339 protein-coding genes, 8 pseudogenes, 1 CRISPR repeat array and 1 riboswitch are annotated in these 360,488 nt (G+C 62.1%); of the genes and pseudogenes, 160 read left to right on the top strand and 187 right to left on the bottom strand.

The genetic code is table 11. The annotated features are described in order from the left end of the window. Positions 1-422, top strand: a pseudogene (locus HB630_RS21585) (ribonuclease E/G); the annotation flags it as partial. Positions 423-577: 155 nt separating this feature from the next. Here HB630_RS21585 and HB630_RS21590 read toward each other — a convergent pair. The 5 genes from HB630_RS21590 to HB630_RS21610 form a co-directional block, all read right to left on the bottom strand. Continuing rightward, entirely contained in the window at positions 578-2,185 is a 1,608-nt protein-coding gene (locus HB630_RS21590) for a D-aminoacylase (protein WP_213774460.1), read from the bottom strand. Between the two features lie 21 nt (positions 2,186-2,206). Continuing rightward, entirely contained in the window at positions 2,207-3,193 is a 987-nt protein-coding gene (locus tag HB630_RS21595; RefSeq protein WP_213774461.1) for a tripartite tricarboxylate transporter substrate binding protein, read from the bottom strand. A 28-nt stretch (positions 3,194-3,221) separates the two neighbouring features. Next, positions 3,222-3,536: an antibiotic biosynthesis monooxygenase gene (locus tag HB630_RS21600; protein ID WP_213774463.1), complete on the bottom strand. Its 315-nt coding sequence runs from the start codon at positions 3,534-3,536 to the stop codon at positions 3,222-3,224. A 214-nt stretch (positions 3,537-3,750) separates the two neighbouring features. After that, positions 3,751-5,076, bottom strand: coding sequence for a C4-dicarboxylate transporter DctA (gene dctA / locus HB630_RS21605; RefSeq protein WP_213774465.1), 1,326 nt, complete (start codon positions 5,074-5,076; stop codon positions 3,751-3,753). A 156-nt stretch (positions 5,077-5,232) separates the two neighbouring features. After that, complete coding sequence (locus HB630_RS21610) at positions 5,233-6,420, bottom strand: aminotransferase class I/II-fold pyridoxal phosphate-dependent enzyme (protein WP_213774467.1); 1,188 nt, start codon at positions 6,418-6,420, stop codon at positions 5,233-5,235. Positions 6,421-6,535: 115 nt separating this feature from the next. Between HB630_RS21610 and HB630_RS21615 the strand changes: the two genes are divergently transcribed. The 10 genes from HB630_RS21615 (at position 6,536) to aat (ending at position 16,323) form a co-directional block, all read left to right on the top strand. Then, complete coding sequence (locus tag HB630_RS21615; RefSeq protein ID WP_213774469.1) at positions 6,536-7,939, top strand: M48 family metalloprotease; 1,404 nt, start codon at positions 6,536-6,538, stop codon at positions 7,937-7,939. Between the two features lie 113 nt (positions 7,940-8,052). Beyond that, entirely contained in the window at positions 8,053-8,823 is a 771-nt protein-coding gene (locus HB630_RS21620) for a DsbA family protein (protein WP_213774471.1), read from the top strand. A 23-nt stretch (positions 8,824-8,846) separates the two neighbouring features. Beyond that, positions 8,847-9,686: a DUF1236 domain-containing protein gene (locus tag HB630_RS21625; protein ID WP_346656123.1), complete on the top strand. Its 840-nt coding sequence runs from the start codon at positions 8,847-8,849 to the stop codon at positions 9,684-9,686. A gap of 224 nt (positions 9,687-9,910) precedes the next feature. Beyond that, complete coding sequence (aroQ, locus tag HB630_RS21630) at positions 9,911-10,378, top strand: type II 3-dehydroquinate dehydratase (protein WP_213774473.1); 468 nt, start codon at positions 9,911-9,913, stop codon at positions 10,376-10,378. A 31-nt stretch (positions 10,379-10,409) separates the two neighbouring features. After that, entirely contained in the window at positions 10,410-10,889 is a 480-nt protein-coding gene (gene accB, locus HB630_RS21635; RefSeq protein WP_213774475.1) for an acetyl-CoA carboxylase biotin carboxyl carrier protein, read from the top strand. A gap of 73 nt (positions 10,890-10,962) precedes the next feature. Beyond that, positions 10,963-12,312, top strand: a complete 1,350-nt coding sequence (accC, locus tag HB630_RS21640; protein WP_213774477.1) for an acetyl-CoA carboxylase biotin carboxylase subunit — start codon at positions 10,963-10,965, stop codon at positions 12,310-12,312. A 112-nt stretch (positions 12,313-12,424) separates the two neighbouring features. Continuing rightward, on the top strand, positions 12,425-13,981 hold the full coding sequence (locus HB630_RS21645; RefSeq protein WP_218626214.1) for a CHASE3 domain-containing protein: 1,557 nt from the start codon (positions 12,425-12,427) through the stop codon (positions 13,979-13,981). Continuing rightward, complete coding sequence (locus HB630_RS21650) at positions 13,978-14,418, top strand: response regulator (protein WP_213774479.1); 441 nt, start codon at positions 13,978-13,980, stop codon at positions 14,416-14,418. Before HB630_RS21645 ends, HB630_RS21650 begins: the two co-directional genes overlap by 4 nt. Next, entirely contained in the window at positions 14,415-15,509 is a 1,095-nt protein-coding gene (locus tag HB630_RS21655) for a response regulator (protein ID WP_213774481.1), read from the top strand. Before HB630_RS21650 ends, HB630_RS21655 begins: the two co-directional genes overlap by 4 nt. A 133-nt stretch (positions 15,510-15,642) precedes the next feature. Further along, positions 15,643-16,323 carry a leucyl/phenylalanyl-tRNA--protein transferase gene (aat, locus tag HB630_RS21660; protein ID WP_213774483.1) on the top strand — a complete coding sequence of 227 codons (681 nt, stop codon included), beginning with the start codon at positions 15,643-15,645 and terminating at the stop codon, positions 16,321-16,323. Between the two features lie 22 nt (positions 16,324-16,345). Here the strand turns inward: aat and HB630_RS21665 are convergent, their stop codons facing one another. Further along, positions 16,346-17,350 carry a DUF2155 domain-containing protein gene (locus HB630_RS21665; RefSeq protein WP_213774485.1) on the bottom strand — a complete coding sequence of 335 codons (1,005 nt, stop codon included), beginning with the start codon at positions 17,348-17,350 and terminating at the stop codon, positions 16,346-16,348. A gap of 233 nt (positions 17,351-17,583) precedes the next feature. Between HB630_RS21665 and HB630_RS21670 the strand changes: the two genes are divergently transcribed. The 3 genes from HB630_RS21670 to HB630_RS21680 all read left to right on the top strand — a co-directional run bounded on the left by HB630_RS21670 (position 17,584) and on the right by HB630_RS21680 (position 20,629). Further along, positions 17,584-18,531 (top strand): alpha/beta hydrolase, encoded by a 948-nt coding sequence (locus HB630_RS21670; protein ID WP_213774487.1) that lies wholly within the window; start codon positions 17,584-17,586, stop codon positions 18,529-18,531. 15 nt (positions 18,532-18,546) lie between these two features. Next, the gene (locus tag HB630_RS21675; RefSeq protein WP_213774489.1) at positions 18,547-19,791 is read left to right on the top strand and encodes a sodium:proton antiporter; all 1,245 of its coding nucleotides are present in this window, start codon (positions 18,547-18,549) and stop codon (positions 19,789-19,791) included. Positions 19,792-20,026: 235 nt separating this feature from the next. Further along, positions 20,027-20,629, top strand: coding sequence for a PEP-CTERM sorting domain-containing protein (locus tag HB630_RS21680; protein WP_213774491.1), 603 nt, complete (start codon positions 20,027-20,029; stop codon positions 20,627-20,629). Between the two features lie 203 nt (positions 20,630-20,832). On the opposite strand, the gene HB630_RS21685 is transcribed toward HB630_RS21680, so the two are convergent. Beyond that, complete coding sequence (locus HB630_RS21685; protein ID WP_213774494.1) at positions 20,833-21,243, bottom strand: NADH:ubiquinone oxidoreductase subunit NDUFA12; 411 nt, start codon at positions 21,241-21,243, stop codon at positions 20,833-20,835. A 247-nt stretch (positions 21,244-21,490) separates the two neighbouring features. On the opposite strand from HB630_RS21685, the gene HB630_RS21690 reads away from it, so the two are divergent. Then, the gene (locus HB630_RS21690; RefSeq protein ID WP_213774496.1) at positions 21,491-21,979 is read left to right on the top strand and encodes a BA14K family protein; all 489 of its coding nucleotides are present in this window, start codon (positions 21,491-21,493) and stop codon (positions 21,977-21,979) included. Between the two features lie 110 nt (positions 21,980-22,089). Here HB630_RS21690 and HB630_RS21695 read toward each other — a convergent pair whose 3' ends face one another. Continuing rightward, positions 22,090-22,989 carry a DMT family transporter gene (locus HB630_RS21695; protein ID WP_213774498.1) on the bottom strand — a complete coding sequence of 300 codons (900 nt, stop codon included), beginning with the start codon at positions 22,987-22,989 and terminating at the stop codon, positions 22,090-22,092. Positions 22,990-23,656: 667 nt separating this feature from the next. On the opposite strand from HB630_RS21695, the gene HB630_RS21700 reads away from it, so the two are divergent. The 3 genes from HB630_RS21700 (at position 23,657) to HB630_RS21710 (ending at position 28,878) form a co-directional block, all read left to right on the top strand. Further along, positions 23,657-27,427 carry a vitamin B12-dependent ribonucleotide reductase gene (locus HB630_RS21700; RefSeq protein WP_213774499.1) on the top strand — a complete coding sequence of 1,257 codons (3,771 nt, stop codon included), beginning with the start codon at positions 23,657-23,659 and terminating at the stop codon, positions 27,425-27,427. A gap of 219 nt (positions 27,428-27,646) precedes the next feature. After that, positions 27,647-28,000, top strand: a complete 354-nt coding sequence (locus HB630_RS21705) for a zinc ribbon domain-containing protein YjdM (protein ID WP_213774501.1) — start codon at positions 27,647-27,649, stop codon at positions 27,998-28,000. Between the two features lie 83 nt (positions 28,001-28,083). Beyond that, complete coding sequence (locus HB630_RS21710) at positions 28,084-28,878, top strand: transglycosylase SLT domain-containing protein (RefSeq protein WP_213774502.1); 795 nt, start codon at positions 28,084-28,086, stop codon at positions 28,876-28,878. Between the two features lie 172 nt (positions 28,879-29,050). Here HB630_RS21710 and HB630_RS21715 read toward each other — a convergent pair whose 3' ends face one another. Together HB630_RS21715 and HB630_RS21720 are read right to left on the bottom strand one after the other, a co-directional pair. Beyond that, positions 29,051-30,631 carry a tannase/feruloyl esterase family alpha/beta hydrolase gene (locus HB630_RS21715; protein ID WP_213774504.1) on the bottom strand — a complete coding sequence of 527 codons (1,581 nt, stop codon included), beginning with the start codon at positions 30,629-30,631 and terminating at the stop codon, positions 29,051-29,053. A 277-nt stretch (positions 30,632-30,908) separates the two neighbouring features. Next, complete coding sequence (locus HB630_RS21720; RefSeq protein ID WP_213774505.1) at positions 30,909-31,220, bottom strand: helix-turn-helix domain-containing protein; 312 nt, start codon at positions 31,218-31,220, stop codon at positions 30,909-30,911. Positions 31,221-31,316: 96 nt separating this feature from the next. Between HB630_RS21720 and HB630_RS21725 the strand changes: the two genes are divergently transcribed. Together HB630_RS21725 and glk are read left to right on the top strand one after the other, a co-directional pair. Beyond that, positions 31,317-32,069 carry a glucose 1-dehydrogenase gene (locus tag HB630_RS21725; protein ID WP_213774507.1) on the top strand — a complete coding sequence of 251 codons (753 nt, stop codon included), beginning with the start codon at positions 31,317-31,319 and terminating at the stop codon, positions 32,067-32,069. 195 nt (positions 32,070-32,264) lie between these two features. Then, complete coding sequence (glk, locus tag HB630_RS21730) at positions 32,265-33,215, top strand: glucokinase (RefSeq protein WP_213774508.1); 951 nt, start codon at positions 32,265-32,267, stop codon at positions 33,213-33,215. Between the two features lie 58 nt (positions 33,216-33,273). Here glk and HB630_RS21735 read toward each other — a convergent pair whose 3' ends face one another. From HB630_RS21735 to HB630_RS21770, 8 genes are all read right to left on the bottom strand, one after another. Beyond that, a complete protein-coding gene (locus HB630_RS21735; RefSeq protein WP_213774509.1) occupies positions 33,274-34,656 on the bottom strand; it encodes a UbiD family decarboxylase in 1,383 nt (460 codons plus the stop codon). 185 nt (positions 34,657-34,841) lie between these two features. Continuing rightward, complete coding sequence (locus HB630_RS21740; RefSeq protein WP_213774511.1) at positions 34,842-35,879, bottom strand: ABC transporter substrate-binding protein; 1,038 nt, start codon at positions 35,877-35,879, stop codon at positions 34,842-34,844. Between the two features lie 505 nt (positions 35,880-36,384). After that, positions 36,385-38,076, bottom strand: a complete 1,692-nt coding sequence (locus HB630_RS21745; RefSeq protein WP_213774512.1) for a hypothetical protein — start codon at positions 38,074-38,076, stop codon at positions 36,385-36,387. Between the two features lie 119 nt (positions 38,077-38,195). Next, the gene (locus HB630_RS21750) at positions 38,196-38,720 is read right to left on the bottom strand and encodes a MarR family transcriptional regulator (RefSeq protein WP_213774514.1); all 525 of its coding nucleotides are present in this window, start codon (positions 38,718-38,720) and stop codon (positions 38,196-38,198) included. Between the two features lie 69 nt (positions 38,721-38,789). Continuing rightward, positions 38,790-39,593: an ABC transporter permease gene (locus HB630_RS21755; RefSeq protein WP_213774515.1), complete on the bottom strand. Its 804-nt coding sequence runs from the start codon at positions 39,591-39,593 to the stop codon at positions 38,790-38,792. Between the two features lie 5 nt (positions 39,594-39,598). Then, positions 39,599-40,408: an ABC transporter permease gene (locus HB630_RS21760; protein WP_213774517.1), complete on the bottom strand. Its 810-nt coding sequence runs from the start codon at positions 40,406-40,408 to the stop codon at positions 39,599-39,601. After that, on the bottom strand, positions 40,398-41,165 hold the full coding sequence (locus tag HB630_RS21765; RefSeq protein WP_213774518.1) for an ABC transporter ATP-binding protein: 768 nt from the start codon (positions 41,163-41,165) through the stop codon (positions 40,398-40,400). Before HB630_RS21765 ends, HB630_RS21760 begins: the two co-directional genes overlap by 11 nt. Before the next feature lie 32 nt (positions 41,166-41,197). Then, positions 41,198-42,304, bottom strand: coding sequence for an ABC transporter substrate-binding protein (locus HB630_RS21770; protein WP_213774520.1), 1,107 nt, complete (start codon positions 42,302-42,304; stop codon positions 41,198-41,200). Between the two features lie 264 nt (positions 42,305-42,568). Here HB630_RS21770 and HB630_RS21775 point away from each other — a divergent pair, with 264 nt between their 5' ends. From HB630_RS21775 to HB630_RS21800, 6 genes are all read left to right on the top strand, one after another. After that, positions 42,569-43,051 (top strand): MarR family winged helix-turn-helix transcriptional regulator, encoded by a 483-nt coding sequence (locus HB630_RS21775; RefSeq protein WP_213774521.1) that lies wholly within the window; start codon positions 42,569-42,571, stop codon positions 43,049-43,051. A 308-nt stretch (positions 43,052-43,359) separates the two neighbouring features. Then, entirely contained in the window at positions 43,360-44,373 is a 1,014-nt protein-coding gene (locus HB630_RS21780; RefSeq protein ID WP_213774523.1) for an ABC transporter substrate-binding protein, read from the top strand. 13 nt (positions 44,374-44,386) lie between these two features. Next, positions 44,387-45,202 carry an ABC transporter ATP-binding protein gene (locus HB630_RS21785; protein ID WP_213774524.1) on the top strand — a complete coding sequence of 272 codons (816 nt, stop codon included), beginning with the start codon at positions 44,387-44,389 and terminating at the stop codon, positions 45,200-45,202. A gap of 2 nt (positions 45,203-45,204) precedes the next feature. After that, the gene (locus tag HB630_RS21790) at positions 45,205-46,107 is read left to right on the top strand and encodes an ABC transporter permease (protein WP_213774526.1); all 903 of its coding nucleotides are present in this window, start codon (positions 45,205-45,207) and stop codon (positions 46,105-46,107) included. Positions 46,108-46,158: 51 nt separating this feature from the next. Then, complete coding sequence (locus HB630_RS21795; RefSeq protein WP_213774527.1) at positions 46,159-47,649, top strand: chlorohydrolase family protein; 1,491 nt, start codon at positions 46,159-46,161, stop codon at positions 47,647-47,649. Positions 47,650-47,659: 10 nt separating this feature from the next. Beyond that, entirely contained in the window at positions 47,660-48,514 is an 855-nt protein-coding gene (locus HB630_RS21800; protein ID WP_213774529.1) for an alpha/beta hydrolase, read from the top strand. Here HB630_RS21800 and HB630_RS21805 read toward each other — a convergent pair. The 11 genes from HB630_RS21805 to HB630_RS21855 form a co-directional block, all read right to left on the bottom strand. Beyond that, entirely contained in the window at positions 48,511-48,855 is a 345-nt protein-coding gene (locus tag HB630_RS21805; RefSeq protein ID WP_213774530.1) for a Rieske (2Fe-2S) protein, read from the bottom strand. The two genes, HB630_RS21800 and HB630_RS21805, sit on opposite strands and share 4 nt — an antisense overlap. 18 nt (positions 48,856-48,873) lie before the next feature. Then, complete coding sequence (locus tag HB630_RS21810; RefSeq protein WP_213774533.1) at positions 48,874-49,506, bottom strand: urea amidolyase associated protein UAAP2; 633 nt, start codon at positions 49,504-49,506, stop codon at positions 48,874-48,876. Positions 49,507-49,518: 12 nt separating this feature from the next. Beyond that, a complete protein-coding gene (locus HB630_RS21815) occupies positions 49,519-50,334 on the bottom strand; it encodes an urea amidolyase associated protein UAAP1 (protein WP_213774534.1) in 816 nt (271 codons plus the stop codon). Positions 50,335-50,351: 17 nt separating this feature from the next. Further along, on the bottom strand, positions 50,352-50,957 hold the full coding sequence (locus HB630_RS21820) for an urea carboxylase-associated family protein (RefSeq protein ID WP_213774536.1): 606 nt from the start codon (positions 50,955-50,957) through the stop codon (positions 50,352-50,354). Positions 50,958-50,966: 9 nt separating this feature from the next. Beyond that, entirely contained in the window at positions 50,967-51,359 is a 393-nt protein-coding gene (locus HB630_RS21825; RefSeq protein ID WP_213774538.1) for a RidA family protein, read from the bottom strand. A gap of 23 nt (positions 51,360-51,382) precedes the next feature. After that, positions 51,383-52,162, bottom strand: a complete 780-nt coding sequence (locus tag HB630_RS21830) for an amino acid ABC transporter ATP-binding protein (RefSeq protein WP_213774540.1) — start codon at positions 52,160-52,162, stop codon at positions 51,383-51,385. A 9-nt stretch (positions 52,163-52,171) separates the two neighbouring features. Continuing rightward, the gene (locus HB630_RS21835; RefSeq protein ID WP_213774542.1) at positions 52,172-52,828 is read right to left on the bottom strand and encodes an amino acid ABC transporter permease; all 657 of its coding nucleotides are present in this window, start codon (positions 52,826-52,828) and stop codon (positions 52,172-52,174) included. After that, entirely contained in the window at positions 52,825-53,472 is a 648-nt protein-coding gene (locus tag HB630_RS21840) for an amino acid ABC transporter permease (protein ID WP_213774544.1), read from the bottom strand. Before HB630_RS21840 ends, HB630_RS21835 begins: the two co-directional genes overlap by 4 nt. 26 nt (positions 53,473-53,498) lie before the next feature. Then, on the bottom strand, positions 53,499-54,356 hold the full coding sequence (locus tag HB630_RS21845; RefSeq protein WP_249780975.1) for a transporter substrate-binding domain-containing protein: 858 nt from the start codon (positions 54,354-54,356) through the stop codon (positions 53,499-53,501). Positions 54,357-54,429: 73 nt separating this feature from the next. Then, positions 54,430-55,263: a nitroreductase family protein gene (locus HB630_RS21850; protein ID WP_213774545.1), complete on the bottom strand. Its 834-nt coding sequence runs from the start codon at positions 55,261-55,263 to the stop codon at positions 54,430-54,432. A 207-nt stretch (positions 55,264-55,470) separates the two neighbouring features. Then, a riboswitch (guanidine-I (ykkC/yxkD leader) is annotated at positions 55,471-55,578 on the bottom strand. Positions 55,579-55,864: 286 nt separating this feature from the next. Then, on the bottom strand, positions 55,865-56,350 hold the full coding sequence (locus HB630_RS21855; protein WP_213774546.1) for a MarR family transcriptional regulator: 486 nt from the start codon (positions 56,348-56,350) through the stop codon (positions 55,865-55,867). Between the two features lie 148 nt (positions 56,351-56,498). On the opposite strand from HB630_RS21855, the gene HB630_RS21860 reads away from it, so the two are divergent. Genes HB630_RS21860 through HB630_RS21875 form a run of 4 tightly spaced genes read left to right on the top strand, consistent with a single transcriptional unit; the run spans position 56,499 to position 62,233 of the window. After that, complete coding sequence (locus HB630_RS21860; protein ID WP_213774547.1) at positions 56,499-57,776, top strand: amidohydrolase/deacetylase family metallohydrolase; 1,278 nt, start codon at positions 56,499-56,501, stop codon at positions 57,774-57,776. 28 nt (positions 57,777-57,804) lie between these two features. After that, on the top strand, positions 57,805-60,192 hold the full coding sequence (locus HB630_RS21865) for a xanthine dehydrogenase family protein molybdopterin-binding subunit (protein ID WP_213774548.1): 2,388 nt from the start codon (positions 57,805-57,807) through the stop codon (positions 60,190-60,192). After that, positions 60,189-61,025 carry an FAD binding domain-containing protein gene (locus HB630_RS21870; protein ID WP_213774549.1) on the top strand — a complete coding sequence of 279 codons (837 nt, stop codon included), beginning with the start codon at positions 60,189-60,191 and terminating at the stop codon, positions 61,023-61,025. Before HB630_RS21865 ends, HB630_RS21870 begins: the two co-directional genes overlap by 4 nt. A gap of 2 nt (positions 61,026-61,027) precedes the next feature. Then, on the top strand, positions 61,028-62,233 hold the full coding sequence (locus HB630_RS21875; protein WP_213774550.1) for a 2Fe-2S iron-sulfur cluster-binding protein: 1,206 nt from the start codon (positions 61,028-61,030) through the stop codon (positions 62,231-62,233). A gap of 67 nt (positions 62,234-62,300) precedes the next feature. On the opposite strand, the gene HB630_RS21880 is transcribed toward HB630_RS21875, so the two are convergent. Then, the gene (locus tag HB630_RS21880) at positions 62,301-63,026 is read right to left on the bottom strand and encodes a FadR/GntR family transcriptional regulator (RefSeq protein ID WP_213774551.1); all 726 of its coding nucleotides are present in this window, start codon (positions 63,024-63,026) and stop codon (positions 62,301-62,303) included. Between the two features lie 182 nt (positions 63,027-63,208). Between HB630_RS21880 and HB630_RS21885 the strand changes: the two genes are divergently transcribed. Next, complete coding sequence (locus HB630_RS21885) at positions 63,209-64,600, top strand: UbiD family decarboxylase (RefSeq protein ID WP_213774552.1); 1,392 nt, start codon at positions 63,209-63,211, stop codon at positions 64,598-64,600. A 198-nt stretch (positions 64,601-64,798) separates the two neighbouring features. On the opposite strand, the gene HB630_RS21890 is transcribed toward HB630_RS21885, so the two are convergent. Beyond that, positions 64,799-65,488 carry an MBL fold metallo-hydrolase gene (locus HB630_RS21890; protein WP_213774553.1) on the bottom strand — a complete coding sequence of 230 codons (690 nt, stop codon included), beginning with the start codon at positions 65,486-65,488 and terminating at the stop codon, positions 64,799-64,801. Positions 65,489-65,867: 379 nt separating this feature from the next. Between HB630_RS21890 and HB630_RS21895 the strand changes: the two genes are divergently transcribed. Beyond that, the gene (locus tag HB630_RS21895; protein ID WP_213774554.1) at positions 65,868-66,761 is read left to right on the top strand and encodes a DUF6282 family protein; all 894 of its coding nucleotides are present in this window, start codon (positions 65,868-65,870) and stop codon (positions 66,759-66,761) included. Positions 66,762-66,773: 12 nt separating this feature from the next. On the opposite strand, the gene HB630_RS21900 is transcribed toward HB630_RS21895, so the two are convergent. Continuing rightward, positions 66,774-67,526: a GntR family transcriptional regulator gene (locus HB630_RS21900; protein WP_213774555.1), complete on the bottom strand. Its 753-nt coding sequence runs from the start codon at positions 67,524-67,526 to the stop codon at positions 66,774-66,776. 225 nt (positions 67,527-67,751) lie between these two features. On the opposite strand from HB630_RS21900, the gene HB630_RS21905 reads away from it, so the two are divergent. Together HB630_RS21905 and HB630_RS21910 are read left to right on the top strand one after the other, a co-directional pair. Continuing rightward, a complete protein-coding gene (locus tag HB630_RS21905; RefSeq protein ID WP_213774556.1) occupies positions 67,752-68,807 on the top strand; it encodes a phosphotransferase in 1,056 nt (351 codons plus the stop codon). 77 nt (positions 68,808-68,884) lie between these two features. Continuing rightward, on the top strand, positions 68,885-70,198 hold the full coding sequence (locus tag HB630_RS21910; protein WP_213774981.1) for an aspartate aminotransferase family protein: 1,314 nt from the start codon (positions 68,885-68,887) through the stop codon (positions 70,196-70,198). Between the two features lie 66 nt (positions 70,199-70,264). Here HB630_RS21910 and serA read toward each other — a convergent pair whose 3' ends face one another. From serA to HB630_RS21940, 6 genes are all read right to left on the bottom strand, one after another. Beyond that, the gene (serA, locus tag HB630_RS21915) at positions 70,265-71,521 is read right to left on the bottom strand and encodes a phosphoglycerate dehydrogenase (RefSeq protein ID WP_213774558.1); all 1,257 of its coding nucleotides are present in this window, start codon (positions 71,519-71,521) and stop codon (positions 70,265-70,267) included. Positions 71,522-71,729: 208 nt separating this feature from the next. Beyond that, on the bottom strand, positions 71,730-71,999 hold the full coding sequence (locus HB630_RS21920; protein WP_213774560.1) for a DUF2312 domain-containing protein: 270 nt from the start codon (positions 71,997-71,999) through the stop codon (positions 71,730-71,732). 174 nt (positions 72,000-72,173) lie between these two features. Then, a complete protein-coding gene (locus HB630_RS21925) occupies positions 72,174-73,478 on the bottom strand; it encodes an NAD(P)/FAD-dependent oxidoreductase (protein WP_213774562.1) in 1,305 nt (434 codons plus the stop codon). 9 nt (positions 73,479-73,487) lie between these two features. Continuing rightward, positions 73,488-74,204 carry a dihydrofolate reductase family protein gene (locus tag HB630_RS21930; RefSeq protein ID WP_213774564.1) on the bottom strand — a complete coding sequence of 239 codons (717 nt, stop codon included), beginning with the start codon at positions 74,202-74,204 and terminating at the stop codon, positions 73,488-73,490. A gap of 5 nt (positions 74,205-74,209) precedes the next feature. Then, positions 74,210-75,013: a lytic transglycosylase domain-containing protein gene (locus tag HB630_RS21935; RefSeq protein ID WP_213774566.1), complete on the bottom strand. Its 804-nt coding sequence runs from the start codon at positions 75,011-75,013 to the stop codon at positions 74,210-74,212. Positions 75,014-75,190: 177 nt separating this feature from the next. Beyond that, the gene (locus HB630_RS21940) at positions 75,191-76,000 is read right to left on the bottom strand and encodes an NAD-dependent protein deacetylase (RefSeq protein WP_213774567.1); all 810 of its coding nucleotides are present in this window, start codon (positions 75,998-76,000) and stop codon (positions 75,191-75,193) included. Positions 76,001-76,074: 74 nt separating this feature from the next. Between HB630_RS21940 and HB630_RS21945 the strand changes: the two genes are divergently transcribed. Further along, a complete protein-coding gene (locus HB630_RS21945; RefSeq protein ID WP_213774569.1) occupies positions 76,075-76,530 on the top strand; it encodes a nuclear transport factor 2 family protein in 456 nt (151 codons plus the stop codon). 52 nt (positions 76,531-76,582) lie between these two features. Here the strand turns inward: HB630_RS21945 and HB630_RS21950 are convergent, their stop codons facing one another. Then, positions 76,583-77,113, bottom strand: coding sequence for a RidA family protein (locus tag HB630_RS21950; protein ID WP_213774571.1), 531 nt, complete (start codon positions 77,111-77,113; stop codon positions 76,583-76,585). A 103-nt stretch (positions 77,114-77,216) separates the two neighbouring features. Between HB630_RS21950 and HB630_RS21955 the strand changes: the two genes are divergently transcribed. The 14 genes from HB630_RS21955 to HB630_RS22020 all read left to right on the top strand — a co-directional run bounded on the left by HB630_RS21955 (position 77,217) and on the right by HB630_RS22020 (position 90,919). Further along, on the top strand, positions 77,217-78,266 hold the full coding sequence (locus tag HB630_RS21955) for an extracellular solute-binding protein (RefSeq protein WP_213774574.1): 1,050 nt from the start codon (positions 77,217-77,219) through the stop codon (positions 78,264-78,266). 124 nt (positions 78,267-78,390) lie between these two features. Next, positions 78,391-79,254 carry an ABC transporter permease gene (locus HB630_RS21960; RefSeq protein ID WP_213774575.1) on the top strand — a complete coding sequence of 288 codons (864 nt, stop codon included), beginning with the start codon at positions 78,391-78,393 and terminating at the stop codon, positions 79,252-79,254. A 2-nt stretch (positions 79,255-79,256) separates the two neighbouring features. Continuing rightward, a complete protein-coding gene (locus HB630_RS21965; RefSeq protein WP_213774577.1) occupies positions 79,257-80,033 on the top strand; it encodes an ABC transporter permease in 777 nt (258 codons plus the stop codon). Next, a complete protein-coding gene (locus HB630_RS21970; RefSeq protein ID WP_213774579.1) occupies positions 80,026-81,108 on the top strand; it encodes an ABC transporter ATP-binding protein in 1,083 nt (360 codons plus the stop codon). The genes HB630_RS21965 and HB630_RS21970 overlap by 8 nt, the downstream gene beginning before the upstream one ends. 222 nt (positions 81,109-81,330) lie before the next feature. Then, positions 81,331-82,575 carry an ABC transporter substrate-binding protein gene (locus HB630_RS21975; RefSeq protein ID WP_213774580.1) on the top strand — a complete coding sequence of 415 codons (1,245 nt, stop codon included), beginning with the start codon at positions 81,331-81,333 and terminating at the stop codon, positions 82,573-82,575. After that, entirely contained in the window at positions 82,572-83,312 is a 741-nt protein-coding gene (locus HB630_RS21980; RefSeq protein ID WP_213774983.1) for an ABC transporter ATP-binding protein, read from the top strand. The genes HB630_RS21975 and HB630_RS21980 overlap by 4 nt, the downstream gene beginning before the upstream one ends. Then, positions 83,293-84,018 carry an ABC transporter ATP-binding protein gene (locus HB630_RS21985; protein WP_213774581.1) on the top strand — a complete coding sequence of 242 codons (726 nt, stop codon included), beginning with the start codon at positions 83,293-83,295 and terminating at the stop codon, positions 84,016-84,018. The genes HB630_RS21980 and HB630_RS21985 overlap by 20 nt, the downstream gene beginning before the upstream one ends. A 42-nt stretch (positions 84,019-84,060) precedes the next feature. Continuing rightward, the gene (locus HB630_RS21990; protein WP_213774583.1) at positions 84,061-84,930 is read left to right on the top strand and encodes a branched-chain amino acid ABC transporter permease; all 870 of its coding nucleotides are present in this window, start codon (positions 84,061-84,063) and stop codon (positions 84,928-84,930) included. Continuing rightward, positions 84,927-85,943, top strand: a complete 1,017-nt coding sequence (locus HB630_RS21995) for a branched-chain amino acid ABC transporter permease (RefSeq protein ID WP_213774584.1) — start codon at positions 84,927-84,929, stop codon at positions 85,941-85,943. Before HB630_RS21990 ends, HB630_RS21995 begins: the two co-directional genes overlap by 4 nt. Positions 85,944-86,106: 163 nt before the next feature. After that, positions 86,107-88,092: a molybdopterin-dependent oxidoreductase gene (locus HB630_RS22000; RefSeq protein ID WP_249780976.1), complete on the top strand. Its 1,986-nt coding sequence runs from the start codon at positions 86,107-86,109 to the stop codon at positions 88,090-88,092. A 45-nt stretch (positions 88,093-88,137) separates the two neighbouring features. Beyond that, the gene (locus tag HB630_RS22005) at positions 88,138-88,851 is read left to right on the top strand and encodes a GntR family transcriptional regulator (protein ID WP_213774587.1); all 714 of its coding nucleotides are present in this window, start codon (positions 88,138-88,140) and stop codon (positions 88,849-88,851) included. Positions 88,852-88,909: 58 nt separating this feature from the next. Then, positions 88,910-89,917, top strand: coding sequence for a heterodisulfide reductase-related iron-sulfur binding cluster (locus tag HB630_RS22010; RefSeq protein ID WP_213774589.1), 1,008 nt, complete (start codon positions 88,910-88,912; stop codon positions 89,915-89,917). A 137-nt stretch (positions 89,918-90,054) separates the two neighbouring features. Continuing rightward, positions 90,055-90,471, top strand: a complete 417-nt coding sequence (locus HB630_RS22015) for a RidA family protein (RefSeq protein ID WP_213774590.1) — start codon at positions 90,055-90,057, stop codon at positions 90,469-90,471. 52 nt (positions 90,472-90,523) lie between these two features. Beyond that, positions 90,524-90,919, top strand: a complete 396-nt coding sequence (locus tag HB630_RS22020; protein WP_213774591.1) for a RidA family protein — start codon at positions 90,524-90,526, stop codon at positions 90,917-90,919. 157 nt (positions 90,920-91,076) lie between these two features. On the opposite strand, the gene HB630_RS22025 is transcribed toward HB630_RS22020, so the two are convergent. Continuing rightward, positions 91,077-91,592 (bottom strand): hypothetical protein, encoded by a 516-nt coding sequence (locus HB630_RS22025; protein WP_213774593.1) that lies wholly within the window; start codon positions 91,590-91,592, stop codon positions 91,077-91,079. A gap of 495 nt (positions 91,593-92,087) precedes the next feature. Here HB630_RS22025 and HB630_RS22030 point away from each other — a divergent pair, with 495 nt between their 5' ends. Both HB630_RS22030 and HB630_RS22035 read left to right on the top strand, forming a co-directional pair. Then, on the top strand, positions 92,088-92,666 hold the full coding sequence (locus HB630_RS22030) for a sterol desaturase family protein (protein ID WP_213774594.1): 579 nt from the start codon (positions 92,088-92,090) through the stop codon (positions 92,664-92,666). A gap of 243 nt (positions 92,667-92,909) precedes the next feature. After that, the gene (locus HB630_RS22035; protein ID WP_213774596.1) at positions 92,910-93,845 is read left to right on the top strand and encodes a hypothetical protein; all 936 of its coding nucleotides are present in this window, start codon (positions 92,910-92,912) and stop codon (positions 93,843-93,845) included. Positions 93,846-94,032: 187 nt separating this feature from the next. On the opposite strand, the gene HB630_RS22040 is transcribed toward HB630_RS22035, so the two are convergent. From HB630_RS22040 to HB630_RS22065, 6 genes are all read right to left on the bottom strand, one after another. Then, positions 94,033-94,737, bottom strand: coding sequence for a GntR family transcriptional regulator (locus tag HB630_RS22040; protein ID WP_213774597.1), 705 nt, complete (start codon positions 94,735-94,737; stop codon positions 94,033-94,035). A gap of 113 nt (positions 94,738-94,850) precedes the next feature. Beyond that, complete coding sequence (locus tag HB630_RS22045) at positions 94,851-95,792, bottom strand: ketopantoate reductase family protein (RefSeq protein ID WP_213774599.1); 942 nt, start codon at positions 95,790-95,792, stop codon at positions 94,851-94,853. Between the two features lie 30 nt (positions 95,793-95,822). After that, complete coding sequence (locus HB630_RS22050) at positions 95,823-97,397, bottom strand: tripartite tricarboxylate transporter permease (protein ID WP_249780977.1); 1,575 nt, start codon at positions 97,395-97,397, stop codon at positions 95,823-95,825. A 1-nt stretch (position 97,398) separates the two neighbouring features. Next, positions 97,399-97,872, bottom strand: a complete 474-nt coding sequence (locus tag HB630_RS22055; protein ID WP_213774600.1) for a tripartite tricarboxylate transporter TctB family protein — start codon at positions 97,870-97,872, stop codon at positions 97,399-97,401. A gap of 61 nt (positions 97,873-97,933) precedes the next feature. Beyond that, positions 97,934-98,917, bottom strand: a complete 984-nt coding sequence (locus HB630_RS22060; protein WP_213774602.1) for a tripartite tricarboxylate transporter substrate binding protein — start codon at positions 98,915-98,917, stop codon at positions 97,934-97,936. A 51-nt stretch (positions 98,918-98,968) separates the two neighbouring features. Continuing rightward, positions 98,969-99,343, bottom strand: coding sequence for a cupin domain-containing protein (locus HB630_RS22065; RefSeq protein ID WP_213774603.1), 375 nt, complete (start codon positions 99,341-99,343; stop codon positions 98,969-98,971). A gap of 1,073 nt (positions 99,344-100,416) precedes the next feature. Here HB630_RS22065 and HB630_RS22070 point away from each other — a divergent pair. After that, positions 100,417-100,623, top strand: coding sequence for a hypothetical protein (locus HB630_RS22070; RefSeq protein ID WP_213774605.1), 207 nt, complete (start codon positions 100,417-100,419; stop codon positions 100,621-100,623). A gap of 152 nt (positions 100,624-100,775) precedes the next feature. Here HB630_RS22070 and HB630_RS22075 read toward each other — a convergent pair whose 3' ends face one another. Continuing rightward, positions 100,776-101,666: a hypothetical protein gene (locus tag HB630_RS22075; RefSeq protein WP_213774607.1), complete on the bottom strand. Its 891-nt coding sequence runs from the start codon at positions 101,664-101,666 to the stop codon at positions 100,776-100,778. Positions 101,667-101,792: 126 nt separating this feature from the next. Continuing rightward, positions 101,793-102,581, bottom strand: a complete 789-nt coding sequence (locus HB630_RS22080) for an SDR family oxidoreductase (RefSeq protein WP_213774609.1) — start codon at positions 102,579-102,581, stop codon at positions 101,793-101,795. A gap of 274 nt (positions 102,582-102,855) precedes the next feature. Between HB630_RS22080 and HB630_RS22085 the strand changes: the two genes are divergently transcribed. Next, positions 102,856-103,116, top strand: a complete 261-nt coding sequence (locus HB630_RS22085) for a hypothetical protein (protein WP_213774611.1) — start codon at positions 102,856-102,858, stop codon at positions 103,114-103,116. A 187-nt stretch (positions 103,117-103,303) separates the two neighbouring features. On the opposite strand, the gene HB630_RS22090 is transcribed toward HB630_RS22085, so the two are convergent. Both HB630_RS22090 and HB630_RS22095 read right to left on the bottom strand, forming a co-directional pair. Further along, a complete protein-coding gene (locus HB630_RS22090; RefSeq protein ID WP_213774613.1) occupies positions 103,304-104,926 on the bottom strand; it encodes an ABC-F family ATP-binding cassette domain-containing protein in 1,623 nt (540 codons plus the stop codon). Positions 104,927-105,051: 125 nt separating this feature from the next. Continuing rightward, positions 105,052-106,056 (bottom strand): GlxA family transcriptional regulator, encoded by a 1,005-nt coding sequence (locus HB630_RS22095; RefSeq protein WP_213774615.1) that lies wholly within the window; start codon positions 106,054-106,056, stop codon positions 105,052-105,054. Positions 106,057-106,120: 64 nt separating this feature from the next. Here HB630_RS22095 and HB630_RS22100 point away from each other — a divergent pair, with 64 nt between their 5' ends. Then, entirely contained in the window at positions 106,121-106,825 is a 705-nt protein-coding gene (locus HB630_RS22100) for a DJ-1/PfpI family protein (RefSeq protein WP_213774617.1), read from the top strand. A 36-nt stretch (positions 106,826-106,861) separates the two neighbouring features. On the opposite strand, the gene HB630_RS22105 is transcribed toward HB630_RS22100, so the two are convergent. From HB630_RS22105 to HB630_RS22120, 4 genes are all read right to left on the bottom strand, one after another. Beyond that, entirely contained in the window at positions 106,862-107,989 is a 1,128-nt protein-coding gene (locus HB630_RS22105; protein WP_213774619.1) for an L-dopachrome tautomerase-related protein, read from the bottom strand. 3 nt (positions 107,990-107,992) lie between these two features. Further along, positions 107,993-108,142 carry a hypothetical protein gene (locus HB630_RS22110; protein WP_213774621.1) on the bottom strand — a complete coding sequence of 50 codons (150 nt, stop codon included), beginning with the start codon at positions 108,140-108,142 and terminating at the stop codon, positions 107,993-107,995. Positions 108,143-108,238: 96 nt separating this feature from the next. Next, entirely contained in the window at positions 108,239-108,958 is a 720-nt protein-coding gene (locus HB630_RS22115) for an LrgB family protein (RefSeq protein WP_213774623.1), read from the bottom strand. Next, entirely contained in the window at positions 108,955-109,374 is a 420-nt protein-coding gene (locus tag HB630_RS22120; RefSeq protein WP_346656124.1) for a CidA/LrgA family protein, read from the bottom strand. Before HB630_RS22120 ends, HB630_RS22115 begins: the two co-directional genes overlap by 4 nt. A gap of 244 nt (positions 109,375-109,618) precedes the next feature. Between HB630_RS22120 and HB630_RS22125 the strand changes: the two genes are divergently transcribed. Then, on the top strand, positions 109,619-110,542 hold the full coding sequence (locus HB630_RS22125) for a LysR family transcriptional regulator (RefSeq protein WP_213774625.1): 924 nt from the start codon (positions 109,619-109,621) through the stop codon (positions 110,540-110,542). A 48-nt stretch (positions 110,543-110,590) separates the two neighbouring features. On the opposite strand, the gene HB630_RS22130 is transcribed toward HB630_RS22125, so the two are convergent. From HB630_RS22130 to HB630_RS22140, 3 genes are all read right to left on the bottom strand, one after another. Next, positions 110,591-111,409 (bottom strand): tetratricopeptide repeat protein, encoded by an 819-nt coding sequence (locus tag HB630_RS22130; protein WP_213774987.1) that lies wholly within the window; start codon positions 111,407-111,409, stop codon positions 110,591-110,593. Between the two features lie 82 nt (positions 111,410-111,491). Further along, positions 111,492-112,178, bottom strand: coding sequence for a substrate-binding domain-containing protein (locus HB630_RS22135; RefSeq protein WP_213774626.1), 687 nt, complete (start codon positions 112,176-112,178; stop codon positions 111,492-111,494). A gap of 326 nt (positions 112,179-112,504) precedes the next feature. Then, entirely contained in the window at positions 112,505-113,539 is a 1,035-nt protein-coding gene (locus HB630_RS22140; RefSeq protein ID WP_213774628.1) for a glutamine synthetase beta-grasp domain-containing protein, read from the bottom strand. Positions 113,540-114,129: 590 nt separating this feature from the next. Here HB630_RS22140 and HB630_RS22145 point away from each other — a divergent pair. Next, the gene (locus HB630_RS22145) at positions 114,130-114,330 is read left to right on the top strand and encodes a DUF2735 domain-containing protein (protein ID WP_213774989.1); all 201 of its coding nucleotides are present in this window, start codon (positions 114,130-114,132) and stop codon (positions 114,328-114,330) included. 135 nt (positions 114,331-114,465) lie between these two features. Here HB630_RS22145 and HB630_RS22150 read toward each other — a convergent pair whose 3' ends face one another. Further along, complete coding sequence (locus HB630_RS22150; RefSeq protein ID WP_249780978.1) at positions 114,466-114,663, bottom strand: hypothetical protein; 198 nt, start codon at positions 114,661-114,663, stop codon at positions 114,466-114,468. 337 nt (positions 114,664-115,000) lie between these two features. Here HB630_RS22150 and HB630_RS22155 point away from each other — a divergent pair, with 337 nt between their 5' ends. From HB630_RS22155 to HB630_RS22165, 3 genes are all read left to right on the top strand, one after another. Further along, positions 115,001-115,681, top strand: a complete 681-nt coding sequence (locus HB630_RS22155; RefSeq protein WP_213774630.1) for an SDR family oxidoreductase — start codon at positions 115,001-115,003, stop codon at positions 115,679-115,681. Between the two features lie 160 nt (positions 115,682-115,841). Continuing rightward, the gene (locus tag HB630_RS22160) at positions 115,842-116,528 is read left to right on the top strand and encodes a DUF2161 family putative PD-(D/E)XK-type phosphodiesterase (protein WP_213774632.1); all 687 of its coding nucleotides are present in this window, start codon (positions 115,842-115,844) and stop codon (positions 116,526-116,528) included. A gap of 132 nt (positions 116,529-116,660) precedes the next feature. Beyond that, positions 116,661-116,963: a hypothetical protein gene (locus HB630_RS22165; RefSeq protein WP_213774634.1), complete on the top strand. Its 303-nt coding sequence runs from the start codon at positions 116,661-116,663 to the stop codon at positions 116,961-116,963. Between the two features lie 111 nt (positions 116,964-117,074). Here HB630_RS22165 and HB630_RS22170 read toward each other — a convergent pair whose 3' ends face one another. The 3 genes from HB630_RS22170 to HB630_RS22180 form a co-directional block, all read right to left on the bottom strand. Further along, the gene (locus HB630_RS22170) at positions 117,075-117,695 is read right to left on the bottom strand and encodes a GNAT family N-acetyltransferase (protein ID WP_213774636.1); all 621 of its coding nucleotides are present in this window, start codon (positions 117,693-117,695) and stop codon (positions 117,075-117,077) included. A 148-nt stretch (positions 117,696-117,843) separates the two neighbouring features. Then, positions 117,844-118,242, bottom strand: a complete 399-nt coding sequence (locus HB630_RS22175; protein ID WP_213774639.1) for a PaaI family thioesterase — start codon at positions 118,240-118,242, stop codon at positions 117,844-117,846. Positions 118,243-118,361: 119 nt separating this feature from the next. Continuing rightward, positions 118,362-118,529 carry a hypothetical protein gene (locus HB630_RS22180; protein WP_213774641.1) on the bottom strand — a complete coding sequence of 56 codons (168 nt, stop codon included), beginning with the start codon at positions 118,527-118,529 and terminating at the stop codon, positions 118,362-118,364. A 109-nt stretch (positions 118,530-118,638) separates the two neighbouring features. On the opposite strand from HB630_RS22180, the gene HB630_RS22185 reads away from it, so the two are divergent. Next, positions 118,639-119,433 carry a cobalamin-binding protein gene (locus tag HB630_RS22185; RefSeq protein ID WP_213774643.1) on the top strand — a complete coding sequence of 265 codons (795 nt, stop codon included), beginning with the start codon at positions 118,639-118,641 and terminating at the stop codon, positions 119,431-119,433. Between the two features lie 6 nt (positions 119,434-119,439). On the opposite strand, the gene HB630_RS22190 is transcribed toward HB630_RS22185, so the two are convergent. Then, entirely contained in the window at positions 119,440-120,309 is an 870-nt protein-coding gene (locus tag HB630_RS22190) for a TetR/AcrR family transcriptional regulator (RefSeq protein ID WP_213774644.1), read from the bottom strand. Here HB630_RS22190 and HB630_RS22195 point away from each other — a divergent pair. From HB630_RS22195 to HB630_RS22205, 3 genes are all read left to right on the top strand, one after another. Further along, positions 120,293-120,682: a VOC family protein gene (locus HB630_RS22195; RefSeq protein ID WP_213774646.1), complete on the top strand. Its 390-nt coding sequence runs from the start codon at positions 120,293-120,295 to the stop codon at positions 120,680-120,682. The genes HB630_RS22190 and HB630_RS22195 overlap by 17 nt on opposite strands. Before the next feature lie 81 nt (positions 120,683-120,763). After that, positions 120,764-121,771, top strand: coding sequence for a 2-oxoglutarate and iron-dependent oxygenase domain-containing protein (locus HB630_RS22200; protein WP_249780997.1), 1,008 nt, complete (start codon positions 120,764-120,766; stop codon positions 121,769-121,771). Between the two features lie 14 nt (positions 121,772-121,785). After that, on the top strand, positions 121,786-122,832 hold the full coding sequence (locus HB630_RS22205) for a hypothetical protein (RefSeq protein WP_213774651.1): 1,047 nt from the start codon (positions 121,786-121,788) through the stop codon (positions 122,830-122,832). Here HB630_RS22205 and HB630_RS22210 read toward each other — a convergent pair. Further along, positions 122,827-124,107, bottom strand: a complete 1,281-nt coding sequence (locus HB630_RS22210; RefSeq protein WP_213774653.1) for an ArgE/DapE family deacylase — start codon at positions 124,105-124,107, stop codon at positions 122,827-122,829. The two genes, HB630_RS22205 and HB630_RS22210, sit on opposite strands and share 6 nt — an antisense overlap. 166 nt (positions 124,108-124,273) lie before the next feature. On the opposite strand from HB630_RS22210, the gene HB630_RS22215 reads away from it, so the two are divergent. Continuing rightward, positions 124,274-124,537, top strand: coding sequence for a DUF6719 family protein (locus tag HB630_RS22215; RefSeq protein WP_213774655.1), 264 nt, complete (start codon positions 124,274-124,276; stop codon positions 124,535-124,537). Positions 124,538-124,587: 50 nt separating this feature from the next. On the opposite strand, the gene HB630_RS22220 is transcribed toward HB630_RS22215, so the two are convergent. After that, positions 124,588-124,752, bottom strand: coding sequence for a hypothetical protein (locus tag HB630_RS22220; protein ID WP_213774656.1), 165 nt, complete (start codon positions 124,750-124,752; stop codon positions 124,588-124,590). Between the two features lie 307 nt (positions 124,753-125,059). Next, a complete protein-coding gene (locus HB630_RS22225; RefSeq protein ID WP_249780998.1) occupies positions 125,060-125,536 on the bottom strand; it encodes a CreA family protein in 477 nt (158 codons plus the stop codon). A gap of 370 nt (positions 125,537-125,906) precedes the next feature. On the opposite strand from HB630_RS22225, the gene HB630_RS22230 reads away from it, so the two are divergent. From HB630_RS22230 to HB630_RS22240, 3 genes are all read left to right on the top strand, one after another. Continuing rightward, the gene (locus HB630_RS22230) at positions 125,907-127,442 is read left to right on the top strand and encodes a L,D-transpeptidase family protein (protein ID WP_249780999.1); all 1,536 of its coding nucleotides are present in this window, start codon (positions 125,907-125,909) and stop codon (positions 127,440-127,442) included. Positions 127,443-127,750: 308 nt separating this feature from the next. After that, positions 127,751-128,731 carry a polysaccharide deacetylase family protein gene (locus HB630_RS22235; RefSeq protein ID WP_213774660.1) on the top strand — a complete coding sequence of 327 codons (981 nt, stop codon included), beginning with the start codon at positions 127,751-127,753 and terminating at the stop codon, positions 128,729-128,731. A 16-nt stretch (positions 128,732-128,747) separates the two neighbouring features. Next, entirely contained in the window at positions 128,748-129,311 is a 564-nt protein-coding gene (locus tag HB630_RS22240; protein ID WP_213774661.1) for a dihydrofolate reductase, read from the top strand. A 47-nt stretch (positions 129,312-129,358) separates the two neighbouring features. Here HB630_RS22240 and HB630_RS22245 read toward each other — a convergent pair whose 3' ends face one another. After that, positions 129,359-130,456 carry a DUF2336 domain-containing protein gene (locus HB630_RS22245; protein WP_213774662.1) on the bottom strand — a complete coding sequence of 366 codons (1,098 nt, stop codon included), beginning with the start codon at positions 130,454-130,456 and terminating at the stop codon, positions 129,359-129,361. Positions 130,457-130,500: 44 nt separating this feature from the next. Continuing rightward, positions 130,501-130,746, bottom strand: coding sequence for a PilZ domain-containing protein (locus tag HB630_RS22250; protein WP_213774663.1), 246 nt, complete (start codon positions 130,744-130,746; stop codon positions 130,501-130,503). Between the two features lie 813 nt (positions 130,747-131,559). Between HB630_RS22250 and HB630_RS22255 the strand changes: the two genes are divergently transcribed. Together HB630_RS22255 and HB630_RS22260 are read left to right on the top strand one after the other, a co-directional pair. Next, positions 131,560-131,847: a PilZ domain-containing protein gene (locus HB630_RS22255; RefSeq protein ID WP_249780980.1), complete on the top strand. Its 288-nt coding sequence runs from the start codon at positions 131,560-131,562 to the stop codon at positions 131,845-131,847. Between the two features lie 44 nt (positions 131,848-131,891). Further along, entirely contained in the window at positions 131,892-132,938 is a 1,047-nt protein-coding gene (locus tag HB630_RS22260) for an HD domain-containing phosphohydrolase (protein ID WP_213774665.1), read from the top strand. 51 nt (positions 132,939-132,989) lie between these two features. Here HB630_RS22260 and HB630_RS22265 read toward each other — a convergent pair whose 3' ends face one another. The 3 genes from HB630_RS22265 to aspS form a co-directional block, all read right to left on the bottom strand. After that, positions 132,990-133,445, bottom strand: coding sequence for a DoxX family protein (locus tag HB630_RS22265; protein WP_213774666.1), 456 nt, complete (start codon positions 133,443-133,445; stop codon positions 132,990-132,992). Positions 133,446-133,693: 248 nt separating this feature from the next. Then, positions 133,694-136,003: an NADP-dependent malic enzyme gene (locus HB630_RS22270; protein WP_213774668.1), complete on the bottom strand. Its 2,310-nt coding sequence runs from the start codon at positions 136,001-136,003 to the stop codon at positions 133,694-133,696. 52 nt (positions 136,004-136,055) lie between these two features. Then, positions 136,056-137,828 (bottom strand): aspartate--tRNA ligase, encoded by a 1,773-nt coding sequence (aspS, locus tag HB630_RS22275; RefSeq protein WP_213774669.1) that lies wholly within the window; start codon positions 137,826-137,828, stop codon positions 136,056-136,058. Positions 137,829-138,058: 230 nt separating this feature from the next. Between aspS and HB630_RS22280 the strand changes: the two genes are divergently transcribed. Then, positions 138,059-139,537 carry a protein adenylyltransferase SelO gene (locus HB630_RS22280; RefSeq protein WP_213774670.1) on the top strand — a complete coding sequence of 493 codons (1,479 nt, stop codon included), beginning with the start codon at positions 138,059-138,061 and terminating at the stop codon, positions 139,535-139,537. Between the two features lie 387 nt (positions 139,538-139,924). Continuing rightward, on the top strand, positions 139,925-141,073 hold the full coding sequence (rnd, locus tag HB630_RS22285) for a ribonuclease D (protein WP_213774672.1): 1,149 nt from the start codon (positions 139,925-139,927) through the stop codon (positions 141,071-141,073). A gap of 124 nt (positions 141,074-141,197) precedes the next feature. Here rnd and purN read toward each other — a convergent pair whose 3' ends face one another. Together purN and purM are read right to left on the bottom strand one after the other, a co-directional pair. Further along, positions 141,198-141,851: a phosphoribosylglycinamide formyltransferase gene (purN, locus tag HB630_RS22290; protein WP_213774673.1), complete on the bottom strand. Its 654-nt coding sequence runs from the start codon at positions 141,849-141,851 to the stop codon at positions 141,198-141,200. Positions 141,852-141,855: 4 nt separating this feature from the next. Then, a complete protein-coding gene (purM, locus tag HB630_RS22295; RefSeq protein WP_213774675.1) occupies positions 141,856-142,929 on the bottom strand; it encodes a phosphoribosylformylglycinamidine cyclo-ligase in 1,074 nt (357 codons plus the stop codon). Positions 142,930-143,225: 296 nt separating this feature from the next. On the opposite strand from purM, the gene HB630_RS28690 reads away from it, so the two are divergent. From HB630_RS28690 to ppx, 4 genes are all read left to right on the top strand, one after another. After that, on the top strand, positions 143,226-143,768 hold the full coding sequence (locus HB630_RS28690) for a CDP-alcohol phosphatidyltransferase family protein (protein WP_213774676.1): 543 nt from the start codon (positions 143,226-143,228) through the stop codon (positions 143,766-143,768). A 139-nt stretch (positions 143,769-143,907) separates the two neighbouring features. Further along, positions 143,908-144,585: a DnaA/Hda family protein gene (locus tag HB630_RS22305; protein WP_213774678.1), complete on the top strand. Its 678-nt coding sequence runs from the start codon at positions 143,908-143,910 to the stop codon at positions 144,583-144,585. A 145-nt stretch (positions 144,586-144,730) separates the two neighbouring features. Beyond that, entirely contained in the window at positions 144,731-146,920 is a 2,190-nt protein-coding gene (locus tag HB630_RS22310; RefSeq protein ID WP_213774680.1) for an RNA degradosome polyphosphate kinase, read from the top strand. A 21-nt stretch (positions 146,921-146,941) separates the two neighbouring features. Continuing rightward, a complete protein-coding gene (gene ppx, locus HB630_RS22315; protein ID WP_213774682.1) occupies positions 146,942-148,444 on the top strand; it encodes an exopolyphosphatase in 1,503 nt (500 codons plus the stop codon). Between the two features lie 157 nt (positions 148,445-148,601). On the opposite strand, the gene HB630_RS22320 is transcribed toward ppx, so the two are convergent. The 3 genes from HB630_RS22320 to ndk all read right to left on the bottom strand — a co-directional run bounded on the left by HB630_RS22320 (position 148,602) and on the right by ndk (position 154,456). Continuing rightward, entirely contained in the window at positions 148,602-151,775 is a 3,174-nt protein-coding gene (locus HB630_RS22320; protein WP_213774684.1) for an autotransporter outer membrane beta-barrel domain-containing protein, read from the bottom strand. A gap of 1,217 nt (positions 151,776-152,992) precedes the next feature. Next, on the bottom strand, positions 152,993-153,862 hold the full coding sequence (locus HB630_RS22325; RefSeq protein ID WP_213774686.1) for a YjbE family putative metal transport protein: 870 nt from the start codon (positions 153,860-153,862) through the stop codon (positions 152,993-152,995). Positions 153,863-154,033: 171 nt separating this feature from the next. Then, positions 154,034-154,456 (bottom strand): nucleoside-diphosphate kinase, encoded by a 423-nt coding sequence (ndk, locus tag HB630_RS22330; RefSeq protein ID WP_213774688.1) that lies wholly within the window; start codon positions 154,454-154,456, stop codon positions 154,034-154,036. 303 nt (positions 154,457-154,759) lie between these two features. Here ndk and HB630_RS22335 point away from each other — a divergent pair, with 303 nt between their 5' ends. From HB630_RS22335 to HB630_RS22345, 3 genes are all read left to right on the top strand, one after another. Beyond that, positions 154,760-155,026, top strand: coding sequence for a sulfur globule protein precursor (locus HB630_RS22335; protein WP_213774690.1), 267 nt, complete (start codon positions 154,760-154,762; stop codon positions 155,024-155,026). Positions 155,027-155,224: 198 nt separating this feature from the next. Next, complete coding sequence (locus HB630_RS22340; protein WP_213774693.1) at positions 155,225-155,410, top strand: hypothetical protein; 186 nt, start codon at positions 155,225-155,227, stop codon at positions 155,408-155,410. An 87-nt stretch (positions 155,411-155,497) separates the two neighbouring features. Next, positions 155,498-157,375, top strand: coding sequence for an ABC-F family ATP-binding cassette domain-containing protein (locus tag HB630_RS22345; protein ID WP_213774694.1), 1,878 nt, complete (start codon positions 155,498-155,500; stop codon positions 157,373-157,375). A 54-nt stretch (positions 157,376-157,429) separates the two neighbouring features. Here the strand turns inward: HB630_RS22345 and HB630_RS22350 are convergent, their stop codons facing one another. The 3 genes from HB630_RS22350 to HB630_RS22360 all read right to left on the bottom strand — a co-directional run bounded on the left by HB630_RS22350 (position 157,430) and on the right by HB630_RS22360 (position 160,080). Continuing rightward, positions 157,430-157,915: a hypothetical protein gene (locus HB630_RS22350; protein WP_249780981.1), complete on the bottom strand. Its 486-nt coding sequence runs from the start codon at positions 157,913-157,915 to the stop codon at positions 157,430-157,432. Positions 157,916-158,125: 210 nt separating this feature from the next. Beyond that, entirely contained in the window at positions 158,126-158,578 is a 453-nt protein-coding gene (locus tag HB630_RS22355) for a DNA polymerase III subunit chi (protein WP_213774696.1), read from the bottom strand. After that, entirely contained in the window at positions 158,575-160,080 is a 1,506-nt protein-coding gene (locus tag HB630_RS22360; protein ID WP_213774698.1) for a leucyl aminopeptidase, read from the bottom strand. Before HB630_RS22360 ends, HB630_RS22355 begins: the two co-directional genes overlap by 4 nt. Positions 160,081-160,416: 336 nt before the next feature. Here HB630_RS22360 and lptF point away from each other — a divergent pair, with 336 nt between their 5' ends. The 8 genes from lptF (at position 160,417) to HB630_RS22400 (ending at position 170,574) form a co-directional block, all read left to right on the top strand. After that, on the top strand, positions 160,417-161,586 hold the full coding sequence (gene lptF / locus HB630_RS22365) for an LPS export ABC transporter permease LptF (protein WP_213774700.1): 1,170 nt from the start codon (positions 160,417-160,419) through the stop codon (positions 161,584-161,586). Then, the gene (lptG, locus tag HB630_RS22370) at positions 161,583-162,680 is read left to right on the top strand and encodes an LPS export ABC transporter permease LptG (protein WP_213774702.1); all 1,098 of its coding nucleotides are present in this window, start codon (positions 161,583-161,585) and stop codon (positions 162,678-162,680) included. Before lptF ends, lptG begins: the two co-directional genes overlap by 4 nt. A 143-nt stretch (positions 162,681-162,823) precedes the next feature. After that, positions 162,824-165,178, top strand: coding sequence for an LPS-assembly protein LptD (locus HB630_RS22375; protein ID WP_213774704.1), 2,355 nt, complete (start codon positions 162,824-162,826; stop codon positions 165,176-165,178). A gap of 165 nt (positions 165,179-165,343) precedes the next feature. Then, on the top strand, positions 165,344-166,222 hold the full coding sequence (locus HB630_RS22380; protein ID WP_249781002.1) for a peptidylprolyl isomerase: 879 nt from the start codon (positions 165,344-165,346) through the stop codon (positions 166,220-166,222). A gap of 3 nt (positions 166,223-166,225) precedes the next feature. Next, positions 166,226-167,236, top strand: a complete 1,011-nt coding sequence (gene pdxA / locus HB630_RS22385) for a 4-hydroxythreonine-4-phosphate dehydrogenase PdxA (RefSeq protein WP_213774707.1) — start codon at positions 166,226-166,228, stop codon at positions 167,234-167,236. Next, the gene (gene rsmA, locus HB630_RS22390) at positions 167,233-168,099 is read left to right on the top strand and encodes a 16S rRNA (adenine(1518)-N(6)/adenine(1519)-N(6))-dimethyltransferase RsmA (protein WP_213774709.1); all 867 of its coding nucleotides are present in this window, start codon (positions 167,233-167,235) and stop codon (positions 168,097-168,099) included. The genes pdxA and rsmA overlap by 4 nt, the downstream gene beginning before the upstream one ends. Before the next feature lie 12 nt (positions 168,100-168,111). Beyond that, positions 168,112-169,170 carry an alcohol dehydrogenase gene (locus HB630_RS22395; RefSeq protein ID WP_213774711.1) on the top strand — a complete coding sequence of 353 codons (1,059 nt, stop codon included), beginning with the start codon at positions 168,112-168,114 and terminating at the stop codon, positions 169,168-169,170. Between the two features lie 426 nt (positions 169,171-169,596). Continuing rightward, the gene (locus HB630_RS22400) at positions 169,597-170,574 is read left to right on the top strand and encodes a hypothetical protein (RefSeq protein WP_213774712.1); all 978 of its coding nucleotides are present in this window, start codon (positions 169,597-169,599) and stop codon (positions 170,572-170,574) included. A gap of 1 nt (position 170,575) precedes the next feature. Here the strand turns inward: HB630_RS22400 and gmk are convergent, their stop codons facing one another. From gmk to fabD, 7 genes are all read right to left on the bottom strand, one after another. Continuing rightward, on the bottom strand, positions 170,576-171,235 hold the full coding sequence (gmk, locus tag HB630_RS22405) for a guanylate kinase (protein ID WP_213774715.1): 660 nt from the start codon (positions 171,233-171,235) through the stop codon (positions 170,576-170,578). A gap of 3 nt (positions 171,236-171,238) precedes the next feature. Then, entirely contained in the window at positions 171,239-172,126 is an 888-nt protein-coding gene (locus tag HB630_RS22410) for a YicC/YloC family endoribonuclease (RefSeq protein ID WP_213774717.1), read from the bottom strand. 130 nt (positions 172,127-172,256) lie between these two features. Beyond that, positions 172,257-173,519, bottom strand: a complete 1,263-nt coding sequence (mltG, locus tag HB630_RS22415) for an endolytic transglycosylase MltG (protein ID WP_213774719.1) — start codon at positions 173,517-173,519, stop codon at positions 172,257-172,259. Between the two features lie 131 nt (positions 173,520-173,650). Continuing rightward, positions 173,651-174,916 carry a beta-ketoacyl-ACP synthase II gene (gene fabF, locus HB630_RS22420; RefSeq protein WP_213774720.1) on the bottom strand — a complete coding sequence of 422 codons (1,266 nt, stop codon included), beginning with the start codon at positions 174,914-174,916 and terminating at the stop codon, positions 173,651-173,653. Positions 174,917-175,015: 99 nt separating this feature from the next. Continuing rightward, complete coding sequence (locus HB630_RS22425) at positions 175,016-175,255, bottom strand: acyl carrier protein (RefSeq protein ID WP_006610957.1); 240 nt, start codon at positions 175,253-175,255, stop codon at positions 175,016-175,018. Between the two features lie 392 nt (positions 175,256-175,647). After that, entirely contained in the window at positions 175,648-176,385 is a 738-nt protein-coding gene (fabG, locus tag HB630_RS22430; protein WP_213774721.1) for a 3-oxoacyl-[acyl-carrier-protein] reductase, read from the bottom strand. A gap of 20 nt (positions 176,386-176,405) precedes the next feature. After that, positions 176,406-177,365 carry an ACP S-malonyltransferase gene (gene fabD / locus HB630_RS22435; protein ID WP_213774722.1) on the bottom strand — a complete coding sequence of 320 codons (960 nt, stop codon included), beginning with the start codon at positions 177,363-177,365 and terminating at the stop codon, positions 176,406-176,408. Between the two features lie 368 nt (positions 177,366-177,733). On the opposite strand from fabD, the gene rpsF reads away from it, so the two are divergent. From rpsF to rplI, 4 genes are all read left to right on the top strand, one after another. Further along, complete coding sequence (rpsF, locus tag HB630_RS22440; RefSeq protein ID WP_213774992.1) at positions 177,734-178,207, top strand: 30S ribosomal protein S6; 474 nt, start codon at positions 177,734-177,736, stop codon at positions 178,205-178,207. 5 nt (positions 178,208-178,212) lie between these two features. Continuing rightward, positions 178,213-178,452, top strand: a complete 240-nt coding sequence (gene rpsR, locus HB630_RS22445; protein WP_100381463.1) for a 30S ribosomal protein S18 — start codon at positions 178,213-178,215, stop codon at positions 178,450-178,452. 128 nt (positions 178,453-178,580) lie between these two features. Then, the gene (locus HB630_RS22450) at positions 178,581-179,552 is read left to right on the top strand and encodes a DUF2232 domain-containing protein (RefSeq protein ID WP_213774723.1); all 972 of its coding nucleotides are present in this window, start codon (positions 178,581-178,583) and stop codon (positions 179,550-179,552) included. A gap of 79 nt (positions 179,553-179,631) precedes the next feature. Further along, positions 179,632-180,237: a 50S ribosomal protein L9 gene (gene rplI / locus HB630_RS22455; RefSeq protein ID WP_213774724.1), complete on the top strand. Its 606-nt coding sequence runs from the start codon at positions 179,632-179,634 to the stop codon at positions 180,235-180,237. Positions 180,238-180,465: 228 nt separating this feature from the next. Here rplI and HB630_RS22460 read toward each other — a convergent pair whose 3' ends face one another. After that, on the bottom strand, positions 180,466-181,146 hold the full coding sequence (locus HB630_RS22460) for a hypothetical protein (protein WP_213774725.1): 681 nt from the start codon (positions 181,144-181,146) through the stop codon (positions 180,466-180,468). Between the two features lie 286 nt (positions 181,147-181,432). Between HB630_RS22460 and HB630_RS22465 the strand changes: the two genes are divergently transcribed. The 3 genes from HB630_RS22465 (at position 181,433) to alr (ending at position 186,360) form a co-directional block, all read left to right on the top strand. After that, positions 181,433-182,683 (top strand): cyclopropane-fatty-acyl-phospholipid synthase family protein, encoded by a 1,251-nt coding sequence (locus tag HB630_RS22465; protein ID WP_213774727.1) that lies wholly within the window; start codon positions 181,433-181,435, stop codon positions 182,681-182,683. Between the two features lie 903 nt (positions 182,684-183,586). Next, entirely contained in the window at positions 183,587-185,086 is a 1,500-nt protein-coding gene (locus HB630_RS22470) for a replicative DNA helicase (RefSeq protein WP_213774729.1), read from the top strand. 50 nt (positions 185,087-185,136) lie between these two features. Further along, the gene (gene alr, locus HB630_RS22475; protein ID WP_213774731.1) at positions 185,137-186,360 is read left to right on the top strand and encodes an alanine racemase; all 1,224 of its coding nucleotides are present in this window, start codon (positions 185,137-185,139) and stop codon (positions 186,358-186,360) included. Positions 186,361-186,378: 18 nt separating this feature from the next. Here alr and HB630_RS22480 read toward each other — a convergent pair whose 3' ends face one another. Next, entirely contained in the window at positions 186,379-186,621 is a 243-nt protein-coding gene (locus HB630_RS22480) for a cysteine rich repeat-containing protein (protein ID WP_213774733.1), read from the bottom strand. 261 nt (positions 186,622-186,882) lie between these two features. Here HB630_RS22480 and HB630_RS22485 point away from each other — a divergent pair, with 261 nt between their 5' ends. The 5 genes from HB630_RS22485 to HB630_RS22505 all read left to right on the top strand — a co-directional run bounded on the left by HB630_RS22485 (position 186,883) and on the right by HB630_RS22505 (position 192,528). Continuing rightward, positions 186,883-187,611 carry a TSUP family transporter gene (locus tag HB630_RS22485; protein WP_213774734.1) on the top strand — a complete coding sequence of 243 codons (729 nt, stop codon included), beginning with the start codon at positions 186,883-186,885 and terminating at the stop codon, positions 187,609-187,611. A gap of 21 nt (positions 187,612-187,632) precedes the next feature. Then, positions 187,633-189,093 carry a DNA repair protein RadA gene (radA, locus tag HB630_RS22490; RefSeq protein ID WP_213774736.1) on the top strand — a complete coding sequence of 487 codons (1,461 nt, stop codon included), beginning with the start codon at positions 187,633-187,635 and terminating at the stop codon, positions 189,091-189,093. 160 nt (positions 189,094-189,253) lie between these two features. Continuing rightward, the gene (locus HB630_RS22495; RefSeq protein ID WP_213774737.1) at positions 189,254-189,886 is read left to right on the top strand and encodes a CvpA family protein; all 633 of its coding nucleotides are present in this window, start codon (positions 189,254-189,256) and stop codon (positions 189,884-189,886) included. A gap of 22 nt (positions 189,887-189,908) precedes the next feature. Continuing rightward, positions 189,909-191,438, top strand: coding sequence for an amidophosphoribosyltransferase (gene purF, locus HB630_RS22500; RefSeq protein ID WP_213774738.1), 1,530 nt, complete (start codon positions 189,909-189,911; stop codon positions 191,436-191,438). A gap of 349 nt (positions 191,439-191,787) precedes the next feature. Beyond that, positions 191,788-192,528 carry an SDR family NAD(P)-dependent oxidoreductase gene (locus tag HB630_RS22505; protein ID WP_213774993.1) on the top strand — a complete coding sequence of 247 codons (741 nt, stop codon included), beginning with the start codon at positions 191,788-191,790 and terminating at the stop codon, positions 192,526-192,528. Positions 192,529-192,558: 30 nt separating this feature from the next. Here the strand turns inward: HB630_RS22505 and HB630_RS22510 are convergent, their stop codons facing one another. Beyond that, complete coding sequence (locus HB630_RS22510) at positions 192,559-192,966, bottom strand: helix-turn-helix domain-containing protein (RefSeq protein WP_213774740.1); 408 nt, start codon at positions 192,964-192,966, stop codon at positions 192,559-192,561. Positions 192,967-193,033: 67 nt separating this feature from the next. On the opposite strand from HB630_RS22510, the gene HB630_RS22515 reads away from it, so the two are divergent. After that, positions 193,034-193,687 (top strand): cation transporter, encoded by a 654-nt coding sequence (locus HB630_RS22515; protein ID WP_213774741.1) that lies wholly within the window; start codon positions 193,034-193,036, stop codon positions 193,685-193,687. 81 nt (positions 193,688-193,768) lie between these two features. Here HB630_RS22515 and der read toward each other — a convergent pair whose 3' ends face one another. The 18 genes from der to HB630_RS22605 all read right to left on the bottom strand — a co-directional run bounded on the left by der (position 193,769) and on the right by HB630_RS22605 (position 210,073). Continuing rightward, positions 193,769-195,154 (bottom strand): ribosome biogenesis GTPase Der, encoded by a 1,386-nt coding sequence (der, locus tag HB630_RS22520; protein WP_213774743.1) that lies wholly within the window; start codon positions 195,152-195,154, stop codon positions 193,769-193,771. Between the two features lie 158 nt (positions 195,155-195,312). After that, positions 195,313-195,900, bottom strand: a complete 588-nt coding sequence (locus tag HB630_RS22525) for a hypothetical protein (RefSeq protein WP_213774994.1) — start codon at positions 195,898-195,900, stop codon at positions 195,313-195,315. Positions 195,901-195,931: 31 nt separating this feature from the next. Further along, positions 195,932-196,585 (bottom strand): tetratricopeptide repeat protein, encoded by a 654-nt coding sequence (locus HB630_RS22530; RefSeq protein ID WP_213774744.1) that lies wholly within the window; start codon positions 196,583-196,585, stop codon positions 195,932-195,934. A gap of 231 nt (positions 196,586-196,816) precedes the next feature. After that, the gene (locus HB630_RS22535) at positions 196,817-197,206 is read right to left on the bottom strand and encodes a hypothetical protein (RefSeq protein ID WP_249780982.1); all 390 of its coding nucleotides are present in this window, start codon (positions 197,204-197,206) and stop codon (positions 196,817-196,819) included. A 351-nt stretch (positions 197,207-197,557) separates the two neighbouring features. Further along, complete coding sequence (panB, locus tag HB630_RS22540; RefSeq protein ID WP_213774745.1) at positions 197,558-198,382, bottom strand: 3-methyl-2-oxobutanoate hydroxymethyltransferase; 825 nt, start codon at positions 198,380-198,382, stop codon at positions 197,558-197,560. Position 198,383: 1 nt separating this feature from the next. Next, positions 198,384-198,968 (bottom strand): NnrU family protein, encoded by a 585-nt coding sequence (locus tag HB630_RS22545; protein WP_213774747.1) that lies wholly within the window; start codon positions 198,966-198,968, stop codon positions 198,384-198,386. 78 nt (positions 198,969-199,046) lie between these two features. Next, entirely contained in the window at positions 199,047-199,658 is a 612-nt protein-coding gene (locus HB630_RS22550) for a hypothetical protein (RefSeq protein ID WP_213774748.1), read from the bottom strand. 136 nt (positions 199,659-199,794) lie between these two features. Then, a complete protein-coding gene (locus tag HB630_RS22555; protein ID WP_213774750.1) occupies positions 199,795-201,414 on the bottom strand; it encodes a peptide chain release factor 3 in 1,620 nt (539 codons plus the stop codon). Between the two features lie 153 nt (positions 201,415-201,567). Next, on the bottom strand, positions 201,568-202,572 hold the full coding sequence (locus HB630_RS22560; protein ID WP_213774751.1) for an inorganic phosphate transporter: 1,005 nt from the start codon (positions 202,570-202,572) through the stop codon (positions 201,568-201,570). 13 nt (positions 202,573-202,585) lie between these two features. Then, positions 202,586-203,230 carry a DUF47 domain-containing protein gene (locus HB630_RS22565; RefSeq protein ID WP_213774752.1) on the bottom strand — a complete coding sequence of 215 codons (645 nt, stop codon included), beginning with the start codon at positions 203,228-203,230 and terminating at the stop codon, positions 202,586-202,588. A 141-nt stretch (positions 203,231-203,371) separates the two neighbouring features. Next, the gene (locus tag HB630_RS22570; RefSeq protein ID WP_213774754.1) at positions 203,372-204,340 is read right to left on the bottom strand and encodes a branched-chain amino acid ABC transporter permease; all 969 of its coding nucleotides are present in this window, start codon (positions 204,338-204,340) and stop codon (positions 203,372-203,374) included. Position 204,341: 1 nt separating this feature from the next. Beyond that, complete coding sequence (locus HB630_RS22575) at positions 204,342-205,205, bottom strand: branched-chain amino acid ABC transporter permease (protein WP_213774755.1); 864 nt, start codon at positions 205,203-205,205, stop codon at positions 204,342-204,344. Between the two features lie 75 nt (positions 205,206-205,280). Further along, complete coding sequence (locus tag HB630_RS22580) at positions 205,281-206,501, bottom strand: ABC transporter substrate-binding protein (RefSeq protein WP_213774757.1); 1,221 nt, start codon at positions 206,499-206,501, stop codon at positions 205,281-205,283. A 36-nt stretch (positions 206,502-206,537) separates the two neighbouring features. Continuing rightward, a complete protein-coding gene (locus tag HB630_RS22585; RefSeq protein ID WP_213774997.1) occupies positions 206,538-207,284 on the bottom strand; it encodes an ABC transporter ATP-binding protein in 747 nt (248 codons plus the stop codon). Between the two features lie 7 nt (positions 207,285-207,291). After that, positions 207,292-208,047, bottom strand: coding sequence for an ABC transporter ATP-binding protein (locus HB630_RS22590; protein WP_213774758.1), 756 nt, complete (start codon positions 208,045-208,047; stop codon positions 207,292-207,294). A 259-nt stretch (positions 208,048-208,306) separates the two neighbouring features. After that, positions 208,307-208,678: an ArsC family reductase gene (locus HB630_RS22595; RefSeq protein ID WP_213774760.1), complete on the bottom strand. Its 372-nt coding sequence runs from the start codon at positions 208,676-208,678 to the stop codon at positions 208,307-208,309. A gap of 35 nt (positions 208,679-208,713) precedes the next feature. After that, on the bottom strand, positions 208,714-209,238 hold the full coding sequence (locus HB630_RS22600; RefSeq protein ID WP_213774761.1) for a 2'-5' RNA ligase family protein: 525 nt from the start codon (positions 209,236-209,238) through the stop codon (positions 208,714-208,716). Positions 209,239-209,416: 178 nt separating this feature from the next. Then, complete coding sequence (locus tag HB630_RS22605; RefSeq protein ID WP_213774764.1) at positions 209,417-210,073, bottom strand: TetR/AcrR family transcriptional regulator; 657 nt, start codon at positions 210,071-210,073, stop codon at positions 209,417-209,419. A 95-nt stretch (positions 210,074-210,168) separates the two neighbouring features. On the opposite strand from HB630_RS22605, the gene HB630_RS22610 reads away from it, so the two are divergent. Further along, the gene (locus HB630_RS22610; protein WP_213774766.1) at positions 210,169-211,008 is read left to right on the top strand and encodes an oxidoreductase; all 840 of its coding nucleotides are present in this window, start codon (positions 210,169-210,171) and stop codon (positions 211,006-211,008) included. Positions 211,009-211,042: 34 nt separating this feature from the next. Here the strand turns inward: HB630_RS22610 and HB630_RS22615 are convergent, their stop codons facing one another. Beyond that, entirely contained in the window at positions 211,043-211,393 is a 351-nt protein-coding gene (locus HB630_RS22615) for a Lin0512 family protein (protein ID WP_213774767.1), read from the bottom strand. 488 nt (positions 211,394-211,881) lie between these two features. On the opposite strand from HB630_RS22615, the gene HB630_RS22620 reads away from it, so the two are divergent. The 5 genes from HB630_RS22620 (at position 211,882) to HB630_RS22640 (ending at position 221,684) form a co-directional block, all read left to right on the top strand. Next, positions 211,882-213,273: an NAD-dependent succinate-semialdehyde dehydrogenase gene (locus HB630_RS22620; RefSeq protein ID WP_213774769.1), complete on the top strand. Its 1,392-nt coding sequence runs from the start codon at positions 211,882-211,884 to the stop codon at positions 213,271-213,273. A 695-nt stretch (positions 213,274-213,968) separates the two neighbouring features. Further along, on the top strand, positions 213,969-217,211 hold the full coding sequence (gene cas9 / locus HB630_RS22625; protein ID WP_213774771.1) for a type II CRISPR RNA-guided endonuclease Cas9: 3,243 nt from the start codon (positions 213,969-213,971) through the stop codon (positions 217,209-217,211). Next, positions 217,211-218,134: a type II CRISPR-associated endonuclease Cas1 gene (cas1, locus tag HB630_RS22630; RefSeq protein WP_213774773.1), complete on the top strand. Its 924-nt coding sequence runs from the start codon at positions 217,211-217,213 to the stop codon at positions 218,132-218,134. Before cas9 ends, cas1 begins: the two co-directional genes overlap by 1 nt. Then, positions 218,131-218,469 (top strand): CRISPR-associated endonuclease Cas2, encoded by a 339-nt coding sequence (gene cas2 / locus HB630_RS22635; RefSeq protein WP_346656125.1) that lies wholly within the window; start codon positions 218,131-218,133, stop codon positions 218,467-218,469. The genes cas1 and cas2 overlap by 4 nt, the downstream gene beginning before the upstream one ends. A gap of 72 nt (positions 218,470-218,541) precedes the next feature. Next, positions 218,542-221,282: direct repeats of the CRISPR family, unit length 36 nt; unit sequence AGAATAGCGCTTCAGAGATCGCGGTCCAGCGGCAAC. Positions 221,283-221,513: 231 nt separating this feature from the next. Further along, positions 221,514-221,684: a hypothetical protein gene (locus HB630_RS22640; protein WP_213774775.1), complete on the top strand. Its 171-nt coding sequence runs from the start codon at positions 221,514-221,516 to the stop codon at positions 221,682-221,684. A gap of 83 nt (positions 221,685-221,767) precedes the next feature. On the opposite strand, the gene HB630_RS22645 is transcribed toward HB630_RS22640, so the two are convergent. The 4 genes from HB630_RS22645 to HB630_RS22660 all read right to left on the bottom strand — a co-directional run bounded on the left by HB630_RS22645 (position 221,768) and on the right by HB630_RS22660 (position 225,212). After that, positions 221,768-222,748, bottom strand: a complete 981-nt coding sequence (locus HB630_RS22645) for a hypothetical protein (RefSeq protein WP_213774777.1) — start codon at positions 222,746-222,748, stop codon at positions 221,768-221,770. A gap of 119 nt (positions 222,749-222,867) precedes the next feature. Continuing rightward, the gene (locus HB630_RS22650; protein ID WP_213774779.1) at positions 222,868-223,281 is read right to left on the bottom strand and encodes a PaaI family thioesterase; all 414 of its coding nucleotides are present in this window, start codon (positions 223,279-223,281) and stop codon (positions 222,868-222,870) included. A gap of 7 nt (positions 223,282-223,288) precedes the next feature. Next, on the bottom strand, positions 223,289-224,524 hold the full coding sequence (locus HB630_RS22655; RefSeq protein WP_213774781.1) for a CoA transferase: 1,236 nt from the start codon (positions 224,522-224,524) through the stop codon (positions 223,289-223,291). Beyond that, positions 224,511-225,212: a haloacid dehalogenase type II gene (locus HB630_RS22660; protein WP_213774783.1), complete on the bottom strand. Its 702-nt coding sequence runs from the start codon at positions 225,210-225,212 to the stop codon at positions 224,511-224,513. The genes HB630_RS22655 and HB630_RS22660 overlap by 14 nt, the downstream gene beginning before the upstream one ends. A gap of 117 nt (positions 225,213-225,329) precedes the next feature. Here HB630_RS22660 and HB630_RS22665 point away from each other — a divergent pair, with 117 nt between their 5' ends. After that, the gene (locus HB630_RS22665) at positions 225,330-226,229 is read left to right on the top strand and encodes a LysR family transcriptional regulator (RefSeq protein ID WP_213774785.1); all 900 of its coding nucleotides are present in this window, start codon (positions 225,330-225,332) and stop codon (positions 226,227-226,229) included. On the opposite strand, the gene HB630_RS22670 is transcribed toward HB630_RS22665, so the two are convergent. Continuing rightward, entirely contained in the window at positions 226,226-227,644 is a 1,419-nt protein-coding gene (locus tag HB630_RS22670) for an MFS transporter (RefSeq protein WP_213774786.1), read from the bottom strand. The two genes, HB630_RS22665 and HB630_RS22670, sit on opposite strands and share 4 nt — an antisense overlap. Before the next feature lie 428 nt (positions 227,645-228,072). Between HB630_RS22670 and HB630_RS22675 the strand changes: the two genes are divergently transcribed. Beyond that, a complete protein-coding gene (locus tag HB630_RS22675; RefSeq protein WP_213774789.1) occupies positions 228,073-229,059 on the top strand; it encodes an LLM class flavin-dependent oxidoreductase in 987 nt (328 codons plus the stop codon). Between the two features lie 27 nt (positions 229,060-229,086). Here HB630_RS22675 and HB630_RS22680 read toward each other — a convergent pair whose 3' ends face one another. Beyond that, the gene (locus HB630_RS22680; protein ID WP_213774790.1) at positions 229,087-229,245 is read right to left on the bottom strand and encodes a hypothetical protein; all 159 of its coding nucleotides are present in this window, start codon (positions 229,243-229,245) and stop codon (positions 229,087-229,089) included. Further along, complete coding sequence (locus HB630_RS22685; RefSeq protein WP_213774792.1) at positions 229,238-229,690, bottom strand: nuclear transport factor 2 family protein; 453 nt, start codon at positions 229,688-229,690, stop codon at positions 229,238-229,240. Before HB630_RS22685 ends, HB630_RS22680 begins: the two co-directional genes overlap by 8 nt. 76 nt (positions 229,691-229,766) lie before the next feature. Here HB630_RS22685 and HB630_RS22690 point away from each other — a divergent pair, with 76 nt between their 5' ends. Next, positions 229,767-229,988, top strand: coding sequence for a hypothetical protein (locus HB630_RS22690; protein ID WP_213774794.1), 222 nt, complete (start codon positions 229,767-229,769; stop codon positions 229,986-229,988). Between the two features lie 575 nt (positions 229,989-230,563). Here the strand turns inward: HB630_RS22690 and HB630_RS22695 are convergent. After that, complete coding sequence (locus HB630_RS22695; protein ID WP_213774796.1) at positions 230,564-231,460, bottom strand: LysR family transcriptional regulator; 897 nt, start codon at positions 231,458-231,460, stop codon at positions 230,564-230,566. Positions 231,461-231,728: 268 nt separating this feature from the next. Between HB630_RS22695 and HB630_RS22700 the strand changes: the two genes are divergently transcribed. Further along, entirely contained in the window at positions 231,729-232,463 is a 735-nt protein-coding gene (locus HB630_RS22700) for an SDR family oxidoreductase (RefSeq protein WP_213774797.1), read from the top strand. A gap of 41 nt (positions 232,464-232,504) precedes the next feature. Next, positions 232,505-233,104: an NADPH-dependent F420 reductase gene (locus tag HB630_RS22705; protein ID WP_213774799.1), complete on the top strand. Its 600-nt coding sequence runs from the start codon at positions 232,505-232,507 to the stop codon at positions 233,102-233,104. Between the two features lie 407 nt (positions 233,105-233,511). Here HB630_RS22705 and HB630_RS22710 read toward each other — a convergent pair whose 3' ends face one another. Then, positions 233,512-234,432 (bottom strand): DMT family transporter, encoded by a 921-nt coding sequence (locus HB630_RS22710; RefSeq protein ID WP_249780984.1) that lies wholly within the window; start codon positions 234,430-234,432, stop codon positions 233,512-233,514. A 94-nt stretch (positions 234,433-234,526) separates the two neighbouring features. On the opposite strand from HB630_RS22710, the gene HB630_RS22715 reads away from it, so the two are divergent. Continuing rightward, the gene (locus tag HB630_RS22715) at positions 234,527-235,300 is read left to right on the top strand and encodes a helix-turn-helix transcriptional regulator (RefSeq protein WP_213774803.1); all 774 of its coding nucleotides are present in this window, start codon (positions 234,527-234,529) and stop codon (positions 235,298-235,300) included. A gap of 258 nt (positions 235,301-235,558) precedes the next feature. On the opposite strand, the gene HB630_RS22720 is transcribed toward HB630_RS22715, so the two are convergent. The 6 genes from HB630_RS22720 to HB630_RS22745 form a co-directional block, all read right to left on the bottom strand. Continuing rightward, positions 235,559-236,353: an enoyl-CoA hydratase gene (locus HB630_RS22720; protein WP_213774805.1), complete on the bottom strand. Its 795-nt coding sequence runs from the start codon at positions 236,351-236,353 to the stop codon at positions 235,559-235,561. A gap of 35 nt (positions 236,354-236,388) precedes the next feature. Beyond that, a complete protein-coding gene (locus tag HB630_RS22725) occupies positions 236,389-237,525 on the bottom strand; it encodes a CaiB/BaiF CoA-transferase family protein (protein ID WP_213774807.1) in 1,137 nt (378 codons plus the stop codon). 42 nt (positions 237,526-237,567) lie between these two features. Then, on the bottom strand, positions 237,568-238,809 hold the full coding sequence (locus tag HB630_RS22730) for a CoA transferase (RefSeq protein ID WP_213774809.1): 1,242 nt from the start codon (positions 238,807-238,809) through the stop codon (positions 237,568-237,570). A 16-nt stretch (positions 238,810-238,825) separates the two neighbouring features. Further along, on the bottom strand, positions 238,826-240,562 hold the full coding sequence (locus tag HB630_RS22735) for an FAD-binding protein (protein WP_213774811.1): 1,737 nt from the start codon (positions 240,560-240,562) through the stop codon (positions 238,826-238,828). A gap of 12 nt (positions 240,563-240,574) precedes the next feature. Continuing rightward, positions 240,575-241,747, bottom strand: coding sequence for an acyl-CoA dehydrogenase family protein (locus HB630_RS22740; protein WP_213774813.1), 1,173 nt, complete (start codon positions 241,745-241,747; stop codon positions 240,575-240,577). Positions 241,748-241,849: 102 nt separating this feature from the next. After that, positions 241,850-242,125, bottom strand: a complete 276-nt coding sequence (locus HB630_RS22745; RefSeq protein WP_213774815.1) for a hypothetical protein — start codon at positions 242,123-242,125, stop codon at positions 241,850-241,852. A 239-nt stretch (positions 242,126-242,364) separates the two neighbouring features. Here HB630_RS22745 and HB630_RS22750 point away from each other — a divergent pair, with 239 nt between their 5' ends. From HB630_RS22750 to HB630_RS22775, 6 genes are all read left to right on the top strand, one after another. Next, a complete protein-coding gene (locus tag HB630_RS22750; RefSeq protein ID WP_249780987.1) occupies positions 242,365-243,279 on the top strand; it encodes a MaoC/PaaZ C-terminal domain-containing protein in 915 nt (304 codons plus the stop codon). 278 nt (positions 243,280-243,557) lie between these two features. Continuing rightward, positions 243,558-244,727, top strand: coding sequence for an amino acid ABC transporter substrate-binding protein (locus tag HB630_RS22755; RefSeq protein WP_213774817.1), 1,170 nt, complete (start codon positions 243,558-243,560; stop codon positions 244,725-244,727). Positions 244,728-244,757: 30 nt separating this feature from the next. Next, entirely contained in the window at positions 244,758-245,630 is an 873-nt protein-coding gene (locus HB630_RS22760) for a branched-chain amino acid ABC transporter permease (protein ID WP_213774818.1), read from the top strand. Further along, complete coding sequence (locus tag HB630_RS22765; RefSeq protein ID WP_213774820.1) at positions 245,627-247,354, top strand: ATP-binding cassette domain-containing protein; 1,728 nt, start codon at positions 245,627-245,629, stop codon at positions 247,352-247,354. Before HB630_RS22760 ends, HB630_RS22765 begins: the two co-directional genes overlap by 4 nt. Beyond that, positions 247,347-248,147 carry an ABC transporter ATP-binding protein gene (locus HB630_RS22770; protein WP_213774821.1) on the top strand — a complete coding sequence of 267 codons (801 nt, stop codon included), beginning with the start codon at positions 247,347-247,349 and terminating at the stop codon, positions 248,145-248,147. Before HB630_RS22765 ends, HB630_RS22770 begins: the two co-directional genes overlap by 8 nt. Further along, a complete protein-coding gene (locus tag HB630_RS22775) occupies positions 248,144-249,361 on the top strand; it encodes a CoA transferase (protein WP_213774823.1) in 1,218 nt (405 codons plus the stop codon). The genes HB630_RS22770 and HB630_RS22775 overlap by 4 nt, the downstream gene beginning before the upstream one ends. Before the next feature lie 9 nt (positions 249,362-249,370). Here the strand turns inward: HB630_RS22775 and HB630_RS22780 are convergent, their stop codons facing one another. The 4 genes from HB630_RS22780 to HB630_RS22795 are packed head-to-tail and all read right to left on the bottom strand — an operon-like array spanning position 249,371 to position 252,806. Next, on the bottom strand, positions 249,371-250,192 hold the full coding sequence (locus HB630_RS22780) for an enoyl-CoA hydratase/isomerase family protein (RefSeq protein WP_213774824.1): 822 nt from the start codon (positions 250,190-250,192) through the stop codon (positions 249,371-249,373). Next, complete coding sequence (locus tag HB630_RS22785; RefSeq protein WP_213774825.1) at positions 250,182-250,982, bottom strand: ABC transporter ATP-binding protein; 801 nt, start codon at positions 250,980-250,982, stop codon at positions 250,182-250,184. The genes HB630_RS22780 and HB630_RS22785 overlap by 11 nt, the downstream gene beginning before the upstream one ends. Further along, positions 250,975-251,808, bottom strand: a complete 834-nt coding sequence (locus tag HB630_RS28455) for an ABC transporter permease (protein WP_213774826.1) — start codon at positions 251,806-251,808, stop codon at positions 250,975-250,977. Before HB630_RS28455 ends, HB630_RS22785 begins: the two co-directional genes overlap by 8 nt. Next, a complete protein-coding gene (locus HB630_RS22795; protein WP_213774828.1) occupies positions 251,808-252,806 on the bottom strand; it encodes an ABC transporter substrate-binding protein in 999 nt (332 codons plus the stop codon). Before HB630_RS22795 ends, HB630_RS28455 begins: the two co-directional genes overlap by 1 nt. Positions 252,807-253,530: 724 nt before the next feature. Here HB630_RS22795 and HB630_RS22800 point away from each other — a divergent pair. Beyond that, positions 253,531-254,250 (top strand): GntR family transcriptional regulator, encoded by a 720-nt coding sequence (locus tag HB630_RS22800; protein ID WP_213774829.1) that lies wholly within the window; start codon positions 253,531-253,533, stop codon positions 254,248-254,250. Between the two features lie 49 nt (positions 254,251-254,299). Here the strand turns inward: HB630_RS22800 and HB630_RS22805 are convergent, their stop codons facing one another. From HB630_RS22805 to HB630_RS22820, 4 genes are all read right to left on the bottom strand, one after another. Continuing rightward, complete coding sequence (locus HB630_RS22805; RefSeq protein WP_213774830.1) at positions 254,300-254,671, bottom strand: cupin domain-containing protein; 372 nt, start codon at positions 254,669-254,671, stop codon at positions 254,300-254,302. Between the two features lie 16 nt (positions 254,672-254,687). Then, positions 254,688-255,317 (bottom strand): RraA family protein, encoded by a 630-nt coding sequence (locus tag HB630_RS22810; RefSeq protein WP_213774832.1) that lies wholly within the window; start codon positions 255,315-255,317, stop codon positions 254,688-254,690. Positions 255,318-255,451: 134 nt separating this feature from the next. Next, complete coding sequence (locus HB630_RS22815; protein WP_213774833.1) at positions 255,452-255,877, bottom strand: DUF126 domain-containing protein; 426 nt, start codon at positions 255,875-255,877, stop codon at positions 255,452-255,454. A 3-nt stretch (positions 255,878-255,880) separates the two neighbouring features. Next, positions 255,881-257,122, bottom strand: coding sequence for an aconitase X catalytic domain-containing protein (locus HB630_RS22820; protein ID WP_213774834.1), 1,242 nt, complete (start codon positions 257,120-257,122; stop codon positions 255,881-255,883). Between the two features lie 367 nt (positions 257,123-257,489). Between HB630_RS22820 and HB630_RS22825 the strand changes: the two genes are divergently transcribed. Then, positions 257,490-258,389: a LysR family transcriptional regulator gene (locus HB630_RS22825; protein ID WP_213774835.1), complete on the top strand. Its 900-nt coding sequence runs from the start codon at positions 257,490-257,492 to the stop codon at positions 258,387-258,389. 126 nt (positions 258,390-258,515) lie between these two features. Beyond that, positions 258,516-258,800 (top strand): DUF1778 domain-containing protein, encoded by a 285-nt coding sequence (locus HB630_RS22830; protein ID WP_213774836.1) that lies wholly within the window; start codon positions 258,516-258,518, stop codon positions 258,798-258,800. Between the two features lie 230 nt (positions 258,801-259,030). On the opposite strand, the gene HB630_RS22835 is transcribed toward HB630_RS22830, so the two are convergent. Next, the gene (locus tag HB630_RS22835; RefSeq protein ID WP_213774837.1) at positions 259,031-259,612 is read right to left on the bottom strand and encodes a TetR/AcrR family transcriptional regulator; all 582 of its coding nucleotides are present in this window, start codon (positions 259,610-259,612) and stop codon (positions 259,031-259,033) included. 80 nt (positions 259,613-259,692) lie between these two features. Between HB630_RS22835 and HB630_RS22840 the strand changes: the two genes are divergently transcribed. Continuing rightward, positions 259,693-260,586, top strand: a complete 894-nt coding sequence (locus tag HB630_RS22840) for an NmrA family NAD(P)-binding protein (RefSeq protein ID WP_213774838.1) — start codon at positions 259,693-259,695, stop codon at positions 260,584-260,586. Between the two features lie 300 nt (positions 260,587-260,886). Here HB630_RS22840 and HB630_RS22845 read toward each other — a convergent pair whose 3' ends face one another. Continuing rightward, positions 260,887-261,084, bottom strand: a complete 198-nt coding sequence (locus tag HB630_RS22845) for a hypothetical protein (RefSeq protein ID WP_213774839.1) — start codon at positions 261,082-261,084, stop codon at positions 260,887-260,889. A 352-nt stretch (positions 261,085-261,436) separates the two neighbouring features. Between HB630_RS22845 and HB630_RS22850 the strand changes: the two genes are divergently transcribed. The 3 genes from HB630_RS22850 to HB630_RS22860 all read left to right on the top strand — a co-directional run bounded on the left by HB630_RS22850 (position 261,437) and on the right by HB630_RS22860 (position 263,945). Beyond that, the gene (locus HB630_RS22850) at positions 261,437-262,417 is read left to right on the top strand and encodes an alpha/beta fold hydrolase (RefSeq protein WP_213774841.1); all 981 of its coding nucleotides are present in this window, start codon (positions 261,437-261,439) and stop codon (positions 262,415-262,417) included. 188 nt (positions 262,418-262,605) lie between these two features. Beyond that, entirely contained in the window at positions 262,606-263,088 is a 483-nt protein-coding gene (locus HB630_RS22855; RefSeq protein ID WP_213774843.1) for a carboxymuconolactone decarboxylase family protein, read from the top strand. Continuing rightward, the gene (locus HB630_RS22860; RefSeq protein ID WP_213774845.1) at positions 263,088-263,945 is read left to right on the top strand and encodes a sigma-70 family RNA polymerase sigma factor; all 858 of its coding nucleotides are present in this window, start codon (positions 263,088-263,090) and stop codon (positions 263,943-263,945) included. Before HB630_RS22855 ends, HB630_RS22860 begins: the two co-directional genes overlap by 1 nt. Before the next feature lie 10 nt (positions 263,946-263,955). On the opposite strand, the gene HB630_RS22865 is transcribed toward HB630_RS22860, so the two are convergent. Then, complete coding sequence (locus HB630_RS22865; protein ID WP_213774847.1) at positions 263,956-264,675, bottom strand: hypothetical protein; 720 nt, start codon at positions 264,673-264,675, stop codon at positions 263,956-263,958. A 479-nt stretch (positions 264,676-265,154) separates the two neighbouring features. Then, positions 265,155-266,048: a LysR family transcriptional regulator gene (locus HB630_RS22870; protein WP_213774849.1), complete on the bottom strand. Its 894-nt coding sequence runs from the start codon at positions 266,046-266,048 to the stop codon at positions 265,155-265,157. A gap of 150 nt (positions 266,049-266,198) precedes the next feature. On the opposite strand from HB630_RS22870, the gene HB630_RS22875 reads away from it, so the two are divergent. From HB630_RS22875 to HB630_RS22895, 5 genes are all read left to right on the top strand, one after another. After that, positions 266,199-266,702 carry a DUF302 domain-containing protein gene (locus HB630_RS22875; protein ID WP_213774851.1) on the top strand — a complete coding sequence of 168 codons (504 nt, stop codon included), beginning with the start codon at positions 266,199-266,201 and terminating at the stop codon, positions 266,700-266,702. 10 nt (positions 266,703-266,712) lie between these two features. Continuing rightward, a complete protein-coding gene (locus HB630_RS22880; RefSeq protein ID WP_213774853.1) occupies positions 266,713-267,789 on the top strand; it encodes an alpha/beta hydrolase in 1,077 nt (358 codons plus the stop codon). Between the two features lie 87 nt (positions 267,790-267,876). Further along, a complete protein-coding gene (locus tag HB630_RS22885) occupies positions 267,877-268,929 on the top strand; it encodes an alpha/beta hydrolase (protein ID WP_249780988.1) in 1,053 nt (350 codons plus the stop codon). Positions 268,930-268,939: 10 nt separating this feature from the next. After that, positions 268,940-270,148, top strand: a complete 1,209-nt coding sequence (locus tag HB630_RS22890) for an alpha/beta hydrolase (protein WP_249780989.1) — start codon at positions 268,940-268,942, stop codon at positions 270,146-270,148. A 41-nt stretch (positions 270,149-270,189) separates the two neighbouring features. Beyond that, entirely contained in the window at positions 270,190-270,651 is a 462-nt protein-coding gene (locus HB630_RS22895; RefSeq protein WP_213774855.1) for a VOC family protein, read from the top strand. Positions 270,652-270,688: 37 nt separating this feature from the next. Here the strand turns inward: HB630_RS22895 and HB630_RS22900 are convergent, their stop codons facing one another. The 6 genes and pseudogenes from HB630_RS22900 to HB630_RS22920 form a co-directional block, all read right to left on the bottom strand. Then, a complete protein-coding gene (locus HB630_RS22900; protein ID WP_249781009.1) occupies positions 270,689-270,841 on the bottom strand; it encodes a hypothetical protein in 153 nt (50 codons plus the stop codon). Continuing rightward, positions 270,825-270,998 (bottom strand): annotated as a pseudogene (locus tag HB630_RS28465) (DUF932 domain-containing protein); the annotation flags it as partial. The gene HB630_RS22900 and the pseudogene HB630_RS28465, both read right to left, overlap by 17 nt. A gap of 1,472 nt (positions 270,999-272,470) precedes the next feature. Further along, a complete protein-coding gene (locus HB630_RS22905) occupies positions 272,471-272,746 on the bottom strand; it encodes a hypothetical protein (RefSeq protein ID WP_213774857.1) in 276 nt (91 codons plus the stop codon). A gap of 132 nt (positions 272,747-272,878) precedes the next feature. Then, positions 272,879-273,436: a tautomerase family protein gene (locus HB630_RS22910; RefSeq protein WP_213774859.1), complete on the bottom strand. Its 558-nt coding sequence runs from the start codon at positions 273,434-273,436 to the stop codon at positions 272,879-272,881. Positions 273,437-273,612: 176 nt separating this feature from the next. Further along, positions 273,613-274,416 (bottom strand): pirin family protein, encoded by an 804-nt coding sequence (locus HB630_RS22915; protein WP_213774861.1) that lies wholly within the window; start codon positions 274,414-274,416, stop codon positions 273,613-273,615. 27 nt (positions 274,417-274,443) lie between these two features. After that, complete coding sequence (locus tag HB630_RS22920; protein ID WP_213774862.1) at positions 274,444-274,662, bottom strand: rubredoxin; 219 nt, start codon at positions 274,660-274,662, stop codon at positions 274,444-274,446. Positions 274,663-274,861: 199 nt separating this feature from the next. Here HB630_RS22920 and HB630_RS22925 point away from each other — a divergent pair, with 199 nt between their 5' ends. From HB630_RS22925 to HB630_RS28470, 3 genes and pseudogenes are all read left to right on the top strand, one after another. Further along, a complete protein-coding gene (locus HB630_RS22925) occupies positions 274,862-275,593 on the top strand; it encodes a TetR/AcrR family transcriptional regulator (RefSeq protein ID WP_213774864.1) in 732 nt (243 codons plus the stop codon). Positions 275,594-275,710: 117 nt separating this feature from the next. Continuing rightward, complete coding sequence (locus HB630_RS22930) at positions 275,711-276,040, top strand: hypothetical protein (protein ID WP_213774866.1); 330 nt, start codon at positions 275,711-275,713, stop codon at positions 276,038-276,040. A 212-nt stretch (positions 276,041-276,252) separates the two neighbouring features. Continuing rightward, positions 276,253-276,411: pseudogene (locus HB630_RS28470) on the top strand (AlpA family phage regulatory protein); the annotation flags it as partial. Positions 276,412-276,525: 114 nt separating this feature from the next. Here HB630_RS28470 and rpmD read toward each other — a convergent pair. Further along, positions 276,526-276,705, bottom strand: a pseudogene (rpmD, locus tag HB630_RS22940) (50S ribosomal protein L30); the annotation flags it as partial. 684 nt (positions 276,706-277,389) lie between these two features. Beyond that, positions 277,390-277,532: pseudogene (locus tag HB630_RS22945) on the bottom strand (SDR family NAD(P)-dependent oxidoreductase); the annotation flags it as partial. Positions 277,533-277,539: 7 nt separating this feature from the next. Between HB630_RS22945 and HB630_RS22950 the strand changes: the two are divergent. From HB630_RS22950 to HB630_RS22965, 4 genes are all read left to right on the top strand, one after another. After that, a complete protein-coding gene (locus HB630_RS22950) occupies positions 277,540-277,860 on the top strand; it encodes a hypothetical protein (RefSeq protein WP_213774870.1) in 321 nt (106 codons plus the stop codon). Between the two features lie 68 nt (positions 277,861-277,928). Continuing rightward, complete coding sequence (locus HB630_RS22955) at positions 277,929-278,435, top strand: helix-turn-helix domain-containing protein (protein ID WP_213774872.1); 507 nt, start codon at positions 277,929-277,931, stop codon at positions 278,433-278,435. Positions 278,436-278,451: 16 nt separating this feature from the next. After that, complete coding sequence (locus tag HB630_RS22960; RefSeq protein WP_213774874.1) at positions 278,452-278,676, top strand: hypothetical protein; 225 nt, start codon at positions 278,452-278,454, stop codon at positions 278,674-278,676. 80 nt (positions 278,677-278,756) lie between these two features. Beyond that, on the top strand, positions 278,757-279,206 hold the full coding sequence (locus tag HB630_RS22965) for a hypothetical protein (RefSeq protein ID WP_213774875.1): 450 nt from the start codon (positions 278,757-278,759) through the stop codon (positions 279,204-279,206). Positions 279,207-279,242: 36 nt separating this feature from the next. Here HB630_RS22965 and HB630_RS22970 read toward each other — a convergent pair whose 3' ends face one another. Then, the gene (locus tag HB630_RS22970; RefSeq protein WP_213774877.1) at positions 279,243-279,446 is read right to left on the bottom strand and encodes a hypothetical protein; all 204 of its coding nucleotides are present in this window, start codon (positions 279,444-279,446) and stop codon (positions 279,243-279,245) included. A gap of 220 nt (positions 279,447-279,666) precedes the next feature. Here HB630_RS22970 and HB630_RS22975 point away from each other — a divergent pair, with 220 nt between their 5' ends. Then, positions 279,667-280,953, top strand: a complete 1,287-nt coding sequence (locus HB630_RS22975) for a protein kinase (protein WP_213774879.1) — start codon at positions 279,667-279,669, stop codon at positions 280,951-280,953. Then, entirely contained in the window at positions 280,940-281,074 is a 135-nt protein-coding gene (locus HB630_RS28695; RefSeq protein WP_276571626.1) for a hypothetical protein, read from the top strand. The genes HB630_RS22975 and HB630_RS28695 overlap by 14 nt, the downstream gene beginning before the upstream one ends. A gap of 342 nt (positions 281,075-281,416) precedes the next feature. On the opposite strand, the gene guaA is transcribed toward HB630_RS28695, so the two are convergent. The 3 genes from guaA to HB630_RS22990 all read right to left on the bottom strand — a co-directional run bounded on the left by guaA (position 281,417) and on the right by HB630_RS22990 (position 284,986). Beyond that, complete coding sequence (gene guaA, locus HB630_RS22980; RefSeq protein ID WP_213774881.1) at positions 281,417-283,027, bottom strand: glutamine-hydrolyzing GMP synthase; 1,611 nt, start codon at positions 283,025-283,027, stop codon at positions 281,417-281,419. A gap of 212 nt (positions 283,028-283,239) precedes the next feature. Continuing rightward, positions 283,240-284,538, bottom strand: a complete 1,299-nt coding sequence (locus HB630_RS22985; protein ID WP_213774883.1) for an RsmB/NOP family class I SAM-dependent RNA methyltransferase — start codon at positions 284,536-284,538, stop codon at positions 283,240-283,242. Positions 284,539-284,563: 25 nt separating this feature from the next. Continuing rightward, complete coding sequence (locus HB630_RS22990; protein ID WP_213774884.1) at positions 284,564-284,986, bottom strand: MAPEG family protein; 423 nt, start codon at positions 284,984-284,986, stop codon at positions 284,564-284,566. A gap of 155 nt (positions 284,987-285,141) precedes the next feature. On the opposite strand from HB630_RS22990, the gene HB630_RS22995 reads away from it, so the two are divergent. After that, positions 285,142-285,918, top strand: coding sequence for a thermonuclease family protein (locus tag HB630_RS22995; RefSeq protein WP_213774886.1), 777 nt, complete (start codon positions 285,142-285,144; stop codon positions 285,916-285,918). Between the two features lie 102 nt (positions 285,919-286,020). Here the strand turns inward: HB630_RS22995 and HB630_RS23000 are convergent, their stop codons facing one another. From HB630_RS23000 to guaB, 3 genes are all read right to left on the bottom strand, one after another. Next, positions 286,021-286,845, bottom strand: a complete 825-nt coding sequence (locus HB630_RS23000; RefSeq protein WP_213774888.1) for an amidohydrolase family protein — start codon at positions 286,843-286,845, stop codon at positions 286,021-286,023. 57 nt (positions 286,846-286,902) lie between these two features. After that, a complete protein-coding gene (locus HB630_RS23005; RefSeq protein WP_213774890.1) occupies positions 286,903-287,925 on the bottom strand; it encodes an NADP-dependent oxidoreductase in 1,023 nt (340 codons plus the stop codon). A 211-nt stretch (positions 287,926-288,136) separates the two neighbouring features. Beyond that, entirely contained in the window at positions 288,137-289,633 is a 1,497-nt protein-coding gene (gene guaB, locus HB630_RS23010) for an IMP dehydrogenase (protein WP_213774892.1), read from the bottom strand. A 350-nt stretch (positions 289,634-289,983) separates the two neighbouring features. Here guaB and HB630_RS23015 point away from each other — a divergent pair, with 350 nt between their 5' ends. After that, entirely contained in the window at positions 289,984-291,471 is a 1,488-nt protein-coding gene (locus tag HB630_RS23015; protein WP_213774894.1) for a DHA2 family efflux MFS transporter permease subunit, read from the top strand. Here the strand turns inward: HB630_RS23015 and HB630_RS23020 are convergent. Both HB630_RS23020 and HB630_RS23025 read right to left on the bottom strand, forming a co-directional pair. Then, positions 291,456-292,142, bottom strand: coding sequence for an RlmE family RNA methyltransferase (locus tag HB630_RS23020; protein WP_213774895.1), 687 nt, complete (start codon positions 292,140-292,142; stop codon positions 291,456-291,458). The genes HB630_RS23015 and HB630_RS23020 overlap by 16 nt on opposite strands. Before the next feature lie 65 nt (positions 292,143-292,207). Then, positions 292,208-293,290, bottom strand: coding sequence for a Ppx/GppA phosphatase family protein (locus HB630_RS23025; RefSeq protein WP_213774896.1), 1,083 nt, complete (start codon positions 293,288-293,290; stop codon positions 292,208-292,210). Between the two features lie 271 nt (positions 293,291-293,561). Between HB630_RS23025 and HB630_RS23030 the strand changes: the two genes are divergently transcribed. After that, a complete protein-coding gene (locus tag HB630_RS23030; RefSeq protein ID WP_213774897.1) occupies positions 293,562-295,937 on the top strand; it encodes a xanthine dehydrogenase family protein molybdopterin-binding subunit in 2,376 nt (791 codons plus the stop codon). A gap of 118 nt (positions 295,938-296,055) precedes the next feature. Here the strand turns inward: HB630_RS23030 and HB630_RS23035 are convergent, their stop codons facing one another. Beyond that, positions 296,056-296,856, bottom strand: a complete 801-nt coding sequence (locus HB630_RS23035) for a hypothetical protein (protein ID WP_213774898.1) — start codon at positions 296,854-296,856, stop codon at positions 296,056-296,058. A gap of 138 nt (positions 296,857-296,994) precedes the next feature. On the opposite strand from HB630_RS23035, the gene HB630_RS23040 reads away from it, so the two are divergent. Both HB630_RS23040 and HB630_RS23045 read left to right on the top strand, forming a co-directional pair. Continuing rightward, the gene (locus HB630_RS23040) at positions 296,995-297,480 is read left to right on the top strand and encodes a YaiI/YqxD family protein (RefSeq protein WP_213775007.1); all 486 of its coding nucleotides are present in this window, start codon (positions 296,995-296,997) and stop codon (positions 297,478-297,480) included. A gap of 3 nt (positions 297,481-297,483) precedes the next feature. Beyond that, on the top strand, positions 297,484-299,295 hold the full coding sequence (locus HB630_RS23045; protein WP_213774899.1) for an ATP-binding cassette domain-containing protein: 1,812 nt from the start codon (positions 297,484-297,486) through the stop codon (positions 299,293-299,295). A gap of 65 nt (positions 299,296-299,360) precedes the next feature. On the opposite strand, the gene HB630_RS23050 is transcribed toward HB630_RS23045, so the two are convergent. The 9 genes and pseudogenes from HB630_RS23050 to HB630_RS23090 all read right to left on the bottom strand — a co-directional run bounded on the left by HB630_RS23050 (position 299,361) and on the right by HB630_RS23090 (position 309,621). Next, positions 299,361-300,605 (bottom strand): TIGR03862 family flavoprotein, encoded by a 1,245-nt coding sequence (locus HB630_RS23050; RefSeq protein ID WP_213774900.1) that lies wholly within the window; start codon positions 300,603-300,605, stop codon positions 299,361-299,363. Positions 300,606-300,728: 123 nt separating this feature from the next. Then, on the bottom strand, positions 300,729-301,646 hold the full coding sequence (locus tag HB630_RS23055; protein ID WP_213774901.1) for an SDR family NAD(P)-dependent oxidoreductase: 918 nt from the start codon (positions 301,644-301,646) through the stop codon (positions 300,729-300,731). A 155-nt stretch (positions 301,647-301,801) separates the two neighbouring features. Beyond that, positions 301,802-302,281: a MaoC family dehydratase gene (locus HB630_RS23060; RefSeq protein WP_213774903.1), complete on the bottom strand. Its 480-nt coding sequence runs from the start codon at positions 302,279-302,281 to the stop codon at positions 301,802-301,804. Between the two features lie 3 nt (positions 302,282-302,284). Continuing rightward, positions 302,285-304,018: an AMP-binding protein gene (locus tag HB630_RS23065; RefSeq protein WP_213774904.1), complete on the bottom strand. Its 1,734-nt coding sequence runs from the start codon at positions 304,016-304,018 to the stop codon at positions 302,285-302,287. 4 nt (positions 304,019-304,022) lie between these two features. Next, positions 304,023-304,931, bottom strand: a pseudogene (mmsB, locus tag HB630_RS23070) (3-hydroxyisobutyrate dehydrogenase); the annotation flags it as partial. A gap of 22 nt (positions 304,932-304,953) precedes the next feature. Then, the gene (locus HB630_RS23075) at positions 304,954-306,024 is read right to left on the bottom strand and encodes an enoyl-CoA hydratase/isomerase family protein (protein ID WP_213775008.1); all 1,071 of its coding nucleotides are present in this window, start codon (positions 306,022-306,024) and stop codon (positions 304,954-304,956) included. Between the two features lie 5 nt (positions 306,025-306,029). Beyond that, a complete protein-coding gene (locus tag HB630_RS23080; RefSeq protein ID WP_213774907.1) occupies positions 306,030-307,175 on the bottom strand; it encodes an isobutyryl-CoA dehydrogenase in 1,146 nt (381 codons plus the stop codon). A 148-nt stretch (positions 307,176-307,323) separates the two neighbouring features. After that, positions 307,324-308,820, bottom strand: coding sequence for a CoA-acylating methylmalonate-semialdehyde dehydrogenase (locus HB630_RS23085; RefSeq protein WP_213774908.1), 1,497 nt, complete (start codon positions 308,818-308,820; stop codon positions 307,324-307,326). A gap of 162 nt (positions 308,821-308,982) precedes the next feature. After that, complete coding sequence (locus HB630_RS23090) at positions 308,983-309,621, bottom strand: TetR/AcrR family transcriptional regulator (RefSeq protein WP_213774909.1); 639 nt, start codon at positions 309,619-309,621, stop codon at positions 308,983-308,985. Positions 309,622-309,837: 216 nt separating this feature from the next. Between HB630_RS23090 and HB630_RS23095 the strand changes: the two genes are divergently transcribed. The 3 genes from HB630_RS23095 to HB630_RS23105 all read left to right on the top strand — a co-directional run bounded on the left by HB630_RS23095 (position 309,838) and on the right by HB630_RS23105 (position 313,258). Beyond that, the gene (locus HB630_RS23095; protein ID WP_213774911.1) at positions 309,838-310,608 is read left to right on the top strand and encodes an enoyl-CoA hydratase; all 771 of its coding nucleotides are present in this window, start codon (positions 309,838-309,840) and stop codon (positions 310,606-310,608) included. 109 nt (positions 310,609-310,717) lie between these two features. Beyond that, positions 310,718-311,914, top strand: coding sequence for an acetyl-CoA C-acyltransferase (locus HB630_RS23100; protein ID WP_213774912.1), 1,197 nt, complete (start codon positions 310,718-310,720; stop codon positions 311,912-311,914). Between the two features lie 60 nt (positions 311,915-311,974). Next, positions 311,975-313,258: an MFS transporter gene (locus HB630_RS23105; protein WP_213774914.1), complete on the top strand. Its 1,284-nt coding sequence runs from the start codon at positions 311,975-311,977 to the stop codon at positions 313,256-313,258. 12 nt (positions 313,259-313,270) lie between these two features. Here the strand turns inward: HB630_RS23105 and HB630_RS23110 are convergent, their stop codons facing one another. The 4 genes from HB630_RS23110 to HB630_RS23125 all read right to left on the bottom strand — a co-directional run bounded on the left by HB630_RS23110 (position 313,271) and on the right by HB630_RS23125 (position 318,321). After that, entirely contained in the window at positions 313,271-314,629 is a 1,359-nt protein-coding gene (locus tag HB630_RS23110) for a carbohydrate porin (protein WP_249780990.1), read from the bottom strand. 20 nt (positions 314,630-314,649) lie between these two features. After that, on the bottom strand, positions 314,650-315,672 hold the full coding sequence (locus HB630_RS23115; RefSeq protein ID WP_213774915.1) for a transporter: 1,023 nt from the start codon (positions 315,670-315,672) through the stop codon (positions 314,650-314,652). 185 nt (positions 315,673-315,857) lie between these two features. Further along, positions 315,858-317,417, bottom strand: a complete 1,560-nt coding sequence (locus tag HB630_RS23120; protein WP_213774916.1) for a carboxyl transferase domain-containing protein — start codon at positions 317,415-317,417, stop codon at positions 315,858-315,860. Next, on the bottom strand, positions 317,347-318,321 hold the full coding sequence (locus HB630_RS23125) for an IclR family transcriptional regulator (RefSeq protein WP_213774918.1): 975 nt from the start codon (positions 318,319-318,321) through the stop codon (positions 317,347-317,349). The genes HB630_RS23120 and HB630_RS23125 overlap by 71 nt, the downstream gene beginning before the upstream one ends. Before the next feature lie 156 nt (positions 318,322-318,477). On the opposite strand from HB630_RS23125, the gene HB630_RS23130 reads away from it, so the two are divergent. From HB630_RS23130 to HB630_RS23140, 3 genes are all read left to right on the top strand, one after another. After that, on the top strand, positions 318,478-318,699 hold the full coding sequence (locus HB630_RS23130) for an acetyl-CoA carboxylase biotin carboxyl carrier protein subunit (protein WP_213774919.1): 222 nt from the start codon (positions 318,478-318,480) through the stop codon (positions 318,697-318,699). Positions 318,700-318,846: 147 nt separating this feature from the next. Beyond that, positions 318,847-320,706, top strand: coding sequence for a glutaminase A (glsA, locus tag HB630_RS23135; RefSeq protein ID WP_213774921.1), 1,860 nt, complete (start codon positions 318,847-318,849; stop codon positions 320,704-320,706). Positions 320,707-320,912: 206 nt separating this feature from the next. Further along, positions 320,913-322,292 (top strand): patatin-like phospholipase family protein, encoded by a 1,380-nt coding sequence (locus HB630_RS23140; RefSeq protein WP_213774923.1) that lies wholly within the window; start codon positions 320,913-320,915, stop codon positions 322,290-322,292. A 7-nt stretch (positions 322,293-322,299) separates the two neighbouring features. Here the strand turns inward: HB630_RS23140 and HB630_RS23145 are convergent, their stop codons facing one another. From HB630_RS23145 to ugpC, 9 genes are all read right to left on the bottom strand, one after another. Beyond that, the gene (locus tag HB630_RS23145) at positions 322,300-322,824 is read right to left on the bottom strand and encodes a carboxymuconolactone decarboxylase family protein (protein WP_213774925.1); all 525 of its coding nucleotides are present in this window, start codon (positions 322,822-322,824) and stop codon (positions 322,300-322,302) included. Positions 322,825-323,506: 682 nt separating this feature from the next. Then, a complete protein-coding gene (locus HB630_RS23150) occupies positions 323,507-324,673 on the bottom strand; it encodes an acyl-CoA dehydrogenase family protein (RefSeq protein WP_213774927.1) in 1,167 nt (388 codons plus the stop codon). Positions 324,674-324,678: 5 nt separating this feature from the next. Continuing rightward, positions 324,679-325,896, bottom strand: a complete 1,218-nt coding sequence (locus HB630_RS23155) for a CoA transferase (protein ID WP_213774929.1) — start codon at positions 325,894-325,896, stop codon at positions 324,679-324,681. Between the two features lie 296 nt (positions 325,897-326,192). Then, positions 326,193-327,362, bottom strand: a complete 1,170-nt coding sequence (locus HB630_RS23160; protein WP_213774931.1) for an acetyl-CoA acetyltransferase — start codon at positions 327,360-327,362, stop codon at positions 326,193-326,195. A gap of 30 nt (positions 327,363-327,392) precedes the next feature. Continuing rightward, positions 327,393-328,379, bottom strand: coding sequence for a D-erythronate dehydrogenase (gene denD, locus HB630_RS23165; protein WP_213774933.1), 987 nt, complete (start codon positions 328,377-328,379; stop codon positions 327,393-327,395). 46 nt (positions 328,380-328,425) lie between these two features. Beyond that, complete coding sequence (locus HB630_RS23170; RefSeq protein ID WP_213774935.1) at positions 328,426-329,349, bottom strand: carbohydrate ABC transporter permease; 924 nt, start codon at positions 329,347-329,349, stop codon at positions 328,426-328,428. Next, on the bottom strand, positions 329,342-330,301 hold the full coding sequence (locus tag HB630_RS23175) for a sugar ABC transporter permease (protein ID WP_213774937.1): 960 nt from the start codon (positions 330,299-330,301) through the stop codon (positions 329,342-329,344). The genes HB630_RS23170 and HB630_RS23175 overlap by 8 nt, the downstream gene beginning before the upstream one ends. A 111-nt stretch (positions 330,302-330,412) precedes the next feature. Further along, on the bottom strand, positions 330,413-331,735 hold the full coding sequence (locus tag HB630_RS23180; protein WP_213774939.1) for an ABC transporter substrate-binding protein: 1,323 nt from the start codon (positions 331,733-331,735) through the stop codon (positions 330,413-330,415). A 75-nt stretch (positions 331,736-331,810) separates the two neighbouring features. Further along, positions 331,811-332,872: a sn-glycerol-3-phosphate ABC transporter ATP-binding protein UgpC gene (gene ugpC, locus HB630_RS23185; protein ID WP_213774941.1), complete on the bottom strand. Its 1,062-nt coding sequence runs from the start codon at positions 332,870-332,872 to the stop codon at positions 331,811-331,813. A 232-nt stretch (positions 332,873-333,104) separates the two neighbouring features. Here ugpC and HB630_RS23190 point away from each other — a divergent pair, with 232 nt between their 5' ends. The 6 genes and pseudogenes from HB630_RS23190 (at position 333,105) to HB630_RS23215 (ending at position 338,460) form a co-directional block, all read left to right on the top strand. Next, positions 333,105-334,913 (top strand): IlvD/Edd family dehydratase, encoded by a 1,809-nt coding sequence (locus HB630_RS23190; RefSeq protein WP_213774942.1) that lies wholly within the window; start codon positions 333,105-333,107, stop codon positions 334,911-334,913. A gap of 150 nt (positions 334,914-335,063) precedes the next feature. Beyond that, positions 335,064-335,798 (top strand): SDR family oxidoreductase, encoded by a 735-nt coding sequence (locus tag HB630_RS23195; RefSeq protein ID WP_213774943.1) that lies wholly within the window; start codon positions 335,064-335,066, stop codon positions 335,796-335,798. 162 nt (positions 335,799-335,960) lie between these two features. After that, positions 335,961-336,707 carry an SDR family NAD(P)-dependent oxidoreductase gene (locus HB630_RS23200; protein WP_213774944.1) on the top strand — a complete coding sequence of 249 codons (747 nt, stop codon included), beginning with the start codon at positions 335,961-335,963 and terminating at the stop codon, positions 336,705-336,707. Between the two features lie 96 nt (positions 336,708-336,803). Beyond that, complete coding sequence (locus HB630_RS23205) at positions 336,804-337,211, top strand: GFA family protein (protein WP_213774946.1); 408 nt, start codon at positions 336,804-336,806, stop codon at positions 337,209-337,211. 60 nt (positions 337,212-337,271) lie between these two features. Continuing rightward, a pseudogene (locus tag HB630_RS23210) lies at positions 337,272-337,951 on the top strand (site-2 protease family protein). Positions 337,952-338,037: 86 nt separating this feature from the next. After that, positions 338,038-338,460 carry a hypothetical protein gene (locus HB630_RS23215; protein WP_249780992.1) on the top strand — a complete coding sequence of 141 codons (423 nt, stop codon included), beginning with the start codon at positions 338,038-338,040 and terminating at the stop codon, positions 338,458-338,460. Between the two features lie 61 nt (positions 338,461-338,521). On the opposite strand, the gene HB630_RS23220 is transcribed toward HB630_RS23215, so the two are convergent. The 7 genes from HB630_RS23220 to HB630_RS23250 all read right to left on the bottom strand — a co-directional run bounded on the left by HB630_RS23220 (position 338,522) and on the right by HB630_RS23250 (position 345,255). Then, entirely contained in the window at positions 338,522-339,310 is a 789-nt protein-coding gene (locus HB630_RS23220; RefSeq protein ID WP_213774948.1) for a TonB family protein, read from the bottom strand. A gap of 3 nt (positions 339,311-339,313) precedes the next feature. After that, positions 339,314-339,784 (bottom strand): TonB system transport protein ExbD, encoded by a 471-nt coding sequence (gene exbD, locus HB630_RS23225; RefSeq protein WP_213774950.1) that lies wholly within the window; start codon positions 339,782-339,784, stop codon positions 339,314-339,316. Between the two features lie 3 nt (positions 339,785-339,787). Further along, entirely contained in the window at positions 339,788-340,861 is a 1,074-nt protein-coding gene (gene exbB, locus HB630_RS23230) for a tonB-system energizer ExbB (protein ID WP_213774952.1), read from the bottom strand. Then, positions 340,858-341,547, bottom strand: a complete 690-nt coding sequence (locus HB630_RS23235; protein ID WP_213774954.1) for a Fe2+-dependent dioxygenase — start codon at positions 341,545-341,547, stop codon at positions 340,858-340,860. The genes exbB and HB630_RS23235 overlap by 4 nt, the downstream gene beginning before the upstream one ends. A gap of 9 nt (positions 341,548-341,556) precedes the next feature. Beyond that, positions 341,557-344,097 carry a TonB-dependent receptor gene (locus tag HB630_RS23240; protein ID WP_213774956.1) on the bottom strand — a complete coding sequence of 847 codons (2,541 nt, stop codon included), beginning with the start codon at positions 344,095-344,097 and terminating at the stop codon, positions 341,557-341,559. A 252-nt stretch (positions 344,098-344,349) separates the two neighbouring features. Beyond that, complete coding sequence (locus HB630_RS23245; protein WP_213774958.1) at positions 344,350-344,589, bottom strand: hypothetical protein; 240 nt, start codon at positions 344,587-344,589, stop codon at positions 344,350-344,352. Between the two features lie 207 nt (positions 344,590-344,796). Next, positions 344,797-345,255 carry a MarR family transcriptional regulator gene (locus HB630_RS23250; protein WP_213774959.1) on the bottom strand — a complete coding sequence of 153 codons (459 nt, stop codon included), beginning with the start codon at positions 345,253-345,255 and terminating at the stop codon, positions 344,797-344,799. Positions 345,256-345,422: 167 nt separating this feature from the next. On the opposite strand from HB630_RS23250, the gene HB630_RS23255 reads away from it, so the two are divergent. The 3 genes from HB630_RS23255 to HB630_RS23265 all read left to right on the top strand — a co-directional run bounded on the left by HB630_RS23255 (position 345,423) and on the right by HB630_RS23265 (position 350,375). After that, positions 345,423-346,589: an efflux RND transporter periplasmic adaptor subunit gene (locus HB630_RS23255; protein WP_213774961.1), complete on the top strand. Its 1,167-nt coding sequence runs from the start codon at positions 345,423-345,425 to the stop codon at positions 346,587-346,589. Further along, on the top strand, positions 346,586-349,732 hold the full coding sequence (locus tag HB630_RS23260) for an efflux RND transporter permease subunit (RefSeq protein ID WP_213774963.1): 3,147 nt from the start codon (positions 346,586-346,588) through the stop codon (positions 349,730-349,732). Before HB630_RS23255 ends, HB630_RS23260 begins: the two co-directional genes overlap by 4 nt. 88 nt (positions 349,733-349,820) lie before the next feature. After that, the gene (locus HB630_RS23265) at positions 349,821-350,375 is read left to right on the top strand and encodes an invasion associated locus B family protein (protein ID WP_213775013.1); all 555 of its coding nucleotides are present in this window, start codon (positions 349,821-349,823) and stop codon (positions 350,373-350,375) included. A gap of 31 nt (positions 350,376-350,406) precedes the next feature. Here HB630_RS23265 and HB630_RS23270 read toward each other — a convergent pair whose 3' ends face one another. From HB630_RS23270 to HB630_RS23295, 6 genes are all read right to left on the bottom strand, one after another. Further along, on the bottom strand, positions 350,407-352,692 hold the full coding sequence (locus tag HB630_RS23270) for an arylsulfatase (RefSeq protein WP_213774965.1): 2,286 nt from the start codon (positions 352,690-352,692) through the stop codon (positions 350,407-350,409). Between the two features lie 56 nt (positions 352,693-352,748). Next, positions 352,749-353,468: an ABC transporter ATP-binding protein gene (locus HB630_RS23275; RefSeq protein WP_213774966.1), complete on the bottom strand. Its 720-nt coding sequence runs from the start codon at positions 353,466-353,468 to the stop codon at positions 352,749-352,751. Continuing rightward, entirely contained in the window at positions 353,465-354,232 is a 768-nt protein-coding gene (locus tag HB630_RS23280) for an ABC transporter ATP-binding protein (protein WP_213774968.1), read from the bottom strand. The genes HB630_RS23275 and HB630_RS23280 overlap by 4 nt, the downstream gene beginning before the upstream one ends. Beyond that, complete coding sequence (locus HB630_RS23285) at positions 354,222-355,214, bottom strand: branched-chain amino acid ABC transporter permease (protein WP_213774970.1); 993 nt, start codon at positions 355,212-355,214, stop codon at positions 354,222-354,224. Before HB630_RS23285 ends, HB630_RS23280 begins: the two co-directional genes overlap by 11 nt. A gap of 14 nt (positions 355,215-355,228) precedes the next feature. Further along, entirely contained in the window at positions 355,229-356,092 is an 864-nt protein-coding gene (locus HB630_RS23290) for a branched-chain amino acid ABC transporter permease (RefSeq protein WP_213774972.1), read from the bottom strand. Positions 356,093-356,237: 145 nt separating this feature from the next. Continuing rightward, the gene (locus HB630_RS23295) at positions 356,238-357,491 is read right to left on the bottom strand and encodes an ABC transporter substrate-binding protein (protein ID WP_213774974.1); all 1,254 of its coding nucleotides are present in this window, start codon (positions 357,489-357,491) and stop codon (positions 356,238-356,240) included. A 456-nt stretch (positions 357,492-357,947) separates the two neighbouring features. Here HB630_RS23295 and HB630_RS28790 point away from each other — a divergent pair, with 456 nt between their 5' ends. Then, positions 357,948-358,604, top strand: a complete 657-nt coding sequence (locus HB630_RS28790) for a DUF4440 domain-containing protein (RefSeq protein WP_213774975.1) — start codon at positions 357,948-357,950, stop codon at positions 358,602-358,604. A 232-nt stretch (positions 358,605-358,836) separates the two neighbouring features. Next, positions 358,837-359,537, top strand: a pseudogene (locus HB630_RS23305) (IS3 family transposase); the annotation flags it as partial. Between the last annotated feature and the right edge of the window lie 951 nt (positions 359,538-360,488).

Below are 360,488 nucleotides of genomic sequence, written 5' to 3' on the forward strand. Positions count from 1 at the left end.
CGATCGCCGACGAGCTCGGGCCGATGTCGGCGCCGGAAGCCTCAGACGCGGTTGCCGATTTCGACGGGGTTTCGGCCGAGCCTTCCTTGCCGCTCGTTCAACCCGAAACCATTGCGCCTCCGGCCGCAGCACAGCCCGCCTATCGGGCCGAGCCTGAACCGGCCCACAGCACCGCGCCCGAGGAAAGCGCTCACGAGACCGACAAGATGATGGCGCGGCGGCGGTCAACCGTCCGCGAAAAGGTGAGCTTCGTAAGCAACGCCCCGCCGGCAGCGGCAGCGCCCGTCGAGCAGATTCAGCCCGAACCGCCGGCGGCCCCTGCCCCGGTGCAGCCGGCTTCCGAGCCGAGCCCCGAAGCGACAACAGGCGAAGCCCAGACGCGCAAGGCGGGCTGGTGGTCGCGCCGGTTCGGCGGCGGCTAATAGCCGTTATCACCTGCTAACGATCGAAACCGCCCGGCAAAACCGGGCGGTTTTTGTTGGAGCGGTTTCTCCGGATTCGCACGCGACGTCGTTAAACGTCGCTGTACAGCCATTGCACGATCGGCCTGCGCCACCACGCGCGTCGGTTCACGGGCTCAGACAACATCGCCAGCTGCATCGCGCCTCAGCACCGTTCCGGGAAGCGCGCCGGTATGGGCTGCATTTTCGACGACTAACACGCCGTTGACGAGCACGGTCGTGCGATTGCCGGAAGGATAGCGATGCGGATGGTCGTAAGTCGCCCGGTCCTTGAAGTCCGCGGGATCGAAGACCGCCACGTCGGCCCGATGCCCTACCTTCAGGAGACCGCGGTCGGCGAGCTTGAGCGCGCGCGCCACGGCGCCGGTCATCTTGTGGATGGCGAATTCGAGCGGGACCAGCGATAGCTCGCCGACGTAATGGCCGAGGATCCGCGGGAATGTGCCGTAGAAGCGCGGATGCGGCTGGCCCTGGCTGGTGATGCCGTAATCGGCCACGCAATTGCCGTCGGACCCGACCAGCGCCAGCGGCGAACGCAGAATGTCGCGCACATCCTCTTCCGAAATCGACGTCACCAGCACGCGCGTGGCGGCCTTGTCCTCGATCAGGTAGTCGCAGACGACATCGACCGGATCGGCGCTGCGTTCGCGGGCGAGATCCGCGATAGTGCGGCCGGCGTGCTGCGAAACGTGCGGCGAGATCGAAATCCGCACACAATCCCAGTCCGGAATCCGGCCCCAATTGTTGAGGCCGTCGCGCGCGATGTCGTCGCGAATCCGCGTACGGGTCTCGGGCAGATGCAGCCGCTCCAGCATGGCCGGCACGCCGCCGGCCTGCACCCATTGCGGCATCAGATTCTTCAGCGGATTGCTGCCGGCCGTATAAGGGTAGGCATCGCAGTCGACATCGACGCCACGCGCCTTGGCCTCGCCGATCATGGCCAGCCCGCGCACCGCCTTGCCCCAATTGTCGACGCCCGAACATTTGAAATGCACGATCTCGACATGGACGCCACAGCTCTCGGCGACCTGGATCGCTTCCTGCACCGCCTCCAGCACACGGTTCGATTCGTCGCGAATATGCGTGAAGTAGCCCGCATGGTGCCGCTTCACCACCTGGCACAGCGCGATCATCTCCTCCGGCGCAGCGTAGGAGCCGGGCGCGGTGAACAACCCGGACGACAGGCCGAGCGCGCCGGCGCGAAGGCCGTCTTCCAGCAGATCACACATCGCCTTAAGCTCGATTGCGGTGGGCACGCGGTTTTCCATGCCCATCACCATCAGACGCAAGGTGTTGTGGCCGACCAGCATTCCGGCATTCACCGCGGTCGCCGGGAAGCTGTCGAGATATTCGGCGAAACTCTGCTCGCGGAACGACAGCCAGGGCGCGCTCGGCGAAAGATAATCGCGCAGCAGATCCACCTTCCCCGGCAGCACCGGCGCGACCGAGAAACCACAATGGCCGATCACCTCCGTGGTGACGCCCTGGCGCACCTTGCTTTCCGCCTTCGGGTTGATCGGCAGGGTAAAATCCGAATGGGTCTTGATGTCGATGAAGCCGGGCGCCACGGCCAGCCCGGATACGTCGATCTCTCGCTTGGCCGGGCCGGATACATCGCCGATCGCGGCGATACGGCCGTCGGTGACCGCCAGGTCGCCGCGTTCACCGGGCCGCCCGCTGCCGTCATGGAGCGTGCCGCCGCGCAGCACGAGATCGAAACTCATGCGAATCTCCCCAGCCTCGTCTTATTCGGGAACGATGCCGGCGGCGCGGATGATCTCATGCCAGCGCTTGCTTTCCGCATCGATGTAGGCCTGCGCTTCGGCCGCGGTGCTGCCGTAAGGCACATTGCCGAGCGTCTCCAGCTTGCTGCTCACGTCCGGCGATTTCACGGCCTCCGCGATCGCCTCGCTCAGCTTGTCGACCACATCCTTCGGCGTGCCTCTCGGCGCCAGAACCGTATACCAAGCCTGCATTTCATAGCCCGGCACGCCGGCTTCGGCGATGGTCGGCGTCTGCGGCCAGGTCGGGGAGCGTTGCGCCGAAGTGATGCCGAGCGCGACCACCTCGCCATCCGCCACATGCTGCCTCGCGATCAGCGGGCTGAGAAAAACAACCGGCACCCTTCCGGTCAGAAGATCGGCGATCAGGTCGTTGGTGCCCTTGTAGGGAATGTGCCGCAAGTCGATTCCGGCGGCCTGCTTGAACAGTTCGGCCGCGAGATGGGGCGAACTGCCGACGCCACCCGAGCCGTAATTGATCTTGCCCGGCTGCGCCTTCGCCAGCGCGATCAGCTCCTGCACCGATTTCACACCGAGCGAGGGATGCGCCACCAGCACCAGCGGTCCCTGCGTCACGATCGAGACCGGCACGAGCTGATCGAACGCATAGCCTACATCCGAGAACAGCGACGGATTGACCGCATAGGTCATGGCGGGAAGCACCAGCGTGTAGCCGTCCGGCGCGGCGCGGGCGGCGGCGATGACGGCGGTATTGCCGCTGCCGCCGGGGCGATTTTCCACGACGACCTGCTGGCCGAATTTATCGTCGAGCTTGTTGGCGATGAGACGCGCGATCACATCATTTGGCCCGCCAGCCGGATAAGGCACCAGCAGATGGATCGGACGATCCGGATAGGCCATCGCCGGCCGGGGACTGAGCCCGGCAAGCACGACGGCGGCGATGGAAAAAAATGACGCCACGACCAAAGCACGCGGCGAGAAACGACACATCCGGGGACTCCTGACGCAAGCTTCGACGTTAGCGCCCAACGGTCTGGCGCACCTCAAACCCTTCGAACTGTGGGTGATCCAGATACAGCGGCTTGTTGTCCCCCGCCCGGCTGTGCGCCGCGCGGAAAGCCTCCGACTTGGTCCATGCTTCAAAGACGGCGCGGTTCTCCCAAACTGTGTGAGAAGCATACAGCGTGTGGTCCTCGGCCTCCGGACCTTTGAGAAGGTGGAACTCGACAAAGCCAGGCACCTTGTCGAGATGGCTATCGCGCGACAACCAGACCTGCTCGAACGCAGCTTCGGACCCCTTGGCGACGCGGAAACGGTTCATGGCAATAAACATTGCGCAGTCTCCTGCTCTCTATGGCTACGATACACACTATAGCGTTTTCGAGCGAAGTGGATTCCGGTTCGCGTGAAAGAAAACGCGTCAAAAAATGTTAGAGCCCGGTTCGGTTCTGATTGAAGCAGAACCGAATCCCGATGTTGCGGTCCGAGCGATCGTATCGTTGCTCCCGGCAGGAACAACCGAACGTGGACGATGCCACGCCCGGCAGCTACCCCGTCGTAACGGCCGTTTTCAGATCCGACACGTCGACGGTCTGGTTGAGAGCGGCGTGCAGCCGGTCGCGATCGAGCTCGCCTTCCCACCACGACACGAACACCGACGCGACGCCGTTGCCGATGATGTTGGTGAGCGCGCGGACCTCGCTCATGAACTTGTCGATCGAGAACACGATCGCCATGCCGGGCACCAGCGCCGGATTGACCACCGTGAGCGTCGCCGCCAGCGTGATGAAACCCGCGCCGGTGACGCCGCTGGCGCCCTTCGACGTCAACATCGCCACCACCAGGATGGTGAGCTGCTGCGTGAACGTCAAATCGACGCCGAGCGCCTGCGCGATGAACAGCGTGGCCAGCGTCATGTAGATGTTGGTACCGTCCAGGTTGAACGAATAACCGGTCGGCACCACCAGGCCCACCACCGATTTCGAACAGCCGAGCCGTTCGAGCTTCTCCATCAATTGCGGCAGCGCGCTTTCGGAAGAGCTGGTGCCGAGCACGATCAGGAGTTCGTCCTTGATGTAGGCGACGAACTTGAAAATGTTGAAGCCGACCATGCGCGCGATCAGGCCGAGCACGATGATGACGAACAACGCAGCCGTGGCGTAGAACAGCGCGATCAATCCGATCAGATTGCCGAGCGCGGCCGGGCCGAACCTGCCGATGGTATAGGCCATCGCGCCGAACGCGCCGAGCGGCGCCGCTTTCATGACAATGCCGATCACGCCGAACACCGCATGCGAGGTGTCGTCGATGATATCGCGCAGCCGGTAGCCGCGTTCGCCCATCGCCATCAGCGCGAAGCCGAACAGGATGGCGAACAGCAGCACCTGCAGGATATCGCCGCGCGCGAGTGCGCCGACCACGCTGTCCGGAATGATGTTGAGGACGAAATCGACCGCCTTCTGCGATTCCGCCTGCTTGACGTAAGCGGCCACCGCCGCGGCGTCGGGGTGCGCCGCAAGGCCGCGGCCGACCGGGATCAGATTGCCCACCAGCAGGCCGATAATCAGCGCGAAGGAGGAAACGACCTCGAAATAGACCAGCGCCTTGACGCCGACGCGGCCGACTTTCCTGGCGTCCTGGATATGGGAGATGCCCGACACCACCGTGCAGAAGATGATCGGCGCGATCACCATCTTGATCAGCTTGATGAAGCCGTCGCCGAGCCCCTTGATCCAGTCATTGGTCGCGAGATGAGGCCACAGCCAGCCGACCACGACGCCGAGCACGATGGCCACCAGAACCTGGAGATAAAGTATTTTATACCAGGGTCTTGCCGCGCGTGCGGGCACCCCGGTTGCGGTCATTGTCGTCATGATATTTCACTCACCCCGTGGATCTTGCCGTGGATCTTGATGATCTGCCGTCGCCGCGCCCCGGCGACCGCCCCGGACACTACCAAAATCAAGGAGTTGGCAGAGTCAATGGAACCTTCTTCCAGTCCTATGCAGGCGGACGGGGGCGGCCCTGCGCTATCGGAGCCACCGGGTGATGCGTTCGACGGCCTCGTGCATCTCTCCGGCCGAGCGCGCATAGGAAAACCGTATGAAAGCGCGGCCATGCACCGGATCGAAATCGATGCCGGGGGTTGCCGCGACATGCGCTTTTTCCAGCATTTCGCCGGCAAAGGCGAAGCTGTCGGAGGTGAACTTCGATACGTCGGCGTAGAGGTAAAATGCGCCGTCCGCGGGAAGGAAATCGGTGAGGCCGGCCTGCGGCAGGCCCTCGATCAGGATACGGCGGTTTTCGAGATAGCCGCGCTTGATCGCCTCCATCTCTTCGCGGCCCTCGAACGCCGCCTCGGCGGCGATCTGCGACAGCGTCGGAACCGAAATGGAAAGATTCTGCTGTAGCCGTTCGATCGGCCGCACCAATGGCTCGGGCACCACCATCCAGCCGATCCGCCAGCCGGTCATGCAGAAATATTTCGAGAACGAATTGATCACGAGCGCCTGCGGCGAAAGTTCCGCCGCCGTCACCGCGGGAAACGCATAGTCGAGACCATGATAGATCTCGTCAGAAATGAAACGGATGCCCGCGGCTTCCGCGGCCGTCATCAGGCTGGCGAGCGCCTCGCGCGACATCATGGTGCCCGTGGGATTGGCCGGGCTTGCCACCAGGACGCCCTGCAAAGGCCGCTCCCGGTGAGCCGCCAGCAGCGCCTCCCCGGTCAAAGCGTGGCGGGTTTCGCTTGAGGTCTCGATCAGCACCGGCTCGCAACCGAGCGCGTTGAGGATATGGCGATAGGGCGGGTAACCGGGCACGGTCACCGCGACACGGTCGCCCGGCTCGAACATGGCAAGGAACGCCAGGATGAAGGCGCCGGACGAGCCGGTGGTGACGACGATCCGTTCCGCGTCCACCGCGCAACGGTAGGTCTCGCGGTAATGCCGCGCGATGCGCGCGCGCAGCGAGGGAATACCCAGCGCGGAGGTATAATCGATTCGTTCGCTCTCGAGCGCGGCATGCGCCGCCGCGATCGCCGCTCTCGGTGCCGGCGCAGCCGGCTGCCCCACCTCCATGTGAATGACGTGGCCGCCGGAGGCTTCGATGCGCGCCGCCGCAGCCATCACGTCCATCACCATGAACGGTGGAACGTCGCTTCGGCGGGAGGCCGTCAGAAGGCTCCGGGCCCGGTCTCTCAATGTCGCATCAAGCATCGATATCTGCTATCTCTCCCGGCATCGCCGATGAGCGCCCCAGACTGGCCGTATTCCGCAGCTTGTTAGGGCATATATTGTATCCGACCTGCCGCCAACGATTAAAGACCGCCCGATGCTGCTGCGCATGGCCACCGGCGCCAAGATACCGAAATTGACCGCTCTCGCCGCCGCGGTGTCGCTCGCCCTCGCCCCGATACCGGGTGTTGCGCAGGAAGAAGCGAGCAAAGGACCGCCGATCATCCGCGATGCCGAGGCGGAGCAATTGTTGCGGGACTATACCCGGCCGATCCTGCGGACCGCGGGGCTGGAAAAGCAGAACATCCAGGTCGTGATCATCAACGAAAGCGTGTTCAACGCGTTCGTCGCCGACGGGCACCGTATTTTCGTAAATTACGGCGCGATCCTGCAGTCGGAGACCCCGAACCAATTGATCGGCGTGCTGGCGCATGAAACCGGGCACCTTGCCGGAGGCCACCTCGCCAGGCTGCGCCAGCAACTGGCCAATGCGCAGACCCAGATGGTGATCGCCATGCTGCTCGGCGCCGGCGCGCTGGCGGCGGGCGCCGCACGAGGCGGTGGCGATGGCGGCCTGGCCAATGCGGGCGCCGCCGCGCTTTCCGCGCCGCAGGAAGTGATCCGCCGTTCGCTGCTTTCCTACCAGCGCCAGCAGGAGGAGAACGCGGACCGCGCCGGCGTGAAGTTTCTGACCGCAACCGGCCAGTCCCCGAAAGGCATGTACGACACCTTCAAGCGCTTCACCAATGACAGCCTGTTCGCCTCCTACGGCGCCGACCCCTATGTCCAGTCCCACCCGATGCCGGCCGATCGCGTCGCCGCGCTGGAGGGAATCGCAAGGTCGAGTCCGTACTGGGACAAGAAGGACGATCCGGCGCTGCAATTGCGCCATGACATGGTGCGCGCCAAGATCTCGGCCTTCATGGAACGCCAGGACACGGTCTACCGACGCTATCCGCTGTCGGACACCAGCCTGCCCGCACGCTACGCCCACGCCATTGCGACCTATCGCCACGGCGACTTGCGCAGCGCGCTCGCCCAGATCGACGGGCTGATCCAAGTGCAGCCCAATAACCCCTATTTCTACGAATTGCGCGGCCAGGCGCTGCTGGAAGGCGGCAAGCCCGCGGAAGCGATCGCTCCGCTGCGCAAGGCGGTGCAGCTTTCCAATAACGCGCCGCTCATCGAGATGTTACTTGGGCAGGCGCTCGTGGGAACCGATAATAACGCCTACTCTGCGGAAGCGATTGCGATTCTGCGGGCGGCGGTTGGCCGGGAAACCGAGGCGCCGCTGGGCTATATGCAGCTCGCAATGGCTTATGCCCGGAAAGGAGACTATGCGGAGGCCGATCTGGCCTCGGCGCAAGCCGCCTATCTTCGCGGCGACAACAAGACCGCGCGCGATCTCGCGTCTCGCGCCAAGACTCGTTTCGCTGTCGGCACGCCCGGCTGGGTCAAGGCTGACGACATCGTCACTGCCAAGCCGATGTCCGGCCAGTAGGACGATTGAGACGAGACGCGCGTTAACTCAAGCCAACAGCTCAATCCAAGCTATAAAGGTTTTCGAAAACCAGCCTTCCAGAAAACCTTATCTCTCACCCAGAGGATTCGCCAATGCCTTCGTTCCGCCTGCTCGCTCCCGCCCTGTTCGCGCTGGCGCTCTGCGCCGCACCGCCAGCCGCGTCGGCGCAGAGCTTCTCCGACACCCAGAAGAGCGACATCGAGGTGATCATCAAGAATTACCTGGTCTCGCATCCCGAAGTGCTGGAAGAGGCCATGGCCGAATTGAGCAAGCGCCAGGCCGCCGAAGACGCCCAGAAGCACGAAGCGAGCGTCGCCGAAAACGCCGACACGATCTTCAATTCGCCGCATGGCGTCATGCTTGGCAACAAGGACGGCGACGTCACCTTTGTCGAGTTCTTCGACTACAATTGCGGCTATTGCAAACGCGCGATGGCCGACATGCTCGACCTGATGAAGACCGATCCGAAGCTCAAGGTGGTGCTGAAGGAGTTTCCGGTCCTGAGCCCCGGCTCGGTCGAAGCGGCCCAGGTCGCGGTAGCCGTCCGCATGCAGGATCCCGGCGGCAAGAAATATCTCGATTTCCACCAGAAGCTGCTCGGCGGCCGCGGCCCGGCCGACAAGGCGCATGCTTTGGCGGCGGCCAAGGACGCCGGCCTCGACATGGCGCGGATCGAAAAGGACATGGTGAGCCCTGAAGTGAAGGCCACGATCGAAGAGAACATGAAGCTCGCCGAAGCCATGGGCATGAACGGTACGCCGAGCTATGTCATCGGCAAGCAAGTCGTGGTCGGTGCGATCGGGCTGGACGGTCTCAAGGAAAAGATCGCGCTCGCCCGCTGCGGCAAGGAGACCTGTTCTTAGTTCCGGCGCGCATCGTCGCATCGGTGAAAGTCGGCGGTTGCACCGCCGGCTTTATTTTTTGCGCAGCCTGTAACACACCACGTTCATCGTACATTCATGCGATGAAACCGGTGGAATGCGAGATCGCGAGGAACATCGCACATCGTCTGTCGTTGGTCGGTGGGCAATGCAAATGTGCGAGGAGAAACTCGATGATGAATCGCTTCAAGATAACGGTTGCTGCAGCCGCACTGATTGCCGGAACCGGATTTGCCAATGCGCAAGGCACCGGCATGAGCCGCGAAGCACCGTCAGCCGGTTCTTCCGTTCAGCCGAGCGCTCCGTCGTCCGATCGCGGCGCAGGTTCGGCAACCCAGATGAACCATGATGCGACCCAACCCGGCATGACGTCCTCCCAATCGGAGGAAAAGTCGCCGGCCGCCGGCGGCAATCAGCGCGCCGATGAAACCATGCGAGGTGACAGATCGAAGAGCGTGAACTCCGAGAACGGCACCACCGGCCGTAACGACGATAGGAAGGCCGAGGGGCGTCAGGACCGCAACGGCTCCATGAATGCGGAGTCTCGGGATGAAAACAAGTCTCAGACCGTCGGCCAGGCTGGCGCCGGTGCGAAGCTCTCGACCGAGCAGCGCACCAGGATCACGACCGTGATCCGCAATCAGCACGTGGCGCCCGCAGACAATGTGAACTTCTCGGTTTCGGTCGGCACCCGCGTCCCACGCGACGTCGCTTTCCACCCGCTCCCGGCGGATGTCGTCACCGTCTATCCCGAGTGGCGCGGGTATAATTTTGTCCTGGTGCGGGATGAGATCGTGGTGATCGATCCCGATACCTTCGAGATCGTCGCCGTCCTCAACGCCTGATGTTTTCACGAGAACGGCCGGCCGGGCGGGCCGCAATGCCCGGCCCACCGGCCACTCTTTACTATTCTTTAACCTTGGTTAATAAGCAATTTCCGTAGGTTCCATCAGGCTTTTCATGAACCGGATGAGGTGTTTGAGCCGTCCACAGCCGGGCCGGAAGGCTTCCCCTTGCGCCGGTTGTTACCTATAACGCCCGCACCCACCGCCACATCGCCGGGATCTGGATGGCCAATAAAGCTGCCGAAACAATCTACGTCCTCAACGGTCCGAACCTCAATCTGCTGGGGACTCGCGAACCCGAAACCTATGGCCATGCGACGCTGGCCGATGTCGAGAAGCTCTGCGCCGAGACGTCGGCGCAATTCGGCCTGAAAGCCGATTGCAGGCAGTCCAATCGCGAAGGCGATCTGATCGATTTCATCCACGAGGCGCATGCGAAGAAAGCGGCCGGCATCATCATCAATGCCGGGGCCTATTCGCACACCTCGATCGCGCTGCACGATGCCCTGGTGGCCGTGAAAATCCCGGCGGTCGAAGTCCACATCAGCAATATCCACGCCCGCGAGAATTTCCGGCACCACTCCTTCACCGCCAAGGCCGCTTTCGCAACGCTTTCCGGCTTCGGCATCGACGGTTACCGGCTCGCGATCATTGGCCTCGCCGCCAAGATCGGCGTCAAGGCAAAAGCCTGACGCCTTTCGCCAAACAGAAAGTCAAGAAATCATGGCGCGTCAGCCTGACGACAAAACATCCGCAAAATCCAAGAACGACGACAGCGCACTCATTCGCGAACTGGCGCTGCTGCTCGACGAAACCAACCTCACCGAGATCGAGATCGAGCGCGCCGGCCTGCGGGTACGGGTCGCGCGCAATATCAGCATCGCCGCATCGATGCCGGCAACCATGCAGGCTGTTGCCGCCGCGCCGGTCGCATCTGGCGCTGCCGATGTGACGGATATCGCCAAGCATCCGGGGGCCGTCACCTCGCCGATGGTCGGCACCGCCTATTGGGCGCCGGAGCCCGGCGCCAAGCCGTTCATCGAAGTCGGCAGCAAAGTATCAGTCGGGCAGACCTTGCTGATCATCGAAGCGATGAAGACCATGAACCAGATTCCGTCGCCGCGCGCGGGCACGGTAAAACAGATCCTGGTCGAAGACGGCCAGCCGGTCGAATTCGGCGAGCCGCTGGTGATTATTGAGTGAGCAAGGAGCGAATGGCGAATAATTTCCTTTCTATTCGCTACTCCCTATTCGCTATTCGCCCTTTAAGGACACCATGTTCGACAAAATCCTGATAGCCAATCGCGGCGAAATCGCCTTGCGCGTGTTGCGCGCGTGCAAGGAACTCGGCATTTCCACCGTCGCGGTGCATTCCACCGCCGACGCCGACGCCATGCATGTGCGGCTTGCCGACGAGAGCGTCTGCATCGGGCCGCCGCCGTCCAAGGACAGCTATCTCAACGTGCCGGCGCTTCTGGCCGCCTGCGAGATCACCGGCGCGGACGCGGTGCATCCCGGCTACGGTTTTCTTTCGGAAAACGCCCGTTTCGCCGAGATCCTGGCCGATCATAACCTGCATTTCATCGGGCCCAAGGCCGAACATATCCGCCTGATGGGCGACAAGATCGAAGCCAAGAAGACCGCCAGACGGCTCGGCATTCCCGTCGTGCCGGGCTCCGACGGCGCGGTTTCTCCCGACGACGACGCGATGGCGATCGCCAGGGAAATCGGCTTTCCAGTATTGGTGAAGGCGGCGGCCGGCGGCGGCGGACGCGGCATGAAAGTCGCGCACAGCGCCGACGACTTGAAGCTTGCGCTTTCCACCGCCTCCAATGAGGCGAAGTCGGCCTTCGGCGACGCCTCGGTCTATCTGGAAAAATACCTGCAGAAGCCGCGCCACATCGAGATTCAGGTTCTTGGCGACGGCCGTGGCGGCGCCATCCACCTCGGCGAGCGCGACTGTTCATTGCAGCGGCGCCACCAGAAGGTCTGGGAAGAAGGCCCCTCGCCGGTTCTTACAGCGGAGGCGCGCGCCAGGATCGGCGGGATCTGCGCCAAGGCGATGCAGGACATGAAATATCTCGGTGTCGGCACCATCGAGTTTCTGTTCGAAGACGGCGAATTCTATTTCATCGAGATGAACACCCGCATCCAGGTCGAACATCCCGTCACCGAGATGATCACCGACATCGACCTCGTGCTGGAACAGATCCGAATCGCCGCCGGCGGTGAACTGTCTGCGACCCAGGATCAGATCGCCATCATCGGGCACGCCATCGAATGCCGCGTCAACGCGGAAAACCCGCAAACCTTCCGTCCCTCGCCGGGACGGATCTCGCAATACCATCCGCCGGGCGGCCTCGGGGTGCGGATCGATTCCGCCGTCTATCAGGGCTACGTCATCCCGCCTTATTACGACTCACTGGTGGGCAAGCTGATCGTGCATGGCAAGACCCGTGCGGAATGCCTGATGCGGCTCAGGCGCGCGCTGGACGAAATGGTGGTGGAAGGCATCGAAACCACGCTGCCGCTGTTCCGGGCGCTGGTCCGCGAACCCGCCATCATCGATGGCGATTATCATATCCACTGGCTGGAGCAGTATCTCGCCGGCCAGCCGCCCGGTTAAGGAAAGCCGGTCCTTCTTCGCCTGCGGAATATATCAAATCATCGGGCCGCGCCGGGAACCATTTGTCCCGGCGTGAGTTTCGACTTGCCGGGAACCATCCGGCGGGGGACCGTTGATTTCGCCCAGCGATATATCCACAAAGCTTGATACCGCGCGCCGCCGCCGCTCCATCGGGCAGATCCTGCTGCTTTGCGCCGGACTTTTCGTGCTGATTGCGATCAGCACCTTGTCGGTGATCCTGGTCACGCAGTCCCGCAAGGATAACGCCTGGGTGGTTCACACCGTCGAGTCGGAAAATCAGATCAACGCCCTGCTGCTCGATATCCGCCGTGCGGAAAGCGCCACGCGGGCCTACATGCTGTCGCAGGCGCCGCAATTCCTCGCTGAAAAGGAAGCGGCGGCCGCAAGCATCCCCCCCGCCCTGGACCATCTGGCCAAATTGACCAGCGACAATCCGGTCGAGGTCGAGAACAGCGCTGAACTGCGGAAAGCGGTCGAGATCAGGCTAGCCGAACTCACAAGAGGCATCGATCGCGTCAAAAATGACGATGTCGCAACGGGCATTGCCGTGTTGCGCAACAACAGTTTCAACGAAGCCGCGGAGGCCATCAACCGGATCACCGGAGCGATGCGCGACGAGGAAAATCGCCTGTTCGCGCAGCGCCGGGCCATCGCGGACCGCACGGAACAACTGGCATCGATCGTGACCGTCCTCGGTTCCAGCCTCGTGATCGCGCTTGGCGCGATTTCGGCCTTCCTGGTGCAGCGCTCGTCGCGCGCCCGCGACTCGGCGGAAACCAGATTGCGCGACGCCAACTTCAATCTCGAATCGGCGATCGGCGAACGCACGGCCGATCTCCGCGAAGCCACCGACGAAATCCAGCGTTTCGCCTATATCGTCAGCCATGATCTGCGCTCGCCGCTGGTGAACATCATGGGCTTCACCAGCGAACTCGAGCAATTGCGCGGCGATATCTTCCGGCGGATCGCAACGCTTGGCCAGGCGCCGGACTCCGCCCCGCTGGTGTCCGCCGACGGCAGCGACGTCGAGGCGATCCTTGACGGCGAGGACAGGAAGCTCGCGCAGGATTACGCCGAGGCGCTCGGCTTCATCAAGTCGTCGATCGCCAAGATGGACCGCCTGATCTCCGCCATCCTCAATCTCACCCGCGAGGGACGGCGCGAGTTCCATCCGGTGCGGATCGATACCCGCGAACTGATCGAGGGCATCGCGGCGACCGTCGCCCATCAGGCCGCCGAGGCCAATGCGCAGATCCGCATCGAGCCGCTTCCGGATATCGTCAGCGACCGTCTTGCGATCGAGCAGATTTTCTCCAACTTGATCGACAATGCGCTGAAATATCTCAAGCCCGGCGTTCCCGGCGACATCGCGATCCGCGGCCGCGCCAAGCTCGGCTTTGCGATCTTCGAAGTGGCCGATAACGGGCGCGGCATCGACCCCAAGGACCACCAGAGGATTTTCGAATTGTTCCGCCGCGCCGGTACACAGGACAAGCCTGGACAAGGCATCGGACTTGCCCACGTCCGGGCGCTGGTCCGGCGTCTCGGTGGAACCATGTCGGTTGCATCGGAGCTTCACAATGGCAGCACCTTCACCATAACACTGCCCATCGCCTGGGCAGCCAGTAACCGGAACCGCGATAAATGAACAAGCCAGTCACCATCATCATGATCGAGGACGACGAGGGACACGCGCGCCTGATCGAGCGGAACATTCGCCGTTCCGGGGTCAATAACGACATCGTGCCGTTCACCAATGGTACAGACGCGGTAAATTACCTGTTCGGCAGTGATGGAACCGGCCTCGCCCACCACAACGACGCGCTGCTGATTTTGCTCGATCTCAACCTGCCGGATATGACAGGTATCGATATCTTGCGCCGGGTGAAGGAGAATAAATACCTGAAATGCGCTCCGGTCGTCGTGCTTACGACCACCGACGATTCCCAGGAGATCAAGCGCTGCTACGAACTCGGCTGCAACGTCTACATCACCAAGCCGGTGAATTACGAAAGCTTCGCCAACGCCATTCGCCAGCTCGGTCTGTTCTTTTCCGTGATTCAGGTTCCGCAAGCCGCCACATGAACCAAGCCATGCCGACCACGCTGCTGTACATCGACGACGACGACGCGCTGGCCCGGCTGGTTGAACGCGGCCTGACCCGGCACGGCTTCGCCGTTGTCCATGCCACGCGCGGCGATGCCGGGCTTGAGCGGCTGCAACAAGGCGGCATCGATGTCGTGGCGCTCGATCAATACATGCCCGGACTCGACGGCCTCGAAATCCTCGAACGGATCATGACGATCCCGGATGCGCCGCCGGTGGTTTTCGTCACTGCGTCGCAGGATTCCAGCATCGCCGTCACCGCGCTGAAGGCCGGAGCCGCCGATTATCTGGTGAAGGATGCGCGCGGCGATTTCATCCCGCTGCTTCATGTGGCCGTCGACGGCGCGTTGCGTCAGGCGCAGGTCCGGAAAGCCCGCGATGAGGCGGAAGCCGAGGTCCATGCCTCGCGCGACCGCTACGCCGCGCTCGCCGCCGAGCGCGAGGTGCTGTTGCGCGAGGTCAATCATCGCGTCGGCAACAGCTTGCAGATCATCGCCTCGCTGCTGCATCTGCAAGCGAGTTCCGCCGCTCAGGACGACGTCAAGGCGGCGCTGACCAATGCGATGGGACGCGTCGCCGCGGTGGCGCAGGTCCATCGCAGACTCTACACCTCGCACGACCTGAAGAGCGTACTCCTGAACCAGTATCTCGATGCCCTGCTGGAGGACCTCCGGCGCTCCGCCGAGGGCAACCGGATGTCGCGGCTGACCTTGAAGGCCGAACCGGTCGAGATCGATCCCGATCGCGCGGTGGCCATCGGCATCATCGTCAACGAGCTGGTGATGAACGCCGTCAAATACGCCTATCCCGACGGCGCCGGCCCCATTCATATCGAACTCGCGACGCAGGGCGACGATGTGGTGTTGTCGATCACCGACGATGGCGTCGGCGTCAACGCCAAGGCAGACCCACGTTCGACCGGCATGGGGCAGCGGATCGTCAGCGCCATGGCGGCCAAGCTTGACGCCGGCGTGGAGCGCGACGCGAACCATGACGGCACCAGGATCGTGGTCCGGTTCCCGCGCGTCAACGCACCGGCCGCGAAGCCCGCCAACGCCGCCGCAGGCTGACGCCCATGCGGATCAGACCGGACTGTGGCAATTTATCATCGGCGCATTTTCTTGATGCGAATGGATTCCCATCCACTCGAAAACGCCACCGGCCCCATCGCACGCCCGCTCTCGCTTTGCTATCCTCGCGCTCATGACGTCGCGCGAGTCCGCCGCCTCCGAAATCACGCCTGAAGTGCTGTTGCGCGCCTATGCCTGCGGCATTTTTCCGATGGCCGAGAGCGCCGACGATCCGACCCTGTTCTGGGTCGAGCCGGAAATGCGCGGGCTGATCCCGCTCGATGGCTTTCATGTCTCCGCGCGCCTGGCGCGCACCGTGCGCTCGGACGCCTTTACCGTCACCGTCGACACCGCGTTCAAAGCCGTCATCGCCGGCTGTGCTGAGCCGCAGCCCGAACGCCACGACACCTGGATCAACAAGCGCATTCGCGATCTCTATATCGGGCTGCACGAACTCGGCCATTGCCATAGCGTCGAGGTCTGGGCCAATGACGATCTCGTCGGTGGACTGTACGGCGTCAATCTCGGCCGTGCCTTCTTTGGCGAGAGCATGTTTCATCGCGCCCGCGACGCCTCGAAAGTGGCGCTGGTGCATCTGGTGGCACGGCTGATCGCCGGCGGTTTCGAACTGCTCGACACGCAATATGTCACCGAGCATCTGCGCAGCTTCGGTGCGATCGAAGTACCGCGACGGCGTTACCGCGCCTTGCTCGACAAGGCGATCGCGGAAGAACCCGCCGATTTTCGCGCGCTGCCGGTCGACCATCCCGTCAGCGGCGCGCAGGCGCTCCACATCATCGCGGAGCGCGGTTAGAGCCTGTTCGCTTCTGCGCTTTTTACCGGAAAACCCCGAACAGGCCACCGGGCTGCTGCTGGGGTTGCGGCGGCGGCGGAGGCGGCTGTTGCACCTGCTGTTGCAACGACGGCGGACGCGGAGGAACGGCCTGCTTTTGCCCCGGCGGCCGCTTCTGTGCCGAAGGCGGCGGCGGCGCGGGTTTCGGCGGATCGGGCTGCGCGCTGACGACGGTGGTGTCGGGAATCTTGCAGTCGTTCAGCCAGACGTCATAGATCGGATGTTCGACCGCGTGCAGGCCAGGGCTTGCCGCAAACATCCAGCCCGAAAAGATTCGCTTCACCTCGCCCTGCAAGGTGATCTCATCGACCTCGACAAAGGCGTCGGTGTTGGCGGCCTCGGTGGCCGGGCGGGTATAGCAGGCGTCGGTCTTGATCCGCAGCGCGCCGAATTGCACGGTTTCGCCGATGTCCTCGTCGAAATTGATGATGCGGCCGGTGATCTTGTCGAGACCGGAAAAACTTGCCTTCTTGTTGACGATCTTCTGCGCCGGCGGCTCGGTGACGACTTCATCACCCGGCTGCAAGGTGGCCGGTGTTTGCGGAACGCCGGTCTGGGGAACGCCTTTGGGCTGGCGCTGTCCTGGCGGCAATCCCGGCAGCGGGCCGGATCCCGGCGGCGCGACGGCAACGCCCTGACCCGGTTGCTGCGGCGGTACACCCGCGGCGGCGGGTGGCGCATTCTGCGGAGCGACGGCCACGCCGGGCGGCGGCGGCAAAGGCTGCGACTGCACCGCGCCCGGAGGCGGCACACCCTGTCCCGGCGGCAATCGGCCAGGAGCCGGCAGAACGCGGCCCTGCGGCAACTCGGGCACATCTTCCTCCTCATCCGGCGGGGGTGCTTGATTACCACGCGGGATACCACCAGGCGGCCGCGGCGCCGGATCGGAGAAAATATTACCGATCTGCGCCCGCGCGGGCGGCGCAAGCGTGATCGTCGCAGCGGCAAGCAGGGCCGCAAGGCCAGTCAGGGCAATGGTTCGAAACATCTCGCGCGGCTTTAAGGGCGAATCGGGCTGAACGCCATTGTACATTTTATGATCTAATGAGCCGCCCACTGGGCATCCGGTTAACATGCCGAATACGGCAGGGAAAGGGCGGTCGCCGCCACCTGCGCCACTGGTCGGCCGGATCGCCGCGAAGCCTGTCATCGGGCCGCGCTTTGCGCGGACCCGTTGGAGTCGTCCGGAACGACAGATAAAAAACAGAAGGCTTTTCGATCATGCCCGTCGTTCTCGATCCCGATGCCGCCGAAGTCTACAGGGCCTTTCAGGAAGCTGGCCGGCCGCCTTATGAAACGGTTTCACCGGTGGAAGCGCGCGAGCTTTATCTGAAGGGCCGCGCCGTCACCAATCCCGAGCCGCCCGAACTGAAATCGGTCGAGCCGCTTGCGATCCCGGCCCCTCACGGTTCGATTCCGGCCCGCGTCTATACGCCGTTGAGGCTGCGGCAGGCGGGCGGCCTGGCGCCGTGTCTCATTTACTTCCACGGCGGCGGCTGGGTGATCGGCAATCTCGATTCCCACGACGTGGTGTGCCGCAGGCTCGCCGACGAAGGCCGGTTGATCATGGTGTCGGTGGATTATCGGCTGGCGCCCGAACATAAATTCCCGGCCGCCGCCGATGACGCCATCGCCGCGACCAAATGGATCGCAGCCAACGCCAAACAACTCGGCATCGACGCGGCGCGGCTGAGCGTCGGCGGCGACAGCGCCGGCGGCAATCTCGCCGCCGTGGTCGCGATCGCGGCGCGCGATGGCGACGGCCCGGCGATCGCTGGCCAGGTGCTGATCTATCCCGCCGTCGATTTTGCGATGACGCATCCCTCGCACAGCGAACCCGAGACCAGCGTCCTGCTAACGCATTCGGTGATGCGGTGGTTTCGCGACCATTATCTCAACGGCGCCGCCGATATTCACGACTGGCGCGCTTCGCCGGCGAAGGCCGAAACACGGGCCGGACTGCCGCCCGCCTATGTGCTGACCGCCGGCGCCGATCCCTTGCGCGACGAAGGCAACGAATATGCCGTGCGTCTCAGGAAAGCCGGCGTGCCGGTGACGCACCGGACATTTCCGGGCCAATTCCACGGTTTCTTCACCATGGGCAAGCTGTTACAGCAGGCCAATGTCGCCGCCAGCGAAATCGGCGTATGGCTGAAGGCGCTGAATTGAACCCGGTAATGTGGCGTGGACACTTCTGCCTCAATTGAGATCGCCAAGCATACGCTGTTGTCGTGCGGGCTGGTTCTGGCGATCGGCACCCTCGCCGCTTTCCTGGCGCAGAAGATTCGGATTCCCGATGTCGTGCTATTTCTGGTCATCGGCATCGCGATCGGTCCGCAGGCGCTGGGGCTGATCGACATCAAAGCGGATTCGCCGCTGAACGAGATCATTCTGTTGTTCGGCGCGAGCTATATCCTGTTCGACGGCGGCGCCTCGCTGCGCTTCGATGTCCTGAAGCAGGTCTGGATCACCATCGTCGTGATCGCCACCATCGGCGTGCTGATCACCGCCGGCATCACCGGCCTCGCCGCGCATGCCGTGTTTGGTGTTCCTCTCATCGTGGCGCTGCTGCTCGGGGCGACGCTGGCCTCGACCGATCCGGCGACGCTGGTGCCGATCTTCCGGCAGGTCCGCATCCGCGACCGGGTGGCGCAAACCGTGATGAGCGAGTCCGCGTTCAATGACGCGATGGCCGCGATCGTCACCTTCACCGTGCTGGCCATCGCGACCGGAAGCGGCGAATTCTCGCTGACGGCGTCGATCTTCGATCTCGTCAAGCAGTCCGTCGTCGGCATCGTCGCCGGTATCGCGCTCGGCTATCTGGCGGCCCTTCTGATCGCCCATGAAAAATGGGCCTTCCTCGCCGAATATGCCCCCGTCGTCACGCTGGTCGCGATGATCGGCGCCTATTTCGTCGCCACCGGCCTTGAGGCCTCGGGCTTCATGGCGGTGTTCGTGTTCGGCATCATGCTGGGAAACAAGGAATCGTTCGGCTTCAAGATGGAAACCGGCGAGGCGCAAAAGCTCGACGAATATGTGCTGACCACCGCGTTCATCATGCGGGTGTTCATTTTCATCCTGCTCGGCGCGCAGGTCGATTTCGGCCTGATGCGCCAGTACTGGCTAGGCGGCGTCGCGGTGGTCGCCGTGCTGATGCTGGTGGCGCGGCCGGCAACCGTCTTCCTGTGTACGCTGCCGGACCGCCGCGCGCGATGGAGCTTTCGCGAGATGTTGTTCATGTGCTGGACCCGCGAGACCGGCGTCATTCCGGCGGCGCTGGCGGGTCTCTTGTCCGGCATGAAAGCGCCGGGCGCGCCGATGATCGCGTCGGTAACCTTCATCGCCATCCTCGCAACGATCCTGATCCAGGCGACCACCACCCAATGGCTCGGGCGCAGATTAGGGCTTTTGCAGACGGACAAAGACTAACCGGATCAAGCAGTTTGGCCTTGGTTTGAATGCCGCAAGCAGTTGCGGCCGCGGGTCATGTCGGCCCTCCGGTTCGAGAGGGGGCGGCGTTTTCCTAGCGGGGAAATTGGGCGTGATCCGTTGACAACCTCAGGATGAGAAGATAAATATAAATACATTATTAAATATTTTAATTTTCCGGCATCAGCCGACCATTTAATCTGCGGATGCCTATTTAACCGAGGAGGGCACCGGAATGAACATTACACGCACCGTCATTGCCTCCGCTATTGCAATGGCCGCGATCGCGGCTTCTCCGGCAGCGAGGGCAGACGTTTTTATTTTCGACTTTAACGGACCGAGCGTGAGCGGAAGCGGCACTTTTACCGCATCGCTCGACGCCACAGGCTTGTACTACGACGTGACGGGCGCTACCGGCACCATTACCGATAGTGATGGCGGCGCGGTAGGCACGTTCACGATCAGCGGCGTATCCGGCTCGTCAAATCCGAGTTTCGATACCACGAACCGTCTGTACTTCCCTGCCGGGCCCAATTCAAATCAAGGCTTTACGAACACGTCTTCGTTCCTTGACGTTGGCGGCATTACCCTGACGACGACGGCCGGTGAGTATTTTAATCTGTATGATCTTCAAAACTCCTACAGCCTGGCCAACTCCTTTGACGACCCGTCCGGCCAAGCACCTTTTGGTCCGCCGATCAACGAGCCAATCGACACCTTCCAGGTCGCGGCTGTTCCGGAAGCCTCGACATGGGCGATGATGGTGCTCGGATTCTCGGCGATGGGTTTCCTGGCTTACCGACGCAAACAGGATTTTGCTCCCGTACGGCTGGCCTAGGCCTGCGCCTCGGTTCCGATTCTGTCGGAGCCGAGAGCCATTATTATGCGCGGGCGAAACCGCTCGCGCGACTACGAGAGAGAGCCGTCGCTAACCAGCAGCAGGGCTATCTATCCAAAGCCATATATCCTACGGCCCGCGCGCGACCACGCGCAGTGCTTTGGCCGATCGGGAAATAACGACGCCCAGTTTTCTGGCGTCGCTTAGTTTCCTGGCGTCCACGGCTGATAATCGCCGGTAGCCTTGGGGCGGCGGCCGCTGGCCAGCGTCGAGCCGGACGGCCGGTAAGCCCTGGGCGTGCCGGTCATGTTCGGCACATGCGGCTTTTCCCATTCGCGCGGCGTGTAGTTCTCATCGGTCGGCGGCACGTCGACAGTGTGATGCAGCCAGCCATGCCAGGACGGCGGCACACGGGTCGCCTCGGCATAGCCGTTATAGACCACCCAGCGCCGCTCGAAATGCAGCGTCGGATCGATCTTTCCGCCGCGGGTGCGATAATAGCGGTTGCCCTGCTCGTCCGCGCCGACCAGTTCGCCAAAGCGCCAGGTCCACAATTGGGTGCCGAAGGTCTGGCCGTTCCACCACGTGAACATCTTGAGCAGGAACTGTTTCATCAGGGCCGGACCGGTTCGAGAGAACTACGGCTCTGATGCCACCGGCCGGCCGAAATGTCCAGTTCGGCCATGCGGACCGTGGCCCAGTCGGCGGCGGTGACGAATTGTCGCGAAATCGACGTAATGCGTTCATTCCGCATACATTTCCATCCCTCCACGGTCCATTTGCGTGCGATCGGCGCGCGGCGCGGGAACCGTCGGCCGCCGAAACGGTTGGTACGGGTCCCGCAATTGGAGCCAAATGAAAATGATGAGTTTGAGGGTTTTGAGTACCGTAGCCGCGATCGCCCTGGCTTTGCCGATGCTGACGCCGACGGCAAGCTTCGCCCAGCATCACGGAGGAGGCCATGGTGGCGGCGGTCACATGGGCGGAGTCCATATGGGCGGTGGCCACATGGGTGGCGGCATGCGGCGCGGCGGGGGCGGCCACTTTGCCGGCGGCGGCTATCGCGGCGGCTTTCACCGCGGCGGCGGCGGCGCCTTCATTCCCGGCGCGATCGCGGGAGCCGTGATCGGTGGTGCGCTGGCCTCGGATGCCTATGGTTATGACGGTCCGGGCTACTATGGCTACGGCCCTGGCTATGACGATTCGTATGTCGATGACAGTGACGACAGTGTCGTGCCGATTGTTCCCGGCGGCGACGCGTCTGCCTATTGCGCGCAGAGATATCGCTCCTACGATCCGGCGTCCGGCACCTATCTCGGCTATGACGGCGCGCGGCATCCCTGCCCGTAACCGCGCCTGAGACCACCAAAACGATTCGAGGACGGCGCTTTCCGCGCCGTCCTTTTGTTTTGATTACCGCTTGTCTTGGTTGATTTGGCTCCGGTCCGAAACCGCCGATGTCACGATCGCGCCGCCAGCGCCACCCCCGCCAGCGTGAAGATCAGCGCCGCGATCTGGCCGGGCCCGAGCGGTTCATGCAGCGTCAGCGCCGATACCGTGACGCCGATCACCGGCACCGCCATGGTGCCGATCGCCGCGACCGAGGCCGGCAGCCGCGCCAGCGCGGCGAACCAGGCGACATAGGCGACGCAGAACTGGATCACCGTCGAATAGAACAGCAGCATCCAGCCGAGTCGTGTCACCGCCTCGAGGTGCGTGGTCTCGATCGTCAGGCCGATGATGGCCACCGGAAAACAGCCAAGGCCGATCTGCCAGGCCGCCGACGTGATCGGCGGCAAATACAGCGGAAATTTCTTGGCCAGCACGGTGCCGAGCGCGAATCCGATCGAACCCACCAGCGCCATGACGATTCCAGGCAATTTCGTCACGCTCGCCGACACGCCGTTGCCGCCCATGATTGCCGCAAGCCCCGCGAAGGCCATCACCAGCGCGATGCTCCGCAGCAAGGTCGGCCGCTCGCCCAGCACCGGCCAGGCCAGCATCGCCGCCCAGACCGGCATGGTATAGGCGATCAGCGCGGTTTCGCTCGCCGGCAGCCAGAGCAGCGCGAATGCCATCAGCACCATCCAGCCGGTCACATTGAGCAGCGCCGCCAGCATCAGGCGCGGCCACAGCGCCGGGCTGACCTTGAGGCTCTGCCCGCGCGCGAGCGCGAGTGCCGCCAACAGCGCGGCGCCGATCACGCCGGTCATGCCGCGAAAGGTCAGCGGCGGCAATTCGCCCAGCAGGTATTTGGTGACGGGCCAGTTGAAGCCCCAGCCGATCGAGGTAATGGCGAGGAACATCAGGCCCGCGGGTGCCACTCGCGCCCGCGCCTGCGCCGGTTTTGAGTCTGTCATGAAAGGGATGAAGGTTGGAGAATCGGCGGCCTCTTTGCCGCCTGTCGCGGCATCATGCCACCGGCTGGAGCACATGCCTACCCGGACCTGTCCGCAGGTTTACGTGAGTCTCAAAACCGCAACCCCGCAGCGCTAATAAATGGTGCCCCTGTGAACAGCGGGCGCAGCGGGCATTCCTGGCCCACGGACCCATTTTTTTCCTTGGGAATCCCTGAGGACTCACTGATACTTGGCTCAACAACGGGCGCGGTTTGACCCCTGTTGCTTTCCTTTTTCCACCATATTTAGTGTTTGATTCAGAAACTCGCACTATTCCTTGACGCGCGTCCCGGACTTGTCCTAGCTTTCGACCTGTTCGGCGCGAGTGTGTTTTGGGTTCCCGCCGGTCGCTCCCCAAGGGTTCCAGAATGACCACTCCGCCAGCCGGTCGAGGCCGCGGGTGAAGGGATTTTCTGCCCTGAATTTCGGGGATTTCGCGGGCATAAAACGAGCCAGAACCGGCTCAGGTAAAGCGTTGGGGCGTTGAACAGAAACAAGCCGGATTCGCCGGCTGAGCTAACGAACCGCCGGACTGCGGAATACCGCCGTGACCGGATTTTCGTTTCGGGAATGTAGATGCGGCGCCGCGGGGCAGCGGGCCGGCAAATAAAGAGAACGGGGCACGACTATGCGAATCGAACGGCGCAACACCACCCAAGGCCAGTCACCCTATGCGGGGATCGATTTCAGGCTGACGACGTCTGAGATCCGTAATCCCGACGGCTCGGTGGTTTTCCGCCTCGAGAATGTCGAGGTGCCGGAATTCTGGTCACAGGTCGCCTCCGACGTGCTGGCGCAGAAGTATTTCCGCAAGGCGGGCGTCGCCGCGCGCCTGAAGAAGGTCGAGGAAGAGACCGTGCCGTCCTGGCTGTGGCGATCGGTGCCGGACACCGATGCGCTGGCCGCCGTGCCCGAGAACGAGCGCTATGTCAGCGAGCTCTCCGCCAAGCAGGTGTTCGACCGGTTGGCCGGCTGCTGGACCTATTGGGGCTGGAAGGGCGGCTATTTCTCCACCGAAGAAGACGCCAGCGCCTTCTTCGACGAGCTGCGCTTCATGCTGGCCAAGCAGATGGTGGCGCCGAACTCGCCGCAATGGTTCAATACCGGGCTGCATTGGGCCTATGGCATCGACGGACCGGGCCAGGGCCACTATTACGTCGACTGGAAGACCGGCAAGCTCACCAAATCGAAATCCTCCTACGAGCATCCGCAGCCGCACGCCTGCTTCATCCAGGGCGTCGATGACGACCTCGTCAACGAGGGCGGCATCATGGACCTCTGGGTCCGCGAGGCGCGCCTGTTCAAATACGGCTCCGGCACGGGCTCCAACTTCTCGCGGCTGCGCGGCGAAGGCGAAAAGCTTTCCGGCGGCGGCCGCTCGTCCGGCCTGATGAGCTTCCTCAAGATCGGCGACCGCGCCGCGGGCGCGATCAAGTCCGGCGGCACCACGCGCCGCGCGGCCAAGATGGTCGTGGTCGACGCCGATCACCCGGATATCGAGACCTATATCGACTGGAAGGTGAAGGAGGAGCAGAAGGTCGCCGCCCTCGTCACCGGCTCCAAGATCAACCAGAAGCACCTGAAGGCCGTGATGAAGGCCTGCGTCAATTGCGAGGGCTCAGGCGACGATTGCTTCGATCCCGAAAAGAACCCGGCGCTGCGCCGCGAGATCAAGCTGGCGCGCCGCGCCATGGTGCCCGACAATTTCATCAAGCGGGTGATCCAGTTCGCCAGGCAGGGCTACAAGGACATCGACTTCCCGATCTATGACACCGACTGGGATTCGGAAGCCTACCTCACCGTCTCCGGCCAGAACTCCAACAATTCGGTGTCGCTGAAGGACGACTTCCTGCGCGCCGTCGAGACCGACGGCGACTGGAACCTGATCGGCCGCACCAACAAGAAGATCACCAAGACGCTGAAGGCGCGCGATCTCTGGGAGAAGATCGGCTACGCCGCCTGGGCCTCGGCCGATCCCGGCCTGCACTTCAACACCACGATGAACGACTGGCACACCTGCAAGGCGTCCGGCGATATCCGCGCGTCCAATCCATGCTCGGAATACATGTTCCTGGACGACACCGCCTGCAACCTGGCGTCCGCCAACTTGATCACCTTCTACAACACCACGACCAAGCTGTTCGATGTCGAGTCCTACGAGCATCTGTGCCGGCTGTGGACCCTGGTGCTCGAAATCTCGGTGATGATGGCGCAGTTCCCGTCCAAGGCGATCGCGGAATTGTCCTACGAATTCCGCACGCTGGGGCTGGGCTTCGCCAATATCGGCGGGTTGTTGATGACCATGGGCCTGCCCTATGACAGCAAGGAAGGCCGCGCGCTGTGCGGCGCGCTGACCGCCGTCATAACCGGCGTCGCCTACCGGACTTCGGCCGAAATGGCGGCCGAGCTCGGCCCGTTCCCCGGCTACAAGAAGAACGCGGCGCACATGCTGCGGGTGATCCGCAACCACCGCCGCGCCGCGCATGGTGAAAGCCGCGGCTATGAGGCGCTGGCCGTCAATCCGGTGCCGCTGGATTATGCAAGCGTGCCGCAAACCGCCATCGTCGAGCGCGCCAAGGCCGCCTGGGACGCCGCGCTCGAACTCGGCGCACAGCACGGCTACCGCAACGCGCAGGTGACCGTGGTGGCGCCGACCGGCACCATCGGTCTCGTGATGGATTGCGACACCACCGGCATCGAGCCCGATTTCGCGCTGGTGAAATTCAAGAAGCTCGCCGGCGGCGGCTACTGGAAAATCATCAACCGCGCCGTCCCCGAGGCGCTGCGCGCGCTGGGCTACCGCGAAAGCGATATCGCGGAGATCGAGGCCTATGCCGTCGGCCACGGCTCGCTCTCCAACGCGCCCGGCATCAACGCCTCCACGCTGAAAGCCAAGGGCTTCACCGACGAAGCCATTGCCAAGGTGGAAAAGGCGCTGCCGACCGCGTTCGACATCAAGTTCGCTTTCAACAAATGGACCTTCGGCGAGGATTTCATTCGCGACACGCTCGGCATCGGCGCCGAGGCCATCGCCGCGCCGAATTTCGACCTGCTCGCCGCGATCGGCTTCACCAAGCGCGAGATCGAGGCCGCCAACGTGCATATCTGCGGCGCGATGACGGTGGAAGGCGCGCCGCATCTGAAGGCCGAGCACTACCCGGTGTTCGACTGCGCCAACCCCTGCGGCAAGATCGGCAAGCGGTTCCTGTCGGTGGAAAGCCACATCCGCATGATGGCGGCTTCGCAGCCCTTCATCTCGGGGGCGATCTCCAAGACCATCAACATGCCGAACGACGCCACGGTGGAGGATTGCAAATCCGCCTATCTATTGTCCTGGAAGCTGGCGCTGAAGGCCAACGCACTCTACCGCGACGGCTCCAAACTGTCGCAACCGCTGAATTCGCAGCTCATCGCCGACGATGAGGACGATGACGATGCGATCGAGGCACTCTACGAGAAGCCGATGGCCGCGCGCACCACGCAGATCTCGGAGAAGATCGTCGAGAAGCTGGTCGAGCGCATCGTGGTGATGCGCGAGCGCGAGAAGATGCCGGACCGCCGCAAGGGCTATACCCAGAAGGCGGTGGTCGGCGGTCACAAGGTCTATCTGCGCACCGGCGAATATGACGACGGCCGGCTCGGCGAGATCTTCATCGACATGCACAAGGAAGGCGCCGCGCTGCGCTCCTTCATCAACAACTTCGCCATCGCGGTCTCGCTCGGCCTGCAATATGGCGTGCCGCTGGAGGAATATGTCGACGCCTTCACCTTCACCCGCTTCGAGCCCGCGGGGCCCGTGCAGGGCAACGATTCCATCAAATACGCGACCTCGATCCTCGACTATGTGTTCCGCGAACTTGCGGTCAGCTACATGTCGCGCTTCGACCTCGCCCATGTCGATCCCAACGAGTCGGGCTTCGACGCGCTCGGCAAGGGCGTCGGCGAAGGCAAGACACCCGACGACGCGCAAGGCCACCAGGCCACCAAATACCTGTCGAAGGGCCTGACCCGCTCGCGCACGGACAACCTCGTGATCATGCGCAGCGGACCTTCGCCCCTTGCTGGAGAGAATGGCGCGCCGAGTGGCGCGCTCGGCGGAAACGTCACCGCCCTCTCCTCCCACGCGCCGGCGGCTCGTTCGGCCGACACCATCGAAGGCGCGGTCGCGCTGAAGCAGGAATCCCAGCACGACCTGTCGCCGACCGAGAAGCTGGAAGCCCTGCAATGGAGCAAGCCCGGCAGCGCCGCCGCGGCACCCAGCAAGGCCGAACGCCGCGCCGAGGCGAAGGCCAAAGGCTACGAAGGCGAGATGTGCTCGGAGTGCGGCAACTTCACCTTGGTGCGCAATGGCACATGCATGAAGTGCGATACGTGTGGCAGTACGACGGGGTGTTCGTGATCTCCAGATGATCGTCGTGCCCGGGCTTGGCCCGGGCATCCATCAAGCAAAGGGGCGGCCTTTCGGCGACCCTTTCTGTTTATTCGATCTACAATCACAGGATGAATATCTACCGTCCAGATACCTTAACAGGCATCGTCGAAGCCGGCGGATTGCGCCTTCGACTAATCCGCTCTATGGGCTATGGCTCGATGAGCCCGGACGAGTATCAGGTCGATAATGGACAATGCAATGAACTGCCCGAAATGTAATTCCGAGCACACCTATCAGGATCGGGGTCTTTGGGTTTGTCCGGAATGCGCCCATGAATGGAACGCCGAGGGCGGCGGAGCGGGCGCGGAGACCTCACCTGAGGCGGGCGTGCGCGATGCGCATGGCAATGTGCTTGCGGATGGGGACAGCGTCATCGTGATCAAGGATCTTAAGGTCAAGGGGTCGTCATCGACCGTCAAGGGAGGCACCAAGGTCAGGAACATCCGTCTGACGGACGCGACCGACGGACACAACATCGCCTGCAAGATCGATGGCATCGGCGCGATGAATCTGAAATCGGAATTCGTAAAAAAGGCCTAGACCAATATAAATTGCTATCGAGCTTTGCTCGCCAAGGTGGCGGATTACGCCTTTGGCTAATCCGCCCTACCCGCTCCCCCCGCATGCCAAGAAAAAGCAAACCCTTCCTCCATCGCCTTCGCCGCTGGCGGCGGAGCGCACGGTGGGCGCGAAGCAAGCTTGCGAAAACGACGCGGGCGGCCCGGATCGCAGGCGTGGTGGCGATCCTGCTTGCGGCCGTTGCGTTGACGAACCTCGTCTATCATGTGATCCACAAGCCGACCGAGCTGTTCTTCTTCGTCGGCCATCGGCTCGACAAGGAACCGGCCGAGACGTGGCGGCAATACGGGCCGCTGTTCCGGGCCTATTCGACCCCTACGATCGCGCCGGAATTGCTGGCGGCACTGGCACAGGTCGAGAGCTCGGGCAATCCGGTGGATCGCACCTACTGGCGCTGGCGATGGAGCCTCAATCCGTTCGCGATCTACCAGCCCGCCTCCAGCGCCGTCGGCCTGTTCCAGATGACCGATGGCGCCTACGCCGAGGCCGCGCGGTTCTGTATCCGGGACAACACGGTCACGGATGCCGGCTGCGGGTTCAGCCCCTACATCCGCGCATTCCCGAGCCACGCCATCGAGCTGGCCTCCGTGTATCTGGACCGCCATGTCGCTGACGTTCTCGACCGCACTGATAACGTCAAGGCAAGCCCGCTGCAGAAGCAGGATCTTGCGGCCCTTATCCATCTCTGCGGCGCGGGCCCCGCCACCGCCTACGCCCGCCGTCACTTTCAGATGTTGGCCGGCGAGCGCTGCGGCGATCACCTCGTTGCAGCCTATCTCTCCGGGGTCAACGCGATGAAGCGTCAGTTCCTGCGCCTTGCGGCCGATGGCGGCGATTAGCTCATAAGATGGATGAGCGGAGCCTAATCCGCCGTCGCGGCTCCGCTCATCTGCTCAACAGGAACTACGATCGAGCTTTCGTCGCCGCGGCGGATCACGCCGGAACCTATCATCGGGCCGCGTTTCGCGCGGACCCGTCGAACTAATCCGTCCTCCTACGCGCCACGCTTGTTTAGTGGCATGAAAAACTTCGGGCCGACTTTGTATCGCCTTCACCATTGTAGTGGGCCGCCGTTGGATAAGGGCAAAGCGGTCGCGATAAATCCGAATTTGCCTTGGTAGCGAGAACATTGTCGGGGGCCTTGCCCTGATCGACCCATGTATCTATCGCCGAAAGCATATCGAATTGATCCGGGCCGGGACCGCCGCGGCAATGATAGACGCCCGGCGCCAGGAACAATCGCATCTTGTCGTCGAGATCGGACTCGGAAATTTCGAGGGCTTGGGACGTAGCCTTTCTCGCGGCCTGGAAATACTCGATCGTGCCGAGCGGACTCGGTCCCGGATCCTGAAGGCCGTGCCACATGATCCATTTGCCTCCCCGCTTGATAAAGCTAGAGGCATCCGGATTGTTATCTTGAAACGCCTTTGCGACCGGGCTTGCGTTCAGCTCGCTCATGATCTGATCCGCAGTAGCGGTCTTCCAGGGATGATCCGCGTCTCCGTAGAGGAACGTCATCAAATACCGGATGCTCAGCGAGTAATTCTGGCCGAGAGGATTATCGGCTGTCCCACCGATCGAACGCGGCCCCCATGCAAGTTCGCTACCGCGCATAAGCGGCCAGGCGGCGATCGCGCCAGCCGATGATCTGGTGCCGTCATAACTCTGCCTGACCGCGACGACCTGCTTTGCAGTCAGACAAGCCGGCCCTTCTTCGCCCGGACGACAGGCAAGTGCGGCAGGATCCCATTTACAACTCAAGGGGTCGGAAATGATCCCGTCACGAACCCCATCTGCCGCGTCACACGCCTCATTCACGGCGTTATGGATCAGATCCAGCTGCTGGTAGGTAACGAGGCTCTCGGGATCCTTGCGGAGCGCCTGCAATCGAAACAAGCCGCTGGTCTGAACTCTGAGGTCGTAAACCGGCGCGCCGGATATCACGCCATCATAATCTTCCGGATAGCGCTGGACTTCACTGAAGCCCTGCCGTCCTCCGGTGGAGCAGCCTTCGAAATAGGCCCTGGCCTGTTGCCGTCCGTAATATTTCGCGACCAGCGCCTTTCCGGTCGTCGTCATCAGATGGATCGAGCGATACCCGAAATCGTCCAGTTCAACCGGATTTACATGCCCCGGCCTGTCGATCATGAACGAGCCGTCGGTGATGCTGCTGCTCGGATGACCAGTATCGGTGCCAGCTACGGCATAGCCCTTCGACAATCCGTGCGCCGCGCCTGCAAGGGTGACGTTCCCGGAAAATCCTCCGCCACCGACGCCGAGGAATTTCCCATTCCATTCCTCAGGCAATCTGAAAACGACACCGATGTTCGATCCGGCGACGGGCTTGATTTCGGCGGCGACTTCGCAGAATGGGGGAAGCTGTTGCGTCGGATCCGCGGAAACCATCTTGGCGGAAATGACCGTCAGATCCGGCACGGAATTCTGGTTTTTCAAAGCCACGCAGGCCGCTTCGCCGGCAACGGCATATCCCGAAGCCGATGTGAGCATCAGCGACACCAGAGTGAGTAAACGAACTCGCATAAATTCCCTTCCCAAAATCGATCGGTCTGTGCCGATCTGAAGTTCGAACAAACTCTCATCGCACCTAAAATATTTCAAGCGATAAACGCACCGCGATGCGTGCGATCAGATTCTTTTTTCTGGTGCAATTGGCAGATTGTACCAGCAAGCGTAGTTCGGTTAAGCGCAGCGATATTCGGGATGATTTTCAACCGAATTTTGCTCCGCTCATGCGGCGACATCTATCGCAGCACGTAGAGTGGCGGACCGGAGCGATATCCACCCATTGCAATCCTCCAGCGGTGGGATTCGCAGAAGGCCCAAACTCACCCGACGACCTTGAATGACTTCAGTCCGGATAGCTCAGGATCGTTTTCAACAATCTGGGAAAGCGCGCATTGATGTCAGCGGTTCGGACGACATTGCGGTGCTCGACGCCTTTTTTTGAGGTCTGGATCAAGCCGGATTCGCGCAAAATCCGAAAATGGTTCGACAGGGTCGATTTGGCCATCTTCGGGCACGGCGCTGCTTCCGTGCAGGACATGCAATCGTTCTGCTCCATCAGGCTTTTGACGATGCGCAGCCGCATCGGGTCCGCGAGCGCTGCAAGCACTCCGGCCAACGTGATGTCCTCTCGCGACGGGTGAACGAATTGAGCCATGCCCAAAGATATAGCACGACCTTGAACTCATTCAATAGTTCATTATTACTGAACTATCGAACAATCGACGCCTCGGCGCGATCATGGAGATCAGGAATGACCAGAAGACTTGAAGGCAGAGTGGCGCTCGTAACCGGGGCATCAAAGGGCATCGGCGCCGAAATCGCGGCCCGCCTTGCCGCAGAGGGCGCTGCGGTTGCCGTCAATTACAGCGCCAGCAAGCAGGCCGCCGACCGCGTGGTGGCTGGCATCACAGGCAAGGGCGGCAAAGCCATCGCCGTCCATGGCAATCTGAGCGACGCCAAGGCTGTGAAAAGTGTGGTGGCCGAGACCGTCAAGGCGCTTGGCGCGATCGACATCCTCGTCAACAATGCGGGTATCTACGAATTCGCACCGCTGGATGGCATCACGGCCGAACACTTCCACAAGCATTTCGATCTCAACGTGCTTGGGCTTCTGCTGGTTTCGCAGGAAGCCGTGCGTCATTTCAATCCCGCGGGCGGAAGCATCATCAATATCAGCTCGGGGGTGTCGACGATTGCACCGCCAAACGCCGCCGTCTACACGGCGACAAAGGCCTCGGTGGACGCCATCTCCTCCGTACTGTCCAAGGAATTGGCGCCTCGCAAGATCCGAGTCAACACCGTCAATCCCGGCATGATCGCCACCGAGGGCGTTGTCTCCGCCGGTCTCGCCGAGGGCGACATGCGCAAGTGGATCGAATCCGTCACGCCGCTCGGGCGGATCGGCACCGTCGAGGAGATCGCAGCGGCGGTCGCCTTCTTCGCGTCAAACGATGCCTCCTATGTCACCGGCGAAACGCTTCACGTCACCGGCGGTCTTCACTAACAGCGAATGCGCCAAGGACCGAAGAGCCAGCCGTTGCGACGGCTCTTCGGCCCTCGACAGGCGTAGCCCGGATCTCGCTCCACTCATCCGGGCTACCTTGTTCCGCAAAGCGGCCATTTTCTGCTATTGAACTTCCAGCGCCGCTCTCCAGCTTCCACAGGGCTGGCATGCAGAGCCCATGGAAGGGAGCCATCCGTGAACGGATTACGTCTGATCGCCGATATCGGCGGCACCAATGCCCGGTTCGCGCTGGCCCAGAACGGCCGCTATTCGCGCCTGAGCACCGTGGAAGATGGGCGATACGACACGCTCCACGATGCCATCGTGGATTACCTGGCCGTGCTTCCAGCCGAAGAGCGTTCCGGGCTTTCGGCCGCGATCGCGATTGCGGCTCCCGTCAGCGGCGACCAGATCACGATGACGAACAAGACCTGGTCGTTTTCCGTCGAGGAACTGAAGCGGAGCCTGAACCTGGCGTCGCTGAAGGTCGTGAACGATTTCGCGGCGACCGCCCAGGCCATTCCCCATCTCGCCGAAAGCGAAAGATATGTGGTTGGGATGCCCACCAGCGGCACTGGAAACATCGGTGTCGTCGGTCCCGGAACGGGTCTGGGGATGAGTTCCCTGATCCCGCACGGCGCCGATTGGGTGCTGGTGGCCGGCGAAGGCGGCCACACCACCCTAGCAGCCTCGACGGAAGAGGAATTCGCGATCGTGCGAATCCTGCGCAAACGCTGGACCCATGTTTCCGCCGAACGTGTCCTGAGCGGCGCCGGGCTGGTCAATCTTTACGAGGCGCTTTGCGCAATCCAGGGCATCGAGGCACTGATGCTCACCCCTGCCGACGTGACCCGGCACGCGCTTCACGGTTCCGACAATAACTGCATCAAGGCCTTTGACTATTTCTGCGGATTTCTGGGAAGCGTCGCCGGCGACCTCGCTTTGACCATCGGCGCCTTCGGCGGCGTTTACATCGCCGGCGGAATCCTGCTGCGCTTCAAGGAAGCCTTCGCGGCATCCTCTTTCCGGCAACGGTTCGAGAGCAAGGGCCGGTTCTCAACGATGCTGGAACAGATTCCGACCTATCTGATCCTGGATGACTCACCGGCCCTGACGGGACTGGCAAACTTGCCGCTCGATATCTGAAGCGTTTTTGACCGAAGCAGATACCGGTTGGTATGAAGAAAACGCGTCAAGAAAGAATCTAAAGCTTTCCCAGCACCAGTTTTCGCGCCTTCTCCTGCACGGCATCCGGCAATGTATGCCGCGCCGCGTAAGGCCGCTTCTTGCAGGTCGCGTCGATCATCAGCTTTGCCGTTGCGCCGTCGCGATTGGAGGGATCCAAAATCGCTCCCATCCCGTTGCGGATCACATCCATGTCGGTGTCGGCCTGGAAACGCGTACACACCGCCCACATCACCTGCTCCTCGTCGAAAACATCGACGTCGGCATCGACCACGATCACGAGTTTCAGGCTCAAATTGTCGCCGAAGGCCGCGGCGGCAATATTGCTGGGCTCGCCGGGCGCGGGATCCTTGACCGAGACATAGGCATGAAGAAGACAGGTGCCCGACTTCGGATAGTGAACCGCGGTGACGCTGGGATATTGCACACGCAGCGACTTGAGCTGGCGCGCTTCCTGGGAGATTCCCAGCAGCAGCGTGTGCTCGTCCGAGATCCCGGGAGCGACCGTATGATAGAACGCGTCCTTCCTATGCAGAATCCCGGTGACTTCCACGGCATTGCGCGTCGAGCGCTCCGAAGCATAGCCCGTGAATTCGCCGAAAGGACCTTCGTCCTCGTCGGCGTCGAGTATCAACCTGCCCTCGATCGCGATCTCGGCATGCGCGGGTATCTCGATCGGACCCGTGACACCGCTGACGATCTCCAGCGGTTGACCGAGAAAGCCGCCCGCCACTTCATATTCGTCGGTGGAGATCGGCCCCTTCCAGAGACCGGAACCGATCGTAATCAGGGGATGACATCCGGCCACGATCACGACGGGAAGCTCCTTCAGTCCCATGGCGCTCGCCTTGCGGGCATAGTTCCAGAGATGACGGCGGCTATGAAGGCTGGTTCCGAAGCGGGTCTTGCCGTTGCGCTGCAGCCGGTGAAACGACGCATTCCTGACGCCGGTTTCCGGATCCTTCGCAATGAACATCGCGTTGGTGAGATAGCTTCCGCCATCCTGAATGAAATGCCGCATGATCGGCAAATAGTTCAGATCGACCTCGGCGCCCTTGAGAACCACATCCAGAATCGGCCCCGTCTTCACCAACTTCGGCGCAACCGGAACAACGTCATTGTTGGCCCAGCGGTCAATCAGCCTGTCTTCCGTTACGCCGAGAGCCGCGGCGAAGCGGTCCCTTGTACCAAACAGGTTCATGATGACGGGAAAGCGGGAACCCTTCACATTTTCAAAAATGAGAATGGGACTGCCGTGCTTTTCATATTCGAACGTGATGGCGGTGGTGTCGTAGTCGAGATCGACCTCATCCTTGATGTACACCACCTTGCCGGGATGTTCCGCCTCATAGCTGGAAAGAAAACTGCGAAGGTCTTGCGGGTGAACGGGCGCTGGCGCCATAAACTCTTCTCCAAGCGGCGGATGCGACATTTAACTTGTTTTCTGGAAGATACTATTTGGTCAAAACGAGAGTTGGAGAACGAGGAGATCACGCGCTGGCCGGAAGCCAATCTGCCTTTAATCCTTGACCGATTGTCCGCGCTGCAGGCCGTTCTCCGGCCCGCGCGGCATGAGCCGATCGAGCATCACTTTGCGAGGGCTTTCTCGACGAAGGCGTTGCTCCAGAGATCGCCCTCCGACGCCTTCGGGCTGCTCTCCTTGCCCGAGTCCGCGCCCATTTCCTTCGAAAGGGTCAGAAGATTCTGGATATTGCCGGCATCGAGCTTTCCGGCCTCGGCAACGCCGGGATCCATCGCCTTCAAGGCTGCAACAATGGCGTCAGGATCCGCTTTCGGGAAAAACTTCGTGGCGATCGCGCCGCCGACCGCGTCCGGCTTGGCAATGGCTTCCGCACTGGCCGATTGCACAGCGCGGATCGCCTTCACGATAAGGTCAGAGGTTTTGGGATCCACCGGCTTCTTCGCCACGAAGATCAGGTAAGGAATCCGAGCCAATTGCGGAAAATCGTCGCTCAACTTGATGAAAACGGTCCCCGCTCCCGATTTCTCCGCCAGATAAGGCTCCGGCGGCGAAAGAATAAACGCATCGATCGTCTTGTTCTCCAACGCCATCCGATGAGCCGGCGGACCGCCCACTTGCACGATGGTGACATCCGTTTTTGGATTTAGCCCGCCCTTGAAGGCCAGCCAGCGCGCCAGCGATTCCTCGATGCCTCCGATCGCACTCACGCCAATCACCGCGCCCTTGAGCGCGGCGAGCCGCTTTTCGATGGGATCGGTGGGCTTTGCCCCGGTCTTCTGCAAGAACGCGGGAGACACCACGAGCTGAAGTGTCACCTGCGACATCAGCGAATAGACGATCTGGAATGGTTGTCCCTTGGCCGTGGCCCGCAGCATCGCTTCGGAGCCGACGGCAGCGAGATCGACATCGCCGGCATCGAGGGCGGCAAGCGCGGTTGGATCTCCGCCCGTGATCGACACGGCCGGCGTCAAGCCCTGCGCTTCAAACGAGCCGAGCGCACGGGCAGCCCAGATCGGAAAGAAACTCATGCCCGTGATGGCCTGCCCGATCCGAACGGGTTGCTGAGCCTGCGCGGCCCCTGTCACGAAAAGCGCGAACGCACCGAGGGCGGCGGCAACAATATTCTTGCGATACTTGTACATCCCCGGATCCCCCGCAGCGGCATTGGAGTGAGGCGAAGTCAAATTCCCCCGGCAGCTCGTTCGCCCCGGGTAAATGTCTATACATAATACCTGCGACCTGAATCGAGTCAAGGCGAGGAAGGAGGCAACGTTGACGACCGCGATAGGTGCCTGCGCTTTGAAAACCAAATCTGTTCAAGGCAACCGTGGCTGGTGGAGCGGATTAGCGCAGCGTCATCCGCCGTTACGGCTCCACATACCTATTCAATATCGATTGCCATTGAGCTTTAGTCGCCGAGGCCGCGGATTACGCCCGAGCCCGTCATCGGACCGCGCTTCGCGCCCGTTAGGCTAATCCGCCGAATTCAATATTATTCGTCATTCCGGGATGGTCCGTAGGACCAGACCCGGAATCTCGAGATTCCGGGTTCGATGCTATGCGTCGCCCCGGAATGACGACGATACTCAATGTTACTCTGCGCCACACGCTGCTGCGGCATATCAGGAAATTTGATGGCTCCGCGCCCTAGCTGCAACAGCAGCTTGCAACATCGGCATCGACCTTCATCCTGCACATGCATGACGACGTTATCGGCACATCCGCAAGCGCCAATGCGACGGCAAGCTTCTCCTGCAAACCCGGCAATTCGCGGCGCTCGCCGCGTCTTTGCAGGCATTCGACCAGGCCATGAAGCGCCCAGACATTATCGGGATGCTGGGCGCAGCGCTGAATCTTCCCGCTCAGGCCCAGATCATCGCGATAGATGTCTTCGGCTTCATCGCGGTGGCCCTGTTCCATCAACAGCGCCGCCAGCGCGTGTCTTGGCGGATGCATCCAGGCCCAGGGCTCGATATATTCGAGATGATCGTCGCGGCGGACGCTTTCCCGCAAGTGAGCAAAGGCCGCGTCGTAATGACCCTTGTGATATTCCAACTCCCCATCCAGCATCTTCTCGCCGACCGCCAGGATCGCATGGGCGTCGTTATTGAAGAACCTTCGCTCGGACGGGATGCGCTGCAGACTGGCGTGAAAGCGCCTGCGTTCTTCGTCGGCATCGTCGAAATGCTTCAGTGACGCGTGAGCGATGCCCTTGGCATAGTGATGCATCGCCGTCGACACGAGATAAAGGTCGGGATCGTCCGGCAACGGCTCGTCGATGATCTCCTGCCAGCGCCCGAAACGCACCATCACATGGGTCTTCATCGAATAATAGCCTTCCAGGCTCATCGCGAATTTCGGGCGGTCCTTGACGCTCAGGACTTCCTTGCTGAGCAGGCGGCACATCCTGTTCGCGGTGTCGATCGAATCCCTGTACCTGCCCATGAACATGCAGGCGTACATCATCAAGTGAAGATCGTGCGCGCATGCGACGGTGTAGAAAGTCAGCGGCCCGGCATAATCGAGATACATGTCATCGGCGATGATCGCCTGTTCGCTGGCGGCCTTGGCCCGCTGGTAGTCGCCGCACAGCATGTAGACATGCCCCGGCATGTGGTTCATGTGACCGGCATCGGGGCACAGGGTAGCGAGCGTCTCCGCCGAGCGCATTGCACGTTGCGGCTCGTTTGACATTTCAAGGGCATGGATATGCAAGTGTACGATGGCGGGGTGCGGTTTGACGCCCTGCCGGTCGGCGAGTTCGATCGCGCGGTCGCATATTTCGAGCGCTTCGATGACGTCCGAATTTTTCGCCGGCAAGCCGGTCCTGACGTCCCACAGCCGTCTTGGCGTCCGCGTGATCAACGCTTCGACAAAAAGCGCCATCACGTCATGGTCGTCAGGATAATCGTAGTAGACCCTGCGCAATGCGGCAGCGTAATCATCGTCCCAACGATCGAACTCCGTAGGGAGAACGGCATGCGGCTTCTGGACCCGGCAGGCCAGCGCTTCGACCAGGCGATTTTCGAGGTCCGTCGCCGTGCCTGACAGCGCGCGCGCTGCCTCAATATGCGCGAAGGCAGTTTTCGCGGAGGCATTCGCCTCTTCCTCGCCATGCTCGCGCCAGGTCAGGTTATAGAAAGGTCCGCTGCCATAGGCGATGCCCCAATGCGCCATCACGCAGCCGGAATCGAATTCAAGCGCTTTCCAAAAGCACTTTATGCCCTCATTCTTGTTGAAGCCAAAGCACCAGTTCAGGCCGAGATCGAACCAGTGCTGCGCGTCCGGCGACGTGGTCGAAATCGCTCTCGAATGCGTGCCGAGGTTGAAACGATCCATTCCGCAGTCCGGTCAAAGACGTTACGAAAGCCCCGCGGACAAGCCTGCCGCCGCGGATCCCCGGGAAGCGCTGCGACGCCGTCCCGGACCGCATCCAACAAACCTGCCACCCCGCAGGTCTATTTCAGGCGAAGCGGCGAACGGCCCGACACGTTCTGCTCCTGCACCAGACGCTGAAGCAGCACGGCAAAGATTTTCCGGTCCGATTCGGCCAGCGCCGCGACGGTGCGCTCGTGGGCGCATAACGCGCGCCGATCCACCATTTTCAGAACAGTGGTCCCCTCCCCGGTGAGTCCGATCAGGCGTCTGCGGCCGTGGGCCGGATTGACACGCACGGTGATATAGCCGCGCTCCAGAAGACGGCGCACGACATCCGAGACGTTGGTCCGATCCATACCGACCTGCACCGCAAGCTCGCTCTGGTCGATTTCGCCGCGCTGATAAAGGATCGACAGCGCCGTGAACTGAATCGTCGTGATGTCGAGATCCCCGGCCTCCTGGACAAACAGCGCGACGTGAATTTGATGCAGCCGGCGGATCAGAAAGCCCACCCTCTCCATCAAAGGCGTGTCGGCGAACAGAGGCGCCGGGGACTGCGCCTTGGTCCGGCTGGCTTTGGCTGACAGGCTGATCTTCTTTGGCATGGCAGTGTGGGTTCAGGGAAAGGACAGGACCAATGGCTTGCCGGCAGAATCCAGCTCGCGTTTTTACGGTCATGGCACCGCCTCGCCTGGACGCGACATCCCGCCCGTCATCGGGGCGCCCAGCCACGCCAGAACGATACGCTCGAGCACAAGAACGGCGCCATAGAACGCCAGGCCGATCAGCGACACCCAGCCCAGGGCCGCGAACATCAGATCGATCTGCAGGTTCGAGGAAGAGAACACAATGATGTAGCCCAGCCCGCTCTGGGCGGTGACGAACTCGCTGACGATCACGCCCGTAATCGCCAGCGTCATCCCGACCTTCAATCCGCTCATGATCAGCGGGACGGCATAGGGCAGCCGAACCTGCCAGAAGATCTGCGCCGGAGACGCCCGCACCGACCGGCACAGGTTGAGCACAAGCGGATCGGTGGCGCGAAGTCCCGCCAGCGTAGCCAGGACAATGGGGAAGAATGCGATGAAGCTGGCAAAGGACAGCCGGGACAGGATATTGACACCGAACCAGACGACAAAGAGCGGCGCCAGCGCGATCTTGGGCAGCAGCTGGAACATGATCAGGCTCGGATAAACCGCGAGGCGGAAGTTGCGCCAATGCATGAGAAGCGCGCCCAGAAGCACGCCGCCCACCGACGACAGCAGGAATGTCAGCAAGGTCGCGTAGGTCGTCGCCAGGATATGCGGCAGCAAGATGTGGAAACTGCTCGCGGCCACCCTTGTGGCCTCGAAAGGCGCCGCGAGGCTGAGAGCACTGATCCACCGATGGGTTACGGCATACTGCCAGAGCAGCACGATGCAGAAACAATTGAGCAGTGGAAGAAGGATGCGTTGCGCCCTGCTGGATCGCTTGAGCATGGGCATCACCCGAACATCCGGCGCCGGACCACGATTTCGCCGGCCGCGACCACGCCGTAGACCAGCAGCCCAAACAGGCTGAGGACGACCAGCGCCGCCAGGATATTCGCCGTCTGCGATAGGGCTGCGGCCTGCACGATGTACCAGCCGATACCGGCCCTGGCGCTGACGAACTCTCCCAGCACGACGCCGATGATGCACAGCGTCGTCGAAACCTTGGCGCCGACGAATAATTGCGGCAACGCCATCGGCAACTTCACATGGATCAGCGTCTGCAAGCGGCTGGCGCGCAGCGCACTGCATAACCGCACGGCGTCCGCGCTAGTCTCTTCGAATCCGGCACGGGCACCCGCCAATATCGGGAAAAAGCTAAGGCAAACCGCGAAACTGAGATGCGACAGGCCGCCCGGTCCGAACCAGATGACGAACAGCGGCGCCAGCGCGATCTTCGGGATGATCTGCAGCACGATGAAAAGCGGCGCGAACATGTCATTGATCACACGCGACAGCGTGAAGATCGTCGCCACCGCGACGCCGACGGCAAATGAAATGACGAGCGCGGCTACCACTTGCGAAACCGTCAGCGCGGCATGGTAGCAGATCGTCGGGGCGTTGCTGACGAGCGCCGTCAGCACGCGGCTTGGCGCGGGAAACAGCACTTCCGGAACAGCCAGCGTCCGCGCCAGGATTTCGAGCGCCGCAAGACATATCAGGATGAAACCCGCCGGCCGCATTGCGCCATCGGCAAAGCGGAAAGCCCCGCTGAGCCAGCGCGGGGCCGCTACACCGCCGATGGAAAACGCTTCAGCCGACATGGCTGTCCTCGATCATGCTTCGCAAATGGCCGCATAGCCGATTGAATTCCACATCCTCGGTCAGTTCAGGGCTTCGCGGCCTGGAAAACGGCACGACGACGTTCTGCACGATGGTGGCCGGACGCCTGGTCATCACGAAGATGCGGTCGGACAGCAGCACGGCTTCACGGATGCTGTGGGTGATGAAAAGCGCGGTGCGTGCGAGCTGCTGCTGCCACAGGTCGAGCAGCAGCACGTTCATCTGGTCGCGGGTGATGGCATCGAGCGCGCTGAACGGCTCGTCCATCAACAGGATGCTCGGATCGTTGACCAGAGCCCGGCAGATCGAAACCCGCTGGCGCATACCGCCGGACAGCTCATGCGGACGATGCCCCTCGAACGCGTGCAAGCCGACGGAACGCAGCAAGGCATGCGCGCGCTCCCGCACCGGTTCGATCGGCACGCGCGCGATCCGCGCGGGAAACAGCACGTTCTCGATCACGGTCTTCCACGGCAGCAGGGTCGGATCCTGAAACATGATGCCGACGTCGCCGCGCGGACCGGTCATCGGCGCGCCGGCCACCATGAGCAGGCCGTCGCTGATTTCCTCCAGGCCGGCGCACATCATCAGCAGCGTGCTCTTGCCGCAACCGCTCGGTCCGAGGATGGAGACGAACTCGCCCTTTTCGATGATGAAATTGACGTTGTGCAACGCCTCGACGGCCTTGCCGCCGGGGTCGTAGACCTTGCGCAGCCCGTCACCACGAATAAACGACATGAATCTCCGACGGCCGGCAGCCCGGCTCTGTTTCAGGTCAGAAGCGCCGCAACGTCGGAAAACGAGGGCTGCAGCCCGCTCCATTCGGCGTCCGTCAGCTTCACGCCGCCGGCGAACTTGTTGGAGACGACTTTCTCGATATCCGGCCGCTTGCCGTCCGGCGCCACGTATTTCATCACGAGATCGATCATCGTCTTGTACTCGCCGGGCGGCGCGTATCCGATGCCGTTCCGCTTAGACGCATCATGCACCACCGAGTAGCGGAAGAAGTCCAGGGCCAGTTTGGTCTGCTCGCGCGCGCCCTTGGCAAGTTCCATCTCGGGATTGGCCTTGAAGAAGATGTCGAGCGATTCTTCCGGCTTCAGCAGCACGAATTTGGTCGCCTCGTTCAGTCCTTCGGCGATCACGCCGCAGAGCTCCGGCTCCTTCTCGAGCAGCGCCTGCTGGGTGAACAGCGTATTGCCAAACAGCGGCAGGTTGAATTTGCTGAACAGGATGATTTTCGGCGAGTAGCCGTTGGCGATGTAACCCGGGACGACCGAAGGCGCAAAGCAGGACAGCGCCGACACCTGCTTTTCGATCAACAGGCGCTGACGCACATTGGGATCGACCTGCAGTATCTCGACCTTGCTCAGGTCGAAACCGGCATTGGTTGCGAACGCCGGCAGAAATGGAAATTCGCCGGACTTGGTGGTGGCCGCGAATTTCTTGCCTTCGAGATCCTTCGGGCTCGATACGCCGCTGTCATTCATGGTGACCACGGCCATGAAGGCGTCGTAGGAACAGCAGGAAATCTGCACCAGCGGCAACCCCAGCGCCGCCTGCTGCAAGCCGGCGGTGGCTGCCGTGAGGCCGAACTGGAATTGACCGTTTCCGATTGCCTGCGCCGCGCCGACCGAGCCCGTGCCCTTGGCGATATCGACGTTGAGGTTCGGCCAGTAGCCATTTGCCTTGGCGACGAAGCTGATCAGGTTTGGCCCTTCGGGTACCCACGGCAATGTAAAAGTCACGTTGCGCTGCTGCGCGATCGCCGGGCTGGCAAAACCACCCGCCGCCACGGCGCCCATGGCCGCCGTGCGCAACACGTCACGCCGCGTCAGCCGCATCGACCGGGCATTGATATTCCCTGATTTCGTCATCCTACTCTCCGCCTCTGCGCCGTCGCGTCAATGCAAGTATACTGACGTTCAGCAAAATCCGGGCCAACGTGGTTTCGCATTTCGCAAGGGAAATCAACGAGAACAGGATTTGGCGATCGTGGCAGCCTGACCACCCATTCCGCAATTGGCTGAAAATTAGACTGGCCACCGCCATAGCGGGACTAGCCGCACGGCGCTATTAGACTCCGTCTCGCACAATGCCGGGAATCGCCCGGCAGAAATGGAATTGGCCAGCGGCCGAAAATGACCAAGCGTGAACATCGGAAACCACCGCGGGTCGCGCTGTTCAGACGGCCCGGATTCCTGGTCCGGCGGCTGCACCAGATCTACGTCGCCATCTACTTCCAGAACTGTGAGCGCTTCGGCACCACGCCGGTACAGTCGAGCGTCATGCAGGTTCTGTCGGCCCAACCCGGCATGGACCAGATTGCGCTGGCGGGCGAAATCGGCATCGACCGCACCACGGCATCGAGCGTGTTGTCGCGGCTGGAAGCGCGCGGCATTGTCAAGCGTGAAACCGATCCCGAAGACCGGCGAACCAAGCGCGCCTATCTCACGCCGACCGGAAAAGCGATGCTGCAGGATATGCAAGCCTCGATCGAGGCGGCCCATCGGGAACTCGTCAAGCCGCTGGATCCGGCCGAACGCGAGCGATTTCTCGAACAACTGCTGTGCCTCGTGCAGGCCAACAATGACAAGGGACGCTCGCCGCTGCGGAACCTGTAGGGTTTTTACTGCGGTATCAAGCGTGCGCACCCGCTGACACCCGGAAATGCCGACGATCAAAAAGCAGGCGGGCTGCGCTCAAAAAATGCACTTGCGCCGCAACGCTTCTGGAATAATTTCGCTCATTCAGTGAAAACGAAGGGAATGCCGGTCGCGCGATGTTTTCAGATCAAATCATCAGTACACTGACGATTTTACTGAACTTCCGCCGCAGCCGTTCGGGGCTTTGAGGGAGAATGGACATGCAACAGCACGCAGGCTTGCCGAGACTCCCGGTATGGACAAGATCGTTACGCGGTCATGGATCGATGATATTCCGCGCGACGATGGTCCGCTCCGCCTTGCTGGCGGCTTTGATCTTCGGTGCGACCGGACTTTTCGCGCGCGATGCCCACGCGGAGGTCAGTGAACTCCGTCTCGCCCGCCAATACGGCATCTCGCATCTCGCCATGGCCCTCATGGATCAGTTGCAGCTGGTGCAGCACCAGGCCGAAAAAGCCGGACTGAAGGACTTGAAAGTCACCTGGAGCCGGTTCAGCGACGGGCCGGGTATGAACGAGGCGCTTCTCTCCGGGAATCTCGATATCGCCAATGGCGGCCTGACGGCGCTGATCGTGCTGTGGGACAAGAGCAAGGGCGCCTATGTCGGCCTTTCCGCGTTGAGCTCGATGCCCGCGGTGATGATGACCCGCGATCCCGCCATCACCAGTGTGAAGGATTTCAAGGAAAGCGACCGAATAGGGCTGGTCTCGCGGGTGTCGATGCAGGCGATCATCCTGCGGATGCTGGCCGCCGAAGCCTATGGCAAGGACCAGTCCGCCAGGCTCGACCACCTGACGGTTCCGCTTCCGCACCCGGACGCGATGGCGGCGCTGCTGTCCGGCCGCAGCGAAATCACCGCGCATTTCACCGCCGCGCCTTATTACCAGCAGGAGACTGCGGCCGGACTGCACCGCGCTTTCAGCTCCTATGGCATCCTCGGCGGACCCGCGACCTATAGCGTGGTCTGGACCTCAAAGAAATTCATCGAACAAAATCCCAGGACCACCCAGGTGGTCCTGGCGGCGATCGAAGAAGCGACCGACATCATCAAGAATGATCCAAGGCGCGCCGCCGAAACCTATTTGAAGGCCGAGGATTCGTCGCTGAGTGCCGATGCCGTCGAAGCCATGATCAAGGATCCGGAAAACGTCTTCACCATGACCCCGCAGAACGTCATGAAGTTCGTCAACTTCATGACCGAAACCGGAACGGTGAAATCGCCGGCTAACAGCTGGAAAGACCTGTTCACCTCGCTCATCGCCGACAAGCCCGGCAGCTGATCGCAGGTTAGCGATGACGGAGCAGACACAAACCACAGCGTGCGACAAACCGGATCTGCTCAAGGTCGACGACGTCACGCTGCAATACAAGACGCCGCAGCATCTCGTCACCGCGACCTACAAGGTCGGCTTCACGGTCCAGGAAAGCGAGCGATACGTCATCCTCGGGCCGTCGGGTTGCGGCAAATCGACCTTGCTGAAAGCCGTCGGCGGCTTCATGGCCCCGGTGAGCGGCACCATCTCCATCCACGGCAAGTCCATCAGCGCGCCCGGGCCCGATCGGATGATGGTGTTTCAGGAGTTCGAACAGCTGATGCCCTGGAAGACCGTGCTGCAGAACGTCGAATTTCCGATGCGGGCGACCAAGAAATTCGGCCGCGCCGAGTCGCGCCAGCGCGCGCTGTCCATGATCGACCGCGTCAAGCTCGGCAAATTCCGCGATGCGTATCCCCACATGCTCTCGGGCGGCATGAAAATGCGGGTCGCCCTAGCCCGCGCGATGGCGTTCGAGCCCTCGATGCTGCTGATGGACGAGCCGTTCGCCGCGCTCGACGCCCTGACACGGCGGGAAATGCAGGAGGAACTCCTGGGTCTGTGGGAGCAGTTTCGGTTCACCGTCCTGTTCGTCACCCATTCGATCGAGGAAGCCATTCTGGTCGGCTCGCGCATCCTCGTTCTGTCGCCTCATCCCGGCCGCGTCCGCGCCGAACTCGACGCCTCCAGGCTCGGCTTCGGCGAGGTGGACAGCGCCGAATTCGGCGCGCTCACGAAACGGATTCACGGCCTTCTGTTCGGTCAGAAGCTCGAAGCCGTCGCGAAAGGCATCTGACCATGTCCGGCGCCTCCCTCGACACACGGACCCCACAGTCACGGGCACCACAGCCGCGCCCGGAATTCGAGCGCGAGCCGATCGACGCTTCCGGCGTGGGAGATGTCGAACGCCCGCTGGGCTTCGTCGAAAGGCTGACGAACAATGATGCGGTCCGCCGCCTTGCGATCCTGCTGGTGCTTGGCCTGATCTGGGAACTTTATGCGCGGTGGATCGACAATCCCCTGATCCTGCCGACGCTTGGCGCCACCCTCACGACATTCTTCGGCGACCTCATGAACGGCGTGCTGATCGATCGCGTTGCGACGTCGCTGCGGTCATTATTGCTCGGTTATTTTTCCGGCATTTTTCTGGCAGCCTTGTTCACGACGGTTGCGGTGTCGACACGGATCGGCTCCGACGTGCTGGCGACGTTGACGGCCATGTTCAATCCGGTTCCCGCCATCGCCTTGTTGCCGCTGGCGCTGATATGGTTCGGGCTTGGCACCCCCTCGCTGGTGTTTGTCATCGTGCATTCGGTGCTGTGGGCGGTAGCGTTGAATACCCTGACCGGCTTCCGCAGCGTGCCTGAAACGCTGCGGATGAGCGGCCGGAATTATGGCCTGCAGGGCATCCGATATGTGGCGTTGATCCTGATCCCCGCGGCGTTTCCTTCAATCCTGACCGGCCTGAAGATCGGCTGGGCCTTTGCCTGGCGCACGCTGATCGCCGCCGAACTGGTGTTCGGGGTCTCATCGCGCTCCGGCGGTCTCGGCTGGTACATTTTCGAGGCACGCTCCGAGCTTGAAACCGACCGCGTCTTCGCAGGCCTGCTCGCGGTCATCCTGATCGGATTGATCGTCGAGGCCGTGATCTTCCGCTTCATCGAAAGGCGAACCGTGCTGCGCTGGGGCATGCAGCGATAGCTTCGGCTGCCTCCGCCGCAACGATAAATTCCAGAAAAAGGACGTGTGAGAATGCGAACGCTGATCAAGGCAAAATGGATCGTCGCCAATGACGGCCGCGGCCACACGCTGCTGCGTGACGGCGTCGTGGTCTTCGAAGGAAAGCACATTATCCATGTCGGCCAATCCTTCGACGGGCCCGTCGACCGCAGCATCGATGCCGGCTCCAAGCTGGTCTGTCCGGGCTTCATCGATACCCATGTCCATTCCGGTCATCGCGCCTCGCACCGGCTGATCAGCGATGCCGGGCGGCCGCTCTATTTCGGCCAGCCCTTCCTCGAAATCAGCGTGCCGAAGGAAGGGCGCGTGGTCTCGGGCGATCCCCGCTACCTGAAGCCGGGCGACACCGCGCTCAACGCGGCGCTCGAACTCAACGCCATGTTCACCGTGGCCGAACTGCTCCGCAACGGCGTGACCACCTTCGTCGAATTCGGTAGCCAGGAGAGCGTTCAACTGGCGCTGATGAAGCAGATCGAGCGGTTTGGGACGCGGGCCTATCTCGGCCCGGGATATGATTCCGGCCGCTGGGTCGGTGACAGCAATGGCGGCCTCAAGCGCGTACACGATCCCGAAGGCGGCCTGCGCGGTCTGGACATCGCCGTCGAATTCATCCGGAAATATGAGGGCGCGCTGGAGGACCGGATTCGCGGCATCCTGGTGCCGCGCGAGGTGGAAACCTCGACCGTTGATCTGCTCGAGAAAACCCTTGGCTTCGCCGACGAACTGAAGGTACCGATGGCCACCCACGCCGCCTACAGCGTGCTTGAATTCCACGACATCGTCCGCGAATTCCAGATGACGCCGATCGAGCTTCTGGACAAGGTCGGCATGTTGCGCACGACGCTGAACATCGGACACGGCAATTTCATCGCCGACAACAGCAACCTGAATTATTCCGGCGCCCGCGACCTCGAATTGATGGGCACGCACCAATGCTCGATTTCCCACTGCCCGATCAACATCGCCCGCAGGGCCCGCACGCTCGACAATTGGGATCGCTATCGCAATGCCGGCGTCAATGTCACCATCGGCAGCGATACCTATCCGCGCGACATGATCATGAACATGCGGACCGCGTCGCTGATGGGAAAGATCATGGGCCACGACTACTACAAGGCGCCGGCCGGACAAGTCTTCGAGGCCGCGACCCTGGGCGGCGCGCGCTCGCTCGGACGCAACGACCTCGGAAAGCTGTCGGCCGGCGCCCTGGCCGACATCGTGATCATCGATTTTGACGGCCGGCACTCGCTGCGATACGGGCCGGTCCGGGATCCCATCAAGAGCCTGGTCGAATGCGGCGTCGGCGACGACATCGATACGGTGATCGTCAACGGCAACATTTGCATGGAAAACGGCGTAATCCCGGGTCTCGATATTGACGATTTGCGCGATCGGGCCCAGCGTTCCGGCGAACATATCTGGTCGACCCTGCAGGATTGGGACCCGCGCGGCAGGACGGCCGAAGAAGCCAGCCCGTGGTCCTTTCCCCTGCATTCACATTGAGAGGCCGCCGATGACCGGCAACGATCCGAAAGACCCCCGCTCGAACTGGAGCGCCTTGACTCAGGCGGAGCGCGATGCGGCCTATGACAACAACAAGGCTGTCGCCAACAGCCCCGCGCTGATCGCCGAGCGCAACGAATCCTCGGCGGCGTTGCGGGCCACCCGCGCCGACGCTCTGGACATTCCGTATGGCAAGCGCGAACGGAACAAGATCGATCTCTACCCTGCCCGCGACCCGTCGGCGCCGTGTCTGGTCTTCATCCACGGCGGCTACTGGCAGCGCAATTCCCGCGAATTCTTCGCCATGCTGGTCGAGGGCATGGCCGCGCATGGATGGTCCGTCGCCATCCCCAGCTATTCGCTGGCGCCGGATGCAACCCTGAGCGAAATCGTCGAGGATATCTCGGCGGCGCTGGATTGGCTGGCCGCCCACGGTCCTGCGCACGGCATCGCCGGACCGGTGATTTTATCCGGCTGGTCGGCCGGGGCACATCTCACCGCGCTCGCACTCGATCATCCGCTGGTCACGGCCGGGCTCGCGATCTCCGGCGTCTATGAACTCGCGCCGATCCGCGACACCTCGCTGAATATTGCGCTGAAACTGACGGATGAGGAGATCGCAACACTTTCGCCGCTCCGGCTTCCGGTCGTGCCAAAGCGCATGGCGATCGCCTACGGTTCGAACGAACTGCCAGCCCTGGCGTGGGACTCGAAAAAGCTCTACACCGCGCGCCAGGCCGCCGGCGCGCCGGGCGAACTCGCCGTCATCGAGGGCGCCGACCACTTCACCATTTTGGAACAGTTGCGTCGCGCGGACGGCGCGCTTGTCAAAGTCGCGCTGTCGCTTGCCGCGACGCCCGGTTAGCGCGCGGCGGACTCGATCGCCGCGGCATCGACCCAGATCCGCCCGTCCCTGATCCGCGTGGGATAGCGCCGCAGCGGCCGGCTCGGCCAGCCCGGCGAAATATGACCGTCGTTCAGATCGAACGAGGCCAGATGGCGCGGACAGGACAGGCGGCCGCCGGCGACGCGCCCCAAACTCAAATCGGCCTGCTCATGCGGACAGGCCCGCTCACAGGCGAAGACCCGCTCGCCGTCACGGACCAGCAGCATGTCGACGGCCTCGACCCGCACGCAAAGGATGGCCTGATCGGCCAGCCGCTGCAGCGGCAAGACTTCGACCCACCTCGCGACTTCCTGCGTCATGGCGATTGAAAACGCTCGTCACAGCCCGGGCGCGTCGCGAACCACCACGCGTATCGGCGTCGGATTGAAACCATTACAGGGATTGTTCACCTGAGGACAATTGGAGATGACGAATAGCACATCCATGTCGGCGGTCACGTCGACATAATTTCCCGGGGCCGAAATACCGTCGACCACCGTGAAATTTCCCGCGGGGTCGATCGGCACGTTCATGAAGAAATTCAGGTTCGACACGATGTCGCGCTTGGTCAGGCCGTGTTTCGACAATTCGAGGATGAAATTCTCGCGGCAGGCATGCTGATATTTTGTCGCTTCGCCGAAACGAACCGCGTTGCTCTCGCAGGAGCAACACCCCGCCGACGTGTCATGCCGGCCGCAGGAATCGGCCGTGATGCGCGCCATCACCCGGCCCCGGTTCGAAATCAACCGTGTTCCAAGTTCGACATAGGCCGATCCCTGCACGCGCAAGGTATCCTGCGAACTGTAACGCTCGGCGGGATCGTCGGCGCCATAGAGCAAGGCATCGACCGCCTGCTGCCCCTCGCTGTCGATGATCCGCAGGGTTTGGCCTCTCTTCAATACCCGCGACCACGGCCGCTCCGCCGGTATGTCGCAGGCATAGACGACGTCGGAAATATCCGGATTGGTCATTTGCAGCCCCCCTCAAACATAGAGCCGGTCCGTGAACGCGAAGGCGCGGGCGGCTTCCGGCGATGCGGTCCGGCAGAGATCGTCCGGCGATGGCGCAGCCGCGCGGTGCTTGACCAGCGTGACCGGTCCGCTCGCCGCGGGCCGCGCGGGATCGAGCGGGTGTGCGCAATTCGACGCGACAACAACGAGATCCATCTCGGCGCGCAGGTCGACAAAGTCCCCTACCCGCTTGCGACCCGGATTCCAAACAAAGCGGCCGGCGGCATCGAGCGAGACCGGCGCGAAAAACGTGACACAGGGCGGAATGTCCCTGGCGCCGAGTCCAATTTTCGCCGCGGCGGCGAGAAAATTCTCCTGCGTATTGCGCGTCGTCTCGCCGAACGCGGCGTGGGTCGAGGCCGGCGTGGAGCCGCCGACCAACAGATCGTGCGCGCCGCTGGTGTCCTCGACCACCGACAGGCATACGCGCCCCATGTCCGACAGGATGACGCGGCCCTTCGAGACGGCGGCGCTCCATTGCACCTTCACGGTGTCGGCGCAGTTGATCCGCTCCGACATATCCTGCTCGCGCCAGCCGATCAGCGACACGCTGGAGCGGCCGGAATCATCAACGATCCGCAGCGCCTCGCCGCGGCGCAGGCGGATCGTCGCGTACCAGCCGGCGGGAATCTGCTCCCGATCGATCACCGCCTCGGGCGCGACCGGCGCGCCATCGAGAGGCGTCGGCTCGGGCAGGCCCTTCGGGGTCAATTCCTGCCCCGCCGCTCGAAGCTCCTCGTAGCGGCGCCGGTTGGCCTCGGCAATTTCCTGCTTGGTCTGGGCCGTCATGTGTTCCCTCCGCCATGCTATCCGGTGACCGTGAAATGCGCCTCGACCGGCTTTCCCGCCTTGCCGTTGATCGGCAGGATATCCTGCGGGCACGCGGAGAATGCGATCACCAGATCCATCTCGGCTCGCAGGCGGACATGGCCGCCGGGTACCGGTTGTGGCGGCGCCGCGAAGCCGAGGGTTCCGTCGGCATCCCAAGGAATATTCATGAACAGATTGAGCGGGCTCGGCACCTCCGGCGGCACCAGCCCGAGTTCGGCCATGCCGGCAAAGAGATTGTCCGTGCAATTGTCATGATGGCCTTCGACGCCAAGAAACGCATAGCGATATCGATCGCAAGCGGCGATCAGCGTGTCATGGACTCCGCCTGAGGTATCCTCGATCAGGGTCAGGATCGGCCGGCGCCGGTTGGTCCGCAGCACGTCGCCTGGCCTTGGAACCAGATGCAGGCTGTGCGCGCGCGTGTGTTCGTTCGACATGAACTCGCCAAGATCAGCGCGGTTGAAAGCCCAGGTGTCGACCACCTGCTCGCCATGGGTATTGACGACGGTGACGACCTGCCCGGCCGCAACAAGATGGGCCTTGCCACGCCGCGCCGGAATTTCGATCAGCGAATCTGTCATGCCGTTACCTCATGCTCTGAAAGCGATCAGATCGACCTCGACGATGCCGCCCCGCGCCAGATCGGTGACGCCGACTGTGGTCCGCCCCGGACGGCGGCTGGGATCGAAACAGGCCGAGAAAATCTCATTCATCGCGGCGTAGTCGCGCTTGAAATCGGTCAGGTAGATCCGGGCGAAGACGACATTGGCAAATGTCAGCCCGCATCCCCTGAGCACGCGGGCGAGATTGTCCATCACTTTGCGGGTCTGGGCCTCGATACCGGGTGGAATCGGCCGCGTATCGTCGTCCGGATCGGTCGCGAGTTGTCCGGTCACGAAAATATAGGGCCCGGCCTCGACGGCATGGCTGTAGGGCGTGACCGGCTTCGGTGCGTCGGGCAGTAGATGAAAGATCGGGTCCATGCTGGGCGTTCCTCGTTGTGTTATCAGCGCCTGCCGCCGGCGGCGTCGCCAGCATAACGCTGAAGAAACTGACGGGCGCGTTCGGTTTCGGGGTTGGAGAAGAACCGCTCCGGCGATCCCGTTTCCACGGCCCGCCCGTGATCGAGAAACAGCACCCGCGTCGCCGCTTCGCGCGCGAACCCCATCTCGTGGGTGACGATCACCATCGTCATGCCGTCGCGGGCCAGGTCGCGCATCACGACCAGGACTTCGCCGACCAGCTCCGGATCCAGCGCGCTGGTCGGCTCGTCGAACAGCAGCAGGTCCGGACGCATCGCCAGCGCCCGCGCGATGCCGACCCGCTGCTTCTGGCCGCCCGACAATTTCGCCGGAAACGAATCCCGCTTTTCGCTGAGCCCCACCTTGGCCAGCAAGGCGAGCGCCTCGTCGCGAACCTCGGCCTTGTCCCGCTTCTGCACCTGAACTGGCGCCTCCATCAGGTTTTGCAGCACCGTGAGATGCGGCCACAGCGCGAAATGCTGAAACACCATCCCGATGCGCGTCCTGATCCGCGACAGATCGCGGTCGCCCATCACAAGTCCGCCGCCGGTGATGCCGACCTGCGCGCCGTTCAGATAGATTTGCCCAGCATCGGGCCGTTCGAGCCAGTTGATACAGCGCAGCAGCGTCGACTTTCCGGAGCCCGACGGTCCGAGCACGCAGACCGTCTCGCCCTTGCCGACCTGGAAGCTGACGTCGCGAAGCACCTCGACGTCACCATATCGCTTCGATATGCCGGCCACATCGAGAACCAGCTGGGCCATCGCTATTCCCTACCGTCGTGCTTCGGCGACGCGGCCGACCGAACTCACCCCGGCCTCGATCACGAGGCAAAGCCCCCAATACAGGAACACCGCGGTAATGAAGGCGGCGAATGGAACGTAATGCCGCGACTGGATCGAACTCGCGGCATGCGTGAGCTCGGGTATGGCGATGATGGTCAGGAAGGCGCTGTCCTTGACGATCTGGATCATCTGATTGCCGAGCACCGGCCCAGCCGATAACAGCAGCGGCGGCAGAATGATGCGGCGGAACAGCTTGATCTCCGAAAAGCCGAAGGCGACACCGGCCTCGATCGGCTCACGCGGCTGCACCACCCAGGCGCCGCGCAGGATCTCCGCCATATAGGCCGCATTGTAAATGATCAGGGCCGCCAGCCCCGAGGTCCAGTTATCGAACCTTATGCCGAGCGACGGCAGCCCGTAATAAACAATATAGGCCAGCAGCAGAAACGGCACGCAGCGCATGCCATCCACGAACACCCGCGCCGCGCCGGAAACGGCCTGATGTTTCGACATCAATGCCGGCGTGAGGATGCAACCCAGCAATAAAGCCACGACGGCCGACAGCGCCGACAGGATCGCGGTATTGGCGAACCCGCTCAGGAGCAACGCCCGTTCACTCCAGACGATCCCGAAATCATGGATCATGCGGCGACCTTGGCCGCGAGCTGACGCCGTTCGATCCAGCGCTGCAGCGACACCAGCACAAAGACGATCGGCACATAGAGCGCGATTGCCACCAAAAATGGCGGCAACGGCTTGTAGGTCTGGGCGCCGATCCTGACCGCGGCGCGCGTGATATCGACGACGCCCACGACCGCCAGGGCCGGCGTCGCCTTGATCAGCATCGACATTTCGTTGACCAGACCAGGCAGGCTGACGCGCACGATCTGAGGCAGCACGATCCTGCGAAAGCGTAGCCCGGCCCGCATGCCGACCGACTGGGCGGCCTCGTACTGGTCCTTTGGAAAATTGGCCAGGGCTGAGCGCCAGACTTCGCAGTTGAAGGCCGAGGTATTCATGACCAAAGCCAGGACGGCGGCCGAGGTCGGACTGACCGGGACGCCGATATTGGGGAGCGCGAAAAACAACAGCAACAGCAGCGTGACCAGCGGCGTGGCGCGCGACACGCTGACATAAAGCGCCACGATACGAGCGAGCACGGGAACATTGGCCCAGCGCAGCAGCGCAAGGCCGAGGCCAATCGGCAATCCGATCAGGATGCCGATCAGCGACAGCGTCACTGTCACGATGGCACCCTGGAAGATGGCTGCGATGTCGCCGCCGCTCATGGCTGTTCGGCTCCGGCAACGGGCCGCTAGAATTCAGGCTCAAACGTCACCGGCAGATCCGCGAAGGCCTGTCCGAACCATTTCTTCTGCAATTCGGCGAAGCGTCCGCTCGCCTTCTCCTTGGCGATGAATTCGTTCAGGAAGGCAAGCAATTCCGTATTGCCCTTGGCAACGGCCCAGGCCGGGAACGATTTTCCGGAGACCGCCTGACCGAGTTCGAAAACCTCGGGCTTTTCGGTCACCAGGTTCTGTAGATTGATGACGGTGTTGACGACGTAATCGACGCGGCCAAGCGCCAGATCCTGATAGGCCTCCGGGTACGACGTATATTCGACGACCTTGCCGAGCTTTCCGCCGCTCTTTTCCAGCGTGGCCCCGAGTTCCGGCAACCGGGCGAGCAGCGCGCTGCCGGCCTGAACGCCGACCGTCTTGCCGCTCAAATCCTTGATCGAGGAAATCGATTTGTCGTCCTTTCGCTTGACGTAATAATGCGTCGCGTCGGCGATCGGGCTGGTGAAATCGAGCGACTGCTTGCGCTCCTTGGTGATGATCGCAGCGGTAATGGCGACATCATACTTGCCGGTGCTGACGCCGGCCAGAATGCCGGTCCACGGCAAGATCTCCTGCTTGATCTCGAACGGCGCATATTTGCGCAGATCCTCGATCATTTCATTATCGAAGCCTGTCGGCTTTCCGTCCTGGACGAATTCGAAGGGACGAAAATCGTCCTCGGTCGCGACGATCAGGCCGCGTTTCTTGATCTCTTCGAGGCTCGCGGCCTTGGCATGGCCGACCAGGATCGGCATCGCGAACAGCGCAGCCATCGAACCGAGCATGAAGCGTCGTGACAGCGATTTGGAGCGGGCAAGCGGATACATCGTCATGATAAATCGTCCTCCATTGGGGTGATGACCAGTAAGAAGGTATGCGACTTGTCGAGCAGGCGTTGTGGTTCCTTCAATCGAAACTGAATCCGTGTGACCGCAGATAGGGCGGGAACGCCGCGCCTTCGGCTTTGGCTGCCTGCCGGGCCTTGTCTTCCGACCAGCCATAGAAGGCAGCCTCGCCGAACTCCGCGTTCGAGCGTTGCTGTTCCTGGGGAATGGAATGCAAGGCGTCGCGGCGGCGATCGTAATCGTCGAGGGCCGCGGGAAGCGCGCCATCCTCGTAGCGGTTGCGATGCGTCGTCACGACACGCGGCAAGCGCAAACTGACATGGCCTTCCGCCTGCGGATAACCGAGACAGAGCCCCGCGACCGGAAAAACCAGATCCGGAAGCCCAACGATAGCAGCGACCTTGTCGACCTCATTGCGGATGACACTGATCGGACAGACGCCAAGTCCGGCGGATTCCGCGCACAGGATCATGGTTTGCATCGCCAGCGCGGCGTCGACGCTGGCGTTGAAGAAGCCTTCCAGCGTTCCATTGCGAACCGGCCTTCCGCGCAACTCTCCGATCCGCTGCAGCCGCCGGGCGTCGCCGAGAAAGACAAAGAACACCGGTGCGGCCCCGATCCACGGCATCGCCGGAAACAGTTTTCCGATCGCGGCGCGCTGCACCGGATCGTCGACCGCAAGAATCGATGCCTGTTGGAAATCCGATTTGGCCGAGGCGCTCAGGGCGGCCGCGACGAGCAGGTCAAGCAGGCTTTTACTTGGAATCACGTCGCTGTAGCGCCGCACCGTCTTTCGCGCCAGCACCCGGCGGATAAGATCGCTCTCGGCAGCGCCCTCCCCGGACGGACCGCCGTCGCCAAACCGTCGTTCGATGGCTTTTGCGTAGGCCGACATATCAGTTGGCGCCCCGATCCGCGCCGAAAAGCAGCCGAATGAGGGACGGCAAAGCTTTGGAAAAAAACAAGACTTGGGCAAACAACAAGGCTTGGGCAACCGGTGCCGACGCTGGGCCATTCGAGACGTTCATCGCCAACTCCAATACGGGTTCGCAAACCTCGGAATTGGCATAGACCTGAGCGACGCCAATTCCTGGCCACTGAGGTCTCCCGGGATTTTATCCCGCCGTGCCCCGCGCGGATTTCTCCCGCTCAGGCGGCAGCTCTTGGACCAGCCATCGAGACGCGATGCGGAACCCTAGCTGCCAACTCAATGATCATGTTGGAGCAAAGGACGTGCCAGAGCAGGCGGCAGGACCAGCGACGTCGTACCTCGCGCCGGCCCCGGTCTCGCTCAAGCGGGAGTCCGGAGCCAAGCACACAGGGAATGCTGGAAAAAATCGCCTTCGCTGGCCCGCTCCGGTTTGCAAAAATGCGAAGAGCACTTCGTATTGGAGCGGGTTCGCAGGTTTGCGCCGGCGCTGAAATTTCTGAGGAAGGCTGCCGTTTTTCAGGCAGGCTGCATAGATTATAGCCGTCCGATCGCCCGCCGATACAGATCAATCGGGCGCCGACGCTGTTTGCCGTTGCCCGGAGCGCGCTGTCACAATTTGCTGCATCAAGGCAATGAGCCGTCGTTGATCGGCCTTGCTCAGATCGGCCACCGTCTCGAGATGCGCCGCATGCGCGGACTTTTCCATCTTGCGCAGCAGCGCCGCACCGGTCCTGGTGAGGCGGCAAATCTGCGACCGGCGATCCCGGCGCTCGATCGAGCGGTCGACAAAGCCACGCGATTGCAAACGTTTAAGCGCGCCGGTCGTCGTCGTGCGATCGAGCGCGATATCCGCCGCCAGCGTGGTCTGATCGGCGGTTCCGCGCTTCGCCAGCGCCGTCAGGAGGCTGTACTGCAACGGAGTGATCTCGAAGGCCGCGCATTTTTCCTGGAACAGGGCGACGTGGATCTGGTGCAGCCGCCGTATCAGATAGCCGGGGCGCTGCTCGAGCGGCCACGGGTCTTCTCTTTTCGGCGCGCGTCTTCCGGCCATCAAATCGCTCCTTGGCATATGCGGTGCCCTGCCGCCTTGCATCAATTTGATGCTGTCTATGGCACGAATAGTGGTGTAAGAAAATGCGAAGTATACTTCGCAATTGTCCGGCGGCGGCATCGCCAGCGAGCGGAAGAGGAGATCAGCCATGTCCATCAGCACCAGCTTCGACCTGCTTCTACGCGGGGGGCGCGTTATCGATCCGGCTTCAGGCATTGACGGCCTGAAAGACGTCGCCATCCGCAACGGCAAGATCGCCGTGGTCCAGTCCGACATCCTGCCGACCAGCGCCCGGGAAGTCGTGGACGTCAGCGGCCAGATCGTCCTGCCCGGACTGATCGATACCCACGCCCATGTCTATCAATATGTCACCGGCCGCTTCGGCATGAACGCCGACATGGTCGGCGTCGAATCCGGCGTCACCACGCTGGTCGATCAGGGCGGGCCGTCCTGCATGACCTTCCCGGGCTTCCGCCATTACGTTGCCGAGAAATCCCGGTCGCGCACCTACGCCTTCCTCTCCGCCTATCTGGTCGGCGGCTTGGAAGGACATTATTATCCCAGCCTCTACAGTCCCGACGGCGTCGATATCGATGCCACGGTCAAGGCGGCGATCGCGAATCGCGATCTGGTTCGCGGCATCAAGGCGCACGCCGAGATCGGCGGCTTCGCGCGCTGGGGCATCCGCGTGATGGAGATGGCGGCCGAGATCGGCCGGCGCGCCGACCTTCCGGTCTATGTGCATTTCGGGCAGTTGTGGGGCTTGCCGGAGAGCGGCGCCAACGGCGAAGACGTCGATACGATTCTGGAGCGGGTCGTTCCGCTGCTCCGCTCCGGCGATGTTCTGGCCCATCCCTTCACGCGCCATCCCGGCGGCTTCGTCAATCGCGAAGGCGAGGTGCATCCGGTGATCCGGGCGGCCCTCGACCGCGGGCTGCGGATCGATGTCGGCCATGGCAGCCATTTCTCGTACCGTCTCGCCCGCAAGGCCATCGCCGCCGGAATCGTTCCGACCACGCTGGGCGCCGACATCCACGGTTACAACACGCATGTGCCCGCGCCGGCCGGCACCCCCGAAGAGCATGCCGACGACGAGAATCATCCCTTCGCAGGCCAGGCGAAATTCAGCCTGGTGCAGGCGATGAGTTCGATGATGGCGCTCGGTCTTTCGCTGGAGCAGGTGGTGCCGATGGTGACGTCGCATCCGGCCGAAATGCTGGGCCTTTCGGACCAGATCGGCGCGCTGCGCCCGGGCATGGATGCCGACGTCAGCGTGATCAGGGAAAAGCCCGGACGCTTCATCCTGCGCGACAACGAGAACACCGAAGTGGTCGCGGATCGCCTGTTGCAGCCGGTGTTTTGCCTGCGCGCCGGCGTGCGCCATGACGCGGTGGCTTCCATCCTGCCCCAGGCCGTGGCAGCCTAGCCGCGATTCAAGCGGAAACGGCTGTTGCATGTCTGACGTCAAACACGATCTTTCTTCCGCCGCGAAACCCGGTGCCGGCCAAGGCGTCGGCGCGCGGCTGCTGCGCAAGGAGGACGACCGGTTCATGCGCGGGCGCGGCCAGTACGTGGCCGACATCAGACTGCCGGACTTGCGAGACGTCGCTTTCGTTCGCAGCCCGCTGGCCCATGCCCGCATCAGGGCGATCCATGTGCCGGAGCGCTATCGCGATGTCGTGTTCACGGCCGCGGATCTCGCAGGCGTTACGCCGATCCGTGCCGTGTCCGGCCTGCCCGGTTTCAAGATATCGGAGCAGCCCGTGCTTGCAACCGGCAAGGTGCGGCACGTCGGAGAGCTCGTCGCGATGTGCGTCGCGGCGACGCGGGCCGAGGCCGAGGATATTGCGGCCTCGGTGACGCTCGACCTCGAACCGCTTCCGGCGGTCCATGATATGCGCAAGGCCCGCGACGCCGGCGCCGCGCTCGTTCACGAGCATTGGGGCGACAATGTTTTCCTCGAAAGCGTGTTCGAGGTCGACATCACGCCGGCGCTCGACGCCCCCATCAAGGTGACGCGCGAAATATCGACCGCGCGCCAATGCATGTCGCCGCTCGAAGGCCGTGGCGTGGTCGCGACCTTCGATCGCCGCCTCGATCAGCTCACGCTTTATACCGGCGCCCAGATGCCGCACATCGTGCGCAACGGCCTGTCCGATTGCCTGGGCATCGAACAGGCCCGCATCCGCATCGTATCGCCCGATATCGGCGGCGGCTTCGGCCACAAGGGAATTCTGCTGCCCGAGGAAGTCTGCCTGGGGTGGCTTGCGATGCGCCAGGGCCTCAATCTGCGATGGATCGAGGACCGGCGCGAACATCTGAATGCGAGCGCGAATTGCCGGGAGCACGATTACAGGATCACGGTCTATGCCGATCGCGACGGCCGGCTGCGCGGCATCGACTGCGATGCAATCGTCGATTCCGGTGCCTACTCGTCCTATCCTTTCTCCGCCTGCCTCGAAGCCGCCCAGGTCGCGAGCATCCTGCCCGGCCCCTACCGCATGCCGGCCTATCGCTGCCGGACCTTTTCGGTGGCGACCAATAAATGCCCTATCCTGCCCTATCGCGGCGTGGCGCGGACCGGCGTCTGCTTCGCGCTGGAAATCATGCTGGATGCCGTGGCCGCCGCGGCCGGGATCGAGCCTTTTGAAGTCCGGCTGCGCAACCTGATCGAGCCCGGCCAGATGCCTTTCGACAACATCACCAGGAAGCATTTCGACAGCGGCGATTATCCGCAAGCCGTACATCGCGCCATCGACGCGATCGACGTCGCGGCGGTGCGCGCGCGCCAGCGCGGGAAAGAGCCGGACGGACGGCTGATCGGCCTCGGTCTGTCGGTCTATTGCGAGCAGGCGGCGCATGGAACCTCGGTCTATGCGGGCTGGGGCATTCCGATGGTGCCCGGCCACGAGCAGGCCACGGCACGGCTGACGCCGGACGGCGGACTCGAAATCAGGGTCGGCGTGCATTCGCATGGCCAGGGCCTCGAGACGACATTGGCCCAGGTCGCGCATGAAATTCTCGGCATCGACACCGCGAAGGTGCGTGTCGTGCATGGCGACACCGCCATGACGCCCTATTCGACCGGCACCTGGGGTTCGCGCTCGATGGTGATGGCCGGCGGCGCGGTCGGCACGGCCTGCGAGCAGATCGCCGAGCGCGCCAAGCGTATCGGCGCCAAGCTTTTGCAACTCGATCCGGCGGCGGTTTCGCTGCGCGATGGCCGCGTCTGCGGGCCGCATAGCAGCATCGGCCTTTCCGAAATCGCGCATACCTGGTACCGCCGCCCGCAGGACCTGCCGCCCGATGTCGATCCGGCGGGGCTGGAGTCGATCGGCGGCTACAAGCCGCAGCGCGACAGCGGCACGTTCAGTTACGCGGTGCATGCCGTCACTGTCGCGGTCGATCCCGATCTGGGCGACGTCGAACTGCTCGATTATGTCATCGTCGAGGACGGCGGCGTGCTGGTCAACCCGATGATCGTCGACGGCCAGATCTATGGCGGTCTCGCGCAGGGCATCGGCACCGCGCTCTATGAGGAAATGCCGTTCGATTCCGCCGGGCAGCCGCTGGCGACGACGCTGGCCGATTATCTGCTTCCGGGACCGACCGAAGTGCCTGAACCGCGTCTCGACCACATGGAAACGCCCTCGCCTTACACGATGTTCGGCGTCAAGGGCATCGGCGAAGGCGGCGCCATCGCGCCGCCGGCCGCCATCACCAACGCCGTCAACGACGCGCTGCGGCCACTCGGCGTCGAATTGTTGCACTCGCCGATTTCACCGCGCCGGATCGTGGAGGCTGTTCTGGCAGCCGGTGAAGCGGAAAGACCGGCGGCATGAAGGCTGCGCCTTTCCTTTACCAACGTCCTGTGGACATGAATGCGGCGCTCGCCCTGATGGCCGAAGCAAAGGGCGCCACCAAGCTCCTCGCCGGCGGCCAGTCGCTCGGCCCGATGCTCAATTTGCGCCTGGTCCAGCCCGACCTGATTATCGACATCTCGGGGCTTGCCGAACTGAAACAGGTGAAACGCAGCGGCGGCGAACTCGTGATCGGCGCCTGCATCACCCATGGCGACATCGAGGATGGACGGATCCCCGATGTGACGCGCGGCGCCATGCAGCGGGTGGCCGGCGCCATCGCCTACCGCGCCGTGCGCAACCGCGGCACGATCGGCGGATCGCTCAGTCACGCCGATCCGGCCGCGGACTGGGTTTCCGCCCTGCCGGCGCTGGGCGCAAGGATCAGGCTTCGCAGCCTCGCGGGAATGCGTGAGCTGGCGATCGAAGATTTCGTCACCGGCGCGCTCGAATCGGTGCTGCACCCCGCCGAGATCGTCGAAGCCATCTGCGTGCCGGTGATGAGACCGTCTGCCCGCTGGGGTTACGTCAAGGCTTGCCGCAAGCCCGGCGAATTCGCCCATGCGATCGCCGCCGTGCTGGTCGATCCGGAAGCGGCGACCGCGCGGGTGGCGATCGGCGCCATCGAGGCGGCTCCGGTCGTCCTTCGCGACGCGGCATCGCTGTTTGGCGGACGGATCAACGGCGACTTCAAGCGGCAATTCGACGCGCGCGTGGCCGACGCACTCTTGACGAAGGCGGGTATTACCAATGCCGCCGACCGGCACATCCATGTCGCTGTGCTGCGCCGTGCCATCGACGAGGCTGCGGCGTGACCATGATCGGGCTTAGCGTGAACGGGCGCGATATCAAAACATCGGTCGAGCCCCGTACCCATCTCGCCGATTTCCTGCGCGATAACCTCAACCTGACCGGCACCCATCTCGGCTGCGAGCACGGCGTGTGCGGAGCCTGCACGCTGCTGCTCGACGGCGTGCCGGCGCGCTCCTGCATCACCTATGCGGCGGCCTGCGACGGCGCGCGCGTCACCACGATCGAAGGCCTCGACGAGGATGAAATCGCGACCGAGCTTCGCACCGCCTTCAACCGCGAGCACGCGCTGCAATGCGGCTACTGCACGCCGGGAATGCTGATCTCGGCGCGTGATCTTGTAATTCGCCTCGATACCGCGGACGAACGCAGCATCCGCGTCGGCCTGAGCGGCAATCTGTGCCGCTGCACCGGCTATGTCGGAATCGTCCGGGCGGTGCGCAGCGTTATCGAGCAGCGGCGCGAGCAAGGCATTTTGCCGGTTCCGGGTGCAGGACGCAAACAGCTCGGACCCGCGGGATCCGGCAATGCTGCCCCTACCAGCATTTTGGCAAGTACCGGCGTTTTGAATGTCTCGCAGTCACCGGTCGCGAACACGGCAACCGGGGCGCCGGAACAGTTCGACCACCGTGGCCCGACGACGATTCCGGACTTCGTGCCGGATAAGGTCTTCGACGAGCAATTCACGGTCGCGCATTCGTCCGACAAGGTGTTCGAGATGTTTGGCGATGTCAGGCAGGTCGCGGCCTGTCTGCCCGGTGCGTCGCTCACCGGCGTTCCGACACCGGAAAACGTCGAGGGCGAGATCCGCGTCAAGCTCGGCCCGATTTCGGCAGGTTTTCGCGGTGCCGCGCGCATCGAGCGCGATCCCGCGAATCTGTCGGGCCGGATCGTCGGCATGGGAAGCGATCCGCGCAGCCGCTCGTCCACGCAAGGCGAAATCCGCTATCGTCTGGTGCCGATCGAACAGGGCGCCGCAACACGCGTCGAGCTTTCGATCGGCTACAGCCTGCAAGGCATGCTGGCGCAGATCGCCCGTGAGGGGCTGGTCCGTAATCTCGCAACCCGTCTGACGGCTGATTTTGCGCGCAATCTGGACCGGCACCTTTCCGGCATGCCGGCACACGGATCGGGCGAGCAGCCGACGCCGCTCAACGGCATTGAACTCATCGCCGGCCTTTTGCCTGCGTGGCTACGAAGGATCATCCGCTAGACGTGGCGATGAAAATCCTTCGTTGCCTTGGCCCGGCCGCACAACGAACCGCCCTCGTGTTATGACATCAAGCACGCCTGGACGGCGTGGCGCTCAGCCGTTTCAGGCTGCCGTCGAGAACCCGGCGAGCCGCCCGGCGCGCACGCCGCGCGTCCTGGGCGGCGATCGCTTGATAGATTTCATGATGCTCGTCGTAAGCTTCCATCTCGGTCTCCGGCTTCTTCGCCGAATTGGCGCGCGCCAGCGCGATGGCCTCATGGAGGTGCGGCTGCAGGAATGCCATGAAACTGACGATCAGCGGATTTCGCGTCGCCAGCGCAATCGTCCGATGAAATGCGAGGTCCGCGGCAAGGGCTTCATCGAAAGGTCGCCGCGACGGCGCCATGTCTTTCAAACATTTCGTCATCATGTTGAGATCGCGCGCCGTGCGACGCTCGGCCGCCAGACTCGCGGCCTGGACCTCGACCCCCATGCGCAACTCGAAAATCTCGAAAATCGACTGCTGCGTCCCGCCGCCCGCCGGTGCCAGCCGGAATGGCCGTGCCCTGGTGTCGCTGGGCACGAAAACGCCCTTGCCCTGCCGCGACGCCACCAGGCCCTCGGCTTTCAGCCGGGACAACGATTCCCGGATCACCGTGATGCTCACGCCAAAATGCTGACCCAATTCCCTGCCCGCCGGAAGCTGGCCTCCGGGAGCGTATTTGCCGCTGACGATGTCGTCGCGCAACGTCGCAGTGATGCGATCCGTCAGGTTATTGGGAGCAACAGTTTGTTGAACCTGTCCTGAAGCCATAGCGGTTCCGTTCTTCGAGCGACCGCCGCCGGAGCGGCGCCTGAGTTGCCTTCGCCGGCGTGCCTTCGCGACAGGCAATTCGGCCGCCAATATATCAGCAGCCTGCCGGCAATCCGGCCTTGCTCTGATCAGCTTATATTATAAGCTGATAACATCAAGGGCCGGTCACGACGGAGCGGATGTTGACAGCAGATAATCAGAGCTTGCGCGGGTTTATTGCAACCACGGAAAACATGTTTCCGGAGGAGGTTCTCCGGATCCGCGAGCCGGTGAGCCGCGAACTGGAAATGACATCCGTCATCTTCGAGCTCGATCGCATCGGCAGAAGTCCGGTCGTCGTCTTTGAAAATGTCGCGGGCTCCAAAATGCCCGTGGTGACGAACGTCGCCGGCAACCGAAAACTGCTGGCGCATTGCCTTGGGGCCGAGCCCGTCAATCTTCCGACCGCATTTCGCGAGCGATGCCAGAACTATATTCCGTGCGAGGTGGTCAACAAGGGGGCCTGGGACGACGTTGTCATGGAGGGGGATCAGGTCGATCTCACAAAGCTGCCAATTCCATTTCAGTTCGCAGTCGATGCCGCGCCCTATATCACCGCCGGACAGATATGCGCCCGCGATCCCGAGACCGGCGTGGACACCACCGGGTTTCACCGCCTGATGCTGAAGGGCGCCAATCGGCTTGGAATATCGCTGCATTCGCGCCGGCGGATGTACGAATTTCACCGCCGGGCCGAAGCGCGCGGCCATTCGCTGCCGGCCGCGATCGTGATCGGAACCCATCCGCTGCATTACATGGGATCGATGGTCTACGCCTATCCGCCCCACGTCAGAAAATACGAGATCATCGGCGGCCTGTTTGGCGAACCTTATCGCCTTGCGCGCTGCGGCGTCGGCGATATCGAAGTGCCGGCAGCCGCGGAAATCGTCATCGAGGGCGAAATCCTGGCCGGCGTCCACGAGCCGGAAGGGCCGTTCGGCGAATTCACCGGCTATGCCTCGTATCGCAGCACCCAGAACGTCTTTGTCGCGCACCGGGTGCGGATGCGCCGCGATGCCTTTTTCCACAGCGTCGTCTCGGGGATGTCGCGCGACCACATCCTGATGTCCTGCGTCACCCGCGAAGGCGAAATCCTGAATGCGCTCCGCCGCAACCTGCCGAACGTCAGGGCGGTGCATGTTCCACATAAGACCTGCGGCGCGTTTCTCGCGATCGTCTCGATGAAGAAGATTGCCGAGGGCGAGCCGAAAATGGCGATGCTGACCGCGCTGGGCACCGAACTCTATACCAAGCATGTGATCGTGGTCGATGACGACGTCGATATCTTCGACATGGAAGACGTAATGTGGGCCGTCGCGACCCGGGTTCGCGCCGACAAGGATATCTTTCTCGTCCCCGGCGTGAAATCGGCGATTATCGATCCGACATCCGATCCGAAAACCTTCACCGTGACAAAGATGGGGATCGACGCCACCGCCCCGCTGGGCGAGGATTTCGCCGAACGTCTCACCATTTCCGATGAACAACGCGCCCGGGCCCGCGCGATCCTGTCGGGAGCCGGCATCGCGGCCTAGCGATAGCGTTTCCGGGCGAAGTGGATTCCGGTTCGCGTGAAGAAAACGCGTCACAACAAAAGAGGTGAGCCGCGCGGGGACTGAATTGATCCTGTCCCCTCACCGCCGGCCTTGGGAGCGCGGCCGACACCGGCCGCGGTCTTTGCGAAGCACGCCAACACATTGCGGCGTACATTCACCCAACGGCAGCAGCAGGCGCTAACGCATGATGATCGGGAGCTCCATCACGTCGTCCCATGTGAAGGTGCCATCGCGCTTGTACATCTCCATGAAATGACCCGGAATAATCCGGTCACCGAGACTCAGCAGGTGCCTGATCGTCTCGGCGGCGCGTTCCTGCGTGTCGAACGAATGGTCCACTCGCTTGTTCAAGGCTTCCTTTGGAAATTTGATGGCATCCTGGGCGACGACGACGTTGCCCTCGGGCGTCTTGAGCAGAAGCGCGTAGCATCCCGGCGTGTGCCCCGGCGCCGGCAAATAGCGGATTTCGTCCTGGAATTCTCCGGGTCCATCGAGCAGGCGTAGCTTGTATTTCGCGAGTTGCTCGCGAACCATCCAGGGAATCCACGGATCTTCAGGGTGCGGGTTGGCGGCATATTCATATTCCGCCCGGCTCACGAAGATCTCGGTCGAGTAAGGAAACAGATCGATGTTCAGGACGTGATCCACATGCAGGTGCGACAGGAAGATCCTCGGAACGTCGGCCGGCGCAAGCCCGCGGGCTTCCAGCTCCGCCACCAACGCCTGGCGATTTACGGTGTGGCCCACATCGACCAATAGCGGCCCCTGATTGCTTTGGATCAACGTGAGATTGGTCATCGCGAGATAACCTGTCTTGAGCCGCAGGTTATTGCCCTTGACGATGATTTCGTAGCTGACATCCGACATCGCGAACTCCCCAGAATCTCGATCACGTTTTCACGGCACACCGTGAAGCGCCGGCTTCCCGAACACAAGCACCCGCTGCCGCCGATTCGATAATGGTCGACGACATTATAATGCAGTGCAGAAACCGACCATATGGCGGCTCCAACACCTCCTGTTATCCTCATAAATCATTGTTTTAAAATGATATTACCTATGATGCCCAGCACTTGAGCAGGGCGTGCCGATTGTTCAACATTGCCGACAATCGCCGATCTATCTAGCTTCGCCCGACGCGACGATAAACCGGCGGGGGCAAAGCCGTATGCGCCAGGAAGCGGAAAGCGTCCTGGCGGTTTCCCACCTCGCCGACTGAAGCTCCTCTGCATTCCGGGATATCTCCATGCTAAAGCTCGACGGATATTACGACCTCCATATGCACTCGGCGCCGGCGCCGTTCGTGCGCATTGGCGACTCCGCGGATATCGCCAGATGGTGCGCGGGAGCAGGCATGGCCGGTATCGTCATCAAGAGCCATTTCGAAAGCACCGTTTCCAAGGTGCATCACGCCCGCTGCGCGGTCGCCGACAGCCACCCCGACTTCAGGATATTTTCAAGCATCACGCTGAATCGTGGCGTTGGCGGCATCAATCCGGGCGCCGTCGAACTTGCCCTGCAACAGGGAGCGAAAGTCGTGTGGCTGCCGACGCTCGACGCGGCCGCCCACGCGGAAGCTTACGGCTCCGGCGGCACCTACGGATTCAAGGCCATGACGCTGACCTCGCGCCGCAACCGTCCCTCCCCGTTGCTTTCCGTGCTCGACGGGAGCGGCAAGCTCACCACCGAAACCAGGGAAGTCATCGACCTCGTCAAGGATTATGACGCGATCCTCGGCACCGGTCACATCTCGAAACGGGAAATCTTTCCGGTTGCGGATTACGCATTCGGTATCGGGCTTGCGCGCGTCGTCATCACCCATCCCGAACTCGCGACGCCGAAACTCGACGTGCCAACCATGGTCGAGCTCGCCAAGATGGGCGCCTATATGGAATTTTGCGCGGTCGACCTGTTTCCGAAATTCTATTGCATCTCGCTCAAGGAGCTGATGGAGGCGATCGACGCGGTCACCCCGAGCCGGACCATCCTGTCAAGCGACGGAGGACAACCGTTTAATCCGCCGCCGCACGAAGCCATCCGCATCGTCATCCAAAGCATGTACGATTCCGGTTTGCCGATCGAAACCATCGAGACGATCTGCCGCAACAACCAGCGGGCGCTGCTCGGTCTTTCGGATTGACCGCCGCGCCGCCTATTTGCGCTTCTGCCTGGCCTGCTGCTTGTGCAGCACGGGCCGGGGTTTGATTGGCTGAGATTTTTCCTGCACGGCGCGCGTCTCCTCGATGCGCAGGAGATGCGTCGTCAGCTTCTCCCCCTCCGTAAGATTGTGCTGCTCCGAGAGATGACCGCTCGCTTCGGCATCGCCGGCGAGAATGGCGTCCACGATCGGACGGTGCTGATCGACGATCTGCGAAATATCCATGATCAACGCATCGCTCGAGCGGATATACATGCGAATTTGCTGTTCGATCAGCCCGTACTGCGTCACGAGGCGTCCATGCTCGGAAAGCTGAATGATGGTCTTGTGCAATGTGAAGTCGGCGTCCGCGATACCGTCGCGACCGCCCCGCCGGCATTCCTTGATCAATCCTTCCAGCGCCCAGTTCAGGCGCGAGGTCTTCACCGAGTTGATCGATCTCGCCACCAGTTGCGCCGCCAGCCGCTCCACCGCCGAACGGAGCGTGTAGAGCTCCCATACGTCGCCGGAATTGAGCGCGATCACCGTCCAGCCCGTGTAGGGCACCAGCGTGAGAAGGCCCTCTTTCGCGAGTTGATGCAGCGCGGTCCGGACGGTCGCGCGCGACAGGTCAAGCTGCCCCGATATCTGCGCTTCGGTGACGCGTGCGCCGGCCGGAATGGCGCCGCTGATGATCGAATCCCGCAGGATATCGGTGGCCTGCACCTCCACCGGCATCTTGACGACGCGGGATATTCCCAGACCCATCTCGCCCTCCGCCGTCTCCCGGCAATTCAAGAACTCTTTTGAGATTGGCATTTTTTCCGGTCGCCGACCATCTGATAATTTTTCCGATATCTTTTCGCCCCTTCAAGACATAACCTAATATATTTCAATGACTTAAAAGCAGATTTGAACGCGCCGCGGGGATTGCAATATTGTCGCCAATCGTCCATTTTGCAGCGTCAGAGCAGAAGCAAGGGGATGGACTATATGCAGACGCAACCGGATTTTTTCGATGGAGGCGCCCTTGCGCAGCGGTCGATCCGGATTTCCGACCAGGAAGCCATCGCCCTGGTCCGCAGCCATTACGGGCTCGATGGGAGCGTTACCCGCTTTGCGACGGAAAAGGATGACACCTTCTGCTTTACCGATCGCCAGCGGCACCGCTACACCCTGAAGGTCGCGAACCCGGCCGAACCTCCGAATGAGATTGCCTTTCAGATCGCGGTGCTTCGCCACATCGCCACCGTCAATCCTTCGCTTCCGGTACCGCGGGCCATTCCAAATCTCGACAGGCTGCTTCAATTTCCTTACCGCGACAGTCACGGTCAGGACCGACAGGTCCACCTGCTTACCTTCCTTGAAGGCACCCCGCTCAGTGAAGTCGATTCGAGGCCCCGCGAGCGCGAATTGATCGGTGAGGTTCTGGCCGGGCTTCGCCTTGCGACCGCAAATTTTTCGCATGAAGCGGATTCGCGCGAGCTGGTCTGGGATGTAAAACATCTTCTCAAGCTGACGCCTCTTCTCGGCGAAGTTTCGGATCCCGTCCGCCGCCGCAATCTGGAAAAAGGTCTGGATCGCTTCGCGCTTTTCCAGGACGCCATCGCGAAATGCCGTACCCAGGTGCTGCACAACGACTTCAGCAAGTCGAATATCGTCGTCGACCGCTCAAAGTCTGAATTTGTCGCCGGGATCATCGACTTCGGCGACACGGTGCGGACCGCCGTTGCGATAGATGTCTCGACCGCCCTCGTCAATCAACTGCCTTCGCGCAGAACCGACGACTTCTTCGGCGCGCCGCTCGACGTCCTGCGCGGCTATCTCCGTGTCGCCGATCTGACGCCGGACGAACTGGCGCTGATCCCGCATCTCGTCATGGCCCGGGTGATTACACGTGCTCTTCTCACCACATGGCGCGCCCGCCTGTTCCCGGATAACGCGCCCTACATCATCCGCAATACGGAACAGGGCTGGTTTCAGCTCGAGTGGTTTCTCGAACATTCCGCCGACAGCGTATCCAGCCTTTTCGTCGAATCGATCCGCTAGCCGCAAGATCGCACAGCAATATCGTAATACGAGGATTCAGAGCCATGCAGAAGCAACACAAGAAATCCCGCGGCAAGATGGTCAACGCCTTCGATCCGTCCGCGCTCGGCAACTCCGTGAGCGCCAAGACACGCGACCTGATCGAGCGCCGCACCAAACTGCTGGGGCCGGCCTATCGGCTATTCTACAAGAATCCTGTCGAAGTGTGCCGCGGCAGCGGCGTCCATCTCTACGACAGCGACAACAACGAATATCTCGACGCCTACAACAACGTCGTTTCGGTCGGACACTGCCATCCCCGGGTCGCGGATGCTGTTTCGGAACAGCTCCATATTCTCTGCACCCATACCCGCTACGTGCAGGAGGGAATCCTGGAATACGCCGATCATCTGCTGGCCACGTTCGGCGATGGCATCGGTCACGCGATGTTCACCTGCACCGGCTCGGAGGCCAACGACCTCGCGTTGCGAATGGCGAAATACCACACCGGCCACAACGGGATCATCATTACCTCCGAAGCCTATCATGGCAATTCCGACCTCACCGCGAGCTTTTCGCCTTCCCTTGGCGAGAACTCACCGCTCGGCACATGGGTGCGCCGCGTGCCCACCCCGGACTCCTATCGCCAGGACCCCCGCAAACTCGGACGCGTCATGGCCGAGAACGTTGCGGCTCAGATCGCCGATCTTGAACGGCATGGAGACGGCCTCGCCGCGTTCATCGCGGATTCGCTGTTCTCCTCCGACGGCATTTATTCCGAGCCGGAAGGCCTGTTGGCGCCGGTGGCGGAGGTCGTGCGCCAGGCCGGCGGCCTTTTCATCGCCGATGAAGTGCAATCGGGCTTCGCACGGACCGGCACGCATTTCTGGGGTTATCAGCGGCATGGCATCGCGCCCGACATCGTGACCATGGGGAAACCGATGGGTAACGGTTTTCCGGTCGCAGGCATCGCCGTTCGTCCCGAGGTGGTGGAACGCTTCGGAAACGACGTGCGCTATTTCAACACGTTCGGCGGCAACTCGGTGGCGATGGCGGCAGCGCAGGCCACTTTCGACGTTATCCGCGATGAAAGACTGATGGAGAACGCCAACAAGGTCGGCCAAATCATCCGGGACGGCTTCGCTGCGCTCGCCAAGCGTTATGACCGGATCGGCGACATTCGCGGCGCCGGCCTCTATATCGGCATCGAGCTTGTACGTGACCGCCAGACCAGGGAACCCGATTCCGCGGCGGCGCTCGCCGTCGTCAACGGCCTGCGTGAACGGCGGGTCCTGATCTCGGCCACCGGATTCCACTCCAACATCCTCAAGATCCGGCCGCCCCTCGTCTTCTCGGAATCCGATGCGGACCGGCTGCTAACCGAGGCCGAGGCGGTGTTCGCTGAGTTGTAACGGCCATGCCGGGAAAAATCCGGCTACCGTCCAGCTACCGTAGAACAACGGACGCTGTACTGACGCTCACCGCGCCGCCGGCCGGCTCTGGTCGTACAGCACGCGCACGCGAATCGTGCCCTCCACAGCCTTGAGATCGGCGAGCAGATCTTCGCCCTCGCCGCCGACGACGTCGGTCTCGAGCACGACATAGCCGACCTCCGGATCGGTCTGCAGGTATTGCGCCAGGATATTGATGCCTTGGCGCGCGACGGCTTCGTTCACCTGGCGCAACACGCCGGGAACGTTGCGGTGAACGTGGATGAAGCGGGTGCCGGTGGGCCGGGCCGGCAATTGCACCTGCGGGAAATTGACGGCGCCGAAGGTCGAGCCGACATCGGAATAATCGATCAGCTTGCGCGCGACTTCGCCGCCGATGCGGTCCTGGGCTTCCTCCGTGGAACCGCCGATATGCGGCGTCAGGATCACGTTGGGCAGGCCTTGCAGCGGCGACACGAAGCGGTCCGCGTTCGAGGCCGGCTCGACCGGGAACACATCGACGGCCGCGCCGGCAAGCCAGCCGTCGCTGATCGCCCGGGCCAGCGCATCGAGATCGACGACCGTGCCGCGCGAGTTGTTGATGAGGTAGGCGCCCTGCTTCATCCGCCGCAGCTCGCGCTCGCCGATCATGTTGGCGGTGGCCGGCGTCTCCGGCACGTGCAGGGAGACGACATCGCTGACGCCGAGCAGTTCGTCCAGCGTTTCGACCGGCTCGGTGTTGCCGTGGCGGAGCTTGTCGGTCTGGTCGAAAAAGATCACCCGCATGCCCATGGCTTCCGCGAGGTTCGACAATTGCGAGCCGATATTGCCGTAACCGATGATGCCGAGCGTCTTGCCGCGCGCCTCGCGGCTGCCATTGGCCGATTTGTCCCAGCCGCCGGCATGCGCCGAAACCGAACGCGGGAATATTTTCCGAAACAGCATCACGATTTCGGCGATGGTCAGTTCGGCCACGCTGCGGGTGTTGGAAAACGGCGCGTTGAACACGGGAATGCCGAGCCGCCGGGCCGCATCGAGATCGACCTGGTTGGTGCCGACGGAAAAGCAACCGACCGCCATCAGCCGATCGGCCGCCTCAAGCACGGCGGAGGTAAGCTGGGTTCGTGACCGGATGCCGAGCATATGCACGCCTGACAGCGCCCGCTTCAGCTCAGCGGCGCCCAGCGCCTTCGGCAGACGCTCGACCTCGCTGTAACCATTGGCCTCGAACAGGCGAACGGCGGAGTCGTTCACGCCTTCCAGCAGCAGGACACGAATCTTTTGCTTCGGCAGGGATAGTGGCATCGGTCTTCCGATCGTTGGCTGGAGCGGATCGATAACCGGGTGCGCCGCGCGAGGCAACCACCGAAGCGCGAATGGCACGCCTCACGTTTCGCTGAGGTCATGGCAGGGCGTCATTGCGAGGGGCGTGAGCTCCCCTCGCTTGCGCGCGCAGTGACGGCGGGCAGCCCGATATGACCTACCCGCCTGCCACGCATGGCCTTCGACCGGCTCAGGCCGCCTTGGCGGTCGATTCCGGGCCAGATGTTTCCATCGCCCTCATGTAGAGATCGAGCAGACTTTCGCGCTCATCGCGCTCGTCCTGATCCTGCTTCCTCAGTTTGATGATCTCCTTGAGGATTTTCACATCAAACCCCTCGCCCTTGGCCTCCGAAAACACTTCCTTCTTTTGCTCGCTCAGTTCCTGCAATTCGGTGTCGAGGTTCTCGATCCGCTCAACGAAAGAACGAATCCGCCCGCCGGGAATGGTGATGTCAGACATGGTGCCTCTTTGTTGAATGAGGCCGTGAAAATGACCGCAAACAAATGACCAATGTGTTAACTAAACGGCCCTGCGACGTCCGGCGCACAGCCAGGTGCAGCCCGGATGAGCGCAGCGGTATCCGGGGATGAACGGGTCGCGGATGGTCCCGGCTCGCTTGGCGCTGCGATCCGATCAGCGGCCGAGAAGGATCCCTGCCGTTTCCAGGCCGCTGGCCAGCGCCGCCTCGACCGTTCCCATGTCCCGCCCGGGATAGAGCGCCTCGCCGGCGATAAACAACGCGCTCCCGTCCGGGCGCGCAAGCACCGATCGCGCCTTGCGCGTTTCGGGCGTGGCGTAGGAATAGGCGCCGCGCGCGAAGGGATCGCGAGCCCAGTTGATCGCCCGCGCCGTGACGAGATCCCGCGTCAGTTGCTTTGGAGAGAGACCGAAGATGGCGGCCAGCGAGGCCAGCCCCGTTTCGACCAGTTGGTTCTCGTCGAACTGGGCCATGCTTGCCGTCCTGGGACCTGCGAGCCATCCGGTCAGCACGGGATGCCCGGCCGGATGCTGCGTCCACCACACCGGAACCGTCTCGTCCGACAGCAGAAACAGCAGGTCGGCGAGGTCCCGATTCTTGTCGGTCCACCAGCGGCTCTTGAACCGGAAAAGAATTTTTATGACATTGCCGAAGCCGATGTCCGCTGCGGCCGCCGCTTTCTCGCGCATTGCGGGCGGCAGCGTGATCTCCCGCAGCAGAGGAAGCGGCACGGTGACGATCACCGCATCGCCGGCGTAACACGCGCCATTGGCGCAGCGGGCCGAAACACCTTTATCGGTACGTTCATCGGCGCCTTTACCGGTCGATTCGAGTGTACTGACGGCGTGATCGAGATGGATGACGGCGCCGTGCCGCCGGCACTCCGCCGCCAGAAAGTCGATGAGCGCGCCGTAACCTTCGGCGATACGCGCCTGCGCGCCCGTTCCGCCGCCGTCCATCCATTCGTCGCGAAGCGCCAGCGTGCTCGCCTTGGCCGGATCGGCCGCATCATAACCTTCGACCATCCGCTCGATTGAATGCCGCAGCCGGTCATATTCGGGCTCGGCAAAATGCCGTTCCAGGAATTCGCCGACCGTCAGATCGGTTTTCAATTCTGCCAGGGCCTGGTGAAGGCGGTCGGTATGCGGATCCGGCGCATCATCCCGCGAGAACGCGCCGCGCTCCCCATTCCATCGCGCTCCCTGCACCGGCAGCAGCGAAAGCCCGGCCTCGCGCAGCAAGGCCCGCGTCACCGGCGCCTCGCCGTGGACGAATTCAGCGCCCCCTTCGGCCGGGTATCCGAAATCCGCCGTGGGGAGCGGATAGATGCGTCCACCGCACCGGTCTCGCGCTTCGAGTATCGTCACCTTCCTGCCGGCACGCAGGAGTTCGCGGGCGGCCATCAGACCCGCGGCGCCGGCGCCGACGACGATGATGTGGTCTGAACGCGGGGGAACCATGCCGGACGCTTACGGACCGGCTGCCGCACCGAGCGGCGCATTCTGGATCCGGTAGCGCAGCAACATCGCGCCGCCTTCCAGCGTCTGGCTGCCTTCCAGTGTCATCGCCGTGACCGGCGCGCGCCGATCGGCTTCCTCCTCCGGGGAATCGAAAACGCTCGGCGCCCCCTTTGCGCCGTCCACGGCCGGACAGAGAATCAAATTGAGCTCGTCGATCAGTCCCGCGCGCAGAAAGGCGCCGTTGGCTCCGCCGCCTCCTTCGATCAGCAGGCGCTTCACGCCGAGTTCGCGATGCAGGATGTCCAGCGTGAGGGCGAGGTCGAGCTCTGATTTCCCGGCGAAGATGTAGGACACCCCCTCGCCGCGCAAGCCCGCCAGATGCGCGTCCGAAACCTGTTCCGTGAGCACCACCACGATCGGATCGCCGCCGATATCGGAGCGGCCCCAGGCGATCTTGCCGTGGGCGTCGAGCACGACGCCGTAGGCCTTCGCATCGCGCCGCGCGAACCAGGCCTGGCGGGGAAAGATTTCATTCGTCGCGGCGGCATAGGCCTTGCCCTTGGCGAACTCCTGGCCGGTGACCCGGCCGACCAGCCAGGCGTCACCGCCGAGCTGGTCATGCACCTGCTCGAACAGTGCGCCAGCCGTCCCCTTGGGGCGCCAGCGGCTATGCAGCGTCCGGCCGTCCACGCTGGAGGCCATGAGGCAGACGACGTGCGGTTTCATGCCAATCAGCGCTCCGCCCCGCCGTCGATCTGCCGTCCCATCAGCGCGATCGCCTTCTGATAGACCTGCGCGGCGTTCCAGGCCTCGATGGCGGCGAAGTTCGGCTCTCCCGGCTGGTAGCCGGCGCCGGCGCGCCAGCCGTGGGCTTGCAGGAAATTCGCGGTCGAACTGAGCGCGTTGGCGGAATTGTCGAGATTGCCGGTGCCGTATTCCAGCATGGTCTTGGGCAGGAACTGGGTCTGGCCCAGTTCGCCATGCATGGAGCCGCGCGTACCCGCCGACAGCACCCCGCGATCGATCAATTTCAGCGCCGCGTAAAGCTGGTCGGTGAAATATTCCGGCCGCCGGCAATCATAAGCGAGGGTCGCAATCGACGACAGCATGTTCTGATTGCCGTGCTGGCTGCCGAAGCCCGTTTCCATGCCCCAGATCGCGATCAGCGGCCCCGGCGGCACGCCATAGCGCTGCTGGATCGACGCGAACAACGCCGCATGGGACTGCTTCATGGCGCGGCCGCGCGACACGATCGCCGCGGCGCCGCGCTTGGCGAGGAACTGATCGAGCGACAGGCTGAAACTATGGAGGCTGCGGTCGGCGGCGATGGTCGCGCTGGCATAGTTGGTCTGCATCAACGCCCCGAGCGCGGTAGCGCCGACGCCCTTGGCCCTCGCCTCCTCGGCGAACGCCTGCTTCCAGTTTTCGAATCCGGCCGGGCCATTGTCGCATGGCGCGGCACGCGCCGCCGCGCCGAGCGACGCCATCGCCAGTGCGGCAAACACAGTAGTCGCTATTTTCCTGCCCTTGGTCATCCTAAAACTCCTTGCGACGGACAATCCTGCTGTCGCGGCGGCATGTTATCTTTTGTCGGCCCGTATTCCCATCCGGAACCAACGGTATGGCTAAAATCATATTTGCTGGGCGGGACGAGCGGCCCTCACGATCGCCGATCGCGCAACAAAGACCACATCCCCAGACAGCGCGGATGGCTATAGCAGGAAAGCCAGGGCGGCCTCGCAGGACTGCTCCACTTTCAGGGCGAGAAGTTCATCGGCGCGCGTCCGGCCGAGATTGACCGCCGCGATCGGCTTACCCTCGCGGGCAGCCATCTGTACAAATCGAAAGCCGGAATAGACCATCAGCGAGGAACCGACGATCAGCATGGCGTCGGCCTGCCGCAGATGCCTTGCCGCGGCGTCGACCTGCTCGCGGGGAACGCTCTCGCCGAAGAACACGACATCGGGCTTGAGCACGCCGCCGCAATGGCGGCAGGCCGGCACGGCGAACGACGAAAAGTCGTGGGCTTCAAGATCGGCGTCGCCATCGGGCGCATCAGCCGCGTCGAGATCGAGCCAGGCGGCGTTCAACCGGCCCAGTTCGTCCTGCAATTCCTCGCGAGCCACCTTTTGTCCACAGCCCATGCAGCGCACCAGATCGAGCCGCCCATGCAGGTCGATCACCCGGGTGTTGCCGGCAGCCTGATGCAGCCGATCGACATTCTGCGTCAGCAACAGCTCGCATCTGTCCGTCGCTTCGAGCCGGGCCAGGGCGTGGTGGGCGTCGTTGGGTCGAACCCGGCCAAATCGCCGCCAGCCGATCAGGCTGCGCGCCCAATAGCGGCGGCGCGTCGCCTCATCGCCCATGAAAGCCTGGTAGGTGACCGGCTGCTGCCGCTTCCAGTTGCCATCGGCGTCGCGATAATCCGGAATCCCCGAGTTTGTACTGCAACCGGCACCGGTCAGGACGAACAGACGCCGGTGCCGATCGACGAAGTCTTGAAGCAAACCATGTTCCGCCATCTGGCATAGATATCGTCTGCAAGCCCATGTTCCAAGAGCATGGTCCAAAGGTTGCGGCGCTTTTTGCGCGCCGATTGCTGGACGGCACGCAGCTTGCAAGCGTTGAAGACATCGAATGTTCAACATCATCGCAAAGGTTTGCCATGAACGCTTCCCGACCCCTCACCGAAGAACTGCTTGCGGAAATCGGCAGGGCTTTCAACAGCCGCGACACCGACCGCATCATGTCGCATTTCGCGGATGACTGTACGTTCTTCATGGCAAGCGGCCCAGAGCCTGTCGGCCGCCGCGTGCATGGCAAGGCCGCCGTTCACAAGGTTCTGGCCGACCGCTTCAAAGTGATTCCGGATATGAACTGGGCCATCGACTACGAATATGTCGCCGGCAACCGCGCCGTATCGGTCTGGCGCGTGACTGGACATGCCGCCGATGGCACCGTCCTGAATTACCAGGGCTGCGACCTCTGGGAGTTCCGGGACGGCTACGTGCTCAACAAGGACACCTACTGGAAAATTGTCCGGCCGGATTAAGCACGGCTTCCGGGGTTGGGCGCCTGGACCGGGCGCCCAACCGACCGCGTTGTTATTGCGGCAACCCCACAACCGCTTCGATTTCGACTTTCATACCGGGAATTGCGAGCTTGCTGACTTCGAACAGCGTGCTGGCGGGCCGCGCCGAACCAAAATACTTCTCGCGAACCGGATTGATCTTGGTGCGGTCGTTCACGTCGGTGAGCAGGACGGTGACTTTCAAGACATCGCCGAAGGTGGCGCCCGCCGCCTTCAATATCTTTCCCATCGCCGACAGTACGGCCTCGGCTTGCGCCGCCACGTCGTCGCCGCCGATGAGGTTCAAATTCTCATCCAGTGGCGCGATACCTGAAATAAAGAGCATGTTTCCGAACGCAACGGCGTCGCAATAATGGCTGATCGGCGGGCTGAGACCAGCAATGGAGAACTCGCGTCGCGACGCCTTGGAATTGCTCACGATGAACCTTCTTTCGTTTTTGCAGTGAATGCTTGCGGCCGGCCGGAGCCAAACCTCCAGCCGGACCAAAAAACTGTATCCAGACTTGCCAAATCCTGTCAATCGCAGCGCCGAGAGGATGTCCATCAAATCGCAATGTCACTGAAATAGGCATCGATTGCCCAGAAGCTGTCCTTGCACGCTTCAATTTATTTGTATCCAATTCTGTCACTTAATCGCGGAGATAAAAATGCTTACACGGCGGCATGTTCTGGGCGGATTCGGCGCGGGATTGGCGACAGCGGCCTGGCCGGGCGGAATGCTGGTCCGCGCCGACGAGAATTCGGTGACCATTACAAGTCTCGGCGGCAAGTGGGAGCAATCCATCCGCGAGGATTTCATCCCGCTGTTCAAGCAGCGCACCGGCGCCGAGGTGAAAGTGGTACTGGGCGCGCCGACACAATGGACCGCGCAAATTGAAGCCCTGCCCGGCAAGCCGCCGCTTGATGCGGTCGACAACAGCGAAACGCTCGCCATCGCTCTGATCGACAAGGGCCTGGTTTCGAAATTGAGCGTGGACAAGGTCCCCAATCTCGCCGACATCCCGCTCGGATTCAGGCAACCCTTCGACGACTTCGGCGCCTCCTATCAGTATTCGACATCGGGCATTTTCTTCAACGCCGACAAGATCAAGAGCGCGCCGAAATCGTGGGCCGAATTCTTCGAACGTGCCGGCAAGGGAGAATTTGGCCGCTCCATTACCTTGCCTGACATCGGCTACGCCTGGGGGCCGTTTTTTATCTGGCACTACGCCGTGGCCATGGGCGGAAGCATGGACAATCTCGATCCGGCGTTCGACGCCCTGCGCAAGATCAAGCCCTATATGGTCAAGTTCTGGGGTACCGCGCTCGAGGTCGAACGCATGATCATGTCGAAGGAAGTCGATATCGGCGTGCTCTGGGACGGTCGCGTCACGGCCATGATGAGCGGCGGCGCCAAATTTCTCGACTTCAAGCGCCTCGCGCCGCATTCGCTCGTCACGTTGTCGCCCGCCCAGGTCGTCAAGGGCGGCAATGAACGGCTCGCCTATGAGTGGGTCAACACACTGCTCGACCCCGAGCCGCAATTGAAATATTTCAAGCGGATCAACTTCGCGCCGACCAATTCAAAAGTGCAAATTCCGGACGAGCTGAAGGCCAACATCATGCCCTTGAGCGAAGGCATAACGCCGGATTATCGTGAATTGATTCGCGCCACGCCGAAAATGGTGGAGCGCTGGAACAGCGAAATTCGGGGCTAGGATTGGATAGCGCTGCAGGTGTGAACTCCCGGCGGGAATCTCCCTTGAAAATGTCCGAAGCCGCCGACGGCGAGTATTGGCGGCGCCTCCGCGTCGACGGGGTCATCACCTCGGGCTCCGCATCATGACCGCGGCATGTTATTCCGCTCGCCGCGGCGTTACGTTCTTTCTGCTCGCCCCGGTATTGCTGATCGTTGCCGTCGGCTATGTGCTTCCGAGCATCGCCCTTGTTGCGATGAGTTTCGAACTGCCGTTTCAGTGGCCGGAATCGTTCGCCACCTTCACCGCCAGGAATTACCAAAAGCTGGCGCTCGATCCTTATTATCTCAAGATCCTGGCCTATACGTTCGCGCTGGGCCTTGTCGTTGCGACCATCACCGCCGTCGCCGCCTTCCCGGTCGCCATCTACCTCGCGAGAACGCGGGGGCGCATCGCCAGCCTCTATGCCGTCCTCACCTTCACGCCGCTCGCGGTCGGCATGAACATGCTGACCTTGGGCTGGATGGTGATCCTGGGCCGCACCGGCTTCATAAACTCGCTGCTGACCGGCGTCGGGTTGATATCCGATCCGTTGCAACTGCTCTATGGCTGGGGTTCGATCGTGATCGGCATGGCGCATGTGACGTTCACCTTCATGGTGCTGCCCCTCGAGGCAGTTATCCGCCAGATCGATCCGGCGCTGGAGAAAGCGGCCCGCATGCTGGGTGCCGGTCCGGTCCGAACCTTCCTCTCGGTCACGCTGCCGCTCAGCATGCAGGGTGTCGCGGCCGGTTTTCTCATCGTCTTTCTGCAGGTATGCGGCGCATTCGTGCTGCCGCTGCTGCTGGGAGGACAGAGTTCGTCCACGATCCCGATTTCGATCTGGGAGCAGATCACGGTGTCGTCCGACAGGCCGTTTGCCTCGGTGCTTTCGGTCGTACTGATGGCGGCGTCGATCGTCGTCATGATGATCCAATTGCGCGTCATGCGCGGCAAGGACCTGGTCTGACGATGACGGGCACCTCGCGCATCCTGCGGATCTATGTCGGCTTCGTGGGTATCCTGCTCGTCTTTCCGCTTTTGATCGTGCTCGCGGTTTCGTTCGATCCGGGCAGCTACATCGCCTTTCCGCCCTCGGGCTTCAGCCTGAAATCCTATGTCGAGATGTGGTCGAACGACACCATCACGCTTGCGATCAAGAACAGCCTGATCGTCGGATTGATCTCGTCTTTGCTCGGCACGCTGCTGGCGGTTCCGGCGGCGCTTGCGATCGCGCGCGGCGGCGCGTTTTCGGAACGCGTGCTGTATCCGCTGCTGCTGTCGCCCTTCGCCATCCCATGGCTGGTTTACGGGCTGGCGCTGTTGTTTTTCTGGAGCGTCACCGGACAACCCCTGTCGCTCTGGACCATCATCCTCGGCCACACGGTGATCGCCATTCCCTATATATTGCGCATCACGCTCGCCGTGTTGCGCGATATGCCGCCGAATTATGTGCGGGCGGCGCGCGTGGCCGGAGCGACGCCCTGGAACGCCTTCCGCCACGTCGTCTTGCCTTATATCCAGCCCGGAATCATCGCCGGCGCCTCATTTGCCTTCATCGTATCGTTCACCAACATTCCGGTCTCGCTGTTCCTGACGACCGCCGACAACATCACGCTGCCGGTCGCCATCTTCAATTACATGATCAACAATTTCGAACCCATGGTGGCGACCGTTTCGGTCGTGCAGGTGGTGATGATCGCCATCGTCCTACTCTCGACCAGAATGCTGGGGGCGACACGTGGCTAGTTCGCGCTACGATCTGGAGGTGAAGAGCCTCAGCAAGAGTTTTGGCGACACGACCGTCGTGACCGGCGTTTCGTTCGAGCTTGTGCCCGGCGAGTTCCTGGCTCTGCTGGGACCGAGCGGATGCGGCAAGACCACGACGCTGTCGATGATCGCGGGTTTCGAGCGGCCCGATTCGGGCCACATCGTCATTCGCGGCAAGGCCGTGGAGGACCAGCCGCCCGAGCGGCGCAACATCGGCATGGTGTTTCAGAATTACGCCCTCTTTCCCCATATGTCGGTCGCGGAGAACATCGCGTTCGGGCTCAAGATGCGCCGCGTCTCGCGCAGCGAAATAGCGCCGCGGGTTGCGGGCGCCGCCAAACTCGTGAAAGTCGACCATCTGCTCGACCGGCAGCCAAGGGAGCTCAGCGGCGGCCAGCAGCAACGGGTCGCGCTGGCCCGAGCCCTGGTGGTCGAGCCATCGCTGCTGTTGCTCGACGAGCCGTTTGGCGCGCTGGACCGCCAGCTGCGGGAAGATCTTCAGGTTGAAGTCCGCGCCCTGCTGCGCAGGTTGAACATCACGACCGTTTTCGTGACTCATGACCAGGAAGAGGCGATGTCGATGTCGGATCGAATCGCCGTGATGAAAAGCGGACACATCGAACAGATCGCATCGCCGCGCTCGCTGTATGAGAAGCCGGCCACGACAGGCGTCGCAGCTTTCATCGGCAGGGGCAGCTTTATTTCAGGTCAGATCGATGGTGCGGACACGACCGTCATCAAGACCACGATCGGAGCGTTCCGCGTTCCTGCTCAGGTAACGACAGCGCTAAGGCCGGGAGATGCCGAGATTTTCCTGCGACCCGAGGCGATCGAACGTCTCGCTTCGACGGATGCGCGGGCCAACCGCGTGCAGGGAAAGATTATCGCCAAGACATTTCAGGGCGACCGTCAGTTGCTCGGCGTCGCCGTCGGCGAAACGCAGACCTTCCTCGTCAAGGTCGACGCTTCGGACTCGTCCGATCTCGGTGACGAGATCTGGCTCGGCTGGAAGGAAGAAGCCGCCGCCGTGTTTCAAGACGACCGGCGCCTGTAGCACGCCGCCCCGGCCTGCTCAGCGGCTAATCAACCATCGCCCACGCACTAATCTGAATCCAATTTTTCGGCACAAATATTCCTCACAAGGCATTTTAAGCCATCCATTCGCTTGAAAGAGTATCCACTTTGTGATGCCTTTCACCGAGCAAACCGCGATGAAGACGACCACCTTCGATCACGGCATGCACGAATCCACGATCACAACAACGGGATGCCCGTCATGGCCAAATCCTCCCTTTCGCGTCGCCGTTTGGTGCAAGGCGCCCTGGGCGCCGCCGCGGCTCTGGCGCTGCCCCGCACCGCGCGATCCGAGGATGGCCCGATCCGAATCGGTCATCAATGCGACTTGACCGGCGCGCTGGCCAGCACCGGCTATTGGCGAAAGAAAGCGACCGACGCGGCCGTCAAATATGTCAACGAGAACGGCGGCATCGGCGGCCGCCAGGTCGAGATCGTCACCATCGACACCGAAACGAAAGTCGATGTCGGCGTGTTGCGCCTGCGTCAATTGCTTCAGGATCGCAACGTCGATTTCGTGATCGGTTCGCAGAACGGCGGGATCGGGATCGCGAGCAACGGCATATGCCGCGATCTCGGCACGCTTTGCCTGTCCTTGAGCCGGACCGACGACGTCACGGGATCGGCGGCCAATCCGTTCATCTTCCGGCTGATGGTGAACACGTCGCTGACGGCGACGGCTTCTGGCAGCTGGATGATCGATAACACCGCCAAGAAGTGGACCACGCTCTATGCCGATTATGTCTGGGGGCAATCGCACCGGGACTCCTGGCAAAAGCAGGTCGACGGCAAGGGCGGCACCGTGCTCAACGCCGTTGCGATGCCGGTCAATACCAGCGACCCATTGCCCTACATCTCGAAACTCGACCGTTCGGCCGATGCGGTATTCGCGGCTGTGCTTGGCCCCGATATGCCGCGGGTGCTGCCGGCATTGCGGCAACTCGGATTCGCGAAGAAGTCGATCATGACCGCGGACTCGGCGTTGGGGAACGCGGACATTCTCGCCCTCAAGGGTCAGGTGGAAGGCGTCTGGGGAATGGACTCCCTGCCCTGGGAACTGGCGGACAAGGATACGCCGGCCATGCGCACGTTCCGGGACGCGATCGGATTTGACGAACATGGCCGCGAAGTCGGTACCGGCCGCATGGGTAGCCCGGGCGAAGCTTGGCCGTCATGGTCGAATATCGGATTCCTGAAACAGACCATCGAGGGGTCCGGCTGGAAAACCAAGGCCGATACGCCGCAACTCATCAAATATGCGGATGCTCATCCCGAGTATGCCGAGGGCCCGCTGTTTCCGCAGGGCCCGCTGACCGTTCGCCCGCAGGACCATCAGGCCTTCTGCGAATATTATCTGTTCCGGATTGAAAACGGCAGCTATCGCGTCAAGCACAAGCTGCCCAGGGAGGCCGGCGTCTATACGCCCACGGCGAATCTGCAGCTGTGATCCCGGCGCTTTCCATATCGGGGCTGGGCAAGCGCTTCGGCGGTTTCGTCGCGCTGCATGACGTGACCTTCACGGTCGCTGAAAACGCCACCCATGCCATCATCGGCCCGAACGGCGCGGGCAAGACCACCCTCGTGAACACGATCTCCGGCCTGATGAAGCCGGAAACAGGCAAGATCGAACTCGGCGAACGCGACATCACCCGCGTCCCTGCGCATCTGGTGGCGCGCGCCGGCCTGGTGCGAACGTTCCAGATCACCAGCCTGTTCCCCGACCTCACCGTGAAGGAGAATATCGAGGTCGCGCTGCATGCCTGCCGCCTCTACCGGCTGCGGGAGATCGGTTCGGCGGCCAACCTCCAAACCGCCGATCAATTGATGGAGCGTTTCGGGCTGACGCGCGTAGCCGGTCAGCCGACGGCTCAACTGTCACATGGCGACCAGCGCATCCTCGAAGTCGCGGTCGCGCTCGCCGCCGAGCCGGCGATCATCCTGCTCGACGAACCGACGGCGGGCATGAGTCCCGACGAGACCGAACGGTTTACGTCATTGATGACGCAGACCTTGAAGGGACGTCACACGCTGGTTCTGATCGAGCACGACATGGACGTGGTGCTGCGCACCGCCGACCACATCACGGTCTTATGCGCGGGCACGGTTTTGGCCGACGATACCCCCGAGGCGATCATGGCGGATCCCGTGGTTCAGGAGGCCTATCTTGGACGCGCTCACCATTGAGAAATTGCACGGCTGGTACGGTAAGTCGCACATCCTGCAAGGCGTCGATCTTGCCGTTCCCGCCGGCCAGGTGACCGGTCTTCTGGGGCGCAACGGTGCCGGCAAGACGACGCTGCTCAAGGCCGTGATGGGACAGTTGCCGCGCATCGAAGGCAAGGTCGCGTTGTACGGCCAGTCGCTCGACGGGAGGCCTGCCGATGCGCGGGCTCGCGCCGGAATCGCCTACATGTCGCAGGAGCATCGGGTCTTCCCCGAGCTCAGCGTCGCCGAAAACATCAAGGTTGCCGCCGCCGCCGTGCCGGACCCGCGGCCGCTCGATGAAGTGCTGGCCTTGATCGGTGAAATTCGCGACCACCTGCGGCGGCCGGCCGGACGGCTGAGCGGCGGCCAGCAGCAGCTCGTCGCCCTGGCGCGCTGCATGACCATGAACGTGCGGATGCTGATGATGGACGAGCCGACCGAAGGGGTCATGCCCCAGATGGTCGACCGGATCGGCGAGATCATCCGGGCTCTGGCGCATGAGCGGGGCGTCTCGGTACTGCTGGTCGAACAGAATCTCGGACTGAGCTTTTCGGTCTGCACGGATTTGTGCTTTCTGGAAAAAGGCAGGATCGTCGGCGGCGGAACGCCGGCCACGGTCTCCGCCGACGGCTCGCTGGAACGAATTCTGGGTGTGCGGATGCGTGGAGCGAAGAATGCGGCGTGATGGTCGCCATGCCCGCTGCGGCAACGAGACGAAACGGGTTTCATGATGGACTTCGATGTCGTCGCCTTTCAGCTTCTGAACGGACTGGTCTGGGGACTTCTGCTCGCCCTCATCGCCCTGGGGCTGTGTTTGATCTACGGCCTGATGCACATTAGCAATCTGGCGCATGGCTCGCTGTTCATGCTCGGCGCGGTCCTGACGGCCTACGCCTGCAACACGCTGGGACTGCCCTTCTGGGGGGCCGCGTTGATCGCGCCCCTCGTCGTCGCCGCGCTGATGCTGCTATTGGACCGCGTGCTGTTCACGCATGTTCTTGGACGGGAAATCGCCGTCAGCATTCTCGCCACCGCCGGGCTGCTTCTCGTCATCGACAATCTGGTGCTCGCCTTCTTTGGCGGCGAGCCCGCGTCGGTCGACGCGCCGCTCGACGGGGCCGTGGAACTGTTCGGGATCACCTATCCGAGCTACCGGCTGGCGGCGGCGGGACTTGCGATCCTGGTGTTGCTCGCGGTCGGTCTTTTCCTGCGCTTCACAAAATACGGACTGTTCATGCGTGCGGTCCCGCAGGCCCGCGCGCTGGCCGCCGCGACCGGCGTTCCCATCGCCCGCGTCAATGCGCTGACGATCGCGCTTGGCGGACTGACCGCCGGCCTTGCCGGCGCGCTCGCCACGCCGATCACGGGCGCCCATTTCCAGATGGGGCTGGCGATCCTGGCGCCGAGCTTCATTGTCGTCGTCGTCGGAGGTCTCGGCAATCTCGGAGGCACGGTTGCGGTCGCCATCATCTATGGTCTGCTGCGCGGCCTGCTTTCCGTCGCCATGACGCCGACGGCCGCGGAGGCAACCACGTTGCTTTGCTTGTTGCCGGTGCTCTATTTCAGGCCGCGCGGCCTGTTCGGAGGAGGAGCATGACAGCAAACAGCCCCGTCGCCGTTCTGCGGATCGCGGCGTTGACTTTCGTGCTGGTGGCGCCGCTCGTGCTCAACGCCTACTGGCTGTTCCTGGCGTTGCAGGTGGTCGTCTATACCTATCTCGCACTCAGTTTCGACCTCGCCTACAGCTATTCGCGCCTGCTGAGCTTTTGCCAGGGGCTGTTCTTCACGCTCGCGGCCTATGTCGCGACCTATGTCGCCTCCTCGGCCGGCTGGGGACTGCCGGCGATGTTGCTGGGCGGCACCCTCGGTGCGGCGCTGCTCGGCGCCGTGGTCGGCCTGATGTTGATGCGCATGCATACCCATGCCGCCATCATTGCGACGGTGATCATTGCGGCGGCCAGCCTCCTCGTCGGCAACGCCCTGAGCGCCTATACCGGCGGCGACGACGGCCTGAGCCTTCCGACCGAGCAGATCGGAATAGGTCTCTGGCAGATGCATTCCGGCCTGAATCTGGCGACCTATTACCTCGCGGCGGTTCCGCTGGTCGTCCTGATCTGCGGCCTCTGGAGGATGCGCGGCACCCTGACCTGGACGGTCATTCGCGCGGTGGCCCAGAATGACGTCCGCGCCCGCCAACTGGGCTACAACGTGACCTTACGCCGATATGCGGTATTCGTTGCCAGCACCGCCGTAGCCGGCTTCGGCGGCGCGCTATATGCGCTGGTGATGAACCACGTCACCACCGGCCTGCTCGACATCAGCGTCTCGGTCAACGCCATCCTTTACGCCGTCATCGGCGGCCTTGAAACCGATTGTGGGGCGCTGGTCGGCGCGTTATTGGTGCTGCCGGTCACCGAACTCATCGCCTCTGTCTTTACCTATGTGCAGATCTTCGTCGGGCTGCTGCTCGCCGTGATGGCCGTGGCCGCGCCGAAGGGCATCGTCGGCACGCTGCTGCAACATACGTCCAGATCACGTACCGTCCAGAAGACTGAAGCGAACGACGATGGCGCCCCGTCCGACGGGCTGGTGCGGCCCTCGTCGATCTGATCACCCTTGTGAGGTCAAAATGGTTCACACCATCGCGAGCACATGTTGGGAATGCGCATCGAAATGCGGATCGCTCATTACGGTGAATGACGACGGGCGTGTCAGCAAGATCGCTCCGAACCCCGAAAGCCCGGCTTCAAGGGGTGCTTTCTGCGTAAAGGGCATGCGGGCGCTTCCGGAATGGACCTACCATCCCGATCGCCTGACCCATCCGCTGCGGCGCGTCGGCGAGCGCGGAAGCGGTCAATGGGAGCGCATCAGCTGGGACCAGGCTCTCGACGAGATCGCCGACAAGATGGCCGCGATCCGCGAGCGCTATGGCGCGCCGGCCCTGGTCGGCGCGGTCAGTGGCGCCGCCTTCAGCCGCGGGCCTGTCATGGCGCTGCTGATGCGCTCGATCGGATCGCCGAACTGGATGATCAATCAGGATCTGTGCGGCGGCTGCCGCGCGGTAAGCGACCGCTTGACCGGCCTTTCGATGACAAATGGCGAGGACATCGACAACGCCGCATGCATCCTGGTGGTCGGCCGCAATCCGATGGCCGCCGATCCCGTGCAATGGCTGGCGATCAAGCGGGCCAAGGCCCGTGGCGCCTCGCTGATCGTCATCGACCCGTTCCGCACCAGCGCGGCTGATATCGCCGATCTCTGGCTGCAACCGCTTCCGGGCACCGACGCCGCCATCGCCATGGCGATGATGCGGCAGTTGATTGCCAAAGGACGCCACGATGCCGCGTTCGTGCAACAATGGTGTACCGGTTTTGACGCGCTCGCCGAGCGGGTCGCCGGTTACACGCCGGAGCGGGCCGCAAAACTCACCGGCGTCGCCGCGGCCGACATCGTGAAGGCCGCCGATCTCTACGCCGCCGGTCCATCGGTCTTCGTCAGCGGACATGGCATCGATGCCGCGAGCAACGGCGTGCAGACCTTCCGCGCGTTTCATTGCCTGGTCGCGATCAGCGGAAACCTCGACCGGCCGGGCGGCAACCGGCGCGCCAAACGGCCGGCGGGCTACACCACCTATATGGACCTCCTGCACGATCCCCGCTTCCGCCTGCCGGCCGAGATCGAACAGCAGACCATCGGAGCCGCGCAATACCCACTGTGGGCCGGACCGGCCGGCTGGCAGACCGCCTGCCACAACAAATCGGTGCTCGACGCCATCCTGGACTCAACCCCCTACCCGGTTCGCGGCATGTATGTCAGCGGCGTCAATATCGCCGTGATGTATCCCGACACCCGCCGCACCCTGGCCGCGCTCAAAGCGCTCGATTTCCTCTGTGTCGCCGCCCACACCATGACCCCGACGGCGGCCGTCGCCGATATCGTGCTGCCCAAGACCACGACGTTGGAGGAGGAAGAGGTCGACATCAGCCAGACCGGGCCGTGCGTGACCTATACGGCGCCCGCGTCAAAGCGGATCGGCGAAGTCCGCTGCGACATCGAGATCGCCGCCGGGATCATGTCCCGGATGCGCGCGCGCGGCGCGCTCACCGCCGAACTGCTGCCGTGGCCGGACCAGGCCTCCTTCAATCGATTTCTGCTGGGCGAAGCCAAGATCGATCGCGAGGCGATGCGGCGGGATGGCTTCGCCGAATTCTCCTATGAACTGCGGGATTTCGCGGCCAACGGTTTCAAGACGCCGAGCGGCAAGATCGAACTCTATTCCAACACCCTTGCCGGCCTCGGGCTCGATCCCCTGCCGGATCATGTTCCGCCGCTGTTTGAGCGGGCAACAAAGCTGGTCAGCGCGGATTTTCCGCTCGTCCTGCAAACCGGCCAGCGCGAAAAAACCTATCATCACTCCCGGTTTCGCGAACAGGCCTGGGCCCGCAAGGTTTCTCCTGACCCAACCATCCGGATCCATCCCGAGACGGCCGGACGTCTCGGCCTAGCGGACGATTCATGGGTCATCGTCGAAACCGAAGCGGGCGCCGCGCCGTGCCGCCTGCGCGCCGAGATCACCGATCGCACCGCCCCCGATATCGTGACGACCGGGATCGGCTGGTGGCGGCCGGAGGCCGATGGTCCCGAATTCGATGTGCTCGACATCAACGTCAATGCCGCCCTGACCTATGCGGGGCCAATGGATCCAATGAGCGGATCGGTCGATACGCGTGCTCTGCCCTGCCGTCTGCGCCCGGCGTAGTCGGCTTTCTTTATCAACGGAAACACTTGCAACAGGATCGCCCGCATGGCCACCGCTAAAGCCCAGGACAAGGCCTATGCCTTTCTCAAGCAGCGAATACTCGACGGCGTATTGTCGGCAGAAACCGCGATCGTGCCCGAAGACATCGGCAAGCGTCTGGGCATCAGCCGCATGCCGGTTCGCGCCGCTCTCCTTCAGCTCGAAAAGGAAGGACTGGTCACCTTCGGGGAAAATCGCCGGCCGGTCGTGACATCGCTGACGGTTTCGGAGATCGTCGAATTGTTCGAGATACGCGTCGCGCTTGAAACGCTCGCGGTCGAGCGGGCCGTTGCGCATCTTGACGACGCGACCTTTCGGTTGCTGACGATCAAGCTCGAGACGATGCTGCGTTTCTCCAGCGATCCGCGGCGCTGGATGGAACATCATTCGAGCTTTCACGACACGATCTATCAGGCGGCGCAGATGCCGCGGCTGATGGCCGAAATCCGCCGCGTGCGGCAGGCCATCCATCCATATCTGCTGCTCTATAACAGCGTCTATGAAGTCCGGGAGATGCCGGGCGTGGAGCACTCCGCGCTGCTGAAGATCCTGCGCAAGAAGGATCCCGCCCTGGCGCGGACCTGCCTCACGGAGCACATCCGCAATCCGGCATCAGGTGTCGCCTATTTCCTGCTGAACCAGCCCAACGCGCGGGTTGCGCCGATGCCGCTGGACGACCTCTTGTCCAAGGCAGGCAAGGCAACGACGACGCCGTCCTGAAAACCGGGCTCGAACGGCAATCACGATAATAACCGGATTGAAGGTTTGGAGATCAGCCATGAGCGACCAACAAGAGAAGCCATCTGAGCCAACGGCGGACTCGTTCTCCTATGCCGAGCATTTCGGAACCATGCGTGTGCTCGGGGAATTGCTGCGGGATCCGGCGCAACGGCCGTGGCTGACCAGCGTGCCGAAGGACGCGCCCCATCACAAATATGTCCTGTGGCTTGGCTGCAACGTGCTGCGAACCGTTCAGCTCGCGGAAACGCTCGACGACATCCTGAATTACCTCAAGGAGGATTTTGTCACGCTGGGGGGCCCTTCGAACTGCTGCGGCATCGTCCATGAATCGCGCGGCGACGTCGCCGTCGGCAAGAACATGCTGCAACAGACGATGAAGAAATTCGACGCCTTTACGCCGGAGCAGATGCTGTGCTGGTGTCCGTCCTGCGACAACCAGTTGCGAACGGAGGCGCAGGAAGTCGTCACCGAGACCGCCAAGCAGCGGATCAGCGTTACCCGTTTTCTTGCGAGCCAGCTTGAGCGCCTCAATTTTACGGCGCCGCAGCCGGTCAGGATCGCACTCCATTATCACGGCGGTTTTGCCGAGCAGGAAGAAGACGGCCGGGATGCGAAGCATATCCTTTCGCAGATTCCCGGACTATCCATCGTCGATATGCCGCCGATGGAAGGGCTCGGGCGTCATTGCGCGGATGCCGCCATCAAGAGCTTCGGCGAGCATCGATACCCGGCGGCCATGAACGAATGGGCCGGCGAGGCACGGCGCCGTGGCGCAACCCACGTCACCACGATCTATCATTCCTGCCACCGCCAGCTGCTGCTGGCCCAGCGCAGCGCCTCGGAAGACACCACGCTTCCCATCGTCAATTATCTTACGCTGATGGCCCGTTCGCTCGGACTGAAGGAGCGTGAGGACCGCTTTGCTCAGCTTGCCGCAAGCCCCGACATGGCGGCCATGATGCAGCAGGTCGAACCCAATATTCGGGCGTTGAGCATCAAGCCCGAGCAAGCCCGGAAGGCTGTCGAGGCTCAATTCCGGCGTTGAGCCATTTCCGGCGTTGAGCCATGGCGGCCCGTCATCCGGCAGGCCGGCCATGACCCCGGACATCGCCGGATCGCCTGCATGGACCGGACATTTTTCACATTGATCGACCGTCACGAAGTTCACACCCAAAGGATGCCATGACCACCACGAAAACGATTATCGAGCCCAAAGGCATGGCGGAAGCCGTCGGCCCTTTCTCGCGCGCCGTGCTAGTCGGTGACCATCTCTATATCGCCGGAACCACCGCCCTGAGCCACGTTTCCGGCGACTATTACGATCGCCAGATCCCCGATTCCATCGAGGAGCAGACCCGCGCCACGCTTGAAAACATCAAGCTCTGCGTCGAAGCCGTCGGCGCGACCATGGACGACATCTTCAAGGTCGTCATCATGCTGAAGAACCCGGAAGATTATAAGCGCATGAACGCGGTGCGGGCGGAATATTTCAAGCGATCGCCGCCGATCAGCACATGCTTCCGCGCCGAGGTCATGCGCCCCGATCTGCTGGTCGAAATCGAGGCCGTCGCGCTGGTCAGCAACGCCAAGGCCGGCTGACCGCCAAAGCGATCTCATCGGCTACCATCAAGAAGTTCAAGAAAGGTCGTTCATGCCTGTCCGCCGCATTACAAGCCCTGACGTCGCCGAAGCAGAACCGGGACTGTGGTCCAACTGCCTCGTGGTCGACAAGACAATCTATCTCGCCGGCATGACAGCCCGCGGCAAAGATCAAAAGACCATCGAAGGCGCCGACGAATACGAGCAGACCAAGACGATCTTCAGGAAATATCAGGCACTGATGACGGCGGCCGGCGGCAAGATGTCCGACATCGTCAAGCTCACGATTTTCGTCACCGACATCTCGCAACGGCAGAAAGTCTGGCAGGCGCGCCGCGAATTTTTTACCGGCGATTTTCCGACCTGCGCCCTGGTCGAGGTCTCCAGCCTGGCGGGCCCGGAAGTCCTGGTCGAAATCCAGGGTATCGGCCACCTCGGGGCTTCCTGAGCGTCACGCCTCGGATTTCGAAGGCATCCGCCCAAAGAGAAGCCTGAGGCGGGAACTCTATCGGTTCTGATTGAATCAGAACCGGGCTCTAGCATTTTGCTTAGGCGCGTTTTCTTCACGCGAACCGGAATCCGCTTCGCTCGAAAACGCTATAATCTCACGCCACCGCATTTACACTTCCCGTTGCCGTCGCGGCTCCGGAAGCGCTGGCCTTGCCATAAGCGCCTGGGGCCGCGACGGGGTATTTATCCAGGGCCGCCACGAGTTGCTCGGCCGCCTGGACCATTTGGTCGGACGATCCGCCGCTGCTGCCGCCGTCCGACGAGCCGCTTCCATGTCCAAAGACCTCGAATGAAAACCCGTTAGGCATACCGATCTGGATTCCCTCGGTCGAGGCGCCCGGCGCCGACATGCCGGAGGCCCCTGCGGTCGTCCCGCCGGCCGAGGTTGCTGCCGAGGAGTCCTGAGATGCGGTGGAGGATTGCGGCGCAGCGTAGTTTTCCAGCGCCGCGACGAGTTGTTCGACGGCATCGACCATTTGATTGGTCGATCCATTGCCGGCGCTGCCGGCCGATATCCCGCCGCCTTGCGCCGAGGTCCCCGCGCCTCCATCCAGGCGGAAAACCCCGACCGAAATGCCATTCGGTAAATTGACATCAATTCCGTCGACCACGGAATCAAAATCCGAACTCGCTCCACCGGAGGCCGCGCCGGTGGCCGACGAAGATTGGGCAGCGCCCTTGGTCTGCTGGTTTTGCACAATCGAAGGCTGCCGCCATTGGGCACCGCTATAAGACCCGACTGAACCGCTTATGCTCACTTAAACCCTCCGGTATGGCGACGATGCATCTCGCAAAGGACCAGCAAATCGGATGCCACGGGCCGGGCTGGGACAGGTTTGAAAAAACGGCCTGATTTCTCGCGGCAAAACCCGCCTGTGACGGAAAAATGGCCCGGCGATGATACTTTCAGCCGGACACTGGACCTATTGTTCGCGGCAAGAATTACCCGATCGAAGCAAAATCTGCCTACGGCTAGAACGCGCAAGCCCGCCGGCGATGACGCGCGGCGGCCTCGCCAGCAATTTCGTCATGCGAATCTGCTTCAGTTTCAAGCCGTGGGGCTCATGATGCTGTAAAGCCGCGGCTGGCGGCGGCGAGGTTGTGCAATGGGGCGTATCGTTACAGGTCTGTTCGCCGGGCTGATGCAGCGCATCAGGCATTTCGGCGACTTCGTCACCATCCCGCTGGCCATTGCGGTTTTCCTGGGACTCGCGGGCATGTACCGCCTCCCCCTGGTCGTCGCCGGGGCGGCGGTCTGGACGCTGCTGGAATATCTGGTGCATCGCTTCGTCTTTCACCGCCATTCCGTGGGTCAGCGCCTTCACCAGCTTCATCATGACCATCCGAGCGATCCGGACGCGGAAAGATCCAGCCTCAGCACGCCGCTGCTTGCATTTCCGATCGGATATCTGCTGATCCGCACCGCCGGAGTGGCAGACGGCTCGGCGATCTTCGCCGGGCTTCTGATCGGCTATCTCCTTTTCATTTTTGTCCACTATGCGGTGCATCGCTGGCCGATCGCGCATGGGTCCTGGCTTTATACGGCCAAGATGCGGCACCTCGCCCATCATCATCTCGAGAATTGCAATTACGGCGTGACGACGATTTTCTGGGACATTGTTTTTCGCACCCATGCCGGTCTGGTCGGCGAGCGCGTCCCCTCCAGATCCCGTCCGGTGGATTAGCGCCGGTGCATATTCCGGCATCGCCGGTGCAGGATCGGCACGTTGCGCGGACGGCATTGGGTCGCCTTTTCTTCCTGCTGGATCCAGGTTCCTGAACCCTGTACAGCCTCACACTCTTCACCCTGTCGCCTTGCTTTGGTCACACCTGACTGGAGTCGTGGAGCCGGGCAGAGGATTGCTGACGTAGCGTAAATCCGCCGGCCGTTTGCTGACGGGTGACATTGGACGGAGCAAGGAACCCCCATGCTTTCCACGCTGGACAGACAAGAAAACGATCCGCGCGACATTCCGGAGATTGCGCCCGATGTGGTGCTGGCCGCGCGCGCGGATAAAGGATTTCCGACGCTCGCGCCCGAAATCGTCAGCCGTCCTTCGGGTCCGCAGACCCAGACCGGACCCGGCGCATCGGCTTCATCGGTCGATACCGCGTTTCGTGCGACCGCCGCCGACCATATCCAGGTTCCGGGCCCCCGGTCGGCGATGGGCCGGCGGGCGTCACGCGCCTTCATGGGCTTTGTGTTCACCCTGTGCAGCGCCGTCGCTGCCATCGCCTGGGAGCATTACGGCGACGCCGCCCAACAGACGATCGCGGACTGGACGCCACAGCTGGCGCTGATTTCATCGTTGCCGGAAAAACTCGGGCTCGCCGGACAATCGAGCCCGCCTGCCGCTCCGGCTTCCGCGGCAGATCCAGCGCCTTCGCCAGCCGCGCAGTCCGCGGAAGCCACTGTGCCAGCCGCCGCCCTCTCTCCCGACACCGCGCAATTGCTGCAGTCGATGGCGCATGATCTCGCCACCATGGGGCAACAGATCGCGGAGCTCAGAGCCAGCCTCGACCAGCTCAAGAGCGGCCAGGAACAGATCGCCCGCGACATGGCCCGGACGGCCCAGGCCAGGGTCGCCGAAGCCAGGGTTACCGAAGCAAAGGCTGCCGAGCCGAACCTGCGCTCCCGGATATCGCCGCTTCCGCCACGGCCGGCCGCCACGCCGGTGCATAAGCCGAAGCCGGCATTCGCGCCCGCACAAGCCGCGGTTGCTTCCCCATTGCCGCCAGCACAAACCTCGACACCACGGGTGGCGCCGCCGCAAGCCGCGGCCACTCCGGCACCCGCCGCCGCGCAAGCAACCGCCCAGCCCGCCGGCGACCCGGCGCTGCGGCCGCCAATGCCCCTGCGCTAGATTCGGAACGATATTTAGTTGAATCGATCTGGCCGCATGCGCCGTTCACCCCTCCCCGCCGGGGAGAGGTGAACTTCCGATGCCGGCCACTTTCAACCTAATCTCGTCCCGCTTTAGTAATCGCCGCGGATCGAACCGTCGCGGCGATCCCCATCATCAAATCCGAAGAATTGATACGCGCAGCGCCTCAGCCGATCCGGCCACGTCGAAGCGGCCCGGAGCGGGCCCCGCTGTCGGACAAGGTCGCGAGGATCGCCCGCTCCGTCGTCGACACGTGGTTGCGCAAGGCGGTGCGTAACGATTTGGCGCTGCGCTGCTCGAGCGCCTTGACGATCGCCGAATGCTCGCGCTGCCTGGCGTCGGCCGCCGTCCGATCAAAGCCCCGCCGGATGAGATAGGTAACGATTTGCAACTGGATCTGAAGCTGCCCGTAAAGCCGCACCAGGAACGGATTGCCCGAAGCCGCGATGATCAGCGAATGGAATTCAACATTGGCGCGCACGAACTCCGCGGTGGTGTTGGAGCGGCCGAGCCGTTGCAGGCATTTCTTGATGTCCTGCAAGTTCTTCTGCGTCAGGTTCTCGACCGCCGCCTCCGACGCAAAATCCTCCAATGCGCGACGAACGGCGAATAGCTGCTCCGCCTGGGTGCGGTCGATCCGGTTGACCATCGTGCCGCTGCGGCCCGCGACCGACAGCAGGCCTTCGGTCTGCAACCGCGTGATCGCCTCCTTCACCGGCGTGCGCCCAAGATCGAGCCGGCTGGCAAGCAGATTGACCGACGTGCGTTCGCCCGGCCGCAACTCGCTGTTCAAGACGAGTTCGATGATCCCGCTGTAAGCCAGGTCGGCCGCCGAAAGCGCCTTTTCGGCATCTGGGGTTCGCTGCAACATTGGTCCGTCGTCTCCTCCCGCCCTTGTCCGATCACCCGGAATCGACCCGTCCCGACGGCGCCGGTAATTTATGCCAAGACAGCCCGGTTCGAAAGCGTGGCGATATCCCGAACCTACGCCGCGGCCTTGGCCGGCGCCGACGATCGCCGCTGCTCATAGGCCTGAAGATGCACGAAGATGAATCGGTGCAATAGCGGATCGACGCCGTGCTGACTGGCCTTCTCCAGCAAGAATCCGAAAATATGGTCGGCCTCGATCGGCCCGCCGCGTTCGATGTCGCGCAGCATCGACGCCATATAGGGCGACGCCGTGTCGTGAAACAGCTTGCGGTATTCCTCCATGAAGGATTCCGACGGCGCATATCCCTCGCGTCGCGCGATCTCGGCGTTGCGCTCCAGCAGCTCGATCATGAGGGCGGTGCCGTCGCGGGTGCGGGCGATGTCGCCGACGCTTGCCCGCATCGCGCAGGTCATGCCGGCGACGGTCGAGAGATGAACGATCTTTTCCCACATCATCTGCATGATGTTCGGCACCGCGCTCGCCACCACCGACGTCCTGTCGAACGCTTGTTTGAGCGCCATGACTCGCGGGCTCATCTCGCCGCTCTGCTCACCGAACGTCACATATCGCCAGTCGTTCAGGTGTTTCACGACGCCCTCGGGCGACAACGTGGCCGAGATTTTGGCAACGCCGCCCATCACCCGTTCCTTGCCGAACTTCGCATTGAGAATGTCGATATGGGCGACGCCATTCAGCAACGGCAGCACCGCGGTCCCAGGGCCCATAAAGGGCTCGATGGCCGCGATCGCGTTCGCCAGATCATAGGCCTTGCAGGTCAGCAGGATCAGGTCGTAAGGCCCCGTTGCGTCCTGCCCCGTCACGGCCTTGACCTGAAGGTGAGCATTCCCGAACCTGCTCTCGATCCTCAGGCCATCGGCCGCGAGCCGCTTCTGCCTTTTCTCGCGCACCAGGAACTCGACATCGCCCCCCCCTTCGATCAGGCGGCCGCCGAAATAACCTCCGATGGCGCCTGCTCCCAAACAAAGTATCCGCATTCAAAACTCCGTTGTCTTCGCGCAAACCATTCAGGAATGCGTACCAAGTATCTTCTGATGATCCGCCACCGGTTCTGCCGACGGGAGATTGTGCGGCTGCCGCCCCGCCCGATCCGGGACTCGCGGCCCCCTCACCGCGAGAAACAGCTGCAAGAGCAGAATGCCGGCGCAAATCGCCAGCACCACCGCGCTGATCGGATGGCTGAGAAAAACCGACAGGTCGCCGCGCGAGATGATCAAGGCGCGCCTGAAGTTTTCTTCCAGCATCGGGCCCAGGACGTAACCCAGCAGGATCGGCGCGACCGGAAAGTTCAATTTGAGAAGAACGGCTCCGGCGACCCCAAACACCAGCACCTCGCCCACCTCGAACAGGCTGTTGTTGGTGCTGTAGACGCCTACGGCAATGAAGAACAGGGCCGACGGAAACATGTAGCGGTAAGGCAGCCGCAGCATCCGGACCCAGAGGCCTATCAGCGGAACGTTGAGGACGATCAGGAGAATGTTGCCGACCCAGAAGCTGGCGACGAGCCCCCAGAACAGATCCGCGTGCTCGGTGATCAATTGGGGGCCGGGCTGGATTCCCTGAATCAACAGAGCCCCGAGGATCAGGGCCATCACCGCATCGCCGGGAATCCCAAGGCTCATGGTCGGGATGAAGTCGACCTGGGTTTTCGAATGCGACGACGCCTCGGGGGCAGCAACCCCTTCGATCGCGCCCTGCCCGAAGCGGTCCGGCGTTTTCGACAGCCGCTTTTCCAGCGCATAAGCGACGAAGGTGGTGATGGTCGGACCCGTCCCCGGCATGGCGCCAAACAGCAGCCCGACCAACGTACCCCGCAGCATCGGGAAGAACGACTGCTTCAGTTCGGCGGCGCTCGGCTTCATGTCGTGAAAGCTGAGCTTGGTCTTGCTGCCGACCGCCTTGACCCGGTTCACATTGCACAGGAAGTCGGAGACACCGAACAGACCGAGCGCGAGCGCCACCAGCTCCACCTTGTCCGACAATTCGTCGAACCCGAACGTGAATCGCGCGACGCCGCTGTTGACGTCGGTCCCCGCCGCACCGACCACCAGCCCCAGCAGCGCCATGGCGATGCCGTTGAGCGCCGCGCCCCGCGACATGGTCGCCCCGCATAACAGGCCGAGCAGCATGATCGCGAACAGTTCGGGCGGCCCGAAATCCGTCGCGACACTGACAAGCAGCGGCGACAGGAAAACCATGACGATGATTCCGCACGACGCCGCGAAGAACGAGGCCATCATCGTGATGCTCAGGGCGACGCCGCCCTTGCCTTGCTGGGTCAACGGGTAGCCGTCGAGGCAGGTCACGGCGTGCGGCGGATGAGACGGGAGATTGAGAAGAATGGCCCCGATCGCCCCGCCATACATCGAGCCGTAATAAATCCCGGCCAGCATCAGGATGGCCGGCACCGGGGTCAGGGAATAGGTCAACGGCAGGAGAATGGAGATGGCCGACAGTGCGCCCATTCCGGGCAGCACGCCGATCAAATTGCCGACCAGCACCCCGAAAAACGACCACATCAGGTTCTGCGGCATCAAGGCGACGCCGAACCCTCCCCAGAGATCGTGCAGCGCCTGAATCAAGTTACGCGCCCCACCTTAAAAGAGGCAGTTGAACGCCCAACGCCCACCAGAACACGACGGTGCTGACCACCGAGATCACCAAAGCAAGGACCGCCGCGCTCTTGATCGTGTTCATGCGGTCGCCGAACGCCGAGATGAAAACGATCAGGAATGTCGCGGGCAGCATGCCGGCATATTTGGCCGCGACGATGAAGGCGGCTATTCCGGCGAGGATGCAGAACCAGCCGCGCCATTCCGGCCGGCTTGGTTCGGCGTCCGCGTCCCGCTCGACTGCCGGGCGCTTCGGACGCAGAACAATCCCGACTCCGGTCAGGGCCAGCAGCGCGCCGACCAGTGCCGGATAAAAACCGGGGCCCATCCGCGTCAGCGAACCGACGTCGTATCCCATCGACTGCAACACGACGAACACGCCGGTTGCCGTCATCAGCACGCCGCCGATGTAATCGGCCTTAGGATGATAGACGTCGTCGGTCATCGGAGGATCACTCAAAACATCGGTCGGACCGGCCCGTCGGCAACGGCGGTTCAGGAAGGGCCTATTTGGCCTCGATATGCGCCGCCTTGGCCGCTGCCGTGTTGGTCTCGATATCGGCCTTGAGAATCTTGCCGAACTGCTCGCCATAGGCCTCTCCGGGCGAGGACGACAACTGTGTGATGAGGTTCTTCATATCGTCGGTCTCCACGGCGGCTTTGGTCTCCGCTTCGATCTTCTCGATCACATCCTGCGGCACGCCGGCCGGCGCAAACAGACCCCACCATTGTTCTTCCGAGAACCCCGGATATCCGGACTCCGCGACCGACGGAACATCGGGCAGCAAAGGCGAGCGTTCCGCCGAGGAAATCGCCAGCGGCCGCAATTTTCCCGCCTTGATCAGCGGCACCGCGTTGGCCATCGGCGCGAACACGAAGTCCACGCGCCCCGCCATCACGGCGGTCAGTGCCTCGGGCGTGCCCTTGAAGGGAACGTGAATCGGGTCCTTCATATTGGCCCGCGAGGCGAATTTCGCCGCCTGCATCTGCTGGGCGCTGCCGATGCCGGCCGACGCATAGCTGATTTTTCCCGAGCTTTGACCCGCGGCCACAAGCTCCGCCAGCGTGTGGTACGGGCTGTCCTCGCCAACCACAACGGCGTTCGGTGTTTTTGCAAGCATCGCGATCGGAATAAAGTCGCGCAGCGTATCGAACGGCAGCGTTGCGTAGACCGCCGGCGTAATCGACATGCCGTCCGAGTGCAGCACCAGCGTATAGCCGTCGCGCGGCGCATCCAGCGCAACCCGCAACGTGACAATGCCGCCGGCGCCGGGCCGGTTCTCAACGATCGCAGTTTGCTTCCAGTCCGCGTTGAAGTGCTTGGCCAGCCCGCGCGCGAGAAGGTCGGTCGGACCGCCCGGCGTAAACGGGATGTCGATCCGGATCGACCGCGACGGATAATCGTTGGCGGATTCCGCCCTGGCCTCGAGCGCCGTGCAAACGCAGGATGCAAGCAAACCCAGACGAATAATTCGGCTTACGAACCGCATGACGAAGATACCTCGCTTGCCTGTCTCATTCCAGCGCGCCGCAAATCCCGATCAGCTTGCCGGCTTGTACGGAACGTAATCGTAGGCGCCGACGCCCTGCACGATCAGAAAGCGGCACACGCCCGGTCCCGGGTTGAACGGCCGATGCACGGTTCCGACCTCGACCTTGGCGGAATCGCCGACCTGTAATTCGAAGTCGGGGATGCGCTCGCCTCCGACACGATCCATCCGCTCGATGCGAAGGCTTCCCTGCAGGCAATAAAAAATATCGAACACCTCGGTATGGGTGTGCCACGGCACCTCCTCGCCCTTGGCGAGGGTAAATTCCTTGACGAAGACGTCGGAGCCATGCGCGACCCAGCGGCGGGACGACACGGTGAAATTCTTGCTTTGCTCTTCCTGACCGACGAACGTTGCGTTGCTCATAAGATACTTCTCCGCCTGCATGGATGGTCGCACGCTTCGACAACCTGCCAACCTGAACTCCGGCGCCGCCTCGCGAGAAGCGTTGCAGCCTTCGGTCTGGCAGACTTCCGTCGTGCTCAACACTGGCGGCTAGCTAAATGGCGCGGCTGAAAAATGTCAAACTAATATGTCAGTTTAACATGCTGCCTTTTAGGGCAGCGAATTGCGCACAAATTCCGCAACTGTTCTTGCGACGCCGGCGCTGACGCCGGGACAGCCTGACCGCGCCAGCGATGCGATGGGCCCGGCGTGATGTGCCCGACGGGCTGTCAGGTGATTTGCCTGTCCAGCCCTCTTCTTAAAAATATTTCCGTTCCGGCCCGACCCAAATCAACTTAACAACCCTCGCCATCCCGCACCCGCAAGAGGGGCGTATCGCGATCGTCACGGACGTTGGGCGCGGGAAGCGGTGGACGCGGCAGCGGCGAGAGACGAACGCCGGTGAACGCGGACGGCGAAGCCGTGTGGTCCTGACGCCCCGACGCTGGCGTCAAGTTGGCGATGATGCCTGCGCATCACGCTGGCGACGGTGACAATAAAGCCCGGTCACCGGGGAGAGCGCGGAGTAAGCCGTTAAAACCATTGCGCAGGGAAGGCCGGGCTGTCCCGGTATACCTGTGGTGACGAACTCGTGTGCTTTCTACCTTTTGCACGCGAGGCTGCGGGTGCAACGGCCACCCGGCCTTCCCCGCGCCCTCATTTGAGGGGCGCGCTATGCCCTCTGTTTCGGGCGAGCGAAAGATCATGCACAACTCACGCGCACTCCGCGCCGCGGGAGCGCGGAGTCATGTTTGAAAATTGGGAAGCAAATCCAGACACCGTCATTCCGGGGCGATGCGTAGCATCGAACCCGGAATGACAGGTCGCCCCGTTCGCAATGACGAACCGGCGATGGATCAGCAGCGATCGACCTCGCTGCTCCGATTTGGCCATATTCGACCATTGAAGCGGCCCGGAAGCGCCCAAATAAGCCCCAAAAGGCTACCGCCAATGAAAGGACCAGCGCGACGGCACAGTGAGTGAGAGTGAGCAAAATGGAAAATCACGATCTCGAATCGATCTCTGCGGAATTGCCTGGCTCCCTTCACGAAGCAATCGCCTCCGATCGGACAGAGTCCGAAACCCTCGCCGGCAGCCTTCAGGCATTGCTGCAAATATCCCGGCAGCTGAATGAATATTGCGACCGGGCCGTCGCCGATATCCGCGCTTCGCTTGAGCGAAACCGGAACGAAGAACATTGAGCGCCGCGGCGTCGCCTGACCGCCGTCGCGGCTGTCGGTTGTTATAGCGTTTTCGAGCGAAATGGATTCCGGTTCGCGTGAAGAAAACGCGTCAAAACAAAACGTCAGAGCCCGGTTCTGATGCAATCAGAACCGACAAGGCTCTCATCCGCTCAGGCGACATCGGCTTGGCTGCCCTCCCGTTCGTCCGCGGAGAGCGCATCGAGATCGACGAGTTGCGGGTCGTCCTCCCTGACATCGTCATGGGACCGTCCGCTGCCGTGGACATGCATCAGGGTCTGCACACGGCGGGCACTTAAATGATCGACATGCTGATGCCGCAGCGCGACCGCCAGCAGCGCTTTCGGCAGTTCAACCAGCGTGAAAGCCGCAACCCGGCGCACCTCGCTGCCCTCCCGCCACAGCAGCGGATTGAGCGTGTAGATCAGTTGCCGCTCGATCTCCTGAGAGGGCGATTGCGTCTGCTCCGGCTCGGCGACCGCGGGCAATCCCACATTCGCATTGCCCGCGCGCGTGCGCACCGCGATCGTCCGCAGCTCCCAGCAGATCAGATCCGCCGCCGAGAGGATCTCCTGACGCACCGCGTCCACGCTGGCCGAGAATCTGGTCGCTTCCGGCACCGACGCAACGCTCTTGGTGACGGCCTCGACAAGGGCGGTGGCGCCGGAACCGAATTTCGGCACAGCCTGCTCGATGGCCGCGGCCATCGCCTCGATTTCGTCCGCGGCCAGTTCGCGGTCGCGTTGCGCTTTGGCGTCGGCCGATGCGCGCTCGGTTGCAACGATCTGCTCGTCGAATTCCGCCAGGGCGGCGCGCAGCTTCCTGGCGCTGTCCTCGACGGCGCGCATGTCGGCTTCGGCCCGGTCGAGCCGGGCATTGCTGGCGCCGGCCACCGCCAGCCGTTCGGCCGCGGCGCGTTTTTCCTCAAGCGCCGCCTCGGCTATGCCCAGCCGGTCGGCCAGCTTCTGCCGCGCCGCCCGCTTTTCCTTCAATGCATTTTCGAGGCGCTCGACCGGGGCGAGTTGACGCTTGAAAAATGCCATAGCGATATCCCCGCCCATCACGAATCATCCGCCGAATCAGTCAACGGATTTGATGGCTGGAAATTAGTCTGGAACTTGGATGAGAATGCGGCCCGACCTGGCGTCAGCGCCCGAGGCGCGGTCCTTTCAGATATCCTCGAACGTGGGAGGCTCGAACCAGTTGGTCAGCGACAGGCCGCCATCGACCACGATCGCAGCGCCCGTGACATAGGCCGAGATCCGGTTCGACAGCACCGCCAGCGCCATCGGGGCCAAATCCTCGCTACGGCCGAGGCGGCCAAGCGGGATGTGTTTGGCCAGCGCGGGATCGGCGACAAAGCCGCCTGCGGCGATGGCGCCGGGCACCAGCGCGTTAACCCGGATGTTGAAGCGGCCGAAGCTCTTGGCCAGTTCTTTCACCAGCATCGCCATCGCCGCCTTCGCCGTCGAATAATGCGGCAGATTGCGCGGCGTGCCGGCATGCAGCGAGGTCAGCAACAGGAACGAGCCCGGCGCGCCGGCCGCGATGAGTTGGCGTGCGAGTTCGCGTGAAAGATGAAAGCCGGCATCGAGGTTGACCGCATGCATCTGCCGCCACGTCTCGTCGCTCACGGCAAATACGTGATCGGCTTCGCGCCGCGCCGGCGCCGCGCTGTGGACGAAATGCGTCACCTGCCCGACCGCGGACCGCGCTGCCGCCAACAGCGCATCGCATGCTTCACGCTGCGCGAGATCACCGACCCAGGGCACCGCCAGTTCCGGCCGGGGCGAGGCCGCGATCGCGGCCCTGACCATATCCTCGCGGATATCGGCAAACACGGTCCGCACACCTTCGCCGACCAGGGCCTGGGCGATGGCACGGCCGATGCCGTTTCCCGCTCCCGTGACGAGGGCCGCCTCGCGCGCAGGATCGAATGGAGTGTTCAGAAGGCTCATGCCGGTCGGGCTCCGCTGGGTCGTGACCGGCGCAGATTATCACTCCGCCGCGATACCGCCATCCGCTGTCGCGCCAGCCTGGTCTGCGGCCGCAATCGTACTCTCTTCCCGCCGCATTTCCCGGCTATTCGGACTTTGAGGCCCCTCAAAGGCGCGGCGGCCGGACAAATTTTCCGGAGATTAAGCAAACTTCCGCGCGCGGCATCATCGCCGCAAAAAAATCGCCACAATCCTTTTCTTGGAAATGAATTCGTTTCGAGAAGGAGGACCTCAGATGCGGATCTCAGATATGATCTTCGTTGGTTCGGTGGCTGCCCTGGCTGCTCTCGCGGCGCCGGCGCTGGCGAAGAATTCCGATGCCCAGAAGAGCGACGACACGTCGGCTTCACCCGCCTGCCACGCCTATCAACCCGCGGCCGATGGATCGTGGACGCAGGTTCCCTGCCAGGAGGTGGGTGCCGGAAGCCCAACGCCGCGCAAATCCGCGGCGAGCACTCCGGAAGAGGACACGCGCGGACACCACCAGGTCCGTTGAGGCCTGGGCGCATGGCCTCATCGCGCGGATGAGCGACTGCGTCTATCCCGCGACGAGGTCGTCTGGCTTCGAGACGACTATCCTTGAGTCGGCTGTCCAGCCCTTGCGCTGAAAACTTCCCGCTTCCCCGCGCGATGGAAGCACCTCTATGTTGCGCGCCACCTGCCGCGCCCGGCGCGCTGTTGCCTCAACTGTGCAGGCCAGGCGCCTCTTGCCCGGTGCGCGCGACATATTCGCTGTAGCCGCCGCCATATTGGTGGATGCCTTCCGGCGTCAGTTCCAGCACGCGGTTGGAGAGCGCGGCGAGAAAGTGCCGGTCATGGGAAACGAACAGCATGGTGCCTTCGTAATCCGACAGCGCCGCGATCAGCATTTCCTTGGTCGCCATGTCCAGATGGTTGGTCGGCTCGTCCAGCACCAGGAAGTTCGGCGGATCAAAGAGCATCTTCGCCATCACCAGCCGCGCCTTCTCGCCGCCCGACAGCACCCGGCATCTTTTCTCGACATCGTCGCCGGAGAAACCGAAGCAGCCGGCCAGCGCGCGCAGCGAACCCTGCCCGGCCTGCGGAAACGCATCTTCCAGCGCCTGGAACACGGTGCGCTCGCCGTCGAGCAGGTCCATCGCATGCTGCGCGAAATAACCCATCTTGACGCTGCCGCCGACCGCCACCGTACCGTTGTCCGGCTCCGCCGAGCCCGCCACCAGTTTCAGGAGCGTCGACTTGCCCGCGCCGTTGACGCCCATCACGCACCAGCGCTCCCTGCGGCGGACCTGGAAGTCGAGCCCGTCATAGATACGCTTGGCGCCATAGCCCTTGTGGACGCTCTTCAGGCTGACGACATCCTCGCCCGAGCGCGGCGCCGGAAGAAACTCAAAGGCTATGGTCTGACGCCGCCGCGGCGGCTCGACGCGTTCGATCTTCTCCAGCTTCTTCACCCGGCTCTGCACCTGGGCGGCATGCGAGGCCCGCGCCTTGAAGCGCTCGATGAACTTGATCTCCTTTGCCAGCATCGCCTGCTGGCGCTCGAACTGGGCCTGCTGCTGCTTTTCATTCAGCGCACGCTGCTGCTCGTAGAATTCGTAATTTCCCGAATAGGTCGTGAGCTGGCCGCCGTCGATCTCGATGATCTTGTTGACGATGCGGTTCATGAATTCGCGGTCGTGCGAAGTCATGAACAAGGCGCCCTCATACCCTCTCAAGAACTGCTCGAGCCAGATCAGGCTTTCGAGATCGAGATGGTTGCTCGGCTCGTCCAGCAGCATCGCGTCAGGCCGCATCAGCAGGATGCGGGCGAGCGCGACGCGCATCTTCCAGCCGCCCGAGAGCTGGCCCACGTCGCCGTCCATCATCTCCTGGCTGAAGCCCAAGCCGGCAAGCACTTCGCGCGCCCGGGTCTCCAGCGCGTAGCCGTCGAGCTCCTCGAAGCGGGCCTGCACTTCGCCATAGCGCGCGATGATCTCATCCATGTCGCCGGCACGGTCCGGATCGGCCATCGCGGATTCGAGCTCTTTCAACTCGATCGCGACCGCGCTGACGGGGCCGGCGCCATCCATGACCTCGGCGACCGCGGCACGGCCCGACATTTCGCCGACGTCCTGGCTGAAATAGCCGATGGTGACTCCGCGATCGACCGAAACCTGTCCCTCATCCGGCGTCTCCTGTCCGGTCATCATCCGGAACAGCGTGGTCTTGCCGGCGCCGTTGGGGCCGACCAGGCCGACCTTTTCGCCGCGCAGGAGCGTCGCGGAGGCCTCGATGAAGAGAATCTGGTGACCCTGCTGCTTGCTGATGTTGTCGAGACGAATCATGGAACCCTGAACAGGAGAGAATATCTGCGGCTGTCTCTATTCCATGTGGCGCGCTCACGGAAGCCTGCCGGGTGCAGACAGGCCAACAAAGGACGCATGTGCGCCCGATGACAAATTGGCGACATTCAGGAGCTGAACCGGGAACGATAATCCTGCGGCGAGGCGGCGAGCACGCGCAGGAAGCTGCGGCGCATGGTCTCCTCCGAGCCAAAGCCGCAGCGCTGCGAAATCCGCTTCGCCGGCTGGCGCGTCTCCGACAACAGCCGCCGCGCAGCCTCCACCCGCAACCGCTCGACGGCGCGCGCCGGCGTCAGCCCGGTGGCCTGAAGATAATGCCGGCTGAAACTGCGTTCGCTCATGCCGGCGTGGCTGGCCAGCCTGGGAAGCGAAAGATCGCCGGCGAGATGCCCGCTGATCCAGCCGTGCAGCGCACCGAATTCGTCTTCGGCCGACTGCAGCGACAGCGCTGTGCTGAACTGCGCCTGCCCGCCTGGACGCTTGAGAAACACCACGAGATAGCGCGCCACCGCCAACGCCGTGGTCCGGCCGAGATCCTGTTCGACCAGCGCCAATGCCAGGTCGATACCGGCGGTCACGCCAGCCGAGGTCCACACCGAGCCATCGCGCACGAAGATCGGATCCGGCTCGACGCGCACCGCGGGATAACGCCGCGCGAGCTCCGCGCAAACCGACCAATGGGTCGCGGCGCGCCGTCCATCCAGCACCCCGGACGCGGCCAGCAGGAACGCGCCGGTGCAGACCGAAGCGACACGCCGCGCCTTTGCGGCGCGCCGCCGGACCCAATCGACCAGATCGCGATCCGCGGCAGCCGCCTCGACACCCGGACCGCCGGCGATCAGAAGCGTATCCGGCGCGGCTCCGGCACGCGGCAGCGAGCGCGTCGCGATCGCAAGGCCTGCCGAAGCCGTCACCCCTTGCGGGCTTTTCGCTACCACGTGCAAAACATAAGGCCGCGTCCCGCCGGACTCGCTGACGAGATCGTTGGCGGTCGCGAACACCTGAAGCGGCCCGGTGACGTCGAGCAGCTGCACGTCGGGATAGGCGAGCACCTCCACGACGCGAACCGCGCCGTTCCGGGGATTTGGCGAAAAACGAGGGGACTTTGGCATTTCCGCCATAGCCTGCCCCATTAGATTGGCCTTGTCCATCCCGACGCCAAAGCCGGAGAGAACGATGATTCCGCACGACGCTCATTTGCAAATCGGCTCGCTGCTGTTCGAGGACATCGATCAGATCGATCTGACCGGCCCGTTCGAGGTGCTGTCGCGTATCCCGAATTCGACCTATCGCATCTACGGCAAGACGGCCGAGCCGGTCCGCGATCTCAGGGGATTGCGGCTGACGCCGGACGCCGCGCTATCGGACGCGCCACAGCTCGACGTCCTCCATGTACCCGGCGGCTTCGGCCAGGAAGCGCTGATGGAGGACACCGAGGTGCTGGACTGGATTGCGCGGCAGGCAGCCGGCGCGCGCAGCGTCTTTTCGGTATGCACCGGCGCGCTCGTTTGCGGCGCGGCCGGTCTCCTGAGAGGACGGCGGGCGACGACGCACTGGGCTTCGTTCCACCTGCTGCCTTTGTTCGGCGCCATTCCCGTCAACGAACGCGTTGTGGTCGATGGCAACTGGGTCTTTGCCGCCGGAGTCACCGCCGGAATCGACGGCGCCCTGCGCTTGGCGGCTGAATTGCGCGGCGACGACGTGGCCCAATCCATCCAGCTCTATATGGCCTATGCGCCCGAGCCACCCTTCAACAGCGGCACGCCCGAGACCGCGCCGGCAGCAATCCTCGCCCAAGCGCGGCAATCCGTGGCTGCCATCACCGCGCAGCGGGAGGCAACCGCGCGGCGCGTGGCGACCAGGCTTGGCATCACCGACTGATCGGCGGCCGCACTAAGCCCGGCCGCCGATCATTTTCTATCGCGGCAGCTTCACCCGGAAGATCGTGAACGGGCCGGAGCGCGGCAGGTCGTTCTTGAAGGCGACTTCCCAGAGATGGGAATCGGCAATGTAGAGATAGCCGCCGCTGATCGCAAAACCGTCCGCCCAGGAAAGCTTGGACGGATCGCTGACGAGAATTTTTGCATTCAGCGTGTGGCTCGGTGTCCGGGTGATCGCCACCACGGTGCTATGTTCGAGATCGCCGCCATAGAGCGTGCCGTGCCGGTCCATGATCAGTCCGCCGCTCAAGACCGAACTGCCGAGATATTCGACCTTCTTGGCAAGCTCCGCGTCGGAAAGCCGTTCATCACGCAAGGCCGCGGTGGGCACGCGCCAGTAATTATGGTCGGTCAAAGGCCGGTAATACAGCCATTGCGCATCCGGCGAGAGCGCGATGCCATCGGCATGGATCGCCACCACCGAGCCATCTGGCTGCAGCGCGGCCTCATTGCCGATCATCAGATGCTGCTTGGGGTCGGCGAAGGTGGAACGATCGCCGACCAGCACCTGCCGGGCCTTTCCGGTCTTGAGATCGAGCACCACCAGGCTGCCCTTGTTGGCGATATTGGTGAGGTAGGCATAATGATGCACGGTGTCGATGCGCAGATCGTTCAGCGAATCTTTCGCCGATACGACGCCCTCGAACTCATATTGGTGGATCACCTTGTTGGTGCCGAGATCGAACTCGACCAGCTTCGGCGGCAGCCGTCCTTGATCGACCTTCGGCAGCGAGGAGTCGAGCGCCCATAGACGGTCGTTCTTGTCGACCCAGAGCGCCTGCACCGAAATCCATTGCGACTTGCCGTCGCCCTGCTCGTTGAAATTGTTCCAGCCGGCATCCGGATACGGCGTCAGCGCACCGGTCCTGGGATTGACCTCGACCATGCTATAGCGCGAGCGGACCCTGCTCGATGGCGCGGTCGCAAACACTCTGCCCTTGGCCGAGACTCCGAGACCGACCAGGCGGAAATCGTCCTCGAACGCCTTCACGGTTTCCAACGGCGGCCCGACCTTGCCGGAATTCTGGGCGGCAGACGCCGTTAAGAACGTGCCCGCAGCCACGATAATTCCAAGCGCCAGGCCCGCTGCACCGATTTTTGTCATGCGTCAGTGCCGCTTGAAATATTGCACGTCGCGTTCGTGCTTCTCGGCCGCCGCGCGGGTCTTAAAAGTCCCGAGATTGCGCCGCTTGCCGGTCTTCGGATCGAGCTTGCGCGAATAGAGCCGGTATTCGCCCGATTGCAGCTTGCGGATCATGGGACTCGCCTCCCTTGAGTTTTCTCTCTCTTTCCGGGTCAATAGCTAACGCGCGCGGCGGTTCCCGCGGGAGTTATGCATTTACGGCAATCGCGTTCAGCGCCAGAGCAGCAGCAGCGCCGGCAGCAGCAGCGCGGTGAGAAGCCCGTTCAATCCGATCCCGAGCGCGGCAAAGGCGGCGCCGAGTTCGTTGCGCGAGGCCACCTGCGCGGCGGCCACGCCGCTGCCGGCGACGCCGGCGGCAAGGCCGTGGGCGCGCCAATCCTTTACCCGGAGGCCATGCAGCAATTGCTGGCCGACGACCGCCGCAACAATGCCACCGAGGATGGCCAGCGCCGCGGTCAGCGCCGGCACGCCGCCGATCTGCTCGGAAACGGCGACTGCAATCGGCGTGGTGACGGCTTTCGGCGCCATCGACAACGCCACGGTGCGCGATCCGCCGAGCAACCAGACGATGGCGACGCCGCTGACGATCGACGTCATCGACCCCGCCAGCAGCGCCAGGCAAATGCTATGGAAATTGCTTCGTATCAGCGAAAGATTCTTCGCCAGCGGTACGGCCAGCGCGATGGTCGCCGGACCAAGCAGGAAGTTGATGAACTGGGCGCCGGCGAAATAAGTCTGATAGGACGTTCCCGTCGCAAGCACGACGCAGGCCACGAGCACAATGGCGATCAGCACCGGGCTTGCAAGTGCGGAGCCTCTAACGGCGCGCTGGATCATTTGCCCGGCGACATAGGCCGCAACGGTCAGCGCCAGCCAAAGCAATGGCGTTGCGGCGAGCGGCGTCCAGAGATGTTGCAGGGCCCTGTTCATGGTTGAATTCTTGGGCGGGCCGGAATCGGGCCGAAGGCCGTGTCCGCCTGCGGCTTGCGCGGCTGCATGGTCCAATGCATGACGAGGCCAGTCACAGCGACGCCTAAAACGGTCGAGCCGAACAGCGCCACCAGGATCGGCAACCATTCCTGTCGCAACAGCCCGGCCTCGGCAATGATTCCGACACCGGCCGGTACGAACAGAAGCCCCATATTGGCGATCAAGGTCTCAGCGGTCCGCTCGAATGCGTCGTCGAAAGTGCGCTCGCCTGCCTTCGGGTAGCGGCTTCGCAGCGCGAGCGCCGCCGCCAACAGGAACATGCCGATCACCGGACCGGGAATGGGCAGCGCAAAAGCTGCGCGCGCCATTTCTCCGGCAAGCTGACAACCGATCAAAGTCAAAAACGCGATCAGCACGTTCCACCCCTTGAACGGTTGATAACTATCCAACCAGCTATTATAGCGTGCATCTCAGACACCCTATTTTGCAAAAACAGTTCCGGATCGGCCCTGGCAATGGCCCACCGAGTGATGAAAGCAACCTCTCAAGCGTAGAAAACATCGCCATTTCCTTGGCTTTTTGCCAAAATAGCCAGATCTTCGCAGGCCCGGAATGGCTCCATCGACAAATGATTTTTGCAGAAATAGGACAAATCGATCTATGGACTATCTTGCCGCGATGAGCGCCTTCGTGCGTACCGTTGACTTGGGAAGCTTTTCCAAGGCGGCCGTCGAAACCGGCGCCAAGGTCTCGACCGTGTCGAGGTATATCGGGGCGCTCGAAGCTGACCTCGGTGCGGCGCTGCTTAACCGCTCCACCCGCCGCCTGCACCTGACCGAAGCCGGACGGACATTCTACGAGCGCGCCGTGCAGATCATCGGCGAGGTGGAGGAAGCGCGAAACGCGACCCGCTCGCTGAACGCGCGGCCGCAGGGACTGTTGAAGATCAACATCCCCAGCGCCTTCGGACGGCGGCATGTCATGCCGCATATGAAGGATTTTCTCGCGGCCTATCCGGACATCCGGCTCGACGCGACCCTGACCGATGCCACCGTCGACCTGATCGAGACCGGGACCGATGTTGCGGTCCGCATCGGCGCGCTGGCCGACTCCGTCCTGATCGCGCGGCGCCTCGCGCCGCAACGGCGAATCCTGGTCGCCAGCCCCAACTATCTCGCGACACACCCTGCGCTGCATGCGCCCGGGGATTTATCGCAACATGAATGCCTGACCTTCGCGCTCCAGCCGACCGGCGCATGGTTCTATCGGATCGACGCCCGGGCCGAGCCAATCGAGATCGCGGTGAACGGACATTTGCGCGCCAATGATTCCGAAGCGCTTCTGGATGCCGCCCTCGCCGGCCTCGGCATCGCCTTGCTGCCGACATGGCTGACCAGCAACGATCTGCGCGCCGGCCGCCTTGCGACCGTGCTGCATGAATGGGAATGGCTGATTGCGTCAGGACCGGAACGCGCGATCTGGGGCGTCTACCCGCCGAAAAAAGTCGTTTCGCCGAAGGTGAAGAGCTTTCTCAACTTCCTCAGTCAGCGCTTCGGTCATCCTGCCTATTGGGATGCGCCATAGGCCCGGCGGACAACGCGCGACCACGCCAAAACCTGGCCGCGCCGTATGCTAAAAACAAAGATTGGTCACGAGATTTCCGCGCTTGTCCTTGATCACGACGGGACACGAGATGCGCTTCAGCGCCTTCTTGGCGTCGTCATCGCCGAGCGCGGCGGCTTTCTCGTAATAGGCTTTGGCGGCGGCCGAATCCTTTGGCCCACCGCGGCCTTCTTCCGAGAACTCTCCCATCTGCTCCAGCGCGCCAGCGTGATTTTGCGCAGCCGCCTTTTCGAACAGGCTGCGCGCACCGGCCTCATCCTTGGCGCCGCCCTTGCCGTCGGCCAGCATCAGACCCAGTTGATATTGCGCTTCGGCGTTGGTCTCGGCCGCTTTCGCCAGCATCTCGCGCGCTTTTGCCGGATCCGATGGCGTCCCGCCCGCGCTGGACAGTGCGGCGAGATTGCTGACACCGCGCGGATTGCCGGCTTGCGCCGCGCGCTCGAACAGTTTCTGCGCCTGGGCGTCATCCTTGGCGACGCCGGCGCCGGTCGCGTAGAGCACGCCGAGTTCGACCATCGCCGAAGTCGAGCCCTTGTCGGCCGCCTTGCGCCACGCGGCGGTTGCTTCCGGCAACTGCCTGTTGGCGGCATAGGCGCGGCCAAGTTCGAACATCGCGCGCCGTGATGAGCCGCTTGCGTTCCTGCAATATTTGATGGCGGTCGCGACGTCGGACGGCGCGATATCGGCGACGCCCTTGATGTCGGCCGGCTTGTCCGGATCGGCGGGATCGGCCGCGACCCGGTCGCACAGCACGAGATCGGCGGATTGCGCACGAGCCAAAGACGGGATCGCCACGATGGCGGCCGCAGCAACCGCGACGCCGGCCATCACAGCGAAACAGCGCGTGGATAGTCTCTTCATCAGGACGCCTATTCTCACGCGATCAACCTGCTTCGAAGTCCGGGCGGATTCAAGGCTCAAGCCCGGACTCGCGCAGCACCGGCGCGGCCTCGGGCGAAGCCAGATAGTTCAACAACGCGTCAGCCTGTTTTGCGCATTGCGATGCCGCGACGCGACCGCCGGAAAACAGGCCGGGGGCTTGCAGATGCGGCGGGATCGGCCCGACAAGCTCAACCCCCGAGACCAGTTTCAATTCGCTAAGCTGCTGGACCGCAATGTCAGCCTCGCCCGTGACCAGCCGCTCGGCGGTGAGGCCGGACGGAATGACCAGGGCGCGGGCGTTGACCTCCGGCGCAATCCCCAGCCGCTCGATCAATTGCCCAAAGAAAATGCCGCTGGCGCCAATGCGCGAATAAGCCACCGACCGGGCGCCGAGCAAGGTCTTGCGCAAGGCGTCCTCGGTCGCGATGTCCGGATGCGCGGCGCCGGCCTTCACGGCGATGCCGACAAAGGACCGCGCGAGGCGAACGCAACTGTCCGGCGCCACCGCCCCTTTCGCCGCGAGGTCGTCGAGTGCTTCCGCGGTCATGATGAGAACATCGGCCGCTTCGCCTTTGCCCAGACGCTCGATGAGCCCGACCGTCGGGGCGAAAACGGGGTCGATCCGCGTTCCCGTCGCGGCTTCAAATCGATCGGAAAGATTTCGGATCGCTCCCATCAGGGCAAGCGTCGAAAACAGGCGAACGGTATTTTCCATCGGCGGCCTTTTCCAAGAGAGCCCGAAATTTCCAGGAGAGCCCGAAATCGCATCAAGCCCGGCGCGTCACCTTTAGCACGCCAGGGCATGGGATCTGCAAATCTGCGCGAAGGGGCCCGCTTCATGCGAAGGACGCATGGCAAGAGGCCACACGACAAAGACACCGACAAAAAAGATACGGGCAAAAAAAGACCAGCTCAATCGGGGCAAGGCCGCGGCTGGCTGGTCCAAGGTGCTACTGGGAGGAGAGGCATAGACACCCTCGCTTGGGAAGCGAGGATCACGGCCTGGACGCCCCAAGATCCAGGCCGCGATTGGTGAGAGACCTAGGCCGCCGCCTTCGCGCCGGTCGGCACCTCGGAGATCGTCTTCAGGATCTGAGACGCGATCTGGTAGGGGTCGCCTTGCGAGTTCGGACGGCGATCTTCCAGATAGCCCTTATAGCCATTGTTGACGAAGGAGTGCGGAACGCGGATCGAAGCACCGCGGTCGGCCACGCCGTAGCTGAACTTGTTCCACGGCGCCGTCTCGTGCTTGCCGGTCAGACGCTTGTCGTTGTCCGGGCCGTAGACCGCGATATGGTCTTCGAGGTTCGTTTCGAACTGCTTCATCAGCGCTTCGAAATATTCCTTGCCGCCGGCTTCACGCATGTACTTGGTCGAGAAGTTGGAGTGCATGCCCGAGCCGTTCCAGTCGGTGTCGCCGAGCGGCTTGCAATGCCATTCGATGTCGACGCCGTAGCTCTCGCACAGACGCATCATCAGGTAGCGCGCCATCCACATCTGGTCGGCGGCCGTCTTGGAGCCCTTGCCGAAGATCTGGAATTCCCACTGGCCCTTCGCGACTTCCGCGTTGATGCCTTCGTGGTTGATGCCGGCGGCGAGGCAAAGGTCGAGATGCTCCTCAACCATCTTGCGCGCGATATCGCCAACGTTGCTGTAGCCGACGCCGGTGTAATACGGACCCTGCGGCGCGGGATAGCCGCTCGCCGGGAAGCCCAGCGGACGACCGTCCTTGTAGAAGAAATATTCCTGCTCGAAACCGAACCACGCGTCGGCATCGTCGAGAATGGTCGCGCGCTTGTTCGAGGCGTGCGGCGTCTTGCCATCGGGCATCATCACTTCGCACATCACCAGCGCGCCGTTGACGCGCGCGGCGTCCGGGAACACGGCGACCGGCTTCAGCACGCAATCGGAACTGTGGCCTTCGGCCTGCATGGTCGATGACCCGTCGAAGCCCCACAGCGGAAGCTGTTCAAGCGTCGGAAATGACGCAAATTCCTTGATCTGAGTTTTGCCGCGCAGATTCGGCACCGGCGTATAGCCGTCGAGCCAGATATACTCGAGCTTATACTTGGTCATTGAGCCTCTCATATTGACGATGCAAAAGGTGGGGAACCTTAAGTAGCTGATCCCCCAACACCTACCCGGCCGTCGATGGCCGGGGTTTACCAAGCATTTAATGTGCCAATCCGCCGCAGTGCGGCACCCCGGCCGAGGGCTCCGGCATGCTGGGATATCCGGGCCGTTTTCCTGTGATCGAGGGTGCGGCAAAGGCGCGCGGCCACGCCGTCCAACGGGGATGAAAACAGCGCCCTTGGGTGCGGAATCACGCCTGATCCCGCGGCAGTCGAGGATGGAGCGACGCCGGCGATGAAGGATGCGTCAGCCGTTGACGATTTCCGCCGGGAAGTTCGGTCTCCGCCCGCAACCCTTGCGCCAGCTCAAGCGTTAATCAACGGAATGTTGCCTCGCCCAAGGCAAAATTGAATATGCCCACTAAATAGACAGAAAATGATTTCATTTTCATCAGATTGCATTCGTGGAAGCACGGACCGATATCGGACCTGGTAACTACCCAAGAACGAGTTGGGCGCACCATGAAGCCCAAGGTTCTCGATATCGGCCTTCGACACAGGGCGTTTCGACATTCGACAGAGGAGATGAAGACGATGAATACAGGTTTGAATCAGGGGTCCGCCAAGATCTACCAATTCCCGGCCGGGGGCCGCTCGGCTCTCGGCGGACATCGCTATGGAGAGACCAGAACCGCAACCGACCTGGCCGCGTCGCGCGTCGTGGAAGCCGACTGCAGCGAGAGCTGGTATCACGCGGCGGCCATCCGCGAATCCAAACCGGCGTGGGAGCATTGATGCCAGGGTCAGATTCGACGCCGGCGCGCTGCGGCCGGAGTCCGGTGAACTACGAGAATTGAAAGAGGGTCGGAACGAAAGCGTTTCGGCCCTTTTTCTTTACAGATTTCTACAGGCTTTGTTGCGCGGCTTACGTTACGCCGCGGCTTCCATTTCAGCGTCGAGATCGGCAATCACGTCCTCGAATGCCGAAATGGCCTGTTGAACGGCAGCAATCTGAATCAGCTCCCAGCCGCTGACCGGACCGTTGCGATTTTGCAGGGCGACGACCAAATCGCGCCGCTGCTCCTTGAGCTGTACGAGCGGCAATCCGTGATCAGGCAGATTTCTCATCATCATGTTCCGACCCCCCATGGGACTAGATTGGATAGACCTATAACTGACCGGCTCTGCGATCCAATTACAAAACTCCGACAAATTTTAACGATCGGGCCCGGCTCGATCGTCTCGCGCGACGCCAGCCAATGCCCTAACGAGATGTGAACGCGGATGGCTGAGCGCGACGGATCCAGCGGGCACATCGCCATTGGGAGAGGCATCCGACATTCGGACCATCCACGGGGAAACATTTGACGCTTGCGCACCTGACCGCCGCGGCAGTGCAAACGAATTTCGCTTGGCGGGGCGTCGCTTGGCAGTACAGTGAATCTGCGCTGGATGGAGATCTGTCATGGACGGAAAAGTCGTTGTCATCACCGGCGCGTCGGGCGCGCTCGGCAGCGTGGTTGCGCAGACGGCCTTTTCCCATGGCGCGCGCATTGCCTGCATCGATCACGCGGCTTCGCAATCTCCACCGACGGCCGGCCGGATCGAACTCGGCGGTATCGACCTGACGGACGCCGCGCAGGCGAACAAAGCCATCGACGCCGCCACGGCCCATTTTGGCCGGCTCGACGCGCTGATCAATATCGCCGGCGGCTTCGCGTTCGAGGCGGTGGCCGACGGCGACGCCAAAACCTGGCAGCGCATGTATGCCCTCAACGTCCTGACCGCGCTGAACGCCTCACAGGCGGCGCTGCCGCATCTTGCCGCATCGCCTGCCGGGCGGATCGTCAATATCGGCGCGATGGGTGCGTTGCAGGCCGGTCCCGGCATGGGCCCTTACGCCGCCTCCAAGGCCGGCGTGCATCGTCTTACCGAAGCACTGGCGGCCGAATGGAAAGGCAAGGTCACCGTCAACGCCGTGTTGCCGTCGACCATCGACACGCCGGCCAACCGCGCCAGCATGCCGCAGGCGGATTTCGGCAAATGGGTCACGCCGGAAGAACTGGCGAATGTCATTTTGTTTCTGGCGAGCGACGCGGCAAGCGCCGTCACCGGCGCGCTGTTGCCGGTGAGCGGCCGGGTGTAACGGCGGTCGAGCGCCATTCTTTGCGCGAACCGGTACTCACCCCTGATCAAGTCGGGGGCAGGCTTTCGCTCGAAAACGCTATAGCTGAATTCGGCTAAACTTCTGCCATTGAGTCGTGGCTGGTCTTGGTCACAACCGCCTTGCCGCCGGAGATCGATCGTTGGAAACCGCGCTTTATTTGCCCGTCAAACGCTTCCTTGAAAAGCTCGGCTTCACGGTCAAGGGCGAAGTCGGCGGCTGCGATCTGGTGGCGTTGAGCAGCGCCGATCCCCCCATCGTGGTGATCGGCGAATTGAAGCAGACCTTCAATCTCGAATTGGTGCTGCAAGCCGTCGATCGCGCCGGCGCCTGCGACGAAGTCTGGCTTGCCGCCAAATTGTCGGCGCGCGGCAAGGGCCGCGAAAGCGACGCGCGGTATCGCAATCTCTGCCGCCGGCTGGGTTTCGGCATGCTCGCCGTCACCAACAGCGGTGACGTCGAAGTGATCGTCAAGCCGGCGACGACCAGCCCGCGACGCAATCCGAAAAAGCGCTCGCGCCTCGTCACGGAGCATCAGCGGCGCAAGGGCGACCCCGTGCCCGGCGGCAGCACCCGCGCGCCGATCATGACCGCGTATCGGCAGCAGGCGCTGGCCTGCGCTTCGGCGCTGTCGCAGGGACCACGCCGCGTACGCGATCTGCGGCCCGATATTCCCGACGCACCGAAAATCCTGCTGCACAATGTCTATGGCTGGTTCGACCGCGCCGAGCGCGGCATTTATGTCCTGACCGACGCCGGCCGCGCCGCGCTGAAACGCTGGCCGCAGCAGCCTGTGGACTTCTCGGCCGCCGGAGATTCCGCGTCATGATGAGCGGTCGACAAGTTCAGAAAAATTCCAGATGCCAAAACTCCGGATGCATGGCTGTGTTGCCATTCGAATTTCATATTGCAATGCAACATACCGACCTCTACGTAGTGCCGCATCACAAGTGAGGCCCCGATGAGCGAAGACTGGAACACGAAATACGGACCCCGGCGCGTGCGGCGCGATCCGCCAACGCTGGATGAGGCCATTTTCGCGGCTATCGGCATCACCGACGATCTGGAAGCACAGGCCGAGATCGCCGCGTCCCTGATGGGGATGCCGCTCGAGGAAGTGCTGGCCGAAGTGAAGAAAGTGGCGCGCACATCGGCGCGCTCCGCGACGCGCGTGATCACGGGCGAACAGGGCGCGCAGCGCTCGATCGTCGTCGAGCGCCGCGTGGTCAGGAAGTTCGGCAACGACAAGCGCACCGGAACCTGACACGCAGCGCCATCGTGTGAGCGGTTCGGCCAATCTTGCGACTGGTCCTACGCCTAGTCTTGGGATCAGCCGAACGAGTTTTGGCGAACAAACGACGGGCGCGCGTCCTGCTCAGGCCGCCCGGCCCCAGCCATACATCCGCATCAGCATCTGCCAATAGGCCCGGTTGAAGCCGGCCATTGCCCGCGTCGCTTCGATGGCGCCGGCAAAGGCGGGCCATATGATTTCCGGCTGGCCGTGCTGCGCAAGATCGATGGTGCCGGTGGATTCGCCGTGGCGGAAGGTCAGATGCGCGCCGAACCTGTTCGCCAGCGCCCGCATCGCCTCGTTCTGCGCGCCGGTGGTGATCCGCAGGTTGCGGTAGCCCCTCGCCCGCGCTTCGGTGATCACCTTCCGGAACAGGATGCTGCCGACGCCGCGCCGCCGCACCGATGCTTCGACGCTGAAGGCGATTTCCGGCTGCGAATCCGGCGATTGCTCGGGCGGATGGAGTTCCGCCGCGCCGCGCACCACGCCGTCCTCGAAATAGGCGATGATGACGGTGCCATCCTCGGCGCATTTCCTGGCATAGCGTTCGATGAAGCCATCATCCATGAAGCCGTGAAAACGATCGTAGCGGCTGGTGCGGTCCAGCCGCAAAAGATGATCGCGCAGCAGCGGCAATTCTTCCTGTCGGCTGAGTGTCCGGACGCTGCCCCTGGCAGGCTTGGAACCGGCAATCCCGTCGCGCATGTCTCAACTCCTCTCAGATAGCCCTCGAGGAGGCGTCGAATCCCTAGGATTTCAATATTGTGCATTGCAGCATAAAATTCAAGGCCGCCGGCCGGCCCGGCTGTGCCGATCACGGAAATATTGGTTAATTCAGCGGAGTTTCAGCCGCTCACAGCACCATCTGAGTCTGCGTCACGATGGCGACCAGCTTGCCGTCCTCGGTCTCCAGCCGCGTCTGCCAGACCTGCGTGCGCCGCCCGCGATGCACCGGCGTCGCGGTCGCGACAACCGTCGCGCCCTCGCCGGCGGCCCCGATGAAATTGGTCTTGCTCTCGATCGTGGTGGTGCCCTTGGCGTCCTCCGGCAAATTGATCAGGGTCGCCGCCGCTCCGACCGAATCCGCGAACGCCATCACAGCGCCGCCGTGGATCGTGCGATGAAGGGTGCAGAGGTCGGGCCGCACCAGCATCCGCGCCACCACGCGGTCCTTTTCGGCCTCGACAAAGGTCACGCCCTTCAATTCGGCAAACGGCATTTTAAGTGACTGGATTTTTTCCAGCGGCGTCATGACATCGCCTCCCCTGTTCCCGAGACGGCGATGAAATCACGACACCCCTTCACCCGACAATGACGCGGGACGTAAAAGCCTGCCCGTATATCGCCAGCAATTACCCCGCACCGATTGCCTTACAAAGGCACGTTCATCGGGACAGCCGTGATGTGCTGCGACGGCATCCGGAAGGACTCGCCATAATAGAAGATCGCCGATCCCATCATGGCCAGCAGTAGGATGATCAGCATCAGATTGAGATGCTCGGGACTGATTATTCCGCCCTTGTGGAGGTGAATTCTCATCGTTGGCGCTCCCTTGCAGGATGGCCGGGACCAAGTCGTACCGGATGCGCTATGTTCCCGATCCGCCCGGCAATATCCTTGATGCAACGCAAAATCCCGTCACTCTCCCATGCATCATTTTCCTCCCCGCCGGATCGTCTGTCTCACCGAGGAAACCGTGGAGACGCTGTATTTGCTCGGCGAGCAGGACCGCATCGTCGGCGTGTCCGGTTACGCGGTGCGGCCGCCGCAGGTCCGGCGCGAGAAGCCGCGGGTGTCGGCGTTCATCTCGGCCGACATTCCGAAAATCCTGGCGCTCGCGCCCGACCTGGTGCTCGCCTTCTCCGATCTTCAGGCCGGCATCGTCGCCGATCTCGCGCGCGCCGGCGTCGCCGTCCATGTCTTTAACCAGCGCGACATCGCCGGCATCCTGGCGATGATCCGCACACTCGGCGCCTTGGTCGGCATGGCCGAACGCGCCGACCGGCTCGCGGACAGCTATCGGCAGCGCCTCGCCAAGGTGGCTTCCGTCATCCGGCTCGCGCCAAAGCCAAGGGTGTATTTCGAGGAATGGGACGATCCGCTGATCAGCGGCATCGGCTGGGTGTCCGAACTGATGGAGATCGCTGGCGGTGAGGACATTCTGCCGCAATTACGGTTTCAGCAGGCGGCGAAAGGCCGGATCATCTTGCCTGAGGCCGTGCGTGATGCGTCGCCGGACGTAATCCTGGCGTCGTGGTGCGGCAGGAAAGTGGTGCCGAACAGGATCAGAAAGCGGCCGGGATGGCATGAGATTCCGGCCGTGCGCAACGATCGCATCGTCGAGATCAAATCGTCGGTGATCCTGCAACCGGGCCCCGCCGCGCTGACCGACGGGCTGGACGCGATCGTCGCAGCGCTGTGGCCGGAGGCTGAGACCTCGTAGCAACCCTTAACCGAGAAACAGGTCGCAGAGAAACTCGATCGTGCTGTCGGTACACGACCGGTCGGGCGTGACATGATGGAGCACCACATAACCGTCCAGCGCCATGATCAGGAAGTGCGCGACTTGGGCGTCTCCGATCAATCGGCGGCGCCGTGGCGGCAAGGCGTCATGCACCATCGCGGTGATCCGCTCTTCCAAAAAGGCAATCAGCGTGGGGCGGTAATGATCCTCGGGACGCGCTGTCGCGATCGCCTGCATGATGCAATTCGACAGGCCATGTTCGCGGGCCGGGATATCGCGAAACAGCGTGGTGAACAGCAGGCGCAGGCGATCGCGCGGCGTGTCGAGGGTCTGCAATTGCCCGTCCAGCGTCTCGAGCTGCCCGCGAATCCACGGTTCATGCACGGCGTACAGGATCGCCAGCTTGGATTCGAAATAGGAGTAGAGATTGGTCGTTGAAATATCAGCACCTGCCGCAATCTGCGGCAGCGTGGTTTCGATATAGCCTTTGCTTGAGAACAAGCGGAACGCGGAAGCCAGAATCGCCTCGCGTATCTGCGGCTTTTTGACCTGCACTTTATCGCTCGGCGAGGTGGAAAAATCCGGGCAGCGATGCCGGAAGGCGGCGCCCGGTGGCGAAATGGATCCGGAAGGTAGCAGCAAGAATAATTTGCTTGCAACTCGACCTGCAGCCGGCCGATTGCGAGGCTCCTGATCCGGGGCTGGCACGGAGATTGCTTTAAAAACGAACCTTATTCGTTTTTGAGATTCGGCGGTCCTCATGTCCCGTGCCGTTTCCCTTGCCGTTTCAGCTTCTTCCGATGTCCCGGCTGCCACGCCGTGGCCGGAGGGCCTCGGCGTGGCCCAGGTCTGCATCACGCGCGCGACGCGGTGCTTGTCGAAAATACTGGCCTTCTATCGTGACGCGGTGGGCCTGCCGGTCCTGTTCGAGTTTGATTCAGGGTCCGGCACATGTGGCGCGATGCTCGGCCTGCCGGGAACGCCGTACCATCTGGAATTCATTCAGAGTCCAGACGGCGAAGATTGCACGCCTCCGAGCCGGCAGAATGTCCTGGTGCTTCATATCCCCGATCGCGACCAGGTGCAGAAACTGGCCTCACGGCTGCAAGCGCTCGGCCATGCTCCCGTAGCGCCAGCCAACCCGTTCTGGATCGGCAAGGCAACCGTGTTCGAAGATCCCGACGGTTGGCCACTGGTCCTGAACCACGGTGCCGGCCTCACATTGTAGCGGGACGTCTCTTCTATCCCCCATCCTCAGATCAGGACTTAGCTCATGCAGTCAGTCGCTTCTCCCGCCGTAGCCATTCCGATGAGCCGCCAGGCGAACTTCAGCGAGATCCCGATCATCAGCCTGTCGGCGCTGGGCCGCGGTGACGAAGCCGAAGCCGCGACGATCGAGGCCATTCGCCGGGCGAGCGAGGAAGTCGGATTTTTCTATGCAAAGGACCACGGCGTAAGTGACGGCCTGACGCACGACATTTTCACGCAATGTCGACGCTTTTTCGAGTTGCCGAAAGAGCAGCGCGAGCAACTGAGGCTATCCAACTCGGCGTGTTTTCGCGGCTACCTGTCGGTCGGCGAGCGCGGAGCGAATCTCGAACGTCCCCGCGACCTGCTGGAGTCCCTCAACATCGGACCGGAACTCGGCGCAGACGATCCGTTCGTGCAGGCTGGCAAGCCCCTGCATGGCGGCAACCAATGGCCGGCGGGTTTGCCGGGTTTCAAGGAAACGCTGCTCGCCTACTATGCCGGCATGGAAGCGTTTGGACAGCGCCTGCTCCAGGGGTTTGCGTTGGCGGCGGGCATGCCGCGCGACGCGCTCGATGCGCAATACCGCAAGCCATTGACGCAACTGCGCCTGCTGCACTACCCGGCGCAACAGGCGATAGTCGACAACATGCTCGGCGCACGCGCGCACCGCGATGTCGGCCTGTTCACCATCCTGCTGCAGGATGGTGTCGGCGGCCTCGAGGTGTGCAACGCCGCCGGCGAATGGGTGGTGGCGCCGCCTGTGCCGGACACGTTCGTCATCAATGTCGGTGAAATGATGAAGCTTATCACCAACGACCATTATGCCTCCGCGCTGCATCGCGTCGTCAACCGCTCCGGCCGCGAACGCTATTCGGTGCCGTTCTTCTTCAATCCCGATTACGACGCGACGCTGTCGGCACTGCCGCAGTTCATCGCCGCGAACGAGGCATCGCGATTCAAGCCCATTCACGCCGGCGAACATATGTTCAATTTCTATCGCAACCTGTGGCCGAGCGCCGGGTCCACGGCGGCCTCCACGCCCGCGCCGACCGTTGCTGCGCCATGAAAGCGCCGTCCCCGATGGATTTCCCCACCTTTCTCCAGCGCATTCCCAAGGTGGATCTGCACTGCCATCTGGTCGGCACGTTGCGCCAGCAAACCCTTGCCGAGTTGGCTCTGCGCTACGGCCTGGCGCTGCCAAGGCCGGCGCATGCGCTGTATGATTTCGCCGACTTCTATGATTTCCTCGACGTGCTGCGGCTTGCCGCGAGCTCCCTGCGCAGCGGCGATGACTTCGCCCGCGTTACTTACGAAGCGCTGGAAGACGGGCACCGGCTCGGCAATCTTCGCCACGCGGAACTGCTGTTCAACCCGCAATATTTCTACCCTCATGGCGTGACCTATCGAACCATGATCGACGGCATGCGCGAGGGGCTTGCCGCCGCTCGTTCCGATTTCGATGTGAGCGCGCTGCTGGTGCCGTCGTTCGACCGGATGATCGACGCTCGGGGCGCCATGCAGATCCTCGATGATATCCTTGCCTATCGGCCTGACGAGGTCATCGGCATCGGGCTCGACGGCGCCGAACGCAGCGGGCCGCCTGCACGCTTTGCCGATGTCTACGACCGGGCCGGCCGGGCCGGGCTCAAGCGCACGGCGCATGTTTGCGAGGACAACCAGACGCTCGAGGAAGCCCCGCCGCGCCACTACGCAATATGTCGCGATATATTGGGCTGCGATCGGCTTGACCACGGCTACAATCTGCTGGCCGATCCGGCGATGGCTGCGCGGGCGCGCGACGAGGGCCTGTTCTTCAACACCTGCACGGTCACCAGCGTGACCCGCAACCTTGAAAGACGCCGCGCCAGCATCGTGCAGATGGTCGCACTCGGCCTGAACGTGACGGTGAACACCGACGATCCCGTCATGTTCAAGACCGACATTGCCGATTGCTACCAGCGACTCTTTGCCGATCAGCCGCAATGGGGCGTGGCGCAGGCGCGCCTCTTCAGCGTCAACGGCGTCGCAGCCTCATGGCTCGGCCAGAACGAGAAAGCGTCTCTGCTGGAATCGTTCAAGCTGGAACTGGCTAGCCTCGAAAACGAATTGGCCGGCACAGTTCTATAACTTCTCCACCCCGCACCATTCGGCGATGAACAGCGCGGTCGCCTTGGTCGATTTCCGCAGCGAGTCGAGATCGACATATTCGTTGAAGCCGTGCATCGCTGCGCCGCTGGCGCCGAAGCACAGGCTCGGAATGTTATAGTTGAGCCCGTAGAAACGGGTGTCGGTGAGCGCGGTGAACACGAGGTCCTGCACCTCGCCGCCATAGACCGCCGCAAAGGCCTTGCCGAAGGCGGCTTCGGGCGCGGCCGAATCCTTCAATTCATAGCCCTCCGACAAAAATCCGGACCATTCCACGCTGGGCGGATTGTTGGAGAGGAAGCGGTGGCCGCGCGCGGCCGCCGAGACGCAGGCAAGGATTTCTTTCTGACAGTCGGCGACCGACCAGCCCGGCAAAATGGCAATGCGGCAATCGACGTCGCACCAGGCCGGCACGCTGGAAGCCCAGTCGCCGCCCTGGATGATCCCCGGATTGAAATTGATCGGATGAGTGACGGCCTTGAAATGCACGTCGTCTTTGGCGCGCTCATTCCATTCCGCTTCGAGCTTTTCCAGCGCATGAACGAGATGATAGGCCGCCATGATGGCGTTAGAGCCGGAGCCGGCTTCGAACACATGTACGGGAAAGCCGCGCACCTTCAGGCGAAACCAGATCACGCCGACCTGCGAGCGCACCATCTTGCCGCCGGTCGGCTCGGGAATGAAACAGGCATCGGCGCGGTAGCCGCGCTGCAGGGTCGAGAGCGCGCCGACGCCGGTGCTTTCCTCCTCGATCACGGATTGAAAATGAATCCGCGCCGTCGGCTTGAGGCCCGCGGCCTTGATCGCGTCGAGCGCATAGAGCGCGCCGATGGTGCCGGACTTCATGTCGCAGGCGCCGCGGCCATACATTTTGCCGTCCTTGACGATGGGTGAAAACGGCGGGGTTTCCCACATGTCGAGCGGACCGGTCGGCACCACGTCGCAATGGCCCTGCACGATCAGCGACTTTCCGGCATTCGAGGACGGCCGATAGGTTCCGACCACCGTGCGCGCTTTGGAGAAATCGTGCTCGATCGGACCGAAACCACGCAAATCCTTCAAATCGCCGACGTCGATCTGCCAGTCGTCGACCTCATAGCCGCGCTGGCGCAGGAGATCGCCGATCATGTCCTGGCACGGGCCCTCGGCGCCGCGGGTCGAAGGGATCGCGACGAAATCCCGCGTCGTCGCAAGCTGTGCGTCGAAATTGGCATCGACGGCATCGAGGATTTTGCGGCTGATATCGGTGGCATTCATTGCGTTATGGCCTCTATCGTTCACGGTATCGCGAAAATCGCATGGTCAGGATCAAACCATATTTTATCAGATGTTACAGGGATTTTGGGGCCGCTTTCAGAATCGCACCAGCATCAATACAGTGCAGATGCGGCATGCGCGATTGAACAGACAGGACGATCCGACAATGGTGAAAACCTCACGCACCAAACTCTTTTCGGTTGCGCTGCTCGGCGGCCTCGCGGTGCTGGCCCTGTCGCACAGCGCCTGGGCAGAACAGGTGGGACGGGAGCGGGACATCGTCAATTTGCGGCTCGGTCAGCGCATCCGCGTCGATGACGGGAGCTGTCCTGCAGGCCAGATCAAGGAAATTTCCGGCGCGAAGATGATCTCCGCCACCGTTATCCCGACGCGAAAATGCGTTCCGCGGCTGGGCGCCAAAACCAAATAGAAGCAGGACCAAACAGCCACCGGCAACCCCAGCGCCGTCCGCAACGCGCGTCAACGGATGGCGATAACAATGCTCTGCGGCATTGAGGCGGCCATCGGCGAACCATTATAGGCAAAGACGCCGATGCCCGGCAGGCTGCTGTCATGACTGCCGGCGATCGAACAGCCGGCGAGGACGAAGGCAAACGCAAGGACGACGCTGTTGACGGTTTTCATGTGACGGTCTCCAGGTTTGGCTGACGGCGCTGCCCGCCGTTTTGTTAACCGTCTGATAACCAACCGCCGTTTCCGGATGCCTGCGCGAAACCAGAAAATAGCTTCGTCGGTCAGGGAAATTGTTTCGCCGCCGAACGGCCGACGAAACAACCGTCAGAAAAGCCCGTCAGGCAGATGTGGCGATGGATGCCGCGCCCGCGGTAGCCCAGCGCACGCGCAGCGCTCGTTCAGTGGCCCAGCGCAGCGGCCGGTCGTCGACCCCTGTCGGGGAACGATGACCGGCCAAGTCCGGTTACTGCAAGTCCGGCTACTGAACGAAATCGCCGCACTTCTCGATGGAAGCCTCGGCGCCCCAGGGCATGATCGGCACGGAAGAGGTCGAGTTCTTCGGCGATCCCTCGATCAGCTTGTCCGAATAGACCATATAGACGAGCACGTTCCGCTTGGCGTCGCAGCCGCGGACGATCTGCATTTTCTTGAAGAAAAGCGAGCGCCGCTGCCGGAACATATCCCCGCCCTGCTCCATTTTGTCCTTGAAGTGGATCGGGCCGATCTGACGGCACGCCAGCGAGATGTCCGAGACCTGCTCGGCGAGCCCCAGCCAGCCCTTGAAGCCGCCCTTCTCCGGTACCGTGAAATGGCAGGCCACTCCCTCGACCTCGGGATCGTCGACGCCATAGGTGGCGAGCTTGTCGTTCGGGCTGAGCAATTTGAACACGGTCGAGCGGCGGAAGATCAGGTCTGGCTCGTCCGCCGCCAAAGCGGTCGAAAGCGGCCACAGCATCAGCGCAAGCACCGCTACGCCCCGGCCTATCGAGACCCGGCGCCTCCATTTCGTGTCACATTGTCTTGAGGCGAGCGATGTCATCGTGATCTCCGTCAATGAATAGGCCGCTATAAAGCTTTATGGTCTTTGGAGCCCCAAGGCCCCTTTAACCGAATGTGAGGCTTTTTTGTTACGCTTTCATGCGAATTCGCAGAGGTCGAAGCCTCATGCTGGTGAACCAGTGCTTCGTCTGCAACACTTAGTATTGACCGTTGGAATTGGGATTCGATGAATGATCCGCGCGTATCGGGCGTCGGTTGAGAGCGGGCGGTCGGAATTGTCCGTGTCTCAACATCGGTTTTCAGGCTATGCGGCTTCTTCGATCCTGATGTTGCGCATCGCTGCTTTGGCGGTCGCCGGATCGATCGGCGTTACCGCTCCAGTGCAAGCGGCCAGCTATTGGTCGGATGACGATTCCGGATATTACGACGAGGTGCCGGTAGCCCCGCCGCACGCGCAAAGGGCGCGCCGTCATCCGGAAAAGAAAACCGACAGGCCGCTGAAAGAAGCGGCCAAACCGCAGGGACCGCTGATCATCGCGATCTCGATCAGCAAGCAGCAACTCAAGCTCTACGACGCCAACGGGTTGTTTGCGGAAACGCCCATTTCAACCGGCATGCGCGGCCATACCACGCCGATGGGCGTTTTCAGCGTCATTCAAAAGCAGAAGTACCACAAGTCCAACATCTATAGCGGCGCGCCAATGCCGTACATGCAGCGGATCACCTGGTCCGGCATCGCGATGCATGCCGGCGTGCTCCCCGGCTATCCGGCCTCGCATGGTTGTATCCGGATGCCGATGACGTTCGCCGTGAAGATGTATGGCTGGACCCGGATGGGCGCGCGCGTCGTCGTGACGCCGGGCGAGATCGCGCCCGCCAGCTTTTCGCATCCGCTGCTGGTCACGCAAAAAATGGTGCCGCAGCCGGCGGCTACGGACGAGTCGAAGACGGATGTCTCGACGAATGCATCGGACAAGGGTGACAAGGCGGCGGGCAACAACCCGACCGGCGCGCCCGCAACACCGGATGCGAACCTCGAACTGCGGTCGAGCGTCGACCACGATCATTCGTTGCAGGCCGCGGTCGAGCCAACACCGGTACCGCCGCCGTTGAGCGGACAGACGCATACCGCGGACGCGGCATTGCCGGGCGAGAAAGCGGATACGATGTCCGATGCGTCCCCGTCCGGTGCGCCGGTCGCGGCGCAGCCGGGAACGGCCATCGCCGCAAACGACGAGACAGCCTCGCCCGCCACATCGGCCGGCACTAAATCGGCGGGCGTCACAACCGCTGAAACACGGCCGGGCGCCACCGCCGATGTTTCCGATGCGAAAAAAGATCAGGGCCACCTGTCCGATGCCGAGAAGCCGGCCGCACCGAAAGCCGGGCCGGTTGCGGCTTCGGGTCACAAGCGTTCCGGCCCGATCTCCGTCTTCATCAGCCGGAAAGATTCAAAACTTTACGTGCGGCAGGATTTCGCGCCGCTGTTCGACGCGCCGGTGACCATCGCTCCGAGCGACCGACCGTTGGGGACTCACATCTTTACCGCCGAAGCCGACAAGAACGACGCCAACATCCTGCACTGGTCGGTGATTTCGCTTCCCTCGCGCAACGCCGCGCGGCACGACGAGGATGACGAGCGCACGTTGCGCCGGCGAAAGATCGCGGGCGCGGCCGAGATAAAACCGATCCCGATACAAGATAGCCCGGCCGAGGCGCTGGATCGCCTCACCATCCCGGCCGATGTGATGGCGCGCATTACCGAAGGACTCTCGACCGGCAGTTCGATCATCATATCCGATCAGGGCATCGCCGCGGGCGAGACCGGCGAAGGAACGGAATTCATCGTTTCGTTGCGCTAGGCTGCGGGATCACCACGATACCGGCCGCGCCGGAACTTTCACAATGACTTGATCGCCCACCGCACCTTCCTGGCCGAGGTATCCCGGAACGGTCAAACCGCCGATGGGTGTGCCAAAACCGCCTTGCTGTGTGCTGGCTTCGTCCGGATAGCCCTGTGCGCTCGAATTTCCTGTTCAGGCCAATTGCCCGTGTGGGCCGTTGCCGTGGCGGCGCAAGCCCTCCTGGGTTATTATGACTGAAGCAGCCATGACTCGGACCGGAGCTTAAAAAGCTACGGCCGGACACGGGATTGGCAAAGGGGAACGAGATGCGGTTCGCGGCATGTTTGATCTTTGCAAGCGCGGTTTCGCTGTCGGTATCGGGCGGCGCGTGGTCGCAGACCGCAGCCCTCAAGGCCACGACCTCGGGCGCGGCCGCGCCGCAACAAGCGGCCGCGGCTCCTGCCCCCGTCCCGGCTCCGTCCACGACGCCAGCATCGCCGCCGGCGCCGCTTTCCAAGGCCGCCTGCACCAATCCCGATGCGCTCGGCATCGGCCGGGTCGTCGAGATCGACACCACCGGCGGCCCGGGATTCGGCTTCGAGCATTTCAAGCAACTCGACTTCCTGCATGACCACGAAGTCGTGCTGACATTCGACGACGGCCCCTGGGTCACCACGCCGACGGTGCTGAAGGCGCTGGCGGACGAATGCACCACCGGCATCTTCTTCTCGATCGGCAAGCATGCGACCTATTATCCGGAAATCCTCAAGCAGGTCCTCGCCGCCGGCCACACCATCGGATCGCACACCTGGTCGCATGCGACGCTGACCAACAAGAAGCTGACCGACGATCAGAAAAAGGAAGAGATCGAGAAAGGTTTCAGCGCCGTGAAGTGGGCGCTCGGCGGCGTCTCGCCCGCCCCGTTCTTCCGCTTCCCGGCGTTGCAGCATCCGCCGGAAATGGTCACCTATCTCGGCACCCGGAATATCGCGATGTTCTCCTGCGATCTCGATTCCTTCGATTTCAAGGCGCGCAACGCGCAGCAGGTGATCGACGTCACCATGAAGAAGCTCGACAAGCTCGGCAAAGGCATCATCCTGATGCACGACTTCCACAAGCATACCGCGGAAGCGCTGCCGACCTTGCTGCGCAGGTTGAAGGCCGGCGGCTACAAGGTCGTCAGGATGATCCCCAAGGCGCCGGTGCAGACTCTTCCGCAATATGACGAAGAACTGCTGAAGGATGCCAAGCTGCCGACGGTCAGCGAGCGCCCGGTGTCCAGCGTCGTGCAGACGATTTCAGAATAGTTCTTAGCCGCGCCCGATGACGCCGATGCCCGCGCTGACCATCGAAGGCTATGTCATCGTGTCGGCGGACGGGATGCTGGCGGGCGCCGACCGCGTGATGCCGGACGCCTTGAAATTCGAGGGCGACAAACAATTCTTCTCCGACGCCCTCGACCGCGCCGCTCTCATCGTCCATGGCCGTCATTCCTTCGAGGACCAGCCGAATTTTCCACGGCGAAAACGGATCATCGTGACGCGAACGATCGGCACGATCGCACCCGATCCCTCCAATCCCAAAGCGATCCTGTGGAATCCGGCGGGAGCGCCGTTCGAGGCCGCATGCGAACATGCCGGTGTCGGTGGCGGCACCGTCGCGATCATCGGCGGACCGGACGTGTTCGGCATGTTCATGGACCGTTACGATACGTTCTGGCTGTCGCAGGCGCCGCAGGTTCGGCTGCCGGACGGCGAGCCCTGCTTCCCGGGCGTGCCCGCGCGATCGCCGCAGCAGATCCTGGCCGCACATGGCCTGAAGGCCGGCAAGGCACAAATTCTCGACGCCGCCGCTGACGTCAGCGTCACGCCCTGGCGAAGGGTTTAGCCAGCGCAAAGCCATCCCGGATTTTGGCCGGCTTTCGCTCGAAAACGCTATGACCCGTCGGTCTTGTTATCCGGGTTCTGCGTCCGAATGGTGCGTTGCGCGCCGGATAATGTCAGCGCGTCGAACACGGTCTGGGCCTGCTCGAATTGCTGCGTCGAGACGGGAGCACAATCGGGCCGGTTGCGGATGATCATGGTCGTCGTCGCCCAGTTCAGCCTGGCAGCCTTGCACGCAACGATCAGCCCGTTCAGCCGGTCGTTTCCGATCAGCGGCTCGATCGACTCGACCGGTGCCGAGGACAGAAACGAGAGTGCCGCCACCACGCTGGTGTAGTCCCGCTGAACCGCGAACCGATTCACGGTTGAATCGTTCAACTTGCCGGTGCGGTTGAGCTCGACCATCCCGCTTCGCGGTCCCGTATAGTCGACCGGCTTTGGCGGAGGGGCATGGACCTGTCGGGCCGTGTTCACGACCGCAGCCTGGAGCTCCTCCCGCCATTCAGGAGGAGCCGCTTCGAGAAGACGGGTCCTCACCCTGACGGCAGCCTTCGCAACCAGCTCGCGAAACAGGTCAGGCGGAATATCCTGTCGAAGCCCCAGCGTCTCCGCCAGGCTATCGTCACGTTCCGCATCCTTGACGAGCGCGGTGTAACCGGCCTCGGACAGGAGGGCGCCCGAATTTTGCGCGAGCGTGTTGTGAACCGTCGAGTCGCCGCGCTCGACAAGCACGTCGCTCAGAGATGCACCAAGTGTCGCCCTGCCGGAAATCGCCAGCAAATGCCGCTGGCCGCGCGTGCTGGCAATTTCAACCAGATCCTGGTCCGACAATTGCCTGGATCGGCTCAGCACCGGTATCGCGACCGATGCATCCTCGTGGAAAGCAAGCTGGCGCACCGCCTCTTTGGGAGCCGAGCCTACACCGGACAGATTGCGGCTCAGTTGGGCCAGGCTTCCCGCCTCCACCCGATCGATCAACCGGACGAGAACGTCATCGAACACGCCGACCTGGGCCTCATTGAAACGATCGGCGCCGGACAGAAACAGGTTCATCACCTGCCGCAGGATTTCGGTTCGCCGCTGTGGCGGGCGGCCGCTGACAGCGTGATCCAGTTCCTCAATTAAGGCCGACGATGCTGCCACAGCCATTGTAAACCCGTTTCCCCCGACGCGGGCTGAAGTGTTGGATTACGTCAGAACGTAACCCCAATTCGTTGCCTTTCCTTCCAGACGATACGGCAACGCTTTTTGGTGCCACCGTGGAGCAGATCGAACCTCATCGGCAGCGTCGTGCCGTAGATGACCTGCAAGCACGCGCCGCCCGCGGAATAATCGACAATGGTGCAATCGATCGGAGGAGTTTTCGGATCGACGATAATCTTGGCCGCATTGGAAACTTTGCCCGAAGGGCGCATGCGTGCAAATCGCCGCGGATGCATGGTCGGATTTCCCTGCCAGTTCACAAGACCGAAGGGCGATATCGGTCAGCCAGTTTGCGCCCAACTATTCCCATTCCTTCCCGAACTCGTCGGGCTCTTCATTGATCCAGACAAGCGCGGCGCGGCAATCGATCCGAAGCACCCGATCGGCGCCGATGGGCGATGAAAGGTGCAGCAAGAACCCGCCATCTTCCGTCCGAAACAACGTATCGCATGCCCGATGTTCGACAAGCGAACCAGTATCGATGAACGGATAAATTCGCGAAGCAAGCAGATCCATGCGAATTACCTGTCAGCAGCGTTCCAAAGCCGATTGCAGCGCAATCATCGTTAAGAATCCTCTTTCAGGCCCGGCATCGAAACGCATTCAGAAGAAATTCCTGCGCAAGGATATTCGCGCATCGGCCTTAATGACGCTTTAATAATTCAACCTCTGAGAGCGTTTACCGAATAGTTTCAATTTTATGTCTATTTTGATTTCGGTATCGCGGAGGGCATTAGAGCCCACGCGGAGGTCGACGATATTAGTTTTACGGAGAATTGGCAGGTTACTGCCGCCCGTGAGGTGCGGCTTCCGGTTTGAACTGACAACGCCGCAAAGCCCGCCGCCGAAGAATTGCATGGCGAAGCCTTCGCATTGATCCGAAGGCAGACGATTGGAGTCCGAGACTGATTTTGTGATGCGCGTCTTTTGTAATGCGCGTCGATGTTTTGATCTTGCCGGTTCAGCCGGGGCACCTCGCGGAGGAGTGCCCTACGACCCCGTTAGTTTCGTTGATTTTAAAAAGCGAAGGGGAACGAATGACCTTCGGAATGAGAAAGAACGATCGCGTCAATTTCGAGCGCGGCATCGACGTTTTCATGATGGGAATTGACGGCACCTGGCGCCGCAATTGCCGGATGGTCGACGTATCGCAAACCGGCGCGCGGTTGCACGTTCCAGACTCCATCCAGGGATTGGACCTGAGGGAATTTTTCCTTCTGCTGTCCTCGACCGGCCTCGCCTATCGCCGATGCCGGCTGATCCGGGTGGCCGGCGAGCAAATCGGTATCGAATTTCTGGCGCCGGGCAAATCGAACAAAGGACGTCCGTCGAAATGACGATCATCTGAAGCAGCCGTCATCATGATCCGAGGCATGTTTTCATGCGTATCCACATTATCAGTGAGAGTGCCGTGCAATTGTCCGCCATGTGCGCGATGCTGGAGCAGCAATTCGCTCTGACATCGGAATTGCTCGGCGCGGACATCCGCCCCAATGACATTGACGCCGTTGTCGTCACGGCGGATCTGCGCGTCATCGACAACATCTCCGCGCTGAAAAAAATATCCGGCAAGCTGAACCGGATCCGCAAACGCATATTCCTGATCGATCAGCGAAACCGGCTGTCCGTCGTCCAGGCCTACGCGCTCGGAGCGACACATGTTTTAAGCCATTCGATCGGAAAGGCTCAGTTGCTGGCGAAGCTGATCGATTACACAGCTTCAGACGTTGCTCCGGGCGAAAGCCTGTCCGGCGGCGCGGAAGCCGCCCGGACCGGAGCGGAGAGCCTCGCATCGATGTTCTCGGCTGTGTCGACCGGCGCTGCCATCGACATCCAGGCCGCCAAGGCGGCCGCAAGCAGAATTGCAGACAGCATCGCGGAGGACGGGCTGTCCGACTGGCTCGCTACGGTTCGCCGCCACCATGAAGGCACCTATCAGCACTGCCTCCTGGTCACGGGCATCGCGGTCGATTTCGGATTGAGCCTCGGTCTCGGAAAGGCCGATATCGAGCGGCTGCATTCGGCCGCGATGTTTCACGATATCGGCAAGGCCAAAATTCCGCTCGCGGTCCTCGACAAGCCTGGACGGCTCGACGCCGGAGAGCGCGCGATCATCGAAACCCATCCGGCCGCGGGATATGACGCGCTGCAGGGGAACGCCGGCGTCTCGCCGGAAATTCTCGACGCGGTCCGGCACCATCACGAATATCTCGATGGCAGCGGATATCCGGACGGGCTTTGCGCCGGGAGCATATCGGACCTCGTGCGGGTCCTGACCATCTCCGACATCTTCGCGGCGCTGATCGAGGCCCGGCATTACAAGCCGGCCATGTCCCGCGAGCAGGCGTATGAAATCATCCAAAGCATGCATGGGAAGCTTGAAACGCCGCTGGTCGCGGCATTCCGCGAGGTCGCTCTGATACGCTAGATCCGGACCATGCTCCGGACGTTACGGATCAGGCCGCGCATGCAACAGGCGTCAAATGTCGCCATAGGCGGGACCCGCCGCCGTCCGGGATCTCCGGCCATATCCCGCAATGATGAACAGCGCGCCGATGATCGACAGGTTCTTCAACGCATCCATCAGCGATTTGGCGTTTTCCGGCGGCGCCTGGTTCCAGAAATCATGGAAATAGAAGGTGGCCGCGGCCACGAAGAAAATCAGGAGGATGGCAAAGAAGCGCGCGCCGAAATTGAGCGCGATCATCAACCCGCTGATGATCTCGAAGGCGCCGATCGCGATCGCGAGCATCTGCGGCGTCGGCATTCCCGTCATCGTTTCAAGCTGCGCCGTATAGGGAATAATCAAGGCGGGAATGGTGACCTTGGCGGCGATGAAATCAGCCGTGGCCTGAATGCCGAGCAGCTTGGTCGCTCCCGCATAGAGAAACAGCACGGCGAACAGAATTCTTCCGAAAGTAACGAACGCTGGCATGATCGTCCTCGCTGCTGCAACGAATCCCAAGTCGCTCTGCGACCGGACGAGTATGAGCGCTCCGCTTCTCCTTTTCAAACGGTCAAATCGGCAGCCGCACCGCCGTTCAAATATCGGTCGTCCACCGCGTTTCCGGGCGGATGCCTGTCCCGCACGAGATCCGGCATGGCTTCCGGTTCGCGTGAAGAAAACGCGTCAAAACAAACGAGGTGAACCTCGGTTCTGATTCCATCAGAACCGAAAAGGCTTTAGCCAAACAGGCCGGGCTGCTGGCGGCCGGCGCGCTCCTGCGCTTCGACCGCGGCAACCGCCGTCATGTTGAGAACGCCGCGCGCAGTCACCGACGGGGTGAGAATGTGCGCCGGGCGCGCGGGCCCGATCAGGATCGGCCCCACCGCAAGCGCATCGGCCAGCGATTTGATCATCTGATAGGCGACATTGGCCGAGTCGAGATTCGGCATGATCAGGATGTTGGCCACGCCTTCCAGATTCGAATGCGGCAGGACCAGCCTCCGCGCCGCTTCCGACAGCGCGGTGTCCCCCTGCATCTCGCCGTCCGCCTCGATCTCCGGATGGTTCTGCTTCAACAGCGCGGTGGCGCGGCGCATCTTCCGGGAAGACTCCGTATCATAGCTGCCGAAGTCGGAATGTGACACGAAGGCGATCTTCGGCTTGATATTGAAGCGCTGGACGTGGATCGCCGCCAGCGCCGCCATTTCCGCGATCTCTTCCGCGCTCGGGTTCGGCCGCACCTGCGTATCCGCGATGAAATAGGCGCCCTTGCTGGTGATCATCAGCGCCAGGGCCGCGAAATCGCTGACGCCCGGCAGGAAGCCGATGATCTCGCGGACGTGGCGCAGATGGCTCATATAACGGCCCTCGACGCCGCAGATCATGGCGTCGGCCTCGCCGCGGATCACCGCCAGCGCCGCAATCACGGTGTTGTTGGTGCGCACCACCGTACGCGCGGCGTCGGGCGTGACGCCGTGCCTTCCCGCCGTGTCGATATAGGACTGCACGTAGGAGCGATAGCGCGGGTCATCCTCGGGATTGATGAGGTCGAAATCCTTGCCGGCCTGAATCGCAAGGCCATAGCGCTTGATCCGCGCCTCGACCACCGAGGGACGCCCGACCAGGATCGGCCGCGCCAGCTTCTCCTCGAGTACGACCTGCGTCGCATGCAGCACGCGCTCGTCCTCGCCCTCGGCATAGATCACACGAACAGGCTGCGTCTTGGCCTTAGCGAACACCGGCTTCATCACGAGGCCGGAGCGGAACGCGAAACGTTCGAGCAGGGCTGTATAATCCTCGAAATTCGCGATCGGACGCGAGGCGACACCCGACTCCATCGCCGCCTTGGCGACCGCAGGCGCGATGCGCAGGATCAGCCGCGGATCGAACGGGCTCGGGATCAGCGACCCCGGACCGAATCCCTGCGCCTCGCCACTGTCGAAGCCGGGCGCGATCGCGTCCGACGGCGGATCGCGCGCCAGTAGCGCGATCGCCTCGACCGCGGCCCGCTTCATCTCCTCGTTGATCGCGGTGGCGCCGACATCGAGCGCGCCGCGGAAGATGAATGGGAAACACAGGACGTTGTTGACCTGGTTGGGGAAGTCCGAACGGCCGGTGCAGATCATCGCGTCGGGGCGGGCCTTGCGCGCCTCATCCGGCATGATTTCCGGATTCGGGTTGGCCAGCGCCATCACCAGCGGCTTGTCCGCCATCTGCTTGACCATGTCGGGCGTCAATACGTTGGGCGCGGACAGGCCGAGAAAGATATCGGCGCCGCCGATCGCATCGGCCAGCGTGCGCTTGCTGGTCTTCTGCGCATAAACCGCCTTCCAGCGGTCCATCAGCGTGTTGCGGCCGTCATAGACCAGGCCGTCGATATCGCAGACCCAGATGTTCTTGCGCTGCGCGCCCATCGACACCAGAAGGTTGAGACAGGCGATCGCCGCAGCGCCGGCACCGGACGCGACGATCTTGACGTCCTTGAGCTTCTTGCCGTTCAGCAGCAATGCATTGGTGATCGCCGCGCCGACGATGATGGCGGTGCCATGCTGGTCGTCATGGAACACCGGGATCTTCATGCGCTCCTTGAGCTGCGCCTCGATCTCGAAGCATTCCGGACCTTTAATGTCCTCGAGATTGATGCCGCCAAAGGTCGGCTCCAGCGCGGCCACGGTCTCGACCACCCGCTCGATGGTGTCGGCGGCGATTTCGATGTCGAACACGTCGATCCCGGCAAATTTCTTGAACAGGACCGCCTTGCCTTCCATGACCGGCTTCGATGCCAGCGGGCCGATATTGCCGAGGCCCAGCACCGCGGTGCCGTTGGAGACCACCGCCACCAGATTGGCGCGGATGGTCAGCGATGCGGCCTCCGCCGGATTGTTGGCGATTTCCATGCAGGCGGCTGCAACGCCCGGCGAATAGGCCAGCGCCAGATCGCGCTGGTTGGCGAGCGGCTTGATCGCCTGAATTTCAAGTTTGCCCGGCCGCGGCAGCCGGTGATACGCGAGCGCCGCAGAACGGAGATCTTCAGAATGTGATGACATGTATTTCCCGCAGGCTCCCTGCGCCGCCGAATTCGAATTCCGGTGGCTGATGTTACTTTTGCGGCAGATTGGTCCGGATGTGAAGTTCGCGTAATTGCTTCGGCGAGGCTTCCGAAGGAGCTCCCATGAGCAAGTCCACGGCCTGCTGATTCATCGGAAACAGCGAGATCTCGCGCAAGTTCGTGGTGCCGCACAACAGCATGACGATGCGATCGAGACCGGCCGCCATGCCGCCATGCGGCGGCGCGCCATACTGGAAGGCGCGGTACATGCCGCCGAAGCGATCGACGACTTCCTGCTCGCCATAGCCCGCGATCTCGAACGCCTTCACCATCGCTTCGGGCCGGTGATTGCGGATGCCGCCCGAGGCGATCTCGTAACCGTTGCAGGCGATGTCGTACTGGAACGCCTTGATGGTCAGTGGGTCCTGCGTCTGCAACGCGTCCAGGCCGCCCTGCGGCATCGAGAACGGGTTGTGCGAGAAGTCGACCTTCTTGTCTTCCTCGTTGTACTCGTACATCGGGAAGTCGACGATCCAGGCCAGTTCGAACCGGTCCTTGTCGATCAGATTCAGCTCCTCGCCGAGCTTGGTGCGGGCGAGACCGGCGAACTTCCAGAATTTCTCGGGGTCGCCGGCGACGAAGAAGGCGGCGTCGCCCTCCTTCAAGCCGAGAACGTCGCGGATCGCGGCCGTCCGTTCCGGGCCGATATTGTTGGCAAGCGGACCGGCCCCCTCGCCGCCCTCGCGCCACATGATGTAGCCGAGCCCGGGCTGCCCCTCGCCCTGCGCCCATGAATTCATCCGGTCGCAGAAGGCGCGCGAGCCGCCGCCGGTGCCGGGAATGGCCCAGACCTGGTTCTTCGGGTCTTCCAGCATCCGCGCGAACACCTTGAAGCCGGAGCCGCGGAAATGCTCGGAGACATCCTGCATCACGATTGGGTTGCGCAGGTCCGGCTTGTCGCTGCCATATTTGCGCAGGGCTTCGGCGAACGGGATCCGCGGCCAACCCTTGGTGACGGGCTTGCCCTTGGCGAAATCCTCGAACACGCCGGTAATGACCGGCTCCATCGCGGCAAACACGTCGTCCTGGGTGACGAAGCTCATCTCGACATCGAGCTGGTAGAATTCGCCCGGCAGCCGGTCGGCGCGTGGATCCTCGTCGCGGAAGCACGGCGCAATCTGGAAATAGCGATCAAAGCCCGACATCATCAGCAATTGCTTGTATTGCTGAGGCGCCTGCGGCAGCGCGTAGAACTGGCCGGGGTGGATGCGCGACGGCACCAGGAAGTCGCGCGCGCCCTCCGGCGAGGACGCCGTCAGGATCGGGGTCTGGAATTCGAAAAAGCCCTGCTCCTTCATCCGCTTGCGCATGGAATCGACGATCGCGCCGCGGGTCATGATGTTCTGGTGCAGCTTCTCGCGGCGAAGGTCGAGGAAGCGGTATTTAAGCCTTATGTCTTCAGGATATTCCTGCTCGCCGAATACCGGCAGCGGCAGCTCCGCCGCCGGCCCCAGCACCTCGATCTCGCTGACATAAAGTTCGACCGCGCCGGTGGCGAGCTCCGGATTATCGGTTCCGTCGGGACGGCGGCGCACCTTGCCGTCCATCCGCACCACCCACTCCGAACGGAGCTTTTCCGCATCCCTGAAAGCCGGCGAATCCGGATCGGCCACGCATTGCATCAGGCCGTAATGGTCGCGCAGATCGATGAAAAGCACCCCGCCATGGTCGCGGATGCGATGGCACCAGCCCGACAGGCGGACGGTCTGGCCGATATCGCTTTCGCGAAGCGCGCCGCAGGTGTGGGACCGGTAACGATGCATAAAATTCTCAGTACAGACCGTCGAAGGGTGGAATCAGGGCCAGACGCCGGCCCCGAAGAGGTTTGAGGGTTTAGCCGAGGCAAGCAGGCCCGGCAACCGAATGGGTGAGCGATCCGGGTTTTTGGCAATTATTGTGAAGCCCGGAAACGCAAAGGAAAACAACCGCACGGATTGCAGCCCTGGCATCGAAATCGATTGTCTAATCGCTGGACGCGCCTATCTTTACGGTCATGACCGTCCATTTTCCGTTCCAGAACAGCTACGCGGCGTTGCCGGCGAGTTTTTTCGCCCGCGTTACGCCGACACCGGTGATCGCCCCGCGGCTGATCAAACTGAACCGGCCGCTGGCGCTGCGCCTGGGTCTCGATCCGGACCTGCTGGATAGCCCGGAAGGGGCCGAAATCCTCGCCGGCAAGTTGTTGCCGGAGGGCGCCGATCCGATCGCGATGGCCTATGCCGGCCATCAGTTCGGTCATTTCGTGCCGCAGCTCGGCGATGGCCGGGCGATCCTGCTCGGCGAGGTCATCGACACCGACGGCGTCCGCCGCGATATCCAGCTCAAGGGCTCGGGTCCGACGCCGTTTTCGCGCCGCGGCGACGGCCGCGCGGCGCTCGGTCCGGTGCTGCGCGAATATATCGTCAGCGAAGCGATGGCGGCGCTCGGCATTCCAACCACCCGGTCGCTCGCCGCCGTCATCACCGGCGAGAGCGTGATGCGGGAGACGCCCTTGCCCGGCGCCGTCCTCACCCGGGTTGCGTCGAGCCACATCCGCGTCGGCACCTTCCAGTATTTTGCGGCGCGCGGCGACACCGAGGGCGTGCGTCGGCTCGCCGATCACGTCATCGCCAGGCATTATCCGCAAGCCGCGCAAGCCGACCGCCCCTATCATGCGCTGCTGGAAGGCGTGATCGCGCGGCAGGCCGATCTGGTCGCGCGCTGGCTTTTGGTCGGTTTCATCCACGGCGTCATGAATACCGACAACACCTCGATATCGGGCGAGACCATCGATTACGGCCCTTGCGCCTTCATGGATCACTATGATCCGGCGACGGTGTTCAGCTCGATCGACGAATCCGGCCGCTACGCCTACGCCAACCAGCCACGGATCGCGCTCTGGAACCTGACGCGCTTTGCCGAATGCCTGTTGCCGCTGCTTGCCGACGAGCAGGAACACGCGATCGCCGAAGCGCAGGAAATCCTGGCCGGGTTTTCGGAGAAATTCACCACCGCCTATCAGGCCGGCCTACGCCGGAAAATCGGCCTGTTCACGTCGCGCGACGGCGACGAGCCGCTGGTGCAGGACCTCTTAGACGCGATGGCCCAGAACCAGGCCGACTTCACCCTCACCTTCAGACACTTGAACGAAGCGGCGCTCGATCCCGCAAACGATACCGCGGTGCGGCAGCTTTTCGCCGACCCCACCGCCTACGACGCCTGGGCGGCGCGCTGGCGGGAACGGACCGCGGGCGAACCGCAATCCGCCGACGAGCGGCAGGCCGCGATGCGCGCGGTCAACCCGGCCTTCATTCCGCGGAACCACCGGATCGAAGCCGTCATCGAGGCCGCGATGAACCGTGACGATTTCGCGCCATTCGAGGAACTCCTGACGGTGCTATCGAAGCCGTATGAAGATCAGCCTGATTTCGCGGACTATGCGCAGCCGCCGCAACCGGACCAGCGCGTGCTGCAAACATTTTGCGGCACGTGAATCGTTAACCCTCCGCCCAGCATTCCGCGCCCGCCGCCGGAAATTAACGCCCGATCAATTCCTTGCGGCAAATCTGGCGGTTTCGCTGGAGGAGTTGCCGTGGACCTGCTGGTGATTGAATTCATGGGATTGGCGATGATCGCGCTATGCATCGTCGTGCTCGCCGTTCCGTGCCGGCGGCCGTCCGGCAGGCGTCTCCGCGATTCCTGACCGTTACATTTCCTGACCCGGCCGTTGATTTGAATCCGGGCTCCGAAGACGCACGCCCTCGGCCGGATGCGGCGGAAACCGCCCTCACCCGGAAATGCAAGGCTCGAATTCGGCGCGGGACCCTTGACATGTCAGCGCTTTCGGCAGAACGCGTCAGGTAAGCGTTATGGACTGTTCATGGACCTAATTACGACGACTTCAGAACTCACCGCTGTTTGCAGCCGTCTCGCCAAACACCCGGTCATTACCGTCGATACGGAATTCCTGCGGGAGACGACCTACTATCCGCTGCTCTGCGTGGTGCAAATGGCAAGCGCCGAGGAAGCGGTCGTGGTCGACACCCTGGCGGAGGGCATCGACCTCAAGCCATTCTTCGACCTGATGGCCGATGAAAAGGTGCTGAAGGTCTTTCACGCCGCCCGTCAGGATATCGAGATCGTCTGGCATCGGGCCGGGATCATTCCGCATCCGATCTTCGATACCCAGGTCGCGGCCATGGTGCTCGGTTACGGCGACTCCATCGCCTATGACCAGCTGGTCGAGCGCGTCACCGGCCACCGGCCGGACAAGACCCACCGCTTCACCGACTGGTCGCGCCGGCCGCTGACCGAGGAGCAAATGCATTATGCGGTCTCCGACGTCACCCATTTGCGCGACGTGTTCGCAGCGCTCGATGCCGATCTCAAGAAGCGTGGCCGCAGCGATTGGGTGAGCGAGGAGATGGAAGTCCTGACCTCGCCGAAAACCTACGATTTCCATCCCGAAAGCGCCTGGGAGCGGCTGAAGACGCGGGTGCGCAAGCCGAAGGAGCTTGCGGTGCTGATGGAAGTCGCGGCCTGGCGCGAACAGGAGGCGCAGGGCCGCGACGTTCCGCGCAGCCGCGTGCTGAAGGACGACGCGGTCGGCGACATCGCCACCCACGCCCCGACCAGCCTCGAACGGCTGGCGAATTTGCGCTCGCTGCCGAAGGGCTTTGACCGCTCGAAATGGGGCGTCGATATCGTGGCCGCCGTGCAGCGCGGCCTGGCGCGCGATCTCTCGGCCCTGCCGAAAATCGAAAAGCCGCGCGGCAATTCCAACGGCGCCGCGACCGTCGAATTGCTGAAGGTCCTGCTGCGGATGACCTCGGAGCGCCATGCGGTCGCCAGCAAGGTGATCGCGACCGTGGACGACCTCGAACAGATCGCCGCCGACGACAATGCCGACGTCGGCGCGCTACGCGGCTGGCGCCGCGAGATGTTCGGCGAAGCCGCCTTGGCGCTGAAGCACGGCCAGCTGGCGCTGGCGATCGAAAAGGGCCGGGTCGTCAAGGTCGACCGCAACTAGAGCATGATCGGTTCTGATTGAATCGGATACCGAAGCTCTCAATTCTTGTTTTGACGCGTTTTCTTCACGCGAACCGGTATCCATCCCGGATCAAGTCCGGGACAGGCTTTCGCTCAAAAACGCTCTAATTCACGGCCGGCGAAATCAGCGCGTCGCCCGAACCGGCGCTCCCGATGGTCTTGCAGATATCGCCGTCGAGCCTGATTTGACCGCCGGCCAATAGCCGCAGCGCATCCGGATAGATGCGGTGCTCGACCGTGAGAATGCGCGCCGCCAGCGTCTCCGGCGTATCGTCGTCCTGCACCGCGACCGCGCCCTGCATCACGATCGGTCCGGCGTCGGTCTGCGGGATCACGAAATGAACCGTGGCGCCGGAAATCTTGACGCCGGCGCGCAGCGCCTGGGCCTGCGGCTCGAGGCCCGGAAACGCCGGCAGCAGCGACGGGTGGATGTTGAGCATCCGCCCATACCAATGCTGCACGAATTCGGCGGTGAACAGCCGCATGAAGCCGGCCAGGCAAATCAGCTCGACCTTGTGCTGGTCCAGCAATGCCTGCAACGCCGCCTCGAACGCCGCACGATCCTTGCCGAACGGCCTGCTTTCGACGATCGCGGTCGGAACCCCGCTCTGGCTTGCGATCGCAAGGCCTCCGGCATCGGAGCGGTTGGAAACCACGACCGCGATCTCGGCCGGAAAATCCGCAGCCTTTGCCGCTTCGATCAGCGCGGCCATGTTCGATCCGCGCCCGGAAATCAGGATGGCGACCCGGCGCTTCATCGCGTCACGGCGCCAGATCGAGGTGGCCGTTATAGACCACGCGGTGGCCGCCCTTGGCCTCGATCACCTCGCCCAGCAGCGCGACGCTTTCGCCGCCTTCGGTGAAAACGTCGGTGACCTCTTCGATGGCATCGGGCTTCACGATCGCGATCATGCCGATGCCGCAATTGAACGTGCGCAGCAATTCGAGCTCGGCGATGCCGCCCTGCTCCGCCAGCCATTTGAACACCGGCAACACCGGCAACCGCGCCAGATCGATGCCGACGCCGAGATGTTTCGGCAGCACGCGCGGGATGTTGTCGGTGAAGCCGCCGCCGGTGATATGCGCGAGGCCCTTGACCGCGCCGGTCTCCCGGATCGCGCGCAGGCATGATTTCACATAGAGCCGCGTCGGCGTCAGCAGCGCGCCGCCCAGGGTCATGACCGGCGAGAACGGCGACGGCGCCTCGAAGCCGATATCCGACTGCTCGACGATCTTGCGGACCAGCGAAAATCCGTTGGAGTGAAGACCCGACGAGGCAAGGCCGATCACCGCATCGCCAACCGCGATATCCGGCCGCGGCAACAGCGTGCCGCGCTCGGCAGCGCCCACCGCGAAGCCGCCCAGATCGTAATCGCCGTCCTTGTAGAGGCCGGGCATTTCGGCGGTTTCGCCCCCGATCAGCGCACAGCCGGACTCCCGGCAGCCTTCCGCGATGCCGGAAACGATCGCGGCAGCGGCCTCCGGATCGAGTTTGCCGCAGGCGAAATAATCCAAAAAGAACAGCGGCTCGGCGCCCTGCACGACGAGGTCGTTGACCGACATCGCCACCAGGTCGATGCCGATGCCGTCATGCAGGCCGGTCTCGATCGCGATCTTGACCTTGGTGCCGACGCCATCGGTCGCCGCCACCAGGACCGGATCCTTGAAGCCGGCCGCCTTGAGATCGAACAGCCCGCCGAATCCGCCGATTTCGGCATCCGCACCGGCGCGCGCCGTGGCGCGGACAAGCGGCTTGATTAGGTCGACCAGACGATTGCCGGCGTCGATATTGACGCCCGAATCCGCGTAAGTAAGCCCGTTTTTACGGTCCGTCATGCCCAAATCCAGATGATGGGGCTGGTTACGTCGGAATCCGCGCGCGTGCAATGCCTCGCAAGGCGGGAGGCTGTGTACTATGTAGGCAGGAACCGGCTCAGCCTGCCAAGAGCCGGATCTGTCTCGAAATCAGGCGCCGGGGCCCTGTAGTCCGACACTCGCATCCCGCTTGCGAATGTCGGGACCAAAAGGACACCGGTAAAATAGGTGCGGCTTTGGGATTTGAGATTTGCAATGACCTTGCAGGGCGCTCGGTTGCGAATGTCAGAACCTCCGCGCCAACCGGGAAACGCCGCGTGAGCATTCCAAACATCATTACCCTGGGCCGCATCCTGCTGGTGCCGTTCATCGTCTGGGCCATTGCCTCGAACCAGCTCCAGATCGCCTTTACGATCTTCCTGGTGGCAGGCATCAGCGACGCGGTCGACGGCTTTCTCGCCAAGCGCTTCAACATGACCAGCGAATTGGGCGCCCTGCTCGACCCGCTCGCCGACAAGGCGCTGTTGGTTTCGATCTATGTGGCGCTCGGCATTTGGGGCGCGATCCCGCGCTGGATCGTCATTCTCGTGGTCTCGCGCGACATCATGATCGTCGGAGCCGTGATCGTCTCATGGTTGTGCGACAAGCCGATCCCGATGAAGCCGTTAATGGTATCGAAACTGAATACGGTGGCGCAGGTCATGTTTGCGGCCCTGGTCCTGGCGTCGCTCGGCTTCGGCTTCAACGCAACGCCTTACGATCTGATACTGATGGGTTTCGTAACGGTCTTTACATTAATTTCCGTATCCTTCTATCTCGTGGAATGGGCACGGCATATGAGCACGATCGAAGCGAGCTGAACTTCGAGAGCCGGCCCGGTTCCGATCGAACAGCACCGGGGCGTTGCGCCTTGGCGCGTTTTCTTCCTGCGAAGCGATATCCAACTCGCTCGAAAACGTTATAGTAACTGCGCGGGCGATCCCGGCATGGAGTGTTTGCGTGGCAAGCCGCGTTCCACCTCGTCAGCTTGCATTTGCGTTGCCCTATACGGAGCACCTCGGCCGCGACGATTTCCTCGAAGGGCCGGCCAACGCCGCCGGGCTCGCACTGGTCGATAGCTGGCCCGATTGGCCAAACCGGGTCATGCTGCTGGTGGGGCCGGAAGGCTCCGGCAAAAGCCATCTCGCCGCCATCTGGGCCGAGCGAGCCGGCGCGCGCTCCATCAGTGCTCATGCCCTGACCGCGGACGAAGTCCCGGTTGCCCTGGCGACAGGGGCGCTGGTCGTCGAAGACTTGAAGTCGTCCGCTTTCAACGAACGCGCGTTGTTCCATCTGCTCAATCTGGCGCGGGAAGACGCTGCATCCGTTCTGATCACCACGCGCGAGCAGCCTTCGGCGCTTCAGGTCGAACTGCGCGATCTGCGCTCGCGCCTGCGCGCGATACCGGCGGTGTCGCTATTGCCGCCCGACGATCAATTGTTGCGCGCGCTGATCGTCAAATATTGCGCCGACCGCCAATTGATCATCGATGAGGCCGTGGTGGGCTTTCTCGCCAACCGGATCGAGCGGTCTTACGCCGCCGCGCGGCAGGCCGTCGAACTCCTGGACACCGAAGCGCTGCGGCAGGGACGGCCGGTAACCCGCGCGCTGGCGGCCGACTTGCTGCGCGACATCTGATTTCCCGGTCCTTTGATTTTCCAGTCCTTGACGGCGAGCCCGGCACGAACGTCAATGTCATTGAAACGTCATCGGCGTAACACATGGTTTGCGCGGTGTTTGCCAGAATCCGCGCCGCGCCCGCTCCGAGATGGATTGAATTCTGATGGAATCCCCGCAAGCCATTGTAATAAAAGAGAAAGATAATTCAGCCGAGGCCCTCGCATCGATTGCCAATAGCCCGGAACGCTTCATCAATCGCGAGCTGTCCTGGCTGCATTTCAACCGGCGCGTGCTCGAGGAAGCGGTCAATCCCGGCCATCCCGCGCTTGAGCGCGTCAGGTTCCTGTCGATTTCCGCCAATAACCTCGATGAATTCTTCATGGTCCGCGTCGCTGGCATCAAGGCGCAGGTACGCGAAGGCATCACCGAACGCAGCCCGGACGGACTGACTCCCTCGGAGCAGTTGGTCCTGATCAACCAGACGGTCTCCCAGCTCGCCTCCGACCAGCAGGTGATCTGGAGCGATCTGCGCAGCGTGCTGACCGAAGTCGGCATCGTTCTCGTCGACGGCCGCGACGTCACCAAGACGGAACGAAGCTGGATCGAGGAACATTTCCTCCTCAATATCTTCCCGCTGCTGACGCCGCTCGCGATCGACCCGGCGCATCCCTTCCCGTTCATCCCCAGCCTCGGTTTCACCATTGCGCTGCATCTGGTGCGGATGTCGGACGGCAAGCCGATGAACGCGCTCATCCGCATGCCCGGCAAGATCGACCGCTTTATCCGGATGCCCGCGACCGGGGACGGCGCGGTGCGGCTGATCACGCTGGAGCAAGCCACCGGCCTGTTCATCGGCCGGCTGTTCCCCGGCTACACCGTCAAGGGCCAGGGTGCGTTCCGCGTCATCCGCGACTCCGAACTCGAAATCGAGGAAGAGGCCGAGGATCTGGTCCGCCTGTTCGAAACCGCGCTGAAGCGGCGGCGGCGGGGATCGGTGATTCGGCTCGAAATCGAGGCCAAGATGCCCGAAGAACTGCGCGCTTTCGTGCAGCACGCGCTTTCCACCTCGGACGACGAAGTGTTCCTGGTCGACGGCGTGCTGGCCATGAACGAATTGTCGCAACTGACCCGGCTCGACCGTCCCGATCTCGAATTCACGCCCTATGTGCCGCGCCATCCCGAGCGCGTGCGCGACCATGGCGGCGATATCTTCGCCGCGATCCGGCAAAAGGACCTGATCGTCCATCACCCCTATGAATCGTTCGACGTGGTCGTGCAGTTCCTGCAGCAGGCCGCGCGCGATCCCGATGTCGTCGCCATCAAGCAGACGCTCTACCGCACCTCCAACAACTCGCCGATCGTGCGCGCGCTGGCGGAAGCCGCCGAGGCTGGAAAATCGGTGACCGCGCTGGTCGAACTCAAAGCGCGGTTCGATGAAGAAGCCAATATCCGCTGGGCGCGCGACCTCGAACGCGCCGGCGTGCAGGTCGTCTACGGCTTCATCGAACTGAAGACCCACGCCAAGCTGTCGATGGTGGTGCGGCGCGAAGGCGGCAGCCTCACGACCTATGTCCACACCGGCACCGGCAATTATCATCCGGTGACGGCGCGTATCTATACCGACCTGTCCTACTTCACCTCCGACCCCGCGATCGGGCGCGACGCCGCGCGGGTGTTCAACTACATCACCGGCTATGCGGAACCGATCGACATCGAGAAGATGGCGGTATCGCCGCTCACCTTGCGCAAGCGCATGCTCGAACACATTCACGGCGAGATCGGTCACGCCCGGAACGGCAAGCCGGCCACGATCTGGATGAAGATGAACTCGCTGGTCGATCCCGACATCATCGACGCGCTGTATCAGGCGTCTCAGGCCGGCGTTCAGATCGAACTGGTGGTTCGCGGCATCTGCTGCCTGCGCCCCGGGCTTCCCGGACTTTCGGAAAACATCCGCGTCAAGTCGATCATCGGCCGGTTCCTCGAACACGGGCGAATCTACTGCTTCGGCATGGGCCAAGGACTGCCCGGCGCGAAAGCGGCTGTGTATATCTCGTCCGCCGACATGATGCCGCGGAACCTCGACCGGCGCGTCGAAGTTCTCTGTCCGCTGCAAAATCCGACGGTGCATCAGCAGGTTCTCGAGCAGATCATGGTCGCCAACCTGAAGGACACCGAGCAAAGCTGGCAGTTGTTGCCGGACGGATCGTCAACGCGTATGAAGGCCGCGAATGGCGAAGAGCCGTTCAATGTGCATAATTACTTCATGACGAATCCGAGTCTGTCCGGCCGTGGAAAGTCGCTCAAGGAATCTTCACCGCGCCGCCTCACGCGACGTAACGAACGCCAGTAATCCCCACAAGGAGCCTTTGCGGTGAAGCGACCGCGCAAACGCGCATCCAGCGTCGCGGTCATCGACATTGGCTCGAACTCGGTGCGTCTCGTCGTCTATGCGGCGATGGCCCGCAGCCTGGTGACGGTGTTCAACGAGAAGGCGCTATGCGGTCTCGGCCGCGAGGTTCAAAGCACCGGTCTGCTGGCGCCGGACGCGGTCGCGAAAGCCTTGACCTCGTTGCGGCGCTTTCGCGCTTTATGCAGAGTACAGAAGGTGGGCCGCGTCTACGCGATCGCCACCGCCGCCTGCCGCGACGCCAGCAACGGGCCCGACTTCATCGCCAAGGCCGAACGCATCTGCGGGGTGCCGATCAAGATTCTGTCGGGACCGCGCGAGGCGAAACTATCGGCGCTCGGCGTCGTTTCCGGCATTCACAATCCCGACGGTATCGTCGGCGATCTCGGCGGCGGCTCGCTGGAACTGATCGACGTGCGCGGCAACCGCGTCCACAGCGGCGTCACGCTGCCGCTCGGAAGCCTGGCGTTGCAGGACGCCTCGCATAAATCGCTGAAGCGGGCCGAACGTATCGTGAAGGGCGACCTTTCCGCGGTCGCCCAACTCAAGGCCGGCCGCGGCCGCACCTTCTATGCGGTCGGCGGCACCTGGCGCGCGCTGGCGCGGATCCACATCATCCAGAGCGGCTATCCGCTCCGCGTGATGCACGGCTATTCGCTGCCGGCCGCGGAGGCACTGGATTTCGCGCAGCGCCTGCGCCGGCTCGCATCGACCAACATGCTCGCCAATATCGAAGCCGTCGCCGACGCGCGGCGGCCGCTCCTGACCTATGCGGCGCTCGTCCTCGAATACGTCATTCGCGTTGCGCGGCCGAAGACCATTGTATTTTCGACGTTCGGCGTGCGCGAGGGCCTGCTCTATGAAATGCTGCCGCAGGCCGAGCGCGCCAAGGACGGATTGATCTGCGCCGCGCAAGACCTCAACGAACTGCTTTCGCGGTCCGCGCGCCACGCGCAGGAATTGATCGCGTGGACCGACCGCCTGGTCAGGGTCGCAAAGCTGCGGGAAACCGACGAGGACCGCCGCCTGCGTCACGCCGCCTGCTTATTGTCCGATATCGGATGGCGCGTGCATCCCGATTACCGCGGCGAGCAGACGCTCAATCTCATCATCCACGGCAATTTCGGCGCGATCGCCCATCCAGGCAGGGCGTTCGTCGCGCTGTCGGTGTTCTACCGCTATGCCGGCCTGAGCGAAGAGAACGAACCGCCGGCCGCGATCCGCGACCTCGTGCCGCCCGCCATGATCGAGCGGGCCCGGATGCTCGGCGCCGCCTTCCGGGTCGCCCATCTGGTATCGGCGGCCCGGCCCGGCGTGTTGCCGGCGACCCACTTCCGCAGCGAAGGCCGCAAGCTGATGCTGGTGTTCGAGCACCGGATGGTCGATCTCGTCGCCGATCGCGCCGGCAGCCGTTTCAAGCAGCTTGCGCGGCTGCTTGGCCGCACCGGATCGATCGTCAGGCGCTAACTCCGGCGGGCTCGAACCTGCAACCAAGCCGTTATGAGAGGGAGAGCAACGCTTTCGAGAAGGCGCGCCTCCATCGCCACCGCCTTCAGAGACTTGATGGAGAAGGCCGCCTTATGGAGAAGCCCGTCCATAACTCCCGAGCGTCGACCTCTGTCGTTCACCATGTGACGCGGGCTCCGAACTTTCCGCCAAAGGCATCGCTACGGCCGTTGAAGCTGATCTGGTAGAGACCATTTGCATAGAAGTCGACGTTCCGGGAGATTTGGGCGTCCAGACCAGCGGTGACTTCCACCCAGCCGCCTCCGAGGTCGGAGCGGAACGGGATATAGCCGGTCGCCGATGAGAAGGAGGTATGCGGATCGCCGAGGAATTCGTACCACAGGCTCGGCCGCAGCCAAACCGTCATTAGGCGCGACTGCGGGGTGGAGGGATCGATTGCCCAGCTCCGCTCCACGCGCGCACCGATCCGGCCGGCCAGCGAGTCCACATCGTTGAAGATCACGCTTGCGAAGCTATCCGCGGTGCCCGCAAGCGAAGCAGTCTGATAGACCAGTTGAGCCTGCGGTTCGATACTGAAGCCTTGACCAAGCTGGAGCGACTTGCCGGTCTCCAGCGAGGTTGCAAAGCTGCCGCCATGCGTGCTCAAACCGCTGATGCCGATCGGGTCGGCCTTCAGATCGTTCCACGTGTACTGGGCCACCGCATCAACGTACCAGCCCGTGGCACTGAACCGCGTCCAATAACCGCCGAGCGTATAGGCGGTCAGACTGTTGGATCCGGCGGGCAGGCCAGTGACATGGGCGACATCGGCGCTCATTCCGCCGATGGCAGTATAAACCCCGACATGATCGCTGCCGCCATCGCTGCGCTCGGCCCGGTAAAGATCGGTGCCGCCCTGGAACGCAAAGATGCTGTAGTCGTACCGGGGGCCAGAACCATAGATACCGTCCGTGTCGCCGCCCTGCTTGCCACCCAGCGCAAGAATGCGGCCCCAACCCAGCGAGGGCGCTGCACCATTGCCGTCGGGCGATGCAATGCCGGGACTTTCCTCGCCCACCCGCTCGTGCAGCGTGTCCAGCAGGCTGCGTCCATACAGCAGCACCATGGACGGCAGTGACGCGTACAGCGACGTTTCAGGACGATAGTTTGGTACCACCGCCGGCGACGACGGTGTTGTTGACGGGCACGGCAATGAAGTTGCCGACGGCGAGCAATCCAGCGTCGAACGCAGGTACCAATTCTGCGGACCGCTTGCGTCCACGCTACCGTAAAACAGGGTATATTCGTAAGGGCCAGCCGCCACGCGATTACCCAGCGTAAAGGCCCCGGCCGTGCTACCGTTATTGTTGGTCACATTAACAAGTTCGATGCCGTTTCCCGTCGTCACGGCACCGGGTCCGCCCACGTTGGTCACATGGACAGACGCAGTTCCACTGGTGGCGCTGCCGTTCAGATTGAGCGTGAGCTGATCGGTCCGCTGCACGCTGCCGTCATTCAGATAAGTGTTGAACAGCACCTGGCTAGCGGAGCCGAAGCTGACATTGTTGCTGGTGACGGTGAACTTGTTGCCCACCGTTCCGGCCTGCATGCCCGCGATGTCGAGCGTGCCGTTCAGCGCAAAGTTATCGGCGCGCACCTCGCCAATGCTTCCGCCCGACAGTGTTGCCCCGCCAGCAACCGTGAAGGAACTGGGTGAGGCCGCCCCGACATCGGCCGCGAGCACGCCATAGACGGCGTTGTTCGAGACGGCAAAGGTGCCGGCCTGCACCGTCGTCGTCGCATAGGCTTGCGACCAGCGATCAGACGCAGCGGCGTGGAGCGATCCGTCGAAGTTCACAAGGCCCGCGCCCTGCTTCACGACGCTGATCAGCCCGTTAGCCGCGTTGTTCTGAATGGGATCGTAGTACGTGATGTTGTTGCCAGACGCAGCGTTCAAATTCACTTGCGAGCCGCCGCCGGCGTTATTGATATAGACGGCATTCGCCTCCGAGGTGTTCTGACTGTTGTTCGAGAAGGTGATGTTGCCGCCTGTTGCGTTGAGGTCGAGTATCCCCGAGGCGAGAAAGAGCGCACCGCCGTTACCGCCGGCCGTGTTGCTGGTGACCGAAAGATTGCCGCCACTCGCCGTCAGCGTGATGTCGCCTGCGCCACCCAGGATACCTGTCGCAATCGCGCCGCCATTACCGCCAGCCGTATTGCCGCTCACCGAGCCGCTACCGGTGAGCGTCACACTGCCTCCGGCCAAAGTGCCGATCGCGCCGCCGCTCCCGCCCGCGTTGTTGCCGGTGATCGTGACCGTCCCGGCGGCATTCCCGAGCGTTATATTCCCGAGCAATGACGCGACGGAGCCGCCGTAGAGCGTCGCCGTGTTGCCGGTGAGCGACAGGTTTCCGGACGTGCCTGCAAGGCTGATGCTGCCACCGTTGGTTCCAACCGCGCCACCTACATCGGCCCTGTTACCGCTCGCTGTCAGCGCGTTGACAACGGTCACATTGCCCAAAGCGAACAGTGCGCCGCCCACGCCGTTCACGCCGTTGACTGCGGTATTGTTTGTCAGCGTATTGGTAGCGCCGGTCAGCGTCATGTTGCCGGCTGAATAGAGCGCGCCGCCACTGTTGACAGTCGCGGTGTTGCCGGTCGCGGTCACGTTGCCGTTCGCGGTAAGGTCGCCGCCCGCATAGATCGCGCCGCCGCTGGTATTGGCGATGTTGTCGGTCGCCGTCAACGGAGCATTCACCGTGACTGCACCGACCGCGTAGATGCCGCCGCCACGACCTCCCGTCGCCGCATTGTTCAACAACGTAAGGCCGCTGCCCGATACGGTGAGTGCCCCCGCACCGTTGATTGCGCCGCCATCCGTTTCTGATCCACCGGTCAGCGTAATATTGTTGAGTGTGAGAGTCGTGGCGTCTGGGGCGCTGAAGTATCCGAAGTGGCCGGCCGCATCATTGAGCGTAATCGTGCTACCGCCGGTCGCGCCGTTGATCGTCAGACCCGGCATTCCAGGCAGCGTCAGGCCAAAGGACGTAGCCAGGGCTGCCGGATCGTAGAGGGATGCACCGCCCTGAAGGTTCCAGACCGTGGTGTTGGTTGGAGCACCCAAGGTGGCCAGATTGGTTCCATCCGGAACGGTTTGCGCCTGAGCGCCGGCGCTCAGAACGGCGGCCATGATGGCCATGCCGCACCCCGACGCCCCGGCATTGCCAAGAAGACAGCCGCTTTTCGCCCTGCGGCTACGCGCCATCGACAACGATGCGCGCCGCAGGACTGCCATGATACGGCGGCGGAAGTGACTGTCCTGCCGCCATTCGGAAGACTGGACACGTACCATCCCATCTCCGCTCGGCTCTTCTGGCATTTGCGAAGGCACGCGAACCCGCGCGTTAGGCGATTCGGACAGTGCCCGGGGGGCAGGATAGAGAAAATCCGGCACGAGAAAAGTAAACGAAATGCGCCACGTCTGCACGGATGCGCTTTTTTATAGAATGTCACTCCAAAGCCGCATATCGCGACGCAGGAAACTCTTGGTAGAAAAATTCCGGGCCGGAGTTGAATGGAACAATCTTCCTGAAAGCTCACAGCTGCGTGCTTTCGGAGACCTGTGAGCCAAAACGCGGTTCCACAGAGCGCGCATAGGCGGAACTATCATTAAGTGCGTGTGATCTGGGTTCCGCTTCCGCCCTGCCAAGTAGAACAGAACGTCTTCGCGACGAAGTCGGCCGATGTTATTAGGTCCATCAAACAGGCCACGTTTAAGGACGACATCACAGCATCGGAGATTCGCGAAGAAGCAACGAAGCAGTGGCTGGAGAGGCGAAAGCCCGGGTAAGTTCGGTCTCGATGACGAGGGCATTCCTGTTCTCCATGAGGATATGCCCCATGAAGCAGACGTTGCGATCGGATCGATCCTGTCCCTGTCGGCACACGCCGCTGCGTCCGTCACAGGCAAATTCCGCCGCTCACAAAAACTGATTTCGCAAGCCGCATCAATCCGATCCGGCCCGTCCAGCCCTGCCGGGAAAAATATCCGGCTTCCTCTTCATACCAAATCAGATTCATTTGCCTCGCATCCCGCCTCATGAAGAGGGGCGTTTCGCGATCGTCACGAACGTAGAGGCGGGAAGCGGTGGCCACGAGACATCGCAGCATTCTTCTGGGAATGCGGACGAACGAGGTCTTGCGGACGGCGAAGCCGTGTGGTCCTGGCGCCCCGACGCTGGCGTCAAGTTGGCGACGATGCTTGCGCATCGCGCTGATGATGGTGGCAATAAAGCCCGGTCACCAAGGAGAGCGCGGAGTAAGCCGTTAAAACCATTGCGCAGGGAAGGCCGGGTGTACCTCGGCTCAACCTGTGGTTCCTGCCCCGTGCATTTTTTTCACGCACGGGGGCCGCGGGTGCCAGCCGGCATCCGGCCTTCCCTGCGCCCTCTCATCGAAGAAGGGTGTCTCGCAAAGCAAAGCTCGGGCAATACCGGCCGCGAGAACGCGGCGCTGTATCTCGTTTAGGGCGTCTGGCTGTTTGACAATCGGATTCGGAGACTGCACGGCTCACGAACGATCGGCCGATGGAACCGCCTCGCCCGCATCCGGCGCGACAATGTGCTCGATCTGTTGCAATTTACGCCGCCGCCAGATCGAGCCCACGATCAGCACGATGGCCGCGCCCAGCGCCGAACTGAGATATTCGAGCAGATCTCCGTCCAGGCTGAGATGCGGCGACCAGTGCAGCAAGGCCGAAGTCGCGTTGAAATCGAACTCGATCCGGCCGTCGATCAGGCGCTGCAGGAAGGGATGATCGGCCGGATCGCTCGCAATCACGCCGCCGGCGATCCAGCCGAGCAGCGTAGCGCCGAGCCAGATCAGGATCGGGAACCGGTCGAGCACCATCATGATCAGCGCCGCGCCGGCGATGATCATGGGAATGCTGATGGCCAGCCCCAGGATCAGAAGCGAAAGCTGCCCGTTCGCCGCGGCCGCCACCGCGATGACATTGTCGAGGCTCATGACGATGTCGGCGATCACGACGATGCGGACGGCGTGCCAGAGCGTGGTGCCCGCGGCGATCTCGTCATCCTCGTCCTCAGGCACCAAAAGCTTGGCCGCGATGAAGAGCAGCGCAATTCCGCCGACCAGCTTCAGGTAAGGCAGCGCCATCAGCGTGGCGATGACGCCGGTGAAGGCGATCAGGAGGATCACCGCGATGCCGGCGCCGATCACCATGCCCCACAGGCGGTTGCGCCCATGCAGGCCGCGGCACGCCATGGCGATGACCAGCGCGTTATCGCCGGACAGCAGCACGTTGATCCAGATGATCTTGCCGACCGAGAGCCAGAAGCCCGGCGTTTGCAGATCAGCCTGTAATTGCGTCAGAAACGCACTGAAATTGGCGGGATCAAAGACCTGCGATAACCAGCTCACAGCCCGCCCCTGTCGGTCCGACGTTTGCGGCCATCGTCACTAGAGCCTTTTCGATTCTGATGAAATCAGAACCGTGCCCTAGCTTTTTATTTTGACGCGTTTTCTTCACGCGAACCGGTATCCACTTCGCTCGAAAACGCTCTCCAAAATGGCCGCCAACGTCCCGGTCAATCAACCGACGATCTCGTTGCCCGCGAAGAACTGGGCGATCTCGACCGCGGCCGTCTCGGGCGCGTCCGAACCATGCACCGAATTCTCGCCGATCGACTTGGCGTGCAGCTTGCGGATCGTGCCTTCGGCCGCCTTGGCGGGATCGGTCGCGCCCATCACGTCGCGGTACTTCAGCACGGCGCCCTCGCCTTGGAGAACCTGCACGACCACCGGTCCGGAAATCATGAACTCCACCAGTTCGCCGAAGAACGGCCGCGCCTTGTGGACGGCGTAGAAGGTCTCGGCCTGTTCGCGGGTCATGCGGATGCGCTTCTGCGCGACGATCCGAAGTCCGGCCTTTTCGATCAGCGCGTTGACCGCGCCGGTCAAATTGCGCTCGGTCGCGTCGGGCTTGATGATCGAGAAGGTGCGTTCAATCGCCATGATTTCGTCCTTGGAACAGTGGTGGGAGATTTGGCGCGCTTATATCGACGCGCCCCGAGAACGGCAAGCGATCCGGCAAAAAGCCGAAGAATCGCCGCAAGCCGGACCGGCGGCTGACCCCGCCGCCCCCAGAATTACAACAATTTCATCGAGGTGAACCTTGTCTGACAGGACCATGCCGGTCCGGTTCATGTTTGCCCGGATAGGCTGAAATCGACCCGGTGCCTGCCGCGCTTCGGAAGTAACCGGGTCCCGTGCATTCACCGACGCGCCAATGCGCGCCGAACCCTCAAGGAGACGACCATGTTACGCAAACTCTCGCTTGTTGCATTCGCTGCGGCTTCGCTGGGCGTGGCTGCGTTGGCGCCGACTTCCGCGTCGGCCTGGGGTGCCCCGGGGTGGCATGGCGGTTGGCACGGTGGCTGGCATGGCGGCGGCTGGGGATGGCGCGCCGCCCCGCGCGTCTATGTCGGCGGACCGGCCTATGGCTACGGTGGCGGTTGTTATACCCGGCGGCTGGTTCCAACGCCCTGGGGACCGCGCTGGCGCCTGGTCAATCGCTGCTACTGACACCGCCACGTCCAGCGGATTCGGATCGAAGGAAAGCCCCGGCCAAGCACCGGGGCTTTCCGGTCTCGGGCCCGGTCGCTCAATCTTAATTCAATCTTTACTAGAAACCGCGCAATCGGCCGGACGCTTCGAAACAATCTCCGTCGCTGTGACTTGGTGCTGCATGATCTTGCACAACCAAGCGGCGCGGAGCTCGCCATGAACAGCCGGACGGTCAACCGTTTTGAGGACATCGATCACGCCACCAGCCGATCGATCTGCGACGCCATTGGCGAACGTCTCCGGCAGAACCTCAGCCCCGATACGTCCGCGCTCTCGTCCCGCTTGCAGTCCTTGATGGACGAGATGCGCCGGCGGGACGGCCAGAACAGCCCCAGGGACTAGCCGGCTGCATTTTCGACCCGGATCACCCAAAGATTGTGTTCCGCAGAACCGGCTTGCCTTTGGCCGCGGCTCCGGTGACAACGCCGCATGCTTTCCATCACCGATATCTCGATCCGCGTCGCCGGACGCCTGTTGATCGATCAGAGTTCCGCCCAGATCATCCCCGGCGCGCGGGTCGGATTCGTCGGCCGCAACGGCGTCGGCAAATCGACCCTGTTTCGCGCGATCCGCGGCGAATTGCCGATCGAAACCGGCAGTATCGCCATCCCTCCGCGCTGGCGCGTCGGCAGCCTTGCCCAGGAAGCCCCCGACGGCCCGGAAAGCCTGATCGAGGTGGTGCTGAAGGCGGATCTTGAGCGCGCAGCCCTGCTGAGCGAGGCCGAAACGGCGCAGGATCCGGCGCGGATCGCCGACATTCAGACCCGGCTCGTCGATATCGACGCCCATTCCGCCCCAGCCCGCGCCGCCGCGATCCTCTCCGGCCTCGGATTTTCCACCGCCGATCAGGCGCGATCCTGTTCCGAGTTCTCCGGCGGCTGGCGCATGCGCGTCGCGCTCGCCGCGACCCTGTTTGCGGCTCCCGACCTGCTGCTGCTCGACGAACCGACCAACTATCTCGACCTCGAAGGAACGCTGTGGCTGGAAGATCACCTTGCGAATTACCCGCGCACGGTGATCGTCATCAGCCATGACCGCGACCTGCTCGATACCTCGGTCGATCAGATCCTGCACCTCGATCACGGCAAGCTCACGCTCTACAAGGGCACCTACTCGTCGTTCGAGGAGCAGCGCGCCACCCGCGAAATGCTGGACGCCAAGCATGCCAGGCGCCAGGCCGACGAGCGCAAGCGGCTGCAGGACTTCGTCAATCGCTTCAAGGCCAAGGCCTCGAAGGCGCGGCAGGCCCAATCCCGCGTCAAGATGCTGGAGAAAATGAAGCCCGTCACCGCGCTGGTGACGCAGGATGTGCGTGAAATCAGCTTTCCGGTGCCGGAGAAAATGCTCTCGCCGCCGATCATCGCCGTCGACAACGTCTCGATCGGCTATGACCCAAAAAAGCCCGTGCTCAACCGCGTCACCCTGCGCATCGATACCGACGACCGCATCGCGTTGCTCGGCTCCAACGGTAACGGCAAGTCGACGCTGGTGAAACTGCTCGCCGGCAAACTCGCCCCGTTCTCCGGCCACGTCACGCGCGCGGAAAAACTGTCGATCGGCTATTTCGCGCAGCATCAGGTCGACGAACTCGATCTCGAAGGCTCGACCTATGATCACCTCCGCCGCCTGATGCCCGATGCGCCCGAAAGCAAGGTTCGGGCACGCGCCGGCGCGATCGGCTTTTCGGGAAAAGCCGCCGACACGATCGTCAAGAGCCTGTCGGGCGGCGAAAAGGCGCGGCTGCTGCTGGGATTGGCGACGTTCTTCGGCCCCAACATGATCATTCTCGACGAGCCCACCAACCATCTGGACATCGACAGCCGCGCCGCGCTCGCCGAGGCGATCAACGCGTTTCCCGGCGCGGTCATCATGGTTTCCCACGACCGCTATCTGATCGAAGCCTGCGCCGATCAATTGTGGGTCGTCGCCGACCATGCCGTCACGGCCTATGACGGCGACCTTGACGACTACCGGCGGGCGATATTGTCGGCGCGCGGCATGCGAACGAATCCGCGCGAGCGCGCCGGCGGCGAACGCGACAATGGCGGCGACAAGCCTCCACGCGGCAAGGCCGAGAAACGCTCGCCGCTGAAACAACGGATTGCCCAGGCCGAGGCCGAGATCGCTCGCATCAGCGAGATCATCGCCAAGGTCGATACGGCGCTGGCGCTGCCGGACCTGTTCACGCGCGATCCGAAACAGGCCGCCCAGCTCAGCAAAGCGCGCGCCGGCGCCGCGAACGCATTGCAGCGGGCCGAGGAAGAATGGCTGAAAGCCAGTTCGGCGTATGACGAAGCAGCAGGCTAGATCGTGATCGGTTCTGATTGAATCAGAACCGCGATAGCGCCAACGGCGCGAAGATCAGGTCGCAGCCGGCTTCTTCTTCGCTTTCGACTTCGCGGCTTTCGGCTCCGGCGGCGGCTCCTCGCCGCGTTCGACCGACGTCAGCCGTCCCGCGTTAAACGTGTAGATTCCGGCGCGCGGTCCCTGATTATAGGTGATGACGGCCAGGCGATCGCCATGCTCGTTCCTGGAAACATTGACGTTGCTGGGGGCGCCGATGCCGCGAACAACATCGCATTCGGTATGGCCGAGCGCCACGGAGCCGGTTGGCGCCGGCGGCGCGCCGGCGGCGCCTTCGGTCATGGCGTTAGCGCCGGTCGACGCGGCTGGTGGAGTCATGCCCGAGCAAAGCCCCTCGCCGCTGACCAAATCGTCGGCCGTCACCGGCTTGTTCGGGGTGAGCGGCGGCGTTTCAATCGAAACCGCCTCGATGGTCAGCCGGCCGGTTTTCTTGAACCAATCCGCATCCTTCGACAGAAGATCGGACGAGAACATGTCGCCCATGCTCGCGCCTCCTCCGCACCCCGACAGAAGAGGAGCGAACAGCAGCAAGGCCAGCCATCGCCTTCGATGAGAATTCCCGTTTCGCACGATAAATCAGCTTCCTAGCCCGCGTCCTAAGCGGCTGTCCCACCATCACTTTGCGGCACGACCGTGGCTACAGGGACACTACCCCCACCAAAATCGCAGATTATCATTAATTGGTACAAATCGCTATTGCCGCCGCTGCCACCGGCCGCGCTCGTCCGCCTGCCAATAGGTGACCTCGAAACCGCGCGCCTTGCAATCGGTCCAGGCGCTGCGTGCCGCCCCCAAGGCGTCGCTGTCGTCACCGTTGAAGATCAGGACCAGCCGTTCATAGTTTCCGGAATCGGCCGGCAAAGCGGCATTGTCGACCAAGAACCTGACATTGGCACGATTCGGGTTACCCTCCTCCGCGACCAACAGGACTGGCTGATCCGATGCATCGCCGGCACGCCAAGTGGCGTGCGGCAGAAATGAATCGTCGCGATAGGTCCATAAATGAGCGTCGAGCGCGTCGGCGCGCTCCTCCGATGTCGACTGCACCACCACCCGCCAGCCGCGCTCAAGCGATTTCTCAAGAAGCGGCGGCAAGACATTTTCCAGCGTCATGTCTTGCAGGTGATAGAATAGAACTTCCGTCATTTTTTGGCTTCGTAATATTCCGCGACCAGCCGCTCGAGCAGGCGAACGCCATAGCCCGAACCCCAGCTCTGGTTGATGTCGGTCTTCGGCGCCCCCATCGCGGTTCCCGCAATGTCGAGATGCGCCCAGGGCGTGTCGTCGACGAAACGCTGCAGGAACTGCGCGGCCGTGATCGAACCGCCATTGCGGCTGCCGCCCGTGTTCTTCACATCGGCGAATTGCGAGTCGATCATCTTGTCATATTCTGGACCGAGCGGCAGGCGCCAGACCCGCTCCCCGGTCTCCGTTCCGACCTTGATCAGCCGTTCGGCCAATTCGTCGTTGTTGGAGAACAATCCGGCGTATTCGGTACCAAGCGCGACCAGGATCGCCCCGGTCAGGGTCGCGAGATCAACCATGAATTTCGGCTTGAACTTCCTGGCGACGTACCAGAGCACGTCGGCCAGCACCAACCGGCCCTCGGCGTCGGTATTGATGATCTCGATGGTCTGACCGGACATCGAGGTCACGATATCGCCGGGGCGCTGCGCGTTGCCGTCGGGCATGTTCTCGACCAGGCCGATGGCGCCGACCGCGTTGACCTTGGCCTTGCGCGCGGCGAGCGCGTGCATCAGCCCGACCACGCAGGCCGCGCCGCCCATATCGCCCTTCATGTCCTCCATGCCTCCTGCGGACTTGATCGATATGCCGCCGGTATCGAAGCAGACGCCCTTGCCGACAAACGCCACCGGCGGCTCGCCGCGCTTGCCGCCGTTCCAGCGCATGATCACGGTCCGGCCCGGCTGGGTCGAACCCTGGGCGACACCGAGCAGCGCGCCCATTCCAAGTTTCGCCATCGCCTTGACGTCAAGCACTTCGACATCGACGCCGATTTTGCGCAGTTGCGCCGCGCGCCGCGCGAATTCGACGGGATAGAGCACATTCGGCGGCTCGTTGACGAGTTCGCGCGCGAGGATCACGCCGTCGACGATATGCGAATCGGGAGAGAAGGCCTTGCGCGTCGCCGCGACGTCGGCGACGGCCACCGAAATGTCGGCGCGCAGCGCGGTATCCTCACCATCCTTCTTTCTGGTCTTGTAGCGGTCGAATTTATAGGCGCGCAGCCGCACGCCAGCGGCGATCGCGGCGGCCTGCTCCGGCTTCATCGCCCCGTTGGGCAAATCCGCAACGATCGTTACCGGATCGCTGGCAGCACGCAATTTGCCGGCGACCACGCCGCCCAGCTTGAGAAAATCATTGTCCTTGACCGCCGATAGCTTGCCGGTTCCGACCACGATCAGGCGCGGCGACTTGAGGCCCTGCGGCGCCAGGATGTCGAGCACCGCGCCGCTCTTCCCCTTGAACTGGTTGGTGGCCGCAGCGCGCCCGACAAGGCTTGCAGCCGGCCCCAGCGCCTTTCGCGCAGCATCGCCGAATTTCAGCGTGTCGTCGCAGAACACGACGAGAATGCCACGCGCGGCGGCGGAAAACGGGGCGAAGCCGACCTTGACGGCGTCGGACATGAGAAAATCCTCCAAAAATCAGAGCTGTAGCAGGGGGCCGGAGCCCGATCGATGCTCTCTTTGGCTGTAAGGCACATCCGTCAAGAGCATGTTCCGGCGCACTATGGCCTGCGAGTCGCCACAGTGCCAAGCGCCGCCGTGGCCGCAAGGCCACAAACATGAATTATTAACCATATCCTAAGGGTGCCACGGCTCAGCCATTTTGTTGACGGATCAACGAGATGGTAATGAGAAGAGTGGGCCGGCTGGAGGGGAGTCGGCGACCCAAGGGGATCCTGGCTCCAGGATGGGTCGCCAACCGTGCTTCCAGCTTGAAGGTGGGATCGTGCGGTAACGATGGGGTCAATCGACAAGTATATATTCCGCACGACGCTGGCGTCGTTTGCGGTGGTCTTGGTCAGCCTGACCGGGGTGATCTGGATTACCCAGGCGCTCCGCGGCATCGATCTGATGACCAGCCAGGGTCAGACCATCCTCACCTTTCTCGGCATCACCAGCCTCGTGATTCCGGCGTTGGTCCTGATCATCGCCCCGATCGCGCTGATGATCTCGATTTCCCATACGCTTAACAAGCTCGCCACCGATTCCGAAATCATCGTGATGAATGCGGCGGGATTCTCGCCGATCCGGTTGTTCCGCCCGTTCATCTACGCCACTTGCGTGGTGGCGCTGCTGGTGGCCTTCATCGCCGTCTATCTCGCCCCGGACGGCATGCGCCGAATCAAGCAATGGGACGCCGATATCACCGCGGACGTCCTCACCAACATCCTGCAGCCCGGCCGGTTCGCGCAGCTCGACCAGAATCTGACCATCCGTATCCGGGAACGAAAACCGGGCGGGTTGCTGGCCGGCATTTTCGTGGACGACCGCCGCGATCCCAAGGAGCGGGTCACGATCGTCGCCGACCACGGCACCGTCCTGAAAAACGCGGATGGTTCGTTCCTGATTCTCGAGGACGGCAATCTCGAACGCTTCGAGGCCGACAAGCGCGATCCGGCGCTGGTCGCCTTCGGCCGCTATGCTTTCGACATGTCGAAATTCTCGAATCAGGGCCACGACATCTCGCTCGGCGTCAACGAACGCTATCTCTGGGAGTTGTTCGACCCCAAGCCGGACGATCCAATTTACATGCAGGTGCCGGGACAGTTTCGCGCCGCGCTGCATGACCGCTTCATGGCGCCGCTCTATCCCTTTGCGTTTGCGGCCCTTACCTTTGCCTTTCTCGGCACGCCACGGACCACGCGTCAGAGCCGCAACTTCTCGATCGGGGCGTCGATCCTCGTCGTATTTACGCTGCGGGCGGTTGGATTCGCCTGCTCCGTCATGGCCGTCAAGTCGCCGCTTGCCGTGGTGGTCCAATATCTGGTGCTGGTGCTGGGAATCGGCGCCGGCATATGGATCATCTTCACGGGCGCGGTGATCGAACCGCCGGCCGGGCTGATCGAGGCCATCAACAGATCCAATGCACGCCTGCTTCAGCTCTTTAGACGGCCGGTTGCGGCATGAGCGCGATCACCAACACGCTCGGGCGCTATTTCGCCGGCCGCTTCGTGATCGCGGCGTTCGGCGTGTTCGCCGGCATTTTCGTGCTGCTGGTGCTGGTGGATTATATCGAGATGGCCCGGAGAACGTCGGGACTGGCCTCGGTATCCGCGATCACTGTGGCCGAGACGTCGCTGTTTCGCGTGCCGCAATTGCTTGAGAAGCTCACTCCGTTCTGCATCCTGATCGGGGCGATGACCTGCTACCTCGCGCTGTCGCGGCGGATGGAGCTCGTGGTGGCGCGTGCTGCCGGTGTTTCCGCCTGGCAATTTATCGCGCCGGCACTGGCAAGCTCGATCGCGCTCGGAATCCTGGCGACCACGGCCTACAACCCGATGTCCGCCAATTTGACCGAGATGTCCAAACGGATGGAGGCGGAGCTGTTCGGCTCCGCGCCTGGAGGCGGCATCCAGGATGCCTCCGGCTTCTGGATCAACCAGGTCAACAGCGATGGCCAGGCCATCATCAACGCCGCCCGCAGCGAGCAGCAGGGCGTGCGGTTGACCGGACTGACGGTATTCACGTTCGACACCGCCAACCAGTTCAAGGAGCGAATCGAGGCGCGGGAAGCGACGCTCGAGGAAGGCCACTGGCTGTTCAAATCGGTGCGTCGATATTCCCTCGACGCCCCTCCGATCGACCAGGACAGCTACACCCTCCCAACCAGCCTGACGCCCTCCCAGGTTCGCAACAGTTTTTCCACACCGGAGACTGTGTCTTTTTGGCAACTTCCGTCCTATATCCGGTCGTCCGAAAGCTCCGGATTTGCGACCGCAGGCTATCGCTTGCAGTACCACAAGCTCATCGCACAGCCGTTTTTGCTGGCTGCAATGGTGATGTTGGCGGCTTCCGTGAGCTTGCGCTTCTTCCGTTTCGGCGGCGTGCAAAAGATGGTTTTGAGTGGCGTGGGCGCGGGCTTTCTGCTCTACGTTCTGTCGAAGGTAACTGAAGACTTAAGCAAGGCCGAGTTGATGCATCCGATCGCTGCGGCGTGGCTGCCCGTTGCTGTGGGCGGCCTCACCGGTTTTTTGGCCTTGCTGTACCAGGAGGACGGGTAGTGGCCGTTGTCGCCGCCCGCCAGAGAAGGTCGCCTGCGATCGGGCGGCGCACGATCGTGCGCCGTTATCGCGGTCGCTTGACCTGCATCCGTGGATCCGTTTTCGCGCTCCTGGCCGGACTCATTTTGGGCGGCGGGCTCGGGATGACCGTCAGCACGCCTGCCGCGGCGCAGAGCTTCACCTATAATCCGGTGCCTCCCCGGCCGACGCCGCCGCGCCCTCCCAGCGATGGGCAGATGCTGGTCCAGGCGACTGAGGTGGACTACGACTACAACAACTCGCGGGTTTCGGCGGTCGGCAATGTGCAGCTGTTTTACAACGGCACCAGCGTCGAGGCCGACAAGGTCATCTACGACCAGAAGACCAAGCGGCTTCATGCCGAAGGCAATATCCGCATGACCGATGCGGAAGGCAAAATCACCTACGCCAACATCATGGATCTGAGCGACGACTACCGCGACGGTTTCGTCGATTCGTTGCGCGCCGACACGGCGGACCACACGCGGATGGCCGCGACCCGCGCCGACCGCTCAAGCGGCAACTACACCGTGTTCGAGAACGGCGTCTACACGGCTTGCGAGCCCTGCAAGGACGATCCGAAGAAGCCGCCGCTATGGCAGGTCAAGGGCGCGCGCATCATTCACGATCAAAAAGAGAAGATGCTCTATTTCGAGAACGCCCAGGTGGAGTTCTTCGGCGTTCCGTTGGCCTATCTGCCGTATTTGTCGACGCCTGATCCGACCGTGAAGCGCAAAACCGGTTTCCTGATGCCGGCCTTCTCGTCCTACTCCGCTTTCGGCTATGGCGTTGAAGTTCCCTTCTACTGGGCGATCGCTCCGGACTACGACGCGACCTTCAGCCCGCGCTTCACCTCCAAGCAGGGCGTGCTGTTGCAGGCTGAATTCCGTCAACGGCTGATGAACGGATCCTATCAGATCCGCGCCTATGGCATCGACCAGACCGACCCATCAGCCTTTGCCGGCCAGCCTGGCGACAAACAATTCCGCGGCGGCGTTGAAACCAAGGGCCAGTTCGCGCTGAACGACAAATGGGTCTGGGGATGGGACGGGGTCCTGCTCTCCGACTACTACTTCATGTCCGACTACCGGCTGTCCCAATACAGGGATCCGATGGGGTCGTTCCTGAACCTGCCGACCGAAGCTGTTTCCCAGCTTTATCTGACCGGCGTCGGCAATCGCAGCTACTTCGATGCGCGCACGATCTATTATCTGAGTTTTTCGGGTAACCAGGGCCAGGTGCCGGTCATCGCACCGGTCATCGACTATTCGAACGTCATCAACCACTCGGTCTTCGGCGGCGAGCTCAGCTACAAGACCAACTTCACCAGCCTGACGCGCGACACCACGGCATTCGACCCGACCAGTGCGGCGGCCTTCGCCAATGGCCTCTGCCAGCCGACATCGGCCGACCCGGCCAACAGTATCAACCGCGCCAACTGCCTGCTGCGGGGCATGCCCGGCACCTATACGCGAGCGACAGCCGAAGTGGATTGGCGCAAGTCGTTCACCGACTCATGGGGCCAAATCTGGACGCCGTTCGCGAGCCTGCGCGCCGACGCGATCGATACATCGGTCGTGAACCAGCCGGGCGTTTCGAACTTCCTCCCGACCGGCGAGTCGCAGACGCTGCGGATGATGCCGACGGTCGGCCTCGAATACCGCTATCCCTTCATCAACGTGCAGCCGTGGGGCTCCACCACGATCGAACCGATCGCGCAGGTTATCATTCGTCCCAATGAACCCGACGCCGGCAAGCTGCCGAACGAAGACGCGCAGAGCATGGTCTTCGACACCAGCAACCTGTTCAGCGTCGACAAATTCTCCGGCTATGACCGCGTAGAAGGCGGCGGCCGCGCCAATGTCGGCGCGCAGGTCACCACGCAATTCAATCAGGGCGGCTCCGTCGTCGCGGTGTTCGGGCAGTCCTACCAGCTGTTCGGCCTGAACTCCTTCGCGGTGGCGGATGCGACCAATACCGGGATCGACTCCGGCCTGGACAAGTCGGCTTCGGATTATGTCGCAAGCCTCGCCTATTCGCCCAACAGGACCTACACCTTCACCACGCGCGCGCGGTTCGACGAAGCCACCGGCAACGTCAACCGCTTCGAGGCCGAAGGCAGAGCCAATTTCGACCGCTGGTCGGTCAGTCTGCTCTATGGCGACTATGCGGCCGAGCCGGATATCGGATATCTGACGCGCCGCGAAGGCGTCCTCGCCAGCGGTTCGGTCAAGGTGGCCAACAACTGGGTGGTCACCGGGGCTGCCCGCTGGGATCTTGTGGCAAACCAGATCAACCAATATGTGATTGGTGCTGGCTATGTGGACGACTGCTTTGTGCTGGGAGCCAACTACATCACGTCCTATACCTACGTCGCCGGCAACACGCCGCCCACGCTCAGCCACGCGTTCATGCTGCAACTCGGTCTGCGGACCATCGCGCAAACTTCCACGACGGCAGGCGGCGGGGGTCTTCAGTAGAACCGGCTTCGGCACGTGACCGGCGGCCGGATTGCCGGTGCCACCCGAATCCATTCGAACCGGCAGACATACCAATCGGTTGACATAGCGACGATGATTACAATCACCACCCTGCTTCAGCGCGTTTCACGTCTCATCCCGGGTTGTGTTGCGGCCCTGGTCTTGATGGCTTGCGGAACGCCGTCATATGCCCAAAGCGTCGCCGTCATGGTCAATGGCGAGCCCATCACCAATTACGATATCGAACAGCGCACCAAGCTGGACTTCCTGTCGACGCATAAACAGCCGACCCGACAGGAAGTGATCGATGAACTGATCGACCAGAAGGTGAAGATCAAGGAAGCGAAGCAGTTCAGCGTCGACCCCAGCTCAGCCGATATCGACTCTGCGTTCGCCGACATGAGTTCGCGGATGCGCCTGACACCCGACCAGCTCGCCAAAACCCTTGAAAGCCAGGGCGTTCGTCCCGAGACGCTGAAGGAACGCATCAAGGCCGACATGGTGTGGAGCAGCCTGGTGCGCGGGCGCTACAAGGAAAGCCTGCAGGTCGGCGAGAAGGAAGTCGCCGCCGCGGCGCGGGCCCAGGGCGACACTCCGGACGAGAAGGCGGAAGGCGGAAGCTTCGAATACAAGATGCAACCGATCGTCTTGATCGTTCCGCGTGGATCGCCGCAAAACGTCGTGGAAGCCAGAGTCAAGGAAGCCGAAACGCTGCGCAGCCACGTGCAGTCCTGCGAAGAGGCCAACGCGCTTTTCAAATCCATGCAAAACGCCGCGATCCGCGACATCGTGACGAAAACATCCGCCGATATGCCGCCATCCATACGCGAGGGGCTCGACAAAACCCCGATCGGCCATTTGACCGCGCCCGAGGTGACAAAACAGGGCGTGGAGATGGTGGCGCTGTGCGGCAGGAACCCGACCACGGTCGACACTCCGCAGAAGAAGCAGATCCGGGACAAGATGTTCGCCGATAAATTCGAAGCCAAGTCGAAGGCGTATCTGGCGCAGGTTCGCAAGGCCGCGATGATCGAATATCGTTGATGCATGGCAAAACCCCTCGCGCTGACGCTTGGCGAACCCGCGGGCATCGGCCCCGACATCACCATCAAGGCGTGGCTGCGCCGAAATGAACTGAAGCTGCCGCCCTTCTACCTGCTTGGCGATGCCAGCTTGCTTCGTGACCGGGCAAAGACGCTCGGGCTGGATGTCAGCCTTGCCGAGGTTGGCGCCGAGGACGCCCTCGCCACATTCGCCGACGCGCTGCCTGTCGTGGCGACCGGTTCTGCGGCGACGGCGCGGCCCGGGCAACCAGACGGCAACAGCGCAGCGGCGGCGATCGCCTCCATTCGTCAGGCGGTGGGCGACGTCGTCGCGGGACGGGCCAGCGCGGTCGTGACCAACCCGATCGCCAAAAGCGTGCTTTATCGCGCCGGATTTCGCCATCCCGGCCATACCGAATTCCTCGCCGAACTGGCCGCCACCGATGGACCCGCGCCGCAGCCCGTCATGATGTTGTGGTCGCCCGCCCTCGCCGTCGTGCCGGTAACGATTCATCTGGCGCTGCGCGATGCGATCGCGCAGCTTTCAGGCGACTTGATTGTCTCGACGGTCCGGATCGTGGCGGCGGCCATGAAGACACGCTTCGGCCTCGCCAATCCGCGCCTGGCCTTGTCCGGGCTCAATCCCCATGCCGGCGAGGATGGCTCGCTCGGCACCGAAGAACAGACGATCATATCGCCCGCCGCCGACATCCTGCGCGCCGAGGGCATCGACGTCAGAGGGCCGCTGCCGGCCGATACCATGTTCCACGACGCCGCGCGGCAAACCTATGATTGCGCGATCTGCATGTATCACGATCAGGCGCTGATCCCGATCAAGACGCTGGCGTTCGACGATGCCGTCAACGTCACGCTGGGATTGCCGTTCGTCCGCACCTCGCCCGATCACGGCACCGCCTTCGACATCGCCGGCACCGGCACCGGCAAAGCCAATCCGTCGAGCCTGATCGCCGCGTTGCGGCTTGCCGCGCGCATGGCGGCAGCGCAGCCGGCATGAGCGCCATCGATGACCTTCCGCCGCTTCGCGAGGTCATCCGCAAGCATGCGCTGACGGCGCGCAAATCGCTTGGTCAGAATTTCCTGCTGGACCTCAACCTCACGGCGCGGATCGCCCGCGCGGCAGGCCCGCTCGAAGACGCCACCGTCATCGAGATCGGCCCGGGCCCCGGCGGGCTGACGCGCGCACTTCTGGCGCTGGGCGCGCGGCGGGTCATTGCCATCGAACGCGACCAGCGCGCGGTCGCAGCGCTCGAAGAGATTTCGGAGCGTTATCCCGGGCGGCTCGACATCATCTGCGCCGACGCCCAGCATTTCGACCCGCGGCCGCTGCTCGGCGAAAGCAAGGCGAAAATCGTCGCCAACCTGCCTTACAACATCGCAACCGCGCTGCTGATCGACTGGCTGTCGATCGAGCCGTGGCCGCCCTGGTATGAGACGATGGTGCTGATGTTTCAGCGCGAAGTGGCCGAACGCATCGTGGCCCGCGAAAATACCGAAGCCTATGGACGGCTGGGAGTGCTGGCGAACTGGCGCGCCGAAACCAAGATCCTGTTCGACATTTCTCCGGCGGCCTTCGTGCCGCAGCCCCAGGTCACCTCGTCAGTGGTGCGGCTGATCCCCCGCAGCCAACCCGAACCATGCGATCGCAAGACGCTGGAGATGGTGACGGCGGCCGCCTTCGGACAGCGGCGGAAGATGCTGCGGCAAAGCCTCAAATCGCTGCCCGTGGACCCGGCCCGGCTTGGAGCGGCGGCGCATATCGACCTGACGCAGCGCGCCGAAACCATTCCGGTCGGCGGCTTTGTTGCCATGGCCCGTGAATTGTCCAATATACGGAGCGAAAAACTCAATAACGCCTGAGGAGAAAACCCCATGATGATGATGCGACGTCAGTCGTTGGTGAAATTCGATGCGCCGCTGTGCGAAACCATCGTCGAAACGCCGAAGCCGCAAGGCCGCGAGGTTCTGGTGCGGATCGAACGCTGCGGCCTGTGCCACTCCGACCTGCACATCCAGGACGGTTACGCCGATCTCGGCGGCGGCAAGAAGCTCGATACCACGCGCGGCATGACGCTGCCCTTCACGCTCGGACATGAAATCGCGGGCGTCGTCGAAGAGGTCGGCCCCGATATCTCGAAGGACCTGATCGGCGCCAAAAAGGCGGTTTTCCCGTGGATCGGCTGCGGCCAGTGCCGCGATTGCCTCAACGGCGATGAGAATCTCTGCGTCAAGCAGCGCTTCCTCGGCGTTTCGATCGACGGTGGCTTCGCCAGCCACGTCCTGGTGCCCGACGCAAAATACCTGCTGGATTACGATCCGCTGCCGGTCGACCAGGCCGCAACGTTGATGTGCTCCGGCGTCACCGCCTATGGCGCCCTGAAGCGGCTCGTCGACCGGCCGCGGCAACGCAATCTGCTGCTGATCGGCCTTGGCGGGGTTGGCATGATGGGACTTTCTTTCGCGCAGGCGATGTTCAAGCAGAAGATCGCGGTTGCGGATTTGAGCACCGCGGCGCGCGAGACCGCGCTGCGGAACGGCGCAGCGGTGGCCTATGATCCCTCCGAGCCCGACATCGCCAAACGGATCGTCAAGGAGACCGAAGGCGGCTTCGACGAGATCGTCGATTTCGCCGGCAACGAGAAATCGATGGCGTTTGCGGTCTCGGTATTGGCGCGCGGCGGCAAGATCGTCGTGTCCGGGCTGATGGGCGGCAATTTCAGCCTGCCGATGGTGCAATGGATCTACAAGCGCATGACCATCGAAGGCTTCATGGTGGGCACGCTGGCCGAAGCGCATGAACTGATGGCGCTGGCGCGCTCGGGCAAGATCAAGCCTACGCCGATGAAGGAAGAACCGATGGCCGATGTCCAGAAATGGATCGACGCCTTGCGGGCCGGCCAAGTCGTCGGACGCATCGTGCTGAAGAACTAGCGTTTCCGAGCGAAATGGCTTCCGGTTCGCATGAAGAAAACGTGTCAAAACAAGAATTGAGAGCTTCGGTTCTGATTCAATCAGAACCGATCATGCTCTTGGGCTTGGTCGATACAGATTGAAGCAGAGCCGCGCTCTCGAATTTTGTCGACGCGCTTTCTTCATGAACCGAAATCCACCGGGCTAACCAAAAATCCGGGCAGGCTTTCGTTCGAAAACGCCATCGGAATGAATATCTCGCCGGCTTCGCCGCGCCGGCGATGCGCGAAGCCAGCCACCAGCCTGTCTCTTTCCAGATTCCCGCCACATTTGCATCCGAGCGCAAGCCCGAATTAAGCCCCACACAGTCCGGAATTGCGGCGCATTGCCACCCAAGTCTTTAACAAGATTGAGGTCGTGAAGCGTAGCGTAAGACCGGAGATGCACATGCCAAACCGAACCGCGAAATTCGTATCAACCGTTTTCGCAGGCGTTCTCGCAGGTGCCACTTTCACAGCCATACTGGACGACACCGCGCGCGCCGACGATGGCTGCCTGTCGGAACCGAAGAACGAGACGCCCACGGGAAGTCACTGGTACTATCGTATCGATCACGCCACCAACCGCCATTGCTGGTATATCCGCGAGGAAGGCGATGCGCGCGCGCAGACAATCGCACCAAATCGGCCATCGCCGGCAGAGCCGGCACCGCCGACCCCGGAAACGGCCATGCAGGGCTCGGTCGCAAACGCCCGCGCCGAACTGCCGTCGCCGCAAACACCCACCATCGCGCCAGATCCAAGCCCTGCCACCGGACAATCGTCGCCGGCCGCTGCCAGTCCGGCCACCGCCGATAACGACCCCCGCGCCAGCGCTTTGGGTACAAACCTGCTGCAAACGACTGTCGCTTCACGCTGGCCCGACCAATTGGCTCCGAGTACGTCGGTCGCCCGTTCGTCGGATGATTCCGCGCCCCCGGCCACGGATCATCCGGATACGAGCGCGCAGCCCGCTCCGGTGGCGGTGCCGCCGCCTCCCGCAGCCACCGCTGCGCTCGCGGTCGCGGATGCATCATCCGAAAGCCAACCGGGTTCGGTCCAGATGCAGCTCACCGTGATGATCGCCACGTTGGCGCTCGCCAGTCTCGTCGGAGCCGTGATCTTCAGGCTCGCCGGCAGACGGCGGGGCAGCAGGGAGCGAAACCGCCTTGGACAGACCCTTGGACAACCCCACGCCGATCGCCGCGCGATCTGGGACGTCGCGCGTAACGACGGTCCCTTGCCCTACCCGGCCGCGGCCGCCCGCAGGCCCAACATCGGCATTCCCCGGGAACTGCACGCGCCAGAGTATCCCGACGACGACAGGGTCAACGACGACAGGATCTCAGAAATGCTCGCGCGGCTCGCCCGGAGCGCGCAGACCTGACCTATTTCTCCAGTTGCTGCTGGAGCTTCCGCACGAACGTCGTCAATCCCGTACGGCGTTCGCGCCGGAGCCGCTCGGCCTTCAGGATCGATTGCACCTCGGCGAAGGCTTCATCGATATCGTGGTTGATGACGATGTAGTCGTATTCCGCCCAATGGCTCATTTCGTGGCTGGCGCGGCTCATCCGTCCCCGGATCACCTCGTCGGAATCCTGGGCGCGCGTATGCAGGCGCTTTTCCAGGTCGGCCGCGGACGGCGGCAGGATGAACACGGATACGACATCGGCGCGCGCTTTTTCCCGTAATTGCTGGGTGCCCTGCCAGTCGATGTCGAAGAGAACGTCCTGTCCCGCCGACAGGGCCGCTTCGACCGGCGCGCTCGGCGTGCCGTAACGATTGTCGAACACCGTCGCCCATTCCAGCAACTCGTTCTGCCCGACCATCTGCTCAAACCGGGACTTGTCGACGAACAGATAGTCTCGGCCATCGACTTCGCCCGGCCGCTTCGGTCGCGTGGTCGCCGACACCGACATCCTCAGTCCCGGCATGCGCTCGATCAGCAGGCGCGACAGCGTGGTCTTTCCCGCGCCAGACGGCGATGACAGCACGAACATCAGCCCGCGCCGCTCAACCCCATCAAAGCCGTGGCCACCGGAGCTCATGCCTCACTCCAGATTCTGGACCTGTTCGCGGAATTGCTCGACCACATTCTTCATCTCAAGACCGGTGTTGGTCAGTTCGAGATCGTTCGATTTCGAGCAGCAGGTGTTGACCTCGCGGTTGAACTCCTGCGCCAGGAAATCGAGCCGCCGGCCGACCGGGCCGCCCTTGCCCAGCATCTCGCGGGCCTGCGCGAGATGCGAGGCGATGCGGTCGAGCTCCTCGCGGATATCGGCCTTGGTTGCAATCAGAAGCGCCTCCTGATTGAGCCTGTCGGCGTCGAAACGGTCGGACGATTCAAGCAGTGCTGCGACCTGCTCGGCAAGCCGCGCCCTGATCGCGTCAGGCTTGCGGCCCGGCGCGGTCTCCGCTTTCCGGGCAAGCCGTTCGATCTCATCCAGCCGCAGCAAGAGGATTTTACCGAGCGCAATGCCCTCGCTCCGGCGCATTGCGACGAGATCGGCGAGAGCCTGCTCGAACGCAGCCGACACGGCCGCCTTCGCCGCCATATCTTCCGCTTCGCTGCTCTCGGGCTCGACGATCTCGATGACGCCCTTGATGCCCAACAGCCCGTCGATGCTCGGCGCGACAGCGTCAATCCTGCCGGCGAGGTCGGCCGCGACCCGCAGCACCGACGCCAACACCTCTTCATTGATGCGGACGGTGGACGCGGCGTTGGCGCGCTTGACGCTCAGATTGGCGTATACCGTGCCCCGCGACAGCAGTTCACCGGCGCGCTTTTTCGCCGAAGCTTCGATGTCGTCCCATCCGGGCGGCAAACGCATCCGCAAGTCGAAGCCCTTGGCGTTGACCGACTTCAACTCCCACTCGAACGCATAGGGCCCGCTGGCGCCGTGGCTTCGGGCGAAGCCGGTCATGCTCAAAAGCGCCATCGCGTGAACTTCTCCTGATAGAGCCAGCGTCGGATTCGCAAGCCGCAAGTACGATTGTAAAACGTTTTCACGCAAAGTGGAATTCGCTTCCGGCGAGGCTCTTCGCTTCCGGCAAGCCTTGGCGCCAGCGTTATTGCTGGGCGGTCGGAGGCGGTGAGATCGATTGCGCCGCGCCCTGCCGCGCCGGCGCACCGCGCGCAGGCTTTTTCGGTGCGGGCGGCTTAGCCCCCACCGGCGGTGTGGAGGCCGCATCGGCCGGCGCCGCTGTGGCGGGCGGCGGCGGATCATCAGCCGGTTCAGCCGTATCGTTCTGGATCTGCTTTTCCATCGAACGCAGCTTGGCGACGTTCTTCTGGTGCTGGTCGTAGGTTTCGGTAAAGGCGTGGCCGCCGGTACCGTCCGCGACGAAGAACAGATCGCGGGTGCGCGCCGGATTGGCGGCGGCTTCCAGCGAGGCGCGTCCCGGATTGGCGATCGGTCCCGGCGGGAGCCCGTCGATCACATAGGTGTTGTAGGGCGACGGCTGCGTGATCTCGCTGCGCTTGATCGGCCGCCCCAGTGTTCCCTTGCCACCGACGAGCCCGTAGATGATGGTCGGATCGGATTGCAGCTTCATCTTCTGCCGCAGCCGATTGACATACACCGCGGCGACGCGGCTGCGCTCGTCGGCCCTGCCGGTTTCCTTTTCGACGATCGAAGCCAGCGTCACGAGTTGCTCGGGCGTCTTGACCGGAAGGTCCGCGTTGTGATGTTCCCAGATTTCCGCAACCAGCCGCCTCTGCGCCTGCTGCATGCGCGCGATCACCTGATCGCGGGTCGTGCCGCGCGGGAATTTGTAGGTTTCCGGCAGCAGCGTGCCCTCGCGCGGTATCTCGCTGACGGAACCGGCGAAGATGTCATTCTCGGAAAGACGGGCGACGATCTGTTCGGAGGTCAGGCCTTCGGGAATCGTGACCGAATGCTGCACCACCTTGCCATCGACCATGGTGCCGATGACGTCGGTGAGGCTGGCATTTTTCTGGAACAGATATTCGCCGGGCTTCAGTTCGGAACGCGCCCTCAGCGCGAGCACGGCGCCGATAAACGCCCAGCGATTGTTGTCGATCACGCCTTCGCGTTGCAGCGTATCGGCGATATCGGCCATCCCGGCGCGGGCCGGAATGATCACGATCTTGTCGTCCTGCAACGGACCGGGCTCTGTAATCTTCTTCTGGCCGTAATAATACGTCGCGCCGGCGCCGATCATCAGCACCAGAACGATGGTAATGATGGCATTGCCAACCACCACGAACGGATTGCGAGCGCGCTCGGATCGCTTGGGCGGCGGCGGGACTCGCTCGGGCTCCAACGCGGCGCGCGGGCTCCGAGGCGAAATGGGCGGCCTTTCACTCATCGATGCAACCTGAATCCTGACGGTTCAATCGCGGCCTTGCGAATTTCTTCGCATCTGCCGGTAGTCTGCGCCCAAAGCTAGGATTTATCACCGAATGCGGCGAAACGGTGAATTTACCTTGATTCGCCGCGTCAGTTGATCACGCGTTGCAGGATCACGGAAGCGTTGGTGCCTCCAAAACCGAACGAGTTCGACAACACGACATTGATCTCTCGTTTGCGCGGGAGGTGCGGCACGAGATCGATCGCCGTTTCCATCGACGGATGATCGAGATTGATGGTCGGCGGGGCGATGTTATCGCGAATCGCCAGAATGCTGAAAATCGCCTCGATCGCGCCGGCCGCGCCCAACAAATGCCCGGTCGAGGATTTGGTCGACGACATCGATACCCTGGAGGCCGCATTGCCGAGCAGCCGCTCGACCGCACCGAGTTCGATTTCATCGCCGACCTGCGTCGACGTGCCGTGCGCATTGATATAATCGATATCGGACGCTGCGATCCCTGCGCGTTTCATCGCCGCGCTCATGCTGCGGAAGGCGCCGTCGCCATCGGGGCTTGGCGAGGTGATGTGGTAGGCATCGCCGGACAGGCCGTAGCCGATCACCTCGGCATAGATCTTCGCGCCGCGCCGTTTCGCATGCTCATATTCTTCGAGCACGACAACCCCGGCGCCCTCGCCCATGACAAACCCGTCGCGGTCCTTGTCATAGGGGCGCGAGGCTTTTTCCGGCGCGTCATTGAAACCCGTCGACAACGCCCGTGCGGCGCAAAATCCCGCCATCCCGATCCGGCAGATCGGCGATTCCGTTCCACCGGCCAGCATCACGTCGGCGTCGCCCAGCGCGATCAGCCGGCTGGCGTCGCCGATCGCGTGCGCTCCCGTCGAACAGGCCGTCACGACCGCATGGTTGGGCCCCTTGAGGCCGTGCTCGATCGACACGTAGCCGGAGGCAAGGTTGATCAGGCGGCCGGGAATGAAAAACGGCGAGACCCGGCGCGGTCCGCGCTCCTTTAGAAGCACCGCGGTATCGGCGATCCCGGAGAGGCCGCCGATGCCGGAGCCGATCATGGTGCCGGTGGCGCAACGATCCTCCTCGGTGGAAGGATGCCAGTTGGCGTCGTCAAGCGCCTGGGTCGCCGCACACATGGCGAAAATGATGAAATCGTCGACCTTGCGCTGGTCCTTCGGCTCCATCCACTGGTCGGGATTGAACGTGCCGCGACTGCCGTCGCCGCGTGGAACCACGCAGGCGATCTGGCAAGTCAGATCCGAAACGTCGAATGTATCGATCTTCCTGGCGCCGCTCTCGCTATTGAGAATGCGCGTCCAAGTCGTATCGGTACCACAGCCGAGTGGCGACACCATGCCGAGGCCTGTGACGACAACTCGCCTCATATCCATCACTCCAGCCCCGAAGTCGCGGCCCACAGCAAGAAGCCGGTGGACCACCGTATCGCGGTCCGTCCGGCTTCGTAGGCAGTACCGCGCAGGGCGTCAGCTTTTCGCGTTCTTTTCCAGAAACTTCGTGGCGTCGCCGACGGTCAAAATCGTCTCCGCGGCATCATCGGGAATTTCACAACCGAATTCTTCTTCAAACGCCATTACCAATTCGACGGTGTCCAGGCTGTCGGCGCCGAGGTCGTCAATGAAGCTCGCATTGTCGACTACCTTCTCGGGTTCGACACCGAGGTGTTCGACCACGATCTTCTTAACCCGCTCGCCAATCTCACTCATCGTTCAACCTCGTGCTTGTTCCATTGGACCCGAACCTAGGACGATACGAGCCACGGTGACTTCCCGAATCCGATTCAGCTGCCCTCAATCGGACTCGTTATCTCAATCTTTGAGCACCATCGTTCCGAAAGTCGGTTTCCACCTTATCCGGATTGCGCCCCTCTTCTTTGCAGTCGTGCATCGTCTTGATTCGGCTCCGCCGTCCCCGACAGAAGCCCGGCGCACGACGGCAGGCTCCGCACCGCCAATATACAGGGTTTCAAAATCCTGCAATGGCCTTCTTCGCCCATCCATCCGCGGTCCGGTTATCATACTTCGATATCCTTGACTACAAACCCCCGGGGAGACCTCGCCGAAACGGGCCTCCCGCCGGGCGGAGGGCGCCCGACCGCTTAAATCATGGCCATCCCGCCATTGACGTGAATCGTCTGTCCCGTGACATAGGCCGCTTCGTTCGAACTGAGATATACCGCCGCCGCGGCGATATCCTCAGGTGTTCCAAGCCGCGCCGCAGGAACCTTCGCCAGAATGGCCTCGCGCTGCTTGTCGTTCAGCGCATCGGTCATCGGCGTCTTGATGAAGCCTGGTGCGATGCAATTGGCGGTGACGCCGCGCTTGGCATATTCCGCGCCGAGCGTCTTGATCATGCCGATGATACCGGCCTTCGAGGCCGTATAATTGCCCTGTCCCGGATTACCGGTCACGCCAACGATCGAGGTGATCGCGATGATGCGGCCGAAACGCTTGCGCATCATCAGCTTGGTTGCGGCGCGGGCCAGGCGGAAAGTCGCCGTCAAATTGACCCGGATGACTTCATCCCAATCCTCATCACGCAGTTGCACAAACAAATTGTCCCGGGTGATGCCGGCATTGGCGACGAGAATATCGACCTGCCCCATGGCCTGCTCGGCCGACGGCACCAGCGCCTCGACCGCCTCGGAATCAGAGAGATTGCAGGGCAGCACGTACACCCGCTCGCCGAGCTTGTCCGCAAGCGTGTCCAGTGCCTCGCGCCGGGTGCCGGAAATGGCCACCGTCGCGCCCTGCCCGTGCAGCGCTTGCGCGATCGCACTCCCAATGCCGCCGGTCGCACCGGTGACAAGCGCCTTCCTGCCAGTCAGATCGAACATTCAATTCTCCTTGCGGCCGCCTAGGCCGAATGCGCAGCCGCCAATGCATCCTTTGCAGCCGCGATGTCGCCGGGGCCGCCGACCGACGTGCCGGCCGCGCCTTCGGCGATCCGCTTGACCAGGCCGGTCAATACCTTGCCGGCGCCGATCTCGAAAAACCGCGTGACGCCCTGGCCCGCCATGTAAGCGACCGATTCGCGCCAGCGCACGGTGCCGGTGACCTGTTCGACCAGGCGGCGGCGAATTTCTTCCGGATCGGTGATGGCGGTAGCCAGCACATTCGACACCAGCGGCGAAGCCGGCCGCTTGATCGTGACGCCGGCCAGCGCTTCCGCCATCACGTCAGCCGCAGGCTGCATCAGCTTGCAATGGAACGGCGCCGATACCGGCAGCAGCATCGCTCGCTTGGCGCCCCTTGTCTTGGCGATTTCGACCGCACGGTCAACCGCCGCCTTGTCGCCAGATACGACGACCTGACCAGCGCCATTGTCGTTGGCGGCCTGGCAAACCTGTCCCTGCGCCGCTTCATCCGCGACCGCCACCGCGGCCTCGTAATCGAGGCCCAGCAGAGCGGCCATCGCTCCGACCCCGACCGGCACGGCTTTTTGCATCGCAAGACCGCGGGTACGCAGCAGAAGCGCAGTGTCGCGGATGCTGAGGCTGCCGGCGGCGGCCAGCGCCGAATATTCGCCGAGCGAGTGTCCGGCGACGAAAGCGGCATCCCGCCCCACCGAAAAGCCGGCTTCGGTTTCCAATACGCGCAAGGCCGCAATCGAAACCGCCATCAGGGCCGGTTGGGCGTTTTCGGTGAGCTGGAGGGTCTCGGCCGGGCCGTCCCAGATGATTCCGGTCAGCTTCTCCCCGAGCGCGGCATCGACCTCGTCGAACACGGCCCGGGCGGCCGGAAAGGCCTCGGCCAGCGCCTTGCCCATGCCTACCGTTTGGGAGCCCTGCCCCGGAAAAGTAAATGCTGCCGTCATGGCGCTCCCTAGAACGTCTCGAAATCCCTAAAAGGTTGGCCGAACAACACTGCGGGGGCCGGTCATGTCAAGCCATCGCCGGTTCCTGCCGGACAGCCTGCCCAGCCACCGGGCAGCCCAATCGGGGTGCTTTTCCTCGCCTTGACCTTGCCTTGGTCCGGAAAATCCGTATAAAGTGCGTCATCTGTGGATCCCGGCCGGGAGCTGAACGGACGGTCTCAGCAATCTCTCCTAATCTGGCGATATTGATGTGGCAGGGCCAGTCGGCCCGTCGTCCCGTGCTTCCGCCTTCTGAGCATATCGAGTCCTTTCCAAAGGGTTCGAAGGGCTTGCCGCCGGGAACCGCGCCAACACAGGAAAGGACATCCATGCCTCTTTATGAGCATGTTTTTCTCGCGCGTCAGGATGCGAGCACCCAGCAGGTCGAAGAGCTGACCACCCAGATGACCGGCATCGTCGAGCAGCTCGGCGGCAAGGTCACGAAGACCGAAAACTGGGGCGTGCGCTCCCTCACCTACCGGATGAACAAGAACCGCAAGGCGCATTTCGTGTTCTTGAACATCGACGCTCCTTCGGCGGCTATTGCCGAGATCGAGCGTCAGGAGCGGATCAGCGAAGACGTGATCCGCTATCTCAGCGTGCGCGTCGAAGAGCTTGAGGAAGGCCCCTCGGCAATGATGCGGAAGGCCGATCGCGACCGCGAACGTGACGATCGTGGCGGCGGTTTCCGCGGCGACCGCGACGGCGGCTTCCGGGGCGACCGTGATGGCGGCGGCTACCGCGGCGATCGTGGTCCACGCCGTCCGCGCGATGAAGCCGAAACAGCAGTGGTTGAGGAGTAAGAATCATGGCCGATGCTGGAGCACGCCGTCCGTTTTTCCGCCGCCGCAAGACCTGTCCGTTCACGGGTCCGAACGCGCCGAAGATCGACTACAAGGATTCCAAGCTGCTGATGCGTTACGTTTCCGAGCGCGGCAAGATCGTGCCGAGCCGCATCACCGCTGTCTCCGCCAAGAAGCAGCGTGAACTTGCGCGCGCCATCAAGCGTTCGCGGTTCCTCGGGCTGCTGCCTTACGTCATTCGATAAACAACGATCGTCCACTCCGCCGTATTCGCGCGGCGGAGTGGACGTCTTCATAAGGCTTCCGGATCATCCGGTTGCCGATGGTTGGGGTTCACGAGACCTCTAACCGCTCGAAAGGAGCGGGACAGCTGATGACCACGATTATTCTCATTGCGATAGCCGCCGGCTGCGCGTCGGCCCTGATGTTCGCCTCGATCGTCTCGGGCGAGCTGGTTTCGCTATTGTTGCTCTACCTGGCGCCGCTGCCGCTCATGGTCGCGTCCATGGCCTGGGGTCCGCTGAGCGGTGTGATCGGCGGCATCACCGCGGCGGCCGGCCTGGGCGCGATCTTCGGTTTTCCCTACAGCATCACCTTCGTGATCATGGTCGCGTTGCCCGCGTGGTGGCTCGGGCATCTGGCCCTTCTGGGCCGCCCCATCACCAGCGGCGCTCCGTCAGACCATGGCGGCGCCATCGCTCCGCCCGCATTCGAATGGTATCCGGTCGGCCGCATCCTGCTCTGGCTCACAGGTTTTGCGGCGCTGACCACAATGTTAGCGCTGCTGACGATAGGCACCGACGCCACCACCATCACCGGCACGATGCATCAGGCCTTGCTGCGCATGTTCGGCTTGATCGACGCTCCCGCCGGTGAGAGCGAGCAATTGATCGATGTGCTGGTGACAATGGCGCCGATCGCCGCCGCGATCTTCACCATGTCGATGCTGACGCTCAACCTCTGGCTTGCCGCGAAAATCGCCGCGACTTCGGGACGGCTGCGCCGCCCCTGGCCCGACCTCAAAAGCACCGCACTGCCGCCGATGACGCTGGCGGCATTGTCGGTCGCGGTCGCGTTCTGTTTTTCCAGTGGACTGTTTGCGATCCTGGCGCAGATTGTCACGGCCGCCCTGATGATGGCCTATGCGCTGATCGGCTTTGCCGTCCTGCACACGCTGACGCTGGCGTTCAAGAACCGCGTGTTCTGGCTGAGCTTCGCCTATGCGGTCGTGGTCATGTTCAGTTGGCTCGTTCTGACGGTGGCCGCTCTCGGCCTGGCCGACGCCGTTTTTGGACTCCGGCAACGCTATTTGCGCAGCCGGCCGCCGCCGCTACCCGCCGCCTGAAAACACTTCACTTCACTTCAATCCAATCCAATCCAATCCGAAAGTCTTTATCCCTCAACACATCCAAAGGAGAACGAATATGGAAGTCATTTTGCTGGAACGCGTCGCCAAGCTCGGTCAGATGGGCGAAGTCGTGAAGGTCAAGGATGGTTACGCACGTAACTTCCTGCTGAAGCGCAAGAAGGCACTGCGCGCAACCGCGGAAAACCGGACCAAATATGACGGCATGAAAACCGAGCTGGAGGCCAACAATCTCAAGGCCAAATCCGAGGCCAGCAAGGTTGCCGAGAAGATCGATGGGCGCGACATCGTGATCATCCGTCAGGCCTCCGAATCCGGTCAGTTGTTCGGCTCGGTCTCGGTGCGCGACATCGTCGACGCCCTGGCGGCTGACGGCATCACCGTCGGCCGGCCGCAGGTCTGGCTCGATGCGCCGATCAAGGTGATCGGTCAGCAGAAGGTGACGATCGCCGTTCACCCCGAAGTCGAGGCCGGCATCACCGTGACGGTCGCCCGCAGTGCCGATGAAGCCGACCGCATCAAGCGCGGCGAAGACATCTCCAGCCGCCAGGAAGATCAGGATGCCGCCGCCGAAGCGCTCGCCGCCGCCGGCGAATTCTTCGATCCGGAAGCCCAGCGCGACGACGATATTGCGCCGGCGGAGCCTGCGGCCACCGAGACCTGATCCGGCTTGCTCACTTGACTGGATGAAACGAACAAAGCCCGGCCTGATCAGGCCGGGCTTTGCAATGACGACCGGGACTTCATTGCCGAAGGGCCGGATGCAGCTATAGCGTTTTCGAGCGAAGTGGATCCGGTTCGCGTGAAGAAAACGCGTCAAAACAAAATGTTAAAGCCCGGTTCTGATTCAATCAGAACCGATAAGGCTCTAACGGCCCTGTCCGTGCCAAGCCTATTGAGAGGCGGATGATGGCGCCGCGGTGGCCGGTTCCGGCGGCTTGGTGGCGGCGGAAGCCGCCGGGGTGACCGGAGGCACCGGATCGGGCCGCGAAGCTGGCGTGCTACGTCCGGTCTCGCTCGGGGACTCGGTCTTGGCGCTCTCGGATTTGGGTTGGTCCGACGGTTTCCCTGCCCCGGAAGCGGCTCCCTCGTCCTTCGCAGCATCACCTTTCGCAGGCTCTGTGTTGCCGGCGTCCGGCCTGTCGGCGTTATCCTTCAAATCTCCGGTGCCTGATTTGCCCTTCTTGCCCAACCTTCGCTTGGTGACGGGCTTCCGGCCCTCCCTGTCGGCTTCTGGCTTCCGGGCCTGTTGCGGTTCTGGCGAAGTGGCGATGGCCCGGCCCCGGCGGCCCAAGGGGGCGGGTTGCTGCTCGGCCGCGCCGTTGGAGATCAGGTAGGAACTGAGCGACGAAGCCATCTCGGGGCTTGTGGTGTAATGCTGGCGCAGGAACCCCTGCAAGGATCCCGGAGGCACCGTTTTCAAAAGTCCCCGCGGGCTTTTGTGGCACACCGTGCAGGTGCCCGCGAAAATCTGCGAAGGACTTTTACCTGCCTCGAAATTTTGCGCCTGAACCCCTGTCAGGCTACCGATCAGAAGCGTCACCGTCGCTAAAATGCGCGCTCGGCCCAACATTCCCTATTCTCCAATGTGGAAGTCGCTTCCAAAATCCCGTCCCGATGGCGGTACTGAAGCGGCGATCATCTTATTAGCCGAATATTCCGCGAATGGAAGAGCGCATATCACGCAACGGCGTGAACACGGCATTCCAGAATATCCGCTTTGTGTACAACGCACTAGCGCTCACCAAACTTGAACATTATGATCTTGCAGGGGCTGAGGGGAACCATCTCCTCCCATGGGCGTCGCTGTGACGCCGGGCAGATTATAGCCTTGCCGGGATCGCTCCTTGGTGGTTTCGATGGATCGTTTGTTGCATTACTTCCTGAAGCAGTTCATTCGCCGTGGATCGATAACGTTCACGACGGCGAATGGCTCTACATTCAGCTGCGGCGATGGTACCGGTGAGCCGGTATCCGTCCGATTCACGACCGTGAACGCCGAACGACGGATTCTGCTCAACCCCGAACTCTCGCTGGGCGAAGCGTATATGGACGGCACGTTCGTGGTCGAGCGCGGCTCGCTTGCGGATGCGCTGGCGATCCTGATGTCTCAGCCGCAGGCGCTGCCCCGCTGGGCCAAATTGCAGTGGTGGCTGCGATATCTGGCCAGACACGCCCAGCAGTTCAATCCACGGCCGCGATCGAAGAACAACGTCGCGCATCATTACGATCTCGACGGACGGCTCTATTCCCTGTTCCTCGACTCCGACAAGCAATACAGCTGCGCCTATTTCGAGACACCGGACACCAGCCTCGAAGACGCCCAGCTCGCCAAGAAAAGGCATCTGGCTTCGAAATTATTGGTCGAACCGGGCAACCGCGTGCTCGATATCGGCTCCGGCTGGGGCGGCCTTGGCCTCTATCTGGCGGAAATGACCGGCGCCCAGGTCACCGGCATCACGCTCTCGACCGAGCAGTTGCAGGTGTCGAACGCCCGCGCCGCCGAGAAAAACCTGACGCAATCGGCGAAGTTCCTGCTCGAGGATTATCGCGACATTCCGGGTCCGTTCGACCGCATCGTATCGGTCGGGATGTTCGAACATGTCGGCGTCGATTTCTACGAGACCTATTTCAGGCACTGCGCCGAACTTCTGACCGACGACGGCGTCATGGTGCTGCATTCGATCGGCCGTTCGGAACCGCCCGATGTCACCAATCCCTGGATCGCGAAATACATCTTCCCCGGCGGTTACATCCCCGCGCTTTCGGAAGTGATCCCCGCGATCGAGCGCGTCGGCCTCCTGGTGTGCGACATCGAGATTCTGCGGCTGCACTATGCCGAAACCCTGAAGGCATGGCGCGAGCGCTTTATGGCGCAGCGGGATGAAGCGGTTCGGCTCTATGACGAGCGCTTTGCCCGGATGTGGGAATTCTACCTCGCTTCTTCGGAAATGGCGTTCCGCAAACAGAATTTGATGAATTTCCAGATCCAGATCACCAAACGCCAGGGCGTGGTGCCGATGACGCGGGATTATGTCACCCGCGAGGAAGCGAAGCTGCGCGGGGTCGAGCGCGGTAAGCGGCCGCGACTGCAAATCGCCGGCGGATAAATGCGGGCAAGCCGGCCTAGGGCAATCATGGCGGGCCAATCATGGCGGGCTGAGGTAAGACGCGGCTCCTGAACGCTAACTTTGCGTGCGCCGATAAGGATAGAGTGACGCCGGGCGCGCCAGCCGTGCCCGCACGGCGGACAGGGCAAGGCGGTCGCAAGATGCCGCGCGCATCTCCGGACGGGAAACCTTCTCCCGGGAGACCTTCTCCATGGTGTCGATCAGCCTCGACAGCCACAGCCTTCCCCCATCCCTCGATCGCCATGACTGAAGCCGTTGGGCCATTGCCTGTCCTTGACTTATCCTGACCTGAACCCAATTCGCCGGACCGTACCAACTATCAATTCCGTGGTCCGCAAACCGTTCCCTTCCGACCCGTTCCGAAAGAAAATCCGCCGGATGTGACCTGCTTCACAAGCGATCCGACTCGCCTGCCCTACACCGCAGCATCTGCCTTGAATTCTGGGGATGGGCGCGCAAATGCCGCAACCGTCGTTCGATCCGCACCGCGACATCCAGACCGATTATGTCCTGATCGCCACCGGCGTCGGAGCCGCCCTGATCGCCCTGATCTATCTCCTGCTGGTCTGATTCGGGGCCAAATCCGATTCGGAGCCAGCACGGCCGCCTCGAACCACTCTCCGTCCGGACATAGGTCGGCCCTGGAGGGTGCAAGGTTCACCGCCACCGGCGTCTCCTTTTCCGACAAATCAGAAAATCTTCGCTGTGTGCGCCGCACAACCCCGCAAACCCCGTCAAGCGATGAGCAGGATTCACACACCGTGTTGTGTGAATCGTGCATAAGGCACCTTCTCGCTTTCGCTAAGACGACAGGTGGCGCTTTATCGCCCCCCCAAATCCGACGCTTCCAACAACGATCCAATCCGAAGAACATCGTCTCTCATGGCCTCGACTGATTCGAACGTACTCAAGCTAACGCCCGACGCGCCCAATCCGGCCTATCGGAATGCGCCGCACAATATCGAGGCGGAACAGAGTTTGCTGGGCGCGATCCTGGTCAATAACGATGCATTCTATCGCGTCTCCGACTTCCTCGAGCCGAAGCACTTCTTCGAGCCGATCCACCAGACGATCTATGAGACCGCCGGAAGCCTGATCCGGATGGGGAAAGTCGCAACCCCTGTCACGCTGAAAACCTTTCTGCCCGCCGAAACCGACATCGGCGGCATGACGGTTGGCCAATACCTCGCTCGTCTCGCCGCCGAAGCGACCACGATCATCAACGCCCACGATTACGGCCGAACGGTTTACGAGCTTTCCCTGCGCCGCGACCTGATCCGGATCGGCGAAGACATGGTCAACGTCGCCTTCGACGCACCGGTGGATTTTGCGCCCCGCGCGCAAATCGAGGATGCCGAACGCCAGCTCTACGAACTGGCCGAGACCGGCCGCTATGACGGCGGCTTCCAGCGTTTCTCGCAAGCGCTCACCACCGCCGTCGACATGGCGGCCAACGCCTACAAACGCGACGGCAGGCTGTCCGGAATAGCGACCGGGCTACGCGACCTCGACAACAAGATGGGCGGATTGCAGCATTCCGACTTGATCATCGTCGCCGGCCGTCCCGGCATGGGCAAGACCGCGCTGGCCACCAACATCGCCTACAACGTGGCCAGGGCGCATCGCGCCGAAGTTCAGGCCGACGGCGCCATGAAATCCGTCAACGGCGGCATTGTCGGCTTCTTTTCCTGCGAAATGTCCGCCGAGCAGCTCGCCACGCGTATTCTCGCGGAGCAAACCAGTATCGCCTCGAGCATGATCCGTCGCGGCGGCATCACCGAGGCCGATTTCGAGAAGATCCGCAACTATTCGATCGAATTGCAGTCCCTGCCGCTTTACGTCGACGAAACCGGCGGCCTGTCGATTTCGCAACTTACCGCGCGCGCGCGCCGCCTGAAGCGGCAGAAGGGTCTCGATCTGCTGGTTATCGATTATATCCAGCTGCTGCAGGGATCGGGCAAGCGTTCCGACAACCGCGTGCAGGAAGTCACGGAGATCACGACCAATCTGAAGGCACTGGCCAAGGAGCTGAACGTCCCGATCATCGCGCTGTCGCAATTGTCGCGTCAGGTCGAAAACCGCGACGACAAGCGTCCGCAGCTCGCCGACCTCCGTGAGTCCGGCTCGATCGAGCAGGACGCCGACGTCGTGATCTTCGTGTACCGCGAGGAATATTATCTCGCCAACAAGGAGCCGCGCATCGGCACGCCGGAATACGAAAAATGGCAGCTCGATATGTCGCTGGTCCACGGCAAGGCCGAAGTCATCATCGGCAAGCAGCGCCACGGCCCGACCGGAACCGTCGAACTGCAATTTGAAGGACAATTCACCCGCTTCAGCGATCTGGTGCAGGACGGACAAATGCCGGACCGGACATATTAGAAGCGGGCTTATCCGGTTGAACCGCTTGTGACCCGCGCCTAAAGTACAGCATGAACGTCGTTTCCGATCCCAAGACGATACCGGCGAGCCTCCCCCGCCCGCCCGAGACAGACAAGGCTGCGGCGCTTGCGGCCAAAACCGGGATACTCACGGTCGATCTCGATGCCATCGTCGCCAACTGGCGCAAGCTCGAGAAAACCGCGGTGCCGGCCGAATGCGCCGGCGTCGTCAAGGCAGACGCCTATGGCTGCGGCGCCGATCCGGTCGCGCGCGCGCTAGCGCGAGCCGGCTGCAAGACCTTTTTCGTCGCAACCCTCGACGAGGCTGTCGCGGTCCGCGCCGCCGTGCCGTCGGCGGTCATTTATGTGCTCGACGGCTTCTTCCAGAATTGCGGCGATACCTACGCCAGAATCGACGCCCGGCCCGTGATCGGCGATCTCAACGAGCTCGCCGAATGGGACGTATTTTGCCGCCGCTCCCACTGGGAGGGCGGCGCCGCCATTCATATCGACACCGGCATGAACCGGCTCGGCCTTAGCGCGACGGAAGCGCAGGGGCTCGTTCCCAGGATCAATGCCGGCGATCACGGCATCACGCTGGTCATGAGCCACCTCACCTCGGCCGAACAGCTCAATAGCTCGGCCAACGGCAGGCAGCTTGCGACCTTCCGCGAGATATCGGCGCTGTTTTCCGGCGTGCCGGCATCGCTCTCGAATTCATCGGGCGTATTCCTGGGCGCGCAATTTCAGTTCGATCTGGTGCGGCCGGGCGCCGCGCTCTATGGCGTCAATCCCACGCCCGAAGCCGACAATCCGATGCAGCCGGTCGTCGAATTGAAGGCCCGCATCATGCATATCCGCAATGTGGAGCGCGGCGAAACCGTCGGCTATGGCGGCACCTGGACCGCGCGGCGGCCGACGAAACTCGCGATCATCTCCGCCGGCTATGCCGATGGATATTTCCGCGCCGCCAGCGCCAATGATGGCACCCGCGGCGCCGAGGTCGTGATCGCCGGCAAACGTTGCCCGATTGCGGGCCGTATCTCGATGGACCTGATGGCGGTCGATATTACCGACCTGCCGAACAACGCCGCGCGGCGCGGCCATATGGCAACATTGATCGGTGAAGGCATCACCGTTGACGAGCTCGCGCACCATTTCGGCACCATCGGCTATGAGGTGCTGACCAGCCTCGGCCGGCGCTACGCCCGACTCTACAAAGGCGGTGCGGCCGAAGCTTCGACCAGCCCCGCCCCCGCTTCCGACGTTGCATGATCCGCCGCGGAATTTGCTTTATTGCGGCTTTCTGGAGTCGATCGCCTTCTTGCAGGAGTCGCTGAGGTGGTCATGCTGCTTGTTCAAACAAGCGACGATCCGTCCACCGCCCGGCGCGGTTCCGGCGCAAAACTTCTTGTAATCGTCGCTGCAGGCGCCGCGTGCGTCGGGCGTCGCGTTTTGCGCCATGACGGCACCCGAAAAGGCGACACCTGAAAATCCGAATACGCAAACAACAACAGCGGCCTGTAGTTTTGTCATGAGATCTCCGATGAACCGGGCGCAGGAACGCGCTTTGTAAAGCTGTACATGAAGATAGCCGCGTTCGACATTGACAATATCGAACGGCCCGACGCGCTGGTCGCGCGGCGAAGCCAATATCGTTCGGTATCGGGCCCTTGCGACTCATCCTGAAATCAAGACCCTTGCTGAACCAAGATCCTGCTGAACCAAGGCTCTTGCTGAAATGAAGGTTCCTGCTCCTCAAGACGAGAGGATCGCCGATTCGGAGAGACTGTCGCTGTGAGCTTCCTTTTCGTTCTCGCGGTCGGGCTTCTCGCCGGCACCATCAGCGGCATCGTCGGCACCGGCTCGTCGATCATGCTGATGCCGGTGCTGGTCTATGAATACGGGCCCAAGCAGGCCGTGCCGATCATGGCGATCGCCGCCGTGATGGCCAACCTGTCGCGTATCCTGGCCTGGTGGCGCGAGGTCGATTGGCGCGCCTGTGCCGCCTATTCCATCCCCGGCATTCCGGCCGCGGCGCTTGGCGCACGCACCATGCTGGCGCTGCCGTCGCACGCGATCGACATTTCCATCGGCCTGTTTCTGATCACGATGGTGCCGGTGCGGCACTGGCTGGCGCGGCATGAGTTCAAGATATCGCTCTGGCACCTGGCGATCGGCGGCGCCGTGATCGGCTATATCACGGGCATCGTGGTTTCGACCGGGCCGTTGAGCGTGCCGCTGTTTCTGTTCTACGGCCTCGACAGAGGCGCGTTTCTCGCCACCGAAGCAGCGAGTTCGCTGGGCCTCTATCTCAGCAAGTCCGTGACCTTTCAGCAGTTCGGCGCGCTGACACCGGACGTCGCGCTGCAGGGCCTGATCGCGGGATTTTCGCTGATGGCAGGCGCCTTCATCGCCAAGCCCTTCGTGCTCGGACTGAAAGCGGACATCTTCCGGCTGGTGATGGATGGCATCATGCTCGCCGCCGGACTATCTATGCTGTGGAACGCGGCGCATTCATCCTGACAAGGCAATTTGAAACCCTGCATGGCCAAGAACACGCTTTCCTTTGTCTGCCAAAATTGCGGCGCGGCCTATAACCGGTGGCAGGGCAAATGCGATTCCTGCGGCGAGTGGAATACGCTGGCCGAGGAGGATACAACCGGCGCCACCTCCATGCCGGTCAGCATCCGCTCCAAACGCAAGGGCCGGACGTTTGCGCTGGAAACCCTGGCCGGCAAGAGCAACGACGCCCCTCGCCTCGCCTCCGGCATGGCCGAACTCGACCGCGTCACCGGCGGCGGCTTCGTCCGCGGCTCGGTGCTGCTGGTCGGCGGCGATCCCGGCATCGGCAAATCGACGCTGCTGACGCAGGCGACCAGCCTGATGGCGCGCGCCGGTCACCGCACGGTCTATATCTCCGGCGAAGAGGCGGTGGCGCAGGTGCGGCTGCGCGCCGAGCGCCTGGGCCTGGCGGATGCGCCGGTGCAGCTCGCCTCGGAAACTTCGGTGGAGGATATCGTCTCCACGCTGTCGGAAGGCGCGACGCCGCGCCTGATCGTGATCGATTCGATCCAGACCATGTGGACGGACACGGTCGAATCGGCGCCCGGCACGGTCACCCAGGTTCGCGCCTCGGCGCAGGCGCTGATCCGATTCGCCAAGAAATCGGGCGCCGCGATCATCCTGGTCGGCCACGTCACCAAGGACGGCCAGATCGCCGGGCCCCGTGTCGTCGAACACATGGTCGATGCCGTGCTGTCGTTCGAAGGCGAAGGCTCGCAGCAATTTCGCATCCTGCGCGCGGTGAAGAACCGCTTCGGTCCCACCGACGAGATCGGCGTGTTCGAGATGACGGGCCTCGGCCTGCGCGAGGTGTCCAACCCGTCCGAGCTGTTCCTGTCGGAACGCGACCTCGGCAGTCCCGGCACGGCGGTTTTCGCGGGGATCGAGGGCACCCGCCCGGTACTGGTCGAGTTGCAGGCGCTGGTGGCGCCGACGTCGCTCGGAACCCCGCGCCGCGCCGTCGTCGGCTGGGATCCGAGCCGGCTTTCGATGGTGCTGGCGGTGCTGGAGGCGCATTGCGGGGTGAAACTGTCCGGCTACGACGTCTATCTGAATGTCGCTGGTGGCCTGCGCATCCAGGAACCTGCGGCCGACCTCGCCGCCGCCGCCGCGCTGGTGTCGTCGTTGGTTAACGCCCCTTTACCGACCGATGCGGTGTATTTCGGCGAGGTTTCCCTCTCGGGTGCGGTGCGCCCGGTGGCGCAGACTCCGGCCCGGTTGAAGGAGGCCGCAAAGCTCGGATTTGGCCGCGCCGTGCTGCCCGAATCGGCGCGCGGCGAGACCGGCGGTGACGCGGGCGTGGTCCTCAATGCCGTCGGCGGGCTGACCAGCCTGGTGGCGGATATCGCCGCACGGGGCACGCCGGCCGCCAACCGGCAGCAAGATCGTGACGGATCTGAGAAAAATGCCACACCTGCCAAATTCCGGCGCGAGGGGCGCTAGACAGGCGTGACCTGATCCGGCCTCGCGGCTATACAACGCGCGCGAGGGGCACGGAACTGCATGTTTTCAGCCTTGCGGCACATGCCGTATGCCCGTCACCTAGGGCGGCACCGCCGAGCCGATTCGCGCTTTTGTTTCTACGAGCGGAACTGACCAGCCGATGCCTATAACGATACTCGATCTCGTCCTGCTCGCGGTGATGCTGATCTCCGGCCTGCTCGCGATGGTTCGCGGCTTCATGCGCGAGGTGCTGTCGATCGCAGCATGGGGTACCGCGGCACTGGTCACGGTCTATTCCTTCGGCAAACTGCTCCCGACCGCCAAGGCCTATTTCAACGTCAGCGACACTGTTGCCAGCATTGTCGTGGTCGCCGGCGTCTTCATCGGCACCCTGATCGTGGTTTCCATCATCACGGTCAGGATTTCCGACATGATCCTGGATTCCCGGATCGGTGCGCTGGATCGCACGCTCGGGTTCCTGTTCGGCCTAGCGCGCGGCCTCCTGATCATGGTCGTCGCCTTCCTGTTTTTCACTTGGCTGGTTCCGGACAAGCAGCGGCCCGACTGGGTTACCGGGGCAAAATCCCGGGTTGTCCTGCAAGCAACGGGGGATTGGCTGATGTCCCTCTTGCCGGATGACCCCGAGAACACCATCTTGAAAAGATTCAAGAAGAATAAACCGGACGATGATCAGACTGACACCGACCCAGCGGCGCCGGCTGCTGGCGATGGTTATAGTAAACCGGCCCGCGACAGCTTGAAAAAGCTGATCGAGAAACCTGCGGGAAACTGAGATCAGGCTTATGAGAGGCGCGATGGACGAGATGCAGAGCCCTTCCGATCACGCCGGTCAACTTGACTTAAACTTTGATCTAAATCCTGGCCCGATTGACATGCAGGACGATCTCGAAGGCGACACGCTACGCGAGGAATGCGGCGTGTTCGGCATCTTCGGGCATCCGGAGGCCGCCGCCATCACCGCGCTCGGGCTGCACGCGCTGCAGCATCGCGGCCAGGAAGCCGCGGGCATCGTCTCCTTCGACGGCAGCCGCTTTCATTCCGAACGGCGGCTTGGCCTCGTCGGCGACACATTCTCCCGCCGCGAAGTGATCGAACGCCTGCCCGGCAACGCTTCTGTCGGCCATGTCCGCTATTCCACCACCGGCGCCACCATCCTGCGCAACGTCCAGCCGCTGTTCGCCGAGCTCAATGCCGGCGGCTTCGCGGTCGGCCACAACGGCAACCTCACCAATGGCCTGACGCTGCGCCGCGAACTGGTGCGCAACGGCGCCATGATGCAGTCGACCACGGATACCGAAGTCATCCTGCACCTGGTGGCGCAGTCCAAGCGCAGCCGGTTCATCGACCGCTTCATCGAGGCCTTGCGCGCGATCGAGGGCGCCTATTCGCTGGTGGCGCTGACCAACAAGAAGCTGGTCGGCGCGCGTGATCCGCTCGGCATTCGTCCGCTGGTGCTGGGCGAACTCGACGGCTGCCCGATCCTGGCCTCGGAAACCTGCGCGCTGGACATGATCGGCGCGCGCTATGTGCGCGACATCGCCCCCGGCGAGATCATCGTGTTCGACGAGGAAGGCGCACACAGCCATCATCCGTTCCCGCCGAAGCCGCCGCGGCCCTGCATCTTCGAATACATCTATTTCGCGCGGCCGGATTCCATTGTCGGCGGACGGTCGGTGTATGAGGTCCGCAAGGCCTTTGGCGCGCAGCTCGCGCGTGAAAGCCATGTCGAGGCCGACGTCGTGGTGCCGGTGCCGGATTCCGGCGTGCCCGCCGCCGTCGGCTACAGCCAGCATTCCGGCGTGCCGTTCGAGCTCGGCATCATCCGCAACCACTATGTCGGCCGCACCTTCATTCAGCCGACCCAGAGCGTGCGCGAGCTCGGCGTGCGCATGAAGCATTCGGCCAACCGCGCCGCGATCGAGGGCAAGCGTATCATCCTGCTCGACGATTCACTGGTGCGCGGCACCACTTCGAAAAAGATCGTGCGCATGATGCGCGATGCCGGCGCGCGCGAAGTGCATTTCCGCCTCGCCTCCCCGCCGATCCTGTATCCCGATTATTACGGCATCGACCTGCCCGATCGCGGCGGCCTGCTGGCGGCGACCCATTCGCTCGAGGAGATGCGCGATATCATCGGCGCGGATTCGCTGGCGTTCCTGTCCATCGACGGCATGTATCGCGCGATGGGCGAGCCGGGCCGCGATCCCGCCAATCCGAAATTCTCCGATCATTGCTTTACCGGCGCCTATCCGACCCACCTGACCGACCAGACCCAGGTCGAACCGCAGCCGCGGCAGCTATCGTTGCTGGCGGAGGCGAGCTGACCTCCATTGCGTCGTCGTCCCGCGAAGGCGGGGACAGATACGCCGTAGCCTATCTTTTTGGCGCTCCGGCGGACATATTCTGAAACAACAAAAATTGGTGGTTAGGGGTCTCCCCGCCTTCGCGGGGACGACGACGGAAAAATTTACTTCGCCGCCATCGCATGCAGCGTCGTCACCATTTTCCAGTTTCGCGTCGTGGCGCCGATAACACCTTTTCAATCGCCGTGTTCGACAGCCTGGTCTCGCCGTAATTGATCGGGCCGTGCAGGTAGATTTCCCGCTTCGCCAATCGATATTCGCGCCTCCTTAAATATTTGATTTTCAAGGCAGGGTATCATAAATGCCGCCGATGGCTCTCCCGCTTGCCTCCCGTATCGCGCTCGTCACCGGTGCCTCGCGTGGCATCGGCCATGCCACGGCGCGTGCGCTGGCCAAAGCCGGCGCGCATATCGTTGCGGTCGCACGCACGCAAGGCGGTCTTGAAGAACTTGACGACGAGATCCGGAAAGACGGCGGCAGCGCCACGCTGGTGCCGCTCAACCTCACCGATTTCGACGGCATCGCCCGCCTCGGCGCCGCACTGCACGAACGTCATGGCAAGCTCGACATTCTCGTCGGCAATGCCGGCATCGCCGGCCCGTCCTCGCCGCTCGGGCATATCGAGCTGAAGCCGTGGAACGACGTGATGGCGATCAATGTCACCGCCAATTTCCAGCTGATCCGCTGCATGGAGCCGCTGCTGACGAAATCCGACGCCGGCCGCGCCGTGTTCATCACCTCGGACGCCGCCAGCAAGGCACTTGCCTATCGCGCTCCCTACTCGGCCTCCAAGGCGGCGCTGGATACGCTGGTACGGGCGTGGGCCCATGAAACGGCATCGACGCCCGTTCGCGCCAACCTGTTCAATCCGGGCCCGATCCGCACCCGCATGCGCGCCACGGTGTTTCCCGGCGAGGATCCGATGACGCTCGACACGCCCGAACAGGCCGCCGCATTCATCGTGCCGATGTGCGCGCCGTCATGGACCGAGACCGGCAAGCTCTATGATTACCAGAGCCGCAGCTTGATGAGCTTTCACGCGCCGGCGTGACACACCGCGTCCTTAAAATGGACGAGCATCCTACGTGGCGGAGACCGGGGCGAGCGCCTCGATGATACGGCATTCGGCGACAGTCCCGCGGCGACAGCGACCGATCACGTCGGCGAGTTCTTCGCGAAGCGCCGTCAGAGCCTCGATCTTGCGTTCGACCTCGGCCAGATGCTGACGCGCGATGACGTCAACCGCCTCGCAGGAGCGATCCCGATCATCCGCAAGGCCCAGCAGCTCGCGCACCTGGTCGAGCGAAAAGCCAAGGTCACGGGCACGCCGGACGAAGCTCAGACGGCCAAGATGCCGTTCGTCATAGGAGCGATAATTGCCTTCGGTGCGCCCCGGTGCCGGCAACAGCCCAATCCGCTCGTAATAGCGGATGGTCTCCACCTTCGTTCCCGTCCTCTTCGCGAGGTCGCCGATCGCCAGTCGTGTCATTGCCCTTGACCCTGTAGTGACTACAGGGTGCATATGGGGTGCCACACCGGGTTCGACGAGGTGACAAATGGCCGGTTGCTGCCACGATGACCACTGCTCCTCTTTGAAGGAGTTCGACAGCCCGCTCTGGCGCCGGGTGCTCTGGATCGCGCTTGCGATCAACGCGTCGATGTTCATGGCCGAGATCGTCGCCGGCGTAGCTGCCGGCTCTGCCTCGCTCCAGGCCGATGCGATCGACTTCCTGGGGGATGCGGGCAACTACGCGATCAGCCTCGGGGTCGCCGGCATGGCACCGGTCTGGCGAGCGCGCGCTGCCCTGCTCAAGGGCTGCTCGCTCGGCCTTTTCGGCGCAGCCGTGCTGCTCTCGACAGCATGGCACGCCTACGCGGGCACCTTGCCCAAGGCCGAGACGATGGGTGTGGTCGGCGTCCTTGCACTGCTCGCCAATATGAGCGTCGCGCTGCTTCTCTACCGCTTCCGCACCGGCGATGCGAACATGCGCTCGGTATGGATCTGTTCGCGCAACGACGCGATCGGCAATCTCGCGGTGCTGGCAGCGGCGGCAGGCGTGTTCGGCGCCGGGGCCGGATGGCCGGATATCCTGGTCGCACTGGTCATGGCCGCGCTTGGCATCAGCGGCGGCTGGCAAATCGCGCAGCATGCCCGCGCTGAGCTACGCATCCCGCAACTGACTCCGGCCGGCGCAGCGGCTAAATCCTGACTGCGGCAATTCGAGTCGCAGCAGCAATGCCATGATCGATATTGCGCAACCATGCGGCCTGACACGGCAGGCCGCACCGGCTCACGACGGCCGCTTGCGCTTGTGGGCGAACGGATTGGCTTTCTCGCGCAGCGAGATCCGCACCGGCGTGCCCGGCAGTTCGAAATATTCACGCAAGGAATTGACGAGATAGCGCAGATAGGATTGCGGCACCGCATCGGCGCGCGAACAGAACAACACGAAACTCGGCGGCCGCGCCTTGGCCTGGGTGATGTAGTTCAGCTTCAGCCGCCGGCCCGACACCGCCGGCGGCGGGTTGGCGTCCACCGCCTGCTCGAACCAGCGGTTGAGCGCGGCCGTCGGAACCCGCTTGTTCCACACCGCGTAAGCCTGTTCGATCGCGCTCATCAGGCGGTCGATGCCCTCGCCCATCAAGCCCGACACCGCGACGATCGGCACGCCCCTGACCTGCGGCAGCCAGTGATCGGCGTCCGTGCGCAGCGCCGAGATCAGGTTGGGCTGCCGGTCCATCAAATCCCACTTGTTGACGGCAATCACGATCGCCCGACCCTCGCGTTCGATCAGGTCGGCGATCCGCAGATCCTGTTCCTCAAACTTGTTCTGCGCGTCCATCATCAGCACCACGACTTCGGCAAAGCGGACCGCGCGCAAGGCGTCCGCCACCGAGAGTTTTTCGAGCTTTTCCTCGATCCGCGAGCGCCGCCGCAAGCCCGCGGTATCAAACACGCGGAAATCGCGGCCCTGCCGGTGGATCTCGACGGAAATGGAATCGCGGGTGGTGCCGGCCTCGGAGCTGGTCAGGAGCCGCTCCTCGCCGAGCAGATGATTGATCAGCGTGGACTTGCCGGCATTGGGGCGGCCGACGATCGCAACCCGAATCGGGCGCTGCGACAAATCCTCGTCCGATTCGATGATGTCGTCATCGTCGAACTCCTCTTTCTCATCGGCGGGTTCAGGCATCAGCGCGCGCACGGCGTCGTAGAGATCGCTCATCCCCTCGCCGTGCTCGGCCGAAACCTGGATCGGATCGCCGAGCCCCAGCGCGTAGGATTCCATCGCGCCGATTTCGCCGTGCTTACCCTCGGCCTTGTTGGCGACCAGCACCACCGGCTTGTTGGCGCGGCGCGCGAAATCGGCGAATGCACGATCGTTCGGCGTAAGGCCCACGCGGGCGTCGATCACGAACATCAGCGCATCCGCAAGGCCGATTGCGGTTTCGGTCTGCTCCTGCATCCGCGCGGTCAGCGAGCCCTTGGCGCCTTCGTCCAAGCCTGCGGTATCGATGACGGTGAATTCAAGATCGCCGAGCCGCGCCTCGCCTTCCCTGCGATCGCGCGTGACGCCGGGCTCATCGTCGACGAGCGCGAGCTTTTGCCCAACCAGACGATTGAACAGCGTCGATTTTCCGACGTTGGGCCGGCCGATAATGGCGATTGTAAAAGACATAGGTCATCCCTGCGCCCGTTATCGAGCGCATGTCGATCCTAGAGCCCTTTCGGTTCGGATGGAATCAGAACCGAAGCTCTATGTTCTTGGTTTGACGCGTTTTCTTCACGCGAACCGGAATCCGCTTCGCTCGAAAACGCGATAGAGACAAAGCGAAATCAGCGCGAGAAACCGCTGCTCGGCAGTGGCGCCGGGAATGGCTGCGAAGATTGTTGCGCCGGAGGCGCGGCGGGCTGGGCCGGCGGCTGCGCGTCCGGTTGCGCGGCCTGCTGATCGGGCGGCGGCGCAGTGGTACGCCGGCGAGCGACCTTTTTGGGCTTCGAAGCCGGCGGGACCGCCGCGGTGGCGCCTTCATCCCCAGACGCGGCGTTGGGATCTTCCGCAGAGGATTGCTGCGCGGCGCCGGCGGACGGTTTGGCCTTCTTGCCCTTGGATTTCTGCGCCTTGGCTTCTTCAGGCGGCGGAGCAGGCGGCGCGGTCGGAGCAGCCGCAGCGGCTGCTTCGGCATTCTGTTGTTCGATCTGCTGCTGCTCGACCTGATCCTTGTACAGATCCTTTGGAACGCCCTGCTCAAGACCCGGCACGCCGTCGGGGAACACCGGCTTGCGATCCCCCGGAAGCTTTTTCTTGCTGTCGAGGAAATCCAGCAGATCGGTCGGATCCCAGCCCGCGCTGGAACAGCCGGCCAGCGCGCCCGACAGCGCGATCAGAACAACGGCGGCGATCAAGCGTTGCGAGCGGCGCATGGTTGGTTTCTCACTCAACTCGTTTCTGCCGTCAGCTCTTTGCGACCGGCGGCAGCAATGCCTGGAGCGCTTCGGTGCGCGAGCGCAGACCAGGCGGCGTCTCCGCATCATTGGCAATCAGATCGAGCCATTTGCGGGCCGCCGTCGTGTCATTGGCGCGCCATGCCGACAGGGCCAGCAATTCGCGCGCGGTATGGCGAAACGCCGCCTCCGGCGCGGCCTCAGGCTCGAGCCGCTGCAGCATGTTGGGATAGCTGGTCGTCTCCAGCAGCAGTCCGGCCGCGCGGACCTTGGCAAGCTCCTGCTCCAGAGTGTCGGCGCTGCGATCCGTGGAGATATCCTCGTAAAGCTTGACCGCTGCCTGCGGATCGCTGCTTGCGACCTCGGCCGCGGCGCGCAGCCGCGCCAGCATCCGATAGCCCGACGGCGCAGTTGCCGCGAGGCTGTTGAAGGCGGCTTCGGCCTCGGCATGCTTGTTCTGCTCGGAAAGCTCGATGGCCTTGTCGAAGGCCGCACCAGCCTCGGCGGCCTTTTTGGCCTCGAGATATTGATAGCCGCGCCAGCCGCCCACCGCGGCGATAATCAGGAGCGCGCTGGCGACGATAAAGACCGAATACCGGTCCCACAGCTTCTTGAGCTGTTCGCGGCGGACGTCCTCGTTTACTTCATCAAATAATTCAGACACTTAAGGCTATCCCATGCCCGATGGAAACAACAATCCGCCAACCGCGGAAGGCGCTCGATCCCCCGATTGACGGCGGCGATACCCTAGCGATATGGCGGTGACAAGGCAAAGCCGCCCACCCCCGGCATGCAATATTTTCTTCGTTAATTCAACGCGATGCGCGCCCTGAAACGACGACAGCGATCCCGCCGAACGGTGTCAAGCCGCCGCCTTCAGGCATCTCGGAACGAGTCAGACTCCGCCCGGCTGGACATAGCAATAAACATAGCCGGCGCGGCTTAAAAATACGATGCCGTGCCCCGTCGGATTCGATTTGTCCCATTTTAATTTATTGTTCGGGATTTCAATTTCGGTCCCGATATCGATATGCGGACGCCGGCGCGGCTCATCCGGTCGGTCGTCGGTGATGATCGCATAGGTCTTGCCGTCGCGGACATGCATTTCGTCGGCGTAATAGGCGTCCGCCTCGCCGCAGCACGAAGCGGTCGGAACATCCGGTTGCATCAACGCTTGGTACCATTCCCTGATCGCGGGATCGGATCCATCCCATTGCCCGAGATCGCGGGCACTCGCGGCTCCCATCATGGAACCAAACACCAGGCAGAGGACAATGCGCTTCATCTCGCACTCCCAAGATTTTCCCAGCGTGTTTATTCTAAGCAATGTTCGTGCCGCGAATCAGCTAAGATTTGCGGATTGCATCCGTGAATACCAAGCGTGTTTTGCACGCTTCGCGGAGTTGTGATGGCTTGCGATTATTGCGCGGCCAGCGCGTCGCGCAGCAATTTTTTCATCAGCTTGGCGTCGGCGTTGCGTGGCAAAGGCTTTGTCGTCAACGCGATCGCTTCCAGAATCTTTTAATCGGAAAGCCGCGCACCACGCGCGCAAGGCCTCGCTGCGATATCTCGATCGCGCATCACGATGATGGCCTGTACGCGTTCGCCAAGCGCAGACAGGATGTTGCGACGATCGCTAGCTTTTCGTTTTCATGCCGTAGACATGTTCCGGCCCCGGAAACGCACGAGCACGCACATCGTCGGCATAGCCCTTGATCGCGGCTTCGATCATCGGACCGAGATCGCCGTAGCGGCGGACGAATTTCGGCGGCCGCGCCGACAGGCCCAGCATATCCTCCAGCACCAGCACCTGACCGTCGCAGGCCGCACTGGCGCCGATGCCGATTGTCGGAATGGCAATCGATTGCGTGATCTTGCGCGCCAGCGGTTCGGCGACCGCCTCGACCACCACGGAAAACGCGCCAGCTTCCGAAACCGCGCGGGCGTCGTCCTCGATCGGCTGCCAGCTGCTTTCCTCGCGGCCCTGCGCACGAAAGGATCCGAGCGTGTTGATCGATTGCGGAGTCAGCCCGATATGCCCCATCACGGGAACGCCGCGCCCGGCAAGGAACGCGATGGTTTCCGCCATCCGCACCCCGCCCTCGAGCTTCACGGCGCCGCATTGGGTCTCTTTCAGGATTCGCACAGCGGACTGAAACGCCTGCTCTTTCGAAGCTTCGTAGGAACCGAACGGCATGTCCACGACGACAAGCGCATGCTGCGAGCCGCGCATCACGGCGCGGCCTTGCAGGATCATCATGTCGAGCGTCACCGGCACCGTGGTTTCGAAACCATGCATCACATTGCCGAGGGAATCGCCGACCAGAATGACGTCGCAATAGCGGTCGACCAGCGCGGCGGTGTGCGCGTGATACGATGTCAGCATCACGATCGGCTCGCCATTCTTGCGGGCGCGGATATCCGGCGCGGTCTTGCGTTTGATGCTCGATTGAATGGACATTTTAAGCTCCGATGACAGGAACGCCGATAACGACGGGATGGAACACGAAAACCAGCGCCAGATAGGCGACGACACCGACCGCCGCGGCAATGAGATCGTTGCCGACACCGCCGACGGGAATTGGCGGCGCGCCGCTATCGCCGCGATGTTTCAGCGAGATGCGGTCGTATACCGCCCATCCCAGGAACGAGCCGAACAGGATGATCGAGCCGAGGTCGCCATTGGCGAGCAAATGGGCCGCCGCCCACAGCTTGATGCCCGCCAGCATCGGATGCCTCAGCGCGGTATAGATACGGCCGCGAATATAGGAAGCCACCACCAGGATGACCGCGGGCAGCATCAGCGCAATGGTGATATGCTTGAACGCAGTCGGCGGATACCAGACATCGATCCAGCCGGTTGCGCGATAATGGGCAAACCCCCACACGATCAGCGCAAGACCGGCCAGCGCCACCAGCCCATATCCGGCCTTGTAACCGCCCTCGCCCCACGATCCGATCAACCGCGCCCGCAAGCCGCGCTGCGTCGTGATCAGATGAACCCCGAAGAACAAGACGAGGCCCAGGATCATCACCAGCAGTCCCACGATGGCATTCCTCCCGTAACTGGTTTGCCCGCACGGGTATCATTTCGAGGGCTTGGGCCGCAATGCGCTAAACGCCTGTCAGGGCGTTCCGGACGGTTTTTCCAGCTGCCGGTTATCGATGTAACGGATCGCGATCGGGCGGCCTGCGAGCGCGCCGCCAAGGTTATTGGTGAATTTCAGTGGCTCACAGGCGTCGAGCGACGCCTCGATCGCCTTGAGATAGGTATCCCGGATATCGGCCGAAACGCCGGCCGTGGCAAAGGTCATGCGGGGGACCGCAATGATCTCGCCGGATCGCTTGAAACTGAAGCGCACTGTCATCTGCATGCCCTGTTGCGCGGAGTCGGCCGCTGGCGGCGACCAGCAGGAGCGCAATTCCGCAAACAGATCGCCGATCGTATCGAGATCGTGGTCCGGCCTGACATATTTCGCCTTGTCGTTGTCGGGTGGATCGCTTTCGACCGTCAACTGCAGGTTTTCCCCATAGGGATAATCCATTTCGGGAATGCAGGGTCCATGATTGAACACGCTGCAAAAGGTCGGGGTGCAAGGTTGGCCACTGAGCACGCTGCAAGGCGCGTGCGAGAACGGCGTGGCGTCGATCTGGTGACGATGCCGCGCCTCCGCGCTTGCGGTCAGCGCGACGGCCAGAACAAGGAATAAAGCGATAGCAACGACGCGCCGCGACATGAAATGCGACCTCGCAAAAACGACACCCGCTTCGTAAAATAATGGTCGGCAAAAGGATCCGCATCAAGCCTGGCGGCCTTCACATCCGCGCGTTCACGGCCGGCTCGCCTGCAATCAGCTGCCGGCAAATAACGCTTCAAGCCTTCCGCTTCACGTCCTTGATGCTGGAAAAGACGATGCCTTCGGCGCGCTCGCGGGTGTAATTGAGGTAAAACTCATTCTTGGCGAGGAACACCGGATCGCCATCGACGTCGTCAGCGACACCGGAGCCGTTGGCGGCGATGAACGCATCGAGCTTCTTGCGGTCGTCGGACGAAATCCAGCGCGCCAGTTGAAATTCGCTGACCTCAAATTCCACCGGCAATGCATATTCGGCGTCAAGCCGGGCTTTCAGCACATCGAGTTGCAGCGGGCCGACCACGCCGACCAGCGCCGGCGCGCCATCGCGCGGCCGGAACACCTGGACCACGCCCTCCTCCGACATCTGCTGCAAGGCTTCTTTCAGCTTCTTGGCCTTCATCGCGTCGGTGAGCCGGACACGCCGGACGATTTCCGGCGCAAAGCTCGGCACGCCGACGAAGGTGATATCCTCGCCTTCGGTCAGCGTGTCGCCGATCCGCAGGGTTCCGTGGTTGGGAATGCCGACGACGTCGCCGGCGAAGGCTTCGTCCGCCAGCGCCCGGTCCTGGGCGAAGAAGAATTGCGGGCTGGAGAGCGACATGTTCTTGCCGGTGCGCACCAGCTTCGCCTTCATGCCGCGCGTGAGCTTGCCCGAGCACAGCCGCGCAAAGGCGATGCGGTCGCGGTGGTTCGGGTCCATATTGGCCTGGATCTTGAACACGAAGGCGCTCATCCGTGACTCGGCGGCTTCGACCTTGCGCAAGTCGCTTTCCTGCGCGCGCGGCGAAGGCGCGAAACGGCCAAGCCCTTCGAGCAGATCGCCGACACCGAAATTGCGCAGCGCGCTGCCGAAATAGACCGGCGTCAGGTGGCCTTCGCGAAACGCCCCGAGTTCGAATGGCTGGCAGGCTTCCGACACCAGGGCCAGTTCATCCTTGATGGCGCCGATGTCGAGGTTGGGATTGCGGCCCGCGAGATCGGCGATGTCGATCTGTTCTGTGGCGCCGGTCTTGGCGCCGCCGCCTTCGAGCAGGCGCACGCCGCCATGAACGACGTCATAGGTGCCGAGGAAATCGCGGCCGCGGCCGACCGGCCAGGTCATCGGTGTGGTGTCAAGCGCCAGCGTCTTCTCGATCTCGTCGAGCAGATCGAACGTGTCGCGACTCTCGCGGTCCATCTTGTTGATGAAGGTGATGATGGGAATGTCGCGCAGGCGGCACACCTCGAACAGCTTGCGGGTGCGCGCCTCGATGCCCTTGGCGGCGTCGATCACCATGACCGCGGAATCGACCGCGGTTAGCGTGCGGTAAGTGTCTTCGGAAAAGTCCTCGTGGCCCGGCGTATCCAGGAGGTTGAACACCAGGCCTTCGAATTCGAAGGTCATCACCGAGGTAACGACGGAGATGCCGCGCTCGCGCTCGATCTTCATCCAGTCGGAACGGGTGTTGCGCCGTTCGCCCTTGGCCTTGACCTGGCCGGCCAGGTTGATGGCGCCGCCGAACAGCAGCAATTTTTCCGTCAGCGTGGTCTTGCCGGCGTCCGGATGCGAGATGATCGCAAAGGTCCGCCGGCGCTCGACTTCGGAGGTCAGCGGCGAGCGGGCGGACGATTCGGCGGAAACAGCAAGGTCGGACATGGCGCGAGCGTTTGGCAGGGAAACCGGGCCGGATCAAGGGCGATTAAAAGCGTTTTCGGGCGAAGCGGATGCCAATAGTCGTTAAGAAAACGCATCAAAACAGACGATGCTCCGCATATAGGGATTGCGCGGCCGAATTCCAATCGCCGGTACCTACCGCACCAATTGGACCGCCCAATAAGCCAGCGCGGCGACGAAGGCCGCGGCGGGAATCGTGATCACCCAGGCGTAGACGATCGAACTGGCGACGTTCCAGCGCACCGCCGAGGCGCGCCGGGCCGCGCCGACGCCGACGATGGCGCCGGTGATAGTGTGGGTGGTCGAGACCGGAACCCCGAGGAAGGTCGCCATGAACAGCGTCATGGCGCCGCCGGTCTCGGCGCAAAAACCCTGCATCGGAGTCAGTTTGGTGATCCGCAGGCCCATGGTGCGGACGATCCGCCAGCCGCCCATCAGGGTGCCGAGCGCCATCGATGCCTGGCAGGCCAGCACCACCCAGAACGGCACGAAAAAATGCCCGCCGAGATGCCCCTGCGAGTACAGCAGGACCGCGATGATGCCCATGGTCTTCTGCGCATCGTTACCGCCATGACCGAGTGAATAAAGCGAGGCGGAGGCGAATTGCAGGATTCGGAACGCCCGGTCGACCGCGAACGGCGTCGAGCGCACCGAGGCCCAGGACACGATGGCGACCAGTACCAGCGCCAGCAGGAATCCAACCAAGGGCGACAGCACGATGGCGAGCAACGTCTTCGACAGGCCGCTCCAGACGGCGGCCGAAATTCCTGCCTTGGCCATGCCGCCCCCGACCAGCCCGCCGATCAACGCGTGCGAACTGCTGGAGGGAATGCCCAATCTCCAGGTGATCAGGTTCCAGACCACCGCACCCACCAATGCCGCAAAGATCACCTGCGCATCGATCACGCTGGGCTCGATGATGCCGACGCCGATGGTCTGCGCGACATTCAACCCGAATACGGCGAAGGCGACGAAATTGAAGAAAGCCGCCCAGAACACCGCATATTGCGGGCGCAATACGCGCGTGGAAACGATCGTCGCGATCGAGTTGGCGGCGTCGTGCAATCCGTTGAGGAAATCGAACAACAGCGCGACGGCGATCAGCCCGACGAGAATGGGAAGGCCAAGCGTGGTATCCACGGTGCGGCCCTGCCTATACTTGCTCGATCACGATGCTGCTGATCTCATTGGCGACATCGTCGAAACGATCGGCGACTTTCTCGAGATGGTCGTAGATCTCGGCGCCGACGACAAAATCCATCGTGTTGGCGTTGCGGTGCTTGAGGAACAATTCCTTCAGCCCGATATCGTGGAGATCGTCGACCCGGCCTTCGAGCTTGGTCAATTCCTCGGTGATTGCCGTCAGCATCGCGACGTTGTCGCCGATCGACTGCAACAGCGGCAGCGCGCGGCCGACCAGATTGGCGCACTCGACCAACAGCCCGCCCATTTCCCGCATCGGCGGCTCGAAGCTGCGGACCTCGAACAGCACCACCGCCTTGGCGGTCTGCTGCATCTGGTCGATGGCGTCGTCCATCGCCGTGATGAGATTCTTGATGTCGCCTCGATCGAACGGGGTGATGAAGGTCCGGCGGACCGCGGTCAGCACCTCGCGGGTGATATTGTCGGCCTCGTTCTCGTACTGGTTGACGCGCTGGCAGGCCGCCAGCATGTCCTCGCCGCCGCGCAGCATGTCCTGCAACGCCAGCGCCCCCTGCACCACCGTCTGGGAGTGCCGGGCGAACAGGGCGAAAAACCGCTCCTCCTTCGGCAAAAAGGCACGAAACCAGCGCAACATACGACCAACCCATCATTATGGAAGTGACAGCCAAACCAGCCGTCACGAAACTGTCATAAACGATTTATTGGAAGAGCGCGCAAGCGGGCTTGCTGCGGAAACCGCGCCGCTTTGTACCGACCGGGAATCCGGCCCCCTTGCCTAGAGGGAAAGCCGGAAAAAATGGGCGACTTCGCCGACAATGCCCCGGCGGAACGCCAGCACGCAGATCACGAAGACCACCCCCTGGATCACCGTGACCCACTGGCCGAATCCGGCCAGATATTGCTCCATGGCGATAATCACGAAGGCGCCGACCACGGGCCCGAAAATGGTGCCGAGACCGCCAACCAGCGTCATCAGCACGATTTCACCCGACATGGTCCAATGCACATCGGTCAGCGAGGCGTTCTGCGCGACGAACACCTTGAGCGCACCGGCAAATCCCGCCAGTGTCCCCGACAGGATGAAAGCAAGCAGCTTGTAATGATCGGTCTTGTAACCGAGCGAGATCGCGCGCGGCTCGTTCTCGCGGATCGATTTCAGCACCTCGCCGAATGGCGAGTTGATGGTGCGGAAAATCAGCAGAAAACCGAGCAAGAACCCGGCAAGGACGACGTAATAAAGCACCGTCGGGTTTGATAGATTGAGAAACCCGAACATGTATCCTTGCGGAATGCCCTGGATGCCATCCTCACCGTGCGTAAACGGCGTTTGCAGATAGATGAAGTAAAGCAGCTGCGACAGCGCCAGCGTGATCATCGCAAAATAGATGCCCTGGCGACGGATGGCGATGAGGCCGGTGATAACGGCCAGCCCGGCGGCAGCCAGGGTGCCGACCACGATCCCGAGTTCGGGCGGCAAGCCCCAGACTTTCAGCGCATGCCCCGAGACGTAGCCCGCGGTCCCCAGGAACATCGCGTGGCCGAACGACAACAGCCCGCCATAGCCGATCAGGAGGTTGAAGGCGCAGGCGAGCAAAGCGAAGCACAGCGCCTGCATCACGAAAAACGGATAGATGCCGGTAAACGGCACGATCAGCAACAGCACCGTCATGATGCCGAACGCGATCATCTCGTCGCGCACGGTGCGCGCAGCCACCGGGATTATATTGTCAGTCGTGACAGTCATGTCAGTTTGCCCGTCCCGTCAAGCCCGTAGGCTTCACCAGCAGCACCAGCACCATCAGGACGAATACCACGGTGTTGGAAGCCTCCGGATAAAAGTATTTGGTCAATCCCTCGATCACGCCGAGCGCGAAACCGGTAATGATCGACCCCATGATCGAGCCCATGCCGCCGATCACCACCACCGCAAACACGACGATGATCAGGTCGGCGCCCATCTGCGGCCGCACCTGGTTGATCGGAGCCGACAACACGCCGGCCAGCGCGGCAAGGCCGACGCCGAGCCCGTAGGTCAGCGTGATCATCCGAGGCACGTTGATGCCGAACGCGCGCACCAATGTCGGATTTTCGGTGGCGGCGCGAAGATAGGCCCCAAGCCTGGTCCGCTCGATCAGATACCAGGTGAGCAGGCACACCACGAGGGAAAACACCACCACCCAGCCGCGATAGATCGGCAGGTACATGAAACCGAGATTGGCGCCGCCCTTCAGCGCGTCGGGAATCGAATAAGGCAAGCCGGAGGAGCCGAAATAATTCTGGAAGATGCCCTGGATGATCAGCGCCAGTCCGAATGTCAGCAGCAATCCGTAGAGGTGATCGAGCCCGGTCAGCCATCGCAGCAGCGTCCGCTCCAGGATCATACCGAAAATACCGACCGCGACCGGCGCGATGATCAGCGCCGGCCAATAGCCGATATTGGCGAGATTGAGCAGGAAATAGGCGCAGAACGCGCCCATCATATAGAGCGCACCGTGCGCGAAATTGATGATGTTGAGCATGCCGAAGATCACGGCAAGCCCGAGACTGAGCAGCGCGTAGAACGAGCCGTTGATCAGTCCGACCAGGAGTTGGGCGTAAAGGGCCTGCATGAATCTTTCTCGTGCTCAACATCTTCCCATGAAACGTTTGGCGGCGCGGCGCCGCCAAACGTGACGGTGACGGATTTACTTCTTCAGCAAGGAACACGTGCTCTTGTCGAGCGGCGTGAAGGCCTCATCAGCCGGAATCGTCGCAAGCAGCTTGTAATAGTCCCAGGGGCCCTTCGACTCCGACGGCGTCTTGACTTCGAACAGATAGGCCGGATGAATCTTGCGGCCATTGGGCTCAATGCTGCCCTTGCCGAACAGCGGATCGTCGGTCGGCATTTCCTTCATCTTGGCAACGACCTTGGCGCCATCATGCGGGTTGCCGCCGAGCGCTTCCAGCGCCTTGAAGTAATGCAGCAAGCTCGAATAGACCCCGGCATGCACCATGGTCGGCATGGTGTGGTTCTTCATGCGCTCCTGGAAGCGCTTGGAGAACGCCCGGGTCTGGTCGTTCATGTCCCAATAGAAGGTCTCGGTAAAGTTGAGGCCCTGCGCCGTGTTGAGACCGAGCGCGTGAACGTCGCTGATGAACAGCAGCAGCGCCGCCATCTTCTGGCCGCCCTGGGTCAAGCCGAATTCGGCTGCCTGCTTGATCGCGTTGGTGGTATCACCACCGGCATTGGCGAGGCCGACAACCTTGGCCTTGGAGGCCTGCGCCTGCAGCAGGAAGGATGAGAAATCCGATGTGTTGAGCGGATGCTTGATGCCGCCGAGCACCTTGCCGCCTGCCGCCAGCACCGCCGTGGTGGTATCGCGCTCAAGCGCGGCGCCGAAGGCATAATCGGCCGTGAGGAAGAACCAGGTGTCTCCGCCGTTTTTCGTCAGCGCCGAACCGGTACCGTGCGCCAGCATATAGGTATCGTAGGTCCAGTGGATGGTGTTCGGCGTGCATTGCGCGTTGGTCAAATCCGAGGTGCCCGCGCCGGAATCGATGAAGATCCCGTTTTTTTCCTTGACGATATTGCTGACCGCCAGCGCCACGCCGGAATTCGGTACGTCGACAATGATGTCGACCTTATCGACATCGAACCATTGCCGCGCGATGTTCGCGCCGACGTCGGGCTTGTTGAGGTGATCGGCGGAGATGACATCGATCTTCCAGCCCTTGCCGGTGAGGCCGGAATCCTCAACCGCCATCTGGGCGGCCAATGTCGAGCCGGGGCCGCCGAGATCGGAGTACAGGCCGGACTGATCGCTCAGCGCCCCGACCTTCACCGTCTTGTCCTGCGCGAAAGCAAAATTCGCCGCGGTAAACGCCAGCACCGTTCCCAGCAGCAGCGCTGAAATCCTGCTCTTCATATTTGCCTCCTCTAAGATTTTTATTCTCGTTGTTTTTCAGACGCCGAGATAGGTGTGAAGCTTTTCCATATTGGCTTGCAGTTCAGAATTAGAAAAACCATCGATGATCTTGCCGTGCTCGACGATGTAGTAACGGTCGGCGACCGTCGAGGCGAAGCGGAAATTCTGTTCGACCAGAAGGATGGTGAAGCCTTCGGATTTCAATCGCGCGATGGTGTGCCCGATCTGCTGGATGATGACCGGCGCCAGCCCCTCGGTCGGCTCGTCCAGCATCAGGAAGCGTGCCCCGGTGCGCAGGATCCTGGCGATCGCCAGCATCTGCTGCTCGCCGCCGGACAGTTTGGTGCCCTGGCTGTTGAGCCGCTCCTTGAGATTGGGGAACAGGTCGAAGATCTGATCCAGCGACAGGCCGCCGCTACGCACGACCGGCGGCAGCATCAGGTTTTCGCGGACGTCGAGGCTTGCGAAAATGCCGCGCTCCTCCGGACAAATGGCGATGCCGAGACGCGCGATCTTGTCCGAGGATGCCCGGATGATTTCCTGATTGTCGAAGCGGACCGAGCCGGTGCGCTTACCGATGATCCCCATCACCGATTTCAACGTCGTCGTCTTGCCGGCGCCATTGCGCCCGAGCAACGTGACCACCTCACCCGCATTCACATTGAAACTGATGCCGTGCAGGATATGGGACTCGCCATACCAGGCCTGCAGGTTCTCAACCGACAGTAACGGCGTTCCCGCCGCGGCAACGGCCGCGGACTTCGCTGCAGCGGTTTCCACCATTTTCAAATCAGCCATGACCGGCCCCCAGATAGGCTTCCTTGACGCGCTCGTCCTTGGTCAGGTCGGCGTAATTGCCTTCCGCAAGCACGTGCCCGCGGGTCAGCACGGTGATGACGTCGGAAAGGTGGGCGACCACGCTTAGGTTATGTTCGACCATCAGGATGGTGTATTTTGCCGAAATGCGTTTGATCAGCGCGGCGATCTTGTCGATGTCCTCATGTCCCATGCCGGCCATCGGCTCATCGAGCAACATCATTTCCGGATCGAGCGCCAGCGTGGTTGCGATCTCAAGGGCGCGCTTGCGCCCATAGGGCATCTCGACTGCCTGCGTATCGGCGAATTCACTCAACCCGACGTCGTCGAGCAATTCGCGGGCGCGGCCGTTGAACCGGTCCAGCACCGTTTTCGAACGCCAGAAATCGAAAGAATGCCCGTGCTGGCGCTGTAATGCGACCCGCACATTCTCCAACGCGGTCAGATGCGGGAATACCGCTGAAATCTGGAACGAGCGCACCAGGCCGAGACGCGCCACGTCGGCCGGCGCCATCGCCGTGATATCCCGTCCCTTATACAGAATCTGTCCGGCGGACGGCCGCAGGAACTTGGTCAACAGATTGAAGCAGGTGGTTTTTCCGGCCCCGTTCGGCCCGATCAACGCATGGATGCTGCCGCGGCGGACCTTGAGGCCGACGTCGCGAACGGCGAAGAAACCCGCGAATTCCTTGGTCAATCCGTGGGTTTCGAGAATGAACTCATCGGCCAATCAATTTCCCCCTCAGCCGCCGCGAAGTCCCCCCGCGCAGGGCCAATTTTTGTCACCCGGCAGATTCCAGGGACGTTTTTAAATACCGCCTCAGGCTGCCGCCTTCGGGCCGGAATATGCCGTCAACAGCGCGGTTTACGCAAGGTCGAAAGCTCTGCTGCGGCTTAAGGCCGGAGCCGGACCGGCTTCGCCCTTAGTCGAATTGCGCGAACGCGCCCTCGCCCACCCCGAAACGGTGGCAAGCGTCCCAACGATGCTTTCAGCCCTTCTTCGATTTCCCCGACGGCGCCACCTCCTTGGCATAGATTTCCGGCTTGAATCCGACAACAAGCTTGCCGCCGAGATCGAGCACCGGCCGCTTGATCATGGAAGGCTGCGCCAGCATCAACGCCAGCGCCTTTCGCTCGTTCAACCCTTCTTTGTCGGCGTCGGGCAATTTGCGAAACGTGGTGCCGGCGCGGTTGAGCAGGGCTTCCCAGCCGAGTTCGTTGCTCCATTGCTGGAGCTTGTCCTTGGCAATGCCGACGGTCTTGTAATCGTGGAAATCGTAATCCACACCGTGACTGTCGAGCCAGGCACGGGCCTTCTTCATGGTGTCGCAGTTCTTGATGCCGTAGATGGTGGTGGGCAAGTTCGCGCTTCCTTATCTCGCGTCGGTCATCCGCATCATACCTCGAACTTCCAGCGCGCAAGACGCGTGTGACCCGCCAGGCTGTGGATGAGCAAAAACTCGCTCACGGTCCAGCAGACCGGTTCGATCGGATATTCGTCGACACAGCGTTCGCCATACATGAGCGTGACATGCGGCGTAAAATCCTTGCCCGCCAATCGCCTCAAGCCCTTTGTTGTCAACGCGACTCCGAGCCTTTGCTGAAATGATTTCAGCCGGTTCAACCCGTCCCCTCCGGCCAAAACGAACGGATGGCCGCCCGACTCGTGGCCCCCTGACTTGCGCCGAAAGCTGATGGTGCGATCGAAGGACACTTCGAACGGCGGCGTTGGCACCTCCCGGGCGGCTTCCGACACGATCCGAACGGCGCGCGCCGACAAGGCGCCGAGAAAAAACAGCGTCGCATGCAGCCGATCGGGTTCAATCGGCTGGGCGGCAAACCCATGCGCCCGTTTCAGGATTCCGGCGAGCCGATGGATTTTTGCGGCCGCACGCGCGTCCGGAATAACTGCCAGAAACACCCGGCCCTCATCGTAAAAGCCGCGCCCCATGACCTACGCTTGTTCACTCGCGCTATTCCAAATCGCTATAAGAACAAATCATGAACATACGGGATTGTAAAGCCTGGAAGCCGTCTGCTTTGGCGAATGGAACGCCTACCGCCCGAAAAGTTCGCAGGCCTGCGTAAGGCCGACCGCATCACGTCCCTGACATCGGCGATTTCCTGATGACCGCATGAAGTTTCTTGCGTCGCGCTTCGGCGGCATAACCGAGAAGAACCGTCGCGACAGCCGCATCGACTTTCGCCTGCAGGTCTTCGTCCCTTACCTCGCCCGCGATCCAGAACGAGAGGCAGCCCCTAAACATGAAGGCGAGTTGCTCGGCAAGCGACTGTTTTGCCGTTTCGAGCCCGTCGCCGGAAAGACCGTCATATTCAGCGAGCGCCTGCTGCCATAAAGCGCGGGAGTGGTCGCTTACGGCGCTGGGAGCGGCATCCGCCGTGCCGAGCGCTCCAATGACGGTGCGATAGACTTTTGGCTGTTCGAGAAGAAGCGCGACCGCAATCCGGGCCATCGCCCGCACGCGGTCGATCGCGTCGCCCCTAGGCGATTGGATCCGGAATTGCTCCGCCATGCGCTCGATCACACGGGTTGAAAGCGCCCGCACGATCGCGTTCTTGCTGCCGAAATGGTTGAACGGCGTGGCAAAGCCGACGCCGGCCTCCGCCGCCAGGGATCGCATCGAAAAATCGCCGGTGTCGTCTGCCGCGAGCAACCGTTCGGCCGCGTCAAGCACGAGATCCCGGGCCAGCTTCCGGTTCCGTTCGCGCAGCGAAAAAATGGGTTCGCTACTCATTCGTTCACAGTCCCTCTTGGCAAGATCGTCGCGATATCTATATCATGATATACAATTCAAATCATGATATATTGAAGAAAAAGGCGGGATCAAGCATGGCGAACGATCAGAAGACATTTCTCATTACCGGCGTAAGTTCGGGACTTGGCGCAGCGTTTGCCGAGGCGACGCTGACAGCAGGACACAAGGTGGTGGGTACCGTGCGTAGCCCCGAGAAGGCTGCGGCCTTCGAAGCCAAGGCGCGCGGGCGATCGCATGCACTCAAGCTCGACGTCACGGATTTCGATGCCATCGTGGGAGGTATTGCCGAGGCGGAACGGCTCGCGGGACCGATCGACGTGCTCGTCAACAACGCTGGATATGGGCACGAAGGCGTCTTCGAAGAATCGTCGATCGACGACCTGAAGCGGCAGTTCGATGTCAATGTGTTCGGCGCCGTGGCGATGATCAAGGCGGTGCTGCCCGGCATGCGCGCCCGGCGCGCCGGCCATATCATCAACGTCACCTCGATGGGCGGCTTCATCACCATGCCCGGCATCGCCTATTATTGCGGAAGCAAGTTCGCGCTGGAAGGTATTTCCGAGGCATTGGGCAAGGAGATCAAATCCTTTGGGATTCACGTGACCGCTCTTGCGCCGGGCCAGTTCCGTACCGATTGGGCCGGACGCTCCATGGATCGCACCCCGCGCAGCATCGCCGATTACGACGCCGTGATGAATCCGATCCGCGCCGCGCGGCAAGCCAAGAGTGGCCATCAGCCCGGGGATCCGGCGAAAGCGGCGCAAGCCCTATTGCAATTGGTCGCATCCGACAATCCGCCGGTGCGGCTTTATCTGGGCGAAGACGCCCTGCAATTGGTCAACCAGAAGCTCGATCAGATGAAAGTGGAGATCGCCGCCTGGGAAAGCATCTCCCGCTCAACCAGCTTCGCGTGACGACAAGGGGTCTGCCTACAGGCGGCCCCTATATTTAGCCGGCGGCGCCGTCATCGAGACTCACGATCACGGCGGCATTGGCGATGATGATGGCATCGCCGCCCTGCTCGGCCGGAATCTCGAGCCCGCCCTTGACCGCGGTGACCGTTACCGTGCCGTAAGGCAGTTCGGTCGCGACCGCCGCGGTGTCAACCGAACTCGGGTCCGGTACGCCGATCGTGACATCGACGAACATGTCCTTGGCGGTTTTGCCGACCATCCGGAAGAACCCGACGCTACTGTGACGGATGGCGTCCGAGACCGCGCGCCTGGCGGCCTTAGTGGCGTCGCGGCCGTGAACGTCAACGCCCATGCCCATTTCGGTAAGACAGCGCACGCGTGCCATTGGAGTTCCTGACGTCATTCGGGTGGAAGATAGCGGCTCATCTTTCGTGATTTTCGTCGTGGCGGTCAAGGCCGGCGCAGTTGCCGACAGGATCGGCGTCTGGCGCCAGCGCCAGTTCGGCACAACGTCGCAGCGGCCTGATCGTGCATCAAACTCTCTCACACGCTGACTTCCGACGGCTCTTCCGTCCACCTCCTGCCCCCCTGGAGCTCTTCCCCCGGGGACCCGTGAGATTGGCCATGCCGTAGGTGGTGAAGATGTTCCACACTGAAAACGACAGGATGATGAGAACGCTAAAGGCTTACGCCGAAGCCAATCCGGCTATCGCCCTGCTGTCTGCTCTTCCGGCAGGCCGCCCAGCCACAGGGCGACATCCATCTTGACGGAGATCAAGACTCGAAGTGCCGCCGGGTGACAATCTAACAGAAGATCAATCGAGCGGATCGTCCCCGGATTCCGGGATTCCAGTGCGACGAGGAGAAGTTATCATGACATACGCGACAACGAACCCTTACACCGGCGAAGTGTTGAAGACCTTTCCGGACGCCACCGACGCCGAAGTCAAGCTGGCGATTGAAAAGGCTCACACCGCGTTTCTGTCGTGGAAAGGAACTTCCTTCACCGAACGCGCCAAGGTGATGCAGAGTGCGGCCGACATCCTGCGCAAGGAGATCGAAGCCTACGCCAAACTGCTCACCATCGAGATGGGCAAGCTGTTATCCGAGGCCAAGGCGGAAGTGGCGCTTTCAGCCGAGATCTTCGAGTATTACGCCCGGAATGCCGAGACGCTGCTGGCGCCGCAGAAGCTGCCGGTGACCCGCGCCGCCGAGGGCGAGGCCATGATCGTGCATGATCCGCTGGGCGTGCTGCTGGCCATCGAACCATGGAATTTTCCCTACTACCAGATCGCCCGCATCATCGCGCCGCAATTGTCCGCGGGCAACACGATGCTGCTCAAGCACGCCTCCAATGTTCCCCAGAGCGCCGCCGCCTTCGAGAAACTGATGCAGAAGGCGGGTCTGCCGGATGGCGCGTTCAAGAATCTCTATGCCGCGCACTCACAGGTCGAACTCATCCTCAACGACCCCCGTGTTCATGGTGTTGCGCTCACCGGGTCCGAAGACGCCGGCGCGATCGTCGCGGCCCAGGCAGGCAAGGCGCTGAAAAAATCCACCATGGAACTCGGCGGCGCCGACGCGTTCGTGGTGCTGGCCGATGCCGATCTCGAGAAGACGGTCAAATGGGCGGTGTTCGGCCGTCACTGGAACGGCGGGCAGGTCTGCGTGTCCTCCAAGCGCATGATCATCGTCGATGAGGTCTATGACCAATTCCTTGAGCGCTATACCGCCGGTGTGGCCGGGTTGCGGGCGGGCGATCCTTTCGATCCCGAAACCACGCTGGCCCCGCTATCCTCGCAAGGCGCGGTCGAAGACATCAAGGACAAGATCCGCCAGGCGGTGGCCCATGGCGCCAAGGCGACCGAAGTCGGCCCGAAGGTTCCCAACAGAGGCGCTTTCGTGCAGCCGACGATCTTAACCGACGTCGCCGAAAACAACCCAGCCCGCTACTGGGAGTTTTTCGGACCGGTTTCGATGCTGTTCCGCGCCAGGGACGAGAACGATGCCGTGCGCATCGCCAACGACTCGCCCTTCGGCCTGGGCGGCTCGGTGTTCACATCGAACCCCAAGCACGGCGCGGAAGTGGCCAGGAAGATCTCGACCGGCATGGTGTTCGTCAACCATCCAACGATGGTCAAGGCCGACCTGCCCTTCGGCGGCGTCCGCCGCTCCGGTTACGGCCGGGAACTGCTCGGCCTCGGCATCAAGGAATTCGTCAACCACAAGCTGATCGATGTCGTCGACATCGATGCGGAATTCTGACCGATCGGTCGTACCTCCCGGTATGGCGGCGTTTTCGCCGCCGTCATGCCGGGGCTTATGGCCGGATGATGAAGTCAAGGCCCGTACCTTCGCAGCATCTCCGCTCGTTTGCGCCAAAGGCTCCTCGTTCGCCAGCGCCCATGCTGTTACGGGCAGTTATAGATGTTGCTGTTGGACTGCGATCTCTGAACGGAGGCCTTATGCATCCGGAAATGACTTGAGCTGTCTTTTCTTCAAACGGGACAAGCACAAGTTAAAGAATGTTCGCCCCGTTGACCTGATGGTCAACGGGGCGAGATCATCTATCGGGGCTAGTGTACGGACGCACGTATAAGGTCTCTCTGGGTTCGCCGCCGGCAAAAGCCGGTATCCCATCCTCATAAAGAAGAGGTTCGAGTCCTCTTGCCCCGCCCAACTACTGGAGTGAGATGCACTAACTGCTAAAGACAAAAGGCGACGCCGGAGCGCCGCCCTTATCTGGTGCAGACCGGCTGCTTGTTAACCGCCAGACCACGATCTCTGAAGTTTAGATAATATCGTTTGAGCGATCACGGTCAAGAGACAGTTTGGAAGCCGCCATTAGACAATTTTATAATCACCACGACCTAGACGGTCCATACAACTAAAGATTACCCTATACATCTTAAAGCTGAATCTCATTTCAGGCAGAAATTCAGCAAAGACTGGGGCGTTACATGCGCTGGAGACTGGGGGCTGATCTCGGCACGAACTCCTTGGGTGCCGCGGCAGTTGAACTAGACAAGAACGGTCACGTTTTCCGAATTATATGGGCGGGTTCTCGCATCTTCAGCGACGGTCGCGATCCGAAATCAGGCGCATCTCTCGCCGTTGACCGCCGCACGGCGCGCGCGATGCGCCGCCGGCGAGATCGCTTCAAGCAGCGGCAGGCAGCGCTTCTTAAATACCTGACGTTGGCCGGGCTATTTCCTACGGACGACGCCGAACGCAAAGCGTTGTCGCAACTCGATCCTTTCGCCCTGCGCGCACGCGCGCTCCAAGAAGCGCTTCCGCTGCATCACGTAGGACGGGCCCTCTTCCACCTCAACCAGCGGCGCGGCTTCAAGTCCAACCGCAAAGCCGATCGCGGCAAGAACGAGGAAGACGGCAAGATCAGGCAGGGTGTCGTCCGGCTCTATGAGGCGATGCGCGATGCAGGTGCGGAAACATTGGGTGAATATCTGAATGGTCGCCGGGCCGCAGCCACCGACCCGAATGAGATTCCGAGCGTGCGCACACGGCTGCGCCCCGAAGCAGGAGAAGGCTCAAAAGGCGATGGGTACGATTTCTATCCTGACCGGCAGATGCTCGAGGAAGAGTTCGAAGCGATCTGGAACGCACAAACGCCGCATCATCCCGACGTCCTGACGCCAAAGAACGGAAAACGCCTCTTCGAGGTGATTTTCCACCAGCGGCCGTTGAAGCAGCCGAAAATCGGCAAGTGCAGCCTGCTCGGTAATGAAGAGCGCCTGCCCAAGGCCCACCCGCTGTTTCAGCAACGACGACTGCTGGAAGAACTCAACGCGCTCAAGATCGTTCGGCCAGGCCAAGCCGCCGAACCGTTAACCCTTCAACAGCGTGACTCGCTCTACCTCAAACTCAAGGACAAGCGCACCGTCAGCTTCGAGAGCCTGCGCAAAACGCTCGGGCTCGATCCCGACGCCCGGTTCAACAAGGAGAGTGACAACCGCAAGGAACTCAAGGGCGATGAAGTCGCCGCCGAACTCGGCGCCAAAACGCGTTTCGGAAATCGCTGGGCGCATTTTGCCCCCGACGCGCAATGGGAAATCGTTTCGCGTATACGCGACCAGGAAAGCGACGCAGACGAAAAATCTTTGCTGGCCTGGCTGCAGGACGTCGATGGCCTCACGCCCGAACGGGCAAGCGCGACCGCCGGCGCCCGGCTTCCCGAAGGCTATGGCCGCTTTGGCAAGACGGCAACGATCGGGCTGATCGCAGCGCTGCGCGCCGAGGTTATCGTTTACAGCGAGGCGGTGCAAAAGGCGGGCTTCGGTCATCATTCGGATTTCCGCACCGGCGAAGTACTGAATGAACTGCCCTATTACGGCACCGTACTTGAACGACACATCATGCCCGGCACCGGCGAACCGGCCGATCCGGAAGAACTGCGCATCGGCCGTCTCACCAACCCCACCGTTCACATCGGGCTCAACCAGCTTCGCCGCGTCGTCAACCGCCTGATCAAGCGTTACGGTCCGCCCGAGCAGATTGCCATCGAACTGGCGCGCGACTTGAAACTTGACGATGAGCGCAAGCGCGAAATCAACACGCGCAACCGGCAAAATCGCGAAGCCGCCGAGCAACGGTCTAAAAAGCTAGTTCAAATCGGGGTTCCCGACAGAGGCGGTAACCGCGCGCTGTTGAAGCTCTGGGAGGAATTGAACCGGGATAACGCGCTGGACCGGCGCTGTATTTACACCGGACAGCAAATCTCGATCGAGATGCTGTTTTCGGGCGCGGTCGAGGTGGATCATATCCTCCCCTTCAGCGACACGCTGGACGATTCCAGTGACAACCGGTTGCTTTGCATGCGCGAAGCAAACCGTGAGAAACGCAAGCGCTCGCCTTATGAAGCCTTCGGCCATACGGCGGATTGGGAAGACATTGCCGCGCGCGCCGCCCGGCTGCCGCGCGGAAAACGCTGGCGCTTCGAGCCCGACGCTATGTCGCGTTTCGACAATCAGGGAGGCTTTCTCGCCCGCCAGCTTGTCGATACGCAATATCTCTCGCGCCTCGCCCGCGAATATCTAGGCGCGCTTTATCCGGATCGCGGCGAAGACAGTGGCCACGTCTGGGTTTCGCCCGGACGATTGACCGAGATGCTGCGCCGCAGTTGGGGACTGAACAGCCTGCTGCCGGATCACAATTTCGGCGGCGGCGCGGATCAGCCGAAAAACCGGCGCGATCATCGTCACCACGCCATCGATGCGGCGGTGATTGCCGTGACCGATCGCTATCTGCTGCAGCGAATTTCACGCGAAGCCGGCCAACGCGGCCACGAGGCTGCGAACCGCATGACCGCCGATCTGCCCGAACCGTGGGACGGTTTTCGCGATCAGCTTGGCGCAGTCGTGAACCGCATCGTGGTCAGCCACCGGACTGATCACGGCACGGTCGCCAAGAGCGCGCTACCGAGAGGACACGACGCAACGGCGGGGCGGCTCCATAACGACACGGCCTATGGTCTGACCGGCGAGAAAGATGCCAAAGGCAACAACCTCGTCGTACATCGCGTGCCACTGACGGCGCTAAAGAAGACCGGCGATATCGAGGGCATCCGCGATCCCGATTTGCGCGCGGCTCTTTTCACCTGGACGAAGGGCCTCGACGGAAAGGCATTCGAGGCAAGATTGCTGAAGTTTCCCGAACTCGGGCCCCAGCCGTTTCGCGGCATCCGGCGGCTGCGTGTCATCGAACCGCTGTCAGTCATCGCTATTCATGACAGGCAAGGTCGTGCCTACAAGGGATACAAAGGCGATTCCAACTACCGTTACGATGTCTGGGAATTGAAGGACGGCAAATGGGTGGCAGAAGTCGTGTCGATGTTCGACGCACACCAGCCGGACTGGATATCCATGCTTCGGCGCAACAATCCGACAGCTAGGAAGGTTCTTTCGTTGCATCAAGACGATATGCTGGCGATCGAGCAGGATGGGCATGACCGAAAATTCGTGCGAGTCGTCAAGTTCGGTCAGAATGGTCAGATAACCCTGGCCGAGCCGCATGAGGCGGGCGACCTCAAGCGAAGAGATGCGATGTCGAATGACCTCGACCCGTTCAAATATTTTGCGCCGACACCCGGTGGATTGAAGCGTGTGAAAGCGCGGCAAATCAGGATCGACGAGTTGGGGCGCGTACTCGATCCGGGTCCCCGCGACCGAGCCGTGATGGCGCTGTAATGGAGCGCATCGTCGACATCTCTACTGATGGCCAACATCTTTCAGCCTATCGTGGATTTCTTGTGGTCAACAAAGACCGGGAGGAGATCGGCCGTATTCCTCTCGACGATGTCGCCGCAGTCATCGTTCACGCCCACGGCATAACCTGGAGCACCAATCTTGTTGTGGCGCTGGCGGAGCGCGGCGCGCTGATGGTACTGTGCGGCTCCAATCATGCGCCGGTCGCCGTGTGCATGCCTCTGGATGGGCACCACGGCCAGAACGCCCGGATGCGCACTCAGTGGGACGCAAGCAAGCCGCTCGCCAAGCAGCTATGGCGAGAGGTCGTTGTCTCCAAAATCCGCTGGCAGGCAGCCGCGCTCGAAGCGCGAGGAGTCTCTGCCGACGCCTTTGATATGCTGGTGCGCCGGGTTCGCTCCGGCGATCCCGATAACGTGGAAGCGCAGGCGGCGCGCCGTTACTGGCCGCTGCTCATGGGGCAGGATTTTCGTCGCGACCGCGCAGCAGGCGGCGTCAACGGACTGCTCAATTATGGCTATACCATCTTGCGCTCGCTGCTCGCCCGTTCCGTCGTTGCAGCAGGCCTGCACCCCTCCATCGGCATTCACCATGCCAATCGCGGTAACGCATTCGCGCTTGCGGACGATCTTATCGAGCCGTTCAGGCCTCTGGTGGATACGATGGCCGTGCAACTGACTGCCCGGGGATGCCGGGAAGTGACGCCTGAAGCAAAACGTGCATTCGCCGGATTGATCGCGGTAGACCTTCCTGGCGAAAACGGCACAACCACTGTCTCTGGAGCAGCCATACGACTGGCTCAATCGCTAAGCCATTGTTTCGATACCGGAAAAATATCAGATATTGTACTTCCACGTCCTCCTTCGCCAATTGAACTGGCCGGCCTGGAAACACTGATCGCGTGACCGTCACCCAGCTCAACGGTTATCGTCTGATGTGGATTTTTGTCATGTTTGATTTGCCGGTCACAACGAAAGCCCAAAGTCGGGCAGCCACCAAGTTTCGCGAATTCCTGCTTGATGAAGGTTTTGAGAAAAGCCAGTTTTCAGTCTACGCTCGCTTCTGCAACGGCAAGGAGCAATTCGAGACCTACCTGCGACGGGTCGAGGGCCACCTGCCCGATCGTGGCGACGTTCACATCCTGACTTTCACGGATAAACAATATGAAAATATCGTTCGATTCTCGGGTCAACGGCGCAGGAAGCAAAAGAAAAACCCCGACCAGCTTGCTCTCTTTTGAGATCTTCAGCGGTTTCTTGCGATGGGGAAAAACAGGTATCCCGTTTGTTTTCAACGAGATACCTGCTTATCGAGAATAGCGCTTCAGAGATCGCGGTCCAGCGGCAACCCTCTCCAAGATGACGTGGCTGCCGCCTTCAGAATAGCGCTTCAGAGATCGCGGTCCAGCGGCAACACAATTCGAAGTACGGCGGGTAGTCGTCAAAGAATAGCGCTTCAGAGATCGCGGTCCAGCGGCAACCAGCTCGAGGCCATTGACGACGCTACAGGCAGAATAGCGCTTCAGAGATCGCGGTCCAGCGGCAACATTTTGCTGGATTGTTCGCTATGGCAGATGAGAATAGCGCTTCAGAGATCGCGGTCCAGCGGCAACTCAAACACCCCCTGCGATGTAAATCAGAATAGAATAGCGCTTCAGAGATCGCGGTCCAGCGGCAACCGCTCTCGGCGCCGCATCGAAGTTGAAATCAGAATAGCGCTTCAGAGATCGCGGTCCAGCGGCAACGCGCCGAGGTGGTGTTATTGCCGATGTTGCAGAATAGCGCTTCAGAGATCGCGGTCCAGCGGCAACATATCGAAACCCTCGCCACGCAGGCGGATAAGAATAGCGCTTCAGAGATCGCGGTCCAGCGGCAACCGATCGTCGCCGCTCGCACGTCCTCTGCGGAGAATAGCGCTTCAGAGATCGCGGTCCAGCGGCAACCGGCCGTTCCCATGGTTCTCGTTGTACAATAGAATAGCGCTTCAGAGATCGCGGTCCAGCGGCAACCTTCAGGCCCGGGATATATTGCGGAAGCGGAGAATAGCGCTTCAGAGATCGCGGTCCAGCGGCAACCGGTGGCGGTGATGAACCTCGGGATTTCCTAGAATAGCGCTTCAGAGATCGCGGTCCAGCGGCAACCGCGTCTTGCCGTGCTGCGGCGGCGCTTCGAGAATAGCGCTTCAGAGATCGCGGTCCAGCGGCAACCAGATGGGGCCCCAAGCAAGCGCGACACTGAGAATAGCGCTTCAGAGATCGCGGTCCAGCGGCAACCATGAGGCCAGCGACTGCGTCAAGATGATGAGAATAGCGCTTCAGAGATCGCGGTCCAGCGGCAACTTTCGCGCGGGCCGACAATTGAGTAACTGTAGAATAGCGCTTCAGAGATCGCGGTCCAGCGGCAACACGCCGCGTGCTTCTATACTTCTATAAAAGAGAATAGCGCTTCAGAGATCGCGGTCCAGCGGCAACACGCAACTAACGTAAACGATGAAAAGCCAGAAGAATAGCGCTTCAGAGATCGCGGTCCAGCGGCAACCGATCATCCTCGCTCACCACAAGATCAAGCAGAATAGCGCTTCAGAGATCGCGGTCCAGCGGCAACTCCCTCTCCCGCAACCCGCTTGAAGTCGCCAGAATAGCGCTTCAGAGATCGCGGTCCAGCGGCAACAAGGAGGGCAGCGGGGATAAGCCGCTATCTAGAATAGCGCTTCAGAGATCGCGGTCCAGCGGCAACCTTTCAGAAAGGCTCCAATTACACACGGGAAGAATAGCGCTTCAGAGATCGCGGTCCAGCGGCAACGCAATCACTATCCGACCGCGGCCGATGCCCAGAATAGCGCTTCAGAGATCGCGGTCCAGCGGCAACTCGATCGTTACCGGTCAGTTTCGTTCTACGAGAATAGCGCTTCAGAGATCGCGGTCCAGCGGCAACCGCGGCGCAAGAGGCGAAATTCCGAGCGGCAGAATAGCGCTTCAGAGATCGCGGTCCAGCGGCAACAGTACAGCGCGATGGCGGCCTATGGCGCTTAGAATAGCGCTTCAGAGATCGCGGTCCAGCGGCAACCCGGAGAAACCATGAGCTATCATTGTCCAGAGAATAGCGCTTCAGAGATCGCGGTCCAGCGGCAACTAAGAACGATAGCCCCTGTCTTGATGTTGAAGAATAGCGCTTCAGAGATCGCGGTCCAGCGGCAACTCAATCGTTACTGGGCAGTTTCGTTCTACGAGAATAGCGCTTCAGAGATCGCGGTCCAGCGGCAACTGCGCTGCGCCTCGACCAAATGTTTCGGAAAGAATAGCGCTTCAGAGATCGCGGTCCAGCGGCAACACCTGCTGCAAGGCATCGCCCTGGCTGATAAGAATAGTGCTTCAGAGATCGCGGTCCAGCGGCAACCAGCGCCACGGCGGCGGCGTTCTTGCCGTAGAATAGCGCTTCAGAGATCGCGGTCCAGCGGCAACTGTACGACCGTCGCGGCGTCGTTATCGGTGAGAATAGCGCTTCAGAGATCGCGGTCCAGCGGCAACGCGGGCGCAACCGTTATCGCCGTCACAACGAGAATAGCGCTTCAGAGATCGCGGTCCAGCGGCAACCATGGCACGCGGCTGCCCTCTACGCGAGTAAGAATAGCGCTTCAGAGATCGCGGTCCAGCGGCAACCAAAGGTCCTGTCAAGAACCTCATATTTCTAGAATAGCGCTTCAGAGATCGCGGTCCAGCGGCAACAGGTCGGCCAGCGTGGACCCGTGTTCGGTAGAATAGCGCTTCAGAGATCGCGGTCCAGCGGCAACGGCGCGCGACGGCTGGACGCCCGAGGATGTAGAATAGCGCTTCAGAGATCGCGGTCCAGCGGCAACGGTGTGGTCGAACGAACATCGCGCTTGGTGAGAATAGCGCTTCAGAGATCGCGGTCCAGCGGCAACCGCGTAAAACTGCTTGAGGTCGGTCCGGCCAGAATAGCGCTTCAGAGATCGCGGTCCAGCGGCAACGAACGGCTCGGTCTAGCTCGCGACGCAGGGAGAATAGCGCTTCAGAGATCGCGGTCCGGCGGCAACGTAGCAGGAGGGGATATTTACCGTGCTGCAGAATAGCGCTTCAGCTCGTAGCTCGTAGAGCTAGTCAGCGAAAGCGTAACCCGCCCTCACGGCACGACTCGATGAGGGGATGTAGTGGATTACGCCTCCGGCTAATCCACTCCACGGGCTTCCCCAACGAGACGATTTAGCTGCATCATGATGGAACGCTAGCTGAGGACGAACGTTGGCTATGCTGAAAGCAGGCCCATCATGCTCGTCTTCGTAGAAAAGATTCCGCCGCCGCTTCGTCCCCAGATATTCAACGATTACGCGGAGCAGGATGCCGCGCTCGCGGCGCGTGAACGCCAGGCAGACTGGGTTGGCCGCGCTGTGGATACGCTTGCGCAGGCCTGGAAAGGCTGGACGTCCAAACGTAGATAACTCCAGCGGCCCCTCCGAAGCGGTCCCGCCGCGATCATCAAGCGCGCCGAATGCGTCCGTTCATCGCCTGTCACCGCCCTGGCCTATCCAGCGGCGCGCTCAAGCGACACGACGTTGCGCCAGAAGCGTTGCAGGCTGTCGACGCCGCCGGCCGTGGAACTCCAGATCGTGGTGTCGCAGATCAGCAGGCGGCCCGGAAATACATCGGATTTCGTTTGCAGCAAGGCATCGAAATCGTGCCTCCCGCCTGCGGTAAAAGGATGCGGCGGTGCGCCGAGATCGATCGGCTGGCGCGCCAGCACGTCGAGCTTGTCCATGCTGCCGCCCAGCCGTTCGAAATGCGGCAGATGCGGATGGAGGTTGAAAGTCGTCACGCCCTCCATCAGCCCGGCCCGATCGAGCTCCGTGGCGATGGCAAGCGGCGCCGGCGAGCCATCCGGCAGTTTTGCCGGCCGCAGGCCGAAGCGATTCCGAACCGACAGGCCCAGCCCATCGAGAAGCGAAATGCCGAAATCGCCAAACGCCTGCCGCGCCGGAATGGCGGGATCGCCATGATGATGGAATTCGAGTTCCTGCCGGCTGAGCCGTTCGTGCTCGGGCAATTCGCCGGAATTGCCGATGTCGTGATGGGGGCAGACGAAGAGCGTATGGTCCGGATCATCGAGAAACGAGCGGATGGCGCTGATTTCCGCATCGCTCGCCTGCTGCTCCGTGATGGACGAGTCGAAGCTGATGATAACCAGCGTATCGACGCCGGCGAGAAATTCGGCGTCGAGGGCGTTCAAACCGGCGTCCGTCCTGCGTTCGGCGCGCCGGACCGGATTTCCGCTCCATGAGGCAGCCAAGTCGGCGAACAGCTTGAAATTCGCCAGCTGGATATGGTCCAGAAAGCCGATTACGCTCTGATCGAATTTCGTCGGATCGGCAAATTGCTCGAACCGCGGCCAGAACAGCCGGCGGAGTTCGAACAGCGCAGGAAACCGGTCCTCCAGGATCCCGAGCGGGGCCGCAGCCTCGTCCGGGCGGCTCCAGGCGAAATATAACGCGACTTGCCGGCCTGCCATCGCGGCTCTCCGTTCTACAAATCCGTATCTCGCCATGTATCGGCTGCAAACGGGCCGCCGTCAAATCGGTGATGCACCGGAAGGTCCGAGAAGCCGGACAAGTCTACTGGGGACGGAATTCATATCAGCTTCCAGGTGGATGTCGCGTGGGCGATCGTCTCGCCCGCCTTGTCCCTTGCATATGATTGCAGGAAAAAGACCTTGCGGCCGCGTTTCAGGAAGGTGGCGCGGCACGTCACCGGACCGCTCCGCGCCGGCGCGAAATATTGCACCTTCATCTCGAGCGTCGCACCGGCGCTGTAGTGATGCTTGAGGAGATGTCCCATCGAGATGTCGAGGGCCATTGCGAGAATCCCTCCGTGCAACGACCCCTGCGGGTTGAACATCGGCGGCTTCACCTCGAAACATACCACGCACGTCTCCTCCTCATAGGAGACATCCATTCCGAAAAAGCGCGAGAGGAAGAAAGACCCGAATTCGTGACGTCCGTCTCCGATCGCCCTTTCCAGCATCAACCTCGCATCGTCTTCCATCGCGACCTCACTCGGCAGGCTGCTTCAGAGGCGCTGGCCGGCCGAAAGCCCCGGCCGCCGCGAACTTCGCCAATGCGTCGGATGACCACCCAAGCCATTCCAAAAACACCTCCGACGTGTGCTCGCCGAGCAGCGGCGGCGGGGTCGACGGCGCTGGCGCAAGATCGTCGAACCGGAGCGGCCTGGCGACGAACTTCACCTCACCGGCCACCTCGTGCCGGACCGACTGAACCATGTTGCGCTCCACCAGTTGCGGCGTCTCGCACACTTCGCCGACCGTCTTGATGGCGCCGCACGGGATTCCCGCCTTATGCAGCACCTTCAACCATGCGGAACGCGTGCGCGAGACGAAGATCGGCTTCAGCAGTTCGACCAGCGCCGGCCTGTTGGCAGCCCGCTTCGGAGCGGCGTCGAAGCGCGGGTCCGTTTCCAGCTCCTTCCGCTCGATGACTTCGCAGAAAATACCCCAGAACTTGTCGTTCGCGACGCCGACGTTGAACCAGCCGTCGCTCGCTTCGAACGTCTCGTAAGGGCTGATCGTGGGGTGTACGTTGCCGCGGCGCTTCGGGCTCTCGCCCGAAGCGAAATACATGCCGGCATTGAAGGTCAGCAGTGAGGCCATTGCGTCGAGCATGGAAACGTCAACCCGCACCCCCTGTCCGGTCTTTTCCCGCTTCATCAGGGCCGCAAGCACCGCCTGCGAAGCGTAGAGGCCGGTCACGAGATCAGCGATCGAAGTTCCAACCTTCATCGGCGGGCCGTTCGGATCACCCGTGATATCCATCACTCCGCCTTCGCCCTGCAGGATCAGGTCGTATCCCGGCCGGTCCGCATCCGGTCCGGTCCGTCCGAAGCCGGAGATGCTGCACTGGACGAGACGCGGGTTTTTCGTGCTCATCGCCTGATAGCTCAGCCCCCATTTGTCCAGCGTGCCCGGCCGGAAATTATCGATGACGACATCGGCCACGCCGGCCAGGGCCATCACGACGTCGCGGCCGGCGGGCGACTTCAGATCGACCGCGCAGCTTCGCTTGTTGCGGTTCACCGACAGGAAGTAAGCGCTCTCGGTCCCGATGAACGGAGGTCCGTAACGGCGGCTTTCGTCGCCGTGACGGGGATCCTCGATCTTGACGACGTCTGCACCGAGGTCGCCAAGATGCATCGTCGCAAACGGGCCGGATACGACCCGGCAAAGGTCAAGGACCTTGATTCCCGAGAGCGCTTCCGTCCTAGACGATCGCATCGGCAAGATCTTTCATGGTCGGAACCAGAATGTCGGGTTGATGGGGCGTTTCGCCGAACGGCCGGCTCCGCCGGTCGATGAAGGCCGTCCGCATGCCGGCCGACTTGGCACCGATGCAATCGAACGCGTGGTTGGCAACAAACAACACCTGATCCGGCTTCAATCCGATCAGCTCGGCCGCCTTGGTATAGGTCGCGACATGCGGCTTGAAGGAATTCGCTTCCGCGACCGAAATCACCTTGTCGAATGGGATCTTGTGATACTTCTTGGCGGTCTCGAGCATGTCGGGATCGCCGTTGGACAGCACGACGAGCTTGTATTTCGTCTGGAGCTTGGCGAGCGCCGCCGGCACTTCCGGGAACGGTTTGAGCTTCTCGATCTCGCCGACCAGATAGCGGACGTCTTCCTTCGTGTGCTTGATCCCGGCGCGGTCCATGACGAACCCGACCGACCGATGACCGATTTCCCGATACGGCGTGTGCTCGCGGTGCAGCAAGGCGTCGATCATCGAGTTCTCGAAATGGGTGCGGCGCCACCACGTCACGAAGGAATTCGGGTTACCGGTCCAGCCCTTTTCCTTCAGGAACGGCGTCGCGATCGCCGTCAGTCCGCCCTGCATGTCGACCACGGTGCCGTACTGGTCGAACATGCAAACTTTCACGCTGTCCTTGATCTCTTCGTAGCTCACGTCGCTCTCCTGTCAGTTGGATCCGCATGCAGAGGTGGTAGCGAAATCCCCATCATCCGCTAAATGGATTTGTGCTCTCTCGTTATTTGCCCTATGAATAATGGAGAGGAACGATCCATGAGCCTTAGGTCCGTCGACCTGAATCTTCTCGTCGCGCTTGAAGCGCTGTTGTCGGAACGCCATGTCACGAAGGCCTCGGAGCGAGTCGGCCTCAGCCAGCCCGCGATGAGCAACGCGTTGAGCCGGCTGCGCGGCATGTTCGGAGACGAATTGCTGGTGCGAACGTCGACCGGAATGAAGCCGACACCCCGCGCCATGGAACTCGCGGAGCCGCTGCGGCAGGTCCTGCGGCAGGTCGAGCGCGTCTTGGAAAGCGACGGCGGCTTCGATCCGGAGAGCTCCGAACGGACCTTCACGATCCGCATGTCCGACATCCTCGCCTGCCTGGTCTTGCCGCGCCTGATGGCGCAAAAGCCCGCATCGCCACGCATCGGGTTCAACGTGCTGCATCTGCCGCCGGCCAACACGGTTGACGCCCTGGAACGCGACGAGGTCGACATCGCCGTCAGCATGGGACTGGATCACTCCAACTCCATCAGGTCCGAAAAGCTTCTGACCGACCGCATGGTCTGCATCATGCGCAAGGCGCACCCCGCAGCGAAGAAGTTCTCGTTCGAGAGCTTCGTCTCGCAGCAACACGTAAAGGTCTCCATGAGCCCGACCGACATGCGGTTCGTGGACGACATGCTCGCCGAACTCGGCCATCATCGGAACATCGTCCTCAACGTTCCGCATTGGCTGGTCGTGCCGCATGTGCTGAAGCAGACCGACCTTCTCGCCGTGATGCCCGGCCACCTCGCCGCGGCGTTGATGGATGACGGCTTGCGCCTGGTCGAGGTCCCATTCGAGTCCGCGCCATTCGACTGGATGATGTACTGGCATCGGCGGCACGACCAAAGCAATGCTAACCGTTGGCTTCGCGAACGGGTCCGGCTGGTGTGCTCCGAACTCGGCTAGGTCGTAAGACCGGCGACGGGCCTGCCCGACGCCATGACAGCCGGCTCTTCGAGGACCGCCTCCGAGACCTCCTCGAGCGCCCTTCCCTTGGTTTCGAAGCCGAACACCAGGAAGACGACGGCTTGGAACAGCAGAGTTCCTGCAAGAGCGAAAAGCACTCCCATCAGTCCTTGCCAGGCGAAGATCGCGACCACGGCGAACTGCACCAGGGCCGTGGCGATACGGCCCGCGGTCGCGCAGATGGCCGTGCCGCGCAGCCTGTACCTCGTCGGGAACAATTCAGGCACGTGCATTGCGAAGCCGGTCGCGAGCATGACGTAGATCGACGTGACGAGGCAGAAGCCGACCGTCACGAGCGGAGCGCCGTCGGACATGAACGGATAGGCGACGCCGAAGGCCGCGGCCGCAAGCGAGGATCCGACGATCGAGGCCCTCCTGCCGATCAGATCGGCCAGCACAAGTCCGATCAATGAGCCGACGGGACCGCCGAGCGACATCAGCGTCGTGTAGCCCAGCGACGACACCACGCTATGGCCGCCCTTGATCAAAAAGGTCGGCAACCAGCCGATGAAGCCGTACAGACTGAACCCGACCACGATGTGCAGGAGACTGCCAAGCAGCGTGCGGCCGAGATACGGCGGCTGGAAAAGTTTCCAGACCGAGCCGGTGGCCTCCACAGTCCCATTTTCCGGACCGATCGGCGGTAGCGGACCTTTGCGGGCGGCTTGGGCCTCGATGGCGGCAAGGATCGTCTCGGCCTCCTCCGCACGGCCATGCGAGGCCAGCCACCGAGGGGATTCCGGCATCGACTTCCGCAACACCCAGATGATCATCGCAAGAACGCCGACGATACCGAACATATAGCGCCAGCCCAGGTTGGGAATGACCCACAAGCCGGTCATGGAGGACGCGAACAGCGAGAAGTTGGTGATGACCGCGAGCAAGCCGATCCAGCGGCCACGCGAAGAAGCCGGCACGAACTCGGTCAAGGTGGCATACCCCACCACGATTTCCGCCCCCAGACCGATGCCGATGAAGAACCGGGCCGCGATCAATGCGCCCATGCTAGGAGCCACCGCCGCAGCCAGCGACGCCAGTCCGAAGATCGCCAGATTGATCTGATAGGAGAAGCGCCGGCCGTAGCGATCCCCGAGAATTCCGGAGAACCATGCGCCGAGCGTCATGCCGATGAATGTCGCCGAGATGAACGCGGCATTCAAATCGAGCGTCGACCACCCCTCCTTCAATACCGCGCCGAGCACGCCCCCGGCCAGATAGATGTCGAACGCATCCAGGAACATCCCCGCGCCGATGAGTCCCAGGATGCGCCAGTGAAAGCCACAGATCGGAAGGCGATCGAGTCGCGCGCCGGCATTGACCGATGTCAGTTTGGAGATTCCGGGGCCTGCGTGCATGTTTCTTCCCTTGCAAGAACTCGGCTCCCTCCTGGGGAGCCCTTTGACTTTTGGCAAGACATTGATGTGACCCGGCGAAACGAAGCCAATCGAAATTCCGAATTGCACTATTCGGTGCTTTTATGGGCTAATTGCCGCCCGGTCGCGAAGGATTGAATACCGGGTGCAGCGTCATCACAATGCCCCCCGGCCTTGTACCGAGCGGATCTGCGAGGGGCATGTTGGCGCCAAAACCGATCGCCGCTCAGAGCATCGGACGCCATCACAGCTGCCAGGTGTGAAGCGTCCGATCGCATTGACCTCTATGGAGAGGGTCGCCATATGATCTCAAGGGAAGTGAAGAAGGTCTCCGCTTTGACACGGGTGTGAATGCGGCCGGCTTCCCAAATCGCTCCGCACATGCTGTGGGCTTCGTCCGGGAGTACGTCATGACGCCTCTGTCGATCCTCGAACTGGTCCGCGTTACCGAGGACACGGACGCGCGCGGCGCGCTCGACAATGCCCGCGATCTCGCGGCCCATGCCGAGAAATGGGGCTATCGCCGCATCTGGGTCGCCGAGCATCACAACATGCCGGGCATCGCCAGCGCCGCGACATCGGTCGTGCTTGCCCATATCGCCGCGGGGTCCACCAGCATCCGGGTCGGCGCTGGCGGCATCATGCTGCCCAACCACGCGCCCTACGTCATCGCCGAACAGTTCGGCACCCTGGCACGGCTGTTTCCGGGCCGCGTCGACCTCGGGCTCGGGCGCGCGCCGGGCACCGACCAACTGACGCTGCGCGCCTTGCGCCGAACGCCCGACGCGGCCGAGAATTTTCCGCAGGACGTTCTGGAGGTGCAGGCTTTCCTGGCACCGGCCGGTCCCAACCAGCGCATCCAGGCGGTGCCGGCGGCGGGGACGGAAGTGCCGCTCTGGATTTTGGGCTCAAGCCATTTCGGCGCGATGCTGGCCGCCGAACTCGGGCTCCCCTATGCCTTCGCTTCGCATTTCGCGCCCGATGAGCTGATTCCGGCGCTGCAGATCTATCGCAGCCGCTTCAAGCCCTCCGAACAGCTGGATCGTCCCTATGCAATGGTCGGCGTCAACATCATCGCCGCCGGCAGCGACGCCGAAGCACGCCGGCTGGCCACGACGCAGCAGATGTCGTTTGCGAATATCTTTCGCGGCGCACGCGGCCTGAGCCAGCCGCCGATCGACGACATCGAAAGCTACTGGTCGCCAGCGGAAAAGGCGCAGGCGATGCGCATGCTCGCGCGTTCCATCGTCGGATCGCCCGATACGGTCCGCTCTGGTATCGACGCGCTGGTCAGGGAAACCAGCGCCGACGAACTCATCGTCGTGTCCGATGTCTACGATCATGCCACACGGCTGCGCTCCTTCGAACTGATCGCCGACATTGCCGGGATCAACTAGCGCGAGACCGGAAGAGACACTCTTGATTCAGTCGCAATCGACGCGACCGATGGCGATGCAATCGCGCCGCTGAATGGCCGCCTGAAGATAAGGGAACAGCCACAGTCCGGCAAAGATGACGCCAATGATCGCAAGGAGAACAATGATCGGTAGCAGGTCGGGACGCCGACGGCTTGGCTCAGTCATCGACTGTCGCCTTCAGCGAGCGCGGCGTCAATGCGTTCCAAGCCGCAAGAGAGTCCATGTAGTCTCTCCAATGCGAGATCTTCCGGTTTTCGATCTTGATGATCGAGCAAAATCGATTGTTATACTTCACACCAGTCGCGAGGATAGTCCCACGCACTTCGTATTCGATGACGACGACACGGCCGTCATCAGTCTTATGGATAATCAGCCTATCGGCAGATTGAAGCGCGATGTTGTCGCAATACCCCTTGAACTGGGCCATCAGATCTGCACGGCCTTGGATCACACGAGGCCAACCAGGGAAATCGTAGAGGACCTCGTAGACGACGTTGTCGGAGACGATGTCGAAGTAGTGCTCGCCGTCAACGAGGTCGCTGAGCGCCCCCCGAACCAGATCGAAATAGGGGCTCGCGGCCTCATAGGCAGCGTATTCCGAATTCGGCATCTTGGACTCTCCATGCGCTTTGCGAGATTGCTTACCAAAGGAAGGTTACCTGTCTATTCGAGCTGCGGCCAAGGTGATGTCGTCTGGACAAGGCAGCGTCAGCAACAACACGACTGGCATGCGGGAGGTGTACCGAGGCAGCAAGGCGGCACTGAACATGTTCATGCGCAGTTTTGCGACGCGCCATTTCGAAGATTCACGCGCGATGATGCTGATGGCGGCCGGCTGGGTGCGGACCGATATGGGTGGGCCGGACGGCCGACTGAGTATCGAGGAGAGCGTTCCGAATCTGGTATAGGTTCTCCTCTCCGTGCAAGGTGCTCTTGGGCTGCAATATCTCGACTATCTTGGCCGCACCATTCCCTGGTGAGGTGTCGGCGTAGAAACTATCAGCACCGCCGCCAAGCCACTCGATCGACGACTGTCGACTGCAATTGCCGCGTCACAGCTTCGTTGGTTATCCCCTTCTATTCCGCCGTTTCCCCTACTCCCACTCGATTGTTCTGAAGCATCATAACGCATTGATCCATCGAGGAAAATCTTTCCGCTGACGACGAAGAACCGTATCCCGGATCCGTCAGAAATTCTCGCTCTTGAATTCAAAGGAGAATTTCGGCGATCCGCGATTTGCTCGGTTTCAAAGACTATCGATATCGGCTGGCCTATTTTCCTCGAAGTTCTCCGCAAAAGCGGCGTCTCCAGCCTGCCAAAAAAGACCGTCAGCGATGGTGAAGTCCGTCGCCGTCAGTAGTGTGGCCCTCGCGCCGGTCGCGATACGGCGCACCATTCGCGGATTGAACGACGCCGCTTCAAGCGATCGCAGCTCGGCTTCCGACCGGATTACGGCAAGCGTCGCCGGCGACCTGCCGGGCGTCAGTCGCGCGATATGGACAGCCCCGCGAGAAGCGGCGCGTACGCGGCGAGCCTGCGGGATACGAACTCCGTGAAGAGCCGCACGCGCTTCGTCTTGCGTGTCTCCCCCTGTGTGAGGAGCCAAACCGTTCCGTACATGTGCAGGCCGGTACCCGGCACCCTCACCAGCAGGGGGTCGGCATCGCCGACGAAGCACGGCAGTGTCGTGATCCCGAGCCCTTGCCGTACAGCAACGATCTGCGCCTCGGCGTCCGTGGTCCTGAATGGAACCCCCGTGGTGCGAACCTCACCCTCGTGGGCCCAGTCCGGAATTCCATGAATGCTTATGACGATCCACCGGATGGGATCAGGCGCGCCCGCACGCCATGCGGCTAGTCGATCGCAGGACATGTAGACGCCGCCGAACAGCTCCGGTCCCTTCAGGCCGTGAAGATTGAGCGGCAGGGTCTTGCGGTCGTAGACGACGCGGATCGCCACGTCGGCCTCCCGGTTGGTCAGATTTGCCAGATCGCCGGACGACAAGATTTCCATCTCGATGTCCGGATGCAGACGCGCGAAATCGGCGAAGTCCGGCATGAGCAGATGTGTCGCGAGGGGCGGCGCCAGCGTCACCCGCAGAAGCCCGCGCACGCTCTGGTCGCGGCCGAAGACCCGCGTCTCCAGCAGGTGCGACGACGCTTCCATCTGGTCCGCGAACTCGAGGACCTCCTCGCCCGCAGCCGTCAGGCGGTAACCCGAAGGCAGCTTTTCGAACATCTGCACCCCGAGGCGTTCCTCGAGCTGGGCGACGCGTCGGAGCACGGTCGAGTGGTTCACCCCGAGGCCCTCGGCGGCAGCCCGCACCGAGCCTCCGCGCGCCACGGCAAGAAAGTAACGAATGTCATCCCAGTCGATCATGGTGCAATCCGGCACCGCGCGGTGCGCCTTCCAAAGCCCGTATCTAACACATCGAACAGCAGTACGGGCAGTCATCATAGCCTATGCCGACAAACGCGGCCCAATTCCGAACGGCGGACACCGATCGTCGCGGCTGGCGTCAGTCGTCCAGCCGGATCGATTTCGCACCACCGATGTGCGCGCTTCCGCACTCAACGTCTGACGCCGGTGGACCCATCTCGAGGTTCTCGGGGGCAGATGCTGTCCCGACACCACGAAAGGAGAAGTTATGGGAAAGCTTGAGGGTAAGGTTGCAGTCATCACGGGTGGATCGAGCGGTATGGCGTTGGCGAGCGCCAAGCGGTTCGTTGAAGAAGGCGCCTATGTTTTCATCACAGGCCGGAGACAGGAGGCACTCGACGAGGCCGTCAAGCTGATCGGCCGGAACGTGACCGGTGTACGCGGCGACGCGGCCAATCTCGACGACCTCGACCGCCTGTTCGACACGGTCAAGCGCGAAAAGGGCAGGATCGACATCCTGTACGCGAGCGCCGGCACGGGCGAAAGTGTCATGCTGGGCGAGATTACCGAGCAGCATTTCGATGCGGCCTTCGGCCTGAATACGCGCGGCACGCTGTTTACGGTGCAGAAGGCGTTGCCGCTGTTCAACGATGGCGGATCGATCTTCATGACCGGGTCAGTTGCTTCGATCAAAGGTTTTCCCGGTTACAGCGTGTATGCGGCGAGCAAGGCGGCGCTCCACGCATTCGCACGCGGCTGGCTCAACGAACTGAAGGGCAGGAATATCCGGGTGAACGTGCTGCACCCGGGGCCAATCGCCACACCGATGCAGGACCAGGTTCTCACCGAGGAGGCGAAGCGGATGTTCGAATCCCTGATCCCGCGGGGAAAGATGGGTCGTCCTGAGGAAATTGCGGCGGTCGCGCTGTTTCTTGCTTCAGACGATTCGAGCTTCGTGAATGGGGTGGAGTTGTCTGTCGACGGCGGCTTCTCGGCCATCTGAAGGGCCGGGGAATCAATATCAACACGGATCGGAGAAGCATTATGAGCTACGCGATTATAGGATTCGGTAAGATAGGCCAGGCCCTCGCCCATGCCTTCGCCCGTAAAAACATCGACGTGATCGTCGCGAGCCGCCGGCCGCCCGAGGCGTTGGCGCCGCAGGCTTGGGCGATTGGACCCACGGTCGTCGCCAAGTCGCTGCGGGAAGCACTCGAGGCCGACACAATCATCTTGGCGGTCCCGTTCGGGGAACACCGCGAGGTTGCGAAGGCCTTGCCGAGTTGGAAAGGCAAGACGGTCATCGACGCGATGAACGCGTTTCCAGTCCCTGAAGAGTTGGACGGCCTCCCGTCCTCCGCCTTCGTCGCGAAGGCGTTCACCGGCGCCAAGCTCGTGAAAGGTTTCAATCACCTGGGTGCGACCAAACTGGCCGACGACCCGATCGTCGAGGGCGGCCACCGGGTCGTCTTTCTGTCTGGTGACGACGAGGACGCGATCGCTCCCGTAGAGGCCCTGGCCAAACAACTCGGGTTCGCGCCTGTCAAGCTGGGAAAGCTCAGCGAGGGTGGCGCGCTGGTGCATGCACGCGGCCGCACTTGGGGCCAGCTGATCTTCCAGGATTTGTTCAAGAAGGAACAGTAATCGGCGCATAGGCGCCGTTCGAAGAGCGGGGAGACGCCCGACGGAGCGGCAGATCCGCTGGTCGCTTAGACTCTATCGACTGCAATCGATAGCCTAGGATCCGCCCGAGTGTCCTCTGCCATCCGATACTACTCCACGGCACTCCCCCTTACCTACCCCACTCATTTATAAATCGAGGTCTTATCAGGTTGATAAGGCCGCTTTTTTGCTTGCTCCTTTCGAGATACCGCCAGATATACCGTCAAAAAAGCGCTCTTGAAATCGCAGGACTAATTCGCACCTCTGTCAAAATCAACATTTCGCTGGCTGACGACAGGGCAATGTTAGGTAGTCGTCAGCATACTAAATTCGCGAATTTAGTATACCAGCCTCGACAGCGTTGGCAGACTTGGCCAGCACCATCCAATTCATTCGACGATCTCGGGCATGACGGCAGGCGCGCCGCGCAAGGGGCGACTGAATATCTTTGCACAGGCAACCCCTGCGAGCGTAGCTCCGCCGCCGATCACATGGTAGAGGCGCACCGGCTCTCCCAACAGCACGATTGCCCCCAGCGCGGTGAAGATGGGCAACAGATTCATGAAGACGGCACAGCGGCTCGGTCCGAGAATATGGACGCCACGGACCCAGAAAAACGGAAGGACCACCGAGGCCAGTCCGCCAGCATAAGCAATGAGAGGCAAGGTGTCGGCGTTCAATGACCGCATTGGCGAGGGCGTAGCCAGAAATGCGGGAAACATGATCGCCAGGGCGGAAAGCGCCTGCATATAGGTGGATTGCCAGCCGGCGACGGGAAGGCTCCAGCGCTTCAGCAACACCCCATAGAGCGCATAGACCAGCGCTGCCAGGAACATCAGCAGGTCACCGAGGTGGACGCCGTTGCGCGCGAGCGCTGCAGGATCGCCGGCGCTGACCAGGTAAACCAGCCCGAGAAGTGACAGAATGCCGCCTCCGATCATCCCGACGGTCGGCATGTCTTTCAGCAAAGCAGCGCTCAAGGCCACGGTGAGTAGCGGCACCAGTGCCGTGAATACGGCCATGTTCGTCGCCGTAGTGCTTTCCGCCGCGAGATAGGACAGGCATTGGAACAGGCACATCGCGAGAAAGCCGAGAACGGCGAACTGGCCCAAATGAGGCCAGATCACCGCGCGATTTCGCCAAGCGGGAACGGCAACGAACGTGCTCATCAAGAAAACGGCGAGGAGCAGGCGATAGAAGGTGATCGCTTCCGGCCCAATGGTGTGAGCCGACATTCTGGAGACGATCACATTTCCAGACCAGAGCAGGATGGCAAAGAGGGGATACGGAAATGCGAGCTTGTTTTTCATGACCGATAACATGACCTCGTTTTAGAGGCACGTTGTCGCGCTTTCGCTGTCTTCCGTATCGCTCTAAAGCGAACAGAACTATAGAGAATGGGACATGCAGAGCGATCCGACCCGGAAGCACCTCGATTTTCACGACACCGGCCGCGCGATGGCCGCGATGGACGTCAACTATCCAGCGGGGGCTTCCACCGGGTGGCATTCACATCCACGGGGCCAGCTCCTCTATGCCATTAAGGGAGTGATGATCGTGCGATCGGCGGAAGGAACGTGGGTCGTACCGCCGAGCCGCGCGTTATGGCTGGCGGCTGGGCTGGAACACGATGTGAAGATGTCGGGTGAGGTCAAGATTCGCACCGTTTTCATCGATACGGCGACAGTTCGACAGATGCCGGAAAAAAGCTGCGTCATCGAAGTCTCGCCGCTCTTGCGTGAACTCGTCGTTGCCGCTGTTTGGGTTCCACTGGATTACCGGGACGGCGGCCGCGATGATCGTCTGATGCGCTTGCTCGCGGACGAGGTACGGGTATCGGACGTGCTGCCGTTGCATCTTACCGTGCCCAATGACGATCGCATAAAGCTGATCTGCGACGCGATTACCGAGAATCCCTCCGATATCTCGACCGCAGGGGAATGGGCTGAGCGCTTGAACCTGACGGCTAAGACTGTGCATCGGCTGTTTGTCAAGGAGACGGGCATGACCTTCGTGCAATGGCGCGAACAGGCGCGGCTTCTGTTTGCGCTCCGCGGGTTGGCCGCCGGCGAGAAGGTCATCGATGTCGCATTCGATTGTGGCTACGCCAGCCAGAGCGCGTTCACCGCGATGTTCCGGCGGCACTTTGGTAAACCACCGTCTGAATTCTACGGTTAGATGCGAGTTTCATTCGGCGGGCGGGGCCGTCAGTCCGATCTATATCGGCTGGATGAAGGATTTCACAGGTAGCTTCTATGAATCACCGGGATCAATGGGCTTGCTGCATCTGACCTTGCGGCAGCGGACGTCCGCTTCCGAACTCATGATGCCCAATCGTTCGGCGCCTTGACACACAGATGTACCCAACTTCGTCGAACGCCGGAATTTGAGCTTCGAGAAGCAATCGATATTGGAGCCTTTCAGTCAAGAGCTCACTCATGTCCCGGTGAAACTTGGCCGTCGCTTTTCGGAGAACGCCTTGATCGCTTCGCCATGATCCGCCGTGAACGTGCAACGGGCATTATGGAGCGACTCGCTATCGAGGTAGGTCGAGAGCATAGGCCCCTGCTCGGCCGCGTTCAGGTTGCGCTTCATGTAGCCGAGCGCCACTCGCGGTCCCGATGCAAGCTCTTCGGCGATCTTTTGCGTTTTTGCGTCGAGCTCGTCGTCGGAAAAAACCTGATTGACGAGGTTGAAGCGGACGGCATCCTCCGCGCTAAGCGTCGGCGAGAAGTACAGGATTTCGCGGGCGCGCGATGGACCAACCAGCGCGGTCAGAAAATAGGCGGCACCATAATCACCAGAAAGACCGACCTTGATGAAGGAGGACGTGAACTTCGCGGTGGCGCCGGCGAGCCGCAGATCACAGGCCAGTGCGAGCGAAAAGCCCGCGCCGGCAGCGGCGCCACGCACCTTGGCGATGGTCGGCTTCGGCATCTCATGCAGCAAACGCGAAATTTCCGCGCGCTCCCGCAATGATTCCGCCCTTCCCTCCATCGTAGCCTCGCGCGCCGGGCGCTGCGCCATCGTTCCGACGTCACGGCCGGCACAGAAGCCTTTGCCGCTTCCAGTCAGGACGATGGCCCCAACCTTAGAATCCTCTGCCGCCTCGCGGAGTGCCGCGAGCAGATCGCGGTTGAGCTGCTCGGTCAATGCATTCAGGCGCTCGGGCCTGTTCAAGGTGAGCGTGAGCACGCCGGCCACGGTTTGTTTCAGCAGTTCCTCGTTCATCCCACGCTCCTCGAGGCAATTGATGGAGAACGGCGTCAGCCGAAAACGCCCGCGCGTTCCAGCGTCTTAAGATCGTCTTCGGCAAAGCCCCATTCGCGCAGCGCGCTTTTCGTGCTCTGGCCGGGATTTTCCGGCGGCGTGGGTTTTCCTGGCTTGGTGCGGCTGAACCGCGGAGCCGGCGCTGGCTGCACCACACCGTCGATCTCAATGAAGGTCTCCCGCACCCTGTTGTGGGGATGGTTCGGAGCATCTGCCATCGAAAGCACCGGCGCGAAACAAGCATCCGTCCCCTCCAGCAATTCGCACCATTGCGCCTGTGTCTTGGTACGGAAGGTTTTCTCCAGCAGCTTCTTGGCTTCATCCTGGGAAAGTGCGTCCAGCGCAGGCGATATTTTGTCGAGCCCCATTGTCTTCAAAAGCAGTTCGCGAAAGCGCGTTTCGATCGGGCCAACCGAGACGAATCGGCCGTCGGCACATTCGTAGACCTCCCAGTAGTAGGCGCCGGTGTCAGTGATGTTCGTTCCGCGATCGAGCTTGAATCCGTCATAGGCATGCATGCCGTAGAACGGCGTCATCAGGAACGCGGCGCCATCCACCATCGCCGCATCGACAACCTGCCCCTGGTCGGACGACTTTGCCTCCAGCATCGCACAAACCAAACCGAATGCGAGGAACATCGCCCCGCCGCCGAAATCGCCAATCAGGTTGAGGGGCGGCACAGGCTTGTCGCCTTTGCGGCCGATCGCATGCAAGACACCCGTCAGCGCGATGTAGTTGATGTCGTGCCCCGCCGTCAGCGCCAGCGGTCCCTCCTGTCCCCATCCGGTCATGCGGCCATAGGCAAGACGCGGATTGCGCTTCATGCAGACGTCGGGACCGAGTCCCAGTCTCTCCATCGTGCCGGGCCGGAAGCCCTCGATCAGCGCGTCCGCCTGCTCAATCAGCTTCAGCGCGGTCTCGATTGCCTCCGGCTTCTTCAGATCGATCGCGATCGAATGGCGATTTCGATTGAGCAGATCGTAGCGACTCGGCCTGGGAATGCCGAGGCCGGACGGAACGGTACGATCGATGCGAATCACCGTCGCGCCCATGTCAGCAAGCAATGTTGCGCACATCGGACCCGGTCCGATCCCGCCAAATTCCACCACCTTGTATCCGTTCAGCGGCCCCAAAGATGCCTCCCCTTCAGTTTTCGTTTCTATTGCGAACCGCGTCTATTTCACGGCAGCCCGCTTTTGGTTGTCTTCGGTCTCGATCCCGGCAAGCACGCCCAGCTTCTCGAGACGCTCGATCTCGGCCCGATCGAACGAGAGCTCCTGGAGCACTTCGAAGGTGTGCTCGCCGAGCCGGGGCGCCGGGGCGCGGTACTGCGCCGGGGTCTTGTGATAATTGACGGGGTGCGCGATCATTTCGACGGTGCCCGCCGTCGGATGCTCCAGCGAGATCACCGTCTTGTTGTGCGCAACCTGCGGATCCGACGTCAACGCCGTATAGAGGTCCTGGACGGGCGCCGCCGGCACGTTGTGCTTCTCGAACCGAGCCATCAATTCCGCCAGCGTGAAGCGCGAAAAGATCGCTTCCAATTCGCCATCGACCAGCGCCCGGTTCTTGTTGCGATTGACGTTGTTGAGGAAGCGCGCGTCGGACTTTAGGTCGGGGCGCTCGATCGCATCGCACAATGAAGTCCAGAACTTTTCCGTAAAGCATGAAAGGAAGAAATAGCTTCCCTCCTTGCTCTTGTAATTCCGGTACGGAACAAACGCCGGATGGCCGCTTCCAAATCGCCCCAACGGACGCTTGAGGCGCAGGGTTTCACCATCGCGCGGCAGCATGCTGATGATCGTTCCCCCCATCAGCGAAAGGTCGAGCCGCTGTCCCTCGCCCGTTCGCTCCCTGTGCAAAAGCGCCGCACAAACCGAGAAACACATCAGCGCCGCTGCGTTAAAATCGGGCGCCGGGCTGCCAACACGCACCGGTTCGCCGTCGGCTTCGCCGGTCATTGCCATCAGGCCCGTAAGCGCCTGAATGCAGGGATCATTCGCCGGCAGATGCGCATAAGGCCCGGTCTGGCCATAGGCGGAGATGCTTGCATAGACGATGCGTGGATTTCTGGCACGGACGGTGTCGTAGTCGATACCGAGACGGTTGACGACACCGGGGCGAAAATTCTCCACGATGACATCGGCTTGCTCTGCCATCTTCAGGAAGACCGCGTTGCCTTCCGGCTTCTTCAGATCCAACCGAACGCTTCGCTTGTTTCTGTTCTGCGAAAGGAAGTTGGAGCTCTCGCCTGCGACATAGAGCGTTCCCATGTTCCGCGACAGATCGCCGCCGGCATATTCCTCGACCTTGACGACGTCGGCGCCAATATCGGCCAGCATCATGGTCCCGACTGGCCCCGCGGTCACAGCCGTTAGATCGAGAACTCGGTACCCACTTAGCGGAAGCTTGTTCACTTTGACATTCCTTCTTTCAAAGCGCCTTCGATGCAGGCGTGTCGTAATGGAGAGGCTTCACCTCGATGCCGTTGCCATCTCGTCGCATGACGAAGCTGTGCGCATAGGCTTCCCCGCCGCTCTCCGGATGATCGAGGCGATAATGAGCGCTCCTGGTCTCGTCACGGTTCAGGCAGGCGCGCAGCACGAGCTCCGAAGTCTGCGCCATGTTCCTCACGCTCAAACCCTGCAGCAGCGTTTCGGGCGAAACGTGCAGATCGTTCTCGAGAAGGCTCCGAACATCCGACATGACGCGAATGGCGCGGTTTAGGCCATCGGCCGACTTCTCGACCAGACAGTCGCGCTGCATCGTCTCGCGGATTTTGCCGGCGACCGCCTCTGTGTCGAGCGTGTGATTGCGCGGCGCGAACGCCCGCGAGAGCATGGCAAAGGTTTCTTCGAGCGTTGCGGCCTTCTCGGCCTTAGCGCCGCGCGACCTTTCCGCAGCCGCTGTGCCGGCGCGATGACCGAAGACCTGACCTTCCGCAAGCGAATTTCCGCCGGGACGGTCCGGGCCGCGAACGCCGCCAGCGAGTTCTCCGATGACGTAAAGCCCTGGAATAGAGCTCTGGGCGTCGGCGCCGGTCATGCGGACGCCGCCGTTCATGCATTGGAAGGCGACACCCACCTCGAGCTTGTCTGTTTTCGGATCGATGCCTCGGTCGCGCATCCATCGGGCGGTATTCGGCATGACTTCGGCAATTCGCGCCTCCGGCACATCCGCGAACGAAAACAGCACGGCGCCGCGCTCCGTACCACGTCCCTCGGCAATTTCATGCGCCATGGCAATATCGAGGAAGCGTGACACGTTCGTGGTCGTGAACGGGAACTGCTTCTTCTCATAGACTTCGTCGACGGTGACACCATCAGGAAGATAGGACGGAAGGAACTCCTCGCCCCTCGCATTCAGCATTTTGGGATGAAGCGAGAAACAAGAGCCGCTGAAGAGCTGGACATAGGGATGGATCAGAGCGGAGCCGACCTGATGGAATTCGAGATTCACCATCTCCGCGCCGTGTCTGAAGCAGATTGCCTGGCCGTCACCGGTCATTTCCGACGTCGACACCTGCTGCTGATACACGCCATGAATGCCGCCGGTGCCCATGACCACGCTTGGCGCTTCATAGTGAATGAGGATCTTCCGCGCCGGGTCGTAACCGAGAACGCCGGCGACCGCACCGTCCGCGTCGCGGATTAAATCCACCAGCATCACCGGCGCATCGATCTGCACGCCGCTGCGGACCAGCGCCTCCGAAATCGCGGTAACGAATGCCTTGCCGGTCTTTCCGCTAACGCCCAGCGCACGCGCATAGCTGCCAAAATCGCTCCTGATCAGCTTCAGGCTTCCATCTCCGGACCGATCAAGCGTTACGCCGAGATCCATCAGATCCGTGATACGCTCGGGCGCATCTTCCGCGAGCACCCTGACCAGCGCAGCGTCAATGAAGCCGCGCCCTGCCCGCATCGTGTCCTGGTAATGGATCTCCGTACTGTCAAGCGCGTCGCCGAAACCCGCAGCCCCCATGCTCATGATCTCGCTCGCACCATGGACGGTGCTGCCGCCGGTCTGCAGAGGAGCCTTGGTGAGCAGGCGCACATTGGCTCCCGCCTGTCGCGCCGACAGCGCGGCGCGGGATGCTGCCCCACCACCTCCGACAACGACGACGTCGGCTGTTACCTTTTCGACAGTAATCGGCAATCCGTTGGCGCTCATCATCTCACCGCGTCAGTTCGAGATCAGATCGCGCGCGACGATATTGCGCTGGATCTCGTTGGTTCCGCCGAAGATCTGGAACAGTTTGGCCTCACGGAAATGCCGCTGAGCCGCATATTCCATCGAGTAGCCGTTCGCGCCCATGAGCTGCAGCGCGTCGGTTGCCACCTTCATGTAGGTGTCGGCACCGAAATATTTCGCCTGCGACGACTGGATGTTGCAGGGGATGCCGTCGGCGAGAAGACGGGCGCCGCGATAGACCAGGAGTCTGCTTGCATCAATACTTGTCTGCATGTCGGCAAGCTTGTGGGAATTGATCTGGAATGAAGCGATGCTCTTTCCGAACTGCTTGCGCTCCTTGGTATAGCCAAGTGCGAGGTCAAAAGCCGCCTGCATCGCCCCGACGCAGATCGCGCCGAGCGCAATGCGCTCCTTTGCAAGAACGCTGAGGAGCTGCATCCAGCCTTTATGCAGGTCTCCGACCATCATCGAGGTCGGCACCTTCACGTTGTCGAGGACAACTTCGCAGGTGCGGATCAGGTGTCCGCCCAACATGTCTATCGGATTGATCTTCAGACCGTTGCTGTCGCTGGGAACCAGCACGAGACTGATGCCCGCCTGCTTGTTCTCCATTTTCGCCGTCCGGCAGGCTGTCAGGATATGATTGGCGCGATTGGCGCCGGTGATCCACATCTTGGTGCCGTTGAGAACGATGTCATCGCCGTCGACCTTCCCCGTCGTCTGCAGACTGGCGGCGTCCGAGCCCGATCCATTCTCGCTCAACGCGAAAGCAAAGAAGTTCTTTCCAGCCGCAAGAGGTGGGATCAGTTTCTCCCGAAGCTCGAGCGAACCGATGCTGCAGATCGCGCCACCGACCATGTTGACATTGATGTTCCAGTAACGCGCAAGCGCGGAGCTATAGTAAGCCATTGCTTCGAGCATGCCGACCATTTCGAGATAGCCGCCGACGCCGTCATATTGCTCGGGCAAAGTGACCGCAAACCAGCCTTGATCCGCAACGAACTTGATGAGCTTTTCGGGAAACGCCTTGTGTTCATCGCATTCGCGCAAATATTCGGGCGTCGCCTGCTTCTCAAGCGCACGAAATACGACTTCACGAAATTCCAACTGCTCCTCGTTCAGATAGGGAGCAATATCGTTTCGATCCAGGAATTTTGACTGCATGGCTTGTTCTCCACTCTGCCCACTGCGCAAGTGAACGGCTGCTAATGATCGTTTTTGAGCTGCATTCAGGACGAAGCAGTGAATTTCGATAGGATCGGGGGCTTAACGTTGTTCGGCCTCTGTCCATGAGCCGAGCGGCGCTTCGGCGAGCGGCATCCCGCCATGAACGATCCCGTCCGGACTGACCGCCATCGTCATGGCCTGGCCGGAGCCAAGCTTTTCGACATCGGCGATGGAGGCGCTCGCGATTCTCAGCACAGGCCAGATCTGCCCGATGTCCTGCTTCTCTGGCCGGGATGGATCGGGCGGGATCGGGCCGACGAAAAACAAAGCGAGAAGACTTTCGCGGCCCACTTCATGCGCGGGATGGACTTCCATCAGCAACCTTCCTCGTTTCCGACCCTTGGTTTCGCCCGAACTCTGTTCTTGGGCTTTTGAAATTGTTGGCTTCTCAAAACCGTATTTGGCGAATAGACTATAATCATACAATCTGTCAATAAGACTACGTTCGGAGCGATGGACATGGCTGATTTGTTGAAAATCAATATCTGCGGTTCGCTCGGCTTGATCGGGGTGCCTTAGAGCAGATCAGCCGATTTCGCTCACCCCACGGCCCCATGCGCGCACAGCAACTGGTCAGCCGACCAAGCATCTCTTTCGGAAGAAATAATCGGATGCCCGTTGACCCTCAAAAACTCCTTGCCCTCGACATTCCGCAAAGGCACTTCGAATTCTCCGAGCGCGACACAATGCTTTATGCCCTCGGCATTGGGTTCGGACAGAATCCCACCGACGAAAACGAGCTACGATTCACCTTTGAAAGGAATCTGAAGGCAGTTCCGACCATGGCCTCGGTCATCGGCTGGGATCGCACATGGATTCCGGCTACAGGTCTCAACTGGTCCCAAGTCGTTCACGGCGAAGAGCACCTGAACATCTTCAGGCCGCTGCCGGTCGCAGGCGCATTCACGATCTCCTCGCGCGTATCCGATCTCGTTGACAAGGGAAAAGACAAAGGCGCGATCTTGCGGGTCGAAACCACCGCATCCGACCGGACAGGCCCGATTTTCCGCAGGACGTCATCGTTCTTTGCGCGAGGCGACGGCGGATTCGGGAAACTCCCGCATATAGTGCTGGATTCCCCACCGCCTCCAGCGCCCATTCCGGACGGGAAGCCCCATGCGTGCGTCGAATGCGTTACCCCTCCCAACTCGGCCTTGCTCTACCGCCTGTCGGGCGACCGCAATCCCCTGCACAGTGATCCCGAGGTCGCCGTCGCGGCTGGATTCCCACGACCGATCCTTCACGGCCTCTGCAGCTACGGCCATGCTTGCAGGGCCGTGCTGCAAGCGCTTGGCAATTACGAGGCTGAGCGCATCACAAGTTTCGATGCGCGCTTTTCGGCTCCGGTATTTCCCGGAGAAACTCTCCAGATCTCGATGTGGCACACGAACAACGCCGTCCTGTTCGAGGCGCTCGTCAAGGAAAGAAACCTCCGGGTCCTGAAGAACGGACAGGCCAAGCTCCGATAGGATATCCGAGGTCATCGCACGGGCTCGCCCTGCGGCCCAAGCGCTCACGCGAATATTTCTTTCATCAACTGAAGACCGAGCCTTGGTCCTGAAGCGCGAACGCAGCTACGCAGCCAAGCCCGTTCGATCCGCTGTTGTCGCCCGCGCCTCGCCTCATCTCGCGACGATGCCGACTTTCTACCAATTGACTCTCCGTGGCGCGATTGACAATGGTCATACTTGTTGATTGTATGATCATGACAAGCCGATAAGGCAAAAAGATCAGGGCGGGAGGAACAATGCTGCAAGCCATCATTAGGCGGATCTGCACGATCGCGATTCTAGGTTGTCTGTCGCCGGCGCTCGCGCAGGCCGAGGCCCCGATCAAGATCGGGCTCGCCATCAGCGAGACCGGCCCTTCATCGCCGCCGAGCCTGTTTGAACTTCGTGGCTACGAACTCGCCATCCAGGAGATCAATCAGGCTGGGGGAATCCTTCATCGACCGCTTGAACTCGTTAAATACGATGACCAGGGCAATCCTTCGACCGCCGCGCAGCTTTATCAAAAGCTGCTAACGAGCGACCGCGTCGATCTGATGCTGAGTCCCTATTCGGCGGATCTTACCGCCGCGGTCGCGCCGATCGTCAACCGCGCCGGACGCGTCATGCTCACCGTGACATCGGCATCGGATTCCTATGACGGCCGCTACTCATACATCGTGCAAGGAATCACGCCGGCGGCACGCATCATGCTGCCGCTGCTCGATCTAGCAAAGTCGAAGGGCTACAAGACGCTTTCGATCCTCTCGCTCAACAACCGTCTCGGCGCGGAAGCTTCGAAGGCACTGACAGCCGAGGCGGAAGCCGCGGGCATGAAGGTACTGTTTCACGAGACCTACAGCCCGATCACGACAGACTTCTCAGCGCTCGCGCTCAAGGCCGGCGAACCGAAGCCGGACATGATTCTTGGCACAACCTACCTCGCGGACTCCCAGGGCATCCTGCGCGCGTTGAAAGCGCAGAACGTGACAGCAAAAATGATCGGATTCTCGATCGGGCCGATCGAACCCGAATTCTACAAGGGACTTGGCGGGGTCGCGGAAGATATCTTCGTTCCGACGAGCTATTTCCCGACGCTGAAAACGAACGGCAATGAGGAGTTCGTAAAGAATTTCCGCGCGAAATACGATCTCGATCCGACCTATCACGCCGCCGTCGCCTACGCCGCGGTCAAGACTTACGCTGCCGCGATCGAGCGCGTCGGCAAGATCGACCAGGACGCCATCAACAAGGCGCTGCACGACATCGAGCTCGATACGGTCGTTGGCCATTTCAAGGTGAACGCAAACGGCGCCCAGATCGGATATTCGGCCTACCTGCTGCAATGGCAAAAGGGAAAACAAGTTCTGGTCTGGCCGGCCGCCGAAGCCGACGCCGATCCGATATTACCGCATCCAGGCTGGCAATGAGCCTCCCCCCCTCGCATATCGGTAAGATGAATGTACCAGACGCTCATTTCCCTTCTCGTTCTGGGCTTGCTATGGGGCGGCGTTTTCCTGCTGCTCGCTGGCGGCCTGAATCTGATCTACGGCGTGATGAAGGTCGTCAACCTGGCCCACGGCGATTTTATCGTCCTCGCCGGCCTGATGGCCTTCTCGCTCTACGAAATCGGTTTCAACCCGCTCGTTTCGCTTCCGATCGTTGCGCTCGCCCTGTTCGCGCTCGGTGGATTCACGCAGTTCGGCCTGCTCGAGCACATCAAGGGCAGCGGGCCGACCGCCGAGCTGCGAACCCTGCTCGCGACGTTCGGCTTCTCCTACGTGGTCTCCAACATCAGCTTCTTGATCTGGGGCTCCCAGTTTCAATCGATCCCGTTTCTTCAGGGTGCGGTTGTGATCGGCGGGATCGCGCTTCCGGAGGCCCTGCTTGTCTGTTCTTTCGTTGCGTTCGCGCTGTCGGCGGCGGTGCATTTGTGGCTGACGCGCACCAAGCATGGCAAGTCCGTTCGTGCCGTCGCGCAGTCGAGCCTCGGTGCGGAAACCTGCGGCGTCGACGTGAGAAAAGTCCGCTTCCTGGCCTTCTCCGTTGGATCGGCAATGGCGGGCGCTGCGGGCGCGTTGCTCATTTGCCTCATTCCGTTCCAGGCGACGTCGGGCGGCGAGATGACGGTCCAGGCCTTCACTCTCATCGCGCTCGGTGGCCTCGGCAGCTACGTGGGCGCGTTCCTTGCGGCCGAACTCTTGGGAATAGCTGAAGTCATGACGCAATACTTCCTGGGCGCAAACGGCGCCGCCGGAATCATCTATGTGGTTTTCGTCGCCGTTCTGATCTTCCGGCCGAGCGGTCTGCTTGGCAAGGCAGGCCGTGTATGAACATGTTCAAACTTGCTGCAGGCTTCTGCTTCGTGGGCGCAGGCATCGCCGTAGCCGCGTTCGGCTCCGGTTTCGTCGCGCAGACGCTGTTCCAAATTGTCCTGTTCATCATGCTGGCGATCGGCTGGAATATCATTAGCGGATTCACCGGCTATGTCTCGTTCGGCCAGGTCAGCTTCTTCGGCCTCGGCGCCTACATCACCTCGATCGTCGCGCTGCAGTTCAATGTACCTTGGTACGTCGGCCTGGCCGCAGCCGGCGTGATCGCGCCAGTGATGGCGTTGCCGCTCGGGCTGATCATGCTTCGGCTCAGCGGAATTTATTTCGCGCTTGGCATGTTCGGACTGGCTCGAATTCTTCAGCTCATCGCAAGCGAACTTGAGATCACCGGCGGTCCGATGGGAACCAGCATTCCGATTGCGGACTCGCCGCAGCTCGCGGCCGTGGTCTGCGTATCCGCAACGACCCTGGTCGTCCTGCTCACCTACGCGCTGTATCGCTCCCGGCTTGGCCTTTCGCTGATGGCGATCCGGGACGATCCGGTTGCGGCCGAGTCCATCGGCATCAATACGTTCAAGGCCAAGATCATCGCCTTCTGCATCAGTGCGGCCGTCGGCGGCATCGGCGGAGCCCTCTATGTCTGGAACATCGGCTTTGTCGATCCGGCCAGCGCGTTCTCGGGCACGATCGAATTGCAATGCGTGCTGATCGTGCTGGCGGGTGGAATCGGAACGGCCTTCGGCCCGGTGATCGGCGGCTTGATCATTTCGAGCTTCTCGACCTATCTGTGGCTCAACTTCCCGCTCGAACAGCAAGCCATCCTCGGCATCGTAACGATGTTCGTCGCCATCGTGACTCCCGGCGGAGTCGCGGGCCTGTTCGCCAATAGCAAGCTTTGGAAACGGCAGTCGCTATGGCGGCCGATCGAGGCCGGCGCGACCTTGTCGAACGTCACGCCGTTCCGTGCCTCCGGCCAGGACCGCAAGCCAATCCTGACCTGCCAGAGCATCAGCGTTCATTTTGGCGGCGTTCGCGCGGTCAACAGCGTCGACGTTACCGCCTATCGAGGCGAGATGCTCGCGATCATCGGTCCCAACGGGGCCGGCAAGAGCACGCTGTTCAACCTGATGTCTTCCTTTCTCAAGCCAACGGCAGGACGTGTCGAACTCAACGGAATCTCGATCGTCGGTAAGAAGGCCTACACGCTACCGCACCAGGGATTGGTCCGCACGTTCCAGACCAGCCGCCTGTTCTCTTCGCTGTCGGTCTGGGAAAACATTCTGGTCGCAGCCAACAGCCGATACGGCAAGAAGGCCGAGGCCATCGCGGCCGCGACGAAAGCCCTTGTGGACGTCGATCTCCTCTCTCACTGGCAGGACTCGGTCGACCAGCTTACGCCAGGGCAGCAGCGGCTGCTGGAAATCGCCCGCTCGCTGGTCTTCGAACCCGAAGTGCTCCTTCTGGACGAAGCAATGGCCGGCATGACAATGCATGAAATCGGCCGAGTCCATCAGGCCCTGAAAAGGCTGATGAGCCGGGGTGCCGCGGTGGTGGCGATCGAACATGTGCTGCCGGCCATCGCGCCGCTGGCGGCGCGCGTTCATGTGCTCGATTTCGGCACGACGGTCGCCGAAGGTATCCCTGCCGAAGTGATGCGCAATCCACTTGTCGTCGAAGCGTATATGGGCCGCGAGGATGCGGAATCGGAAAAGCAGCATGCCTGAACTTCTGAGAATGGAAAATGTATCGGCGGCCTACGGCAAGATTGCCGTGCTTCATGATGCAAGCCTTGCGCTTGCGCCTGGCGACACGCTGACCATCGTCGGTGCAAACGGGTCGGGCAAGACAACACTGCTTCGTGTCCTGCTCGGCCAGATCCCGGCGACGCGCGGTGTGGTTACGCTCGCAGGCAAGTCGCTGGGTAATCTTCCTACGTTCAAGCGCGCGCGACTTGGAATCGGCTACGTGCCCGAAGGCCGTCAGCTCTTCCCTCAGCTATCCGTTCGCGAAAATCTCGAGCTCGGCGGCTACATGATCTCGCGTGCCGCGATTGCTGCGAGAATCGACGAGATGCTGCACGTCTTTCCCAAGTTGCAGCGGCTGATCGGCACACATTGCGTTTACCTTTCCGGCGGCGAACAGCAGATGGTGACGATCGCACGGGCCTTGATGAGCTCGCCGAAGCTGCTCGTGCTGGATGAGCCCTCGACGGGCCTCGCCCCACGCGTGGTTTCGGAACTGTATCTATCGCTGCATACTCTGTTGTCGACCGGGCTGGCGATCCTCGTCGCCGAGCAGAATGCGCGCGCTGCCTTGAATTTCGCTTCGCAGGCTCTGGTGCTCAAGGACGGTCACGTCGTCGCTCAAGGCGCGTCAAGCGATCTGAAGAACGACCCAAAGGTAATGGACGCCTATGTTGGCCTCACGACCAGCCATGCCGTCACTTGGCGCGAGGAAAGCGGCGACGACACGTTCGAAGAAACGCCCCTCGAGGCCAGCCAAGGAATAAGAAAATGATCGGACCCGCCCGCTGCCTGCAGGGTATACGTATCCTGGACGTCACGGTTTTTGAAGCCGGCCCCGCTTGCACTGAGGTACTCGCTTGGCTTGGCGCGGAGGTCATCAAGGTCGAGCATCCCAAAGGAGGAGACGCCGCCCGCAGTTCCTTTGAAGGCAGCAAGCCAGGACAGGATGCGCCCTATTTCCTGATCTACAACGCAAACAAGAAATCGATCACGGCGGATATGAAGTCGCCTGAAGGGCTCTCGCTGATCAAGCGGCTTATTCCGAAGGTCGATGTGTTCATCGAGAACCTTGCCCCGGGCGCAGTGGACAGGCTCGGCCTCGACTATGAGGCTGCAAAGCTCCTCAATCCAGACCTCATCTACGCCCAGATCAAGGGCTTTGGGCCTGGCAGCCAGTACGAGAAGTATCTCGCCTTCGACATGATCACCCAGGCCTTCAGCGGCATCATGAGCATCAGCGGCGAGCGCGACGGCCCTCCGGTCAAGCCCGGCATCACTCTCGGCGATACCGGCACCGGCATGCTGATTGCCGTCAGCATCCTGGCCTCGCTGTTCAGGCGCGCCCGAGAAGGCGGCGGCGAACGCCTGCAAGTTTCGATGCAGGACGCCATGCTGCAATACATCCGTTCTGCGCTCGGCGCACAACTTGCTACCGGAAAGCTGTACACCCGAAATGGCTCGAAGGTCGCCGCGAACCCGCCAAGCGGAATCTTCCCCTGCCATCCGGGCGGCAAGAACGACTTCATCTATATCTACACCGGCCGCGGCAATCGTGCCCATTGGCACCGTCTACTTGAAACCATCGGACGGTCGGATCTGATCGGCGACGAACGCTACGAGACCGCGACCGAACGCCTGAAGCGCGAGACGGAGATCGATGCCATGATTTCCGACTGGACCAGTCGGCGCGACAAGCGCGAGGCGATGCGCCTTCTCGGCGAGGCCGGCGTGCCGGCGGGCGCCGTGATGGACACGATGGAAGTTCATCACGACCCCGAACTGGAGCGGCGCAATGTCATGCAGCTCATGCGGCACCCGGTCGTCGGTCCCATCCGCGTTCCGACATGGCCGGTCAGCCACGACAACCAGTTTGCGTCGGTGCAGCCTTCGCCGCTGCTCGGCGAGCATAACCACAGCATCTACCGGGAATGGCTTGGCCTCAGCGACGAGGAACTCGAATCGTTACGGGAACGCGGCACGATTTAGCGTATTCGACTATCGACCTTCAAATTTCGGGGCGCGCTTTTCGGCAAACGCGAGCGCGCCTTCCCGGTAGTCCTCTGTGTAACGCAGGATCCGGCTGAGATTCTCGGAAATGTTCAAACTGTCCTGAAGGCCCAGTCCGAGGGAGCGCCGCACCGCCTCCTTGACCGCCTGCACGGCAAGTGGCGCATTGGCGGCGACCGCCGCCGCCAGACCTTCGGCGGACGAATACAATTCCTGCTGGGGCAGGACGCGATCCACCAGACCGAGCCTCAGCCCCTCCTCCGCGTCGATCTCACGACCGGTGGACAGCAGGTCAATCGTCCGACCATATCCACAGATCCGGGAGAGCCAGAACGTCGCTCCGCTGCTCGGCAGCAGTCCGCGCTTGACTTCGGGAAATGCAAACCGCGTGCCCTGCGCGGCGTAGCGAATGTCGCAGCTCAGATAGAGTTCCAGACCACCACCCATCGTCGCACCATGCGCGGCACCAATGATCGGCTTGTAGCAGTCCGCAGGCGGAATATAATTCAGCGACCTTCTTTCGCCCGCGCCCGCCTCCTCGTAACCAGGCGGCGCATCCTCGGGGTTCTTCCATCCGAACCCCGGATTGGTCCGCCGCAGGTCCATCCCCGAGCAGAAGCTCGCGCCCGTACCGGACACGATGGCGACCCGACAGGCACGGTCCTCCATGAACCGCTTCCAGATATCGGTTAGCTGCCGGATCATCTCCGGCGACAGCGCATTATGTACGCGCGGGCGATCGAGCCGGATATGCGCGACATGCTCGCGGACGACAAGATGAACCTCAGCCGGGAGCGCTTCAGTCTGCATAGGCTGGCATGTTCATGGGCCGGGACGAAGCGCTGACCACCTGCTCCTCGACCAGCCTGGTCAGTTGGGCCCGCAAGGCGATGCATTCTGACGAAAGCAGATTGCGCGGCCGGGCGGGCTCCACGGCAATGATCGAGACGATCCGTCCCGGCCGCGGCGACATCACGACGATACGGTCAGCGAGGTAGATGGCCTCTTCGACACTATGGGTGACGAATAGAACCGTCTTGCGTTCCTCGAGCCACAATTTCAGGAGATCCTGCTGCATGATGCCGCGGGTGATACTGTCCAGTGCCCCGAACGGCTCATCCATCAGCAGCACCTCAGGCTGGTTGGCGAGCACGCGCGCGATGCCGACGCGCTGCTTCATGCCCCCCGAGAGTTCTCGCGGAAATCGGCTTTCAAAGCCCTTCAAACCGACGCGGTTGATCTGCTCCGTCGCGATATCATGCGCCTTGCGGCGCCCGAGGCGCTGGACCAGAGGGCCGTACATGACATTGCCAAGGACGGTCTTCCAGGGAAACAGCGCGTATTCCTGAAACACCAGTCCCCGCTCCCGATGCGGCCCGGCAATCGGCTGTCCATCCATGAACAACGAACCGGTCGACGGCTCGATCAGGCCCGCAACCATGCGAAGGAACGTGCTCTTGCCGCAGCCGCTCGGACCCAGAATGCAAATGAACTCGCCCGTGTTTACAAAGAGATCAAACGGCTCGAGGGCCTTGACCGCGCCGGCGCCGACGCCGAAATACTTCGTTATACCGTGAGCGACGATCTTCGGCTCAGCCATCGTGCCCTCCCACCGATTCATGCCAGCGCAGGACATGCTTGGAAACTAATGCCATGATCTGGTCCGACAGGCTTCCGAGAATGCCGACCAGGAACATGCCGGTGATCAGGAGATCGGAGCGCATCATCAGGCGCGCGTCCCAGATCATGTATCCGACACCGGATTTGGCGCCGATCATTTCGGCGACGACGAGGCCGGCCCAGGAATTGCGGAGGCCCAGCCGCAAGCCGGTGAATATATTGGGCAGCGCCACCGGCAGGATGATGCGCCAGAGAAGTTCGTGTGGACGGGTCCCGAGCGTGCGCGCTGCCTCGATGTAGATCTTATCGACCCACTCCACGCCATGCATCGTATTGATCAGGATCGGAACGGCCGCGCCCAGCGCCACCAGGAAAATGGCCGATTTGTCGCCGAGGCCGAACCAGAGAATGGCGATAGAGATCCACGCCGTGATCGGAATCGGAACCAGCAGCAGCAGCGTCACGTAGGTGAATTTGCGAAAAAGCCGAAACCAGCCGGTCAGGATTCCGAACGGAACCGCGATTGCCGCCGCGATCGCGAATCCCGACACGCTTCGCACGACACTGGCCCAAAGATTGGTGGCAAGCGTTCCGTCTCTTAGAACTTCGCTGAAGCCGTGGACAGCGGCCAGCGGCGACGGCAGAAGATAATCTTGAATGTATCCGCAATCAGACCCGAGTTGCCAGCCGCCAAGAAGCAGGACCGGCAGGGCCGCGTATACCAGGAAGTTGAGGATGACCTTGCGGCCTCCATGCGATGAGGGCTTGGCCGGAGGGCCTGGGGATTTTACCGCAACATCGGCCACTAGATGATCTCGCCTGCGGCTTCACGCGCCTGAGGAAGGAAGCGGGTATCGAAAGCCGTGCCGACGTCGAACTCTCCAGCGAAATAATTGGCGCCGCGCAGCGCCTCCACGACTTTCTGTGCGCGAGCGATGTAATTGTCGTCGATATTGTAGTGAATCGCCGAGTTATCCATCGCCAGGCGAACGACGTCCTCCTTCATTCGCGTTATTTGCAAGAAGGTCTTGACGAGTTCGTCCGGGTTGCGTTTCGACCAGAGCGTGGCCTTCGCATGCAGCGTCGTCAGAAATTGCGCGAGTTCAGGCTTCTCGTCGATCGTCTTCTTGGAAAGCGCCACGAGAACCCCAGGGTTGCCGACCTCGGTATCGTAGGAGCCCGGCGCGAGTTCGTTGACGAGGCCTGTCTTCAACAGCAACGAACCGTAAGGCTCGGGTGAACAGACCGCATCGACCGTCTTGTTAAGCAGCGATTCAACCTGGGTGTCGGAGGGCAACAGGATGTAATTCACCCCCTTGATGGGATCGATGCCTGCCTGGCGAAGCAATTCGCGCAGGATGAGATCCTGATTGGTGCTTTTCGCAACACCGACGTTCTTGCCGGCAAGCATCTTTACGCTGGTGATGCCGCTGTCCTTGCGAACGGTCAGCCGGGAGCCCTTGCTCCCCGCCGACGCGACGGCACGCACCGGCCGGTTTCGGCCCACCGCAACCGAACAGGCGATCACGCCCATGTAGCTCATGTCGGTATCGCCCGACAAAAGGGCATCCAGAGCGTCACTGTTGGTAGAGGTCGAGATCACGTCGATGGTCAGGCCGGGCGGCGCGACCTTTTCCAGTACGTATCCAGTCGAGTAATTGGGCTCCTTGAACGTCGAAATGCGCAATCTTGAAACCGGCGACTTGAAATCGCTTTGTGCCAACGCACGACCGAATGAGGTCCCGGCGAGCGCCACAGTCGCGCCTGCCAATAGCGAGCGGCGAGAAAACTGACCGCAGAACATTTTGATTCCTCCCACCCGCGAAGCGACTTTCGCGCTTCTATTCGGTTCGTCATCTAAACTGTGACAAGTTTAATTATACAATCTATCAATAGGAGAATTTGTCAAGCCTCACTCGTCGAACGGCCGATCCAAATGGTCAAACAAAATGTCGCCCCACGACCTGGAGCGGCACTTCGCATCCACCTCGGTTTTGCAGGTTTCCAGGCAGTTTCTCGCTGTCGACGCGCCGGCTCCGATTCAGGACCTCGTGCGTGGTCGTTGGCGGCGTCCAATCCCAAAGGGATGCTGCAATAGACCCAGGCATGAACGATTATTCCCTTGAACTCCGCCACCAAATCCGCTGGCCAGCGCCGCCTCGCCCATGCAGCGAACCTCGAAGGGCTTGCGAAAGACCGTCGATAATGCGACATTCGCCCTTTGGGAGTTTTTCGATCGAGGCCCAGGCGCCGACCCCAGTACGGCCTGCGGACTATTCTGTCGTGATGGGTGGATCGCCATCATGAAATCGTCGGCTTTTGCCGCGCCATCGAAATCGTCGGCGCTCGGGCCTGGTCTGGCGCATCTTTATGACGTCGTCGAATTCCTGATTCCACCATCGGATTTGCCAGCTTTTGTCCCGGCATGATATTTGGTATTTCGTATGCCTAGCAATGTTGTCCGTCAATCTTACAAGCATTATGCTATTTGCTTGGTTTGCTAACAGACGACTTAAGGTGAGATTCAGATGCACGATCAGACAATGCGGGTGGTCCCCCAACCGATGCGGCGGCAGGTCGAGGAAGGCCTGCGTGCGGCCATCATCAACGGTCGATTCCTACCCGGCGAGCACCTGCCCGACCGCGTGCTGTGCGACCTTTTCGGCGCAAGCCGGGGTGTCGTGCGCGAGGCGGTTCGCCTGCTCGAGGCGGAAGGACTCATCGTCGTGCAACCGCATCGCGGGCCATTCGTGGCCTTCATATCGGCTGCCGAGGCAGCCCAGATCTACGAAGTTCGCGCGGTTCTTGAAGCTTTGGCGGGCGAAGGCTTCGCCATACGAGCTTCGGACGAAGAACGCGCCGAACTTAAAGATATATTCGAGGAACTAAAAACAGTGTCGCCGCAAGCCGGAAAGGACGTGCTGCTCGGAATCAAGAGCCGATTTTACGACGTGCTGCTACGCGGCTCGCGCAACGAATATGCGAAGCTCATGCTGAATCAAATACTCAATCGCAACAGCCAGTTGCGAGCAACCTCGCTGGCCGATCCGAAACGGCTTCCCAACGTCGTCAAAGAGATTCAGCGCGTTATGGACGCAATCGACCAGCGTGATGCCGAAGGCGCATTCCAGGCTTGCCGGGAATATGTGATCTCAGCATCGAAGGTGACTTTGCGACTCCTGAGAGAAAGAGAGCAAGCGCGCGTTCATACCTCGAAGGCGGCAGAGGAAATCCCGTCCAACGGCTGACGTTATCCCCACGCAAAGTTACCCTGAGCCGGTGCGAACTCCTGCCGCGCTAGCCGCCGGCAAAGCCCTTGCCGGGTTTCCTGTACTCGGGACGCGGCGGGCTGAAGATGTCGAGCACCCGTGCGCCTGCGGGACCTGCGCGCATCGTGTGCGGTACGCCGCCCGGCGTGCGCCAGAAATCACCCTTCTTGACCGGGATCTCCTCATCGCCCTGGAAGCGGATCGCGGATCCTTCGAGCAGGACTCCCCATTGCTCTTCCAGATGTTGGTGCCGGGTGCCCTGGGAATTCGGAGCAATCGTCACGATCGAAAGCATCGCCTGCTCTCCCGAGAAAATCCGGGTCGTAAGACCTTCTCCAAGTTCGCGGAACAAGCCGTCATTCGGATTGTCGATATTGTGAAACTCACTTGCCTGGCTCATCGGTCTTCTCCTTCGATTACGATTTCGACGTGACGCCATACGCGCCCTTGTAGGTGCCGTCGGCGATTGATTGAATGATCTGCTCCTCACGCGAGATTTGAGCGTTGACCGCCGCCAACAGTTCGGATGCTTTCTCCGGCGCGAAGGCCACCACGCCGTCTTCATCGCCGACGATGATATCGCCAGGCATGATGACGGATCCGCCCACGGAAGCCGGGACATTAATCTCGCCGGGACCGTTCTTGTATGGACCGCGGTGGATCGCGGCGCGCGCATAGCAGCCAAAATCCGATTGGGCGAAGGCAGCTCGATCGCGAATGGCGCCATCGATCACGAAGCCGGCCGCGCCGCGTTTTTCAGCGATCGACTTCATGATTTCACCCACCAGCGCGCGACTGATATCGCCACCGCCGTCAACGACGACGACATCGCCGGATTTGACGATCTCCAGCGCCTGATGGATGGCCAGATTGTCGCCGGCGCGAGTGCGCACGGTCAGGGCCCGCCCCAACAACGGCCGTCCGGAATGAAAAGCATGCAATCCGACGGGACCGGGGAGCCGATCCATATTGTCGCTGATCACCGACGTCGGCTTGCCGCGAAATGCTTCGACAAGCGCCGGTAGAGTGTCTTTACCTGCATTCATATATCACCTGCCTGAATTCAAATCGTCACGCCGTCGGCGCCGGTCGATGCTGGCATTGGACAGCAGCGCGGCGTTGGCATCGATCGCTGATCCCGTTCTTGTGGAGAGACACGCCTGAGATCCAATTCGGCGACCTAAGAGCTTCGTTTGGTAACCGTGACAATCCCGGCATCTGCATCCATGTCGACGAAATCCCCGCTGCGGATAGCGCGTGTCGGATCCTGATCGAGACCCGCAACGACCGGAATTTCGCCGATGATCGCACCGATCGTCGTCACTCCCTCCGGATTCACCTGAATGAATGCGACCGGAGCCGTGCCGCGCGAAACCATGTCGTAGATCTTGTACGATCCGCCGGTCGAGCCCTTGCCGGTGAGGAACACCAGGACCTTGCCGGTGATGTTGACGCCCTCCAGTTCGTGCCCGGGCTCCGTGACGACGCCCGTCATGTTGTCGACCCCGCCGTTGAAGCTGATCGCTTCCTTGGTGACGACAGCCTCGCCGGAGGCCTTGCCCTTGACGATCCTGCGTCCTCTCAGAACCAGTTTTTCTGCGGTCATCGCTCAGCTCCAAACGCCGTTGACGGCGGCCTTCATGACGCGGTCGAGGTTTCCGTAGTGAGTGGGGAGACCAAACTGGCCGGGCGCATAAAATGCCATCTTCGCCGAGTTAGTCGTCAGGGTCTTGTAGCCTTTCTTTGGCGCGATCACGCGGCTTCGAGCCAAAAACGGACAGGTCTCGCGGACAACGATACCGCCAGCTTCCTCGATGGTTCGGATGTATCCCACCCGCTCGGCCATGGCGTACATGGCTCCTGCCGTCGTCACCCACAGTGTGATGTCCTTGTGGACCTTCTTGCCCTGCAAGGCTTCCGCAACCTCGCGAATCTCCTGTACCGATGCGTTGGGGCAGCCGACAAGAATCCAATCGACGTGATTCGAGGGCTCCTTGTTCAAGGCAGCCTCGGCCTTTTCCTTCTCCGCAGCACCAAAGACCAGGGTCTTCTCGGGCTCGCCACTGCCGAAAGCCTCTTCAAGTGTCGGCGCCTCTGGTGTCACGCCAACGGCATGAAACATGCTCACGGCGCCCGAGGAGGCCAGCGCGGCGCTGAGTGCCTTCAGCTCTTCCAGGGTCGGGTTTGCAGGAATGCCGGTAAAGACCGGCGTATCCTGGCCTGCGATCTTGCCGGCGAAAAAGCCGAGCGTGCCGTAATCCGTCATATCGTTGAGCGGCGTCTCGACCTTGATCAGGAATTTGCCATAACGATTTTTCTTGAGATGAAATCCGTATTCGGGGGTACGGCCGGTGAGCGCTGAAGCCAGCCCGCTTGGACCTCCCTCGCGGTTGGTTCTGGCGCCGCACACGGAGTTGGCGAAAACGACGGCGGAGGATTCTCCCCATGCCATATGTTCGCCGAAGCGCGGGCTGTTGCCCACCAGATAGGGAATACAGGTGTTGCAGGTATTCGCGCCCATCCCGGCATAAGCCTCGGTGAGGCGCGTCTGCAGCACATTGTCGGATTCAGGGATGCCGATTGCTTCCCACTGCGTGGGATCAACAGCCGTAGGGTTTGTCGTGACCCGGGTGAGGAAGTTGCCGCCCTTCCTCCTGATGTCTTCAACGAATTTGGTGCCGGCCTCCTCCGCGACCAGCACAGACGAGCCGGCCATATGCACATTATTGACGACGACGAGCCTCTCAGCTGCAAAACTTTCTCCGAGGGCCACCAGGATTTCCATGGCTTTCTTGACCGCCGGCCCCTTGTCACCGTTCAGCATTCCCGTTTCTTCGTCGGTCAGGAGCATGTGCAGGTCTCCACAGAGGTCGAAGGCTGAAATTCGAGCATAAATTCTCCCCGCTGCGCATCCGTTTTCTGACGGAGGCTCCCGATCCGACGCGCCACTACGGCCTTTGCTCGGCCAATTTGCGAATGCGCAAGCCTGTCCGCTTTGACGGTCCGAACCACCATCTTTAGAAAGGATATCGCCTCGGACACGGGAAAATAAAAGTGATATTATCGACTGTAGATTCATTCACTTTTGGAAAGAGTGCCCAAACGCCGCCTCCCAGCGCTTTTGTGTGCAGTTCGACCAGCGGTGAAGTCAGGTCGCGGTTCGGCTGACACGGTCAGCAGAGCTATCCGCATAACTACCAAGCCGAGGCGAGCAGAACATGTTCAGTTTGAAGCAGGTCGAAGCGCTATACTGGATCGCGCAGCTTGGAACGTTCGAACGCGCCGCCGCGAAATTGAATACGACCCAATCAACGATATCGAAGCGCATTCGCGAACTCGAACTTGTTGCCGGCCTGCCGTTGTTCGACCGCAGCCAGCGCAGCGCCCGCCTGACCGACAAGGGCGAGCAACTTCTCGCGCTTGCGCAGGAAATGCTCGTGCTGCAGCAGCGCGTCCTGCACCTGAAAGAGGGAAACGAGACGCCAGCGCGTCAGCTCCGGCTCGGCATAACAGAGCTGACCGCCCTGACGTGGCTTCCGCGTCTCATTGCGAGCCTGCGCGCGAAATATCCCAAGGTCACGATCGAGACGGAGGTCGGCATGAGCCGCGACCTCTACGATCGGCTCCAGGAAGACCGGCTCGACCTCATCATCATCCCGGAAGCATTTTCGGACCAGAATATCACCGTGGTTCAACTCACCCAGAATCGGAACGTGTGGATGGGCAGCCCCAAGCTCCTGCGCACGCGACGAAAGCTCTCCATCACGGAATTGGCCGAATATACAATATTGGTCCAGGGTAATCGCTCCGGCACCGGCATCTGGGTAAGCAGGTGGCTGAAGTCGGAGGGCGCGATGCTTCCACGTCTTTTCTCCTGCGACAGTCTCATTGCGCTGCTTGGATTGGCTGTCGCCGGACTAGGCATAACCTACCTGCCGCTACAATGCTTCAAGCCGCTCGTCGCTCAGGGCAAGCTCAAAGTCATTCCGACCGATCCGGAGCTTCCGGCCATTCCTTACGTAGCGATGTATCACCACGATCGACCTTCTGCCTTCATGGCAAGTGTCGCCAAGATCGCCCAAGCCACCTGCGACTTCTCGCGCCAGCTGCAGGGTTGATCGATTTTCCTGTGGTTCAGCTCGCAAATCTTGCAAGCCGAAACGCAACTGAGTGGCTTTGAAGATCGGCGCAGATCATGAACTGTGAAGGGTTGCACCGGCAGCCCTTGCTTCTGCGCCCGAGCGATGACGGCCGTGGTGACGCGACGGTTGCCCGAGGCTGACATTGCGATCATCGATCGGACCGCCACATTGCGCGGCCGTTCGCGTACGGATTTTGTCCGCGACGCCGCCGTGCGCGCGGCCGAGGACGTGCTGATGGAAACTATGCCCATCCGGATGAGTCCCGCCGGCTTAAAGGCATTCATGGCGGCACTGTCCGCGCCAGCCGCCCCTGTCTCCGAAATGGTCGATCTTTTCCAGCGCACAACACCTTGGGAAACCGCCGGCGCAAAAAAAGGCGGGAGCTAAGGTTTGCCTATCTCCGGCCCCGAGCCGTTGACAACCGCCCGTGATCTCGCGGAATTCTCCTGCGGCAAGCGTTCGCTTGATCGGTGGCTCAAGACACGGGCGCTTTCCAACGCGGCGTCTCAGAGACAGTGCCACGCAACCCGCACTGCAACGGGCACCGGCGACCTGGAGGGCGGGGTCCCTCGAACATGACCTTGGAGACCGTGCATGAGCCGCAAAAAACCTATCTGCTATTTCAACGGCCACGCCGACATCCCGAGGTCAATAACGCGCCGCAGCTCGCGGCCGCTCGCACCCGCCTGTGGTAGGTTCATTATGGCCTGCAAAACGCCGAGAAAATGCCACGCCAAGCCATCGATTCCCGCCGCCGATGGCAACTCCCCGTTAGCGACCGCTTCGCGTAGAATCTCCCTGAAGATCGCCCGCTGCCGCGTGAGTCCCTCCAAGGCGACAGCTTGCCCTTCTAGCGGTAAATCTGCCATCTCGGCACACGATCGGGCCAGCATGCAACCTTTAGGTCGCGCCGCTTTGGCATCGTTCGGAAGAAACTCGTGCAGGAGAGCCTCAAGCTGGCTGCGTCTGGTGTCTCCTTGGATGGCCCTCATGCGACGCACAACGCGCTCCGCATAGGTTGAAAGCACCTCCCGAAAAAGCCCATCCTTATCCCGAAACCGCTTGTAAAGGCTCGAACGAGACAACCCCATTGCCGTCGTCAACTGATCGACGGACGACGCCGCGTAGCCGTGCCGCCAGAACACATCCATCGCTGCATTGATTACCGAAGTCTCGTCGAACTGGCGCTTTCCACTCATTCCAATTTACCGTTTGACATCATGGACCGATCGTTCCAAATATGATGGACCATTCGTTCCAACATAGCAAGGGTACGCAAATGTTCAATCCTCCCTCGGGTGAAGTAAGCACGCCGCGCATTGCGGTGGCCGGCGCTACTGGTCGGGTCGGCGCCGCTCTGATCGCAAACCTGGTCAATGACCCCGTCGATATCGTCGCGCTGACGCGAAATCCCGACACGCAGCGCCTGCCGGCCGGGGTCGCTTTGGCCATAGTTGACTTCGATACGCCCGCTACTCTTACCAGCGCGCTGCGTGGCGTGGAGCGCCTCTTCCTTGTCCACGGCACGTCCCCGCGGCAGGTTGCCAACGAAATCGCATTGATCGATGCAGCCGTGGCCGCAGGCGTTGTTCACATCGTCAAACTGTCGGTGATGGGGCCTCCGTCTCGGCTGCATCCATTCGACTGGCACATGCAGATCGAAGCCCACTTGGCGACTCATAACGTCGGCTACACGCTCTTACGCCCAAGTTCATTCGTCGACGTTCTGGCTCGGGCCGGCGCCCCGGTCGCGGATGGCTCATGGGGTGGCGTGGCCGGCAACGGCCGCGTCAACTTCATCGACACTCGCGATGTCGCCGATGCTGCGCGTGCTGCGCTTCTCGACGATGAGCACATTCATTCGCAGCGCACCTATCATCTGACTGGCCCAGGCACGGTGAGTATGCCGGAGGTTGCCGAAGAATTGTCGCGACTCCTCGGCGAGACCGTGTCGTATCAGCATAGGACCCACGACGAGCACCGCAGCGTCCTGATCGCCTCAGGCGTAAGTGAAATGGTTGCCGACTTGCTACTTGGACTTGACGGTATCTTCCGAGAATCTGTACTCGCCGAAACGACATGCACATTCTCCGAGTTGACGGGCCAGGAGCCACGATCGGTTGCGGGATGGCTCAGCGACAACATAGCTATCTTCCAGAAAACCCCGAAATAGGGAAGGCGAGCATGACTCGGCAATACGAAGTGATCCGATTGCGCTTCCGCCGATCCCGCAGCGCGACTCAATGAGCTGGATGAAGTGCAACACCACCTCTTCGCCAACGCTGAAAATCGACACACTCACGGTCCCGAACGTGACTCCGCCGGGTATCCTGCAATCTCCTCAAGATCGCGCCCGTACAGCCTACGATTAGCTGAGGCACTTAGCCCCCATGCTTTGGCCAACGACATGGGCACGAGGGATGTCGAGTTCCTGCATCAGTGACGCAACATCCTCGACCGCCCGCTCCCAGCCCTAGGCAGCAGGATCATCCAGGACATCGCTTGGCGGGTAACCGCGGGCGTTGTAGGCAAGGCAGCGGTGCGTCCGGGAGAAGTAGCGGATCTGATCTTCCCACTGATCCGCTCCGAATTCATGAATGAAGATGATCGGATCACCGATGCCGTGGTCTTCGAAATAGAGCTTTATTCCCGATACATCGACGTAAGGCATTGCATCATCCCCGGCGAGAAGCATTCTTTGGCAACAAAGAACTGCGAAGCCGAGACAAGCAACCCCTCTTCCAACCCCTCTTCTGTGGCGATCGTGTTTTGGCGCAGAACAGCGTGCAATGACCGGGGGCATGAGCTTTCGCCGCAGATCCCTTCAACATCGGAACGTCATCACAGTCGGCCACCGCTAGTTGATAGTTCGCGGCAACGCTTGCCAAAGGACTCGGTGGGGTCTGGCCTCCATCTCGAAACACGTCGGTCGCTGGAACTAAAAATTCCGTGTGGATGTCACAACGACGGATCCCGTCTCGTCATGCTGTCAGGTCCAACCGAAAATGGAGCCGCGACACAACATGGGCGTTGAGAAGACACTGTTGATGCAATCAAGGTCAGGCCACGCCGTGCAAGCGATGTCATGGGATCATGCCGGCCCGAGCTGGCAGAGCCGGGCCATCGTTGGTCTGCTGCGGTTTCTTCCCATCAAGAAGCGGATGGCGTCCGCTGCTGCGGTACAAGAGCACGTGCGCAGATTGGCATTGCGGCCGGCCTCCTATGAACCGACCGGTCTCGGCCGCGGCGTCGAGGTCATCAGAAAGGACGTGGCAGGATGGCCCATCTACCACACGGCGCCGGCTGGGCAGACAGACGCTGGCAACATCGTGGTGTTCCTCCACGGCGGCGGCTACATCAACGAGATCGTTCGTGCCCACTGGCGCTTCGTCGGTTACCTGACCCGGAATGCTCGCGTCCGTTGCATCGTTCCCATCTATCCACTGGCTCCCCGCGCCACCGCGAGGGACGTCGCGCCGGCCATGGGCGATCTGTTGCGCAAGCTTCTGGACGACGCCGGACCTGCGAAGGTCATTGTCGTCGGCAATTCAGCCGGCGCCGCATTAGGGCTGGCGGCGGCTCAATGGCTGCGAGACTCTGGCCATCGCCAACCCAATGGGCTGGTGCTGATCTCGCCCGGCGGAGACTTTTCAATCAGCCGCCCGGAGCAGATCGCGCTCGCCGCGCGTGACCCCATCAATGATATCCCCGGCGCCCGCGAAGCGGGGCGTCTGTATGCGGGCGAGCTGGATGTCGCCCATCCGTACATCAGCCCCCTGAATGGCGACTTCCACGGGCTGGCGCCGATGATCATATTCTCCGGCACGCTCGACCTCTTCTATCCAGACTGCGTCGATCTGGCGGCAAAGGCGCGGGCTGCTGACGTACCGGCCGAGCTTCATTTGCGACAGGGCCAGCCGCACAATTATGCGGCTATGCCGACACCGGAAGGCCGGCAGGCACGTGCGATCATCCTTCGCACGGTTGCCCAGGGGTTGGCGTGATAGTGTCACGGAAGGCGCCATCTCGCCGGATGATGTGGTGCAGCGGAGGCGCGCCCCGCTGCCGCAGGGAGTTCCGCCCGCCCTGCCCTTCGCGCCTGACGATAGATATCGCGAAAATCCTGGCGAGCATGTCACAATGGCAGATGCTGACTCGTCATGATGTCGGAACCAACAAAAGGAGGTCCGTCATGACCAACAAGATCAACCCCTTCGCCGCCGCCCCTTCCCTGATGAAAGACTGGCAGCGTACATCGCTCGCTATCGCCTCCAGCCTTGATCCAGGACTCATGCATCTCGTGGAGATCCGCGCCTCCCAGATCAATGGCTGCGCCAATTGCCTCAACATGCATACGGTATATGCGCGCGAGAACGGAGAAACCGAGCAGCGCATCTATCTGCTGCCGGCCTGGCGCGAGGCTCCCTGCTATACCGGTCATGAACGCGCCGCACTCGGCTGGACCGAGGCCCTTACGCGACTGTCCGAAGGACATACGCATGACGCCGCCTACGAAGCCCTGAAGGCCCAGTTCACGGAGGAGGAACAGGTGAAACTCACGCTGATGATCAACATTATCAACGGGTGGAATCGCCTTGCGGTCGGTTTCGGCTTGTGGGTCGATCCGGCGGAGGTCAAGGCCGCCGCTGCATCCCTCACCAAGGCGGTTGCTTGATGGCGGAGGCCAGTCCCGAGGACGTAGCGGCGGTCTTCGCGCCGCTGCGTCCAAAGCTCATGCGCGTCGCCTACCGCATGCTCGGCTCTGTCTCGGATGCAGAGGACGTCATGCAGGAGGCCTTCATCCGCTGGATGAGGGCCAACCGCGGCGAAGTGCGCGAGCCCGAGGCGTTTCTGCGCCGCACGGTCACCCGGCTCTGTCTCGACCAGCTCAAGTCAGCACGACACCAACGCGAGACCTATGTCGGCACCTGGCTTCCCGATCCCGTCGTGGAAGAGGACGAAGTGGAAGACGTCACTTTGCCGCTGATGCTGGTGCTGGAACGTCTTTCCCCGCTCGAGCGAGCCGCTTTCCTGCTGCATGATGTCTTCGGACTGGAATTCGAGGAGGTTGCCACATCAATCGAGCGCGATCCTGCGGCATGCCGCCAACTTGCCGCCCGCGCACGCGCCCATGTCCGCCAGGCAAAGCCTCGTTTCAAGGTCGAAAAACAACGCGGCCTTGAGATTGCCGAGGCCTTTTACGCGGCCTCGCGCAGCGGTGACATGAAGACGCTTGGCGCGATGCTGACGGACGACGTCAGCGTCCATGCCGACGGCGGCGGCAAACGTCCGGCATTCGCGCAGCCGATCCTGGGATACGATGCCGTCATGGCGCTCCAGGAGAAGCTGGCGGTCGTGTTCCGCCATACGCCGTCGAGACTTGTTCGCGTTGCCGTCGTCAACGGATTGCCCGGCTTCATCACGCTGGAAGCCGATGGTGAGATCCAGACAACGGCGCTCGACATAGAGAATGGGAAGATCGCCGCCATCTATGTCGTGCGAAACCCCGACAAATTAAGGCATCTGCATTAGGCAGGCGGGTCTATGAGCGATGATCGGCCGATGATTCGTCGTCGGCGCCGGTCCCAAAGCCCCCGCCCATCCCGCCACCCATTCCCATCCCACCGCCCATCCCGCCGCCGCCGGCGCCTTTCCCCGTCCCCTCACGGCTGCTCTCGCCTTTGCCGCGTCCTCCCGAGTTCGAGGGGCGCGCCGGACCCTGCTTGGGGATCGCGAGGTCGGACGGGGTCGGGTCGATATCGAGTGCTTCGCGAATGAAATTGCGCAGCGAGACAACGAGTGCGTCCGTGTGGACGGGACGCCCGGCAAGCAGTTCGCGTACCGCACGCTCGGCCAGACGAACTTGCTCCTCGGTCCCGAGCAAGATGATGTCCGACAAGGCAGCCTCGACCGCGTCGCGAATATGACGCCTGCGATCCGAACCCGCCCTGCGTTCGGCCGGAGGATCCGTCTCCTCAGATTCCGACTCCCCGTTCTCCTCAACCTGCCGATCTTGCCCATGGAGATCGCGCAGATGCGTTGGGTCGACAGTCAGATTGCCGGTGAACGAGCCCCCGACGGTCTTGTAGGCAGCGATGAGCGTGCGCAGGCGCTCATTGATCTGGCGGTTCATGCGCTCGCGCCGCTGCTGAATCGTGAACATCATCAACAGACGGATGCCGATGCTGATGAGCGTGAACAACGCCAGGCCAATCAGCGTTACGAGCAGGCTTTGCCAGGAGCTGAAATCAATTCCGCGCAACGGTGCCTCTGCGATCGTGCCCTCTCGCGCCGAGCAGATCCGCCTCGACGCTGTCGCCTGCCTACACGAGCAGTAACACCTATGGGGTGAAGTTAATAGAATTTCCGGTGTCTGGACGACGCCGAACTCTTCAGCGAATCGGATGACAAGCTCGAAACAGAGGAAATCACAAGGCCTGTACTTCGTATTTTCTGGCGCCAACATATCCTGCGATTGCCATTGATGAGTCGTTCCACGGCCGAAATCCAATCGTGTGATCCGTCCGTCTGGCAGGCTAGCGCCGCGCATTGCCGATATGTTGTTCGGACGCGACGCGGGGACGGTGTTGGCCTATGCTCGGGAATGTGATGAGCAAGGCCGGGTACTCGCGGATAGCAACATCTCCCGCCGTTCCCTTGTGCCGGCCGCGTCTCACCAGGCTGCGGACCGGAAAATGATATTCCTTCATCAAAAGTTCGGTCGAAAGACACGAAGGCTCGTCACGCATCCCTGGATAGCCGCGCATTCAAGCGCGGCGTGACGAAGTCCAGAAAGGCACGCAGCTTCAGTGGCAAATAACCCACTGATGTGCGTACCAGGCTGATCGGAAGCCTCTGTCGTTTGAGGTCTGTTAGAATGGGAACCAATCTTCCTTCCCGGAACGACGACGCGACATGATGGGAGAATACTGAGATGATCCCAATGCCTGCTTCAGCCGCCTCGAGGGCTGCGTCGGTTGAATTAACGGTGAGTCGATAGCGAACCGGAAGTTCGGCGTCATCGGCAAGGCTCCAGAAACTTTGTCCTGTGAATCCCTGCACGCCCACGCAATCATGTCCGGCAAGATCGGCCGGCTTTTGCGGCGTACCTCGGGTCTTGAGATAGGCTGGGCTGGCAGCGAAGACGCGATGGATTTCGCCTATCCGTGTAGCGATCAAGGTACTGTCCGGCAACGTCCCGACGCGAAGGGCAGCATCCATTCCCTCCTCGGTCAAATTGATCTGTCGATTGCTGAGTGTCAGACGGACATCGATATCCGGATAGGCCCGAAGAAAATCTGACAGCACCGGCACCAGATACAGACGGCCGAAAACAGTGGGGGCTGTAACATTCAGCTCGCCCTTGGGCGCCGTATATTCTCCAGTAGCAGTGCGCTCCGCTTCGGCCACTTCTTCGAGGATCCGCTTGCTGGCAGCGACATAGGATTTTCCAGCATCTGTCAGGGTTATCCTGCGGCTCGAGCGGTTTAACAACTGGGTCTTGAGGTAGCCTTCCAGGTCCGAAATCTTCCGGCTGACGGTGGTGAGCGGCGTTTTGAGACGCCGGGCGGCAGCCGAGAGGCTGCCTGCCTCAGCGACTGTCAGGAGTATCGACATCGATTCTAGACGATCCATCGTTGTTTCCGGAAAGCGGAAGGAAGCCTGCCGTTTTTACGAGATTGCGTACTTTATTGGTAGTCACCATTCTCCCGGCGCGACCAATACGGCGGCAGTCCTGAAGGAGATGACATGGCTCACACTGACCTCAACGACGCCCAAACGCCTGTGTTTGGCAGCGTGGTAACCAAAACCCCTTTCGAGGTTGAGCTGGTTACCATCAAATCGAAGAAGTCCTTCAAGGAGTTGGTCGACCTCATCGAAAGCACCTTCAAGCACTATGACGCCAGGACCTTGCGAGATCTAACGACGGAAGGTGATACCGAAAAGCTCGCGGCATATGTGAAGGATGTCGGCGGAGAGACAGAGTTCGGCATCTTCTTCTGGCTGGACCAAGGCTCGACGCAACGCCTCGCCGGCATTCCGATCGAGTCGCGCTTCTACCTTTTCGGCAATGCCACTATCGCCCAAGGCCTCTTTCGATTTTCGCCTCGCGCCGGCCTGGGCGCCCCGGTTCGCTTTTGCGTTTCACAGCGCGATGGCGAAGCCGCGCAGATCGATATCGATCTGCCGAGCTCGTTCTTCGGCCAGATTCCCGAGCTGGCTGCCTCTCCCGTCCCGAAGGAGCTCGACGAGAGGATGATCGGCATTTTGACGAAGATCGCCAGCTAGCTAGGCGGAAATGGGTGCGGTCGAGCCGGCACGGTCATCGGTGTTCGGCCCGGCAGACAGCAAAGGCCAATTCATGAATCAGGGTGTGCAGCAGATGCAGGCGTCGAGACGCGATTTTCTCTTTGGCACGGCCGCGGTATGCGCCGCGGTCGGCGGCTTGCTGCCGTATGCGGTGCGCGCGTCGGCTTCCGAGTCGCGTGCCGGATTGCCTGTAGCCATTCCGGCACCTAAGGAGCATTGGGTCCCAAGAGACGGGTTCAAACTCTACGTCCAAGAATATCCAGGAAGCGGACCGGCGCTGGTGATGTTGCATGGCTTCCCGGACAATCTGCACATCTTTGACCGGATCATACCCTACCTCGTAGCGGCGGGGCGACACGTCGTCGCGTTCGATTTCCTCGGCTTCGGCAAGTCCGACAAGCCGGACGGCTACCCTTATGGTTTCGATCAGCAGCGACAGGACATCGAGGCCGTCGTCAACTCGCTGAGCTTGGGCAAGACAATACCGGTGGCCCACGATGCCGGTGGTGTCGCCGGTCTCAATTATATCCTTTCCGATCCGCAACGGATCGCGGGCCTTTGCCTGCTCAACACATTCTATGGCGACACCAGAACTTTGCGCTTCCCCGAGTTGATCGAGCTTTTCTCCGATCCCGACTTGGCAGCACTGTCCCGCGAAATAATGTCCGACCCCAAGCAGATGGCCTTCCTCCTGAACTTTCAGAATAAGCATTTTCAGGTCAGCGCGACGCCTGAACAGAAAAGTCTGTTCGACGACGTTCTTCAGCCGATCATCAATGAGAACTTTGCGCAGAAGCCAAGCGCAGGACCGGCGTTCGTCAAAATGACCGGCGGGCTGAGGGAGCAGCTCAAGGTCAATGACGGTCGCCTCGATGCCCTCGCACGCCTAGCTCTTCCGACTTCGATCATTTGGGGGAAGCAAGACCCCTATTTGAACGAGGGCGTCGCGCAGGACTTTTCGGCGAGACTGCGCGGATCGCGCCTTCATCTGGTGGATGCTGGTCACTGGCTGCAGATCGACGCTCCCCAGGATGTAAGCAAGTTTCTACTTGCTGATCTGGATTGACCCGAAGGATGGACACTCTTCGTGACGGTGTCCGCAGGAACGTGAACGCACCGGGTCGGCGTCAGGAGCGGCAGGAAAGTAGATCACATGGCTTCGTCGATGATGTCGCGCCGCGCCTTGGTCATCGGCGGCACTGCCACCGTCGCGATCCTGTTGGAGGGACAGATGTCTAAAGCAACCACCCGGGGGCCGGATCACGACCTAAAAACCTATGACGTTCCGACAAACGGCATCACATTGCACGTGACCGAAATGGGAAATGGCCCGGCCGTATTGTTCGCGCACGGCTTCCCCGACACCGCCTATACTTGGCGCAAGCAGATGGAAGCGCTGGCGTCCGCCGGCTTCCGCGCGATCGCGCCTGATATGCGTGGCTATGGCCAATCGTCGGCGCCGACTGATCCGGCACTCTACACGCCGTTCCAGACGGTTGGCGACCTGGTCGGGCTCCTCGACGCCCTGCAAGTGGCCGAGGCCATCATCGTCGGCCACGACTGGGGGGCGAATGTGGCCTGGAATGCCGCTTTGATGAGGCCCGACCGCTTCAAGGCCGTATTCTGCCTCGCTGTACCTTACTCCCCCCGCGGTAAGGTCAGTGTACTGGACGCCATGAAAGCGTCCGGCCACGGCAATGACTTCTACATGTTCGAGCAGATCCGGCCCGACGCGGATCAGCTCTGGGCGGACGCAGCCGTCACCATTCCCGGTATTCTTTATTGGGCATCGGGCTCGGCCCCTGTAGCGGAAGCTTGGAACCCTCTGGATCCGGTCCGCAGCCTGCACCGCAAGGCGCCGGATCAACTGCCAGGCTGGATCGATCGCGATTACCTCGCGCACAACATCGCCGAGTTTCAGCGCACCGGATTTCATGGGGCCCTCAACTATTATCGCGCTGTCCAGCCGTTCTTCGATCTTTCCGGCGCATATGTCGGCGCGAAGATACCGCAACCCTCGTACTTCATCTGGGGCAAATCGGATGGCCTGTTTCCGATCTATCACTTGACGGAGGCCGTCATGCGCGACCGCTTGCCCGGCTTGAAAGGCTATGTCGGCCTCGAAGCCATAGGTCACTGGGTCCATCACGAAGCGGAGACCGAGGTGAACCGGCACCTCGTCGCCTTCGCGCGATCGGTCGCATGAAGGAGGATCCATGAACAACTGTCCCGATCCCGTCCCCGAATTCTCGAACACCCGAGCCGCGTCGGCGGCGAATATGGACATTTATGCCATGCTTGCGAACGATATGTCTCGCCGCACCCTGCTTCTCGGTGGAGGCGCCGGTGTCAGCGTGCTGCTCGGGCAGACAGCCGCGGCGACGGAGCCGGCCAGCGTTGCGACGGGTGCCGCGCCCTCGCTGCACGCGAGAACTTTGCGCACGCCGCGTCACACCACGCGATACTGGGAAGCTGGCCCAGCCCAAGGGCCTTTGATGATCTTCCTGCACGGCTGGCCGGAGATGGGCCTTATGTGGCGGGCACAGATACAGACGCTGGCCGCCGAAGGCTGGCGCTGCGCCGCCCCGGACATGAGAGGTTATGGTGACTCATCGGTCCCAAAAGCACCCGGGGCCTATGCCCTGCGCGAGATCGTCCACGACATGGTGGAGCTTCATGACCATCTGGGCGGTCGCGCCGCCGTTTGGGTCGGACACGACTTGGGAAGCCCCGTGGCCGGGGCACTGGCCTCCCACCACCCCGAACGCTGCCGTGGTGTGGCGCTGGTTTCCGTACCGTATTTTCCGGACGGCTTCGCGCTGGCCAGCCTTCTGCCCTCAGTGAACCGGAAGATCTATCCGGTCGACCAGTATCCTGACGGTCAATGGGACTATTGCCGCTTCTATGTAACTCACTTCGACCAGACGGTTAGCGATTTCGATGCCGACATTCCCGCCACGCTGGCGGCAATCTACCGGCCCGGCAACCCCGCCTCGCGGGGGCAGCTCTACCGGTCCGCGCTGGTGACGCGCAACGGCGGGTGGTTCGGATCGGCGCATCGTGCCCCTGCCGTCACTCCCGACCCCGCGCTCTGGCCGTCAGCCGATTTCGATATACTGGTCGCGGCGTTTCGCGTGACCGGCTTCCGGCCGGCAAATGCCTGGTATCTGAACGACGAAGCCAATGTTGCCTACGCCCGCTCTGCGCCCAACGGCGGCCGCCTGAGCCAGCCAGTCCTCTTCATCAACGGCGACCTCGATGGGCTCTGCGATATCGGCCTAAGCGATGTCGGTGAACCCATGCGCCGGGCGTGTCCCGATCTTATGGTCACACGCCAGCCGGCGGGCCACTGGCTGCCGCTAGAGCGCAAGACCGAGCTCGTCGATGACATCCGTTCCTGGGCGAAAGTCAGGCAGCTTGCATAACGGAGTCCAGAATCACGAAACGCAACGTTGAAAGAAAAGCCATGCCGGACAATTCACCGTCTCCCGAGCCAAAGACCACCAGCCCGTTCGCGTCCTGGAGAGTAGATCATGCCGGTATCCGCGTGCCCAACTTCGACGCTGCGATCAGATGGTACACCGAGGTGCTGGATTTCCGACTGCTCAATTCCCTACCGATCCGGGATCTGACCTTCGGCTTCATCGCGCCCGCGGCGGACGATACTTTCAAGATCGAAATCCTGGCGGGGCCCGGAGCCGCTGCCCGTCCGTCGTACGAGGATCTTCCGGGCAGCTATAACATGTCAGGATGGCATCATCTGGGTATCCGCGTCGACAACGTCGACGCCGCCGTCGAGGAGCTCAAGCGCCGCAGCGTGAAGATCGTCAGCGAGCCCCACGACGTTCCGGCGATGGGCCTGCGCATCGCCTTTTTCGTCGATCCCTGGGGAAATCTCCTCGAGGTAATCGCTTCGACGAGCGAGTGACTTGATTGCCGCGTTGACACGCCGCGCCTACACGCTCTTACCGGACAGGCCCCGCGGTCGGCATGAAGCGGGCAGCATCTTGCGGGTCGAGCTGGCCCCGAATTCCGGCGCGTAGCGCATCGATACCGGCCTGACGGGCGCGGTCGATCAGGCTGTCGCGCGCCGCGTCGCCTGCGGTCGGCGCGCTCACGCACCGAACGGGCGAGTTCGCCAAGTGACAAATAGCGCTCGTCTGCCGGGCGGGAGAACCACTCCGACGACACGCGGCTGACGCGCTGGCCGCGGCTCACATCCACCTTATAACCGCCGCTGGCGTCGCGACGTGCGTCTAGAACCTGAATAGTCATGGGATCAATCTCCATGACGGGCGCCGAAAGACTCTCTTTCGGCCCTTAACCCGTCACGGCCCAGCCCGGCCCCGCTCTTCCTCTCCTGCTTCGTCCGTCGCCAAGGACACCGACGCCAGAGAATATGGGCCCGCCCGAGCCGCACCTGCCCGTCACCTGAGGTAATCCGTTTCCATCCCTGTGCCGTGTTCGTAAGCACGCCCGCCCGGTCAGCTTGGATAATCTCGCCTCGCCGAACCCCATCGTGGAGCGTGCCTTCGGGCCGACTCCGGACAGAAGCGCGGACCAGGCAGAAGCATTAGGCGGCAATGATCGTCACCCGAAGGGCGGAGACGCTTCGTGGCTCTAGCTGCAAGCACATGCTTGCAGCTAGAGCGTGACCGACCGGTAGGGAGGGGCCGCTCAGTAAGAATTCCGCTTATGCCCGAATAGAAGACATTCTCGACAAGCGCTCTGGAGCCGCGATGGGTCAATTACAGACTTCAAAGATCATTTTACTAGCGGCTTCTCCCGGGTCCGGCGTTCCTCCACTGCACAATCCATCAATCACCAGGTCCACCATCCATGGATATCTGAGTGATTGCAAAGTCCGCGACCGCGCGAGAGATGAGTTTGGTTGCCGCTCCATCAAGGCCACACATTCCAATCTTGCCTCCTCGTGCTTGCCCGCGTGCCAAAGCGCAGCAACCAAAAGAGGTTGCTTCCGGCACGGTCGCAATCGAGCGGCGCGCTGCTTCCACCGCTTAGGGAAATCGGTGGCCAACCAGCAGCGCCACGCTGCGTGCCGAGTGAACGTCCGCTTGCTGGGGTGAAAGCGGATCTAGCCGCTCGCCTCGACCAGCCGCTGCAACGCGCACTCGGTATCGCCGTTCCACGCGGAAACCCAGCCGCCCAGCCGCCACGCCACAACAGGCCTCGCTGTAGCACATCTGATCGATCTTCGAGTCACGCTTAGTGAGATGCTGAATCTTGAGCAGTCGTTTCTATCGCATCAGTCCTCATAATCGCTAGGTCAAGCTCATTCACGAGCGATATGCGGGGCAAAATCTCGTGCCCGGGCAGTCATGATCTGTGCCTTCGCGGGCCGGCACGGGAGGCCTTGCCCTTGGCCTCCCGGGAGGATGGGTTTATTTCCAACCGCCGCCCGGCAATCGGCCATGATACGGCGTATCGCGACAATGTCCCCACGGTCCTCGCCAGTAACCCGGAGGGCAACCGTTCCAGCGCCAAGGCCGGTTATAGCGACCGTAATATCCACCCGGATAAGGACCGGTGCCATAGGAATGGCAGGCGCCATTCGGTCCGCGATATCCTCTCGCTCCACATCCGTTGGCAACTTGAACGACCGCGGACGAGGCTTCTACCGACGGCTGGATCTGTAATGCCTGAGACGGCGAAGAGATGGCGGCGAGCGCTATCGGCGTCGCCGTCAGGATCAATGTGAGCTTCTTCAGCATGACATTTCCCTTTCCTTAGTCGCCGAAATGCTGGGCTGCGAAATCGATTCCGGCCTGAACTTCGCTCATCGCGCGCTCGATCAGGCCAATGGCCGTCGCCTTGTGGCCGCCTTTGTCCGGTGTCGCTTCGCGCAGCGACTGCAGCGCCGTCTGAAGCTCTGCCAGAGCCCGCTCCATGTTGCCTTGATAGGCCAGCGCACCGCCGGCCGAGGCGGCAAGCAGAGCTGCCGCGCCCGCACCCGCTGCTGCGATCTGGAGAACGTTGCGACGTGTGGTGTTGTCGGTCTTCATAATTCAGATCTTTCCTGTTCGTGTTGGGTTAAAATCAGAAGTTCGATCTCGCTCGGGCTCGTTTGCCGTCCCGACGGTAAACAATGAAGTCCGAGCGGCGTCTCGCATTGGCAGACAGGATGGAGTGCCGCCCTAGCCTGCGTTTTCAGTCCACAACCCACCGGCATCGGCCGGATAACCGGCTGCCTTGCGCACACGCGCTTTGGCCGCGAAGTAACTCTTTGACCAGGCAAAGCGATCGCCTGTTTTGGAAAGGCCCACGCTATCGGCGATGCTGGCGAGGCTGATTGTGTGACCGGCGGCGGCCCAGTTTCCTTCAGGCACATCGTCAAGGACGACCTGGATGCTTTGGCCGGCGTCCTGTCCCGAAGCTGCGGTCGCTTTGAGAACCGCGTCGGTTACCCATACATGCACTTCGCTTTTGTGCGAGGCATTCATGTAGCCTTCCGGAATACTGACACGGATGAGGAATCGCCCAGGCGGCGAGACGTATCCATTTCCGGATTCGCCACCGGCCCACCAGTCGCCTTGAGGCAGTTCATTGAACAGAACCCACGCAAAGGCGCGACCGCCTCTCGTATTGGCTCCGCCCTCCATGCGGATCATGATATCCGTGAGTGTTCTGGCGAGATCGGCCTTGCTGGTCTCATCGAGATCGCCGGCGCTGTAACAAACATTCATAATAGGCATATCAGTTCTCCTTGCCTTTGTTGCCGGCGCAGTCCGCATTGGCTCCCTTGCTCCGGCAGAGCGCCGACCGGCAGGTATCGCGGCGGGGGCAAGGACGAGCCTCTCCAGGCTCGACTACCTCTGCGGTCAACCTGAGGATGCATCCAGGGTGGGAAAGGCGGACGGGATGCGCGCGCTCAGTGACCGGCATGTTCGCGCTCCCACTTCTTGATGTTCTCGTCATCGGTCATGATCGTCTCGACGATCATCACATCGGCATCGTCCTCGAGGACCTCGATGTTGATCGCATCGACATTCCAAATCCCCGTGCTGTCGCGGCGACCCAGCGTGACGTCGCCGCACCGAACCGATCCTTCACGCGCGAAAACATAGACGCCGTGCGACGTCGTCCGGAGACGATAGGAAAACGAGCGGCTCGCATCGGCCATCAGGCGGGAAACGCGCAGATCCTGCGCAATCGGCAATGCGCCGCTGTCGTCGCCGACAAGCTGTACGATTTCGTTTCGCCGGCGCCGAAAATCGAAATGGGCACGATGGTAGGTCGGTGGCAGATAGAGCTGTTCTGGAAGCAGCCACAGATAGATGGCGTGCATGTCCTCCGGCGTAACGCTGAGTTCGGAATGCTTGCCGCCGGAGCCCGCCGAGAATACGTAATAGTCGCCGGCCTGGAGCCGATCGACCATGCCGGCGCCGGCCGTATTGATGTGGGTCAGTTCACCGGCGAAGACGAACGCACAGATCACAAAGTTATGGTGCGGATGCATGTTGTAGCCGCATCCCGCACCGTGAAAGATCTCGTCGCCGAACACCCGGATCGGACCGAAACCTGGGCGGCCGCCCTGATATTCGTGGAAGTTGAAGCTGGACGCCCGGGTGACGAAGCCATCGGGATGTCCTGCAATGTAGGAAGACCGCAACCCATCAGACTTGATCATATCGTGGCCGCGCTCGGCGTTGCGGATGATGAACGAATTGCTCATGACTATTTGCTCCTGATTTTCTTTGGGTCAGGCGGTGCGGGCGAGTTCGGGGCCGCCGGGGGCATAGCCGATCACCACCATTTCAAACATGTGCTTCGGCGTGCCGCAGTCCGGGCACACCCAGTCATCGGGGATGTCCGCCCAACGCGTGCCGGGCGCTATGCCGTGCTCAGGAAGGCCAAGCGCCTCGTCGTAAGAAAAGCCGCAACCAAGACACAGCAGCAGCTTGAAGCGTTCAGTGCTCATTTTCTGCCTCTTTCATTGTGATGGGTGCGCCACCACAACAAGCGTGGCGCTCTGCTGACCGGCCCTTTTTTCTCCATCGCCGTTGACGAGAGACTTGGCCGGCAACTTAATCTAGACAATGTTCGAAATCTAGACAGCGGTCGGATAAACCTGCTTTAAGGGCTTGTCAACCCGAATCTAGACAGCGTAAGAATAAAAAATGAAAACCAGAAAGACCTACCATCACGGTTCCCTCCGCGAGGCATTGCTTGAGGCGGCCGAAAAAATCCTCCGTACCGAGGGACTACCATCGCTGAGCTTGCGCGCGATCGCGCGCGAGGCCGGCGTCTCGCATGGCTCCCCGGCGCATCACTTCCAGGACTTGCCCGGGCTGCTCAGCGATCTCGCAGCCATCGGTTTCCTGCGGCTCGGCGATTATCTCGAGAAAGCACTCGATCGTCCGGGCGCGACACGCGATGATACCGATCGGGCCTATGTCAGCTTTGCGCTCGATAACCCCGCACTGTTCCTGCTCATGTTTCGAGAGGACCTCCTTGATCCAAACCGCACCTCACTGGTCGAGGCTCGCAAGGTCACCTTCAGCATTCTGGACAAGATCAACGTGACCGCTGATACGCCCGCACAGGAAGCGGCTGCAGCAACAAGCAAGGTGCAGCCGGTAAAAACAGCATCTCTTGAAAAGGTCGGAGCCATGACCGCAACATGGGCCTTCGTGCATGGGTTTTCGGTCCTAGCAATCGAAGGACAGCTAGAGCCTCTGGTGAAGCTCGGACCCAGAGGAATTGATAAAATGAAGCTGCTCGACGCTGCACTGGCCCATCTGTCGGCCCGGCGCAGCCTCGACCCAGATCCACGATCCGAAAAGCCGTCGCCGCGAGCGACGTCGTCGCGCGCATCGCGCCGCAAACGCAATGTCCATTCCCGAACATAGACATGGCTCTCCTCCTCACCTGATGCAGGCTGGACCGACGAAAAATCTTGGCGGCGGTAGCGCTCAGGAAGACGCGGGCGAAGCGGCGCAAGCTCGCCACGCGAGCCAGCAACGGCGATGCTGAAGGTCAGCATTTTTTCGCGATTGTGGCCGGCTGCGCGATTGATCTCTTCCCATCCGATGCGAAGCCACGTTGAATGCGGTGACATCCACGCATTCCGGGGCCACATGCAACATTGCGATCGAACGCCTAGCAAGCAAAAAACTCGCGACGAGGTGAGTATCGAGATTTTAGAAAAGCACCTCGACAGGCTTGCGCTCGCCATCAGCCGCGCTGGCAAATGTGGGGCCATGTACCTGCCGATCTATGAGCGCATCGAAGCCGAACTCGACGCACTCAGGGCCAAGGAAGAGCGAATGGAGCGCGTGCATCAACGCCTCAAATGATTGCTGGATTGAACTGAAAGCCGACCGATTTTTACGCTGTCACCGCCGATTCTGCGATCTTTCGGCGCCCCCTCTTTTCAGAAACTTCTCCGTCATTTCTGATGACATTTGAGGATTGATGGAGACGAGCGATGAGTAAGTCGAAAGGTGCGACGAACCGAAACTCCGAGCAACAGAGTTCGGATTCGGGACCAACAAAAACTTCAGACGGCATTCGATCAGGAAAAGGAGCGGCGCCACTACAGTCAATCGCGCGAACCATTCGGCGTCCGGAGCTCCATCAGCTTGTTCCGCTGGCGGACTCGACCATTTACGAGATGGAGCAGCGCGGGGAGTTTCCGCGCCGCTTCTTCATCACCGAACGCTGCGTCTGTCGCATACCATTCGAGCTCCTCAAAAATGCCCACGATGTGCGGATCGCGTATATAGGCGGCCAGGGCCTCGAAACGAACCTTTGAAATCGGACGCGCTTCGCCATGTGCCGGTTCGATGACGCGAACGAGGTGCCCAACCTTTTCGATCATGCCGCGCGTCTCGGGCGTGTCTGGAAGCTCAGAAACGCGCCCGATGCAGTTGAGGCCGAGGCCAATCAAGGTTGCGCGCTGGCTGTGATGCCGACGTATCGGGCTTCTTGTCTGCTCGATCTTGATTATCGGCCTAGTCATGACTCAACATCGTAAGCTGTGAGGTTAATGTCCCATGGGTCGTGACTATCCACAGGATAATCGTTCCACGTATTTCCGATACGATACTGTGTGGATTCGCAGCAATGAAGATTCGTGCAAGTCTTAGGCGTGAATTCAAGACGCAACTGCCCCGGCTCTATCATGATCACCCGCCGATTTGCACGCCATTCTACGCCATAGCCCTATGCTGGTCTGATAGCGCTTTTCTTTTTGAACACGTGTGCTTTGATTGAAGAATGAAAACGCACTGGAGAGTGGCCATGCGATAACTCGATGGAACGCATCCGGCAGGGATAGGGTCTTGCGATTTATGATTGGTGGGTTCGGGATCTGCGCGCGAAACTACGATTTCGCCACCGATTCCCGTCACTCCCACTCTATCATTTCAGACAAAGTCTCGTCGTTGATTTGCCAGCACAATTCTTCAAGTCTGACGGACAAATGCCGACGGTATACCCGCCGCAATCTTTTAGTCTTGAATACACAGAAAAATTTGAGCCGTTTGCGCTCTCCGAGATTTCGCCACCTATCGGTGTCAATCGAGTGATCAGCGCAACCGGCGGGGTCAAGACTGCCGTGACCGCCCTGGTTAGGCGTATGTTCAAATACCGTCAGAGATTAGCGACGCGCGAGTCGGTCGTTCGATGCCCTTCCCTCGTTCATCAGGTCGCGCGCGATCGGCAGCGTCATGCCGACGACGCCGCCCTTGGAAGATGAATATGCCGCCTGCCCATCTGCCCGTCCTCGGCCGCAATCGAAGCGGTATTGAAGATCGCTCCGCGCTCGCCGTCCTCGAGCGGAGTCAGCGACAGCATGCCCTTCGCCGACTTCGCGATGCGGCGGAAAGCTGCCTTCCTTGCCGATAAAAACGGCCTGTTCGAGCAGCCAGGCCATGCTGCCCGCAGTCTTGCCGCTCTTGGTGCTGCCCTCGATCCACGAATAGCGTTCGACGCCGAACAGGGCCGCCTGCTGCTTGGTATAACCGGACCGACCAACGGCCCCCCGCTACGGGGGCCTTTTCGTTGGTGGCCCCCATTACCCGCTTGGGAGCGCGGTAATATAGAACCGTCTCACAAGATGAAAGTATCTGAGGTCACGCCAAAAGTGCGAAAAACCGCCATTACTGTCATTTAATATAAAAGAAAACTATCCCAGCCTACCGTTTTTTGATTAGAAAACGGCCATGATCGAGACGAGGCACCATGACCAACACCGACACCAGCAGGGAGCCGCTGCGGCAGAGTCGTGTCCGGCAGAAATGGGATTGTGTGACGGACCCGGGCTTCCTGACGCTGCCCTATGTGCTGTTGCTCCATCAGTCGGACCTGAAGATCTCCAGCGAGCATCTGAACGTCCTTTTGAACTTCATCGCGCACTGGCATTCGAACGGCCGGATGCCGCATCCCCGGACCAGCACCATCGCCAACCGGATGGGCATCAGCCCCAGGTCGGTTCAACGCGCGATGTCGTGGCTTATCGAGAACGGTTTCCTCGCCAAGCTGCCTCGCCTGCGCCGGGACGACCCGCAGCAGTACGATATGTTGCCGTTGGTCGAGAAACTGAAACCCTACGCCATGGAGCGCATCAGGTTCATTCAGGAGAAGGATTTCGAGCGCGTGCTGGATGACAACATCCACATCGCGACGCAGAAGACCGCCAAGGAGATGTTCGGCGACGTTGTGAAGAAGCTTACCGAGAACGAACTTTAGGAGTCAGCGTGCCCCAATGAGTGAGCTGCTCGTACCGAGGAAGCCGCTGAAGCCGCCGCCGGGCGAATCCGAGCTGAGCCAGATCCTCGCCCATGCTCGCGCGTGTCGGGACGCGTTCGGCCCTCACCTCGGCGCGCTCGTGGTCATAGTGACGGTCATCAAGGCCCGGCCAGGATACCTCGGTGTCGCCAGCGCGGTCAGCATCGCAAGCGGCGTCTTCTATCATTTCTGGAAGCAATAGGGATGCCCCCCAAAATCTACCTCCGTGTCGATGTCCGGTCCTTTGCGCCCGGTGACATCATCCCTCCCGGCCGAACCTTCATGCAGAAGCACAAGCCGAAGGGTACGGGGATGAAGGAACTGTTGGCGTCAACTGCGCCGACTGGGATGCCGGCGAGAGGCGATCAGCTTTTTGTTTTCGAGGAAGAACCCTGCGCTCATTGGTATCTGGCAAAGACGACAGGCGGACGCCTCTATAGGGTTAGTCTTGAGGATGAGATCGTCCATCGCGGCGACATGAACCTGCTCGACGAGATCGGCGAGAGCCAGGATGAGGCCGAGCGAAAGCTGCTGGCTGAGCAATATTGGCGCGGCGAACTTGGCGCTAAGCCCTGCGTCGAGGTTATGGTCCCGAAGGCGCGCGTAACCGACGAGATCGTGCTCACCGCGGAACAGATACGTGACGTATGGGCCACCAAAGGTCTCAAGCACGTTGAATTCGAAAAGGAGTCCATCGAGGACCTTCTGGCAAACGGGCTGGGCGAGGAATAGCTGCGGAGTTTGCAATTAATTGCACTAGTCGCGGCATTATCTCACGACCAGCTTCGCGAGAAACACCGCTACGGTGCCCATCACTCCGGCGCTGGCCACGATCGCCAGCACCATCAGGATGAACCCACGCCACGGGCCGAAGGCATCGACGACCCGATCGGACTGAGCCAGGACGGCCGCCAATCCGAATTTTGGACGCAGACTGTCATTCACCCGTTCTGGGTGTTTTTTCGTCGCCATTATCCTGTCCTCACACGAGGCTGTTAAACCCGGAAACTCGATACGCCGTGCAGCCGTTGCAGCAACGCACCCTATGGTCCACCGGACGCCGTCAACCGCAACGCACCGCCGAGGCTAGCCTGTGAAAGGCGTGAAGTTACGCAAGAAGGCTCGCTCGATGTGGGGGGTTGAACGGGCGCGGCAATCGACAGCGATAGGGCGATCGGCTAATAGCCGCGGCATGGCGAGGAAATTCGGCAACTGGACGATCCTAGGCGAGCGCTTCGCGGAAGGCGGCCAAGGCGAGATCTACCAGGTCAGCAATGCGACCGGGACGCCGCCCGGCATCTGGCTGCTGAAGCGCCTAAAGAATCCGAAGCGGCATGGACGCTTCGCACGCGAGTTGGAGACGCTACAGCGTCTCAAAGGCGTCGGAAGCGTCGTCCAAGTGCAAGAATGGGGCGCCTCCAAGGGCGAGACCACCGACTATTATGTGATGGAAAAGGGCGACGGCTCGCTCGAGGATATGGCGCCCGCCGGCGGATATGCGCCGGAGCAAGCCTTTTCGCTCTTCCGGCAGATACTCGATGGCGTGGAAGCCGTCCACCAGGTTCCGGCCGTGCATCGCGACTTGAAGCCCGCCAATGTCATCCTGTTCGCCGACACCGCCAAGATCGCCGATACGGGGCTGGCGCTCCTGGTCGGCGAACCGCGCATCACGCCGACCGATGAGGCGGTCGGGCCTCGCTTCTACATGGCCCCGGAACTCGAGCACGGCCGCAACCTCGATGTCGACGCCAGTGCGGACATTTATTCACTTGGTAAGATTCTGTACTGGCTACTGTCCGGTGGAGTGCTGCACTTGCCGCGCGAGCGCTACGACGAAGCGACATATCGCTTGGCGCGAACCAAAGCGCCGTCGCTCGGAGTGTTCGAGGGCGTGTTCGACGCCACGCTCACGGAGCAGAAACGGCGGCGCTGCAAGGATGTTGCGGAGCTGCGCAACCTCTTTGGCGCATCGGTGGCGGCATACCGCGATCATCAGGACACGGCACTTGCAGCGTTGCTCGACAGGTCCGGAGACTCGATAGTGGAAAAGCTCGACGGGGCCGACAGCGCGATTGGGAAGGCATTGTTTGGTCGGGTCGAGCTCGACCTGCTCGCCGCCACTCCAGACGAGCTGATGAGCCTGATGGATCGTGACGAGGCCCTGATCGACGGCAAGAACGTCGGACTGCTCGAGAAGCTCGGGCCGCTCTCGTCCAAGCAGCTCGCGCGTGCGGCGCGGCTCTGTTTCTCGAGCAAAAGGGCGATCGGTTCGCTCACCCTATTGCACGGTGTCGGCCGCGAGCTACGGCAAGCCATCGCGGAAGCGGCACGCATTGGTGCCAGGTTCGTATCTAGTCTTCGCAATGTCGTCGCGCGTGGTGCTCTATTGCCACCCGCGGATTGGGCCATTTCGCAAGCTCGGCAAGTTCGCCGACTGCCTTTCGCCCGTAGTGTTGGACGACGGCATGGTCGAGAGTGAGAACAGCGGCCAAGTATTTATGGCGTCACGCTTTGTGCTCTCCAATCGCGCTGATTTCGACGCCGAACGCGCCTTCGCCCCAACGATCGGCAGCGATATTTACGCGCCGCCGTCCACCTAATGCGCCGCGAACCGGACTAGACGAGTGCGATCGATTTCGGCATAGCTCATCCGGCGCTCGCCGCTACCCGCAGAATCAGTTGGAATTCGACAGCTAGGCAACCGGCATGGAATGACGGACTTTGGAGCGCAAAGCAGACCCGCCTTTATGCACGCTATTCTACGCCAGAGCACTCCCACCTATCGAAGCAGCTTTACATCATCCTTAGAGTGACCGCAGGTCAAGTCCTTCGGGACAGATCGAGTAGGCCAGCTCAATGGAAGTGAAAGATGGACGAGAACGGCAACCAAGCAACGGTGAAAACCACCGCCGAAACTACACTATCGCAGCCGTTTGTATCCCTCACTCCCACTCGATCGTTCCCGGCGGCTTGCTCGTCACGTCATAGACCACGCGGTTGACGCCCTTGACCTCGTTGATGATGCGGGTCGCGGTCTCGCCCAAAAATTTCATGTCGAAGGGATAGAAGTCGGCGGTCATGCCGTCGGTCGAGGTCACCGCGCGCAGGCCGACGACATATTCGTAAGTCCGTCCGTCGCCCATCACGCCGACAGTCTTGACCGGCAGCAACACCGCAAACGCCTGCCAGATCTGGTCGTAGAGGCCGGCTTTCCGGATCTGGTCGATATAGACCGCGTCGGCATTGCGCAGGATGTCGAGCTTTTCCCTGGTGATCTCGCCGGGGCAGCGGATCGCGAGGCCCGGTCCGGGGAACGGATGGCGGCCGACGAAAATTTCGGGCAGGCCGAGTTCGCGCCCCAGCACGCGCACCTCGTCCTTGAACAATTCGCGCAGCGGCTCGACCAGCTTCATGTTCATGCGCGCCGGCAGGCCGCCGACATTGTGGTGCGACTTGATCGTCACCGAGGGGCCGCCGGTGAACGACACACTCTCGATCACGTCGGGATAGAGCGTGCCTTGCGCCAGGAACTCCGCCGGTCCTTCGCCCTTATTTGCAATCTTCTTCGCCTCCGCATCGAACACGTCGATGAACAGCCGGCCGATGGTCTTGCGCTTCACCTCGGGATCGGTGACGCCTTCGAGCTCGCCCAGAAATTGCTTCGACGCATCAACGTGAACCAGCGGAATGTTGTAGTGATGCCGGAATAAATCGACCACGGTTTCGGCCTCGTTGAGCCGCAACAGGCCGTGATCGACGAACACGCAGGTGAGCTGGTCGCCGATCGCCTCGTGGATCAGCACCGCCGCAACCGCGGAATCGACGCCGCCGGACAGGCCGCAGATCACCTTGCCCTTGCCCACTTGCGCGCGGATCTTCTCGATCGCCTCCTCGCGGAACGCGCGCATGGTCCAGTCGCCGGTGAACCCCGCGACCTTGCGGACGAAATTGCGGATCAGCTTGGCGCCATCGGGCGTGTGCGCCACTTCGGGATGGAATTGCATCGCGTAAAACTTGCGGGTGTCGTCGGCGATCACCGAAATCGGCGATCCCGCCGCCCGCGCGACCGCGCGAAAACCGTCCGGGAGTTGGGTGACGCGGTCGCCATGGCTCATCCAGACGTCGTAGCGGCCGCCCTTCCGCCATACGCCGTCGAACAGCGCGCAATCGTCGGTGACCTCGATGGTGGCGCGGCCGAATTCTCTGGCGTGACCGCCCTCGACGGTGCCGCCGAGCTGCTGGGCCATGGTCTGCTCACCGTAACAAATGCCGAGCACGGGCACGCCCGCGGTGAGGATCGACATCGGCGCCGACGGGGCGTTGTCCTCAAGCACGGAGGCCGGACCGCCGGACAGGATCACCGCTTTCGGCTTCATCTCCTTGAAGGCCGCTTCCGCCTTCTGGAACGGCACGATCTCGGAATAGACGCCCTCCTCGCGCACCCGGCGCGCGATCAGTTGCGTCACCTGACTGCCGAAATCGACGATCAGAATCTTGTCGTGCGCCGAGGCCGCCGGGGGCATCGACTCGCGGGCTGGCTGTGCTGCTGTCATGGCAAGCAGATACGCGACGGGGGCCGGGCTCGCAACCCTTCCGGGGCCGTCAGGCGGGCCAGTCCCGGCCATCCCCGTGCTTTTGTGGGGGTGGACCTGATCTCAACCGTCATTCCGGGACATCGCGGAGCGATGAACCCGGAATCTCGAGATTCCGGGTTCGATGCTTCGCATCGCCCCGGAATGACGGGGTTTGGCAGGATTACGCCTTATTACGCCTTTTTCAGCACCGACACGAAAAACCCGTCGGTGCCGGTACGGCGCGGCGTCATCAGCCAGCCCTCGGGAGACGACAGCGCCGCCCGGCTGAAATCCTCGGCCTTGTCCCAGAGCACGCTGACGGTCTGTTCCGGCGGCACCACCGCGAACTCCGGATGGCGGGCCATGAAGCCGCGGACCTGCTCACCATTTTCCGGCGGCAGCACCGAGCAGGTGATGTAGGCGATCCGTCCCCCCGGCTTGACCAGCGCGGCCGCGCGATCCAGCACCTCGGTTTGATCCTTCAGCCGCACCTCCAGCGCGCCGGGGCGCATCCGCCATTTGGCGTCGGGATTGCGGCGCCAGGTGCCGGTTCCGGTGCAGGGCGCGTCGATCAGCACCAGATCGGCGGAGGCGCGGATATCGCTGAGCGTGTCGCCGTCGCCCTTCGGGGTCCGCACATCGGCATTGTGGACGCCGGCCCGCGACAGCCGTTCATGGATCGGCGCCAGTTGCCGCTTGTCGGTATCGGTCGCGATCAGGCGGCCCTTGCCTGCCATCATCGCCGCCAGCGCCAGCGTCTTGCCGCCGGCGCCGGCGCAGAGATCGATTACCTGCTCGCCGGATTTTGCCGCCGAAAACAACGCCGCGAGCTGCGAACCTTCATCCTGCACTTCAACGGCACCCTTGATGAAATCCTCCTCGGCATGAATGCCGGGGTTGCGCGCGTCGGCGCCAAGCTCGATCCGCAGGCCGATCAGCGACCACGGCGTCGGCTTGGCGCCGAGATGCGCCAGCGAGGCCAGCACCTTCTCGCGCTTGGCTTTCAGCGTATTGACGCGTAGGTCGAGCGGTGCGCGGCTCGCCATCGCGGTGGCTTCCGAAACCCGGTCCTCGCCAAAGACCTGCGCGAGATAGCCGTCGAGCCATTCCGGATAGTCGCCGGCGATGTGGGCAGGCGCTTCCGAAAGCGTCCGCGTGGAAAGCGCGGTACGTTCGCCATCGCTCAGCGGCTCCGGCGCGAAACGGCCGCCGTCGCACAAGGCGGCGATGGCGTCGGTATCCATGCCGCGTTCGAGCTTCAGCATGCCCAGCATGCGGGCGCGCGGCCTATCGTCATCCATGATCCACGCGCTGGAGGCGCGGCGGCGCAGCACGTCCCAGAGCAGGCCCGATATCGCGGCGCGGTCGCCGGAGCCGGCATAGCGGTGCGCGGTGCCCCACTCCTTCAGCGCCTTGGCCGCTGGGACTCGTTGCGCGTCGATGGTGTCGATCAGTTCAATGGCGGCGGAGATCCGCGCAGCTGGGGTCATTTCATTCTTTCAATTTTGAGCGGATTCAGATCGCCAACAGGATCTTCAGCGCGAAGTAGAGCCACATCGCGAGCAGCACCAGCACGCCGGCCAACCACGCCATCGAGCGCCGCCCGAAATCGTTGGAGGTCACGAAAATGCCGGCATGGATGAAACGCGTCACCACGAACACCCACGACATCAGCACGATGAAGAGATCGGCATGCCGCAACGGCAGCGCCAGCGCAATCAAGGCGTAGAACAACAGCGGCAGCTCGAACTGGTTGCCATAGCAATTGGCGAGCTGGGTGGCGCGGGCAGGCCAGTTCGATTGCCCCAACGCGACATCCCTGATCTTCGTTTCACCGCCGACCAGCGCTCGGCGGCGGGCGCCGATCATCGACAACAGCAGGGCGAAGGTGAGGCCCACCAGAACGAAGACCGGCAGCAAAACCATTTGAACCGACATCGGAATCTCCCCCGGACCTGAACGCAGGCCCCGCTATAGCGAGCCGGCCTCACGCTTACAATGAAACTCTCCTCAGCGAGCCGAACTGCCCCCAACGCCGGGATATGCTAGGTAAGTTCCAGACAGCGCCAGGATGCGAGCAATTGCAGGAACACATGCGATTACGAAATCTCTTTTTCCGGGCCGGATCGCCGGCCATATGCGCGCTCGTTTTCGCCCTCGGAATCGCGCTCCCGGCACTCGCCGCCAGCCCCGTGGTCAGGGACGGCAACACGATCCAGCTTGGCGAGATCACCTACCGGCTCGACGGCGTCGACGCCCCGGAGCTCGACCAGATCTGCATCGACAACCACGCCGATTCCTGGAATTGCGGCGCGGAAGCCCGCGACCAGCTGACAAAGCTGATCGGCGGACGCCCGGTCCATTGCGACGACCGGGGCCCGGACAAGAATTTCCGGAAACGACACCTCGGCGTCTGCACCGTCGCCGGCGAAACCGCGAGCCTGAACCAGCAGCTTGTCCGCCTGGGTTTTGCGCTGGATCTCGAACCGTCGGCCAAAAGCCGGTTTGCCAAGGATCAGGCCGACGCCAGGAACGAGCGACGCGGCCTCTGGAAAGGATGTTTTGTCAGTCCGCAGGAATTCCGTCGCGGCAAGAGGGACGGAACGCTGCTTGGCGGATCGTGCCCGGCCGACAAGGACCGCGAAATCCGCGGCGTGTTGTTCCCAGACGATCCCGCGATGCCGTCCCACTGCAGCATCAAGGCCAGATTCGCCGTCCGGGCGCATGTCACCGGCAATATCGGCATCTATCATTTGCAGGGATGCCCGAGCTACCCGGCGCTGACCAAACCGGATCGTTGGTTCTGCTCGGAAGACGATGCCAGGGCCGCCGGATTCCGCCGGGCGTTCAATTGCCGGGCGCGCCAATAAGGGCCGACGGCGAAAACCGATTCTTTCGTTTAACGCGTCTTCTTCGCGCTTCGTCCGAAACGCTATTGCTGCATCGGCATGAGCACATGCAGAACAATCACATCAGAAGCTGTAATTCCATCCGATCCATTCGCAGAGGCCGCGCCCCATCACGTCTTCAAGATCCTTGCCCGCAAGCCACGGCAATTCTTCGGTAAAGAAAGTCACACATTGACGATAGTTGCAGGGCATCCTGGTGATGTCGGTGCCCCAAAACATGCGCTTCGGTCCAAACGCATCGAAAATTCGATGCAATCCGTCCTGGATGTTGCGGAACGGATAGGCCTGCGTCGAATAATGCGGCGCACCGGTCGCCTTGACCGCCACGTTCGGCAGCTTCGCCAGCGCAACCAGTTCGTCGAGATGAATGAACGCCGCGGCGTCCTGGCCATGCCGGTTGAGCCCGCAATGATCGACCAGCATCCGGAGATTCGGATGCCGTTCGGCGATTTCATGGAACTTCGGCAGGAACAAGCCACCCATCATCGCGACCGGAAGCCCTTCTCGTTCCGCGGCCGGCCACAGCCAGTCGAGTGAGCCGTCATGAAGCCGTTGCTGCTGCGCCTCCTGCAGGAACGGCCAGCGCAGGCCCATCATGCCAGGCTGGTTGCGCCAGCCCTGCACCAGCTCGCGGCCCTCGGGCGCGTCGAGCGCAAACTGTCCCATCACCGCGAAGCGATCGGGATATCGGCGCGCCGCGTCGATGGCGAGCGCGTTGGAATCCGGATCCCAACTGACCGGCGGATGGATCAGCGCGGCATCGACGCCGGCCTCGTCCATTTCCTTCAGAAGTTGCTCGGCCGTGAATGTCTCGACCTTGCGGTGCAGGCCGGATGGCGGCGTTACCGCCTTCGACCAGATATGCACCTGTGCGTCGATGATCTTCATGACGTTGTTCCCAGCCGTTCGTACACTGCCACACTGATCTGGGCGTATGTCGAACGGTCAGGCTCTGTCCGGCCCTATTCGTACCAATTGCTTGCCGAAATTGGCGCCCTTGAGAAGTCCCATGAACGCGGCGGGAGCATTCTCCAGCCCTTCGGTGACGAACTCCTTGTGCTTGACCTTGCCTTCGCGGACCCATTGCGACATGTCGCGCAGGAAGTCGGCGTGTTGCGCGGCGAAATCGGTGACGATGAAACCGCGGATGGTCAGGCGCTTGGTCAGCACCGCACGCATCATCGACGGCGCCCATTTCGGCACGGGTACTTCGGTAGCGTTATATTGCGCGATCAGGCCGCAAACGGGAATGCGCGCGAAGGTGTTGAGCAGCGGAAACACCGCTTCGAACACCGCGCCGCCGACATTCTCGAAATAGACATCGATGCCTTTCGGACAGGCTTCCTTCAATTTAGCGGCAAGATCTGGAGCGCGGTGATCGAGGCAATCGTCGAAGCCGAGTTCGCCTTTGACGTAATCGCATTTGTCCTTGCCGCCGGCGATGCCGACCGCCCGCGCCCCCTTGATTTTGGCAATTTGACCGACCGCCGAGCCGACCGCGCCGGACGCAGCCGCGACCACGACCGTCTCACCGGGCTGCGGCTTGCCGATCTCGAGCAAGCCCGTATAGGCGGTCATGCCGGGCATGCCAAGCACGCCAACCGCGGTCGAGATCGGTGCGATCGCGGGATCGATCCTGGTCAGCGCCTTGCCGTCCGACAGCGCATGGGTCTGCCAGCCGGCGCGCGACAGCACGATATCGCCCTTGGCGAAACCTGCATCGTTGGACACCATGACCTCTGAGACCGTCCCGCCTTCCATGACGCCGCCGACCGGCACCGGCGCCGCGTAAGACGGCGCATCGCTCATGCGCCCGCGCATATAGGGATCGAGCGACAGCCAGATGGTGCGCAGCAGCACCTGGCCCTCACCGGGCACAGGCGACTCATATTCCTCGATGCGGAAGTTGGATAATTTTGGTTCGCCGACAGGACGCGAAGCGAGAACGACGCGCTGGCCTTGGGACATGCTGGCTTCCTCCGATTTTGCTTTTGGCATTATTACGGGGAGCGGACCGACGATGCAATTTGGACGGCGACATTCCGGGACGATGCGAAGCATCGAACTCCGATGTGCAATTGCACATCGGAGAATCTCGAGATTCCGGATCGCCGCTTCGCGTCGTCCGGAATGACGAGTTTGCCTAGTTCGTCCTGGGCGGCGGCCGACGGGTCGCGGATCACACGCCGCCGGGATAATTCGGCGCTTCGCGGGTGATGGTGACGTCGTGGACGTGGCTTTCGCGCAGACCCGAGCCGGTGATGCGTACGAACTGCGCCTTCTCGTGAAACTCGGTGATGTCGCGCGCACCGACATAGCCCATCGCCGCGCGCAGGCCACCGGCGAGCTGGTGCATGACGTTGCTAACCGGGCCCTTGTAGGGCACCTGGCCTTCAATGCCTTCCGGCACCAGCTTCAGCGTGTCCTTGATATCCTGCTGGAAATAGCGATCGGCGGAGCCGCGCGCCATCGCGCCGACCGAACCCATGCCGCGATAGGCCTTGTAGGAACGGCCCTGCCACAGGAACACGTCGCCGGGCGTTTCGTCGGTGCCGGCGAGCAGCGAGCCCACCATCGCGATGTCGGCGCCGGCGGCCAGAGCCTTGGCGAGGTCGCCGGAATATTTGATGCCGCCATCGGCGATCACAGGCACATTGGCTTTCCTGGCGGCTTCGACCGCATCCATGATGGCGGTCAATTGCGGCACGCCGACGCCGGCAACGATACGCGTGGTGCAGATCGATCCGGGGCCGATGCCGACCTTGATCGCGTCGGCGCCGGCATCGATCAATGCCTGTGCGCCTTCCTGCGTCGCGATATTGCCGGCGGCGACCTGCACGGCATTGGAGAGCCGCTTGATGCGGTTGACTGCCTCCAGCACACGCGAGGAATGGCCGTGCGCGGTATCGACGACGATCAGATCGACGCCGGCGTCGATCAGCCGCTCGGTACGCTCATAACCGCCCTCGCCGACCGTGGTCGCGGCCGCGACGCGCAGCCGGCCCTGCGCATCCTTGGCAGCCATCGGGTGCGCCACTGCCTTTTCGATGTCCTTCACCGTGATCAGCCCAACGCAACGGTACTGATCGTCCACCACCACCAGCTTCTCGATGCGGTACTGGTGCAGCATCCGCTTCGCCTCGTCCTGGCTGACGCCCTCGCGCACCGTCACGAGGTTTTCATGCGTCATCAGCTCGGAAACTTTTTGTCGCGGATCCGTCGCAAACCGCACGTCGCGGTTGGTGAGAATGCCGACCAGCTTGCCGGGCACGCCCTTGCTAGCGCCGGTCACGACCGGAACTCCGGAAATGCCGTTATCCTTCATCAGCGCCAGCGCGTCCGACAGCATCGCATCCGGTCCGATAGTCAAAGGATTAACCACCATTCCAGATTCGAATTTCTTTACCTGCCGGACCTGCGCGGCCTGGCCGTCGACATCGAAATTGCGGTGAATGACGCCGATGCCGCCGGACTGCGCCATCGCAATCGCCATCCGTGCTTCGGTGACGGTGTCCATCGCCGACGCGATGATCGGAATATTAAGGGGGATGGCGCGGGTGACGTGGGAGCGGATATCCGCATCGGAGGGCAGAATATCCGAAAGGCCGGGCCGCAGAAGCACGTCATCGAACGTATAGGCTTCGCGTATCCCTTGAATTCTCTGTGTCTGCGCCATTACCAACTCCATTCGGCGGCCCGGTCGCCGCAATCAATCTTGGGATGAGCGAAACGTTCAGCGAAGCAATCGGCAACGCCGGCGAATCGAGCCCATCGGTAGGGTTGGCGGTGGTCGATAGCATGGCGCGCGGCCGAATCAAAGCCTTTGGGTGCCATGCACATGCTTTTCGCAGGGTTTCGCGCCCCCGCGGCCCGTCGCAGCGCAAGCCTTCCGGCAAGCGGCCGGCCTGATCGCCCGAAGTTCGTCACGCAGGATTTAAGCCGTTTCCGGGGGTCTGCAATAGCCTCTATAACGACAGGGTGATACAGCCCGGGCCCCTGCCCCTTGTCTCCGTCCCCCGGCTCTCCATGAACAAAGAACGCCTGATCCCGCTCATCGTGGCCACCGCCCTGTTCATGGAGAACATGGATTCGACTGTGATCGCGACCTCGCTGCCGGCCATCGCGGCCGACATCGGCACCAGCCCGCTCACGCTCAAACTCGCGATCACGTCGTATCTGTTGTCGCTGGCGGTGTTCATTCCAGCGAGCGGCTGGACCGCCGACCGCTTCGGCCCGCGCACCGTGTTCAGCGCCGCCGTCGCGGTCTTCATGGTGGGGTCGATCGGCTGCGCGCTGTCTTCCTCGGTCACGGATTTCGTCATCGCCCGCATTCTGCAAGGCATGGGCGGCGCGATGATGACCCCGGTGGGGCGGCTGGTGCTGCTGCGCTCGGTCGACAAAAGCGCGCTCGTCAACGCGATGGCCTGGGTCACGGTACCGGCGCTGGTCGGACCGGTGGTCGGGCCGCCGCTGGGCGGATTCGTCACCACCTATTTCTCCTGGCACTGGATTTTCCTGATCAACATTCCGATCGGCCTGCTCGGCATCTTCTTGGCGCTGCGTTACATCGATCCGATCCGCAGCGAGGACCCCGAGCGCTTCGATCTCTATGGGCTGATACTGGCGGGCATCGGGCTCGCCGGCATCGCATTCGGGCTTTCGGTCGCAGGCCTCAATCTGTTGCCCTGGACCATCGTCGTCGTGCTGATCGTCATCGGCTGCATTTCCATGACGCTCTACATCATCCACGCCAGGCGAACCGCATCGCCGGTACTGGATTTCACGCTGCTGCGGTTATCGACCATGCGCGCCAGCATCATCGGCGGCTTCATGTTCCGCCTCGGCATCGGCTCGCTGCCGTTCCTGCTGCCGCTATTGATGCAAATCGGCTTCGGCCTGTCGCCGTTCCAATCGGGCCTTGTAACCTTCGCCTCCGCCGTCGGCGCGATGGGCATGAAGACGCTGGCCGCCCGCATCATCCGGACCTTCGGCTTCCGCAACATGATGACCGTCAACGCGGTGATCAGTTCGGTTTTCCTCGCCGCCTGCGCCCTGTTCACGGCGACGACGCCGCTGTTGCTGATCATGATCATTCTCGTGGTCGGCGGCTTCTTCCGATCGCTGGAATTCACCGCGATCAACACGGTCGCCTATGCCGAAGTCGAACCGGCGCAAATGAGCCGGGCCACCACGTTGGTCAGCGTCAACCAGCAATTGGCGCTTTCGGCCGGCGTCGCCGTCGGCGCGTTCTCGGTGGAATCGACCATGCTGGTGCGCCATCTGAACGAACTCGACGCCAGCGTTTTCGCGCCGGCATTTCTCGTGGTCGGGATCATCTCGGCGGCCTCGTCCTATTTCTTCTGGCAGATGCCCGACGACGCCGGAAACGAAATCTCCGGCCGCAAGGCGGTCGAGATTTCCAGCCGCAAAGGCGCCGCGAAAGGCATGGCAAAGGCCGCAGCCAAGGCCGCCAGCGAAACCACGCAGGACGCCCGCGATCAGCGGCTGGGCTGACCCCGAAATCCCATCGCCAGCACATAGCGCTCGGAGGAATCCTGCCGGCTCGATGCTGGTTTGACGTGGCGCACGCTGGTAAAATCGCGCTTCAATTGCGCCAGCAATTCCGCATCGGCGCCGCTTTGAAAAGCCTTGGCTACAAAGGTGCCGCCGGGGTTAAGCACCTCGGTGGCGAAGGCGGCGGCGGTTTCGACCAGGCCGACGATGCGAAGCTGGTCGGTCTTGCGATGGCCGGTGGTGTTGGCGGCCATGTCGGACAGCACCACGTCGGCGCGGCCGCCCATCATCTCGATCAGCCTAGCCGGGGCCTCCTCGCTGAGAAAATCGAGCTGTGCGAAAGTGACGCCCGGGATCTCCGGCATCTCCAGCAGATCGATCGCCACCACTTTGCCCTTGCCGTTGGTCGCATGGACGCGCTTGGCCGCGACCTGGCTCCAGCCGCCGGGCGCGGCGCCGAGATCGACCACGGTGCTGCCGGGCTTCAGGAAGCGATGCTTGTCGTCGATCTCGATCAGCTTGTAGGCCGCGCGCGAGCGATAGCCGTCGCGTTTGGCCTGCGCCACATAGGGATCGTTGAGCTGCCGCTCCAGCCAGAGTTTCGACGACAGCTTGCGCTTGCCGCCGGTCTTGACGGTGACGTACAGCCGTCCGGTGGTGTCCTTTGCCATAACGCTACTTGCTGCCTGATGCCGGTTTTGAATCCGGCTGTAACATATGCGGACCGTTACACCTATTATCGGCAGCCGCTCAGCGCGCCGTCCTCGCGCATCATCTCGACCAGCATGCCCTCGCGCAGTCCGCGGTCGGCGACGCGCAGCCGCGGCAGCGGAAACGCGTCGCGGATCGCATCGAGGATGGCGCAGCCCGCCAGCACCAGATCGGCGCGCTCGACGCTGATGCAGTTGTTGTCGGCGCGTTCCTGGTAGCTCATGCGGAGCAGACGCGCGATGGTCGCGGTGATGTCGGCGTTGTTCATCCAGATGCCGTCGATACGGCGGCGATCATAGCGCACGAGGTTGAGATGCAGGCCGGCCAGCGTCGTCACCGTGCCGGAGGTACCGAGCAGGTGCATATCCCCGAGATCGCCGCCATACTCGGCCGCGAACGGCGCAACATGTTTTGCGACCTCCTGCACCATCCGCGCGTAGGATTGCGGCGTGACGTCCCGGCCGCCGAACCGCTCGGCCAGGGTGACGACGCCGAGCGGGATCGACATCCATGCCTTGATCCGCGGCCCGGCGTCCTGCTCGGCCGGATCGCGCTCGATCCGGACCAGTTCGGTCGAGCCGCCGCCGATGTCGAACAGGATGGCGCCCCGCCCGCCTGGATCGAGCAACGGCGAACAGCCGAGCACGGCCAGCGCCGCTTCGGTCTCGCGGTCGATCACCTCCAGCCGGATGCCGGTCTCGGCCGCGACGCGCTCGCGAAAGCCCTCGGCATTCGAGGCGGCGCGGCAAGCTTCGGTTGCGATCAACCGCAGGCGCCTGGCATTTCTGGCCTGGATCTTGTCGCGGCAAATGCTCAGCGCAGCGACGGCGCGCTCGATCGCGGCCTCGCTGATGCAGCCGGTCGCCGAAACGCCCTCGCCCAGCCGGATGATCCGCGAAAAGGAATCCACCACGCGAAACCCGTCCCCCGCCGGACAGGCGATCAGCAGCCGGCAGTTGTTGGTGCCGAGGTCGAGCGCGGCATAGACACCGGCTCCCACGGCCGGCGACGTGCTGGTTCCCGGTGGGCCTGGCGCTGCCAGCTCAACAGGCCCTTGCGGGCTTCCGCACGGCCCGGGGCCGTCGTGAAGCCGCGTATCGTCGTTCATCAAACCGTCTTTCCGCGGCCATTGCGGCCGGCGAGGATTTCCATTCACGGAAACTTTAGCAGCGCACGCCCGGCGTGCAACAGGGACCATAGGACCATGCCTAATCGGCCGTTGTCGTTAGGGCTTGGCTGGTTTATCTGGACCTATCGCGTTTCGCGTGAAGAAAACGCGACAAAACAACAAAAATAGAGCCTCGGTTCTGATTTCAGCAGATCCGAAAGGATCCTAGCCCGAAAATCGCGCAAAAAACCGGCAATTCAGGTCTTCATAGATGCAAGATTACACATCCCCGTCTTCGCTGGAAAACGCTGTCGCGCTGCAAAAATACGGCGTCGGCCAGCCGGTCCGCCGCAAGGAAGACGATACGCTGGTACGGGGCCAGGGCAAATATACCGACGATTTCAGCCTGCCGGGCCAGGCCTATGCCTGGATCGTCCGTTCCAGCCACGCCCACGGCATCATCCGCGGCATCGACACCGGGGCCGCCAAGGCCATGCCCGGCGTGCTCGGGATCTGGACCGGTGCGGACCTCGCCGCGGCCAATTACGGGCCCTTTACCTGCGGCCTGCCGCTGAAGAATCGCGACGGCTCGCCCTTGTTGCAGACCAACCGCCCGGCGCTGGTCACCGACAAGGTGCGCTATGTCGGCGATCCCGTGGCCTTTGTGGTCGCCGAAACGCCGGCGCAGGCGCGGGACGCCGCCGAAGCCGTCGGGCTCGACATCGAGCCGCTGCCGGCGGTCACCAATGCCGAGGAAGCAACCAAGCCCGGCGCGCCGCAGCTTTACGACCACATCCCCAACAATGTCGCCCTGGACTATCATTATGGCGACACCGCCAAGATCGATGCGGCGTTCGCCGGCGCCGCCCATGTGACCAGGCTCGACATCATCAACACCCGCGTCGCTGTGGTGCCGATGGAGCCGCGGGTCGCGATCGGCATCTATGACAAGGCTGCCGATCACTACACCATTCAGGTTCCGACCCAGGGCGTGTCCGGGAGCCAGGCGACGCTCGCCAAGATCCTCAATGTCCCGGCCGAGAAGGTCCGCATCCTGACCGCCAATGTCGGCGGCTCGTTCGGGATGAAGAACATCAGCTATCCCGAATATACCTGCATCCTGCACGCGGCGAAGGTGCTGGGGCGGCCGGTGAAATGGACCGACGAACGCTCGACCAGTTTTCTGTCGGACAGCCAGGGCCGCGCCCAGATCATCCATGCCGAGCTTGCGCTCGACGCCGAAGGCAAGTTCCTCGCCGTGCGTCTCAGCGGCTACGGCAATCTCGGCGCCTATATCAGCGGCGTCGCGCCAGGCCCGCTGTCGCTCAACACCGGGAAGAACCTCGCCAGCGTCTATCGCACGCCGCTGCTCGGCGTCGACATCAAAACCGTGCTGACCAACACCACGCTGATGGGCGCCTATCGCGGCGCCGGACGGCCCGAGGCCAATTATTTCATGGAACGGCTGATCGATACGGCCGCCGACGAGATAGGCATCAACCGGCTGACCTTGCGCAAGCGCAATTTCATCAAGCCGGCGCAATTGCCGTTTCCGGCGGCGTCCGGCGTCACCTATGACAGCGGCGATTTCCAGGGCGTGTTCGACAAGGCGATCGAGATCTCCGATCACGCCAACTTCGCCAAGCGGAAGAAGGAAAGCCGCAAGAACGGCAAGCTGCGCGGCATCGCGGTCGGCTCCTATCTCGAAGTCACCGCGCCGCCCAGCGGCGAACTCGGCAAGATCACCTTCGATCCGGACGGATCGGTGACGCTCACCACCGGCACGCTGGATTACGGCCAGGGCCACGGCACACCATTCGCGCAGGTGCTTTCGGCGCAACTCGGCGTGCCCTTCGACAAGATCAAGCTGGAACAGGGCGACAGCGATCTCGTCCGTTTCGGCAACGGCACCGGCGGCTCGCGCTCGATCACGGCGACCGGCAAGGCGATCGTCGAGTCCGCAGGTATGGTCGTCGCCAAGGGCAAGCAGGCGGCGGCGCAGCTGATGGAGGCCTCCGAAGCCGATATCGAATTCGCCAACGGCCGCTTCACCATCGCCGGCACCGACCGCTCCATCGACATCATGGAACTGGCGCGCCGGATGCGCGAGCAGAAGATGCCCGAAGGGGCGCCCGCCTCGCTCGACGTCGATCACAACACCACCGAAACGCCCTCGACCTTCCCCAATGGCTGCCACGTGGCGGAAGTCGAGATCGATCCGGAAACCGGCGTGGTGCGGATCGTGCGCTATACCGGCGTCAACGATTTCGGCACCGTCATCAACCCGATGATCGTCGCGGGCCAGCTTCACGGCGGCGTCGCGCAGGGCATCGGCCAGGCGCTGATGGAAGAAGTCAGCTACGATTCAAGCGGCCAACCGATCACCGGCTCGTTCATGGACTATGCGATGCCGCGCGCGGAGGATGTCCCGCTGATGGCGGTCGGCGACCATCCCTCGCCGGCCACATCCAACCCGCTCGGCACCAAGGGCTGCGGCGAAGCCGGCTGCGCCGGCAGCCTCGCCACGCTGGTCAACGCGGTGATCGACGCGCTTTCCGAATATGGCATCACGCATATCGACATGCCGCTGACGCCGGAACGGGTCTGGCGCGCGATCCAGGATGGGAAGAAGGCGAAGGCGGCGTAAGGCGAACCGCAAATCAGGTTCGTCATGCGCGGGCTTGACCCGCGTGTCCGTCAATTTCGAAGAAGCTCTCTACGATGGATTGCCGGGTCGAGCCCGGCAATGACGGGTTGGGCGCGTATTACGCCGCCGCGTGCTCGCGCGGCTGGTAGATCGCAATGTGCTGGCAATGCGCCAGCGGCGTCTTGCCATTGGCGACCACGAGCGCGTCGAGTTCGACGAAGCGGTGGCCCTTCTTTTCATAATTGCCGGTGACCCTGGCGCGCGCGGTGATCTCGTCGCCGGTCTTGCCGGCGGACAGAAGCTGCATCCGGCTGCCGACGTGAATCCACGGGCCCAGCACGGCGTTGTCGACCAGCACCTTGTTCATCACCCGCTGCAGCAGCCCCGGATGGCCCAGGCCTTCCTGCGCATAGACGGCGTCGGCCTCGCGGATATCGGTCAGATATTCATCTGCTGCCTCGCCGGCCCAGGTCCGCGGGATCGTGCCGAGCCATCTATCAACCTCGTAGGACGACGGACTGACCGGCATGCGCTCAGCCACCGGCTCGACGGCGGAGAAATCGGCAACCGAAAAGGACGGCGCGGATGCAGGCAGCGACGCGGTGCCGGTCGCGCAAAGCTCGCCGCGGCTTTCGACCTCGATCGTGAGCACGCCGCCGCTTTCGCGGCCGGTCACCTCGGCGATCTCGCCGTCATAGACCGGCTTGACGAAACGCGCCTCGATCAGGCCCCGCTCCAGGAAGTCGCGGCCCCATTTCCGGACCGGCTGGTGCAGCATATAGGCCATCACGTCGACGCCCGGTACTAGCCCGCCGCTGAAGCCGAACCGCCGCGCCACGGTGTCGTCGTGGATCTTGTTTTCCGATTGCTTTGAGGTGTTGTAGGCCGACACCCGGTAGGCTTCGAGTTGACTGGTCACGCCTGTTTCCCTGCTTTCGAAGGTCCCCGCGAGGATCGTACGCAAAGCAGTCGCGCTGGCAAGCATGTTCCTGCGAGTGGGGCTTTTTGGGGTGTTTTCCTCGCATTTCGGCGTGGCATGGAGTACCACGCGCCGATGATGCCAAGTCCGAACACCCCCCGGATCTATATCGATGCCGACGCCTGCCCGGTCAAAGACGAGATCTATCGCGTCGCGCTGCGGCACGGCCTGCCGGTCAGCGTGGTCGCGGGCCAGTTCATCCGGGTGCCGCAGGATCCGTTGATCGAGCGCATCGCGGCCGGTTCCGGGATGGACGCCGCCGATGATTGGATTGCGGAACGCGCCGGAAAGGGCGATATCGTCATTACCTCCGATATCCCGCTGGCGAGCCGTTGCGTGAAGGCTGGCTGCGAGGTGATCGCGCCGGACGGCAAACCATTTACGGAACAATCGATCGGCATGACTTTGGCGGTGCGCAATCTGATGACCGATCTGCGTTCGTCGGGAGAAGTCACCGGCGGTCCGAAGTCATACACCTCACGCGACCGCTCGGCATTCCTGTCGGCGCTCGATCAAACCATTCGCCGCATCCAGCGCCAGCGCGCCGAGCAGAAACAAGGTTAAACGATGGCGCCTCCGCTGATCCAATTGAAAGACATCAGGCTGACATTCGGCGGCACGCCGCTATTGTCGGGCGTTGAACTGTCGGTGTCGCCGGGCGAGCGCGTCTGCCTGATCGGCCGCAACGGCTCGGGCAAATCGACGCTGCTGAAGATCGCGGCGGGGCTGGTCGAACCCGATGGCGGCACCCGTTTCGTACAGCCCGGCGCGACCGTGCGCTATCTGCCGCAGGAGCCGGACTTCACCGGCTTTGCGACCACGCTGGCCTATGTCGAAGCCGGCCTCGCGCCGGGCGACGACCACTACCAGGCGCGCTATCTGGTGGAGCAGCTCGGCCTGAGCGGCGATGAAGATCCCGCGCATGTATCGGGCGGCGAAGCCCGCCGCGCGGCGCTGGCGCGGGTGCTGGCGCCCGAGCCGGATATCCTGTTGCTGGACGAGCCGACCAACCATCTCGATCTAGCCACCATCGAATGGCTGGAAAACGAACTCGACGGCCGCCGTAGCGCGCTGGTTCTGATCAGCCATGACCGCCGCTTCCTGACCAATCTGTCGCGCGCGACCGCCTGGCTCGACCGCGGCCAGATCCGGCAGATCGACCGCGGCTTTGCCGCCTTCGAGGCCTGGCGCGACGAGGTGCTGGCGGAGGAAGAACGCAACCAGCACAAGCTGGACCGCAAGATCGTGAATGAGGAGCACTGGCTGCGCTACGGCGTTTCCGGCCGCCGCAAGCGCAATGTCAAGCGGCTCGGCAATCTTCACGCGCTGCGCGACCAGCGGCGGGATTATCGCGGCGCCGCCGGCAACGCCAATCTCAACGCGGCAGAAGCGGAAAAATCCGGCCGGCTGGTGATCGAGGCCAAGAACATCAGCAAGGCTTACGGCGAACGCAGGATCGTCGACGACTTCTCGATCCGGGTCCAGCGCGGCGACCGCATCGGTATCGTCGGGCCGAACGGCGCCGGCAAGACCACGCTGGTCAATCTCCTGACCGGCGCCGACGCGCCCGACAGCGGCATGATCAGGTTGGGCGCCAATATCGAGATGGCGACGCTCGACCAGCACCGCGAAAGCCTCGATCCCAAATCGACGCTGGCGGAAGCCCTGACCGGCGGGCGCGGCGATCACGTCATGGTCGGCGGCAAGCCGAAGCACGTCGTCAGCTATATGAAGGACTTCCTGTTCGCGCAGGAGCAGATGCGCACGCCGCTCGAAGTGCTGTCCGGCGGCGAGCGCGGCCGGCTGATGCTGGCGCGCGCGCTGGCGAAACCTTCGAATTTTCTGGTGCTGGACGAACCGACCAACGACCTCGACCTCGAAACCCTCGACGTGCTCGAGGACATGCTCGGCGATTACGAGGGCACCGTGATCCTGATCAGCCACGACCGCGACTTCCTCGACCGCGTCGTGACCTCGGTGATCGTGCCCGAAGGCAACGGCCGCTGGATCGAATATGCCGGCGGCTATACCGACATGCTGGCGCAGCGCCGCGCCGACCTGAAGCGCGAGGCGATCAAGGCGTCCGCCGACCCCGAGGGGAAGGAAGCAAAGGCCGCGAAGGCCTCCACGGCGCCGAAGCGCCGGCTCAATTTCAGCGAAAAGCACGCGCTCGAAACGCTGCCGAAGACGATCGCCAAATTACAGGCGGATATCGCAAAATATCAACGCATTCTCGACGATCCCGATCTCTACCGGAAAGACCGCAAGAGGTTCGACGAAATCTCCATTGCCATCGCGGCCGCGCAGAAAGAACTGGTCGCGGCCGAAGACCGATGGCTGGAGCTTGAAGTGCTGCGCGAAGAGATCGAGCAGGCCTGATGGATTGCTTCGCGGAGCCTGTCATCGGGCGCGCATTCGCGCGACCCGTTGGCTCGCAATGGCGGCTATTCCGATGACCCGGCTTCTTTAAGCCATCTCAGCGCGCCCCTGCCCGCCGCCGCGCCGGTCGCGAATGAGGCCTGCAACAGATAGCCGCCGGTCGGGGCCTCCCAATCGAGCATTTCGCCGGCAGCGAAGACGCCCGGCAGGCGGCGGATCATGAAATCGGCGTCGAGTTCATCGAACGATAGTCCGCCGGCGGTCGAAATCGCGCGCGCGATCGGCGCGACGCGGTTCAACCGTATCGGGATCGCATTGATCCATGGCGCGAGATCCGCCGGCGATAGCGACGATAGCGATACGCCCGATGTTTTCGCGGCCTCCTGCAACAAGCCAATCGCGACCGGCGGCAGATTTACGGCCTTGCGCAGGAAATTGGAAAAGGATTGCTTGCCTTTTGGCGCTAACAGCCGCGCGATCAGATCGCCTGTCTCCAGATCGGGACGCAGTGCGACATAGGCCGTCACCTGCCCTTCACCAAGGATAGCCTCGCGCAATTCGGACGACAAGGCGTAGATTGCGCCGCCTTCGATCCCGGCGCGCGTGACAACGGCTTCGCCGCGCACGGTCCGCGCGCCAAACGACAAGGCGATGCCCTTCAGGGGCTGGCCTGCAAAGCGGTCGCGGAAAATATCGGACCAGGCGACGGTGAAGCCACAATTGGCAGGCCGCAGCGGCGACAATGTCAGGCCTTTTGCGGCGAGCGTTTTCACCCACGCCCCGTCCGATCCGAGCCGCGGCCAGCTTGCGCCGCCGAGCGCGAGCACCGTTGCGCGCGCAGCGACACTGCGTCTGCCATCTGGCGTTTCGAACCAAAGATCGCCGCGATCATCCCAGCCCATCCAGCGATGGCGGAGCGTGAACCGAACGCCCCTCGAGTCCAGTCGTCGCAACCAGGCGCGCAGCAAGGGCGAGGCCTTGAACGCCTGCGGAAAGACTCTGCCGCTGGAGCCGACGAAAGTGGCCTGCCCCAGCGCCTCGCTCCATTCACGCAAGGCGCTGGGCGGAAAGGCCTCGATGGCGGATTTAAGGTGCGGCATCGCCTTGCCGTAGCGCGCAAGAAATTGAGGCCATGCCTCGCTATGCGTCAGATTGAGCCCGCCGCGGCCGGCCATCAGCAACTTGCGGCCCGCGGACGGCATCGCGTCGTAAACAATGACGCCGGCGCCACCATTCGCCAACACCTCAGCCGCCATCAGCCCGGCTGGGCCGGCGCCGATGACGGCGACGTCGTTTGCAATCGGAAACATCGTGTGAGTTTAAACCACAGTGGGCGTCATTCCGGGACACGCGTCTTCGCGTGGACCCGGAATCTCGAGGTTGTTACGAGAGATTCCGGGTTCGCGCTGACGCGCACCCCGGAATGACAGACGTCAAAGCTTCATCCCCATCCGCGCCGCGGCCTGCTCGACATATTTCTGGGTCTGGTGGAACGCGCCATCCAGCGTCTTCGCCTTCGACATCTCGCCTATTTCGGCGAAATGCGCGGCGACCGCATCGGGCGTCCATTCGGACTCCGGCAGGTTGATGCCTTCGCTTTCCAGGATCCTGATCACGGTGAATGAACCCGCGCCCGCTCCCATGATGGTCTTGGTCGGCGCATCCTCGCTGAGCAGATATTCGACCGCCGGGGTGATCGCCTCCGGCTTCATCAGTGCGAGCACCTGCGGCTGCAGCAACTCTTCGGTCATCCGCGTCGCCGCGGTCGGCGCGATGGCGTTGACCCGGATGTCGTTCTTGCGTCCCTCTTCCGCCAGCACGTTCATCAAGCCGACCATGCCGGCTTTCGCCGCGCCGTAATTGGCCTGTCCGAAATTGCCGTAGAGCCCCGACGATGAGCTGGTGACGACGATGCGGCCGTAATTGCGCGCGCGCATGCCGTCCCAAACCGCCTTACAGCAATAGAAAGTGCCGACGAGATGCACATCGATCACTTTCGCAAAATCGGCGATTTCCATTTTGCCGAATGACTTGTCGCGCAGGATTCCGGCATTGGCGCAGAGCAGATCGACGCTGCCCCATTCCTTGGTGGCGCGATCCACCATCGCCTGGACCTGCTCGAAATTCGAGACGTCGGCGCCGTCGGCCATCGCCACGCCGCCAGCTTTACGGATTTCCTCGACCACGGAGTCCGCCGGGCTCAATGAACCGCCGGTGCCGTCGCGGGCGCCGCCGAAATCATTGACCACGACTTTCGCGCCCCGGCGCGCCAGCCCCAAAGCGTGCGCGCGTCCAAGACCATTGCCCGCGCCGGTAACGATGGCGACGCGTCCGTCAAATCTGATTGTCATGCGTGAAATTCCCGGATTTCCAGTTTTCTCGTCATGCCCGGGCTCGACCCGGGCATCCATTCAACAAAATCAGATGGTTTTTGATCAGCGATGGATTGCCGGGTCAAGCCAGACAATGGCAGTGGGGTAGCCAAGCCCGCCAGTGAAGAGCTGCATCAGGCGAAATAAATAAGTCCGATCCAGTCCGCCACCAAAGCGGGCTTTTCCTCGCCCTCGATCTCGACGGTGACGCTGGTGCGCGATTGCAGTTCGCCCGGCTTGCGCAGCTTCGCTTCCGTCAAGATGAAGCGGCCGCGCACCCGCGAGCCCGCACGTACCGGCGAGATGAAGCGCAGCCTGTCGAAGCCGTAATTCACGCCCATGGTCGTGCCTTCGATCACCGGCATCACCTCATAGGACATGATGCTCAACAGCGACATCGTCAGGAAGCCATGCGCGATCGTGGCGCCGAAAGACGTCTCTTTCCTGGCCCGCTCCGGATCGACATGGATGAATTGACGATCCTCGATCACGTCGGCATAGCGGTCGATCCGCGGCTGGTCGACCAGATGCCATGCCGACACACCGACCTCATGGCCGACCATCGCTTGATACGCCTCCAGCGAGACCGGCGGCTTGTTCCAGACTTCATTCATCCGTCAGCCCTCTGATCCCGCGGCCCGCACTTTCTGTAATTCCGGAAAATCCTCCTCGCGGAATTCCTGCCCGCGCAACGAATCGTCGCGATTGTCGTCGTGCTCCAGACGCCGCAACTGCACCCGCCGGATCTTGCCCGAGATCGTCTTCGGTAATTCGGCCACCAGTTCGATCTTGCGAATGCGCTTGAACGGCGCGAGCCGCGTATGCAGGTGCTTGAAGATCGACAGCGCCGTTTCCGGCGAACGCGCGACACCCGACACCAACAGCACATAGGCTTTGGGGGTCGCAAGGCGGATCGGATCCGGGCTCGGCACGACGGCGGCTTCCGCCACCGATTCATGTTCCAGCAGCACGCTTTCAAGCTCGAACGGGCTGATCCGGTAGTCCGACGATTTGAAAACGTCGTCGGAGCGGCCGACAAAGGTCAGATAGCCGTCGTCGTCGACAAAGACGACATCGCCGCTGCGATAGACCTTGCCGTCGGCACCGCTCAGCTTTCCGTCATCGGCCTGATAGCCCTGCATCAGCCCGGCGGGACGGTCGGCGCCGAGCAGCAGCGTCACTTCGCCCTCCTTGGTCGAATGCCCGTCGCTGTCGGTGATCTCGACGCGATAACCGGGCAGCGGACGGCCCATCGATCCGACCTTCACCTTCTGGCCCGGCGAGTTACCGGCAAGCGCCGTGGTCTCGGTCTGGCCGTAGCCGTCGCGGATCGTCAAGCCCCAGGCCGCGCGCACTTGGTCGATCACTTCGGGATTGAGCGGTTCGCCGGCGCCGCACACCTCGCGCAGCGACACCTTGAAATCCGAGAGCTTCTCCTGAATGAACAGCCGCCATACCGTCGGCGGCGCGCACAGCGTGGTGACGCCGCAACGACCGATGATGGCGAGCAATCCCTTGGCATCGAAGCGCGGCTGATTGACCACGAACACAGTGGCCCCGGCGTTCCAGGGCGCGAACAAGCAGCTCCAGGCGTGCTTGGCCCACCCCGGCGAGGAAATGTTCAGATGGATGTCGCCGGGCTGCAGGCCAAGCCAGTACATCGTCGACAGCGCACCGATCGGATAGCTGCGCTGGCTGTGCCGCACCAGCTTTGGCTTCGCCGTGGTGCCCGAGGTGAAATAAAGCAGCATCGGATCATCGGCCTGGGTCGGGCCGTCGGGCGTGAAAGCTTCCGGAAAGGCCGCGGCCTGTTCGAACGGCAGCCAGCCCTCGTGGACGGACGACGCGCCGACCAGAATGCGAACGAGATTTTCGCCACCGAGGCCTGCGAACTTGGCGACCTGATCCTGCGACGCCACGACGATCTTGGCGCGGCCACGGTCGAGCCGGTCGCTCAACTCGCCCGGCGTCAATAGCGTGGTTGCGGGGATCACGACCACGCCGAGTTTCATGCACGCCAGCATGGTTTCCCAAAGCGGCACGACATTGCCGAGCAACAGCAACAGATGATCGCCGCGTTTCAGTCCCTGCGCACGCAGGAAATTCGCGACCTGATTGGAACGGCGCGACAGCGCCGCGAACGACAATCTTGTTTCCCTACTGGCGGCGGCATCGACGATCCACAGCGCCGTGCGATCCCGGCTGTCGGCATTATGCGCCAATTCCGCATCGAACCAGTCAAGCGCCCAGTTAAACGGCGCCGGATCGGGCCAGTGAAATCCCCTCACCGCCGTCTCGTAATCGGTGCGATGCTTGAGCAGGAAAGAGCGCGCCTCCTGAAATGTGGTCATGGCGTCAGCCTTTCGCGGCAAGGCTGCGGACATGGCGGACAACGCCGGAGAAATCGACCCCGCCATTTCCCGCCATATCGAACGCCTTGTAGATCTCCTGTGCATGCTTGCCGAGCGGCGTCGCGGCGCCGGCTGTAGCAGCCGCGTTCTGCGCCAGCGTCAGGTCCTTGAGCATCAGCGCCGTCGCGAAGCCGGGCTTGTAGTCGTTGTTGGCGGGCGAGGCCGGCACCGGGCCCGGCACCGGACAATAACTCGTAAGCGACCAGCATTGTCCCGACGAGGTCGAGGCCACGTCGAACAAGGCCTGATGTGACAATCCCAGCTTCTCGGCCAGCGCAAAGGCCTCGCTGACCGCGATCATGGAAATGCCCAGGATCATGTTGTTGCAGATCTTGGCCGCCTGCCCCGCGCCGGCGCCGCCGCAATGCACGATCTTCTTGCCCATCTTCTCCAGTATGGGTTTGGCCGCGGCGAAGGCCTTGTCCTCGCCTCCGCACATGAAAGTCAGCGTCGCCCCCCTGGCGCCGCCGGTGCCGCCGGAAACCGGCGCATCGACCGAGGCGATGCCGTGTTTGGCCGCCAACGCATGCGCCTGTTTGGCGCTTTCGACATCGATGGTCGAACAATCGATGATCAGCGCGCCTTTGCCCATCGACGAAATGACTTCGTCCCACACCGACAGCACGTGCTTGCCGGCCGGCAGCATGGTGATGACGACATCCGCGCCCTTGACGGAAGCGACCGCGCTATCGGCGATCGTCGCGCCATCGCTTTCGGCCTGATTGCGCGAAGCAGCCACCAAGTCGAACGCGACCAGCTTGTGGCCGGCCTTGACCAGATTGGCGGCCATCGGCCCCCCCATATTGCCAAGGCCGATGAATGCGATGTTTGCCATCCTGGTTTCCTCCCGCGTGAAGCGTTGCTGTTTTTATTGGTTAAAACACAAGTTCGTCCGGACCGATCTCCGCAAAATAAGGCGCCAGCATCTTGGGCATCACGTCTTCGATTGCTGCCGGCGACCACCGCGGATTGCGGTCCTTGTCGATCACGGCGGCCCTCACCCCCTCGCGAAAGTCGTCGCTGCGAAACACTTCGAGCGCGGCGCGATATTCCCGCACCAGGCATTCTTCGAGCGAAGATGACGCCCGTGCCAGCCGCAGCAATTTCAACGTCACCACCATGCCGCGCGGCGACTTCTCGTTCAATGTCTTCAGCGTCGACAACGCGAATTCCGAACCGTCTTGCTTGAGGCTTGCGACGATATCTTCCACGCGGTCGTAGGCAAACCAGCGATCGATATCCGGCTGCATCGCGGCCACCGGACCCGAAGTCTCGCCGGTCGCAAAACCGTCGATCAGGGTTTTGATCTCGCTGGAAAGCGTGCCGGGACGAACGTTTGTCAGCAATTCGCGCAGCACCGCCAGTTTGCCCGCCGGCACCACCGCGTCGGCAAAGCGGGCATGGATCGCATCCGGGCCGTTCATGGTCTGGCCGGTCAGGCCGAAATAGGTGCCGAGTTCGCCGGGCGCGCGCGACAACAGCCAGGTGCCGCCGACATCCGGGAAAAATCCAAGACCCGCTTCCGGCATCGCCAGTTTGGTCTTTTCGGTCACGACCCGGTGGCGGCCATGCCCCGAGAGGCCGACGCCGCCACCCATCACCAGCCCGTCCATGAAGGCGACATAGGGCTTGGGATATTTCGCGATGCGCGCGTTCATGATGTATTCCTGCCGCCAGAAGCGCTTGCCGAGATCGCCTCCCGCCCGCGAGCTCTCGTAAAGCCCGCGGATGTCGCCGCCGGCGCACAACCCGCGTTCGCCCGCGCCTTCCAGCAGCACCAGCGCAATGGCGGGGTCCGCCTCGAACCGGTCCAGCGCGGCGTCGATGCCGAGCGACATTTCCAGCGTCATGGCGTTGATCGCCTTCGGCCGATTGAGGCGGATGATACCGGCCGAACCTTCCCGCCGGACGATCAGGTCGCCTTCCGATGGTGCGGCCTCCGCCATTGCCGTCATCGTGCGCCCTCGATCAGCTTGCGCGCCACGATCAGCCGCATGATCTCGTTGGTGCCCTCAAGGATCTGGTGTACGCGCAAGTCGCGCACGATCTTCTCGATGCCGTATTCGCTGAGATAGCCGTAGCCGCCATGCAATTGCAGCGCCTGGTTGGCGACCTCGAAACCGACATCGGTGCCGAAACGCTTGGCCATCGCGCAGAGTTTTGTCGCGTCCGGGTCCTTGCGGTCAAGCGCTGCGGCGGCGCGCCAGACAAAGGTTCGCGCCGCTTCCAGTTCGGTCGCCATGTCGGCGAGACGAAATTGCAGCGCCTGGAATTCGTCGAGTCGTTTTCCGAACGCCTTGCGCTCCTTCATATAAGCGAGCGATTTGTCGAGCGCGCTCTGCGCGCCGCCCAATGAGCAGGCCGCGATATTGATGCGGCCGCCGTCGAGGCCGGCCATCGCGATCTTGAAGCCGATGCCCTCGTCGCCGAGCCGGTTCGCCACCGGCACGCGGGCATTGTCGAATATCACCGCGCGGGTCGGCTGCGCGTTCCAGCCCATTTTGCGCTCATTGGCACCGAACGAAAGTCCCGGTGTGTTGCCCTCGACCACCAGCGTCGAGATGCCACCGGGCCCCTCGCCGCCGGTCCGCACCATCACCACGCAGAGATCGGTCTCGCCGGCGCCGGAGATGAATTGCTTCTGGCCGTTCAGCACATAATGATCGCCGTCGCGCACCGCGCGGGTGCGCAGCGCGGCCGCATCCGAACCCGAGCCCGGCTCGGTCAAGCAATAGCTGGCGAGCAGTTCCATCGTGCAAAGTCTTGGCAGCCATTGCCGACGCTGGGTCTCGTTGCCGAAGGCATCGATCATCCAAGACGCCATGTTGTGGATCGAGATGAAGGCCGACACGGTCGGACAGCCCTGCGCCAGCGCCTCGAAGATCAGCGCCGCATCGAACCGGCTCAGCGCCGAACCGCCGACATCGTCGCGGACATAGATGCCGCCGATGCCGAGCTTGGCCGCCTCGCGCATCACATCGACCGGAAAATGCTTCTCCTCGTCCCAGCGCAGCGCATGTGGCGCGATCTTCTCGGCGGCGAATTCGCGCGCCATGTCGCGAACCGCAATCTGTTCCTCGTTGAGAGCGAACTGCATGCGTTATCGGCGTTCCCTCTGAATTGAGCTAGATAGCCATAGCCGCAACCACCCTCACCGTCATTGCAAAAAGCGGAGCGATGTATTGTGGATTTGTCATTCCGGGTCTGGTGCTTACGCACCATCCCGGAATGACGGCAACAAGCTATTAATTCATCGTCGGAATCGAGAACTCTGCGCCTTCCTTGACACCGGAAGGCCAGCGCGAGGTCACGGTCTTGGTCTTGGTATAGAAGCGGATCGAATCCGGCCCGTGCTGGTTGAGGTCGCCGAAGCCGGATTTCTTCCAGCCGCCGAAGGTGTAATAGGCGATCGGCACCGGGATCGGCACGTTGATGCCGACCATGCCGACATTGACCTTGGCGGCGAAATCGCGCGCGGCATCGCCGTCGCGGGTGAAGATCGCAACGCCGTTGCCGTAGTCATGATCCGACGGCAGCGCCAGCGCCTCGGCGTAGTCCTTGGCGCGCACCACCGAGAGCACGGGACCGAAGATCTCTTCCTTGTAGATCTTCATGTCCTTGGTGACGTTATCGAACAGGCAGCCGCCCATGTAGAAGCCGTTCTCGTAACCCTGCATCTTGAAGCCGCGGCCGTCGACCGCCAGCGTGGCGCCCTCCTTGATGCCGATCTCGACGTAATTCCTGACGCGCTCGACCGCCTCCCTGGTGACGAGCGGGCCATAATCGGCGGACGGATCGATCGAGGTGCCGATTTTCAGGGCTTCCACCCGCGGGATCAGCTTTTCCATCAACCGGTCGGCAGTGGTCTTGCCAACGGGCACCGCGACCGAAACCGCCATGCAACGCTCGCCGGCCGAGCCGTAGCCGGCGCCGATCAAGGCATCGACGGCCTGATCCATGTCGGCGTCGGGCATCACAATGGCGTGGTTCTTGGCGCCGCCGAAGCACTGGCAACGCTTGCCGCTCGCCGCAGCGCGCTCATAGATATATTGTGCGATCGGCGAGGAACCGACGAAGCCGACCGCCTTGATGTCGGGATCGTCGAGGATCGCGTCCACCGCTTCCTTGTCGCCGTTGACCACGTTGAGGATACCGGCAGGCAATCCGGCCTCGATCATCAATTCCGCGAGCATCATCGGCACGCCGGGGTCGCGCTCCGACGGCTTGAGGATGAAGGCGTTGCCGCAGGCGATGGCCGGCGCGAACTTCCACAGCGGGATCATCGCCGGGAAATTGAACGGCGTGATGCCGGCAACGACACCGAGCGGCTGGCGCATCGAATAGATGTCGATGCCGGGGCCTGCGCCTTCGGTGTATTCACCCTTCATCAGATGCGGAATGCCGCAGGCGAATTCGACCACTTCGAGGCCGCGCTGGATGTCGCCCTTGGCGTCGGGGACGGTCTTGCCGTGTTCGCGCGCCAGCAGCTCGGCGAGCTTGTCATAGTCGCGCTGGGCCAGTTCGAGGAACTTCATCATCACACGGGCGCGGCGCTGCGGGTTGGTCGCCGCCCATGCCGGCTGCGCGGCCTTGGCGTTCTCGACCGCGGCGCGCAGTTCGGCCTTGGAGGCGAGCGCCACCTTGGCCTGGACGTCGCCGGTCATCGGCTCGAAAACGTCCGCGGTTCGCCCCGACGTGCCCTTGACCTCGCGGCCGCCGATAAAATGTCCGATTGAGCGCATGTGTTCCTCCAAACTGAGAAGAGCCGATTTTGGCGGCATCTTGCAGTCTTTGGGGCATTTGGGAAGGGCTTCCACGCGCGGCGGTTTTGCGAAAATGCCGCCTATGCGCCACCTGGGCCCCGGCCTACAACCAATGGCGTAGGCCGATACCGTATAGCCCCATCAGTGCCGGGCGGCCGTCGCGGCCTTTTTTGACGCCGGTTTCTTCGCCGCAGGCTTTGGCGAGGCCGTGCGGGAGAGCACCGCCTCGCGGCCGGCAGCCAGGATTTCGTCGGAAAAATCCCCATTACCGGCGATACGGGCCATCACCAGCGATCCGGTCATGGTCGCGATCGTGGCGATCGCCTGCTTGCGCGCCGCCTTGGCCGGAATATCCGGCAATTGCCCGGCCAGCGCCTCGATCATCCGCTCCAGCCTGGCTGCGAACGCCTTGCGCGTCTTCGGGCTTTCGCGGGCGATTTCGGCGCCGAGCGTCGGGATCGCGCAGCCGTGGCCGGGATCGTCGCGATGCAGCGGCGTCAGATAGGAATCGACAATGGTCGCCAGGCGCTTTTCCGGCGGCGTCTGCTCGCCGAGCCGGCGCCAGCGCGCTGCTCCGCGATCCATCGCATCGGCAAAGGCCTCGATTACCAACGCTTCCCGCGAATCGAAATGCGCATAGAACCCGCCATGCGTGAGGCCGGCCTCCTTCATCAGGTCGGCGACGCCGATGCCGTGGGCCCCCTTCTCGCGAAGCCGCACCGAGGCGCGCTTCACGATCCGCTCGTGGGTTTCCCGCTTGTGTTCCTTGGAATAGCGCATGGCCCGTCTCATAAGATGTTTACGGTCATATAATAGCATCTGCCGCCAGCAAAAGCTCTCCTTATTTCGCGCCCCGGAATGCCTTGCCGCCGCGCATCGGCCGCCCGCCCCGGCATGCAATCCCGTGACGGATCGAGGCCCTTGACAAGGTGCAGCCCGGCCCGGGAAGTGGCGCGGTCCGCAGCCCGGCTGCCCACTCCGATCACGGAACCTTCGATGGAAATGCTCAATCCCCATTGCGGCATCGACCGCGATCCGCGCGGCGTCGTCCGCCTGACCATCTGCAACGCCGGCTCGCTCAACATCCTTGGCTCGGCCGCCATCGACGGCGTTCGCGAAGGACTGGAGACGCTGGCCAAAGACCGCGAAATCCGTGTGCTGGTGATGGCAGGCCAGAGCGAAAAGAGCATGATCGGCGGCGCCGACATCAAGGAAATGGCCGGGCTCGATCAAAAGTCCGCGGAACGGTTCATCACCCGCCTGCGCGATCTCTGCGAGGAGGTGCGCATTTTTCCGGGCCCGGTGATCGCGCGGATGCCGGGCTGGTGCCTTGGCGGCGGCCTCGAAGTCGCCGCCGCCTGCGATTTCCGGATCGCGGCGCATGACGCCAAGTTCGGCATGCCGGAAGTGCGGGTCGGCATCCCCTCGGTGATCCATGCCGCGTTGCTGCCGCGGCTGATCGGCTGGGGCCGCGCCCGCTGGCTGGTGATGACGGCTGAAAATATCGACGCGCCCACCGCGCTGGCCTGGGGACTGGTCGATGCGGTGGCGCAACCTGGCGGCCTCGATGCCGCAGTCGAGCACACGATCAAGTCCCTGCTCGAATGCGGCCCGGAAGCGCTGCGCGCGCAAAAGGACCTGCTCCGGCAGTGGGAAGACCTACCGCTCAAGGAATCCGTCGATCTCAGCATCGGCGTGTTCGGGCGATCGTTCCTAAGCGGCGAGCCGCAACGGCTGATGCAGGGTTTTATCGGCCGCAAGCGATAGCGTTCCTCCTCACGACAAATTTAAGCCCGGGCCGCCGTTGCAATTTTTGCAGCGCATCATATGATGCTCATAATCCAAATTGTCTCGCGATATCCGAGGAGCGCCTGTCATGGCCACAGCTTCCGATCCGGTCGTCATCGTTTCCGCCGCCCGCACGCCGCTTGGCCGGTTTATGGGCGATCTGATGCCCTTCAGCGCCCACAAGCTCGGCTCCCATGTGATCGGCGCCGCAGTGGAGCGGGCGAAGCTGGCGCCGGAACGGATCGACGAAGTGTTCATGGGCTGCGTGCTGCCGGCCGGACAAGGCCAGGCGCCGGCCCGCCAGGCCGCCCGCGGCGCCAAATTGCCGGACGCGACCGGCGCCACCACCGTCAACAAGGTCTGCGGCTCCGGGATGAAAGCGACCATGCTGGCGCGTGACATCATCACGGCCGGTTCCGCCGAGATCGTCATCTCCGGCGGCATGGAGAGCATGAGCAACGCGCCCTATCTGCTGGCGAAGGCACGCGGCGGCTACCGCGTCGGCCACGACCGCATCATCGACCACATGCTGATGGACGGCCTCGAGGACGCCTATGAGGTCGGCCGCTCGATGGGCGATTTCGGCGAATCCACCGCCGAAGCCTATCAGTTCACCCGCAAGGACCAGGACACTTACGCGATAGAGACGCTGACCCGGGCGCGCAAGGCGGTCGAAGGCGGCGCGTTCAAGGCCGAGATCGTGCCGCTCACGGTCACGGAAAAAGCCGGTCCGCGCATCATCGGCAATGACGAGATTCCGCTTAAAGTGGATCCGGCCAGGATCCCGGGATTGAAACCGGCGTTCCGCGCCAACGGCACCATCACGCCCGCAGCCTCCTCGGCGAACGCCGATGGCGCGGCGGCGCTGGTCTTGGCACGGCGCTCACTAGCCGACCGCGACGGCCTGCCTGTGTTGGCCGAGATCAAGGGCCACGCCACCCACAGCCAGGAACCGCAATGGTTCACGACCGCACCGATCCCCGCGATCCGCAAACTGCTGGACAAAGTCGGCTGGAGCGTCGGCGACGTCGATCTGTTCGAGATCAACGAAGCCTTTGCGGTGGTGCCGATGGCGGCGCAGCGCGACCTCGGCATCCCCCGCGAAAAACTCAACATCAATGGCGGTGCCTGCGCGCTGGGTCACCCCATCGGGGCCACCGGCGCGCGCCTGATCGTGACGCTGCTGCATGCGCTCGAAGCCCACGGCCTGAAGCGCGGCGTCGCGGCGCTGTGCATCGGCGGCGGCGAAGCCACCGCCATCGCCATCCAGCGTATCCTGCATTAACACGCGCATCACCGCACCGTCATCTCTCGCATCATCCGGAATTTCCGGACAGGGGACTTCATGATCTCGAATTGGCTGTCGGCTGCCCTCGCCCGCCGCAACATCCACTACGGCTGGGTGATGGTCGGTGTGACGTTCCTGACCGCGCTGGTCAGCGCCGGCGCGGTCGGCGCGCCCGGCGTGTTCATCGTGCCGCTGCAAAAGGAGTTCGGCTGGTCTACCGCGCAGATATCCTCGGCGCTGTCGATCCGCTTCATGCTGTTCGGGCTGATGGCGCCGTTCGCCGCCGCGCTGATGAACCGCTACGGCCTGCGCAACGTGACGCTGTCGGCGCTGGTGATCGTGGTGCTGGCGCTGGTGCTCTCGCTCGGCATGACCGAAGTCTGGCAATTGATCCTGCTGTGGGGCATCGTGGTCGGCATTGGCACCGGCATGACCGCGCTGGTGCTGGGCGCCACCGTTGCCGCGCGCTGGTTTACGGCGCGGCGCGGCCTGGTGGTGGGCATCCTGACCGCGAGCGCAGCCACCGGACAATTGGTGTTCCTGCCGCTGCTTGCCAGCCTGACCGACCGGATGGGCTGGCGGGTGGGCCTAGGGCTGATGTGCGCGTTGCTGGCCGTCGCCGCGTTTGCGGTGCTGATGGTGATGCGCGATCGTCCCGGCGATGTCGGCCTGCGGCCCTACGGCGATAAGGGCACACAGCCCTTGCCGGCGCCGGCGGCCAATCACATGCCGATCATGGCGGCGGCGCTGGGCACGCTGCGCGACGCCGCCAAGACGCGGGCGTTCTGGATCCTGTTCGCGACCTTCTTCATCTGCGGCGCCTCCACTAACGGCCTGATCCAGGTGCATCTGATTCCGATGTGCCTCGATTTCGGCATTCCGCAGGTCGAGGCCGCGAGCCTGCTGGCGGCGATGGGCATCTTCGATTTTTTTGGCACCATCGCTTCCGGCTGGCTGTCGGATCGCTACGACAACCGGTATCTGTTGTTCTGGTATTATGGCCTGCGCGGGCTGTCACTGGTGTCGTTGCCCTTCACCGACTTCTCGTTTTACGGCCTGTCGTTGTTTGCGATGTTCTATGGGCTGGACTGGATCGCGACCGTGCCGCCGACGGTTCGGCTGACCGCACAGCGGTTCGGGCCGGAGCGCGCCAACCTGGTGTTTGGCTGGATTTTTGCCGGCCATCAACTGGGCGCAGCCACCGCGGCATTCGGCGCCGGCCTGTCGCGAACGATCCTTGCGACCTATCTGCCGGCGTTCTTTGTCGCCGGCGCGCTGTGCATGGTGGCATCCCTGATCGTGCTCGCGATGGCGCGGCAGCCGAAAACAGTGGCAGCATGAGCCGCCCTCGCTTCAATAAGTGAGGGTGGTGCGGACTCCGAACATGACGGCATTCCTGATGCGGTGGGTTTGGGTCGGATCGTTCGGGTCGACCGCGCCACCGCCGGGATGCGTGATATATTCAAACACCGGCTGCACCAGGATGTTTTCCCGCACCTCGGCCTGATAGGTCACTTCCAGGATCGCCTCATAGTCGCGGATCGGATATGGCGTCCCGGTGAAGAGCTGCACATCGCGATCGAGTTCACGCGCGGCGTCCGATATCCGCGCGTAGGTCGCGGCCACGCCGAACTTGTCATTGGGCTGCGCGGCGCTGAAGCCGGTAAACAACAAGCCGCCATCGAAATACGAACTGATGAGGTTGCGGTCCGACGGGCTGACCGACGCCCGCGCGAAAAACGCGATTCCCTTGTCGGAATCGGGCGCCGCGCGCGACAACATCTGCTCGTAAACGACGAACACACCCTGGTTTCGCCGTAGCAGCGCCGGCATGCCGGAACTGTCGGGATCGGCCAGCGAACGGCCCTCGATAGAAAGCCGCTGATCGGCAAATGACATCATGCTGTACCATCCGCCGCCGGTGATCGACGCCGGCAATTTGTTTTCGCCGATCTCAAAGCGGTATTTAAGCTGGCCGATCCACCACGGCGGGTCGTTGATGCGAAACAACAGCCCGTTCTGATTGGTAAGCTGGGGGTCCAGCCCGCTCCATGGCGATGCGTTGCCGTCGAACAGAGCCAAATAGGCAGTGATCTTGTCGGACAGATCGGCCTTGACCCGAATACCCGGCGCGGCCAGCGGCGGCGAAGGGCCACCGGCGGGCAGATCGGTTCCCGTGATGCCGGGCCATCCCAGCGCCGAATTGATGAAAATATCGTCGTAGGCGCTGTCGATGAATTCAACGTCGGAGGCCTGCTGCCCGACCCGGATGGCAAGCCTTCCGCCGGCGAGCTTCTGCTCGATCCAGAGTTCGTAGAGTCGGGTCGACGGCAACGCCTCGACACCGCTGACGAGCATCAGATTGCCGATGTAACTGCGGGACAACCCGTCGCCATTGATCTGGTACATGTTGGCGTGAAACGTGGCGCCGGTCCAGCCGGCCACTTTTTCAAGGTCGATCGTGGTGCCGAGATCGAGACGTCCGGTGTAGATCGCCCCCGTGCGCATGCCGCCGGAAACATTGCCCAGCAATTCGCCGATATAGGTGGCGTTGAACTCGATCCCGGCATCGGCCAAGGCCTGGCGCGGATCCCTGGCAATCGCGTTGTCTTGGCCGGCCGGGATTGCGTCCCCGGCCCATGCCGATTGCCCGACGGCAAAGCCGGCCAGAGCCGCCAGCATCGTTACGGCATGGAAACGCGTTATCGACATGTCGCTGGCGCCGGGCTGGTCTATCTGACAATGCCCATGCGCCGCATGATCAAATACGCGAGGCTTGACGAGCCGATCATCAAGGCGACGGCCCACAGGAATCCGCTCTCGACATCGGTCAGCGGCAGGCCCTTGGTGTTCATGCCAAAGATGCCAGTGACCAGCGTCGGCGGCAGCAGCAGCGTGGTCAGGATCGAAAGCACAAAAAGATGCTTGTTGCTGCGCTCCTCGACGCGGAAACGCAGTTCCTCTTCCAGCAAGCGGCTGCGCTCGCGCAGTTCGACGATGTCGTGATCGAGACCGTCGAGCCGCTGCGCCAGCTTGCCCGCATGGAGGTGCAAGGCCGGCGTGAGATCGTGGACATTCTTCTGCTCCAACCGATGGAACAGGACGCGAAGCCCGGCCAGTTGGCGATGCAGCCGGACGCAGGTTCGCCGTAAACGGCCAAGATCGCCGCGGGTTTCCGTCTTGGCGTCTCCGGCGAGAGTCTGTTCTTCGATGGTGTCGATCTCGGTACCGATACGATCGACAATACGATCCATCGTGTCGGCGACTTCGTCGATGATCTTCTCGAGAAGCGCCGCGACGCTTTGCACGCGATGACCGCCCTCCAGCACCCGCCGTGTGGCGTCGACGGCGCAGAGAGCCTGGTAACGGCCGCTGACCAAGAGCCGTTCCGTCATCGCAAATCGAAGAAAACCGGTTTCATCGGTTGCGTCGCCGATGTCGCGGATCAGATCGGAGAACACACCGTACAGACAATGATCGATGGCGTGGATCTGCTGAAAATCATCCTTGGACAACAGCAAATCGCGCGCCAGCGCAGGAATATCGATGGTGGCCAACCAGGAGCGTGCGCGCGCATCCGTCAGGTTGAAATGCAACCATAATCGCCCATCATGGGTGAACGGGATCGGCGCCTCCACCGGCAGCGACTCCGCGGTGCCGTCGTCATGAAGCCGAAAGGCCCACACCAGACCCGGAACGACGGCAGGCGAATCCGCATCGCCGACCCGTTCAAGAGGCTTCGATTCAGCGAGCATGACTTGCCCGGCAATCGACACCGCGACCCGACACCATCTACACCCCGCTCAATCAAAACATCCGCGCCAGCCACGCCTTCAATCGCGGCATACATGCCGCGATTGAATTACGCCGCTGTTACAGTTTGATGTCGGATGCGGTCCGAATCCCGGAACCATATGCGCCGGAGGTGCGGCAATGTGACTTAAGGCCGGATCGTCATGTTGCTCGGCGGGCCCGGCGTGCGGATCGGCTCGGCGAGCCGGGCGAATTCGCACAATAGCGAACGGGTCTTGCGCGGGTCGATGATCTCCTCGACCCAGAACTTCTCCGCCGACCGAAGCGGCGAGCGCAATCTGTTGAGCCTTTCCTCGATCTCTTTCAGTTTCGCCGCCGGGTCGGCCGCCGCCTCAATGTCGGCGCTGTAGGCCGCCTCGATGCCGCCTTCCAGCGGCAACGAGCCCCAATAGGCCGACGGCCAGGCATAGCGCATCGAATAGCGGTTCGCCGGCTGATGCACGACGCCGCCGACGCCGAACGAGTTGCGCACAATGACCGTACACCACGGCACCGTGCTCTGGTTGACCGCCGCCATGACGCGCACGCCATGACGGATGGTGGCCGCTTTCTCGGCTTCCAGCCCGACCATGAAACCCGGGCAATCCATCAGATAAACGATGGGCAGATGGAAGGTCTCGGCGAAATCGACCCAGCGCACCACTTTCTGGCAAACATCCGCGGTCCAGGATCCGCCGTAGTGGAAGGAATCGCTGGCAAGCAGCAACACGGCGCGGCCTTCGAGCCGGGCCAGGCCCGTGATGATCGGCCGACCGAAATTGGCGCTGAGTTCGAAGAACGAGCCCTTGTCGACGACGGCCTCGATGATCGGGCGCATCTTGTAGACTTGGCGGCGGCTGCGCGGCACCGCCTTCATCAGCGATTCTTCCGCGCGTTCGGGATCGTCGGTACACGGGATCGTCGGCGGCAGATCGTAGACCGACGACGGCAGATAAGAAAGGAAACGCCGCGCGCAGGCGAAGGCTTCCGCTTCGGTGTCGACGGCATGATCGATGCCGCCGGCGCGGGTCTGGATATCGGCGCCGCCAAGCTGCTGCTTGGTGAGATCCTGGCCAAGGCGCTTCACCACCGGCGGCCCCGCGACAAACATCGCCGAATTCTTGGTCATGATCGAATAATGGCTGGCCGCAAGCCGCGCGGCGCCGAGGCCGGCGACCGAGCCGAGCCCGAGGCCCACCACCGGCACACGGGCCAGGTTCGCCGTCGTGTACCAGTACCAGCGGGTGCCGCCGACGCCGCCGGGTAGATTGGCCGCGCCCTTGGTCTCGATGGTCTTGACCGAACCGCCGCCGCCGGAGCCTTCGATGATGCGAAGGATCGGCAGGCGGAAATCATGCGCCATCTCCTCGGCCATCAACGGCTTGGCCGAGATCGAGGCGTCCGCGGAGCCGCCGCGCACCGTGAAATCGTCGCCGACCACGACCACCGGCCGCCCGTCGATCTTGCCGCGGCCGAACACGCAATTGGCCGGCGTCAGATGTTTGAGTTCGCCATTTTCGTCATATTCGCCGACGCCGGAGATCGCGCCGATCTCGTGAAAACTGTTCCGATCGATCAACCCGTCGATGCGCTCACGAACCGTGAGCCGGCCCTGGTCGCGTTGTCGCTTGACCTTGTCAACGCCTCCCATCTCGCGCGCGAACGCTTCGCGCCGCGCGAGGTCGTCGAGCTCCGGCTTCCAGTTCATTCGTATCCTCCGCTTTGATTATTTTATTGTTATGAGCCCGTACCGGAACCGGCTTGCTCTCGGTTCGGCTGCCGAAAATATTGCCGTCCGCGCCTTCGAGCAGACCGCCGACCGTGGCGCCGAGTTGCAGCAGCCGCGGCGCGACTTCCTTGTGCAGCCGCGCTTCGTCATACATCGCCGCGAGAAGACCGATCGTGACCACGACGAAGGTTTGATATTGCGGCGACCACACCGGCACCGCGAGACCATTGATATGCGGACTCCACAGCCCGCAGACCACGACATAGCCGTGCTCGCGCAGGAACCGGCGATTATCCTCGATCCGCGGCCGCAGCAGCTTGACGCCGTCGGGCATCTCACGCGCCATTTCCGTCAACAGGGCGTCGCCGACATCGGCGTCCAGCGCCGCCGTATAGGCATGGCCGGCGGCGGTCGAGGCCATCGCGATACGGGTGCCGGTGCCCTCGTGCAGACCGAGCGCGTTCGCGGCGCGGGCATGTTCGAGATAGACGAGATGAAAGCGGTCGGGAATGACGAAGCCGACGGTGCCCGGCAATTGTTCGGCGACATCCTCCAGACGCTGCCGGATCAGGTTGCGCAGTTGCAGGCCGCGCATCATCGAAGTGCTCATCGCGACCGCGCTCGGCCCGATGCGGTACTTCTGATCGCGCGGCAGATAGACCAGTTGCCCCATCCGGGTCAGCGTGTGCGTGAGCCGCGACACCGTCGAGCGCGGCAGCCCGCAGCGGTTGGCAATCTCGAGATTGCCGAGCCGTGCCTCATGGCTTTCGAAACAGCGCAGGACGTCGAACGCGCGCGACACCACCTGGATCACGTCGCCCTCGCCTGCGAGGTCGCTGGCGAGCATTCCCTGCTTGCTAAGCCGCTCCGAGCGCCGTCCCATTCCACCCCCTATTTCCGTTATACGGAATAAAATTCCACTTGTAGAACAAGCTACATCAGGCAATCTGCGGTCACAACAACAAGCCGGGGGCATCCGCCCTTCGTAATACGCTTGGGGACGATGGCTGCGCGCGGCGGCTGTCCTGGGGAGGCTGGCATGCCAGAAATCAAGATCGTGACCGAAGTGGCCGGCCGCGTCTGCGCGCTTCCGGCCGATGTCGGCGCGAGCATCGGAGACGGCGACGAGATCGCCTTTGTCGAAGCGATGAAGATGGAAATCCCGGTCGCCGCGCCGGCGTCCGGCACGCTCAAGTCCATTCTGGTCAAGATCGACGACGTGATCGCGGAAGGACAGGTCATCGCCATCCTCGAAACCTGAACCAACCGGTTCAGCAACCGGGCACCGTGGCGCGAATAAAGGCGGCCGGATAGGTTTCGGCGTTTACCGATGCGGCGTAAAACCCGTATCGCGCGAACGATCGCGCGCCGGGTCAAGCCATCAATACCGAGCCAAGAACGTCCAACCATGAATATCCTGCGACCGGCCACGGTGCCGCATTCGAACCATTGGACCGGCGCCAAACCGCCGCTGCTGCGGTTTCTCGACCGTTGCCATTCGGATTTTTCCGCGGAGACCCGCGGCGCTGTTGCCGACTACATTCCGGAATTGGGCAAGGCCAATCCCGATCAATTCGGCATCAGCCTCGCGACCATGGACGGGCATGTCTATGAGGTCGGCGACACCAGAATCCCGTTCACGATCCAGTCGATGTCGAAACCGTTCGTGTTCGCGCTGGCGCTGGACACGCTGGGCGCCGCGCGCGTCGAACGCGCGATCGGCGTCGAGCCGTCCGGCGACCCCTTCAATTCGATCCGTCTCAACGCCGAAAACCACCCCTTCAACCCGATGGTCAATGCCGGCGCGATCGCCTGCACCGGCCTGATCCATGAAGCCAAGGGCGCCGACGCCTTCGACTATATCCGAAAGGCGCTGGGCCGGTTTGCCGGCCGCGAGATCGACGTCGATCAGGCAGTCTATGCATCCGAAAGCGCGACCGGCGACCGCAACCGCGCGATCGGCTATCTCCTGCGCAATTCCGGTGTCATCAAGGACAATGTCAGCGAGGTGCTGGATGTCTATTTCCGGCAGTGCTCGATCCAGGTGACGGCGCGTGACGCCGCGGTGATGGCCGCGACGCTGGCCAATCGCGGCGTCAATCCCGTCACCGGCGAAGCGGTGATGACGCCCTATGCAATCACGCGCACGCTATCGGTGATGACCTCCTCCGGCATGTATGATTACGCCGGCGAATGGACCTATCGCGTCGGCATCCCCGCCAAGAGCGGCGTCGGCGGCGGCATCCTGGCAGCGCTGCCGGCGCGGCTCGGGCTCGGCAGCTATTCGCCCCGGCTCGACAAGCACGGCAACAGCGTGCGCGGCGTCAAGGTCTGCGAGGCCTTATCATCGCATTACGACCTGCACATGCTCAACCGCAGCGACAACGCGCGAAGCAGCATCATCGCTGACTACACCATCGGCAAGATCCCGTCGCGGCGCAGCCGCCGCCCGCATGAGCAGACAATCCTGTCGGCCCATCATCAGGACGTCCGCGTGTTCGAACTGGTCGGCACCCTGTCGCTTGCCAATGTCGACTATGTTGCCCGGCAATTGGCGGCCGAGCCACGCCCGCAATTCGTCATTTTCGACCTTCGCCGCGTCGCCTCGATCACCCGCGCCGGCGCTAGGCTGCTTGCCGAGGAATTCCGCGAACTGGCGCAGTTTCGCATCACGGTTATTTTGTCGGGCATCAAACGCTCATCGGCGGACTGGAAAGCCATCGGCGAATGGACCGAAGGCATTTCCAACCTGCGCAACTTCTATCTGCTCGACACCGCGATCGAATGGGCGGAAGATCAGGTGGTCTATCGTCATGGCGGCGCGATCGACTTCCTCGAGACCGCCGACCTGTCCGAACAGCCGCTGCTCGCCGGACTGACCGGACAGGAACTCTCCGACCTCGCTGCGATCGGCTCGATCAGGACCTACCGGGCCGGCGAAAAGATCATCTCGTCCGGCGATGCCGCGACCTCGCTGTTTTTCCTTCGCAGCGGCGTGGTCCATGTCACGCTGCCCGACGGCATCCGGCTGGCGACACTGACGGCGGGAATGGCGTTTGGCGAAACGGCGCTGCTGGAGCCGCATCGTTCCGCCGACGTGTTCGCGGACATGGCGGCCACGGCCTATGAAGTCCCGATCCGGGATTTCGAGCACTACCGCCAACAACATCCCTCCGCCTCGGAGCGCATCCTGCGCAACCTGGCACAATTGCTCGCCGATCGCCTCGCTGTCGCCAACGCCAAGGTGAATCTGCTGACCGCAGGCTAGGGCCTTACCGGTTCTGATTGAATCAGAACCAAGGCTCTATCTTTATTTTGATGCGTTTTCCTGACACGAACCGGTATCTACTTCGCGCGAAAACGCTATAGCTGGCACCAAGCGTGACCGCCAGGGCGTTTTGACGGTCTTTAATATCGCTTAAAGACCGTGGCATAGACTGTCGCGAATTATCCTGTAGCCGGTATTGTGATCGTATGCGTTCTGTCGTGCTTATCGTTGGACTTTGCACCGTCCTGTTCGGCTGCGCGTCCATCCAGAACGCCCCGGTCAACCAGCCCGGCAGCAGCTTCGGCCTTACGGACAGGGCTCACCTCAATTTCGGGGAAAGCGCCCAGGACGATGACGACGTCATCGGCCTGTCGTTCTCGGGCGGCGGAACGCGGGCCGCGGCGTTCTCATTCGGCGTGTTGACGGAAATGGCGCAGACGCCGGCGCACGGCGCAGCGGCGTCGATGATCGACCATGTCGACTTCATCTCCGGCGTATCAGGCGGCGCGGTGACCGCGGCCTATTACGGGTTGCGAAAGCGCGCCGCGCTGGACGATTTCCGCGAACGCTTCCTGCTGCGCAATGCCGAGGAAGGACTCGAGACCAGCCTCAACCTCGCCACCATCGGCAAGGCGTTTGCCGGCGGCATCAACGACTCCCAGGGCTTTCCGCGCTGGCTCGACGCCAATCTGTTCCACGGCGCCACCTTCGCTGATTTTCGCGCGTCCGGACACCCGCAGGTCTGGATCAACGCCTCCGACATCTATAACCGCACGCCCTTCGTATTCGACGCCACCACCTTCAACGCGATGTGCAGCGATCTCTGGACCTATCCGTTGGCGAATGCCGTGGCGGCTTCCGCCGCCGTGCCGGTCGCGTTCGCGCCGGTCGTGATCCAGACCTTTCCGGGAAAGTGCGACGCGCCCCTGCCCGCCTGGATCGCCAAGGCGCGAGACAACCGCAACGCGGCGCCAATGCTGAACTCTTTTGCCAGGGCCATCAGCCGCTATCACGACGGCGAAATTCCCTACATCAAGCTGCTCGACGGCGGCCTGGTCGACAATTACGGCCTGTCCGGCTTCACCATCGCGCGGCTGTCGGCCAACACGCCCTACGGCCCAATGTCGCCGCAACAGGCGGTCAAGTTGCGGCGCGGCCTGTTCCTCGTCGTCGATGCCAAGACCGGCGTGTCCGGAAACTGGATCAACACCGTGGACGGCCCAACCGGCGTCGACCTGGTCAAGGCAGCGGCCGACACCGCGATCGACGCCAGCGTCGGCACCAGTTTCACGGCCTTCGACAGCACCATGGAAGACTGGCAAAATTCGCTGATCAAATGGCGGTGCGGCCTGTCGGCGGCGGATCGCGCCAAGTATGGCGCGCGGCCCGGCTGGAACTGTCACGACCTGAAATTTTTTATCGGCCGTCTCGGCTTCGACCAGCTCGATCCCGCACGGGCGGCCGAACTCGAGGCCGTCCCCACGCGCTTCCGGCTGCCGCCCGAGCAGGTCGACAGCGTGATCGCCGCCGGCCGCGAGGCGTTGCGGACCAACCCCGTGTTCCGCGCCTTCGCCGGCAGCCTGTAGAGTCTTTTCAAACTACTTCCGTCACGGGTTGCAGATCGATCGCAAAAGTTTCCAGGAATTTCGACGTCATGATGTAGAAGCCGACAGAAAGCTGCAACTCGACCAGCGCGCCCGGCGTCAATTTCGCGGCGATGGCATTGAATGTCGCATCGGTCGGGCTGCGCCGTGTGACGATCTCGTCGGTGAAAGCCAGCGCCGCGCGTTGCAGCTCGGTGAAGCATGTCGCCGATTGCCAGTTATCCAGTGCCGCGTTCTGTTCGTCGGTGACGCCGACATTTTTTCCGATGCGCTGATGCGCAACCACTTCATACGGCGATTCGCACAAAATGCCGGTGCGCGTGATCGCGAGTTCTCGCAACACGGGATCGAGCTCGCCCTTGTTGCGGATCGCGCCGCCCAGCCGACAGTATTGCTCGAAATAGCTCGGCGAATGCGCCATCATCCGGAAGATGTTCGCGTTGCGGTTCTTGTCGAGAATTTCGCGGGTGCGATCGCCTGCCTTGGCGCGATCGCTGTATTCCATGCGGGCCATAATTCACCTTGGATTTCCAATATTTATTTTATTTTTAGTTGGTCGAGCGACATCGCTCCGCCAAAACACTACCCATCGCCCGACGCAACGGCAACACGCCCGAGTCAAATTGCCGCCGCATTGCTGATCGACCTTGGAACCGTCGATATTCGCCGAGTGGGGATTAAAACGAGGCGAATACTCGTTGTGGGGTGTTCCGAGTAAAACATGATTGAACCGTTGTGGCCTCCGCAGGCCGCGATGGCTCATGCCCAAGTCTAGGGAGTTAGACGTGAAGGAAGCCACAAAAAGGGCGGCCTCGGAAGCGCTTGCGCAAATGCTGGCGATGACGGCGATTCTCGTCATCGCCAGCATTGTTTTCTACTGGCGGTGAGAAGCCGTCACTGCGAGGAGCGAATGCAACGATGCGATCCAGTGCCGGTTCTGCTTCTCTGGACTGCTTCGTTGGGCGACGCGTTGGCTCGCAGTGACGGCTTCCACGCCCAGAGAAATCATTTTCCTTCCCCGCAAAGGCAAAGAGGAAAGAAAGGACGCCGCGCGTCCATGATCTCTGTCATTCCGGGGTGAGTCAAAGACGCGAACCCGGAATCTCGGGATTCTCCGATCTGCGAATTGCACATCGAAGTTCGCATCCTCGATGTGCCCCGGAATGACGGACCCAAGACTTCCGATCTTCATTATCTCAATACGATTTCGGCAGGCCCAGCACCTTCTCTGCAATGAAGCTAAGGATGAGCTGCGGGCTGATCGGGGCGATGCGCGGGATCAGGGATTCACGCAAGTAACGTTCGACATGAAATTCCTTGGCATAGCCGAAGCCGCCATGCGTCATCACGGCCTGTTCGCAGGCGTGGAAGCCTGCTTCCGCCGCGAGGTATTTCGCAGCGTTCGCCGCCGGCCCGCACGGCAGGCCTTGGTCATATTGCCAGCCCGCTGAAAGCACCATCAGCCAGGCCGCCTCGAGCTCCATCCAGTTCTTTGCCAGCGGATGCTGGATCCCCTGGTTCATGCCGATCGGCCGGTTGAACACGTTGCGGGTTTTCGCATAGGCCGAAGCGCGCGCCAGCGCCACCTTGCCCAGGCCGACCGCCTCCGCCGCGATCAGGATGCGCTCCGGATTCATGCCATGCAGGATGTATTCAAAACCACGGCCTTCTTCGCCGAGACGGTCTTCCACCGGAATCTCGAAATTCTCGAAAAACAATTCATTGGAATCGACCGGCTTGCGGCCCATCTTCTCGATCTCATGCACCGCGACGCGCTTGCGGTCGAAATCCGTATAGAACAAGCTCAAACCGCGGGTCGGGCTCTTCACCTCTTCGAGCGGCGTGGTGCGCGCCAGCAGCAGCACCTTCTCGGCCACCTGCGCGGTGGAGATCCAGACCTTCTGACCGTTGACGATGTATTTGTCGCCCTTGCGCACCGCGCGCGTCTTCAACTGCGTCGTGTTGAGCCCGGTATTCGGTTCGGTGACGGCGAAGCAGGCTTTCTCCCTGCCGTCGACGACCGGCGGCAACATCCGCAGGCACTGCTCCTTGGTGCCGAACACCACCACCGGATTGAGGCCGAAGACGTTCATGTGAACGGCTGACGCCCCCGACATGCCGGCACCTGATTCCGAAATGGTCCGCATCATGATCGCGGCATCGGTGATGCCGAGACCGGAGCCGCCATATTCCTCGGGGATGCAGATACCGAGCCAGCCGGCGTCGGCCATCGCCTTGTGGAAATCAGACGGGAAGCCGCCCTCCTTGTCCTTCTTCAACCAATAGGCATCATCAAAACGCGCGCAGACTTTGTCCACGGCGTCGCGGATCGATTCCTGATTGGCCGACAGCGCGAAATCCATGTGCGTTAGGTCCTGTTGTCCTGGAGGTCAGGCGCGTGCCGTGTGACGCCGTCGCGGATCAGCCCTGCGATTTCGTCGTCCGGGAATCCGGCCTCGCGCAAAATTTCCTCGGCATGTTCGCTGAAACGCGGCGCCAGCCGTTCGGGCTTTGCGGGCGTGTCCGACCAGGTGGCTGGAACACGCATGCTGCGGATTTTGCCCTCGCTCGGATGATCGACCACTGGAAAGAAATTGGTCGCCACCAGATGGGGATCCTGCAACATGCTTTCGAGATCATGCATCGGCATGACAGGCACGTCGGCCCCGGTCAGCAATTCGATCCACTCGGCCGTTGTCCGCGTCTCGAAGATACGGGCCAGTTCGCCATAGACCATGTCGATATTGACGGCACGCCCGGCGAAGGTCGCGAATCTCGGATCGTTGCGCAGATCGTCGCGGCCGGTCGCCTTGAAGAAATTCTCCCACTGCTTGTCGTTGTAGACGATGGTGCAGATATAGCCGTCCGAGGTCTTGTAGGGCCGCCGGTCGCGCGACAGATGCCGCGCGTAGCCGCCCTTGTCGAGCGGCGGCTCGTAGGTGAGACCGCCCATGTGATCGCCCATCACGAAAGCCGCCATGGTTTCGAACATCGGAATGTCGACGCGCTGGCCGCGCCCGGTACGGTCTCGATTCACGAGGCTGGCGCAGATCGCACCGACCGCGGTGAGGCCGACGATGCGATCAACAAGCGCGTTCGGCACATAGCGCGGAACACCGTCGCCGGTCTGCGCCATCAAGGCGGGCAGCGCGGTCGCCCCCTGGATCAGATCGTCATAAGCGGGCTTGGCCGCATAAGGCCCGTCTTGCCCGAAGCCGAACACGCCGGCATAGATCAGGCGCGGGTTGAGCTTCGACACCACGTCATAGCCGAGCTGCAGCCGCGCCATCGCCTGCGGCCGCACATTATAGATCAGCACATCCGCCTTTGCGATCAGCCGCAGCGCCACCTCGCGTCCGGCGGGCTTCTTCAGATCCAGCGCGATGTCGCGCTTGCTGCGATTGGTGTTGAGGAACACCGGCCCCATGCCGGGATGGCGCGTCGGGCCGATCAGCCGCGTCACGTCGCCGTCCAGTGATTCAATCTTGATGACGTCGGCGCCGTAGTCGCCGAGCGTCTGGCTGGCATAAGGCCCCATCAGCACGGTGGTCATGTCGACGACCTTAATGCCCTCTAGCGGTCCCATTCGCGATTTCGCTCCCGGATGTTGTATCTCGGGCGTAGTAACGGCAGGGCGTCAGGAAGATCAAGGGTTCCCGGCGTATGGGCGCATGCGTCAGCCAGCCCCATCCGTCATCGTCCGCGAAAGCGGACGATCCAGTATCCCAGAGCGGGTCTTTCTAGAGTGAAAACGGTGGGATACTGGATGCCGCGCTTTCGCAAGGCGCATGACAACTCTCGCACTGCCGAAGAACAATTGCGGCAAGGTGCTCTTGAGATAGACGTAACGCTTCAGCCGCTTGAAGCGGACGACCGAGGCAACTATTTCGCGGGCTCCAGCACCGAGACGTAATTCGCGACTGCCGCACCGCCCATGTTGAAGATGCCCGCGAGCTCGGCATTCTTGATCTGCATGCCCTCGGGCGCCTGACCGAGGAGCTGCATCGCGCTCAGCACATGCATGGAGACGCCGGTGGCGCCGATCGGATGGCCCTTGGCCTTCAGCCCTCCGGAAGGATTGACCGGCAGCTTGCCGTCCTTCTGGGTCCAGCCTTCCAGGATCGCGCGCGCCCCCTGGCCTCGCGGGGTCAGCCCCATCGCCTCGTACTCGATCAGTTCGGCGACGGTGAAACAGTCATGGGTCTCGACAAAGGACAGATCCGAGAGCTCAACACCGGCCTTCTGCAAGGCCCGCTGCCAGGCCACGGTGCAGCCTTCGAACTGCAGGATGTCGCGCTTCGACATCGGCAGGAAATCCTGCGCATGCGCCGTCGCCCTGAAATTGACGGCCTTGCCCATCGTCCTGGCGGTTTCGGAATCCGTGAGCACCAAGGCCGCGGCGCCGTCCGACACCAGCGAGCAGTCGGTGCGCTTCAGGGGACCTGCGACAAAAGGATTCTTCTCGCTCTCGGCACGGCAGAAGTCGAAGCCGAAATCCTTGCGCATCTGCGCGTAAGGATTGGCGACGCCGTTCTTGTGGTTCTTGGCGGCGATCATCGCCAGCGCGTCGGACTGATCGCCGTATTTCTGGAAATAGGCCTGTGCGATCTTGCCGAACACGCCGGCGAAGCCGGCAGGGGTGTCGCCGTCCTCCACCAGATAGGACGCGCGCAACAGGTTGCGGCCGATTTCAGGGCCCGGCGTGCGGGTCATCTGCTCGACGCCGACCACCAGCACGATCTTCGCCGCGCCCGCGTCAATCGCCCGGATGCCCTGATGCACCGCCGCCGATCCGGTGGCGCAGGCGTTCTCCACCCGCGTCGCCGGCTTGAAGCGCAATTTCGGATCGGCCTGCAGCACCAAGGCGGCGGTGAAATCCTGCGGCGAGAAGCCTGCGTTGAAATGGCCGAGCACGATCTCGTCGACATCGCCAGCCGAAACGCCGGCGTCGGCCAGTGCTTCATTGGCGACGCGAACCACGAGGCTTTCGACGGTCTCGGCATCGAACTTGCCGAATGGCGTGTGGGCCCATCCTACGATACTGGCGGTCATCATTGTTCTCCTGGCATTTTAACGATCGGATCAGGCCACAAACGTACCACCAAGTTCGTCCTCGATGTGAATGCGGATGATGTCGTCAAAGTTTTTTTCGGCGGTGGTGAATCCGAGCTGGACCGCGCGCTTGGCCTCGAAATTGCGCGGCCAGCCGTCGACGATGCCGATGATAAACGGATCGGGTTCGCGCCTGACCCGCGCCGCGACCCGCTCTCCCGCCACCCGCTTCAGCGCAGCGAGCTGTTCGCCGACACTTGCCGACAGGCCGGGCATGGTCAGATTGCGCCGGGGGCCGGCGGCGGCCGTATCCATGGTCGCGGCGTGGATCAGGAAGCCGACCGCCGAGCGCGGCGAAGCGTGCCAGTGGCGGACGTCCTCCGAGACCGGCAGGATCGCCTCCTTGCCGGCCAGCGGCTCGCGCAGGATGTTGGAGAAGAACCCCGACGCCGCCTTGTTGGGCAGGCCGGGACGAATGCAGATGGTCGGCAGCCGGATTCCGATACCGTCCATGAAGCCGCGGCGGGAATAGTCCGCCAGCAGCAATTCGCCGATCGCCTTCTGGGTTCCGTAGCTGAGCAGCGGCGTCTGGAAGAACTCGTCGCCGATGGCTTCGGGAAACGGCGCGCCGAACACCGCGATCGAGGAGGTGAAAACGACGCGCGGTCCATAGCCGTTGCCGGTCAGCCTGATCGCATCGAGCAACATTCGGGTGCCGTCGAGGTTGATCCGGTAGCCCTTGTTGAAATCGAGCTCGGCCTCGCCGGAGACAATTGCCGCCAGGTGGAAAATCACGTCAGGACGATCCGCGACCAGCTTTTCGGCCGCGCCGGGCACCGCGAAATCGCAGGTCACGGTCTCGACCGGAAATCCGGTTTTGCCGGGCAAGGCCGGGGCGACGACATCCTGCAGCGTCATGCGCGTAATGTCGTTATTGCCGAGGTGACCATCGCGCAGCAGACGTTCGACCAATTTGCGGCCGACCATGCCGGCCGCGCCCAGAACCAGAATATGCAAGACCCAACTCCTTCTTGTTTGAATTTTAAACGCGGGCCTTTCGCGCCTATTCCTTCACGGCTCCGGTCATCGCCGATACGTAATGCTCGACAAAGAATGCGTAAAGGATCACGAGCGGCAGCGAGCCGACCAGCGCGCCCGCCATCAGCGAGCCCCATTTGTAGATATCGCCATCGACGAACTCGTTCACGATCGCCACCGGAACGGTCTTGTTCGGCGTCGATTGCAAAAAGGTGAGCGCGTAGATGAATTCGTTCCAGCACAGCGTAAAGGAAAAGATGAAGGCCGAGATCAGGCCGGGAATGGCCAGCGGCACCACAATCTTGATGAGGATCTGCCAGCGCGAGGCACCGTCGATCAGCGCGCATTCCTCCAGCTCATAGGGGATGGTCTTGAAATATCCCATCAACAGCCAAGTCGAGAACGGAATGAGCAGGGTCGGATAGACCAGGATCAAGGACAGCGGAGAATCGAACAAGCCATAGGCCTGGATCACCGAGGCCAGCGGAATGAACAGGATCGACGGCGGCACCAGATAGGCAAAGAAGATCAGGATGCCGACGGTATCCGCCCCCTTGAACCTCAGGCGCACGATGGCATAGGCCGCAAGCACGCTGGCGATGATCGAAAGCGTGGTGGCGCCCATCGCCACATACATCGTATTCCAGAGCCAGCGCGGATACTGGGTTTCAAACAACAGCTTGCTGATGTGCTTGAAGGTCGGATGGACCACCCAGAACGGGTTGAACTTGTCCATGTCGATCAGTTGTTCGTCCGGCTTGATAGAGGTCAGCGCCATCCAGTAGAACGGGAACAGCAGCACCACCAGAATAATGAACAGCGGCAGATAGAGCGTCACCAGGCGCCGCGGCAGCGACTCCAGATAGCTCATGCCCTCGCTGTCGTCGTCCCGCGTCGCGGCCGATAGTTTCGTCTGCGATAATTTCGGTTGCAGGGCTGAATCAGTCATTGCTCGATCCTTGCTGCCATTTCCGGCGCTGCATGCCGAACCAGGAAATCGCGATCGCCGCCAACAGGAATGGGATCATGGCGGTGGCGATCGCCGCGCCCTCGCCGAGCCGCCCGCTGATGATACCGCGCTGATAGCTCAAGGTCGCCATCAGATGCGTGGCATTGACCGGACCGCCGCGCGTCAACGCCCAGATCAGTTGAAAGTCCGTGAAGGTGAACAGCACCGAGAAGGTCATCACCACCGCAATGATCGGCGTCAGCAGCGGATAGGTGATGTGACGGAACCGCTGCCAGCTGGTGGCGCCATCGAGCGTCGCCGCCTCGTAAAGCGAGGGCGACACCGTCTGTAAACCGGCCAGCAGCGTGATCGCGACAAAGGGCACGCCGCGCCAGATATTGGCGAAGATGACGCTGCCGCGCGCCCAGTTGGCGTCACCCAGGAAGTTGATGTTGTGCTCGATCAGGCCGAGTTTGATCAGCGACCATGAGATGATCGAGAACTGCGCATCGTAGATCCACCAGAACGCGATCGCCGACAGCACGGTGGGCACGATGAAGGGAAGCAGCACGATGGAGCGGAAAAACGCCTTGAACGGCATGTTCCGGTTCAAGAGCAGCGCGAGATAGAGCCCGACCGCGAATTTGATGGCGCTGGCAACGATCGTATAGAGCAGCGTGTTGAACACCGACAGCCAGAAGATCGAATCGTCCCACAGCCACTGGTAATTATCCAGCCCGACGAAAATGCCGGGCCGGCCGATGCGCTCATCGGTAAAGCTCATCCAGATGCCGAGCCCGAGCGGATAGGCCAGAAACAGGATCAGGAACGCCGCCGCCGGCAGCATGAACCACAATGCGATCCAGTTACGATTGACCCTTAGCCGCGCCCACAGCGACAGCGTATCCGCGCCGGAAGCCTGGACGGGCACCGATGTTTGAAGGGTACTCATGCCGCTCCATTTCCATCCTGAGGACGCCGCCGTTCGCACATTGCTCGCCGGGCGGCGCCTGATATTAAGTTAGAAACGGGGCCGGCGCGGAAGACCGCGCCGGCGATCACGTCAGCGGAAGATGCGCTTGGCGGAACGTTCCGCCGAAGCCATCGCCGTTTTTACATCCTCGCGCCCGGTGCAGTAGTTCGCGAACATGTCGACCACGACGAAATCGGCAATCGCGGCCGCGGCGTCCTCGCCCATCTTGCCGATTCCGGCCGGTGTCGTGGCGGTCGAGGCGACATCGCGGTACGGCGTGTTCTTCGGGTCGGCCGTCCACATCGGATTAGCGGTGTAGCCAAGCAGGAACGGCGACAGATAGCCCTGAGCCGATTCGAGCCAGGGATTGAACTGCTCCGGGTCCAGCATGAAGGCGGTGAACGCCTTGCAGGTCTGCGGGAACTTGGTGAAGTTGTAGACCAGGATCGGGAAGCCGAGATGCAATTCGCGCAGCTTCCCGTCGACACCGACCGGCAGATGGGCGTGATTGATGTCGGCCGCCATTTGCGGATTTTCGGTCTTCGCCGTGACGTAGATCGAAATACCGTTGGTGGTCAGGTAAAGCTGGCCCGCCGCGAATGCCTTGTTGTTGGAACTGTCGTTCCAGGACGCCGTGCCGGGCAGGAAGTTGTCGTAAAGCACCTTGACATATTCCAGCGCCTTGGCGGTCTCCGGCGAGGTGATGACGACCTTGTTGTTCTGGTCGATCAGATTGCCGCCATGGGCCCATAGCGCCCAATGCAGCCAGCCATTGGCGTCGCCCGAGGCGTGCCCGAGCGCCATGCCGGCCGGCGTGCCGTTCTTGTTCATTCCCTTGATCAGATCGGCAAAGCCGTCGAGATCTTTCGGAAACTCCTTGTGGCCGGCTTTCTCGACGGCGGACATGCGATAGTTGATGAGACCGCCGCTGGCGGCGACCGGAATGCCGATCCACTTGCCGTCCTGTTTGCCATAGGCCTCGCCGGACGGCGCCCAGCCGCCGCATTTCTTGCCGAGATAATCGGCGACGTCGGTCATGTCGGTGCATTTGCTCGGGAACAGGAACGGCAGCGAATACAGGCCCCAGACCATGTCGAGGCCCTGCCCGGTATTGGCCGCGACCGACGCCTTGGGCTGGATGTCGTCATAGGATTCGTTCGAGACGCTGATGGTGACGTTGTTGGCCTTCTGGAAGGCGTCGACGATCTTCATGAACGCGACATCTTCGGCTTCGACGAAACGCTTCCAGCGCAACAGGTTGACCTTGGCGCCGGCTTCCGGCTTCCACGGCGCGGTCTGCGCCCAGGCCTTCGCATAACCCAGCAATTCCTCGCTCGACATCGTCGCCGCGGCAGCCAGCAGCGTAGCGCCGCCCTTGAGCAACGAACGTCGGTTGGTCGTAAAATCACTCATCTCAAGTCTTCTCCCTGTTTTATTGGCTCGTTCATCGACCAATTGCTTGTTCAGTTATTTATAGTCGCCTGTAATTTATAGCCGTTTACCCGTCGTCTCCTCGAAAAGATGGATCAGCGACGGATCCGGCTTGAGCCGGACCTTGTCGCCGGGATTGAACTGGTGACGTTCGCGGAACACGGCGACGACCTGTTCGCCGCCAAGTCTGGCGAACACCTGAGTTTCCGATCCGGTCGGTTCCACAACCACGATCTCAGCTTCGGCACCGTCATCCGCGATCGTGAAATGCTCTGGCCGAACGCCGTACACGACCGGCAGGCCATCGGAATTGGCGGGCGCGGATTTTAGCGGCAACTTCAGGCCATCCGCGCCTTCGAAACTGAGGCTGCCATTCGCCTTGACCTTGCCCTTGAGGAAATTCATCGCCGGCGATCCGATGAAGCTGGCGACAAACTGGTTATCCGGCCGGTCATAGAGTTCGAGCGGGGAACCAATCTGCTCGACGATGCCGTCATGCATGACGACGATCTTGTCGGCCATGGTCATGGCCTCGATCTGGTCGTGGGTGACGTAGACCGTGGTAGTCTTCAGCCGCTGGTGCAGTTCCTTGATCTCGGTCCGCATCGCCACCCGCAGCTTGGCGTCGAGGTTGGACAGCGGCTCATCGAACAGGAACACTTGCGGATCGCGCACAATGGCGCGGCCCATCGCGACGCGCTGGCGCTGCCCACCCGACAATTGCCGGGGATAGCGGTCGAGCAACGGCGTCAGATCGAGGATTTCGGCGGCACGCTTGACGCCGGAGGCGATCTCGGCCGGCCGGGCGCCACGCAATTTCAGCGAAAATGCCATATTGTCGGCGACCGTCATATGCGGATAGAGCGCATAGTTCTGGAACACCATCGCGATGTCGCGCTCTTTGGGCTGGACGTTGTTGACGACGCGATCGCCGATCGAAATCGTGCCCGAAGTAATGTTCTCGAGGCCTGCGAGCATCCGCAGCAAAGTCGATTTGCCGCAGCCGGAGGGGCCGACCAGGACCACAAAGGCGCCGTCCTCGATCGGGATCGTCACGCCATGCAGGACTTCAAAGCCACCAAACGATTTGCGCACGTCGCGAATTTGTACCGACGACATACTTGCTCACCCTCCCGAAGCTATTTGTTATCCGCGGTGAATGTCCGCGATCCTTATTTGTTGACCGGGTCTTACCAGACTTTTTCGGCGCTGTCGTCGGATCAAAGTCGTATTGAGACCGGCTGTCACGCAAACGTTGCGGTCGGAGCGTCGGCATGCCAACATTGCTCGCCAATATGAAACGACGCACAAAAACAAGGCGTGTGCGCTGCGGGAGAAACCGGGAGAACCCATGAACAAGCCGCCAGCCGGGACCACCCGGCGTAAACTCCGCTCCAGCGAGTGGTTCGACAACCCCCATAATCCCGGCATGACCGCGCTCTATCTCGAGCGCTACCTCAATTACGGCCTGACCCGGCACGAGTTGCAATCCGGCAAGCCGATCATCGGCATCGCGCAGACCGGCAACGACCTGTCACCGTGCAATCGCCACCATCTCGAACTGGCGCACCGGGTCCGCGAAGGAATCCGCGAGGCCGGCGGCATCGCGATGGAATTTCCAACCCACCCGATCCAGGAAACCGGCAAGCGCCCGACCGCGGCGCTGGACCGCAACCTCGCTTATCTCGGGCTGGTGGAAATCCTGTTCGGCTATCCGCTGGACGGCGTGGTGCTGACCACCGGCTGCGACAAGACCACGCCCGCCTGCCTGATGGCGGCGGCCACGGTCAACCTGCCGGCGATCGTGCTTTCCGGCGGCCCGATGCTGAACGGCTGGCATGACGGCCAGCGCTCCGGATCCGGCACCGTGGTCTGGAAATCCCGCGAACGGCTCGCCGCCGGCGAGATCGACTACGAGGAGTTCATGAATATCGTGGCCTCGTCGGCGCCCTCGGTCGGCCACTGCAACACCATGGGTACCGCCTCCACCATGAATTCGCTGGCCGAGGCGCTGGGCATGTCGCTGCCGGGCTGCGCCGCGATCCCCGCGCCCTATCGCGAGCGAAGCCAGATCGCCTATGAAACCGGCAAGCGCATCGTCGACATGGTCTGGGAAGACTTGAAGCCGTCCGACATCCTGACGCGACAGGCGTTCGAGAACTGCATCGTCGTCAATTCGGCGATCGGCGGCTCGACCAACGCGCCGATCCATATCAACGCGCTGGCCCGCCATATCGGCGTCGAGCTTTCGATCGACGATTGGCAGAAATTCGGCCACGACATTCCGCTCCTGGTGAACATGCAGCCGGCCGGCTTCTATCTCGGCGAGGAATATCACCGCGCCGGCGGCGTGCCCGCGGTGGTGCGTGAACTAATGCAGCACAAGCGCATCCACGAAGACGCGCTGACCGTCAACGGCCATAGCATGGGCGACAATTGCCGCGAGGCGCCAAAGCCGGATGGCGACGTGATCCGGAGTTACGACAAGCCGCTGGTCAAGGATGCCGGCTTCCTGGTGCTGCGCGGCAATCTGTTCGATTCCGCCATCATGAAGACCAGCGTGATCTCCAAGGAATTCCGCGATCGCTACTTGAACAATCCGAAGGATCCGAACGCGTTCGAAGGGCGTGCGATCGTGTTCGAGGGCCCGGAGGACTATCACCACCGGATCGACGATCCCGCACTCGACATCGATGAGCGTTGCGTCCTGTTCATCCGCGGCGCCGGACCGATCGGCTATCCCGGCGGCGCCGAAGTGGTCAACATGCAGCCGCCGGCGGCGCTGATCAAGCGCGGCATCCTGTCCCTGCCCTGCATCGGCGATGGCCGGCAGTCCGGCACGTCGGGCTCGCCCTCGATCCTCAATGCCACGCCGGAAGCCGCCGCCGATGGCGGCCTGGCCCTCCTGAAGACTGGCGACAAAGTCCGCATCGACCTTAACAAGGGCAGCGCCGATATTATGATTACGGATGAGGAGCTGAAGCGGCGGCGCGCCGAGTTGAAGGCCAAGGGCGGCTTCCCCTATCCGGCCAACCAGACGCCGTGGCAGGAGCTCTACCGTTCCACCGTCGGCCAGCAGGCCACCGGCGCCTGCATCGAGTTCGCGACGCGCTACCACGACATCGCCGGCCGTGTCGGCGTCGCGCGGGACAATCATTAGCCAACCATCGTCATTCCGGGACACGACAACGTCGCGGGCCTGGAATCCGTCGTTCGGCAGAACATGCGGAGCAATGGATTCCGGGTCTGGTGCTGACGCACCATCCCGGAATGACGAACGATAAATGACGAAGATAATGGAGGGAAAACCATGTCAGACCGCCTGAAGGGAAAACGCGCCTTCGTGACCGCCGCCGCTGTGGGCATAGGCCGCGCCTGCGCGGTGGCCTTTGCCCGTGAGGGCGCCACGGTTTTTGCAACCGATATCGACGAGGCCAAGCTCGCCGCATTGAAGAACGAGGGCGTTGCGGAAATAGCGAAGCTCGACGTGCGCGACAGCGCAGCCGTCGCCGCGGTGGCCAGGCGCGCCGGTCGGGCTGACATCCTGCTCAACGCGGCCGGCTTCGTGCATCACGGCACGGTGCTGGAATGCTCCGACGAGGACTGGAACTTTTCGTTCGACCTCAACGTCAAGTCGATGCACCGCACCATCAAGGCGTTTCTGCCGGCGATGCTGGAAGCCGGCCACGGTTCGATCGTCAACATCTCCTCCGCCGCCGGCGTGTTCAAGGCCGCGCCCAACCGTTACGTCTATGGCGCGACCAAGGCTGCCGTCGCGGCGTTGACCCGCTCGGTTGCCACCGACTTCATCACCAAGGGCGTACGCTGCAACTGCATCTGTCCCGGCACCATCGAGACGCCGTCGATGCTGCAGCGCGCCGCGACCGCAGGGCCCGGCGGGCGCGACATGTTCGTCGCCCGGCAGCCGATGGGACGGCTCGGCACGGCCGAGGAAATCGCATCGCTCGCGGTCTATCTCGCCAGCGACGAGAGTTCGTTCACGACTGGCGTTGCGCACATCATCGACGGCGGCTGGACGCTTTGAGACCGATTGCCCGACAACCGTCATTCTGGGATGCGCCGCCCAAATTCGGGTAAACCCGAGTTTGGCCACTCGAATTGCCCAAGTCGGCAACAGCCGACTTGGATGGCGCAGGCCCCGGAATGACGAGAACTAAATTCAGTTTGAGATAAAGGAACCTTCCCCATGAACAAGATCGATCTGAACGGCCGCTCTGCCATCGTCACCGGCGGCGCGCAGGGGTTTGGGCGCGCGATCGCCGAACGCTTTGTGGCGTCCGGCGCCAAGGTCGCGATCTGGGATCATGACCTGCCATTGGCCGAAAAGACCGCCAGGGAAATCGGCCCGGCCGTGACGGCGTTCAAGGTCGACGTCTCCGATCTCGCCGCCGTCGAAAAAGCCCGGGACGCGACGCTGGCCGCGCTCGGCAAGATCGACATTCTCGTCAACAATGCCGGGATCGCCGGCGTCAACAAGACGGTGTGGGAGACCGATTTCGATGAGTGGCGCAAGGTGTTGCGCATCAATCTCGACGGTCCGTTCATCTGCTGCAAGGCGATCGTGCCCGTCATGCTCAAGCAAAACTACGGCCGCATCGTCAACATCGCCTCTATCGCCGGCAAGGAAGGCAACCCGAACGCCGCACATTATTCGGCATCGAAAGCCGGCCTGATCGCGCTGACCAAATCGCTCGGCAAGGAACTGGCCGGCCACGACATCTCGGTCAACGCCGTCACCCCCGCCGCGGCCAGGACCGCGATCTTCGATCAGATGACGCAGCAGCATATCGACTTCATGCTGTCGAAGATTCCGAAGGGACGGTTCGTGCTGGTGGAAGAACTTGCGGCGATGGCGGCGTGGCTGGCCTCGGAGGATTGCTCGTTCTCCACCGGCGCGGTGTTCGATATTTCCGGCGGCCGCGCGACCTATTAAAGTGGACATGATCTTTTCCGAAAACCGGTTTCCGCTTTGCGCCAATGCGGCCGCTCCGGTCGGGACGATGGAGATCATGCCGTCGAGGGACTTGTCGTGAGCGGAGCCGTCACCGTCCGGGAGGGCGGCTGCCTGTGCGGCGCGGTCCGCTTCAGGGCGAAAGGCGAACCGGTCAACGTCCGCATCTGTCACTGCCGCAACTGCCAGAAGGCGACGGGGGCGCCGTTCTTCGCCCGCGCCCTGTTCGAACAGAGCGCGCTGACGGTGGACGGCGAAGTCGGCCGCTATGCCTCCTCGGAGGCGCTCGACCGTATTTTCTGCAAGACCTGTGGCACCCGGCTGTTTGCCTGGCGCAGCAACGGAACGGTGGCAGGGGTTGCGCTGGCCGCGTTCGACGACCACAACGTTTTCGAGCCCACCGCACACATCTGGACTTCCGAAAAGATCGATTGGGTGCGGCTCGACGACGGCTTGCCGCAATATCCGGAAGCGGTTCCAGGTTAATGCGAAGGCGTGGTAGACATCGCCCCGCCAGTTGCCCCCTCCCGGAACGAATCGATCCCCATGAACAGCACCATCTATGCGGTATCGGTCTGGGTGGTGCCGCTCGTGATCGCCATCACCTTCCACGAGGCCGCCCACGGCTTTGTCGCGCACCGGCTCGGCGACGATACGGCCTGGCATCTCGGCCGGGTCAGTTTCAACCCGCTCAAGCATATCGATCCGTTCGGCACGCTATTGTTGCCGGCCTTCCTGTTGCTGTCCCACTCGCCGTTCCTGTTCGGCTATGCCAAGCCGGTACCGGTAAATTTTCGCAGGCTGAACCATCCCCGGATCGACAGCGTCTGGGTGGCGCTGGCCGGACCCGCCACCAACATCGTGCTCGCTCTGGTTGCGGCGGCGGCCTTCCATCTGCTGGACTATGCTCCGCCCAACGCCGCGGCGTGGATCGCCGACAACCTCAAAAATGCCCTCGTTATCAACGTCGTACTCGCCATTTTCAACATGATACCGATTCCGCCGCTCGACGGCGGCCGGGTCGCGGTCGGCCTGCTGCCGAATGTGCTGGCAATGCCGCTTTCCCGGCTGGAACCCTATGGCATGCTGATCCTGATCGGACTTCTGATCATCCTGCCTTGGCAGACAGCCAGCTCGGTCTAAATCTTGATGTGATTTCGGCGATACTGCGAACGGCGACCGGCTATGTGATCCGGCTACTTCTCGTGGTCACCGGGAACGCGTAGTTCAGCTAGACCCGTCGATTAGAGTGGATGACTTTTCTTCGAATCGTCATCCATCTCTTTATTTTTTGTTCGAGCATGAGGCGACCTTGATCAAAGCGGCCGACATGTTGATTGCGCGACGGGCCGATACCAAGGCCCGGACGGACTTCGCAACCTGGAAAATGATGGCCAAATTGAACGGCGCCGACACGCTGCCCGTCGAAGCCCAGCACTTTCTCGCCAGCTACAAGGCGCTACTCGATAAAACAGCGGAACCCGAGGCGACCGATACCACCATCAACCTGATGTACCGGGCTTATTACGCCGAGATGGGCGGACATGGCACGCCCCCCGACATCCGGGCCCATTTGCAGGAGCCGGTGACCGACAACGTCACGGCGTTCAAACGCCCGTCGCCGCAACGATCAAAGAACAAAGGCGGCGCGAGCGGAAAACCCAGGCTGCCTGTGGCGCTGATTTTCGCCTGCCTTGTCGTCGTCTATGTCGGGTTTCGATATTTCTGGCGATAGAGTCTGTTGACGCGCCTTCTTCACGCGAACCGGAATCCCCGCCCGCTTTCCGGATCATGCGCTATTTGTTGGCCTTGAAATTAACGTCCAGGCTGTAATGGAACTCGTCATCGGTCAATTTCGCAGGCGGGCGCGGCACCGGGTCGGACCGCTGGACCATGGAAATGGCCGCTTCATCGTAAAGCGGATCTCCGGATGATTCCAGAACGTTGACGGAGACGACGTGGCCAAGGCGATTCAGCACCAAATTCACCTTGACCTTGGCGTCCTTGCTTTTCTCGACTTTGGGATAGCGCTTGTGAAGCTCGAAATAGGCGCTGATCTGCCGGCCCCAATCCGCCGTGAGCTTCAGCTTGTCCTTGCCGATGCCGAGGTTAGGCGCCTTCACCGCCTCGGATTCGCGCGAATCTTCCAACGTCTGCCGAGCGGTCGCCTCCTGCGCGACCGATTCCTGTGAAGCCGCGGTCTGCACGGTCTCGACTTTCGGATCGTCTTCGGTCGGTTTCTTGGCTTGGTTCTCCGTCACGACGCGATCGGGATCCTCGCTCTCGTCCGGCGTGTCCTGCGGCAGATCGGTCGGCTTGATTTCGGCCTTCTGCTCCGCGAGCGCCGGCGAGGCGACCGAGGCGTCGGCGTCCGGGCCCGGCGGCAAATCGCTGTCCTCGACATGCGGCGATTCCAGTTCGACCCCGACTTCAACCGCATTGGCGCCGAGGGAATCGTCGCCGTCGTCGGACGACATATGCGCGACCGCGAGCGCCGCGCCGCCGAGATGAAGCGCCAGCGCGCCGACGGCGGCTAAAATCCAGAGCCGCCGGGACGGTTTTTGCTCAAGCACCAGGTCGGACATGGGCTAAGGTTTGGGGCTTTGGGACGCGGATGGCTGCGCGGAATCATCCGGAACGCCCTCGAGCGCCACCAGTTTCATCCGGTAGTTTCCCTTGCGCAGCAGTTCGAGCACGTCCATCAATTCGCCATAAGGCACCTGGCGGTCGGCGCGAACGAACACCAGCCGTTGCGGATTGCTTGCGGACGAGGAATCGAGCGTGTTGATCAGATCGGTGCGCTTGACCGAGGTTTCCCCGATCGCCAGCGTCAGGTCGGGCTTGATGCTGACATAGACCGGCTTGTCCGGCTTCTTCTGCGGGTTCGCGGTCGAGGTCGGTAGATCGATCGGAAGGTCGACGGTCGACAGCGGCGCCGCCACCATGAAGATGATCAGAAGAACAAGAATGACATCGATGAAGGGCGTGACGTTGATGTCATGCGTCTCGCCGAAATCGTCATCGTCATCCAGGTCGCCATTTCCGAGCGCGATGGCCATCGCCTACTCCGCCGCGGTGCGTGAACGCGTGCTGCTATGGGTACGATCGAGATCGCGCGACAGCAACCGCGCTGCGGCGCCGGACGCGCGGCTGACCAGTTCGAGATAGGATTTGGTCAGGCGCGCAAAGTGGTTGTAGATGATGACCGCCGGGATCGCGGCAACCAGGCCGATCGCGGTGGCCAGCAGCGCTTCGGCAATGCCCGGCGCGACCACCGCGAGATTCGTCGTCTGCGATTTCGAGATGCCGATAAAGCTGTTCATGATGCCCCAGACGGTACCGAACAGGCCGACGAACGGCGACGTCGCGCCGATACTGGCCAGCAGTCCCATGCCGATCCTGATCCGGCGCCCTTCGGCGCGAACGATTTCGGCAAAGCTCGATGCGGCGCGTTCCTTGATGCCGTCATCGCTAGAAATGCCCGCCGACAACCGCGCCTCGTTCATCGCCGCGGCGAGCAACGCCGACAATACGCTGTCCTTGGCGCCCAGCGCGAACTGCGCCTCCGCCAGCGATCGCGAATCCTTGATCCTGGCCAGCGCCGCGCGCACCCTGGTCTGGATCACCGACAATTCGATCGTCTTGGCGATGAAGATGGTCCAGGTCGCCAGCGAGGCCAAGGCCAGCCCGACCATGACGATCTTGACGATGATGTCCGCCGACAGGAACATCGACCAGGGCGACAATTCGTACGGCACCACGATTCCGGACTTCAGCGCCCGGCCAGCGCCATCCGCGGAAGCGGTCGCATCGGAGGCCGCCGGCGCCGCGACGGACTGGGCGGCGGTTGCGGGCTGAGCAGCATTTGATGGCGCGGCAGGAGGCGGCAGCGCCTGGACCATCGATGACGAAGCAGACGCCGGTGCGGAAACAGCGGCCTGCGCCGGTGCCGCCGGTTGCGTCGCGGTAACAGGCGGCCGCGATATCGCCGGAGCCTGCGGCGAGCCCTGAGCCTGGGTTTGGGCCTGCTGGGCCGCCGGGACGATATTCTGCTGCGCGAACAGTGGCGATACAGACGTAAGCATCGCCAGCGCCAGGATTGCGGCGCCTATCGCGCGGAACGGTAAGATGTTCATACTTCGGCCCAGTAGCGGATCAGATTGTGATAGATGCCGGTCAATTTGACCGTTTCAGGGTCGTCTCTTCCGAGACGCGGCACCAGAGCCTGAATCGCGGTGTCGAGGTCGAAAATCAGGCTGCGGGCATTGGCATCCCGTATCATGCTCTGCAGCCAGAAAAAAGACGCAACGCGCGCGCCTCTCGTTACCGGCGTGACCATATGCAAACTAGACGCAGGATAAAGTACGAGATCGCCTGCGGGCAGCTTGATTTCATGCGATCCGTAGAGATCTTCGACGACAAGCTCGCCGCCGTCGTATTCGTCCGGCTCCGATAAAAATAACGTGACCGACAGATCGGTGCGGATGCGCAACCCGGTCAGATGATCGCCGCGGACCGCGTTATCGACGTGGATTCCGAAATGGTGACCGCCGGTGGCCGCGTAACGGTTGAACAAGGGCGGGAAGATCTGCAGCGGCACCGCGGCGGAGATGAACCGCGGATTGGCCGTCAGCGCCGAGACAATGCGATTGCCGAGCTTGCGGGCAACCTCGCTGTCGGGCGGCAATTGTTCGTTACGCTTCACCATCGCCGACTGCGCGCCGGCGGTCGAGCGTCCGTCCTCCCACGCACTCTCGTCCATGATGCGGCGGAAATCCGCCACATCACTCTTGCTCAGCACATTGGGAACACAGATCAGCATGATCGGATGTCAGAACCTCGCCGAGATCATCACGGACGCCGTGCGGCCGGGCGCTTCCAGAACGAACGGGGTCGCGCTCTGATACAGTCCGAGGTAGTAGAGCTTGTTGAAGATGTTGTTGACGAACAGCTTCACCGTCCAGTTCTTGTCGATCTTCGCCTCGGCGAACGCATCGAAACGCCAGAAGCTCGGGATCGACGTTCCCTGGTTGGCGGCAAGCAAGGTGCCGCCGTACATCTTGGAACGATAGACGGCCTGTCCGCCAACCTCCCACCTGTCGTCGATCTGATATTTGCTGAGCAGGCTGAACGACTGATTGGCGATGTTGGCAAGCGGCAGGCCAACATTGGTGGAGTACAATGCGGTGTTGGCCGGGGAAACCAGCGACTTCGTCACCTCCGAGTGCATCAGCACCAGACCGCCGAACACACTCCATTTGTCAGTGATCTTGCCACTGACTTCGAGGTCGACCCCGCGAATTTGATAGGCTGCACCGGCTGAGATGATCGGAACGTTTTGACCGTTCTGTGTTACGTTAACTGACTCACGCGCGTTGGTGACATCGGTCTGGAATAGTGCGCCGCTCACCAGCAGATGACGATCAAACAACTCCCATTTATTGCCAACCTCGATCGCCGAATTCTTCATTGGCCCAAATATCTGGTTCGAGTTGCCGGCGATAACGGGCGCCACACCTCCATAGTTCGCGCTGGTGCCATCAAATTCGGAACCCACCGGGTCCGATGACGTCGCATAGGCGGCATAGACACTGGTAATCGGGAGTGGCTTCAGGGTGAGGCCCAAATTGAAGTTTGGCATCCCAAATTCCGCGGCTGGCGCCCCCCAAGAGTTGAGATTTGGAACACCACCCGACGAGCCGAAGCCACTTACCTTCAAATTGTAATCGTCGTAGCGAACGCCACCATTAAGGATCAGGACATCACGGTAATTCACGCTATCCATCAAATAGCCGCTCGTGGTGTCGATAGCGATCTTCGTCGGCACCCCTGTAAGCGATGGCGTTGGAAACGGCGCAAGCGTGTATTGTGGATTGTAGATACTGACGCTGGTCGGAGATCCACTGCCGCTATAGGCGTTGCCAACGGCTTCTGAAGTCAGGCCGGTATAAGAGTCGATGCTGGAGGTCTCGCGGGACACTTCGACGCCAGCAACCGCGGTGTGATGCCAGCCATCGGTGTCGAACTTGTAGGTCGCCTCGGTCTGGTTATCGACCACGTCAGTCGGCTGGTAGCGACTCTGAGGATTGGCGGTAAATGTTCCGCTCGCGTTGACGGGCGATTCAGGAATCGTCCCGATGTAGTTCAGCAGCGAGTGCGACGCCCTTACCTTGTCGCTGATAACCAAATCGGGGTTGATCTGGACTTCGGTGTTGAGCGTGCCGATGTCCTGATGCACCGAGTAGAAATCGCGGTTGGCGAAACCGTAGAAATTGTCGCGATTGACGCCATAACTCGGGAACGGTCCGCCGGCCGTGGTCGTAAACGGCAGGCCGCCGGCCAAGGTGGTTCCCACGGATCCCGGCCGATAATACGGCACTCCGAAATCCGGCAATCCGTGGATGTCGGTGTGAACGTAGTCGGCACTGACCTTCACGGCGTCCACGGGTGTCCATTTCAGCGCCACGAAGCCGCCGCCGCGATCATCCGTGGTGAAATTCCGGCCAGCAACATCAGCGTCCTGAAACACACCGCCGGCGCGGATCGCCAGCGTCGGGTTGATCACCTGGTTGACGTCGAGCGTGACACGCTTGGTGGCGTCCGTCCCGAACGTCGTATCCATGTTGTAGAAGCTGTTTTCGGTGGTCGCCTGCTTGGTGACGATATTGATCGCGCCACCCGTGGTGCCGCGGCCGGCGAATGACGAGCCGGGACCGCGCAGGATCTCGATCTGCTCGGTGAAGAAATTCTCGCGGACGCTGACGCCGGAATCGCGGATGCCGTCGATGAAGACGTCATTGCGGGTGTCGAAGCCGCGAACGAAAAACCGGTCGCCAAAGGCGTTGCCGCCCTCGCCGGTTCCGAGCGTCACGCCGGCGGTGTTCAGGACCGCCTGCTTCAACGACGTGGCGTTCTCGTCCGCCAGCACTTCCTTGCTGAGCACGGTGACGGTTTTCGGCGTGTTCAAGAGCGGCTCGGGAAATTTGCCGGAAGCCTGCAGGTGATCGACCTTGTAGGGCGCCGCCGCATCCGCATAAGGGTTGCGATCCGCGCTCAAGGTGCCGGCGTTGGGAAATGGCACCGGCGCGGCCTGCGTGGGCTGCGTCCGGCGGGCCGCGCGGCGCAGGGCATTGCGGGCGCGGATCTGATCTGGTGTCGGCTTCGCGGTAGCCGGACGCGGACGATCGACAGAGGGCGCGACGGTCACCGGAGGGAGAGGATTCTGCTGGGCTTCCGCGCTCGAAAACGAAGCGACGGCCATCAAGCCTGCGACCGCCGAAACCTTGCGGCCTGAATAGGTGTCAAACTTTTCGCTAGCCGAGTTGATCGCCGCGTTCGGACGCAGTGACCTCGGCATCTTTGCCGTATTCATGATGTCTGCCCCACTGACCAAATTCAGTTCGCTCATGCACCCCATAGCGATGAGCGACTGCATGTTGGTTATCGGGCGCAAAAAATCGGGTCAATGCGAATGCAACCACAGCATGCTTGAATCGATCCAGATCAAAACGATTCTAAATTAGAGTTTAAAACCATTCTAAATTGAGATTTGAAGCATTCTAAAACCGACCTGGAATTTAGCTGAAAATCGGGCTTTTACGGCCGACGCTGGCGCGAATCTCCGTCAATCGACGCTCGGCGGCTTCATCAGCGAGAACAACTCATCGACAGTCTGTTGCGCCGTCTGCCGCACACGATCACTGTTTTCCATTCCTGCGATCTTGATTCCCTTCACCACGGCCCTGATCTCGTCGCGAAAGTCGGTAAGAAATCGCAACGGATCCGGCGAATCATTGGCAACGCGCGCAATCAAGCCGGTGATCAAGATCTGACAGGCGATCATGCGTCCGTTCAACTCATCCATCATGTACTCCCGGCCATCGACGTTCAGCGCAAAGTTTCGCGTCGCGATATGAATGACAGCCGCCCCGGTGACAACCGGATCGACGGATTTGAATTTAGAAGGCTTTTAGATTGCGAGTCGGCGCATCCCGCACCCATGCTGGCCGGCCGCTGCCTGTCAGTGACGACCTGTCCGTTGACGACTTGGCAGGCTTACTTGTTGATAAGCCTATTTGGCGGCGACATGACCAGGATCGGCAAGGCTTTTGATCCGGTCCTTGATATCGCGGAGCGTATCGAGGCTGGCCTGGATCGAGGCCGACGGAACATCCTGCAACACCTCGGTTGCGATGGAGTCGCGCAGGCTGTCGAGATCGTCGACGAGCTGTCGGCCGGCTGCGGTCAGGAACAATCGGTTGGCGCGCCGGTCCTTCGGGTCATGGCGCCGCTCGACCAGGCCATGCTCGACCAGGCGGTCGAGCAGGCGCACCAGCGAGATCGGCTGTAGTTCAAGTACATCCGCCAGATCGACCTGCGACAGCCCCTCCTGTTCGCGCAACCGGAACAGAACGATCCACTGCGCGCGCGTCGTTCCCTGACTCTTGGCGCGATGGTCGATAAAGTTGCGCAGCAAGCGCGAGCTTTCGACAAGCTGTGAGACCAGTTCACGTTTTAGATCGAGGGACATGAAATCTGGGGTTCCGGAACCTGTCCAAATGTTTAGGATTTTCAAGTCATAGTGCGTTTACACATTATACGCACGCGTATTATATTTGGGCTCTCTACCAAGTCTTTTGAAGACCCTGTAATTTCGTTTTTGAACTGACGGGCCGTTCCAAGTAACCACGGGCTATCATGAGTAGATCGCGAACGATTACCTGGGTTGTGCTGATCGCGGCTATCGCGGCAGCAGGTTATTATGGCTGGCAGCGTTACAGTGGCGCCCAGGAAGCCGCGGCCCGGGCCGAAGCGCAAAAAAAGGTGCGCGCCGTCGGCGTCACCATCGCGCCGGTCGAGAAAGCCGACTTCCCGGTCTACCTGACCGGGCTCGGAACGGTTCAGGGCTTCAATACCGTTCTAGTGCGGACCCGCGTTGACGGCCAGATCGACAAGATCGCCTTCAAGGAAGGCCAGATGGTCAAGGAAGGCGATCTGCTCGTCGAGATCGACCCCCGGCCCTACCAGGCAACGCTTGATCAGGCCAAAGCCAAGAAAGCCCAGGACGAGGCCAACCTCGCCAACGCCAATCTGGACCTTCAGCGTTTTACCCAATTGGGCGAGTTCGCAACCAAGCAGCAGACCGACACCCAGCGCTCGACCGTTCAGCAATTGACGGCGCAGATCGAGGCCGATCAGGCCGCGATCGCCAACGCCCAGACCCAGCTCGACTACACCGCCATCAAATCACCGATTCCGGGGGTCGCGGGCCTACGCCAGGTCGACATCGGCAATATCGTCAACGCCTCGACCCAGACCGGCATCGTGACGGTCGCCCAGGTGGAACCGATTGCCGTCATTTTCACCGCGCCCGAAGAGCAGTTACCCGCTATAACGGCAGCGCAGGCGATCCGGCCGCTCCGAGTCATCGCGATCACGACCGACGGCAAGAAGCCTTTGGCCGAGGGGACGCTGGCGGTGATCAACAACCAGGTCGACTCCACCAGCGGAACGATCCGCCTCAAGGCGGTATTCGATAACAAGGACCATAATTTGTGGCCGGGTCAGTCGGTCTCGACCCGGCTGCTGGTGAATACGCTGAAGGACGCCACCGTGGTTCCGGACGATGCGATCCAGCACAGCACCAACGGCCTTTATGCCTATTCGGTCGATCAGGACAACAAGGCGGTGCTGAACAAGGTCAAGGTCAGCCAGTCGATCGACGGCCGTTCGGTGGTCGCCGAAGGACTGTCGCCGGGACAGCGCGTGATCACGGCGGGCCAGTACAAGGTCTCGCCCGGCACCCTCGTCAGTTCGGCGGTGGCCAGTTCGGATCCCGCCCAACCCAAGGTTCAGTCTGAATGAGCGAAGGGATTTCGGCACCTTTTATCCGCTATCCCATCGGCACATCGTTGATGATGGCCGGCATTCTGTTCGTCGGCCTCGTCGCCTATCCGCTGCTGCCGGTCGCTCCGCTGCCCCAGGTCGACTTCCCGACCATCCAGATCACCGCGACATTGCCCGGCGCCAGCCCCGAGACCATGGCCTCGTCGGTGGCGCAGCCGCTGGAGCGGCAGTTCGCGCAGATTCCCGGCATCGCCCAGATGACCTCGACGAGCTATCTGGGCACCGCGGCCGTCACCATCCAGTTCGACCTCAACCGCAGCATCGACGGCGCCGCCAACGACGTGCAGGGCGGCATCAACGCCGCCAGCGGACAATTGCCGAAGAGCCTGCCCTCGCCGCCGACCTACCGCAAGGTCAACCCGGCAGACTCGCCGATCTTGCTGTTGTCGGCAACGTCGGACTCGCTGCCGCTGACCACGGTCAGCGACGCCGTGGACGCCCAGCTCGCGCAGCAGATCAGCCAGATTTCCGGCGTCGCGCAGGTCACCATCGGCGGTCAGCAAAAGCCGTCGATCCGCGTTCAGATCGATCCGGCGAAACTGGTCGCCAAAGGACTGTCGCTGGAAGACGTCCGCACCGTCATCACGAACACGACCGTCGACAGCCCGAAAGGCAATATCGACGGCACAACGAAAGCCTACACGATCTACGCCAACGATCAGTTGCTGGATTCCAAGGACTGGAACGACGTCATCGTCGCCTACCGCAATGGCGGACCGTTGCGGATTCGCGATATCGGCACGGCCGTGACCGGTCCCGAAGACGCCAAGCAGGCGGCATGGGCCAACGGCAAGCGCGGCGTGTTCCTGGTGGTCTACAAGCAACCCGGCGCCAACGTCATCGACACCGTCGACAAGATCAAATCGCTGCTGCCGAGGCTGGTGGCCGCGATCCCGCCCGCGATCAAGATCGCGGTCATCAGCGACCGCACCCAGACCATCCGCGCCGCGGTCAAGGACGTGCAGTTCACGCTGCTGCTGACCATCGCGCTGGTCGTCATGGTCATCTTCCTGTTCCTGCGCAGTTTCTGGGCAACCGTCATTCCGACCGTGACGGTTCCGCTCGCATTGCTCGGCGCCTGCGCGCTGATGTGGGTATTCGGCTACACGCTCGACAATCTGTCGTTGATGGCCCTGACCATCGCCGTCGGATTCGTGGTCGACGACGCCATCGTGATGCTGGAGAACATCACCCGCTATATCGAGGAAGGCGAAAAGCCGCTCGCCGCGGCGCTCAAGGGTTCCAGCGAAATCGGCTTCACCATCGTCTCGATCAGCATTTCGCTGGTCGCTGTGCTGATCCCGCTGCTCCTGATGGGCGGCATCATCGGACGCCTGTTCCGCGAATTCGCAGTGACCCTGACGATGACGATTTTCGTCTCGATGGTAGTGTCGCTGTCGCTGACGCCGATGATGGCGTCCCGGTTCCTGCGCGTGCATAGCGAAGAGAAGCACGGCCGCTTCTACCAGTGGAGCGAGCGCGGTTTCGATGCGATGCTCCACGCCTATGAGCGCGCCCTCGACGTCGCGCTGCGCTGGCGCTTCACGACGCTGATGATCTTCTTCGCGACACTGGCGCTGTCGGTCTACCTGTTCATCATCATTCCCAAGGGCTTCTTTCCCCAGCAGGACGTCGGCCTGATTTCAGGCACGTCGGAAGCTTCACAGGATATTTCCTTTGCCGCCATGAAGGAGCGGCAGGAAGCACTCGGCAAGATCGTGCTGTCCGACCCCGACGTCGCCAGCGTGGCCATGAACATCGGCGGCAGCGGCCGGGCCGGCAACAACGGAAATATCTTCATTACGCTGAAGCCGCGCGAAGAACGCAGCGCCAATGCGATGCAGATCATTTCCCGCCTGCGTCCCAAGCTCGAACAGGTCCAGGGCGCGAAGCTGTTCATGCAGGCGGCGCAGGACGTGCGGCTCGGCGGCCGGCCGACGCGAACGCAATTCGAGTTCACGCTGCAGGACGCCAATCTGGACGAGCTCAGCGAATGGGCGCCGAAGATCCTGGCCAGGATGCAGACCCTGCCCGAGTTGCGCGACGTCGCGACCGACCAGCAGAGCGAAGGCACCACGCTGCAACTGAACATCAACCGCGACACCGCATCGCGTTATGGCATCACGCCGCAATTGATCGACGACACGCTGTACGACGCATTCGGGCAGCGCGAGGTGACGCAGTATTTCACCCAGCTCAACAGCTACCATGTGATCCTGGAAATCCTGCCCGAGTTGCAGCAGAGCCTCGACATCCTCAACAAGCTCTATGTCAAGTCGCCGACGACCGGCGAGCAGGTGCCGTTGGCGACGTTCGCGAACTGGAGCAGCGTGCCGGTTCGTCCGCTTTCGATCAGCCACCAGGGCCAGTTCCCGGCCATCACCATCAGCTTCAACCTCGGCCAGGGCATCGCGCTTGGGCAGGCCACCGAATCCATCCAGAAAGCGATGGCCGACCTCGGCGCGCCAGAAACGCTGAATTCAAGCTTCCAGGGCACAGCGCAGGCATTCCAGCAATCGCTCGGCACCGTGCCGCTCCTGATCATGGCGGCCCTTGTCGTCGTGTACCTGATCCTCGGCATTCTCTACGAAAGCTATATTCACCCGATCACCATCCTCTCCACCCTGCCCTCGGCCGGCGTCGGCGCGCTGGCGATCCTGATGGCGTTTGGCTACGATTTCAGCCTGATCGCGTTGATCGGCGTCATCCTCCTGATCGGCATCGTGAAGAAGAACGGCATCATGATGGTCGACTTCGCGATCTCAGCCGAACGCGACCAGCATCTGTCGCCGGAGCAATCGATCCGGCAGGCGGCGCTGTTGCGGTTTCGTCCGATCATGATGACGACGATGGCGGCGATGCTGGGCGGCGTGCCGCTGATGCTGGGCACCGGCACCGGCTCGGAAATCCGCCAGCCGCTCGGTTACGCGATGGTCGGCGGCCTGATCGTGAGTCAGGCATTGACGCTGTTCACGACACCGGTGGTCTATCTCTATCTCGACAAGCTCTCGAACGCCTTCGCGAACTGGGGACGGTCCGACGACGGCGAGCGGGATCGTCACGGCGGCGAACCCGGCTCGATCAAGGAAGCCGCCGAGTGACTTGACTTTGACGGCAGCCCGGCCCATCCGGAGCGCGATTGTGGTGGGAGACGAGCCGGTGAAGATTTCTGCGAAAAATACGGTTTCTATGGTGGCCTTGGCGACCCTGGCTTTCGGTCTGGCCGGGTTCGCTCACGCCCAGAAGGCGCCCAAATCCAGCAGCACGCCGGCCCCGGCGCAGACCGCGGCAACCCCAGCCCCACCCGCGGCCGACTCCTCGCCGGCCGCAGCACCGCAATCCGGCTGGGCCGCACGCTGCGGCAGCGCAAGCCGCAACGCGCCGCTCGAATGCGCGGTCGAGGAGACGGCGGTTTTCAGCAAGACCGGCCAGGTGGCGGTGATGGTCAATATTCGCGTTCCCAGCGACACGCGCGTGCCGGTCATCCTGGCGCAATTGCCGCTCGGCATCAGCCTGCCCGGCGGTGCTGCGTTTCAGGTCGACGACGGCAAGACGACCGATTTGCAGATCCAGACCTGCGAAAACCGCGGCTGTTTCGCCAGCACGCAAATCACGCCGGACGTGCTGACGGCGCTCAGGTCAGGAAAGCAGCTCAAGGTGTCGTTTCAGAACCTCGCTAAGGAAACGATCGCTATTCCGATGCCGCTGACCGACTTTGCAGCCGCCTACGACAAGATCAAATAATCGCAAGATCGGACAATCGACCGGCTCTCGCTCACTGCCGGGCCATCTCGGCATTCCCGACGCTGTCGCCGTCAAGCTTCTGGTCGCCATGCATGGCGACCGTGACCCGCAGCAGCCGCCCGCTGAATTCGAACGGCGCATCATAATGCGACACCGGGCTGCCGCGATCGCGCCCGATATCGAGGCCGGACCACGAGATCAGATTGTGGAAGCCAAGCTGCGTCCGCAAGGAGCCTGCTGGCTCGCCATCGATCAATAGCGTGTAGGCACTGACCCCAGTGCGCGCGCCCTTGGCCGGGGGTTCCTGACGTACCAGGCGTTCGACGCGCACGCCGAGCCGGCGCGCGCCCGCGGGGACCTTGCGCTCCGAGGTGACAATCTCATGACCGCCGCCGATGTTGAGGTCATGCACCAGGAAACCGTCCTTGAGATAGAGGCTGTAGCCGGAGGTGGCATCGCCGTGCGCGATCAGGACGCCTTCCGCACCGGCCTCACCAATCTCAACATCGGCTTCGATGGTGTAGCTGCGGCTGCGCACGTCAGGCGCGACATCGGTCGGCACGTGTCCCATGCCGGCGTGAAAGACGAAATGATGGCGCGGACCATGGAACCGGGCCGCGTTCTCCGCGAAGCGCGGCCCAAAGCGGTCGTCCAGCGGCAGCACATTGTGCTTCTCCGCCTCGCTCCACCACAGCTTGATCAATTCCTCCAGCCGCTCCGGCTGTTTCGCTGCGAGATCATCGACTTCCGAGAAATCCCTCTCAAGATGGAAGAGCTCCCATTTGTCGTTCTCGAACGGCGTTCCCGGCGGATGGTAGGCGACGGCCTTCCAGCCGCCGTGCCAGAGCCCGCGATGACCGAACATCTCGAAATATTGCGCGGAAGCTTTTGAAGGGGCCAAAGGGTCCGAGATCGAGCGGGCAAAACTTTCGCCCTCGACCGGCATTTGCGGACAGCCGGCGATCTCGGCGGGCGCCTCGATTCCAACCAGTTCGAGCAAGGTCGGCGTCAGATCGGAGGCGTGGACGAACTGGTGACGCAACTCGCCTTTGGCCGCGATCCGCTTCGGCCATGACATCACGAAGGGATCTCGGATGCCGCCGCCATGGGTGTTCTGCTTGTACCGGCGCAGCGGCGTGTTGGACGCCATCGCCCAGCCGTGCGGAAAATTGCTATGCGTGTCGGGCCCGCCGATATCGTCAAGCCGCCGCAGCTTTTCCGCCAGCGGCTCCGGCCTGAAATTATAGGGCCCCATCGCATTGATGAAGCCGAGCGGTCCGCCCTCCTGGCTCGCGCCATTGTCCGAGAGCACGAGGATCAAGGTGTCGTCGCGAAGCCCGGCCTTGTCGAGAAACGCGACCAGCCGCGCCAGATGGCGGTCGGCGTGATCGAGCATGCCGGCATAGGCCGATTGCAGCCGCGTGAAGACGCGCCTCTCGTCCTCGCTGTGTTCGTCCCAGGCTTTGACGCCATCGTTGCGCGGCGGCATTTTCGTTTCCGGCGGCACCAGCCCTATCGCCTTTTGCCGCGCCAGACGCTGCTCGCGCTCGACGTCCCAGCCATGCGCGAACACCTCGTCATAGCCTTTGATGATGTCGGCGGGCGCCTGGTGCGGCGCGTGGCAGGCGCCGAGCGCGAGCCAGGTCAGCCAGGGCAGATCGGGTCGGTCGGCGATATGATCGGCGATGAAGCGGATCGACTGGTCGACCAGATCGGTCGTCAGATGATAGCCGCCGGCATAGGTGCCGGGCGGCGCGATGTGGGTGTTGTCGGAGACCAGTTCCGGCGCGTATTGATCGGTCTCGGCATCGAGGAAACCGTAGAACCGGTCGAAGCCGCGGCCCAGCGGCCAGCCGTCGAACGGGCCGGTCGCGCCACTCTCGGTCAGCGGGGTGACGTGCCATTTGCCGACCATGTAGTTGCGATAGCCGTGCGCCCGCAGCATCTCGGCAAGCGTGCCGGCCTCGCGCGCGATCTTGCCGCGGTAGCCGGGATAACCGCTGTCGAAATTGGCGAGGCAGCCGACGCCGACCGAATGGTGGTTACGCCCGGTAAGCAACGCCGCGCGCGTGGTCGAGCACATCGCGGTGGTGTGGAAGCCGCTGTAACGCAGGCCCTCGGCCGCGAGACTGTCGATGGTCGGCGTCCTGATCGGCGAGCCGTAGCAACCGAAATCGGAGAAGCCGACGTCGTCGAACAGAACGACCAGGATATTGGGCGCGCCAGCCGGCGGCTTTGGCGCGGATGGCCACCAGGGTTTCGAGCTTGCAATCGTCTTGCCGATCGTGCCGCCAAACGGCGTATCGCCAATGCTCATCGGTTTGCTCCCTGCCGTCCGGCGCGCTTTATCGCGCCAGCGCGGCCGCGTAAATGTCAGCCCGCGCCGAGATAGGCCCGCTGCACCTGCGGATCTTCGGCAAGCGCGGCGGCGGTGCCGGACAACACGCTTTTGCCGACCTGCAACACGGTCGCGAAGTCGGAGACTTCCAGCGCCAGTTCGATCGATTGTTCGGCGAGCAGGATCGTCAGCCCCTCCTTGTGCAATCGCCCGAACGTCTCATACATCGACTCCACCACGGCCGGCGCGAGACCCAGCGACGGCTCGTCCAGCATCAACAATTTCGGATCGCTCATCAGTGCCCGGCCCACCGCCAGCATCTGGCGCTCGCCGCCGGACATCGTGCCAGCACGCTGGCTGCGCCGCTCGGCGAGCCTTGGAAAGATTTCGTAGACACGCTCAAGCAGGCCTGCCGCGCGCGACTTGTCGCGCAGCGGGGTTGCGCCCAGCAACAGGTTGTTTTCGACGCTTTGCTGCACGAACAGCCGCCAGCCTTCCGGCGCCAGCGCCAGCCCCTTGCGCACGATCGCGTAGGCCGGCTGCCCGGCAATCCCCTCGCCCCGGAACGTAATCGATCCGGAATGCACCGGGATCAGCCCGGCGATGGCGTTGAGTGTCGTGGTCTTGCCGCCGCCATTGGAGCCGAGCAGCGCCACGACGCTGCCCTCGGCCACTTCGAGCGAGACATCGGACACGCCGATCAGGTCGCCGTAATGAACCTCCAGATGCTCGATCTTGAGCAGGGGCGTGCTCATGTGCCAGATCCGCCCGTCAGTTCGGCCGGTGTATGGCCCGCGGCGGCCCTGGCGGCGCGCTTGCCGAGATAGGCTTCGATGACGGCCGGATTGGCCGTGACCTCGCGCGGGCTACCATGCGCGATCTCCTTGCCCTGATGAAACACCACGACGTGCGTCGTCAGCGACATGATCACTTCCATGATGTGCTCGACGATCACCAGCGTCACGCCGGAGCGATGAATGTCGCGCACCAGATCGATGGCCAGTTGCACCTCGCGCTGGGTCAGGCCGGCCATCGCTTCGTCGAGCAGGAGGATCTTGGGTTCGGTGGCCAATGCGCGGGCGATTTCCAGCCGCTTGCGGCCGGGCGTGCCCAGCGACCGCGCCGGGGCGTCGGCCAGCCTGCTCAAGCCGACACGTTCGAGCACGGCACGCGCCCTGGTTTCGGCTTCCGCGCGACGAGAGGTGCGGAGAAACGCGCCGATCATCACATTCTCCAGCACCGTCATGCCTTCGAATGTCTGCGGCACCTGGAACGTCCGGGCGAGGCCGATATCCGCGCGGGCTTCCGGCGTCAGCTCGGTGATGTCCCGGCCCTCGAACAGGACCTTGCCGGAGGTCGTCTTCAGATCGCCGGTCAGGCAATTGAAGAAGGTGGATTTACCGGCGCCGTTCGGACCGATCAGGCCGAGAATGTCGCCCTGCTCCAGCCTGACCGAGGCCGCGTCGACGGCCTTGAAGTTGCCAAAGGCTTTGGTGACGTTGCGTGCCTCAAGGAGCATGGACCGCTCCCGCCGCCGCCTGGGTCTCCGGCGGCTTGCTGCGCCGGGTCCAGAGCCGGTTGATCAATGTCAGGATGCCGCCCGGCTGAAAACGCGCGATCAGCACGATGATCGCGCCATACAGGACGAAAGTCAGGCCCGCCCCCTTGCCGCCGAGCAGATTGTTGGAGATTTCCTCCAGCGGCACCAGGATGGCCGCGCCGACCAGCGGTCCGAACAACAGGCCCGCGCCGCCCAGCGCCGCCATGATCAGCATCTTCACGGAGATCAGGATGCCGAGCCCGGAATCCGGATCGACGAACCCGAACATCGTCGCGTAAAGCGTGCCGCCGACGCTGGTGAGGCCGGCGCTCAGCATGAAGGCGTACAGCTTGACGCGGCTGGCGCGCGCGCCCAGCGACCGCGCCGCCCGCTCGGAGTCCCGGATCGCGCGCAGATAAAAGCCCATCCGGCTGTCGGCCATCCACCAGGTAATGCCGAGCGTCAGCACCAGCACGGCCAGGAACAGATAGTAATAGGGCAACGCCGAAACGAACGAGAGATCGAACACGTTGCGCGGCACCGTCGGTCCGCTGAGGCCGACGCCGGCGCCGAGATAGTCGGTGTTGGTGACGATCAGCCTCACGAGCTCGGCCACCGCGATCGTGGCCATACTGAAATAATGGCCGGACAGCCGCAGCGTCGGCACGCCGATCACGGCGGCAATCGCGACGCTGACGATAATGCCGACGGGAATGCCGACCAGCGGCGACAGCGCGAAATGCGCGTAGGCCCCCATCGCGGCGTAGGCGCCGCAGCCGAAGAACACGACATGACCGACCGAGACCTGACCGGCATAGCCGCCGACGATATTCCAGGCGGACGCGGCAATCGCATAAAGCAGCACCAGCGCGCCGAGCCGCTGCTCGAACGGCGTGGAGAACAAAAACGGATAGGCGATTGCGATGACAAGCGCCACCAACGGCCAAAGCAAGCGGCGCATTGCGTCCTTCCCCATCAAGCCTTCCCCATCAGGCCTTGCGGCCGGAACCAGAGGAAGCAGAGGAACAGCGAGTAGACGACGATGTCCTTGTAGACGGCGCCGATCCAGTAGGCCGACAGCGATTCGATCACGCCGATCAACAGGCCAGCCACCAGCGCGCCCGGCACACTGCCGAAACCACCGAGCGACACCGTAACGAAAGCAACAATCCCCAAGGTCTCGCCGACCGTCGGCACGATGTAAAAGAACGTCGCGATCAGCGCACCCGCGATACCGGTGACGCCGGCCGCAATCGCCCAGGCGATCGCCTGCATGCTGTCGGGGCGGATCCCCATCAATTGCGCGGCGGCGGAATCCTCGGCCACCGCCAGCATCTTCGAGCCCAGCGTGGTGCGCGTGAGCAGGACATGCAGCCCACCGGTCACGATCAGGGCAACGACGCCCGCGAGCAGCCGCGAGGCCTGGATCCGGATCCCGAACACGTCATACGTGCCGCCGACGATGTTTTCCGGCAGCGAGAGAAAATTGGCGCCGAACCACCAGAAGACGGCGTAACGCAACAGCAGCGCAAGCCCGAAGGTGCCGAGGATCTGGGCCAGCATCGGGCCTTTCATGATGCTGCGGATCAGCCCGAAATAGACGATGATGCCGAGCGTCGCCAGCACCAGCACGGCGACCGGCGCGCCGACAATCGGCCCCGCGCCGAACAGCGTCCAGATCACGAAGGCGACATACATTCCGAGCATGACGAAATCGCCATGCGCGAAATTGATGATGTTCATCATGCCCCAGATCAGCGTGAGGCCCGAAGAAAACAGCGCATACACCGCGCCCAGCAACAATCCGCCGACGATCACCTGAACGAGAATGGAAGACATGAAATCGCGCGTCTTTCGATTGAAGGATTGTCCCCGGGACCGTGTCGGGCGGACGGCGGTGAAACGCGGCCGTTCGCCCCCATGCAAAAACCCCGGCAAGCATAAAAACAGGAGCGGAAACGATGTCCCCGCCCCTTAAATCCCGCTACCAGCCCTTATAGGGAAGGACCGGATCCTTCTCGGCATTGGCTTTCGGCCAAACGGCGACATAGTTCTCGCCGTCCTGCAACTGGATGATGAGGCCCGACGCAAGGATGTTCTGGCCCTTGTCGTCGAACTTCACGCCCTTGTAGCCCATCATGAGCTGATCGGGCTTGAGGTCGGTCGCCTTCAGCGCCGCCTGGATCTTGGCGGGATCGGTCGAGCCGGCGCGGTCGATCGCCTCGCACAGCACAAAGAAGGCCTGCATCTGGCGTCCGGCGGTGTCGTCCATCTCGTCGCCGCTGCGCTTCTTGTACATGTCGGCAATGATCGCAGTCGGCGAGCCCGCCGGGCCGACATTCCACGACGAGCGGTTGAACACACCTTGTGAAATCTTGCCGACCGCCTTGATGAAGGACGGATCGGAAAAGCCGGAATCGTCGGCGATCATCATCGGCGGCTTGTAGTCCAGCGACTGCATCGTCTTCTGGTAAAGGATCGCGTCGGAGGCGTAGGCGATCATGATGACGACGTCGGGCTGCTTCTCCTTGAGTTGCAGGATCTGGCTCTGCACATCGGTCGCATTGACGGCATAGGGAATGTCCAGCGCGATGCTCTGGCCGTTTTCCTTGAATACGCTGGTGATTACGCTGGCGACCGAGGTGCCGTATTCGGTGTTGTCATGCACCAGCGCGACATTGTCGGTCTTGACGCCGGCGGCCTTCATCTCCTTCAGAAAATCGAAATAAATCCTGGCGAAGTCGGTCGCCACCGGCGTGACGCGGAAGAACCATTTGAAACCGCGCTCGGTAAGATTGGCCGCGACCGATTCACCGTTGACGAACGGAATGCCATACTTCTCCGCAATCGCGCTCGCCGTCAGGGTGATGCCCGACTGGTAGGATCCGGTCAGCGCGACCACCTTCTCTTCGGTGATCAGGCGAAGCGCCTGGTTCTGGCCCGTCGCCGGGCTGCCCTGGTTGTCGGCGAACACCACCTCGACCTTGGCGCCGCCGAGACCGGCCAATCCGGCATTATTGGCAAGCGGGAAATTGCCGAACTCGGGATGCGGGTTGTTGATGATGTCCAGCGCGGTCTCGATCGCAAACTTGGCATGGATTCCGGCGCTGGCGGCATTGCCGCTCAACGGAAAGACCGCGCCGATCTTGACGGTTTTGTCCTGCGCTGAAGCTGCGCCGACCAGCGCAACAGACATCGAGGCCGCGCAAAGCAGCCGAAGCACACGCTTAAATCTCATGCTGATAGCTCTCCGAAACATTTCCATCCACCGCCAGGCCTCTTGAGGACCCGAGACGTACGAGGATCGTTGCCCTCGCCGTTTTCTTTTTAGCACGTCAACATTGCATGCCCGCCTGGCATCGGCAAGTTGCCGTCGATTTTTGCACGCAAGTATCGCTTGTGAGGTGCGGCGGTCGCAGGCCGGCCAGGCACGGTTGCCGCTCGGATAGGCAACGTCGGAGGGGGCAGTTCATCGTTAAAGGAGCAAACGCAGACTTCCAGTGCCCTCATCCGGGTCGCGCCTGCTCGCCTCGCCTGTCCCTGCCCGGTATTTCGGTTTTCCCTCGGATTGAAGTGGCGTCAGAGCCATGAAGCCGCCGGTGAGCAAGGAAAAAGCCGCCGAACTGTGGCGGCTTATCGGGTGAACGAATTCGGCCCAGCAAGGCGGCGGCGTCGGATGAGGAAGTGGGCCTCGGTGATCCAGTCGCGCATTCAGGCCGGCCGAGCTAATTCAGCCATCGCGGCGCGCCGGCTGACACGCAATCACAATATCGAGACGAATGAAGATGAGCTGGAGCGCGCTTCAGCACCTTCATGTATAGGTATCTCCCGAATGTTCGCACAAGATCATTACAGATCAGAACCGATGGGCAGACGGACGATGAAGAAACTGAATGCGATCGCGCTATTCGCTGTTCTATTCGGCATCAGCAACGGTTCTGCTCTCGCGGCCGGCGTTGCTGAAACGGAATTGATGCGAGCGGCAACCGAACTCGGCCATCAATATGATTCCAACTATGCCGCCAAGGATCCGGACGGTATGGCGTCAGTCTATGCGGCAGATGGCGTGCTGATATCGCCCGCCGGCCCCATCGTGCGCGGGCGCGCCGCTCTCCGCGACTACTATGTCAAGCGCTTTGCCTCGGGCGCGCGCGGTCATGCGATTAAGGTTCTCGAAGTACATGTTCAAGGCGATGGCGGCTACGGTATAAATAGTTTCTCTGTCAACGTTCCAGGGCCTGACGGCTCGCTGCACGAAGAACACGGCACCATTGTTGCTGTCTATCGCCACGATCCTGATGGTTGGCACATGGGCCTTGTCGGACCGAGCTTGGCACCAAACAAAAATTAGTCCGGTCGGTTCGGCCCCCGACAGGTCTTGCGGCATCCGCGGACCAGTCTAAGAGTCCTGAGTCCCAAACCTGAGTCCTGTTGAGCCCCCGGACCGCCGGCTCAGGACGGATTCCATCCCCAGGGATTCATCCTGATTCTGATTGGTAATATTCGGCAGGGATCCCCAGATCCAAACTGGAACGCAGAATTTCCGTCTACCGACCATAGTGATCGCAGCCGAACCTCCAAAGGTGATCAACCACAAGAAGCTGTTCCGGCTCTACCGGGAAGAGAAGCTTGCGGTGCGCCGCCGCGGCGGTCGCAAGCGGGCGATCGGGACCAGAGCGCCGATGACGGTGCCGATGGCGGCCGACGAGCGCTGGTCGCTCGACTTCGTGTCGGATCAGCTCACCGATGGCCGCCGCTTCCGCGTCCTCACCGTGGTTGATGATTGCACCCGCGAGTGCCTGGCGCTGGTGGCCGATACTTCGCTCTCCGGCACCCGGGTGGCGCGGGAACTGGACCGGCTGATGACGGAGCGCTGCAACCCGAAGATGGTGTTCAGCGACAATGGCAGCGAGCTGACCAGCAACGCCATCCTTACATGGGCCGATCAGAGCCGTGTCGCATCGCACTACATCGCGCCGGGCAAGCCCATGCAGAATGCTTCATCGAGAGCTTCGACGGCCGTCTGCGGGATGAATTGTTGAACGAGACGCTGTTCACGTCGCTGGCCCAGGCTCGCGTCGCGCTCGGATGCTGGCGGGCCGATTACAACGACGCACGACCACACTCGCAGTTCGGATGGAAGACGCCGTCCGAGTTCGCCTTCACCTCCCACTCGCGCCGGGATCTGGCGCTGCGCTATGCCGATGGCTCCGCGCCAGCTCCCGTCGCTACCACCGCCCAACCGGGCAAACCCAACTGTCAGGGCGAACTCAAGACTGGATAAAACTTGGGGGCAAGGTCACCGTAACCGAACTGCGGAATGTCCGCAGTTCGGTTCCATGCCGAAAGCTTCACAATCTGCAAATTTGCAGAAGGTCGCCGAAAACCGGTACCGTTGCTGAACCAGTTTCTGGTCCTTCTGACCGGGCGGCGCCGATAGTGCGGCAAAAGCTGCGCATGTGCAGGATTTGCCAAGATCCGAAATATAGTTCCAACCTGGAACAATTTCGTAGGCGTCCGGCGCTTCCGAAGAGTTGGAAACCGGTTCCCTGACGGTACGGCAATTCGATGAACAGCCGTTCAGAAAATTATTTCCTCCTCTTGAGGCTTTTAGCCTACTAAGCGTCTATCCAATCAACGGAGGAAATTCGGATGAAGGCACTTACACTCGCACTTGTTACAATTCTCGCAGTCGCAATCGCAGCACCCTCGATTGCCAGCGCTAGAGGCCGAGGCCACGATCATCACCATCATCGGCATCACAGCCTGCTGCACAAGATCCTGCACTAACGAAAAAGGCCCCTTAACTGGGGCCTTTTTTACACCTTCAAACCCTTGCGGATGAAAGCCAGGAAAGCGCATCGGTGCCGCTCGATGTGTGAATGTTTTACCGCCGGTAAAGCCGGTCGGTATCTACCGGCGGTTTGCAAAGCGCAGGCTGGCTCTGACGTGAGCGTTTGGCATGTCACGCCGAGTCCCGAAGCCCCGCTTCCGGGCAGCGCACACAGAAGTGCCACGTGAGATCTTTACCGGTTCGCTCGTTGGCGCAGCGGTGTTCGACCACGATGGTTGAGATGGCTTCATCCCGTTCCAGACTGTCCCTGCACCAACAATGCACATGCCTTTCAGATCCGGCGTCGGTCGTTACTGGCGGCAACTTGGTGCTCGCTGTTGGTGCCAGGGAGGTATCACGCCGATACTGTGGGATTGGGAGGCCCGAACCCAAAGCTCTAGA

The sequence above is a fragment of the Bradyrhizobium sp. dw_78 genome, from assembly GCF_018449525.1.
GTDB lineage: Bacteria > Pseudomonadota > Alphaproteobacteria > Rhizobiales > Xanthobacteraceae > Bradyrhizobium.

Coding starts and splice junctions, on each gene's coding strand:
- HB630_RS22250 (WP_213774663.1), bottom strand. CDS start 130,746: ATGCATCCGCGGCGATTTGCACGCATGCGCCCTTCGGGCAAAGTTTCC.
- HB630_RS23175 (WP_213774937.1), bottom strand. CDS start 330,301: ATGAGTACCCTTCAAACATCGGTGCCCGTCCAGGCTTCCGGCGCGGAT.
- HB630_RS22350 (WP_249780981.1), bottom strand. CDS start 157,915: ATGGGCGACATGTTCTCGTCCGATCTTCTGTCGAAGGATGCGGATTGG.
- HB630_RS22400 (WP_213774712.1), top strand. CDS start 169,597: ATGCCAAACCGAACCGCGAAATTCGTATCAACCGTTTTCGCAGGCGTT.
- HB630_RS22835 (WP_213774837.1), bottom strand. CDS start 259,612: ATGAGTGGAAAGCGCCAGTTCGACGAGACTTCGGTAATCAATGCAGCG.
- HB630_RS23105 (WP_213774914.1), top strand. CDS start 311,975: ATGATCTCGAATTGGCTGTCGGCTGCCCTCGCCCGCCGCAACATCCAC.
- HB630_RS23000 (WP_213774888.1), bottom strand. CDS start 286,845: ATGAAGATCATCGACGCACAGGTGCATATCTGGTCGAAGGCGGTAACG.
- alr (WP_213774731.1), top strand. CDS start 185,137: ATGAACGTCGTTTCCGATCCCAAGACGATACCGGCGAGCCTCCCCCGC.
- HB630_RS23265 (WP_213775013.1), top strand. CDS start 349,821: ATGGTGGCCTTGGCGACCCTGGCTTTCGGTCTGGCCGGGTTCGCTCAC.
- aat (WP_213774483.1), top strand. CDS start 15,643: ATGACGTCGCGCGAGTCCGCCGCCTCCGAAATCACGCCTGAAGTGCTG.
- HB630_RS23255 (WP_213774961.1), top strand. CDS start 345,423: ATGAGTAGATCGCGAACGATTACCTGGGTTGTGCTGATCGCGGCTATC.
- HB630_RS22775 (WP_213774823.1), top strand. CDS start 248,144: ATGATCGGACCCGCCCGCTGCCTGCAGGGTATACGTATCCTGGACGTC.
- HB630_RS21910 (WP_213774981.1), top strand. CDS start 68,885: ATGGTCAACGCCTTCGATCCGTCCGCGCTCGGCAACTCCGTGAGCGCC.
- HB630_RS22190 (WP_213774644.1), bottom strand. CDS start 120,309: ATGCAGACCTGGGCCACGCCGAGGCCCTCCGGCCACGGCGTGGCAGCC.
- HB630_RS22810 (WP_213774832.1), bottom strand. CDS start 255,317: ATGAATGCAGGTAAAGACACTCTACCGGCGCTTGTCGAAGCATTTCGC.
- HB630_RS21925 (WP_213774562.1), bottom strand. CDS start 73,478: ATGGTTCCCCCGCGTTCAGACCACATCATCGTCGTCGGCGCCGGCGCC.
- HB630_RS23040 (WP_213775007.1), top strand. CDS start 296,995: ATGCCAAGTCCGAACACCCCCCGGATCTATATCGATGCCGACGCCTGC.
- guaA (WP_213774881.1), bottom strand. CDS start 283,027: ATGACAGCAGCACAGCCAGCCCGCGAGTCGATGCCCCCGGCGGCCTCG.
- ugpC (WP_213774941.1), bottom strand. CDS start 332,872: ATGTCGTCGGTACAAATTCGCGACGTGCGCAAATCGTTTGGTGGCTTT.
- HB630_RS22970 (WP_213774877.1), bottom strand. CDS start 279,446: ATGGCGACGAAAAAACACCCAGAACGGGTGAATGACAGTCTGCGTCCA.
- HB630_RS21685 (WP_213774494.1), bottom strand. CDS start 21,243: ATGAAACAGTTCCTGCTCAAGATGTTCACGTGGTGGAACGGCCAGACC.
- fabD (WP_213774722.1), bottom strand. CDS start 177,365: ATGACGGCAGCATTTACTTTTCCGGGGCAGGGCTCCCAAACGGTAGGC.
- HB630_RS22000 (WP_249780976.1), top strand. CDS start 86,107: ATGCGGGCGCTTCCGGAATGGACCTACCATCCCGATCGCCTGACCCAT.
- cas1 (WP_213774773.1), top strand. CDS start 217,211: ATGGAGCGCATCGTCGACATCTCTACTGATGGCCAACATCTTTCAGCC.
- HB630_RS22565 (WP_213774752.1), bottom strand. CDS start 203,230: ATGTTGCGCTGGTTTCGTGCCTTTTTGCCGAAGGAGGAGCGGTTTTTC.
- HB630_RS22755 (WP_213774817.1), top strand. CDS start 243,558: ATGCTGCAAGCCATCATTAGGCGGATCTGCACGATCGCGATTCTAGGT.
- HB630_RS22975 (WP_213774879.1), top strand. CDS start 279,667: ATGGCGAGGAAATTCGGCAACTGGACGATCCTAGGCGAGCGCTTCGCG.
- HB630_RS22480 (WP_213774733.1), bottom strand. CDS start 186,621: ATGACAAAACTACAGGCCGCTGTTGTTGTTTGCGTATTCGGATTTTCA.
- HB630_RS22140 (WP_213774628.1), bottom strand. CDS start 113,539: ATGACCAAGTATAAGCTCGAGTATATCTGGCTCGACGGCTATACGCCG.
- HB630_RS21670 (WP_213774487.1), top strand. CDS start 17,584: ATGCCCGTCGTTCTCGATCCCGATGCCGCCGAAGTCTACAGGGCCTTT.
- HB630_RS22115 (WP_213774623.1), bottom strand. CDS start 108,958: ATGAACAGGGCCCTGCAACATCTCTGGACGCCGCTCGCCGCAACGCCA.
- HB630_RS23065 (WP_213774904.1), bottom strand. CDS start 304,018: ATGACCACATTTCAGGAGGCGCGCTCTTTCCTGCTCAAGCATCGCACC.
- HB630_RS22895 (WP_213774855.1), top strand. CDS start 270,190: ATGCCGGACAATTCACCGTCTCCCGAGCCAAAGACCACCAGCCCGTTC.
- HB630_RS22225 (WP_249780998.1), bottom strand. CDS start 125,536: ATGCTGTGGCCGCTTTCGACCGCTTTGGCGGCGGACGAGCCAGACCTG.
- HB630_RS21710 (WP_213774502.1), top strand. CDS start 28,084: ATGCCAAGAAAAAGCAAACCCTTCCTCCATCGCCTTCGCCGCTGGCGG.
- HB630_RS22310 (WP_213774680.1), top strand. CDS start 144,731: ATGGAATCCCCGCAAGCCATTGTAATAAAAGAGAAAGATAATTCAGCC.
- HB630_RS23110 (WP_249780990.1), bottom strand. CDS start 314,629: ATGTCGATAACGCGTTTCCATGCCGTAACGATGCTGGCGGCTCTGGCC.
- HB630_RS22335 (WP_213774690.1), top strand. CDS start 154,760: ATGTTACGCAAACTCTCGCTTGTTGCATTCGCTGCGGCTTCGCTGGGC.
- HB630_RS21835 (WP_213774542.1), bottom strand. CDS start 52,828: ATGATCCATGATTTCGGGATCGTCTGGAGTGAACGGGCGTTGCTCCTG.
- HB630_RS23295 (WP_213774974.1), bottom strand. CDS start 357,491: ATGAGATTTAAGCGTGTGCTTCGGCTGCTTTGCGCGGCCTCGATGTCT.
- HB630_RS22930 (WP_213774866.1), top strand. CDS start 275,711: ATGCTGAAGGTCAGCATTTTTTCGCGATTGTGGCCGGCTGCGCGATTG.
- HB630_RS22845 (WP_213774839.1), bottom strand. CDS start 261,084: ATGCCTTACGTCGATGTATCGGGAATAAAGCTCTATTTCGAAGACCAC.
- HB630_RS22170 (WP_213774636.1), bottom strand. CDS start 117,695: ATGCGCGACGGGATTGCCGGTTCCAAGCCTGCCAGGGGCAGCGTCCGG.
- HB630_RS22555 (WP_213774750.1), bottom strand. CDS start 201,414: ATGTCCGACCTTGCTGTTTCCGCCGAATCGTCCGCCCGCTCGCCGCTG.
- accB (WP_213774475.1), top strand. CDS start 10,410: ATGGCGCGTCAGCCTGACGACAAAACATCCGCAAAATCCAAGAACGAC.
- gmk (WP_213774715.1), bottom strand. CDS start 171,235: ATGAGCTCCGGTGGCCACGGCTTTGATGGGGTTGAGCGGCGCGGGCTG.
- exbB (WP_213774952.1), bottom strand. CDS start 340,861: ATGAACATCTTACCGTTCCGCGCGATAGGCGCCGCAATCCTGGCGCTG.
- HB630_RS23280 (WP_213774968.1), bottom strand. CDS start 354,232: ATGCTCCTTGAGGCACGCAACGTCACCAAAGCCTTTGGCAACTTCAAG.
- HB630_RS22525 (WP_213774994.1), bottom strand. CDS start 195,900: ATGCGCCGCTCGCAACGCTTGATCGCCGCCGTTGTTCTGATCGCGCTG.
- HB630_RS22205 (WP_213774651.1), top strand. CDS start 121,786: ATGGATTTCCCCACCTTTCTCCAGCGCATTCCCAAGGTGGATCTGCAC.
- HB630_RS23030 (WP_213774897.1), top strand. CDS start 293,562: ATGCAAGATTACACATCCCCGTCTTCGCTGGAAAACGCTGTCGCGCTG.
- HB630_RS21590 (WP_213774460.1), bottom strand. CDS start 2,185: ATGAGTTTCGATCTCGTGCTGCGCGGCGGCACGCTCCATGACGGCAGC.
- HB630_RS22040 (WP_213774597.1), bottom strand. CDS start 94,737: ATGTTGCAGCGAACCCCAGATGCCGAAAAGGCGCTTTCGGCGGCCGAC.
- HB630_RS22690 (WP_213774794.1), top strand. CDS start 229,767: ATGTCGTCTGGACAAGGCAGCGTCAGCAACAACACGACTGGCATGCGG.
- HB630_RS21855 (WP_213774546.1), bottom strand. CDS start 56,350: ATGGCCGGAAGACGCGCGCCGAAAAGAGAAGACCCGTGGCCGCTCGAG.
- HB630_RS21750 (WP_213774514.1), bottom strand. CDS start 38,720: ATGCCAAAGAAGATCAGCCTGTCAGCCAAAGCCAGCCGGACCAAGGCG.
- HB630_RS22060 (WP_213774602.1), bottom strand. CDS start 98,917: ATGCGGTTCGTAAGCCGAATTATTCGTCTGGGTTTGCTTGCATCCTGC.
- HB630_RS22575 (WP_213774755.1), bottom strand. CDS start 205,205: ATGCAGGCCCTTTACGCCCAACTCCTGGTCGGACTGATCAACGGCTCG.
- HB630_RS23195 (WP_213774943.1), top strand. CDS start 335,064: ATGTCAGACCGCCTGAAGGGAAAACGCGCCTTCGTGACCGCCGCCGCT.
- HB630_RS22230 (WP_249780999.1), top strand. CDS start 125,907: ATGTTGCGCATCGCTGCTTTGGCGGTCGCCGGATCGATCGGCGTTACC.
- HB630_RS22675 (WP_213774789.1), top strand. CDS start 228,073: ATGACGCCTCTGTCGATCCTCGAACTGGTCCGCGTTACCGAGGACACG.
- HB630_RS21700 (WP_213774499.1), top strand. CDS start 23,657: ATGCGAATCGAACGGCGCAACACCACCCAAGGCCAGTCACCCTATGCG.
- HB630_RS22960 (WP_213774874.1), top strand. CDS start 278,452: ATGAGTGAGCTGCTCGTACCGAGGAAGCCGCTGAAGCCGCCGCCGGGC.
- HB630_RS21745 (WP_213774512.1), bottom strand. CDS start 38,076: ATGGATCGTTTCAACCTCGGCACGCATTCGAGAGCGATTTCGACCACG.
- HB630_RS22695 (WP_213774796.1), bottom strand. CDS start 231,460: ATGATCGACTGGGATGACATTCGTTACTTTCTTGCCGTGGCGCGCGGA.
- rplI (WP_213774724.1), top strand. CDS start 179,632: ATGGAAGTCATTTTGCTGGAACGCGTCGCCAAGCTCGGTCAGATGGGC.
- HB630_RS22645 (WP_213774777.1), bottom strand. CDS start 222,748: ATGGCAGGCCGGCAAGTCGCGTTATATTTCGCCTGGAGCCGCCCGGAC.
- HB630_RS21930 (WP_213774564.1), bottom strand. CDS start 74,204: ATGAAACCGCACGTCGTCTGCCTCATGGCCTCCAGCGTGGACGGCCGG.
- HB630_RS22905 (WP_213774857.1), bottom strand. CDS start 272,746: ATGAAGACCGACAACACCACACGTCGCAACGTTCTCCAGATCGCAGCA.
- HB630_RS21950 (WP_213774571.1), bottom strand. CDS start 77,113: ATGGACATCCTCTCGGCGCTGCGATTGACAGGATTTGGCAAGTCTGGA.
- HB630_RS21720 (WP_213774505.1), bottom strand. CDS start 31,220: ATGGCTCAATTCGTTCACCCGTCGCGAGAGGACATCACGTTGGCCGGA.
- HB630_RS23130 (WP_213774919.1), top strand. CDS start 318,478: ATGCCAGAAATCAAGATCGTGACCGAAGTGGCCGGCCGCGTCTGCGCG.
- HB630_RS21880 (WP_213774551.1), bottom strand. CDS start 63,026: ATGGCTTCAGGACAGGTTCAACAAACTGTTGCTCCCAATAACCTGACG.
- HB630_RS22410 (WP_213774717.1), bottom strand. CDS start 172,126: ATGGCGCTTTTGAGCATGACCGGCTTCGCCCGAAGCCACGGCGCCAGC.
- HB630_RS22015 (WP_213774590.1), top strand. CDS start 90,055: ATGACCACCACGAAAACGATTATCGAGCCCAAAGGCATGGCGGAAGCC.
- HB630_RS23140 (WP_213774923.1), top strand. CDS start 320,913: ATGCGTTCTGTCGTGCTTATCGTTGGACTTTGCACCGTCCTGTTCGGC.
- HB630_RS22200 (WP_249780997.1), top strand. CDS start 120,764: ATGAGCCGCCAGGCGAACTTCAGCGAGATCCCGATCATCAGCCTGTCG.
- HB630_RS22685 (WP_213774792.1), bottom strand. CDS start 229,690: ATGCCGAATTCGGAATACGCTGCCTATGAGGCCGCGAGCCCCTATTTC.
- HB630_RS22185 (WP_213774643.1), top strand. CDS start 118,639: ATGCATCATTTTCCTCCCCGCCGGATCGTCTGTCTCACCGAGGAAACC.
- HB630_RS21790 (WP_213774526.1), top strand. CDS start 45,205: ATGTCCGGCGCCTCCCTCGACACACGGACCCCACAGTCACGGGCACCA.
- HB630_RS22245 (WP_213774662.1), bottom strand. CDS start 130,456: ATGGCTGTGGCAGCATCGTCGGCCTTAATTGAGGAACTGGATCACGCT.
- HB630_RS22920 (WP_213774862.1), bottom strand. CDS start 274,662: ATGAGCACTGAACGCTTCAAGCTGCTGCTGTGTCTTGGTTGCGGCTTT.
- cas9 (WP_213774771.1), top strand. CDS start 213,969: ATGCGCTGGAGACTGGGGGCTGATCTCGGCACGAACTCCTTGGGTGCC.
- HB630_RS21780 (WP_213774523.1), top strand. CDS start 43,360: ATGATATTCCGCGCGACGATGGTCCGCTCCGCCTTGCTGGCGGCTTTG.
- HB630_RS22760 (WP_213774818.1), top strand. CDS start 244,758: ATGTACCAGACGCTCATTTCCCTTCTCGTTCTGGGCTTGCTATGGGGC.
- HB630_RS23055 (WP_213774901.1), bottom strand. CDS start 301,646: ATGACAATCAGATTTGACGGACGCGTCGCCATCGTTACCGGCGCGGGC.
- HB630_RS22815 (WP_213774833.1), bottom strand. CDS start 255,877: ATGACCGCAGAAAAACTGGTTCTGAGAGGACGCAGGATCGTCAAGGGC.
- HB630_RS22465 (WP_213774727.1), top strand. CDS start 181,433: ATGGATCGTTTGTTGCATTACTTCCTGAAGCAGTTCATTCGCCGTGGA.
- HB630_RS23150 (WP_213774927.1), bottom strand. CDS start 324,673: ATGGATTTCGCGCTGTCGGCCAATCAGGAATCGATCCGCGACGCCGTG.
- HB630_RS23080 (WP_213774907.1), bottom strand. CDS start 307,175: ATGCAGTTCGCTCTCAACGAGGAACAGATTGCGGTTCGCGACATGGCG.
- HB630_RS22510 (WP_213774740.1), bottom strand. CDS start 192,966: ATGACACGACTGGCGATCGGCGACCTCGCGAAGAGGACGGGAACGAAG.
- HB630_RS21735 (WP_213774509.1), bottom strand. CDS start 34,656: ATGGCGCCAGCGCCCGTTCACCCGCAAGACCTTCGCAGTTTTCTTTCC.
- HB630_RS22395 (WP_213774711.1), top strand. CDS start 168,112: ATGATGATGATGCGACGTCAGTCGTTGGTGAAATTCGATGCGCCGCTG.
- HB630_RS22740 (WP_213774813.1), bottom strand. CDS start 241,747: ATGCAGTCAAAATTCCTGGATCGAAACGATATTGCTCCCTATCTGAAC.
- HB630_RS21900 (WP_213774555.1), bottom strand. CDS start 67,526: ATGGGTCTGGGAATATCCCGCGTCGTCAAGATGCCGGTGGAGGTGCAG.
- HB630_RS21815 (WP_213774534.1), bottom strand. CDS start 50,334: ATGACGGCCCAGACCAAGCAGGAAATTGCCGAGGCCAACCGGCGCCGC.
- HB630_RS22640 (WP_213774775.1), top strand. CDS start 221,514: ATGCTCGTCTTCGTAGAAAAGATTCCGCCGCCGCTTCGTCCCCAGATA.
- purM (WP_213774675.1), bottom strand. CDS start 142,929: ATGACGGACCGTAAAAACGGGCTTACTTACGCGGATTCGGGCGTCAAT.
- HB630_RS22055 (WP_213774600.1), bottom strand. CDS start 97,872: ATGACCGACGACGTCTATCATCCTAAGGCCGATTACATCGGCGGCGTG.
- HB630_RS21610 (WP_213774467.1), bottom strand. CDS start 6,420: ATGCTTGATGCGACATTGAGAGACCGGGCCCGGAGCCTTCTGACGGCC.
- HB630_RS22955 (WP_213774872.1), top strand. CDS start 277,929: ATGACCAACACCGACACCAGCAGGGAGCCGCTGCGGCAGAGTCGTGTC.
- HB630_RS22425 (WP_006610957.1), bottom strand. CDS start 175,255: ATGAGTGAGATTGGCGAGCGGGTTAAGAAGATCGTGGTCGAACACCTC.
- HB630_RS23020 (WP_213774895.1), bottom strand. CDS start 292,142: ATGGCAAAGGACACCACCGGACGGCTGTACGTCACCGTCAAGACCGGC.
- HB630_RS22620 (WP_213774769.1), top strand. CDS start 211,882: ATGACATACGCGACAACGAACCCTTACACCGGCGAAGTGTTGAAGACC.
- fabG (WP_213774721.1), bottom strand. CDS start 176,385: ATGTTCGATCTGACTGGCAGGAAGGCGCTTGTCACCGGTGCGACCGGC.
- HB630_RS22570 (WP_213774754.1), bottom strand. CDS start 204,340: ATGACTGTCACGACTGACAATATAATCCCGGTGGCTGCGCGCACCGTG.
- HB630_RS23015 (WP_213774894.1), top strand. CDS start 289,984: ATGAACAAAGAACGCCTGATCCCGCTCATCGTGGCCACCGCCCTGTTC.
- HB630_RS22745 (WP_213774815.1), bottom strand. CDS start 242,125: ATGGAAGTCCATCCCGCGCATGAAGTGGGCCGCGAAAGTCTTCTCGCT.
- HB630_RS23235 (WP_213774954.1), bottom strand. CDS start 341,547: ATGCTGATCTGTGTTCCCAATGTGCTGAGCAAGAGTGATGTGGCGGAT.
- HB630_RS22235 (WP_213774660.1), top strand. CDS start 127,751: ATGCGGTTCGCGGCATGTTTGATCTTTGCAAGCGCGGTTTCGCTGTCG.
- HB630_RS22340 (WP_213774693.1), top strand. CDS start 155,225: ATGAACAGCCGGACGGTCAACCGTTTTGAGGACATCGATCACGCCACC.
- HB630_RS22860 (WP_213774845.1), top strand. CDS start 263,088: ATGGCGGAGGCCAGTCCCGAGGACGTAGCGGCGGTCTTCGCGCCGCTG.
- dctA (WP_213774465.1), bottom strand. CDS start 5,076: ATGACGACAATGACCGCAACCGGGGTGCCCGCACGCGCGGCAAGACCC.
- HB630_RS22320 (WP_213774684.1), bottom strand. CDS start 151,775: ATGGTACGTGTCCAGTCTTCCGAATGGCGGCAGGACAGTCACTTCCGC.
- lptF (WP_213774700.1), top strand. CDS start 160,417: ATGGGGTCAATCGACAAGTATATATTCCGCACGACGCTGGCGTCGTTT.
- HB630_RS22280 (WP_213774670.1), top strand. CDS start 138,059: ATGACCGTCCATTTTCCGTTCCAGAACAGCTACGCGGCGTTGCCGGCG.
- HB630_RS22750 (WP_249780987.1), top strand. CDS start 242,365: ATGCGCGCACAGCAACTGGTCAGCCGACCAAGCATCTCTTTCGGAAGA.
- HB630_RS22855 (WP_213774843.1), top strand. CDS start 262,606: ATGACCAACAAGATCAACCCCTTCGCCGCCGCCCCTTCCCTGATGAAA.
- HB630_RS22210 (WP_213774653.1), bottom strand. CDS start 124,107: ATGAATGCCACCGATATCAGCCGCAAAATCCTCGATGCCGTCGATGCC.
- HB630_RS22155 (WP_213774630.1), top strand. CDS start 115,001: ATGGACGGAAAAGTCGTTGTCATCACCGGCGCGTCGGGCGCGCTCGGC.
- HB630_RS23220 (WP_213774948.1), bottom strand. CDS start 339,310: ATGTCCGACCTGGTGCTTGAGCAAAAACCGTCCCGGCGGCTCTGGATT.
- purF (WP_213774738.1), top strand. CDS start 189,909: ATGGACGAGATGCAGAGCCCTTCCGATCACGCCGGTCAACTTGACTTA.
- HB630_RS22270 (WP_213774668.1), bottom strand. CDS start 136,003: ATGTCATCACATTCTGAAGATCTCCGTTCTGCGGCGCTCGCGTATCAC.
- HB630_RS21830 (WP_213774540.1), bottom strand. CDS start 52,162: ATGGCCCAGCTGGTTCTCGATGTGGCCGGCATATCGAAGCGATATGGT.
- HB630_RS22880 (WP_213774853.1), top strand. CDS start 266,713: ATGGGTGCGGTCGAGCCGGCACGGTCATCGGTGTTCGGCCCGGCAGAC.
- HB630_RS21765 (WP_213774518.1), bottom strand. CDS start 41,165: ATGTCGTTTATTCGTGGTGACGGGCTGCGCAAGGTCTACGACCCCGGC.
- HB630_RS22830 (WP_213774836.1), top strand. CDS start 258,516: ATGACGGCCGTGGTGACGCGACGGTTGCCCGAGGCTGACATTGCGATC.
- HB630_RS22095 (WP_213774615.1), bottom strand. CDS start 106,056: ATGCCAAAGTCCCCTCGTTTTTCGCCAAATCCCCGGAACGGCGCGGTT.
- HB630_RS22910 (WP_213774859.1), bottom strand. CDS start 273,436: ATGCCTATTATGAATGTTTGTTACAGCGCCGGCGATCTCGATGAGACC.
- HB630_RS23115 (WP_213774915.1), bottom strand. CDS start 315,672: ATGCTCGCTGAATCGAAGCCTCTTGAACGGGTCGGCGATGCGGATTCG.
- HB630_RS22805 (WP_213774830.1), bottom strand. CDS start 254,671: ATGAGCCAGGCAAGTGAGTTTCACAATATCGACAATCCGAATGACGGC.
- HB630_RS21755 (WP_213774515.1), bottom strand. CDS start 39,593: ATGCTCAAGCGATCCAGCAGGGCGCAACGCATCCTTCTTCCACTGCTC.
- rpsF (WP_213774992.1), top strand. CDS start 177,734: ATGCCTCTTTATGAGCATGTTTTTCTCGCGCGTCAGGATGCGAGCACC.
- HB630_RS23050 (WP_213774900.1), bottom strand. CDS start 300,605: ATGTTTCCGATTGCAAACGACGTCGCCGTCATCGGCGCCGGCCCAGCC.
- HB630_RS22010 (WP_213774589.1), top strand. CDS start 88,910: ATGAGCGACCAACAAGAGAAGCCATCTGAGCCAACGGCGGACTCGTTC.
- HB630_RS22075 (WP_213774607.1), bottom strand. CDS start 101,666: ATGGCATTTTTCAAGCGTCAACTCGCCCCGGTCGAGCGCCTCGAAAAT.
- panB (WP_213774745.1), bottom strand. CDS start 198,382: ATGTCCATTCAATCGAGCATCAAACGCAAGACCGCGCCGGATATCCGC.
- HB630_RS22990 (WP_213774884.1), bottom strand. CDS start 284,986: ATGTCGGTTCAAATGGTTTTGCTGCCGGTCTTCGTTCTGGTGGGCCTC.
- HB630_RS23200 (WP_213774944.1), top strand. CDS start 335,961: ATGAACAAGATCGATCTGAACGGCCGCTCTGCCATCGTCACCGGCGGC.
- HB630_RS21820 (WP_213774536.1), bottom strand. CDS start 50,957: ATGACAGATTCGCTGATCGAAATTCCGGCGCGGCGTGGCAAGGCCCAT.
- HB630_RS21785 (WP_213774524.1), top strand. CDS start 44,387: ATGACGGAGCAGACACAAACCACAGCGTGCGACAAACCGGATCTGCTC.
- HB630_RS21760 (WP_213774517.1), bottom strand. CDS start 40,408: ATGTCGGCTGAAGCGTTTTCCATCGGCGGTGTAGCGGCCCCGCGCTGG.
- HB630_RS22535 (WP_249780982.1), bottom strand. CDS start 197,206: ATGAAGCGCATTGTCCTCTGCCTGGTGTTTGGTTCCATGATGGGAGCC.
- HB630_RS21875 (WP_213774550.1), top strand. CDS start 61,028: ATGATCGGGCTTAGCGTGAACGGGCGCGATATCAAAACATCGGTCGAG.
- HB630_RS22705 (WP_213774799.1), top strand. CDS start 232,505: ATGAGCTACGCGATTATAGGATTCGGTAAGATAGGCCAGGCCCTCGCC.
- aroQ (WP_213774473.1), top strand. CDS start 9,911: ATGGCCAATAAAGCTGCCGAAACAATCTACGTCCTCAACGGTCCGAAC.
- HB630_RS22105 (WP_213774619.1), bottom strand. CDS start 107,989: ATGACAAAAATCGGTGCAGCGGGCCTGGCGCTTGGAATTATCGTGGCT.
- HB630_RS22450 (WP_213774723.1), top strand. CDS start 178,581: ATGACCACGATTATTCTCATTGCGATAGCCGCCGGCTGCGCGTCGGCC.
- HB630_RS22780 (WP_213774824.1), bottom strand. CDS start 250,192: ATGCAGACTGAAGCGCTCCCGGCTGAGGTTCATCTTGTCGTCCGCGAG.
- HB630_RS23095 (WP_213774911.1), top strand. CDS start 309,838: ATGGAAATGCTCAATCCCCATTGCGGCATCGACCGCGATCCGCGCGGC.
- HB630_RS21975 (WP_213774580.1), top strand. CDS start 81,331: ATGGCCAAATCCTCCCTTTCGCGTCGCCGTTTGGTGCAAGGCGCCCTG.
- HB630_RS22580 (WP_213774757.1), bottom strand. CDS start 206,501: ATGAAGAGCAGGATTTCAGCGCTGCTGCTGGGAACGGTGCTGGCGTTT.
- HB630_RS22005 (WP_213774587.1), top strand. CDS start 88,138: ATGGCCACCGCTAAAGCCCAGGACAAGGCCTATGCCTTTCTCAAGCAG.
- HB630_RS21840 (WP_213774544.1), bottom strand. CDS start 53,472: ATGAGCGGCGGCGACATCGCAGCCATCTTCCAGGGTGCCATCGTGACA.
- HB630_RS22610 (WP_213774766.1), top strand. CDS start 210,169: ATGGCGAACGATCAGAAGACATTTCTCATTACCGGCGTAAGTTCGGGA.
- HB630_RS23075 (WP_213775008.1), bottom strand. CDS start 306,024: ATGGCGGAGGCCGCACCATCGGAAGGCGACCTGATCGTCCGGCGGGAA.
- HB630_RS23155 (WP_213774929.1), bottom strand. CDS start 325,896: ATGGGACCGCTAGAGGGCATTAAGGTCGTCGACATGACCACCGTGCTG.
- purN (WP_213774673.1), bottom strand. CDS start 141,851: ATGAAGCGCCGGGTCGCCATCCTGATTTCCGGGCGCGGATCGAACATG.
- HB630_RS22995 (WP_213774886.1), top strand. CDS start 285,142: ATGCGATTACGAAATCTCTTTTTCCGGGCCGGATCGCCGGCCATATGC.
- HB630_RS22260 (WP_213774665.1), top strand. CDS start 131,892: ATGCGTATCCACATTATCAGTGAGAGTGCCGTGCAATTGTCCGCCATG.
- guaB (WP_213774892.1), bottom strand. CDS start 289,633: ATGGCGCAGACACAGAGAATTCAAGGGATACGCGAAGCCTATACGTTC.
- pdxA (WP_213774707.1), top strand. CDS start 166,226: ATGGCAAAACCCCTCGCGCTGACGCTTGGCGAACCCGCGGGCATCGGC.
- HB630_RS22035 (WP_213774596.1), top strand. CDS start 92,910: ATGCTTTCCACGCTGGACAGACAAGAAAACGATCCGCGCGACATTCCG.
- HB630_RS22785 (WP_213774825.1), bottom strand. CDS start 250,982: ATGGCTGAGCCGAAGATCGTCGCTCACGGTATAACGAAGTATTTCGGC.
- HB630_RS22700 (WP_213774797.1), top strand. CDS start 231,729: ATGGGAAAGCTTGAGGGTAAGGTTGCAGTCATCACGGGTGGATCGAGC.
- HB630_RS21965 (WP_213774577.1), top strand. CDS start 79,257: ATGACGGGCACCTCGCGCATCCTGCGGATCTATGTCGGCTTCGTGGGT.
- mltG (WP_213774719.1), bottom strand. CDS start 173,519: ATGAGTGAAAGGCCGCCCATTTCGCCTCGGAGCCCGCGCGCCGCGTTG.
- HB630_RS21800 (WP_213774529.1), top strand. CDS start 47,660: ATGACCGGCAACGATCCGAAAGACCCCCGCTCGAACTGGAGCGCCTTG.
- HB630_RS22030 (WP_213774594.1), top strand. CDS start 92,088: ATGGGGCGTATCGTTACAGGTCTGTTCGCCGGGCTGATGCAGCGCATC.
- HB630_RS23060 (WP_213774903.1), bottom strand. CDS start 302,281: ATGAATGAAGTCTGGAACAAGCCGCCGGTCTCGCTGGAGGCGTATCAA.
- HB630_RS21650 (WP_213774479.1), top strand. CDS start 13,978: ATGAACAAGCCAGTCACCATCATCATGATCGAGGACGACGAGGGACAC.
- HB630_RS22125 (WP_213774625.1), top strand. CDS start 109,619: ATGGACTATCTTGCCGCGATGAGCGCCTTCGTGCGTACCGTTGACTTG.
- HB630_RS22175 (WP_213774639.1), bottom strand. CDS start 118,242: ATGACGCCGCTGGAAAAAATCCAGTCACTTAAAATGCCGTTTGCCGAA.
- HB630_RS21740 (WP_213774511.1), bottom strand. CDS start 35,879: ATGTACAAGTATCGCAAGAATATTGTTGCCGCCGCCCTCGGTGCGTTC.
- HB630_RS22080 (WP_213774609.1), bottom strand. CDS start 102,581: ATGAGCCTTCTGAACACTCCATTCGATCCTGCGCGCGAGGCGGCCCTC.
- aspS (WP_213774669.1), bottom strand. CDS start 137,828: ATGCATCGTTACCGGTCCCACACCTGCGGCGCGCTTCGCGAAAGCGAT.
- ndk (WP_213774688.1), bottom strand. CDS start 154,456: ATGGCGATTGAACGCACCTTCTCGATCATCAAGCCCGACGCGACCGAG.
- HB630_RS23120 (WP_213774916.1), bottom strand. CDS start 317,417: ATGAACTGGAAGCCGGAGCTCGACGACCTCGCGCGGCGCGAAGCGTTC.
- HB630_RS21955 (WP_213774574.1), top strand. CDS start 77,217: ATGCTTACACGGCGGCATGTTCTGGGCGGATTCGGCGCGGGATTGGCG.
- HB630_RS23170 (WP_213774935.1), bottom strand. CDS start 329,349: ATGACTGATTCAGCCCTGCAACCGAAATTATCGCAGACGAAACTATCG.
- HB630_RS22255 (WP_249780980.1), top strand. CDS start 131,560: ATGAGAAAGAACGATCGCGTCAATTTCGAGCGCGGCATCGACGTTTTC.
- HB630_RS23240 (WP_213774956.1), bottom strand. CDS start 344,097: ATGAATACGGCAAAGATGCCGAGGTCACTGCGTCCGAACGCGGCGATC.
- HB630_RS22965 (WP_213774875.1), top strand. CDS start 278,757: ATGCAGAAGCACAAGCCGAAGGGTACGGGGATGAAGGAACTGTTGGCG.
- HB630_RS22110 (WP_213774621.1), bottom strand. CDS start 108,142: ATGATCCGCAAGCTGCAATCGGGCGAATACCGGCTCTATTCGCGCAAG.
- HB630_RS21895 (WP_213774554.1), top strand. CDS start 65,868: ATGCTAAAGCTCGACGGATATTACGACCTCCATATGCACTCGGCGCCG.
- HB630_RS23005 (WP_213774890.1), bottom strand. CDS start 287,925: ATGTCCCAAGGCCAGCGCGTCGTTCTCGCTTCGCGTCCTGTCGGCGAA.
- HB630_RS22765 (WP_213774820.1), top strand. CDS start 245,627: ATGAACATGTTCAAACTTGCTGCAGGCTTCTGCTTCGTGGGCGCAGGC.
- HB630_RS23190 (WP_213774942.1), top strand. CDS start 333,105: ATGAACAAGCCGCCAGCCGGGACCACCCGGCGTAAACTCCGCTCCAGC.
- HB630_RS22680 (WP_213774790.1), bottom strand. CDS start 229,245: ATGACTGAGCCAAGCCGTCGGCGTCCCGACCTGCTACCGATCATTGTT.
- HB630_RS21695 (WP_213774498.1), bottom strand. CDS start 22,989: ATGACAGACTCAAAACCGGCGCAGGCGCGGGCGCGAGTGGCACCCGCG.
- HB630_RS22615 (WP_213774767.1), bottom strand. CDS start 211,393: ATGGCACGCGTGCGCTGTCTTACCGAAATGGGCATGGGCGTTGACGTT.
- HB630_RS21870 (WP_213774549.1), top strand. CDS start 60,189: ATGAAGGCTGCGCCTTTCCTTTACCAACGTCCTGTGGACATGAATGCG.
- HB630_RS22515 (WP_213774741.1), top strand. CDS start 193,034: ATGGCCGGTTGCTGCCACGATGACCACTGCTCCTCTTTGAAGGAGTTC.
- HB630_RS22650 (WP_213774779.1), bottom strand. CDS start 223,281: ATGGAAGACGATGCGAGGTTGATGCTGGAAAGGGCGATCGGAGACGGA.
- HB630_RS21655 (WP_213774481.1), top strand. CDS start 14,415: ATGAACCAAGCCATGCCGACCACGCTGCTGTACATCGACGACGACGAC.
- HB630_RS22150 (WP_249780978.1), bottom strand. CDS start 114,663: ATGAGAAATCTGCCTGATCACGGATTGCCGCTCGTACAGCTCAAGGAG.
- HB630_RS23260 (WP_213774963.1), top strand. CDS start 346,586: ATGAGCGAAGGGATTTCGGCACCTTTTATCCGCTATCCCATCGGCACA.
- HB630_RS23100 (WP_213774912.1), top strand. CDS start 310,718: ATGGCCACAGCTTCCGATCCGGTCGTCATCGTTTCCGCCGCCCGCACG.
- HB630_RS22800 (WP_213774829.1), top strand. CDS start 253,531: ATGCACGATCAGACAATGCGGGTGGTCCCCCAACCGATGCGGCGGCAG.
- HB630_RS22380 (WP_249781002.1), top strand. CDS start 165,344: ATGGCTTGCGGAACGCCGTCATATGCCCAAAGCGTCGCCGTCATGGTC.
- HB630_RS23180 (WP_213774939.1), bottom strand. CDS start 331,735: ATGAGTGATTTTACGACCAACCGACGTTCGTTGCTCAAGGGCGGCGCT.
- rnd (WP_213774672.1), top strand. CDS start 139,925: ATGGACCTAATTACGACGACTTCAGAACTCACCGCTGTTTGCAGCCGT.
- HB630_RS23160 (WP_213774931.1), bottom strand. CDS start 327,362: ATGACCGCCAGTATCGTAGGATGGGCCCACACGCCATTCGGCAAGTTC.
- HB630_RS22215 (WP_213774655.1), top strand. CDS start 124,274: ATGGTGAAAACCTCACGCACCAAACTCTTTTCGGTTGCGCTGCTCGGC.
- HB630_RS22795 (WP_213774828.1), bottom strand. CDS start 252,806: ATGTTCTGCGGTCAGTTTTCTCGCCGCTCGCTATTGGCAGGCGCGACT.
- rpsR (WP_100381463.1), top strand. CDS start 178,213: ATGGCCGATGCTGGAGCACGCCGTCCGTTTTTCCGCCGCCGCAAGACC.
- HB630_RS22715 (WP_213774803.1), top strand. CDS start 234,527: ATGCAGAGCGATCCGACCCGGAAGCACCTCGATTTTCACGACACCGGC.
- HB630_RS23285 (WP_213774970.1), bottom strand. CDS start 355,214: ATGCGCCGCTTGCTTTGGCCGTTGGTGGCGCTTGTCATCGCAATCGCC.
- HB630_RS21595 (WP_213774461.1), bottom strand. CDS start 3,193: ATGTGTCGTTTCTCGCCGCGTGCTTTGGTCGTGGCGTCATTTTTTTCC.
- HB630_RS22605 (WP_213774764.1), bottom strand. CDS start 210,073: ATGAGTAGCGAACCCATTTTTTCGCTGCGCGAACGGAACCGGAAGCTG.
- HB630_RS22085 (WP_213774611.1), top strand. CDS start 102,856: ATGCGGATCTCAGATATGATCTTCGTTGGTTCGGTGGCTGCCCTGGCT.
- HB630_RS21620 (WP_213774471.1), top strand. CDS start 8,053: ATGCCTTCGTTCCGCCTGCTCGCTCCCGCCCTGTTCGCGCTGGCGCTC.
- glsA (WP_213774921.1), top strand. CDS start 318,847: ATGAATATCCTGCGACCGGCCACGGTGCCGCATTCGAACCATTGGACC.
- HB630_RS23090 (WP_213774909.1), bottom strand. CDS start 309,621: ATGCGCTATTCCAAGGAACACAAGCGGGAAACCCACGAGCGGATCGTG.
- HB630_RS22065 (WP_213774603.1), bottom strand. CDS start 99,343: ATGAGCAACGCAACGTTCGTCGGTCAGGAAGAGCAAAGCAAGAATTTC.
- HB630_RS22915 (WP_213774861.1), bottom strand. CDS start 274,416: ATGAGCAATTCGTTCATCATCCGCAACGCCGAGCGCGGCCACGATATG.
- HB630_RS21845 (WP_249780975.1), bottom strand. CDS start 54,356: ATGACGATGTATCCGCTTGCCCGCTCCAAATCGCTGTCACGACGCTTC.
- HB630_RS23025 (WP_213774896.1), bottom strand. CDS start 293,290: ATGAACGACGATACGCGGCTTCACGACGGCCCCGGGCCGTGCGGAAGC.
- HB630_RS22470 (WP_213774729.1), top strand. CDS start 183,587: ATGGCCTCGACTGATTCGAACGTACTCAAGCTAACGCCCGACGCGCCC.
- HB630_RS21705 (WP_213774501.1), top strand. CDS start 27,647: ATGGACAATGCAATGAACTGCCCGAAATGTAATTCCGAGCACACCTAT.
- HB630_RS22360 (WP_213774698.1), bottom strand. CDS start 160,080: ATGTCCGACGCCGTCAAGGTCGGCTTCGCCCCGTTTTCCGCCGCCGCG.
- HB630_RS23045 (WP_213774899.1), top strand. CDS start 297,484: ATGGCGCCTCCGCTGATCCAATTGAAAGACATCAGGCTGACATTCGGC.
- HB630_RS21995 (WP_213774584.1), top strand. CDS start 84,927: ATGACAGCAAACAGCCCCGTCGCCGTTCTGCGGATCGCGGCGTTGACT.
- HB630_RS21600 (WP_213774463.1), bottom strand. CDS start 3,536: ATGTTTATTGCCATGAACCGTTTCCGCGTCGCCAAGGGGTCCGAAGCT.
- HB630_RS22665 (WP_213774785.1), top strand. CDS start 225,330: ATGAGCCTTAGGTCCGTCGACCTGAATCTTCTCGTCGCGCTTGAAGCG.
- HB630_RS22670 (WP_213774786.1), bottom strand. CDS start 227,644: ATGCACGCAGGCCCCGGAATCTCCAAACTGACATCGGTCAATGCCGGC.
- HB630_RS22145 (WP_213774989.1), top strand. CDS start 114,130: ATGAATACAGGTTTGAATCAGGGGTCCGCCAAGATCTACCAATTCCCG.
- HB630_RS21810 (WP_213774533.1), bottom strand. CDS start 49,506: ATGACCAATCCGGATATTTCCGACGTCGTCTATGCCTGCGACATACCG.
- HB630_RS21770 (WP_213774520.1), bottom strand. CDS start 42,304: ATGACGAAATCAGGGAATATCAATGCCCGGTCGATGCGGCTGACGCGG.
- HB630_RS21690 (WP_213774496.1), top strand. CDS start 21,491: ATGATGAGTTTGAGGGTTTTGAGTACCGTAGCCGCGATCGCCCTGGCT.
- HB630_RS22550 (WP_213774748.1), bottom strand. CDS start 199,658: ATGTCGCGGCGCGTCGTTGCTATCGCTTTATTCCTTGTTCTGGCCGTC.
- HB630_RS22240 (WP_213774661.1), top strand. CDS start 128,748: ATGACGCCGATGCCCGCGCTGACCATCGAAGGCTATGTCATCGTGTCG.
- HB630_RS22985 (WP_213774883.1), bottom strand. CDS start 284,538: ATGACCCCAGCTGCGCGGATCTCCGCCGCCATTGAACTGATCGACACC.
- HB630_RS22180 (WP_213774641.1), bottom strand. CDS start 118,529: ATGAGAATTCACCTCCACAAGGGCGGAATAATCAGTCCCGAGCATCTC.
- HB630_RS22345 (WP_213774694.1), top strand. CDS start 155,498: ATGCTTTCCATCACCGATATCTCGATCCGCGTCGCCGGACGCCTGTTG.
- HB630_RS22020 (WP_213774591.1), top strand. CDS start 90,524: ATGCCTGTCCGCCGCATTACAAGCCCTGACGTCGCCGAAGCAGAACCG.
- HB630_RS21935 (WP_213774566.1), bottom strand. CDS start 75,013: ATGACCAAGGGCAGGAAAATAGCGACTACTGTGTTTGCCGCACTGGCG.
- HB630_RS22505 (WP_213774993.1), top strand. CDS start 191,788: ATGGCTCTCCCGCTTGCCTCCCGTATCGCGCTCGTCACCGGTGCCTCG.
- radA (WP_213774736.1), top strand. CDS start 187,633: ATGGCCAAGAACACGCTTTCCTTTGTCTGCCAAAATTGCGGCGCGGCC.
- der (WP_213774743.1), bottom strand. CDS start 195,154: ATGTCTTTTACAATCGCCATTATCGGCCGGCCCAACGTCGGAAAATCG.
- HB630_RS22885 (WP_249780988.1), top strand. CDS start 267,877: ATGGCTTCGTCGATGATGTCGCGCCGCGCCTTGGTCATCGGCGGCACT.
- HB630_RS28695 (WP_276571626.1), top strand. CDS start 280,940: ATGGTCGAGAGTGAGAACAGCGGCCAAGTATTTATGGCGTCACGCTTT.
- HB630_RS22825 (WP_213774835.1), top strand. CDS start 257,490: ATGTTCAGTTTGAAGCAGGTCGAAGCGCTATACTGGATCGCGCAGCTT.
- serA (WP_213774558.1), bottom strand. CDS start 71,521: ATGCCACTATCCCTGCCGAAGCAAAAGATTCGTGTCCTGCTGCTGGAA.
- HB630_RS22950 (WP_213774870.1), top strand. CDS start 277,540: ATGCCCTTCGCCGACTTCGCGATGCGGCGGAAAGCTGCCTTCCTTGCC.
- HB630_RS22090 (WP_213774613.1), bottom strand. CDS start 104,926: ATGATTCGTCTCGACAACATCAGCAAGCAGCAGGGTCACCAGATTCTC.
- HB630_RS22850 (WP_213774841.1), top strand. CDS start 261,437: ATGGGCGTTGAGAAGACACTGTTGATGCAATCAAGGTCAGGCCACGCC.
- lptG (WP_213774702.1), top strand. CDS start 161,583: ATGAGCGCGATCACCAACACGCTCGGGCGCTATTTCGCCGGCCGCTTC.
- HB630_RS22655 (WP_213774781.1), bottom strand. CDS start 224,524: ATGCGATCGTCTAGGACGGAAGCGCTCTCGGGAATCAAGGTCCTTGAC.
- fabF (WP_213774720.1), bottom strand. CDS start 174,916: ATGAGGCGAGTTGTCGTCACAGGCCTCGGCATGGTGTCGCCACTCGGC.
- HB630_RS22770 (WP_213774821.1), top strand. CDS start 247,347: ATGCCTGAACTTCTGAGAATGGAAAATGTATCGGCGGCCTACGGCAAG.
- HB630_RS21775 (WP_213774521.1), top strand. CDS start 42,569: ATGACCAAGCGTGAACATCGGAAACCACCGCGGGTCGCGCTGTTCAGA.
- exbD (WP_213774950.1), bottom strand. CDS start 339,784: ATGGCCATCGCGCTCGGAAATGGCGACCTGGATGACGATGACGATTTC.
- HB630_RS23290 (WP_213774972.1), bottom strand. CDS start 356,092: ATGTCTTCCATTCTCGTTCAGGTGATCGTCGGCGGATTGTTGCTGGGC.
- HB630_RS22720 (WP_213774805.1), bottom strand. CDS start 236,353: ATGAACGAGGAACTGCTGAAACAAACCGTGGCCGGCGTGCTCACGCTC.
- HB630_RS22135 (WP_213774626.1), bottom strand. CDS start 112,178: ATGGAAAATACCGTTCGCCTGTTTTCGACGCTTGCCCTGATGGGAGCG.
- HB630_RS22925 (WP_213774864.1), top strand. CDS start 274,862: ATGAAAACCAGAAAGACCTACCATCACGGTTCCCTCCGCGAGGCATTG.
- HB630_RS22375 (WP_213774704.1), top strand. CDS start 162,824: ATGACCGTCAGCACGCCTGCCGCGGCGCAGAGCTTCACCTATAATCCG.
- HB630_RS23125 (WP_213774918.1), bottom strand. CDS start 318,321: ATGGGACGGCGCTCGGAGCGGCTTAGCAAGCAGGGAATGCTCGCCAGC.
- HB630_RS21865 (WP_213774548.1), top strand. CDS start 57,805: ATGTCTGACGTCAAACACGATCTTTCTTCCGCCGCGAAACCCGGTGCC.
- HB630_RS22045 (WP_213774599.1), bottom strand. CDS start 95,792: ATGCGGATACTTTGTTTGGGAGCAGGCGCCATCGGAGGTTATTTCGGC.
- HB630_RS21990 (WP_213774583.1), top strand. CDS start 84,061: ATGATGGACTTCGATGTCGTCGCCTTTCAGCTTCTGAACGGACTGGTC.
- accC (WP_213774477.1), top strand. CDS start 10,963: ATGTTCGACAAAATCCTGATAGCCAATCGCGGCGAAATCGCCTTGCGC.
- HB630_RS22820 (WP_213774834.1), bottom strand. CDS start 257,122: ATGCTCCTGACCGACGAAGAAACGGGAATGCTGAACGGTGACAAGGGG.
- HB630_RS21665 (WP_213774485.1), bottom strand. CDS start 17,350: ATGTTTCGAACCATTGCCCTGACTGGCCTTGCGGCCCTGCTTGCCGCT.
- HB630_RS21860 (WP_213774547.1), top strand. CDS start 56,499: ATGTCCATCAGCACCAGCTTCGACCTGCTTCTACGCGGGGGGCGCGTT.
- HB630_RS22265 (WP_213774666.1), bottom strand. CDS start 133,445: ATGCCAGCGTTCGTTACTTTCGGAAGAATTCTGTTCGCCGTGCTGTTT.
- HB630_RS22220 (WP_213774656.1), bottom strand. CDS start 124,752: ATGAAAACCGTCAACAGCGTCGTCCTTGCGTTTGCCTTCGTCCTCGCC.
- HB630_RS22735 (WP_213774811.1), bottom strand. CDS start 240,562: ATGAGCGCCAACGGATTGCCGATTACTGTCGAAAAGGTAACAGCCGAC.
- HB630_RS21905 (WP_213774556.1), top strand. CDS start 67,752: ATGCAGACGCAACCGGATTTTTTCGATGGAGGCGCCCTTGCGCAGCGG.
- HB630_RS23270 (WP_213774965.1), bottom strand. CDS start 352,692: ATGAGCATTGGCGATACGCCGTTTGGCGGCACGATCGGCAAGACGATT.
- HB630_RS21825 (WP_213774538.1), bottom strand. CDS start 51,359: ATGGACCCGATCTTTCATCTACTGCCCGACGCACCGAAGCCGGTCACG.
- HB630_RS21805 (WP_213774530.1), bottom strand. CDS start 48,855: ATGACGCAGGAAGTCGCGAGGTGGGTCGAAGTCTTGCCGCTGCAGCGG.
- HB630_RS23275 (WP_213774966.1), bottom strand. CDS start 353,468: ATGAGCACGCCCCTGCTCAAGATCGAGCATCTGGAGGTTCATTACGGC.
- HB630_RS23245 (WP_213774958.1), bottom strand. CDS start 344,589: ATGGATGAGTTGAACGGACGCATGATCGCCTGTCAGATCTTGATCACC.
- rsmA (WP_213774709.1), top strand. CDS start 167,233: ATGAGCGCCATCGATGACCTTCCGCCGCTTCGCGAGGTCATCCGCAAG.
- HB630_RS21940 (WP_213774567.1), bottom strand. CDS start 76,000: ATGGCGGAACATGGTTTGCTTCAAGACTTCGTCGATCGGCACCGGCGT.
- HB630_RS22710 (WP_249780984.1), bottom strand. CDS start 234,432: ATGAAAAACAAGCTCGCATTTCCGTATCCCCTCTTTGCCATCCTGCTC.
- HB630_RS23085 (WP_213774908.1), bottom strand. CDS start 308,820: ATGCGCTCAATCGGACATTTTATCGGCGGCCGCGAGGTCAAGGGCACG.
- HB630_RS23250 (WP_213774959.1), bottom strand. CDS start 345,255: ATGTCCCTCGATCTAAAACGTGAACTGGTCTCACAGCTTGTCGAAAGC.
- HB630_RS21960 (WP_213774575.1), top strand. CDS start 78,391: ATGACCGCGGCATGTTATTCCGCTCGCCGCGGCGTTACGTTCTTTCTG.
- HB630_RS21615 (WP_213774469.1), top strand. CDS start 6,536: ATGCTGCTGCGCATGGCCACCGGCGCCAAGATACCGAAATTGACCGCT.
- HB630_RS22130 (WP_213774987.1), bottom strand. CDS start 111,409: ATGGCCGGCGTCGCGGTTGCTGCGGCCGCCATCGTGGCGATCCCGTCT.
- HB630_RS22890 (WP_249780989.1), top strand. CDS start 268,940: ATGAACAACTGTCCCGATCCCGTCCCCGAATTCTCGAACACCCGAGCC.
- HB630_RS21795 (WP_213774527.1), top strand. CDS start 46,159: ATGCGAACGCTGATCAAGGCAAAATGGATCGTCGCCAATGACGGCCGC.
- HB630_RS22460 (WP_213774725.1), bottom strand. CDS start 181,146: ATGTTGGGCCGAGCGCGCATTTTAGCGACGGTGACGCTTCTGATCGGT.
- HB630_RS22070 (WP_213774605.1), top strand. CDS start 100,417: ATGGAAAATCACGATCTCGAATCGATCTCTGCGGAATTGCCTGGCTCC.
- HB630_RS21890 (WP_213774553.1), bottom strand. CDS start 65,488: ATGTCGGATGTCAGCTACGAAATCATCGTCAAGGGCAATAACCTGCGG.
- HB630_RS22100 (WP_213774617.1), top strand. CDS start 106,121: ATGATTCCGCACGACGCTCATTTGCAAATCGGCTCGCTGCTGTTCGAG.
- HB630_RS22840 (WP_213774838.1), top strand. CDS start 259,693: ATGTTCAATCCTCCCTCGGGTGAAGTAAGCACGCCGCGCATTGCGGTG.
- HB630_RS21725 (WP_213774507.1), top strand. CDS start 31,317: ATGACCAGAAGACTTGAAGGCAGAGTGGCGCTCGTAACCGGGGCATCA.
- HB630_RS21850 (WP_213774545.1), bottom strand. CDS start 55,263: ATGTCGGCCTACGCAAAAGCCATCGAACGACGGTTTGGCGACGGCGGT.
- HB630_RS22495 (WP_213774737.1), top strand. CDS start 189,254: ATGCCTATAACGATACTCGATCTCGTCCTGCTCGCGGTGATGCTGATC.
- HB630_RS23145 (WP_213774925.1), bottom strand. CDS start 322,824: ATGGCCCGCATGGAATACAGCGATCGCGCCAAGGCAGGCGATCGCACC.
- HB630_RS21920 (WP_213774560.1), bottom strand. CDS start 71,999: ATGTCTGACATCACCATTCCCGGCGGGCGGATTCGTTCTTTCGTTGAG.
- HB630_RS21680 (WP_213774491.1), top strand. CDS start 20,027: ATGAACATTACACGCACCGTCATTGCCTCCGCTATTGCAATGGCCGCG.
- HB630_RS22355 (WP_213774696.1), bottom strand. CDS start 158,578: ATGACGGAAGTTCTATTCTATCACCTGCAAGACATGACGCTGGAAAAT.
- HB630_RS22585 (WP_213774997.1), bottom strand. CDS start 207,284: ATGGTGGAAACCGCTGCAGCGAAGTCCGCGGCCGTTGCCGCGGCGGGA.
- HB630_RS22165 (WP_213774634.1), top strand. CDS start 116,661: ATGAGCGAAGACTGGAACACGAAATACGGACCCCGGCGCGTGCGGCGC.
- HB630_RS22870 (WP_213774849.1), bottom strand. CDS start 266,048: ATGGATCGTCTAGAATCGATGTCGATACTCCTGACAGTCGCTGAGGCA.